The following is a 457,142-nucleotide window of genomic DNA, read 5'->3' as shown; positions in this document are numbered from 1 at the left end:
CAGAACAAACGCTCAGCAAAACCGGGACGGTAAGCCAGGAAATCACGATCCCGGCCAACGGCATCAGACCAGCAATCATCGAACTGACATCGTCCGGCAATCTTCCCGGAAGAATGGCCAGCAACGAGACAAAGGTCAGCGTGTAAAAGAACCACCCGAGCGCCGGAGCGGACACAAACGCAGAGCGATAGGTCTGTACGTGTATGTCAATCAGTATTCGCACGCTCCAAAAGGGATTGTTTACCAAATCCGATGCACTGTTGGGACGGAAAGATACGATCAGGACGGCGATCAGAAACATCAGCGCGCCATGGGTAGCAAAATAAACCGGCAGCCCGACCTGAGCGATCAAGGGAAGCCCAAGCCATGCGTTCAGGGCAAAGGCGACACCAAAGAAACTGCTCCACAAAACCATTGCCGCGTTGCGCCATTTTCCAATCGTGATTTGCGCAATCAGTGTTGGTGCTGCGACAACGATAGCCAGATGAGAGACCCCTTCGACAACGCGGCTGACCAGCATCAGGCCCAAACCGGGGATACTGGCCTGAAACAGGGACACCGCCCCGCCAAGGGTCAAGCCAAACATCAGCAACCGGACAGGCCCAACCCGCCCGGCTATCGCGCCGGACAATGCACCAAGAATCGCGCCAATCAGGCTGATGACTGACAAAAGCCAGCCAATCTTGTCCGCGTGCGCAGGATAGAGGGCTGCGACCTGAGCAAAAGGAACCGCAATCTTGGCGAATTGGGTCGCCGCACCTAGCCCGGCAAGCCAAAGCAACAAAACCTGTAACAAGATGCGTAATGGATGGGGCATAAGCCGGTTCTACTGCACCCGACCGCACAGGAATACGCATAAATTATGCGCGTCCCGACCGTGCCCCACTGACCAGCCGGACCGGCGTTCCATCCGACAGGTACAACCGTTCCCAGGTGATCTGTCCGGCACTGATCCGGATACGGTCGTGCCGCGCTTCGGAGGTTACAAACGACTTGGGGTTGGGCGCTTGCAAATCCCACCATCCCTCGTCCTGTAGCTCGGCCTCAGCCTGACGGATTTCGTCCGTCGCAAATTGCCAGAGGGACACGCCAAGCAGTGCCCGTTGGGTGGTTTTCCAGTCCCGCGCCCGCCTGCGGGAATAGGCCAGGCACAGGTGGCTGGCCTCCTCAACCAGATGGATGCAGTCTGCCGAGTTCACGACAAGCCGTCTTAGCGCGTTGTCATCCGCCCTGAAAGGAGCCAGCGCAGCAAACACCGAGTGTTGTTGATCAGGCGTTGGAAGCTGAACCCCGTTCTCCCATCTGGAAACCGTGGTCTGATCGACCTGCAGAACCTCGGCCAGCGCAGCTTGTTTCAATCCGATCGACCGTCGAAGTCGCTTTAACCGCCTGCCAAAAGCCGGGTAGCCTTCGACGAACCGGCCAGACAGATCAGAGTTCACCGTTCTCGCCATCAGTTCCTCACATCCGTCTGCCCGTGAACTATGCCCCCAGACTCACTCTGCCGGTTCGGGTTCGTCGATTTGCGCGACCCGCGCACCAGATTTGTTCGAGGTCACAACACCCAGCGACTTTAACTTGCGATGCAGCGCACTGCGTTCCATGCCGACAAAGCTGGCGGTGCGGCTGATATTGCCGCCAAAGCGGTTGATCTGGGTCAGCAGATATTCCCGCTCGAACGCTTCGCGGGCCTCGCGCAGCGGCAAAGTGGCCAGCGCACCCGACAAGACAACGCGGCCCGACTCTTCGGCCTTGTCTTCTTCATTGGGCAGCTCGCGCGCCTCAATCGGGCCGGTGCCGTCGCCCAGAATCAAAACACGTTCGATCAGGTTCTTCAACTGGCGCACGTTACCCGGCCAGGTCATTGTCTGCAGCAAAGCGACCGCCTCGTCCGACAGCTCCCGCATAGGCAACCCTTGGGTTTCGTTGCACATTTCGATGAAGTGCTGGGCCAGTACCGGTATATCCTCGCGCCGGTCCTCGAGTGAGGGAACGGAGATCGGAACCACATTCAGACGGTGATACAGCTCTTCCCGGAAACGCTCGGCGGCGATTTCATCATCCAGATCCTTGTTGGTTGATGAGATCACCCGAAGATCCACGCGCACCTTGTCCGAGCCACCCACGCGCTGGAATTGCTGATCCACCAGCACCCGCAGGATTTTGGACTGTGTGCCCAAAGGCATGTCGGAAACTTCATCAAAATAGACCACGCCGCCATGGGCTTCTTCCAGCAATCCGGATTCCACACCGCGTTCGGCCGATTCCCGGCCAAACAGAACTTCTTCCACACGCTCAGGCTCAATCCCGGCACAGTTGACGGTCACGAACGGAGCGTTCGCACGGTTGGAGTGGGCATGGATATAACGCGCAGCAATTTCCTTGCCCGAACCCGCAGGTCCACGCAGCATGACGCGACCGTTTGATTTGGTCACCTTGTCCAACTGCCCCTGCATGGCCCGGAACGACGCGGATTTGCCGATCATGTCCGAGTTGTTGACCTCTTTCCGCTTCAGCGACGCGTTCTCGCGCCGCAGACGAGACGTCTCCATCGCGCGGCGGATCACCACCATCAACTGGTCAATGTTAAACGGTTTCTCGATAAAGTCGTAAGCACCCTGTTTGATAGCCGCTACAGCGATTTCGATATTGCCGTGGCCCGAAATAATCACCACCGGCACATCCGGGTTATCGCGCTTTACCGTCTTGAGGATATCAATCCCGTCCATGCGGCTGTCTTTCAGCCAGATATCCAGAATCAACAGACCCGGCGGTTCGGAATTGATCGACGCCATGCACTCGTCCGAGTTGGCTGCCAGCCGGGTTGAATAGCCTTCGTCCTCCAGAATGTCGGACACCAGCTCGCGAATATCGCGCTCGTCATCTACGATCAGAATGTCGCTCATCTTTGGCCTGCTTTCAGTTTGTTGGTTCTAATTGCCTGCTTCTGCGGCGCAACGGTTGGGGACATACTTGCCCCAGGCAAACGGATCACAGCCATTGCGCCAAAATGGTCCTGTCCGTCAAATACGGGCGCGTCCTCAAGGGTCAGCGCGCCGCCATGCTCTTCTATGATTTTCTTGACGATCGGAAGACCCAACCCGGTCCCTTCGTCGCGTGTCGTTACATAAGGTTCAAACAAACGCGCCCGGTCTTCCGGCAGACCTATCCCATTGTCTGCAATGGTGATGATTGTACCCGCATCATCGCTTGAAACCGCCACCTTGATCTGCGGCACCAGGTTTTCCGGGGCCCCTTTTTCTTTCAAAGTTGCAATGGCTTCTCCGGCATTCTTAATCAGGTTCGTCAACGCTTGATTAAGCATGGTCGCATCTACATCCGCCATGATCGGCTGCTGCGGCAGGTCGGCATCAATCTGTACGTCCGGCTGTCCCGCCTGTTGCAAAAGTACGGCTTCGCGCACCAGTTCGACAAGGTCTTCCTCCCGTCGAACGGGCTCGGGCATCCGCGCGAACTTGGAAAACTCATCCACGATACGCCGCAGGTCATTGGTTTGCCGCACGATGACGCCGGTCATCGATTCAAGGCTGCCGCTGTCTTCCTCATCCAGTTTGCGGGCGAACTTGCGCTTGATGCGCTCTGCGCTGAGCTGGATCGGCGTCAATGGGTTCTTGATTTCATGTGCAATGCGGCGGGCCACGTCACCCCACGCCGCCATTCGCTGCGCGCTGACCAGATCGGTTACATCGTCAAAGGCAACCACATAACCTTCCAGCCCGCCATCCTCTCCACGACGGATAGCCATGCGAACCAGCAGGTTTTCAAGCTGCCCCTTACGTGTGACCTTAACCTCACCCTGAACAGCCTCCTGCCCGCTGTCCTTGAGGCTTTCAAACAAAGGCAAAAACTCGGGAACCGCAATGCCGATAGCCAGGTGTTCTTCACCACGCGACCAGTCCAGCAAGCGTTCAGCCGAGCGATTGACAAACGTAACGCATCCATCGGGGTCCACGCCGACAACACCGGACGTGACCGAACTGAGCACGGAATCAAACAGGCGACGCCTGCTTTCGATTTGCTGGGTATTTTCCAGCAGCGTGTCCCGCTGCCCTTTTAGTTGTCGGGTCATCTGGTTGAAATATCGGCCCAACATCGCAATTTCGTCGTCGCTGGCCTCTTCAATGACCTGGACACTCAAGTCTCCGGCGCCGACCCGCTGCGCCGCCGTGGTCAAACGTCCTACCGGGCGCGACAGGCGTTCGGCAAACCACATCCCCAACGACATCGCAGCCAGGATCAGGATCAGCGCAAAGCCGAGATACAGCAAGCCGAACTCGAATAGCACCCTGCCCCGTTCACTCTCCAATTGTTGATAAAACTGTGCCGTTTCCTTGGTGTCATCCAGCAGTGTCAACAACTGCCCATCCACCTCGCGGCTGACATACAGGTAACGGTCCAGATAAGCGGTAAGCGGCACCAGCGCACGGAATTCATTATTCGGCCAGTCGGCAATGATCAGCAGCCCCTTATCTGCCGCTTCGGTCATCTGTTCCGCTGTAGGCGCCTCGTAGTTGAACAGATAGGATCGATCCCCGCGCGACCGGATTTCGCCCGTGCCGTCGATGACATAGGCCTCGCGCAATCCGCGCTGAATCCGGGCCTGCCCCTGCGCCAGAACCTCACGCAGTTCGGCATCAGAAATGTAAAATTCCACTGAGCGTGCATTGTTCAGGAACCGCGCTAGGACGGTTGCGTCCTGCGTCAGACCGCTGCGATGTTCCTGCTCATAAGCCTCTGCCGCCGTAAGGGAAGACCCGACAACCTGGCGCACGCGATCCGAAAACCAGCCTTCCAGACCGATATTCACGGTCAGGCCAGCAAAAATGGCGACCGTAACCGTCGGAACCAGCGCAAGCAGCGTAAACGCCCCGATCAGGCGCAAATGCAGACGCGAGCCTGCCGACTTGGCCCGCCTTGCAGCAATCAGGCTGCCCAACTGACTGAGCACCAAAGCTGCCACAACCAGAACATAGACAAGATCAGCCAGCAGAATCAGCCGCAATGTCGGCGCGGTCGCACCTAGGTCAAAAGGACCAATGACGAGGTATGTGGCAAGCGCCAGAACTGGCCCCATGAGGACCAGCCCAAAGGTGCCGAAATTGCGAAGTTTCCGTGATTTACGCCATCGACCAATCGATGGGATCATCCCGCTCTGTGCTCGGGTTGCCACCGTCTGCCCTCATCCTGATGTGCCGCTTGTGCGGCTTACCGCCATATATCGTGATCTTTTCCCGACAGATGCCGGGATGCCACGGTTTGTGTGGCGATATTACATCAGTTTGCGGCGCCGTGTCACCTGTATATCGAGATCTGTAATCTTTTTTCGCAGCGTATTTCGGTTAATCCCCAGTAAATCAGCACATTTTGCCTGGTTCCCACCAGTTGCATCCAGTGCGATTTCGATCAGCGGGGCCTCAACCTCACGCAAAATCCGCTGATAAAGGCCCGGCGGCGGCAAAATATTGCCGTGCAGATCGAAATACCGTCGCAGGTGACGCTCGACCGAGGTTGAAAGCTTCTCGCGTTCGCCGCCGCTCAGAACAGGCGCAGCCTCGGGCTGGCTGCCCAACACCATTTCCACCTCGGCCTTCGAAATCTCATCTGCCCGGCTGGTCAGCCCCAAACGGCGAACGGCGTTTTCCAGTTGCCGGACGTTCCCTGGCCATGAATAGCGCCGCACCAACTCAACCGCTTCCGGGCTGAGCCACCGCTTGTTTCCGCTTTCCTTCTCTTCCCGGGCCAGGAAATGTTCGGCCAGCAGTTGAATATCGTCGACCCTTTCACGCAACGAGGGCACGTGGATCGTTGCCCCGCACAAACGATAGTACAGGTCCTGCCGGATACGGCCGTTTTCCATTCCATCGGTCAAGTTTGTCTGGCTGGTTGCCATGAAACGCGGAACATGATCGCCGGGCGTATCCATCATACGCACCACGCGGGCTTGAATTTCATCGCCGATATCCGCGATTTCATCTATCAGCAGCGTACCGCCACGCACCCGCGCCATCACGCGGGCCGGGCCCTCCAGATCGCTTAGGTCGGCTGCGGTGACTGTGACAAAGGGTAATGTACGCCGGTCCGAAAAGTCGTGAATTGCCCGGGCAATCAGCGACTTACCCGTTCCGCTTTCACCCGAGATCATAACTGGCAGGTCGGTGTTCATCACGCGGGCGACCAACCGATACAAAGCCTGCATGACTGGCGTGCGACCGACCAGCGGCAGCTCATCCGGACGCTCACCACCTGCCTGTATGGGTTCCGGCTGTGCGCGCTGCTTCTGATCCAGCGCCCGCGCCGTGCGTTTCATCAAATCCGGCAGGTCAAACGGTTTGGGCAGATAGTCATATGCGTCTGCCTCAGCCGCCTGAATCGCGGTCATGATCGTGTTTTGTGCGGAAATCACGATAACCGGCAATCCAGGGCGATCCTTTGCGATCTTCGGCAGCATCTCCAGACCATTGCCATCAGGCATGACAACGTCCGAGATCACCACGTCGCCTTTACCTTCGCCGACCCAACGCATCAGGGTGGTTAGCGAAGACGTTGCGTGCACCTTGCATCCGGCCCGCGTCAGCGCCTGAGTCAGAACGGTGCGGATTGTGCGGTCGTCATCCGCAACCAGTACGGTGCCATCCATCAGGTGCTCTCCTTCTTGTGTTCTGTTGCATCTCGCGGCGCGCGGCGCAGCGACAGTTTGAAAACGGTGCGGCCAGGCACGGAATCGGCGGAAATCCAGCCGTCATGGTCGGAAACGATCTTGCTGACCAGCGCCAGCCCGAGACCGGTGCCGTTTTCCTTGCCCGACACAAACGGGTCAAAAATGTCACCGCGGATATCCTCGGGCAGCCCTGGACCGTCATCGATGATCTCGATCTGCAACGGCAGCGAGTGACCCGACCCATCACTTCTGCGCAGCCGGAAGGAATGTTCGAAATACGTGCGCAGACGGATTGTTCCGCCCTGAGGCCCTGCGGCCTCGGATGCGTTTTTCAGCAGGTTCAGAACCACCTGAAGAAACTGGTCCGGATCGCCATAGGCCAGCGGCAATGATGGATCGTAATCCTCGATGATTGTCATATCCGCGCCAAATCCCAGCAGCGCGGACCGCCTTGCACGGTCCAGTACATCGTGGATATTGACCGGCCTGAGGTCCGGTTTCTGCAAGTTGCCGAATTGCTCGACCTGTTCCAGAAGCTTCACGATCCTTCGGCTTTCGGCCACAATAAGGTCTGTAAGTTCAAGATCCTGTGGCGAAATATTCATGCTCAGCAGTTGCGCTGCACCGGTAATCCCGGCCAGTGGGTTCTTAATTTCGTGCGCCAGCATCTCGGCCATGCCAATCGCCGACTGCGCCGCTGACTTGACCGTGTTGCCCAAGGTCATCCGGCCCGCCAGTTCACGAGGTGATATAATCATGATCATCGACCCCGGATGCCCAACCAGAGGCGCGATCTGCAACGCACATTGCAACGGCGCACGGTTCCCCGAACCAGCATCCACATCGTTTACGAACAGTGGCGTGCCTTGAGAACGGGCGCGCAGGAATGCTTCCTCCAGCGGTGCGTCAACGGCGATCTGGTCCCATACCGGATGCCCGATTACCGACCGGCGTGAGGCATTCAAAAACCCCTCGCCCGCCGAATTCACATCTGCGATGCGATCTTCTTCATCGATTATGAAGGCCGGAACCGGCAATGAGTTCCAGATGTTGGCGTTGGAATTCATGCCGCCACCTCGCCCGTATCGGCAAGTGCGTCCCCAAGCAGACGCAGGACTTCATCCGTGCTTCGCGACGTCAAAACTGCCCGGCGCAGCGGCGCAGGGGTTGCGGCCTGATCCATGTACCATCCCAGATGCTTGCGGGCGACACGCAGGCCCAGATCGGCACCGTAGAACCCCAGCATCGCCTGATAATGCGTGCGCACCATGTCGATCAGGTCATTCCCGACCGGAATATCCGGCGCATCCGCCCCGTAAAGGTCGTGACTGATCTGCGCCAGTAGCCAGGGTTTACCCTGTGCGCCACGCCCGACCATGACCCCATCTGCACCAGATTGTTCCAAAGCGGTTCGTGCGGCTGCTGTGTCTACAATATCTCCGTTCGCAATAACCGGAATCGACACAGCCTGTTTCACGGCCCGGATCGCGCTCCAGTCAGCGCGCCCCTTGTAGAACTGGCATCGCGTGCGTCCGTGGATCGTAACCATCTGAACGCCCGCCTCTTGCGCACGGCGCGCAACCTCGGGCGCATTCAGCAGGGTGTCATCCCACCCCAAACGGGTTTTTAATGTCACCGGAACGTCAACTGCACTGACAACGGCCTCAATCAGCGTCAGTGCGTGGTCCGGTGTTTTCAGCAGGGCCGAACCGGAATACCCATTTGTCACCTTCTTGGCGGGACACCCCATGTTGATGTCGATCACCCGCGCGCCCCGATCAGCAACCTGACGGGCGGCCTCGGCCATCCAATGCGCCTCGCGCCCTGCCAGTTGCACAGCTGTGTTTTCCACATCGGCGGACAGTTCGGCGCGTTCCCGCACTCCGGGTTTGGCCTGCACCATCTCCTGACTGGCGACCATTTCGCTGACGACCATGCCGGCGCCAAAGCGCATAACCAGATCCCGAAACGGGCGATCTGTGATTCCGGCCATCGGGGCCAGCAAAACCGGCGATGTTACGAGTTTGTCAGCGAAGCGGAAAGTCAACGTGCTTAATCCTTGGGCAGTTGCAGTTCTGATATCGAATTCCACGCATATGAACAACAAAACGACGCGCAACAAGCCCGCAAAACCATCATCTGCCTATTTTTTAATCACCCGACCATAGGTGATTGCCACTGCAATCACCGCCGCCTAAACAAACGCAACAAAATGGAGGGCGCGCGGCATGACCACAGCTGCCATCATAGTCGCCGCAGGCCGCGGCCTGCGCGCAGGGGGCGACGTCCCAAAACAGTGGCGCGGCCTTGCAGGCCGTCGCGTGGCAGACTGGACAATCGATCGGTTCCGCGGACAGGTCGCCCATATCGTTCTGGTCTTATCCGACGAAGACACTCTGGTCTGGGAGGAGTTTCGTGATACCGATCTGATCCTCGCCTCGGGCGGCACAGATCGCACGGGTTCTGTACGCAACGGTTTGAAGGCCCTGGCGCACCTCGACGTGAAGCGCGTCCTGATTCATGACGTTGCCAGACCCTGCGTTTCGTCACGCACCATTCAGGACGTCTTGAACGCATTGGATGCACATCAGGCCGCCGCCCCCGGACTGGCGGTGACTGACGCCTTGTGGATAGGACAAGACGGGGCCGTGACTGGCACACAAGACCGCAGCAACCTGTTTGCGGCGCAAACACCGCAAGGCTTTCACTATGACACCATCACCGCCGCCCATGCGGCGCATCCGGGCGGTGCTGCTGATGATGTTGAGGTTGCACGCGCTGCGGGGGTAGATGTCTGCATCGTACCGGGCGATGCGGACAACCTGAAGATCACCCGCCCCGAGGATTTTGCCCGGGCGGAACGTATCATGGGAATGGATATGGATGTAAGACTTGGCAACGGCTATGACGTGCACCGGTTTGGCGACGGGGATCATGTGGTCCTTTGCGGTGTGAAGGTTCCCCATGATCGCGGGTTGCAGGGGCATTCAGATGCGGATGTCGGGATGCATGCTGTAACCGACGCGATTTATGGCGCATTGGCGCAAGGGGATATCGGACAGCATTTTCCACCCTCGGATCCGCAATGGAAAGGGGCCGCCAGCGAGATCTTTCTGCGTCACGCGGTCGAACTGGCCGGACAGATGGGGTATCGCATCTCGAACGTGGATTGTACGCTGGTCTGTGAATACCCGAAGATTGGCCCTCACGCCGCTTATATGCGCGAAGAAATGTCCAAAATCATGGGCTTGCGTGCCGATCAGGTCTCGGTCAAGGCCACCACGTCCGAGCGTCTGGGCTTCACCGGTCGCAGTGAAGGCATCGCATCGCTTGCGACGGCCTGCCTGGTGAAATCATGAACGCGGCGCAGTTGATTGGCACCGTTGGCGGCGTCGGATATATACGCCCTGCCCCCGGCACCTGGGGTTCGCTGGCCGCGCTGCCGATGGCTTGGGTCCTGCACACGCTGGGCGGATTCCCATTACTGGCAATCGCAACGCTCGTGGTGTTCGCAGGCGGCCTGTGGGCCACGCGCGTGATGACCGACGGCCAGGACGATCACGACCCGTCGGAAATCGTCATCGATGAGGTCGCGGGCCAGTTCATTGCCCTCTGGGCGATCTCATATCCGTCCTGGGCGCATGGGATCGACATTACCGCCCTCTGGCCCGGCTGGGTTGCCGGGTTCGCTCTGTTCCGCCTGTTCGACATCACCAAACCCGGCCCCGTCGGTTGGGCAGACCGTCGCGGCGATCCTATGGGAGTGATGCTGGACGACGTGATTGCGGGTATTTTCGCAGCCGTTGGCGTGATAGTTCTGGCTGGCATCACGCACGGGGTTCTGGGCCTATGAACGTGCCCGACCTGCTGAACCGCGCCAAAGCGCAGGGCGTTATGATCGCAACAGCGGAAAGCTGCACCGGCGGTATGGTCGCTGCGGCCCTGACGGATATACCCGGCAGCTCGGCCGTCGTGGATCGGGGTTTTGTCACCTATACCAACGGGGCCAAGCAGGACATGCTGGGTGTGCTGGCGGAAACCCTGCAGGTTTTCGGCGCAGTGTCCGAAGAGGTTGCGCGCGAAATGGCCGAAGGCGCATTGCGCAACTCACAAGCTCAGCTTGCCGTCGCGATTACCGGCATTGCCGGGCCGGGCGGGTCTGAATTCAAACCCGAAGGGCGCGTATGTTTCGGACTGGCCAGAGAAGGCCGGGAAACCCGAACAGAAACGATTGAGTTTGGCGCGCAAGGGCGGGATGCGGTGCGCCGCGCCGCGCGGGATCATGCGCTGGCGTTTCTTCTGACTGGGCTTTCATAACGCGCACCTTTTTTAGGCATTATCTGCCCATAGCCGCCAAAACTGTCATCACTTGAACAAAAGGCGACAAAATAGGCGACCAATTCGGGTATTGCCTCTTTTTTCCTCACCTGCCCTCCGCTTCAAGGCTCTGCACATACACTCACTCGATCCCGGGCGTTGTCAGATGACCTGCCCGGGAAACCATGCAGGGAAAAGGAGAGCGGCCCATGAATGGAGCCGATACAGCCTGGATCATTGTTGCTACAGCACTGGTCCTTTTCATGACATTACCGGGTCTGGCCTTATTTTATGGCGGGCTTGTACGTGCCCGAAACGTGCTCAGCGTTTTTATGCATTGCTTTGCCATTGCCTGTTTGATGAGCATTCTTTGGCTGGTCGCCGGGTACTCCATCGCCTTTGGACCCGGTGAAAGTGGGCTTTGGGGTGGTTTGGGCAAGGCTTTCCTCAACGGTGTTGATGTGAACAGCCTTGCTGGCACTCTACCGGAAATCCTGTTCTTTGCCTTTCAGATGACCTTTGCCATCATCACCCCGGCCCTGATCGTGGGCGCATATGTTGAACGGGTGGGCTTTGGCTTTGTGCTGACCTTCTCGGCGTTGTGGATGCTGCTGTGCTATGCGCCGGTGGTTCACTGGATCTGGGGCGGTGGAATGCTGGCCGATGGAGGTATTTTGGGTGACATTGGCGTGCGTGATTTCGCGGGCGGTATCGTGGTGCACGAAACCGCTGGTCTGGCAGCCCTGATCATCGCCGTCATCCTTGGCCCGCGCCGAAACCGCACGACCCCGCCGCATAATCCCGGTTATGTCATGGTCGGCGCCGCGATGCTGTGGGTCGGCTGGTTCGGCTTCAATGGCGGTTCGCAACTGGCCGCGGACGGCGGCGCTGCGATGGCGATGACCGTTACCCACCTGTCCGCCGCAACCGCGTCACTGACATGGGCGCTTTGGGAACGCATCCGCTTTGGCAAAGCCTCGATGGTAGGTCTTGTTACCGGGACAATTGCAGGTCTGGCCTCGATCACGCCCGCTTCGGGTTTCGTGGGTCCGGTTCAGGCCCTCATCATCGGTGCTGTCGCGGGCATTCTGTGTCAGGAAGCCGTCAGTCTGGTGCGCAACAAGCTGAATATCGACGATACACTGGACGTGTTCGCGGTACATGGCGTCGGGGGCATTTTCGGCACCATCATGATCGCCCTGTTCGGCCTTGGAACCTGGACCGCACAACTGGGCGGGCTGGTTATCGTGGGTGTCTTTACGGCAGCTGTCACGTTTGTACTGGTCAAACTGGTTGCACAGATCACACCACTTCGCGTAAACGCCGAGACCGAGACAAATGGCCTCGACCTCTCGGTACATGGTGAGCGGGCCTATGACATGAGCAGCTAAGCCCACCTTGGCTGCCTATCGCCCGCAAGGGCAAAAGCGGACCTGTGATGGGTCCGCTTTTCTTGTTTTGGCGTCTTGTCCACCTACGTCACACCCAAAGCACCCTCAACCTTCAGGGCAAATGATCAGCCTGACGCAGGATGCGCATTGGTTCCCTTCGGAATTACGATCCGGCATTCCAGACCGCCAAGCGAGTTGGATGCACCCAGATCAAGCCGACTGTCATAGGCCTTTAACAAATCAACCGCGATGGCCAGCCCAAGGCCGCTGCCCGAAACAGAGGTATCCAGCCTCCCCCCCGATCGCAACGCCTCGCGGTAAGCGTCCTGAGGAATTCCCGGACCATCGTCGTCAATCACAATTTCGATCCCGTTCGAGGTTCTCATGGCCGTCACGCGGACCTTATGTTTGCACCATTTGACCGCGTTATCCAGCAGGTTGCCCAAAACTTCTTCGATATCCTGCGCGTCCATACGCACCCAAAGACCCGGGTCGCGTTCGATTTCCAATGACTTTCCTTCGCGCTCGGCCATGGTGGTGAACAGACGCGCCAGTCGATCAATCGAATGAGACAGATCAGCACGAGAATGGGTCAAATCTGCAGTGTTCAGCGCCCGCATTCTGGCCAAAGACCGGCCCAGTTGCGCGTCAATGCGGTCGAGAGCTTCCACAGCGGTTTCCGTAGAACCTCCCGCTTCGGACAACAGCACCAATTCATTGCGCATGATTGCAGTAGGCGTTTTCAGGGCATGGGCCAAATCTGCCGCCTGACGACGTGATCCCGATACGATTTCCCGGTTTCGACGCAAGAGCTGGTTCAGATCCTCGACCAGAGGAGACACCTCTTCTGGATAATCGCCTGGCCTAAGGTCTTCGTCCCGATCCCAACGATGCGCCACATCTGACCGAAGCTTTCTGAGTGGCGTCAGGATGATTGACGTCAGAAGTAGCGACCCAACGACACCGATCAGACCAACCAGCGCAAAAACCGGAAGCAGGCTTTGTTGTGCAGCGCGGCGTTCCGCGACAAGCTGGGCCTGACTTTCGGCAACGCTGACCCCCCAGACCGTTCCATCCTCATAGGTAATTTTCTGAAAGGCTCCTCGTAAAGCTTCGCTTTCCGGACCAGGCGTGTTCCAAAGCGTCGTTACATCAGGGTTCCCCGGCGGTTCGGCAATGACTTCATCAAACAAGGAAGCCGACGTAAAGATCTCACCTTCGCTGTTGCTGACTTGCCAGTATCTGCCGGAATACGGTGTGCCATAGGCTGGATCGAACATCAGATTCCGCAGCGCATCCGGGTCATGGGTCGTAACGCTCAACCCAACGACCAGTTGCGTGTGACGATCAAGTAGTGCGGTATCAAACCTGTCTGAAACGCGGGCATTGATGAACGAGAACACGGCCAGCGTACCAACACCCACTGAAAGGGCACCCGACGCGATCCCCCCCAGTAGAGCCCGTTGACGCAGGGATAACATCAGGCAGAGTCGATCATGTATCCGCGGCCCCGAATCGTTGTGATCAGATCAGGGCCAAGTTTTTTGCGCAGACGGGTTATGAAGACGGCAATGGTGTTCGAGTCCCTGTCTCCATCGTATTCGTAGATATGTTCCGACAACTCGGTCCTTGAGATCATACGCCCAACATTATGGGCCAGATATGTAAGAACAGCCAACTCCTGCGCGGTCAGGTCGATGGGCACGCCATCCGCCGTTACACGCCCGTTGCGGGTATCCAGCACAACATTTCCCATTTCGACGACGGGATTCAACTGACCGCTCTGCCGCCGCAGTATGGCACGGACCCGCGCTGCCAGTTCGGGCATATGGAATGGCTTGGTCATGTAGTCGTCCGCGCCTGCGTCCAATCCGTCGACCCTTTCGCTCCAGCCATCGCGGGCCGTGAGGATCAGCACCGGGGTCTTGATGCCCGCGCTGCGCCATTCCCGCAGAACTGAAATGCCATCGCGTTCCGGCAATCCAATATCGAGGATGATCATGTCATAGGGTTCTGTTGCACCCAGATGCAAAGCTTCCAGGCCGCTGTTCACAATGTCCACGACCCGACCTTCAGCGTTCAACAGTTTCTTGATCTGCTCGCAAAGGTGCGGTTCGTCTTCTGCCAGTAAAACTCTCATACTTGGGAATTATAGGCGTGCGAATGGCAGTTTAACCATTACTTTTTACCACCCCCGTTGCCGCCGCCGTTTCCGCCACCGTTACCACCCGAGTTGCCACCACCGTTACCACCGGAGTTGCCGCCACCGTTACCTCCGGAATTGCCGCCACCATTGCCGCGACCGCCACCGCTGTTCCCACGGTTGCCGCTTTGACCACCATTTGCGTTGGCAGAAGACTTGCCTTGAGATTTAGCATTGGCCGAGTTTCCGGGCGCAGATTTGGCCGCGTCTGAGATTTGTTTGCCGATCTTGGACCTGTTGGAAACGACAACGCCGGTTTTTGCGTTAACAATAACACTGACAATCTTCCCGTTCGGTTTTTTAACCAGCACGCGGTAGTAAACTTTGTCGGCCTGAAAAGCTCGCGCATCAATGGGCGTACCGCCAAAGACCTGTTCGACCCCTTTGATGACTTTCTGCAACCGGATTGCGTTGCCCGAGGTTGTTGCTTTGCGCAGTTCTGCCTGCTTCAGCTCACGAACGGCTGCATTGCCTTCTCCGGGCTGGAGAACGGCAACAAGAAACAAGATGGTTAAGAGCTTTCTCATCTTCAGCACTCTTTACTGCGCAACCACCTTAACAATCTATCGATTTCAACATGAACTGGCGATGAACGAACAGTTCGGCGTGGGTTCAATGATGATGGGTTTAGATAGCACCTGTCAGATATTGATTCCGGCAAGCGTTTTCTGTGTGTGCAAAGCGCGAAACACACTGCCGGCCCAAATGAAACCCGCGTTCGACCTACGAGGACCGCTATGAAAACCAATTTGACCGGCGTGCTGAAGGCCTCCGCTCTCGCAATCGCAATGTTGGGCTCCACCGCAATTGTGGCGGCAGTTGCCCTTCCTGATGTGGCCTATGCCAAAGACGGTAATGGCAACGGTGGGGGCAATGGTGGCGGTAAAGGAAACGGCGGCGGTAAAGGAAACAGCGACGGCGCCGGAAATGGCAAAGGCGGCGGTAATGGGGCGGCTAAAAGTGGTGGTTCAAAATCCGCCGGTAAGTCGGGGCGCACTACCTCTGGCGCAAAGGGTTCGAAGTCAAAATCTTCGAAGGGAAAATCGTTCTCTTTGAAAGAATTGTTTACCGGTAAGAAGTCCAAGAAAACTCAGACCAAGACCGCACCGTCAGCGCACGCGACAAAATCCAAGGTTCAAGTCGAGGAAACGGACCTGACCGATTCCCACAAGAAAGGGAACAAACTGGCTGCCGCGCTGGGCGTCCACCCTTCGGAACTGGGCGCACTGAACGCAGCCAACGCAAGTGAGAAGGCCCTTCAGAACGCTGCTCCGAATTCGCGCGTCGGTCGCATTGCAACCTATCGCGACACGGTTTTGGCTGGCGACAGCATCCGAGCTGAGCTTGCCGAAAAACAAGACCTTCTGGATGATATGACCCCGCCGGAGCGCTCCAGCGCTGAAATCAATGACGACCTTGAGGATGCGCTGGCCGATGTTCAGGAAAAGCAGGACATCGTCGATGATCTCGAACAGCAACTGGCAGATGCGGGAGGCACCAATCCTGATATCGAGGACGCACTTCAGGACGCAAACGATGATCTGCAAGCTTCCAAAGATGCCGCTGACAGCCTGAATGCCGAAAAACAGGCTGCCTTGGAGTACGAGGAAGCCGTGCAAGACGTCGAAGACCTGGCAGACGCCGTTGAGCAGCAGTCACTCGATGAGCGCGCAGCATTGGAAGACGCTGCGAACAAACCCGTCACCGACGAGGTCGAGGCTGCTGTAAAGGCAATGCTCGGATTGGATAGCTAATAGCTTTTGCCTTCATTCTCATGAAGTGGGCAGAAGACCGGGCCAGCTAAGTGATTACCAGCCGTTTGGCTGGCCCGACTTTCTCATTAAGATCCTGACCGCCAGGTTGTATTGCGCTTATGCCCGACGCAAGTTGGCAAAGGTTACTGAGAAAAAATTTAGCCCGCTCCAATTCGGAGCGGGCTTTATCTTTCCCTGATCAAGTTGATCCGGAAATCCATCGGACGTCTGATTTTCAGAAGTCCCGGTTCGCCTCTTCTAGTCGCTTGTTATTTACGATTTCTGTCAGTGCATATTCGATAGGAGGGAAGCGACTGCTGCTCGAATTTGTATTACCTGAAACTTCGCCGTTCATGACGGGATTATGGGGTTGCATTGTCGCACATGCATACGGCGCAACCTCAATAGCAGTCTTGATCATGCTGTTCCCCTTCCATTCAACCGGACGTGGTTTGCCCGGCCTGTGCGATCAGTATGCCCCGAGCCAGTTGAACACTCAGAGAATACATTGTTCACATTATGTTAATGTTGTCGCGAAATCATGAACAACGACTAAGTAGCTAACAAAACAGGATATTTTTTCGTCAACAGATACAATCAAACTGGAAGAGCATAAAAATCTGACGCGCTCTCCCCACTCCGTAGGGTTGTTTCCTCCCCACGAAAGCGGCAGTTGGTCATGGCGAACGAGTCAGATTCCCTACATTGCTATAGAGAGCAAAATTGCGGCCGAAATTTAGAAACTTACAAGACAGCCGACGAAATTGCGACTAAGTTCAGCAGTTGTTCGACCGTCATGGAACAACAATGGGTAGGACCATGACGACAGATGGATCCTTAAAAGATCAAGAAAAGGTCTTCAGACCGTCCTGATAGCAATCCATTCGGTTCGCTAACCCGCGATCTGAGCAAAACCCCTGTCAGCATCAACGCTTCGGTTCAATAGATGCAAAAGCTCGACCTGGCTCGTCGCCCCTGTTTTGGAAAATATGGAACTTAGGTGCGAGCGAACTGTTGTCGGGCCAATGGACAGAGTCTCCGAAATCGTCTTCACTGTCATTCCCTCTTTCATCATCGCACATACCCGAAACTCGCATCTGCTGAGGTCGGCCGGATTATGTGGATCAAGGATCGGAACAAAGCGATTGTTGCTGTTGAACTTGGACCGGTGACTCCGAAGAACCTCGGAGTTGGCAGCAACTGTTCCAGGCAAGCGTTTGCTCCAGCCAGACGATAATGTTGGAGCCAGCGCACTTATCAGATCAAGTTCGAAGGTCTGCGGGTGAATACTGTAGTGAAGCTCAATGTAATCAACCTGCGCCCCGGTTACGTCCAGCGGAATCAGGATAACCTCCACCAGCCCCTCAGGCCTTTGGGGCCGACAATGGGAGATTGGTGATGCGTCGGATAACACCAAGTCTGATAGTTTCCAGACTGAACCCGGCCTTGCCGTTGATATACATTCTCCAATAACCAACTCTGCCTGCGTTTGCGGCTGTGAAGGCCAGATTTTCCCCTGCTGGACACAACAGCGCGCAATATGCTTTGCCTTCCAATCCTTTTTCTGCATTCTGACAATTAGAACCGCATCAGCATTTGCCAGGCGCATTAAACAATTTACGGATCGAGACACGGAGCCATTACCGCATAGGGCCTGAGTCCACTCCACTACAAAGTCCAGACTCTCCCTCGCCTGAGCGCTCTTTAAAAAACTCACACTCATAACAATTAACCATTCAACTAAACAGACCGACCAAACAAACAGGTTCGGGTTACTACAACAAATTTGTGTTCCTTTCGAAGTCACAGCAACCGGAATTATCGGCTTGTCTGCGCGGGAAGTTTTCAAACAAAGGCTTTTAAGAAACTTTATATATTTGTTTTCAATATGCTTTTCTGAGTCTTGTCATCACTGAACCGCACGATGCCAATCCGCAAACGTCAGACCGGTCAGTAAAAATCAACCACCATCCCGCTCACAATTGCGACCCGGCTCAATTCATTGTTTCCGAAAAAGGGCGATTCGCCGAACGTTAATACGTTGTTAACGCAGGGTTAAATGTATTCGCCCAAAAGTTTGATTTCTTTCAATTGACTCAACCATTAGGTGTATTTCAATTACCTTTGAAGGAAGGCACGCATTTCCCCCGTTCCTATTCTGATTCCCGAGCTAATGCATTTTCGCCTGGCTTGCGCTCAAGAATACGGAGCGCTGAAAACGTCTAACCTATTTGGGGGAAAAAAAATGACTAAATTCATGAAGAAGTTTGTTAAAAACGAAAGCGGTGCAGCAATCGTCGAGTATGGCCTGGCTCTTTTGGTCGTGGCGTCGATTGCAGTTGGCGCATTCTCGTATCTGGGCACTACCACCAACACAAACGTGACTGGTGCATGCGCTGCTCTGGGTAGCGCGACCTGCTGACTCAAACACACTTACCAAAATACAGAGCTCTGTGCCGCCGCGCCACTGTTGCGGCGCAGAGTTCACCGCCAGGAATTTCGCGAAAGCAAGACGACCGAAGTTCCATATTTCAGAACGTAATTATTGGAGAGAGTGATGCGTATCAGGCCAATCATTTCTACACTGTTTGGAATTGCGATAGCGTCCGGTTCCGTTTACCTGGCGAAGGATCACATTCAGTTTAAGACAAGCACTGCCGGTGTCTCGCCAGATGCCGATCTGGTTGAGATCTACGTGGCCCGATCAGAAATCGCGTTTGGTCAAACGATCGAAGCGCACGACGTCACAATTCACCCCTGGCCGCGCGAGGCGCTCCCGGCCGGAGTTTTCACGGATATTGATGTACTTGTTCCAAACAATCGCCGTCAGCTGCGGCGCGCCAAGGGCCGGTTCTATCCCGGCGAAGTAATGCTTCTTTCCAAGGTTTCGAACTTTGGTGAAAAAGTCACCCTTGTTCAGAAGTTGGGTGAAAACACACGCGCCATGGCGATCGAGGTCGATGCTGTAACGGCCGTGGGCGGTTTTGTTACCCCGGGCGATCACGTTGATATCGTCTTGACCCAAGGTGCCAAGCAGGACCTGCGCGCGGTCACAATCTTGCAGAACATTCGCGTCATTGGTGTGGACCAGCAGTCGGAGGAATTAAGCGATCAGCCGGAGGTCGCCCGCACGATTACGGTGGAAGTGACCCCGCAACAAGGTCAACGTCTGGCCCTGGCTCAAAAGGCCGGAACCCTGAGCCTGACACTGCGCACCCTGGACAGCGTCGAGGATGAACCCATGGAGATGGTTCGCCTGCGCGATCTGCTGCAGGAGGAAGGACCGGTAGAAAAGGTTGATATTCAACCCACTGTAAAGCTGCGCCGGGGAACCGAGACTGAGGTTGTGACCATCCAGCGGCAACAGGAAGAAGCGGAACAGGCAACAGAAACTGCGCCCGCCGCCGAATTGCAACCTGATACCCAAAAAGATGCGCAGCTTGCGCCGGCGTCCGCGACGCCGCGCGTCAAACCCCGCATTCGCCCAATCAAAGTCAGTCAGACACCCGGTCAATAAGTTCAGCCATGCCAACTCGCGCTATCATATCCGCATTCGCCCAAGAGGAGAACGGCACCGTCGCGATCCTGTGGGGCACTGCTTTGGTCGCATTCCTTGGGTTCTTTGCAATCACACTGGACGTTGGCCGGTTGAATTCGACACATGCAGAGCTTCAGTCATTCGCCGACAACGTAGCTTTGGCCGCAGCAGGAGAGTTGGACGGCCAACCGGACGCGATTACACGAGCCACAAATGCAGCAGCAAATCTTGTCAGCGATAGCCAGACATTCGCGAACGGGGCGACCACGCTTTCAGGATCTTCGGATTATTCTCTCCTGTTTCACTCGGCGCTTCCGGCATCGGATCTGACCCCGCTTGGCGCAGATATTACAACCGATCCACGAAAGGCCAGGTTCGCGCAGATCGTGTTGACACCTAAATCCCTGACGATGAGCCTGGCTTCGGCGCTGGACAAGATGCTTGGCGGGGCTGGGTTTTCTGCTGCCAGCGTTTCAGCCGAGGCAGTGGCCGGATACTCGAAAGCGGCGTGCGATATTTCACCCCTGATGTTCTGCCTGCCCCCGAATTGGGAATCCACTTTGACTGTGGGCGACCAGATTCTGTTGCGCAGCGGCGGCAACGGAACGGCTTGGGGTCCGGGTAATTTCGGCTTTATTGATCTGGCGAATTTCCAAGACAGCTCGGGTGTATGTGCCGACGAAGGGGGCAATAAGCTGGCCTGTCTGATCGCGGCGCAAAGCCAGATCACCCAGTGTGTTCTGACCAATGGTCTGAATACCGAACCAGGCCAGAAGAACGGCATTACCAATGCTGCGTTCAACGTCCGCTTTGACATCTACCGCTCGGTTCTCAACGGTGAGAAGAACAATATCGATTTCGCGCCCGCACCAAATGTGATCAAGGGGATTGAAAGCAACGGCGGCGGCGCTTGCATTCAGGGTAATGAACAGACGACCCCTGATACAACCGGTCTAGGGCGCGATCTGTGCATGACGGCAGGCACCTGCGGCGGAAACAACCGCTTCGGCGACGGCACCTGGGATCGAACCGGGTACCTTAATCGAAACCACGATCTGGCAGATGGGATTGCCGACGGCATCGGCAGCGACACACATCTGCCACCACTGTCCGGGTCGGATACCGTTTTTTCCGGGACGCGGTATGGAATGTATCTGAGGGAAATAGCCTACGGGAACACGAACCCCTACGCGGCACCGAACGCAAATTCCATTCTTGACCCTTCACTTGCCGAAACCGGCCGTCCAATGTGTTCCAGCCAGATGTCCAACGACCCGGCACGGCGCGTTGTAACAGCTGCCGGTATTGATTGCGCGCTGAACCCAGTATCTGGTTCGACAACTGGGGTTCCGGTCACCAAATTTGTTGCCGTGTTCCTGACTGAACCGGTCGGTGATGACGGTGGCTCACCCCCCAGTTTCGACATCCACGGAGAGGTCGTCGGTTTCCCCGATGTGACCGGCGTTGGCAGCGGCGGCAACGGGTTTGGCGGCATCTTTCGCGACGTCGTACAGTTGTATCGGTAGGGGCTGAGGGTTCATGTGTATTCGCCCCAAATCCCCTTTCAAGCGCTTCGCCAAAAGCGACGATGGAGCGATCCTAGTCGAGTTCGGCCTCGTCATGCCGATTATGCTGCTGCTGTTGGCGGTGACATTGGAATCCGCACGCCTTATGTGGTCGTATCAGTCGGTCATTGCCGGTGTCCGGGATGCCAGCCGCTATATGTCGCGCGTCACGCCCTCGGATATCTGTTCGTCTGGCGGAACAGTCGCGGGGCTCAGCACAACTCTGAAAGGGATCGTAGAGCGTGACATTCATGGCAACAGCCTGTTTCCACCCAGTATAACCGTCAACTCAGTAACGCCCAGCTTGTCCTGCGTGTCGGGCACGTATCGCATAAACCCGGCACCCGTCGGTCAGGTAAGCGCCAATATCACCGTTCAGTTCCCGCTGGGGGGCATTCTGAAGCTTTTCGGCAGCGGCGCGTCATCGATAACCACCGACGTCGCTGACACATCGCGGATATTTGGCCAATGACACGGTTGCGAAATAACCGCGCCATCTTGCGCCAGGTCGCGGACCAGATGCTGCGCGACCAAAATGGTGGGGTTCTTGTTGAGTTTGCCTTGGTTGTGTCCCTGTTTTCCTTCCTGTTCCTGGCATTGCTGGACTTTGGCCGGCTATCATACAGCGGAGTGAACGCGCAAAAAGCCGCACAGTTGGCGGCGCGCATCGCTGTGGTGCGCCCTGCGGCCTGTCCGGGTGTGCCACAAACCCACACGCGGGGAACATCCGCGTTGTCCCCTCGCTTTGGCACCCCATGCAGTGCGTCGGCTGGCGTATGTGCCGACCCCGTAACGCCAGCTTGTGTGGGTGACGCCACAAACACCACAGCATCTGAAATCTGGGGGCGCATCAACCCGTTGCTGCCCCCCGGCACGACGATTGACGCCTTGCAGTTTTCCTATGATTTCAATTCCAATCTGGGCTTCCTGGGTGGCCCTTACACACCCATGGTCACGGTTGAGCTGAACCTGAATGATTTTCAGTTCGTTTCGCCGCTGGCCGCGCTTGCAAATGCCGCGGGCGCGACCAGCAGCACAATTCCTTCAACAGCCGGGTTTTCCAATTTCAGCGTTTCGCTGCCTGCCGAAGACCTGGCATCAGGAGAGTCAGGTTAATGGTTAAGAACGTTTCTAGTCTCAATTCACATTCCGTCATGCTTGTATCTGAAAGCGAAACCGTCGCTCAGGTGGTCGCCAATGCCTTTCCCGCCGGTCAAAACAACGAAATCTCCGAGAATGCGGGTTCGTTCAAAGCGTTGAACGGTACGGCGCGCAATCTGGCATTCAAGCATGACCTGGTTATTTTCGAAATCGACCCCTGCGACGCGGGCGAGGTTCTGGCTGTCAAAGACCTGCTGACCCATCGACAAGACGACACCTTGTTTGTTGCGCTGACGCAGAATGACGTTTCGATCTCGGTCGCCCGCGAGTTGCGGAAAATCGGCATCGACGAGGTTCTGCCCCTGTCCATTGATGAGGATGGGCTGAAAGCTGCGGTAGCAGAAAAAATCTCCTCCCGATCACTTCCGCAGGGATTCATTCAAAATGGTCCCTCTGCCCTTGGCACCGTCATTCCGGTTGCAAAATCCCGCGGTGGGATCGGAGCGTCAACGGTCGCGGTAAACCTTGCCTGCTCGCTGGTGGGCGGGAAAGGATCCTTCCTGAGGAAAAAGGCGAAAAACCGCGTCGCGCTTCTGGATTTTGATCTGCAATTCGGAAACGCGAACGTGTTTCTCGATCTTGAAGATAACGGGGGATGCCTCCAACTCATCGAAAATCAGGAAGAGCCGGATGATCATTTCCTGACGTCGATCCTTCAGAACCACGCGCTCGGTATTGATGTGTTGTGCGCGCCCGCGCCGTTGGTTCCGCTTCAGTCCATACGACCGGGCCTGATCGAAGGGATGCTCGACCTGCTTCAGCGCCGGTACGATTATGTTGTCATCGACCTGCCCTGTGCCGTTGTGGAATGGGTCGAACCCATCTTCAAACGCGCGAACCAACTGGCGCTGGTAACTGACACCACGGTTCCATGCGTTCGCCAGACCCGGCGCCTGATCGATTTCTATCGCGAGGCGAACGTGGCCCTGCCGGTCGAGGTTGTCGTGAACCGCGAGCGGAAGACGTTGATCAAACCTGCACATGTTCGCGAGGCCGAAAAAGTGCTGGAAACGAAACTGAAGCACTGGCTGCCGGACAATCCCAAGATTGCGCGAAACGCAGTCGATCTGGGACGACCGATTGTGGACATGAAGCCGCATTCGGATCTTGGCAAGGCCCTGACGAAACTGGCTGCGTCCATGTCCGAAGGCACCCGGCCAGCCACACAAAAAACTGCATAATGGGAGATCGCCGTGTTTAACGAGTACAAATCACGCCGGGCCGCGTCCAAGTCGAATGTGTTGGTTCTGGAACGGCCGATCGAGGTGTCAAAGTCCAAAGCAACACCAGAGCCGGTGGACGTTGACCTGCAAGCGCATCTGGAGCTTAAAAGCCGTCTGCACAGCGAGCTTCTCGACCGTCTGAACCTGTCGGTGATCGACAAGGTCGAACGGTCCGAACTGAAACGTCAGATCGCCGCGCTGGTCACAGGGCTGATCGAGGCCGAACGCCTTCATTTACGGTCCGAGGCATTTACGGCCCTTGTTGATGAGCTCATTCACGAAGTGATGGGTCTGGGCCCGCTGGAACCCCTTTTGGAAGACCCGACCATCAACGACATTCTCGTCAACTCTTATGATCAGGTCTATGTGGAACGATTTGGCCTGCTGGAGCAATCCTCCGTGCGCTTTCGCGACGAACGCCATCTGCTTCGGATCATTGACAAGATCGTCAGCCGGGTCGGCCGCCGTATTGATGAATCCCAGCCATGGGTCGATGCGCGTCTGGAAGACGGAAGCCGGGTCAACGCGATTATCCGCCCGTGTTCAGTTGATGGGCCGGCGCTGTCGATCCGCAAATTCTCGCGCAATCCTCTGACCATCGACAAGTTGGTCCAGCGGGACAGCATGAACGAACAGGCAGCCAAGCTTCTGGCCGCGCTGGTCGAAGCCAGGCTGAACATTCTGATTTCTGGCGGCACCGGTTCGGGCAAGACAACAATGCTGAACGCCGTTTCATCCTATATCGACGGCAAGCAGCGTATCGTGACAATCGAAGATGCGGCCGAACTTCAGTTGCAGCAAAGCCATGTCGTCCGCTTGGAAACCCGTCCCCCCAACTCGGAAGGTCAAGGGGTGATTACGCAGCGGGATCTGGTGCGCAACGCGCTCAGGATGCGGCCTGACCGCATTATTGTCGGCGAGGTCCGTGGTGCCGAATGCTTTGACATGCTTCAGGCCATGAATACGGGGCATGACGGCTCCATGACGACCGTACATGCGAATTCGGCCCGCGATGCGCTCAGCCGGGTCGAACAGATGGTGACGATGCTGGGGGCGGACCTGCCCGTCAGAACCATCCGGTCTCAAATCGCCTCGGCCATTCAGATCGTCCTGCAACTCAGCCGTCTGAGCGACGGGACACGCAGGGTCGTCAGTATTTCCGAAATCACGGGCATGGAAGACGATACGATCACGATGCAGGACATCTTTGTCTTCAAGCGCCGTGGCAAGTCTGAAAACGGCGACGTTCTGGGAGAGTTCCTGCCAACCGGAATACGGCCAAAATGCTTCGACCAGCTGGTGGCGGCGGGTGTCGATGTGGACACCAACATGTTTATTCATGGGGTGACGACATCATGATTGACCTTCAGCCCAACATACTGAACATCCTGATCTATATTTCGATTTTTCTGGGTATTCTGCTTGCCTACGAAGGCGTTCACCAGCTTCTGGCGCGCAAGGAAACGCATGGCGAAGCCAGAAACCGCCGCATGAAACTGATCCAGAACGGGGCTTCGACGGATCAGGTGTTGCAGCTGCTTCGCGATCCCGCAATGCTGGCTGCTGGTGAAAAAGCCGGGCTGATTACGCGGTTTCGCCGTCTGCTTGTGCAAGCCGGTTTGGCGGTCAACCCGGTTTGGGTGGTTCTCGCCGTCTCCCTTCTGGTTTTGATGATCTTTTTCGGGGCCTCCCGGTTCCTTGCACCGGAACTGGCAGTCATTCTGAGCGCTGTGTTCGGCCTCATCGGCCCGGTTATCGTGCTGGTCGCCATGAAAGACGCCCGCGCGAAGAAACTGACGAAACAATTGCCTGACGCGTTAGACCTGATGGCTCGAGGGCTGAAGGTGGGGCATCCCGTTGCAGTGACGGTTGGAAACGTTGCCTCTGATCTGCCGGATCCGATCGGGTCAGAGTTTGGCATCATCAAAGACCAGATCAACTATGGTGATGACGTCGCGACCGCCTTTCACGACTTTGCGCAACGGGTCGGAACAGAGGATGCAAAATACCTTGCCGTAAGTATCGGCATTCAGCATGGAACCGGCGGCAACCTGTCCCGCGTTCTAAGCATTCTGTCCCAGACCATCCGCGACCGGCACACGATGCAAAAAAAGATCAAGGCAATCTCTGCCGAAGGTCGCCTGAGCAGCCTTATCCTCACGATTTTGCCGGTCATCATTTATCTTTCGATCGAGATCTCCACGCCAACATTTTACGGCGACGTACGCAGCGATCCGCTGTTTCCGTATTTCGCCCAGGTGATCATTGGCCTGACAATTGCCCAGGGTTTCATCCTGAAGCGGCTGGTTAAATTCAGATTCTAAGGGGAATTGGGATATGGATATTCTTCAGGACATTCTAAACGATCCGCGCATCACACCGCAGTTGATCCTGTTGGTCGGTATTGCCCTTAGTGTTTTCTTTGTCGTCATGGGCCTTTCCGGATTTACGGCAAGTGAAAACACGGCAGCACGCCGTATGCGCGTTGGGTCGGTTTCACAAGGGCATGGGCAGGATTTTGACCTTATCCAGGGTGACAACAGCGACCCGCACGGGCTGCTGAAGGCCTTCGTCCCGTCGTCAAAACGCGAACGCTCCAGGATCGGGAAGCTGTTGAAACAGGCCGGAATTCGGCAAAAGCACGCCATTCGCACCTATTATACCTTTCGGGTCGTCCTGGGATTTGTGTTGCCTGCCGCGTTCGTCGCAACCATGGCTTTGCCGATCGAAACGCAAGTTCAGTTAGGGATCGCCGACCTTTTGCAGGGTGTTACCTGGATAAACACAATGCAGATCGTGACGGCACTGATGGTCCTGGGCTTTTATGGCCCGGCACTGTGGTTGCGGCGCCGCATAAAGAAACGCCGCCAGGCCATCGAACACAGCCTGCCTAACGCGCTTGACCTGCTGCAAGTCGCTATCGAGGCCGGGCTGGGCTTTGACGCGGCGATGATCCGGGTCTCGCATGAAATGGCCAAGGCAGCTCCGGAAATCTCGCAGGAGTTTTCGGTTCTTCAACTGGAGTTGCAGGCAGGCAAAGAACGTCAGGCCGCCTTTCTGGACATGGCGAACCGGGTCGGTATCGACGAGATGAACTCGTTCGCGAACGCCTTTTTGCAATCCAACCAGTACGGAACCAGCATATCCGCATCGTTACGCCGCTTCGCCACTGACATGCGGCTTGACCGAGAACTTCGCGCCCAGGAAAAGGCAAACCGTCTGCCTGTGCAGATGTCTGCCGTGATGGCCATGTGCATGATGCCTGTCCTATTGCTGATTTGTCTGGCACCAATGCTGATCCGGTGGGTCAACATGTTCGGGCAAGGGTAACGCAGCGACAATGGTGTTCGCATAGCTGACTACCCGGAAACAGCGGACCTTAGGGGGGTCCGCTTTTCTTTTGTTCCAACAGCTCTCGACTCCGGGCCAAGGGTCGGGCTATCAGCCCGAAACATCATTTCATCGCCGAGGTCCCGCCATGATCCCCAGTTCTTTTCCCGATAGCACTGAAATCGCTCGCCTGACGGCCCGGATGCTGCTGGAGATCAAGGCCGTCCACTTCAACGCGCGCGAGCCGTTCACGCTGGCGAGTGGCCTTCCCAGCCCGACCTATATCGATTGCCGCAAGCTGATCTCCTACCCGCGCATTCGTTCCACGCTGATGGATTTTCTGACTGTTACGGTAATGCGGGACGCGGGTTTCGAAGCCTTTGACAACATTGCGGGCGGCGAAACTGCGGGCATCCCCTTTGCCGCGATGGTGGCCGAACGTATGGCATTGCCGATGACCTACGTGCGCAAAAAACCCAAAGGTTACGGGCGCAACGCCCGCATTGAAGGCGCAATGAGCGAAGGTGAACGCGTGTTGCTGGTCGAGGACCTGACTACCGATGGCGGTTCGAAACTGTCCTTCGTCGATGCAATTCGCGAAACTGGTGCCACCTGCGGGCATACGGCTGTGATCTTCTACTACGGTATCTTCCCCGAAACCGAGAAGACGCTGGGCGACCATGGTGTAAAGCTGCATCACCTTTGCACGTGGTGGGATGTTCTGGCCGAGGCCAAGGCGCAAAAAGCCTTTGATCAGGAAACACTTGACGGGGTCGAGGCGTTTCTGAACGACCCGCGAGGCTGGCAGGATGCGCGAAAATCGTGATTTTCAGCCTGTGGATGGCTTAGGGATAGTTGATTTTCGAATCGCATCAAAGCGCGCCTATCTAGTCAAGATATCCAGCCAACTCACCAAATGTTGCGGTAACGCTGCGCCCGTGTAAAACTAGGGCCAAGTTATCCCCATTGGGGTGGGCAGTTATCCCAAGGCGGGGGGCAGTTATACCAACTTACCCCCATTCATTTGCAGATAGCTTGAACCGGGGTGTGGCGTGTAGAACCTCGGAACGGGCAGCGGGGACATGATGAACGAGATCAGCAGTATCGAGCAGGCAGCGGCGCATATTCAGAACGCCGAAACCATGCCGCATTCCATTGAGGCTGAACAGCAGCTTCTGGGTGCAATTCTGACGAATAACGACCTTTACGACCGGGTCGCTTCTATCATTGGGTCCGAGCATTTCTATGACCCGGTTCATGCCCGCATCTATGAGGTCGCCGCTGCACGCATTGCAAAGAACGCGCTGGCCTCGCCTGTGACGTTGAAATCCTTCATGGCCGAGGATGAGGGCCTGAAGGAATTGGGCGGGCCCGCTTATCTGGTCAAACTGGCCGGCGCGTCGATCAGTGCCTTTGCGGTACATGACTACGCCCAGATGATATATGACCTCGCCATCCGGCGCGAGTTGATCCGCTTGGGCCGCGACATCTCCGACAAGGCCGCGCGGGTCGATGTAGCCAGCGAACCGAAAGAACAAATCGTCGAGGCCGAACAACAGCTTTATCAGCTTTCCGAGCAGGGCCAGACCGAACAGGGGTTCCAGTCCTTCCTCAAGGCGGTCACAGAAGCCGTCAATGTCACCAACGAAGCCTACCAGCGCGGTGGCGGCATGGCTGGGATCTCGACCGGTCTGGTCGATCTCGACAAACAACTGGGTGGTCTTCACCCCTCGGACCTGATCATTCTCGCAGGTCGTCCGTCGATGGGGAAAACCTCGCTGGCGACCAACGTGGCCTTCAACGTGGCCAAAGCATACAAACGCGGTCTGAAACCGGATGGTTCCGAAGGCGCAATTGACGGCGGGGTCGTCGGCTTTTTCTCACTTGAGATGAGCGCTGAACAGCTGGCCGGGCGCGTTTTGGCCGAGGCGTCCGAAATCTCTAGCCACAAGATCCGTCAGGGCGACATGACCGAGGCCGAATTCCGCCGTTTCGTGGATGCGGCCAAAGAACTTGAAGCCTGCCCGCTTTTTATCGACGACACGCCCGCCCTTCCGATTTCTCAGCTTGCCGCACGCGCGCGACGGTTGAAACGCACACATGGGCTGGACCTGCTGGTGATCGACTATCTGCAACTGTGCCGCGGCATGTCCGACAACCGGGTTAACGAGATTGCCGAGATTTCAATGGGCATGAAAGCAATCGCCAAAGAACTGAACATTCCGGTGATTGCCCTGTCGCAGCTTTCCCGCCAGGTCGAAAACCGCGACGACAAACGTCCGCAACTGTCTGACCTGCGTGAATCAGGCTCGATCGAACAGGACGCCGATGTCGTGATGTTCGTGTTCCGCGAAGAGTATTACAAAGAACGTGAAAAACCCGGCGATCACGAGCTTGAGAAGATGGAAGAATGGAAGCAGGCCATGGAACGCCTGCACGGCAAGGCCGAGATTATCGTTGGCAAACAGCGCCACGGTCCTATCGGCACGGTCGAGCTGTCATTCGAGGCGCAATTCACCCGGTTTGGCAATCTGGTCAAGCCGTGGCAGCAGGGTGGCGAGATTGAAGGTTATTGATCGCGAAAGGACAACCTTACTTGGGTTTTCCCGACTTTCCTTTGATTGTTGGCAAAGCAAAAAGGTTCTGTGAACCTGTCGCGCGATTCAGGATCTGGTGCGCGAACCAAGAATGAGGTCCGCCCACCTGTTTTCTGACAGATTGAACCATGCACTCACCAAAGCGTCGGATTGTTCAATGCAGACACGCAGTGCGAAGGGCCGCTAAGTGGCGCAAGCGCCTGACCATCCAGCGACTGCCCCAGCCAGCCATGCGGATGGCTCAGCTTTAGCGGCGGTTGTGCAGTGGCCTCAGAAATCTGCTCAAAACCTGTTTTTCGATAGTAAGCGGGATCACCATAGGTGAGTGCCACGTTCACGCCTGATGCCCGCAGGCAATCCAGACCATAGGCAATCAAAGCCTGTCCAACCCCGGCTTTTTGCCTGTCTGTTCGGACAGCCATAGGCGACAGGATAAATACCCGGCGCGCATCCTGTGGAAACAGCATTCGGGAAAAGATGGCACAGCCAAGCAGCACCTGATCGCGTCGCGCGGTGCACACCATCAGGTCCTGTGGTGGGGTGGTATCGATCATCTCTTGCACGAAAGCTTCGATAATCGCCCCCTCGTCCGGGCCTTCCGACGCCGAAAATACTTCTGCGAAAAACCGGGCTGTTTCGGACGGATCTGGCGTTTGTTCGGAATAAAAATCCATGATTTCCTCGGGATATGCCGCCGCACCGATTTTTGCCGCGATGGGACGATCTTGTTCACAAGATCACTTTAACACCTATGTGAAGACAATCCCGAAAACGGCTTAACACAGCAGTAAGTCGCCAAAATGTCTGCTTTTTTGGGTGTTTTCCGCCGTACCTTTCGTTTGATGGGCGCAATCTGTCGCGGAAAAAGCCCTTTCCCTCTTGACCTTGGACGGCGCAATGTCATGAACAGTCCCATGAGTACTGCACGTTTGACGATCAATCTTCAGGCCCTCGCCAGAAACTGGCGGACACTCGACGCGAAGACCGGGGTCGAAACCGGTGCCGTTGTCAAGGCAGATGCCTATGGGCTGGGCGCAGGACCTGTCAGCGACACGTTGGCAGAAGAAGGTGTTCGCAAGTTTTTCGTGGCTGCTGCAGAAGAAGGCACAACCGTTCGCGAGGCCGTTGGCCCCGGCCCGATGATTTTCGTTTTTTCGGGACATATGGAAGGCGATGCCGATCTGCTGCGCGGCAACAACCTGATACCGCTGATCAACTCGCCAGAACAGTTTCTACGCCATACAGAGACCCTGCCCGACCACCCGTTTGGTATCCAACTGGACAGTGGTATGAACCGGCTTGGTCTTGAACCTGCTGACTGGGCTGAGTTGCGTTCCAAGGCCGAAGCCTTGAACCCGGCACTCATCATGTCTCATCTGGCCTGCTCGGACGAGCCGGAACACCCGATGAACCAGCAACAACTGAAAACCTTCCGCGACATGACTGATGGGGTCGCTGCGCCGCGCTCCCTGGCAGCGACGGGCGGGATGCTTTTGGGGCCTGAGTTTCATTTTGACTTCTGTCGCCCGGGTATTGGTCTTTATGGCGGAATGCCCTTTGTCGGTGCAAAGCCTGTCGTAACCGTAGACCTTCCTGTCATCCAGGTGCGCAAGTTGGCCGTGGGCGAGACCGTGGGTTATGGAAACACTTGGGTGGCGCGACGGCCGTCCCGGATCGCCACCGTTGCTGCCGGCTATGCAGACGGCCTGCATCGCGCTATTGGCGGCGGCATCGACACATTTGCGGGCGACCAACCCTGCCCAGTTGTTGGACGTATCTCAATGGACCTGATAACCGTGGACGTCACGGACCTGCCGAAAGACCCGGAGCGCCTGCGCATTCTCAACGGTCATCAAACCGTTGATGATCTGGCCGAGGCTGCTGGTACAATTGGCTATGAAATCCTGACATCAATGGGCAGTCGCTATTCGCGGGGCTACGTGGAATGAACCCAATCAGCGCGCTGGGGGGGCTGGGCCGCACCGTGCTGGGCCTGCTTGCGGCCTTTGGCCGGGTGGCCCTGTTCGCGCTTGATGCAGTGTCGCACATCCTGCGCCCACCCTTCTATCCGCGTGAATTCGGGATGGCCCTGCTGAATATCGGCTGGCTGTCCCTGCCCGTCGTCGGCCTGACCGCCATTTTCACCGGCGGCGCGCTGGCTTTGCAAATCTATGCGGGCGGTGCACGGTTTAACGCCGAGGCCGTCGTGCCCCAGATCGTCGCTATCGGCATGGTGCGCGAACTTGGCCCGGTTCTGGTCGGCCTGATGATCGCCGCGCGCGTGACCTCGTCCATCGCGGCCGAGATCGCCACGATGAAAGTGACCGAACAAATCGACGCTCTGGTCACGCTGTCGACCCATCCGATGAAATACCTTACTGCTCCACGTGTGCTGGCCGCGCTGATCACCGTGCCTGCACTGGTCGCCGTAGGTGACGTTATCGGGATTGCGGGCGGGTACACTGTCGCTACGCAGAATCTGGGCTTCAACCCGGCGGCGTATCTGAAAAACACGGTCGATTTCCTTGAGATGCGCGACATAGTATCGTCTCTGGTCAAAGGCGCGGCCTTTGGCGTGATCGCGGCTATCATGGGTTGCTATTACGGCATGAACTCGGGCCGTGGCGCACAGGGTGTCGGTCGCGCTACCAAAGGGTCGGTCGAGGCCGCAGCCGTGTTGATCCTCGCCGCAAACTTTGTTCTCACGGGGGTGTTCTTCTCGCTATGATCCGGATGGAGAACGTACATAAAGCCTTTGGCGACAACCGTGTGTTGCAAGGCATGAACCTTGAGATTCCCAAAGGCACCTCAATGGTGATCATTGGCGGCTCGGGCACCGGCAAGTCGGTGGCATTGAAGTGCATTCTGGGTTTGATCCACCCTGACAGTGGCGTGATCTACGTGGACGGCAAAGATGCACAATCCGGTGACAGGGATGCGTTTCTGGCCAGGTTTGGAATGTTGTTTCAGGGCGGTGCGCTGTTCGACTCGCTGACCGTCTGGCAGAACGTCGCCTTCCGCCTGCTGCGCGGCTCGCTGAAACGTCCAACCGAGGAAGCGCGCGAGATCGCCATCGAAAAACTGCGCCGCGTGGGCCTGAAATCCGACGTGGCCGACCGTTTTCCGGCAGAACTGTCAGGCGGGATGCAAAAACGCGTGGGCCTTGCCCGCGCCATCGCCGCCGAGCCTGAGATTATCTTTTTTGACGAACCCACCACCGGCCTCGACCCGATCATGTCCGGCGTCATCAACGACCTGATCCGCGAGATCGTAACTGAGATGGGCGCCACCGCGATGACCATCACCCACGACATGAGCTCCGTCCGCGCGATTGCTGACAACGTGGCCATGCTGCACGGAGGGGTGATCCAGTGGACCGGCCCGGTCAGCCAGATGGATGCCTCAGGTGATCCCTATGTGGAGCAGTTCATCAGCGGGAGCGCTGAGGGGCCGATTGAGGCGGTGCGTTGATAGCAGTGATGCTGGACAAATAAATCAAAAATCATCGACGGAAATCTGACAGTTTTGCGTTAAACCAGCGCAACGTTAAAGTTTGTCGGAGCTTCCCCATGCCTACTTCGTATTCTCGCGCGCAAATCGCCCTTCACTGGGTCATTTTCGTTCTGATCGCAATTCAATTTCTCTTTCACGAGCCGATGTCTGAAGCCTGGGATCAATTCGAACGCGGATTGCCTGTCTCTTTTCAAGCACCAGTTGCTCTTCATGTATTCGGAGGATTGCTTGTCCTTGCGCTCGCGATTTGGCGGATTGCACTACGTCTGACCCGCGGCGCGCCGCCGCTACCGGAAAAAGAAACAGCCGCGATGAAGCTCGCCGCACATATCACGCACTTCTCACTCTATGCGTTGATGGTGCTGGTGCCCGCCTCAGGTGCCTTGGCCTGGTTTGGTGGGATAGCAGCGTCCGCCGAAGTGCATGAGATCCTGAAAACGCTAATGCTTGTTCTGATTGTCTTGCATTTTCTGGCTGCCTTGTTCCATCAGTTCATTCTCAAAACCAACCTGATGGCTCGTATGAAGCGCGCAGGATAAGCTTTTGAACAAGCATCCTTGAACCCACGATCCAACACCGTAATGTCAGGCGGTCACACTTAATAGCGTTGGCCGCCATGATATTGCGTTTCGCAACACTGTCACTTTTGGTTTTCTACCCCGTCGCGTGGTTCGCCCCGCTGATGCGCGCGGGGTTCCTGCCGATCTTTGGCCTTAGCGAAATCAGCGTCATCACCGGCCTCCAGTCGCTTTGGAAATCCGACATCTTCCTTGCGCTGGTCGTCACCATCTTTGCCCTCTTCGCGCCCTACATCAAAACCATTGGCACCGCGCTGATACAGTGGAACCTGCTAGATGCCCGTGTGCAGCCTGCGCTGAGTATCCTAGGCAAGCTGGCGATGGCGGATATCTTCCTGATCGCGCTTTACATCACATTGGCCAAGGGCATCTCTTACGCCACTGTTGAGACCGCATGGGGTCTCTACCTGTTCACGGCCTGCATCCTTGCCTCCATCGCTTTGGGCATTCTCACCGAACGCCACTGCAAAACCAACGCCCGGACATAGGGCGCTGACGAAGAGGAAAGCCCTGCAAGGGCTTGAAGAACCGCCCGTCCTCGGGCACCAAGACGTCATGGCAAAACCAACCTTCTCCTGCTCCGCCTGCGGCGCATCCCATTCCCGCTGGTCGGGCCGCTGCGACGGATGCGGCGAGTGGAACTCGATCATCCAGGACGTACCTCTGTCGGCAGGCCCAGCCAAGAAATCGCTGGGTTCGAAACGCGGGCGGTCGATGACGCTCACCGACCTGTCGACCGAGGAAACGCCACCACCCCGCACGCTCTGCGGCGTGGAAGAGCTGGACCGGGTGCTTGGCGGCGGGCTTGTTCCCGCATCTGCCCTGTTGGTGGGCGGCGACCCCGGTATCGGTAAATCCACCCTGCTGCTGCAAGCGGCCGCCCGCTTTGCCCGTGCTGGCGTCAAGACAATCTATGTCTCGGGTGAAGAAGCCAGTGCGCAGGTTCGCATGCGGGCGCGCCGCCTTGGGCTGGAAAATGCGCCGGTGCAACTTGCTGCCGAAACCAACCTGCGCGACATTCTTACCACGCTTGAAGCCGAGAAACCCGGTCTGGCGATCATCGACTCGATCCAGACCATGTGGGCCGACAATGTCGACAGCGCGCCGGGGTCCGTGTCGCAAGTCCGGGCGGCTGCTCATGAACTGACCGCCTTTGCGAAACGGCACGGCGTGTCGATCATCATGGTCGGACACGTCACCAAGGAAGGCCAGATCGCAGGCCCCCGTGTTGTCGAACACATGGTCGATACGGTGCTGTATTTCGAGGGCGAGCGCGGCCACCAGTTTCGTATCCTGCGGGCGGTCAAGAACCGCTTTGGTCCCGCCGACGAAATTGGCGTGTTCGAGATGACAGGCAAAGGGCTGTCGCAGGTCACCAACCCCTCGGCCTTGTTCCTGTCCGAACGCGGTACGCCCAGCCCTGGCTCTGCGGTCTTTGCCGGGATTGAGGGCACACGGCCCGTTTTGGTCGAATTGCAGGCCCTTGTCGCCCCGTCCCCCCATTCGCAACCACGCCGGACAGTGGTGGGCTGGGACAGCGGGCGGCTGGCGATGATCCTTGCCGTGCTCGAAGCGCGTTGCGGCATTCCCTTTGCCGGTCTCGACGTCTATCTGAACGTGGCCGGCGGGTTGAAAGTCAGTGAACCCGCCGCCGATCTGGCCGTGGCTGCTGCACTGCTCAGCGCGCGCGAGGACACAGCCCTGCCCTCAGACACCGTCGTTTTCGGGGAAATCTCGCTATCCGGGGCACTTAGACCGGCTCCGCAGACAGAAAACAGGTTGAAAGAAGCACAAAAACTTGGTTTCACAGCGGCAATAGCTCCGGCAGGTGGCAAAACCGGTACTGTGGCAGGTCTGACACTCACCCGACCCTCAGATTTGGTGGGGTTTGTTGGCGAAACCTTCGGAGCAGGTTAAAGTCGCGCCTTGAGGGGCAGAAAAGAACAGGCGAGGGCCATGGAAGGTTTTACAATAATCGACGGGGTGGTTGCCCTGATCATCGTGCTGTCAGGCTTGCTGGCCTACTCGCGTGGGTTCATGCGCGAAGTTCTGGCCATCGCGGGTTGGGTTGCGGCGGCCGTTCTGGCGTTCATCTTCGCCCCGCAGGCTGTACCTCTGGTCAAGGAAATCCCGGTCGTCGGAGATTTCCTGCGTGACAGTTGCGAACTGTCCGTGATCACCGGGTTTGCAGCGGTCTTTGCGGTGGCGCTGATCGTGGTCAGTATCTTCACACCGCTGTTTTCATCACTGGTCCAGCGCTCGGCCCTTGGCGGTCTGGATCAGGCTCTGGGGCTGTTCTTCGGCATCGCTCGTGGCATTCTTCTGGTTGCGATCGCATTCTTCGTTTACGACACCGTCATGACCGGCCAGTCTTACACAATTGTTGATGAAAGCCGGTCGGCCAAGGTGTTTGAACAGTTCAGCGGCCAGATTGAGGAACAAAACCCCGAGGCGGCTTTGGGCTGGGTTACGACGCAGTATGAACAGCTGGTCGCCAGTTGCACGGCAGGAAACGCTGAACCGGCAACAACTGCGCCTTCCAACGGCTGATAGGCAGTTCACCAATTCATGAAAGCCCGGCGCTGCCGGGCTTTTTTGTTGCAGATCAGACAAACCCCTCTCCACCGCACACGGTGCAGCGGATTGTTTTCAAGCCAAAGCATCCGTCACATCGACTGAAAACCGGTTTTCCAAAGATATCTCTGCTTTTGGCGACCTCGCCTGCTCCGTTACAGATCTGGCACGACGCGCGCCCCAATCCCCTGCACCGATGGCACCGCTGCCTGATCCGTTCCTGGTTCTTGTGAGGAGGTTTATGTTGCCACATTCAGGTCCCCCCGAGGTGCTGAGTTTTAGCAGTTCATGTATGCAATCAAATGCATGACAGCACATATGTTTGCGCATGTCACCATCTTCGTTTTTCTACGTCGACATGCGTAAACTTGGCCTGCGGCATTTGGCTATTGTGATCCTTTGATGACAGCCACGCCAATAGGCATTATGTGGGGGCCAACCCGCCACGGAATCGGAGCCACCGATCTTGTCCTTTCTGTATGAATGCGCGCTGATCGCAGTGATGGTCGCCCTAACGGCGTCTTGTTCCTGTGTTGCGAACAGTTCCGCTTTGAAGATGCAGAAAGTCCGGTGCCGAACTGCGGCCAATCCTCGAATGAAATCGTCATAGAAGTTGGAGCCCCTTGAATGTGTGGGATTTTAGGAATCGCAAGCCGGACACATGATGTCTTTGCTGAGATCTATGACGGGCTGCTGATGTTGCAGCACCGGGGTCAGGATGCCTCGGGGATCGTGACCTACAACGGCGAATTCTTCCGGGAAAAGAAAGCCAATGGTCTGGTCAAGGACGTGTTCAACGCCCAGGATGCTGAAACCCTTTTGGGTCATATCGGCATGGGGCATGTTCGCTATCCAACGGCCGGATCACTCAGCGCGGCCGAAGCGCAACCTTTCTTCGTGAACGCACCCTACGGTATCTATCTTGTTCACAACGGCAATATCACCAACACAGCGGAACAGCGCGAGAAAGTGACCGGGAAATACAGCCGCCACCTGCGCACCACATCGGATTCGGAAATCCTGCTGAACGTGCTGGCCGACAAAGTGGCTGACGCTATCAAGGTGAACGGCAATTCGGACCCGATCCGAAACATCTTTGCCGGTGTGAAGATGACGATGGAGCGGGTTCAGGGCGCCTATTCAGTCATTTGTCTGGTGGCAGGTGTTGGCATGTTGGCGTTCCGCGACCCATTTGGCATTCGGCCCCTTTCGGTCGCAAAACGCAATGTCGACGGTCAGGGGGACGATTATGCCTTTGCTTCGGAAGACGTAGCCTTTGGCATCAACAGTTTTGAAAAGCTGCGCGATCTGCGCCCGGGCGAGGCCATCCTGATCGACCTGAAAGGCAACATGCACGAGTTTCAGGCGGTCGAAGGCAAGCTGACGCCCTGTATCTTCGAGTATGTGTATCTGGCACGTCCGGATTCACTGCTGGACGGTGTCTCGGTTTATAAAACCCAGATGCGCATGGGACAGACGCTGGCGAAACAAATTCAGGACTCGGGCCTGGAAATCGACCGGATCATTCCCGTACCCGACAGCGCCCGCCCCGTGGCACTGGAAGCGGCGAAAATCACCGGCATCCCCTATCGCGAGGGGTTGGTGAAGAACCGCTATGTCGGGCGTACCTTCATCATGCCGGGTCAGGCCGAGCGACAGAAATCCGTCCGCCGCAAGCTGAACGCCGTTCCGCTGGAATTCGAAGGCCACAGCGTTCTGTTGATCGACGATTCCATCGTGCGCGGCAACACCATCAAAAAGATCGTTCAGATGTGCCGCGACGCCGGGGCCAAGAAGGTTTATGTGGCCAGCGCCTCGCCGCCGGTCAAATACCCCAATGTCTATGGCATCGACATGCCGACCAAGGCCGAGCTGATCGCAAATGGCAAAGAGATCGAAGAGATCCGTGAAGAGCTGGGCGCTGATGCACTGTTCTATCAGCATCTGGAGGACCTGATCTGGGCGGCCCAGGAAGGCAACCCGGACATCCAGGGATTTGATTGTTCCTGCTTTGATGGCAATTACATTACAGGCAGCGTTAGCGCGGATTACCTGGACAGTCTGGAAAACAGCAGCCGTGTCAGCCAGAAACGCGCGGATATGCAGGTTCCGGGCGGGTCGTGGAATGCGGCTAAACTCGCCTCAGGCTGAATGACTCCGCCCACCGAGTGCACGTCCAGCTTCTGTTCAGACCGCGAATCAAACCGTTCGGCATGCAGATAGGACAACCCTGTTCAGGGTGGCTCGCATCTATACTGTTCCACCGATGAGTGGAAATCTGCCACAACCCGGCGGCGATTCTTGCACGATCACAGGGACTAACAAAAAGGTCGCTACGTCGTGAATCGTGGAGTATGTGAAGGTCTTTTGCTTACCTGATCGTTTTGGTATCGGGCGGCAACCACTCACTCGAAATAAGGGGTTCGGAACTCATGCCGGGCCACGGACCATGTCAAACACCAATGTCAAAAGCGCGGCCACACAGCAGGGCGCGTTAAACAAGAACTCTGTTTCTGTTCTGGGGGTGTTCGGGCCCAAAACCGAACTGCACGCCTTGGTACGCCTGTCATCGGGCCGCGTGAAAGAGGTTGAACCCGGAAGCCGCGTCGCCTCGGGTACGGTGATAGCAATCGACGAACAGGGCATCATGCTGCGACAAAGCGGCCAGACCAAGCGGATCGCCATTCCCGGAAGCTAATCGCGACTTGACGCCCCTCGCGCAGGGGTTCAAACCGCAGCCATGACCGATCAGACAAAAATCGCCCTTATCACCGGGGCCTCTCGCGGGTTGGGCGCTGCGCTGGCCGAAGCGCTGGCACCTGAATACCATATCGTCGCCGTTGCCCGGACCACCGGCGGGCTGGAAGAGCTGGACGATCGTATCAAGGCGAAGGGCGGGTCAGCCACTCTGGCTCCCATGGACATCACCGATCCAAACGCCATGGCGACCCTGTGTCGTGGCATCCATGACCGTTGGGGCAAGGTTGACCTGTGGATGCACACAGCCATCCACACATCACCACTGACGCCAGTGCATTTTGTTGACCCCAAGGAATGGGCCAAGGCGATCAACACAAATGCAAACGCGACCTCGGTTCTGATCCCCTATGTCTCACCCCTTCTGGGCGAGAGTGGCCATGCGGTGTTTTTTGACGATCCCAAGGCTGGCGAGAAGTTTTATGGCATCTACGGTGCCACCAAGGCCGCGCAGATGGCTCTGGCCCGCAGCTGGGCCGTCGAAACCGAACGCACCGGTCCGCGGGTTTCGGTGGTCGAACCCGCGCCGATGCCCACGGCTGTCCGCGCGCGGTTTCATCCCGGGGAAGACCGGAGCGTGTTGAACAGCACCAAGGATGAAGCTGCGCGGATTCTGGCACTGCTTTAGGAAATGGCCCTGACGGGCCATGCCTCTGGCGGGGATATTTGCAGCCAGGTGAAGCCGGGATCAGGCGATATGCACGCCGTTGCGCCCGGCCAGATCGACGAAGAATTGCCAGGCGACCCGGCCAGAGCGAGACCCGCGCGTGGCTTGCCACTCAATTGCCTCGGCGCGCAAGATCTCTGCATCAACAGAAACGCCATAGGCGGCGCAATAGCGGTCGATCATCGCAAGATACTCGTCCTGATCACAGGGATGGAACCCAAGCCACAGGCCGAAGCGATCCGACAGCGAGACTTTTTCTTCGACCGCCTCGGAAGGATTGATGGCGCTGGAGCGTTCGTTTTCGATCATATCCCGCGGCATCAGGTGGCGACGGTTTGAAGTGGCATAGAAGACCACATTCTCTGGCCTGCCTTCAATACCACCATCCAGAACAGCCTTGAGAGATTTGTAGTGCTGATCATCGTGGCTGAACGACAGGTCATCGCAAAACAGTATGAACCTGTAGGGCGCTGCGCGCAGATGGTTCAGCAACCGCGCCACCGTTCCCATATCCTCGCGCTGCAATTCGACCAGTTTAAGGTCGGCATAATCAGCGCTCAGAGAGCCGTGCACGGCCTTTACAAGGCTCGACTTGCCCATCCCCCGCGCACCCCAGAGCAGCGCGTTATTTGCCTTATACCCTGCTGCAAACCGGCGCGTATTGTCCATCAACGTGTCGCGAGAGCGATTGATGCCGACCAGGAGATCCAGATCGACCCGGTTGACATGTGTAACAGGTTCCAGTCGATCCGGTTCGACATGCCACACAAATGCCGGAGCAACGGCAAAATCAGGCGCCGCCAAAGGAGCCGGTGCCATGCGTTCCAACGCCTCGGCGATACGGTTCAGGGCTTGGTCGTCCATATGGGCCTCCGGTTTTGTCTTGAGGGGTTCAAAGCACGTTCCAATTGGCACAACAAGAGTTTCAAAAGAAAAAGGCGCGCCCATGGATGGCGCGCCCTTTTGTTTTCGTCGGCAGATTTACTTGTCGTCTTCGAATTCCTGCATCATGTCATCATCCGCTTCCGCTTCATCATCGTAATAACCGTCAGCGCGCAACCGGTCCTCGCGTTTCTTTTCTACTCGCGCGACCAGGAAGATCGAAATCTCGTACAGGCCGTAGACCACCACAAACAGAATGATTTGTGTGATGACATCCGGTGGTGTGACGACTGCGGCCAGAACCAGAATGCCGACCACCGCATATTTCCGAACAGCGCCCAGCCCCTCGGCACTGACCAGTCCTGCCTTCCCCATGAGAGTCAGGAGAACCGGCAGTTGGAAACATAACCCAAAGGCCACGATGAACTTGATCGTCAGGTTCAGATATTCCTGGGCTGAGCCCTGGAACACCACACTCAGCGGTGCCGCGTTGACCCCGTCGGCCACGGCTTCACCCTCAGCCCCGAATTGCTGGAACCCGAGAAAAAAGTCATAGGCCAGAGGCGTGACGACATAGAAGGCAAAGCTTGCGCCCAGGAGAAACATAAAGGGCGAAGCCAGCATGAAAGGCAGGAACGCGTTTTTCTCGGACTTGTAGAGGCCCGGTGCTACAAAGCGCCACATCTGCATCCCGATATAGGGAAATGCCAGAATGAACCCACCCAATAGGGAAACCTTGATCGCAACAAAGAACCCTTCCTGTGGCGAGATGAAGATCAGGCCACAATCCTGCCCGCGCTCAGCCAGAACGTCACACAGGGGATTGGTCAGGAAATTAAAGGTCGGCGTCGCCACTGAAAAACAGATGATCATACCGACCAGAAACGCCACAACGCTATGGATTAGCCGTGTGCGCAGTTCGGCCAGATGTTCGATCAACGGGGCCGAAGAATCGTCAATCTCGTCGGTTTTGCTCATGTCTTGCTTTCAGTGTTCAGCGCGGCTTCGGCCTCTTCTGCCTTGGCCAGTGCATCGGCTGCTTCTTTGGCCTTGCGCTCGGCGGTGGCACGGGCGGCTGACGCCTGAACCTTTTTGGCCTGCTCGGCCCGCTCGGCCGCCAGTTTACCCGTTTCGCTGTCAGGGTCGAACTTTGTCGGATCGATGCTTTTCGCCATCTCCTGCGCGGCTTGCTTGACACCGTCCATGGCCGATCCCACAGGGTTCACGGCAGCGTTGAGACCTTTCTTGATCTCATTCACTCCGGCCTGATCGGCAGCCTCGTTCATGGCGCTGCTGAACTCGCGCGCCATTCCGCGTGCCTTGCCGACAAAACGTCCGACATTGCGGAACAGCACCGGCAGGTCCTTTGGCCCCACAACGATCAGGGCAACGATGCCGATGACCAGAAGCTCGGTCCAGCCCAGATCAAACATCCGCGCTTACGCCTTGTCTTTCTCGGTTTCAGGCGTGACGTCCTTGGCCAGCTCAGAAGCGTCCTTTTCCAGCTCTTCCGAACCGTCTTTGACGCCCTTCTTGAACGCGGTGATGCCTTTGCCGACTTCGCCCATGAGCGAACTGATCTTGCCGCGCCCGAACAGAACCAGAACCACAACGGCGATCAGCAGCAGGCCAGGAAGGCCAATATTGTTGAGCATGTCTTCTCTCCTTTTTCGTCGGCACGTTTGCGCGCCGGGAACATCAACTGACTCAGTCTTTACGCCTCGATCACTGGTCTCAAAAGGCATCTGCAACGGGTTGCGGGCAAAAATTTTGGAAAACGCGAGGAATCTAAGGGGTCGCAATTATCAACTGACAGGTTTATGTCAGTTGCTATCCGTTAGGGATTTGGCGTCGAAACAAGGTCAATGGAGATTTAAATGACCCACGTTGCTGAAATCGTCACCTTCACCCTGGCCAATGGCACCACACCGGAAGATTTCGTGAAACTCAGTCAGGCGTCTGAGGCCTTTGTGCGCAGCGCGCCGGGCTTCGCCCATCGGCAGCTTAGCCAGGGCGAAGATGGTCGCTGGACCGATTATGTTGTCTGGACCGATTTGAAAGCGGCAGAGGACGCCGCTGCGCAGTTTCCGCAACAGGAATGTGCGGCAGGCATGATGGCGGTCATCAATCCCGATAGTATCCAGATGCGTCACGAGAAAGTCCTATGGAACATGACTGCCTAAACGCAGTCAGAACGGCGTGTCATGCGCCGCACTGACCGCCTGTTCGATATCATCCAGATCCTGCGCGATGGCAAACTGCACCGCGCGCAGGACATTGCAGACCGGCTTGAAGTGTCGGTCCGCACCATCTATCGCGACATGGATACGCTTGTTGCCTCGGGCGTTCCGGTCGAGGGAGAGCGCGGTGTCGGCTACATGGTGCGCGAGCAGATCACCCTGCCCCCGTTGAACCTGACCACAGCCGAGCTTGAGGCGCTGAATCTTGGCATGGCCATCGTGGCCGAGGCCGCGGATACTGACCTGAAGGCTGCCGCACAATCGCTTGCCGACAAGATCGACGCTGTTTTGCCAACGCAGGTCGTGGCCGAGGCGGACAGCTGGAAATTCGCGGTCTACCCGTTTGCCGATGCCGCAAGGGGCCTTGCCCATATGGCACCGATCCGCGCAGCCATCAAATCACGTCAGAAACTTCACCTGTCTTATCGCCGCATCGACGGCGTTTTGACCGAACGCACCATCCGCCCGCTCCATATGGAATACTGGGGGAGGGTCTGGACCCTTACTGCCTGGTGCGAGCTGCGCAACGGATTTCGTGTTTTTCGAATCGACCTGATCGAAGCTGTTTCACCCCTTCCGGAGATCTTCGCCGACGAACCTGGAAAGCGCCTGAGCGACTACGACCCGTACGTCTGACAGGCTTCATCTTTTCAGAAATACTCTCGCCGAAGGCATGGCCCGGTACGGGCCATCTAGTCTCACTTCAGATAAGGTTCCGGGTCTACGGACTCGAACCCTTTGCGGACTTCGAAATGCACATAGGCATTGTCGCCGCCCCGCAGTTGAGCCAGCTTCTGACCACGGCGTACCTTATCGCCTTTCTTGACGGTGATCTTGTCGACATTTGCATAGACAGTCAGAAGATCGTTGTTGTGCTTGACCACAATGATCGGCACCTGATCCGCGTCCGCTGTGATCGCCGCAACCGTACCGGCTTCGGCAGCTGTGACCGACGTACCCGGAGCGGCAGCGATGTCGATGCCCTCATTCTTGCCTTTGTCATAGCCGCGAATGATAGTGCCGCCAACCGGCAGGGACAGCGCGGAAGTGCGCGTATTAGTTGGCGCTTCGGCGGTCACGTCGGGGGCCTCGGCCAATGGCGCAACTTTTTCGTCCGGCAAGGGCTGCGTAGCGCTGGGTGGCGTCGGCGTCGGTGATCCCTGTCCCGGTTCCGTCACCTCCGTGGCGGGAACGGGCGCGGCACTAGCCGCATTTTGCCGGGGCGCTGGCTGGTTCTTGACCGGAATCAACAAGTACTGACCTTCACGCACGGTAAAATCAGATCCCAGCCCGTTCCATTCCGCCAGAGATTCAACCGGCACCTGGTAGAGGCGCGAGATTGTATAGGCCGTCTCACCCCGCTTGACCTTGTGCCTGACCGGCTCCGGCCCAGCTGACACCGGCGCGGGTGTTGGTGCCGGTTTCGCAGGTTCCAGTGTTGTGGTCTGAACCGAACCCGACGACGGCACCTGATCAATTGCAGACCCGGCAACCGACGCGATGTCCACACCGCTGCCAGCACCAACAGTGCGTGGCAGTGCAAGAACCTCACCCTCTCTTAGCGTGTCCGTTGACTGAAGGCCGTTGAAACGCGAAAGCTCGCCCTCGGGCAGGCCAACCCGCGCGGCCACGTCCCGCACCGTATCGCCGCGGCGCGCCACGACCACCTGGTAGTTCGGATATGTAATGACACCCCTGCTGTCTGGTGCCGGGCGGGATGCCGTCGCGGATTGCGCTGCATTGGTGGTCGAAAATCCACCGATCTGCCCGCGAAGGTCATAATCCAGAGGCCCCTCGCACCCGGCCAGAATGGCCAGAGCGGCCACCCCGGTCGCACAGCGGCGCATTGCTGATTTGGATACTGCTCTCATAATTCTGTCCTCAACGCCTGCCCCTGTTACCCGGAGTTCCGGCGACCAATTCTTTAAGCCTATTACGCCTCGTCCTTTCCAAGCCCCTCCAGAAGGGGCACGAAACGGACAGACGTTAATTCGTCATAGTCCAGACCATCTTCGGTGCGCGTCACTTTGATCAACTGCTGCACCGCGTCCGACTGGCCCACGGGTAAAACCATAATACCCCCGATTTTCAGCTGCGCCAAGAGCGGGCCCGGAGGATCCTCGGCCGCGGCTGTGACAATGATCCGGTCAAAAGGGGCTTGTTCCGGCAGGCCAAATGACCCATCCGACAACATCGAAGTGATATTCGTCAGGCCCAGGTCGGCAAACAGCTTGCTTGTTTCGCTCACCAACCGCCTGTGGCGTTCCACTGTGTAGACCCGGCGGGCCAGTTTGGACAGGATAGCTGCCTGATAACCCGAACCTGTCCCAATCTCGAGCACCGTGTCCCGGGGCCTCACGTTCAGGGCCTGCGTCATCAGACCAACGACCGAGGGTTGACTGATCGTCTGGCCGCAGGAAATCGGCAGCGGCATGTCCTCGTAAGCGCGCCCTGCAAACAGGCCGGTGACAAAGCGACCGCGGTCCACCTGCTCCATCGCAGCCAACACGCGCGCATCCGTGACCCCCCGTTTGCGCAGGGCAAACAGGAATTGCATTACGGTTTCAGGGTCCAGTCCGCTCATTCGACCGCCTTCAATGCCTCCAGCATGTCATGTGCAGTCAGGTCAGCGCGCATCGGCGTGACCGAGATATAGCCTTCCAGATTAACAGCCGCATCCGTTCCGGGTGCGGTCGGATTGTGCTGATAGCCGCCCTTGATCCACAGGAACCGCCGCCCTGAAGGCGAGCTGTGCGGTTCGACCGAAAAACGCGTATCGCGCCGAAACCCCTGCGCCGCAATCCGCGTGCCCAGAACATCGTCTGCCGGAACCGGTGGGAAATTCACATTGTAGAACAGCCGGTAATCACCCTGTTCTGCCGGAGTTGCGTCCAGAATCCGGCGCACCAGATCTGCACCATACCGGGCGGCTGCCTCAAACGGGTCGTCAAGGCCCAGGTTGCGAGGGCCAAAGTATTGCGACAGGGCAATCGCTGGGACGCCCTGCAATGCCGCTTCCATCGCGCCGCCGATCGTACCGGAATACAACGTGTTTTCGGCCGAGTTATTACCCCTGTTCACGCCGGACAGAACCAGATCGGGAGGGGTATCCAACATGACATCGTGAAGCCCTGCCAATACACAATCGGCAGGCGATCCTTCGGCTGCGAAGCGCCGCTCTCCCAGCTTGGCGACCATCATCGGGTGGGTATAGCTGATGCAATGCCCGACCCCGGACTGTTCAAACGCGGGCGCGACCACCCAGACCTCTCCATCCGGTCCGGCCAGCTCAGCTGCAATCGCCTCAAGCGTGATCAAGCCCGGCGCATTGATCCCGTCGTCATTGGTCAGAAGAATTCGCATGTGCCCGATTTACCCCCGCGTTTGGCTCTTGATAGACCCGGGCCTGCGTTGCGGCAAGCGACGTGGCCCCGCAATCTGAGGATTTCGCGCACCACTTGGGCGGAAAACGAAGGATCAGCGCCTGGTCTCGGGAAAAACGAAACATCTGTCGCGGCGGATGGTCAGCCACATCACCCGGCCCTGGTTGGGGACAAACACGTTTGGAACCGTCGCCCTCAGGATCGAACCATCATAGTCCATGCGGAACTCCACCAGGCTTTCATTGCCCAGAAATCGCGCACGTTCAACGACACCACGGGCTGCCACACCATCTGTTGGTGTCGGCAATGGCCCCTTGCCGTTGCGGTCAAAGTCCAGCTTGATGTGCTGAGGGCGAAAAACGATCTCGACATCCGTACCATTCGGAATGCCCGGCGCCAGGAACTGACCAAAGGGCGTGTCCGCCAATGCGCCATTCACTTGCGCCCGCAAAACGTTGACATCACTGAAAAACGCCACCGCTGCCTTGTCTGCGGGACGCGTATAGACGTTATAGGGAGCGCCCTGTTGCACGATCTTGCCACGCCGCATCAGGGCGATCTCGTCGGCCATGCGCATCGCTTCTTCAGGCTCGTGCGTGACCAGCAGTACGGCGGCATCTTCTTCCTTGAGAATGGCCAGCGTTTCGTCACGGATACCATCACGCAAACGGTTGTCGAGACCCGAAAACGGCTCGTCCATCAGCATGATGCGGGGGCGCGGCGCCAAGGCACGCGCCAACGCCACGCGTTGTTGCTCGCCACCTGATAGTTGATGCGGAAAACCATCGATGAACCGCATCAGGTCGACCTTCTGCAACAACTCCTCGACCCGGGCGCGTTTTTCGTCCTTGTTGCCCTTAAGGCCGAAGGCTACGTTTTTGGCCACGCTCAGATGTGGGAACAGTGCAAAGTCCTGAAACATCAGTCCGATCTCGCGCCGTTCCGGAGGCACCCGGAACACGGTGTCGCAGATCAGCTTGCCATCAACATAAATCTCACCCGAGTCCTGCATCTCGACACCGGCGATCATGCGCAACGTGGTGGATTTCCCGCAGCCCGACGGCCCCAGCAGACAAGTCACCTTGCCTGCCTGAACGGTCAGCGAAACATCATCCACAACAACCCGCCCCTCAAACCGACGGATAATGTTGCGAATTTCCAGACGCGGTGGAATTGCGTTACCTGTCACCGATGGACCCCGTTGCCTTTCCCGATCAAATCCATCGGGCTTGAGCGGGGATAGCAACCCCGCCCCTCAGGTGCAAGGGATCAGCAACACCCGCCAGAAGCGACAGATGCACCCACGGCTTCAAAAGGGCTTTCGCCACCACAGCCTTCGAAAATGCCATAATGGGTCGAAAAATCGCCGACAAAGTCAAAGTGACGGGCAAATCGGGTGTCTTTCAGCATCATCCAGGTGTTGCCGCAGACCGGAAACACCTTGCCGGATTCGATAACGTGATGGTCATCCAGAACAAATTCATGCGGTGCGTTCGGCACGGTTCCCTTATAGATCACGGCTTGCCCATAATCTTCACAAGCCGGTTCCAATGCGGGCAGTTTGAACAGTCGGTATGTCGCGGACAGGAACTTCAACGGCGCAACACGCTCTTCCAATACCGGATTTTCGATCGTCAGCGGACGGTGCGTCACACGGCGCGGGTCGCCGAAACCGGCCGTTCGAGCCATTGACAGGAAATCATTCCAATAAAGCGCGCCGGACAGGCACTCGCCATAAAGTACTTCGTCTTCGGCCATCGCCTGCGGAATACGGCGGTCAGCATAGACATCCGAGAAATACATCTCGCCGCCCTCTTTCAACAACCGATGCGCGCCGCGCAGAACCGCATTCTTATCCGTGGCCAGGTTGATTACGCAGTTCGAGACGATGATATCGAACGATCCGGGTTCCAGATCAAGCTCATCCAGTTTTTCGATATAGCCGTGATGGAACTCCACATTGCTGCGGGCATATCCAAATGCTTCGGCGTGATACTCCTGATGCGCGCGGGCGACGTCCAGTTGTTCGGGCGTCATGTCGACACCCACCACCCGGCCCGTCTCGCCGACCATGGCGGACAAGGCATATACATCCCGCCCGGCCCCACACCCCAGATCAAGGATCGACATGCCTTCCAGATCAAGTGGGGCAATCAGACCGCAACCATAGTAGCGTGTCAGTACGTCGTCATGAATCTTTGAAAGGATCTTTTTGACATGACCGGGCATGTCGTCAGGCGTGCAGCATGCATTGGTCTGCAAGTCAGCACTGCTTTGCAGGACTTCACCATAATAGTTCTGCACCGATTCATGTTTCATCGCGCTTTTCCCTCGCAAATGGTCATGTCCGAGCTAAAGCAGCCGCCGGGTGTTCGCAATCCGGCGAAGGCGCTTTTGACGAAAGCGTGAGTGGTCCTGCGCGGTATTACCCAAGCAGGTCGAAGTCCACGCCCGCGCGAATTTTGCCATTCACCTGAACCTCAAGCCGGTGTGCGCCGGGAACCAACTTGAATGTTGTGGCGTCGCCCTTCAACTTGTGGCGTTTTTCCAACGTCAGTTTCCCGTTCTTCAAAGCCGCCTGCTTCAACTTGTGCACCTTGGCTGAGATTTTCCCGCCAGGTCTTTGAAAATGAATGACATAGTCAACCAGAACTGGCAGATCTCCAAACCCGTTCAAAGTGACCGAAAAGGCCAGAGCGTCCCCAATCCGAGCTTCGGAGGTCAGGTTGACTGCGACCTCGATTTCCGCTTCCGGGTCATAGCCTAACATCTTCATCGCTTCAGGATGCCCCGCTTTCACAAGCCCGCGCAGGGTGTGTGACGTCATCCAGTCCAGCTCGCCCTGATTCTGATGACCCTGGCTGCGCCACGCCGTCAGGCGATCCAATACCAGATCCGGGTCTTTCTTGGTGATGTCATTCAGGTGATTGGATACGGACCGGGTGACATACCGCGTCGAATCCATGTGCAACTTGTCCAGCAACGGCAGCGGGTCCTGCAAACCCAATGCGACCGCCTGCCCCCATGGCAATCGGGGGCGCGTCCCTTCGCTGACCAGCCTGCGCACATGGTAACTGTCATGAGAGCACCAGTCCTGCATCCGCCGCAACACCCGGTCCGGGTCATGGTTCAGGAACGGACGGATTGCCCATTCCATGGAAAACCTCTGTGTCAGTTCCTCCATCACGTCTAAAGCCAGATCAACATGCTCAAGACCTATGGTCGCTACCCACTCACCGACCGGCGCAAAGATGAAATCGCCAAAATCGTCATCCGTTTTCGTCGGATCCAAAGGTGCGGGCAAGGCGCGCAGGATCGTCGGGGCAACACCAGGCAAATCACCGGGCACCGCCTGTTGAAGGCAAGTGGCGATCCAGATGATCCGATCCTTCAGCTCTAACTCCAGCAATCGCGACATGACCGCAGATCGGAATGCCAGTGCATCAAATTCTGCATGAGAATCAGAAAACAAACCGCTGAGATAATTGACTTTCTCAGCGTTGAACATCTGATCTTTCAACGAAAACCCTTGCGCCATGGTCACATCGTCAAATTGGTTGCGCCGCCATCCAGCAGAATGTTCTGACCAACGATGAACCCCGCATGTTGAGAGCACAGGAACGCGCAGGCAGCCCCGAATTCCTGCCGCGTTCCATAGCGTCGCGCGGGAATGGTCGCCGAACGGTTTGCGCGGGCGTCTTCGATCGAGATGCCTTGCTGGGAAGCCACGCCGCTGTCCAGCGCATCCGCGCGATCCGTTGCGTGAATGCCGGGCAGCAGGTTGTTGATGGTCACGCCATGCGGTGCAACCTGGCGTGAAGTTCCCGCGACATATCCGGTCAAACCCGTGCGGGCTGCATTCGAAAGCCCCAGCACCGCAATTGGCGCGCGCACGGATTGTGAGGTGACGTTCACCACCCGCCCCCAACCTTTGTCCATCATTCCGGGAAGCAGCGCTTTCATGAACGCAATGGGGGTCAACATATTGGCATCCAGCGCCTTGATGAAATCATCACGCGCCCAGTCCGACCATAACCCCGGCGGCGGTCCACCAGCATTTGTCACAAGAATATCAACGCCCTGCGCCGCTTCGATCACCCGCGCCTGCCCTTCCGCAGTCGTCACGTCACACGCGACTGTTTGTACCTCTACGCCATGCTCTGACCTGAGGCGTGCCGCCTCGCTCTCCAAAGCGTCCGAACCACGCGCATTCATCACAAGATTTACGCCGGCCTCAGCCAAAGCCTCGGCACAGCCCAAACCCAGCCCTTTGCTGCTGGCACAGACCAGCGCGCGCTTTCCTTTTATTCCAAGGTCCATCGGATCCTCCCTGTCAGTCATCGCCGCATGTCTAGCATCGGCCAGACAGGGAAGACCAGAAATGGCTTGGGATCAGTAGAAGAACTCTTCGCGCACGATCTTGCCATCTGCGACGTGATAGATACCCACTTCACGCATATCAAAGGCTTCGCCGGTTTCCTTTACCTTACCCTGCACTTCGAAAATCACCGCAAAGCGGTCTTCGCCGTGCACAAACGGGTCGCTGACCGAAGCGCCAGAAACCTCGTGGGCTCCTTCCCACCATTCATGTTTGCCACGGATCGCGTCACGCCCTTGTACTTCGCGCCCCATGCCTGAGTAATCGACCGCTTCAACAGAAACTGCGTCCGGCGCATACAATTTCTCAAGATTTTCCTTGGCGCGGTCCTCACGGCAGCCAGCCACCAATTCATTGGCAATCTCTTTCAAATCCATTGGTCTTCTCCACAATTTGTTCACTATACGTTCTTATAACCACAAGCCTGTGATTCGAACCACCCCCTTTGTCTTGCTTCGGCAGGATTCCCCGCCTATACGCGCGGTCATGCTTGATACCTCGAACCAACCTGCCCTGCCGCCCGAGATTGCCCGTCGCCGGACATTCGCCATCATCTCGCACCCGGATGCGGGCAAGACGACGCTGACTGAAAAGTTCCTGCTTTACGGGGGCGCCATTCAGATGGCTGGTCAGGTGCGCGCCAAGGGCGAAGCCCGGCGGACACGCTCGGACTTCATGCAGATGGAGAAGGATCGCGGCATCTCGGTTTCCGCATCGGCCATGTCGTTCGACTATGGCAATTTCCGGTTCAATCTGGTTGACACGCCCGGCCACAGCGATTTCTCGGAAGATACCTACCGCACGCTGACGGCCGTGGATGCGGCCGTGATGGTGATCGACGGCGCAAAGGGTGTCGAAAGCCAGACGCAAAAGCTGTTCGAGGTCTGCCGCCTGCGTGATCTGCCGATTCTGACCTTCTGTAACAAGATGGACCGCGAAAGCCGCGATACGTTCGAGATCATCGACGAAATTCAAGAGATGCTGGCCATCGACGTCACCCCCGCCGCATGGCCAATTGGCGTAGGTCGTGATTTCATCGGCTGCTACGACATGCTGCGCGACCGGCTGGAGCTGATGGACCGCGCCGACCGCAACAAGGTGGCAGAGAGCATCGAGATTAACGGGCTTGATGACCCGAAACTGTCGGAACATATTCCTGCGCACCTGCTGGAAAAGCTGCTGGAAGAGGTTGAGATGGCGCGCGAGTTGCTGCCCGCGCTGAACCCGCAGGCGGTGCTTGAAGGGCATATGACCCCGATCTGGTTCGGCTCGGCCATCAACTCGTTCGGCGTCAAGGAACTGATGGAAGGCATCGGCGCTTATGGCCCACAGCCGCAGGTTCAGTCCGCCGAACCCCGCCAGATATCGCCGGATGAAAAGAAGGTCGCGGGCTTTGTTTTCAAGGTGCAGGCCAACATGGACCCCAAGCACCGCGACAGGGTGGCCTTTGTCCGCATGGCATCAGGCCATTTCAAACGCGGCATGAAACTGACCCATGTGCGGTCAAAGAAACCGATGGCGATTTCAAACCCAGTGCTGTTTCTGGCATCTGACCGGGAACTGGCAGAAGAGGCCTGGGCGGGTGACATCATCGGCATTCCCAACCACGGCCAGTTGCGCATTGGTGACACGCTGACCGAGGGTGAGGCGCTGCGCGTCACCGGCATCCCCTCTTTCGCGCCGGAACTGCTGCAAGGCGTCCGTGCGGGTGATCCGATGAAGGCCAAGCATCTGGAGAAAGCCCTGATGCAGTTCGCCGAGGAAGGCGCGGCCAAGGTGTTCAAACCTTCGATCGGGTCAGGCTTTATCGTGGGTGTCGTCGGCGCGTTGCAATTCGAAGTGCTCGCCAGCCGGATCGAGATGGAATACGGCCTGCCCGTGCGTTTTGAGGCGTCTCAGTTCACCTCGGCCCGCTGGGTCAGCGGTGACAAGGCCGAGGTCGAAAAGTTTGTGAATGCAAACAAGCAGCACATCGCGCACGACCATGACGGCGACATTGTCTATCTGACCCGGCTGCAATGGGACATCGACCGGGTGGTTCGGGACTATCCCGCCCTGAACCTGACCGCCACCAAAGAGATGATGGTGTGATCCAACTGACTGATTGCACAGCCGAGTCTGCCTGTGCAATTCTGCGCGCATGAGCAAGGATGAACTGACTTTCCCCGGCGGTCTGCCCGACATGCTGGACAGGTATGAAAACCGGCGCAGCCCGTTTCAGTTCGGCACCACCTCGTTGCCTGACCTTGACATTGACCTTATTGAACTGGCCGGTCGCACATTGCCCGAAAGCGCGACTGTGCCCCCGCCGAAGCCTAATACAAGCTGGGATCGCAAGCGTGCTCAGATTGCGCGGGAATTTGTCGGAAATTCGGAACTTGCCTTCCTGAATGCCCAGTTGATCTCGAACCTGCGAAAGCGGTCCTTCCCGCGCCACGCCCCGCTTCTGTTTTGCCGCCTTTGGGACGAACAGTCTGACCACCTTTTGTCCACGCTTGACCTGCGATGGCTGGTCTCGTCGGTTCAGACCTTTGCGGACCACGGCCAAACTGCAACCCAGCGCGAGGTTGGTCATGCGTTGCGCATGTTGTTCGGCATGATGAAGCTTTATGAGTTCGAGAGGCGCTTTTCCGGGCTGATCCCGGAAACACCGTTTCAGTATCAAAAATTGAATCGCGTGCCACTGCCCTATCAGATGAAAGGGTTTTCCCTTGGAAGCGGTGGGTTGGACGTCAATCTGATTGCTCCGGTCTGGACCAAGGCCCTAAGCGACACCACCATCGCGCCGCTGGTCGATCACTTGATGACCGAGCTCAACAGAGATCCCGGCGGTGTCTTTCGCCGCCTGAAACTCATGCGCGAAGCACGCGCGCAGCGCACATGACCACATGGGGTGTCGTGTCGATGGTCAGGGGCCCGACCGAAGATGTCCTTCGGTTCGTGGCCCATCACATCGATCTGGGCGCCGAGACCATCTATATCTATCTGGATGAGCCAAACCCGCGCACGTTCGAGGCGCTGAAGGCACATCCCAGTGTTTGCGTACAGGTTTGCGATGATGCCTATTGGCAAAAGCTAAAACGCACACGACCGGACAAGCACCAGGTTCGCCAATCGGTCAACGCCACCTATGCCTATCGTGAAACGCACTTGGATTGGCTGGCCCATATCGATGTTGACGAGTTTCTGTGGTCGCCGACCCCAATCTCGGATGTGTTGCGCGATATCGGGGACAAGGTTCACGCCGCCCGGGTCCGCCCAATCGAGGCGCTGGCAGGCGGCGAAGACCTGTACAAGGCGCATGTTCCACAAAGCCCGGCCCGAACACAGCTGATTGAGATGCTTTATCCCAACTATGGGGCTTTCGTCCTTGGCGGGTTCCTCAGCCATGTACAGGGCAAGTTGTTTGCGCGCACGGGATTGAAACGTCTGAGTTTTCGTATCCACAACCTGTTTCAGAACGGGAAATTGCTGCCGTGTAAATACGAACTTGCGCAGGTCGATCTATGCCACCGCCACGCGCCGGACTGGGATCACTGGATTGCACATTATCCGTTCCGCTTGGATCGCGGCTCGTATCAGGCTGGCATGGCCCCGAATGCCCCGCGCGAGATGGGGGGGCTGAACAAGAATGAATTGCTCAGCTGGATTGAAAGCGAACACGGCGAGGACGGGCTGCGCGCGTTCTTCAACGAGATGAGCGGCGCTGACCCAGAAGTCCGCGCCCGGCTGGAGCAGAAAGGGCTGATCCGCCACCGCGTGTTGAATCTGGACGGGAAATTGGCGAAACACTTTCCCGGAAGTTGCTGAATTGTTGCGCAAAACTCGAACCTGTCTCGATGAAACCCTGATGTAGCGGTCTTCATTTGACCCCGACCAACGTTTTTGTTATGTCCGCGTCCAAGCCGAAATGTCGCATCACGCGCATGGCCATCCGGGCCCGGCACATCTTATACGCGCGGGCCAGGTCAAGTGTCCGCATTCAACCGGACTTACATGACAAAGTTTAACGAACTGAACCTGAACCCGAAGGTCCTCAAAGCCATTGAGGAAGCCGGATACGAAACCCCAACTCCGATCCAGGCAGGTGCGATTCCGCCCGCATTGGAAGGGCGCGATGTTTTGGGCATAGCTCAGACAGGCACGGGTAAAACCGCCAGCTTTACGCTGCCAATGATCACACTGCTGGCCCGTGGCCGGGCGCGTGCCCGTATGCCACGTTCGTTGGTTTTGTGCCCGACGCGGGAACTGGCCGCTCAGGTGGCCGAGAATTTCGACACCTATACCAAACACCTGAAACTGACCAAAGCGCTGTTGATCGGTGGTGTCAGCTTCAAAGAGCAAGAAGCCCTGATTGACCGTGGCGTCGACGTTCTGATCGCCACGCCGGGCCGTCTGCTGGATCATTTCGAGCGCGGCAAGCTGTTGCTGACCGGCGTGCAGATCATGGTGGTGGATGAAGCGGACCGTATGCTCGACATGGGGTTCATCCCCGATATCGAACGCATCTTCTCACTAACACCTTTCACCCGTCAGACCCTGTTCTTCTCAGCCACCATGGCATCCGAGATCGAGCGGATAACCGACACGTTCCTGTCGGCCCCTGCCCGGGTCGAAGTTGCCCGTCAGGCGACCGCATCCGAGACCATCGAACAGGGCGTGGTCATGTTCAAAGGCGGCCGTCGGGACCGCGAAGCCAGCAACAAACGCAAGGTTCTGCGTGCGCTGATCGATGCTGAAGGCGACAAATGCACAAATGCGATCATCTTCTGCAACCGCAAGACTGACGTGGATATCTGCACAAAATCCCTGAAGAAACATGGCTACAACGCGGCCGCCATCCATGGCGATCTGGACCAGTCGCAGCGGATGAAAACACTGGACGGTTTCCGTGAGGGATCATTGCGCCTGCTGGTCGCCTCAGACGTTGCTGCGCGTGGCCTGGATGTGCCAGCCGTCAGCCATGTGTTCAATTTCGACGTCCCCGGCCACCCCGAGGATTATGTGCACCGCATTGGCCGCACCGGCCGCGCCGGCCGTGAAGGTAAAGCCATCACAATCTGTTCGGGACGCGACGAAAAAGCACTGGTTGCGATCGAAAAGTTGATCCAGAAAGACATCCCGCGCATAGACAACCCGGTTCAGGACGACCCCAGACCCGAACAGCCAAAGCCTGAGAAAAAGGCCAAAGCCCCCGAGAGCCCGAAAGAAGGCAAAAAGGTTCGCGAACCGAAGGGGCGCAGTCGTGGGCGCAAGGAAGACACCGGCCAGGCCGTCGTGGGCATGGGAGATCACCTGCCCAGCTTCATCGCGCTCAGCTTTGACGAACGTCGCGCCAGCTAGATTGCCAGAACAAGCGCTAAAATCGAAAACCCAAGCAACATCATCCCGGCGATTTCGCGCCGGGTGATCGTCTCGCGGAAGAACAGGATCGACGCCATCAGGCTAAAGATTAGCTCAACCTGCCCCAGCGCTTTGACATAAGCCGCATTCTGCAAGGTGAAGGCCCAGAACCAGCAAAACGAGCCACCGAGGCTGGTCAGGCCGACAAATACCCCGGTCTTTCGCGTTTGCCAGACTGCGCGCAGTTCGGCACGGTCGCGCCACAGCAGCCATATCCCCATGCTGGCGAACTGGAATGTCACCACTGCGGCCAGTGTTACCAACGCTCGGAACCACGCATCGATATCGCCCAGTTGCAGTGAAGCCCCACGATAGCTGACTGCGGAAAACGCAAACAAAACACCTGATCCAAGCCCCAATTGCGAAGCCCGATTGGTCAGATGGCGCCACCAGGGTCCGGCCCCTCCGGGTGTTTTTGACAACAAAAGAACAGCCATCAACCCCAACAGGATCGCGAACAATGCGCCCCGCGACACACTGTCCCCCAAGACCAAAAAACCAACAATCGCGGTCTGGATCACCTCGGTTTTCTTGAAGGTAATTCCAACGGCAAAATTGCGTTGTTTGAACAACGCCACCACGCAGATCGTTGCAAGGATTTGCGCTGTCCCTCCGATGACCGCGTAAAGCCAGAACAAACTGCCAAGCCGAGGCATGCTCGCCCCGGTTATCTGCAACGCAACATATAGCCCGATAACCGCCAACGGCATGGAATAGGCAAACCGCGCAAAAGTTGCACCTGCAGCAGATAATTTCACGCTGGCCAGAGATTTTTGCAGCATGAAACGCACAGTCTGAAAACTGGCGGCGGCGATGGTGACGGGGATCCAGAGACTCATGCCACCCGTTGTGTCGTCAATTCAAGGCTTTGGCCAGAGAGGATGTGGCACAGGGTCTTTTGCGCGAACGAAATACTGCCGGAAAATCTGTGCATAGGACCGGTAAACATAGGCTTCGTTGCAAGCCAAATACCTGTCCTTTCCTTCCCTGTACAACGATGGCAGGCGATACCACGGAGCCGCCGGGTTCATATGATGAACGACGTGCAGGTTATTGTTCAGAAACAGGAAAGCCAAAGGCCCGCGATCTTCGATGATTACCGTGCGGGCGCGGGATTTTTCATGTGCACGATGTTCCAGAAACGTGCGGATCTTCAAAAGCGATAACCCCAGATAGGCCGCGATCAGATAGGCCCAAACCGGCATGGCCGATTGCGCAACAACCCACAGCACCACTACCGCGCCGGGTAGATGCACAGCCCATGCCAGCAGGATCGCCCTGTCCCCTCGCATTAATCCGCGCCATTCGTCCCGCATAAACAGAACCTGACCAAGGACGGGCCCCAGCACCATCCGCCCCAACAGCGTATTGTTCAGGCTCAGGATCATTTGCGCCAGCCGCGGCAACCCCAACCAGATATGAGGATCCAGATAATTCGATTCCGGGTCGTCATAGGGGTCCGTCAAGGTGGCATCCTGATGATGCGCCAGATGCAGGTCCCGAAAGCGGTTATACGGAATGGCCAATGTCAACGGCAGTGCCATCAACGCCTCATTCAGCCATTTGGCACGAAAAGGGTGCCCATGCAGGGCCTCATGCGTCAGTGACGAATGCAAAGCCGCAACAACACCCAGAGCAGGGATAGCCAACCACAACGATGTGTTTGCCAGCCAGAACAGACCGGCAAGCCACGCAGCATAACACAAGACTATAAGGAAAAACGTGCCCCATTCGGGCGATTTGGGTGTCGTGGGGTCAGCCATTTCGGCCCCACGAAGTGTTCGCCCAAATTCTTTCGTAAATCACGTACATCGTCAGGCCGATGGCCGTGTTCACCAGCGCCAGCGCCCCTCCTACAGCGGCCGAGCCTGTTGCCAACAGGCCCACCATTGTCATGATCGCCAACCCCATCGCATTCCAAACGATTGCTTTCACGACTGATCTTCGCCGCGTTTCCATTCCGAACCCCGTTTTTTTCTTACTCAAAGCGTTACATCCGGACCCCGGCATTGAAAATTCTGAATATGATTAACAAAACTAATCAAATATGATAAAAATCACGGCATGCAGGAAAATATCGACAAGCGCGATCGTGCCGCGCAATTTCGTCTCCGCCTCGCCCGCGCGATGGAAGAGCGTCATGTCAGCCAAAGTGCCCTTGCGCGCAATATTGGCGTTGACCGCTCGACCGTTTCCCAATTGCTGACAGATCATGGCGCGCGGTTGCCCAACGCACATGTTGTTGGCGGATGTGCAGCGGCGCTTGGCGTTTCGGCCGACTGGTTGCTGAGCCTATCTGACAGGCCGGAAAGCGCGGCTGAGCTTCTGGCTAGCTCGCTGACCTTTACCGAGGCTCCACGCGCCCTTGTCGATGAACGTATCTTCGAGTGGCATCAGGAGGCCGCCGGGTACAAAATCCGCTATGTCCCGGCCACCCTGCCCGACATGCTCAAGACGCGTTCGATACTGGAATGGGAATACGCCCCGCATCTGGGCCGGACCGCTGACCAAGCCATCGGCGCGTCGGCGGATCGTCTGGCATGGATGCGCAGCGCCCAGTCAGACTATGAGATCGCCATGCCGCTATTCGAAATCGAAAGCTTTGCAAGCGCCACTGGGTATTATCAGGGCCTTAGCCCCGAGGTTCGGCTAGAACAGATCGATCACCTGTTGGCGCTGTGCGAACAGCTCTATCCGCGGATGCGGATCTATCTGTTTGACGCAAAACGGCTATATTCCGCACCCGTGACGATTTTCGGCCCGCTGCTTTGTGTATTTTACGCAGGAAGTCACTATATGGCCTTCCGCGACCGGGATCGGATCGAGACATTCTCACGCCATTTCGACACACTTGTACGCGAGGCCGACGTGGCCGCCCGGGACTTTCCAAACCATCTGCGTCGCCTCAGAACGGCGGTTTCCCGCGATGGGTGATGCAGCACCATCCAACCTGTGCTATTCTACTTTGGCGCGAACCATAAGGCATTCCGAACACAGACGGAGGAGCACAGGAATGGACGCAATTCAAACCGCTCAATACGCACGTGCACTTTTTGCCGCCCATGGAGACCAAGCCGAGGCCGAAGCCGCGCAAAAAATGCGCGACTGCGAAGCTGCCGGAAACCGGCAAGAAGCCCAGGACTGGCAGGCGGTCCGTCAGACCATCCGCCAGATCCGTGGTCCAAACCAGGGCTGAGTTACAATTTCGGGTCCGGGTTGACCGTGTGGCCATCGACCGCAATCACCTGTCCTGAAACCAGACGTGCCGCATCTGAGGCAAGGAAGACTGCCATATTGGCGACATCCTGCGCTTCGACGAAGCGCCCCATTGAGGTGCCCGAGGCATAGCCCCGATAGACCTCATCACGGGTCATGCCCTTGGCTGCGGCCTCGCGGGTCAGGACGCCCTCCATCCGAGGGCCTTCAACTGCGCCCGGACAAATGGCATTGGCACGGATGCCATAGGGCCCCAGCTCCATCGCCAGTGTTTTCATCAACCCGATGACCGCCCATTTTGCCGACGCATAGGGCGCCCGGAACGGGTAGCCATGTTGCCCGGCTGTCGACGAGGTCAGAATGATACTGCCCGCCCGTGCCGTTTTCATCAGCGGCGCTGCATATTTTGTCGCCAGAAAAGCACCGTCCAGATTGACCGCGACACAAGCACGCCACGCGTCCAGATCAATATCCTCAATGGCATTTGTCGGGCCGGCAATACCGGCATTGGCGCAGAGCACATCCAACCCGCCCGTCGAACGGACGGCGTCAAATACCGTGCGCATGTCTGCTTCGTCCGCAACATCGGCTCGGTGCCTGGTCCAATGTTCGGGCAAAGTATCCAACGCCGCCTGATCGATATCAGTAACCCGGACGTCATAGCCAACCGCGTCAAACGCCTCGGCCATGGCCCGGCCGACGCCTGACGCGCCAGCCGTCACCAGAACCCGGCGCGTCATGAAGGCTTCCTGATCGCTGCGCCTGCGCCCTCGGGATAAGGCAATCCGGCCTGAGCCTCTGCAACCCGCGCCATAGCTGCCTCGATTTCAGCAGATGGCGGGCTGGGGCGACGGGTTTCCAGACTGACATGCAGCAGAAAACTTTCGCCCGTGGCCAGCAGCTTGTCGCCCTCGTACATGCTGTGGAACACATGCAGTTTCTTGCCTTGCCCCAACAGCATCTGCGTGCGCACGTCGATTTTTGCACCGGCATGAGCTTCATCCACATAGCGAATGTGGTTCTCCGCTGTGAAATAGCTGCCGCCCGAGGCGATGTAATCCGCATCGCATCCGATGATTTCCATGAACCGATCGGTGGCGGCGGCAAAGGCCTCCAGATATTTCGCTTCGTTCATGTGGCCGTTGTAATCCGTCCAATCCAGCGGAACGGCCCGCGACAGGGTCAGGATGGGCTGGCTCAGATCCGCTTGATCCAGCGTCGGCAGCGCACCGGGTTTCAACCGTGCGTCATGTTGGTTCAGCACCGCACCCGCGCCGTAATTCTGCGCCTTGAGGGCCCGCATCATGCCAACAAGGTTGTTGTCGCGAATACGCTCCAGCTCTCGGATCGAATGCATCCCGGATTGTGCGTCAGATTGATTGGCGATCAAATCGACCAGTTCGTCAGTGAACTCGGGAACATCCATCAGCTTGGTCCACGGCCATTTCAAGGCAGGCCCGAACTGCGCCATGAAATGCCGCATCCCCGCCTCGCCACCGGCCACGCGGTAGGTTTCGAACAGACCCATCTGTGCCCAGCGGATGCCGAACCCCATACGGATGGCCTCGTCAATCTCTTCGGTCGTCGCAATGCCATCCTTGACCAGCCACAGCGCCTCGCGCCAGACAGCTTCCAGGAACCGGTCGGCAATATGCGCATCGATCTCTTTCTTGACGTGCAGCGGGAAAAACCCGAGCGATTTCAACAGGTCCTGCGCCTGTTCGATCATCTCGGGCGGGTTCTTGTCCGTTGGTACAAGCTCGATCAAAGGCAACAGGTAAACCGGGTTGAAGGGGTGCGTCACCAAGATCTGCTCGGGGCGCAGCGCTCCGTCCTGAAGTTCGGACGGCTTGAACCCGCTGGTCGAGGATCCGATGATCGCGCCCGGATCGCAAGCCTCCTGCAAGCCTTTGTAAACCTTCAGTTTCAAATCCAGACGCTCCGGCACGCTCTCCTGTATCCAACGCGCACCCTTAACCGCTTCGGCCATGTCGCTGTGAAAGCTCAGCGAGCCCTCGGCTGGCAACGGAACGTCACTCAGCCCCGGCAAGGACCGTCTTGCGTTGTCCAGCACCTCTCCAATCTTGCGTTCCGCCTCGGGGTCGGGATCAAACACCCGCACATCCCAGCCATTGAGCAGGAACCGCGCGGCCCATCCACCACCGATAACTCCGCCCCCAATAATTGCTGCCGTTTTCATGATTTCCCACCTACTGGCTGCGCATGTTTCATCTTTTTAGAAATACTCCGGGGGCTTGGGGGCTGGCCCCCAAAACCCGCGTGTCCATTATTTTGCAACAGGTGCCTGCTTGGTCAGCCCCAGCTTCGCACGGACTTCGTCAGGGCCGATCACGCGCGCGCCCATATTCTCGATGATGGATCCCGCACGTTCCACCAGCTGCCAGTTCTCGGCCATTACGCCCTTATCCAGCCAAAGGTTGTCCTCAAGCCCCACGCGCACATTGCCGCCCGCGAGAACCGAAGCCGCGACAAACGGCATCTCGTTCCGTCCCAGTGAAAACGCGCTGAAGGTCCAGTCATCCGGCACGTTGTTTACCATCGCCATAAAGGTATTCAGATCATCCGGCGCACCCCACGGTACCCCCATGCACAGCTGGACCAAAGCGTTTGGTGCCAGAATCCCTTCCTTCACCAGTTGCTTTGCAAACCACAGGTGGCCAGTGTCAAAGGCTTCGATCTCGGGCTTGACACCCAGATCGGTCATCATCTTGCCCATGGCGCGCAATGCCCCGGGCGTATTCGTCATAACATAATCTGCCTCAGCAAAGTTCATTGTGCCGCAGTCCAGGGTGCATATCTCGGGCAAACATTCTGCAATATGCGCCACGCGTTCCGATGCTCCGACCATGTCCGTGCCCGCGGCCACTGGAAACGGGTTTTCAACACCGCCGAACACGATATCGCCGCCCATCCCGGCCGTCAGATTCAATACGACGTCCACATCAGCGTCGCGGATGCGGTCCGTTACCTCGCGATACAGATCCAGCCGGCGGCTTGGCACGCCGGTCTCAGGGTCACGCACGTGGCAGTGAACCACTGCCGCCCCGGCCTTGGCGGCGGCAATCGCGCTGTCGGCGATCTGCTGTGGTGACCGCGGCACATGCGGGCTGCGGTCCTGCGTCCCGCCCGAGCCGGTTACGGCACAGGTAATAAAGACTTCGCGGTTCATTTCCAAAGGCATGGTGTTTTCCCAGCTTATACCGGCTTGTGCCAAGGGTTTTCCCCAGGCTTTTCCCCGGATTCCGATTTGCGTTCTGACCCGACTCTGGCGCAGCTTTGGGAAACCCACTTGGCAATATGCGAATCAAACTTGATGAAATCCGCAAAAAACATACTGCAACCGGAACACCGCGCCCTGAAAACAGCTGTGCTTGTGCTGGACGAATGCAACACGCTCAGCTTTGCCTCTGCGGTGGACCCGATGCGGGCCGCGAACCGTCTGGCAGACCGCCCGGCCTTTGACTGGGACTATGTGACCGCGACGCCAGAACCCGCAATGCTGACAAGTGCGTTGCAAGTGCCCGGTATTCCACTGGCCCGGCTGCAATCCTGCGACCTGATGATCGTGGTCGCCGGGTTCCAACTGGCCCGCCACGCCACCCCCAGCCTGCTGGCTGGTCTGCGCCGCATCGCCGGCACCGGCGCAACGATGGCAGGCATTGATGGCGGTCCCTGGCTTCTGGCCGAGGCCGGGCTACTGGACGGCCACCTGGCAACAACCCATTGGGAAGACCTCGAAAATTTCGCCACCCGGTTTCCCGAAGTTGATGTGCGCACCGACCGCTTCACCGTTTCGGGCAACCGCCTGACTTCGGGTGGCGCAATTCCGGCTGTCGAGATGATGCTGCACATCATCGCCGCCCGTCACGGCGCGAGTTTCGCCGCGCGTGTTGCGGGCCTGTTCCTTTACGATGGCGCTCCGGACCCTGGAAAACCGCAAAGCCGCACAGGCGTACCCCATCGCCACACAGCACTGACCGCAAAGGCCAACTCAATGATGCAGGCGTCATTGGATGATCCCCTGCCGCTGGCCTTTATCGCAGACCGCCTGGGCACCAGCCCACGGACGCTGCAACAACAGTTCCGACTGCGCCTGAACACGACGCCGCAGGACCACTATCTGCAACTGCGCCTGGCCGAGGCCCGCCGTCTGGTCACCGACACCGACATGCCACTGATGGATGTGGCGCTCGCCACCGGCTTTGCCTCGCAATCCAGCTTTGCCCGCGCTTTCCGCACCGCCCACGGTCAATCGGCCCGCGACCTGAGACACGAACGCGCGCATCCCACCCATCACTGACCGGATCCTTCTTCATCTGGCCAAAAATATCCCGGGGGCGTCGCCAAAGGCGACGGGGGCAGAGCCCCTAAAACGGCATCGGGTGCGCCCGATGTGCCCTGCTGATCTCGACCAACACATCCTTGGATAATTCAAGATCCACGCCCGCCAGAATATGATCCAGCTGTGCAACGGTCGTGGCCCCGAAGATTGCCGACATCATGAACGGGCGCGTCCGGCACCACGCCAGTGCCATATGCACCGGATCCAGACCATGCCGCGCGGCGATGTCCAGATAAGCTGCAACCGCCTCGAAAACACGACCGGATTTCCGGCCTCCCATCTCGGGCACAAAGGACATACGCGATCCGTCGGGGACGCAGTCATTTTGATACTTCCCGGTCAAAAATCCTGCCGCCAAAGGGGAAAACGCCATCAGCCCAACATCTTCATGCACACTCAACTCACCCAGGTCGGTGTCGAAATGGCGGCACAGCAATGAATATTCGTTCTGCACCGATGCCACGCGCGGCGCCCCCATCTGTTCGGCCAGCCGCAGCCATTGCGCGGTTCCCCAAGCGCTTTCATTCGACAGGCCAAAGGCACGGATATTGCCCTTGTCCACCTGAGCCTGCAATGCCTCAAGGCATTCCTGCATGTTGCTCAGCACTTCGTCCGTGTTTTCGCCAGACGGCGCATAATCCCAATTCTGCCGAAACATATAGCTGCCCCGATTGGGCCAGTGGAACTGGTAGAGGTCGATGTACCCGGTCTGCAATCGTCGCAAAGACCCCTCAATCGCTTCGGGTATGGTGCGGGCGGTGATCGGCGCACCATCACGGACAAAGGACAGCCCCGCGCCGGAATGCTTGGTCGCCAGAACATAATCACCCCGGCGGGTAGGATTGGCGGCATTCCAGTTTCCCAAAATCTCTTCGGTGCGCCCGATCGTTTCCTTCGCGACAGGGTTCACCGGGTACATTTCGGCCGCGTCGACAAAGTTGATCCCCGCGTCCAGCGCCATATCCATCTGCCGGTGCGCATCCGTTTCAGATGTTTGAGAGCCAAATGTCATCGTGCCAAGGCACAGATCGCTCACCATAATTCCGGTACGGCCCAAAGGCTTCTTCTGCATCGTCGTATCTCCTGAAAATTGCGGGCCGGTCAGGCTTCGGCCTTTTTCTCCCACCGCCCGGACTCCTCCGACCAGTATTGTGCGGAACATCCGGCATCCGTCAGCGCTTTCCACTGCCCGCGCGCGTGTTGTACAGCCATGTCGTCATTGCCATCGAACAGGATACAAACCCGTTCCAGCGCGGCGACTTCTTCCGCCTCGACCGGCGCTCCATCCACGGCCATGATGCAGGTCGCGCCATTTCCCGCCACGGCGCTGGTGGTCAGCAGGATCGGCTGGTCCGCGTCATGCGGACCGCCTGCGCGACCATGGGGCAGGAACCCGTCCTCGGGTCCCAGCCAAAGTTTTTCATCCAGCCAGTCCATCCGTGCAGGGTCAGTACCCCGCACGGCTATCCGCCACCCGGCTTGCCGCGCCTTGTCCAGCAGCGCAGGCAAGGTGTGCTCCAGCGGCTGGCGGGTCAGGTGGTAGAAATAGACAGCGCCCATATGCCTACTCGAAATTGTCCTGCACAAACCGGCTCAGTGCGCGTACGCCCCAGCCGGTGGCGCCTTTGGGCGCATAAGATGTCTCGTCGGCAACCGAGGCGACCCCCGCAATATCCAGGTGAATCCACGGCGTTTCCTCTTTCACGAAACGCTGCAGGAATTGCGCGGCGGTGACTGAACCCGCGGGACGACCGCCCACGTTTTTCATGTCGGCAATGCGCGATTTCAGCAATTTGTCATAGGCATCGCCCAATGGCATCCGCCAGGCGCCTTCATCCTCGGCCTTGGCAGATTTCAGGAAGGCATCGCAGAATGTGTCATTGTTCGAAAAGACACCAGCATTCTCATGGCCCAACCCGATAATGATCGCACCGGTCAAAGTTGCCAGATCGATCATGCCGACCGGCTTGAACCGTTCCTGCGCGTACCACATCACGTCACACAGAACCAGACGGCCCTCGGCGTCGGTGTTGATGATCTCGACCGTATCACCTTTCATAGACCTGACCACATCACCCGGACGGGTGGCGTTACCTGATGGCATATTCTCGACCAAACCAACCAGCCCCACGACATTGGCTTTTGCCTTGCGCTTGGCCAGCGCGCGCATGGTGCCCGCAACAACTCCGGCTCCGCCCATGTCCATGGTCATCTCTTCCATGCCAGCAGCTGGTTTGAGCGAGATACCACCCGTGTCGAACACTACGCCTTTTCCGACCAAAGCCAGAGGCGCGTCGTCCTTGGCACCGCCATTCCACTGTATCACCACCACTTTCGAAGGGCTGTCCGAGCCCTGCCCGACGCTTAGCAATGTGCGCATCCCCAACTCGGCCAGCTTGTCTTCGTCCAGCACTTCGACCTCAAGACCCAGCTCCTGCATCTCAACCAGACGGTCCGCGAATTCGGTAGTGGTCAAAACATTTGCCGGTTCATTGGTCAGATCGCGCGTCATCCGAACGCCATCAGCAATTGCATAGAGAGGTGCAAAATCTGCCTCGATCTCTACAGGCTTTGCGTGGCTGATTGTCACTGTGCCAGCCTTCTGGCTTTCCTTGGTTTTATGCGCGTCGAATTCATAGCTGCGCAGAACAATCCCCAGTGCCAGATCCTCGGCCCGCGCCTGATTTCCCACCATCACCAGCATGTCCTTGCCGCCTGCCAGCTTAGCCAGCGCCGCACCTGCCTTACGGGCTTCGGCGGCCTCGGGGCGACGTGGCAGAACCAGAACATCCAGCGCCTCAGCCGCCATCCCTGTGGGCCATGCCATCGAGATGACATCACCTGTCTTGGACTTTCTGAAACTCTCGCTTTCAACAAGCCGCGCCAACCCGCCCTTCGTCAGACGGTTTGCCCGGCGGGCTGCCGGGCTCATCTTACCGTCATCCGGAATGATGATGGCGATGCGCCCTTTGGCCTGCGCCATAGCCTCCAGGTCAAATTCCTGAAAACGGATCGGTATCAGACTGCTCATTGTACACTCCTCGAATTCTGTTCCCCAAGACCTAGCCCGCGGGGCACGCATTGACCAGATAGCAGTTTTCCCCGCCTTTCAATTGCATTAAGGTCCCGAAAAAATGACCGGCAGGCTCGGGGGAGAAAGACGTGGTACGAGAGGGCAGGCATACGCCGTCGCGCACAGCATTGCGCAGGCGCGATATCAGCCCGACGCCCCGCACTACAGGCGCAGCGGGGTTGTGCCTATGATCCTGGACCGTTATTTCGCTCGCCGGTTCCTGCAAAGTTTCATGGTCATCGGAGGTATTTTCCTGACCTTGATGATTCTCATCGATCTGATCGAACAGATTCGCCGCTTTGACGATTTCGACCTGTCTTTTGCCCAGTTGCTGCACCTCACACTGCTGAATACACCAGCCGCCATCAGCGAAATGCTGCCTTTGCTGGTCATCCTGTCCACCATCGCGCTGTTCGTTGGGCTGGCACGTACGTCCGAACTTGTGGTGACCCGTGCAACTGGCCGCTCGGGCATCCGCGCTTTGGTCGCCCCTGTCCTGTTGTCGCTGATCATCGGCGCTCTGGCCGTTGCACTTTTGAATCCCATCGCAGCGGCCACATCCGAAGAGTTCCGCCGCTTGTCGGATTCATACCGAAACAACGGCAGTTCGGCCCTTTCGATCAGCAGCGAGGGCCTGTGGCTGCGCCAATCCGCCGAGAATGGGCAGGCCGTTATCCACGCCCGGGCCACATCGAACCAAGACAAGCTGCGGCTGGACGGTGTTACCGTCATCACCTTTGGGCGGGATGGCAAACCAACCCAGCAAATTGTTGCGGATCGGGCAGAGTTGGAAGACGGGAACTGGGTTCTGTATCAGGCAAAAATCTGGGCCTTGCAGGATGGGCAAAACCCTGAATCCAATTCAGTTGTGCACGAGCGTCTGGAGCTGCCGACCTCGCTGACCCGACAGCGGATCATGGATACGTTTGGGCAACAGGATTCGGTTTCTGTTTATGACCTGCCCCAGTTGATCAGCGACCTGCGCGAGGCGGGATTTTCGACCAAACAATATGAGGTTTGGCTGCAGGTACAGCTGGCCCGGCCTTTCTTTCTGATCTCGATGGTTCTGATCGGGGCCGCGTTTACCATGCGCCACGTTCGGTTCGGCGGCACAGGGATCGCCGTCCTGACAGCCGTTCTGCTTGGATTTGCCATCTATTTCGTGCGCAATTTCGCGCAAATCCTCGGGGAAAACGGACAATTGCCCATCTATATCGCTGCCTGGGCACCGCCCTTTGCCGCAATTCTGCTGTCTCTTGGTCTGCTACTGCATGCGGAGGACGGCTGATGCGGCACATCGTTCCTGTATTGCTTACCAGTGCACTGGCTTTGTCCGTCCCGGCGGGAACTGCAGCACAGACATCCCAAGGCCGGCCACAACCACAGGGCACACAAGCGCAGCAAGAGCCCGCCTTGCTGGTGGCCGACAAGGTATTCATCACGCCTGAGCGCAAACTTGTGGCTGAAGGCAATGTCGAAGCCTTTCAGGGCGACACCAAGTTGTCCGCCCATCGTATCACGTATGACCGCGAGACTGGCGAGCTGATACTGGAAGGCCCCATTCGTATCGATCAGGGTGGTCAGACCACGCTGCTGGCGGATTCAGGGCAACTGGACAGCGGAATTCAGAACGGACTGCTGATCGGTGCACGCATGGTGTTTGAACAGCAGGTACAGATCGCCTCGGTTCAGGCGAAACGGGCCGCAGGACGTTATACGCAATTCAGCAAGGTTTCAGCCACATCCTGTCATGTCTGCACCGACGGCAGGCCGCCTCTGTGGCAGATCAGGGCGCGCAAAGTCACGCATGATCAACTGGAACGGCAACTATATTTCGAAGGCGCGCAGCTTCGGGTCCTGGATTATCCGGTATTCTACTTTCCCTATCTGCGCTTGCCTGACCCAACGCTAGAGAGGGCAACCGGCTTTCTGGTTCCTTCGATCCGCAGCACCTCGCAATTGGGCACTGGCGTTCAGGTTCCGTATTTCTTCAAACTTGGCGATCACAAGGACCTGACACTTACGCCTTACATCTCAGCCAAGACGACAACTCTGGGATACCGCTATCGTCAGGCCTTTGTGAACGGACGCATTCAGGTGGAAGGCGCTTATACACGGGATGATGTGCAACCCGATCAGGATCGCGGCTACCTGTTTGCCACCGGCTGGTTTAATCTGAAGAACGATTTCCGTCTGACCTTCAATCTGGAAACTACATCCGACGATGCCTACCTAGCCGATTACGGCTTGCCGGATCTGGACCGCTTGCGCAGCGAAATCGCACTGGAGCGGATCAAGCGCGATAGTGCGTTCAAAACCGGCCTGATCTACTACAAAACACTTCGGGACAGCGAAAATCAGGACGAAATCCCGTCCCGCGTCTTCGACCTCAACTATGAAAAACGCTATTTTCCCAGCACGCTGGGGGGCGAGGTTCGGTTGGCATTCATCGGTCATGCGCATGAACGTACCAGCGACACAGATGTTGTTGGTCGCGACATGGCACGGGCCACCTTCGATGCCGAATGGCTGCGCAGCTGGACTTTCTCATCGGGGCTGCGGGTCGATACAACGCTGGGGGCGTCGGTTGACACTTTCAACGTTCGCCACGACAGCAACTACCCCGACAACGTGACCCGATCTACGCCGCGCGCGGCTTTGACTCTCCGGTATCCAATGACCCGGCGCGAGGAATCGGGGGCTGTTCAGTTCCTCGAACCGATTGCGCAGTTCGGATGGACACATGTATCGGACACCGATGTTCCGAGTGATGAAAGCACTTTTCAGGAATTCGATCAGGGCAACCTTCTGTCCCTCTCGCGGTTTCCTGCTGAAGATCAGCGCGAGAACAGTGCCACTGGTGTGGTTGGCCTGAACTGGGCCCGGTATGGCGCGGGTGGCTGGCAGGCCCAGGCGACTGTGGGCCAAGTGTTTCGGGCCGACGCCGATCCAAACTTCACGCTGACATCGGGATTGCAGGGCACATCGTCGGATTTGCTGGTAGCCGGGCAGATCAGCACGGCCAATGGCTGGTCACTTGCCGGACGCGGTCTGATCGACGGGGATTTCAGCTTTGTCAAAGCCGAACTGCGCGGCGCATGGGCATCCGAAAATGCCGGCCTGTCTGGTAGCTATATCTGGCAGGAACCGGACCCGGCGGAAAACATCACCGAAGAAATCTCGGAAATTCTGCTTCTCGGACGCTACCAGGTCGATCAGAACTGGCTGACCAATGCCCTGGCGCGCTACGATCTGGCTGAGTCGGAGCCGATCCGGCTGGGTCTGGGTGTGACCTATCAGAACGAATGCGTTCGGGTTAACATGTCCGTAAGTCGGCGCTTTACTTCAACATCCACTATTGAGCCTTCGACAGAATTCGGCTTTACCCTTTCTTTGACAGGGTACGCCCTTGAAGGCGGTGGCAAGACATACAAGAGAACATGCAGTTGATATCAGGTTTCTCCAGGTTTCTCCGTTCCGGTTGGCTTAAACCGGTCACACCGGCACTGGTTGCCGCAGTTTTTGCAATCGCGCCTCTTCAGGGTAGCGCGCAAAGCCTGTTCTCACCCGCGATCCGCGTCAATCAGGATATTGTCACCTGGTACGAGCTTGAACAGCGCCTGCAATTCCTGAATGTTCTGGGTTTGCCCGGTGGTAACGAAGCTGACGTCAGGGATGCCCTGATTGATGAAAAACTGCGCAGGCAGGTCATGCGCAGCGCCGGCGTGCAAGCGACGCCCGAGGCCGTTCAGCTGGGCATCGACGAATTCGCCTCGCGCGGACAATTGTCGTCCGAACAATTCCTGAAACTTCTCGGCGACGCGGGCGTCGACCCTGAAACGGTCCGAGACTATGTCGCGGATCAACTGGCATGGCGCGACTATATCAGCTCGCGCTATCTGTCGCAGGCGCGCCCGACCGAGGATGAGATTGATCGCGCGCTGGGCCAGACGGGCGGTGGCGGATTGCAGGTCCTGCTGTCCGAAATCATTATCCCGGTAAACCCGCAAACGGTTGCCCAGACCGAGTTGTTGGCCGAAGAAATCTCGCGCCTTGAAGGGCAGGACGCGTTTTCTGCTGCCGCCGCTCAGTATTCCGCAGCCGCAACACGGGGTCAGGGTGGACGTCTGGAGTGGCTGAACATCTCGAACCTGCCCCCGGCGCTTCAACCTGTCATCCTGGGGCTTCAGACCGGTGAGATCACCGACCCGATCACCCTGCCGAACGCGGTCGCCTTGTTTCAGATGCGGGGCTTGCGCGAAGTCGCAACCGGCGCTCCGCGTATTTCAAAGTTGGATTATGCCGCCTATTACCTGCCTGGTGGGCGCAGCGCCGAAACCCTTTCGCGGGCCGCGAAGTTGAAAGAAGAAATCGACACTTGTGATGATCTCTATGGCATTGCCAAGGATCAGCCCGCCGAAGTTCTGGACCGGGTCGAAGCCGCACCTTCCGAGGTGCCCGGTGATATTGCCGTGGAACTGGCCAAGCTGGACCGGAACGAAGCGTCGGCGACTCTGACCCGCAACAATGGTCAGACGCTTGTGTTCCTGATGCTGTGCAACCGCACGCGGGATCTGGGCGAAGACACCTCTCGGGGCGATGTCGCCAACGCGCTGGCGCAGCAACGTCTTCAGGCCTTTGCGGCCAGTCTGGTGGAGCAGCTGCGGGCTGACGCTGTCATTACTCAGGAATGATGCGGCCCGTCGCGCTCAGCTGCGGCGAACCGGCCGGTATCGGTCCGGAAATCGCGGCCAAGGCGTGGGCTGAACTGCGCGATGCCTGCCCGTTCTTCTATATCGGGGACGCCAGCCACCTTCCAGCAGGCACACCCGTTGCTAAAATCGAACACCCAAGTCAGGTTGCTGAAGCCTGTGGCCGGGCCCTGCCCGTTCTTCAGATGGATTTTCCCGCCGCGAACGTATTCGGCCAGCCGAATCCGGCCAACGCGCCATCGGTGGTTGATGCCATCGAAACTGGTACCGAACTGGTACAGACCGGTGAGGCCGCAGCACTTTGCACCGCACCGATCAACAAGAAAGCTCTGATTGACGGCGCAGGGTTCACCTTCCCTGGCCATACCGAGTTTCTGGCAGCCCTTTCCGGAACCCGCCGGGTAGTCATGATGCTGGCCAGCGAGCAGTTGCGCGTCGTTCCCGCGACAATTCACATTCCATTGTCACAGGTTCCCGCAGCACTTACCCCTGATCTTCTGCGCGAAACGATTGAAATCACCGTGCGCGGTTTGCGTGATCAGTTCGGTATCGCGCATCCCCGCATCGCAGTTGCAGGCCTGAACCCGCATGCAGGTGAAGGCGGCAAGATGGGCACAGAGGAGCTCGACTGGATTGCTCCGATGCTGGCTGATCTGAACCCCGAGGACGCGACGATTACAGGCCCCCACCCTGCGGATACGCTGTTTCACGCAGCCGCCCGCGCCCGCTATGACGCCGCCATCGCCATGTATCACGATCAGGCCCTGATCCCGATCAAGACGCTGGATTTCGACCGGGGCGTGAATGTCACCCTTGGCCTGCCGTTCATCCGTACCTCACCCGACCACGGAACAGCACTGGACATCGCGGGGAAAGGCATCGCCAACCCCTCCAGCCTGATCGAAGCCCTGAAACTTGCCCAACGCATGGTAAAAAGCTCTTGATCCTTCACCTGGCTGAAAATATCCCCGCCGGAGGCACAAAAATCTCGGGCACAGCCCCTTTCACAGGCGCCAAGGTATTCCGATCATGAGCGCTATAGACACGCTTCCCCCTCTGCGCGAGGTCATCGCAACCCACCAGCTTTCGGCGCGCAAATCGCTGGGGCAGAATTTCCTGTTGGATCTGAACCTGACTGCCAAGATCGCCCGACAAGCCGGCGATTTGTCAGAATGCGATGTGCTTGAAATCGGCCCCGGTCCCGGTGGGTTGACACGAGGCCTGCTGTCCGAAGGCGCGCGCAAGGTCGTGGCCGTCGAAAAAGATACACGGTGCATTGCCGCCCTGAACGACATCGCCGCCGCGTATCCGGGTCGGCTTGAGGTGATCAACGGCGACGCACTGGAGATCAACCCGCTTGAATATCTGACACCGCCAATCCGCGTCGCCGCCAACCTGCCCTACAATGTCGGCACCGAGCTGCTGGTGCGTTGGCTGACACCGCCCGAATGGCCCCCATTCTGGCAGAGCCTGACGCTGATGTTCCAACGCGAAGTGGCCGAGCGTATTGTTGCCCAACCCGGCAGCAAAGCCTATGGACGCCTTGCCATCCTTGCCCAATGGCGGGCAGAGGCACGTATCGCCATGTTGCTTCCCCCCGGGGCCTTCACTCCGCCGCCCAAGGTTTCAAGCGCCGTGGTCCACCTGACCGCCTTGCCCGAGCCACGCTATCCCGCCGATGCCGCCACCCTGTCGCGCGTCGTGGCTGCCGCCTTCAACCAACGCCGCAAGATGCTGCGCGCCTCACTCAAAGGCATTGCCCCGGATATCGAAGACCGCCTTCTGGCCGCAGGTATCAAGCCCACGGACCGTGCCGAGCAAGTCCCGCTGGAAGCGTTCTGCGCTTTGGCGCGCGAAGTTAAGAAAACCTGATCAAACGAAAAAGCCCCGAGTTAAACCTCGGGGCTTGGTTCTTTTGACATCGGCTTTATTCTGCCGCCTCCGGTGCGTCCCCCGTGTCGGCAGGAGCATCCTCTTTTGCCTCGGGCGCAGCTTTGGGCTTCCGGGCGCGTGGCTTACGCGCGGGTTTTTCCTTGCGCGGAGCCTCTTCCGGTGTTTCAGCCGCCGGGGTTTCTTTGTTTTCCGGGGTCTCCACCAGACCGCTATCGGGCTCTGAAACTTGCTGAGACAGGTCCATTACATCAGGCTGCGGTGCTTCGGCCGGATCAGCCTGGCGGGTCGCTTCGCGTTCCTGACGTTCGGCACGTTCACGGTCGCGCTCGGCCTGGCGTTCGCGGTTCTGGCGCTCCTGCTCTTCACGGCGCGCGTCAATCTCGCGCTGCGCTTCGCTCAGCATCCGCAGGTAGTGTTCCGCGTGTTGCTGGAAGTTTTCTGCCGCCACGCGGTCATTCGACAGCTGAGCGTCACGTGCCAACTGGTTGTATTTATCAATAATCTGCTGCGGCGTGCCACGGACCTTGCCTTCGGGACCCGAGCTGTCAAAAACCCGGTTTACGACGTTGCCGCCAGAAGGACGATTGCGGTTATTCTTGGCCCGCGAACGGGGTTTGGAAGATCTCATCTTACTTTACGTCAGCCTTATCAATGCGCTGTCGCTCAACCCGTGTTTTGCACTGCTCTAAGGCGTTTGCCGTGACGGGAAGTCGACTTTTTGGGCTTGGCGTCAGGGGTGCGCTGCAACAGCGTCAACCTCGCCGACTAATCCTGAGTAAGCATGTCCTGACGGCGCAGACAAGAGGAATCTCGGATTTTCACCAGCTTTTTTCTACAGGTCGGCGTTTTTTGCCGCAAACCCGCCGCTCATCCCGGCATTCTTGCGCCGACGACACGATCGCGACCGTCAAGATCGGGGATTACCCGGACGTCCACCAACCCAGCGGCATCGAACAAGGCTGACACTTTTGCCGCCTGCGTCGGACCGATTTCGACAAGAATTCGCCCGCCCGCCAACAGAAAATCCGGGGTCGCCGCCGCGATCCGACGATACGCGCCCAACCCGTCCCCCTCATCCGTCAGGGCCATGCGCGGCTCGTGCTCACGCACTTCGGGCGACAGTTCTTCCATCTCACACACTGAGATATACGGAGGGTTGGAAACAATCAGGTCGAATTTGTCTTCAATGTTTTCGAACCAGTTTGATCGAAGGATCTCAATCCGCGTCTCTACCTGATGCTGAACCGCATTGGCACTGGCTTGCAGGCAGGCGGCTTCGCTCAGATCAACACCCACGCCCGTGGCACTGCTGCGTTCGGCCAGAAGGGTTATCAGGATACACCCCGAGCCCAGCCCTAGGTCGAGGACATGATCAAATGGTTCGCTCAACGCTGCTTCGATCAGGGTTTCAGTTTCCGGGCGCGGATCAAGGACATCCCGGCTGACGCGGAACCTGCGGCCGTAGAACTCCCGCTCACCCAACAGATGCGACACCGGAACCCGGATGGCCCGCAAGGAGATCAACTGGTCATAACGCTCGGCGATTTCGGGCTGTAATTCTTCCGGGGCAATCAATGTCACACGGCTGGCTTCAATCCGTGCAGCATGGGCCAGCAACAGACGCGCGTCGCGTGCCGGATCGTCCACACCGGCCGCACGCAGACGCGCTGTCGCCGCCACCATCGCCTGTGCCGCTGTTTGCAGACCTGTCATTGTGCCATCTCGGCCAACAGCCGGGCCTGATCATCCGCCGTCAACGCATCAATCACCTCGTCCAGATCACCCTGCATCACCTGATCCAGCTTATATAGCGTCAGGTTGATCCGGTGGTCGGTCATGCGCCCCTGCGGGAAGTTATAAGTACGAATGCGTTCCGAGCGATCCCCCGAGCCAACCTGACTGGCACGATCTGCCGAGCGTTCACTGTCAATCCGCTGCCGCTCCAGATCGTACAAGCGCGTCTTCAGAACCTGCATGGCGATCTCGCGGTTGCGATGCTGGGACTTTTCGGAACTTGTCACCACCAATCCCGTCGGAAGATGCGTGATCCGCACAGCCGAGTCAGTCGTGTTCACGTGCTGTCCGCCCGCGCCCGAGCTTCGCATCGTATCGATTCGGATATCATTGGCGTCGATCTGGATGTCTACATCCTCGGCCTCGGGCAGAACCGCCACAGTCGCCGCCGAGGTGTGAATGCGCCCGCCGCTTTCGGTTTCGGGCACGCGTTGCACCCGATGGACGCCGGATTCGTACTTCAGTCGCGCAAAGACGTTGTCGCCTTTGATATGGGCTACTACTTCCTTGATGCCGCCCAGATCCGAGGCCTGCTCTTCGATAATCTCGAATTTCCAGCCACGCGCCTCGGCGTAACGCTGATACATGCGCAACAGGTCGCTTGCGAACAAAGCGGCCTCGTCCCCGCCGGTGCCAGGGCGAATTTCCAGCATCGCCGGACGGGCATCTGCCGCATCCTTTGGCAACAATGCCAGTTGGAGCGCGTTTTCCGCCTTGGGGATGCGGGCCTGCAACTCGGGGATTTCCTCCTCGGCAAGCTCTTTCATGTCCGGGTCAGTCAGCATCGCCTGCGCTTCGGCCAGATCCCCCACCAGCTGTCGCCAGGCCATGATCTGATCGACCACAGGCTTGAGGTCGGAATATTCTTTGGCCAGCGCCGCAATATCACCACCCGACGCGCCATCGGCCATGGCAGCTTCGAGGTACTGAAAACGCTGGGTGATCTGTTCAAGACGTTCTTTGGGGATCATCCCGGCGGTGTCTCTCATCCGGGGGCTTTGGTCAAGGGCAACGTCATGCTAAGCTCGCGGCCATGAAACGGGTTTTACTTGCTCTGCTGCTGACAACCACGCCTGCCCTCGCCGATTACATCGGCCCTGACGGCAAGACGCGGGATTGCTATTGCACCGACACATCCGGGTCTCGCATCGAACTGGGTGAGATGATCTGCCTTCAGGTCGACGGACGCATGTTCACCGCGCAATGCCAGATGTCCCTTAACGTTCCCATGTGGCGCGAGGTTCAGGAGGGGTGTTTGTCGTCCAAATTACAGAGTGAGCCTTTCGACCCCATAGATCTGGACGATGCGTCCTGACCGTTTGCGCAACGACTAGAATTGTGCCAACCACCCATCGACCCGCGCCTTGTTCACACCGAAATCCCTGCGACCGAACCGCAAACGGCCATGGATGCGCAAGATGTCTCCGTCCTGCTGTACCGTGGTGTAGTCGGGAAAGCCGATCCATTTCGTGCGGGTAACATAGGTGATCATGCCCTCACTGACCGAACCCGCCAAAACCGTGGTGCGCGGCGTGGCTTGGGCAATCTCATCAAGACGCTGCAACCCGTCGGGACCGGTTTCAACAACGCGCAACGCACCACCCGGCAAGTTCTGGCTTTCGGGCGAAACCAAAGCGACGTGCCACCGCGCAGGGTCTGACGGTGCCAGCCGGACATAGGCGCCCGCCCCAACCACAAGCGCAACCACTGCCCACAAAGCCATCTTTTTCATCCCGCTCCATCCCTTTTGTGAACCCTAAGCGGAGCAAAACCGGCGGCAAGACATTCCACCGCGTCTTACCGCGACGTCACACCCGGCAGGATGCACAGCATCTCATAGATCAGGTTGGCTGCTGTCAGTGCAGTGTTGCCCGATGGATCATAAGGGGGTGAAACTTCGACCAGATCGCATCCCACTACGTTTACCCCATGCAGGGCATGGATCAGTTGCAGCGCTTGCGGTGTCGTCAGCCCTGCGATTTCCGGCGTGCCGGTGCCCGGAGCGTATGCGGGATCAAGGCTGTCGATGTCATACGAGATGTAAACCGGGTGGTCCCCAATGATCTTGCGAACCTGCGATCCGATCTGGGTCAGATTCTGCTGCCATAGCTCCCATGCGGGGAACTGGCGGAAGCCCCAGTCCTTGGCTTCGGTAAAATCCGAGGCTGCATAACCCGAGCCCCGAATGCCGATCTGGAACGTCTTGTCGGGAACAATCAACCCCTCTTCATAGGCGCGGCGGAAAACGGTGCCGTGGGTTTCGCGTTCACCGAACATCTCGTCATTCACATCGGCATGGGCATCCACATGCACCAGCGCCACGGGACCGTGTTTTGCCCTGATGGCTCGCAGGATCGGCAGGGTGATCGAATGATCGCCCCCCATCGCCACAGGGATCACGCCTTTCGCCAAAATGGCGTCATAGCTTTCCTTGATGATCCTGAGGCTGTCTGCAAGCGAGAAGGTGTTGATCGCCAGATCCCCAATATCGGCTATCTGCAAGCTGTCGAACGGGGCCGCTCTGGTGGCCATGTTATAGGGCCGGATCATCGCGCTTTCGCCGCGGATCTGCTTGGGGCCAAAGCGCGTGCCCGACCGCCACGACGTGCCGATATCCATCGGCACCCCCAGCACCGCCACATCCAACCCCTCAAGCGAGGAGGCCTGCGGCAGGCGCATGAATGTGTTCGGCCCGGAAAACCGCGCCAGATCATTCCCGCTAAGTGGTTGGTTGAATTCGGTCATGTGCGTAATGGTCCCGTCCCTGTTCGTCACTTGATCCAGCACATACCTTAAGCATGGCTAACTGTTGGTTAACGTGAACCCTTGCGGGTTTACCCATCTGCTTTATCCAGCTTGTTCCACCCCAACAGGCAAATGATCTGCGTCGCCACATGGGCCCCAGCAATCGCTGTCGCACCGGATGTATCAAAGGGTGGCGATACTTCGACAACGTCCCCGCCCTTGATATTGATCCCGGCAATGTCGCGCAGGATGATTTGCGCCTGAATCGAGCTTAACCCACCCCAGACTGGCGTGCCCGTACCAGGGGCAAAAGCCGGGTCAAGACCGTCGATGTCAAAGCTGAGGTAAACGGGGCTGTCACCAAGAATGTTCTTGATCTTCTCAGCCACAGCAGCTGGTCCCGATTCATAAACCTCGCGCGCATCAATGATGTTCACGCCCAGCGTATCCTCATTCGTCGTGCGAATACCCACCTGGACCGAGCGTTTCGGATCGACAATACCCGACTTTACAGCCTTGTAGAACATTGTCCCGTGATCCACGCGGGACATGTCATCATCGGCCCATGTGTCGGTATGCGCATCGAATTGCAGCAGGGACATTGGCCCGAATTTCTCGGCATAGGCCTTGAGGATCGGAAAGCTGATATAGTGATCGCCACCCAGCGCAACCGACGCCACATCAGCAGCCAGAATGGTTCGGATGTGGTCGGTCAGCGTGTCGGGAAAGGCCGGGATATTGGCGTAATCATAAGCCATATCGCCATAATCCACGATCGCCAGTTCACTCAGCGCATCAAAGGGCCAGCCATAAGGCGCATCGGGCGACTGAAGTGCGCTGGCCTCACGGATCGCCCGCGGGCCAAGGCGCGTGCCGGGCCGGTTTGTAACCGCCTGATCAAACGGCACGCCAGTAACGGCGATGTCCACTCCCTTCAGGTTCTTGGTGTAAAGCCGCCGCAGAAAAGACGTCGCCCCGCCGAACGTATTTTCATAAGACAACCCCTTGAGGTCCGGATTGGTGAATGCCTCATCCACCTGGTTTCTTGCGTCTTCCAGTGCCATGTCTTCTGTAGTCCCTTTCCCGAACCTTTATCAGCTCAACGGCTGCGCTTTTTCCACGATCCGCGCGAAAAACGACGCGCCCACCGGCGCGATTTCGTCGTTAAAGTTGTATTTCGGATGATGCAGCCCTGCGCCTTCGCCCTGCCCAAGGAACAAATAAGCACCGGGGCGCTTTTGCAGCATGTACGAGAAATCCTCGGCCCCCATCTCGCGCCCGGTATTGCCGGTGACCCGGTCGTCACCGGATATTTCACGCGCCACCTCGGTCGCAAAGCCCGCCTTTTCGGCATCATTGATGGTGGCTGGGTAATCGACATTGTATTCCAATCGCGCCTCGACCCCATAGGATTTGGCCTGCCCCTCGACAATCTCGGCCATGCGCCGCATCACCATCTGCTGGACGTTCGGGTCGAATGTTCGAACGGTACCGTTGATATAGGCCGTATCCGGGATCACGTTGTTGACCGTGCCGGTGTGGATCTGCGTGACCGAGACGACAAGATCATCCAGCGCATAATGGTTGCGGCTGACAATGGTCTGAATGGCCTGCGCAATCCCACAGGCCGCCATAACCGGATCACGGGTTTCATGCGGCATCGCACCGTGACCGCCAACACCCTGAATATGCACTTCGAAAGTATCGACAGCCGCCATGATCGGCCCCGGCGTTGTATAGAATGTCCCTTCGGCAAATCCCGGCGCGTTGTGCAGCGCATAGACCTGCGAGATGTCGAACCTGTCCATGATGCCTTCTTCGACCATCACGCCAGCACCACCGCCATCTTCCTCGGCGGGTTGAAAGATCAGCGCCACGCGACCGCTGAAATTTCGCGTCTCGGCCAGATAACGTGCCGCGCCCAGTAGCATGGTAGTATGCCCGTCATGGCCGCAGGCATGCATCTTTCCGGGGTTCTGAGAGGCATAGTCAACGCCCGTTTCCTCGGTAATTGGCAACGCATCCATATCGGCGCGCAAGCCAATCGTCGGCCCGTCGCCCTGCCCGTTGATGATCGCGACCATCCCGGTCTTTGCGATCCCCTCATGCAACTCATCAACCCCGAACTCACGCAGACGTTCGGCCACAAAGGCTGCCGTTTCATGGCATTCGAATTCCAACTCGGGGATGGTATGCAGATACTGGCGCCATCTGGTCATGTCGGCAGAGAAATCGGCAATTCGGTTGACGACGGGCATCTGGGGTGGACTCCTGATCGGGACTGCGGAATGGATGCATCTGACACCGGAATGAAAGGGTTCGCAATGGCTGAAAATCCTCTGATCCATGACAGCAATGCAGGTATCGAACGGCTGCTGGAAATCATGCGCCGCCTGCGCGATCCGCAATCTGGCTGCCCGTGGGACATCGAACAGGATTTCGCGACCATCGCCCCCTATACGATCGAAGAGGCCTATGAGGTCGCTGACGCCATCGAACGCGAAGCCTATGACGAGCTTAAGGGAGAGCTGGGGGATTTGCTGTTCCAATCCGTGTTTCACGCCCAAATGGCAGAAGAAGCAGGACATTTCACCTTTCAGGACGTGGTGCGCACCATGTCCGACAAGATGGTCAGCCGCCATCCGCATGTGTTTGGCGATGAATCCCGCGACAAGTCGGCCGACCAGCAAACCAAAGATTGGGAAGCCATCAAAGCCGCCGAGCGGGCGGGCAAAGAACAAAAAGGTGCACTGGACGGTGTGGCTGCAAACCTGCCCGCCCTGTTGCGCGCGCATAAGCTGCAAAAACGTGCCGCTCGAGTGGGGTTCGACTGGCCTGACGCCAGCCATGTGCTGGCCAAGATCACCGAAGAAGCGGCCGAACTGGAAGAGGCGCGCGACAAAATGGATGCCGACGCGCTGGAAGACGAGTTCGGCGATCTGCTGTTCGTGATGGTCAATCTGGGCCGTCATCTTGGCATCGAACCCGAAGCCGCCCTGCGTCGCACCAATGCCAAGTTCACCCGTCGCTTTGAAAAGGTCGAAGCCCGGCTGGCCGAACGGGGCAAGACCCCCACGCAAAGCGATCTGGCCGAGATGGATGCGCTTTGGGACGAGGTCAAAACGGAAGAGCATCGCGCCAACGGCAAACTCCCGCCGGCGGATGCACTGGCGGCGACCAGAAACGGGTAGACAAGCGATCCGACACTTGCGAGTGTCCCACCTTCACGACCCCCGGAGACGCCAATGCCCCCTCGCAAGATCATCATCGACACCGATCCCGGACAGGATGACGCCGTCGCCATACTGTTGGCGCTGGCCAGCCCGGACGAGATCGAGGTTCTGGGTATCACGGCCGTCGCGGGTAACGTCCCACTCGCCCTTACGGCCAAGAACGCCCGAATCGTTTGTGAATTGGCCGGACGTACGGATGTGCCGGTTTATGCGGGCTGCGACAAACCGCTGAACCGCCCGCTTGTAACCGCAGAACATGTGCACGGAAAAACCGGGCTGGATGGCCCGGTCCTGCCGGATCCGCAGATGCCCTTGGCTGAAGGTCACGCTGTGGACTTCATCATCGACACCCTGCGCTCTGAAGAATCTGGGACGGTGACCCTGTGTCCACTGGGGCCGCTGACAAACATCGCGACTGCATTTCGCAAAGCCCCCGATATTATCGACCGCGTGCAGGAAATCGTCTTGATGGGTGGGGCATATTTCGAAGTCGGCAACATCACCCCCACCGCTGAATTCAACATCTATGTCGACCCAGAAGCTGCTGATATCGTTTTTAAATCCGGAAGGCCAATCGTTGTCATGCCATTGGATGTCACACACAAAGCGCTGGTGACCAAATCACGAAACGACGCGTTCCGCGCATTGGACAGCAAGGTTGGACATGCCGTGGCCGAGATGACGGATTTCTTTGAACGCTTCGACAAAGAGAAATACGGCAGCGCAGGCGCCCCCCTGCACGACCCTTGCGTCACCGCCTATCTGATCCGCCCCGAGCTGTTTTCGGGTCGCCGGGTGAATGTTGAGATTGAAACAGGGTCCGACCTTACCCTGGGCATGACCGTTGCGGATTGGTGGGGTGTCACCAACCGCGCACCAAATGCGTTGTTCATGGGGGAAATCGACGCTGACGGCTTTTTCACCTTGCTGACAGAAAGGCTGGCCAGATTATGAGCGCCGCCCTCCGCCTTGCGCGCCCCGAAGATCTGGATCGCCTTATGACGCTGGTCACCGCCTTTCATACCGAGGCCGGGCTGACACAGGACGCCGACAAGACACGCAATGCCCTCGCCCCCATGCTGGATGGCATCCCTCATGGCTGTGTCTATCTGATCGGACCCGGGCGCGCGCCTTTGGGATATATCGTCCTGACCTTTGGCTGGTCAGTCGAGTTCGGCGGCATGGACGGTTTCGTGGACGAGATCTATATACGTCCCGCCGTTCGGGGCCGCGGCATCGCCACCGAAGTTCTTTTGGACCTGCCCAAAGCTCTTGCCGGGGCAGGCCTGATGGCTCTTCACTTGGAAGTCGACCGAAACAATGAAACTGCCCAAAAACTCTATCTGCGCACGGGGTTCAGACAACGCGACAGCTATATGCTGATGAGCAAGGTACTTTAGCGCGACTCGCCACGGAAGATATTAGCCGGGTTCATGTCCTGAACCGGGTCATTCGACGAAACCTGTTCTCCGGTTATCGGATACGTTCCTGGACCCGCGCAGGCGGACAATACTGTGATGGACGCTGTGGCGATTATCAGAAGGAATTTGGATACAGACATCGTGGTCTCCTTTCTGCGATGAAGACAAACTACGGCATTCGGTGTGGACGTGATAAGTAACAAGTTCACACATAAGAATAGATAAGCCACATTTTTATTGTCAAAAACCTCCAAAACAGACGGATATATCCCTGAAAACTCTAACTTTTCTCAGGCCCGCGCGTGTCATTCTCAAATAGCGGCATCTCGAAAAAAAGCAGGTGGTCACGTGCGATTTCAGGAGTTTGGTAATAGGCGTCGCGCAGGTGAAAGCCCAAAGACAGGTATAACCGAGTCGCCGCTTCCAGGGGTTTGCCGGTGTCCATTCGAATATAGTCGAACCCAAGATCTCGACACATTTCGATCAGCGAAAGCATGATGGCACAGCCTGCGCCGGTCCCCCTTGCTGCGTCAGTTACAAATACGCGTTTGATTTCAGCCACACCAGGCTCGTACGTGTGAAACATGCCGCAGCCGACCGGTTCCCCATGCAGTAATGCCAGTTTGATCCCACCGTTCGGCGGCGTGTGTTCCGCGTCGATGTTGTCCATTACACGGGTGTATTTTTCGCTTGGGTAGAAGGCCCGAACGATCTGGGCGGTTCTTTCATCCAGTGCGAGCAGGAAATCCCTGTAATCCCAACACAAACGCCGAACCGCTTCAAACTGGTCCGGCGTTTCCGGTTCGATGATGTTCAGCACAATGCGACCCCCGGATTAAACCCGGGGGTCAGCCTAGCACCACGCGCGTTACTTGCGAAGGATCGACGCGCCTGCGTATTCCGCAACCTCGCCCAGTGATTCCTCGATGCGGATCAACTGGTTGTATTTGGCCAACCGGTCCGACCGCGCCAGCGAGCCAGTTTTGATCTGACCGCAATTGGTCGCCACCGCCAGATCAGCAATGGTGGCATCCTCGGTCTCGCCCGAACGGTGCGACATCACGTTTGTGTAACGCGCACGGTGCGCCATATCGACGGCGCGCAGGGTTTCAGTCAGCGATCCGATCTGGTTCACCTTGACCAGCATCGAGTTCGCGCAGCCGCGCTTGATGCCTTCGGCCAAGCGCGCCGGATTGGTCACAAACAGGTCGTCGCCCACCAGCTGCACCTTGTCGCCGATGGCGTCGGTCAAGGCTTTCCAGCCGTCCCAGTCATCCTCGGACATGCCGTCTTCGATCGAGATGATCGGATAGTCATTGACCAGCGCCGCCAGATAGGCTGCGTTTTCCTCGGACGTCAGGGTGATCCCCTCGCCCGCCAGAACGTATTTGCCGTCCTTGTAATACTCGGTCGCCGCGCAATCCAAGGCCAGGTGGATTTCTTCTCCCGGTTTGTAGCCCGCCTTTTCAATGGACTTCAGGATGAAATCCAGCGCCTCGCGGGTACTGGCGATGTTCGGGGCAAAACCGCCCTCGTCACCGACACCGGTGGCCAGACCGGCAGCCGACAGCTCTTTCTTCAGGGTGTGGAACACTTCGGACCCCATGCGCACGGCTTCGCGAATATTCGCAGCCGAGGTTGGCATGATCATGAATTCCTGAATGTCGATCGGGTTGTCAGCGTGTTCGCCGCCATTGATGATATTCATCATCGGCACCGGCAGCACGCGGGCCGAGGTGCCGCCGACGTAGCGATAAAGGGGCTGCGTGGTGAAATCGGCTGCTGCCTTTGCTGTGGCCAGCGACACGCCCAGAATGGCGTTGGCACCCAGACGGCCTTTGTTATTGGTTCCGTCCAGTTCAATCATCGCCTGATCGATGGCCACTTGTTCTGTCGCGTCAAAGCCCACCAATTCCTCGGCGATCTCACCATTCACGGCGGCCACGGCTTCCAGAACCCCTTTGCCCATATAGCGGGATTTGTCGCCGTCGCGTTTTTCAACGGCTTCATGTGCGCCGGTGGACGCACCGGACGGTACGGCGGCGCGGCCCATGGTGCCGTCTTCCAGAATCACGTCGACCTCGACCGTCGGGTTGCCCCGGCTGTCCAGAATTTCGCGCGCGTGGATGTCAATGATGGTGCTCATGAGGTCTGTCCCTATGGCTGCAGTCGGTTGCACGCGTCATAGCAGCAACCGACCAAAAGTAAACCGGTTCCGTTATCGCTAACACGCATATTTACCGACCTTTAGGGCTAACAGTTTGCTGTTTGCGCCAACAGGTTCACACCGGGACCAGATTGCGCGCCAGACGTCGCTCGCGGATAAAGGTATACAGGCCAGATCCGATGATCAGGCTCGCCCCAGCCATTGTCAGTGCATCCGGGCGTTCACCGAACATCAGCATTCCGGCAAGGATCGAAAACACCAGACGCGTGTAGCGAAACGGCATCATGGCCGAAGCCTCGCCAACCCGCATGGCCGTGACGATGCCGTAATACCCTAGAACACCAAAACCGATCGCCCCCAAATACGGCCCTGCCTGGCCGCTTTGTACCGGCACGAAGGGTGTTCCTGAAACAACCATCAACAGCAACCCGGCCAGCGCCACTGCGATATACGCCTGCATCGCCACAACCGATGAGGCCACCCGAACATCCAGCTTGCGCGTTATCAGATCACGCGCCGCAATCGCAAACACGGTCAGAACGACAAACAGTGAATCTGGCTGAAACCCTTCCAATCCGGGGCGAATGATCATCAGAACACCGACAAAGCCGACACCAATGGCGCTCCAGCGGCGCCAGCCGACCTGCTCTCCCAGAAACAGGGCCGCGCCCATGGTCACGGCAAGCGGCATGGCTTGAAACACGGCGGCGACAGTGGACAGATCGATCAGCGACAGCGCGGTGACAAAGGTCACGGCACCGAATCCTTCTGTCCCTGCGCGTAGCATCGGCAGCAGTTTCCACGCCACGGGATCGAAGATGCGTTTGCGGGTGACCACCGACATCACCGCAAAGACAAGCCCGCAGAACACACCCAGACACACCATGATCTGACCGGTCGGCACAGCGCCCGACAGGAACTTGATGAACATATCCTCAAGCGAAAAGGCCGCCATCGAGCCGATCAGCAAAAGGATGCCGTTTACGTTATTCATGCGCGCGTCCACAGGAAAAGGGTACTTGGGGTGCAGTGTCCGGGCACATGAACCGCAACCGGCGACGTCTGGCAAGCCAATTCCCGAAACGTTCAATGAATTAACGTGGTGGGGCCGTTCGCGATTTGTGATGGATCACTCCTGCTTGAGCGGTACGCCGTACAGTTCCAGCCGATGCCCTTTCAGCTTGTACCCAAGCTTGGCGGCGATCTTTTCCTGCAGGGCTTCGATCTCGGGATCGACAAATTCGATGACCTCGCCCGACTGCATGTCGATCAGGTGATCGTGGTGATCGCGCTCGGCATCCTCGTAACGGGCCCGCCCATCGCCGAACTCCAGACGCTCCAGAATACCGGCCTCTTCGAACAGTTTGACCGTACGATACACCGTCGCAATCGAGATGCCTGTGTCGATGGCAGAAGCACGCGCGTACAGTTCTTCGACATCCGGATGGTCGTCGCTTTGTTCCAATACCTGCGCGATGATCCTTCTTTGACCGGTCATGCGCAGACCTTTGGCCTCACAACGTCCAATAATCGTTTCCGACATGATGCCCCTCAGAATTGCTCGGGTGTCTGTCTTAGTATGTCTGCGCACTTTGCGCCACAGGGATTTCTTCTTTTCCGTTGAAGTTAAGCCACGCGCGCCAAATCAGCCCAAACCGGCAAATGATCCGATGCGATATGTGCGGGGCGCGCGTCATGGACACCATGCGCAGTGGCCCTGACGCCCGCGCCCAGCGCGATCCGATCCAGCGCGCCCAGCGGCTGCGCCGCGGGAAAACTTGGCTTGGGGGGCAGGAAACGCATTTCCGGCGCGAGGTGATCCAGAATCGGCTGTCGGGACCATTCGTTGAAATCCCCCGCCCAGACAGTCGGCATCTGCTCCAGCTCTTTATCAAACCGCCTGATATGCGAGATCTGCTGACGTCGCGATGCAGGCAACAGCCCCAGATGCATACCCATCACCCGCAACGGCCCGATATGGGTATCAAATTCGACACGGACCGCGCCGCGCGGTTCAAGCCCGGGCAATTCGTGATGTCCGGTCCGCCGGACCGAAAGGCCCTCGCCACGCCAGATCACCGCGTTGCCATGCCAGCCCAGACTGCCGGCACCGCCCAGATCGACGATCTGCCACCCCGCTTCATCCAGCATGAAATGCGGCAGGGCCGCCGGTCGCGGCGGCAGACGTTTGTCGGCCTCCTGCAACACAACGATATCGGCCTGCATATGTTCGATGACCTGCAAAATGCGCTGCGGCTGGCGCCGGAAATCCAGCCCGAGGCATTTCTGAATGTTATAGCTGGCAATGCGAAGGGTGGAAGATGACTGCATATAGATCTGACCAGTGGGCTTGACCCAAAGTGACACGCCTGCCGCCGGACGCAACCCTTCAGTTTCACTTCGCAGCAACGGCAACCGGGGAAGTCGCCTTGGAATGGTATATCGCTTAAAAACCCGGCACGTGACGCGGCCAGAAACAAATGGATTTCCCCTCATTTCATCCGGGAGCGGCAGAACGGAAGTGCCGCAGTTTCAGCGCATCCAACACCGATTTAGACCGGACAAAACAATTCGCCCCTCCCCGCGAAACCATACCGCACCGAGCGACTACCAGAGATGTTTGACCGTCACGTACCACAGAACGTGGCGTGCACGACCTCGTTATCGGTCGGGGGCCGTTTCAGATCGTCCGCATCTGCCTGATCGTCGTAAGGCCGCGCGAGGACGGCGTTCAGCCGATGGAACGGCTGGTAATCCCCCGCCACCGCTGATTGGATCATCTGCTCGACACGGTGATTGCGCGGAATATAGGCCGGGTTCGCTGCGGTCATCACTTCATCCGGTGACGCCTCACGCGCCAAACGCGCACGCCAGCCCTCTGCCCAGCTGTCAAAGGCCTGCGGGTCGATAAACTGATCGCGCGTGGTATCTTTGCCCAGCGCACGGAAGGTGTTGGTGAAATCAGCCTGCCCCTCGGCCATGCGTTTTAGCAGATCGGTGATCAGCGCCTGATCGCCTTCTTCAGCGGTCGTCAGTCCGACCTTTGCCCGGAACCGGGTCAACCAGTTCTGTTGCAGCAGGTCCGGCATGGCATGCACGATCTCGGTCGCCTCCTCAACAGCGGCGTCCTTGTTGTCCATCTGCTGGATCAGTGAAGTTGCCAGCTGCGCCAGATTCCACACTGCTATATCTGGCTGGTTGGAATAGGCATAACGGCCCATCCGATCTATCGAGCTGTAGACCGTATTGGGGTGATAAACGTCCATGAAGGCACAGGGGCCATAATCGATGGTCTCACCCGCGATCGAGCAATTGTCGGTGTTCATGACCCCATGGATAAAGCCCACGCTCATCCACTGCGCGATCAGCCGAGCCTGCGCATCCCGTACAGCCCGCAACAGGCCCATTGGCCCTTCGGCCCCGGGAAAGTGGCGCGCGATGGCGTAGTCTGTCAGGCACCGCAGATTGTCCAACTGCCCCCGAGCAGCAAAGACCTGAAAGGTACCTACTCGCAAATGGCTGGTTGCAACCCGGGTTAGCACCCCACCGGGCATCGGACCCTCCCGGAACACGGTTTCACCGGTCTCTACCGCCGCCAGCGCGCGTGTTGTGGGGATGCCCAGCGCGTGCATCGCCTCGGACACCACGTATTCGCGCAGAACCGGACCCAGCCACGCCCTGCCGTCGCCCCTACGTGAAAACGGCGTCGGGCCCGAGCCTTTCAGCTGAACATCCCGCCGCACACCATCCGTTCCGACAGTTTCGCCCAACAGCACCGCGCGCCCGTCCCCAAGCTGCGGGTTGTACTGGCCAAACTGATGCCCGGAATAAAGCTGCGCGATGGGGTCCGCACCATTGGGGATGCGATTACCTGCAAAGGCTTCCGCCATCTCTTGCACGTCGCCTGGATGGACCTGCAACAGCCGTGCCAGATCATCATTGAACGCGATCAGCTTGGGCGCGCGTACAGGCGCCGGTTTCTGTCGCGCAAAAAACGCGTCCGGCAGGCGGGCATATGAGTTATCGAATGGAATGGTCAGTGTCATGCGGCAAACATATTCCCCGTGCGCACGAATACCATAGCGGATCACACCTTGCCGTGCATAATCGCGTCAAACACACGAGGGCCACATGACCGCACAAGAGATCATCGACCGCCTGAACCTGCAACCTCACCCCGAGGGCGGCTGGTACGCGGAAACCTGGCGCGCCGAGAACAACGGCCGCCCGACCGGCACCTGCATCTACTTCTTGCTGCAGGCGGGGGAAAGCAGCCACTGGCACCGGGTCGACGCGACCGAGATCTGGCTCTATCACGCGGGCGCGCCACTGATTCTGTCCTTGAGCGCAACAGACAAGGGTCCGGCGGCCGACCATGTGCTGTCGCCCGATTTGTCTCGGGGCGCACCGCAACTGATTGTTCCCACCGGCCATTGGCAGGCCGCACGCAGCACCGGTGATTACACGCTGGTCAGCTGTACAGTGTCTCCCGGATTTCAGTTCGATGGATTCCAACTGGCAGAACCTGGGTTTGATATCCCGCGTGGATAAGCTGATCTTGGAATGCTCTGAAAAGGTGAGTTTACAGAAAGTTACGCATTTATCATTCTGTAAACGCAACCGCAGGTATCGGAGCATCGGGTGATTGTGAAACACATCTTTCTGGTCCTTCTGCTTCTGTTCGCAAACACCGGTCTTGCAAACGCCGAGATCGCCTGTGCAGAATCCCCCCTTTCATCCGAATTGGCGCTGCCCGATCTGGAGGAGGAAGTCGCAACCGAACACAAAGAACCTGCCGCGACTGTCGAACCTGCGGTGCTGATCTCGAAACGCCCTGCGCTGCGCCCTTGCAAGTTCCGCCAGTTTGAAGTGGGTCGCCAGCGTATGCGTGACCGCGGGGCGGTCTGTGGTGACTGGACCATCTTGGGCGAAACCCGCGCGTCTTTGGCTGGAAAAGCGCAAGGTTGCGGCATCGCCAACCCGGTCCGGATTTACAGAATTTCGGACATTGCGCTCAGCCAGTTCTCGCTGATGGACTGTCAGACAGCCGTTACGCTGAAAACGTGGATCGAAAACGTCGCCAAACCCGCCTTCGCCGAACTGGGTGGTGGGCTCAAGGGGATGCGCGTTGTTGGCCACTATGCCTGCAAGACGCAGAACAACCAGCCCTATGCGCGCATCTCCGAACATGCGCGAGGTCGGGCCATCGATATCTCGACCTTCGTGTTGCAGGACGGAACGCAGATCACCGTTCAGAACGGATGGAGCGACACCGATCAAAGCACCGTGTTACGAGAGTTGCACAGCGGAGCCTGTGGCCTGTTTGGAACTGTTCTTGGTCCTGATGCTGACCGGTATCACAAAGGGCATTTTCACTTCGACACAGCCCGTCGCAGTGGCAAGCCTGTGTGTCGATAACGCGTTAGCCGTTACCTGTATGCAACCTCAACCCACCGGTTGAGCGTTCACAGTACTGACCATGCCGCCACCCACCAGCGCTTTCACCCCGGTTGTTCCCGGGCACGAGGTTGGCAATCCCCGCGCCACACGCACGGCCAGATAGGCAAAAGCCTGCGCCTCGAGCATATCACCGTCCAGCCCCACGGCCTCGACCGGTTCGACCGGGCAGTCGAGGGACACGCGCAGCATCTCCATCAAAACCGGATTGCGCCGTCCACCGCCTGTAACCAGCACGCAAGACGGCGGTTGCGGACAGTGTTCCATCCCCTGCACCACCCCCGCTGCGCACATCCCGGTCAGGGTCGCCACCGCGTCAGCGTCACCCAGTTCTTTCACCAGGTCGATCATCTCAGAGAAATCGTTCCGGTCTAGCGACTTGGGCGGCATACGTGCAAAGAAAGGCTCAGCCAGAAACAACTCCAACGCACCCATTTCGACGGTGCCATTGCGCGCAACCGCACCATCCCGGTCCATCGGCTGCCCCAGCCGGGCCTGCATCAGGTCATCGACCGGCGCGTTCGCTGGCCCCGTATCAAAGGCAAGCAGCGCCCCCGGCGCCTCGGGACCATCAAAGCTTGGGTCCACATAGGTCAGATTACCAACACCACCCAGGTTCAGGAAGCACAACGGGCGGTCCGCGCCAAACCACTTGGCGCAAGCAAAGTGAAAAAACGGCGCCAGCGGAGCGCCCTCGCCCCCCATCGCCACGTCGTCGCTCCGGAAGTCCCAGACCACCGGGCGCCCCAGCGCCTGCGCCAGACCAAGACCATCACCCACCTGCAATGTGCCACGCCCGCGCGGTTCATGCGCCAGCGTCTGGCCGTGAAAGCCGATCAGATCCACATCTTCGAACTCGGACAGCGCCTCGGCATGGGCAAAGGTCACCATTTCAGCCGCCGCATCGACCTGCGGGCCGTGCCATTGCCCCAAAGCCGCCCGCAGCACTTCGCGCTCGGCTTCGGTATAGGCGCGATAGCCGCTTTTCCCGAATCCGGCGATGGAATGCCCGTCGGTTTCCACCACCGCAGCGTCCACCCCGTCCAGCGACGTACCGGACATCGCGCCCAATGCCCGAACCATTCCGTGTTTCTTGATGGTTTGGCCCACGCCCGCCTCCTGATCTGGCAATGTTTCCGCCGTGCCCGAAGCTCTGGACTTCACCTCTGGGTTGCAGCTTGGTCAAGGTGCTTTTGTTATGCCGCCTTGGCAAGCCTTCTGATTGGGGGCGTCGGTTTTTTTCCGACGCCGCGCTTCAGGATCAACACCCCTGCTATCAAGTTGCGCGCGCATATCACGGCACGCGCTTTTAGAGTGAAAAGGTGGCTTTTCCTCATCCGCAGCGCCGCCTATACAGTGCGGCGCAACACAAACCCCGAGGGCACGATATGACCTACCACCCCAAATCGGATTTCATCGCCACGATGATCGAGCGCGGCTTCCTCGCCGACTGCACCGATTATCAGGGCCTTGACGACGCGCTGATCAGTGGGTGCAAGCCGGCCTATATCGGCTTTGATGCAACGGCCAAGTCGTTGCATGTGGGCAGTCTGATTCAGATCATGATGCTGCGCTGGTTCCAGAAGACCGGTCATCAGCCGATCACCCTTATGGGCGGCGGCACCACCAAGGTGGGCGATCCCTCGTTCCGCGCGGATGAACGCCCCCTGCTGGGACCCGAACAGATTGACGAAAACATCGCGGGCATCAAGAAAGTGTTCGCGGCCTATATCGATTACGACACTGATGCCGAAAACAAGGCGCTGATGTTGAACAATGCCGAATGGCTGGATGATCTGAACTACCTCGATTTCCTGCGCGACATCGGGCGGCATTTCTCGGTCAACCGGATGCTCAGCTTTGAATCGGTGAAATCCCGGCTGGATCGTGAGCAATCGCTGTCGTTTCTCGAGTTCAACTACATGATCCTGCAAGCCTATGACTTTCTGGAGCTGAACCGCCGCTATGGCTGTGTTCTGCAAATGGGCGGTAGCGACCAGTGGGGCAACATCGTCAACGGTATCGACCTGACTCGCCGGGTGCTGGATCACGAAATCTACGGCCTGACCTCACCCCTGCTGACCACCAGCGACGGCAAGAAGATGGGCAAATCGCAGGATGGCGCGGTCTGGCTGAACGCCGAGATGCGCTCGCCCTATGAATTCTGGCAGTTCTGGCGCAACACCACCGATGCGGATGTCGGGCGGTTCCTGAAGCTCTATACCGAATTGCCGGTGGATGAATGTGACCGTCTTGGCGCGCTTGCCGGGTCCGAGATCAATGAGGCCAAAAAGATACTTGCTGACGAAGTTACAACACTCCTTCATGGTGCTGACGCATCCAAAGCTGCCCGATCAACATCGGAAGGTATTTTTGGCTCCATGTCTGTTCGTGAAGGAGGTCAGGATACCCTCTACGCAACCGGAAATATCAGCGCGCTCCCTACCTTGACTCTAACTAAGGAAGAATTGGGCGACGGCATGTCCATCGTGCAGATCATTGTCAAATCAGGCCTCGCCAAGTCCGGCAAAGAGGCCAAGCGCCTGATTGCCGAAAACGGGGCCAAACTGGACGACGCTCCGCTGACGGATGCGGGTTTGATGATCGACGCGGGCGCATTGACGTCTCCGATCAAGCTGAGTGCAGGCAAGAAACGCCACGCATTGGTGCAACTGGGCTGACGCCCCTTTCACCTTTGATTGCAAAGCAGGAAACGGCCACCCGATTGGGTGGCCGTATCTATTTTGGAATGGGCAAGGCTACTGACGTCCCTTTCCGCCACCGGGCCGGTCGCGTTCGCCCTCGTCGTCATTGGCGTTGTTTCCGCGACCCGGACTGCTGCCCTCGCCGCCGTTGCCGCCGCCATTGTTACCCTTATCGCCACCTTTGCCGCCGCCGTTATGGCCCTTTCCGCCGCCGTTATTGCCTTTGCCACCGCCGGGTTCACCATCGCCACCGTCGGGTTCCCCGTCACCGCCGCCGGACTGTCCACCGCCACCACCGGGTTCTTGGCCGCCGTTGTCAGGTTCTCCGCCACCGCCGCCGGGTTCTCCACCGCCACCGCCGGGTTCTCCCCCGCCACCGCCGGGCTCTCCACCGCCGCCACCGGGTTCACCATCACCGCCTGGCTCTCCGTCACCGCCGCCGGGCTGTCCACCGCCGTTGTCGGGTTCTCCTCCACCGCCGGGGCCGTCAGGACCAGCCGCATTCGCAAATCCTGCTCCACCGGGTTCTGAACCGCGGCTTTCACCCCGATTCTCTGCCAGACCGGACAGGCTTGCCGTTGGCACATCTGTCAGCAAAGCGGCCAGCCCCGGGCATTGCGCCCCGGTAATGCGCAGCGTTGTCTCAAAATCCGGTCTCTTCTGAAGTCTGTCCAGAAAGCTCGGGGTCACCTGAACACAATCGCAAAGACCGGCATAGTCGCCTGCATTCGCAAGATTTTGAGCCGTTTTCCAGTTACACGTTTCCTGCGCTGCAACAGCACTGCCGGCAACCACAATCCCAAAGACAGGTGCAGCCAGAACAGCGCCCAGTGTTTGTTTCATACCATTTACCATATCGGAACCTCCTGACGAAAAAACACGCAATGGCTGTGATTACTTCGTTCACGAACAGGCGCGTTTTCGTGAAGCGCGGATTAAGATGCCTTAAAGATGCGTATTGACCCGGCGGCGGTCAGTCCGCCCCGCCCCTTTAGGCGTTCAGGCTCAAAGATGTGGACACCGCCCCTGCAAAGCAGTTATTGAACAGTTGTTCATATCCTAGGGAGGAGTTCCGATGCACTTGTCCACCACAGCCGCTCTTGTCACCGGCGGCGCATCCGGTCTGGGTGAAGCCACCGCCCGTCACTTTGCCGCGCAGGGCGCGCAAGTCACTATTCTGGACCGTGACGCGGACCGTGGCGCTCAAGTCGCCTCCGAAATCGGCGGATATTTTGCGCTGACGGATGTAACCGACGAAACCTCGGTCGCAGCTGCCGTGCGCCACGGCATGGACAAGATGGGCAAGATCACCGCGACTGTGAATTGCGCGGGTATCGCTTATGGAATCAAGACAGTCGGCAAGGATGGGCCCCACCCGCTGGACGCGTTCCAGCGTACGATCGACATCAATCTTGTCGGCACATTCAACGTCTCAAGGCTGGCCGCTGCCGAGATGGCAAAGAATGAACCCGAACCGGACGGGGGGCGCGGTGTGATCATCAACACTGCATCTATTGCCGCATTCGACGGCCAAAAGGGACAGGCGGCATACGCTGCATCGAAAGGCGGGGTTGTTGGCATGACCCTGCCAATGGCCCGCGATCTGGCCTCGACCGGGATTCGCGTCATGACCATTGCGCCGGGTATCTTTATGACCCCGATGCTGGCGGGCCTTCCCGAAGACGTGCAGAAACAACTGGCCGCCGACGTCCCGAACCCGGCCCGCCTGGGCGACCCTAAGGAATACGGGCGGCTGGCCGGTTTCATCGTTGAAATGGGCTACCTGAATGGCGAAGTCATCCGCATCGACGGCGCTCTGCGGATGCGGTAAGACAGCCCCATGTCGGAGCGCCAGAAAATGCAGTCCGGGCAGTGGTACTGCTGTCTCGATCCTGAGTTGGACGATCTGCGCGCGCGGGCACGACGGGCTGTTCACGCTCACAACACCTGTCCGCCCGACACACGCGGCGCGATGGCCCCGGAACTACACGCGCTGCTGGGCCATGTCGGCGAGGACTGTTTTCTCGAAGCCCCTTTTCACTGCGCGTATGGAATGAACATCCATCTGGGCAGCCGGGTTTTCTTCAATGCCGGATGCGTGGTTCTGGACACGGCCCTCGTTCGGGTCGGCGACGACACGATGTTTGGCCCCAATGTTCAGATTTACTGCGCCCATCATGCCAAAGACCCGGCTGATCGGGCACAAGGGTTGGAAATCGGCCTGCCCGTCACCATCGGCAGGCAGGTTTGGGTTGGCGGCGGAGCGATCCTGTTGCCCGGCATTACCATAGGCGACTACGCCACAATCGGCGCAGGCAGCGTCGTCACCAAAGACGTCCCCGCCAGAGAAACCGTGGCAGGTAATCCGGCAAAACGTCTGACGCGCTAAGCACTTTCAGCCTTCTCTTCGAGCGTCAGCCATTCCTCTTCAGCGGCCGAGAGTTTCTCCTGCCGCTCAACCAGCGCCTCGGTCGCTTTTTGGAACTTCACCGGCTCACGCGTGAACAGCCCGGGGTCGGACATCAGCTCTTCCAGCTTGGCAATCTCGGCCTCTAGGCGCGCGATCTCGGCAGGCAGTTTCTCCAGCCGGTGCTTTTCCGAGAAGGATAGGCCGGATTTCGGCCTTTCTTCCTGCTTGATCTTTGGCTTTGAAGCTTTTGCTTTTTCTACGCTTTTTTGGATCACGTCGCCACGCTGCGCGATGTAATCCGACCAGCCGCCAGCATAGACTGTCGCCCGTCCGTTCCCCTCCATCGCGATGGTGGTTGTCGCTACGCAGTCCAGAAAATCCCGGTCATGGCTGACCAGCAGAACGGTGCCGTCATAATCATCCAAAAGCTCTTGCAGCAGGTCCAGCGTCTCGACATCCAGATCGTTGGTCGGTTCGTCCAGCACCAGAAGGTTCGAGGGTTTCGCCATCAGTTTGGCCAGTAACAACCGGGCTTTTTCCCCACCCGACAGGGATTTCACGGCTGCTCGGGCCTGCCGTTCGTCAAACAGAAATTCCTTAAGATACCCTACAACATGTTTGGGCTGCCCGCCCACCATTACCTGATCGGCCTTGCCCGACACCCGCATTTCCGGATCGCCGGTCAGACTGTCCCACAGGCTCATCTCGGGGTCCAGTTGGGCACGGGTCTGATCGAACACCGCGATTTCAAGGTTCGTCCCCAAGGAAACCGAGCCCGCGTCCGGCTCCACCTGCCCCAGCAGCATCTTCAGCAACGTTGTTTTGCCAACACCGTTCGGCCCGACAAAGGCCACCCGGTCACCGCGCTGCACCAGCAGATCAAAGTTCCGAACGATCTGCTTGTCGCCAAACCCTTTGGCCAGCGCCCTGGCCTCAATCACTTTACGGCCTGATTTTGGCCCGGCCTCCAGTGCCATTGCAGCCGAACCCTGACGTTTGATCTGCGCCGCCTTTTCGGCCCGCAACGCCTGCAAGGCCCGCACCCGGCCTTGGTTACGTTTGCGTCGGGCGCTAATGCCCTCAACCGCCCATTTCGCTTCGGACTTAATCAGGCGGTTCAGCTTGTGGCGTTGCTGGTCCTCTTCCTCCCAGACCTTGTCCCGCCAGGCCTCAAAGGCTTCAAAGCCCTGCTCCTGTCGCCGAACAGCCCCCCGGTCGATCCAAAGTGTTGCCCGGGTCAGCGCCCTTAGAAAGGCCCGGTCATGCGAGATCAGCACAAAGGTCGCTCGGGTCGCGCCAAGTTCGCGTTCCAGCCACGCGATGGCTTCGATATCCAGATGGTTGGTCGGCTCGTCCAGCAACATCAGATCCGGAGCTTCTGCCATCAGCTTGGCCAGCGCAGCCCGCCGCCTTTCTCCGCCCGAAGCCGTCTCAACCGCCCGTGAAGGATCGAACTTCAACCCTTCACCGGCCCGTTCAACCTTGTAAAGTTCTCCCGGCTCCAACCCGCTGGAGGCGTAATCCCCCAACGTGGCAAAGCCCTCCATCGTCGGATCTTGCTCCATATAGCCAACGGATTTTCCGGGCGGCACGACAATCTCGCCCCGATCAGCCTCGACCAGACCGGCCATCACTTTCATCAGCGTGGATTTTCCGGACCCGTTTCGCCCCACCAGCGCAACACGATCACCGGGCTGAACCACCAGATCCAGTTCGGAAAACACCGGGTCACCCCCGAAAGTCAGGGAAATGCCGGACATCTGCAACAAAGGAATTCTCGCCATGTGCGCCAGCTAAACCGGCTGACACATTGCGTCAACGCCCCGTCTTCACCTTTTGAAAAATACTCAATCTACCCGGCCACCGCCCGCAACAGACGTTTGCGTGCCGGGGGGATCGCACCGATTTCCACCCCTGTGAAAACGTGCAGCGTGTTCATGTGGCGATCCACCACCGCATGATCGCTGACCCAACCGCCCATCATCAGGTAGGTCCGCAACAAGGGTGGCATCCGCAGCATTGCCTTTTTCGCATCCGGTCTGCGCCGCAGACGCGCGGCAAAACGAAACACATCCGGAGCCTTCACGCGCGGCAACCAACGTTTCGGGCCCAGATGGCGGTGTTTGAGCATCGCAAACGCATCCAGATACTGCTCAGTTGCGGTTCCGGCAAAAGAGGAACATCCAAACAGCATCTCGACGTTGTTCCGGTCAACGTAGGCCGTCATTGCCCCCCATGCTACACGCAGGATGTCGGGGTCGCTGTGATTGGGGTGGATACAAAATCGTCCCATTTCGACCATCCGGCCTTCGAAGCCTTCGAGCGAGGTCAGGTCGTAGAACTGTGCCGAATAACTTTGTCCGATTTCGCCGCCACTATCCATGGTCAGTATCCGAAAGCAGCAGACCAGCCGGTCTGCCGAGCGCATATCCTCGATCAGGATATGGCTACAGCGTGCATCAAACTCGTCGCAGTCCGGTTGCTCTGTGCCAAAAGCCAAGCTCCGCAATGCCTGAGCTGTTCTGATATCCTCGGGCGACTGCGCCAGTCTGGCGCGATAGCGCCCCTTGCTTAACAAAACTGCCGTTGTCACGGTCGCGTCCTCCACGGTTGCCGACCCTCAGGCGTCGGTACGACACCGTTAGCACAAGACATGTGACTGCCCTGTGACCACCGCAAGGTTTTGGCGCAAATTAGTTGGCGCCCGGAATGTTGGCCGGATTGAAGTTGCCGATATTGCCCAGCAGCTGACGCAGGAAGCCCTTGTCCTGAACGTTGGAATCGGTAACGCGGCGCTCCAGAGCAATCACATTCCCGTCTTCAAGACCAAAGCGTTCGATGTTTCTGACAACACCGCGCTGATCAAAACTGATGGCAACCAGTTCGCGCGATACCACCTCGGGCCGTTTCGGACCGTAGTGACGCACGCGAGAGCGGACATAGTAATAGCCCGATTCCCGAACCACGCCGGATGCGCCCGGCGCGCCGATGGCCTCTTGCACGCTGTCACGCGTATCTACGCCAACTTTGATTTCCGCCAGTTCCTCGGCCGGTGGCACATAGCCGTGATTCTTGAAGACAGCCGTACAAGCCCCGGTCGCAGCCAGAAAGGCAACAAACACAAGCGATTTCGCAGCTGGTTTCAACTGGTTCACTACCTTCAACATCTGCACCCTCTTGCCTTGGCCTTCTTCGGCTTCTATCCGATTACATAAACCGCTGCCACGGTTCAACACATAGAAAGGCTCACGAATGAGCAACACGACATCATTTCGGGTGTCTGACCTGCCACAGAACGCCCCGACACGGTTTGATCTGCGCCCTGCAACCACCGTGCTTGAGCAAATCAGGCAAGACCTTGGGCTGCTGGGGCTGCGAAAGCTCAGCTTTTCCGGCGAACTGCGGGCACAAGGCAAACGGGACTGGGTATTGAACGGCAAACTCGGCGCAACTGTCACCCAACCTTGCGTGGTGACGCTGGAACCGGTGACGACAAGGATCGACATTACGGTGCACCGAACTTTTCTTGCGGATTGGGCAGACCCTGATGATCCAGAGTTCGAAATCCCGGAAGATGACGAATCTGAACCTTTGGGACCGGAAATTGATCCGGCCCTTGTCATGATCGAGGCCCTGTCTCTGGCTTTGCCACAATATCCACGGAAAGACGGCGCGGAACTGGGTCAGGCCGCCTACACAGAACCGGGCAAACAGGCGATGACGGATGACGATGCCAAACCCTTTGCGGGATTGGCAGGATTGCGCGATGTGCTAAAAAAAGACGAGTGACAGGTGCCGGATTTCCTGTCATAGCAGGCGGTCAGAAAAATCGCTTGAACATGCCGAGAATCGCAGTATTTTCGCGCGCTCATCGGATTTTGGGTTGGACATTGCGGGGCTCGTCGCCTAAACGCGCGTCAAACCACGATAAACGAACTACGAAACCCGGGTCGGCAGCGAATCTGCGGCCCCCAGTCAGACAAAGGTTGAGACCATGGCCGTCCAACAGAACAAAGTTTCCAAGTCGCGTCGCAACAACCGCCGCGCACACGACGCTCTGGTTGCTGCAAACCCGAACGAATGCCCGAACTGCGGCGAGCTGAAACGCCCGCACCACGTTTGTGCATCTTGCGGCCACTATGACGATCGCGAAGTCGTCGCACAGGCCGACGAAATCGATCTGGACGAAGACGCAGCCTAAGCCTGATCGAGCACAGGCCAAGGCATGAACGATCAGCCCACGCACGCCGGACGGATCACCATCTCGGTTGACGCAATGGGAGGGGACGCAGGCCCCGCTGTCGTCGTTGCAGGTCTGGCAAAATCGGCTGGCAAGAACCCGAATATCGGGTTCCTGCTGCACGGGCCCGAACAGGTATTGCGCAAGCTGGTTGCTAAACGACGTGTCCTTGAAGGGCGCGTCTTTTTTCGTGATTGCCCCGACGTAGTCACGATGGAGGACAAGCCCAGCCAGGTTGTGCGCAACGGCAAGCAGACCTCAATGTGGTCCGCGCTGGAAGCGGTTCGTCAGGGCGAAGCTCATGGCGCGGTGTCCTGCGGGAACACCGGTGCCCTGATGGCCCTGTCGATGATGCGTCTGCGCAAGTTGCCGGGTGTGAACCGCCCCGCAATCGCGATCCTGTGGCCTTCGCGCAACCCGCAAGGGTTCAATGTAATGCTGGATGTGGGCGCCGATGTACGCGCCGACGCCAAGGATTTGCTGCAATTCGCCCTGATGGGCGCGTCTTATGCGCGCAACGGCATGGCCCTGAACCGCCCCCGGATCGGGCTGCTGAACGTTGGCACCGAGGAGCATAAGGGCCGCGCGGAACTGAAAGAAGCGCACGCCTTGATCTCGGATTTCGCGGAACAGGCGAATTTCGAATTTGTTGGCTTTGTCGAAGGCAGTGATATTCCCGGTGACAAGGCAGATGTCATTGTTACTGATGGGTTTACAGGCAATGTTGCGATCAAAACGGGTGAAGGCACCGCCAGCCTGATCGGAGAACTTCTGCGTGAGGCGTTCAAATACTCTCCGTTGTCCCGATTGGCTTCGATTCTGGCCATCACGTCACTACAGCGCCTGAAAAAGCGCATCGATCCGCGCCGTGTGAACGGTGGCGTGTTTCTGGGTCTGAACGGGACCGTTATTAAATCCCACGGCGGGGCAGATGCGACCGGAGTGTCGGCGGCGATCAAACTGGCCTTTACTCTGGCTCAGTCCGGTTTCGCCGAAAAATTAGCGGCGCGGGTTGCATCCACAGCCCAGCTTGAACAAGATGCCGCGCAAGCAGCGCCGCAGACCGATAAATAACAAAAAAGGCAGTACCCCAAAAATGGCAGGCCGTTCAGTTGTAGTAGGTGTCGGGCATTATTTGCCGGAACGTATTGTTCCAAATTCCGAGTTCGAGAAAACGCTGGACACGACGGATGAGTGGATCAGAACCCGGTCGGGGATCGAACGCCGTCACTTTGCCGCCGATGACGAAACGACGTCGGACCTGGCCACCAAGGCTGCCGAAGCTGCGCTGGCCGATGCGGGCCTGACAGCGGATGATATCGACGCGATTGTCCTGGCGACCTCGACCGCGGACCTGACCTTTCCTTCTGCCGCGACCATGGTTCAGGCCCGACTGGGCATGACCAGCGGGTTTGCTTTCGACGTACAGGCTGTCTGCGCGGGATTCGTTTTCGCCCTCAGCAACGCAAATGCTTTGATTCTGTCAGGTCAGGCCAAACGCGTGCTGGTCATTGGTGCCGAAACCTTTTCCCGGATTATGGACTGGACCGACCGCTCGACCTGCGTTCTGTTCGGGGATGGTGCTGGCGCATTGGTACTCGAAGCGCAGGACGGCGAAGGCACCGCTTCGGATCGCGGCATACTCGCAACCGATCTGAACTCGGACGGGCGCTACAAGGACCTTCTTTATGTCGATGGGGGGGTTTCGACCCAATCCACCGGGCATCTGCGTATGCAGGGCAATCAGGTCTTCCGACATGCCGTTGAAAAGCTTACCAAAACCGCTGAGACAGCCCTGGGCCGCGCGGGGCTGAGCAACGCTGACGTAGACTGGATTGTTCCTCATCAGGCAAATATTCGCATCATTCAGGGCACGGCCAAAAAGATGGGCCTGCCAATGGAAAACGTAGTTGTGACCGTTCAGGATCACGGCAACACCTCGGCTGCATCCATCCCATTGGCATTGTCGGTTGGTAAACAACGCGGGCAGATCAAACCCGGCGACCTGATCGTGACCGAAGCGATTGGCGGCGGTCTGGCCTGGGGCGCGGTGGTTCTGCGCTGGTAACCGGCGCAATCCAGCTTACACAGCTTCTTGCAATTCATTGATATTGACAGCGAATTTGCCGTACCCGTATGCTTTGACAGCAACAGGGGAAATGACATGGGCGACAATACACTGACTCGAATGGATCTGAGCGAGGCCGTCTTTCGCGAAGTTGGGCTTTCGCGCAACGAAAGTGCGCAGCTGGTCGAAAGCGTTCTGAACCACATGTCCGACGCTCTGGTGCGTGGTGAGCAGGTGAAAATCTCGTCCTTCGGTACGTTCAGTGTTCGCGACAAGACCGCGCGAGTCGGCCGCAACCCCAAAACCGGCGAAGAGGTTCCGATACAGCCCCGCCGCGTACTGACCTTTCGCCCGTCGCATCTTATGAAAGATCGCGTCGCCGTCGGGAATCGCAAGTAACCCCAGGGTCACGCGGATATGAGCAAATCCCGCGACGCGTTTCGCACGATCAGTGAAGTGGCGGATTGGCTTGGTGTCCAGGCCCATGTCTTGCGATTCTGGGAAAGCCGCTTCACTCAGGTCAAACCGGTCAAACGCGCGGGCGGGCGTCGGTATTACCGCCCCAATGACATGCGTCTTCTGGGGGGCATCAAGAAACTGCTTCATGAAGACGGGACCACAATCAAAGGCGTGCAGCGCATCCTGCGCGAGCAAGGCGTCGCACATGTCGCAGCATTGTCTCCGCCTCTGGACGAACCGGGTCCCGCCCTGATTGAACCCGTTCAAGGTACTGTGGTGCCGTTCGAACCCAAACCCGCTGCAGCCACCGAACAAATCCCTATGGATCTGGACGAACCGGCCGAGCAGCCGGTGAATGAAGGTGTGCAGGCCGAAGCACTTCCCGCGGCTGTGTCAGAACAAGAACCAGAGTCTGACCTGAACACAGCGCCCCTGATGGGCGGAATTGCTTCGCTGGCGTGGAAGTGCGCCGAGTTTGACGACGAACTTCTGCGCCGGATTGCACCAATTGCAAAAGACCTGCGCCGTTGGCTGGATCGTGTTGAAACACAGGCGACGGGTTAGGAAAAAAGGCAGTGTTTTCCTCTTGCCCCTGCCGGGAAAATCTTTATGAACGGCCCAACGTCGGGCTATGGCGCAGCCTGGTAGCGCGTCCGTCTGGGGGACGGAAGGTCGCAGGTTCGAGTCCTGCTAGCCCGACCAAATCACACCGACGTTTATGGCACAAAGGCCAGATCCCGCTCTGGCACATGAGGGGATCGAGATGACAGGTGTTTGCGCGAACCAGCAAATCGAAGCGATGATCGCGCGCGGAGAGATTGCCGCCAACCCCGATGTTCTGCCAGCGCAAATTCAACCGGCCAGCCTTGATTTGCGTTTAGGAACAGTTGCTTACCGAGTGCGTGCCTCGTTTCTCGCGGGCGAAGGACGGACTGTTACGGATCGCTTGGCCGAGTTTGAAATGCACCGCATCGACATCTCGGACGGCGCTGTTCTGGAAAAGGGCTGCGTCTATCTGGTGCCACTGATGGAATCGCTTGCCCTGCCCCGCGACATGACCGCCGTCGCCAATGCCAAAAGCTCGACCGGGCGGCTTGACCTTCTGACCCGTACCATCACCGATGGTGGCACCGAGTTCGATCGCGTGCCCGCAGGCTACAAAGGCCCGCTGTACGCCGAGATCTGTCCACGTTCGTTTTCGGTTCTGGTCCAACCCGGTATGCGTCTAAACCAGATTCGTTTCCGTCAGGGTCAGGCCGTCTTGTCTGACGCCGAACTGACCGCCCTGCACGCCGAATCGCCGTTGGTGGACGGGCCTGCTGTGATTCATGATGGTCTTGGCTTTTCGGTCGATCTGCAACTGCCCGACACCGATCTGGTCGGCTATCGCGCCAAGCCCCATACCGGGGTAATCGATCTGGACCGAATTGGCGAATACGACCCCCAGGACTATTGGGAGGAAGTGCGCACCAAGGACGGTCGCATCATACTTGACCCCGGCGCATTCTACATCCTTGTCAGCCGCGAGGCGGTCCATATCCCGCCGATGTATGCCGCCGAAATGGCACCTTATCTGGCGATGGTTGGTGAATTCCGAGTGCATTATGCCGGGTTCTTCGATCCCGGCTTTGGCCATGCCGCAGCGGGCGGTGCAGGGTCGCGTGGTGTGCTTGAGGTGCGATGCCACGAAGCGCCTTTCGTGCTGGAACACGGACAGGTGGTCGGGCGTCTTGTCTATGAGAAAATGGCTGAGATGCCCACGCAGCTATATGGTGCCGGGATTGCATCGAACTATCAGGGGCAAGGCCTGAAATTGTCCAAGCACTTCAAAGCGGCCGTCTAATCCTCAGAATTTCTTTCAACGGTGCATGTGTCGGATAACCCGCGTTTACTGCCGCAGGTTCCGCGCCTGACCTGTAGTGACCTGTCCGGGTTATTACTCCTCAAACAGTTCCGACTGGTCCTCGTCCACTTCGTCCTCGCGCCCCTCACCCAGCGGGATAGCCCCCGGTGGAGGCCGGTTTTCCAACAATCCCGCAGCCCTCAATTCCTTGAGACCTGGCAGATCGCGGGCGTTCTCCAGACCAAAATGATCCAGAAACTCTGGCGTCACCACAAATGTCACCGGACGACCCGGTGTCATGCGGCGACGGCCCAACCTGATCCACTCCATCTCTAGCAATTGGTCAATCGTCCCGCGAGAGACTGATACGCCGCGAATTTCCTCAATCTCGGCGCGGGTGCAGGGCTGGTGATAGGCCACGATCGCCAATGTCTCAATCGCGGCGCGGCTGAGTTTACGGGTCTCAACCGTTTCCTTCTGCATCAGAAAGCCCAGATCAGGGGCCGTACGGATCGCCCATGCCTCACCAACGCGCACCACGCGCACGCCGCGCCCCTCGTAACGTCTCTGAAGCAATTCAACGGCTTGCGCGGCGTCGCTTCCATGCGGCATCCGCGCCTCAAGGTCGGCAATCGTCACCGGATCGGCGCTGGCAAACAAAACGGCCTCGACCATACGCTCCTGTTCCGCCAGCGGTGGCGCCTCGAACAGGGTGCCGGTTTCTTCTGGGGCGTCAGTCACGTGTCTGGGTCCTCTTACGCAAATGGATCGGCGCGAATGTCTCGCTCTGCTTGATCTCCATATGTCCTTCTTTCACCAGTTCCAGCGAGGCCGCAAAGGTCGCAGCCGTTGCTGATCTGCGGCGCACCGGGTCAGTATCCCAACCATCGGGCAGATAGGTTTCCATATCGGTCCACGTCCCCGCAAAACCGATCAGCGGGCGCATCCGCTCCAGTGCCTGCTCCATCGTGAACACCGCATCGCGGTCCATCACAAAGGGGCGGAATTCGTCACGGGTGCGGATACGGGCATAACCCTGCATCAGGTCCAGAAGCGTGGCAGAATAAGTCACGGTGCGAATGCGGGTGACGTCCTCGCCCTGCCCGCGTTTGAAAAAATCACGCCCCAGTTGGTCGCGGGCCATCAACCGTGCAGCGACGTCACGCATCGCCTGCAGGCGTTCAAGTTGAAACGCCAGATGCGCGGCCAGCTCTTCACCCGATGGCCCGTCATCATCCGGGTCTGGCGGTAGCAGTAGACGGGACTTGAGAAAGGCCAGCCACGCCGCCATGACCAGATAATCGGCGGCCAGTTCAATGCGCAGCGCACGCGCCTTTTCAACAAAGGCCAGATATTGCTGCGCCAGCGCAAGAACCGAGATCTTGCGCAGATCCACTTTTTGCGTGCGGGACAGGGTCAGCAGAACATCCAACGGGCCTTCGAAGCCGTCGACATCAACAATCAGCGCTTCGGCCGCAAGACGATCCGCGACCGAGACAGGGTCTTCGCTAAAAAGATTATCGTTCATATACCTGCCCGCCCATTAGGGCAGATAGTTCCGCTTCGGCGGCTTGGATGTCAAGTTCCCGCGGGGGTTTCCGCATCGCCAGCGCCCGTTCTGCGCGGGCTTGTGCCACATCCGACATCTCACCGGCAGTTTCCAACACAGCGGCACGTTCAGAAAAACTGCCATTGCAATGCAGGACCACATCACAGCCCGCCTGCAAAGATTGCCGTGTGAGGTCCGTCAACGCCCCACTGAGCGCTCTCATCGAAATATCGTCGGTCATGATCAGCCCGCCAAAGCCGATATTGTCTCGGATCAGGCCCATCATGGCCGCAGAAATAGTGGCTGGCCGGGGATCGATCTGATCGAAGACCAGATGTGCTGTCATCCCCATCGGCAGGTCATTCAAGGCGCGGAACGGCGCGAAATCGCTGTATTCCAACTCTTCCAGCGGCAAATCAACGTGCGGAAGGTCATGGTGACTGTCCAGAGTGGCACGGCCATGGCCGGGAATGTGCTTGAGAACCGGAAGAACACCCCCATCCAGATGACCCTGTGCCACGGCCCTGCCGATCCTGGAAATCTGCTCAGGATCAAAGGCATAACAGCGGTTTTTCAAAAACGCGTGGGTCTCGGGCCGCGCCACATCGACCATGGGGGCACAGTTGCTGTCGATACCCAGACCAAACAGCTCATCCGCAATCAGGCGGTACCTGAGGTACATGGCGCGTTCCGCTTGATCACCCGCCCTGATCACATGATCCAGCGGCGGCAGCCATTCGCGGGCCAAGGGTGCGCGCAAACGCTGCACGCGCCCACCTTCCTGATCGATGGTAATGGGGCAGTTGCGCCCAACGGCCTCGCGGAAATCATCACACAAGGCCCGCACCTGATCGGCGCTTTCAATATTGCGGGAGAACAGGATAAACCCAAACGGGTTCATCTGGCGAAACAGGTCTCTTTCCTCCTGCGTCAGGCGCAGTCCTTCAGCATCTGTGATCGCTGCTCCGAACTTCACCTCACGGCCACCGGGATACAATCAGCGCCTTGCGCGACCAGAGCAGCGCAGAACTGGCGCGAGTCGCTCAGGTCTTCGAACCCCAGAACACGAAGGCGGTAGAAGGTCCGTCCACCGCTTGAAGTTTTCTGGATAACCCGCTGTTTTCCCGACAAATAATCACCAAATTGACCATTCAAACGGTCCCACTCGGCCTGTGCCACTTGCGTGCTGTCATAAGCACCAAGCTGCGCCAGCCGGGTTCCCTTTGCCAACGTATCCGGATCAACATCCACCCCGACCGCGGCTTTCACCGCTGCATTGATGGCGTCTTCGGAAGTCTCACTGGGCGCGACCTGACTGCGGGTGGACCGTGCCGGACGCGTCACAGGGCGCAATGATCGGCGCACGCCCGGCAACTCGGCGAAGCTCGGGTCCGGCAAGGCCGCAGCAAAATCTGCCGGGTCAATGGCGGGTTCTTCATCAGGGGTGGTCAGCGATGCCAGTTGCACACCATCTTCGAACTCTTGCTGCGTTTCTGCCGCCGCACCCGCCAATTCCGCAACCAGCGCATCTACTGCGTTCTGGCGCAAGCGCGCGGCCTCCTGCGTGGTGATCGGTTCTTCGACCACATGCAGCGCAGGGGTCGGCTTCAGTTCTCCGGCGGGCAGATCTTCGTCCGTCAAGGACACCGGGCGCGGCGCAAGGATCAACCGGTCGGCCGGCGCCGCAGCACTGCCTTCGGCGGCGACGGCATTCACGGCAAAGCCCTGATGATCGGCCGGAGTTCCACCCGGATTTTCCGGCTGTACACGCATCGGCCCTTCGGCGGCACGAACAACCGGCACGCCGCTGACATCGCGCATGATCAGTTGATAGCCCCAGACCCCGACACCGGCGACCAGCGCCAAGGATGCAACAGCCCCCAGAAAATTGACCGCCCTGCCCAGACCAAACGAGCCACGCGGCGCGTCATCTTCCTGCATGTCTTCGGGAAAATCATACACATCATCAGAATGCGCTTGATTCGGGTAATGAATCTGCCCGGGGCGTTGATGCCCCGAGTAATCGTAACTCGCCATGTCCGCCTCACTGCCCGTTTCGCGCCTGAAAATAAGGCCCGCGGGTCATTTCTTGCCTACCTCGTACCGGCGGTTCGGGCGATATTCGTTACCGCATCTCCTGCGCCGGAGTAACGCCAAGAATACCCAAGCCCGCTGAAATCACAACAGAAACGGCCCGGGCCAAAGCGATTTTTGACTGGCTTGTGGCAACATCGCCATCCTGGATGAAACGCAGTTGCGTCTCGTCATTGCCCTTGTTCCACAACGCGTGAAAGTCGCCTGCGAGTTCATAGAGATAAAAGGCGACCCTGTGCGGTTCATTGGTTCGGGCCGCAATCTCGACCAGCCGTGGCCATTCTGCCAGCTTCTTCGCAACAACCAGTTCCGAGGCATGATCGTTCTTGCTCAGGTCAGCGCCCTCAAGGGTCGCATCATCAGCCGCAATCCCAGCCTCGGCCGCACGACGCAGCACGCTCATGACACGGGCATGTGCATACTGAACGTAGAACACGGGGTTCTCGCGGCTTTGTTCCAGCACCTTGTCAAAATCGAAATCCAACGGCGCATCGTTCTTGCGAGTCAGCATAACAAACCGCGTCACGTCCGGGCCCACCTGATCGACCACATCGCGCAGAGTGACAAAGTTCCCTGCCCGCTTGGACATCTTGAACGGCTCACCATTCTTCCACAGCTTCACCAGCTGTGTCAGCTTGATATCAAGCGGCACCTTACCGTCGGACAGTGCCGAAACAGCCGCCTTCATCCGTTTGACATAGCCGCCATGGTCGGCGCCAAACACGTCGATCAGCGCGTCAAAGCCACGGGTCACCTTGTCATAGTGATAAGCAATATCCGGGGCAAAATAAGTCCAGCTGCCATCCGATTTCTTGACAGGGCGGTCGACGTCATCGCCATGTTCGGTCGATTTGAACAGCGTCTGTTCGCGTGGCTCCCAATCCTCGGGCTTTTTGCCCTTCGGCGGCTCGAGCACGCCTTCATAGATCAGGCCCTTGTCAGTCAGCGACTGCAATGCGGCCTCGATCCGACCGGTGCCATAGAGCGATTTCTCCGAGAAGAACACATCCATCTCGACGCCCAGCGCTTTCAGGTCAGCGCGGATCAGATCCATCATCGCGTCGGTCGAGAACTCACGCACCTCTTCCAGCCAGTCACTTTCCGGCTTGTCGATCAGACTGTCGCCGTATTTCTCTTTCAACGCCTCACCGATCGGGATCAGGTAGTCGCCGGGGTAAAGACCTTCGGCAATTTCGGGGCTCAGACCATTGGCCTCGCGATAGCGTTCGTAAGCCGAGCGCGCCAGCACATCCACCTGGGCGCCGCCGTCGTTGATGTAATACTCACGGGTCACGTCATGGCCCGAATAGGCCAGCAGGCTTGCCAGAGCGTCACCGAATACCGCACCCCGTGTATGACCCACGTGCAGCGGACCGGTTGGGTTGGCCGAAACATATTCAACGTTGACCTTTTGCCCATGGCCCATAGTCGAGCGGCCATAATCGGTGCCCTTCTCCAGCACAGCCGCCAGCACACCTTGCCAGACCGACGGCGCCAACCGCAAATTGAGAAAACCGGGACCCGCCACGTCGGCGCTGGTGATCCGGTCATCCGCCGCCAGCTTCCCCGCCAATACCTCGGCAATGTCACGCGGTTTCATCCTGGCCGGTTTTGCCAGCACCATCGCCGCGTTTGTCGCCATGTCGCCATGCGCTGCATCGCGCGGCGGTTCGACCGCCACGTTGTCAAAACTCAGCCCCTCGGGCAACGCGCCTTCGGACTGCATCTGCGCCAGCGCGTCCAGTACAAGGCCGCGGATCTCGGAAAACAGGTTCATTTCGGATGTCCTTTTGCTTGCCCGGCGGTTTACCACGCATCACGGCAAGGTCAATGGACGCCTAATGTTTGGACTTGGTTTGCGCCCAATGTCTGCCAATCTCGCCCGGATATCCACTGTCAGAGATTTCAAATACCCTGCGGGCTGTCCGTCGTACGGCTTCTGATCATCGCTTCCCGCCCGCGCAAGGTACCAATCAACCCGCAATAAAGGTCGCAAACATGGACCATTACACGTGTCATTGCAGCGCAATCAGCCCGTCAGCCGGGCGTGATCCTGCAAGGCAAAACGATCGGTCATTCCTGCAATATAGTCCGATACGATCCGGGCCAGAGCAGTCTCGTCCGCCGCAGCTTCAATATCCTCGTGCCAGCGTGCGGGCATCTGTTTCGGATCGTTCAGGTAGATCGGGAACAGGTCTTCGACAACCGTTGCAACCTCGGCCCGCACCTTCATGACGCTGGGCGCGCGATACATCCGGGTGAACAGGAACGCCCTGATTTGTTTCAGATCCGCCCAAGTCCCGGTCGAGAATTGGATGACAGGATGCCCAAGATGGCGAATCTCTTCGACCGATTGCGCGCCCGAGGCTACAATCAAGTCTCGTGACGTTGTGATGACATCTGCCACCATGACCCCAAATACCCGCCGCAGTGCTTCATGACGTCGTCGATACGGATCAAGACCGGGATATTTTGCATCCACATCCGCGTAGCATCCCCCCACGATCGGAAGGTGACGCAGATCATCATCTTCAAACAACCCCGCGCGCAACCCATCTAGAAGATCGTGATTGTTGTAAGCAATGTCATCAGACAAAGCCGCCACCTGCGCCTCGGCACTTGCATGGGTATGAAGTTCAAGATCAAAGCCCTGATTGCATTCAGCCAGCGCCCACGGCAGATCGCCAACAACTGGACCGTTATGCTTGGCGATACCCTCCAGACATTCCCAGGTCAGGTTGCATCCGTCAAACCCGGCATAATGCCGCTCCAGCTTCGTTACGATCCGAATGGCCTGGGCATTGTGATCAAACCCCCCGTAAGGCACCATCAGCGCGTGGAGGGCGTCTTCACCCGTATGACCAAAGGGTGTATGACCCAGGTCGTGCGCCAGGGCTACAGCCTCGGTGAGTTCAGGATTCAGGCCCAACGCCCCTGAAATGGTTCGCGCGACCTGAGCAACTTCGATGGAATGGGTCAGCCGTGTTCGATAACTGTCACCTTCATGCTCGACAAAGACTTGCGTCTTGTGTTTGAGCCGCCGAAACGCACTGGCGTGAATGATCCGGTCGCGATCACGCTGAAAGCATGACCGGAAGCTGCTTTCTTCCTCTGGCACCAGCCGCCCCCTTGCGCGGTCTGGGTCCGAAGCAAATCCCGCTCTGTCCAAAGGCCTTGTCCTTGTCGCCTGTCTTTTTGTTTCATATATTGTAGGACGCTTGGGAATTAAACCTTTGGAGACCGGCATGAATCTGCCCCCATCAGTCACCGAACGCGCCTTTGACCGCCTCGCCGAGATCGGCGCCGCGGAACAGGGGCAAGCCCTGCGTGTCGCAGTGGAGGGTGGTGGATGTTCCGGTTTTCAATATGAAATCGCTCTGGACACGCCAAACACCGATGACCTCATCCTAGAAGGCAAGGGGCAGAAAGTCATCGTCGACCCGGTCTCTCTGCCCTTTCTTGAAAACGCGGTGATCGATTTCACTCAGGAGCTTATTGGTGCAAGGTTTGTGATCGACAACCCCAACGCCACCTCTTCCTGTGGCTGCGGCACGTCGTTTTCGATGTAACCGGCGGGGGCTTTGCCCCCACACCCCCAGGATATTTTCAGCCAGATGAAGCAGGGATCCGCTCTCTGACCAAAACGACCAGAGAGCTTCACCTGGCGCGGTCATCGGCGTCCCCGCCTGTACCGCCCCTTCTAGTATCGAAAAAATGGTTAAGGGTTCGTTTCTTCATCTGGCTAAAAATATCCCGGAGCGCGAGGCAGAGCCTCGCTAATCCGATCTCCGACTTGCCGCTGGGCCCGTTCTGAGCGATAGGTTGCCACAAGGTTTCGGAGGATCGCGCATGAAAATCGCCACGTTCAACATCAATGGCATCAAGGCACGAACCGAGGCGCTGCCCCGCTGGCTGGACGACGCCCAACCCGACGTTGTTCTTCTTCAGGAAATCAAATCCGTCGACGAGAACTTCCCCCGCGAGATGTTTGAAGATCGCGGGTACAACGTGGAAACACATGGGCAAAAAAGCTTTAATGGTGTCGCGATCCTGTCGAAGCTTCCGCTGGAGGATGTATCTCGCGGCCTTCCCGGCGATGACAATGATGAACAGGCGCGCTGGATCGAGGCCACCGTCGTAGGCAAAAAGGCCCTGCGGCTCTGTGGGCTGTATCTGCCCAACGGGAATCCGGCACCCGGACCGAAATACGATTACAAGCTGGCCTGGATGGAACGGCTTTACGACCGCGCCCAGGCCCTGATGAAGTCAGAGGAGCCTGCCCTGATGGCCGGAGACTATAACATCATCCCACAGGCCGAGGATGCCAAACGCCCCGATGCCTGGCAGGAAGACGCGTTGTTCCGCCCGGAAAGCCGGTCCGCCTTTCGAAAAATCCTGAACCTTGGCTTTACCGAGGCCTTCCGCGCGACAACGCAGGGTCCAGACCACTATTCTTTCTGGGATTATCAGGCTGGCGCGTGGAACCGGAATGACGGAATTCGGATTGATCATTTCCTGCTAACGCCACAAGCCGCCGACCTCATGCGGGATTGCCAGATTGATGCCGCTGTTCGGGGGCACGAAAAGCCATCCGATCACGTTCCTGTCTGGATTGACCTGGATATTTGAGGCCCTAGGCAGCCGTGACGTCGTGACTGTAGATCCACTCATAGCGTTGTGACAACCGGGCACCAACGACCCGCAGCACACATTGCGCAGCCATACGGGCTGGACCGCGCAGATGAAAGTTCCGCGCATTTGACCCGGCCGCCGCGACAACGCGCTGCGCCCTTGGCTTGCGGGTTGTTTCATAGGCCGCCAGTGCGTTGGTGATACCCGATCGTTCGTCAAACGCACGCGCCAGCACCCAGGCGTCCTCGAGCGCCAGACATGCCCCTTGTGCCATGAATGGCAACGTCGGATGGGCCGCGTCCCCCAGCAGTGCCAACCGACCATTCTGCCAGTTTTGTGCGACAGGCCGAAGAAACAATGCCCACAGATGCACTTCCGTGACATTCGACAGAATGTCGCGCACGGGGCCACCGAAATCTGCAAATCGCTTACGCAACTCGTCAGGATCGCCCGTCTGACGCCATCCTTCTTCCCGCCAGTCCGAACGCTCCTCGACCGCGACAATGTTCATCATGCTTTCGTCGCGCAACGGATAGGTCACCACATGCCGCCCCGGCCCCATGGTCAGGGACGCCGAAACCGGGTCGCGACCGGGCTGCCAGGGGATGGTGGCGCGCCACGCCACCTGATGCGTGAACTCCGGCGTCTCTGCCCCGTTCAGAGCCGGGCGGAGCACGCTGCGGCCGCCATCGGCCGCAATGGCGCATTCTGCGCGAATTCGCTCGCCTGACGCCAAGACCACCTCTGCCTCGTTGGGGTGCTTTTGCACATGCGAAACTTTGGCACCCAAGCGGATATTCACGCCTGCGTCACAAGCCGCATCATGAAGAAGGTTCAGAAGGTCGGCACGGTGGTAGTAATAAGTCGGACCAGCTGCAGGGCCCGGCAGGTGACTGACCACGCGCCCATTTCGGTAATCGCGCAAGACAGTTCCATGGGATTTCTGCCCGACGGAAAGACCTGTGACGCCAAGTGCATGAAGAACGCGCATCCCGTTCTCGCTGATCTGCAAACCAGCACCGACTTCGGTCAGGGCCGGGGCTTGCTCCAGAAGCGTGACATGCGCCCCACGGTGTTGCAGCGCCAGTGCCGAGGCCAGCCCGCCGATTCCGCCGCCGATTACACAGAATTTCAATCCATCTATCTTCATGGCATCCGCATAACGCAAAAACGCCGGAGCCACAGGCCCCGGCGTTTGGATTTCTTACACATACCCGGCGATTAATCGTCGCGGTGGACCTTTTCGCGACGCTCATGGCGCTCTTGTGCTTCAAGTGTCATGGTTGCAATCGGTCGTGCGTCCAGACGCTTCAGCGAGATCGGATCGCCCGTCATTTCGCAATACCCGTATTCGCCATCATCAATCCGGCGCAGGGCCGAGTCGATCTTTGCGACCAGTTTTCGCTGACGATCACGGGTCCGCAGTTCCAGCGCACGGTCAGTTTCTTCACTGGCGCGATCCGCGACGTCCGGAATGTTACGGGTGTTGTCTTGCAGCCCTTCGATGGTGTCGCGGCTACCAGCCAGTAACTCTGTCTTCCAATCCAGCAGCTTGCGACGAAAATACTCAAGCTGACGATCATTCATGAAAGGCTCATCTTCGGCCGGACGGTAATCTTCCGGCAGAAAAACTTCCTGCTTCATATTTGCTCCCTCGGTTTGGCCAGTGACGTCGTTCGCGGCTGTTTCAGCTGACATTTGGCTCTCCCTTCTGCGCAGCGTTTAGCCGACGGGCGGTGGAATGTCACTACACAAACGTTGCACGACAGTGCACCCCCGCGGATTTGTCTAACTATGAGACAAACATCAACAAAACCTTGTATTTCTATGAAATTTGACAGGCTTTTTTGGGGCGAGAGGCACGGCGCCCGGGATTGGTCTTTACCGGAATCAAGCAAAAGGGCTTGGAGTTGCAGCACAATTCCCGCCGGGCGACGCAGGGACGCGGGTTGTAAAAAACCTTGCCGCTCTGTAACCCGGAAACCACAACCTGCCCGTCCAACACAATATACGTACGAGAGGCCCATGACCGCACGTTTCCAAGGTACAGCCGAATATGTCGCCACCGACGATCTGACTATTGCCGTGAACGCCGCTGTCACGCTGGAACGCCCCCTGCTGGTGAAGGGCGAGCCCGGTACTGGCAAGACCGAATTGGCAAGGCAAGTGGCCGGGGCGCTGGGGCTGAAAATGATCGAGTGGAATGTGAAATCCACCACCCGCGCGCAGCAGGGTCTTTATGAATATGATGCCGTCAGCCGCCTGCGTGACAGCCAACTGGGCGAAGAGCGTGTCCATGACGTGTCGAACTATATCCGCAAGGGAAAGCTGTGGCAGGCCTTCGACGCCGAAAAAAAGGTTGTTCTGCTGATCGACGAAATCGACAAGGCGGATATCGAGTTCCCCAACGACCTGTTGCAGGAGCTCGATAAGATGGAGTTCCACGTCTATGAAACGGGCGAGACAGTCCGGGCCAAGCACCGCCCCATCGTCATCATAACTTCGAACAACGAAAAAGAGCTGCCCGACGCCTTCCTGCGCCGCTGTTTTTTCCACTATATCCGCTTTCCGGACGAGGCGACGATGCGCCGGATCGTTGATGTGCATCACCCCGGCATCAAGGACGCACTTCTGACCGCCGCGCTGACGCAATTCTATGAAATCCGCGAGACGCAAGGGCTCAAGAAAAAGCCCTCGACCTCAGAGGTGCTGGACTGGCTGAAGCTGTTGCTGGCCGAAGACCTGACGGCGGAAGACCTCAGGCGTGACGGGGCCAGCGCGCTGCCGAAGCTGCATGGCGCTTTGCTGAAAAATGAACAGGATGTGCATTTGTTCGAACGTCTTGCATTCATGGCACGTGGCAAACGCTAGCCTGCGTGTGAACAATCTGTGATCACGGCTTGCCATTGGGTATCCCGGGTGTCAGCATCGAAATACCTGACGCAACCGCGTTGCAAAGAAGCAGTATTGGGGTCATCACTTGGCGAACGCTCTGACAATCCGGACCCTGCGGGCCGAGGACAAAGATCAGTGGGCCGAAATGTGGCGGGATTATCTGGCGTTTTATGAAACCACCCTGCCTGAAAACGTGTATGAAACAACCTTTTCCAGATTGGTCGGCGACGACCCGCAGGATTTTTCCTGTTTTGTCGCGGAACAGGATGGTGTTTTGGTCGGACTGACGCATTACCTGTTTCATCGCCACGCCTGGAAAGTGGAAAAGGTCTGTTATCTGCAAGACCTGTTCGCCCGACCTGAAACCCGAGGAACGGGCGTCGGTCGCGCCTTGATTCAGGCGGTTTATGAAGAGGCGGATCGCCAGGGCGCCCCATCCGTTTACTGGCTGACGCAAGAGTTCAACCACACGGCGCGCCACCTTTATGATCGCATCGGCTCCTTGACACCGTTCATCAAGTACGCCCGCCCATGATGCGTTTGGGCGCCCTTTTTCTGGCGCTGGTTATCGCTGGCTGCACGTCTGTCGAGACAATCGAACTCGGGAACGATGTCCCATATGTCGAAGTGGCGTTGCCGCCGGCCAAGTCTTTTGCGGCACCCCGCCCTTCGCCACCGGCACGGTCCAATACGAACATCGCGTCGGATTTCCTGTCCCTGCATTTCGAACTGGAAAGCGGGGCCGCCCTGCCCGTTTTCACCCGGTTCGAAACGCCGATCACCGTTCGCCTGACCGGATCGCCGACACAAAGTATGCAGCAGGATCTGACCCGCCTGCTGAACCGCCTGAAGCGCGAGGCAGGCATCAACATCCGACAAATCAAAGACGGTCAGGCCAATATCACGATCGAAGCGGTCAGCCAGAAGGACATTCTGCAAATTCTGCCAAACGCGGCCTGTTTCGTGGTGCCAAACGCGTCCAGCCTGGCTGAGTATCAGCGCGACCGCCGCAAACCCAAAAGCAGTTGGGTTGAGCTGCGCCAGCGTGAAAGATTGGGGATTTTCATCCCCTACGATGTAAGCCCGCAGGAAATGCGCGATTGTCTTCACGAAGAACTGGCACAGTCCCTTGGTCCTCTGAACGACCTCTATCATCTGCCGGATTCGGTGTTCAACGACGACAATATTCATACGGTCTTGACCGGGTTCGACATGCTGATCCTGCGCGCGGCTTATGCGCCTGAACTGCACACCGGCATGACCCGCGATCAGGTCGCTGCCGTCATCCCCGGAATTCTCAGCCGTCTGAACCCACGCGGCGACCGACTAGCTGCGCAACCCCCCACAAATACCCCCCGAGAGTGGATCAACGCGATCCAGAAATCACTTGGACCGGGGCCGGGTTCCCCCCGACAGATGCGCGCCGCGCAAAAGGCAGCCCGCATCGGGCAGCAACTGGGATGGACAGACCACCGCCGCGCCTATCCCCACTACCTGATGGGCCGGATGGAGCAGTTTCGTGACCCGGCAGAAGCCCAGCGGCAGTTCAAGATCGCGCAACAATTTCTTCGCGCGACGCCCGGAACCGAGGTTCATCAGGCTTATGTCTTAACCCAGACCGCAGCCTTTGCGCTTGCGCAGGATCGCGGGCCCGAGGTCCTGCCCGAACTGGATCAGGCCATCGACGTGATGACCCGCGCGGAAAACGCTTCGCTTCTGGCAACCTTGCTGCTGCTGAAGTCCGAGGCCTTGAAACAGGCCGGTCAATTGCAGCAGGCACGTGCCGTCAGGCTGGACAGCCTTGGATGGGCGCGATACGGGTTCGGTTCGGATTTGGTGGCTCAATCTCTGGCTCAAAACAGTGGCCGAAGCCCCGCTGACAGCACGAAAGACGGATGAAACGCATATGTTGCTAGTACTGGGAATGGCGATACTGGGTGCAATCCTGGGCGCTTTGACCGCAAAAAAACGCAATGGAAACGGCGCCGACATGGCGCAGTATGCCGCCGGATATGGGATCGCTTTTGCGCTTGTGGGGCTGGTGATCTCGCTGGTTCTGCTTCGCATGGTGGCGTGACGCGATGTTCCTGCCCTTTTTCGAAAACCTCCGCAAAGCGGGCATCCCGGTATCGCTCCGGGAGTATCTGACTTTTCTGGAAGGCATGAAAAAGGGTCTTGTCACCTATGATGTCGAAGCGTTCTACTACCTTGCCCGCGTGTCGATGGTGAAAGACGAGCGCAATATCGACAAGTTCGACCGCGCCTTTGCCGCCAGCTTTGAGGGATTGGGCGAGATCAGTTTCGATCAGGTGTTGGAAGCTGTCGATATCCCAGCCGATTGGCTCGCCAAGATGGCCGAGAAACACCTGTCGGACGAGGAGAAGGCAGAGATCGAAGCGCTCGGCGGTTTCGACAAGCTGATGGAAACGTTGCGCGAGCGCCTCAAGGAACAACAAGGCCGTCACCAGGGCGGTAACAAATGGATTGGTACCGCAGGAACCTCTCCGTTCGGGGCTTATGGGTACAACCCTGAAGGCGTCCGTATCGGACAGAAAGAAAGCCGCCATCAGCGTGCCGTCAAGGTCTGGGACAAGCGGGAATTCAGGAACCTCGACGACACGGTTGAACTGGGCACCCGCAACATCAAGGTCGCCTTGAAACGCCTGCGCCGCTGGGCGCGGGAGAGAGCAGCTGAAGAGCTGGATCTGGACGGCACCATCCGTGCCACGGCCGAGCATGGCTATCTGGATGTCAAAACCCGGCCCGAGCGCCACAACGCGGTGAAGGTGCTGTTGTTTCTGGACGTCGGCGGCTCGATGGACCCTCATATCAAAGTGGTTGAAGAGTTGTTTTCCGCTGCAAGAACCGAGTTCAAGCATCTGGAATATTACTACTTTCACAATTGCCTGTATGAAGGGGTCTGGCGCGACAATCGCCGCCGCTGGAACCAACAGACCCCGACCCACGAAGTGCTGCGCACCTATGGATCCGACTACAAGTGCATCTTTGTCGGCGACGCCTCGATGAGCCCCTATGAAATCGCCTATCCCGGCGGTGCCAATGAACATTGGAACCAGGAAGCCGGGCAAGTCTGGCTGCAACGCGCGCGCGAACAGTGGGCGTCAAACCTGTGGATCAACCCGGTGCCCGAGAAATACTGGGAATATACCCATTCCATCAGCATGATCCGCGACATCTTTGAAGATCGCATGGTGCCCATGACGCTGGCTGGTCTGGAACAGGGAATGCGCGAGCTGACGCGCTGACACACCCCATCAGATACTCCTGCTGATTAATACCTTGACCTCAAGCAGGGTTGAGCTTTCACAGTAACCCGGTTGCCGTTTGAAAACCTGAGGAGCTTACTGTGCATCTGCTGACAATCCTGGATCACCCAAAGCCGAACTCCTTTACGGCCGCCGCTGTCGCGAAACTCTGCGAAGGCGCAAAGGCGGCTGGCCATACTACCGAGATTGCGGATTTGCATGCAGAAGGGTTCGATCCACGCTGGTCAATGGCGGACATAGAAGGCGAAGCAGGCACTGGCGCACCGCAAGACATACTTGCGGAACAAACACGGATTGCGCGCGCCGATGCAATCTGCCTGGCCTTTCCGTTGTTCTGGTGGGGAATGCCTTCGATGATGAAAGGCTGGGTCGACCGCGTGTGGATGTGGGGCTGGGCCTACGATCAGTTGGACGATCCGGAAAAGTCCCTCCAGAGGTCCCGAACTGGGTTATTGTTGGTGCCAGCCGGTGCGCGTTCTGACGAAATGGAAGCCAAAGGATATACCGACGCGCTTGAGACACTCTGGACGAATGGCACGTTTGGGTATTTCGGGTTTTCACCCCGGAAACTCGAGCTGTTGCATGGTGCGACCGGGTCAGCCCTGCGTCGACAGGCGCTTTTGGAACGTTGCTATGAAATTGGACGTACGCTTCCGCAACCTGAAAGCGATCCATGAACAAGGTCGCGCTCTGCAGCCTCACTTTGAAATGTGGCTGGATTGTGAGAAGCTTCTATTTTCCATTTGCTCTTGGGGTGTTGAAAACCCATATCTAGCCCATGCTGCGTCTGACCCCTATCCTGCTGGCCATTGCCTATGGAATTGTGATGTACCGGATTTCCGTCTGGCGCACCCATCGGGAACTGGACGCAAAGTCGACCGAACTTGTTGACCCGGCCCTCAAGCGCATGACCGACCGGCTGGCTGCCGCGCTCGAGATCGAGCGGGTTCCGGTTTATATCTATGAGATCGACCCGGTGAACGGGCTGGCCGCACCGGACGGGCGGATATTCATCACGCGGGGATTTTACCGCAAGTTCCGCAACGGCGAGGTTTCGGCTGAGGAAATGGCCAGTGTAATCGCGCATGAGTTGGGCCATGTGGCACTAGGTCACGCGCGGCGGCGGATGATCGATTTTTCAGGGCAGAATGCGATGCGCACGGCGCTGATCATGGTCCTGAACCGGTTCATCCCTTTTGTCGGAGCGATGATTGCCAACGCGTTGACCGCACTGATCGCCTCGCGCCTGTCGCGGGGGGATGAGTATGAAGCGGATGAATATGCGGCCGCCTTGCTGACGAAAGCCGGTATCGGAATAGGCCCGCAGAAATCACTGTTTCACAAGCTGGAAGAGTTGACACAGCAACGCGCCGGGGTGGTCCCGGCATGGCTGATGAGCCATCCCAAGACAGATGAACGTGTTGCGGCGCTGGAAAAGCTTGAACAGCGTTGGGCACAGCGGTGATGCCTGTGCTGCGAGAGGCCAGCCTCTCGCGCTCTCCGGGATATTTTTGGCCAGATGAAGCTGGATCCCGCTCAGGTGGCGAGTGCCTTGCCCAATCGCGGAAGCCGGGCTTTTTTCATGAGCGCGCGAAGGGTCCATTTTTCGGCTGAGAGGCGATTGGCTTCGGCAAGGACCCGAGTGGCAAGTGTGCTCATGCCTTCTGGATTGGATTGCCAGAAGCCGTACAGCAGGCTGTCGGGGTCTTGCCGGTCAAGCCCTTCATCAGTCAGGATATTTCTGGGAAAATCCTTGGCATTAACCGTGACAATCAGATCAGCGGAAGCAGCTATTCCTGTAGCCAGCACGTGGATATCTGCGGCGTCCGGCAGCCACAGGCGGTTTTGAAGACCCTCGTTCGTTGGACGTTCAGCATCCGGCCAGGCCGCTTGCACCAACGCGATCTCGGCGCGCGCCTGCGCCTCACCCGTCGGGCCCAACTTACGGGCGGCGCGGGCCCATTCTTCGAGGATGCGGGCGGACCAGAGCGGGGTGAAATGCCCCAATCGCGCGGCACCCAACAGCATCTCGCGCATGACCGTGGGATAGAGGACGCAAGTGTCGAGAACAGCCTTCATAGGCGATAGAACACCGCTTTGAGGTAGCCGCTTTCCGCCAGTTGCGGCAGTTGCGGGTGATCCGGCCCGGCAAATCCGGTGTGGATCAGTTGCGCCTGTCGGCCCGCCCGGCCGATCCCGCGGGAGGAGGCGTCGCGGAACCGCCCCAGATCGGCGGCATGAGAACACGAACACAGCCCCAGATAGCCGCCGGGTTTGACCAGAGGTGCGGCAAGCCGTGCGATACGCTCATAAGCGCGCAATCCCGCATCCAGCGCTTGTTTTGAGGGGGCAAAGGCAGGTGGATCACAGATGACCACGTCAAACGCCGCACCCTCGTCCCCCAATTGGGTCAACACATCGAACGCGTCGCCCTGTCGGGTCTGGAACCTGTCGGCAAGGCCCGAAGCCGCAGCGCCTTTGGTGGCCAGTTCCAGCGCGGCCGCAGACCCATCGACGGATAAGGCCCGTCCGGCACCTGCGGCCAGCATCGCCAGGCCAAAGCCGCCGACATGGCTGAACACGTCCAGCACCTGCGCTCCGGGATGTACCAGCCGTGCGGCAAAGGCATGGTTGGGGCGTTGATCGTAAAACAGGCCGGTTTTCTGACCTCCGGTCAGGTCGGCCATATACGTGGCACCATTCATCGGCACAGGCAGGGGTGCGTCGGGTGCGGTGCCGTGCAAAGTCTGGTTCTCATCGTCCAGCCCTTCCAGCCCGCGCGTACGGCCCGAGGCGTTTTTCAGCACCGTCGTCACGCCTGCGACCTTGACTAGCGTTTCGGTGAGCGTATCCAGATGCACCTCGGCCCAGGCCGCGTTGGGCTGAATGACACAGCTATCGCCAAACCTGTCGATGATCACACCGGGAAAGCCATCGGCCTCGGCATGGACCAGACGGTAGAAAGGCGCATCAAACAAGCGTTCACGCAGTGCAAGGGCGCGGCTAAGGCGGGTTTCGAACCAAGTATTGTCCAATTGTGCGGTGGTATCACGATCCAGCACCCTGCACATGATTTTTGAGTCAGGGTTGACCGCCACCAGCGCAAGCACCGCGCGGTTGTCATCCTCGAGAATCGCCAGTGCGCCCGCGGGGATCTTGCGCGTGCGGCGGTCTGTGACAATGTCATTTGCATAGACCCAGGGGAAGCCATGGCGCAGCCCGCGCGCGTTGGCTTTGGGTTTCAGGCGGATACGGGGGCGGTCGGCAGTTTGGGTCATGGCGCCCTCTTAGTCGCGAATGTGCCGATGGAAAAGCCCTAGCGGTTCCGAGAGCGCCAGCCGCCACGCCGTTTCGGGGTTTGGGCCCCCTGAAGGCCCTCGGACAGAACCTGAGTCATGGGATGATCCGGGCTGTGCAGCGCGTATGCCGCGTGCAATTCGGTCAGCGCCGTGTTCTGGTCACGCTCTTCGGGCAAGCTGAGCGCCCAGTCCAGAAATATGCTGCGGCATTCCGGCAGGGTGATGCCTTCGATGCGATAGGCTTCCTGGATCAGACCTTTGTGGTCATTGGGATCAGTGCTGCGTGCCATTTTCGCCCTCTTGGATCACGCTGCCGATCAGGTCGGCCGCGGTTGTGTAACTCTTCTGCAATGCCCGTTGCAGTGCATCGACCTGTTCAAACCCGGTGGCGCGGCACAGGAAATCCACACCTCCTTCACCGATCTGTTCCGCCTCGATGACCTTGCCCGAAAGAAGCCGGGCCGCACATTGCACCGACCAGCATAGGCTGTAGCAGTCTTTCAGGGATTGCGCCTGCGCGACATCCAGCAATCCGGCAGCGACGGCACCATCGAGGCCCGAGGATACGTCGCGTGCCGTAGTCCCTGCCAGCAAGGCACCGGTTTCGGCCATCAGTTCGATATCCATCAGGCGGCCGGGCCCGTTTTTGGCATCCCAGATCCCGGCGGGTGCCTTGGCTGCGGCCAGACGCGTTCGCATCTCGGCGACTTCGCGCAAAACCTTGTCCCGCTCGCGTGGGCGCGACAGAAACCCGACGCGAAACGCTTCGATATCATTTGCCAAACCGGCATCACCCGCAACGACATGAGCACGGGTCAGGGCCAGATGTTCCCACACCCAGGCCTCATTCTGCTGATAATTGGTAAAGCTGGCCCAACTGGTGGCAACCGGCCCCTGATTGCCGGACGGGCGCAGGCGCATGTCGACCTCATACAACCGCCCCTGTGACATCGGTGCCGAAAGTGCCGTGATCAGCGCCTGCGTGAACCGCGCATAATAGGTGCGCGTGGCCAGAGGACGCGGACCATCGGACATGTCCTGATCCTGCGGGTCATAGATCACAATCATGTCCAGATCGGATTGCGAATTGATCCGTCCTGCGCCCAGCGACCCCATGCCCAACACCGCCGCTCCGCGTCCCGGTGCGGGACCGTGTTTACGGGCGAAATTCTCGGTAACATAGGGCAGGATGGCGGCAATCACCGATTGTGCAAGTTCTGCATATTGCCGGCCTGCCTGTGCCCCGTCGATCAGACCCCGCAAGTGGTGGACACCGACCCGGAAATGCCATTCCTTACACCAGCGCCGCGCAAGGTCGAGCCGGGTTTCATAGTCAGGCTCTTCCGCCAGCGCACGGGCCAGTTCGATTTGCAATGTCTTCTGCCCCGGCCAATCAGCAAAGAAACTGCCGCCGATCACCGCGTCGAAAACCGAGGCATTGCGCGACAAATGCGAGGCAAGAGCATGAGATGTGCCAACGACATCGACCAGCAGGTCGATTAGTTGCGGATTGGCCTCGAACAAGGAAAACAGCTGAACCCCGGCGGGAAGGCCAGACAGAAACCCGTCCAGCGCCATCAACGCCTCATCCGGTTTGGCGGTCTTGGCAAGACGCGACAGCAACTCGGGCCGCAACCGTTCGAAAATCCGCGACCCGCGCTGGGACCTTAAGGCCGGATATGTCGTCCACCGGGCCAGAACACTCTGGTCAAACTCCACATCCTGTGCCGCCACAGGTGCAGGACCGGGTCCAGGCGCAAAAAATCCTTCAGTCAGTTCGTGCACTTCGGTCAGGCGGTTTTTCACGTCCTGTTTCAGTTCATCGCTGCCGATCCCTATCAAACAGGCGATGCGTTCAATGCCTTCCGGTGATTTCGGCACCTTATGCGTCTGTGCATCATGAACCATCTGAATGCGGTGTTCGACTTCGCGATGTGCCCGGTAATGATCGGTCAATTTATCCGCGACATCCTGCGGCACCCAGCCTTTTGACGCCAACGCCGCCAACCCCGGAACCGTTCCGCGCACCCGTAAATCCGGATCGCGACCACCTGCGATCAGCTGACGGGTCTGGGTGAAGAACTCGATCTCGCGAATACCGCCCTGCCCCAGCTTCATGTCGTGGCCGGGAATCGACAAGGCCCCGCCCGTACCTTTATTTTCGCGAATCCGAAGACGCATATCATGCGCGTCCTGAATGGCGGCAAAATCCAGATGGCGACGCCAGACAAAGGGGCGCAATGTGTCCAGAAACCGCTGCCCCGCAGCCAAGTCTCCGGCACAGGGACGGGCCTTGATATACGCCGCGCGCTCCCACGTGCGGCCGAGGCTTTCGTAGTACCGTTCAGCGGCCTCCATCGCCATGCAGACCGGTGTTACGGCAGGATCTGGCCTCAGCCTCAGATCGGTACGGAAAACATAGCCATCGGCAGTCTTGTCGCTGAGCGTCGCGCAGAAGTTCCGCGTTGCCCGCACCATGCCCTGCCGGGCCTCGTAGAAGTCATCGGGGTCAAACCGCGTCTCATCAAACAGCACAATCAGATCGATATCCGAGCTGTAGTTCAGCTCATGCGCGCCCATCTTGCCCATGGCCAGAATGACCATCCCGGCGGCAGTTTCGATATCGTCCTCGGTCATACCCGGCAGTTTGTTGCGCCGGATCAACGTCGCAATCTCGGCCTTGGCCGCAGTATCCGCGGCCAGTGCCCCGAAATCGGTCAGTGCCGCGGTGACTTTTTCAAGCGGCCAGGCACCTGCAATGTCGGCAAGCGCGGTCAACAGCGCCACCCGCCGCTTGGCCTGCCGCAAGCCGGATTTCAGCTGATCCGTCGGCAGCTTACGCGCATCCGCCATGACTTCAGACAGTGCCTGATCCGGGCGCAATAACGCATCAGGCAGCCATTCCCTTTCACGCTCGATCAGGCCTTTCAGATATGGGCTGGACCCGGCGATTCCCGCCACCAGCTCTCCCATCTCCTGCGACAGATCAGGTATCAGAGCGCGGGTTTCATCGCCCAGAGACGGATCAAACGCACGTGGAAGGCGGGTAATGGCAAGAGCGTCAGTCATGCGCGCACCCTGCGCATTGCGGGACGTAATCGTCAATGGGGCATTCTGATCAGGTTTCCTGAACCGGCGTATCCTGACTGAAGCTGTTGACCCAAACGTCGTTTCTTCGTTCCCACAAAGATGAAATCAGCATTGCCTCGCGCCGATCTGCGCCCGAGCGCAGGTAATCGGCACGGTAGGACAGCAAGACGATATCCGGGGTCAGAACGCGTAACCGAGTGTCACTCAGATCAAACTCGGCCATCGTTGGCGCATCTGCAAATTGCCCGACGTGATCGTCCCGATTGGCAAAACCCGTGGGATAAACGCCCAGAAAATCCGCGCTTAGCAAGGCGCGGTCGGCGCTTGCATCGCCTTCAACCAGCGCCACCCAGACCTGCGTTTCCAGTTCAAGAATGTCCTTTAGTGCAGGGGCAGCTTTGTTGTCCGTCATATCCATACCCAGACCCTGCGAGCCAGATCCTGAAACGTCAACCGGATTGCTTAATGTAAATCTTTTTCACATTACCCCTTGCACCCAACCAAACGATACCCCATCTATGCAATGTGAATAGAGTTTACATCAACCCTGGAGAGCTCAAATGACCGCATTGTCCGACCCCGCCGTCCCCGCGAATCCGGGATGGCTTTATCGAACCGAGGCCTGGCTGGATGACAAAGGCAAAGGGGCCTGGATCGCCGCCATGGTTCTTGGATTTATCTTCTTCTGGCCCGTTGGACTTGCCCTGCTGGCCTATATGATCTGGAGCAAACGCATGTTCAGCAAATCCTGCAACCGCCGCAAATCCTGGCACAGCCACATGAGTGCAATGAAGCCCTCGGGCAACAGCGCCTTTGACGCCTACAAAGCAGATACACTGGCCCGCCTGGAACGCGAACAACAGGATTTCGAAGCATTCCTGCGCCGCCTGCGTGACGCCAAGGACAAGGCCGAATTCGACCAATTCATGGATGAACGCGCCCGCGAGAACCATGACGAAGACGGCAAGGGCGAGCCCGCCTGATTGACCTTGCCCTGCCCCGGTGTTTCGGGACAGGGTGCCCCTACCCCAGTTTTTCGGACCTATCGAATGAACCATCTGCCCAACCCGGACACCCAACCCGATTTCTATCGTTCCGTGACAACCAAACGCTTTGTCGCCTGGCTGTTCGATATCGCCTTCATTTCGCTGCTTTGCACGGTGGCAATCCTCTTTACTGCGTTTCTGGGTCTGTTTTTCCTGGCCCTGATCTACGCCGTTGTCAGTTTCGTCTACCGGGTGGTGACCATCGCCAACGGCTCAGCCACGCTGGGAATGCGCTTTATGGGGATCGAGCTGCGTGACGCGTTCGGAGAACGAATGGACTTGGGCAAGGCGCTTGCCCACACTGCCGGCTATTTTGTCAGCATGGCCTTTCCCGTGGTCCAGATCATCTCGGTCATCATGATGATGACCAGCGCCCGTGGCCAGGGTCTGACCGACAGTTTTCTGGGCACCGTGATGATCAACCAACGGGCCTGACGCAAGGTTGCGTGAAACACTTGGCGGTCTCGGGAACGGTTGCTATCATCCCTCCCGAGGTTGGATGGGGATTTCATGCGACATACGCTGCCAATTGCGCCACAATTCTATGTCACGGCACCGCAGCCCTGCCCTTATCTTGGCGGCAGGATGGAACGTAAACTGTTCACCGCCCTACAAGGCGAAGGGGCTGAACAGCTGAACAACTCCCTGTCTCAACAAGGATTTCGCCGGTCTCAGAATGTACTCTACCGTCCTTCGTGTACGGATTGCGCAGCCTGCCTGTCGGCCCGGATCGATGTTTCAGCCTTCAGGCCGACCAAAAGCCAGAAGCGCGCAGCAAGGCGGAATGGTTACCTGGAACGCCGCGCAACCTCGCCATGGGCCACGGATGAGCAATACGAGCTGTTCCGCCGTTATCTTGATACCCGTCACGCCGATGGCGGCATGGCTGACATGGATGTTTTCGAATTCGCCGCGATGATCGAGGAAACACCGATCCGCAGCCGCGTTGTGGAATATGCCGATCCTGAAACGGGCGAGTTGATCGCCGTCAGCCTGACCGATGTGCTCGATGACGGGCTAAGTATGGTCTATTCCTTCTACGACCCGGAACAGCCGCAGAACTCACTCGGCACCTACATGATCCTCGACCATATCGACATCGCACGTGAGGCGGGCCTGCCCTATATCTATCTGGGGTACTGGGTCCCCGGCAGCCCCAAGATGGGCTACAAAGCCAAGTTTTCAGGGCTCGAGGCCTATATTCAGGGGGGCTGGCAAAAAATCAGTGATCCGGATGCCTATACCGGCACATCGCATCACCCCTTGTCGGCGCCGCCAATCGCCGAACAGGTCGCCAATATCCAGCTCCCTGACCGGCACCCGACCAAAGGCTGACCGCGCGATGAAACAAAGCCTGCATGCCGTCACCCTTGTGGTGCCGGATTACGACGACGCCATCTTGTTTTATACAAAGACGCTCAGCTTCCAACTTATCAAGGACATCGACCTCGGCAGTGGCAAGCGCTGGGTTCTGGTCGCGCCTCCCGGTTCGGACAGCGGCTACCTTCTTCTGGCAAAGGCTGACGGACCCGAACAAACCACCGCCATAGGCAACCAGACCGGCGGGCGCGTTGGGTTCTTCCTGCAAACCGATGATTTCTACCGCGACCATGCGAACATGCGCGCCAGGGATATCCACTTCGAAGAAGAACCCCGTCACGAACCTTATGGCATTGTCGCAGTCTGGCGTGATCCCTTCGGCAATCGCTGGGACCTGATCCAGTTCACCTGATCCGCATCTTCATCTGGCTATAAATATCCCGGGGATGAATTGGCCGCAGGCCAAGAAGGGGCTGGCCCCTTGCCCGAAATAAACAAAAAAGGGGGCCAATCGGACCCCTTTGCAATATTCTCTTCCGGATCGGATCAGTTTGGCATCAGGTCCGGAACGATCGTGACAATCGTCGGGAAGAACCACAAGATCGCGATCCCCATCACCTGGATCAGAACAAACGGAACGATCCCGCGATAAATATGACCTGTAGTAACCTCCTTCGGCGCAACCCCCCGAAGGTAGAACAACGCAAACCCGAAAGGTGGCGTCAGGAACGACGTCTGAAGGTTCACCGCCACCATAATCGTGACCCATTTCGGATCGAACGAGCCGCCATAGATCACAGGGCCCACGATGGGGATCACGATGTAGATGATCTCGAGGAAATCCAGCACGAACCCCAGAATGAACAGCACCAGCATCACGATCAGGAAAACCGTGAACTCGTTGTCAAAGCTCTTCAGGAATTGCTGGATATAATGCTCCCCTCCGAATGAAATCACCACGAGGTTCAGCAACTGCGATCCGATCAGGATGGTGAATACCATCGAGGTCACCTTGGCCGTCTCGCGAACCACCGGGGTCAATACACCGCTGGAATACAGCACCCAGCACCCGTAAAGCAGACCGAACAGCGCGTACAGGTAGGCCGCATAAGCAATGATGAAGGCGATCCAGCTTTCCACCGTCACATTGCCTTGATTGATACGCAGGTCAAAGTTGACCCCCATCAGCAATGCAATGACAACGGCGAAAGTCGACCAGATGACCACTTTGCCCGAACGGCCCTGATCCTGCAGCTTGCGATAGGCCGCCAGCATGATCGCGCCACCCGCGCCCAGCGCAGCCGCCGGTGTCGGATTGGTGACACCTCCCAGGATCGAGCCCAGCACCGCGATGATAAGAACAAGCGGCGGGAAGACCACGCGGATCAGATCGTTTGTGGCACAGCGGGCCGCAGCCTCTTTGCAACCATACATGGCCAGCGCGAACGGCAGGGCGAGCAACACGAAAGTCACGCCAGAGGATGTGGTAGGCGATATCATCAGGATATCGACCAATGCCATCAGCAACAGCCCGATCGCGCCAAGGATCAGCGGCTGCGGTGACCGCGACGGTGCGATACCACGGCCCAGAACCAGGGTCAGCCCCAGCAGAACAAGGGTAACCGCCACACCGGTGCCGATCGGCGCCGCATCGGCAATCCTTTTTTGCTGTTCGGTCGCCAGTTCCTCTTCTGTCAGGCGATGCGCTTCGGTTGCGCCGCCAGCGGCATCAATTGCCTCCTGCTCGGCAACAGCCTGATCCCAGGCAACCTGCCCGTGCAGATCGATCATCGACGCCTTGCACTCTGCCGACACGTTGGTCCTCAGCGACGCACCCTCGCCGATGTCCGAAAAGGCCGAGACCGAGATATTCTGGCTTCCGATCACACCAACATTGCCCAAAAGGATCGCGCCGACGATCAGGGCAACCGGCGCACCCAGCAACCATATCAGGCCTTCTGACCGCGTAATGGGTTCCCCGGAACCACCGGACACAGCCACAGCGGGCGCTTTGTGTGGATTCAGCAATGCATAACCAAAGGCATAGAGTGCATAGAGCAGCGCCAGCATGATCCCTGGCAACAGCGCAGCCTGGAACAATGTCCCGACCGAGACAACCGCAGGCTCACCCAGATAGGTCAGCGCGTCGGTACAACCGGCTTCAACAGCCCGGGTTTCCTGCGCTGTCGAATACAGATCCCCCGCCAATGTGCCCAGCAGGACGATCACGATCGACGGTGGAATGATTTGCCCCAAGGTGCCCGATGCCGCGATCACACCGGTCGCCAGTTCCGGCGAATAGTTGTTGCGCAACATGGTTGGAAGCGCCAGCAGGCCCATCGTCACAACGGTCGCGCCAACGATACCGGTCGAAGCCGCCAGAAACGCCCCCACAACCACAATTGACACGGCCAGACCACCCGGAAGCGGGCCAAAAACACGTGCCATCGTCGTCAGCAGATCGTTGGCAATCTTTGAACGTTCCAGCGTGATGCCCATCAGGACGAACATGAGCACGGCCAGAAGAGTCTCGATGGATTGCCCGGCCAGCACGCGCTCGTTCATGCGGTTCACGATGAACGACACGTTCCGGTCCAGCGCGGTTTCCCAGCCTGAGGCAAAAACCGGTTCGGCGAGCCTTGGCAAATCCGGGTATCGGAACACGGATATGGTGTCCGGCTTGATTCCGGAGTTCACAAGGTCCCGATAACTTTGCGATCCGACGTCAATCGCCTGGTGGATCAGCAACCCCGCGCTGTCCAGCGCGGCGATGATGCCAAAGGATATTATCCCTGCCCCGCCGATGGCAAAAGCCACCGGAAAGCCGGAAAGAATGCCCCCGAAAAGGCAAAAGAATACGATAATGAGGCCTATCTCGACGCCATCAAGTCCGAATAGCATTGTCTTTGTCTCCGCCCTTAATGCGCGCCTTCATAGGCTTCTTCGCCCTCACCAAGGCTGTCCTTGTCGAGGTATTTTCCAACGCTGTCCGGTCCTTCCACGTATTCCAGATACGACCGGTACAAAAACGCGATGGCGTGCAGGAACACCATGGCCGCAAAGGCCACCAGCAGGATCTTGAACAGGAAGTAGGCATTGAACCCGTTGGGGCTGAACCCGATGGTTTCCACGTTCCAGCGCAAGGCGCGGGATTTGGCCACCAGACGGTCCAGCGCGTCACTGGCCGAAGGGTTCGGCACGATCAGATGACGCCACAGGAAGAACCAGCCGTACATCCAGGTCAGCACCGCCATTGGCATCATGAACAGCAACGCACCGCACATATCGACCACACGCTTGGCGCGGTGGCTGATACCGGCATAGATCAGATCAACGCGCACATGCCCGCCCTGCACAAATGTGTAGGTACAACACAGACAAACAACCATGGCGTTATACAGTTTCAGCTCTTCCGCGAACCAGCTGATATCCATCTGGAACGGTATTCCCAGACCGAAGGACATATCAGGACGGGTAAAGACCCGTTGCATGAATACGATGACGATCTGCTGAATCACCATCAGCAGACCCGCCCAGGCAAAGAACCGCCCGGTGGTGTTTGCAAAACCTTCCAGGCCGCGCACGATGGCCCACATGAAGTTCCGGTAATACAACCCGACGGCTGTCAGAACCAAAAAGAAGGTGAACACCACAAAGAAGAACTCGACCGAGCCGCCATAATAGACAAAGCGCATGATCGACGCCTTGTCAGACCAGTCCAGCCAGAGCTGCGGATGCGTGACCGCATATCCGAAATTATAGAAGGCTTCGGCAATGTTCTGAATGAACCAGACCAGTCCATTCCACAGGGCGCCGAAGAACGAGATACCGTTTTCGTCCTGCATGTTGTCCCCAGGTCGTCTCAGTTGCGCGCAGGCCTATTGTGGCTTGCCCAAGTCCTTTCGCGCAACGGGAAAGGCTTCCCCGCAAGGCGCGGGGAAACCGTTTTTCCTTTGATCAGGAAGGCTTAGCCGCGAACACGGTCACGCTGTGCGGTGTAGACACCCGACGACAGGTTGTTCCATGCCGACGAAGCCGCCATCGACGACATTGCGCTGTCGTGGATCTTCTTGAACAGCTCATCGCCCATGTTCTCGTCCAGAACTTCCTGGCTGGCCTTGCCGAACGCATCCCAGACACTGTCAGGGAATTCCAGGACCTTGACGCCACCGGCCTGCAGGCGCTGCAGCGCTGCACCATTGTTGGCCAGGAACTGCGCCAGGTTCCACTGGTGTGCTTCTGCGGCAGCGATCTCGATGATCTTCTGCTGGGCCGGGGTCAGCTCATTGAACACGTCGCGGTTGGTTGCCAGCGACAGACCTGCGCCCGGCTCGTGGAAGCCCGCGGTGTAGTAGGTCTTGGTGATTTCCTGGAAGCCCGCCTTTTCGTCGGCCCAGGGTCCGATCCACTCGGTTCCGTCAATCGCGCCGGACGACAGCGCCTGATACACTTCAGAACCGGGGATGTTCTGAACGGACGCGCCCAGTTTGCCCAGTGCTTTACCGCCCAGACCGGGCATACGGAACTTCAGACCATTGAAGTCTTCGGGGCTGTTGATCTCTTTCGAGAACCAGCCGCCCGCCTGCGCACCGGTGTTACCGGCCAAGAAGGACTTCAGGCCAAAGATTTCGCCCAGCTCATCATGCAGCTCCATACCGCCGTCATGATAGTACCAGTTCACCAGTTCCTGTGCGGTCATGCCGAAGGGCACGGCCGTAAAGAACGCATAGCCCGGGTGCTGACCGACAAAGTAATAGTCAGCGGCGTGATACATGTCGGCCTGACCGGACGACACCGCGTCAAACACCTCGAACGCGCCAACCAGTTCGCCTGCCGCTTTGATCTCGACATTCAGGCTGCCATCCGACATCGCGTTGATGCTGTCGGCACAACGCTGCGCGCTGTCAAACACGCCAGCCAGACCACGACCCCACGAGGTCACCATGGTCAGTGTGCGCTGTCCCTGCGCATAGGCCGGAGCCGCCAGAGCGGTTGCTGCAGCTGCCGAGCCGCCCAGCGCGGATTTTTTCAGAAATGAACGACGATCCATATGAGTGTTCCTCCCCTTCATAGTCACGATCCGGCAGAACCGGACCTGTCGCATTCAGTGCGCGTCAGCCTAATGTGAGCGAAGCGAAAGGGAATACCTACTACTGCGTAGAGAATCGATTTCTTTTGGGGATGAGGTGAAATTTCCGAATGAAAACTCCAACAAAAACGGCCCAAATACCGGAATTTCACAGACCAACGCCAATCTTTTTGCATTTTTGCCGCCGCTTGCGTATCGATTCGTCCATGCAAAGACTTCGACATCTGGTCTCGCTGACCTATGCGCAGAAACTGTCGCTGGTGGCCGCAATCCCGCTGGTTGTGGCCGTGGCCGCAATCGCTGTGCTTGTCGCATATGAGGCGCGTGCGACCGCTGAGCGCGAGATCGAAGCCCTGGAGCGCAGCCTGATCGAGGCCAAGAAAGAAGAACTGCGCAACTACGTGACGCAGGCGCGCAATGGTTTTGCCTATATCTATGGCCGCGCTGAACCGGACGATGAGGTGTCGAAGAACCTTGTCTCGCAGATACTTTCGGCAATGATCTATGGGCAGGACGGGTTCTTTTTCGTTTACGATTATGATGGCAACAATCTGGTCAGCCCCCGTCAGACACAATTCATCAACCGCAACTGGGAAGGTCTGACCGACAGCGATGGCACGCCCATCGTTGACGAGTTCATTCGCCTCGCCCGTCAGGGGGCCGGGTGGCACAGCTTCATGTGGGAGAAACCCTCGACCGGGGATGAGGCGCAGATGATCGCCTATGTCGTCGGGTTGCAGGACTGGCGCTGGGTCGTGGGTACCGGGGTCTTCATTGACGACATTGTCGCCACGGTCGCCAACGCAAGGGCCGAGGTCGAGGCCCGCGTGCAGCGCACCTTCATGTATATCGGCGCCATTGTTGTTGCTGCCGTTCTGATTGTCTTTGCCTCGGGCATGTTGCTGAACATTCGCGAGCGGCGGTTGGCGGATGCCAAGCTGAAGGAACTGACGCAACGTGTCTTCGACGCGCAGGAAGAAGAACGCGGCCGGGTTGCCCGCGAACTGCATGATGGCATCAGCCAGATCCTTGTGGGTGTACGCTATGCGCTGGACAATGCGCGCCGCCGTCTGTTGCGCGGCGATGATGCGGGTGCGCGCGATCCGCTGGACAAAGGCATCGACCATCTTCGCACCGCCATCACCGAGGTGCGCCGCATCAGCCGCGACCTGCGCCCCGGCGTGCTGGACGACCTTGGTCTCGGACCTGCGTTGAAGGCTCTGACCGACGATTTTCGCGAACGAACCGGGATCGAGACCGAATTTTCCACCGTCGTTTTCCGAAACCGGCTGGATCAGGACAGCAAGATCGCGCTTTATCGCATCGCACAAGAGGCGCTGACAAATATCGAACGCCACGCGGATGCCTCTTATGTTACAATTGACCTGCGTGGCCACAAGAAAGGCGCAACCATGCGGATCACCGACAATGGCCGTGGGTTGCGCGCAGAATCCGGGACCCCGACCACAGGCATCGGCCTGCGCAACATGCAGGAACGAATTGAACAACTTGACGGATCGCTGCGTATTCTGTCATCACGCGGACCGCGCGGCGGAACGGTGATCGAGGCCAGTCTGCCGCTGAGCCACCTGTTGCCACCGCAGGAAGACGCAACTCCGAACCGAAAGGCCGGTACATGAGCGCCAAAAACATCCGAGTTCTTATTGTCGACGATCATCCCATGGTGGCCGAGGGCATTCAGTCGATCCTTGAAAGCTACGACGATATCGAAGTGGTTGGAACACTCGGCAGCGGTCAGGCCGCGGTGGATCAGGCGGTTGGCCTCGCCCCGGATGTCATCCTGATGGACCTGAACATGCCTGGCCTCGGCGGACTCAGCGCCACGGAAATCATTCTGGAACGCCTGCCCGATACGCGCATCCTGATCCTGTCGATGCATGACAGCCCCGAATACATTTCGACCGCGCTCAGCCACGGCGCAAAAGGCTATGTTCTCAAAGATGTCCCAACCGAAGAGATCAAGCAGGCCATCGATGCGGTCATGCGGGGTGAGCAGTATCTGTGCACCGGTGCCAGTGGGTCCCTGAAACCCAAAGGCGACAACGCACGCGAGGCGCTGACAGGGCGCGAGCAAACAATTCTGCTGGAACTGGCGCAGGGCAAATCAAACAAAGAGGTTGCGCAAAAGCTGGATATCTCGGTGCGCACGGTTGAAACGCATCGCAAGAACATCAAGCGCAAACTGGGAATTTCCTCGACTGCCGGGCTGACCCGCTACGCGCTGGAACATGGCATGCTGCAAGGCACCGGGGTCGGCTTCTGATCGATGCGCGGTCGCAGCCCAGTGCTGCCTTACCCAACTAGAGGAGGCTTGCCGCAGGCATAGCGATAACAGGCGGGAGCGTTCACGCCCGGGGTCTGATATCCTGACCAAAGAACACAAGTGTTCCGTCTTCATCCAGAATGTGAAACTCACGCTGCAAATAAGGTTGGTCGAACGGAGGCCGAACGCGCCCCTCGGGCAGATCGGCCAACCCAGCCCGCAAATTTTCATAAAAGCCGTCGATATCGTCTACATCAATATAAAACGACTGGTCGTCGCCCAACGCCTTGCCATCCTCTCGCGGTGGGCATTCCAACAACCGAATGGCGACCGGGCCAAGTGACAAAAATGCGTAATTGTCCTGCTTGAAGCTACAGGTAAATCCTAGTCGCTTACAGTAGAAATCAATCTGGTTCTGCAAGGATGAACACAGCACAAATGGGGTAAGTTGCAAAATCTTGGGCATCTGAAGCTCCGAACAGGAAATAGTTTCAGTTTACCCGTGATGATCTGTTAATCCAGCAACTGATCCCTTCGCAAACCCGCACGCTCGTAATGGTGCGGCAACACGCGTCCATAGAGCTGCTGCGTCCGCTCGATCCCGCCGCACATGCCTTCGGCCTCGACAAATGAAAAGATCCCCACATACCGCCGCCGTGTGCCCTTGACCGGGGCGACTCTGTGCAGGGAATAGCGGCCTTTGAATATCTGTAGGTCCCCAGGTTGCAGGTCCAGCCGATGAACGCGCGCCTTGTTTCCGTCCAGAACCGACGCGACCTGATCGAAATTTTCATCCTCGGCTGTGCGCAGATTGGGTGCGTATTCGAATGCACCGCCCTGCTCGCCATTCTGGATCGCCAGTGTCACGGTGTAGTTGTTGGTGTCGAAATGCCAGGGAAAGCCCTGCCCCTCTTCCACGACATTGATGATCACGTCTGCCAACGGGTCGTCGTAACGAAAGAAGCGGTCCTCAGGCTCATCCAGCGCATCCCGAATGAAGGGAAGAAATCCGCTAAACTCGTAAATCCTGCGCAGAGGACCGGACTGCGCAAAATTGTCGGCGGGAACAAACGCGTTCGAACGGTCATAGAACCGTCTGATCGGATGGGCGGCGTCGAACCGTGGGTCGTCTTTGGTGAAATAGGCATTTGTACGATTGAAAGACCGGTGTGCATAGGGCGCCACCTCGTCTGCCTCTTGCACCAAAAGCTCGATCCCCTGTGCATGTGCGAAACCCGGTAGAACCGCACATCCGTCCTGTTCCAACTCGCGCCGCAAATCCTCGATCAATCGCCTGTAAGCTGGCGAATCCGGGCGATCGATCGGATATCGTCCCAGATCTACCAGGTCCTGTAACATGCTCCGCCTCCCTCGTTTGCGACCACAAGGTCAGCGTGACCCAGACAAAACACCGGATCATGCCAATTTCAGACATCGGCCTGACGCATTCAGACCTTCATACTTGTCCCGCCCTCAGGAAAACGACTGCCCTTTTCCCGGAAATTCCCGGCATGCGGCAATCTGCGCAACAAAATTTCGCAAAATACCGCCATTGAGATAGAAAATTGGTGGATTTGCCTGTTGACGCTCCTCCCCCCCGACCATAATGTCCCCTCCAAGCAAAAAGGAGCCTCTGGCGATGAGAACGCTAGTCGTAATCGTAGGAACCACGCGCATGGGCCGGTAACGGTAAACCATAATCGAACCCATGCGCCTCCGAAAATTCGGGGGCTTTTTTTTGTCAAACGCAAGACACATGTCGCGAACGGAGCAAAGCAGATGACACGTGAGATGACCGGCGCAAAGATGGTGGTTCAGGCCCTCAAGGATCAGGGCGTGGACACGGTATTCGGATACCCCGGTGGCGCCGTCCTACCGATCTATGACGAGATCTTTCTGCAAAACGACATTCGCCACATTCTGGTGCGTCACGAACAGGGTGCGATCCACGCCGCCGAAGGCTATGCGCGGTCGACCGGTAAGCCGGGTGTTGCGCTTGTAACCTCTGGTCCCGGTGCCACAAACGCCGTTACTGGCCTGACTGATGCGTTGCTGGATTCGATTCCGATTGTGGTTCTGACCGGGCAGGTCCCGACCTTCATGATCGGATCGGATGCCTTTCAGGAGGCCGACACCGTTGGCATCACCCGCCCCTGCACCAAACACAACTGGCTGGTAAAGGACACGAATTCGCTGGCTGAGACGCTGCACGAGGCCTTCCATGTGGCCAAGTCGGGTCGTCCCGGCCCGGTTCTGATCGACATTCCCAAGGATGTGCAGTTTGCCACGGGTGAATACAACAGTCCCAAACCTTCGACCTCGCATTACCAGCCGGTGCTGAAAGGCGATCTGGAGGAAATCAACGAGCTTGTTGCAGCCATTGAAAAAGCCAAGAAGCCGGTTTTCTATACGGGCGGTGGCGTCATCAACTCTGGCCCCGCAGCCAGCCAGTTGCTGCGCGAGTTGGTGGATTCCACGGGCTTCCCGATCACCTCAACCCTGATGGGTCTGGGTGCCTATCCGGCGTCGGGCGAAAACTGGTTGGGGATGCTGGGGATGCATGGCCTTTACGAGGCGAACCTTGCGATGCATGGCTGTGACCTGATGATCAACATCGGCGCACGGTTCGACGACCGGATCACCGGGCGCATCGACGCGTTCTCTCCAAAGTCGAAGAAAGCCCATATCGATATTGATCCGTCTTCGATCAACAAGGTCATCCGTGTGGACATCCCGATTGTCGGCGACGTGGCGCATGTACTGGAAGACATTCTGAAGGTGTGGAAGTCACGCGGGCGCAAGACCGATGCGGCAGCCGTCAAGAAATGGCAGGCGCAGATCTCTGAATGGCGCAAAATCAACTGTCTGTCCTACACCAACAGCGAAAAGTCGATCAAACCGCAATACGCGCTGCAACGTCTTGAAGAGCTCACGAAAAAGCATGATCGCTATATCACGACCGAGGTTGGGCAGCATCAGATGTGGGCGGCACAATATCTTGGGTTCGAAGATCCCAACCGCTGGATGACATCGGGCGGGTTGGGCACGATGGGCTACGGCTTCCCGGCTTCGATCGGTGTGCAGATGGCACATCCTGACGCGTTGGTAATCAACGTCGCCGGTGAAGCCTCTTGGCTGATGAACATGCAGGAAATGGGCACAGCCGTTCAATACCGCCTGCCGGTCAAGCAGTTCATCCTGAACAACGAACGCCTCGGCATGGTCCGCCAGTGGCAGGAGCTGCTGCATGGCGAGCGCTATTCGCATAGCTGGTCCGAGGCCCTGCCCGATTTCGTCAAACTCGCCGAGGCCTTCGGGGCCAAGGGTATCCTGTGTTCCGACCCCGCCGATCTGGACGATGCGATCATGGAGATGATCAACTACGACGGCCCAGTGATCTTCGACTGTCTGGTCGAAAAGCACGAGAACTGCTTCCCGATGATCCCGTCGGGCAAGGCACATAACGAGATGCTTCTGGGTGAGGCCGAAACGCAGGGCGTGATCGATAGCAAAGGTTCGGTTCTGGTCTGATACCGCCCGAGGATTACCGCCGGGCGACCGTTGCGCCCGGCAAACACAGGATGATGAAAGGGACATAAATGTCTGCCCTACATATCAAAAAAGGCTCCAACCGCCATTCGGCCTATAACCTACGGCCTACCTTCTCGGACGTGCAGGAACGCCATACCATTGCCGTGCTGGTCGAAAACGAACCCGGTGTCCTGGCCCGCGTGATCGGACTGTTCTCGGGGCGTGGATATAACATCGAAAGCCTTACCGTGGCCGAGGTGGATCACACAGGACACCTGAGCCGCATCACCATTGTCACCACCGGCACGCCGCAGGTGATCGAGCAGATCAAGGCTCAGCTGGGCCGGATCGTGACTGTCCATGACGTGCATGACCTGACGGTCGAAGGCCCGTCGGTTGAACGCGAACTGGCCATCATCAAAGTCGTAGGTGAAGGCGACAAACGCGTCGAGGCGCTGCGCCTGGCTGACATCTTCCGCGCCAATGTGGTCGACAGCACCTTGAACTCTTTCATATTCGAGATCACCGGCGCGCCGGACAAGATCGACGCTTTTGCTGACCTGATGCGCCCGCTGGGCCTGATGGAAATCGCCCGCACCGGCGTGGCGGCCCTACTGCGCGGCGACTGAACAACATACCCGCCTTGGGACTTTTCTTGCACCCAAGGCGGGAACACTATTTGAGGTTGGTGGGCATTTTTAAAACCAACCCACGCGCCCTTCTATGCGCTAAATTTGCCATAGGGCCGGCTTTTCCGAATAAGGATCAGGTATTTTCACATAAAGCCTATTGCCATTGCGCTTAATGGCATTAGCCTCGATGCCGCAACGCGACGTGGGGATACGTTGCTTGGGGTCAATCTGTACGATTTTTGAATGCGCGCCAGGGTTTGGCCCGGTGTTGCGATGGTTTTTCGGGAAACTCAGCAAGGCGTGGGCATCCATGACCGACGACATTCGCAGCCCGGCTGAACTTCGCGCGATGTTTGGTGCGAACCTGCGGCAACTGGCACGAAGGTATCGGTCAGTCTCGGCACTGTGCCGCAAGCTTGGCGTGAATCGGACGCAATTCAACAGGTATCTTTCGGGTGAAAGTGTACCACGGCCAGATGTTCTGGATCGCATCTGCCGTTTTTTCGACGTGGATGCGCGCATCCTCCTGAAGCCCCTGGACGAAATTGAAAAGATCGAGGACCACCCCGCAGCGGCGGCCTTGACCGAGTTTCTGGGATCAGGTGTGGACATGATCGCCAGAACTGCGTTTTCTCCGGGGTTTTATGCCGTGATCGAAAGCGTCTCGGCCTCGCACCGCATGACCTTGCTGCACGCCCGACCACTGGCCCAATGCACATTGATACGCGGATATGTCTCGCGCGCCGCGATGCCCGAAGCAACGCCGCAGGCGCGCGAAATACAAGGGATCGTCGCCTGCACCGGCAGTTCCGTCTATATGCTGACCTCTCAGCGAGCGGGTCAGAACAGCCGCGTTTATATGATTTCACCCGATCCCACGGGAACAGCGGTTCAGTGGCGTGGCACGGTCATAAGCCCGGCCGCCCCTGAGGCACCGGAGCCCGTGGTTCTGAAATATCTCGGGCACGATGCAACGGCGATTTTCGCCGCTGCGCGTTTGTCGACCAACAATCCGGCCCAGCAACCCTGACCGGTTTTTTCAGGACGATGTGCCCTCGCCTTCGACTTGGGTGATTTGCCTATACAGGTGCCAACTGGCGTGACCCAACAGCGGCAGGACCACCAGAAGGCCCAGAAACCAGGGCACCATGGCCAGGAACGTCAGAACAGCGATGATTACCCCCCAGACAAGCATCACCGGAAAATTTCCGGACACATAGGTAAAGCTTGCAATCATCGCCGTGACAAAATCCAGTTCGCGGTCCAGCAGCAGTGGGATTGACAATACGGTGATCATATAAAGAACGGTTGCGAATACCGCCCCAACCACCGTGCCCACAGTCAGCATTGTCAGGCCATTCGCCGTCAGAAAGACCTCAAGCGAGGATGACACGTTAGTCATCGTGGCCAGCCCAAGGAACAGGGCAAAGATCATGTGCCCCAGGAAAAACCAGAACAGAAACACCACGACGATGATGGCGCAAATCGACGGCAATTGCCGGCGGCTTTGTTGCAGCACGACACCAAAGATTGCACCAAGATCCAGCGGTTCGCCCTGTTCCAGCCGGTGCGACACCTCGTAAAGGCCAACAGCGGCAAACGGGCCGATCAGTGGAAAGCCGATAGCTGCCAGAACCAGCCAGAAGGTTGTACCAGTCTGGATGGTGACCCATGCCATCGCCCATCCCGCAAGCACGTAGAACCCGGCAAAGATCAACCCGAACTGCGGCGCGCGCCGAAAGTCGGCCCAGGCGCGCTTCAACGCTGTGCGCAGCATGGCTGTATCTACCGGACGCATGTCCGGAACGCCAAATGGCTTTTCCATTTAGTCTCCTCCCTGATCGGCGTTATGACATCGCCGGCCTCTTGTTAGGCCAGTCGGTTTCGGTGTGATACGCCGCCCCGACCGACAGTAATTTCTGATCCGATCCTTTTGGTCCAAACAGTTGAAAGCCCATGGGCAGGCCCTGCACACCAAACCCGGCGGGCGCGGCCAGACAAGGCAAGCCAATCAGGCTGACCGGTACCGTGACATGCATCCAGCGATGATATGTATCCATTGCGCGGTCCGCGATCCGGGTGGGGTATGGCGTTTCGATCCCAAACGGCCAAACCTGTGCGGATGGCAGGACCAGGGCATCAAACTGCTCGAACAGTTCCGCCGCGCGCCGGAACCATTCTGACCGGATTACGCTGGCGTGATGCACGTCCATGGCACTCATCGTCAGACCCAGGTCCAGCTCCCACTGGGCTGTGTCTTTCAGATGGTCCCGTCGTTCAGCCAAGGGTTCCAGTCCCGCAGCAACACTCCAGGATCGCAGGGTGATCCAACTGGTCCATAACCGTTCGGCATCGAAAGGCGGGGCGACATGTTCAACACGCGCGCCCCGCGCTTCGAACACCTTCAACGCATCCCGGCACAGCTCAAGGATTCCGGCTTCAACTGGAAAGGCCCCGCCCCAATCGCCCAGCCAGCCAATGCGCAGCCCGTTCAGATCTGCTGCGACAACCGGGGAAACCGGTGCATATTCTCCGACCAATGGCAGGCGCGGATCGGGCCCCGAGATCACGTCGAGCAGGATGCCAAGATCTTCGGGACTGCGCGCCATTGGACCCAATGTGGACAGCTGATGCAGGAAACTATCGCCGACCGGATCAGACGGCACACTGCCCCAGCTTGGGCGAAAGCCGTAAACATTGTTCCAGGCCGCCGGGTTGCGCAGGCTGCCCATCATGTCGGACCCGTCGGCCAATGCGACCATACCCGTCGCCAAAGCCACTGCTGCACCACCTGATGAGCCGCCGCAGGTGTAACTGGCGTCATACGGGTTGCGCGTCGCACCATAGACCGGGTTGAACGTGTGCGAGCCCAGCCCGAATTCCGGCGTATTGGTCTTGCCGATCAGGATGGCGCCCGCGGCCCGCATCCTGGCGGCAATCAGATCATCCCTGTCAGGGACGGCATCCCTGAAAACAGGCGATCCGTGCGACGAAACAATACCTGCCACATTGACCAAATCCTTGACCGCAATTGGCAGGCCGTGCAGCGGGCCAGTGACAGGGCCGCTGTCGCGGGCCTGCGCTTCGGCCATCAGCTCGCCCTTGTCCCGCAGCGCCACGATGGCGTTCACGTCACCGTTGACTTTGGCAATGCGATCCAGCGTGGCCCGCATGACTTCTGTGGCCGAAACCTGCCGGGTAGCCAGTTGGTTCAGAAGCTCTGTGGCAGATATCCGGGTCAGGTCCATAACACGCCAGTCTGTTGTTGGTCTTCAACAGCCTAGCGAGCGGTTCACCTCATTTAAACCCACTGTTTAGATGTATCTTTTCTTGTCTCACAAACAACAGCATCACAACGCTCTGCGGTGCAATGGCAGGTTGCTGTCCCGGCCCAACCAATACCGTAGACAAAGGGCAATGGCGCCACCACTCAACACCAGCCAGACCCCACCCCACAGCATCGCGGTGCCGCCGAATTCCTCGGCCAACAGGAACGCGTCCGAGCGTGCGCCGGATCGTCGGATGGTGTCATCAAAGATATCAAACGGCACGTAGATCATGCTGGTCAGCCCGACAACGCGCAGCACCAGATCACTGACCTCGTGGCTCATGAACCACGCTGTCGCAATCATTGCCGCCCCGACGCCTGCGCAAAACAGCAAGGCGAAAGCATCGCGTATGTACAGCAGTGCGATCAGACACATGATTGCGCCGAAAACAGCCAAAACAGCCCGGTCAGCATTTGTCCTCAAGGCAATGATCAAAAGCGCAATACCAAACACAAGCGAGCCGAGATAGCCGGCGGACAGGCTGAGAAACCTGCTGCCGCCCCGGCCGATCACCATTCCGCCTTGCTGGGGTGAGATCGTGAAACTCTCGACCGAGCCGCCAGTCAATAGGATTGTCACGGCATGAGACAGCTCATGCAGAAAGACAACCAGAATTTTTAGCGGAACAACAAACGGCGTGTTCCAGAGCGCAAAGACCAGACCGGTGATCAGGATTAGCTGCCAGTGCCCTTTCAGCAGGTCCGGAAAGGAACGCTGGCGTGTCACCTTAGCTGTCGCCCTGCGCCTCGGATCGGCTTTTGCCTGCCACGTTCAGGGCCAAGGTTGCCGCCATGAATCCGTCCAGGTCCCCGTCCAGAACCCCTTTGGTATCCGAGGTTTCGTGATTGGTTCGCAGGTCCTTGACCATCTGATAGGGCTGCAAGACGTAAGACCGGATCTGGTTGCCCCAGCCCGCATCGCCCTTAGCCTCGTGCGCCGCGTTGATATCCGCGTTGCGGCGATCCAGTTCCTGCTGGTACAGGCGCGATTTCAGGGCTTTCATGGCAATATCACGGTTCTGGTGCTGCGACTTTTCCGAGCTGGTCACAACAATCCCGGTCGGGATGTGCGTGATCCGAACAGCCGAGTCGGTGGTGTTCACGTGCTGGCCGCCAGCCCCCGAAGAGCGGTAGGTGTCGATGCGAATATCGGCCGGGTTCACCTCGATCTCGATATTGTCGTCGACCACCGGATAGACCCAGACCGAACTGAAAGACGTATGGCGCTTGGCAGCCGAGTCATAGGGCGAGATCCGCACCAGCCGGTGCACGCCGCTTTCCGATTTCAGCCAGCCATAGGCATTGTGACCGGAAATCTTGTAAGCTGCGGATTTGATCCCCGCTTCTTCGCCCGGTGTCTCGGATTGCAGCTCGACCGTGTAACCCTTTTTCTCGGCCCAGCGCACATACATGCGCGCCAGCATCGACGCCCAGTCGCAGCTTTCGGTTCCCCCCGCGCCCGAGTTGATTTCGAGGAACGTATCATTGCTGTCGGCCTCACCGTCCAGCAGCGCCTCAAGCTCTTTTTTTGCGGCCTTGGTTTTCAGCGTCTTGATCGCGGCTTCGGCATCCTGAACGACTTCTTGGTCTTCCTCCATCTCGCCCAACTCGATCAGTTCGATATTGTCGTTGAGGTCGGTCTTGATGGATTCGTACGTCTCGATTGCATCGACCAGCATCTGCCGCTCGCGCATCAGTTTCTGCGCATTTTCAGGGTTATCCCAAAGGTTGGGGTCTTCGACGCGCGCGTTGAATTCCTCAAGGCGATGCGGTGCGGTTTCATAGTCCATACGCTGCGCCAGCAGCTCCAGCGACTTTTTGATATCCGCCACGATGTTCTGGGTTTCGGCGCGCATGGTCTTGTCCCAACTTGCTCAATCAGGCCTGCGTGATAGCAAGAGGTGCGAGACACCACAAGACAGGCTGGATGCTGAAACAGCTATCGTGCTTTCAATCAGAAAGATGCGCAATCGCCCGAATTTCCACCAGCGCCCCTTCCCGTCGCAATCCCGCAACTTCAACTGCGGTCCAGGCCGGGTAAGGCGCGGTCAGAACCTCAAGGCGCACGCGATCGAACAGGTCGAAATGATCTCGCATTTCAACGTGGTAGGTCGTCATCTCGACCACTGCATCCAATCCAAGGCTGGCTTCCTTCAAGACCTCTGCAATCTTTGCAAAGGCGTTTCGGAATTGTTCTTCCGGATCGCTTGGCATGGAGCCGTCCGCCCCGCTACCGGTCATGCCGGTGAGAAAAACATGCTGACCCGAGAGGACGCCCGGAGAAATGCGCAACTGTCCGGGTGCCCCCAGCAAAGAGTGCGGAATCAGCGGAGTATTAGCCAATTGGAATGCGCCTTGTCAGTAAAGCCCACCGGTGCTCAGATCCCCTTGGGAAGCTTTCGGTCCAACGGTCACGGTCTCGCCCGTTGACGTCTGGACCTGAACCCCCGCGCGCTGCACCTCTTCAAACAATGGCAGGTCCGATCCGATGGCAAAACCACCATCATAGACACGGTCGATGAAACCATCGACACCGTCGCGGAAGAATTCGGCCACGACATAGTCACCGGTGGCATCATCGGGCAGACGGGCCCCGCTGAAACGGTCGATCTTGATGAAATGGCCGCCTTCGGGCACTTCGAACGGACCGCCGCCATATTTCTCGACCGCTTTTTCCATGAAGCTCTGGAAGACCGGGCCGCACAGCGTGCCACCATAGGCCCCACGTCCCATCGGACGCGGTCGATCATAACCGATGTAGCAACCGGCCACGATATTCGACGTAAAGCCGATGAACCACGCATCCTTCGAGTCGTTGGTGGTTCCGGTTTTGCCCGCTGTTGGCACAGGCAGATTCACAACGCTGGATGCCGTCCCGCGATCGACCACACCTTTCATCATCGATGTCAGCTGGTAGGCGGTGATCGCATCCATGACCTGTGCGCGATCCGTGACAAGCGTCGGCGATTCATCTGGTTCCAGCCAGGTCGAGTTACAGTCCAGACATTGGCGGTCATCGTGGCGATAGATGGTTTTTCCGAACCGGTCCTGAATGCGGTCGACCAGAGTGGGTTCCACACGCTGGCCGCCGTTTGCAAACATCGCATAGGCCGCGACCATCTTGTAAAGCGTGGTTTCCTCGGCCCCCAGCGAGTTGGCCAGAAACGCGCCCATCCGGTCATAGACACCGAACCGTTCCGCATAGCCGGCAACGACGGGCATTGTAACTTCCTGCGCCAGACGGATGGTCATCAGGTTCCGCGACTGTTCGATCCCTGTACGCAAAGGGGTTGGACCGTAGAACTTGTTGGAGGAGTTCTTGGGGCGCCACAGACCCTGCGGCGTGTTCACTTCGATGGGTGCATCGACAACGATGGTAGCGGGGCTGTATCCGCTGTCCAGCGCGGCAGCATAGACAAAGGGCTTGAAGGACGATCCCGGTTGACGCTGTGCCTGTGTGGCCCGGTTGAACACTGTATCCTGATACGAGAACCCGCCCTGCATCGCCAGAACACGACCTGAGTTCACATCCATCGCGACAAAGCCGCCTTGTACCTCGGGCACCTGGCGCGCCGACCATTGCCCATCTTCACCCGCAACGACAAAAATGACGTCACCGCGCTTGAAGTTGGCCGCAAAATCACCCTGCATCCACTTGATGTCCGCGCGCGGGATAATCCCATCGGCAGGACCTTCTTCGACACCAACGGTCAGTTGCTGGTCGGTCACGCCCAGAACCACGGCGGGATACCAACGGGTTGGCAGAATGACGTCGCGCGGAATTTCCATGGCCGCCAGCGCCTCGCGCCATTGCGCCTCATCCGCCAGTTTTTCTTCCGGGATCACGTCACCTGTGCCGCGCCATTTGCCACGGGAGCGGTCGTATTTCTCGAGCGCCTCGCGCAGGGCACGTGCGGCCTCAACCTGCATTTCCTCATCCACCGATGCACGCACGGTGAAGCCGCCGGTAAAGAACTCGCCCTCACCAAAATCTTCGCTCAGCTGGCGACGGATTTCATCGGTGAAATAGTCGCGGGGCGGCAGGGCCGTACGGAAGCTTTCAAAATCTCCGTTCTGGACCGAGCGCAGAGGCAATTCGACCTCGGCCTCATAAGTCGCCTGATCGATGTAACCGTTCTGCTGCATCTCGCGTAACACGTAATTGCGGCGGGCCAGAAGGCGCTCTTTTTGCCAAACGGGGTGGTAATCTGACGGCGCTTTGGGCATGGCAGCCAGCATGGCGGCCTCATGCGGGGCCAGTTCCTGGAGGGTCTTGTTGAAATAGGTCTGTGCGGCGGCAGTCACACCATAAGAGTTCTGGCCCAGAAAGATCTCGTTCATATAAAGTTCGAGTATCTGTTCTTTGTCCAATGTATCCTCAAGCCGGGTCGCAAGAATGATTTCCTTGATCTTGCGCTCAGCCCGGCGGTCACCGGACAGCAGAAAGTTCTTCATGACCTGCTGCGTGATGGTCGACGCACCGCGTACGGTTTCGCCTTTGGTCCGCACCGCCTCGACCCCGGCGGCAATGATGCCGCGCGGGTCATAGCCCTGATGGTTGTAGAAATTCTTGTCTTCCGCCGAAATAAACGCCTGCTTCACCAGATCCGGGATTTCCTCGGACGGGGTGAACAGGCGGCGTTCCTGCGCGAATTCATCAATCAGCTTGCCTTCACCCGAATAGATCCGGCTGATTGTGGGTGGTTTGTACTGTGCCAGCGACTCGTGGCTGGGCAGATCGCGCCCATACATCCAGAACACCGCACCGATCACCAGCGCGGCCATGAAAATACCCAATGTCACGAGGCTGAAAATCGCCCCGAAAATCGAAAGAATGAACCGGATCACGTTACTGCCTTTTTCTCGCGGTGCCGCCTATATAGTGATGCGCCGCCCAAGGGTCAAAACACCGAGCGTATTCTAGCCGTTTTGCGCCGCAAGGTCACTGGCCAATAAGGGATTTGCGGATCACATCCTGCTGGCGCCAATCTTCAAGCCCCCGATGAATTCCCAGCGCCATTCTCGCCCGCCAATCAGGATCATTGAGGTTCTTCAGGTCTCTGGGGCTGGACAGAAACCCAAGCTCGACCAGAACCGACGGGATGTCCGCCGCCTTGAGTACTGAAAAAGACGCGGTACGCAGGGGTTTGCCGTTCATCGGCCCCCCTTGTTGTGCCAGACCGTTTGCAATGGCCTTGGCCAGCGCGCTTGTGCGTGGCATCGTTTCCTGACGGGCCATGTCCAGCAGAACATCCGTGATCTGATCATCTGCCCCGTTCAGATCGACACCGGAAATCAAATCCCCGCGGTCGTGCCGTTCCGCCAGCTTCGCACTGGCCACATCCGAGGCATCGTTGGACAGGGTATAAACCACCGCACCATGCGCCCGCCCTTCGGACAGGGAATCAGCGTGCAGCGAAATGAACAGGTCCGCACCGGCCCGGTGCGCCAGCGCAATTCGGCGCTCCAGCGAGACGAACTGATCGTCGACCCGTGTCAGAACCACCTCGTACCCGCCTGATCTTAGAAGGATTTCGCGCAGCTCACGTGCGAAAGTCAGCATCAGGGTTTTTTCATCAATCGCGTCTGTCTCGGCCCCCGGATCAATGCCTCCGTGGCCCGGATCCAGCATGACACGCAAGGGTCGGTCGGCGCTGCGCACCGCGGCTTGCGGCACATCCGCCGGTTCCGGCAAGTCCCAGCCCGGGTTTCGCGGCGCACCTGCCGAGGCGTTGAAGGCATCGAAATCCGTCCCCTTGAGGTCGAGCGACAACAATGCAGCCCCCGAATCCTCTGCCACCGACATTTCTGCTTTCGTCACTGCCATCGGTGCCCCCAGTTCCAGCACCAGACGTGACCAACCCGGAACATATGCGCCGAACTGCACGCCGCTGATGCGATTGGATTGCAGGAAATCTTCGCGGGTCAGCCCGGCCCAATCCACTTCGTTGAAGTCCAGAACCATACGGTAGGGATCCTGCAAGGTGAAAATCCTGTAGGGAACGCCCTGACTGAGGGCGATGTCCACCCGAACACCGGTACGCCCGACATCCGTAATACGGCTCTGGTCAGGCTGGACACGCGCCAACGCGCTGAAATCCTGCGCAATGGCACCACCAGCCAACGCCCAACACAGCGCAATGCTAAAGAAGATCCTGCTCATGGCCTCAAGTTATCCCGAGATCGTTTGTCCGGCACCCTATACCACAAGGGGCGGTTTGTGAACGGCTCAGGCCGGTTCCCTGACTGCGCCGCGCCGCGTCATAAACAGGCGCAAACGCTCAAGCCCTTCCTGAATGTCATCCGTCGCGCGCGCATAGGAAAATCGCAATGTGGTATGGCCGCGCTGTGGGTCAAAATCCAGCCCAGGTGTCACGGCCACACCGGCATGCTCCAGAATCTCGGCCGCAAATGCGCGGCTGTCATCGGTCAGATCAGACACATCGGCATAGACATAAAACGCCCCGTCGGGTGGCGCGATGTTCGAAAACCCGGCTTTGGGCAGCCCGTCCAGCATCAGCGCGCGATTGCGGCGGTACACGTCCAGATTGGCTTGCAATTCGTCATCGCAATCCATGGCAGCCAGCGCTGCGACCTGACTGGCATGGGGGGCGCAGATGAACATGTTCTGAGCGATCCGTTCGACCACGCGCACCTGATCCTCGGGCACCACCATCCAGCCTACGCGCCATCCGGTCATCGAAAAGTACTTCGAGAATGAGTTGATCACATAGCATTCATCTGTCAGTTCCAGCGCCGTCACGGCCTTGGCTTCGTATTCCAGCCCGTGGTAAATCTCGTCACTGATGAACGACGCGCCCTGCCCGTGCGCCGCCTCGATCAGGGCGCCCATGGCGGCCCGGTCCAACATCGTACCGGTCGGATTTGCAGGTGAGGCCACCATCAGCCCCTTCAGATCCATCCCCTGAATATCCGCCGCCACGGGCTGCAACCTGTTTTCCGGCGCGGTCGGCAGGTCGACCGGAACCAGACCCAGTGCCTTCAGGATCTGGCGATAGGACGGATAGCCGGGCGCGCCGATACCGACACGGTCGCCACTGTCGAACAATGCGGTAAAGGTCAGCAGGAATCCGCCGGACGAGCCAGGTGTGATCACCACCCGCTCGGGGTTCAGATCGACATTGTACCAATCGCCATAAAGCCGGGCGATCCGCTGCCTCAGGGCGGGCAGACCCAGAGCAACCGTATATCCCAGCGGGCCTTGCTCCATCGCCGTGGCCAAAGCTTCGGTTGCACCCTTGGGCGCGCCGGTTCCGGGCTGGCCGACTTCCATGTGGATCACGTGGCGACCCGCTTCTTCGGCCTTGCGTGCCGCCTCCATCACATCCATCACGATGAAGGGATCGACCCCGGACCGGGTTGAGTTTCTCATGCCCATCTCCCATGTTGCAGTCATGGCTTTTGAGCGCGTATCCCGGTTGGCGTCAATCCCGGCCCTGATGGTTGCCGTTGTCGTCTGGCTGGCGGCAGCGATGCAATCGCACGCGCAAAGCCTGATCCGCGACCCTGATATCGAACATGGCCTGCGTGAACTGGCCTTTCCGGTGTTGCGGGCTGCGGGGCTGAACACGAACCGGGTTCAGATTCTGGTCGTCAACGACAACACGTTCAACGCATTCGTCATCGACTACAACGCGATCTATGTGAATTACGGGCTGATTCTGACCGTCGAAAGCCCCGAGATGTTGCAGGCTGTCATCGCGCACGAGGCCGCCCATATCTCGAATGGTCATCTGGCGCGGCGGGCTGAGAACCTGAAAGCCGCGCAGCGCAACGCCAGTCTCGGCACGGCATTGGCCCTGCTGGCAGCTGCGGCGGGTGGGGGCGAGGCCGCCATCGGAATTGCCGCTGGCACCCAAGGCGCGGCAATTCGCGGTTTTCTGGGTCACACCCGCGCAGAAGAGGCATCCGCCGACCGCAGTGCGGCAAGTTACCTGCGATGGGCCGAAATCTCGCCCAGCGGGATGGTGGAACTGCACCGGAAGTTCGCCGGTCAGGAACTGCTGAGTGTCGCCAATCAGGACCCCTATATGCGATCACACCCGACAAGCCGTGACCGCCTGCGTGCCGCCGAGGCATTCCTGGATGAGTTTGGCGATCGAGCCGTTCCAAACCCCAATGCGGACTACTGGTTTGCGCGGGTCAAAGGCAAGCTTTCGGCCTTTCTGCGGTCGCCCAGTTGGACCTTGCGGCGCGCCGGCGAAGAATCCTACCGAGACATCCGCCTGATGCGAGAGGCTTCGGCCTATCATCAGAACCGCGATCTGTCCCGCGCCCGTGCCGCAATTGACGCAGCACTTGCCGAACGTCCTGATGACCCGTTCTATTACGATCTGAAGGGGCAAATACTGTTGGAAAACAGACGTGTAAGCGAGGCTGTTAAAGCTTATGCTAGCGCTGTTGAAATGGCACCTAACAATGCGTTGATCCTTGCGGGCTATGGGCGCGCACTGTTGGCGCAAGGGGAAACAAAACAGGCATTGAATGCACTGGAACAGGCGCGTGCGCGCGACTTTCGTAATGCACGCCTGATGCAGGACCTGGGTGTGGCTTACGCGCAGGTCGGAAATAACGGCATGGCTTCGACCGTGACGGCAGAGCGCTATGCGCTGCAGGGTCGGATGGAGGATGCCGGAATTCACGCGAAACGAGCTGTAGGACAGTTGCCCGAAGGCTCTCCGGGTTGGCAAAGGGCACAAGACGTGCTGATTGCCTCAGAACGACTCAAGAAAGATAAAAGGAAACGGAAATGATCCTCAGACATGCTGCACCTGCCCTTCTGGGGCTTTCCATGGCGGCGACCTCGGCACAGGCGCTGGACCTGAACGCGATGAATGATGCCGAAAAGGCAGAGTTTGGCGCTCAGGTACGCGAATACCTGCTGGAAAACCCCGAAGTCATTATCGAGGCAATCAATATACTCGAACAGCGAAACGCAGTGGCCGAAGCGGCCGCCGACAAAGAACTGGTCGCCGCCAATGCGGCCGAACTGTTCGACGATGGCTATAGCTGGGTTGGCGGCAACCCGGATGGCGATATCACGCTGGTCGAGTTCATGGACTACCGCTGCGGCTATTGCCGCCGTGCGGTGCCCGAAGTGGCAAACCTGCTGGCCAGCGACGGCAATATCCGGTTTGTGATCAAAGAGCTGCCAATTCTGGGCGACGCATCTGTTTTGTCCTCGCGCTTTGCCGTGGCCACCAAACACGTCGCTGGTGGTGACGCCTATAAACAGGTTCACGATGCCCTGATGGCCTTCAACGGCGAACCGTCCGAAGTTACCCTGCGCCGCATCTCTGACGGGCTGGGCCTGGACAGCGACGCGATCATCGCCGCGATGGACAGCGACAGCGTCACGGATGAGATCAGCCGCACCCGTGCCCTGGCGCAACGGATGCAGATTTCGGGCACGCCCTCATTCGTGCTGGGAACCGAGTTGCTGCGCGGCTATCTGCCCGCCGATCAGATGCAGCAAATTGCAGATGGCGTTCGCGCGGAACAGGGTTGATTGGTATTGGGGGCGGCACAGCTGCCCCCAGACAAAAAAGACGAACTGATCGCTGACCTCAGCCGTCTGCCGGTTCCACGGCCCGTTGATAGAGATGCCACGTTGTATGGCCAAGGATCGGCAAGGTGAAGATCAAGCCCATAAACGCCGGAACCATCGACAATAACATTGTGACCGAGATGATCCCTGCCCAGCCGAGCATGACCACAGGGCTTTCCGAGACGACGCGTAAAGACGTCAACATGGCTGAAACGAAATTTGTTTCCCGGTCCAGAAGCATGGGCATGGCGACGACAGTTACCGAAAACAGGACAGCCGACAGAAACGCTCCGACACAGGTGCCGATTGCAAGGAATGTCCACCCCTGCGGAGTGAACAAGATGATGTTCAAGAATCCATCGAAATCCGAAAAGGATGAATTCTGCAGGATGATCGCAAGCCAAAGGCGAATCTGGTAAACCCAAACCCAGAAAATGAACAGTGTGACAAAGGCCATCCAGCCCATTTCGCGCTTGCGTTGATCGGCCATGACAGTGAGGATTTCATACCAGCCAAATTCCTCTCCCTTCTGTAACCGCCGGGACATCTCATAAAGTCCCGCAGCGGCGAAAGGCGCGACCAGAGGAAACCCGACAATCGCTGGAATGATCATCCAGATCTTGCCAAGCCAGACCAAGCTCCAGACCATCAGGATTCCAAAAACCGCATAGAAAAGCCCGAAGAAACCGCTCATGAAGGGGCGCGCCAGAAAATCGGAAAACCCAGCTTTCAGCGACGCCTTTATATCATCCGAAGTAACCCGAATGACATTGGGCATGGCCTGTTGGTCTGGCGTCAGGTTCTCAGGTGGCGTAGGGCCTGCGGTCTTGGATGTCATGACACACTCCTCCCAAAGCATGGGTCCGCGCGGGTCTGTTTACCGACAGAACCAGCGGCGAAACAGGCATCGTTCAGTCACGAAACAAGTTTGCAACAGCTCAGGCATCAGGGCAAGGGATGAGTAAGGTCGCTATCCTGCCTTACCGACACAGCCAACCCCACACTACTCAGCGGCTTCCGCAGCCGTGTCCAGTTCCGCCGCTTTCTTTTCGACCTGTTCCACGATGTGGTCGATCATCTGATCGTTGGACATCTTGTGGCTGGCCTTGCCTGCCAGATAAACCATCCCGGATCCTGCCCCGCCACCGGTAAACCCGACATCGGTCATCAGCGCCTCGCCCGGTCCGTTGACCACGCAACCGATGATCGACAGGCTCATCGGTGTCTTGATGTGTTCCAGACGGCGTTCCAGCGCCTCGACGGTCTTGATGACGTCAAACCCCTGCCGTGCGCAGGACGGGCATGAGATGATGTTGACGCCCCGGTGGCGCAGACCAAGGGATTTGAGGATTTCAAAGCCAACCTTCACCTCTTCCACCGGATCGGCAGACAGGCTGACGCGGATCGTGTCGCCGATCCCCATCCACAGCAGGTTGCCCAACCCGATGGCAGATTTGATGGTGCCGGACACCAGCCCGCCCGCCTCGGTGATACCCAGATGGATGGGCGCATCAGTGGCTTCGGCTATGCCCTGATACGCGGCGGCGGACAGGAATACGTCGCTGGCCTTCACACTGATTTTGAACTCGTGAAAATCATTGTCCTGAAGGATGCGGATATGTTCCAACCCGCTTTCGACCATCGCTTCGGGGCACGGCTCGCCATATTTCTCAAGCAGGTGCTTTTCCAGACTGCCCGCATTCACGCCGATCCGGATCGAGCAATTGTGGTCGCGCGCGGCCTGAATGACTTCTTTCACCCGGCGTTCATCGCCGATGTTGCCGGGATTGATGCGCAGACAGGCAGCGCCTGCCTCGGCCGCCTCGATACCACGGCGATAGTGAAAATGGATGTCCGCAACGATGGGCACCGGGCTTTCGCGCACGATCTCTTTCAATGCCTTAGCCGACGCCTCATCGGGGACTGAAACGCGCACGATATCCGCGCCAGCCTCGGCTGCGGCCTGAACCTGCGCCACTGTTGCCGCCACATCGGTGGTCAGGGTGTTGGTCATGGTCTGAACGGCGATCGGGGCATCGCCCCCGACAGGGACGTTGCCGACCATGATTTGACGGGATTTACGACGATAAATGTCGCGCCAGGGGCGCACGTGATTAAGGGACATAAGGACGGATCCGCGTCTGCCTGAGTTGCGACAGTAGATAGTCCGGCAAAGGGGTTACCGCAATGGCAAGATCACTCGGCGGGCGCTTCTGTCGCCGCGGTTTGCAGTTCAGCCACCAGCTGCTTGAGCGCGCTGTTCTGATCCGCTTCAAGATCAGCAACGGCATAAACTTCCGAAACTGCGTCTTTCGAAAGGATCACCCCTTTGGCAACCGTGCCGGGTGCCCCTGCCGGGCCATAGTGCTCGCCGTTCATCGAGAAATAAACCGATCCCGACGCCCCTGCCCGCAACAGCGGCGGTTCTTCTGTCAGCGGAACCTCAAAGACACTGCCTTGCTCGACCGTCCCAAGCGTCCCTTCGAAAATGACACTGCCATCTGCCGCCGTTACCCGCATCCAAGATGGATCGACAGCAACGATTTTCAGCGTGGTATCAACCTGTTCCACGACCTGAGGCAAAGCTGGTCGTTCAACCGTGTGCACTTCGGCAACTTCGAACTGCGGCAGGCTTGGCGGGCGGAAGGTTCCGACATCGCGCGGATCAAGGGTCGAAATCGGCGCATCGCGGGCAACCAGAACCGGAACATCCAAGGCCTGCGGACGATAGAGACGGTCCAGTGCTTCGGTATTCGCCGCAGCAACTACATCATCGACAACGCCGCCGCGCACGGCATCCAGCGGATCAAGGTCGGACAGCACCACAGGCGCTTGTTCAACCGGGCTGACCTGCACCTGCTGGATCTTGTTCAGAACGGCCCACCCGCCATAGCCGATGCCGCCAATTACCGCCAACAGCACCAGCGACGAGCCGATGGCGCGCGGTTCAATCTGACTGACCAGAGATTCCTTGCCCGGAATGTACGGCGTATTGGGCGAGATGAAGGGATCGCGCCCCATTGGCCCACGCGCCGGAAGCGCACCGGTCGGCTTTCGCACCACCGAAGCCTCGGCCGACATGCCATGCGCGACCGAAAAACCGCTTTCCGCGCAGAAAGTCGAGAATGTTTCATCCGGGTTCATACCCAGATAACGCGCATAAGAACGCACATACCCGGCGATAAAGCCGGGCGTGTCAAAGGCGTCGGGATCCGCGTTTTCGATGGCAGCAATGTAGTTGGCTTTGATCCTCAACTCGCGCTGAACATCCAACAGGGATTTGCCCATGGTTGCGCGTTCGCCGCGCATCTTGTCACCAAGGCGTACCTCGTAGTCATCAAACCCTTTGGGTCTGACATCTACGTCCTCATCAGATTCGCGCTGTGATCTGCGCCCAATCATTCCTGCTGCCCCATTCTGCCTGTCGCGTGTTTCGCGTTAGCGGCGAATCATCCCCAAAACGATTCGTCTGCCAATTTTGTTAGCGTAAGCTTAACACGCGGCAAATACGTTGCACACTTTGGCGTGAGGTTAACCGGCAAGTTCGGCGCGATTTAGCGCACAATGTGACCAAAGTTCGTCCATCGCCTGTACCAGACGGTTCATTTCGTCAGGTCCATGCACCGGAGAAGGGGTAAAGCGCAGACGCTCGGTTCCGCGCGGAACGGTCGGGAAATTAATCGGTTGCACATAAATGCCGTAATCATCCAACAGCATATCGCTGAGCTTCTTGGTATGGACCGGGTTTCCGACGATCACGGGCACGATATGGCTTCCGTGGTCGATCAGCGGCAGTCCCATCCCCTTCAACCGCAGCTTGAGGATTTTGGCCTGCGTCTGATGCTGCTCGCGCAGTTCAGGTGCAGTTTTCAGGTAGGCAACAGATGCGGCAGCCCCGGCCGCAACCGCAGGTGGCAGGGACGTGGTAAAGATAAAGCCCGGTGCGTATGACCGCACGGCGTCGCACATCTTGGCGCTGGCCGCGATATAGCCGCCCATCACGCCATAGGCTTTTGCCAGCGTGCCGTTGATGATGTCGATCCGGTGGGCAAGGTTATCGCGCTCGGTCACACCGCCCCCGCGGGGGCCATACATGCCCACGGCATGCACTTCATCGATATAGGTCAGCGCGCCGAATTCATCTGCCAGATCACAGATTTCTTCGATTGGACCAAAATCGCCATCCATTGAATAAACCGACTCGAATACGACCAGTTTGGGCGCGGCGGGGTCATCCGCCTCAAGCAGTTCGCGCAGATGCGCCACGTCATTGTGCCGGAAGATGCGCTTAGCCCCGCCATTCCGGCGTACGCCTTCGATCATCGAGGCATGGTTCAGCGCGTCAGAATAGATGATCAGGCCCGGGAACAGTTTGGGCAGCGTGCTGAGCGTTGCGTCATTGGCGATATAGGCGCTGGTAAAAAGCAGCGCGGCTTCCTTGCCGTGCAGATCGGCCAGTTCAGCCTCAAGCCTTTTGTGATAAACTGTGGTGCCCGAGATATTGCGTGTACCGCCCGAACCTGCACCGGCTGCATCAACAGCTTCGTGCATTGCATTCAGAACGACCGGGTTTTGCCCCATGCCCAGATAATCGTTGCCGCACCATACGGTGATATTCTGCTGTGACCCGTCCGGACGCGTGCGCACCGCATGGGGGAAATGTCCATTGCGACGTTCGATATCGATAAAGGTCCGGTAACGACCTTCATCATGCAGCCTGGCAATCGCTGAATCGAGCTGAGCAGTATAGTCCAAAGGACCCTCCTTGAACGCCCGTATCCGGTTTCCCACTGGGCGATATTTTCGCCACATCCCACAGCTTACCCTGTTTCGGTGGCTTTGTGTTCCCTTATTCAGCTGGTTACAGCCGAAAAGGTGAACCCAACTTTGATTTGCATCAAATATAAGTTTGCACCCCGTCCGACAAGTAAAGTTACGGCCATCGGACGCGTGGAAACGACGCAGGGCTCGCCGCCCTACCCAAGCTTACACTGCCGGGCCGCAATCCGTGTCAACACCTCTGGACGGCGCCGACAACGCTGCTAGGGTTCGCAGGAACAAAAAAACAGGCAGGAGCCCCCCATGTCGCTAGACGCCGTGCTGAACCGGATTGACGAAGATTTGCAAACCTCGATCGACCGCCTGATGGAACTGCTGCGCATCCCGTCGATTTCGACCGACCCCGCATACAAGGCCGAGGTCAGCCGCGCCGCGGACTGGCTGGTTGCTGATCTGAACAGTATAGGGATTGCGGCTGAGAAACGGGAAACACCGGGCCACCCAATGGTTGTCGGTCGCGTGGGTGAGGACGCGACTGCTCCGCATTTCCTGTTTTACGGCCACTACGATGTGCAGCCGGTCGATCCGCTGAACCTGTGGAACCGGGATCCGTTCGATCCCGCCATTGAGGACACCGAAACCGGTCCAGTCATCCGCGGACGCGGAGCATCAGACGACAAGGGTCAGCTGATGACTTTTGTCGAAGCCTGCCGCGCCTGGAAGGCCGTGCACGGATCCTTGCCCTGCCGCATCACTTTCTTTTTCGAGGGCGAAGAAGAATCAGGCTCGCCCTCACTGGTTCCTTTCCTCAAGGAAAATGCCGCCGAACTCAAAGCGGATCTGGCGCTGGTCTGCGATACATCCATGGTGTCACGCGGCGTTCCGTCAATTGCGGCGCAGTTGAGGGGCATGCTGAAGGACGAGTTTACCATTGTGGGGCCGCGCATCGACCTGCATTCCGGCCACTATGGCGGCCCGGGCCTGAATCCTCTGCGCGAACTGTCGAAAATCGTGACCTCCTTTTATGACGACGAAACCGGACGGGTCGCGGTCGACGGATTCTACGAAGGTGTGCATGAAGTACCCGAAGACCAGTTGCGCCAATGGCAGAATTGCGGCTTCGACGAAGCGGATTATCTGAATTCGGTCGGCTACACCCAGCCGCATGGCGAAAAGGGGTACTCCACCTTGGAGCAACAATGGGCACGACCAACGCTCGAAGTGAACGGGCTGTGGGGCGGTTATAACGGTGCGGGCTCCAAAACAGTTATTCCGTCCGAGGCCCATTGCAAAATCACCTGCCGCCTTGTTGGTGACATGGACCCGGACGCGCTGCGCGCCAAAATCCGCAAACATGTCGAGGATCGGCTGTCCCCGGACGCCAAAGTGGTCTGGGACAACGACATGGAAGGTTCTCCCGCGTCGGTCATGAATATCACCCGCCCCGAATTCGAAGCCGCGCGCGGCGCATTGTCGGATGAATGGGACCGCGAGGCGGTGTTCACTGGAATGGGGGGATCAATCCCTGTTGTCGGCTATTTCAACACCGTTCTGGGGCTCGACTCGATGCTGGTTGGCTATGCAAACGAAGATGATGCCATCCATTCGCCGAACGAGAAATATGACGTGAAAAGCTTCCACAAGGGCATCCGGTCATGGGCGCGCATTCTGGATGCTTTGAACAAATAGGTCTTATGCGAGGCTCTGCCTCGCGCTCCGGGATATTTGCAGCCAGATGAATAATGGATCCCTGCTTCATCTGGCCTAAAATATCCCGGGGGAGGCGCGCGGCACGCGCGGCGGGGGCAGAGCCCCCAACCCTGACGGGGAACTACGCCGATCTTACATATGGATCACGCGACCATAGGCATCCAGCACACTTTCGTGCATCATCTCTGACAGTGTCGGGTGCGGGAAGACGGTGTTCATCAGGTCTTCTTCCGTTGTCTCCAGCTGGCGACCGACCACGTAACCCTGAATCAGTTCGGTAACTTCGGCACCGATCATGTGGGCGCCCAGCAACTCGCCTGTTTTGGCATCGAACACGGTTTTGATCAGCCCGTCAGGCTCACCCAAAGCGATGGCCTTGCCATTGCCGATAAAGGGAAAGCGGCCGACTTTGATGTCGTAACCCAGCTCTTTGGCCTTTGCTTCGGTATATCCAACCGAGGCAACCTGAGGCTGGCAATAGGTGCATCCTGCGATGCTTTCGGGTTTGACCGGGTGCGCATGTTGACCCGCGATGAGGTCCGCGACCATGACACCTTCGTGGCTTGCTTTATGTGCAAGCCAGGGCGCGCCTGCGATGTCACCGATCGCATAAAGGCCCTCAACCCCGGTGCGGCAATACTCGTCCGTAACCACATGTGTCCGGTCGATCTTGACGCCCAGAGGTTCCAGACCAAGGTTTTCGATATTGCCAACGATCCCGACAGCCGAGATCACTGTGTCGAACTCTTGTTTCTCGACCTTGCCCTTTACCTCGATATGCGCGGTCACTTTCCCCTTGCCACGGTCCAGCTGCTTGACCATGGCTTTTTCCATGATGGTCATGCCCTGTTTGGTGAACGCCTTCTTGGCCAATGCGCTGATTTCGGCGTCTTCGACCGGCAACACCCGGTCCATCACCTCGACAACTGTGGTGTCTGCGCCCAGCGTATTGTAGAAGCTGGCAAACTCGATGCCGATCGCACCGGACCCGATGACGAGCAGTTTTTTCGGCATCCGCGGCGGTTGCAGCGCGTGCTTGTACGTCCAGACCAGATCGCCGTCAGCTTCAAGGCCCGGCAGTTCCCGCGCCCGTGCCCCGGTTGCGAGAATGATGTTCTTGGCGGTCAGTTCCTCGGTGCCTTTGTCGGTCTTGACGCTGACCTTGCCTTTTGCAGGGATCGTGGCCTGCCCCATTACAACGGCAACCTTGTTCTTCTTCAGCAGATGGCCAATGCCTCCTGACAGCTGCGCGGCCACGCCACGGGATCGTTTGACCACCGCGTCCAGATCATATCCGATCTTTTCGGCTTTCAGACCGAAATCCTTGGCGCGCTCCATCAGATGAAACACTTCGGACGACCGCAACAGCGCCTTGGTGGGAATACAGCCCCAGTTCAAGCAGATCCCCCCCAAATGCTCGCGCTCGACAACCGCGGTTTTCAAGCCCTGCTGGGCTGCGCGGATTGCAGCGACATAGCCGCCGGGGCCAGCCCCGATTACGATCAGATCATAGGATTGTGCAGCCATGTGTTCCTCTCGGCGCAGGAGTTGAAAATTTAGTTTACCATTAAACTATTATTCGGAACGCATCAATATACCGATCCCGCGACAAATAGGACGCAGGGTAAGCGATGCCTAAACTTGCGGAATTCAGCCTATACCCCGGGCCATGCAATGGCTAGAAAAGAAACGCCGACACCGGTCGGACCTACTCTTTTCTCAACCCATTCAAGGGGCTGACCATGGCCAAAACTCTGAAAGATCTGCTGCTTGCCCTGCTCAACGCCACATTGATACTTGTTGCGCTGTGCCTGTTTCTGGGCTGGAAACTGGCGTCGAAAGCCGAAAGCATCACTGCTGAAGTCTCGCAAACGGTTCAGGCCGTGACCCCCATCCGGGATGAGGCGAAGGGCATTCGGGACGAGCTTGCGGCGCTGCGGACTGATTTGACGGCGATTTCACAGCAAGACACGTTGGCAGACAGCCAAGCCGCGCAAAACCTCCAGGCAACGCTGGGCCGCCTGAATGCAGCAGAACAGAAGCTGCAAACGGTTCAGGAGCGGATTTCGGAACTTGCTGACACGCCAGAAGTGCTGATTGCGCAGGCGATCCAAACCGGTGCCGATATCGCAGCGGAACGCGTTCTGGCATTAAGGGGATGCACGCCTAAGTCATAAAGCGCAGCCGCGGCCAAAGCGCGGTTGCGGTTTAGCGCTTAGCCCGTTGCCTGTAGTTCGCGCACGGTTGTCCCGTACCCGCCCATATCGACATAAGCAGTTTCGTGCGGGGTCGAGCTGCGGGACAACGCTGCGTTCCGATACGGGAAACGACCAAACTTGCGGATCACCTCGCGATGCGCTCTGGCGTGCAGCAGGTTGCTTGCGTCGCTGCTCATGTTTTGGCAGATCAGACGCACACAGCGTTCCTGATCGCACAGGTTTTCCGAGTGCATCATGGGCAGGTAAAAGAACTGTCTGGCCGGTTCGTCGATCTTCTTGTCCCAGCCTTTGTCGACTGCGCATTTTGCTGCCGCCAATGCCGCACGATCAGTCGAGAAGGCACGCGCCTCCCCCCGGAACATGTTACGCGGGAACTGATCTGTCAGGATGATATAAGCAAGCGCCCCGCTAGGGTAAGTCAGCCAGAGCGAAAACCGGCCCGCTGCCGCCGCTTCCCAAGTTGGCTGAAACCGCGCCCGAATGTCTGCATCCAGCGCCTCATCCTCAAGATACCAACCCTTAGGGCCAACTTCATCTAACCAAAAACTCAATACTTCTTCAGGCGTTACCATTGCCTTAAACTCCGTCAATTGCCCGCGCCCCAGACGTAACGTCATTTAAGTCCCTTTTACAGAACTGTTACAGTAACATATTGCAACACAAACGACATAATTTCGTGTCTCAAGCGGTTTCGCGCGCGCCCTCTTCGAACTCGGCTTCTGCCGCCTCTATCGCAACTTCCTGTGCAACCTCGAATGCAACGGGCGACGCGGTGGGATAAAGCGTCGACATGGTGCTGGTTTCATCAACAGGAACTGCTGCACGCTGGGTCATCCGGTAGACCGAATAGGCGGCCAACGCGACAAGCAACACGGCGATGATCAGGAAAAAGCCCGGAGGGCCAAACACTGCATCCCCCATCAGCCAACCTGTGATAACAGGTCCGGTAATTGCACCAAGGCCGTTGATAAAGATCAGGCCGCCGGATGCCGCGGCCATGTCTTCGTATTCCAGAAAATCGTTGGTGTGCGCAATCAGCAATGAATACAAAGGGTTGGTCATTCCGCCGATCACAAAAGCAGACGCCAGAAGGATTTCGAAGGAAAAGCCATAAAGCATACCACTGACGGCGCCAACTGCACCGGTTGCCGCGACCAACAGGATCAGGAAACGCCTGTCCATCCGGTCGGAAAACCAGCCCAGCGGGTATTGCAGGACAATTGCCCCAACATAGAACGCCGCCACAAATGCCGAGATTTCAACCAAGGACAGACCGGCCTGGGCCCCGTAAACCGCAGACATCCCGAATTGCGCCGAGAACACGCCGCCTAGCAGGAACATGCCGACACACCCCAGCGGAGAGCTTTTCATCAATTCCCGCAACGTCATCGGCTTGGTAGTATCGAATGCCGGCGTTGGCGAAATTGACAGCAAAATCGGTGCGAAAGATACCGAAACAAGGATCGAGGCGATCACGAATGTTTCGTATCCGGCAGGGTCGCCCAACAGGAAAAGGCCCTGCGCGCCGATGATACCCAACATCTGAACGATCATGTAAAGCGACAGGGCCTGACCGCGGTTTTCATTATTGGCTGCGTTGTTGAGCCAGCTTTCCGCAGTGACGTAAACGCCCGAAAAACAGAACCCGATCACTACGCGTCCCAGAACCCAGGCAATCGGGTCTGCCAGCATCGGATACATGATCATCACGGCAGAAATGAAAGACGCCAGCGCCGCGAAGACCCGCACATGACCAACACGCCGGATCATCTCGGGCGCAAGCCGTGAACCACCCAGAAAACCAACAAAATATGCTGACATTACAAAAGACATCTCAAGGGTCGAAAACCCCTCGAGTTGTCCGCGAACACCCAGGATCGTGCCCTGAAGGCCGTTTCCGACCATCAGCAACCCCATGCCGAGCAACAATGCCCATGCGCTGGACAGAACCTGAATCATTTGGGCCTCCGATAGGTGCCAAGCTGGTTTGAGTTTTGTTCTGCGATCAAAGACCGCTTCCATCGCGCTTGTCTACGACATTCCCTGTCGGTGATGCCGTATGCGCGCCTATCCGGGGATCAAAAGCGACGCATCGCCATAAGAAAAGAACCGGTATTTCTGCGCGATGGCATGGGCGTAAACCTCGCGCATCCGGTCCTGACCCATCAACGCCGAAACCAGCATCAACAACGTGGATTTCGGCAGATGAAAATTTGTCATCAGCGCATCGGTCACGTGAAACCGGAAACCGGGATAGATGAAGATATCGGTGTCACCTTCCCACGGTTCGATCGTGCCAGAACGCGCAGCACTTTCGATCAGGCGCAAGGCGGTGGTGCCCACCGGGATGACACGCCCGCCCGCAGCTTTTGTCGCCTGTATCTCGGCAACAGCCTCGGCGCTGACCTGCCCCCATTCGGCGTGCATCTTGTGGGTTGTCACATCCTCGACCTTGACCGGCAGGAAGGTTCCGGCGCCAACATGCAGGGTCACATGTGTGACGGCGACACCCCGTTTCGACAAAGCCTGCATCAGGGCATCGTCAAAATGCAACGAGGCGGTCGGGGCTGCCACCGCACCGGACCTGCGGGCCCAGATGGTCTGATAATCCGTCTTGTCCTGCTCGTCCGCCGGACGTTTGGCGGCGATATAGGGCGGCAGCGGCATCGCACCGGCCTGATCCAGCGCCTTGTCGAAATCCTGACCACTGAGATTGAAGCGCAAGTAGGCCTGCCCGTCTTCCACCCGATCCAGCGTCGCGCTCAGATCGGCCGAAAACACGATCTCTTCCCCCGACTTCACTTTCTTCAATGGCTTGATCAGCGCAGACCAGGTGCCATCGGCCTGCGGGTCCAGCAGAGTGGCCTCGACCCCGGCGGAAACCGGGCCTTGCGCGCTGCTTCTGTGGCGCCGCCCGTTCAGGCGCGCCGGGATAACGCGCGTGTCGTTCAGCACCAGCCGGTCGCCTGGCCGCAGGAAATCGGGCAGGTCGAACACGTGGCTGTCCACTGTGGCACCCCCCCGCACCACAAGAAGGCGCGCAGAGGATCGCGGGCTGGCAGGCCGCGTGGCAATCAGGTCGTCGGGCAGGTCGAAATCAAAATCGCTGAGCTTCATGACCGCGCCTTACAACCCCGCAAAAGATTCGGCCATATCCCGTCAGCGGTCACTGGGAGGAGAGCCAAATGTCGGTTTCGGCTCGTCAGGTTCCACCGGCGCAGCATTGGGGCCGTCCGAGACCGTTGGCGCAGGCTGACGCAAGAGATCACGCAGAAACAGGGGCGCCAGACCAGACAGAGGGTTCACCGCGACTTTGGGCGAGGATATCGGCCCGGTGAGAGTGTAATTGAACCCAAAGACGCCTTCACCCTTGCGGGTAAATACGCTGCCAACGGCATTTAGAAGGTAAATCGGTGAAATCGCCCCCCGCAGGTTCAGCAGGCTGTTCACGGTGTCGATTGTGCCATCAAACGAAAGCCCCATTGACGGGCCAACAGCGCTGCCACTCAGCACTTTGATGTCGGTGGGCGATATCCTCATGCGGCTGTCAATCGCCGAAAAGAAGATCCCCTGCCCGGCCATCTCGTCCAGCAGACCAACAAGGCTGATCGCGTTCAGGATCGCGGCCATGGCCGGGGCATCGGTGATCCGGGTATTAACGATCTTCAGGATCACGTCGTAACTGCCGGGCGCAGCTACTGGCTCAAGCTTCAGGTCCAGATCACCGCCGCGCGCCTGTGTCAGAACCCCGGCTGATCGCAAAACGGCCCCCGCGTCTTTCGACGTCAGGTCAACGGCGCTTCGATTTCCTCGCGGGGTGACTTGACCGGAAACAGCCGCACCGCCGTTCACCCGCGCTGTGAAGGTGCCATTTACGCCACCGGTTGTCTGGAACGCCCCCCGGAAACCTGTCAGCGCGACAGTTTCGGTGACCTGAAGACGGTCCAGTGCCACGTCCAGCTTCGGCCCGGGGGGCCCGCCGCCACCCGATCCTCCGCCGCTTTCCCCGAAATTCGCACGCCCCATGTTCAGCACACCGCCTAAGACGCGGATATCCGGGACAGCAGCCCCCCGCCCGATCAGCTCCGCTGGAACCGCAAGCCAGTCCCCCAGGTCGAACGAGCTGAACTGGACGCGGTCATATTCACCGTTTTCGTGAAAGGAAATGGATGCGGTTGTGCGCAGTCCCGCTGCATCGATCCGCAGGTCGTCCACCTTCAGCTGCGCGCCCAACGTCGCGTCCGCAGTCAGCGATCCCGTGGTGTTCGCTGCCTTGCGCCAGCCAAGTTCGGGGATGGCAAGTGCCACGCCCTGAAGGTCCGAAACAACAGACAGTTTCGGAGGTACCCCAGCGCCCAGGCCCAGTGTAATATCGGCAGTTCCTTTGCCCGTCAGCATCCCCGGCGGCAGACCGGCCCTGATCTCATCCATCAGACGCGGGGACAGTTCGATCTGGCCGGTCAAGGTGCTGCGCTGTTCAGTTTCGCCGTCAATGGGTTGCTGCCAAAGTGCCTCTAGCGGTACATCGCCGAACTGACCCAGTCCCTGAATCTGAACACCCGACTGATTGCCGGAAATATCCAGAATCGGGGCACTTACGGAAAATCCCGGCACCAGACGGTCACTGGACAGATTGGCCAACGTTCCGTTGAAGTGAAATTCGGTATCCTGAAACTTCAACTCTTTTATCAACGGCAGGGACAGCGTTCCGGTCAACGCAACCGTGCCTGTGGCAACGTCAACGGGCAACCCGGCCTTGCTCAGCAATTCCAGCGGCGGTCGGTCCAGCAGCGACAACGCAGAGGTCACGCTGCCCTTTGCCTGAATACGCGCGATGCCGGGTGCGGATTTCTTGATATCCGTGTCAGGTATGATGAAGGACGTCCCCGCGGCATCCACACTCCCCCCGTCATCGGCGATCACCACCCCGTGCTGCGCAGTGACCGTAAACCGGCTGTCGATCAGACTGGCCTGCCCCTGTGCATTCTCGATCGGCGGCAGGGTCTTTGCAAAGCGAACCTTGGCTTGCTCGAACCCGAAATCAAGATACAGGTCCGGTTTGGAACCGGGCTCCAGACGCAGGGCGAAATCCATGTCCGACAAAACCCCCTGATAGAGGTTTTCCGTCACCCATTCCCGTGGCTTCGGCGCCAGACGCTCGGGCCAGTAACTCAGAACATTGTCCGAGCTCATCTGATCCAGATGGGCATCCAGCGCCACAGCCCAGCCATCGGGACGACCGTGCAAAACCCCGAAGGCGCGCACGGTATGACCCGGATCCTCGATGGTCATCTGGCCAAGGCGCAACTGGAACGGGTTGAACGCCATCTTGAAATCCACGCTGGCACGCGACAGCTGAATCGGCTCCGGGAAAAGATTTGCCGGGTTCACATTGATCCCGGACAAGCGCAACTGCGTCTCCAGACTGTCCAGCACACCGTCCTCAGCCCCTTGCAGAAACGCCTTTCCGTCGGCCTGAACTGTGCCCCAGGCCGACACCACCGACACCTCATTGAAGTCCAGCATCTGGGCTTTCGGGTCATAGGTGAAATACGTGCGAGCAGATTCGAAAGGAACCGGGCGCGTTTCCGGGTTGGGCTGCACCGCCCCGGCCCCCAGATTGAGGGTTGCGAACACGGTTCCTGTGGCCCCGTTCTCATCGACACTGCCCCGCAAAGCCCCTGAAATCGGTGCGCGTAGAACCTGCAACCAGGCAAGGGCCGGGCTTTGGCCTGCTATGTCTTCGGCCGGAAGATCGGTGACCGAGATGCCAAAGCTGGCGGCAGGCGTGCCCAGCACGCTGGTATAGTTGGCCTCGATACTGCTGACATAGTCACGCCCGGCCAGAACCGAAAACCCGGTCGCAAGCCGCACTTCGTTGTCACTGCGGTTCGCCTGAATATGCCCACCGTCCAGAACCCACGACCGCCCCTGCCGCAGGTCGCGGTAATCCAGCGTAATCGCATCAAGTTCGACCGAGGTCAGCGCCGACAGGAGCGGAGACTGAAACACCTCGTCCGATCCCTCGATCAGCTGTGCAAGGTCCGGCGCTTCCTGCACCGGCGCGCTGCCCGATCCCACGGTCAGGGTCAGCGCCCCGTCCTGATCGCGGGTCATGGCGATCTGCGCGCCGCTCAGAATGATGCGCTTGGGCCGGACCTGACCGCGCAGCAAGGGACGCATGGCCAGGCTGGCGCGCATATCGGATACCTGCGCAATCTGCTGGCCTGCGGCGTCACTGATGGCAACATCGGTCAGCCGCAGACGGGGGCGCCAGCCTTCGTGGATGATGAAACTGACGTCTCCAAACCGGATTTGCAGCCCGCCCAGCGCCCGTTCCAGCCGGGCTTCGACCCTGTCGCGCAGCCAGACCGGCGCGTGCATCCTCTGCCCCACGACCATGAAACCAGTGAACATCGCCAGAAGCACCAGCACGATGGCCCCACGCATGGCCCACAGACCAGCGGTGCGGCGGCGCGACCGACGGCGCACAGGCTTGCCCGGCTTTGCTTCGTCGTCTTCGTGCTGCTTCAATTTGCTATCCACGCCTTCCAACCCGCACGCGTTGCCCTATGATGACGGGCAGCCTTTAAAAACCTTTAGCGGAGTTTCCAATGCCCGACGTTTCAGACATCGCCCCAGACTTCACTTTGCCGCGCGACGGCGGTGGCGAGGTGACGCTTTCGGCGTTGCGCGGTGGCACCGTGGTTTTGTTCTTCTATCCCCGTGATGATACGCCGGGCTGCACCAAGGAATCCATCGGTTTCTCAGAGCAGCTTCAGGCGTTTACCGATGCAGGGGCTCACGTTTTCGGCATTTCGCGGGACAGCGTCGCCAAGCATGACAAGTTTGTCGCCAAACACGGGCTGACCACTCCGCTGTTGTCGGACGAAGGCTCGACCGTCTGCGAGGACTATGGCGTATGGGTTGAAAAGAACATGTATGGCCGGAAATCGATGGGGATCGAGCGATCGACCTTTGTCATTGATAGCGAGGGACGCATTGCCAAGGTCTGGCGCAAGGTCAAGGTGCCCGGCCATGTGGATGAGGTGCTGGAAGCGGTGAAAGCGATCTAAGCCCCCCTCGACCTGCCGCGCCATCCGGTCTATCACCCGCGCTGACATGCCAAAGGCGGAGCGACCCGGTGCCCAAAACACTGACACAGATGGCGACAGAGGTTCTGACAACAGCGGACGGGCGGGCCAAAACCGCCCTGTCCAAAGCCCATGCCGCCGCGTGGTTTGCCTCCCGCAAGGCCGAGGGTGAACCCATCGAGATCGGCACCGCATCACCGCCCCTGTCCCCCGCGCGCCCGGACAAGCCCGCGCTGTTGTCCCCGCGTGAGGTACCCAAACGGAAACCAGGTACCGAGGCCGGGCGCATTGCCCTGCTACACGCGGTTGCCCATATCGAGCTGAACGCTGTCGATCTGCACTGGGACATCATCGCGCGCTTTGGCCATGTACCCATGCCCATCGGGTTCTACGATGACTGGGTGAAATGCGCCGAAGAAGAATCGCGCCATTTCGAGATGGTCTGCGATTGTCTGGAACAGATGGGCAGCCATTATGGTGCCCTACCCGCTCATGCCGGTATGTGGCGCGCTGCCGAAGATACTGCCGAAGATCTGATGGGGCGGCTGGCCGTTGTGCCCATGGTGCTTGAGGCGCGTGGGCTGGATGTGACCCCCGGCATGATCGAGATATTCCGCAAGGCCAAGGCCGAGCAGGCCATCGCCGCGCTCGAAGTGATCTATGCCGAAGAGGTCGGCCACGTCGCTTACGGCTCAAAATGGTTCCACTTCCTGTGCGGCCGCGAAAATGCCGATCCTAAGGATGTGTTTCACGCTCTGGTCCGACGGTATTTCCACGGTGTTCTCAAACCGCCCTTCAACGAAGAAAAACGGGCCGAAGCCGGATTGCCCCCCGATTTCTACTGGCCCCTGACCGAAGACCTGCCCGCGCCCGGAGACCTCTCGAACTGACACTTCTGCGTTATTTTCGGCAAAATCTCGCCGATCTTTGGGGGATTTCAGCGCCGTTTGCACTTGATTGGTCAACAAACTTGCCCGAACGCCGCTGCCGCTTTATGCAATCGGCGCAAGGGACGGCAGGCACTCACGACCGGTTCCGATCTTGGGGATGAAAGGTAGGGCGCGTGCGAACACGTCTGACAATAAAACTGCACTCACTGCTTGAGAGGCATTTCCCGGAACGCCGGGTCTTTCTGAAATCCGACAAGGACACAAGGTTTATCCGGCTCAGTTCGGAAACTCAGGTGGTCGCAGTGGCCGGAGTTGCCGTCATGGTCGGATGGACAGCGGTTGCGACAGCCATACTGTTGATGGACAGCATCGGGGCCGGGAATTTCCGGGAACAGGCAAAGCGCGATCAGGCCATCTATCAGGAACGCCTGAACACCCTGTCGGCAGAACGCGATTCCCGCGCGCATGAAGCACTGGCCGCTCAGGACCGGTTCAATGCCGCGCTGGACCAGATTTCCGCGATGCAGTCGGAGCTGCTGGCCTCGGAAAACCGTCGCCGCGAACTTGAGACAGGTATCGAAGTTATCCAGACGACATTGCGCGCCACGATGAAGCAGCGCGAAGAGGCGCGCTCAGAGCTGGCCCAATTGAAACAGGACACCAGCGGCTCTGATATGTATGCCGCGGTTTCCAGCGCCCCGGTACAGATGGCCTTCATGACCGACGCTTTGGCGCGGACGGCCAAAGAACGCGATCTGATCGCCTCCAACGCGCAGGACGCGCTGGAACAGCGGGACGATCTGGAACTTGAAATCCGTCTAATGCAGGAACGCAGCGACGAGATCTTCCGCCAGCTAGAAGAGGCGATGGTCATCTCGGTCGAACCTCTGGACAAGATGTTCCGTCAGGCCGGAATGCCCACCGATCGCATCATCGAAGAGGTCCGGCGCGGATATAGCGGTATGGGCGGTCCGCTGACCCCTTTATCCCTTAGCACACGCGGCGAAGAAGACGAGCTTTCGCCCGAAGAAGTCCGCGCAAACACGTTGCTGCGCCAGATGGATCAGCTGAACCTGTACCGGATTGCTGCGGAAAAGGCCCCCTTCGCCAATCCCGTACATTCTGCCGTGCGTTTCACCAGTGGCTACGGCAACCGGCGTGACCCCAAGTCCGGTGGTCGTCGGCAGCATAACGGTGTCGATTTTGCGGGACCGCAAGGCACCGATATATTCGCGACCGCTGATGGTGTGGTCACGCATGCCGGCTGGCAATCAGGCTTCGGACGCCTTGTGAAGATCAAGCACGCGTTCGGAATTGAGACACTTTATGCTCATAACACCAAGATCAACGTAAAGGTCGGCCAAAGGGTCTCGCGCGGGGATCATATTGCTGATATGGGTAGCACCGGACGGTCCACCGGCACGCATCTGCACTATGAGGTGCGCGTGAACGGAAATCCCGTAAACCCAATGACTTACATCAAGGCTGCGAAAAATGTTTTCTAAAAGCAAAATCAACGAGCCCGCACCCAAAGCACCTGAGGCGGCCAAACCTGCCGCTCCGGCGACCCCAGCGGCCCCTGCTCCGGCTGACGCGAAACCTGCAATGGCACCCAAGCCCAAGCCGCCGGCCTCGGTCCTGTCCTCGGATCTGCACATCACCGGCAACATCAAGACCAGCGGTGACATTCAGGTGGAAGGCACCGTCGAAGGCGACATTCGCGCCCATCTGCTGACCATTGGTGAATCGGCAACGATCAAGGGCGAAGTCACCGCAGATGACGTTGTGATCAACGGTCGTATCGTTGGCCGCGTGCGTGGTCTCAAGGTTCGCCTGACATCGACGGCCCGGGTCGAAGGCGACATCATCCACAAGACCATTGCCATCGAAAGCGGCGCGCATTTCGAAGGCTCGGTTCAGCGTCAGGACGACCCCCTCAACCCTGGCCGCAGTGCCAAAGCCGGATCGAACCCGGCGGCAGAAGTCAAACAGTAAGCAGACTGCATTTCTTGTCAGGACGCCGTGGGGCAACCCGTGGCGTCTTTTCTTTTGCGTGACCGTTTGGGTTCGGGATTCCCGTTTTCGTCCCTTTCTGATCGCGCTACAGTCGATCCATGTTGCTTTTTCTGACGGTTGTCGCGCTGATCGCTGGCGCTGCCGCCTTTCACTTCTGGTCGAAACGACAAACCCGCCTGACCTTGCTGGCCACGTCGCTGTCCCGGCACCAGCGCGATATTGTGAACGCTCAGGTGCCGATAATCCGGAAACTGCCCAAAGACCTGCGCGGGGCGCTGGAAGGAAAGATCAACCTGTTTCTTGATCAGGTCGATTTCGTCGGCTGCGACGGGCTGGACGTCACCGAAGACATGCAGGTGTCGATTGCCGCACAAGCCTGTCTGCTCGTGGTGAATACGGACCAGTGGTATGACAACCTGACGACCATTCTGGTTTACCCCGGTGCCTTCAAGTCAAAACAGCGCCGCCACAGTGGCTATGTCGTCACCGAACAGGAAATCATCCGCAGCGGGGAAAGCTGGAACCGCGGCCCCGTGATCCTGTCCTGGGCCCACAGCCAGCGCGGTGCCCTGAATGATCACGATGGTCGGAACGTCGTCTTTCACGAGTTCGCGCACCAGCTTGATGACCTTTCGGGCGCAACCAATGGTGTTCCCGTGCTCAGCAATGGCCAAAGCTTTGGCGAATGGGAAACCGCCTTTCTGAACGGTTACAAGACACATGTTCACGCCGTGGAAAACGGAAAACCCACGGTGATTGATCCCTACGGCGCGGAAGGGCACGAAGAATTCTTTGCCGTTTCGGTCGAGGTGTTCTTTGAACGACCACATGCGCTGAAATCCTCTGACCCGGCAATCTATGAACAGCTGTCAAAGCTTTTTCATCTTGATCCCGCTCAATGGCACAGGGGTCAGTTCTGACCCGATTGAGGTAGCGTCGAAAAAAATTCCCCGTTCGCAACAATTTAACATAAGCTAATTCTTGAATTACGGTTAACCTCATTATTGGGCGGAGGATTTTCTATGTCATCGAAACTACTTGCCGAGTTCTTCGGCACGTTCTGGTTGGTTCTGGGGGGCTGCGGCAGTGCCGTTCTGGCGGCAGGCGTGGCTGATGTCGGCATCGGTTGGCTTGGTGTTTCCTTTGCCTTTGGCCTTACCGTTTTGACGATGGCTTACACGGTCGGCCCAATCTCGGGCGGGCATTTCAACCCGGCCGTCAGTTTGGGCCTGATGATTGGAGGACGGTTTCCGGCCAAAGACCTTCTGCCTTATTGGGTTGCACAGGTCATTGGCGCAATTGCCGCCGCAGTGGTTCTGTACCTGATCGTCAGCGGGGCACCCGATTTCGCTGGTGTCGGTGGGTTCGCGTCAAACGGGTATGGTGAGGCCTCACCACAGGGATATTCGTTGATGTCGGCTTTGATCATCGAAATCGTGATGACCGCTTTCTTCATTCTGATCATTCTGGGCGCGACGTCGGACAAGGCACCCGCAGGGTTCGCTCCGATTGCCATCGGTCTGGCGCTGACCCTGATCCACCTGATCTCAATCCCGGTGACGAATACCTCCGTCAACCCGGCGCGCTCAACCGGCGTTGCCCTGTTTGCCGACGGCCCTGCTTTGGCTCAGCTCTGGTTGTTCTGGGTGGCCCCCCTGATTGGCGGCGCAATCGGTGCCTTGATCTGGAAAGCAATGTCCTCGGATGACTGATCCGCGCGGGAAAGGTAATTATCCCGTTTACTGAAAAACACGGTATCCTTCCGCTTAACCTGGCTTGGTTACGGCCTTTGGTTCAACGGGAGGATACAATGAAGACATTAACCACAGCATTTTTCCTAAGCTGCGCCGCGACGGCAGGCTGGGCCGAAGACAAATGGCTGAGCATCCCGCAAGCCCCCCAGATGCCCGCCGCCACCAAAGCGGGCACGGCAGAGATCAACGGCATAGACATGTATTACGCCACGTATGGCGATGCGGGCGGCACCCCGGTTCTGATGATCCACGGTGGACTTGCCCATGGCGATGTCTGGGCCGCGCAGGTTGCCGACCTGTCCCAGGATCACAGGGTAATCGTGGCGGATACGCGCGGGCACGGACGGTCCACCAACGATGGCAGCCCCTATTCCTACGCGTTGTTGTCGCAGGATTATCTGGCGCTGCTGGATCATCTGGGGGTCGATCAGGTGCATCTGGTCGGCTGGTCCGATGGGGCAAATATCGGGTATTCAATCTCGACCACCAACCCGGATCGGCTGGTCAGTCACTTTGCCCATGCAGGCAATGTCACGCTGGACGGGATCGATCCTTCGGTGGAAACCAACGAGGTGTTTGGCACTTATGTAGGCATGATGGCCCAAGATTATGCGGCCATGTCCCCCACCCCTGACGGGTTCGAGGCATTCCTTGGTGGGGTTGCCACCATGTGGGGCACCGAAAAACCCGGCGGGCTTGAGGCGCTGTCATCGATCACCGTCCCGACACTTGTGGTTCAAAGCGCACATGACGAGGCCATTCTGATGGCGCATTCACAAGCGATTGCTGACGCTATTCCGGGCGCCAAGTTGCTTGTTCTGGAAGATGTCAGCCACTTCGCATCTTTTCAGGATTCTGGCGCCTATACCCGTGCCATCCGCGACTTCATCGACCAATAGACCAAAGAAAAAGCCCGGCGCTTGAGCCGGGCTAAATCGTCTTATTCGGTAACGGTGACTTTTTTCATCACATCCGGTGCACCGATGATCGCACCGTTCTGACCTTCGCCCCGCTTGATCGCGTCGACCACATCCATACCGTCGGTCACCTGACCAACCACGGTATACTGGCCGTCCAGAAACGGGCCGGGGGCGAACATGATGAAGAACTGCGAATTGGCCGAATCCGGATCGCTGGACCGGGCCATGCCGACAACGCCCCTGTCAAAACTCACGTCCGAGAACTCGGCCGGCAGGTCCGCGCGATCAGACCCGCCGCGCCCGGCATAGCGCATGTCGAAGCCGTCCGCGCCCGAGTTGCCGTATTGCACGTCGCCGGTTTGCGCCATGAAGCCATCGATCACGCGGTGAAACACGACGCCATCGTACTGACCCTCAGCAGCCAGCGCGGTGATCTGTTCCACATGCTGGGGTGCCACATCTTCGAACAGGTCAATCGAGATTGTGCCATTGGCCCCTTCCCCTTCGACCTCAATCTGCAAACCGCTGGCCAGCGCCGGGCTTGCCAGCAAGGCAAAAGCCGCAGCCAGTTTATGCATCTGCGGCCACCTTGACGCTGATCATGCGGTCCGGGCTTGCAGGCGGCTCACCGCGTACGATGGCGTCCACATGCTCCATACCTTCGATGACCCGGCCATAGACCGTGTACTGACCATTCAGGAAGTGATTGTCCTTGAAGTTGATGAAGAACTGCGAATTGGCCGAATCCGGATTCTGCGAGCGAGCCGCGCCCAGCGTGCCGCGATCATGGGGCAGCTTGGAAAATTCTGCCGGAACATTCGGCAGTGACGAACCCCCGGTGCCCGCCATGCGCAGGTTGAACCCGTCTTCCATATCGCCATGCTGCACGTCGCCGGTTTGCGCCATGAAACCGTCGATCACACGGTGAAACGCCACGTTGTCATATTCACCGCCACGGGCCAGTTCCTTCATCCGCGCACTGTGCAACGGCGCTACATCCGGCAGCAGCTCGATGACGACGTTGCCGCCTTTCAGCTCGATGATGATTGTGTTTTCGGGGTCTTTGATCTCGGCCATGAGGCCCTCCTGTCGTTTATCTTGCGCAAATACCTATGACGCACGCGTGCGAATGCCAAGTGACGCATTGACCTGAGGGCAAAATGCAGGAAAAGAACCGCCTAAATCGGTTGCCAATGACAAGGATCGCACAATGGGCTGGAAAACACTGGACGATATGGACCTGAACGGCAAACGCGTGCTGGTGCGTGTGGACATCAACGTGCCCGTGGTTGACGGTGTTGTGACCGACGCCACCCGCATTCAAAGGATCGTCCCCTCGGTGCGCGATATTCTGGCCGCTGGCGGCAAACCGATCCTTCTGGCTCATTTTGGCCGTCCCGGTGGCGAACGGCGTGAAAGCCTGTCACTGAAACAACTGGTTCCGACATTGGAAAGCGCTTTTGGCGCCAAGGTTCTGTTTGCTGCCGATTGCGTCGGGGCCGAGGCGGAACTGGCCGCTGGTGCCTTGCAGCCCGGCCAGGTCCTGCTGCTGGAAAACACGCGCTTTCACGCGGCCGAAACCAAGAACGACGCCGGTCTGGCCGCTGGCATGGCCAAGCTGGGGGATGTCTATTGCAACGATGCGTTTTCAGCCGCGCACCGCGCCCACAGCTCGACCGAGGCCATTGCCCGTCTGCTGCCCGCCTGTGCGGGCCGTCTGATGCAGGCCGAGTTGCAGGCGCTGGAAAGCGCGCTGGGTGCGCCCAAGCGCCCGGTAACGGCGGTTGTCGGCGGCGCCAAGGTCTCGACCAAGCTGGAACTGCTGGGCAATCTGATCGACAAGGTCGATTATCTGGTGATCGGTGGTGGCATGGCGAACACATTCCTTGTCGCCCAAGGCATCAGCGTTGGCAAATCACTGGCTGAAACCGCAATGAAGGATACCGCAGCCGAAATTCTGGCCAAAGCCGAAAGCTCGGGCTGCCAGATCGTCCTGCCGCGTGACATTGTGGTGGCCGAGAAATTCGAAGCCAACGCACCCCACAAGGTTCTGCCAGCCGACCAGTGCCCCGAGGATGGCATGATCCTGGACGCGGGCCCTGAAAGCGTCGCCGCGATTACCGCGATTTTCGACAAAAGCCAGACCCTGATCTGGAACGGCCCGCTGGGCGCGTTCGAGCTGGAGCCGTTCGACGCGGCCACCAATGCCGCGGCCCTGAAAGCCGCAGCCCTCAGCCGGTCGGGTCAGCTGATTTCGGTCGCGGGTGGCGGTGACACGGTTGCGGCGCTGAACGCGTCGGGGGCGGCCAAGGATTTCACCTATATCTCGACCGCAGGCGGTGCGTTCCTTGAATGGATGGAAGGCAAAACCCTGCCCGGTGTCGCTGCGCTGGAACAATAATCGGCACTGACCGCATTTGGCCGCTTGTCAGGGTTCATGGTATTATCCCCTATTTGAATGGGGGATTATACCATGAGGTCATTATACCTGCTCGTCCTTCTCGCGATGCCGTGGCCTGCAACAGCACAATCCAGCTGCGGTGGCCAGACACAGCTTGACGCAAATTTCTGTGCCAAGGAACAATGGGAAGCCGTTGACCGCAACCTCAACCGGTTATGGAAACAGATCAAGCCTGTCGCTGATGCACGTGGCAACGGCGATGCCCTTCTGGCGGAACAACGTGCGTGGCTAAAGGCGCGGGACGCCACCTGCGACAAGGAACTGTCCGGCGGCGGCAGCGCTGCGCCGATGTTCTACTGGACCTGTATGAAAGATCAGACACTCGCAAGAAATCAGCAGCTTCAGTCCTGGCGCTGAGCTTTGACCGGAACGCACACGAAATACTGATGAAAAAACCGAATCAGGGGATTCACAACCCGAATCGCCTGTGACATAGTGCGATCAGAGGCTCGGAAAGAGCCCGTTATTGAGGCAAGTTTTCATACGGCGGTAAACAGAGTGTCCCGTTCCCATCGACCCGGTTTGGGTGCAGTTCTCTTCTTCTCGGTGGCTTTCATGCTGGGTGTGTATTTCACCTTTGCCGCCGTTCAGGGGGATTACGGCCTGTTTCGGCGGGTCGAAATTGCGGCGGAACGGGACGCTCTGTCACGCAGTCTGGAAAAACTGAATGTCGAAATCGCCGAGATGGAAAACCTGACACGGCGTTTGTCCGACACCTATCTGGATCTGGACCTGCTGGACCAGCAGGCGCGCTCGGTTCTGGGCATGATCCGGTCGGACGAAATTGTGATCCGCTGATCAAGGACCCTTTTCAGAAAAAGCAACTCAGGCCCGGCGTTTCGGCCGGGATGCGCCGCGCCGAACGCTGCGTCACATTTCCCCTCGCCAGAAAGCCCCAAATGCTTTATGAGATAGTTTAACGCTAAACTATCTGTCCGAAAGGGGGAGATCGCCACGATGGCTGCGCGAAAAACCACAAAGAAACCAAATGTTTCTGCGGAAGAACTCCAGACATACTACCGCGAGATGCTGCTGATCCGCCGATTCGAAGAAAAGGCCGGTCAGCTTTATGGTATGGGCCTGATCGGCGGGTTCTGCCACCTTTATATCGGACAAGAGGCCGTTGTTGTCGGGCTCGAGGCCGCTGCAGAGGAAGGCGACAAGCGCATCACCTCGTATCGCGACCACGGTCACATGCTGGCCTGCGGCATGGATCCGGGCGGCGTGATGGCCGAACTGACCGGGCGCATCGGTGGCCTGTCCAAAGGCAAGGGCGGCTCGATGCACATGTTCTCGAAAGAAAAGCACTTCTACGGCGGGCATGGTATCGTCGGCGCGCAGGTTCCGCTGGGCGCGGGGCTGGCATTTGCCGACAAGTACAAGGAAAACGGCCGCGTCACATTCACCTATTTCGGGGACGGTGCCGCGAACCAGGGTCAGGTGTATGAGACCTTCAACATGGCGGCCATCTGGGGCTTGCCGGTGATTTTCGTGATCGAGAACAACCAGTACGCCATGGGCACCGCTCAGTCCCGCTCGACCTCGACCAAGGACATCTTCCATCGCGGCGAGGCATTCGGCATTCCGGGCGAGATCGTCAATGGCATGGATGTGCTGGCGGTCAAGGAAGCAGGCGAAAAGGCTGTCGCGCACTGCCGCGCGGGCAAAGGCCCCTATATCCTGGAAATCAAGACCTACCGCTATCGCGGCCACTCGATGTCCGACCCGGCCAAGTACCGGACCCGCGAAGAGGTTCAGAAGGTCCGCGAACAAAGCGACCCGATCGAACATGTGCGCGAGTTGCTGCTGACCGGCAAGCACGCGACCGAGGATGACCTGAAAGCGATCGACAAGGAAATCAAGGAGATCGTCAATCAGGCCGCCGAATTCTCGAAAGAAAGCCCCGAGCCTTTGGTCGAAGAGCTCTGGACTGACATTTACGCCTGAGAGGACGAATAAGACATGGCAACCGAAATTCTCATGCCCGCCCTTTCCCCCACGATGGAAGAGGGCACGCTGGCCAAATGGCTGGTCAAGGAAGGCGACACCGTATCTTCGGGCGACATCATGGCCGAGATCGAGACCGACAAGGCAACGATGGAGTTCGAAGCCGTCGATGAAGGCATCGTTGGCAAGATCCTGATCGCGGAAGGCACCGAAGGGGTCAAGGTGAACACCCCTATCGCAGTGCTGGTCGAAGAAGGCGAAGACGCCTCTGCCCTGCCCGCGGCAACCCCCGCAGCCGCAGCAACGCCCGAGGCCGCCCCCACAGCAGCCCCGGCCCCGGCTCCTGCCGCAGCGGCCCCCGCTGCTCCAGCGGTGGACCTGTCACCCGACTGGCCCGCGGATGCTGAAATGAAATCCGAAACCGTGCGTGAGGCCTTGCGCGATGCAATGGCCGAGGAAATGCGCGGCGATGAAAACGTCTACCTGATGGGCGAGGAAGTCGCTGAATATCAGGGGGCCTACAAAATCTCGCAAGGTTTGCTGGATGAATTTGGCTCCAAACGCGTGATCGACACCCCGATCACCGAACACGGGTTTGCCGGTATCGCGGTGGGTTCGGCCTTTGGCGGTCTGAAACCGATTGTCGAATTCATGACCTTCAACTTCGCCATGCAGGCGATTGACCAGATCATCAACTCTGCGGCCAAAACGCTCTATATGTCCGGTGGTCAGATGGGTTGCCCCATCGTGTTCCGGGGGCCCAACGGGGCCGCGGCCCGCGTGGCCGCACAGCACAGCCAGGACTATGCCGCGTGGTACATGCAGATCCCCGGTCTGAAGGTCGTCATGCCCTATTCAGCCGCTGATGCCAAAGGTCTGCTGAAATCGGCCATCCGCGATCCCAACCCGGTTGTGTTCCTGGAAAACGAAATCCTCTACGGCCGCTCTTTCGAAGTGCCGCAGGTGGATGACCTGACCATTCCGCTGGGCAAGGCCCGCATCTGGCGCGAGGGCTCGGACGTGACCATCGTCAGCTTTGGCATCGGCATGCAATACGCGCTGGAAGCTGCCGACAAGCTGGCCGAAGACGGCATCAGCGCCGAAGTGATCGACCTGCGCACCATCCGCCCGATGGACACTGGCGCCATCATCAACTCGGTGATGAAGACCAACCGTCTGGTGACAGTGGAAGAAGGCTGGCCGCAGGGGTCCGTCGGCAGCTACATCAGTTCGGTCGTGATGCAGGAGGCGTTTGATTACCTCGACGCACCGGTCATCAACTGCACCGGCAAGGACGTTCCGATGCCCTATGCCGCCAATCTCGAAAAGCTGGCCCTGACCACCACCGATGAGGTGATCGCCGCCGTCAAACAAGTGACCTACCGGTAAGGAGCGACAGACAGATGCCTACAGAAATTCTGATGCCCGCCCTGTCCCCGACGATGGAGGAAGGCACGCTCGCCAAATGGCTGGTCAAGGAAGGCGACACCGTCTCCTCCGGTGACCTGCTGGCCGAGATCGAAACCGACAAGGCCACGATGGAGTTCGAGGCCGTTGACGAAGGCACCATCGGCAAGATCCTGATCCCCGAGGGGACCGAAGGGGTCAAGGTCAACACCGCCATCGCGGTTCTGCTGGAAGATGGCGAAAGCGCCGATGACATTGGCACGGCCCCGGCTGCAGCCACGGCGGCTGCCCCCGCAGCCGTCGCGGGCAACGAGGCTGCCGCGCCAGCGGCACCCGAGGCGCCCGCCCCTGCCCCGGCCGCTCCGGCCAAGGCTGATGGTGGTCGGATTTTTGCCTCGCCTCTGGCCCGCCGGATTGCTGCGCAAAAAGGTCTCGACCTGACGCAGATTGCCGGTTCCGGCCCGCATGGTCGCATCGTCAAGGTTGATGTTGAAGGCGCAACTGCCACCGCTCCGGCAGCAGCTCCTGCCACTGCTCCCGCCGCCGCCGCGCCCGCAGCTGCCCCAGCAGCTCCGTCTGGTCCATCGGCGGATATGGTCGCGCGGATGTACGAAGGCCGCCCGCACGAGGAAATCAAGCTCGACGGTATGCGCAAAACCATCGCCGCACGTCTGGGCGAGGCCAAACAGACCATTCCGCATTTCTACCTGCGCCGCGATATCAAGCTGGATGCGCTGTTGAAATTCCGTGGTCAGCTGAACAAGCAACTCGAAGGCCGTGGCGTCAAGCTCAGCGTCAATGACTTCATCATCAAAGCCGTTGCCAATGCGCTGCAACAGGTTCCGGCCTGTAATGCCGTCTGGGCAGGTGACCGGGTGCTGCAACTGAAACCGTCAGATGTGGCTGTTGCGGTCGCAATCGAAGGCGGGTTGTTCACGCCGGTCCTGCAAGACGCTGACATGAAATCCCTGTCAGCCCTTTCGACCGAGATGAAAGACCTTGCCGCCCGCGCACGCGAGCGCAAGCTGGCTCCGCATGAATATCAGGGCGGCACCTTTGCCATCTCGAACCTGGGCATGTTCGGCATCGACAATTTCGATGCCATCGTGAACCCGCCCCATGCCGGTATTCTGGCCGTCGGCACCGGCGTCAAGAAACCGGTTGTCGGGGATGATGGCGAGCTGACCGTGGCAACCGTGATGTCTGTCACCATGTCCGTTGATCACCGCGTCATCGACGGCGCGCTGGGGGCCGAACTGCTCAAGGCCATTGTCGACAATCTGGAAAACCCGATGGTCATGCTGGCGTAAGCCATACCGACCTAAAAAAAAGGCCGCCTCGAATATCGAGGCGGCCTTTTTTGTTAGTTTAAATCGACCTACTGATCTTTGCCCAGCATGTGGTCCATCGAGATTGACGGCTGATCGCATCCGGCCTCGCCCACGATCTTGGCCGGGATACCGGCAACGGTCTTGCACGGCGGAACGTCCTGCAACACCACCGAACCGGCAGCGATACGGCTGCAATGGCCGACTTTGATGTTACCCAGAACCTTGGCCCCGGCCCCGATCAGAACACCGTCTCCGATTTTGGGATGGCGGTCTTCCTCTTCCTTGCCGGTTCCGCCCAGCGTCACCGAATGCAACATCGACACGTTGTCTCCGACCACGGCGGTCTCACCGATGACGATGGAATGGGCGTGGTCGATCATGATCCCCTTGCCGATCCTTGCGGCCGGGTGAATGTCGATGCCGAAAATCTCCGACGATCGCATCTGGAAGAAATAGGCCAGATCAAAGCGCCCCTTGCGCCACAGCCAATGCGCGACGCGATAGGCCTGCATGGCCTGATAGCCCTTGAAATACAGGATTGGCTGCAGCAACCGATGGCAGGCCGGATCACGCTCGTAAACCGCCATCAGGTCGGCGCGGGCGGCTTCCAGCAAACCGGGATCGTTTGCATAGGCCTCATCCACGATCTCGCGCAGAACCATCATCGACATTTCGTTCGAACACAGCTTGGCCGCGATCCGATAGGACAGCGCTCGCTCAAGGCTGCGGTGATGCAGGATACAGGCGTGCACAAGCCCGCCCATAAGCGGTTCTGTCTCGACGGCTGCTTGGGCCTCGGATGTGATACGGTTCCAGACCGGATCGACCGGTGTCACGGGGCTGCGTTTTTCAAACATAGCTTTTGATCCTTTGCTGCGCCTAGAATGCCATTTAGTGGCAAAAAGGCCAAACGCAAACCCGTGATCCGCGATACAACGAAAATGAATGAGTCCGAGCGCACATATTTTGAAACACGAATTCACGAGCGTCTGGCCGAACTGGATCAATTGTCCGCATCAGGCCAGCAGGCTCAGGCCGTTGTTGAGCTGGATCAGCAGGCGGTTGGTCGGCTCAGCCGCATGGATGCGTTGCAAAACCAGGCGATGGCAAAGGCGCAACAGGTGAATCGCAATGTCGAAACCCGCCGCCTTCAAGCCGCGTTAAAGCGGCTGGACGAGGGGGAATACGGATATTGCGAAGATTGCGGCGACCGTATTCCCGATGGGCGATTGTCTCTGAATCTGGCCGCCAGCAAATGCGTCAGCTGCGCGACCGGGTGATCAGAAACTCGGCAAGATGGTGCAAAACCATCGAAAAACACTGACAATATTGCAAATCGTCAAACCCCGGCTCATCGGCCAGCACCCTGTTGCGCGCAACCGCCATCAGCGATCCGTTGCCGTAAACCGGATGCAGCTGACCCGTGCGCGCCCGGTGTATGTCGGCCAGTTCCGCTTCATGGATCATCCGGACGCATAAGCGGGTCCGCTCTGGCGGCGGCGCCGCCAACAAGGCGCGCGCCGCGGCACTTAGATCACCGTGCAATAGCGGTCGCATCGTGCCGCTTACCCGACAACCAGACGCGCCATCGCACCGGGGCCGTAAATGGCCGACACCTGCGCAATCCCGACCTCATATGACCCGGTCAGACCATCTGCCGCCTTCAATGCCGCCGAATAGGACCACCCTGGCAGGGATGTCATCTCTTCACGGACAAGGGTTCCCCCAGCAAAGACACGCACAAGATAGGATTCGCTTTCCTCGCCCAGTGGAACCTCCAGCCCTGACCAGTCATCCCCATCCAACCGGGTGCGCCGCACCCAGGTCAGGTGATCGCCGGTTGCGTCGGATCGCACCCGGAGGTGAACCGGGGAAAACGGGCGCAAACCATTGCAGTCGAATGAGGCGATCAGATGCTGGTAAGCCGGATCATCGTAACCACGGGTCGCCGGGCCGATGCGATAGTGTTTGGCCAAACCCCGCTCGTTGCGCAACAGGTTGATCTGCTGCACCTGATCGTTCAGCAACACGAATATGGACCCGTCTGGCCAGACATCCGGTATCAGGGCATCCGACCCCAACTGGCCTCTCAACCGCCCGCACAACGCGTAAACGCCGGGGGACTCAAGCGTGGCATCCGAGAACTGGAACACCTCCCAGTTGCCGGGTGTTCCGTCGCCGATGGCCGCCAGATTGACACCGTTCAGAACCGCGCCACGCGGACGCGATTCCAACTGACCGGCCAACAGCCGCACCTTCACGGCCGCGCCTTCGTCCCAGACGCCGATACTGGCGCGCCTCAGCGGTGTTTCGGTCACGCCCACAATGGCCTGACCGGGGATCACATCACTCAGGCTGTACCCCTCATCGGTTGAGGAGGAATAAACCGTCGCGGCCCCCGGCCATGGATCAGCGGTCACCGCAAGATAAGGTGCATGCGGGACCTCTGCCCCGGTGATCAGCGGCAGGTCCAGAAACACCGGCAACACGGGAACGGGCGCGGCATAGGGTCTGACAACCGCCGGGTCGTCGCGCAATTGCGATGCCTTATACACGCCCTGTTCAACCCGAACCGCCTCGACCAGTTGCAGATCGGCCGATTCCAGTCGGTCAATCCGGTAAAGCGGGCTGTTTTCGGTTTCTGACAACCGCACCAGATCACCTGCGCCCAGATGCAGCAGCGATGGCGGCAAGGCAAACCGCACCGTATCGCGGGAAACACGGGCCTCGCTCAACCAGCGCTCGGCCGTTTGCCGGCCTTCGGTGCGTGTCATGGACAACGGCATCTCGTTGACCGAGACCGAATGCGTGCTGTCCTCGGGCAGAACCGCCTCTTCCGCAACCAGATCGTGATCCGCATCCGACTGGACAAAACGCAGGCGCACGCGGCCCGTCATCTCGGCCTCGGCTTCACGCCGGTGTTCAACCGTGCCATCCAGATCACCGCTGATCGCCAGATGATCAGGATTCAGGGCAATCGCGCCATAGCCATCGCGCATCTGAAAGCGCAAGATGCCGTTCCGTTCGATCGCGTCGAACCCATAGCGCAGCATCAGCGGTTGCAAAGCCGACCGCGCATTTGTCACATCTTCGATGACATATCCCCGAACCACACCGTAAAGCCCGGAAACATCGATATCCGTCACCCCTGCCGCGTAGCATATCTCAGTCACGACCGAGGCCAGCGTCCGCGAGCCGGACCGGCCGTTCAGCCAATGCCCCCGGTCATAGTTCGCCCCATCATCCCACTGGCTTCGCAGATTGGGAAAGGTCGGAAACGGGCGGGTATCCCACGCCCAGACATAGGTATTCGCCAGATCCAGCATTGGCCCGCCATAGACTTGCGACACCGGGTTGATGTTCGGATCGCTCCAATACCCAAGGGTCGCCGCAAGGTACTGGACCTGAATGAAATCGTCGCGCAGCCCGTTTGAATATGCGGGCAGCAGCGATTCAGACGATTTCGGGTCCAGAAACTTGTTCGGCTGGTTCGTGCCCTTGTCGATTGCCGCACATCCCAACTCGGTAAACCAGATCGGCTTTGATCCGGGCACCCAGTCGGTCGGATTGGGCTGACGAACACCGCCGATCCGCTCGTGATGCAGATTTGACCACCAGCCGCGCAGGTCCTTGTAGCGCCAGACCCATGGCTCATCATGCTCCTGATCTTCGATGGGCGTTCTGATCTGTGCCTCGGCCTCTTCCGGCGCGGCATAATACCAGTCATACCCCTCGCCCCCTTCGATATTGCCGCGCAGATACCCAAGGTCATAGACTGACGGCGCACCCGCCTCGGCGTCCACGTGATTTTCGCCATCACGCCAGTCAGACAACGGCATGTAATTGTCGATGCCAATGAAATCGATATTGTCATCCGCCCATAACGGGTCGAGGTGAAAATACCTGTCTCCGCTTCCATCCGGCTGGTATCCGAAATACTCGCTCCAATCCGCCGCATAGCCGATCTTGGTCTCTGGCCCCAGAATCTGGCGCACCTCTGCCGCCAGCGCACGCAGTTGCGCAACGGCGGGAAAGCCCGAGGCTCCGCGGATCTGGGTCAGGCCACGCATCTCGGACGAGATACAGAAGGACGACACCCCACCAGCCGCCTTGCACAACATGGCATAGTGCAGAATGAACCGGCGCAGGCCCCATTCCTGCGGGCCAGAGTATTTGACGATATTCGTGGCCGGAACGGGACCATTGCCAAGCAAGCCGCCAAACGTGCCACCACCGTTTACCCATTGCAGATCGCCAGGCCCGCGGTCATCCGGCCGCCCGCCAAGCACCGGGCCCGAGCCTCTGACGCCGCCGTTGCCACCGCCCGTTTCCACCGGGGCGTCAAAGCCTTCGTTGATCGTAAAATCCGCAGCACTCGCGGTTCCAAAGAACGCAGCCACCTGCGCGTCCGCCGCCGCGGTCTGATCAGCAGACCCTGCGCGCCCCGGCGCCACATCCAGCGTGATCCGTCCCCGCCAAGGCAGGTGGGGCTGACTTGTGGCCTCCGACCAGGGATCAGGCAGCCCGTTTCCCTGCAATTGCTCCATCAGGATGAACGGATAGAACATGACCCGCTTTCCCGACTGGTTGAGGTGTCGGATCGCCTCGACCACCGCCGGGTCTGCGGGTGTCCCGCCATAGACCGGGCGACCGTCCTGCCGCGCGACCTGGCCCGCCGTGCTGCGGACCTGATCCGACACGATCCACGGCATGTTGCGGCTGTCCGTGTCGCTCTGTTCGACCTTGGGCCGGATCCTGCATGCGCCGCATCTCAGATCGTCACCGAACCACGAAACCACCAACGAGGCCGCATCGCAATTTGGCAGCTCGGTCTCCAGCGCACGGGTCGAGGTCACAAGATCCGATACACCCGACGCGGAATGCACATTGGCCGCCCAGCTTGTCCCGGATTGGGTATAATTCACCTGCGAACGGGCCAGCGCATACTCGCCCGTACCCGGAATCATCGCCACGCCCCGCACGATCTGCGGCAGGGCGCTTGGGTAATCCGGCATGTCGCGCTGCGCGGGGCGCACCACCTCGAACGAGAACTGCGGCACCCGGTTGCCAAAACTCGCAAGCTGGAAATCCTCGATCACGACATAGGCTGTACCGCGATAGGCCGGCACCGTACCCGTCCCTTCGATTGCTTCGATCAGGGGATCGGGCAACTGATCCTGCGTGCCGTGATAGATGCGCATGTTCAGCCCGGATCGGTCCTGTTCTTCCCCGTCTGCCCAGATGCGCCCGACATCGGCGATTTCACCCGCGCCAACGGCAATGGCCAGCGAAATCGAATAGCTGTAGCTGACGGTGGTCACTTCGGGGGCCTTGGGTTTGCCTTTGCCCCCGCCTCCGCCGCCCTGCGTTTCCCGGGTCTCGGTCTCCAGAAAGTCCGAGGCCCAGATGACCTGACCGCCCACGCGCATACGCCCAAAGACCGTTGTCACCGGCGCGCCCTCGCCGGTTTCCGTCAGCCTGAACCGGTCCATGCGGCCTGTTTCGACAACTTCGCTGCCACTGCCCATGACCGACTGGCTGAAGAACCTCTGGTCGATGACCCGCCCGACCGTTGCGCCAATGGCCCGGCCGATGATCGCGGTGGACAGGCCCGCGACTGTTCCGCCGATTGACCCGCCCAGCGCCGCCCCGGCTGCGGAAAGAAGAATAGTAGCCATCAGAGCACCTCCAACGGGAATTCGAAACAGGAAACGACCCTGCGGCGCCAAGGGCCGCTCAGCGCGTTCTCGACGACGCCATGGCCGGAATAGGCGTGAATGAACCTTGGTTCCGGGCCTGCGACGCTGACGATGCCAAGATGTTTGGCCACGCTGCCATCGCGCATCCGGAACAGCAGAACATCTGCGACCGCAAAATCGGTGGGCGGCTTTTCGACCAGATGCCGCCGCGCCGCCGCCCACATGCGTTCCTCGCCCTGCGGCTCGGACCAGTCCAGACTGTAGACCGGAACCGCCTCGGGCTCCTGCCCGATCACGGCGCGCCAGACGCCGCGCAGCAGGCCCAGACAATCCGTGCCCGCCCCCTTGGTCGAGGCCTGATGCACATAAGGCGTCCCCAACCAGCTGCGCGCTTCCGCGACAATATCCTGCCTGTGTATCGTCACCTCAGGCTCCCTCCGCTGTTGGCTTTGCTCTGTTTGGGAACGGCCATCACCCAATCTTCGCCCGGAAGATCTGGAAAGCCCTGAAAGTTCAGCAGGTTGTTGAACTTCAGGCGGCAGGTCTCCATGCGTTTGTCGCACCCCGCCCGCAGCCTGACCATGTCACGCGGCACCAGGCTTTCCCCGAAACCGGACCAGAGCGTGATCTGCCGCCCGTCCGCCACCTGCCGGTCATGCTTGATTGATGACCAAAGCCCCTTCGCCGCTCCCGACACTACGTCGACCCTGCCGCGCTCGAACCACCCGTCATCGATGGTTCCCCCGCCTGCCACAAGCAGAACGGTTCCGCCATCGAAACCGGTGACGGCGCCCTCAATCCAATAGCCGGGCGTATCCATGCCGAACCGACAGGTCCGGTCCCCCAATACGGCAGTACAAGGCTTCTGATACACGCGCCCCAATGGGCGGTTCAGCAAATCGGTCAGGCCACGCAGCTCCGCGTGGAATGCGCCGCCTGCGCACCGCAATTCCCCGATCGAGCCCCGGAACTGAAGGATACGCTGATCCGGGTCGGCCCAGTTGACCAGCCACGCGCGCACTTCGGCCCCGTCGAACCGCCCCGCCTCTATATCCTCTTCGCGAATGGCCGCATCCGACAGCGCGCCCATGGCTTCGGTGTTGTCAATGGACAGGCCGGTGGCCTGCTCGATGGCCGCCGCCGTCAATCCGGTGCTGGCCCTGAATGTCAATCCGTCAAAGCCAAGCTCCAGATCGTGATCGGTGAACCCGTATTCCTGACCATCCCGGCGTCTGATCGCCCAACACCGGCACACGGTGGTCATTCCGCTTTGCAGATGCGCGTGCAGGCCCTGTTCATCCACAGCCATCAGACACGCACCTCGACCACGGGAACGTTCGGCGCCTCTCCGGCCTGAAAACTGGCGACGCTGGTGTGGATCTTGTCGGTGTCAAACCGCACCGGCACATCGAATTCGAACCCGGCGGTGATATCCACCTCTTCCGGTGGCGGGTCGGCAAAGGTGATCCGGCCTGTTGCCAGATCAACCTCGAATTCCACGCCCTCCCGGATCTCATCCTGATCCAGCCCCAGACGCACCGTCCCAAGCACCGGCTTGACGATAGGGCGGGCATAGCTGACCCCGCCCGAGCTATAGGTCTTGATCAGCTGAAACTCGGTCCGCACACCGTCGCCGCGAGCGATAACCTGATCTCCGACATCGACATCCAACGTGGCCTTGCCGGATTTGAAATCCGACCAGTCCTTCCAGCGAAACCCGTACATCTGGCCCTGCCGCGCCTCGAAGAACGAGATCAGCGTCTCGATATCGTCCAGCGAGCGCATCCCCAGCCCCGCGTCATACCTGCGCCGGGAATGGGCCCAGGGCGTGTTGCGCTCTTCGAACCCGTTGGCCAGCGTCACAATATCCGTGCGCCGCTCGGGCCCCCCGACCGAGCCAAAGCTCAGGCTGGCGGGAAATCTCACCTCGTGGAAAGTCATCACCTGCTCCCTGATTTACCTGTTGCGATTGCCGCGCCCCAACGCACGGCTCATCTGTGCTGCAATCTGCCCCTGCGAGCGGCGGAACCCCTGCACATCCGGGGTCGTGATGTTCATCACCACATTCACCGAACGCCCGCCGCCCTGCGTGCGCACGCCCAGCTTGCCGTCCGCGCCGCGCGCCAGCGGCATGATCGCCTCAGGGCCGGCCTCGCCCATCAGCCCGGTGCCGCCGCGCATTGGAAACATCGTCGGGCTGCTGACCACGCCGCCATTGGCAAACGGCATCACCCGGCCCTGGCTGAAACTGCCGCCATCGGCAAAGGGCAGAAGACCCTGCACCAACCCGCCGACCGAGTTTGCCAGCAATCCGCCAAAATGATCCGTCACCGGCTTGATCGCGGCTGCATAAGCCGTTTGGATCAAAGAGTTCTTCAGCACATCCAGCGCGCCCGACAGGCTCATCCCGTCCAGAACCACGCCATCGAACGCCTTGCGCAAACCGCTGGACATGCCCCGCTCCAACGTGGCGACATCCTTGCCGGTTTCCTCGAATGCGGCGCTGATCCGCTTCATCTGGCTGTCAAACGCCGCGGCCATCGTCGCAGCATCACCCAGGGCATCGCCCAGCGCTGCCCCCCGCTCCTGCAAGTCGTCAAACCCGTCACGATCCGTCATCACGCTCTCCTTGTTGCTTGTCCGGGAAGGCGGCCAGCAGCGCGTCAAGCCCTGCCCGGTTCATCGCGGACATCCCGGCGCCCTGCCCCAGCATCAGCCGCAGTTCTGCCGGGGTCAGACGCCAGAACTGATCCGGTGTCAGCCGCAGCCCCAGAAACCCGGCCCGCATCAGGGCGGGCCAGTCAAACCCGCTCATGTCGTTTCCGGCACCATGAAGGCGCGGGCCAGCAGTTCGGCCGCCGCTTTGGCCGCAGCCATCGGGCCGCCCTCGATTTCGGCATGAAGCAGGTCGGCGCGGCTGGTATCCCGGCCCCCGCCCCGCAACCCGGCAACGATCAGCGCCAGCACGTCACTGCTGGAATACGCGCCACCCTCGAACCGCTGCACCAGCTCGACCAGGGATCCGGTGTTCAGCTCCTGCTCCAGTTCCGCCAAAGCGCCCAGCGTCAGCTTGAGCACCCGCCGCTCTCCATCGATGGTCAGTGCCACCTCGCCCGTCCACGGATTGGCCATGCGATTACAGCGCCGTAAAGCTCAGCGCACCGGCGCTTGCCATGCTCATCTCATAGGTCGCCTCACCGTTGTGCGAGCCTGCATATTCGAGGCCCGTCACCTGAAACGCCCCCTCGACAATGCCGAAATCGGGGATGATCACCTGAAACGCCGGGGTCTCGCCGTCAAAGAACAGCTGCCGCGCGCGTTCGTCCGTACCAGCATCCTTGAACACGCCCGAGCCCGAGATCGAGGCCGATTTAACCCCCGCCCCCGACAACAGCTCGCGCCAGCCCCCCTGGCTTTCCAGGCTGGTGACATCCACGCTTTCGGCGTTGAAACTGATCCGCGTGGCCCGCAGGCCCGCAATGGTCTGGAACAGGCCCGTGCCGTTCATATCCACTTTGACCAAAAGGTCTTTTCCGTTCTGGGCAGCCATGTGCTCTCTCCGTTGATTGCTTAGTCGTCTTCCACGCGGGCGCGGAATCTCAGGTCGATCTGGCGGATGCTGCCGCCTGTCCCGGTTCGCCGGGCCGAGGCGCGCTCGAACCACAGCCCGACCAGATGCCCGCGGCTCAGAACCAGCGGCGCATTGTCCAGCGCGTCACACACCGCCCCGGCCAACGCCTTTGCCGCGCCAAACCCGGCGGCTTCGGACACCACCGAAACCGTAAAGCGATGGATCGCACCCGCGCCCGACCGGTCCGAGGCGTCGCGGACCTCTTCCGGGCCCAATGTCACATAGGTCTGCGGAACCGTTCCCGTGGGCACCGCGTCATAGATCGCGCCGCCGGACTGGCCGCTGACATCCGCATCCGCGGTCAGGTGCTGAAACACCGCCGCCTGCAGGGCGGCTGATACGCCATAGCTCATGCCGCCACCTCTTCATCCGCGAAACAGGTCAGGTACTGACCGCGCGCGTCGCGCTCAGCCACGGCGCGGATGACGAAACGGCGATTGCCTTCGCGAAACCGCTGATCCGGCGCCGGGCGCATGGTCGACCCTTCGGGGGCGCCCCGCACCACGATGCGATACCCCACGCGCGAGACGGAAACGCCAGCGATCTGCCGTTCCGCACCACTGCGCGCCGTGACCTCGGCCCACAGCGTTCCCAGCGCGGCCCAAGCCTCGGTATATCCCCCGGACCCGTCAGCGCTGCGCATCGGGGCCTCAAGCACCAGCTTGCGGTTCAGACGCGGGGTGTTCATTGCACCACCCCCGCACCAAAGCGCACCATCCGATAGCGCTGGATCAGGCTGGTGACGCCAAACGGCATACACCCCGCACCCAGCGCGGTCTCGTCCCGGTATTCGTAATAATGCGCCGCCAGCAGCAGAACCGCCTGGCCCAGATCGGCAGGCAAACCGGCCCAGTCCGTGGCCATCCCGGCCGTGAAGGCGATCTTCACCGCGCCCCCCGTGGCAATCGCAGGCAGGGCCGACCCGACCGGACGCAACCGCGGGCGCTGGCCATCGCGTTCCAGCCGATACACCGCCGCATCCGCAACGGTTTCAGAACCTGCCGCATCGGTCAGCGTCACGGCCAGCACCGATGTCACCGGAGCAACCGGCAAAACCTCGCCCGACGGATCGCGCCAACCGCTCAGGCTCCATGAAAAGTCGCGCTCGATCAGAACCTTGCCAGTGCGCGCCTCGATCGCGGCCATGGCCGCCCGCAGGAACCCCTTCAGCACCTCGTTCTGAACGTCATCCTCGGCAAAGCCCCTGCCCAGCCGCAGATGCGCCTTGAACTGATCCACCGGCAGCGCCGCATCCGCGATGGCGGTTTCTTCGATCAACATCATCCATTCACTCCGCAATCTCGGACCCCACCGGGGGCCTCAGTCAGGAAAATGACGGGCACGCGCCGCCCCACGTTGCTCGGACGGAGGGGAGCAGCTAGACAACGCGGGGGATCTCACCCCGGCCCGCGCCCGCCGCCCGAGGGGCCGATGGCCCCCCGGATTCGTCACCGCTTAGGCGATGCCGAATTTCACCAGCTTGATGGCTGCAAAGTCGCTCACATCGCCGCCCACACGCTTGGTCGCATAGAACAGGACATGCGGCTTGGCGCTGAACGGATCACGCAGCACGCGCAGATCGGGGCGCTCGGCGATGGTGTAACCGGATTTGAAGTCGCCAAACGCGATCGAGAAGCTGTCCGAGGCCGCATCCGGCATGTCCTCGGCAATCAGTACCGGATAGCCCATCAGGCGCGCGGGCTCACCAGCGGCCAGACCGTCCGACCACAGGAAACGGCCATCACTGTCCTTCAGCTTGCGGATCACACCCGCCGTTTTCGAGTTCATGACGAATGTGCCATTGACCCGGTATTGCGCGCCCAGCGCATAAACCACATCGACAATCGCATCCGCATCGACACCGCCATCGATGCCGGTGGCAACGTACCCCAGGCTGCCCCAGGACCAGGTGTCATCGGATACCGCCCGGTGGATCATCAGACCCTTGGGTTTGTCCACACCGTCACCCGTGATAAAGGCCGCCGCCTCGGCACGGGCAAACTTGTCGGCGATCCGACCGGCCAACCAGCCCTCGACATCGAACGCGCTGTCATCCAGCAAGCGCTGCGAGGCTTTGGGCAGCGCGCTCAACTCGTGCAGCGGGATCGAGATGCGGTCAATCGACGGGGTTCCGGTTTCGGAAGTGGACGAATTCTCATCTGCCCAGCCTGCACCGACATCGGTATGGTCGATCAGCACATCGAACGAATTCGCCTCGACATTCACCACCGACGCAATCGAACGGATTGACGCGGTTGCGTTCAGAACCGACTTGATTGTCTCGGCGGTCTGCGGGTCGACCAGATACCCACCATCGCTGTTGACGGCGGTGGACAGCGATTTGCTCTCCATTTCCAGCCCGCGCAGCCCATCATCCTCGCCCGAGCGTACATAGGCGTCGAACGCCTTCTGGTGCGGGGCACCGTCCAGGGTCGAGGCCGCAAGATGCGGGCGCGCCGCGATGGTTGATTTACGATCCAGCATGGTCAGTCGCTCTTCTGTCTGTTGCAATTTGGTTTTAACTTCAGCCTTCAGGCCCTTGAATTCATTCACGAAGCCAGCCATCGCCTGCTTCACCTCCTGAACCAGGGGCGCACCCTCTCCGGTCAAGGCCGGGATCTCGGTCTTGCTCATCAGCATGTCCTGTTTTTGGGTGGGTTTGAGGCGCGCTAGGTCCGCGCCAGCTCCTGCCGGGCGTCGTTGAACACCTCGGCAATACTGCGCCAGGTGTTCTCGGCATCGGGGTCGCTCCCCTTTGCCGCCACCCGCGCACTGGGCAGCATCGGGAAGGTCACAAGCGACACCTCCCACAGCTCCAGTTCGGTCAGGACCCGGTGGCCCTTGTCATTCTTCACGGCCCGTTTGGTGCGATAGCCGATCGACAGGCCATCCATCGCACCCGCCCGGATCAGCTCGGCCGCTTCCCGGCCTTTCTGGGTGCTTTCCAGCAGGCGACCCTTGACCCACAAGCCCTTGTCGTCCTCGCGCACCTCGTCCCAGACACCTATGGGTTGCGCCGGGTCGTGCTGCCACAGCATCTTGACCCGCTGACCCGCCTTGGCGAGCCCCTCAAGCGAGGCGCGATAGGCCCCGCGCTGCACCATGTCACTGCCCTGATCGACTTGCCCGAACAGGCTGGCATAGCCTTCGATCACCGCATCCTCGGTCACTGACAGGATGTCACCAAACCCTGCGAACTTATGCTCCAAATCCATGAACTTCTCCATGTAACCCACTGAACTTATGGCGTTACCACCAGGAATGACTGAAACGCCTGCGCCAGTATCACTGCGGCCACACCATAGACTGTCAGCCACAGCCGTTTCTCCAGCCGCTCCATCATCTCTTCGATCTGATCCAGCCGCCTGCACAGATGCGCGTGCTGGATCTCGGCCACCCGCTCATGCGCGGCCAGACGTAGCCCCGGCGCGCAGTCGAACGGCGGATACCCCTCAGCCATCGGCACGCTCCGGCAGACCCAGCAACCTGCGTTTTTCCACATCGCTCAGGAATTCCGCCCGGTTGACCCGCGCCCATTGCGCATCCCTCTCGGCAGACAGGGCCGTTACCTGATCCAGATCGGGCTTCAGGATCAGGTCCTCGCCGGTAAAGCCCGTCAGCCACTCCGACACCGCCGCCGCCACCCGCGTCACCAGGGGCAGCACGGTAAGGCGGTAAAACGCCCGGTTGGCCTCCTGATAGTTTGAATAGGTCGCGTCGCCCTGTATGCCCAGCAGCATCGGCGGGACCCCAAAGGCCAGCGCGATCTCGCGGGCGGCGGCTTCCTTGGTCTTCTGAAACTCCATGTCCGAGGGGGAAAAGCCCATCGGCTTCCAATCCAGCCCCCCCTCCAGAACCATCGGCCGACCCGCATTGCGCGCCCCGCGATAGTTCTGCTCGATCTCGTCGGACAAGCGGCGGAACTGCTCCTCGGCCATCATTCCGTGCCCATCACCGCCCTTCCACACCAGCGCCCCCGAGGGCCGCGCGGCATTGTCCAGCAGCGATTTCGACCACCGCGAGGCGCTGTTATGCACATCAATCGCCGTCGCCGCCGCCTGCATCGGCGAGAACCCATAATGATCATCCTGCGGGTGGAACGTCTTGATATGACAGATGGCCTCGGCCGCGAACCGGTGCGTCTTGCCACCGACACTGTAATCATAGGCCTTGGGCCACCCATCCGCCCCCGGCACCACGCTCATCCGGTCCGAGCGCAGAACATGCAGTTCAACCGGCAGCCCGTCCTCGGCCTGCACCGCCTCGACATAAGCATTGCCCGACAGCAGCAGCTGCCCGAACAGGGCCTCCAGCATCTCTGCCCGCCCCTGCGCCGCATTCGGGCGTCGCAACAGGGCCAGAATCGGGTGCGCATCGAAACGCTGCCCCTGACCCTGCAATATCAAGGGCAGAGCCGCCGCCGATTCAGCAATCAGTTTGACCGACCGAAACCCCACCGGATTGCCCGAAAATCCCGTCCGCGTCAGAGACACCGTGTCCCGCGGGCTCCACGCCACGCGCCCGCCGGTCTGCCACGCCACCACAGGCCCGGTCGCGCTCGCCTTCGCCTCGGGCGCGCTCCCAGCCGATCCACGACGCAAGAAATCGAATACCATCTGTGCTCCTTTCTGCCGCCGCTCTGCCCGGCTTGTTGAAAGGAGTTATGACGGAAAGACGTTTAAGCCTTGGGAATGGGGCGTACGGGGGGGGGGCAACGGGTCAGTTCTGAATTGAGGAAAGAAGTGAACTACGTGCTGCAATCATACCTTCACGCACTTCGTCAATGGACAGACTTTCGAAATCACCAGGACGATTTGTAGTTTCGACCGTCAATCGAAAACCTGTTCCGAAAGGTTGCCAAATCGAACATTCCCTCACTAATTTTGTTTCAGCATCCCAAAGACAACTAAAACCCTCCCGCACGTCACCTTGCCTAAAAACATCAGGTGAGTCCCAATTCCAGTAGTATGCAGGTTTCCCAGGGTCTGCCGGGGAAGAAACACTGAACTCCACCAACAACGGCATGAAGTGGTTAGAGTAATTGCTGCACCAAGACGGCGGATCAGACGCCATACAAACAGCAGACAAGGATTTGTGTACGGCTACAGGGTTGATCTTGATCTCATTCACAGAAATTACTCGAGAAGCATTCTCGCTGATCCCACACAGGTAGGAGTGCTCTCTTTTTCTCTCTGGGTTGGCCCAGTATTTTTGCTTCTCTTCGGGCCATACGAGTGGGCGCATTTCCGAGGGTATACTTAGTTTTTGACCTGCAACGTTTACCAGCAGAGGTTTACCGTCGCAGGAGTTTGGCACGTACTGCCCCCACAACATACTTCCTGCGACCAGTGCTGCTAATCCACAAACAACAATTGCTGAAACCACTGCTGGCACTCCGAGCAAACGCAAAATTGCACCCCAACCGGCACCAGCCCCGGCAGCAAGCAACGACGCTACGACAACGATTACATAGCCAAGCCCATCATACTGCGTGCCTGAAGGCATTTGTCTGATAAACAGCAATGGCAGCGCGGCGAGCAACGCAGTGAAGAGCAGTCGCCAAAATGACCTAAATCGAACTGCCATAGCAGCACACATTGCGACTGCGACCAAGGTCAAGCTAAAGAGTGTGGGCGAATTTATTGGAAACAAATGACAAATACCCTTTGAATTCAAGATGCATCTGCCTGTCTCAAATATCCATTCTGGAATTCCTTACTCAGACTTCTAGCGGTATTTGCTATTCAATTCACAACGCCCGCACCCTCGGCCTTCTAAACACCCCCGCAGGCCCCACAACTAACTCATGCAGCGCCCAGACCAGCGCGTCGACCCGGTCGGGCGAGCCCTGCCCTTCAAACCCGCGCGCGGTCATCTGGCACATCTGCTCCTCCAGCGCGTCCAGCCCGGCCACATGGGCCACCCGCCCCTGCTCGTACAAAGCCGCGACCGGCTCGGCTCGCGCCACCTTGCCGCGGGAGGCCCGCACCGCACGATAAGGGACCAGAGGATCCACTTGTCGCACGACCTCTTCCACCAGTTGCCCGCCCTGATTGACCTCGGCCACCAGCCGTTCGGCCCCGAACTCATCCATCGCGTCAATCGCCGCCTGCGCCCAGCCTGCCGGGCCAACGCCCTGCACCGTCCGGTCAGCCAGCACATAGGCGCGCCACGCCTCGGGCGGGCCTTGCACTTGCGCGCCAACCACCACGATCCCGCAGGCATCCGCGCCTGACCCGGATGTCACCGCCGGGTCCAGCGCCACCACGATGCGATCCAATTCGGGCACCTTTGCGCACCGCGCCGCCTCAAGCATCGAACCCGTCCACAGCGCGCCTTCCGCATCCGACAGCAGCACTCCGTCCAGCTCCTGCCGCCCCAGCCGTGTACCCGCATAGCGCGCGCGCACTTCTTCCAGAAACGACGCCGCCAGATTGGCCCGGTTCGCCTCGGTTGGCGCATGGGTCTGCACGGTGGAGGGCGACGCCAGCAAATCCTTCAAAACCTTCACATTGCGCGGTGTCGTGGTCACGCAGACCCGGGGCCTCTCGCCCAAACGCAGCGCAAATTGCAGCATGTCCCAGGTCTCGCCCGCTTTCTTCCACTTGGCCAGCTCATCCACCCAGGCCGCATCAAACTGCGGCCCGCGTAGCCCTTCGGGATCATGCGCTGAAAACGCCTGCGCCTCGGCCCCGTTGGGCCAGATCAGCTTGCGTTCGGATGCCTTCCACGTGGGCCGACGATCCGGGGGCGAGCATTGCAATATCCCGCTGTCGCCAAAGATCATCACGTCGCGCACCTGATCGAATGTTTCACCCACCAGCGCCACGCGGCACGCCTCGCCCTTGTCCAGCGGTTTCGGCCCCTCGACCATCGACCTTACCCACTCGGCCCCGGCGCGCGTCTTGCCCGCACCGCGCCCGCCCATGATCACCCAGGACCGCCAGTCGCCCTCGGGCGGCAATTGATGCGGCAGCGCCCAGAATTCAAACAGGAAAGGGAGGGCACACAGCCCCCCCTCCCCGATCTCACTCAGAAATCTCTCCCGCACCGCAGCATTGGCGGAGGCGAGCCAGCCTGCACCCGATCTCAAATCGGGCCCGCTCAAGGTCGAGCGCGTACCCTCCTTGGGCAATTCCGGCTTGTCTGAAATGTTGTTCGACAAAGCTTGTCTCCACTTTCTGGCAACTTCGGATCAGCCCCTCCAGCTGACCGAGTTGCTTGGCTGAACCAGCAAGATCTGCATCCTCCCCGGCACCGATCTGTTTGCGCAGGTCTTCTGCCGCTTGCCGCAGATCGCGAATGGACCTTTCCAGGGACTGCAACAGTTCAGCCGTCTGGGAAATCCGCTCTTCCGGGGTAATCAAAGTCATGTTTGCCTGTGACCTCATGCGTGAGTGTTCTCCGCACGAGAGAAACGAAAAAACGGCCACCGGGTCACCCCGAGGCCGTTCGCCCACTTCTTCTAGCATGACGCAACCTATACGGGATAAAGCGCGCAAAGTCAAGGGTTTACGCAACAGGTGCGCAACAGGGATCGTACGGTGCGGGTTAACGGAAAGTGAATTTCCGGCTGTGGTAACCCTCGGCCTAAACGCCGCCCGGCCCTTCGGCAATCCAACTCCTGACGGCCTCACCGACCAGAGGGATTAATACAGGGTTACCCCCGTGCCGCTTTCAGCGTGTACAAATTGCACAACCCCCGCGCGGACGCGTGTACAAAACTGACATTTTCCGAAATCGCGCTCAAAATCGCCCGCATCACCCGATTTCGGCGCCGCAGGGTCCTGCGCGCAACCTGCCCGCGGCAAAACCAGTCCTTGACATTCCCTCCCGAAACCCTCATGTGCCCCTCATCACGGCGCCACCGCGTGAGCATCGTCGGGCTTCAGGCCCCACAGCGCCAACACATAACTCCCAGTTCCCCTTCACGCAGGGTTCTTTACGCGATGGCCGGATGGCGCTGGATTCGCTCGCGCATCCCGAGGTCTCGCTCAACCCTGCCGGTCACATGAACGTGGCCAGTCACCACCTGCTCGTGGGGTTTAACCTGCGGGCCGTAAAGGATAATTTTTTGTTCGACTTCGATATGCTCGGCCTCGCGCCGACACTGAACGACGCGTTGAAACGCGCCAATTTCACACAACCCACCCCGATTCAGAACCAGGCCATTCCGCTGGCCCTGAACGGGCATGACATCCTCGGGCTGGCCCAAACCGGCACCGGCAAGACACTGGCCTTTGGCCTGCCCCTGATCGACCACCTGCTGGCGCAGCCCGGCAAGCCCGATCCCAAAACGGCCAAATCGCTGATCCTCGCCCCTACACGCGAGTTGGTGAACCAGATCGCCGACAGTTTGCGCACCCTCACCAAAGGAACAAAGCTGCGGGTCGCAACAGTTGTTGGTGGCCAGTCGATCAACAAACAAGTGATGTTCCTTGCCCGCGGCACCGATATTCTGGTCGCCACACCGGGCCGCCTGATTGACTTGATGGAACGCGGCGCTGTTGATCTTGGCTCGGTGCGCCATCTGGTATTGGACGAAGCAGATCAGATGCTTGACCTGGGCTTCATTCACGCTCTGCGTCGCATTGCGCCTGCACTGGGAACACCCCGCCAGACCATGCTGTTCTCGGCCACAATGCCGAAACAGATGGAGGAGCTCAGCCGTGCCTATCTGAACAATCCACAGCGGGTGCAGGTTTCACCCCCGGGCAAGGCGGCGGACAAGATCACTCAGTCCCTTCATTTTGTTCCAAAAGCCGAAAAACCCTCTAAACTTCGCCATATCCTGTCTCAGGACGCGGATGCACTGACGCTGGTCTTCACCCGCACAAAACACGGTGCCGAGCGGCTGATGAAAGGGCTGGTCGCCGATGGCTTCAACGCAGCATCCATTCACGGGAACAAAAGCCAGGGCCAGCGTGACCGGGCCATCAATGCCTTCCGCGCTGGAGAGGTGAACATACTGGTGGCCACCGACGTTGCCGCGCGTGGCATCGACATCCCCGGTGTCGCCTATGTCATCAACTTCGACCTGCCCGACGTACCCGACAATTACGTCCACCGTATCGGGCGCACCGCCCGTGCCGGGCGCGAAGGGGAAGCGATCGCGTTCTGTGCACCGGAAGAAGTCGACCTGCTGCGTCAGATCCAGAAGCTGATGAAAATTGAAATCCCTGTCACAAGCGGCACCATGCCGGAAGGGGTCGAGGTTCAGCAACCTGCACGTCGTCAAAACAACCGCCGTCGCGGGTTTAAACCCAAACCGGCCAACGGTGATGGGAAACCTTCCAGCAGCAGACGGCGCCGTCCCAACAAAAGACGTTCAGCCGCCTAAGGACTGAACAGGCTGCCAAAGAAAACGCCGACGCCAGTTTTCATACCGGCGTCGGCGTTTTTTGTTAGCAAAACCAGCATTCCGCCGGGCTTAATTCCCCGAGCTTTGCTGTTCCTCAATTTCGCGCCATTTGGCAACGTTGCGATTATGCTCCTGCAGGGTTTCTGCAAACGCATGACCGCCCGAGCCGTCGGCGACGAAGAATACATAGTTGGTGTCATCCGGCGCAACCGCAGCTTCAAGGCTCGCCAGACCCGGATTTGCAATCGGCGTGGGGGGCAGCCCATCAATCTGATAGGTGTTCCACGGTGTCGGACGGTTCAGTTCGCTGCGCCGCAACCCGCGACCTAATGTGCCCTGCCCCTTTGTCACGCCATAGATGACGGTCGGATCGGTTTGCAGCCGCATCCCCTGTTTGAGGCGGTTCACGAACACACTGGCGACCTGGCCACGTTCCTCCGGAACACCGGTTTCCTTTTCGATGATAGACGCAAGGATCAGCATCTCTTCCGGAGTGTCCAGTGGCAACCCGCCTTGGCGGCTTTCCCAAACCGCGTTGATCCGCAGTTGTTGCTTGTCCTGCATGGCCTGCAAAATCGCATTGCGATCCTGTCCGGCCACAACATCGTAACTGTCCGGGGCCAACATGCCCTCAGCCGGGATCTCGGTCACTTCACCTGACAGCGCTTCGAATGATTTCAGAGCTTCAACCACCTGCCACGAGGTCACACCTTCGGCCAGCGACACGCGATAGCGCGTGTCAGCTTCGTTGCGCTTCTCGGTATAGGCATCAGGCGTTTCTTCCTCTGCCGCATCAAATGAAGCAATCTCGACAAAATCCAATGTTGCCGGGTTCAATTCACGCACGCGGGTTTGGGTGCGTGTCACACCGATACGGTATTCGATTTCCGACCCACAAGTACTGGCGCCGCTGCTGGTGATCTCTTCGATGATCTGCGCCATAGACGCACCTTCGCGCACCAAAAAGCTGCCCGCTTTCAACCGCTGCGCCTGATCGGTATAGTCAGCGGCCATCCGAAACAGAATTGAACTGCGAATGGCACCCTGATCTTCCAGATCGCGACTGACACGTGTCATGTTCGAACCGCTTTTGACCTGAAGGCAAATCGCAGTTTCAAGCGGGCCTTCGGCCTTGTACTGCGACTGTCCCCACAGGATCAGACCGCCCACCAGAAACAGGCCGACCACCAGGATGGTCAGCGCATTCGAAGCGATGGCCCGCCACATTTAACTGACCTTTCCGAAAATCACGCTGGCATTGGTTCCACCGAACCCGAACGAATTCGACAGCGCCACGTTAATCTCACGCTCGCGTTTGGCGTTGGGGGCAAGATCAATCGGGGTTTCAACTGCCGGGTTGTCCAGGTTGATTGTTGGCGGTGCAACCTGATCGCGGATCGCCAGGATTGAGAATATCGCCTCAATCGCACCCGCAGCACCCAGCAAGTGACCGGTTGCCGACTTGGTCGAGCTCATCGTCGCATTCCCGGCATGCTCGCCCAACAGGCGCTCAACCGCGCCCAGTTCGATCGTGTCCGCCATGGTCGAGGTGCCATGCGCGTTGATGTAATCCAGGTCTTTTGGCTCCAGCCCGGCGCTGCGCAACGCCGCCCTCATGGAACGTTCGGCCCCGTCGCCATCCTCGGACGGGGCGGTGATGTGATAGGCGTCGCCCGACATACCATAGCCCAGAACTTCGGCGTATATCTTGGCACCGCGCGCCTTGGCGTGCTCGTAATCTTCCAGAACCACGATGCCAGCGCCCTCGCCCATAACAAAACCGTCACGGTCCACGTCATAGGGTCGGCTGGCAGCCTTGGGATTATCTGCGTATTTGGTCGACAGCGCCTTGCATGCGTTGAACCCGGCGATACCGATCTCGCAGATGCAGCCCTCGCCGCCACCTGCCACCATGACATCCGCGTCACCCGCCCGGATGATGCGGCTGGCGTCGCCGATTGCGTGCGCCCCGGTTGAACATGCCGTCACGACCGAGTGGTTCGGCCCTTTGAACCCGTGGCGGATTGATACCTGACCCGAGGCCAGGTTGATCAGTGCGCCCGGAATGAAGAACGGAGATACCCGACGCGGACCCTTGTCGCGGATCAGGTTCGCGGTATTGGCAATCGATCCCAGACCACCAATGCCCGAGCCGATCAGAACACCAGTACGCAGGCGCGATTCTTCGTCTTCCGGCAACCAGCCTGCATCATTACAGGCCATTTCGGCGGCTGCGATGGAATACAGAATAAAGTCTTCGATCTTGCGCTGCTCTTTCAGCGGCATCCAGTCATCGGGATTGAAGGTCCCGTTGGTTCCGTCGCCGCGCGGCACCTCGCAGGCGTAGGTCGTTGTGACCCCGCTTGCCTCTGCATCGAAATGCGTGATTGGGCCTGCGCCGGACTCTCCGTCCAGCAGCCGCGACCAGGTTTCCTCGACCCCGCTGGCCAAAGGAGTGACCAATCCAAGACCGGTTACAACGACTCTGCGCATGAAGTGCCTCTTGCCTGCTTCCTGTTATGAGAACCGCTCATACCCCGGCCCGGGGTGCGGGGGCAAGAGCAACGGTTCTTTCCGCCCCGGCGTTCTGCCGCCGAATGCCCAAGGAAACCGGAAATTCGGCGCTTGTCAAAACCGCCCTTTCGCGCGTTCAGCCGAAAGGGCGGAGTTGCTTACTGAAACTGCGCGACCGGCTCGTGCGCCGATTTGGCAGTATCAAGTGCTTCGGTCAGGTCCAGTGTCTTGCGAAACAGCGCACGCCCGACAATCGCGCCCGAGATATTGGGGATGTATGCAAGCCGCGAGATATCGTCTGCTGTGCGCACGACGCCGCTGGCAATCACCGGGGTACGCGAATGGTTTGCCAGTCGCGAGATCAGACCAAGCTGTGCCTCGACATCTTCCATGTCACTGTCGATATCCGTCACCACGATGGCGGCAAAAGGCGCATCACCGAACGCGTCAATAAAGGCTTCGGGCGTGAACGCACTTTGGCTGCGCCAACCGTCAGTCATGACAAAGCCTTGCCAGACATCAACCGACAGCACGATCTGATCCGGGTGCAGCTTGGCCAGATCCTTGACCAGGTTCGGTTCACGCGCAGCAAGCGTACCAACCACGATGCGACCCGCGCCCTTGTCGATCCAGCGCTCAATCTGCTCGCGCGAGCGCATGCCACCCGCCAACTGCACCGGAATCTCGGCCTTGCGAATGATATCTTCGACCAGCTGCGCGTTGGTATCCTTGCCCTCGATCGCGTCGAAATCCGTCAGGTGCATCCATTCGGCACCCGCCTCTGCCCAGCTCCGTGCGGTTTCTACCGGATTCACGTGCCAGATCATCGATTCTTCCAGACGACCCTTGTCCAGCGAGACACACCGGCCGTTCTGCAGTTCCATCGTGGGGTAAATCCTCATGAGCTTGGTCCTCCGCTCAATCGCTCTGAAAATCCCCGGCAGCATACATCCAGAAAGCCCGCCCGAAATCTCCGGGATCGGCACAGTTTGGCCATTTTGCGGCATACTGATTAAGTGGCGAATCTATGCGCGGGCTGGCGGTCCGTTGCGTCGTAACAAATGCACCGGGGTTTCATTATACACCCCTTCCCGCATCAAAACATAGCCAAGCTTCTTGGCGAGTTTCTGCGAAGACGTGTTGGACGCGTTTATCATCGCGACCAACGGTCCGGGAATCACCCGGTCAAACCAGTCATGCGCAGCCTTGGCGGCCTCGTATCCCAATCCCTGCCCCTGTGCTTCGGGGACCAGAACCCACCCTGCCTCGGGGAAGCCGTCGAAATCGTCGCCCATGCATCGGTTGCTATAGAAGAATCCGGCTTGCCCGATCAGCTTGCGATTCGATTGCTGCATTACGCCCCACTGACCAAAACCGGCCATCTGCCAATGCCCCGCATTACGCAGGAAAGAATCCCACGCTTCGCCACGCGATCGGGGAGAACCGCCGATATGCCGCACGACGCAAGGGTTACGCCAGATTTCCGCGAACCGGTCAAAGTCCTCTGGGCGCATAGCGCACAGCGTCAAACGCGCGGTATTTATCATCGGAGTGGATCTTATCATGCCCTGTCCACTTTGAGTTTTGCCTCAGTGGAAACAGTGCGCAGGCCACAATAGCCACGCAAGCCCGAAATTCGGCCGGGCATAAAAAAACGGCGCCCCCGTTGCCCGGAAGCGCCGATTTTAATCAGAAAGAAACGCTTAGGACGCTTCGCTGATGAACTTGACGGCGTCGCCAAAGGTCTGGATGGTCTCGGCTGCGTCATCGGGGATCTCGATGCCGAACTCTTCTTCGAAGGCCATGACCAGCTCAACAGTGTCCAGGCTGTCTGCGCCCAGATCGTCGATGAAGGACGCGTTTTCCACGACTTTATCTTCTTCAACACCCAGGTGCTCAACAACGATCTTCTTAACGCGATCTGCGACGTCGCTCATGTCTATTCCTCATTCCTTTACAGGGCGGTCCGCCCGATTCTGCCCTTGCCCGCACGGGTTGGCTTTGGTTTGCCCGTTTTGGGCGGTTTCGGTCCCGGCGAACCGGGAAATAGAAGGCCGACCTGAACGACCGGCCCCGCATAGATGCGCCGCCTATAGCATAGTCGACGCAAGAGGCAAACGCTTTCGCACTCGCCCCTGTCGCGCTCACAACATGGCCATACCGCCATTCACATGCAAGGTGCTTCCGGTAACATAGCCCGCTTCGGGGCTGGAAAGATACAGAACCGCAGCTGCAATTTCCTCCGGATCGCCCATGCGCCCGGCCGGAACCTTGAGCAACAGACCCTTTTTCTGTTCCTCGGTCAGTTTCTCGGTCATTGCCGTCGTGATAAATCCAGGTGCCACGGCATTCACAGTAATTCCGCGCGTCGCAACTTCGTGAGCCAAAGCTTTGGAAAACCCGATCATACCGGCCTTCGACGCGGCATAGTTCGCCTGCCCCGGATTACCGATTGCGGCCACCACGGACGAGACATTGACGATCCGGCCCCAGCGCGCCTTCATCATGCCCCGGATCACCCCTTTGCACAGTTTCATGGTCGAGGTCATGTTCACGTCAATGACGCTTTGCCATTCTTCATCAGACATGCGCATGAACAGATTGTCGCGCGTGATTCCGGCGTTGTTTACAAGAATGTCCACCGATCCCATCGCCTCGGCCGCTTGCTTTGGCAACGCTTCAACGGCTTCCGGATCACTTAAGTTGCAAGGCAGAACATGTGCGCGTTCGCCCAGTTCGTCGGCCAGAGCCTGCAGCGGCTCAACGCGTGTACCGGACAATCCAACCGTTGCACCGGCGCCATGCAACGCACGTGCAATGTCGCCTCCGATACCGCCCGAAGCACCGGTGATCAGCGCATTCTTACCTGTTAAATCAAACATTCGGTTTCCCTCTTGCTGCGTCGGCTACAACGCAAATTCTGCTTACGATTCGGCCTGAATGGCCTTTTGAACATCTTCCGGTGTGCCCACAGCCTTACCCGCGATTTCGCGATCGATCTTGCGGATCATACCGGACAGCGCTTTGCCAGCGCCGATTTCCCATGTTTCGGTCACGCCTTGTGCCGCCATATATTGCACGCTTTCCCGCCAGCGAACCGAACCCGTCACCTGCTCGACCAGCAATTGACGGATCAGATCCGGGTCGCTGACAGCCTCAGCGCGCACATTGGCCACCAAAGGTATGACAGGGGCCTTAATTTCGACGGCAGCAAGCGCTTCTGCCATTACATCTGCAGCAGGTTTCATCAGCGCACAGTGAAATGGAGCACTTACCGGCAACATAACGGCACGTTTTGCACCTTTTTCCTTGGCGATCTCGGCAGCGCGCTCGACAGCCGCTTTTGAACCCGACACGACGACCTGCGTGGGATCGTTGTCATTTGCGGCCTGACAGACCTCGCCCTGTGCGGCTTCTTCCGCCACGGCGCGCACGGCCTCCAGATCCAGCCCCAGAATGGCGGCCATGGCCCCCTTGCCCACGGGTACGGCGCTTTGCATGGCCTGACCACGGGTGCGCAACAGACGCGCAGTATCTGCAACAGACAAGGCGCCCGCCGCGGCCAGAGCCGAGTATTCACCCAGCGAATGCCCCGCCACAAATGCCGCCTTGCTGACTGATACGCCTTCGGCTTCCAAAGCGCGCATGGCTGCCATCGATGTTGCCATCAACGCGGGTTGGGCATTCTGGGTCAGTGTCAGGTCAGCAATATCGCCATCCCAGATCAGGCTGCTCAACTTCTCGCCCAACGCGTCGTCCACCTCATCGAAGATGGCCTGAGCCGCCGGGTAAGCCTCAGCCAGAGCTTTGCCCATACCTACGGTCTGGGCGCCTTGCCCCGGGAAAACGAACGCGAGTGTCATTGCAACCTCATGGATGGTGTCAGGTTGCGGCGGGGTGTAAACTGACTGACCGTCTGGCACAAGCATTGCCTGCTTTCTGCATTCTGGCACCTTTTGTGTGCACCCGCGCTCACTTGTGTCTGTTTCATCCGGCTTTACCTTGGGCACACCCAAGAATCCCGGAGCGCGCGACAAATGCAATCGACCAATTCCTTTTCAAGCTACGGCAGCATCGCAAAGACGTTTCATTGGCTGACCGCGTTGCTGATCTTCACGGCTTTGCCCCTCGGCTGGGTCGCAGATAATCTGGCGCATGCGGTACTGCACTCGGCAACGGCCCCTACCGAGTTGGAAATTGCCCGTGCGGCGCGCGTGTTCTCATTGCATAAAACCGTGGGGGTTACCGTGTTCTTCGTGGCATTGGCCCGCATTCTTTGGGCGTTCACGCAAACCAAGCCCGGCCTTCTGAATGCTGACAACAAGCCCGAAGCCTTTGCCGCTGAAACCGTCCACTGGCTGCTTTACGGTTCGCTGGTCCTTGTGCCGCTGACCGGCTGGATTCACCACGCCGCGACCGAAGGCTTTGCCCCAATCCTTTGGCCCTTCGGCCAAAATCTGCCTTTTGTACCGAAATCCACCGCCGTGGCCGAGGTTACAGGAGTTCTGCATTGGCTTTTCATGTGGGTTCTGGTTGTTTCCCTTGTCCTACACGTTGCAGGTGCGCTGAAACATCACGTCATCGACAAGGACGGCACATTGCGCCGGATGTTACCGGGCCTGTCTGATGTGCCGGAACCACCACATCAAACCCATTCACTGATTCCAGCCGTCGCCGCATTGGTGGTCTGGGGTGTCGTCGTCACCGGAGGCTGGGCAACGGGTAAGCTTACCCCTAACGTAGGTGAAGCACCGGATGTCCAACTGACCGAGGTTCAATCCGAATGGCAGGTTCAGAACGGCACGCTGTCGATTACGATTTCGCAACTGAATAGCCCCGTCACAGGTTCGTTTTCGGACTGGACGGCCGCAATTACTTTTGACGAACCCACAGAGCCGGGCCCGGCAGGGTCTGTCGATGTCACGATAGCCATCAGCTCGCTTAGTCTTGGAACCGTAACCGATCAGGCCATGGGACCGGATTTCTTCGACAACGCCCGGTTCCCGACTGCTCAGTTCAAAGCCGACCTTTATAAAACCGAAAATGGTTACGAGGCGCGCGGTCCGCTTACAATTCGCGACAAGTCGATCGATGTCGTTTTGCCCTTCTCGCTGGATCTTCAGGGCGACACAGCCACCATGGCGGGCACAATCGAGCTTAACCGGCTGGAGTTTGATGTAGGCACATCGCAGCCTACCGAAGACTCGCTGGGCTTTACCGTCGCAGTATCCGTAGAACTCACAGCGGCACGCGGTCAGTAAGGCAAAAAAAACGCCGGTGATTTGATCACCGGCGTTTTTCTGTTCGTGATTCTGTGATTACTCGGCTTTTTGTGCCTCGACCGAAATCTGGATTTGCACTTCGTCGCTGACAAACGGTGCAAACTGACCCAGGTCGAATTCGCTACGGACAAGCGTTGTTGTCGCGTTGAAACCAGCCCAGGGCTTGTTTGCCATCGGGTGGGTGTCAGCCTTGTTGAGCTTTGCGTCCAGAACAACCGATTTGGTCACACCGTTCATCGTCAGATCGCCGGTGATGTTCGCGGTGTTTTCACCAGTCACCTCGATTCCTGTCGAAGTAAAGGTGATCAAATCTCCTTCGGCCGCGCCAAAGAAATCCTCGGTCATGAAGTGATCTTCACGGGGTTTCCAGCCGGTAAACATCTCCAAAACGGGCATCGACACACTCACGCTCGAAGCGGCGGGGTTTTCCTGGTCGAACATGATCTCGCCTTCAAAGCCGGAAAACATGCCAGTCGTGGTTGAAAACCCAAGGTGGTCATAGCTGAAAATGACTTGGCTGTGGCTGGGATCCAACACGTATTTCTCGGCGCTGGCGAATGCCGTTGTCGCTGATACGGCCAATGCAGCAGCAAGAAGGGTGGATTTCATATCAATCTCCGCGGTTTTGTGAATGCAGTCCGTCAGGACTGCTTGAATACAAAATGTGCCGCCCAAGGGCGGCACACAACCTTTTTTGATTCACAACTTCTGTTCTTTTTTGAACAGAATAAAAATCAACCGAAAATTGTTACGCTTTTGCTGAGCTGCCCTTTCAGCGCCCGGCTGACATCCGCCGATTCAAGCGGCAGCTTCATCAAAAGACTTCCGTCCACGTCAAACAGGTGAACCTCATTCTCTTCAAAACGCGCCCCACCCAGCGAGTCATAGCTGCGGCGCAGGACAGTCTGAGGGCGTCCGTTTTCGTTCTTTTGCAACACCCGGACTTCTCGGCGGATCGGGTCGAAATAGGCGTCAGGGCGCGGGTCAAGAACCTCGATCGTCAGCAAGGCGACACCAACGACCAGAAACAGCATGGATGCCGCCATCTTGATCGGCCAAACATCTGCGCCGACCACCGATCCGGGCATCAACCACATTGAGAACGCAGAAACGATCAAAAACGCCCCGACCATCCGCGCCAGGATCAGGCGGGCCTTCCAGTTAGGTGCAAACGTGATCATTACCGGCACTGAATTCTCAAATCGCGAGCCGGCAACGTTTTCCTGATATGCGTTTGTGTTAGTAGCGGTCATAACACGTCACCCTTTTAAGGTTACTTTCGAAATTCTGTTGATCCGGTTGATGTCCGGTATGCAAAACAACTTTGAGCCGAAAAGCGTCAGCAATTGGGCGGCCTAAAGGAATTTGGGCGGCGTCTCAGAGGCATATGTGGCAGGGCTTGCCCTTGTGGCTCAGACGTGTATATGGGGCCATCCTTCGCAGTCGTATGAATCGCGCAGCCTCTCGTGGCAGGGTCGCGAAGGAACGTTTGGCCCCGCCTATGAAATGCGCCTTGATATAAACAGGAGTGCACATGCCACTGTATGAGCATGTAATGATCGCGCGTCAGGATCTGTCCAACGCGCAGGCGGAAAGCCTCGTCGAACATTTCGGCACCGTTCTGGCTGACAACGGCGGCAAGCTGGTTGATAGCGAGTACTGGGGCGTCAAGACGATGGCCTACAAGATCAACAAAAACCGCAAGGGCCATTATGCCTTTCTGAAAACCGATGCCCCCTCGGGCGCGGTGCAGGAAATGGAGCGCCTGATGCGCCTGCATGAAGACGTCATGCGCGTTCTGACCATCAAGGTCGACGGCCACGAAGATGGTCCGTCGGTTCAGATGCAGAAGCGTGACGAACGTGGCGAACGCCGCGAGCGCCGTTGATCAACGCCTGAGAAAAGGACACTAAACCATGGCCGCAAAACCATTTTTCCGCCGCCGCAAGGTCTGCCCGTTCTCGGGTGAGAATGCGCCGAAAATCGACTACAAAGACACCCGTCTGCTGCAGCGCTACATCTCTGAGCGTGGCAAGATCGTGCCTTCGCGCATCACCGCCGTTTCGGCGAAAAAGCAGCGTGAACTGGCCCGTGCTATCAAGCGCGCCCGCTTCCTCGCCCTGCTGCCCTACGCTGTGAAGTAAGGAGAGACTGACATGCAAGTTATCCTGCTGGAACGCGTTGCGAAACTGGGTCAGATGGGCGACGTCGTTGACGTCAAGCCCGGCTACGCCCGCAACTTCCTGCTGCCCCAAGGCAAAGCCCTGAGCGCGTCCGACGCCAACATCGCGTCGTTCGAAGCCCAGAAAGCGCAGCTTGAGGCCCGCAACCTGGAAACCAAGAAAGAAGCTGAAGCACTGGCTGAAAAGCTGGACGGTCAGCAGTTCATCGTGATTCGCTCGGCATCGGATGCCGGCGCTCTGTACGGTTCGGTCACCCCGCGTGACGCCGCTGACGCCGCAACCGAAGCAGGTTTTACCGTCGACAAGAAACAGATTGTCCTGATCGCCCCGATCAAAGAACTGGGTCTGCACACTGTCGCAGTGAAACTGCACCCCGAGGTTGAAGTCGAAATCAAAATGAACGTGGCCCGTTCGGCAGAAGAAGCCGAACTGCAGGCTTCGGGCAAATCGATTCAGGAACTGGCTGCTGAAGAAGAAGCCGCTGCTGAATTCGAAATCGCCGAACTGTTCGACGACATCGGCTCGGCCGCTTCGGATGATGATGACATGGTTGCCGACGCGGCACCGGTTGCGGAAGACGAAGCCAAAGCCTGATCCGGCTGCTTGTGAGCATCCTAAAGGCCGCGCCAAAGCGCGGCCTTTTCTTTTTTCCCTTTGTATTCACAAGTCGTACCGGCAAGTTTCAGCCCATTTTCCCGTGTACGCTTGAAGGCTCATTGTCGTTCCGTATCATTGCCGCCGAAATCCAGAGGACCGAAAAATGCTTGTTTATCTGCGCCAAAGTTTCCTGGCACTGTTTCTATTTGTGTCGTTGGTTGCCTGCGGGGCAGACCAGGTCTCCAAGGCGGGTACGCCACATTTTGACCCGCCGCTCCACCCGAATGAAACGCCCGAGCTGAGAGCTTCGATCAACAGATGGGCGGACCATTACGAGATTCCGCGGGAACTGGTTCACAAGCTGGCCATTCGCGAAAGCACACACCGACCATGGGCCGTCAACCGGCCCTATTACGGCCTTCTACAGATCCTGCCAGCCACGGCGCGCTCGATGGGATACACCGGCAAAGCCGAAGGTTTGCTGGACGCCGACACCAACCTTGAGTTTGCCGGGAAGTACTTGCGCGGGGCGTGGATGCTTTCAGATGGGGACCAACGCAGGGCAATTTTTCTGTACGCCAAAGGTTTTTATCCCGAAGCTAAAGCCCGAGGAATGCTGGTCGAAACCGGGCTTAGGCCAACACCCTGACGGTCATTCGCGTCAGAATTCGATCGGAATCAGCACTTGAAACTGAATAGTGACAAAAATGTTCTATTGGGTGTCGCAATATGCGATATTGCACAGACAATTTAGACCTCTCCTTGTCATGTTTAGAAAAGTATGATGTTCTGACTTGGTGAGGTAAACGGGTTCCACTCTGTGTAATACGCATGCTCGACGACACCATCGGGCAGCAAGATGGGCCACAGCTGGTAGGCGCCACATGGAAATTGTCGATCTGAGCACCCTGCCGGATTCAGAAGTTCGATATACCGAATTTCTAAGGCAAATCTGTGAGAAGCATGACATGGATCATGCTGCCTATGCTGGTATGAATCCGGCGGCAGGAACTGTGGCTGGCTTTGTCACCTATGACGACGCCTGGACTGAGCACTACCAGAAACAGGGTCTGATCATGATTGATCCGACCATCCACATGGCTCGCCGCAGTATTGCGCCGGTGGACTGGAGCCGTCTGGAAAGAAGTCCGGACTTTCAACGCGTGTTCCGGGATGCTCATGATTTTGGCTTGCCTAGTCAGGGTGTTACGATCCCGGTACGCGGCCCTTACGGTGATATTGGCCTGCTGAGCGCTACCCGAAATTGCAGCAAGGAAGAGTGGCGTAAGCTTTACACGAACTTTATCGGCGATTTGCAGGCCATGGCCGTGCACATCCACGACAACGTCGTGTCCTCGGATCAGCTGACCGGCGCACTATATCATCCGACATTGTCCTCTCGCGAAGCGGAAATCCTGCAATGGGTCGCTGCAGGTAAGTCGCAGCAGGATATCGGCGATATTTTGTCGATTTCGCACCGAACCGTAGAAGTACACTTGCGTTCGAGCCGGGAAAAGCTTAGTGCGCTGACCACCCCTCAGGCCGTAGGGCGGGCGATAGCGATCGGGCTTATTACCCCGGGATAAACAAAAAAATCCCCAAATTCCGCCAAAATACGGGAATCCCCCAATAGAAAAATCCTTCGAGAGCGGTAACGTCAGTATTACCGAACAACCACTCGAAGGGGGAAGAAATGATCATCGTGGTAGATGGCCTGAACAGACATATGTTCAGCGAAGTTCTTGACGAAATGTTCGAGTTGAGAGCACGTGTTTTTGGCGGACGTCTTGGATGGGACGTAAAGATCGAAGACGGTAAGGAAATTGATGAATTCGATCATCTGGACCCGGCATATGTAATCGGACTCGACGACGGGGGGAATGTCGTCGCAGCCGTGCGTGCCCTTCAGACCACAGGACCTCATATGTTGTCGGATGTGTTTTCGGCAATCCTTTGCGGGGAAGCACCACTTCGCAGCGCAACCATGTGGGAATCGACACGCTTCTGCGTGGACACGCAGCGTCTTACACGCGGCAAGGAAAAGAATTCTGTCTCTTATGCCACCTGCGAGCTGATGATCGGCTCTCTGGAATATGCCAAGAACGCAGGCATTCAGGATATCATCACCGTAATCGATCCGGTTATGGACCGGGTCCTGAAACGGTCGAACTGCGCGCCATATGACTATGTCGGCGAAACGGTTCCCATGGGGAAAGTTTCGGCACTGGCCGCGCTGTTGGATTGTACTGATGAACGCATCTCGGGCCTGCGTGAGTTTGCAGGCATCCATGAGAACGTCTTTATGGATGACGAAGAGGCACTGGCACTGTTTGCAGCCAAGAAGGCAGCAACCCAGAGCCCGGCCAATCAGGATCACAAGCCACTGACTGATCTTGAGAAGTATTTTGTGGAACAGATGAGCGCCGCAAGAAACGAAGCTGAACGCCAAGACGTTCTGAAGCTGATCGAAGCGCTCTCGGATACGTTCACACCAGAGCAGAAGATCGCTCTGCTAGATACCCCCCGTGCTTTTGCTCATGAGGCCTGACCCCCTCACCTCATAGACACAAAAGCCACCCATGCGGAGCCGTCTGATCTCAGGCGGCTCCGTTTTTTTTACCCCTCTCTTAGCAAAGAGGGAAGGAAGAGGATTATTCCTCTTCCAGTGCCTCAATGGCTTTTTGCAGGTCATCCTTGCTGACTTCCTTGTCGCTGACCTGGGCCAGCTCAAACACATAGTCGACAACCTTGTCTTCGAAGATCGGCGCGCGCAGTTGCTGCTGCATCTGAGCGTTCTGCTGCACGAACTCGAAGAACTGGCGTTCCTGGCCCGGGTACTGACGGGCCTGATTCATGATCGCCTGGGTCATCTCGGCGTCGGTGACTTCCACCTCTGCCTTTTGGCCCAGTTCAGCCAGCAACAGACCCAGACGCACGCGGCGTTCGGCCAGCTTGTTGTGCTCATCGGTGGGTTCGATCTCACCGTGGTCATGGCCGGTTACCTCGGGGTTTTCCTCGTGCCACAGCTGATGTGCAATCTGCTTGGCTTCGGCTTCAACCAGCGACGGCGGCAGGTCGAACGACACTTTTTCGTCCAGCACGTCCAGCAGGGCCCGCTTCATGACAGCACGCGACGCGCCCGCATATTCTGCTTCCAGACGTTCCGAAATCTGAGTTTTCAGAGCGGCCAGATCCTCGGCGCCGAACTTCATCGCCAGCTCATCGTTGATCTCGGCTGCAACCGGCTCTTTCACTTCCTTGATCGTGCAGGTGAAGACCGCGTCTTTTCCGGCCAGGTGTTCGGCACCATATTCTTCCGGGAAGGTCACGTTGACGTCTTTTTCTTCCTCGGCCTTCACACCGACCAGTTGCTCTTCAAAACCGGGGATGAAGCTGTTTGAACCCAGAACCAACGGATAATCTTCGGCTGATCCGCCTTCGAATTCTTCGCCATCAACCTTGCCAACAAAATCGAACACGATCTGGTCGCCATCCTTGGCTTTCGACCCCTTGCGGCGGGCTTTGAAGTCCTGAGCGGTTTCAGCGAGGTTGTTCAGCGCTTCCTCGACGGCGGCGTCATCCGCCTTGACGATCAGCTTGTCCAGCGCAACCGATTTCAGATCGACCTCAGGGATCGCGGGCAGCGCTTCGTAGGACATCGCGACCTCGATATCGTCGCCTTCTTTCCAGTCCTCGTTGGTCATCTTGACTTCGGGCTGCAGCGCCGGGCGGTCGCCGCTGTCCTCGAAATGCTTGTTCATTGCACCGTCGATGGATTCCTGCATCGCCTCACCCAGCAGGCGTTGGCCAAACTGCTTTTTCAGCAGCGCCATCGGCACCTTGCCTTTGCGGAAGCCTTTCATTTCGATTTCCGGCTGTGCTTCGGTCAGCTTTTCATTGACCTTGTCGTCCAGTTCGGCTGCGGTCACAACGATGTTGTAGCCGCGTTTCAGACCTTCGTTCAGCGTCTCGGTAACCTGCATTTTGGTAGTCCCCATAGGATTCGGGGCGCGCAAAACGGGCGCGCCGGGCAAATTTGACGCCTTCTATTTGCCCTGCCGCCAACGTGCAAGGGGCAAAGGCTGAATCAACCTGGTTTTGGGAAAAAAGAACGCCCCGAAATCCGGGGCGTTCGTATTGGATCGCTGGAAGACAATTAAAACTTCCAGCGCGCGCCCAGAACCCAGGCCTCGTTGTTTTCAAACGACGTTCCGTCATCGAAATCGTGGTTGCGATACTTCAAGTAAACATCGGTATTGATCGCTTCGACCTTCTGCACGACAGCGATACCCCATGCCTTGGTGTCGGACCCGTTGGTCTCGAAATCCGCGCCATCATAATAATCGATACCGACACCTGTCTTGCCCCAGGATACCCAGTTCCCCTCGTACGAGACCTTGCCGTACCAGTAGTTCGGATCCGTCTGGCCGGCTCGGTCATCGTCACGCGTGCCGCCGGCAATCGTGAAACCCAGACCGCTGGGCAACAGTACCGAGGCCGAACCGATTGTATCCTTGCGATCCCCTGAATTGTCATCCCGGTCCCGCACCGAATACGCGACAGCTGCCGCAAACTCTACACCGCCTGCAAAGGTGTTTTCATAGAACACACCGACATCATAGTAGTCATCATCGTCACTGCTGGACAGGATGTTCTGACCATATGCAAAAGCGGCCGAGAACCCGTTAACCGTTGGCGTGTCATACCGCACACGCCCGCGACGTGAGCCGTCAAAGTTGCTGGAACTGTCACCAACCGTAATACCGCTCAGCACACCATTCGTGCCGCGATAGAAAAAGCCCGAGTTCTCATCGTTTGTAAACGAATACAGCGCGGTGCCGACATAGGACAGGTCCACTTCGGCAGCACCATCTGCCGCCATGCTGCCCTGACCAGCCGAGAATTTGCCGTAGCTGCCCTTCAAGGCAAAATCCACAAACCGGATATCGTCGCGAGTCCAGCCGCTAAAGTTTGTACCGTTCTGGTTCCATTCACTCGAGTTCGGCAAGCCCAATGCCGATTCAAAGCGGAACGTAAACTCGTTCTGGCCAAACGGCTGCATCAGACGCAGGCCAACCCGGCTGTTCGACAGATCGTTGTCGAGGACCCGGGTCTCGGTATCTTGTCCGTCATCAACAGAAATCAAGGCCGGGTTAAACTGCCCGTAAAGCAGCACATAGCCGCCGCTGTTATTTTCGTATTTCAGCTCTGCGGCCGCCGGAACAGCGACCGTGGCAGACAGAAAGGCAGCAACCGATATCTTTTTGATATTTGGGGTCATTTCACTCACCATAATTGGTTCGGGGTTCAGATACTGCCCATTTGTTTACTGAATCCGAGCGTTCCAGTGGTCTGCGTCTTGTCTTACGCAAGAATTGTATTTTAGCAACAGGACACACTGATAATTCTGATATTTTATATTATTTTTCATTAACTTACAAGATACGGCTCCAGCTCCCACTGGCAGCTGGCAAATGAATACTGATGCTTACCTATGCACCTGACAAATATGCGGTATGCATCCGCGCGCGGCTTGACGGCGAAAACATGCCATTCGGACAGAGCCTGAGCTGCTTTCTGCCCAAAACAACTAGATATTCAGCTGTTTGAAAACACAGGGCAAATGCTCAGGCAGATCCTCGGCGATCAATCCTGGCCCGAAAAGACGTGCGCATTCCACGTGCAGCCATGCTGCTGTCTCAGCCGCCGTCATCGGATCGAATCCCCGCGCCAATAGCCCGGCGATGTAACCGGCCAACACATCGCCTGACCCGGCGGTTGCAAGCCAAGGGGCTGCGCGATCATAGCATGCGGCATTGATCGAACATCGCCCGTCCGGCGCCGCAATGACAGTATCCGGCCCTTTGAACAACACGACACATCCCGCACGTGCCGCTGCCTCTCGTGTTGCGTCCACCTTGGAATAGGCGGGGCCTCTGACCGGCGCTTCGCTCAGCTTCTCCGACAGATCGGGGAACAGCCGCGCAAACTCACCGCCATGCGGGGTCAGAACGCAGCGGTCATGCAACATTTCAAACAAGTTTCCGGGATCGCCCGCAAATGCCGTCAGCGCATCAGCATCCAGAACCGTCGCACGTTTCGCAATCAGGGCGACCGGCACCAGGTCCCGCGCTCGCTCCAACCCCAAACCGGGGCCCAGACAAAGGGCGTTCATTCGCACGTCCTGCAGTACGTCTGACAGCATTTGAGAACCATCAACGCACTGTAGCATGAGGGCGGTGATCTGGCTCGCAACCTCTGCTAAAGCCAAGGATGGCACCCCCAGCGTCACCAACCCTGCCCCAATCCGCAACGCCCCCCGCGCGGCCAGTCGCGCCGCACCTGTCTTGCCGGGCCCACCCGAAAGGATCAGGGCATGCCCATGGGTGTATTTGTGCTCATTCATACTCTTACCAAGGCAAACCCCAGGCAGATTATCCACAGCCTTCGAAATCTCGTCGCCCCCCGCATCCTGCCTCAACCCGATATCTTTCGTGACAACATGTCCGCAAAAATATGGTCCCTCACTCAGCACGTGGCCAAGCTTTCTCGAATGAAACGAAACCGTAAGTGCTGATCGTGCACAGCGACGTCCATGCTGAGGGAAAAGTTCTCCCACGACTTTGCCTGAGTCTGCGCAAAGACCTGAAGGAACGTCTATCGCGACCGTGCGTGGAGGAACTATGTGCGTACCTCCATCCTGACGCCGCAACTCCCATGCCGTCTCTGCGTCATCATATGCCCAAAGAACTTCCCATAGCCTCACATCTTCAATCGATCGTGTTAGACCGGTCCCAAACAATGCGTCGATGAGAATATCCGGATACAAGATTCTGCCCCGTGCGATCTCAGATACATCCTTTGTCGAACCACCCCATCGCTCATAACTCACCCGGGCATCCGGCGGCAACTTTTTGGGATCGCCATACAGGAATACCTCAACCCTCCAGCCCAGTTCCCGCAAAAGCCGCGCCACGACAAACCCGTCACCGCCGTTGTTTCCGGGCCCGCACAATACGACTGCACGCAGCGGATCCTCTTCATCTTTTTCCAAATACTCCGGGGAGCGCGAGGGGCTGGCCCCTCGCCTGTCCAGATCCGGCCATTCCTCAAAGATCGCCTCGACAACACATTGCCCTGCCCGCTCCATCAGCTCCAAACCCGTAACCTCACCGGACCTGATGGCCGCGTGCTCGATGGCTCTCATCTGCGCTGCTGTCAGCAATTCCGTCATATCACACCTTCGCACGATTCAATTTCGATTACTTTTTGTGCAAACCGCCTAAAATTTAGCAAAGAGCCTGATTTCAACGGATACCGACCCAACCGATACCGCAATCACGTTGCCGCCCGATCTTAGACGTGATCACTGCGCCTGAGACAACCATTCAAGGTGAGCCGGAATGAAAAAGATCGAAGCGATCATCAAGCCGTTCAAACTGGACGAAGTGAAAGAGGCGTTGCAGGACGTAGGTGTTCAGGGTCTCAGCGTCGTCGAAGTCAAAGGTTTCGGCCGTCAGAAAGGCCATACCGAGCTGTATCGTGGCGCGGAATATGTTGTCGACTTTTTGCCTAAGGTAAAAGTCGAGGTCGTATTGGACGATGACCAGGTTGATGCCGCCATCGAAGCCATCGTGTCGGCTGCCAAGACCGACAAGATCGGCGACGGAAAGATCTTTGTCTCTCCGGTTGAACAAGCCATTCGCATCCGTACCGGCGAGACCGGCTCGGACGCGCTCTAACATACCAATCTTCAAGTCAGAGGAATCAAGAGAATGAGCAAGGACGCAGTTCTTCAGCTGATCAAGGAAGAGGGCGCCGAATATGTCGACGTCCGTTTCACCGACCCCCGCGGCAAGCTGCAGCACGTGACCCTGATGGCCGATCAGGTCGATGAAGACTTCCTGGACGAAGGCTTCATGTTTGATGGTTCGTCCATCGCAGGATGGAAGTCGATCGAAGCTTCGGACATGAAGCTGATGATCGATACCGAAAGTGCATATGTTGATCCGTTCTACGCAGAGAAAACCATTTGCGTGCACTGCTCGGTTGTCGAACCCGATACAGGCGAAGCCTATGAGCGTGACCCGCGCGGCACAGCGCAGAAAGCCGAAGCATACCTGAAGGCATCAGGAATCGGTGACGTCGCATATATGGGTCCCGAAGCCGAGTTTTTCCTGTTTGACGATGTCCGTTATTCGAACACAATCAACAAGGTATCCTACGAAGTTGATGCAACTGACGCATCATGGAACACCGACACCGAATACGAAATGGGAAATACGGGCCACCGTCCGGGCGTCAAGGGCGGTTACTTCCCTGTGAACCCGATCGACGAAGCGCAGGATCTGCGGTCTGAAATGCTATCGACCATGAAGCGTCTGGGCATGAAGGTCGACAAACACCACCACGAAGTAGCGTCTTGCCAGCACGAGCTGGGCCTGATCTTCGACAGCCTGACCAAGCAGGCGGACGAGCTGCAAAAGTACAAATATGTCATCCACAACGTGGCTCATGCCTACGGCAAGTCGGCGACCTTCATGCCGAAGCCTATCGCAGGTGACAACGGCACCGGCATGCACGTGAACATGTCGATCTGGAAGGACGGCAAGCCGCTGTTCGCAGGCGACAAATACGCAGATCTTTCGGACGAAGCGCTGTACTTCATCGGCGGCATCCTGAAGCACGCCAAGACACTGAACGCCTTCACCAACCCGGCAACCAACAGCTACAAGCGTCTGATCCCCGGTTTCGAAGCACCAGTTCTGCGCGCCTACTCGGCCCGCAACCGTTCGGGTTGTGTTCGTATTCCGTGGACCGAAAGCCCCAAAGCCAAGCGCGTTGAGGCTCGTTTCCCCGACCCGGCTGCGAACCCCTACCTTGCGTTCGCCGCTCTGTTGATGGCTGGCCTGGACGGCATCAAGAACAAGATCGACCCAGGCGAAGCCATGGACAAGAACCTGTACGATCTGCCTGCCGAGGAACTGGCCGGTATCCCGACTGTCTGCGGCAGCTTGCGTGAAGCTCTGGAAGCGCTGGCTTCTGATCACGACTTCCTGCTGCAAGGCGACGTGTTCACCAAGGACCAGATCGACGGCTACATCGCCCTGAAGATGGAAGAGGTCGAAACCTACGAGCACACACCACACCCGGTTGAATACGGCATGTATTACAGCTGCTAAGCAACCACGGCATGGATTTGCAGGGGCGCTCAAACGGGCGCCCCTGTTTCATTTGCGCCGGTCTGCCGCTGTTCAGCCTTTTCGGGTGCCACGGCGCAGAATACACACTTTTTACCTTCGCCCTTGCTATGTGCCCGATGCTGAGGATCTGAAATCCTTCAAAGGCACTCCGCAGACCAATCAAGAGGCGTTAGCAGGAGCGGTTGGAGCCACTCCAACGAACTGCTTTGCCCAATTCAAAGCTCAAGGTAGGCTGGCCACAGATTTCAACACCATCGGATTATCCTCATGTTTCGTCTTTACGTATTAATCGCCCTGCTTGTGTCTTCGCCCCTTCTGGCCGCGCCTTGTGGGAATACCAGCGCGGGGTTCGAGGCCTGGAAGGCCGATTTCGCCCAGCAGGCCCGCAAGGCTGGTGTGAAAAAGATGGGCCTTCAGGCGCTTGCTCAGGCGCAATACGCCACGGGCACAATTGCGGCGGATCGCAATCAGAAAAGCTTCAAATACACGCTGGACAAATTCATGCGTGTCAGAGGCGCTGATGCAATCGTCACGCAGGGGCGCAAACGCAAGGCGGCAAATCCCGATTTCTATGCTGCTCTTGAACGGCAATACGGTGTTCCGGCGGGCGTTCTGATCGCCATTCACGGCATGGAAACCGGCTTTGGCAATTTTATGGGAGACAGTCAGATTGTTTCCGCAATCACGACACTGGCCTATGATTGTCGCCGGTCCGAGTTCTTTGTTCCGCACGCAATCGGGGCACTGAAACTGGTCGATGCAGGAAGCATTACCGTGGCGACAAAAGGGGCAAAACATGGCGAGTTGGGTCACACTCAGTTCCTGCCGGGCAACGCCCTGACCTATGGCGTCGATGCCACTGGCGACCGTCGGGTGGACTTCTATGACATGACCGACGCGCTTGCCTCGACCGCCAATTTTCTTCGCAAGAAAGGGTGGAAGCCAGGGCGTGGCTATCAGCCAGGGGAGCGGAATTTTCAAGTGCTGAAACAGTGGAACGCGGCCTCTGTTTATCAGCAATCCATAGCAATCATGGCCGCCCGAATCGACCAATAGCCCGGTCGCACCAAAAACACACTCCGCACCCGCTTTCGCCACATTTCCGCCACAGTGACAAACAAAAGCCTTTAGTTTCTTGGTTTCCAATGCGTAACCAATGCCGGGGTAAAATCACCTTTTTTGCATTTTCCGCCAAATTCTCCTCACGAATGGTTGTTACAGTGTTTGCTGAACAGTACGCAAAAAAGGACAGTGCAGTGGCTCGGAAGCACAGCTACCATGGCGGCCTGCAATTCAATGGCGACGCAAATGGCGCGATCGAGCGTTTTGGCACAATCGTTGCCACGACGCTGGAAGATTACGGCCATCTGGTCGAACGCAAGGCGTTGCTGAGCAATTCCGAAGCAAGCATTGTTTCAAGTCAGTACCTTGTGCGACTGACCTTGGATACAGGCACCCCCGAGCAGGAAGACCGGTACGAGCGTATGGATCGCGCCGCGGGGCTAAAAACGATAACAAAACCCCGCGCCGCAAATCCGCAAAACAGGTTGGTTCTTTCGATCACGCCGGTTTCCCCCCTGCTGGATGACTCCGAGATTTCGGAACTGATGATGGTCGTCATTCTGTATCGCATGGTCGATATTTGTTCGACCCGGCGCGTTGAATGGCTGTCGCCACACACGGTTCTGACGGTCGAGCAGTTCATGAGCGCCTTTGACACTCTGGCCCCCAGCCGAACACGCGACAGAAAACAAATTTTTCAGTCGCTGACCGGGCAATTCTCGGGGGTGAATGTGCCCGAGAACGATGACACCATAAGTGTTCTTCATGCTTCGACGTCCCGCCCGATCCAGCTGACAGATGAACAATTGCTCAGCATCGCGTTTCGCAGTGAAGATACAAACAGGCCAGGTCAGGAAACGTTCGATGACGAAGATGGTGTCGCGAAGCCAAGTGACGTTCTGCGTCTCAGCAGTTGGTGCATGACGGGTGTACTGGCTGGCGTTTCGACCCCGATTGCCCTGTCAATGGCTGCCGTCAATCTGATCCGGGGTGAAGATTTTCGCCTCAACACACAGGTGCTTGTCTTTACCTTCGCGATAGTTGCCCTGAACGCAACGAATGCGTTTGCCGATGTTGCGGCCGCTTTGGGCCAGTAAGAGAATTACAGAAGACCCTCCTTGGATGCCCCGCCTTCAGGCGGGGTTTTCCATTTTGGGAACCGCGTTCGCGGCCAGAATATAAGTGTGGATTGAAAAGACGACCGCATCCGTTTTCGGCAAGCGCAGCAGGGTTTGCCGCTCACTTCGCAAGTAGGACGTTTTACGTCGATCTGTGTCGCCTCGCCTGTCATTTGCGCTTCGGGGTTGAAACAGTTCGGGGTCTTCATACCAAAGCGCGTTAAAGCGCCAGAGTGGACGACCGGGCTGTATCCCGTCGAACAGGCGCTGCACCCGCTTGGCTATATTTTCGTCGTAACTTGCGACAGGCACATGGATGTCGATCAGTGGTCGCATGAATTTTTCCGACAAAAGCCAGCTGGCCGGGAAACACAGGATTGCGCCGGTCAATACATGTACAGTTCCGCGCTTTTGCAGGATGCAAAAATCCTCCTGAACCAGCCTGCACAATGTATCAAGCGGCTGCGCCCGGTCGACTGCGACACTTACTCCGTCGGGTCTCACGACTTCTTCATCCGCATTGGGATAGACCTGCGACAGCACAAGGTCGAGCAGTTCCCGAGCGGCCGGTTCAGCCTGCGGATCAAGCGCCAGAACGTCTTCGCGGCGTTCCGTCAGCAGCTTCTGCCGGCGTTGCATCTGACCTGCAAAAGCTTCGTCCCGATGCAACCAGTTTTCCATCGTTGCAGGCTGGATACCCGGTAAAGCACGTAGGTCGCCGACATCATACGGTATTTTATCTTGCAGAATTTTATTCATACCAGTGGCTTAGCATGGGTCGAAATATTTGTCGGTCGAAAACGACAGGATCGCCGTCGCATTTTTCCAAGACGATCGATATGGGCACCTTAGGTTTGACTGAACAAGCAACGAGGTCCGTCATGAACAAGCATTACCGAGACACGCGCAAGATTGACCCCAGCCGAGGCGCTACGCTGGGTGATGGCACGCCAAACGAAAATGACCGGATCGAGATCGGACCGACACAGCTGGCTTTTGACGAATGGGCTGCTGCGGGGCTGGAACTGCCCAATCTTGCCCGGATGCGGGAACACCGCTGGAAACGACTGACGCAGGCCATCGTTGATCGCGGATATGGTGGCTTGCTGGTTTTTGACCCGCTGAACATCCGCTACGCAACCGACAGCACGAACATGCAGTTGTGGAATACGCATAACCCGTTTCGCGCGGTGCTGTTATGTGCCGATGGCTATATGGTGATCTGGGACTACAAGAACTCACCTTTCCTCAGCACGTTCAATCCGCTGGTGCGCGAGCAGCGGTCAGGCGCGGACCTGTTTTACTTCGACCGTGGCGACAAGGTGGATATTGCGGCAGATGTTTTCTCGAACGAGGTGCGCGTACTGATCGATGCGCATGGCGGCGGCAACAAACGTTTGGCTGTCGACAAGATCATGCTGCATGGTCTGCGCGCGCTTGAGGCGCAGGGCTTTGAGGTCATGGAAGGTGAAGAGCTGACCGAAAAGACCCGTGCCGTGAAGGGACCGGATGAGATTCTGGCCATGCGCTGTGCCAATCACGCCTGCGAAACCGCTGTGGCGGAGATGGAGAGCTTTGCACGCGCGAATGTCGGCAATGGCAAGACAACCGAGGATGATATCTGGGCTGTTCTGCACGCGGAAAACATCCGGCGCGGTGGCGAATGGATTGAAACCCGCCTGCTGGCATCAGGCCAACGCACGAATCCCTGGTTCCAGGAATGCGGGCCCCGCATCACGCAGCAAAACGAAATCATCGCCTTCGACACCGACCTGATCGGGTCATACGGGATATGCATCGATATCTCGCGCACTTGGTGGATTGGCGACCAAAAACCCCGCCCTGACATGATCTATGCCATGCAGCACGCGCATGAACATATCATGACCAACATGCAGATGCTGAAGCCCGGCGTAATGATCCCGGAACTTACCGCCATGTCGCACAGGCTTGATGACAAGTTTCAGGCGCAGAAATACGGCTGCCTGATGCACGGAGTGGGATTGTGTGATGAATGGCCGCTGGTTGCGTATCCGGACAAAGCCGTCGAAGGCGCATATGACTATCCGCTTGAGCCCGGCATGGTGCTGTGCGTCGAAGCCTGCGTCGGCGAAGTCGGTGGCGATTTCAGCATCAAGCTTGAGGATCAGGTTCTCATTACCGAAACCGGGTATGAGAACCTGTCCAGATATCCCTTTGACCCCCAGTTGATGGGGATCGAATAAGGCCGGGCCTTCAATTCGACCAATGGGACCGGCGGACATTTCCATGCCAATCTTCCGTGGCAGGGCTGATCTGAACCTGTGAACCACCTTGGGGCGCGGGCCAGGATTGGCCAATCGCGAACCCGGCAACGCCGGCCAAAACTATAGCCAGGATCATACGTGAACGCAGGTCTGGTATCCGGGGTGCAATATCTGCATGTGACATCTGTGTCTCCTGTTTCAGCTTTCAGGAACCACAAATGGGATGTTGAGAGACATAAGTGAAACGAATGTTTGTTTGGGTAACCATCAAAATTCTTGATAATAAAAGAAGGTAAGAGCTCTGCCGCCATGCGGCCCGAAGGCGGCAGGGATCTTGCGCAGTCCGTGAAACACCCATTCGTTCTCACCTTCCCGTTACGCGTGTGACTTAAGGGTTGTGACCCAAAGGGCAAATACACAGTATTAGGCGTGTTCCCCCGTACCATTCAAGGAGCCGACATGCCCACGGAACGCATCACTTTTGCCGGACATGACGGCAGCCAATTGGCGGCGCGACTGGATTTGCCGGACGGACCGGTGCTGGCAACGGCCCTGTTCGCCCACTGCTTTACTTGCTCCAAGGATATCCCGGCCGCCCGGCGCATTTCTGCCCGACTGGCTGCCATGGGCATTGCGGTGCTGCGGTTCGATTTCACCGGACTGGGCCATTCCGAAGGCGAGTTTGCCAATACGACCTTCACTTCGAATGTCGAGGATCTGATTTCAGCCGCGCAATATCTGGCCGGTCGAAACATGGCACCTGCCCTGCTGATCGGCCACTCGCTTGGGGGCGCGGCGGTGTTGCGGGCGCGGGCAGGTATTCCCACTGTAAAAGCCGTCGTGACATTGGGTGCACCGGCGGACCCCGCCCATGTGTCGCATCACTTTGAGGCCGCGTTGCCTCAGATCGAAGAGGATGGCAGTGCCGAGGTCTCTCTGGGTGGTCGCCCCTTCCGAATTGGTAAAGCTTTTGTGGACGACATTGCCAAATCGGCCTTGTCATCTGCAATCGCCGACCTCAAAGCCGCCCTGCTGATCCTTCATGCTCCACGCGACGAAACGGTCAGCATCGACAATGCGAGCGCGATCTTTATGGCCGCGAAACACCCCAAAAGCTTTGTAACTCTCGACGATGCCGATCATCTGATCACGCGCGCCTCTGACGCCGAATATGCAGCAGATGTCATCGCCGCTTGGGTTTCGCGTTATGTGAAACTGTGCCCGCCCGCTCCGCCACCGGGTGCGCCAGAGGGCGTTGTGCGCATAACAGAAGCAGATCCGGGCGGGTTCATGCAGGATATTCAGGCCGGTCCAAACCACCATCTGGTCGCGGATGAGCCCGCATCCTATGGCGGTACGGACAAGGGCATGTCGCCTTATGGCTTTGTCTCGGCCGGTTTGGGGGCCTGCACATCGATGACAATACGCATGTACGCCAGGCGCAAAGGCTGGCCCCTGACAAATGTCAGCGTCGATGTATGTCATGACAAAGTTCATGCGCAGGATGCCGGATTAGTGAATGACGGCAAGGTGGACCAGTTTCGCCGGAAAATCCGCCTGAGCGGCCCGCTGGATCAGGAGCAAAGGCAACGTTTGCTTGAGATTGCGGACAAGTGCCCGGTTCACCGGACGCTCGAAGGCTCGGCCCACATAACGACCGAGCTTCTTTCATAAGAAAGGCCGCCTGACAGGCGGCCTTTTGTTCCTTAGCGTCGCGGGCCCGGTCGATGAATGGGCGGGCGGGCAACCGGCGGACGCGCGACAGGTGGGCGCGGGCGCGCGGGAGGTTTGGCCACAGGCGGTTTCGGACGCTCGGGGCGCACTGGTCGATCAGGTCGGTTGGGACGATCAACGTCAATATCCACATTAACGTCATGGTAGTAGTCGTTCCACAGCATCGAGTCGTAAAACGGGTCATACCCGTACCCGACCCCAACCGTAACACCGTCACAGGCTGACAGCGTCAAAGTCGCGATCCCCAACCCCAGCGCAAGAGACATCCGTTTGATCAGTCTAACGCTCATCGCTCCCTCCCTCCCTCACTGAAGCGCCCGGAACGACGCGAATACGGCGTTCAGATCATCTGCATAACTCGGGTCCGCCCCGTCCCGCAGAATAGCAACTGCGATGGCAACCCGGCCTTGCGGAAGGTCAATGACGGTGGCGGTAAAGCTTACTCCCTTGCCGTCCCGGTGCCCGGTGCCCCGAAACACGCGGGCTGGCAATCCGCCGATACGGGTGTCGCTGATGCTGGTCGTCGTAGGGTCTTTGACCAGAAACTTGTCGATATCCTGCAAGTACCGGACGCCGCCCTGAATTGTTCCAACACCCGCAGGTGATACGAAACCCATCCACACCGCGTCGTCTGTCACCGGCCGGAACCCCATGACCCGCGCGACCGCACGGGCGTCGCCCAGTTCGGTATCCTCAATCTCGCGCGGGCCGCCGGTACGAAGGACCCAGAAGTCTGGAACGTCAAACCGAAAGAGCGCTTGGCCTTCATCGGTGTATGTCACGGGTGTGTCAGCCAGTGCTGGTGCAGCTGCGCCGACCCAAAACACACCACAGAGGGCAAGTACAGAACATGATAAAAAACGCATATCTCAATAACCTGGTTATTTCCTTCCGATCAGATTGAACTGTTGCAGCGCTGTTTGTCCAGCATCGCTTGGCAGCAAGGGCAGGACAGGCATCCACCCCAACTGGCGGCATGATCCGGTGAGACCTAGTTGCAGGCGCAAAACCTGCCTTGTTGCGGAACCCTGCCCGTCAATACCGTACCAAATCCTTTGCAGGACAGTTTTCCGAACCCGTCTGCTGCTGAAAAGCCCGAACAAACGGCAAGAATCAGGGCAAACCGTCTCATATACGCTCTCGCATCTTGTTCCCTACCCCGCACGCGGTTAAACCCCGCGCCAACGCCTCATCCAATCTGCAAAAAAGGTGCCGTCGCCTATGATTCCCCGTTATTCCCGCCCCGACATGGTTGCCATCTGGTCGCCCGAGACCAAGTTCCGCATCTGGTACGAGATCGAGGCGCACGCGTGCGATGCCATGGCGGATCTGGGCGTGATCCCGCGTGAAAATGCCGAAGCTGTCTGGAAAGCCAAGGATGTGGAATTCGATGTCGCCCGCATCGACGAGATCGAAGCCGTCACCAAGCATGACGTCATCGCCTTCCTGACCCATCTTGCAGAGCATGTCGGCAGTGAAGAGGCGCGTTTTGTGCATCAGGGCATGACCAGCTCGGACGTGCTGGACACTTGTTTCAACGTACAGCTGACCCGCGCCGCCGACATCCTGATTGCCGACCTTGAAGGGCTTCTGGCTGCGCTCAAGCGCCGCGCGATGGAACATAAGAACACGGTTCGTATTGGACGCAGCCACGGCATCCACGCCGAACCGACAACCATGGGTCTGACCTTTGCCCGCTTCTACGCCGAGATGGACCGCAACCTGTCCCGGATGCGCGATGCACGTGCGGAAATCGCCACCGGAGCGATCAGCGGCGCGGTTGGTACCTTTGCCAACATCGACCCGCAAGTCGAGGAACATGTCTGTGACAAGCTGGGTCTGGTGCCTGAGCCGATCAGCACGCAGGTCATTCCGCGTGACCGCCACGCGGCCTTTTTTGCAACGCTGGGCGTCATCGCAAGCAGCATCGAAAACATTGCCATCGAAATCCGCCACATGCAGCGGACCGAGGTACTGGAGGGGGCTGAGTTCTTCTCGATGGGCCAGAAAGGCTCCTCGGCGATGCCGCACAAGAAAAACCCGGTGCTGACTGAGAACCTGACCGGTCTGGCGCGCATGGTCCGCGCAGCCGTAATACCGGCAATGGAGAATGTCGCGCTCTGGCACGAACGCGACATCTCGCATTCATCTGTCGAGCGCATGATCGGTCCGGATGCCACAATCACGCTGGATTTTGCCTTGGCCCGCCTGACAGGTGTGGTCGACAAAATGCTGATCTTCCCGGAAAACATGCTGGAAAACATGAACAAGTTCCCCGGGCTGGTCATGAGCCAGCGCGTTCTGCTGGCCCTGACCCAGGCAGGTGTCAGCCGTGAGGACGCCTATGCCATGGTACAGCGCAACGCGTTGAAGGTTTGGGAACACCGCACCGACTTCAAGGCGGAACTGTTGGCGGATGCTGATGTAACTGCCGCACTCAGCCCTGCGGAGATCGAAGAGAAATTCGACCTCGGGTATCACACCAAGCATGTCGATACGATCTTTGCGCGCGTGTTTGGCGAATAACGGGTATTTTTTCAGTCTGTTAGCCGGGGGTGTTCTGCCACATGCAGGGCACCCCCTTGCTTTTTGCCAGATCAACAGAAATGCGGTATCCTGCATGTGCTTTTTCCATACGAGGGAAACATCATGATCCGAACACTCCTAAGCGCATTGGCACTGGTTCTTGTGGCCTCGGTCGGGCTTGCCTGCGAAGAGCATTCCAAACAGACCCAATCCTGCGCACCCGGTACGGCCTGGGATACTGAAACAAAAAGCTGCGCGAAATCTGTCAACAGCTGACAATTTTTGTCCAGTTCGTGAATAAAAGCGACCGTTCCACTGTTAGCTTTTTTGTAGATCACACTATGATTTCAATAAGAGCCCCGAGAACGGAGTAAAGAAATGCGCCTTTTGTTAGCTTCTGCCCTTGCCTTGCAAGCCTTTGCCTTCGCGCCAGCTGTCCATGCCGCAGGCGGTGACAGCAGCAGCCCGCCGAAACCCACGAATACGACCAAGAAATGCCTGTTCGGCCGTGTATATGATGAAACCCGTGGAAAATGCGTCAAACCCGACAAGTCTAACCTGACCGATGATCAGCTGTATAATGCGGTCCGCGAACTGGCGTATGACGGGCAATACGGGCACGCTCAGGACATTCTGCGCATCATGGATCAGGAGGACGATCGTGTCCTGGCCTATTGGGGTTTCACCTATCGCAAAATGGGCGAGCTGGAACTGGCAAATGTCTTTTATCAAAACGCGATCAATGCCAATCCAGACAATCTATTGGCGCGCAGCTACATGGCGCAGGGGTTTGTGTCCGAAGGCCGAACCGATCTGGCGATCGAGCAATGGCGTGAAATAAAGGCCCGCGGCGGCGAAGGCACATGGGCCGAGGCGTCGCTGCGCGAAGCGATCCGAACGGGCCTGACATACAGCTATTGAGGTTCAGGGTTATTTAACCCGACTCTCTCTAATCTGCCTGTGGTTCGAAAACTTTGGCTCCACAGGCAGATGCAGAACACCAACGCATTAATTCAAACGGTTCAAGGGGCTTCGGCCCCGTTTTCCGCAGAGGGTGGCGACAACCCGCGCCTTGTTCCCCGATCTTTGACCAGCCGTCAGAAGGCAGCTGTCGTCGTGCGCCTGTTGTTGAACGAAGGCGCCGATCTTCCGTTGGAGGAACTTCCCGATGACCTGCAAGAAAAACTGACACACCAATTGGGGGAAATGGGCCTTGTGGACCGGGTGACTCTGGGTGCTGTGGCACAGGAATTCAGCGAAGCCCTGGACAATGTCGGTCTGGCCTTTCCACATGGGCTTGCCGGAGCCTTGGATGCCGTCAGCGGAAAGATCACGCCCGCGACAGCGGCGCGTTTGCGCAAAGTTGCCGGAGTTCGCCAGATCGGTGATCCCTGGCAAAGGTTGCGCGACATTCCGGCCCAGGACCTTGCGGCCATGGCACAGGCGGAAAGCACTGAAGTTGCAGCTGTGATGCTTTCAAAAATGGATACAGCACAGGCGGCACAGATGCTGGGCCACATGCCGGGTCCGGTGGCGCGGCGGATCACCTACGCAATTTCGAAAACAGCAAATGTCACACCCGAAGCGGTTGAGCGGATCGGCTGGTCACTGGCTGCTCAGCTGGATCAGCGGCCTGTTCAGGCCTTCAATGACGGTCCGGGCGCGCGGGTGGGTGCAATTCTGAACCAGTCTGCGTCCGCCACGCGCGACGACCTGCTGAACGCGCTGGATGAGGACGACGCCGATTTTGCCGATCTGGTGCGCCGCTCGATCTTTACCTTCGCCCATATCTCCAGCCGGATTTCCCCACGTGATGTTCCAGCCATATTGAGGGAAGTCGATCAGCCTGTTCTGGTCGCGGCCCTTGCTGGTGCCGCCGCGGATGATGACAAGGCATCTGTCGAGTTTCTGCTGTCGAATATCTCCTCCCGCATGGCAGAAAACCTGCGCGAGGAAATCGCGGAACGCGGGCGGGTCAAGCAATCTGAGGCCGAAGATGCCATGACCCAGATCGTTGGGGCGGTTCGTACCTTGTCTGACGCCGGAACAATTACGCTGATTGAAAAGGAAGACGACGAAAACACGGGTTGAGGCAGGAACAGGCGCACCCGCCAGATCGTTAGGGCAGCCATTTCGCCAGAGTGCTTGAGGTTACGGGTACCGGGTTGTATGTCTGAGGCAACATTTCGCAACACGCGGTGAGACACCTCCATGCCCGTCGAAAAGTCGGAGCTCAGCCGGTTTGAGCTTGGAAAATACTATGTCGCCAATCTGCTCCTGCAGGGAATCATCGGCGCTATGCGCCTGCTTCCTTATGAAAGGCGCATAGCAACCATGGGTGCAATTATGAAAACCCTTGCACCCGTCGTTGGATTTCGCACCCGTGTCCGCCGGAATCTAAAGCTCACCTGCCCTGAATTGTCTGATGCCGAGATCACAAAGATCTATCGTGACGTGTCGGATAATGCTGGTCGGGCAATTATGGAGCATTTTTCACCCGAAGGTTTCATCGAACGTCAGGTGAACGCCAAGATATCCGGGCCCGGTATTGATGCGTTTGACGCCGCGATTGCCGAAGGGCGCCCGGTGATGATGATCACTGCGCATTTCGGTCACTATCTGGCCGCGCGTGTTGCCCTGCAGAAACACAGCGGCAAGCCGATTGGATGCCTCTACCGGCGGATGGCCAATCCCTATTTCAACGACGCTTATGTCGAGGCTTTTTACAAAACCGGCGCACCGATGTTTGAACAGGGGCGGCGCGGTATGGTCGAAATGGTCCGGTCACTCAAGAACGGTGGAATCATTGCCATCGTGTCCGACCTGCATGCACTGGGGGGCGAAGAGCTGACATTCTTTGGCAAGCCTGCCGTGACATCCGTGCTGAACGCAGAGCTGGCCATCAAATACAAGGCCGTACTGATACCGTGCTATGCCGTGCGCCAGCCAAACGGCATCGACTTTGAAATCATCCTGCATGATCCCGTTCCGCACACGGACCCAAAGACGATGACCCAGTTCACCAATGACGATCTGGAACAGATCGTGCGGCAGCATATGGGACAGTGGTTCTGGATCCACCGGCGTTGGAAAAGCTGGAACGGCCTTGGCGTTCAACCGGACGACATGCCCTGATCATTTGGCCCAAGTCGCGGCAACAATTGGCCCGTGACCGGCCCTTTGCACAAGCACAACGGCTGGCAAGTCTGGTTCCAGCTGCGCCGAGTAAGTCTGCGGCGCTTTCCCGTCCCACCGGCCTGCAATCTGCCATGTCTCAACAACATTGGCATAATCCAATTCCCGCCCGGCTAGTTCACCACGGCGGATCGAGGCATGGCGCAGAGGCGAATACTGAACGATACGCACGTCATAGATCTCACCTGCGGGCAATTCCACAGGCGTCACACTCACGGTCACTTCGTCAGCGTCTCGGGTTGCTGTCACCGCTGCCTCGGGGGCGGCCTTTAGATGCGCATCAATCAGACGGTCGAGCTCCTGAGCCTGAGCGCCGACAATATCGTGCTGACCATTTATGATCATCTGGGGCGTATAGATCATGGATTTTCCGTTTTCGCGGGCATAGGCCCGTTGCCGGAGCGTGTGATCAGGATCGGCATATTCGTCCTTCCAGCCGATGTAATCCCAATAGTCGACATGCAACGCCAGCCCGATGACATCGTCGCGTTTCGCCAGCTCATGCATGATCCGATCTGCCGGCGGGCAAGACGAACACCCCTGTGAGGTGAACAGCTCAACCACCACAGGATCCCCACCGGCCATGGGCTGGGTGGCGAGCAGGCAGGATATCAGGGCGGTCAAAGCAGCGGGTCTGAACATCAAAACTCTCGGATAAAGCGGGTGTTCTCTGGGATAGCCGTTTTGCCCTTCAACCGCCAATCAACGTTTCTTGAGGGCGGTATCTGCAATTCTCCGCCTAAATGTGTGCAATGGTATACAAAATTACAAATCCAGTGTCATTGAACCTTGAACCAACGGCTTGGGTGATGCAGATAACACTCAGCGATGCCCGAAATCCAAGTCATTTGAGAAGGGAGGCCACCAGATGCCCATTAAAGTCGGACAGGATACCGCCAAGACACGCCGCAGCCTGAACGTGAATGGCAAATCCATTTCCTACTATTCGATCCCCGCCGCGCAGCAGGCCGGTTTGGGTGATTTTTCCAACCTTCCTGCCGCGTTGAAAGTCGTGCTGGAAAACATGCTCCGATTTGAAGACAGCGGCTTTTCGGTCTCGGTCGATGACATCAAAGCATTTGCCGAATGGGGTGCCAATGGCGGCAAGAACCCGCGCGAGATTGCATACCGCCCTGCCCGCGTGCTGATGCAGGACTTCACCGGTGTTCCAGCGGTGGTCGATCTGGCCGCCATGCGCGACGGGATCAAGGGCCTGGGCGGCGACGCACAGAAGATCAACCCGTTGAACCCGGTCGATCTGGTTATCGACCACTCGGTCATGATCGACGAGTTCGGGAACCCGCGTGCGTTCCAGATGAACGTCGACCGCGAATACGAGCGCAACATGGAACGTTATCAGTTCCTGAAATGGGGTCAGAACGCGTTCAACAATTTCCGCGTTGTGCCTCCCGGCACCGGTATCTGTCATCAGGTGAACCTGGAATATCTGGCACAGACTGTCTGGACTGACACCGATCAGAACGGCGAAGAAGTTGCCTATCCTGACACACTGGTTGGCACTGACAGCCACACCACCATGGTCAACGGCATGGCCGTTCTGGGGTGGGGCGTTGGCGGGATTGAGGCCGAAGCCGCAATGCTGGGTCAGCCGATCTCGATGCTGATCCCTGAGGTGATCGGTTTTGAGTTAACCGGCTCGATGGTCGAAGGCACCACCGGTACAGACCTTGTTCTGAAAGTTGTCGAAATGCTGCGTGCCAAGGGCGTGGTGGGCAAATTCGTCGAATTCTATGGCGAAGGGCTGGACCGCCTGCCGCTGGCTGACCGTGCAACCATCGCCAATATGGCGCCGGAATACGGAGCGACATGCGGCTTCTTCCCGATCGACGGAGAAACCCTGCGCTACATGCGCAACACCGGCCGCGACGAAGACCGCATCGCGCTGGTCGAAGCCTATGCCAAGGAAAACGGGTTTTGGAGAGGCCCGGACTATGCGCCGATCTACACTGACACTCTGTCACTGGACATGGGCACAATCGTTCCTGCAATTTCAGGCCCGAAACGCCCGCAGGACTACGTCGCGCTGACCGGCGCCAAGGCCGCTTTCACCAAGGAAATGGAAGAGACCTTCAAGCGCCCCATGGGCAAGGAAGTCGCCGTCAAGGGCGAAGACTACACCATGGAGTCGGGCAAGGTTGTAATTGCTTCGATCACCTCCTGTACCAACACGTCGAACCCTTACGTGATGATCGGTGCAGGCCTTGTGGCTCGCAAAGCCGCAGCTCTGGGTCTGAACCGCAAACCTTGGGTTAAAACCTCGCTGGCACCCGGTTCGCAGGTTGTATCTGCTTATCTTGAGGCCGCTGGACTGCAAGAAGATCTGGACAAGGTCGGTTTCAACCTTGTTGGGTACGGCTGCACCACCTGCATCGGCAACTCGGGCCCGATCCAGAAAGAAATCTCGGAAGCCATTGCCGAGGGCGATCTGGTCGCCACGTCGGTTCTGTCCGGCAACCGGAACTTCGAAGGCCGTATCTCACCGGATGTCCGCGCAAACTACTTGGCTTCGCCGCCGTTGGTTGTTGTCTATGCGCTGGCAGGTACGCTCGACATCGATCTGACGTCCGAGCCCATCGGTCAGGACAAGGATGGCAACGACGTCTTCATGAAGGACATCTGGCCAACCCAAAGCGAAATCGCGGAACTGGTCGAAGCAACCGTAACCCGCGAAGCGTTCCAGTCGAAATATGCGGATGTCTTCAAGGGGGATGAGAAATGGCAAAGCGTCGAGGTTCCGCAACAGGAAACCTATGACTGGCCGCCAACGTCGACCTACATCCAGAACCCGCCCTATTTCCAGGGTATGGGGGCGGAACCGGGCACGATCTCGAACATCGAAGGCGCCAAGGTTCTGGCCATTCTGGGCGACATGGTGACCACCGACCACATCTCACCTGCGGGATCATTCGCAACCACGACGCCGGCTGGCAAATATCTGACCGACCGTCAGGTTCAGCCACGTGAATTCAACTCATACGGCTCGCGACGGGGCAATCACGAAGTCATGATGCGCGGTACCTTTGCCAATATCCGCATCAAGAACGAGATGTTGGACGGAGTTGAAGGCGGATATACCAAAGGTCCGGATGGTGAACAGACTTCGATCTACGATGCCTCGATGGCCTATCAGGCCAATGGCACTCCGCTAGTCGTGTTTGGTGGCGAACAATACGGCGCAGGCTCAAGCCGCGACTGGGCGGCCAAGGGCACCGCACTGCTGGGCGTCAAAGCCGTGATTGCAGAAAGCTTTGAGCGAATCCACCGGTCTAATCTGGTTGGCATGGGCGTTATCCCGTTCGAATTCACCGGTGGAGATACCCGCATAACCCTGGGTCTGAAGGGGAACGAAACCGTCTCGATCCACGGTCTGGATACGGTCGAGCCGTTGCAGATCGTGCCCTGCACCATCACCTACGCAGATGGGGCTGAGACGACCATCCAGTTGAAATGCCGGATCGATACCGCGCCTGAGATCGAATACATCGAAAACGGTGGCGTGCTTCAATACGTGCTGAGGAATCTGGCGAAGGCCAACTAAGCCTGACCAGTCTGGACAAATGACAAGGGCGCCTGCGGGGCGCCCTTTCCTTTTCTGTATTTCAGTATCCCGTTCACGCATTTTTAAATGGATTCCTTGACCCTGCTACAAAAACCGGAGACGCGTATGCAGGAAGTCGTCATTGTCAAATCCACTCCCCTGCCGGGGAAATTCGCGGCGCTTGCCAAACTGATCGGGGATCTGGTTGCCGAAACCCGAAAATTCCCCGGATGTCGTGCCGCTTATCTTCTGCTCTCGCCCGCAAACAACGAACAAGTCGTTGTTCACATCTGGGAAAACCCCGACGCGCTTGAAGCCTACCTGAACTGGCGTGCCGACAAAGGCGATTTTCTGCGAATCAACGAGTTTCTTGAGGTCGAGCAGGATTTCCAAACCTACCAGCTCGCCTGAACCAGAGGTTGAAAGGCCCTACTCAGCCGCTTTCTCAAGCGCAGGCCGGATGGTGTTTTCAATGACACGTTGCGTGATCGGGCCTGCAAAGCGCAGAATGATCGTTCCATCACCGTCGATCACGTAGGTCTCGGGAACACCGTACAAGCCCCAATCAATCGCCATGCGGCCCTGTTCGTCGCGGCCCATGGCGACGTAAGGATCGCCAAGATCAGCCAGAAAAGCCTCGGCACTGCTCAGCTTGTCTTTGTAGTTGATGCCATAAACAGGGATGCCTTCCGCTGCCAGCGCTTCGAGATTGGGGTGCTCGACGCGGCATGGGGCGCACCAGCTGGCCCAATAGTTGACCAGCTTGACCTCTCCGTCCCGCAGCGTTTCATCGTCGAACGGCGTCTTTCCCGGAAACTCGGTGAGAACCACGGGCGGCGCCGGTTGGCCTTCGCGGGCCGAGGGCAAAGCGTTGGGATCTTCGCGAAACATGCCGATGCCTGCGAGAACCGCGAATGCGCCAAATATCAGAGGTGGCGCAATCATCAGGGGCGAGATTTTAGCCATTGCGCGACATCCTCTGTTCGACCTTTTCCATTTCCGCACGCACCTTGCGCCCGCGCATCACGCTGAACGCAACCAGCGCCACGATAAGGGCAATGGAAACAGCATAAGACGACAAAACAGCGTCTGCATATTTTCCAAGATCGGGGATCATCCGCCCACCCTTTCCCGTGCCTGTAACGCCTTAATACGACGGGCGCGAATTTCCGTTCCGGTGCGGTACAACACCAAGGCGATGAACAGCAGAACAAATCCGATGATGCAGGCCAGCAGAGGGTAGAAAAAGACATTGCTGACTTTCTCTTCCGTATCCGCCCCGGTAACGGCCCCGGCCCGCATGACCGATGCGCCCTGATGCAGGCCCTGATTCCAGAAATTCACCGCATACCGGCTGAGGATCGCAAAGACCGACCCCACCAAGCACAAAACCGAGGTCAGATCGGCTGCGGTATCAGGGTCCTCAATAGCTTCCCACAAGGCGACATAGCCAAGGTAGAACAGAAACAGGATCAGAAACGATGTCAGGCGCGGATCCCAGGCCCACCATGTGCCCCACATGGGCTGTCCCCAGATGGCCCCCGTCAGCAGCGCAATCAGGGTCATTACAATCCCGATCGGCGCAGCAGCCCGTGCCGCAAGCGCGCTGACATGGTGGCGACGCACCAGCCAGACCAATGAGGTGGCCAGCATCATCAGCCAGCAATTGATCGCCATCAGGGCCGCCGGAACATGCAAATAGATGATCTTGACCGTCGACCCCTGCTTGTAGTCGTCCGGTGTAAAGAAAAAGCCCCAAGTCAGACCGACAACGATGCAGAGGATCGAGACGATCCAGAAAAACGGCAGGACCCGTTCGCTGGTTTCAAGAAACTTGCGCGGGTTGGCATATTCCCAGAGGGCGTTGGCTTTGGCTGCGATTGACATGGGCCCTATCTAGTCCGAGTTGGGGTGGTTCTCAATTGACATCCATCAAACTTGTCGCGGTTCACCGCAGATTGATACGTAGCACGGCAGCGCTGGCAAAGGGCAACAATGCGATGGTTGCCGCCGTGATCCCGGCCAGCATCAGCAGTGGCGTCTGCACTTCCATCCCTGTTGCTCCACGCCGGGCAACTTCGGCCCCGAAAATCAGGGTGGGGACGTAAAGCGGCAACACCAGAAGCGACAGCAATAGCCCGCCACGTTTCAGACCAACGGTGAGCGCAGCACCAAATGTCCCGATGACGCTCATGGCCGGGGTACCGATCAGGAGCGAGATCACCAGCCAGAAAAACCCCGGCATCGGCAGGTTCAAAAGAACACCCAGAAACGGCGCGGCCAGAACCAGCGGCAGACCAGTGGTCAGCCAGTGGGCCAGCGCCTTGACTGTGACAACCGATTCAAGCGGCAGCGGTGCCGTGGCCAGCAGGTCAAGCGAGCCGTCTTCCCAGTCCAGTGCCAGCAGGCGGTCAAGCGACAGAAGGCAGGCCAGCAAGGCCCCCAGCCAGAGCACACCGGGCGCAATCGTGGACAGCAGCGAGGATTGCGGCCCCACGGCAAATGGCACCATCACAGTCACGATCAGGAAAAAGGCCAGACCCAGCCCAAACCCGCCGCCTGCGCGGAAAGCCAGTTTCAGGTCGCGCAGCAACAGGGCGATCACAGGAAACCTCCGTCGAAATCGTCGATGGGTTTGGGTTTGGCCTTGTTAGGACCGACGTCCAGAACCTCGCCATCAAGGCCAAGGTCGATATGGGTCGCGATCAGGGCTGACCCGCCCTGCTCCAGATGTGCCCCCACCGCATCGGCAAACATTTGCACCGCGTTCCTGTCCAGCGAGACGGTCGGTTCGTCCAGCATCCAGATTGGCCGCCCTGTGACCAGCATCCGCGCCAGCCCCAACCGCCGTTTCTGGCCCGCCGACAGATTGCCGGCGTGACGGTCGGCGAGTTCGTTCAACTCAAAAGCGTCCAGCGCCGGCTGGATGTCATATGTACCAAAGACCGCTGCCCAGAATGTCAGGTTTTCAGTCACCGACAATGTCGGTTTGAGCCCGTCCGAATGGGACGCGTAGGCGATCCGGTCCTCGGCCCCTTCGATCTTGCCTTCCAGCGGAGGCTGCAAGCCAGCCAACGTGCGCAGAAGCGTCGTTTTGCCGATCCCGTTTGGGCCCCGCAGGATCAGAGCCTTGCCCGGCGACAGCTGAAAGCTGAGGCCCTCAAGGACGGGAACACCGCCACGTGTGATCGACAGATCTGTTACAGTCAAAGTCATGAGACCCGCTTAGCGGATTGTCCGCAGGGGCAAAAGGCGAGATTTGCCGCAGGATGCCAGCGCACCACAGCTGGCACATGTCGGAGTGAGGGGCCAGCCCCTCACACTCCCCGGGATATTTTTGGCCAGATGAAGAGAATCCCGTCAGACAGGGATCAGGGCAAGTGCGATGCGGCGACCTTCGGCGAGCAGCACATTGTAGGTGCGGCAGGCGGCGGGGGAGTTCATGATTTCAACACCAAGTCCGACATTTTCCAACTCAACCCGTAGCGATTGGGGGATGTGGGCCATGTCTGCGCCCGTGCCGATAAGCAGGACGTCGATCCTGCCCGCCAGGTCCAGAAGGGGGTGTCGGTCGTCATAGCCGCCCCACTCTGCCGGGCCTGCCGGGCCTGTCAGGACAGCGCCGTGGAAGACATCGCCGCCAATTCGAAAAAAACCGGGGCCATAACCGTCTATGGGTTTGGCATCTGTAAAAGTAATCTGATTCAGACGCATGATGTCCCTTCTTCAATCCAGAAGCGGCAGTCCGGAAATGACCGCAATCAGGATGACCGAATAGGCCGCGAGGCGGTAGATCCGTTCCAGTTTCGGGTCGAACAATGCTTTGCCGATAAGCGTAGTGATCAGATAAGGCACACACAGCAGCAGGACAATCCATAGGATCGACAAATCTGCGGCACCGCTGATGAGGATGTTGAAAACGATGACAACGTCGAGCAATGCCAGAAAAATGATGGTGTTGGCACGAATCTTGCGCACATCTGTGGAACTGGCCAGATAGAACACGATGACAACCGGGCCGGTCAGCCCGGTCATGCCGCCGACAACGCCTGCGCTACCGCCGATGGCGAGACGTCCGGGCAGTCCCAGTTTACCCTCCCACCGCCAGCCAGTAACCACGGCCAGCAGGGTCAGACCGGTAATGCCGCAAACAACCCAGCGCAGCGCAACCGAGTCCACCTGCACCATGATCCACAGCCCCAGCGGCACGGTTATCGTTGCGGCAAAGCCCAGAGTGCTGATTTCGACCTTGTCACAATCCCGCCACGCCTGCGGAGCCAAGGCAAAGGTTGATGCAATACCGGTGGCGGCCATCAGAAAGACCACTTCTGCAATAGGCAGGAACTGGGTCGCCACCGGCACAAAGATCATCGCGGTGCCAAAACCTGTGAAGCCGCGGACAAGTCCCGCGGCTCCGATGGTAAGGATCAGCCAAGTGAGGCCCGGCAGGGCCAAGGCCTGTTGTAGAGCCTCAGGCATCAATATTGGCAAACTGGTTGCCCGCCGTATTCGACGGTTTGGACCAGTCGCGCTTGACCCCCAGCCACAGCAGGATGGTTGAGGCCACGAAGACCGACGAATAGGTCCCGACAACGACACCCCAGATCATCGCGAAGACAAATCCGCGGATGACGTCCCCACCCAGCAGATAAAGCGAGATCAGCGCCAGTAAAGTTGTGACCGAGGTCATCACCGTTCGGCTCAGGGTTTCGTTGATCGATACGTTCAGAACCTCTTTCAGGTCCTTCTTTTTGTATTTCCGCAGATTCTCGCGCACCCGGTCGAAGACGACAACCGTGTCGTTCAGCGAATAGCCGACGATGGTCAGCAGCGCCGCGATGATCGCCAGATCGAAGCGGATTTGCAGTTCCGAGAAGATGCCGATGGTCAGGATCACATCGTGCACCAATGCGGCAACTGCCCCCAGTGCAAACTGCCATTCAAAGCGCAGCCAAATGTAGACAAGAACGGCGCCGATGGCCAAGACAACCGCGATAACAGCAGTCTGGATCAGCTCGCCCGACACTTTTGGGCCAACGGATTCGACGCTTTCAAAGGGCAGTTTTAGTCCGGGGTCTGCGGCAGCCAGCGCTTCGCCGACCTGGGTGATCACATCTGCGGTGACCGCTTCGGCGTCTTCCTGAGCCTGAATACGGATCATCGCGACATTTTCATCGGGACCGAAGCTTGGATCAAAAATCTCGGTGATAGTGACGTCACCCAGTTGCAGCGGAGACAAAGCATCGCGGTATACACCCACGTCGATTGCATGATTGCTTTGGGTCCGGATCGTGGTTCCACCGCGGAAATCGATGCCGAAGTTCAGCCCCTGCAGCAGAAATGAGGTGAACGCAATCACCATCATCAGGCCGGAGATTCCAAGCCAGATTTTCCAACGATTGAAGAAGTCGAACGAGGTGTTCTGCGGTACGAGTTTCAGTCTCATGTCAAACCTCGATCGTTTTCGGTCGGCGGCGTTCGAACCACATGACAACCATCAGGCGCGTCACGAAGATCGCGGTGAAGACGGATGTCAGGATACCCAGGCCCAGAGTGATCGCGAACCCGCGCACAGGGCCGCTGCCCATGGCAAACAGGATAACGGCGGTGATGAAAGTGGTTATGTTGGCGTCCAGAATGGCCGACAACGCCTTTTCATAGCCCAGATCGATGGCGCGGGCCGGACCTCTGGCGGATTTCAGTTCTTCGCGGATGCGCTCAAAGATCAGCACGTTGGCATCCACTGCCATACCGACCGTCAGAACGATCCCCGCAATCCCCGGCAGTGTCAGTGTTGCGCCGATCAGGGACAGCAAGCCGAACAACAGGCCCACGTTGATGATCAGCGCGATATTGGCGAAGACACCGAACAGGCCATAGCTGAGCGCCATGAATACCAGCACCGCGACAAAGGCCACGATTGTGGCAACTTTACCTGCGTCGATACTGTCCTGCCCCAGTTCGGGGCCGATGGTGCGTTCTTCCAGGAATTCTAGCCCTGCAGGCAAAGCACCGGCACGCAGCAGGACGGCCAGATTGGTGCTTTCCTCAACGGTGAAGTTACCGGTGATGATGCCCGACCCGCCCGGGATATGGCTTTGGATCACGGGGGCCGAGATCACTTCGTCATCCAGCACGATGGCAAAGGGTGCGCCGATGTTGTCACGGGTATAATCCCCGAACTTGCGCGCACCGGATGTGTTGAACCGGAAGTTGACCGCAGGGCGGCCGTTCTGATCGAAGGACGGCTGGGCGTCGACCAGTTCCTCTCCTGTCACGACCGGAGCGGATTCGATGTTGTAATAAACTTCGTTTTCGTCAATCGACGGCACGATTTTTTCACCGACGCCTGCGACGGCATCCGGATCGGTTCCGCGCCCGACAACCGGATTAAACGTCAACTGTGCCGTTGTTCCGATGATTTCCTTAAGTTCGCCCGCACTGCCGATACCCGGCACCTGAATCAGGATTCGATCCGTCCCCTGGCGCTGGATTGTGGGCTCTCGCGTACCGACTTCGTCGATCCGGCGGCGGATGATTTCCAGCGCCTGACGCACCGTGCGATCATCCGAGGCCAGTTTTTCTGCCTCGGACAGTTGAACAACAATCGTGTCGCCATCCGCACGGGCTTCGATATCTGTGGCACCTACACCTGTCAGTGTCTGCACCTGCCGGGCCAGACCGCGAACAACCTCCAACGCCTGTGGCATTCCTTCGGGCTGGCTGATGCGCACGCGAATCTCATCCGCGGCCGAGTCCTGACGGCGGATGGTTCCCACCGTGGCACGTTCATCGCGCAGCGCGTCGCGGATTTCCGGCCACATCGCCTCCATCCGGGATTCGTAGACGTCCTGCACCTGAACTTCAGCCAGCAGATGCGCACCGCCGCGCAGGTCGAGGCCAAGATTGACCAGGGATGACGGCAGCCAGTTCGGCCATTGCGCGGCTTCAGCCTGTATCTGCGGCGTGTCATTGCCCAGCTCGATCGCAGCCTTGGCGTCGTTGGATTGCTCGACCCGCGTGTAAAACGCGTTTGGCAGGGCCATGAGCAGACCGGTCACGCAGACCAGCCAGATCAGAACCCGCTTCCAGGTATCAAATTGCAGCATTACCCTGCCTTTTCAAGGAATTGTCGCGCGAAGTTACTTCGCCGGCTCGGTCTTGTTAAGAACCTGGGCGATGGTCGATTTGACCACGCGAATCTTGACGCCCTCGGCGATTTCGACCTCGATCTCGTTATCGCCTTCCTTGACCTTCGATACCTTGCCGATCACGCCGCCTTGCGTGATCACCTGATCACCCCGACGCACGGCATCAACCATGGCCTGATGTTCCTTCATCTTCTTTTGCTGCGGACGGATCAGCAGGAAATACATGATCGCGAAGATCAGGATCAGCGGGAGAAACTGGGCGATTGCGCCACCATCCATGGGACATTCCTTTGTTCTAGTCTTGCGGCACAGTTCCGCAAATTTGGGCGGAACCTATGCTTTGAAATGTCGGTTTGCAAGCAAAGGCGGTCATGTAACCCACTTGAATACAGGCATGTCCCGGCAACTACGGGCAAAGCGTTGCAGATATGTCCTAGGAACATAACCGAAACCGGGTATAGTTTATCTGAAGGGGGACACATGACACGGCCACTCAAGCCTTTCCTTTCGTTGCTTTATTTACTGACTGCCCTGTCGGTGAGCGTGTGGCTGTCTGGTGCGGCCTTGTCGCAGGAAGCACCCGCTGAATCGCCCCTGTCCGAGACTTCGGAATCGGACACGTTCATGGCCCCGGTCATCGTGGACGGGGACGTTCTGTTTCAGGTGCGAGGATCAAGCGCTCTGCCTGCTCCGGAGCGCGCCGAGGACGTACAGAACAAGATCATTGCGGTTGCGGAAGCGTCGGAAGCACCTTTGGTCGAGATCACATATGAAGAGACCGAATTTGGCATCTGGATTCTGGCCGATGGCCAAAGAATCTCGATCGTTACTAAAGCTGACTCTGAACTGGATCAGATGGAACTAAGTGTTCTGAGCGTTTTGCATGGCAATGCGATCAAACAATCCATTGAGGCGTATCGAGCCAACCGAACCGATCAGGCGCGCGTTTCCGGTGCTATCGAAGCGGCTGCCTGGACGTTGGGATTTGCCCTGTTTGTTGTCACAATCCTGTGGCTGCACCGTCGGATCAGGCGTCGCACATTGAAGCTGGTAAAACGCTACTTAAAGGATGTCGAAACGGCGACAGCCAAAAGCGTTCAGGCCGAAGCAATCGCGGCCCTTATCCGCTATGGTCTGAACTTCGTGCTGCTGATCATCTTCTTTCTCGGTTTCTACTATTACCTGTCCTTTGTTCTTTTGGCTTTTGCGGAAACCAGATATTTCGCACAGCTTCTGCTAACCTATCTGACCGAGCCGGTGCTGCTTATCTTCCGGGGCATCCTCAGCTATATCCCCAATCTGATTATGCTGGGCCTGATCACATGGGTCACGCTGTATATCATCAAAGGTCTGCGCGTGTTCTTTGATGCGGTCGAAGCCGGTTCGTTCGAAATGGGTGATTTCGAAAAACACTGGGTCAACCCGACGTTCAACATTGCCCGTGTCGTCGTTATTCTGATCGCGCTGGTTTTTGCGGTTCCCTATATTCCGGGCTCAGACTCGGCCGCGTTCCAGGGGTTAACCCTTCTGGTCGGCGCCATGCTGTCTTTGGGCGCGAATTCAGTCGTGTCCAACATGCTGGCCGGGCTGTTTGTGATTTACCGCAGGTCTACCTCAATCGGCGACCGTATCCAAATCGGAGACCATATCGGCGATGTCGTTCAGATCAAACTGATGGAGACCCATCTTAAGTCGATCAAGAACGAACTGATTTCAATCCCCAATGCACAGTTGATGAATTCAGATGTCGTGAACTTTTCGAAGAAAACTGATGGTAACGGGCTGTTGCTGCACACGACCGTTGGCATCGGCTACGAAGAACCCCCTGAAAAGGTTGAGGCGATGCTGATTGAGGCCGCCAACCGCACCAAAGGTATCAAGGCCAATCCTGAACCTTTTGTGCTGTGGACGGCGTTGGCCGATTACGCGATCAACTATCAGATCAACGGCTATACCACCCGCGGCAGCATCATTCCCAAAATCCGTTCGGACCTGCATCGAAACATTGTTGCGGTATTTAACGAAAACAATGTGCAGATCATGACGCCTTCTTATGTGGCTGACCCGCCTGAGCCTAAAATACCGGCCGGGGCATGGGAGGGCCATCTGGCGCATGAAACCCACGAAGACGCTGATAAGACGTAACCGGTGCTACACCCTGCCCCGCAGATGGTGCATAAGCGGGTTCAGTGATTCACGCATTCAAGGATCTGAGACATGCACGACATCCGCGCCATTCGCGAAAACCCTGCCGCTTTCGACGCCGCCTTAGCGCGCCGTGGGGACGCGCCGGTGTCGTCAGATCTGCTGAGGCTGGACGAAAGCCGGCGTGCCAAGATTCTGGCTGCCGAAACCGCACAGGCCGAACAAAACAAGGCCAGCAAGGAAGTCGGTGCAGCCAAAGGGCGCGGCGACGAGGCTGAATTCGAACGCCTGCGCGCGCTGGTCGCCGAGAAAAAGGCCGAAGTCGCCCGGATGCAGACCGAGGCCAAGGATCTGGATGCCTTGCTAACCGATCAACTGGCCCGCATCGCCAACCTGCCCGCCGATGACGTACCGCAAGGCGCGGACGAAAACGACAATGTCGAAGCCAACCGCTGGGGCACCCCGCGCGATTTCAGCTTTGCACCGAAAGAGCACTACGACATTCCCGCCGTCGCAGCCGCAATGGATTTCGAAACCGCCGCTAAAACCAGCGGCAGCCGGTTTGTGAACCTGTCCAAGGGGGTTGCCCGGCTCCACCGTGCGCTGGCCCAGTTCATGTTGGACACACATATCGACAAGAACGGGCTGACAGAAATGCAGACACCGGTTCTGGTTCGGGATGAGGCGATGTATGGCACTGATAAACTGCCTAAATTCGGTGACGACAGCTATCAGACGACCAATGGCTGGTGGTTGATCCCAACCTCCGAGGTCACGCTGACTTATTCAGTGGCTGGTGACATTCTTGAAGAGGCTGCGCTGCCCATCCGTATGACCGCCCATACTGTCTGTTTCAGATCCGAGGCCGGAAGTGCGGGCAAGGACACCGCAGGGATGCTGCGCCAGCACCAGTTCGAAAAGGTCGAGATGGTCTCGATCACCCATCCCGACGCGTCAGACGATGAGCAAAAGCGCATGTTGCGCTGCGCCGAGGATCTGCTGGAACAGCTGGGTATTCCCTATCGCACTGTTGTTTTGTGCACCGGTGATATGGGCTTTGGCGCGCGCCGCACCTATGACATCGAAGCGTGGCTGCCCGGACAGGACACCTATCGCGAGATCAGCTCGGTCTCGACCACAGGTGCGTTTCAGGCGCGTCGGATGAATGCCCGTTTCCGGCCTGAAAGTGGTGGCAAACCCGAATTTGTTCATACTCTGAACGGTTCCGGCCTGGCTGTCGGACGTTGCCTGATCGCAGTTCTGGAGAATGGGCAGAATGAAGATGGCACTGTTTCGCTGCCCGAGGTACTTGGCCCCTATCTGGGCGGCAAGCTGACCCTGCAACTTGACGGTACTTTGGCCTGACACACAAAACCGGCACCGTCAGGCACCGGTTAGGACATCAACTGAAGGCGAAGAGGTTTTACTTCTTCGCTTTTTTCTTGTCCTTCTTCTTTCCGCCTTTCTTGCCGTCTTTCTTTTTTCCGTCCTTTTTTGACTTTTTGTCCTTTTTGGACTTGGCTTTCACCTTGTCTTTGGCCTTGGAAAAGGCGGCTTCCATCTCTTTGCGCTTCTTCGCGGCTTTTTCGGCCTTAGCCTTGGCTTTGGCCTTTTTCTTTTCAGCAGTCTCGGCTTTTTCGGCGGCTGCTTTTTCTTCTGCTGCCTTGCGTGCGGCTTCCTCGACCCGTTTCTCGGCTGCGGCTGCGGCGATTGTTTTGCGTGGCGCGGCTTTGCGTGCGGTCGGTCTGCGCGTCGCGGGCGTCCGGGCCGCAGTTCGGCGTGTTGCCGGTTTCGCAGCAGGCGGTTTTGCAGCAACGGCATCTTTGGCAGATGCAATCAAAACCAACGCGCGCGCCTCACCGATCCGAGGGACCTTGACCAAATCAGCAGGAGTGGCCTTGGCTATCGCCTCGGCCGTCTTGAAGCCATTGGCAACAAGGGCCTGGCCAAGTGCCTCTCCTACACCTTTTATGTCGGTCACAGCGGTCATTCTGGGTCCTTTCTCTGTCTGATTACTGGCTCGTATATACAAAAGATACACGGGCCCGCAAGCTGTGTGGTGGTCGTCCCTGTTCTGCCAGCTTAGTTATGGGCAAGACCAGCGGCTCGGTTGTTTCTCGGAAAGGGTACAAGGCGCTTGGCATCTTCGTCCCATAGCTTCAGGTTCAATGCCGCCACGGCCTCGGGAAACTTGATCCGGCGGGGGGTATATTCCGGCGGCAGGTTATAGTGGCAGGCACGCAGGCGATATGATGGGATACGCGCGTTGAAATGGTGGATATCATGCAACGTGATGCAAGCCACAGCCATATCGAACCACCATCCGAAATCCAGCGCGGATGACCCCTCAAGCGCTGCTGTCTGAGGGTTCAAATCGGGGCGGCGATCCCAATAGGTGTCTTCGAAATTGTGCTGAAGATAAACGAGGAAGACGCCCAGCATTCCACCCAAAAAGGAAAACACCAGCCAGACCCAAATGCCCGTCATACCCGCGATCAGATACAACAATCCAAGAAAAACAACGATCGACAGGTTGTGCAACACCACACCTTTGGCGCCAAAACGCGCCGTATTCTTGGGCCAGCGGTATCGGATGAAATAGGTGAACAACGCGCCGGCCGGAACCAGGATGAACGGATTGCGATACAGCCGGTAAAACAAACGTGTTTTCCAATCAGCTGCATTCCACTCTCGCAGGGTCATCGTGTGAATTTCACCTGTCTCGCGGTGCTCAAGATTTCCGATGCCCGCATGGTGCAAATTGTGGTTCTGTTTCATCACCTCGAACGGGGCGAAAGTGAAGGGAGACAGGCCATGCCCTGCCCATTCGTTTTGCATACGTGTCTCGAACAGAGAGTGGTGCCCGCAATCATGTTGCAGCACATAAAGCCGTACTGCGGCAAAGGCGAACACGATCCCGGCGGGTATCATGATGTACCATCGATCAACAAATGTGATCGCAACGGTCAGCGACGCGAAATACACCGCAAATGTGCCAAAATAACTTGCCGCCGCCAATCTGTTGTCCTGCACCGCGTAATGTCTTGTATATTCCCTCAAATCCATCCAGCCGTCTCCTTACGATGGCCGTTCAGTTTTCTGTTCAAATCTAGGTGCGGCTAGTCCGCGTGCAAGCAGTGCTTGCCCAAACAAATGCACACGCATGAATGCTAGCGCGGAGAACAGAAACTGTCACGCCCCCGTGAGGTAAGATGCTGAAAATTGGCGCAGTTACGCGCGGCCCTTGAGATGCTTGGCCAATGCGCCCGCATTTTTCTTGCGCCGCCCCTTATACGGGTTCTTGTCGCCCTGCCCGCGCAGCGTCAGACGGATTGGGGTGCCAGGCATGTCAAAGTCCTGACGCAACCCGTTGACCAGATAGCGGGTATAGCTTTCGGGCATCTTATCGGGATGAGAACACATCACAACAAAACCCGGCGGCCGCGTTTTCGCCTGGGTCATATAGCGCAGCTTGATGCGGCGGCCCTGCGGGGCCGGCGGCGGGTGCTGTTCCAGCATGGCAGTCAGCCACCGGTTCAACGCCGCGGTTGGCACTCGGCGGTTCCAGACATCATGGGCGCGCAGGATGGCGGCGCGCAATCTCTCCAGCCCGCGACCCGTTTTTGCCGAGACGGTGACCAGAGGGGCACCGCGCAGCTGCGGCAGCAAGCGGTCGAAGGCTTCTTTCAGTTCCCGCAGCTTTTCCTGCTTGTTTTCCTCGACGTCCCACTTGTTTACAGCAACGACAACAGCCCGGCCTTCGCGTTCGGCCAAATCGGCAATTCTCAGGTCCTGTTGTTCAAATGGAATGGCTGCGTCCAGCAGTACGACGACAACCTCGGCGAACTTCACCGCGCGCAGACCGTCTGACACCGAAAGCTTTTCAAGCTTTTCCTGTACCTTCGCTTTCTTGCGCATTCCTGCTGTATCAAAGATCCGCATCGGAGTGCTTTCTCCATCCGGGTCGGCCCAATCGATCCGCAGGCTGATAGCGTCACGGGTGATCCCGGCCTCGGGCCCCGTCAACAGGCGGTCTTCGCCGATGATCTTGTTGATCAGCGTGGATTTGCCCGCATTCGGACGGCCAACCACGGCCACTTGCAAAGGCTTGGCAGCGGTGATCAGGGGCATTTCGCCCTCACCGTCTTCATCCAGCTCAATATCTGTTTCCGGGGCTTCTTCGACCTGCTTTTCCTCGGCTGCATCCGCCAATGGCATCAGCTGAGCATAAAGGTCGGTCATCCCCTCGCCATGTTCACCCGACATGCGCACCGGTTCACCCAGACCCAGATTGTATGCCTCGAGCACCCCGGCATCCGCTGCGCTGCCTTCAGCCTTGTTGGCCGCAAGGATCACGTGCTTGGACCGCTTGCGCAGGATTTCTGCAAACATCTCATCCGTGGGCGTCAGCCCGACCCGCGCGTCGATCATGAACAGGCAGACATCGGCCATGTCCACGGCGCGCTCGGTCAGGCGGCGCATCCGGCCCTGCAAACTGTCATCTGTCGCGTCTTCAAGTCCGGCCGTATCGATCACAGTAAAGCGCAGATCGCCCAGACGCCCTTCGCCCTCGCGCAAGTCACGCGTCACACCGGGCTGGTCGTCGACCAGCGCCAGACGTTTGCCTACGAGGCGGTTGAACAATGTGGATTTGCCCACGTTCGGGCGCCCCACGATAGCGAGGGTCAGCGACATGATACTCTACTTTCAAGACTCAAGTTGCGCCCTTTAACGCATCTTGCCGTCAACGGAAAGCGTGTAGATCACCTTTGGTCGAAACAACATACAGCGTCTGCCCGGCCACAACAGGGGATGCTGTTGCGCCTCCGGGAACTTCAGCCTGATGAACCAGTGTTCCGTCAACTGGATTGAAGAACCGCAGAAACCCGTCGTTGGACGCAACCACAATACGACCCCCGGCCAGAATTGGGCCGTAATGCGCAAAGATCGGTCCCCGGCGGCCACGCTTGTCCTTGACGAAGCCCGGCAGATCCTGCGCCCAGATGACAGACCCGTCCGCCGCGTTCAGACGCACCAGCTGGCTGCGATCACTGATCAGGAAGATGCTGTTGCCCGCAGGCCAGACCGTATCGACCGCACCTTCGTCTGCTGTCCACTGGCGCTCACCGGAAGCGGCATCAAATGCGACGGTCCGGCCCGAGTGATTGCCGATGTAGATACTGTTGCCGACAACCATCGGACCGCCAGTCACATCGACGATTTGCGCCGCGGCGCGCCCGCGACGCCCCCCTGCAACAGACGCGTTCCAGCGGCGGATACCACCGCGGCGGAAAGTGGCCGCCACGTCACCCGAGCCAAAGGCAAATACCGCCAGATCAGATGCGATTGCAGGCGCAGGCGCACCCAGAACGTTCCCGACGCTGGGTGTGCCTTCGAATTGCCAGGCTATGCGTCCGTCCTTGGTGTTTACAGCCCAGCCGGTTTCGTCTCCGGCCACCACGTATAACAGGCCATCATTCACCAGCGGGGCGCCGCTGCCGGTCGCTTCCAGGCGTTTTTGCCAGCGCACGGCACCCGATTTGGCGTCCAGCGCGGTCAGCCGACCGAACCCTGACGACACATAAAGGACGTCGTCGGCATAAGCCAAACCACCCCCTGTTGCATCCGAGTCGCCATCACTTGGCGGGATCAGATCGGTTTCCCATGCCAACTGCCCCTGCTGGGTGACCGCTGAAACCGTCGCCCCTGAATCCAGTGTAAAGATCAATCCGCCCGCAACCACCGGCTCGGCAGTTATGCGTTGCTTGCGCGAGTCACCCTGCCCGATCGAAACAGACCAGATCCGCTGTGGCGTCGCGCGCAAGGCGGCATGCGTGGTCCGGTACGCGGGCGTTCCCGGACTTTGGGACCAGCTGGCGTTGACCTGTTGCCCCGGCAGGCTGATCGGTTGCGAGCCGCGCTTTTCGACCGTTTCAAGATCTGAAACAGGGCGAATATCCTCGCGTTCACCGGGCAGAATGGCTTCGGGCGGTTCACAGGCCGCCAATGCGATCAGGGCCAGCGCCGCAAAAGGCATTCCCGTGCGGGAAAAAAATCTTTTTACCATGATACTCCGAACTCGCCTGTCGTTAAGTCTCTTGTCCCGCCTGGTCAGCCTTGCTGCGCCACCAATGGTTCAGGTTCCCCACCCAAAGCAATGATCATTTGCGCGGCGCGCTGTTGCAGGTCGATACCCACCTCGGCATCCTGCCGCAGCGCCTGCAACCGGTCCAGCGCAGCATCGACATTGCCGTCGGCCACGTCAATCAGGGCCAACTGTTCTTCCGCCAGCAGCCGCAGAGGAGCTCCGGGGGATGCCAACGCCTCGAACTGTTGCCGTCGATCGGCGGCAGGCAAGGTGTCACCCTGCAAAAGCAGCGATTTGAAGCTTGCAATCGCGCGGTAAATCTCGGGCAGGTCGCCCTGTACGGCCACCGCGTTCAGGCTGTTGACCGCGTCCTCTCGGGATCCGGATTCGACCTGTGACGCGGACAGCAACATATCCAGCACGGCTTTCCCGCCCGGTGACATCGCCTCTGCCTGCGCAAGACCTGCAGCCCTTGCAGCCGGGTCATTTTCGGACAACGCAGCAAGAATGGTGTCACCCAATTGCTGAGCTTGCGCCGTGTCCCGCGCCTTGCGGTATTCATTGAAAGCGGCACCGCCTACGATCAACACGACGGCGACGACACCCACCCAGCCCCAGCGGCGCAGCAACAGATAGATCCGGTCGCGGCGCACCTCTTCGGTGACCTCATCAATGAAACTGTCAATATCGCTCATCCAAGCCCCCGGGCTGTCTATCTTGTATAAGTGCGCCATGTCATACCCCGGCACCAACGCCAAGCCAAGGGTCCGATTTTGCACATTTTGACCGCTTTGCTTCCCTCTTGCGAAAAAATGCAAACCGAACTATTCAGTTCAGTATGGAAAAGATGCCGAACAGACCCCATTTCATGGCGTGACAGCCCAAGTATTAATGGCGCAGATTCTTAGGAGAAACACTGTATGCGTTTGATTTCATTCATCAACGCCCTTCTCGTGATTGTTGCACTGTATTTTCTGGTGTTTGAACGTGACACCTTGTTCGCCTTTGCCGGACGCGGTGATGCCGTGGAAGCAACACAAGACGAAGCAGCGGAAACCGATAACTCCGATATCTCTGCAGTGGGTGTTGTCGCCCTGCGCTCGCAAGCGCGTGAAATTGACAGCGCCGTGCTGCTGCGCGGTCAGACCAAGGCAAACCGGCAGGTCGAAGTACTTTCGGAAACCACGTCCACCGTTATCTCTGAACCTAAACGTAAAGGTGCGTTTGTTGAGGCGGGCGATATATTATGCGAGCTTGATCCCGGCACGCGCCCGGCACAACTGGCCGAAGCCATGGCGGGCAAACTGGAAGCCCAGAGCCGCATACCCGAAGCCGAAGCACGCCTGACAGAGGCACATGCGCTTGTTGCCGAGGCCGAGATCAATCTGACAGCCTCGCGCAAACTGGCTGAAACCGGCTATGCGTCGGAAACCCGTCGCATCTCCAGCGAAGCGGTGATGAGCTCAGCGGAAGCCGGTGTGAAAACAGCCGAAGCCGGACTGGAAGCCACGCGTGCAGGCATCGAAGCAGCCGCGGCAGCAGTCGAGGCCGCACAGCGAGAGGTTGGCCGCCTGACCATCAAAGCCCCCTTCAAGGGCTTGCTGGAAAGCGACACTGCAGAACTGGGAAGCCTGATGCAGCCTGGATCACTTTGCGCGACTGTCATTCAACTGGACCCGATCAAGCTGGTCGGCTTCGTACCCGAGACCGAAGTCAATCGGGTGCTTGTTGGGTCCGAAGCATCGGCAACACTTGTGACCGGTCGGCAACTGGGCGGTCGGGTCACGTTCCTGAGCCGGTCCGCGGACGAGACAACACGTACATTCGAGGTGGAAATCACCGTTCCGAACCCCGACTTGACCATTCGCGACGGTCAGACGGCGACAATCAGCATCGCCGCCGAGGGCGCGAAAGCCCACCTGCTGCCGCAATCGGCGCTGACTCTTAGCAACGAAGGGCAATTGGGTGTGCGCACAGTTGGCGCAGGCAACGTTGTTGACTTCATGCCAGTCCGCATCCTGCGCGACACCGCCGAAGGTGTCTGGATCGACGGTCTTCCGGAAACGGTTGATATCATCGTGGTCGGGCAGGAATTCGTGATCCGCGGTGTTACCGTTGCACCAACTTATCGGGAAGCCTCGCAATGACGGGTATCGTCGCATGGGCCGCAGGCAGGGCCCGAATGGTTATGGCGTTCATCGCCATTTCACTGGTCGTAGGCGGCTTAGCCTATGTCTCGCTTCCGAAAGAGGGTGAACCGGATATCGAAATCCCTGCCCTTTTCGTTTCGGTGCAGTTTCCCGGAATTTCAGCAGAAGACTCGGAAAACCTTTTGGTCAAGCCGATGGAGACCGAGCTGGCGGATCTCGACGGGCTCAAGGAAATGACGTCGACTGCGGCCGAAGGCTATGCCGGGGTCGCGCTGGAGTTTGAATTCGGCTGGGACAAGACCTCGATCATGGCGGACGTGCGCGATGCCATGAACACGGCCCAGGCTGATTTCCCTGAAGGTGCGGAACAATACTCGCTGACGGAAATCAACTTTTCCGAATTCCCGATCGTCATCGTCAACCTGACCGGAGCTGTTCCGGAACGCACAATGGCCCGTGTCGCCAAGGATTTGCAGGACGAGCTTGAGGCGCTGGATTCCGTTCTCGAAGCGGGTATCGCGGGCAATCGTGACGAGTTGCTTGAGGTCATCATCGACCCCCTGCGGCTTGAGGCGTACAACGTGACCGCGGCCGAGTTGATCAATGTCGTGCGAAACAACAACCAGTTGATCGCAGCGGGCGAAGTCGAAACCGCACAGGGTACATTCTCGGTCAAGATCCCATCGTCATTCAAAACGGCGCAGGATGTCTATGCCTTGCCGGTCAAGGTCAATGGCGACCGGGTTGTAACGCTGGGTGAGCTTGCACAGATCAACTACACTTTTGAAGATCGCGAAGGTACCGCCCGTTTCAACGGCGAAGCGACCGTCGCGCTGCAGGTTGTCAAACGCAAGGGATATAACCTGATCGACACCGTAACGCAGGTGAAGGAAACCATTGCTGAGGCCAAGACAAAATGGCCGCCCGAGCTTCAGGCGGCGGTCGAGCTTGGGACGTCAAACGACCAGAGCCGCATTGTCGGTTCAATGGTCAGCCAGCTTGAAGGCTCGGTTCTGACTGCAATCGCCCTGGTGATGATCGTGGTTCTGGCATCTTTGGGTACGAGGGCCGCGCTTTTGGTCGGTTTTGCGATCCCGACCTCGTTCCTTCTGTGTTTCGCGTTTCTTGCGGTCATGGGCATCAGTATCTCGAACATCGTTATGTTCGGCCTCATCCTGGCCGTGGGGATGCTGGTCGACGGTGCCATCGTGGTGGTGGAATACGCAGACAAACGCATCAAGGAAGGTGTCGGCCCGATGCATGCCTATGTCGAGGCGGCCCAACGTATGTTCTGGCCCATCGTATCCTCGACCGCGACGACGCTATGTGCCTTTCTGCCCATGCTGTTCTGGCCCGGTATTCCGGGTGAATTCATGGGGATGCTGCCGGTCACGCTGATCTTTGTTCTGTCGGCTTCGCTGATTGTGGCGCTGATCTACCTGCCGGTCATGGGAGGCGTTTCGGGGCGTCTGAGCCGCGTTTTTGACCGGTCTTCGAATTGGCTCCGGGCGCGTACCCGGTGGTGGGTTCGGGCGGTGATGGTGCCCCCGTCGCTCTACATGATTTTCCTTGGCGCAATGCAGGTTCTGAACCCTGACTATCTGCTGCCCGGAGGAGTGGTCGCCGGTGCCCTGCTGTTCCTGTTCGGGGCCTTTGCCGGGTCTGTAACGCTGAGCGCGGCCAAGTTCGAACGAGCGGAAGAAGACCACGTCCACACCGCTGACGAACACACACCTTTCGGACATGTGATCGGGTTCCTTGTCGGCAACCCGATCATGCCGATTGTGTCGCTGGCGGCAGTTTTCTCTGCCGTGTATTTCGTGACCTTCGTCTGGTTCCCGCAGGAATCCCGAGGTGTCGAATTCTTCGTTGAAAGCGAACCGGAACAGGCAACTGCTTACGTCCGTGCCCGTGGCAACCTGTCACTGGCTGAAAAAGACGAGATGGTGCTGCAGGCCGAACAGATCATTGGATCTCATCCGGCAGTAATCAACGTCTTTTCCTTTGCAGGCGAAGGTGGTCTGAACCAGAACACCGGCGGTGCGCAGGCACCAGCGGACACGGTGGGGCGCGTCCAGTTCGAAATTATACCATGGGAAGATCGCCCGAACGTTTCGGAATCCGCTTTGTGGGGATTGTTTGAGCGCCACTTTGTGGCTCCAGAATTTGATGGCGATTACGTAATCGACGATCTCAACGCCAAACTGGCGACAATACCCGGAATCGTTGTTGAAATCCTGGCATTGGAACAGGGCCCGGCCTCGGCCAAGCCCGTTCACCTGCGCATCAAGGGGGACGGTTGGGACGAGCTGACATCGGCCACTGTCACCGCGCGCCAGATCTTTGACGAAACGCCGGGGCTGATCAAAACCGAAGACACCCTGCCCTTGCCGGGCATCGATTGGCAGATCGACGTCGATGTGGCGAAGGCCGGCCGGTTTGGGGCTGATGTGGCCACCGTCGGTGCCATGGTGCAGCTGGTGACACGCGGCATCCTGCTGGGTGAGATGCGCCCCGACAGCACAGATGAAGAGATCGAGATCCGTGTCCGATTGCCGGAAGAGGATCGCGTGCTGTCGACATTGGACACGCTCAAGGTCCGCACGCCGGACGGGTTGGTTCCGCTGTCGAACTTCGTGACCCGGGAACCCGTGGCCAAACTGGCCCAGATCAACCGTGTCGACCAGCAACGTTATTACGATGTGAAGGCCGATGTAATTGACGGAATTCAGATCCTTCAGATGATCCCACTTGATGAAGATGGCGAACCAGTAGAGAACGGAGCGCTCGACGTTGGTTTCGGTTACGAGGTCACTGATGAAGGAGCTGGAAATGGTGAAGCGTACAACGTCACCATGATACAACCCAGATCTTTCCCGTTCTCGCTTTTTTGGAGTCCACAGGTACTTCGGTACAATGTTCCAGAAGTCACCCAATCGATTGATATCTCAACTGTTCAAAGCCAGATAGATGCCGAGAAGGCCACAGTGCAACTCGTCCCGATGAACGCGAACGAGCGGATCGAGAAGCTAACGCAGTGGCTGAACACGGACCCGTTCCCCACCTCAATCAGTTGGGAATGGACCGGGGATCAGGAAGAGCAGGCTGAATCCGGCGCATTTCTGGTGAATGCCTTCATGGGCGCATTGGGGCTGATGTTCGTGATCCTGCTGGCCCAGTTCAACTCGTTCTACAATTCGGTGCTGGTGCTGTTGGCGGTTGTTCTTTCGACCACCGGGGTGCTGATCGGCATGATCGTGATGGAGCAACCCTTTTCGATCATCATGACCGGCACCGGCATCGTTGCGCTGGCAGGAATTGTGGTGAACAACAACATTGTTCTGATCGATACCTATCAGGAATACAGTGCCTATATGCCGAGGATCGATGCAATCGTCCGCACTGCGGAATCGCGTATCCGCCCGGTTTTGCTGACCACGTTGACGACTATGGCAGGTCTGACCCCGATGATGTTTGGGCTTTCGCTGGACTTCATCAATGGCGGCTATTCCATCGACAGTCCCACCGCCCTGTGGTGGAAACAGCTGGCCACAGCGGTTGTCTTTGGTCTTGGCATCGCCACTGTTCTCACGCTGATCGTGACGCCGTCGCTTCTGGCACTGCGTGTCTGGGTGACAACTTACGCAGTCTGGCTCAGTCGCGGGCTTGCCCGTGTGACTGCGGGGCGGTCCAGTCAGATCGCGCAGGATATGGCTATTGGTCGCTCGGCTCGCAAACTACAGGCGACCGAGATTGTGTGGGATGAGCCGTCACAATCCGAGACCCGGCCGCGAGACGAGCCTATAGATCAGGTTCCGGGATCGCCGCTAAAAGCTGCAGAATAAGGATGAAAGGACCGGGATTCCCGGTCCTTTTCGTTTTCTGCCGTCACAGTCGGGACCAGGTCTGGTGCGCGCAAATCGCATGTTCACAGCCTTTGACCATGAGCTTGTCACCTTGCAACGTCATCTGTGGAACAGCATCAACGTCGATCAGGGGAACCCAGAACTCACCCCCGCCGTATTTTCCACCGCCTTCGCTGGACACATCCCAGAACAGCTTTTTCCCGATATTCGGCGTTTGAACTTCTTTGCCCGATGAATCAAAAGCCGAAAGTATCGTGCCGCAGAACTTGTCCGCGCAGGCGGATATCTTGATGTGCGAGATCAGGTTCTTGCGATCAGGCTCGGTCTTCCAAACGCCCTCGATCGGGTCAGCTGCTACCATAGCCGGAAGAAGAACCACGACCGCTATAGGTACCAATCGTCTTGCTAAACCATTGATCATGGCGTCCACCTTCATTCACGGCGCATCCTAGCACATCCCGCGGGGCAAGATGAGCCCCTCAGGCGGCCTCACTGTCCGACTGCTGGCGGTTCCACAGTTGAGCATATCGCCCGGACAGCGCCAACAGCTCGTCATGTGTGCCCTGTTCGATGATCTCACCGGCCTCAAGAACAACAATCCGATCCGCCTCGGCAATGGTGCTGAGGCGATGGGCAATCGTGATCACCGTCCGCCCTTCCCCTGCGTGCGCCAGCGCATCCTTGATGTCCTGTTCCGTGTCGGTATCCAGGGCCGAGGTCGCCTCGTCCAGCAACAGGATCGGAGGGTTCTTCAGCAATGTCCGCGCTATGCCAACCCGTTGTTTTTCGCCGCCGGACAGTTTCAGACCGCGCTCACCCACCATGGTGTCGTACCCGTCGGGCAGCGAAGTGATAAAGTCATGAATCTGGGCGGCGCGGGCTGCGGCCTCGACATCCTCAGGGGTGGCATCGTCGCGCCCATACGCAATGTTGTAGCGAATGGTGTCGTTAAACAGCACTGTATCCTGTGGCACAACGCCGATCGCTGCATGCAGGCTGGTCTGGGTCACGTCCCGAACGTCCTGCCCGTCGATCTTCAGCGCGCCTTTGGTCACGTCGTAAAACCGGAACAACAGCCGCCCGATGGTCGACTTGCCAGACCCAGTCGCCCCGACGATTGCGACCGTCTGTCCGGCCGGAACCATCAAGGAAACACCCTTGAGGATTTCCCTTTCGGGGTCATACCCAAAATGCACATTCTCAAGTGTGACCTCACCACCTTTGACAACAAGCTCGGGTGCATCAGGCTGATCGGTGACTTCGGCAGGTTGTTCGAGCAGATCAAACATCTGCCCCATATCAACCAGCGATTGCCGGATCTCACGATAGACCGTCCCCAGAAAGTTCAGCGGAACGGTGATCTGGATCATATACGCGTTGACCATGACAAAGTCGCCCACGGTCAGGTTTCCATTCTGAACGCCAATTGCTGCCAGAACCATAACTCCGATCAGACCGCAGGTAATCAGGAAGGATTGGCCGAAGTTCAAAAACGCCAGCGAATAGGCGGTTTTCAGCGCCGCCCCGGCATAGGCTTTCATCGACACGTCGTAACGTGCAGCTTCGCGCGCTTCCGCGTTGAAATACTTGACGGTTTCGAAGTTCAGCAAACTGTCAATGGCGCGCTGATTGGCTTCGGTGTCCTGGTCGTTCATCTCACGCCGCAGCTTTACCCGCCATTCGGTCACGGCAAAGGTGAACCAAATGTAAAGGCCGATGGTGACGGCGACGACGACCAGATACCAGACGTCGAACAACCACATCAGGATGATCGCTACCAGCAACAGCTCAAGGATCAGCGGCCCGATTGAGAACAGCAGGAAACGCAGCAGGAATTCAACGCCTTTGACGCCCCTCTCGATGATACGGCTCAGCCCGCCGGTGCGGCGCGAGACGTGATAGCGCATGGAAAGGTTATGGATATGTCTGAACGTCTCCAGCGCCAGCGCCCGCAAGGCCCGCTGTCCAACAGGGGCAAAGGCGGCGTCCCGCAATTGCTGGAACCCAACCGTCATCATGCGCGCCACGCCGTAGGCAACCGTCACACCCACTGCGCCCAGCGCTAGCGGCGGCACGCCTTCACCTGCCAATGAGTCAACGGCGCCTTTGTATAGGATCGGGGTATAGACCGCGATCAGTTTGGCCAGAACCAGCATCGCCATTGCGATAACCACGCGGCGCTTTACCCAAACCTCGTCCTGCGGCCAGAGGTAGGGCGCAACCTTGCGGATTGTCCGCCAGCCTGAACTGCGCTCGCCGCTCTGCACCCCGTCACTCGAGGCCATCGGAGATGTTCGTCTCATCACGTACCTTGTCTGCGGTCAGAGAAAGGCTCTGGCCCGCAAAGGGCCAGCGCGTTGATTATTCCGGTATCGTAAAGATTTGCCCCGGATAGATCAGATCCGGGTCGCGGATCAAGTCGCGGTTGGCTTCGAACAGGCGCACATACAGGATGCCATCGCCAAAGCGGTCACGCGAGATCGCCCACAGCGTGTCGCCCCGCTGCACAGTGACCGACCGAATTGCCGGGGCATTGTCCTGCGCGGCTGTTCCGTCACCGCCACCTGATGCTGCTTCCAAAACTTCCACAGGTTCGCGTTTGAACGGGGTTTCGACCCGGCTGAGGACCTTCCCGTCCGTGTTCACCGCGTCAACACGCAACGTGTAAACACCGGGGTCGATACCGTCCAGATCACTCCGCCAGGATCCATCCTGTTCCGGAGCAAGGTCGGCAACCAGACGATTGTCCAGATACACCCTGATGGCCGCCCCGTCCTGTACTCGCCCGGTCAACTGGACGTCACCGGTTTCGGAATACCCGATTGTATCCAGCGCGACCTGTTCCGGCGGGGTATCCCGAACCACGGGCGGTTGCACGAGTTCAACGCCTTCTTCGCCCGACCGCAGTACCGCGATCTGCTGACCCGTTTCAGATGTCTCTGCCGACTGGTCGGCAACCTGCGCTTCGCTGGCTTCTGGCGCGGTCGCCACAGGGTCTGATGTTTCGGTCTCAGCTGGGGTTTCGGTCTCTGGATCGACAACCGCCGAGGCTATCTGTTCTTCAGCTTCGGTTGTTTCGCCTTGATCAACAGCGTCAGTTTGCTGCGCAACCGGCTCTTCCTCGACCGGCTTCGGCAGAGCGGCGATCAGATAGTCGTCAGACCGGGTTGTTTGCCCGCCGCTTTTGCTGCGCAGGATTAGCCCCTGCGCGGCATCGCTGAAGGGGATCGAGACGAACTCGGCGAACTGCCCACTACTATCCACCGTGAATGTGTGTATGGTTTCACCGTTCAGGAGAACTTCAATCTGGCTGCCCGGCTCGGCGTCACCTGACAAAAGCGCCGTTCCATCTGCTTCAACAAAAATCTGATCTAAAACCGGGGGGGCCGTGGGTGCCTGTACATTCTCTTCCGATTGGGCCGCCGCAGGTTCAGTGTCTGGAACAACATCTGTTGCCGCAGCCGTGTCTTCGGCGGGATCAGCGGTTGGTACCTCATCCGGTGTCACGGCGGCCTGCTCAGCTGGTTCTGTTGTGGTAGTTTCCGCAGGCGCTTCGGCCGCTTGTTCCTGCGGTTGCGTAGCTGCAACAGACACGGGTTCCTGCGGTGCACCCGCCTCAGGCTCTGGCGCTTTGGTGAAAGCGCCGGACAGATACAAACCCCCAACACCCAGCACGGCAACCAGACCCGCAATCACACCCCAGACAAAATTGCCCGAGCTTCCGTTTCCCGATTTGGCGTCCATTGTTTTCCTTTCACCCCGCCGTACAAAAGCTTTGTCTTCAAAAGCCTTCCAGCGGACAGTTGAGCCAATCTATCAATCCCGCTATCAGGGGTCAAAACCTCTGACACAACCCCGGAGCGTCTCTTTCATGTCTCAGAAATCCGTCTGTGTGTATTGCGGGTCACGCAATGGGGCCGAGAAAGCTTATTCTGAAACCGCACGACAGTTTGGCAGCCTGCTTGCGCAGGAAGGCTGGCGGCTGGTTTACGGTGCCGGAGATGTCGGGCTGATGGGCGAAGTCGCCCGGGCCGCGCAACAAGCCGGTGGCGAGACCTTTGGTGTCATTCCGGTGCATCTGGTCAAACGAGAGGTCGGCAAGACCGACCTGACCCATTTCGTGATCACCGAAACCATGCACGAGCGGAAAAAGGTCATGATCATGAATGCTGACGCCGTCGTTGTTCTGCCCGGCGGGCCGGGATCACTGGACGAGCTTTTTGAAGCGCTGACCTGGCGGCAGCTGGGCCTGCACGACAAACCCATCGTCATCGTCAATGTGAACGGCTATTGGGATGCGTTGAAAACCCTGTTGCATCAGGTGATCGGGCAAGGCTTTGCAGATCGATCACTGGGTGACTTTGTCATTTGGGCTGAAGATGCAGAAACAGCAATGACGGCCCTGCGCGATAAGCTGCGGTAAACCCGGCAGGTCGCGAAAGTGTCTGACCGAACGCAGCTGTGCATCGTTGCCGCACATATGCGGGCAAGACATTGGGCTGGTCGATTTGGTGAAGCCTCAGGTCTTTAGGCAGACAGTTCGATAACCGTGATCTCGGGGGTTAAACCAAATCGAACCGGAAGGATGGAACATCCAATGCCGCCGGACACAACCAGATCACGCCCGCCTTCGCGCACATGCCCATAGGCATATCTGTTGCCGTATTTGGAGGGCACGATCGGCGACCAGCCAAACAGACGAATCTGACCGCCATGCGTATGACCGGATAGCGTCAAAGCCACCCTGTCGGGCACTTGAGGGAAGATGTCGGGCTCATGCGCCATCATCACAACCGGGGCATCATCGGTGATTTGCGCCAGTGTCCCCGACAGATCATCCAGCCCCTGCGGTTTACCGTTGCGCCAGATCGCAAGCTGGTCTTCAAGACCCGCCAACCAGAAACCAAGAGCTTCTAGCTTGATGGCGGTATTCGACAAAACCGTAATTCCGCTCTGCTCCAGCGCATCGGCATATTGGTTGGGGCCAGCACCACGGCGCTGCGCTTGCCGGTCATCCCACCAGTCGTGATTGCCAAGTACAGCAAAGACGCCGTTCTTGGCCTCAAGGTTGGCAAGAACCGGTGCCAGATCTTTCATTTCGACAGGACGCAAAACGCCTTTGTGGCTTGCGAAGAAATCACCCAGAAGCAGGATCATATCCGGCGCAAGCGCATTCGTACGCCGTACCACCTGTTTTATTCGGTCCAGCCCGACCAAAGGTTCGCCCAGATGCAAATCTGCCAGTACGGCAATCCTGAGCGGCGGCGCAGTCCAATCCTCTCGCCGGACGCGCCATTTTCGCACGCGTAGCCGCAGGCCGGGTTCGATGAAAAACCCGTAGACTGATGTGATTAGGCCTGCCAGCGTCACCGCCAGCAGGCCCTTGATAAACCGGCGTCGGTTCAATGACTTACATCCGCGACGCGACGTTTTCCCAGTTCACCAGATTGTCGAGGAAGTTCGACAGATAAGCCGGACGTTTGTTGCGGAAGTCGATGTAGTATGAGTGTTCCCAAACGTCACAACCCAGCAGCGCAGTCTGACCAAAGCAAAGCGGGTTCACGCCGTTTTCAGTCTTGGTCACGGCCAGCGAGCCGTTAGCATTCTTGACCAGCCACGCCCAGCCCGAGCCGAACTGACCGGCACCAGCGGCGCTGAACTGCAATTTGAATTCGTCAACCGAACCAAAGCTTTCGGTCAGAGCTTTCTCAAGCTCACCGGGCATGGCGTTGTCGCCGGGGCCCATCATTTCCCAGAACTGGTTGTGGTTCCACAGCTGGCTGATGTTGTTGAAGATACCGTTCTGCGCGACGGCATTTGCGTCGTAGGTGCCAACGATGATCTCTTCCAGCGACTTGCCGTCCCATTCGGTGCCGGCGATCAGTTTATTGCCATTGTCGACATAGGCTTTGTGGTGCAGATCGTGGTGATATTCCAGTGTTTCCGCGGACATACCCTTGGCTGCCAGCGCGTCATGTGCATAAGGAAGATCAGGAAGTTCAAAAGCCATGTCGGCCCCCTGTATAAATTTGAGTTGCGGTTCCCAAGGTTAAATGCTTTGGCAGCCGCCGCAGGTCAAGGGCCGAGACAAGAAAACCCGGAGGCAGGCGATGCTGACACAGGCGCGCAAGATGTTCTACCGCGCCCGCGGTTACTATGCGGGCAACCTGAACGGCGAGCCGTTTCGTCTGGACCCTTATCATTCAAAGTTCTGGCGCAAAGCCTCCACAGGCCAGTGGGAGCCTGAAACCTTTGCTGTTCTCGACCGGTATCTTTCGCCTGAAAGCGATTACCTGGATATCGGCGCATGGATCGGACCGACCGTTTTATACGGCGCGCGCAAGGCTCGCCATGTCTGGTGTTTTGAGCCAGATCCTTCGGCCTATCGATTTCTGGCGTGGAATCTGGACCTGAACCAGATCAGGAATGTCTCAGCCTTCGGGGTCGCTTTGTCTGACAAGTTCGGCGTGGCCCGCATGGCGTCGGTCTGGGGTGAGCCCGGGGATTCGACCACATCCCTGCTGCACAATGAAGCCCATGGGAATGACGCGCTGACGATTACATGGGAGCAGTTCCAGTCGACCTGTGATCTGTCGAAGGTTTCACTGGTCAAAATGGACATTGAAGGGGCGGAGTTTTTTGTACTTCCCACGCTAATACCCTGGCTCAAACAGCATCGTCCCCCATTGCTGCTGTCAACACATGCGCCACTACTGAATGAGGAAGACCGAGCCGACAGAATGAAGCATCTGGCCGACCTATTGTCGTTTTACGATACATGCCAGCGGGAAGGTGCTGCGTCAGATCACTCGATGACGGATGAGGGTGCCTTGACCCGCTTCCAGACCTATCTTTTCACGTCCTAGTACGATCAGAAACAGCTGTCTGCGGATTGGGAAGAACGCGCGAAACGCTCCCCCCTTCCGCGATCCGAATATCAGTATAGCGTGTGGGTATTGACCGCTTTGCAGCGTCCGACACCGCTTGGCCGGTTAGTTACATTCGCCTGCGGAAAACGCGCAATCATCTCGAACTCATTCGTTTGCGGGTTCATCATTGCGGTGTAGGACACACGCACTTGACCGCCCGAGTTCGCCATGAGGCTGACCCGCCAATTCATCTGGTATTCACCGCGTCGGTTGACCTTGAACTTGGTGTCCTTGGGTTGCTGTTCGTTCCTACCCGCCGATCTGTTGTCTTCGCCGATCACCCAATCATAAGCCCGAGCACGCTTGTTTTCAGCATCAACACTCAGCCAAACCTCGGGCGGGATCCACCCCCGAGCTTCCATACTATGAAGCTCACACATATAGTTCGCAACTTCGGCTTGCGCGGCAGCGGCCAATACAGAAAAACCAATAGCAAGAAATTTTCTTTTCATTTTCAGCACCTTTTTGTCAACTGGATGGTGTGGGTATCTGTTTGCATTTTCCTCGGGCAAAACCATCTCGCGGCAGGTACGCACTGTGTGAGGTTGATCGTGTGGTCGCCTTCAAAGTTCGGCGGTCCAGAAACACTGTGAACTCGTGATTGAGTAGATCGATCGCGTCAATACGCGACTCGTTCGACGCGTAGCTTCTGCCAGTCGCAGAATAGACATAGTCTCGACCGACCCAGGCAACCGACAAGTTTCGAATACTGTCGCGCTTGACCCTGGCTGGTCCTGGCTGTGTATCGATATCTGGCATCTCGATCTCATGGATATAGGCGGAACGACCATATTCATCGACCGAAAACACAAGGAATTCGGGAGTCGGTTTGTTGACAAGGCCATGGCCAAACTTGCACTCATACGTCTCTGTAAAGGTTTGAGAAGCTGAAACAACAGGTGTGGACAACAGTCCAAGCGTCAATGCAAATGCTATCTTTTTCAAAGTATTACTCCGCTCTTTCCTTACCTTTGGAATGGTATCTCAACGCAGATCCCGTTTGCGTTTCCGTCATGTGAAGATTGTACATCCGAATTCGAGCTGGCTATTGCCTTCATTGTTTCGCGATTCAGGAAAATCGAAAACTCTTGGCGCCCTAAATCAAGAACCATCCTGCGAGGGTCACCGCTTCTGGTTCGTCTGCCAGTTCGTGAAAACGTATAGGCGTCGCCCGGCCAACTGATCGAAAGTACCCGAAAGCTGTTTCTGTTGATAGAAGCCGATCTTTTCGGCGTGTCTATACCCCGCATTTCAACTTCGTGGAGCAACGCCTGGCGCCCGTACACGTCAACTGAAAAAACAACGCGGGTCGGAGTTGGCCGATTTGCCAGGCCTTTGGCAAAAACACACTCAAATGTCTCTGAATAAGTCTCGGCTATGGCCACATTAGGTATAGTTGAAATAGCAATTAAGCCGCTTGCGATTAGTCTAAAGAAATTCATAATAAAATTCTTATTTTTCAGCCTTTTGGTGATCGTTAGCCCAATCACACCGCTCCCGCAACAGGAGAAATCGCGCAACGAAATTCTCGACAGACCCTGTTGTGTGTCCCACACTCAAATCGCTTTGCAGAAGCACAAAATTCGATGGCCGCCTGTCCAGGACGAGGCGGCCATCGAATAAAACGTCAGATGTGTAGACAGGTCAGTAAACGCCAACCTCACTGCCGGGCTGTGCCGCAACCTTGAGCAGTTTGAAAACGTAATCCGCAGCGGAACGGAAGCAGACCACGCGGAAGGTTTCGGCATCGTCCATCCAGAACGCACCTGCCACTTGCGCCAGGCGCGAGCGGCGGATTTGGCCGGGTTGGAAGGCCTCGGCCGACAGATCAACCGGGGCGACTTTGCCCAACACTTCTCGTGCGCTGGCGCCTGATATCGTGAATACCGCGCGGGCATCCGAGACGTTCACGGCCAGTGCGTGAGTTTTTCCCAAAGTTTTGACCATTGCGGCCAGTTTGGCCTCGACCTCGGCATAAGGGACCAGCACCAGCAGCTCGTCCGGTGACATCCAGCATACGCCGGTATCGCCGCTGACCAACGCCTCGCGCTGACCGGGTACGTTCTGTCCAGTCGCATCCTTTACGGCCTTGGCGAGGCTTTTGTCGGACAAGTCGCCGCGCAGGGTGATCATACCTTGCAGGCCACATTCCCTGACATTGGCGATGCCATCATAGCTGGCGTGGTTCAATGCGCTGATGGGTTCAGACATTCTGCTTCTCCCCGTCCTTGTCGAAGAAGATCGGGTCCACGATCTTGGCTTTGTAGGTTTTGCCGTCCGTGCCCGGGAACTCGACGATTTCACCCATCCGGTCCGGGCCGTGCTTGATCAGGCCCATAGCGATCCCTTTACCGAGGTTGGCCGAGTAATAGGTCGAGGTAACCCGCCCGATCATGTTGCGCTGACCATTGGCATTCACACCCTCACCGACCGCATAGGCACCGTCCGGCAAAACTGATCCATCCACAGTCTCCAAACCGACCAATTTCCAGCGTTCTGGATCGGCCATGTGGGTCCGTGAATGGGCGCGTTTACCGAGGTAGTCCTCTTTCTTTTTCGACAGCGCCCAGTGCAGCCCAAGATCCTGCGGGATCACGGTGCCGTCGGTTTCGTCGCCGATCATGATAAAGCCCTTCTCGGCCCGAAGAATGTGCAGACATTCGGTGCCGTACGGCATCACGCCGAATTCCTTGCCTGCCTCCACCAGGGCGTCCCAGAACGCCTGACCCTGCGAGGCGGGAACGGCGATTTCGTAGGACAACTCGCCCGAGAACGAGATGCGATAGGCGCGGCAGTCGAACGCGCCGATCTTGCCATCGCGCCATTCCATGAAGGGCAGCGCCTCGCGGCTGACATCCATACCGCCCAGCTTTTCAAGAACCTTGCGGGCGTTCGGGCCGACCACAGCGACCTGAGCATATTGCTCGGTCACGTTGGCGACATAGACTTTCCAGTCCCACCATTCGGTTTGTAGCCATTCTTCCATGTGACCATGGATACGCTCGGCCCCGCCGGTGGTGGTGTGGCACAGCCATGTGTCCTCATCGATGCGGGCGACCACGCCGTCGTCGATCAGAAAGCCGTTTTCCGAACACATCAGGCCATAGCGGCATTTGCCGACTTTCAGCGTGGACATCATGTTGGTGTACATCATGTCCAGAAACTTGCCTGCGTCAGGGCCTTTGACGATCAGCTTGCCCAACGTCGAGGCGTCCAGCAGGCCAAGGTTTTCGCGGGTGTTCTTCACCTCACGGTTCACCGCATCATGCACGGATTCACCGGCGCGGACATAGGCGTAGGTCCGGCGCCAGTGGCCGACCGGCTCCCAATCGGCGCCGTTCTTGTCGTGCCAATTGTGCATTGGGGTCTGACGGATCGGCTGGAACACTTCACCCCGCGCTTCGCCGCCGATCGCGCCCATCGAAATGGGTGTATAAGGCGGGCGGAAGGTCGTGGTGCCGACCTTCGGGATTTCGGACTCCAGCGCATCAGCGAGGATCGCCAAGCCGTTGATGTTGCTCAACTTACCCTGATCCGTCGCCATACCAAGTGTGGTGTAACGCTTGGTGTGCTCAACACTCTCATAGCCCTCGCGCGCGGCCAGCTGCACGTCCGAGACTTTGACGTCGTTCTGGAAGTCGAGCCAGGATTTCATGCGCAGCTGGATTTCTGCGTTTGCTGGCATCAGCCAGACAGCCTCCATCGGTGCTTCTGGAGTGGTTTCACCAACCGGAGCCTTGATGTTTTTCGGCTTGAACCCTGCGGCCTTGGCTGCGGCTTTTCCCGCCGTGTGGGCGTCGGTCAGAACATCGCCCAGCGCCAACGCACCATTCGATGCCCCGGCGGCCAGAACAAAGCCCTCACCATTTGCGCCCAGCGGCGGGCGCGAGGGATCGGGGCGGAAAAAGGCATTTGCGTCATCCCAGGTCAGCTTGCCACCGCAATGAGACCACATATGAACGACCGGCGACCAGCCGCCCGACATGGCCACTGCATCTGCTTCAACCTCTTCACGAGCGCCTCCAACACCTTCCTGGTTGCAGATGGCGACTTTTTTGACGCGCTTGCCGCCCTTGACCTTGGCAATGGCCTTGCCCGGATCAACGCGGATACCCAACTGGCGGGCTTCCTCTGCCAAAGGTCCAGCCGTTGCCCGTGCGTCAACAATACGCAAAACATCCACACCCGCTTGCTTCAGCGTAATCGCGGTGCGATAGGCGTCGTCATTGTTGGTGGCGACGATGACACGCTCGCCTGGGGTGACACCCCAGTTCACGGCATAATCGCGCATGGCAGAAGCCAGCATCACACCCGGAACATCGTTACCAGCAAAGGACAACGGGCGTTCAATTGCGCCGGTTGCGGTTACAATTTGCTTGGCGCGGATACGCCAGAGACGGTGGCGCGGGCCTTGCACGCCCGGCGTGTGGTCTGTCAGACGTTCATAACCCAGCACGTAACCGTGGTCATAAACACCCGCGCCCATGCAGCGAGAGCGCATGGTGACGTTGTCCATTGTTTCGAGTTCGGAAACCAATTGCTCCACGAACTTATCCACAGGCTCATCATTGACTGTGCCACCGTCAACCGGAGCGCGACCGCCCCAATGTGCGCTCTGCTCAATCAGCAGAACCTTGGCGCCCGAAGCAGCTGCCGCCTTTGCCGCCTGTAGGCCAGCCACACCGCCACCGATGACCAGAACATCGGTGAAGGCATAGAAGTGCTCATAGGTATCGGCATCGCGGCTGTCCTTGTCGGGCGCTTTGCCCAGACCGGCAGACTGACGGATGAACGGCTCATAGACGTGCTTCCAGAACGGTTTGGGGTGGATGAACGTCTTGTAGTAGAAGCCAGCCGGCAGGAACCGGGCGAATGCCGTATTCACCGCGCCGATGTCGTGTTCAAGGCTTGGCCAATGGTTTTGCGAAATCGCAGTCAGGCCGTTGAACAACTCGGTCGTGGTGGCGCGCTGGTTCGGTTCAAACCGGTTGCCCTGCCCCAGCCCGACCAGAGCGTTTGGTTCTTCCGCACCGCTGGCGACAACGCCGCGGGGGCGGTGGTATTTGAACGACCGGCCCATCATCATCTGATCGTTGGCCAGCAGCGCCGAGGCAAGCGTGTCGCCCTCATAGCCCTGCATCGACGTGCCGTTGAAGGTAAACGTGACCTTTTTCGACCGGTCAATCAGCCGGCCTTGTTTTGCGAGACGGGTGCTCATTGTGCGGACCTTTCGCGGGTGGAGGCGTCGGAGCCTCCGGCGGGAGTATTTTTGAAAAGATGAAGCATCAGGAGAACTCTCTCCAGGTCCATCCGGGACGCTTTGCGGCGATGGCCTCTTTGATGTCCTGCGGTGGCTCGGAGGTCTGAGCCGTGTAAGTGCCAAACACTTCTAGCGTGCTTGTGCAGCGCGCCGCGTGAAACCACTTGCCACAGCCATTGGCGTGGCGCCAACGTTCAAAGTGCACGCCTTTGGGGTTTTCGCGCATGAACAGGTAGTCGTGGAACTCGTCATCCGACGAGCCGGGACCAAAACGCTTCAGATGCGCCTCGCCACCGGCGGCCAGTTCTGTTTCTTCGGCGTCAACGCCGCAGTAAGGGCAATTCAGGATCAGCATGTTGTCATCCTTTTGGCGGTTGGTTGGCGCAGCGGCCAACCAGAATTCTGTTTCTTGGCAACCTCGGACCCACCTTCAGTGGGCAACCCCGGCGGCCACGCTTTCGTCGATGAAGCGGCCTTCCTTGAAGCGGTCCAGCGAGAAGGCCTCGGTCAAAGGTGAATGACCTGTGGCCATCAGCTGCGCCATACCCCAGCCCGAGCCCGGGATTGCCTTAAAGCCGCCGGTGCCCCAGCCCCCATTGATAAAGCAGCCCTGCAGCGGAGTTTTCGACAGGATAGGCGAGCGGTCACCGGTCATGTCCACAATCCCACCCCACTGGCGCAGCATCTTCAGGCGCGAGATCATCGGGAAGGTTTCGACCAAGGCGCGGACGGTTTCCTCGATATGATGAAAGCTGCCACGTTGGGTGTAGTTGTTGAACCCGTCGGTACCACCACCGATCACCATCTCGCCCTTGTCAGACTGCGACATGTAGCCGTGAACGGTGTTGGCCATCACGACCACGTCCATGCAGGGTTTGATAGGTTCGGATACCAGTGCCTGCAATGCGACGGCTTCCAGCGGGAGACGGAAGCCCGCCATCTCGGCCAGTTGACCGGAGTGGCCCGCAACGACGATACCCAGCTTGTCACAATCGATGGCACCCTTGGTGGTGTCCACGCCGACGACACGACCGTTTTCCGAGCGTACGCCGGTGACCTCGCATTGTTGGATGATATCCATACCCATCGCCGAACAGGCGCGCGCATAGCCCCACGCCACGGCATCGTGACGCGCAGTGCCCCCGCGTTCCTGCCAGAGCCCGCCCAGAACCGGATAGCGGGGACCGTCCAGATTGATGATAGGCACAAGTTGCTTGACGCGTTCGGGTCCGATCCATTCGGTCTTCACACCTTGAAGGGCGTTTGCGTGGGCCGTGCGCTGATAGCCGCGAATCTCATGCTGGGTCTGCGCCAGCATGATCACGCCACGCGGGCTGAACATGATGTTGTAGTTCAGATCCTGGCTCAGATCCTCATAAAGGCCACGTGCTTTCTCGTAGATCGCCGCTGAAGGATCCTGCAGGTAGTTCGAACGGATGATCGTTGTGTTTCGACCCGTGTTACCACCACCCAGCCAGCCTTTTTCGATCACCGCGACATTCTGAATGCCGTAGTTCTTGCCAAGGTAATACGCGGTCGCAAGACCATGCCCGCCAGCACCGATGATGATGACGTCATAACGTTTCTTGGGCTCGGGTGAACGCCAGGCGCGTTCCCATCCGGTGTGATAGCGCAGGGCCTCCCGCGCGACAGCAAAGGCTGAGTAGTGTTTCATAAGCGAATCCATCCGGTTCGGTGATTGCGCGCAGATATGCCGCGCGGCGACAGTTTAACCGCGCCGCGCAACGCCGCAATATCGCACTATTGCGACATGTCGTTCATTCGCGGCCATTTGTCCCTTTTGTCGGACGCCCCACAGGTCTAAGTCAGGGCAGTATCTTCGGAGGGGCCATGACGTTCTGGGTTCTGATTTTTCTTGTCGCGCTTCTGATTGCGGCATTTCTGAGCTTCACATTGCTGCGCAAACGCCGCGGGGATGAACCTGCGGCGGCGTACGATCTGCGGGTGTATCGCGAACAGCTGACCGGTGTGGACCGGGATCTGGCGCGCGGGGTGATTGGTGAGGCAGATGCGGAACGGGTCCGCACCGAAATCTCCCGACGAATTCTTGCCGCTGACGAACAGATGAAAAAGGGTGGCTCGGGTGCCGGGCCATCACGGACCGTCTCGATTGTGACAATCCCGGTTGTCATGCTGATCATCATCGGGGGCGCGATGGCGATGTATCATCGTATTGGTGCCGTCGGGTTGCCCGATATGCCCCTGACCGCGCGGCTGGAACTGGCCGAGGAGGTGCGCGCCAATCGTCCGTCCCAGAGCGCCGCAGAAGAACTGGCAACCCCACCTCAGGCGGCGCAGCTTGACGAAAATTACGCGTCCCTTCTCAAGCAGTTGCGAGAGACCGTTGCGGCCCGCCCGGATGATTTGCAGGGGCAGATGCTTTTGGCGCAGCATGAGACCAATTCAGGGAACTTCAAGGACGGATATACCGCGCAACAAAGGGTGATCGAACTGTCGGGCGACGCAGCCACAGCCGAGCATTACGCGGATTTTGCCGAGATGATGATCCTGGCTGCGGGTGGATATGTGTCGCCCGAAGCTGAACAGGCCCTTGCCGAAGCTTTGAAACGCGATCCTCATCACGGTCCGGCCCGGTATTATTGGGGGCAAATGCTGGTTCAGACCGGACGACCAGACCTTGCCTACCGCATTTGGGTTGAAACGCTGAGGGAAGCCCCAACAGGCGCACCATGGGCAGGCGCGATCCGGGATCAGATAGATGAGTTGGCCTTTCGGGCAGGGGTTTTCAATGCACCGGACATGAGCGCACCGTCCGGCCCAAGTCGCGAAGACATGGCCGCAGCAGCGGAAATGAGCCCCGAGGAACGGCAGCAGATGATTCAGGGAATGGTGGATCAGTTGTCCGACCGCCTGGCGACAGAAGGCGGCGCACCCGAGGAATGGGCTCGTTTGATCGCCGCTCTGGGTGTTCTGGGTCAGGGCCAACGGGCCATGGATATCCACAATGAGGCGCTGGAGGTGTTTGCCGGAAACACCGAGGCGTTGCAGATCATTGATGCCGCAGCCCTGCAAGCCGGGATTGCGAAATGATCTACGACGTGTTCGAAGACTTCGCCAAGGCGCTGCCCCCGATGCAAGCGCTGATAGGGCTGGATCTGGGCGAAAAGACCATCGGTGTCGCAGTCTCCGACCGGATGCGGGGCGTGGCCAGCCCGTTGGAGACTGTAAGGCGCAAGAAATTCACACTCGATTCCGCCCGGTTGATTGAAATTGCTACGGATCGCGAGATTGGCGGCATTCTGTTGGGTCTTCCCAAAAACATGGACGGCACAGAGGGGCCGCGCTGCCAATCTACGCGGGCATTTGCGCGAAACCTGTCCCGTCTGACGGAATTACCTATCGGATTCTGGGATGAACGGCTGAGTACGGTTGCGGCAGAAAAAGCACTGCTTGAGGCGGATACGTCACGAAAACGTCGCGGACAGGTTATTGATCACGTTGCAGCAGGTTATATCTTGCAGGGAGCGCTGGACAGGCTGCGCTTTTTGTAACAGGTCGGAGACCGATTGATGACGAACATGGTTTGGAAGCGCAATGAGGTCGAAAGCCCTTGTGTCCAGATTTGTGTTGTCCATCCGGCCGAGCGTATCTGCACCGGATGTTACCGCACGATCGACGAGATCTCTCGCTGGTCCAGGATGGACAGTAGCGAACGCGCTGAAATCATGAACGACCTGCCGTCTCGTAAACCGCGGCTCAGCAAGCGGCGCGGCGGGCGTGCCGCTCGTATGAATGGCTCCTGACCGATCAGCGTAGACGTTTTGATGACATTTCTGCCGGCTGTGCAGCGCTTTTCGGGATAGGCGCGTTCGGCGCGGTGCCACGCAGTTCTTTCTGAAACAGAAGCGCAATCTCGGATTGGCTGGTTTTGGGCCGCCGATCATCATTGCGCGCGCATTCCGATTGCAGCACGTCAGCCGCACGTTTGGTCTTTCTGGTATTAGTGAGTCTTCCGATCAAAGTCTTAAGTGGCATTGCGGACGTCCCGTTTCCAGTAACCGTGCCACTGCGGGTCGAGTTCGAGCTCCGAGGGGGTCTAGCTCTTGAACATTGAGGTTCAACGTGAGTGGTAACCCGCAGCGACAGGGTGTGGCTTAAGGTATTTCCCGTCACAAGTAGGGGGAAAACACGCGGCCTTTGATCGTTTTTGACGCCTCAATCAAGAAAAACTCACAAAAGCCCATAATTTCCTTACGTCACTTTTCGATTCGACTTTGCCAAGACTGGGAAAGTTGGGGCTGAAGCTGTGAAAATCCGCCGTCAGCAGTCGAATCATGCCTGACATCGCACAACCGGATTTGAGGCTGCATCACGAACCTTGACCGATTGGGTGTTGCCTGCTCAGGCGTTCCACAGTCGAAGGTTTTATCCGGCGGCAAGCCAAGCCCTGGCGTTCTCGTACTCTTCGGACGGGAAAAACTGTGTCCGGGTCCCTAACACATGGCTGGCGACCTTCTGCGCCATGCGCTGCCAGCTTTTGTCCCCAACGATGGCAGCTCGGTCCAGTTGTCCGATATGTCGGCTGGCCAACCGAAAATGCGCCGCAAGCGCTGACAGCCCTTGCCAGCCGTCAAACTCCCTGAGGTCTATCAGCAGGCGAAACCCTGGCCGGTCCTGTAACAATGCATCCAGATCACGTTCTGCCTGTTTGTACCATTCAGGGTCCAGCTTGCCCAATAGGCTGATCTGAACACATGGGCCGCTCAGGTCAGTCACGTGGATCGATCCCAGGGACTCACGCATCCAGCGTCGGGCCGCCTCAAGCTCGACCAGATCGAACACCTGAACCGGACAGGGCAGGATGGGGGCAGCCAGACGAACGCTTGTCTGCACCCAGCCCTGGTCAGCAACAACTGCGATCCGGTCGAAACCTCGCCAATGGCTTAACCCCAGCTTGGTGTCGGACCAGGCCGCGCCCAGATCGTACCCCTGGAATTCAGGTTGGATTATTGCCAGCAGCCGAACCGTGTCATGTTCGGTCAGCGCAGCCTCGATCGCGGGAACCAGAGTATTGGCGTAGTCGGCGCTGGTCACTTGCCCCGACAACTCGACTTCTATGAGTGCACCGTCAGAATTCGTATGAACCGTCATCATCGGTCAAAACCTCCAAAGCCAAATAATGACAGGACGTTAGGCGGATTCGATCCATTCGGCTACTCCACCGGAGCATTCGGGGCGGAAATAGGCGATCATTCGACCATCCTGCCCCGCCGTCGCCCCTGCGGCCCAGGGAGCAACCCCGTGCAGGCAATGGCGGTGCAGCAGATAGGCCTCTCCCGGCTTTGCAGGCACCTCGATCCTTCGGCAGGTCGCAAACACCTCGCGACGGGCGGATTGGTAGATGTCGGTTATGTCAACTTCGTGCAGGACCTCAGGCGGTATCCCTTCAAGCGCCCGCCTGAACGCGGTCCGTAGAATGTCATGACTGCCGTCCCACACCACCATCGGAGACGCGTCTACGCTGGCCTCGGTCAGTGGAATGCCCAGAATCCAGGCATGAGGTTCATCAACCCGGCGGCGGCGATCCGGCCCTGTTGGGCGCAAACCGTCCACATGGGCCGCATCCCTGTTTCGACGGTAGCGGGTGGCCGCTTCATTCTCACCCCGGCGCGGGCGCGGATAACCCGGATAAACAACAGAAACCTGCCCCTTGTGCAGCGGTAAATCTCCAAAGTGTTCGTCGATGAATGCCATGGCCTTGCCGTTCAACGGCCCGGACTGCCCGACCCTGCCCTTCGTGTCATTGGGCAGTGCGTCGACACCGATGAACCACGTCCCTTCACAATCCAACCATTCCGCATGGGCCGGATCCTTTGTAGACGCCCGTGCGGCAGACAAAGCGTGGTTCACCCATTCGGCCAGCACCGGATCATACGGGAATTTCACCCAGCCCCGGGCCGAAAAATCGCTCATAAGCCTACAGCCTTGCGCAGCATGTTCAGCGCGACCAGCGTCAGGAACACGGCGAAGACACGTTTCAACGGTTTTGGGTCCATTGCATGGGCCAGCTTTACCCCCCATGGCGCGGTGATCATTGTCATTGCGACAACGATCCCGAAGGCCACAAGATTAACCGCGCCAATGGTCAACGGGGGGCGATGCTCGGGCGCGATATCCACAAACAAGAACCCAATGACCGACGGTACGGCGATGATCACCCCAAACCCGGCCGCGGTCGCGACCGCGCGGTGGATAGGGGTGTTATAGAGGCTCATCAGCGGCACACCGAAACTGCCGCCGCCGATGCCCATCAGAACGGAAAGAAACCCGACCAGCGGGGACAGGACGGCCCGTTTGATACCGCCGGGCATTGAGTCGCCCACCCGCCATTCTGCGCGACCCAACCCAAGATAGGCACCGATCACCATGCCCAGAATTCCGAAAAGTGCCTGCAAAGCCTCGGTCCGCAGCGCCGATGCGACCAGCACTCCGACAATTGCGCCGACGACAATACCCGGACCCCAGCCGCGCAGGATATCCCAATCCACCGCACCCTTCTTGTTGTGGGCAAGAACCGACCGCAAAGACGTTACAATGATCGTGGCCAGCGACGTCGCCAGACAGAGCTGCATCAATTGCGGACCGCCATAGCCAAGCGTTTGAAACGCATAGAAGAACGCGGGGACCAGCACGATACCGCCGCCCACTCCCAACAGCCCGGCAAGCACACCGGCCAGCGCGCCGATCACAAGCAAAAGGCCCATCATCTGGGCCAGCAACATTGTCTCGGGCATCGTCCCCCCTTTTGCCGTCTAAACCTCGGCCATCGGCGCTATGTGGTTCAGGGCCTGTAGCATGACTTCTGGCCCGGCCCCTTCATGCACGGCCCCTTCGGACAATGCGCGCCGCCATGCCCGCGCACCGGGACGCCCCGCAAAGAGACCCAGCATATGCCGTGTGATCTGGTGCAAACGCCCGCCATTGGCAAGGTGCATCTCAATATAGGGCACCATTTCTTGAACAACCGTCATCGGATCGGGAACGGTTCCAACGCCAAAGATGCGCCGGTCGGCATCTGCCAGGATATCACCGGGCTGATGATAGGCCGCCCGACCGATCATGACGCCGTCAAGACCTGCGTCCAGATGTGCTGCTGCTTCGTTCAAACTGGCGATACCACCATTGATCGATATATGCAGATCCGCAAACGCGACTTTCATCCGATGCACAAGGTCATAGTCGAGCGGTGGAACATCGCGGTTTTCCTTGGGGCTCAACCCCTGCAACCACGCCTTGCGCGCATGGATCGTTACTCTTTGACAACCTGCCGCACTGATCTGCTCAAGAAACGCAGGCAGAGCTTCTTCGGGCTCTTGATTATCCACACCGATGCGGCATTTGACCGTGACATCCACATTAACCGCGTCGCGCATTGCTGCGACGCATTCTGCAACCCGCGCCGGATCTTTCATCAGAACCGCCCCGAAAGTACCAGACTGCACCCTGTCCGACGGGCACCCACAGTTCAGATTGATCTCATCATATCCTGCATCAGCACCCAAACGCGCCGCTTGCGCCAACTCCTCCGGATCGGACCCACCCAACTGTAAAGCCACGGGATGCTCCTGCGGTGAATGATCCAACAGATGCAGCGCCCCACCCCGAACAAGCGCCGGTGCGGTTACCATCTCGGTATACAGCAGGGTTTCCGAGCTAAGCAGCCGATGAAAATACCGACAGTGGCGGTCGGTCCAATCCATCATAGGCGCAATAGAAAGTCTAGCGTGTTGATTTATCTGCATTTTTTGTGTATCTTCAAACTGTTGGTGGCGGATGCTGCTACGCTGGAATACGCCCCAATATCCCCGAATTTGCCCCTCTACGACGACTCATTGCACACACAGCGCACACGAAAATGGCCTCCATCACCAAGCTCCCCTCCGGTGCCTACCGGGTCCAGATCAGACGAAAGGGCCGCTACGCGAGCGAGACGTTCCTCCGCCGCGACGACGCCCATCGTTGGGCCCGCCAGGCGGAGACCCGGGTCGATCAGGGGCTGGCGCCGAACAAGTCGTCCGTTTCCCGCCTCCAAACCTTTGGCGACCTCATCGATCTTCATATAACCGATATGTGCGAGGTAGGGAAACCGCCGCGTCGCAGCAAGGCCGCCACGCTCAAGACGCTCAAGCGCGATCTGGGCAAGGAGAAGATCGGGCACCTCGACCGGCAAAAGCTGATCGACTACGGCAAGATGCGCGCTGATCAAGGCGCCGGTCCGGTGACCCTCAGCATCGATATCGGCGTGATCAAGATGATCATCACCCATGCGGCAGCCGTACACGGGCTCGACATTTCTCCCGAACCCGTTGATCTGGCCCGTGTCGCGCTCAAGCGGCTCGGCCTCATCGGCAAAGGCACCGAGCGGGACCGCCGCCCCACCACGGACGAGCTGAACCGCCTCTTCCGTTGCTTCGATGACAACGAACGCCTGACCCTGCCGATGACACGGATCGTAAAGTTCGCGGTGGCCACAGCGATGCGGCTCGATGAAATCTGCCGCGTCGCATGGACCGATCTCGACGTCGACCGCCGGATGCTCATGATCCGCGACAGGAAGGACCCGCGCAACAAGACCGGGAACGACCAGCGGATCCCACTCTTTGCCGCCACGGGGTTCGATGCCTGGGCATTGGTCACCGAACAGGCCAAGGAGCTCGGGCACGCAAGAGGCCGGATATTTCCCTACAACTCGAGATCGGTCGGAACGGCCTTCCGGCGCGCCTGTGTCGAGGTCAGCGTGAAGGACCTGCATTTCCACGATTTGCGCCATGAGGGAACAAGCCGCCTGTTCGAGGCCGGCTTCGCCATCGAACAAGTCTCGCTGGTCACCGGCCACAAGGATTGGAAAATGCTGCGCCGGTACACGCATATCCGGCCGGAAACGCTGCACCGGCTCGCCGCGTCGCGAGCCCCTTCCCCGCTCGAGACCCGCGCAGCCGAGTGATCGGAGAGGTAGAGGGGTGCCGTCCCGGCCCGTGACGGGTTTGGAGGTCGAGAGAGAGGCTTTCGGCCGCCCGTCGCGGGAGAAAACCCATGAATACCGAGATTATCAATGCCGGGCGTGACATGAGCGGCGGCTACAAGGTGGATGTGTCGCGCGGCACGAACGTGGACCGCGTGTCGTCCGAGTGGTTCTCGCGGCCGGATGACGAGCGGTATCTGTCGCTCGACGACCTTTTCGCCTCGGTCAAGGGCCGGGCGGAGAGGAGCCGGACGCGAACTGTGGAGAGCGCAGCGATCCGGGTCGAGGCGCATCGCGACGACCCGGAGAAACTGAGCCTTGTCCTGCCGGGCAAGGATGAGCCCATCGCGCCGACGCATTGGAGCTTTGGCCAACTCTCGAGCCTCGTGGGTGCGCCCGCGGCCTATCTGCGGCAACTGCCCGCGCCGCTGGCGGGGATCAACCTGCAATACGGGCTGACCAACCACCGGGCCGAGCAGATCAAGACCATGGAAGTCGCGAACGGCCGCACAGAACTGCGCGCGGTGACTGGCCCCGATTATGGCCGGATCTACGACCATGAACTGGTCTCCGCCGTCCAGCGCATCGCAGGGAACGGCACTGGCGACACGCGCTGGAAGGTGCCGGGCGTGCTCGACTGGTCGACAGGCATCTACAACCCGCGCGTGGACGTCACGAAGGAGACGACGACGCTCTACGCCTCCGACCGCGACGTGTTCCTGTTCCTCGTCGATGACCTGAACCCCATCGAGGCGGGGCTGCTGCCCGACGGCTCGCCCGACCTTTATTTCCGGGGGTTCTATTGCTGGAACTCGGAGGTCGGCGCCAAGACGCTCGGTATCGCCAGCTTCTACCTGCGCGCGGTCTGCCAGAACCGGAACCTGTGGGGCGTCGAGGACTTCCAGGAGATCACGATCCGGCATTCGAAATACGCCGCCTCGCGCTTCGCTCACGAGGCCGCGCCTGCGCTGAGCCGCTTCGCCGAATCCTCGCCCGCGCCCTTCATCGACGGCATCCGCGCGGCGCGGGAGAAGATCGTCGCTCGGTCGGACGAGGACCGCCAGGATTTCCTGCGAAAGCGCGGATTTTCGAAGGCGGAGACGGGGCGGATCGTCGAGACGGTCCTGGCCGAGGAAGGCCGCCCGCCGGAAAGCGTCTTCGACTTCGTCCAAGGGATCGCCGCGGTCGCTCGGTCGAAGCCACAGCAGGATGCTCGGTTGGTCATGGAGCTGAAGGCGAAGGCGTTGTTGGAGAAGGTACGGTAACGTGGCGTCGTTTGCGGCCCGATCTGGATAAAATTCGGGCCACGCTCTTTCTATGCTATCACGTCACCTTCCAGTGGATAGGGCAACGAACGCGAGCGATCAGTTTCACAAAGGTTTGCTAGCTTTTCCAGAACAGTTGCTGGATCCATGAGGATTGCTTGATTGTCCTCGATTGCTATCATTTCATTCTGGGTTAGCGTCTTCGTGAATACACTCGACTTGCCATCTTTTGTGACTTTAACAATCAAAATTGAACCAATACTGCAGGCTGCGTTCTCTGTTCCAGCCATTGCGCTCATCAATTCTCGCACGGCCTCAGCATTGGTCTTATTTACCTCAGCTTGACCCTTTTGAAGTGTCTCAATTTCGACCCCGTGCTTTAGTTTCTTGAGCGCCTCCCTAACCTCATCAGAAGTTGCGGCGTCCTTTGTGCGACCAATCATCTTTTTGAACCAAGAACCCTGAATTGGCGGGTACTCGTCATCGATCTCAATTCCATGGTGCTTAAGAAGACTTCGCAAAGCCCGTTCAATAGGGCCAACAACCTTGTAGCCGTCCTCTGAGGTATAAATCCTTACGGGTAGAAACTTTTCGTTACGAATCGACGTCGGGTCGATTCCTGCATGCATAAGATATACGAAATTGTGTAATTCTTTTGAGAGCTTGTCAGCTGAATTAGCAGATCGGTTCTGAGCTGACTGTGTATACTGGACCTCTTTGGTCAATCTCATTAGGTCTGGTATTTCTTCCAACGGCCCGCGCCGACCTCCTTCAGCGAGATCGTAAAGAAGTCTGTCCAGAAAGCTGTTTAAGGGGCCGTAGGTCAGTCTTTCGTAATCAAATCTGAAAGACCTGTCCCCTCTAGCACGTGGTCGAAATTCATCGTCGTAGAATGAATACTGATCGCGCCATTCACCTAATAGCGCGGATGACAAGAGGGCAACTATTCGCTCGAGTCGTTCGACGCGATCAAATCTATCGTCTGATGAGAAATAGTCTTTTCTTTGAACCATGAATTTAAACTCCCGTGTAAGTGTGGATATTACTTCTGTGCCAACGGCAACGTCCAGTTGAAAACACATGGCGACCCCTCGATCATGCCTCCCAGAGTTAGAGGGGTGCCGGGTTTTCCGTGACGGGTTTGGAGGTCGGGAGAGAGGCTCCCGGCTGGCCTGTCGTGGAGATATCCCATGAGACCCAAGCAACAGAAGATCACCCTCAGCGCCTCGCGCGACATTCCCTTCAACAAGCTGATGCTCAGCCAGTCGAACGTACGCCACGTCAAGGCGGGCGTGTCGATCGAGGAGCTGGCCGAAGACATCGCGCGGCGGACGCTGCTCAGCTCCATCACCGTGCGGCCCGTGCTGGACGACAATAGCGCCGAGACCGGCATGTACACGATCCCCGCCGGCGGGCGGCGGTTCCGGGCGCTCGAACTGCTCGTCAACTCGAGGCGCATGAACAAGACCGCGCTCGTGCCCTGCATCGTCCGCACCGATGGGCTCGCCGAGGAGGACAGCCTGGCCGAGAACGTCCAGCGCGCACCCCTGCATCCGCTCGACCAGTTCCGCGCTTTCCAGGCGATGCGCGAGAAGGGTCGCACAGAGGAGGAGATCGCCGCGGCGTTCTTCGTCTCGGCCGGCGTGGTCAAGCAGCGGCTGAAGCTCGCCGCCGTGGCGCCGTCGCTGCATGATGCCTATGCCGAGGAGGAAATGACGCTCGACCAGCTCATGGCCTTCACGGTCAACCCCGATCACGCGCGGCAGGAGCAGGTCTGGGAGGCGTTGCAGCGGCACTACTCGCGGCAGCCCTATGAGATTCGCCGCATGCTGACCGAAGGCGCGGTGCGGGCCTCGGACAAGCGGGCGCAGTTCGTCGGGCTCGACGATTACGTCGAGGCCGGGGGCGAGATCCTGCGCGACCTGTTCCAGCAGGACGACGGCGGCTGGCTGCAGGATGCCGCCCTGCTCGACGTCATGCTGCGCGAGAAACTGGCCGAGGAGGCCGAGGGGGTGCGCGCCGAGGGCTGGAAATGGGTCGAGGTCGACACCGAATTCCCCTACGGCCACACTTTCGGAATGCGCCGGATTCATGGCGAGGCGGTGCCGATGAGTGACGAGGAGGCTGCCCGCTATCAGGCACTGAAGGCCGAATACGACGCGCTCGAGGCCGAGCATGCAGAGGTCGACGAGTTGCCCGACGAGGTCGATGCCCGGCTGGGCGAGATCGAGGAAGCTATGGAGGCATTCGAGGCGCGTCCGATCCGGTACGAGGCAGAAGATCTCGCGCTGGCCGGGGCCTTCGTCAGCATAGACAGCTCCGGGCGACTGCGGGTCGAACGGGGCTACGTGCAGCCCGAGGATGAGCCGGTCGAGGAGGTGGAGGACACCGGCGAGGTCGCACCAGAAACGGCGCCGGTCGAGGACGCTGCTGACACCGTCGCGTCCACTACGGACGAGGAGGAAGAGGATGACGGCCTGAAACCGCTTTCCGACCGCCTCGTCATGGAACTGACTGCCCATCGCACCCTGGCGCTGCGCAATGCGCTGGCCCAGGACCCGCAGGTCGCCTTCCTCGCGGCCCTGCATGCGATGGTCCTGCGGCTCTTCTACCGCTACGCCGTCGACAGCTGTGTCGAGATCGAACCGCGCAACGCCGCCTTCGGATCGCAGGTGCCGGGCCTCAGCGACACGGCCTACGCGCAAGACATCGACCAACGCCACGAGACCTGGGCGCGCAACCTGCCGAAGGCATCCGAGGACCTCTGGGAAGCGCTGACCGAGTTCGACAGCTGCAGCCGCGAGGCGCTCTTCGCCCATTGCGTGGCGATGAGCGTGAATGCCGTCCACGACCTTTACCAGCGTCGCCCGCGCGCCATCGCGCATGCGGACGTACTGGCCGCGACCGTCGGGCTCGACATGGCCAAAGCGGGCTGGACGGCCACGGCTGACGGCTACCTCGGCCGCGTGACCAAGGCGCGCATCCTCGAAGCCGTGCGCGAGGCGAAGGGTGAGAAGGCCGCTGACCGGATCGCCGGGCTGAAGAAGACGGAAATGGTGACGGCCGCCGAGGACCTGCTTGTCGGCACCGGCTGGCTGCCGGACCCGCTGCGCACGCCGCCGCTGCCGGAAGAGGACGCTCCGGAGATCGAGCTGGTCGACGAGGCGCATACCGCCGATGGAGGACCTTCGGACGACGATCCCGACAGCGGCGAAGCGCAAACGGCGGAAGACGGCGGCGAACCGGCTATCGGAGATTACGAACCCTCGGGAGAAGATGATCCCATCGCCGTTGACGCCTTCGCCCGGACAGCCGCCGAGTGACCTTCGAGCAAGTCGGAGCTCCTTCCCCCCGAGTTCCGGCAGCCGGGGTCCGCCAGAAATGGCGGGCCCCTTTTTCAATCCACGACAGGAGGCACAGAGCATGCACAGCCCCGCCGCCGACATCGCCCGCCGCCTTGCCGAAGATGCCGAGGCCGTCTGCCGCCACTACCTTACGAACGGACGCAAACAGGGCCGATACTGGATCGTTGGCGATGTGCAGAACAAACCAGGCCGCAGCCTCTATGTCAGACTGACCGGTCCGATCTCTGGTCCCGGCGCCGCCGGAAAATGGACCGATTCCGCAACCGGGCAGCATGGCGACCTTCTGGACCTGATCGCCCTGAACATGGGGATCACCACGCTGAGGGACACGCTGGACGAAGCGCGCAGGTTTCTCAGCCTGCCGCAGACGGACAGGCACCGCGCCACCAATCCGCCAGCCTCTCGCGGCTCACCCGAGGCCGCACGGCGGCTCTGGGCGATGGGCCAGCCCATTTCGGGCAACTTTGCGGAACGCTATCTCGCAGGACGCGGCCTCACGGGGTTGGGCCATCTCGACTGTCTCCGGTTTCACCCGAACTGCTTCTACTGGCGCGAGGATCACGCGCTGACAGACCCGCCCGAGACCTGGCCCGCCCTGCTCGCCAAGGTGACGGATCTCGACGGACAGCTCACGGGCCTGCATCGCACGTGGCTCGATCCTGTCTCGGCAGACAAGGCCCCAGTCAGTCCACCGCGCAAGGCCATGGGCAATCTCCTCGGCCATGGTGTCCGCATAGGCGAACCGAACGGCATGCTGGCCGCAGGCGAAGGGCTGGAGACCATGCTCTCCCTGCATCTTGCGCTGCCGAAGTTGCCTGCGGTAGCGGCTCTGTCCGCCAATCATCTCGCAGCCCTGCAGCTGCCCGCCGATCTTCGCCGCCTCTACATCGCCGTCGATGCCGACCCGGCAGGCCTGTCCGCCGCGGACCAACTGGCGCATCGGGCCATTGGGGCCGGAATCGACGCCGTCCATCTCTCCCCCTGTCTCGGCGATTTCAATGACGATCTGCGGGCAATTGGCCGCGACGCGTTCCGCGCGCATCTGCGTCCGCAACTGGCGCCCGAGGATGCCGCGACCTTCCTCGACGACACCATCGATTGATCGGAGTCGGCGCAGCCGGCCAGCGCCTCCGCGATCAGAGCCACGCCTTCCGGCCTTCCGAGAGCGGGCAAAACGGAGCAGAGCCCGGACGGGCCCGCAACGGCCATGGCCGTCCTCCGCTGCGCTTCGGTTCCACCCCATCGCGCGGGCGCGACGGGGACCCCTGAGAATGCAGACCCGTCCGGCCCCCGCTTTTCCGTTGCCCGGGAAGGCCGCAAGAGGCGCGGGCTTCGATAACCGGAGACGACATCATGACCGACACACATCTTCAAACCCGATCCTCCACCGCCGTTGTGCTCGAGGAACTGCAGCTCTACGGCTGGCGCCCCTTCACCGACGAGCCCGATCCCCGCCCCTTGCCGGAGCCCGACGCCATTCGCACCGCCGTCGCCGACATTTTCGACGCACTCGTCTCTACGCTGTCCAACACGCGGCTGGAACCCGACCTCGAAGACCTGCTCTGGTCCACTACGAACATGTTTCACCGCATGGCGACGCGGACAGGCCGGGATCTCGACAGCAACGAACAGGCCCAAAAACGCGCACAGCGCGAACAGGACGGGTCCGAGGTCCGGTCGGTCGAACTTGAGACCCTGATCGCCGAAGGCCTCACGCTGATCGAGCGGCGCAATGCCTTTGAGGCCATGCGCGATCTCGCGGCCGAGTTGTTCGAGATCCATCTCGGCCAGACCTGGCATCCGCACACGGGCAGCCATGTGAGCCGCCGCACCCTGACCGCCTCTTTGATCGACAGCCGCGATCACTTGGCCGCAAAACGTAGGGTCGATCTGGAACCACTCCTGCCCCAAGGCGTTAAGATCGCGTTTAGCGGCGGACTGGACTGCAATGATCACACGGCCATCTGGGCTGCCCTCGACCGCGTCCATGCGAAACACGCCGACATGGTCCTGTTGCACGGCGGCGCGCCACGCGGGGCCGAACGCATCGCTGCAGCCTGGGCCGACAACCGCAGCGTGATACAGATCGTCTTCAAGCCCGACTGGACGCGGCACGGCAAATCGGCCCCCTTCAAGCGCAACGACCATTTACTCGACACCCTGCCCATCGGCCTCATCGTCTTTCCGGGCTCGGGCATCACCGAAAATCTCGCTGACAAGGCCCGCGCGATGGGCATTCCCCTCTTCGACTTCCGGCCGAAAGCCGCCCCACCGGCATGACCGGATTTTCGCCGACGCCCGCCCCGGACCCTCCCGGGGTGGGCCGTTTTCTGCTATGATCTGCCCGTGCCAATGGAGGAGGTGGCGGCGCGATCCTTGTACTCAGAAAGGAGTGCCTCATGTTTTTCTCCACCCTCTTCACGCTGTTCGGCCTTGGTGCCCTCTGCTGGATCCTGTTCAATCTGGCTGTCTACGCCCTGCCCTTCGCCATCGGGCTGACATCCGGCATGTATCTGTATGAAACCGGCCAAGGCGTCTTCCTGTCGATCATTGCGGGCCTGTTCATAGGCAGTTTTATCGCCGCTCTCGGCGAATTCGCCTTCGACCGCATCCGCTCCATCCCCATCAAACTCGCAATCGGCCTGATCTACGCTATCCCCGCCGGGATCGCCGGGTTTCATGCCGCAAAAGGCCTTGCCGAGTTCGGCAGCGCGAGCGCTGCGGCTATCGCCATCCTGTCGTGGCTGGGCGCGTTGGTCATCGGAGGCACGGCTTGGGCGCGGGTCACCGGCTGGTCCGAGGTCAACGCCATGTAGGACACGGCTCCGCACAGGTCTTTCAACGAACACTGAACGCTCCGTGAAGCCAACGCAGCAGCATGCCGTCAGTGACGTCGTCAGCATACCCCAGCGACCGATTGAGGCAACAGCTCTCGATCCTCGCCGTCACCGCAGCGTTGCGGCTCGGCAGGACCGGCTGAGCAAAGCCAGATCACCGAGACCTACATTGTGGCGCATGGCCCCGGTCGAGCATGCACTTGGAAAACCGGCATACCGACCATCACGGCAGACAAGCACAGACACGGCGAGAGGGGGCAATCCCAGAGGAGCGAGGCACGTCCGGGACATGCACCGTTTCCGCCTGTACTCCGCAACCTGTCTTTGTACGACGCATGCTGCCGGGATCTTGCGCGGTCCAAAGGTAGCCTGTCATCCCCTCTTCCATGGCATGAAGCCACGCGTCCCTTGCGGGCCTCTCAGCGGCTGATCTGACCGGGATCGGCTGACGCCTCGACCGCCTTGGCCGCAACGGCAGGTCCGGACTTTCTTCCCCTGGCGTCCCCGAAAAGTCTCGGGTCCGCCATTCCTCGCGGAACAAGAAAGACCGGCCTTGCCGTCCTCCGCTGGCGCTTCGGGCCACAGGGGCTGCGTCGACGGATCGCCCCGGTCCTGACGATCGCCATCGAGGCCGCGAAGGGCGCGGGCTCGGACAAGCCAAAAGGAGATATGACATGGCCACCATCGGAACCTTCAAGAAAACCGGCAGCGAATACGTCGGAGAAATCGTCACCCTCAGCGTTCAGGCGAAAGCCGTCCGCATTGTCCCCGAGGACAGCACCCCCAACGACAACGCCCCCTCCCACCGCGTCTTCGTCGGCCGTGCCGAGATCGGCGCCGCCTGGTCCAAGCGCTCGACCGAGGGCCGCGACTACCTTAGCCTCAAGCTCGACGACCCGAGCTTCACCCAGCCGATCTACGCCAACCTCTTCGACGACACGGTGATCGAAGGCGGCGAAGAGACCTTCAGCCTCATCTGGTCGCGCCCCAACACCCGCCGCAACGGCGACTGACAGCGGACGACCCCGGCCGGGCTCCCGGGCGGGGTTTTTTTCTGGAACTGACGATAGGTGGTCGACGGCTTTCGGAAAACGTACAACGCCGAAAATCGCCCCAGAGCGAACGCTCATCCCAGTTTTCAATTCTGCAACGCAGCCTCACCAGACGGACGATCCACCAATCGTCACGGCTTGCCTATCAAGAGATGAGGCCAGTGTTCCGCGACCAGTGCTTTGGTGACTTGCTCGCCTCGGCGGCTTAGCCGATCGATCCACTCTTCGGACATTCCCGAAAAGTCGGTCGGATAGTTGTAGGCCTCTTCACGGGTCACGAGGCCATCCGGGGGGTATTTGAGACGGCTATCGGCCTGTCCAAGATAGGGCATCAGTACGCCCTTCAATACCCCGAGTTTCAAAAGGTCAAACAGGCGCTGAGTGGCCACATTCTGCGCTCTATCATGTAAGCAATAGAAAACGCTCTGCATGCGCGCCGGAAGGAACTGGGTGGGCTGGTCGAACCGGAGCCCATATCCGGCCTTGCAGCAAATAATCGTATCGATGTCGGTTACATTCAGGCTGACCTTGGGATCACGATCCGGCCACAGTGGTGCCAGACCCAGATTGTCGTAGACGCCGCCATCGGTCAGACTAACCCGCTCCTCGCGCCGGGTTCCGTCCTTCTTGTTGAACGGCAGGACCTCGTCCAGCGCAGGAAGTAGCGCGGGATATGCGGCCGAAGCAGTGACAGCATGGGCCAGGGTAATTTTACGGTCCGCCAATTCGCCGTAGCGCCAAGAACCCGATTGTTTCTGCGTGAAGTAGAACGCGGAGCCTGTCCTTAAGTCAGAGGCGTTGACGATCAGCAAAGGACCGTCTGCAGGCAGGTCGCGCAACAGCGCGCCACCGAAAAGTTCGTCGTCAAATACACGCTCCAGGATCGTGGTACGGCTGGCAAAACGACGGATGGGAGAATGGAGTTTTTCGACGCGCCATTTCGCGCGCTGGTCGGGCGGGATCAGGAGCAGTAGCCACTGCGCGACGAACGCTATCAGGCTGATGATGATGTTTGTCGGTATAAGGACCGCAGCACAGAAAAAGGCGCGCAGGCCCTCGGTCGTGGTAAAGACCTTGCCGATTGCGGGCCGCACGAAGCCCGAGGTGAGATGATTGCGGACGCGCTCTTCAAAAGCCGGAAACGGATCGGTGTTGGCGGCGAATAGTGCGCCGATCACGCTGCCGCCAGAGACCGTGGAGATGACTTTCACGCGTTCAAGTATGCCGAGTTCATCAAGGGCTCTGAGACACCCGAGATGAAAGGCGATAGCGCGGGAACCGCCGCCGGATAGGGCAAGGCCGATTTTCTCTTCCGCCATCAGCCCGTCGCCTCCCGCGATGCATACGGCTCTTCACCGCCTTCGACCGATTCCGCGTAGCGATTAGCCAGTATGATACCGATTTCTCCGTCGCCCGCGATCAGCATGAGGGCGGGCAAGGTATCAATGTCGAAGACCGTGGAAAGCCAGTCGATCTGAACCAGGTCAGTCGCGCTCGGGCGCGCTGCCGCCCGCGGCGGATGAGAGTGCCATTCGCCAATGTAACGAACCTGGCCGCGAGTCCGTTCGAATACACCATCAAGGTGCTCGTGGACGCCCTCGGAGCCGCGGGTAAATCCACCGGGGCTCTCCACGCTATCGGGCGGCGCGGGCGCGGTATCAACGATGTGTATTGTCTGCGCAGGGATATCTACGACGCCGGTCAATACCCCTCCGGTTTCGTTCGGAAGACGGGCATTTCGCATGGCGCGAACCCGCTCGACAAGCCCCGTGTCCACGACCACCGACCAGTCGTCGGCGGTAAAGCTGACGACGGGAACGGCGGGATAGCCATGCGAGTCTACGTCGCCCTCATCCGTCAATGACCAGACTTTCATGACCGCGTCTTCCTGATCGACGGCGCGGCCCAGAGCCCCCGCGATCAGCCCGCTGAGCGCCATGACATTCGACTCGGGCATGCGGTTCGTGATGGCACGGCAAGCGCCTGTGTAGGCGTAGTTTCCTCCGGCATCGGCGAGAAGATTTGCAAGGGCCGCCTCTCTTCCGACCAGCCCGAAAAACTGCGCTTCGAGATCGCGGAGCGTAAGTGAACGATCCGCCGGTTCGGTCAAGAGGATGCCTGCGCTGCCGACCGGATTGAAAAAGACGCTGACGCGCCGGGCCGCGGACGGGTGGTCGGATAGAAAGCGACCGGCCAGGACGGACGCTGTCGCATCTATGATCAGGTCTGCTTCATTGAGGGCGCGGTCGATCTCCTCGCGGTGTCCGTTATCGACTAGCACATTGGCGCTGATGGGGCTTCCGACCGGTTTGGCGCTGTCCAGTGTCACAGAAACGGCAGCAGCGACGAGTGCGGCCTTTTCGTCGGTGACATTTCCGCCGCGGCCAATATGCCGCGCCAGGTTGTGCGGTAGCAGGCGATCATCATCAATAACCGTCCACTCAAACCGGCCTTCGCGGGAAAGGCACTCAGCCAGGTGCGAGCCAATAGTGCCCCCTCCGACCAAAACCACCTTACGTGTATCGGGCGTCTCGCGCCCAGAAAGTTCCGTGGCGAGTTCGCGGTCGAACTCGTAGTGTATCTCGGCTGACTGGGCGAGGATCGCGCGCACGGCATCCATATCGGGGGCGGATGAAGCCAACCGCTTCACGAAGCCGACCTGGCTACCTTCAGCTGGCGTCGCGGGCTCGGCGATACCTAGCGCGACCGCGATCTCGCCGACCGGCTTGTCCGTGATGAAGGCCCGCAAATCCGTACCGTTTTCGACAGCTCCATCGGGCGCAATAATCGGCATCTCGACGACGACGACAAAGCGGCTATTGATCCGCCATGCGGGCGACGGGTTTTCACCGAGCCAGCCCGAAAACTTCTCGCGCAAGTCCGCAAGGAGATCGATGCCACGGCGCGCCAGCATGTCAGCCAGACTGCCGAGATTCTCCGGTGCGAATGTCAGGCGCTGCATTTCTTCCGCGTCGACGCGGTAGGCGGCAAGACAGATGGGCTCCAGCGACTCGATGGGTTCCCTCACATCCTTGAGATCGCGGATGCGGAGGATTTGGTCGGTCTTGCGGACGGCTACGAGGTCGGTATTGCCAGCCCCGCCCAGAATTCTCCGAGAAATGATGAAACTAAGATGACTGCCGATCATGAGAGGGTCGAGCGGCTGACGGGCGTCGTGAAGCTCGCCCCGTATCGCCCGCTCGAACCACGACAGGATGCGATGACCGAGTTCGGCAGGCGTCCAGGTCAGGCGTGCTTCCGCCCATATCCGATCATCGATACAGATCGCGCGAGGCGCGCCCTCGGCCGTCAGTTGTTGATGAAACGTGTCGGGGAAATCGTCACGCAGCACGTAAACCAGCGGCATTCCGTCTTGCGCCGCGAACCGTATCGCCAGCCGCTCGGTGCGCTTGATCGGATAGAATGGTTTCTGCGGACGACCCGTCCGAAAATCCATTATGACCAGTTCGCCGAACTCACTGCGCCGTGTCTCGATCACCGTCATCAGTTCAGAAGCATGGCGTTCGGCGAACGTCACGAGAGCCTTCGCCGCCGGAGATTCCAAATCACCGGCGGCAATAACGTCGAACCCAGAAAGCCACGCCTCGATGTCCATCAGCCCGCCTTCGGTGTCGCAGCCGCGGCAGAGCTGCTGACCATCGGCGCGGCGACATCAAGGGCGATGCCGAGCGCCGTCACGTTGTAGGCGAAGGGCTTGGGATTGGTCTGGCTGGGGTGTTCCATCGTCACCCTGAATTCGCCATCATCCGCATTCGTGATGCGGCGGTGATAATTCGCGGCCTGGCGATGTGGAGGCTGGACACCCTGATCCGCTTCCGAGCCCTTGGCAGGGATCGGGTTGGACGGCGACACAATGACGGCCCCCGCTTCGCGCTGATCTTCGAACAGCCACTTTACGTCCGGTTCGGGCTTAGTTTCCTCGGCACCACGATCCGGCGCGAGCGCAAGATACGAGCAGTGATGGGGCAGCTTCATGATGTCCCAGAGCAGGCGGTCCTCGTTCCCGTGATGGCGGGTAACCTGGACGATCTCGGAAATGGTCTCGTAGTTGACATCCGAGGCCAGAAACAAACGGGATTCCTGCCCGCCTTCGACAAATGTCGCGTGCAGAACGATCGAGTCCTCGTTGCGCTCGATGACCGTGTTCTCGTTCTGCCGCCAACCGAACGGGCAGTGGACGAAAAACTCGACCTGTTCCGGTCCGGTCTTGTCGTAGCCGGGAACGGTCCGGCCCGCATCGACAATCAGGTGCTTGCGCGACTCGAAATCGATGCCTTCGTCCTGCATCCATTTTTTCAAGCGTTCGGGGCGGGAAAAGACCCGGATGCCCTTGCCGTCACGGAGCCTGTGCCGCGCCTCCGAACGCACGATCCGCGCGTCGTCAGTCAGGCCATCTTCAAGGATGGCTGCCGCGGGCACCCAGAGTTCATTGATCTTGATCCGGCCTTCCCCCTGATACTTCCCTGCATGCCGGAGCCAGAAGAAGTCTCCGAACCCTTTGCAGTGGTCAGTATCGGTGTGGGTGATGCACACCACATCGTAGTGGTCGCGCCCCGCGCGTTTCAGATCGCGGCGCAGCTCTTCCGGCAGATCGCAGCGCTTGTCCCCGATCTCACTGTTCCGCATCGCGGCGTAGTCGACGAGGACCTTCTGGCCGTCGGCGAGGTCGATCCGCAGTGTGTCGGCATTGCCGAGGGGATAAAAATTCAGCTTGGCAGCCATGACCGCCTCCTTTCAGCTTGACGTGATTCCAGCATATGAGTAAAGTTAATATACGCATCGTGTTTTGATGTCAATATAGTTACTATACGTATGTCTGCAGGGAGGGAAGAGAATGGGCGAACCGGCACAGGGCTTAAGGTGGGGCGTGGAGCGACGGCTCGAATTCATCGAGTTTCGCTTGTACTGGGAAGGGGGAATAAACCGCGGGGAACTCACGAGTTTCTTTGGAGTTTCAGTCCCGCAAGCCTCGAAAGACCTGAGCCAGTATCAAGAAATCGCTCCTGGCAACATGGAGTACGACAAGAGCGAGAAGCGGTACTTCACCTCAGCTGGATTCAAGCCCCGCCTGATCGACCCGGACTCCGATCAGTACCTGTCACAGCTCAGGGCGGTGGCCGATGATGGCATGCGTCTAGAAGGCATATGGCTTTCGAACATGCCGGAGGCGGATCTCATGCCGATCCCGTACCGCCGCGTTGAACCGAGCGTCCTGCGCTCCATCCTCGCCGCCATTCGCGAAGGCAAGGCAACAGAGATCGTCTACCAGTCGATGAACCCTAAGCGTCCCGACCCAGAGATACGCGGTATCAGTCCACATGCCTTCGGTCACGACGGCTTTCGCTGGCACGTCCGGGCCTTCTGCCATATCGACAAGAAGTTTAAAGATTTTCTGTTGTCGCGCTGCCTGGAATGCAAAGTCACAGGCTTAGCCGAAGCGACGCCGGATGATGACCAGCTTTGGCAGGAATTCATCGACCTACGGCTCAAGCCAAACCCAAAACTTTCGAAGGCACAGCAGCGCGTGATTGCTTCGGATTACCACATGGAAGACGACGAACTGAGGCTAAGTGTGCGAAAAGCCCTTCTCTACTACTTCAATAAACGCCTCCGACTGGATGTTGCCGAGGCGCTTGATCGACCACAAGAGGCGCCGATTGTTGTGGCTAACAAGGCTGCCTTTGAGAAGGCTCTATACTGTGCTGCATCCTGAGGCGCTGGGCCACCGTCCGCGCCATCACATGATCGAGACTTGCGCAAGCTCTTTGCCATTGCCCATATTTAAGAGACCATAAAGAGATGTGTGCAAACTGCGAAAATCTATTTCGCTGAAGTTAGCGATTGCGAGTTACAGGTACCGCGAATGTAGACTTTCCGCGAAGACATACTGTCACTCAGACTTGGCAAGCAGCTGCGCTGGCTCGACACCCAAGGCGTCCGCGACCTTCTGCAGAGTCACTATGGTAACGTTCTGCTCTTTCCTCTCCATCGCGCTGACATGCGCGCGGTCGACATCCATCGCCGCCGCCAACGCGGCCTGTGTCAGCCCGCGCAATTGGCGGTAGTGCTTGAGATTCCTTGCAAAAACAACGCGGATGTCCATCCGCGAGTAAAGAACCTATCGCGTATTTTGGTGCGACGTATTATAATGCTCATCTGCAGTTTGACTGACCGCAATCCGACCTTGCACATGCAATCTGATGTGCTGTTATGAGCCTTGACGCCCAACGGCGAGGGGGAATCATGTCTGCCACCGGCACCACGCCGATCGCTGATCTCGCACCACAAAGCGATGAGCTGACCGATTACGACCACGCGCATATGACGCTGTACTTGCGCCTGTTTGATGCCGCTGAAAGCGGAGCCAGCCTGCAGGAAGTCAGTGAAATTCTATTCGGTATAGATGCCGCCGAAGAACCAGAGCGTGCCAAAAAGATGTACGACAGCCACCTCGCCCGCGCCCGCTGGATGACGGAGCAAGGCTATCGCAAGCTGCTTGAGGGCCGTACTGGCTGAACTTCGCCCGATCCGTCTGAGATCGGCGAACACCCGCGCAGGTTGCGCAAAGCAACCGTTCCTGCCGTCGTTTTGACGCGCCACCAAGCTATACTCCATGTTCATCGAAACAGCTGACGCGGAGCTTCGCCATGACCAAGGATTGGCAAGACGAAACGGCGTACAAGCATTTCGACAGTCTCGACCTGTCCGGGCTGGCCTGGGAATGCTTGCGCCGCAATTCCGACTATCGCGCCAATTACCCGCAAATGCGGGATGGATTGAAATCTCCGGCAGCATGGGGGTTGCGATTTCCCGGTTGATCCGGACATCGACGCACCCAATGCACCCGTATTCTGGAAGCCATCAATCGCCCCGGCAGCGGTCGGGTATGTTGTGCCAGTCCCCGGCGGCGACACCGCCGCGCCGCACATCGATGCAGATGATCTGACCGTCATCGGAACGCAGGACGGCTTGATCTATGTGCGCCTCGCAATAGGCGCATTGCTCGTGCTGGATGCAAAGAACCTGCACCGGCCCCTCGGCATCCTGGTGCCGCTGGACGAACATTGGGCAGCACGTGTCGACATACTCAAGGCGCTCCGCGCGCAACTGTTGTACCGCAAACGATCCCCTCCGCCCCTAACGCCACAGCAGCGTCGTCGCATCCAGCTTGCACTGCGCACGCTCGATGCGCGCCGAGACCGTGCCAGCTACCAGACGATCGCGCGGCATTTGTTTGGCGCGGAGGCTGTGTCGCGCGAGCATTGGAAAACCAGCTCCCTAAAGGCCCAGATCACTCGACTGTCGGCCCATGGCACGCATCTGACCACCAAAGGCTACCGCTTTCTCCTTCTCGGCCGCGGACCAACGGGGCGCCCCAAGCCGCGCAAGTGATCACCGTGCGATCTCCGAATTTCGAACCCTCATCATGCCCCGATCCTGTTGGACTTTGGGGGTGACGTTTTCGCACCGCGGTCTTCGTCATCCCTCCTTTGAACTCTTCTCCGTTTTGATGACCTCCGACAGCCCGCGACGCGCCGTCACGAGGCCCAGCCACCGGAGATACTCAAATGCCCGACCCCAACGAAGGACTGCCTCCCCGCTACCTCAGAACCCCGGAAGCCGCTCGTTTTCTCGGCCTGTCCGGTCGCACCTTGGAAAAACACCGGACCTACGGCACGGGCCCGCGCTATTCAAAAATCGGCGGGCGCGTCGTCTACGCGGTCGACGATCTGCAGGCCTGGGTCACACGAGGCGAGAAGACCTCGACTTCGGACGAGACCGAAGATCGCGTTCTGCCCGCCAAACGCCATGCAGCCGTTTCACCGGCCTATCTGCGGCGGGGGCGCTGAGCCGATGCAGACACTTGCCCATCTCACTTGGATCGAAGGGCGTATCGAGCGCTGGATCCGTTTCGGTCGGATTGCCGAGGAAACGATCCTGACGCGCACGGAAAAGCGCCTTGCCTTTGCGCCAGGCGCAATCTTCGCGCTCGTCCGCTGGTCGTCGAACGACCACGGCACCGTTGAAAGCCGGATCGACATTATGCGTGCCGTCGATGCAGGCGAGCCCTGCTCCACGGTGCCCTGCGTAACGCCCGGTGGCGAGATTTTGCTGCGCCTCTCCGGCTGGCCCAAGGTCGAGGCTGCGCTTCGGTCCATCGACATCGTGGAAAGCTATGGCATCGCGCCCGAAGATATCTGCCCCGACCATTGGCGGCACGTTCACAACCGCGTGACCGCTGCATTGGAGCCCCGGCCCTACACCCCTGCCCGGCATGCCGCCTGGCTCAAGCGTCGCATGGTGACGACATGAGCGCGGCGGCCCCTCCCCTCCTTGCGGCCGGTTTGTCCCTCGGTTTGCTCTCAGTCGCACAGATCGACCGCACACCGCGTCTGATCTGGAATGCCTCAGCAAGCGTGCCGGTCGGACTTTACGTTGTTCGAGCGTCGAACCCGCCATCGTTGGGCGATCTCGTTGCCGTGCGCCTGCCGGAAGACTTGTCATCCTGGGTGGTTGAGCGCGGCTATGTCGCTGTGGATACCTTGTTGTTGAAGCGCGTCGCGGCCGTCTCAGGCATGACCGTCTGTCGCGACGGCGTTGACATCGCCATCGACGGTACCGTTGTTGCCCAGGCAACATCGGCTGACCGGCACGGTCGCCCACTTCCCCGTTGGACAGGATGCATCACGCTAGGGTCAGACGAGGTTTTCTTGCTCGTCGCAGGTGTCGCGGACAGCCTCGATGGACGGTATTTCGGGCCCTTTTCAGCGGACACGATCCTCGGACGCGCCATCCCTCTTTGGACATATGGGGGGGCGGAAGATGCGTCGTCTTGAACGCGGTCACAGCCGTCGGCACGCGGGCGTTACTACCGCGCTTGTACTGATCCTCTGCATGCCGATCACCGCGGCACCGTCCGCCGTAATCGCTCAGGACTGCAGTGTTCCAGCATCTGAGCAGCAACCCATCGACATCCATATCGCTGACGCCGCGCGCAGGTTCGGCATCCCACAGCCGTGGATCCGTGCCGTCATTGAGGTTGAAAGTGCGGGCAATCCACGCGCTGTCAGCCACGCGGGCGCTATGGGGCTTATGCAGATCATGCCCGGCACTTGGACCGAGTTGCGCGCAGCCTATGGGCTTGGCGAAGATCCCTTCGATCCACGCGACAACATCCTAGCCGGTACAGCCTATCTGCGACAGATGTACGACCGCTTCGGGTCGCCCGGCTTTCTCGCTGCCTACAATGCCGGGCCTGCGCGCTACCAAGAGCACGTTGATACCGGGCGCGCCCTGCCGCTTGAAACCCGCAATTACCTCGCCATCCTCGCGCCACTCATCGGCGACGGGACCAACGTCGCGCGCGCAGTCAGTCGCCCGCAGAGGACGCAGGACTGGCGCGACGCCCCGTTGTTCGCGGCAATGGCCGAGGAGGGTCAGACCCCCGGCGATGACGCCCAACGGATTGCGACTGACGCGTCTCAGAACGGGATTTTCGTGCCTCTCAGCCAGGGGCGAACACAATGATCTGCGGATTCGCCCCATGGCGAGGTCTGGCAAGCCCCGTCGCAGGAATGTGCCGAGGCGGGTCGACGCTCAGGGTCTCAACAGAAAGAGCGCGAGATAAAAGAGGTGCCGCAAGCGGACCTCAAGCTGTTGTTTCTCTGCGAGGATTTGCGCGGCACATCCAAGCTGCATGCCGCAGAACTTCACCTAGAGAGCTGATTTATGGGCGTTTTTCAAGCGGCAACTGGTCCTTCAAGCGAGTGCGGCCATGACCCGGCGCGACAATGACCTGCGGATCCGCCCCGGACGCATCCGCGACGGCGGCAGGACCTCTAAGCAATCGACACGCTTCGTCAACGAGGTGATGCGCGCTGCGCGGAAATCTGGACATACCGGCTATCGTATCGGCGGGGGCAGCACGCGTTCCGGCAACGCCGCTTTCGGGCGCGGACGGTTTGCCCGAACGGCCAAAGGCCTGACTCGCACCTCACGGCGCGTCGTCGTGAAGGCCCGCGTCGTGCGCCACCAGGGTAAGCGCTTTCGTTCCGCGCCCATGGCCAAGCATCTCGGCTATCTGCAGCGCGATGGCGTCGGTCAGGACGGGCGCGACGCCGATTTATTCGGGGCTCAACGCGATGATCTTGACCGGGGCGGATTTTCGGCGCGCTGCGAAGGCGACCGGCATCATTTCCGGTTCATCATCTCGCCGGAAGACGCGGGCGACCTCGAAGATCTGCGCGCCTTCACCCGGGATCTGATGGCCCGAGCCGAACGGGATCTCGGCACCACACTCGACTGGGTCGCCGTCGATCACTGGAACACCGACAATCCGCATGTCCACATCCTGGTGCGCGGAAAGGCCGACGATGGGCGGGACCTTGTTATCTCGCGCGACTACATCAGCCGGGGGTTTCGGGCGCGCGCGGAAGACCTCGTGCAACTGGAACTAGGCCCCCGCAGCGCGCGCGAGAATTCCCAAGCGCTGGAAACCCAGGTCACAGCGGAGCGCTGGACCGATCTCGACCGCGGCCTGCGATCCCTAGCGGACGACCATGCCGGCATCGCCGACCTGCGCCGCGGCACGCCGGAGCCCCGCGATCCGGAGCTGCGCCGCTTGATGATCGGGCGTGCCCAGACACTGGAGAGGCTCGGGCTGGCCGAACAAATCGCCCCTGCCGTCTGGGAGTTGAAACCGAATGTCGAGGACACTCTGCGCGAACTTGGGATGCGCGGCGACATCATCAAGAGGATGCACCGGGCCATGGGCGCCGACCGCAACCGCGCAGCGGGTGATTTCGCCATTGAGGGCACGCCCACCGCGCCGATCCTCGGGCGGCTCGTGGAACGCGGCTTTCATGACGACCACACAGGCACCGGCTACGCGATCATCGACGGTGTTGACGGTCGCGTTCATCACCTTCGCTTCCAGGATCTCGATGCGACCGGCGACACGCCACAAGGTGGTATCGTCGAAACCCGGCTCTGGACAGGGAAGACGGACGGGACACCACAACTGTCTCTTGTCGGTCGTTCCGATCTGTCGCTTGGCGACCAGATCGAGGCCGATGGCGCGACCTGGCTTGACCGCCTGCATCTTTCCCGGGATCGCGCACCGCTGAGCGGTGCAGGATTTGGCGCGGAAGTCCGCCAGGCGCTAGAGCGGCGCGCAGATCACCTTGTCGCCCAAGGCCTCGCCCGCCGGCAAGGTGGGCGCGTGACCTTCACTCGCGATCTTCTGGCGACCCTGCGCAACCGCGAATTGGACTCCGTCGCCAGAGACCTCAGTGCCCAAACCGGCCTCCCCCGATACAAGCCGACCGAGGGCGAGCCCGTCGCTGGCACGTTTCGCCAACGCCTCGATCTCGCCTCGGGCCGCTTCGCCATGATCGATGATGGTCTCGGCTTCTCGCTCGTCCCTTGGACCCCGCTACTCGAACGCCATCTCGGCCAAACCGTCACGGGCACGATGACGCCCGGCGGCGGGATCGATTGGAGCCTCGGGCGCAAGCGCGGACTGAACCTCTGAGCAAAAAGGATATGACCATGAGCCGTCAGGACACGTCATCGGCCACCAAGATCCTCTGGGGCCAGATCCTCATCGTCAGCATCGTGGCGCTGCTCTTCGTCTGGGCAGCGACGCAATGGGTCGCGTTTCGTCTGGGGTTCCAACCCCAGCTTGGCGCGCCGCTCACCGCCCTGTTCGGCCTGCCGATCTATCGCCCGTGGCAGGTCTTCACCTGGTGGTACTGGTACGACGCCTACGCGCCCCGCGTCTTCATGGAAGGAGCCGTAATCGCCGGCGCTGGCGGGATCGCCGCCATTGCCGTCGCGATATTGCTGTCGGTCCTGCGGGCGCGCGAGGCCAGCGACGTGACGACCTATGGCTCCGCCAGATGGGCAGGCCTCAAGGATATCACCGCCGCTGGGCTGTTCGCAGACGACGGCGTCGTGCTGGGCCATCTCGACAAGCGCTACCTCCGGCATGACGGACCAGAACATGTGCTGTGCTTCGCGCCCACCCGCTCCGGCAAGGGTGTCGGCCTAGTGATCCCAAGCCTGCTGACCTGGCCCGGCTCCGCGATTGTTCACGACATCAAGGGCGAGAACTGGCAGCTGACGTCCGGATGGCGGGCGCGGTTCGGGCGTGTCCTGCTCTTCGATCCGACCAACGCGGCCAGCGCCGCCTACAATCCGCTGCTCGAGGTCCGCCGCGGCGAGCGCGAGGTGCGGGACGTGCAAAACATCGCGGATATCCTCGTCGATCCCGAAGGCCAGCTCGAGCGACGAAACCATTGGGAGAGGACCAGCCATTCCCTTCTGGTCGGTGCGATCCTGCATGTCCTCTATGCGGAGAAGGACAAGACACTGGCAGGCGTCGCCGCCTTCCTGTCAGATCCTCGGCGTCCCATCGCCGCCACATTGACTGCAATGATGCGCACGCCCCATTTCGGTGATCGCCCGCATCCTGTTGTCGCTCAGGCCGCGCGCGAGCTGCTGAACAAATCCGAGAACGAACGCTCCGGCGTCCTCTCGACCGCCATGTCCTTCCTCAGTCTCTACCGCGACCCCGTGATCGCCGCCGTGACCCGACGCTGCGACTGGCGGATCGATGATCTCGTCTCGGATGATCGGCCGCTCACCCTCTACCTCGTGGTACCCCCATCGGACATTTCCCGCACCAAACCGCTGGTCCGGCTGGTCCTGAACCAGATCGGCCGCCGCCTGACAGAAGAATTGCACAACACCAACCGTAAACACCGCCTTCTGTTCATGCTCGACGAGTTCCCCGCCCTCGGCCGTCTCGACTTCTTTGAAAGCCAACTGGCCTTCATGGCGGGCTACGGTCTCAAGGCCTTCCTGATCGCCCAGTCGTTGAACCAGATCGAAAAGGCCTATGGCCAGAACAACGCCATCCTGGACAACTGCCATGTCCGCGTCGCTTTCGCGACCAATGACGAGCGCACGGCGAAGCGCCTTTCAGACGCCCTCGGCACCACGACCGAACTGCGCGCGATGAAGAACTATGCAGGCCACCGCCTGTCACCCTGGCTCGGACATCTGATGGTCTCGCGCCAGGAAACCGCCCGCGCCTTGCTGACCCCCGGCGAGATCATGCAGCTGCCATCCGACGACGAAATCATCCTCGTGTCCGGCGCGGCCCCGATCCGGGCCCAAAAAGTCCGGTACTTCCGCGATGCGCAACTGACGGCGAGAATCCAAAACCCGCCTAGAGTAGAAGCATCTGCAGCAATCAGCACGGCGGGAACCCACGATTGGAGCAGTCTTCAGCCGATCATGCAACCTCAGGAAGCTGATACGAACAAGCCCGCTGACGATGCAGATGGCGGCATCCGACGAGAGCCTGACATTCCCGAGCATGAGGATGTGGTGCCCGAACTGCCGTTCCCGCGCGAGGAATTCGCCGCCCTCGACGACGAACCTGACGACGAGGCCCAACGCGCCCGCGCCATGCAAACCCGCTTCCGTACTGTGGCGCGTCAAGCGGCCCTCGATCCGGACGACGGGATCGAACTGTGAGGTGACAACATGAAGAAAGCCAAGATCACCGCCTATGTCGACGCAGCCTTCTTCGACGAAATCGACGAACTGGCAGCACGGCGGCGCGTCCCCAAAACCCAGATCATCGAGGCGGCATTGGCGTCTTTCCTCTCACCCGACAGCGCCGAACAAAGCGAAGCCGCGATCGTCCGCAGGCTGGACCGCCTGACGCGGTCGTTGGAGCGTCTAGAGCGCGATCAGGAGATCACGACGGAGGCGCTCGCGCTGTTCGTCCGCTTCTGGTTGACCACGACACCACCCCTGCCCGATGACGCATACTTGGCGGCCAAGGCGAAAGGGAAAGAGCGGTATGGAGGCTTCGTTGAGACGCTAGCGCGGCGGCTGGGAAAAGGTACGACCTTGACAAGAGAGCTATCTCGGGAAGAGCCAAACCCCAAAGTCCAAGATTAGCAACAGGAACAGAAAAGAGTTATCGAAAATATGGACTTACTCAAAGGTCGTTGCTCAATTTGACGTTCTTCAAGGCGTCGATCCAGGCCTCAACAAAGTCGGTTGACCTTAGTTCGAATACTTTATATACGAATAATAATTATACCCAACCGCGAGTCGAGCGATGGCCTCCACCGAACTGAAATGGGCGACGGAACAAAGGTTCCAGTTTATCGAGTACCAAGCCTTCTGGCTTGGTAGCCTCAACCGTGTCGACCTCACATCGCATTTTGGCATCTCGGTACCTCAAGCTTCCAAGGATATAGCAGCCTACCAGGCTCTATACCCGCAAAACATAAAATACGATCACAGCGAGAAGCGGTACTTTGTGACGAAGGAGTTTGCGCCTCACTTCATAGAGCTGAAGCCAGATGTATTCCTCAATGGCCTGTTGAGAGAAGCAGATGATTGTCAAAATCCTGTACTGCTGCCGACTGAAGGTATCCCGATTCCGAAGCGACTGATTGACCCATTTGTGCTGCAATCCCTGACTGAGTGCATTGCGACCAATCAGTCGGTAGAAATTCTGTATCAGTCGATGAGCCCGAACAAACCCGATGCAATCTGGCGCCGTATAACACCCCACAGCTTTGCAACTGATGGGCTTCGTTGGCACACGAGGGCCTACTGTCACATCGATCAAAAATTCAAAGACTTCCTGATATCTAGGTGTCTTGGCTCCCGCGAGCCTGGAGCATCTGCCGCATCGGTTCATGACGATATCTATTGGAACAAGTCTTTCGAGATCCGCCTCGTGCCCAACCCCGCACTGTCCGCTTCACAGAAGAGGGTAGTGGCAACCGACTACGGCATGCGCGACGCAAGGCTTACTGTTTCCACGCGGATGGCCATGTTGTACTATTTTGAGAAGCGCTTGCGGTTAGACGTTGCGCATCTCATGGACGACCCAGGCGAATGCCCGGTGATTATTGAGAACAAATCGGCTTTCGACGCCGCCGTCGAGGAGGCGACAAAATGACGGCCTCCAATTTCGACTTTCTAAAGGACCACTGGCCCGAGGTTGCTGTTCTTGGCGCAAGGGCCGAGAGCTATGTGATGCTCGATGCCAGGAGTGCTATATTCAATCTCCGGCTTCTGGCAGAGAATCTGGTGAAGGACATCTATCACGCACTTCATCTGCCCAAACCGGTTAGACCGACTCAAATCGATCTTCTCACCAACAGCGCCTTTGTAGCCGTGGTGCCGAAAGTCGTCCTGAACAAGCTGCATGCCATAAGGAAATTCGGAAATAAGGCGGCACACGGCGATGATGTTTCCCGGAATGACGCCCTGTGGTTGCTCAAGGAAGCTCACGATCTCAGTAAGTGGGCTATCATCAACTACTGTCAGGTAGACCACAAAACGCTGCCGGCATTCGAGCAGCCAAAACTCGAAAGCGTGGGCAAGGAACAGCAACCGCTTACTCAGCAAGAGAAGCAGACCCTCCAAAAGCTAGCTGCTCAGGAAGAGCAAATCGTTGCGCTTTTGGCAGAGGTAGAAAAGTCCCGCGAGCAAGTTGAAGCCGCCGAGAAAAAGGCTGACGAACTAGCAGGCCTCGCAAAATCTGCTCAGCGGACCGCCGACGTCCTTGAGTTCAACGAGGCGACAACTCGGTCCCGCATCATTGACAACCTAATCGCAGCTGCCGGTTGGAATGTTGCGACGGGAGAAACATCGACGAATGAAGTCGTGAAAGAGATGGAGGTCGATGGCCAACCTACGCCGTCCGGAAAGGGCTTCGTAGACTATGTCCTGTTGGACGCAGACGGCTCGCCACTGGCGGTTATTGAGGCAAAGAAGACCTCCGTCGATCCGGAACTCGGCCGAAAGCAAGCGGTGCTGTACGCAGATGCACTAGAGAAGAAGTCGGGCCAGCGGCCGGTCATTTTCTACACCAACGGATACGATATCTGGATGTGGGACGATGCAGCCGGGTACCCGCCGCGAAAGGTGTTCGGCTACTACTCCATGGACAGTCTGCAGTATCTGGTCAAGTTCCAGCGGAAGAGCCGCAAGGATCTTAAGTCGCTGGTACCACAAGAGCGGATCGTCAATCGCTTGTATCAGATCGAAGCGATCAAACGCGTGTCCGAGCGCTTTGCCGACAAGCATCGAAAGGCGTTGATCGTCCAGGCAACAGGTACCGGCAAGACGCGTGTTGCGATCGCTCTTGCCGAATTGTTGATCCGCGCCGGATGGGCCAAGCGGGTGCTGTTCCTTTGCGACCGTAAGGAGCTCCGTAAACAGGCGAAGAACGCTTTCACCGACTTCCTCGATTCAGAGCCGATCCGGGTGGTCAACTCTCGTGTCAGCGGTGCTGCCACGGAGCGGATATTCATTTCGACGTACCCGGCGATGCTCAAGGTGTACCAGTCGTTCGATGTGGGGTTCTTCGATCTGATTATCGCTGACGAGTCGCACCGCAGCATCTACAACATCTATGGTGATCTCTTTCACTATTTCGACAGCCTCCAGGTCGGGTTGACGGCGACGCCGGTCAATTTCGTGACACGATCGACCTTTGGCCTTTTCAATTGCGAGGGCAAGCTGCCGACCTTTAGCTACGACCTGGAAGAGGCAGTCGGTGAGAAACATCTCGTTCCCTTCGAAGTGATCGATCATACATCTCAGTTCCTTCGTGAAGGCATCACGCTTGATGGCCTGACTCAGGCCCAGATCGAGGAACTGGAAGCCCAAGGCGAAGACCCGAATGACTATGACTACTCCTCGGAACAGGTCGACAAGGCGATTTACAATCGCGACACCAACCGTGTGATCATTCGCAATCTGATGGAAAACGGCATCCGAGATGCGAACGGACAGACCATCGGCAAGACGATCATCTTTGCGCGCAATCATGAACACGCCATGCTGATGAGCCGGCTATTCGACGAGATGTATCCGCAATATGGCGGAAAGTTCTGTCAGGTGATCGACAACTATGACCCACGCGCGGAAAGCCTGATCGACGATTTCAAGGGCACGGGCACCAACAGCGAGCTCACCATCGCCCTTTCGGTGGACATGCTCGATACCGGCATCGATGTGCCTGAGATCGTGAACCTCGTCTTTGCCAAGCCTGTGCGCTCGCCGGTCAAGTTCTGGCAGATGGTTGGACGCGGCACACGGCTTTGCACCGATTTGTTTGGCCCTGGAAAGGACAAGACCATCTTCCGGATCTTCGACCACTGGGCTAACTTCAAACGCTTCGAAGAGGGCTACAAACCTGCCGAGCCGACGGTTACGAAATCACTGCTCCAACAGCTTTTCGAGCAGCGCATCCAGCTTGCTGAAACGGCACTGCAGAAAAGCGAGATTGCCGTCTTCGATCACGTGATCCAGTTGATCGCTGCCGACATCAATGCGCTCGATGAAAACACCGTCGCGGTGCGGGAGAAGTGGCGGGAGAAGCGCTCGACTGCTTCGATTGAGAACCTGAAACGGTTCGATCCTGGGACAGTATCGGTGCTGCGCCAGACCATCGCCCCGCTGATGCAATGGCGCGATATCAGGGGCAAGGCCGAGGCGCATGCGTTTGATCTGCTTGTGTGCAAGGCCCAGATCGCGGTCTTGTATCAGTCTGCCGAGGTCGCCGATCTCAAGATCGATTTCCTCGACCGGCTGGGCTCGCTCCAGATGCATCTCAACCCGGTTCGGGAACAGGCCGAGGTGATCAAAAAGGCCAAGTCCGATGCCTTCTGGAACGGCGTGACCGTGATGGACCTTGAGGCCGTGCGCGAGCCGTTGCGCAGCATCATGATCTACCGCGACAGAAAGAAGATTGTCGGCAACGGCCCCAAGATCGTCGACATCACTGAAGACACCGGTCTCGTGCAGTCCTCGCGCCGCAGCGCTTCGCTCAAGACCGTGGACATGGCTGCCTATGAGCAGCTCGTGGAAGCTGAACTGAAAAAACACTTCGAGACCAATGCGACGTTGAAGAAAATCCGCGCAGGCGAGGCGGTGACGCCCGAGGACCTCAACGCAATAATCTCGCTGGTCTTGACCCAGAACCCCGATGTCAGTCGCAACGCGCTGGAAGAGTTTTTTGCGTCCACGACGCTGCCGCTCGACATCACCATCCGCAAGATGGTCGGGCTCGACGAACAGGCCGTGAAGGAAAAGTTCTCGGCTTTCGTGCTGGGCCATCCCGAACTGACCGCCAAGCAGACACGCTTCCTAGCGTTGCTGCAAAACCACATCATCAAATTCGGTTTCATCACCATCGACCGCCTCTATGACCAGCCATTCACGGTTGTCGATGCCGATGGCCCCGAGGGCATTTTCGAAAAGCCCGACGACATTGACCAGTTGATGAAGATCGTAAATCTCTTCGCTCCTGCGCCCAAAGGCGACGATGGAGCCGACACATCCCAAGGAAAGCTGCACTAATGGTAACCGGCGAATTGAAAAAGAAGATCGATGCCCTCTGGACCGAGTTCTGGACCGGCGGCATCACCAATCCGCTGACGGTGATCGAGCAGATCACCTTCCTGATCTTCGTGCGCCTGCTCGACGTGAACGAGGCCCGCGATGAAAATCGCCTGAAGCGCAGCGGTACCGAGTTCAAGCGCCGGTTCAATGCCGATGAACAGGAACTCCGCTGGTCGCAGTTCCGCCATCTGGGTGCCGATGAGATGCTGCCGCTGGTGCGCGACCGGGTCTTCCCGCATTTCCGCAAGGCGTCCGTCGGCACCACCTTCGCGGAATTCATGAAGGATGCGCAGCTGATGATCCAGAAGCCCAGCCTTCTGGTGAAGGCGGTCAACATGATCAACGACCTGCCGCTCACCGCCGGCGACACCAAGGGCGACCTGTATGAATACCTGCTCGGCAAGCTGACCACGGCAGGCATCAATGGTCAGTTCCGGACTCCGCGCCACATCATCCGCCTGATGGTGGACATGCTGGAGCCCAAGCCCACCGATGTGATTTCCGACCCGTCTTGTGGCACCGGCGGCTTTTTGGTCGAGACGATGAACTACCTTCTCGAAAACCACACCTCGCCCGAGGCGGTGATGGAGGAAACGGATCCGGAGACCGGCAAGACCGAGAAGACCTTCACCGGCGACCTGCTCGAGGACCATTGGACCCATATCCGCAACGACATGTTCCACGGCTTCGATTTTGACGCCACCATGCTGCGCATCGCGGCCATGAACATGATGCTGCACGGCGTTGATAATCCCGACATCCATTACCAGGACACGTTGAGCAACAGCTTCCCTGAGCGCTTCCCCAAATCCGCAAGCGAAGGCTTTGACATTGTCCTCGCCAATCCGCCCTTCAAAGGCTCGCTGGATTTCGAGGATGTCCACGCCGGGCTGCTCCGGCAAGTGAAGACGAAGAAGACGGAACTGCTGTTCCTGGTGCTGATCCTGCGCATGCTGAAAACCGGCGGGCGCTCGGCCACCATCGTGCCCGATGGCGTGCTCTTCGGCTCGTCCACCGCCCATGTGGCGCTGCGCAAGCTCCTGATCGACCACAACCAGCTGGAGGCGGTGATCTCGCTGCCGTCAGGGGTGTTCAAGCCCTATGCGGGTGTGTCCACAGGCATCCTTGTTTTTACCAAGGGCGGGCGCACCGATGATGTCTTCTTCTACGATGTGGAGGCGGACGGTTACTCGCTGGACGACAAGCGCGACCCGATCGAGGCCAATGACCTGCCGGATTGCATCGCGGCCTGGCGGAACCGCGATCCGAAGCGGGACACGGACCGCAAGCAGAAGGCCTTCTTCGTTCCGGCCGATGACATCCGCGAGGCGAATTACGACCTCTCGCTCTCCAAGTACAAGGAGCGCGTCTACGCGGAACAAAAATACGACCCGCCGAAGCTCATCCTGAAGCGGATGAAGAGCTTGAATGACGACATCGCCAAGGACCTCGCCGAACTTGAGGGGATGTTGGGATGACGACCCAAACCATTCCACTTGGCGATCTGGTCGAGATAAAAGGGGGCGGCACCCCTAGCCGGACTGTTTCAGAGTTCTGGAATGGCAATATTCCATGGGCCACAGTCAAAGACTTCAAATCGACTGCACTCGACGCCACAGAAGAATCCATAACACTGGAAGGGCTTAAGCGCTCGGCAACAAACATCATTCCTTCCGGAAATGTTATCATCCCTACAAGGATGGCAGTCGGAAAAGCTGCAATCAATTCGGTCGATATGGCCATTAATCAGGATTTGAAGGCGCTGCTACCAAAGGGAAAAATCGACAAGCGGTTTTTGCTTCACTTCCTTCTCGCAAAGGGTGAATTCCTTGAAGGACAAGCACAGGGTGCCACCGTCAAAGGCATCAAACTTGACCTTCTGAGGACCTTGCCTTTTCCAGCGCTTCGCCTCGACGAACAACGCCGGATTGCGGTGATCCTCGACAAGGCCGATGCCATCCGCCGTAAACGCCAGCAAGCCCTCGCCCTTGCCGACGATTTTCTCAAGTCGGTGTTTTTGGAGATGTTCGGTGACCCTGAAACGAACCCGAAACAACTACCACAAGAGGAGCTTGGCAAGCTATTGGAAAGGATCGATAGCGGTCATAGCCCCAAATGCGAATCTAGGCCAGCCGCAGAGGACGAAATCGGGATTTTGAAAGTGAGCTCGATCTCATCCACTCACTTCAGGCCCGAAGAAAACAAGGCCGTTTTCGAAGGATATCCTATTGATGAGCGCAACCTCGTTCATAAAGGTGATCTTCTCTTTTCCAGAAAGAACACTTACCAATTAGTAGGCGCGTCCGCGATTGTTGAGAACGCACATGGAAAACTGGCGCTGCCTGACTTGATATTTAGGCTCGTACCAAGATCGGATCGCAAAATTGAACTTCCGTATCTGTGGATGCTCTTGACCCAAGACTCAATCAGAGAGCGCTTGAGAAAAGTGGCCGGTGGATCAGCTGCGTCGATGCCAAACATTGGAAAAGAAAGGCTCAGATCTGTCCTCCTCCCAATCGCCAAACCGGAGGATCAAGTCCAGTTTACTAGATACTACTCTAAGAGAATTTCATTGAAAAAGAAGCTTCAGGAAAATTTGAAAGTATCGGAAGACCTCTTCGCCTCCCTCTCACAACTCGCTTTCCGAGGGGAGCTATGAGCGATCTGAAACTCTTCCGGATTGGCGGCACCGATGTCTGCGAGGTGCATGGCACTTCGCTGGCGCTGGAAAAATCACTGCAGACGCTGATTGAGCAGAACTTGGAGACCTTTCTCGGTGTCCGCTTTCTGGCGTCCGAATTCTCCACCGGCCGCGACCACGGCGGGCGGATGGACACGCTTGGCATCGATGAGAATTCCTGCCCGGTGATCATCGAATACAAGCGTTCCTCCAACATGAACGTCATCAATCAGGGCCTGTTCTATCTCGACTGGCTGGTGACGCATCGCGGCGATTTCGAGATGCTGGTCTTGAAGAAGTTCGGCGAAAAGGCCGCCCAATCCGTCGAATGGTCATCGCCGCGCCTAATCTGCATCGCTGGCGACTTCTCCCGCTATGATGAGCACGCTATCAAGCAGATGAACCGCAACATCGAACTCATTCGCTACATGAAATTCGATGACGACCTCCTGCTGCTCGAACAGGTCAACGCAGCCTCTGCTCCGCTGAACGGTGTGATCGCGACGGATAAAGTTGATGGCGGCACGGACGGCGGGCAAAAGCAGAAATACACCACCGTCTCGCAATACCTCGACAAGGCGGACACTGAGCTGCGCGCCCTCTTTGATACGGTGAAGGAGCATCTTGAAGGGCTGGGGGACGATGTTCAGTTCAAGGTGCTGCGCTTCTATTTCGCGTTCAAGCGGATCAAGAATTTCGCCTGCGTCGAGATCAAGACCCAGGAGCGCAAGCTGATCGTCCACGTCAAGGTCGACCCCGACACCCTCACGCTGGAAGACGGCTTTACCCGCGATGTGCGCACCATCGGCCATTTCGGCACCGGCGATCTGGAAATCACCATCCGCTCGATGGAGGACTTCGAGAAGGCCAAGCCGCTGTTCGAGCGCAGCTATGAAAATGCGTGAGGTCGGGTGATGGCGGAACTCCACACCCTCACCCTGCCCGGCCCGATGCTGCAACGCGGATTCTGGCTCTATGTGTGGCGGATCGACACGCCGAAGGGTGAACGCCTGTATGTCGGGCGCACCGGGGACAACAGCAGCCCATATGCGACCGCGCCCTACACGCGGATGGGGCAGCATCTGGGATTTCAGAAAGCCTCCAACAGCCTTCGCCGCTTGCTTACCGAACAGGGCATCGAACCGGAGCAGTGTACCCAGTTCGATTTGGTGTCCTATGGGCCGATTTTCCCGGAGATCGGGAAGACCGCGGAGCAGGATCATGGCGAGCAGATGGAGCTGCACAAACCCGTTCGCGACCGGATGGCGGCACTAGAACGGGACCTGCGCGACGCATTGTCCGATGCTGGCTATTCGGTTCTCAATGTGGTGCGCAGCAAAGCGCAATCCGATCCGGAAAACTGGTGGGCAGTTCTCGCGGCGTTTTCGGCGAACTTTCCGAAGCTGACCAAGGGGTGCGCCGATGGGTGACCTTCTTCCCGAAGACCGCCAAGTGTGGGTGCGCGCATTCTACGGCTTCAACCCGGAAGACGCCGGATATATTGGCTTCACGCACGAAGCTCAGCGTGAAGACATGCTGACCAAGATGAAGGACGGGGATCTTGTCCTCATCTACGGTGCCGTGGACTCTCTCACTGACGCCGATCTGCAGAGGCAGGCCCTTGGCTTCATGGAAGTCAAATTGGAGCGATGCCATGATCTGGACCGGCAGACTGAGGAGTCGAGGAAATGGAAGCTAGATCATGGTTTTCAGGACAGGTGGACCTACGGACTGAAGGTTGTCCGTGCATGGCGCGTCACCAACCGGGTTCACATCAAAACGATTGCGCCGATAGCCTATGACAGCAAGAAGCGGTTTGAGAGAACGACCAAGGCTGTCCTGCTTGAGCCAGATGAAAAGCGCAGGGCGCTCAGCCACCATGTCCGGCAGGTGAACGTCTTCGGTGAACCGCCCATCGCAGCGGATGAACTCGTCCGCGGCTATATGAATGACGTGCTCAAGCCGTCCAAAGGTATTCCTCCAAGTTTCGGGGACCGAACTTCCAAGCACGAAGACGGTGAGAACCACCTATACCTGATGAAATTGACAGCCAATGCGGAAGCACTGCTCGGCAGAACCGGCCCTCACCTCGGCAAGGCATTGGTGAAAATCGGCAGATCAAATGATCCAATCCGTCGGTTGAAAGAGGTCAATGGCGGGTTTCCCAAAAGCGCTGTTTGCCGATGGGAACTAAAGTACCGCCAACCGTTTGACGATGGGGCAACGACTCATAGTCATGAGACAGAATTGAAAGCGCGCTTCGCCAAGGAATTTACCTCACAGTCAGGAGAGTTCTACACTGGTGAATGGGACGCCATGGAACGGGTTTTCCAAACCTTTTGTTTTTCCAAGATGCCCAAAATTCTCGCCGCGGCTGCGAAGGCCAAGGGCCTGAAGTAAGAAATGAGATTGTCATGCGACTGAGCCGGATCGAAATCGAAAACTTCAAAGGTGTTGGTGCCAAGCAGGCCATTGAGCTACGGCCGATCACGCTGTTGTTCGGCCCGAATAGCGCAGGCAAAAGCACCATCCTTCAGGCATTGCACTATGTTCGTGAAATCCTAGAGAGGAAGAACCCCGATCCGGATCAAACGATTGCGGGCGGCCTGATCGATCTCGGCGGTTTCAAGAAGCTGATCCATAACCATGATCTCTCGAAGTCGATGACGGTCAAATTGGTCATCGATTTGTCGGACGATCAGGGCAATGAACGGCTTCCAATCAACAATGGGAACTCGCTCGACGACCCTGAATTTGAAAACTTGCGCATCCGGTACATCGTCGGTGAGAACACCGATCTGAAGGAATATGCCGTCGTCCAGGAGATCGGTGTCTCCCTGCAGATTCAATGGAGCGACCTGATCAATGCACCTTATGTGTCGGCTCTGATTGTCGATATGGATGGCGAAAACATCGCCACGATCAAATCCCCACCGCAACCCGGCCAGGCTCAGCTCACCGAGTTCAACTTCCAACATCCACTGTTGCAGGAGTATATGGACGCCGATGAAGAGCCTTCTCAGGACACGGAAGAGAGCGACCCACTTGGCACCAAACTGGGTATCGAGATTTGGGAGCTTTCCCGTGACATGGCCAGATCCGCAGACTTGAAAGGTGCCAGCGAGTTTCGCGTCGCAGCCGCATCCGTGATTGGCGCTCTGCCGGATATCAACAAGCCGTGGACGCTGGAACTGCGCGATCCGGAACCGAAGAAGCTGGAATTGGAGGGCAACACGCCTCGCGTTCGCGGACTGTCTGCATTGCTCGACGAGTTACTGCTTGGGCCATTGCGCATTACGCGCGACTACCTTTCGCAGATGACCTATATCGGTCCGTTAAGGGACATCCCACCCAGGGGTTTCCGGCCCCAGGTTTCACCCGATGAGGGACGCTGGGCACAGGGTTTGGCAGCATGGGACCTTCTCTATTCGGACACCAAGGGCAAACTACTCAGCGAAGTGAATGCCTGGCTGAGTGGTAAGGACGGTCTGGGAACGAGTTACGAGATCGCGAAGTCGGAGTATCTGGAAATACCGGTCTCAAGCCGGATCGATCAGTTGTTCAAACGCGGCATCAGCGGAGACGACATCGGAGAACTGCAGGAAGAGTTCCAGAAGCTTGGATCGCGTACCGAGGTTGTTTTGCGTGACGTGGTGAAAGGCATTGATGTTGCCCCGAGCGATGTCGGCGTTGGCATCTCTCAGATGATCCCTGTCATCGTCGCTTGCCTTCGCGACAAGGATGGCATTCTGGCAATTGAGCAGCCCGAACTTCACATTCATCCGGCAATTCAGGTCGGGGTCGGTGACCTTTTCATTCATGCTGTAGTGCCCGGCGAGCAATCGTTCGGTTCAGGCAAAACCCTCCTTGTCGAAACCCATAGCGAACACATCATGCTGCGGCTCCTACGCAGGGTGCGGGAGACCACCGAAGGAGAACTCCCGCCAAGAAAAAATGCACTAAAGCCCGATGATCTCTCCGTCATATACGTCGAAAATACCGAAAATGAAGTGCATTTTCGCCGCCTTCGCGTTGATAGAGACGGTGATTTCTCTGACCGGTGGCCAGATGGGTTCTTCGAAGAACGGGCGGAGGAACTGTTCTGATGCATCTTGAATATGCAGTCGAACCAGAAGCGCTGACTGCAAACTGGGAACGATTCCGGTATTTGATTGAAAAATTTGGCTTCGACAAAGGGCGTCTAATTTCTCGATTTCCGAAAAAGTGGGAGGCTTCCGTCTACGAGCTGGTCAAAAAATCTGACATGAGCGATGGCGAGAAGAAGAAAGCTGTGGAAAAACTACGAATGGCCAAACACGTCGCCGTCGTCAGATCGGGCAGATTGTATCAGCCAGAAATATCTTGGCTCTTGAACGCAGCTCAACAACCAGTCGGCTCAGAGTTCCACGCGATCTTAGCATCTGAGAATCCAAATAATTTCAATAATGTCATAGTCGCCAGTGAACTGGATGATGGTCATCCGCTTTTCACTGTTTCGACCTCAATTAATGTTCCATTGAATGATGAGGGGATATCGAACTCAATCTGGCCCACGATGTCTCAAGCGAAGAATATTGCAATTGTTGACCCGTATTTCCAAGTAACAACAACACGCTATGCGACCCCGTTAATTCTCACATTGCAGAAAATGCACTCAGCCGGCGCGCGGGAAAAAGTAGTACATATTCATTGCCGTAATGGTGGAGAACCTGACAGACAAGCGTTCTCTCAGAACATTCTAGCACTCTTTGAAAATCGTATTCCCGAAAGCTTTACGATCAAAATTTTCGAGTGGGAACGCCGTCAAGGTGGACCGAATTTTCACGTCAGGTGCGTATTGTGTGACTGTGGGGGAATTCAATCGGATGCTGGATTTGGCTCATCTAATGCGGGTGATGTAACACTCATGACTTTGTTGTCGACACCAGTCATCGAAGCGATGTTATCACGTTTCAACCCAGAGTCACCAGCTTATGAATTATGTAGACCTCCAATCACAATTTTCGATGATTGCACAATAGACTTTGGCTAGGCCTTCTTTACATGAGACGGAGCAAGATTTTGCTCGCCGAACTAAAGCCAGCATGAGACCAAACTCCGGGTCGTCTCAGCCAGTATTGACTTATGGGTGCAAAGTGCACTTACCCTGCCTTTGCACGCTATAACTCTACTACGCCTTCACATCTGTTGCCAGTAACCAAATAACGGTCTTCTTGATCGGTCTCGTGATCCATCGCGAGGCCAATCATGACCGTTACCCCTTTCATAACCGAGACGTCGTCCCGCGGAGCACGCATGTTGCGCACCGCCCTTGGGCCGGGCATCGCCGCCTGGCTCGAGGATGCGGGCGTCGTTGAGGTGATGCTGAACCCGGACGGGCGGCTCTGGGTTGACCGGCTGGCCGATGGGCTGAGCGACACAGGCGCGGTGCTGTCTCCCGCCGATGGCGAGCGCATCATTCGTCTTGTCGCGCATCACGTCGGGGCGGAGGTCCATCCCGCGGCCCCGCGTGTTTCGGCTGAATTGCCAGACACCGGCGAGCGCTTCGAGGGTTTGCTGCCCCCAGTGGTTTCCGCGCCCACATTTGCCATTCGCAAGCCCGCCGTCGCGGTGTTCACCCTCGACGATTATGTTTCCGGCGGGATTCTCACGGCCGATGCCGCTCGTCACCTGCGCGGGGGAGTCACCAGCCGGGCAAATGTTCTTGTCGCAGGCGGGACCTCCACCGGCAAGACGACCCTCACCAATGCGCTGTTGGCGGAGGTCGCCAAGACCTCAGACCGCGTTGTCCTGATCGAGGACACACGCGAGCTGCAATGCCTGACCCCCAACCTCGTGGCACTCCGCACCAAGGACGGGGTCGCGACCCTGTCCGATCTCGTGCGCGCGTCGTTGCGGCTGCGACCTGATCGCATCCCCATCGGCGAAGTGCGCGGGCCGGAAGCCCTCGACCTGCTCAAGGCCTGGGGCACCGGCCATCCGGGTGGGATCGGCACGATCCACGCCGGGTCCGCCATCGGCGCGCTGCGGCGGCTCGAACAGCTGATCCAAGAAGCGGTGGTGACAGTTCCGCGCGCGCTGATCGCGGAGACCATCGACCTGATCGCCGTTCTGTCCGGACGGGGCGCCGAGCGTCGCCTCTCCGAACTTGCTCGGGTCACCGGCCTGACCGCCCCGGGCGATTACGCCCTCACCCCCCTTTTCCCACCGACAAAAGGAAGCCATCCATGACCCTTCTGCCATCATCAAGCACAGCCCTTGGCGCAACCGCGCTCGGCCTCGTTGTCTTTGCCCTGCCCGAGCCGGCGCTCGCCGCCGGGTCCGGCATGCCGTGGGAGGCCCCCCTGCAATCCGTCCTCGAGTCGATCGAAGGCCCGGTCGCCAAGATCGTCGCTGTGATCATCATCATTGTCACGGGCCTGACGCTGGCCTTTGGCGACAGTTCAGGCGGGTTCCGGCGTCTGGTCCAGATCGTCTTCGGGCTTTCCATCGCCTTCGCGGCCTCGAGCTTTTTCCTCTCCTTCTTCTCTTTCGGCGGCGGAGCGCTGATCTGATGGAGAGCCCCACCGACATCCCCGGCTATTATGCCCCGGTCCACCGGGCCTTGATCGATCCGATCCTGCTGGCCGGTGCTCCCCGCACCATCGCCATCGCCAATGGCACTCTCGCCGCCGCCATCGGGCTCGGCCTGCGTCTTTGGCTCGTGGGCCTCGCGTTCTGGCTGGTTGGTCATCTCCTCGCGGTCTGGGCTGCCAAGCGAGATGCACAGATCGCCGAGGTGGCGCGGCGGCATCTCCGCTACCCGTCCTGGTTCGGGGTCTGAGCCGATGATGAGCCTCGCCGAATACCGGTCCAAACCGGCACGTCTGACCGATTTCCTGCCATGGGCGGCACTGATCGCGCCCGGTGTCATCCTGAACAAGGACGGCAGCCTGCAACGCACCGCGCGGTTTCGGGGGCCGGATCTGGATTCAGCCACGCCCGCCGAACTGGTCGCCACTTCGGCCCGGCTCAACAGCGCGCTGCGGCGGCTGGGTTCCGGCTGGGCCGTCTTCGTGGAAGCGCAACGGAACCCCGCGCAGGACTATCCTGCCTCCGAGTTTCCCGATCCCGTCTCCGCCCTTGTCGATGCCGAACGGCGCGCGCAATTCGAAGAAGCGGGCGCACATTTCGAGAGCGCATATTTCCTGACGCTGGTCTGGCTGCCGCCCGGCGACGACGCGAGCCGCGCCGAAGGCTGGCTGCTGGAAAATGCCCCCGATCGCCGCACCAAACCTCAGGATCTTGTCTCCGGCTTTGTCAGCCGCGCCGACCGGCTGATCGATCTGCTCGACGGGTTCATGCCGGAAATCGCCTGGCTCTCGGACGCCGAGACCCTGACCTTCCTGCACTCGACCGTTTCAACGCGACGCCAGCGCGTCCGCGTGCCGGAGGTGCCGATGCATCTCGACGCGGTTCTGGCCGATGACCCGTTGGTGGGTGGGCTGACACCCCGGCTTGGGGCCGCACATCTCAAGACCCTGACCATCATCGGGCTGCCAAGCGCCACCTGGCCCGGACTGCTCGACGAGCTTAACGCGCAGGGTTTCGAGTATCGCTGGTGCACCCGCGCAATCTGCCTCGACAAGACGGATGCCGCCCGGGTGTTCACTCGCATTCGCCGGCAATGGTTCGCCAAGCGCAAGTCGGTCGCCGCGATCCTCAAGGAGGTGATGACCAATGAAGCCTCGACCCTGCTCGACAGCGATGCGGCCAACAAGGCGGCAGATGCGGACGAGGCGCTGCAGGAGCTTGGTGCCGATGTGGCGGGTGCGGCCTATGTCACCGCCACGATCACCGTTTGGGACGAGGACGCGGCAGCCGCCGAGGCAAAGCTCAAGGCGGCAGAGAAGATTGTACAGGGGCGCGACTTTACTTGCATCCCGGAAACCCTGAACGCCCTCGAAGCCTGGCTCGGCTCCCTGCCCGGGCATCTCTATGCCAATGTCCGTCAGCCACCCATCTCGACGTTGAACCTCGCCCATATGATCCCGATCTCGGCGGTCTGGGCGGGACCAGATCGGAACGACCACCTTGACGGCCCGCCGCTGTTCCACGCCGAAACCGACGGCACGACCCCGTTTCGCTTCTCCACCCATGTGGGCGATGTCGGCCATACCTTGATCGTCGGGCCGACCGGTGCAGGCAAATCGGTTCTCCTGGCCCTCATGGCGCTGCAGTTCCGCCGATACCCGGGCGCGCAGGTCTTCGCCTTCGACTTCGGCGGCTCGATCCGCTGCGCCACGCTCGCCATGGGTGGTGATTGGGAGAACCTCGGCGAAGCGCTGGCTGACGAGGAACCGGCGGTTCAGTTGCAGCCACTGGCGCGGATCGACGAAGCGGCGGAACGCGCCTGGGCGCAGGACTGGCTCGCGGGCATCCTCGGCCGCGAAGGCGCGATAGTCGACCCGGCGGCGCGGGACCATCTCTGGTCGGCGCTGACCTCGCTCGCCTCGGCCCCGCGCGAGGAGCGCACACTCACGGGCCTCTCGGTCCTGCTGCAATCGACCGACTTGAAACGCGCGCTGAAGCCCTTCTGTCTCGGCGGCCCCTTCGGCCGGCTTCTGGATGCCGAGACGGAGGAACTGGGGTCGTCCGATGTGCTGGCCTTCGAGACCGAAGGGCTGATCGGTTCGACCGTGGCTCCCGCCGTGCTGTCCTATCTCTTCCACCAGATCGAAGCACGGCTCGACGGACGTCCTACCATGATCCTGATCGACGAGGGCTGGCTTGCGCTGGATGACGCCAATTTCGGCGGGCAGCTGCGCGAATGGCTGAAGACGCTGCGGAAGAAGAACGCCTGCGTTGTTTTCGCCACCCAATCGCTGGCCGATATCGACGGGTCCCTCATCGCGCCCGCGATTGTCGAGAGCTGCCCCACGCGGATCTTCCTTCCCAACGAACGGGCCTTTGAGCCGCAGATCGCCCGGATCTACCAGAACTTCGGGCTGAACGACCGCCAGATCGACATCCTCGCCCGCGCGACGCCGAAGCGCGACTACTACTGCCAGTCGCGGCGGGGCAACCGGCTCTTCTCGCTGGGCCTCGGCGAGGTGGCTCTGGCCTTCACCGCCGCCGCCTCCAAGGCCGATCAGGCCGCAATCAGCAATCTTATCGCCACCCATGGCCGGGATGGCTTTGCCGCCGCCTGGCTGCGTCATCGCGGTCTTGATTGGGCCATCGACCTGCTCGGGCCCGACATCGCACCAGCCGATCCGACACCCCCTCACCCTGACCAGAAGGAGACAGAACATGACCCGCAATCCTGAGCGCCCTGCCCGGCCCCGCAAACTCGCCGCCGCATTGATGGCCAGCGCCCTCGTCCTCACATCGGTCCTAACGACACCCGCCCAGGCCTTCTTCTTCGGGGGCGGTGGGCGGATCGTTTACGACCCGCGCAACCATGCCGAAAACATCCTCTCGGCCGCCCGTGCACTGGAGCAGATCAACAATCAGATCGCCCAGATCCAGAACCAGGCGCAGATGCTGATGAACGACGCGCTGAACCTTGCAAACCTGCCGCATTCCTCGCTGGCGCAGCTGCAGGACGCCATCGGCGAAACCCAGCGCCTCTTGGCCGATGCCCAGAGCCTCGCCTTCGACGTCGCCACCATCGAACAGGCCTTTGCGCAGGATTACGGCGCTGCAGCAGCCCAGGGTGATTTCGGCGCGATGATCGCAGGCGCGCGCCAGCGGTGGGAGACCTCCGTTGCGGGCTTCGAAGACGCGTTGCGCGTGCAGGCCGGGGTCGTGGGCAATATCGACGGCGCGCGAACTCAGATGGACGCGCTCATCCGCGAAAGCCAAGGAGCCGTTGGGGCCCTGCAGGTCGCGCAGGCTGGCAACCAATTGCTCGCATTGCAATCGACACAGATCGCCGATCTGACGGCTGCCATCGCCGCGCAGAACCGTGCCGAAGCGCTCGAAGCCGCCCGGATCGCCTCCGCGGAGGCACAGGGCCGCGAGAACCTCGCCCGATTCCTCGATTACGGCGGCGGCTATTCCCCCGGCACCGTGCGCTTCTTCGGGGAGTAAGCGTATGGCCCTCGACACCCCGCGAATTCTGCGCCTTGTCGCCTTCGGTGTGGGCGGTCTCGCCGCCCTCGCCGCCGTGGTCGAACTGACACGCACGGTCCTGCCCACCGACACCGGGCATGTGGTCAGGGATAACGCCTTGCGCGGCACCCTCGCGGGTTGCCGTGACCTGACGCCCGAAAACTACGCCACCGACACCGAATGCCGCGCCGCCTGGAAGGCGGCCCGGCAGCGCTTCTTCGATCTGACGCCAGAGTCGGCCGGGACGGAGTAAAGCAATGGGCGGCGTGAGTGTCATCGACCGGTTTCTCGAAGTCTTCGCCTCCTACATCGATTCCGGCTTCGGACTTCTCGGCGGCGACGTCGCCTTTCTCGCAACCACGCTGATCGTCATCGACATCACGCTGGCCGCGCTGTTCTGGGCCTGGGGTACGGATGACGACATCATCGCCCGGCTGGTGAAGAAGACCCTCTTCGTCGGGGTCTTCGCCTATATCATCGGCAACTGGAACACGCTGGCCCGGATCGTCTTCGACAGTTTCGCGGGCCTTGGCCTGGTCGCCACCGGCGGCACGATCTCCGCCAGCGAGCTGCTGCAGCCCGGGCGCATCGCGCAGGTCGGGCTCGAGGCCGGGCAGCCGATCCTCGCCTCCATCGCCGACCTCTCCGGTTTTGTCGCCGTCTTCGAGAACTTCATCCAGATCGGGATCCTGTTCTTCGCCTGGCTGGTGGTCCTGCTCTCGTTCTTCATCCTCGCAATCCAGCTCTTTGTCACCCTGATCGAATTCAAGCTGGCCACGCTGGCAGGCTTCATCCTCGTGCCCTTCGGCCTGTTCAACAAGACCGCCTTCATGGCCGAACGCGTGCTGGGCCTCGTCATTTCTTCAGGCGTCAAGGTATTGGTGCTGGCCGTCATCGTCGGTATCGGCTCCACCATCTTCAGCGAGTTCACCGCCGGGTTTGCGGGTGAACCCACGATCAACGACGCCATGTCGGTCGTCCTTGGCGCGCTGGCGCTCCTCGCCCTCGGCATCTTCGGCCCCGGCATCGCCAATGGCATTGTCTCGGGCGGACCGCAGCTTGGCGCAGGCGCCGCGGTCGGCACCGGTATCGCCGTGGGCGGGGCCGCGATCGCCGGTGTCGCCGGGACCCGGATGGCCCTTGGCACCGGTGGCGCGGCCTTGCGTGGTGCCAGTGCTGTCGGCAGCGGAACCGCCACTGCCTACCAGCTTGGTGCCGCGTCCCGCAGCACAGCGCTGGGCAAGTCCGTCGGTGGCGTGGCCGCTATCGGCAAGACCGGTGCCGTTGCCGCGTTCAGCCCGCTCCGACGCGCAATCTCGGACGGCGCTGGGTCCGGCGCCCGCACCGCCTATGCAGCCACAGGCGGTCGATTTGCGGGGAGCACCCTGCCCGCCCCGGCCAATGACGGCCCACCCGACTGGGCGCTGCGGATGAAGCGCCAGCAATCCCTTCAACACGGCCTTTCCACCGCCGCCCATGTCATCCGCTCCGGCGATCATGGCGGTGGCGGCACGGTCGTCAGCCTCTCCGAAAGGTCCTCCTGATGTTCCGACGCCCCAGTGTCCGCTACGGCGCCACGCCCGAGCCCGTCACCCCCTACCAGAAGGCCGCCCAGGTCTGGGACGAGCGCATCGGCTCGGCTCGTGTCCAGGCCCGCAACTGGCGCCTCATGGCGCTCGGCTGCCTCGCCCTGTCCGCCGGGCTCAGCGCGGTGCTGACCTGGCAATCGACGCGCAGCGCCGTCGTCCCTTACGTGGTCGAGGTCGACAACCTCGGTGCGGCCCAAGCCGTCGCCCCCGCGCTGGCCGAGTTTCGCCCGACCGATCCACAGATCGCCTGGCATCTCGCCCGCTTCGTCGAGAATGTCCGGCAGGTCCCGGCAGACCCTATCGTGCTCCGCCAGAGCTGGCTGCGCGCCTATGACTTCGCCACGGATCGCGGGGCGATTGCGTTGAACGACTACGCACGCGTGAACGATCCCTTCGCCCTCGTCGGCGACACGCAGGTTTCCGTCGAGGTCTCAAGCGTCATCCGCGCTTCGGAGACGAGCTTCCGCGTCGCCTGGATCGAGCGGCGCTATGAAAACGGCCAACTCGCTGCCACCGAACGCTGGACCGCCATCCTCAGCGTCGTGGTCCAGCCGCCCCGTGATGCCGAGCGTCTGCGAGCCAACCCGCTCGGCGTCTATGTCCATGCCATCAACTGGTCGAGGGAGAATGCCCAATGAGACGACTTCGCCCCATCCCCGTTCTTCTCCTCGCGGCCACGGCGCTGACCGCCTGCACGGGACAGCGCCCGCCCGAAATCGCCTATGACGACCAGGTCCCGGCCCCTCGGCCGCCGGCACCACCCCCGGCCGAGGGGCCGCCCCGCCCGGTTCACACGCCGCCAGCCTGGACGCCCTCCCGCGGCGGCGATCCCGAAGCGGATACGCCGGAGGCGCGCATTATCGCTGCCAATGCCGCCGCCCGGGTCGAACCCCGCCAGCAGGGCTACTACAACGCCATGCAGGTTTTTCCGTGGAGCGAAGGCGCGCTCTACCAGATCTATGCCGCCCCCGGGCAGATCACCAATATCGCGCTCGAACCCGGTGAACGCCTGACCGGTCCCGGCCCGATCGCAGCGGGCGACACCGCGCGCTGGATCATCGGCGACACCACAAGCGGGTCGGGCCGCAGCGAGCGTGTCCACATCCTAGTCAAGCCAACGCGCCCCGACATCTCCACCAATCTCGTCGTCAACACCGACAGGCGCAACTACCACATCGAGTTGCATGCGAACGAGGAGGCTTGGATGCCCAGCGTCGCATGGGCTTATCCAGAGGCGCGAACCACGCCCCGCGCCCCGACAATTCGCCGCCCGGCGATCCCGCCCGAGGCCGACCGGCACTATCGTTACGGCCTGCAGGGCGACGCCCCGCCCTGGCGTCCGGTCTCGGTCTTCGACGACGGGCGCCGTGTCTATGTCGTCTTCCCGCCCGGCATCGCCCAAGGCGAAATGCCCCCGCTCTTCGTGATCGGCGCGGATGGACGCGGCCAGATCGTCAACACCCGCGTTCTCGGCAATGTGCTGATCGTGGACCGCCTGTTCGGGGCCGCAGAACTGCGTCTCGGCGAAAGACGACAGCAGGTCGTGCGGATCGTGCGGACAGATGGCGATCAACGCCCGCCGCGCGCGCCCCAGCCAGAGGTGGAGCGATGACACAAAACCCTGACATGCAACCGCCGCCACGGACCGAGGCAGACATCGCCCAAGAGCTTCGCCTCAGGCCCGATCCGCCCCGTGTCATGCGCCTGTCCCGCCGGGCCATTGCCCTTGCCACCGCCATCGGTGGACTTGGCCTTGGCGCGATCCTAATCGTGGCGCTGCAGAGCAACCGGCAGGAGGGCAACCAGACCGAGCTCTTTTCCACCGAACGCATTCAGGCGGCTGAAGGGCTGTCCACGCTGCCTCGGGATTACGCCGATGTCCCGCGTCTCGGCCCACCCTTGCCCGGTGAGTTGGGCCGCGCCATCCTTGGGGCGCAAGATCGCGGCCAGCCTGTCCCGGCACCGCCCCTTTCCGGTCCATTGGCCCCCACAGTCGATCCGGAGGAACAACGCCGCCTTCAGGAACTCGACGCCGCCTGGCTGAGCGCCCTTTTTGCCGAGGCGCAAACCGTGCCGCGCGGCGGAGCACAGGCCACACCGACGCCCCCCGCGACAGGCGCGCTCTTCCCCTCCACATTGCGCAGCCCTACGGCAAGCGATCCGATTTCCGGCCGGGAGGCGTTCCTCACCCGTCCCGGAGACACGGACACCGTCAGTGCGCAACGCATAGTGCCGCCGCCCAGCCCCTACATCCTGCAGGCCGGCACGGTGATCCCGGCCGCCCTGATCACCGGCCTGCGCTCCGACCTTCCCGGCCAGATCTCGGCACAGGTGACTTCGAATGTCTTTGATAGCCCCTCAGGGCGGTACTTGCTGATCCCGCAAGGCGCTCGGCTTCTGGGAGAATACGACAGCCGCATCGCATCCGGGCAAAGCCGTCTGCTTCTGGTCTGGACCCGCCTCATCCTTCCGGATGGTCGCTCCATTGTGCTGGAGCGCGCGCCCGGCACTGACGGAACAGGCGCGTCCGGCCTGCAGGACCGGGTCAACTATCATTGGGGTCGCGTCTTCCTTGCTGCTGGCCTCGCCACGATCCTGAACCTCGGCCTGGAAAGTGGCGCAGAAACCGAAGACGAGGTCGCCCGCGCCATCCGCGAGGCCGCGCAGGACACGATCGGACGGACCGGGGACGAGATCGTCCGCCAGCAGCTCGCCGTCCCGCCGACACTGACCATACGCCCGGGCTTCCCCGTCCGCGTCATGGTCACCCGCGACCTGATCCTCGAGCCCTTGGGAGAAGTCCGATGACGAAACTTAAGCTTGGCCCGATCCATGACGACAAGCCGGTCAAGCTGACCGTCGAGCTTCCCGCTGATGTGCACCGTGACCTTTGCGACTACGCGGCTGTCTTGGGCCAACAGACCGGCCAGGATCTTGAGCCCGCCCGCCTCGTCGCCCCCATGCTCGACCGCTTCATGGCCACGGACCGCGGGTTCGCTGCAGCGCGCAAAGCGGGATCGAGGGCTAACCGCAAGAAGCCAAACCCACCGAAGCCACTGGATTCCGATCAGGGCTAAGTATCTGAGAAATCGTAAATCTCTTGGCGGATCGCATTGCACACGGATCGCACATAGGCACCCCCTACCCGCTTGAAGTTGCGACAGAGTCGAGCCGATCCTCCAGAAGAAATCCGAGATCGCCCTACAAACACAGGTTTGACAGACGACTGCTGGAGGCGACAGAATCAGTGTCAGGCGTCTAAGGTAAAGACGCAACTGGTCTTTTTTTTTTGAGGCCACGGGGCCAAACAGTACATGGGCGACTGACGTCATGGTTCCTTCCGTCGCAGCGATCTTCGGCCTCAGCCGCCAACCGAACCACGAAACAGCAGCTTTGCGAGTCGGAGTGGCTTCGTCCGCTGGCCCAGTGAGGACGGCCGATCCTCGACAGCGATGTACTGGCCCCACGGTTCCGCACGGGCGCGACGTCGGTTCGCGCCACTTCCGCGTGCTCCCTGATTATCGCCAACGGATGGACGGCTCATGCATGCGGGACAGTACCTCTGTCACAAATTTCGGGCTCCTCGATGACTTCGCCGGCAAAAAAACTGCTATCAGTCGTTGATCGGTGCCTTGGGCTCCCATACGCTCGTCCATGGAACGTGCACCAACAAGAGGAGACGCCGCATGACCAAAGTAAAGCAGAAGCACCCCGCTGTTTTGCTCCTTGCCGAAGCCGTGAAGGAAGAAAAGTGTGCCGGTCAGTATGACGACAAGCACGCGACATGGAGCAACCGCGAGTACGCTTTGGCCGCTGCCAAGAAGCACAACGAAGCTATGTAAGCATCCTGGGTTCTCAATGCGAGTTCCGGATGTTGTACTCGTAACCAATCAACGCGCAACTGAGGTCGATGGGATAATCGATATCCTTCGTTCCAGGCGGCTGTCGATCGAACGGATCAACCTCTGTCAGTATCCTGAGCGTTCTGTCTTTTCGTGGTCGCCTGCCTCAGACGATGGAGCCGTGGCTCTTGCAGCCCGGGTGGGATGGTTTCACGATCCCGGCAACTTTTCTATCGCGCAGAGCCTTGAAGGCCATGGGCGAGAGCTTGCACTTCGTGAATGCGAAGCCTTCTGGGAAGGTGCTGCCTTGGCTGCACCAATGTCTTGGCTGAACCCGCCCGACGCGCTCATTCTCTCGTCGCGCAAGCTGAGTCAGCTTTCCCGCGCTTATGAACTTGGCATTCCATTGCCGCCCACCCTCGTCTCGAATGATCGCAAAGCAGTATGCAATTTCTTTGAGCAGTTTGATGGCGCAGTCGCCAAATCGATATCTAGAGGCTTCTCGGTGTATGGCGAAGAGCGTTTGAAACTCTATACGCGATTTTATGCGTCCATACCTGAAGGACTCCTGAACGGCTTGGCTTATTCGCCGATGATATTTCAAAAGGGAATCTCAAAGAAGCGCGAGCTCCGGGTCACTGTCGTCGAAGATCGCTGTTTTGGCATGGTGGCAGACACTTCTGACTTAGGCTGTGAGGATGTTGACCTCAGGCGTCTCGACTATGAGGCTGAGAGGCATCGCTTCGCCGGACTGCCTGTTCCGGAGCATGTCGCCAATGCTTCTCGCAAGATAGTTGGTAGTTTTGGACTATCTTACGCAGGAATCGATTGGATCGAAGACGAGAATGGCCAGTGGTTGTTCCTAGAGCTCAATTGTATGGGCGCCTTCAAATGGAGCGAACTATGTGGAGCTGGGGATATCACAATGGCCATTGCAGATGCCCTAACACAGAGGGCGAAAAGCTGTGACCGTCGCAACTAAAGGGATCGAATCACTATACGATTGGCGTCATGCACTTGGCGGAACCAATAAGGAATATACTCCAATTGCTCAAGCGGATGTGCATCTGCTTCGGTCGCGTCTTGATCTTTCGACTGTACGAGTCTGCGACGTCGGATGTGGTGAGGGCGTTCACCTACGGATCCTCGTTGAGGCTGGAGCTCACTTCCCCATCGGTATCGACCTAAGCGGGCGTGCGCTTGAAAAGTTCTTGGAAAGCAATAGTGCAGACAAGGTTGTATTGGTCCGCGGTGACTTCACCTCCTGGGGAATGCGTCAAGAATTCGACGCTGTGATATGTTCCCTGCCGCCCCTCGCACCCGAGGGTCCTATGAATTTGTTGGGACTTACCAGCGCGCTTCATCGTCTTCTCAAGCACAAGGGTATGCTTCTTCTCAAGTTGTTCACCCTGGAGAGAGTGCCGTCGATTGTCGGTAATTACGCCGTCCGATACGATGGCGCGACTACAACTTGCTATAGTGATGTGAGGTATGAGGACCATCGCAACTGCATGGTTATCGAGCAGTACACTAACGACGAAACGATCGGTAAGCGGATCGAGGTGCTGGCCCTTCCCAGCCATGACGACGTTCGCCTAGCCCTCGAAACGGCGGGCTTTCAGCTTGATGCGCCTATTGGCCACACGACGGCTTCCTTACCTGGAACCGAAGTCTTCCTCGCGAGGGCATGATGATATCGTCTGCGGCTCTCGCCTTTCATCACAAGCAATACGAAACACAGGGATTCACCGTCTTCTTGAATTCGATTCGGCCAGCTTTTCTTAATCGAATGACCGAAGTCGTCGAATGTGCACGTTGTGAGGATTTGGTCGATGGCGATGAGAGTTCTCACTCTTGGAAAGAGATCGTCATTGATCCGCCATTAGCCTTGTCCGAGATTATTACCGGATTGGATGTCGCAAGTGTTTTGGGTCATGAACCAACTCGTATGGCACACTGGCTGAATGTTTATGAAGAAAAAGAATACATTGGCGCCCACATCGATGCAGGCGGAGATGCGCAACTCATGATCCCCATAGAGATGCCTCCGCCCGGACAAGGCGGTGCCCTCTGGGTAAGGGACAAGCGCTGCACTCTTCCCATAGCGGTTGGTGACATGCTCCTATTTGCCGCGCATAGGCTTAGACACGGAACAACCGCTGTTACTTCCGGACGCCGGATTAGTTTCAATGGGCGGATTTGGCTAAGCAACAAGCGTCCCTGACTAAAGAATAGCAGATATGGCTTGCGCAAAACCACCAGAGCCCGGAAGAGCAACTCCACCTTCCACGAACTCCAACTTCGCACTTACACAAGCAAGTGACATGATTGCTCATGCCATGCGGCTAGTTGCACAAGGCAACCTTTCGGACGATTTGGATCGCCAGGTCTCGACTATTGAGAGGGCAATAGAGCGGCTCCGCATCTCATCGGCTACGGAAGCACAGGTCGAGAAACTCGAAAGACAGCTCGCTCAGATAAAGGGTGAAGCCATGGGCGCGCTGCGCAACGAGGCCGAGTTCGGTAGGGCTCAAAAGGCAGCCGGCCAGAAGGCGAGCACAGGCGAGAGCGTCGTCAAGGCTTTCAAGGACGACGTGTCAGAAAAGAGCGCTGCGCGCGCTCGCGAAGTTTTGACCAAGCCCGGCCATTGGGCCCACGAAACGTTCAAGCAAGAGCTTTTTCGAGTCATTGAAGCCGGTGGAAACATACCCGACAAATACAAAGACGCGCTTGCTCGGGATACTGCCAGACTCTTGGAAGTCTGCCCTAAGGCCGGCGGACTTGTGACGGCCATGGTGACCCGGGGTCAGCCGAGGGGCTCGTTCGCGCGAAGACTTGCTTCCAGAAACAAGAATGATGCTGTTGGCGCAGCATACGAGATCATGGGCACCTCTGCTCTCACACAAAAGGTGTCGAAGCCGGCGAACACAAAGCACAACGCCCCAGAACTCCATATCGACCCCGTCAAGGACAAGCTCGGCTTTGGACCAAAGGCCTTCATGAACCACCGGTACTTGGAAACAGGTAAGTTGTCGGATCGCGAACGACGGTCAACCGAAGGCGATGCCCAATTCTACCGCCCAGAGCGGGGAGAGGTCGCAATCGATTTCAAGCACGTAAAAGAAGTCCGATCCGTAGGAATTTCGGCATTGCGAGATCAACTGAAGGCCGTCGCCGAGCAGATAGCGCACGACCAGTACAATGAGTTTCATTTCGTCTCAAATGGAAAGTTTTCCGCTCCTTTTAAGGAAGCAGTCGACAAGTTGAACGACCTGCTGATTGAGCGTGGACACACGAGTAAGGAAGGATTGGCTCCCATCGCTGTCCATGAGTTTGTGACGTCCATCCCTGACGATCCGCTCAATGATGGAGAGGCCTCGTGACCGTCTCGATGAGAGAGGTTGCGGAAGCGATGCGAAAGCACGCCGACGGTCCGCTCGCGGACCGCATCTTTGATCCTCGCAGGGATCTGGAAGATCCTCAGGGCCTTGCGTTTGCTGTATCGGCGCTCCGCGACGCCATAGTCGAGCCACCGCCACACCTGCTGCCGCTAATGCCGGTCTGCGACGGATCCTTCGCCTGTATCGTCTGCGACCGAGACGTCTTGGACGATACGTTAGATCAAGGCGAAGCCTTTGAGGTTGTTCGGTGGCACCTCGGCCTTGTGGAGCCAGAACGGCAAGGAGAAATTCTAGACCTTAACCCGATCGACTATCTCGAGTCATTTTCAAGGGAATTGGGCGCACGGGAAGCCGCTCGCAAGGCAGTCGATCACGTTGCCCGAGATTACTATAAGAATTATGTCGCCAAACAGGAACGTCCGCGCCCAAGTGCACTGCGACCGGTCCAACTAGCCTGTCAGAATGTAATTATCGGCCTTGCAGCCTTGCGCCACGATGCCGTCTTCGATGGCCTGCGCGTCGAGGCCTATGCTTCCTGCGAAGTGCCTCACCTTGCCACGGGAGAGGCAGACCGAGCGATGGCGGCGCTAATATTGTGCGACGCCTTCCAGAGCGGCGGGACTATGGAAATCCGGTTCGGAAGACCCGGCAAAGGAGAACGTCCTATTCCGCACGCTTTGCGACGGTTCGCACGCGTGCGGGGGCTTGAGGTCGGTGCACGTGACCGAAATAGCATCTCACCGAAGGAAGCTCGGGATCTGTTTCTCGCGGTCACTCCGATGTCGGATGATCTACGCTACTACGCTTTTGAAGCATTCGATGCTGGTCGGATCAGTCCTGAACGCCTTTGCTATGCTCTCATGGCAAACATCTGGCGCGACATTGAGTTGACTTTCCTTCTCGGAACTACGGCGCGCGCCAGCACGATCCTAGAGGGCGGCAGCGAGCCGACCGACCGCATCGCGCGTAGCGCGGAGGGCGAGTCCTGCCGCGCGGCTGTGATGGTCGGTACGCTTCTTGCACGCCTGCAAAACGGACCGGGAGAAGTCGGCGCCGAAACTGTGAATGTCGACGAGGACGCGCGGACGCCAACAATGTGGGCTATCCGGCCGGAAGTCGCTGCGGTCGCATTTGCAGTTCGTCCTGGCCAGCCGGTTCCATGGGCGCCACTTGGCGCCCGACAACGGCCAGAGGCGGATCGAGAAACCATCGTTGTGCTGCCACGACCGATGCCGCATCCCGGGGATGTAGAGCTGCTGGCGCAGATCGAGGCCAAGGAACCCGCCGCCGCAGCTTATCTCCTTGTGCCTGACGATGCGGACATGAGCGCGTTTGTCGGCGTGCCGTCGCTGCGCTGTCCACAAACGCTCGACCTGCTCGACCAGACAACACGTGGCCGTCTGGACAAGATGAGGATATCCCGCCGATGACCGTCGAGAAAGCACTCTACATAATTGTGCCGTCCGAGATGGCCGCGGAACTCGAAAACCTGCAGGAGCAGGCGGATGCCGCCATGCGTCGGGCCGCAAAGCTACCCGCCGGCGATACTAGGGAGATCGCGCGCTTCGAGAACCTGTCGACCCAAATTGAACGCAAAGCGCTCGCATATGCCGCGGCCAATCCCGAAGAGGCCGCTTTCGCGGATTGTAAGCCAAAAGTGTCACGCTCGCTCCTCACGTCGGAAAGCCTTTCCGAGCCCAATCATCGACTACCGAAAGAGGTCTGCGAGCTGTTGCGGAAGGGCATAAGTATTGTCGTTGCGGCGCGGCCGCACACACCAGGAACGACAGCCTTAGCTACGGACTCTCAGGGCCCACGCCCAACTTCCCAACCATGGAAGGCGACACGGTATGACAAACGGGGTGCCGAGACGGAGCGTTTTACGGCTGTAATCGAAGAAGCACTGAACGGCAGTAGCGCGAAGGCGGCCCTTAACCCACTTGCGGTTTCGAACCGCGTCCTCACGGAGACGCTACGTCGGTTTGTCCATGCCGAGCCTGGTGAACATCGGGTCGATATCGCGGTCGAGTACGGGGATGGCTCCACTGCCGCCCCGCTACCGCTCCGAGCCGTTACCTTGTCGCAAGGTCCTCTGCCCGACTGGCCTGTGCTACGTTTCACGCTTCTGTCGATCCGGCATGTTGAGATGGATCATCTTGTCGACGGCGCTTGGTTTCGAAACTTTCGGATCAGCCGGCGAGGCACTCCGAATGGCCTGATTGACTCCGATGCTTTTGCTATCTCGAGCGCACAATTGACAAAGATCCGCGAAAAGGGTCCCCGGATCATCGAAATGTATCAGACCGGATTTCAGCCTGCGGTAACCGGGTTTTACCGGGCAGTCATTCATGCGCTACACGACCATCCCGAAACGTTGTGTGTCGTGCCAAAGTTCTTTGTGGGTGGAGGCTTTAACTCGGGGGATGCATGGCTGACCAACTGAAAGAAGACCGTTTGCGCGGTCATGCAACAGCGAGTTACTGGGGGGCCGAATGCAAGGACTGCTTGGCCGAGCGCCGCATGCTCGACGGATCTAGGCAGACGCACGGAGGTAAAGGTCGCCGCAACCAGAATGAAGGACCCGCAAGCGATTTAGGCTTCGAATACTCCGGCAGTTGGGCCGACCGAAACTTCGAGCTTGGGCATACTAGGTCTGATAGATGCGAGAACTGCCGCCGCAAGCACAGCAGAGCCATAACAGCGCTTTCCGTACCATATGTCGACCTCGACGTCATCGGCCAAGTTCGCGATCCTGAGAACCCGACTGGCCCTCTCGGAGGACTTGGACCGCTACCGAAACCCCATGTCCGCAAAGAGGCGACCACCGACCTAGAGCCATTCGGGTTCGGCATGGCTGACACTGATATCCTGACTATTCTCGAAGGCATGAGGGAAAAGCGGGTCGCCGTGATCGAGGCTGGTACCGGCACAGGGAAGTCGACCTTCATGCCATTCCGCCTGATGTCGCCTCCGGAGGGAGCCGCCTTCAGACCCACGGATGCGGGCCAAATCGTTGTCACCGAGCCGCGCCGCCAAGCAGCGAAAGGTGTTGCGGGGTTCGTCGGCGAGGCTCTTGTTTTTGGCCATGACAGCCGGACCTGCAAGGCGCATATCGGCCCAGGCTTCCCCGTAGGATACCAAGTCAGCGGCGACCGAAAATGGGATTCTGCATGTGATTTGATCTACGTCACCGATGGCACCATGATCAATTGGGTCCGAGATGGCAGTCTTGCACGGATCGGCATGGTGATAGTCGACGAGGCTCACGAAAGAAGTGCGAATATTGATATTATCCTGGCTCAGTTGCGCGAGAAGATCAGAGAGTATCAACATCTGCGCGTAGTAATCACATCGGCAACTATCGATCGCGGTTTCTTCATCGACTATTTTGGTGGCCCATCACAGGTGTTTCACCACGTTGTTCCGGAGAAGAAAAGCTTCGGCTACGGAGTGCCTCTCTTCGTTGATCTTGACATTACTCGCTCATTGATCAGGGAAGGCCTGACTCTCGAGAGAGATGCTGAGCCGATCACGTTCACGGGCTGGTCTGGCCTTGGACCCGAACATCCGGGTTTTCCCGCTGACGACCTAGCGCATGAGACCGCCAAGTATGCCGAACTCCGCAGCGGCAAAGAAATACCCAAGGAGCGTTGGTCCATTGATATGCCGCGCGCACTCGCAGATCAGGTACTGGCCATCGCTGGGGGTACGGAGTACGGTGATATCTTGGGTTTTCTTCCCACATCAAATAAAATTGATGACGCTATTCGAATTATCGAGCGAGGCCTCGCTAGACTGGACCTGAAGCACGATTTCGACGTCTATCCGCTTCTATCTTCTACAGACAAGAAGATCACGGAAAAGGCGGTTGCCGCTCGTAAGAGAGGCGAAAAGCGGAAGATCGTGATCTCGTCGAACCTCGCAGAGACCTCCTTGACGGTGAGTGGCGTCCGTTTTGTGGTCGACAGTGGTCTTATATGCAGGTCGGAATGGGATCCCGAAATTGCCACTGGTGGCCTGCCTGTCCTTCCACACAGCCAAGCCGGTCTCAGGCAGCGCTGGGGTCGGGTCGGTCGAGATGCCCCAGGTTGGGTATTTCCGCTATATACCGCTGAGCAATTCCTATCCCTTCCGAGGGACACTCCGCCTGAGTCGACCCGAACCAATCTTGAAGAGTTCTGTACACGCCTGATCTCGTCAGGGCTGGATCCAGAAAATGCGATTCTACCCGGAAATTTCCAAAGCTCGGGTTACCGCCCCGACGAATTCGCACAGCAGGCCGCTGAAACCTTCACGAAGGAAATTGGGCGTGCGTATAGTATGCTCAAGGCCGGTGGTCTCGTGGACGCAGATGGAGATTTGACCGATCTTGGCCGCGAGATTGAGCGCTACTCTGGTGGCGCCTCGGAGGCCTTGGCTGTCGCTCTAGGTGATCGACTCGCCTGTCTTCATGAGGTGGCGCTTGGCATCGCGATAATTGCACGCGGGAACTTATACGGCCAGAAGAGATCAATTCTCGGATCGAGGCGGGAGTGGGCGCCAGAATGGCGGCTACGCGCGGATGCGTGTCATCGAGCGCTCGCAGCAGGTTGCGAGGACGATCTCGAACTAGCTCTTCGCATCGCAGCGCTTTACGAAGCGGCCGAAGACCGTGGGAATTGGTGCAGAACCTGGTGGGTAAACCGGGGTGCGCTCGACGCCGCATTAGCCGAAGTCAATGAGATAATTCGGACGCTGTCGGCGGCGATGAAGCAAGAGGTGCCTCGTCGCCCGTTCCAGCCGCTACTGTTGCCTCGAGCACGGGCGGCTTTGGTGCATGCATTCGGCGAGCATACCTATCGCAGGGTGGAGGACGGAAGTTTCACAGCGGTCTCAGATGAGGCAAACGCAACCGCTCCCTCGCATATGCTAGTATCTCCGCAGGCATGTGTCTTAGCATTTGAGCGCAGGCAAACGCGAAACGGCGAAGGCGAAATCGATCGAAGGATCAGCCATTTCGTTAGATATGATGATCCCGAAGTTAATCGTGATGACAAAAATAGTCTGTCCGACTTCGACATTCTGCTGAAGCTCGCTGAAAAGAGATACGGACGCCTCGAAAAGGAGACTGCCGCTAGCGATCCACTCGCGTATGTCCGAGCTGAACTGCCAATTGGATCTGTGGCGCGATTCGATTTCGCAGAGGGCCCAGTTGATCTGGCAAGAATCTTAGCTTTCACGACCCTCCGCGATCCGTTCTTGCCACCGGAAAGGCAGATATCGAGCAACGTACGGGACGATGACAGCGGGTACGATCCTGAATGGGATCTCGACGGAACTAACGGAGCAGCCGCGGATGAAGAAGAAGCCGAATGGCCTCTTATCGACCCACGTGGTGAGGAATTGAACGACGAGGCTCTGAGCGAGGTGGAGCCGTTGCCAGCGCCTGTTCGTTCGGTTCCGCACGCGACGGCCCCGGTCCTGTTTGGGAGCTTAGCGTTTGGTGGCGGGAAACCGGCTTCTGATAGAACCTACATTATCTCAGGCTATGCCTTGGAAGAAGGACGTTGCGTAGTTCTATTAGAACCCTTTAATGAGGCACACCGCAGCGTTGATCCGGCGCGTCATGACACGATGAAGCCGCTCGACGAGATCGAGGTCGAGTTTCTCGACATGGTCGAGGACGCGGACGGGCATTTTCTGCGCTTTCGCGAGATAAATACGCATGAACGCTTCGACGTATCGGCGCACAAGTTCTTCGCGCTCGATCAACATACCGCTGCGCTACCGCACGATTTGAATCCGGGGAGAACCATTACTGCGGTCGTTGTATCCTCAGACGCTTTCAGTCGGACGATCACGGTGCGCCCCTACCTTCGTGCCAAGTTCGAAAGAGCCGGCAGGGCCGTGACGGCAAAGCCAGGTCAGATCGACCGCTTTTACAACGCCACCATTACCACCCGTGTCAATCTCTACAACACAATAGATGTCATGCTCGACGACCTTATCGAACCCTGTCAGGTCGCGCTTGGCGCTCAGATCGATGCGGACAAGGTGGGTGAGGACAAAGGCATTCCGAACGAAATAGGAGGTCGATTGCAGGTTGGGTTTAGGACAATAAGAACAGACAATTGGAGCCTTAAGCCTGTAACGCCTCAGCTCGAAGTTATTGTAAAAAGGAGCGGCGAGCGTCTTGCCATCAAGGATAATGAAATAATCGCACTTCAACCCATCGACTTGGCGCTCGCTCGCAAGCTTGCCGCAATAAAAGAAAACCACCGAGAACAGGGCTCTTGGGCCGATTCTGTATCCCGGATTTTCGACGCTTCGCAAATGATTGAGGCCAAGGTTGTTTTTCCGGCAGTTGATGAGTCAAAGAAGCTACGCGACGAGCTACATGCAGAGATGATCGACATCGAATGGTCATCAGAAGGAGACAGTGAGCTTCTTTTCGACAGGTCGATGCTTGAGAAAATAAAAGGGATGGGGGAACGGTTGCGCGGGGTAGGGCAAAAATTGAAGGAGTACAAGACTTCAATGTTGCCGGAACACAAATCTGAGATTTTTGATATAATGATGGATAAGAGAGGACAGCTCGATAGATTTTGGGAAGCGCGCCGTGAGGCTCAAAAGGAAAGAACGCACGCGAACTTGGAACGAAACCGCGCGAAACTCGTCAAGGCGGAAGCCGCCGCTACTAGAACACGGGAAAATATAGCCAAAAACGAACAGAAACGCAGGGAGGCTACCAACGCAGAATGGATAGAAAGATACAGCGGTTGGATCGAAGGTGATAAGAAAAAACTATCGGACATCAATTCGGATATTGACAGGATTAAGGGTTGGATTGCCACGGACCTGGCAAAACTTGCAAGATAGCGGTATGGCGTCCGCAAAATTCTGTTCGACGTACGGGCTCCTCATGCCAGTGTGCCTGTCAGCATCACACTCTTGTCTCTGTCCGCATTAATGCGCCGCAGCTGAGCATCTCAGCTGCGGTGGGTTCTCCTCCGGCAGCAGGGCCAGCTCCTTTGCCAAGTACGCTTGAAACGCCAGGCTGTATTCGACCATCGGCGGACACACCCCGAAGTTGCGATGTTCAGGTGCGCCCGTCGCGTAGCCGCTCAGCCAGGTTGCAGAAAGATCGAGCCCGATGCGCCGCCACCTGCCGAATCCGGTGTATTCTAGAATCCGCTCAAGTCGGCCTCCTTCTTTCCGCCATCGCTGCATAGCATTCAAGCACTAAGGCGAGATCCGGTCACTGCCCTTTGGCCATATGATCGCCAGAGAACTCGCATACGAAGATTGATTGCTCACGAGCGCGACAGGATACGCAATCACGCGATCGAAACATGAACATGAACTGCACACGACGCCCCACAACCCATTGACAATATGCTAAAATCGTCACCATCCATCATCGGCGCAATGCTCAGTATGGCATGGTGTTGAATGTTATCTCTTCCACGTGCAGTCAACTCAACCATCCTCAAGAGTACGAAACCCGCAGCTATCATAGAAAAATCGTCGAAATAAGCCAATTTTCGAGGAGTGGTCAAAAGAAGCTGCTTTGCGGATTCAGGCGTCGCATCAAATCCGATCGCCGCGCTTTCAACACTGGGAAAATCTAACCACTCTCTGACTTGCCGCAGACAACGCCATGTGGAATATGTTCAATGGATTAACAGATACTTCCATGATGTTTTCACTGCTGGAAATGCGAGACGCGAGCTTTGTCGGCAGGACCACTTTTGCACTCAACCAAAAACTATGTCGAGCAGCCACATCTGACCCAAAAATCAAAATTTGATCAAATTTGGTGACAAATCCGATCCATTGAAGTACATCACGGGGAAACAGAATTGACGGAGCCCCAAATGGACCTGAGCGCCCTGCACAGTTTTCGTGTGACTGCCTGTGACCTGAACGGTCAGATGCGGGGCAAGCGCGTGCCCCCTGAATATGCGGGAAAGCTGGAAAAAGGCGCCGTGCGCATGCCGTTCTCGGCGCTCAATGTCGATCTCTGGGGTGCGGACATTCACGGCAGCCCGCTGGTGTTTGAAACCGGCGATGCGGATGGTGTGTTGCGCCCAACCAACCGGGGTCCTGTGCCTGTGCCCTGGCTTCCGAAGGAAACGGCGCTGGTTCCGATGAGCTTGTATGACGATGCAGGCACTCCGTTTGCGGGTGATCCGCGTCACGCTCTGTCTGCCATTCTTGACCGATATGCCAAACGCGGTTGGTCGGTCGTCGCGGCGACCGAACTGGAATTCACACTCATCGATGCCTCGGGCGCGCAACCGCAACCTCCGTTGAACCCGATCACCGGGCGCCGCCTGCTGCACGAATCCGTTCTGTCGGTCGCTGAAATGGATGCGTTCGAGGATTTCTTTACAGACCTCTACGATGGCTGCGCCGCCATGGACATCCCCGCGCAAACCGCCATCTCGGAAAGTGGCGTTGGCCAGTTCGAAATCAACCTGAATCATCAGGATGCCATGCGCTGCGCCGACGATACGTGGCTTTTCAAGGCGTTGACGCGCGGCCTGGCGCGCAAACACGGGTTTGCCGCAACATTCATGTCAAAACCCTATGCCGATGATGCGGGCAATGGGATGCATGTGCACTTCTCAGTGCTGGACCAACGCGGTCGCAATGTGTTCGACAATGGTGGGCCTGAAGGGACCAGCATTCTGCATTCCGCTGTCGCGGGTTGTGTGGCGGCCATGCCAGGCAGCACGTTGATTTTTGCTCCGCATGGCAATTCATACACCCGGCTTGTACCGGGTGCGCATGCGCCGACCGGGGCCTGCTGGGCCTATGAGAACAGAACAGCCGCAATTCGCATCCCGGGCGGAGCACCAGCAGCGCGGCGCATCGAACACCGCGTCGCGGGTGGTGACATCAACCCTTACCTGATGCTGACGGCGGTATTGGGCGCAGCCCTTGTCGGGATCGAAGACGGCCTGCACCCCCCTGCCCCGATCACAGGCAATGCTTACGATATTGAAGACCTGCCCCAACTGATGCCGGACTGGGCAACTGCAATTGACAGGTTTGAAACCGACCCCCTGGTCGCCCGACTTTTCTCGGCTGACCTGATCCAGTACCTGACCATGACCAAGCGACAGGAAGTTGAACGATTTGAACGCATCACTCCTGAAGATCACTGGCTGAGCTATCTCGAGGCGGTTTGACCCCCCTTGCCGCCTCATTCGGACTCAGCTAGAGTGAATTTGATCAAATTTGGTGACACATGAAAATCGGCATATTACAAACCGGCCACACACCAGATGCCTTGCATGGCGAATTCGGCGACTATGATGAGCTGTTTCCTGCACTTCTCGGTGGCAACGGATTCGAGTTCCAGACCTTCGCCGTGGTCGACGGCATATTCCCAAGCAGCGCGGATGACGCAGATGGCTGGGTCATTACCGGTTCGCGCCACGGCGCGTACGAAGACTTGCCATGGATCGCCCCACTGGAAGACTTGGTCAGAGAGATACAGCAAAGCGGAAAGCCACTGATCGGCGTATGCTTTGGGCATCAGATCATCGCGCAGGCACTGGGCGGCAAGGTCGAGAAATTCAAGGGCGGATGGGCCGTCGGACGCACTGAATACGAATATGACGGCAACACAGTCTGGCTGAATGCCTGGCATCAGGATCAGGTTGTCGCGCTGCCCGAAGGGGCGCGCGTTCTGGGTCAGAACGCATTTTGCGAAAACGCTATGCTGGCTTATGGAGACACGATCTGGACGGTTCAGGCCCACCCCGAATTCACCAATGGGTTTGTCGCGGGCCTGATGCGCACACGGGGAAAAGGCGTCGTCCCCGAAGACCTCATGCGCGAGGCCGCAAATCGCGAAACCGCTCCGGATGACAACGCCACAATCGCGCGCCATATGGCCGAGTTTTTAAAGAAAGAGAGAGCCTGATGGCTGATTGGACTGATAAACTGCCGGAAGCCGCCAAAGCCTATTTTCACGGACAGCGGCTGGACGAGGTTGAATGTATCATCTCGGACCTTCCCGGAATTGCACGCGGCAAGGCCGTGCCTGCGACGAAATTCGCCAAGCAATCCTACTTTCACTTGCCCGACAGCATCTTCTTCCAGACCATCACGGGGGACTGGGGTGAAGCCGCGGGTGACGACGGGTTCATCGAAAAGGACATGATCCTGAAGCCCGACTATTCGACGGCTTCAGCCGCGCCCTGGACCGGGGACTGGACGCTGCAGGTGATCCACGACGCCTATGACCGGGATGGTGATCCGATCCCTTATAGCCCCCGTAACGTGTTAAAACGCGTGGTCCAGCTGTATCACAACCGAGGCTGGAAACCGGTTGTTGCGCCAGAGATGGAGTTCTTTCTGGTCGCCCCCAACGTCGATCCCGCACAGGAAATCAAGCCGATGATGGGGCGTTCTGGCCGCCCCGCTGCGGCGCGGCAGGCATATTCGATGACTGCGGTGGACGAGTTCGGCCCGGTCATCGACGATATCTATGACTTCGCCGAGCATCAGGGGTTCGAAATCGATGGCATCACCCAGGAAGGCGGTGCGGGCCAGTTGGAGATCAACCTGCGCCACGGCAACCCGGTCAAACTTGCTGATGAGGTTTTCTACTTCAAACGCCTGATCCGCGAAGCGGCATTGCGGCATAATTGTTTTGCAACCTTCATGGCCAAACCGATCGAGGAAGAGCCGGGCTCGGCTATGCATATTCATCATTCGATTATCGACATGGAGACCGGCCAGAACATCTTTTCGGGCCCGCAGGGCGGCGAAACGGACGCGTTCTATCACTTCATTGCCGGGTTGCAGAACCATCTGCCCGCCGGTCTGGCCGTGATGGCACCTTATGTGAACTCGTATCGTCGTTACGTGAAAGACCACGCGGCGCCGATTAATCTGGAATGGGCTCGCGACAACCGCACTACAGGTATTCGCGTTCCTCTGTCCGGACCTGAATCGCGCCGTGTCGAAAACCGCATCGCCGGTATGGATTGCAACCCGTATCTGGGCATCGCCCTGTCGCTGGCGTGCGGCTATCTGGGTCTGGTTGAACAGGAACGCCCGCGTCGTCAATTCTATGGTGACGCCTATGAAGGCGAAGGGGATATCCCGCAGGTCATGGGCGATGCGCTGGATCTGTTTGACGAAGCCACAGCCCTGCACGAAATCCTTGGCCCCGAGTTTGCCCGTGTCTATGGCATCGTGAAACGGGCCGAGTATGAAGAATTTCTGCAGGTCATCTCTCCGTGGGAACGGGAACATCTGCTGATCAACGTCTGAGACCTTTCGTGAACCTGCTCTATTCCAATGACCGCAAGGGCGAATACCCTGCCAGCTGGTATGCCGCGACGGCAAACCCAACGGAACGCTTTCCTGTTTTGGCCGAAGATATTACGGCGGATGTCTGCGTTGTGGGCGGCGGCTACACAGGCCTGTCCGCAGCATTGCATCTGGCCGAGGCGGGGTTAGATGTCGTTCTGCTTGAAGCCCACCGTGTCGGATTTGGTGCCTCAGGGCGCAATGGTGGCCAACTGGGCAGCGCGCAGCGGATGGATCAGGAAGACCTCGAGCGTCTTGTCGGAGACGCGGATGCCGCAAAGCTGTGGGACCTGGCCGAAGACGCCAAGGATCTGGTCAAATCACTGATCGCCAAGCATCAGATCGCGTGCGACTTGCAACCCGGTGTCGCGGTTCTGGGTCTGTCAGCTTCAGAACGAAAAGAACTGCATAACCATGCAGACCATCTGTCCGACCGGTATCACTATGACCAGATCAAGCTACTGGATGAAGAAGAAGGCCACAAACTGTGCCCCTCACCCGCTTATATGGGTGGGTATCTGGACATGGGGGCCGCTCATCTGCACCCATTGAACTTTGCGCTGGGGTTGGCGCAGGCTGCGGCCAAAACGGGTGTTCGCATCTTTGAGGGCACCGAAGTCATCGGTATTGACGAAACCCGGCCTGCCCTGATCCGGACCGCCAGGGGGAACGTTAGGGCCGACCATGTTGTGCTGGCCTGCAATGGCTATCTTGGCAATCTCAACCGGACCGTCGCGGCCCGTGTCATGCCCATCAACAACTTCATCGCGGCGACCGAACCCCTTGGCAGCGAGGCTGCGCGGGTCCTGACGCAGGATGTCGCGGTCGCGGATACCAAGTTCGTGGTGAACTATTTCCGCCTTAGCGCCGATGGCCGGCTTTTGTTCGGTGGCGGCGAAAGCTATGGCTATCGTTTTCCTGCGGATGTCGCTGCGAAGGTCCGCAAGCCGATGACCGAGATTTTCCCACATCTGCGCGATGTCAAAATCGACTACGCTTGGGGTGGGACGCTGGCCATTACCATGCGGCGGATGCCTTATCTGGTGCGTATCGCACCCAATATTCTGTCTGCTTCCGGCTATTCCGGTCATGGTGTAGGCACGGCGACCCATGCCGGGCAACTGATGGCGCTGGCCATTCAGGGACAGGCAGAAGGGTTCGATACAATGGCCCGCGTGCCAACCCTGCCCTTCCCCGGCGGATCCGCCCTGCGCAACCCGCTGCTGGTGCTGGCAATGACATGGTTCGCCTTGCGGGACCGGCTTGGGATCTGATCCACGTTACTTGTGACAAATTGGTGAATTTCCGCTGGCGCGGCGATTGAGGGCTTGGATTGCCACCTGAATAGCTTTATCTTTACCAAAGATAGAATTCGGGAAATCCAAATATGACGCTTCCACCAAACGTTCATGACGCCGAACCCATCCCAGAAGCAGCAAAAGAAGCCATCGACGCCCTGATGCAGTCGGGCGACTTGTTTCGTTATACCGCCCCGCAAGATGCCCCGGTGTCTTTGCTAGAGGCCGAGTTTGCCGAACTGCTGGGCACAAAATACGCTCTCGCTGTTTCATCCTGTTCTGCTGCGCTGTTTCTGTCACTCAAGGCAATGGGTTTGCCGCGCGATGCGCGCGTCCTGATCCCCGGCTTCACATTTGCCGCGGTTCCCTCGTCAGTCATTCACGCGGACTGCATCCCGGTTCTGTGCGAAGTGGGTGAGAATTATCGCATCGACATGCCCGATTTCGAGGCCAAGCTCGACAGCGTTCATGCGGTGATAATCAGCCACATGCGCGGCCACACATCTAATATGGACGCGATCATGGCGCTGTGCGACGCGCGTGACATCCCGGTTATCGAAGACGCTGCGCATTCGCTGGGCACGACCTGGCATGGCAAAAATATCGGCACCATCGGCAAGGTCGGCTGTTTCTCGTTTCAGTCCTACAAGATGATCAATGCGGGCGAAGGCGGTATTCTGATCTCAAACGATGCTGATCTGGTGGCCCGTGCCGTCATCATGTCGGGCGCGTACGAACATAACTGGAAGAAACACAAAGGACCGCACGGCGACAACTCGCCCGAGCTGGAAGAGGCCTTCGCTCGCTGGCAGAACAAGTTGCCGCTTTATAACCTGCGTTTGAACAACCTGAGCGCCGCTGTGATCCGCCCGCAGATCCCGGAACTGGCCCGTCGTGTTCGCGACGGTCTGGCGAACCACGACTATGTTGCCGGACGCTTGAATACCTCACCCCATATCAACGTGCCCGCACCCTTGCCCCCCGAGCAGCGCGCGCCGGATTCGATTCAGTTCAATCTGGTTGGGTTGCAGGAACACGAGATTCGCGCATTTGCCGCCGCATCCGAGGCACGCGGTGTCAAAGTTCAGGTCTTTGGCCTGAGCCAGGACAATGCGCGCGCCTTCTGGAACTGGCAATTCCTGCCGGAAACGTTCGAGCTGCCGCAAACACGTGACATGCTGATGAAAGCGTGTGACGTCCGACTGCCCGTACGCCTGACGCGCGCAGAGCTGGACGTGATTGCAGATATTTTGCTGGCTGCCGTTGGCGAAGTGACCGGCCCAATGCCGGTCTACGGTACCTGAGACTAGAACTGGCCCACTTAAATGGTGGGCCTTTTCCTCCGGCTCACCCTAATTCAGTTTCGAAAGCTTCTGTTGAAGTTCAGCCAACTGTTTCTTGATATCGTCAAGATCCTCTTTCGGCTCTGACTTTTCACTTTCCTTCTCTGGCGAGGACCATCTGCCAGACAACCCACCTGTCATAGCCTTCAGAAATGCCTGCTGCTGTGCTTGCAACGCTTCAAAACCCGGCATCTGGGACATCGGGTTCATGGCGTTCATGTTTTCCATCATCTTGCTTTGGCTTTCGCGCAGCATATCGAACGAGCTTTGCAGGAATTGCGGCATCATGCCCCCGCCCGGCAGCATGTAGCTGCGCACCAGATCATTCAGAACATTGACCGGCAACACATTCTCGCCGCGGCTTTCATGTTCAGCAATGATTTGCAGCAGATACTGCCGTGTCAGGTCGTCGCCGGATTTCAGGTCGATGATCTGTACTTCGCGCCCGTCACGGATGAATCCCGCGATATCTTCGAGCGTCACGTAATCGCTGGTCTCGGTGTTATACAGCCGACGGCTGGCATAGCGCTTGATCAGCAGCGGTTTTTCTTGGTCCGACACCGGGTTCCCTCCCCAAGGATGATGCGTTGCAGCACAGGTTATGCGAGTGCAGCACAAAAAGAAAGGGCAGGTCAATGGACCTGCCCAACGCGATTGCACCTATAGGGAGGGTCGGGTGCGTTTCGCTGACTTTTCTTACTTCGCAGCAGCAGCTTTTTTAGCGGCCGTGGTCACGTCGTTGGTTGCTTTTTTAACAGCAGCGGATGCTTCTTCCGCAGCTTCTTTACCAGCAGCCATCAGCAGTTCGACGGTTTCGGTCTGAACTTTTTTTGCGATTTCTGCGAAAGCGGCCATGTTCTCGGCTGCAACTTCAGCGGACGCGCTTGCGAAATCGGTTGCTGCTTTTGCGTAGTCGGCAGGCTCTGCCTTGGCTTTCGACATCTCGGTCAGTTTGGCCAGCGTGTCTTTTGTCCATTTGCTCGAGATCTCTGCCGATTTCTCAGCTGCTTCCAGAGCAACGCCCGACAGCTTTTCGTTCAGCGAAGCGGTCGATTTGAATGCGCCTTCCATTGCGGTTGTGTCCACAGGGAATGCACCCATCATGTCTTTCATGATCGCGGTAAAGTCTTGGGTCTTAGCCATTGTTATAATCCTTTTAGCCAGTCCGGGCCCACCCCGGGTTTCATCAGCTTGAGGACAATATGATTGCTGCAACGCAGCATTGCAAGTTTTTTATTGCTGCATTGCAGAAAAATTTAAGTTTCAGAATGAAATCAGGCGTTTGGTTTTGCCACTACATACGTTCCGGGTGCAGCAGCCAGGCTCGGGTGCTTCGAATCGCCGGGTTTGCGGGCCGGTACCTGCTTGCCCGACCGTTTTTTCAGCCAGGCATCCCACATGGGCCACCATGACCCTTCATGAAAGTCGGCTTCCTTCAACCAGGTGGCGGCGTCTGGTTTCAAATCCGGGTTGGTATAATGCCCGTACTTTTTCTTGCTGGGCGGGTTCACAATACCCGCAATATGACCCGACTCGGAAACCACGAAAGTTTTTGATCGCGAGCCCATTTTTTGCACACCGCGATAGCAATCTTTCCACGCCGCGATATGATCGGTTTCGCATGTGATGGCTATCAGGGGCACATCAACGTCACCGAGCTTCAGCTTATGCCCCAGTACCTCAAAGCCATCGGTCGCGAATTCATTGCGCTGGCATAGCCCACGCAAGTACTCCACCGCCATTTTCGCAGGCAGGTTGGCTCCGTCACCGTTCCAGTACAGCAAATCAAAGGCCGGGGGCACTTCCCCCATCATGTAACTGCGAATGGCCGGGCCATAGATCAGGTCACGTGATCTCAGGAAGGACATAGTGCGCGCCATGATCCACGACCGCAGAACACCTTCCTTTTTCACTTCTTCTTCGATTCCGTCGATAAAATCGTTTTGTAGGAAAGGCGTGAACTCTCCCTGATCGGAAAAATCCGTCAATGCGGTGAACAGGGTCGCCGATTTGACCGACTTGTCTCCTCGCTGTTTCAGCAGAGACAGCGTCAGGCTCAGGGTGGTGCCCGCGATGCAATACCCCACAGCGTTGACCTGTTTGACCTTGCAAATCTTCTTGGCCGTCTCGATTGCAGTCAGGAAACCATCCTGAATGTAGTCTTCCATGCCTGTTTCGGCATAGCTTTCGTCCGGATTGACCCAGCTTACAACAAACAGGGTATACCCCTGTTCGGTGATCCATTTGATCATGCTGTTCTGGGCTTTCAGGTCCAGAATATAGAACTTGTTGATCCAGGGCGGAAACAGAACAATCGGGGTCTCGTAGACCGTTTCGGTCGCTGGCTTGTACTGAATCAGTTCCATCATCCGGTTGCGATAAACCACCTCCCCCGGCGTCGTCGCCAGATTACCGCCGACCTCAAAAGCGCTTTCATCTGCCAGTTTGACGACCAATTCTCCATTATTGGCCTCAAGATCTGACACAAGGTTTTCCAACCCCTTGATCAGTGACTGGCCCTCGGTTTCGACCGCTTTTTGCAATGCATCCGGATTGGTCGCCAGGAAATTTGTCGGCGCCATCATATCGACGATTTGCTGCGAGAAATATTGCAGCCGCCTTTTGTCTTTGGCATCCAGATCATCCACGGACGCAACAGCCTGCGCGATTGCTTGCGCATTGGTCTGGTATTGCTGGCGGATCAGACGGAAATAGGGATTGGTCTCCCAAAGGGGGTTCGAAAATCGCTTGTCTTCTGGCTTGGGTGCTTCGCTTTCCGCGTCAGACGCAGTCAGTGCTTTCTGCGCCTCGGCAAAGTTCAACACTGACTTGCCCCAAAATTCTATCTGCTGTTCCAGCAACTTGGCGGGATTTTGCCAAGCCTCTGCCCAATAGGCACTTGCTGCTCGTGCGAAAAGCTCTTGATTCGGGCCGTCCAGCGCGGGCGTGTGGGGCCGTTTTACAGCCATGACCTCAATCAGGCGCTTCGATAACTTCTCGACCTTATCCATATTTTCTTTAAGGCGTTCAATGTGTTCTTCGGATACGCCTGGCATGTGGTCTTCACTAGTTGTCATTTTAACAATTCCCCCCTAACCTCGCTGCTATGCAGAATAACGTCGTGGGTGCTGGGGGGCAAAGCGACGAATGGTCCGAACTATCAGGCTGACACTCAGGAGGCCCCGTTTATGCGCTATATGATGACCTACGACCTGATGGAAACTGCGCGAAACACCAACCAATGGCTTGGTGCAACCGCCAGCGCGATGGCGTCCTATCCGATGTTTTCGATGGTGCCGAACCCCGCATTCAACTGGATGGCCGCCTGGGGCGAGGTTACCGAGCGTACGTTCCAACGGATGGTTGCAAAGCCCGATTGGGGTATTCGCACGTTCACCTGCGAAGATGGCAAGGATCATCTGGTTGAAATCACGACTGTTCTGGAACGCCCTTTTGGTGATCTGGTACATTTCCGCGTCAATGGCCGGAAAGAACAACCCCGCAAAGTGCTGTTGGTTGCACCGATGTCCGGGCATTATGCTACGTTGCTGCGCTCGACGGTGAAAAGCCTTCTGGTCAATTGTGAAGTCTACATCACAGATTGGCATAATGCGCGCGATATCCCTGTATCCGCAGGCAAATTCGATGTCGAAGACTACACGCTCTATCTTGTAGATTTTATGAAAGAGCTTGGGCCAGACACCCATGTTGTTGCCGTTTGCCAACCTGCGCCTCTGACATTGGCTGCAACGGCATACCTGGCCGAAATCGAACCCAAAGCGCAGCCAAGCACTCTGACGCTGATTGGTGGCCCCGTCGATCCGGACGCAACGCCGACCGATGTGACAGACTTTGGCCGTCGCGTCACCATGGGCCAGTTGGAAGAAACAATGATTCAGCGCGTTGGCTTCAAGTACAAAGGCGTTGGACGTATGGTCTATCCGGGTCTGCTGCAATTGGCCTCGTTCATGTCCATGAATGCAGATCGTCACTCCAAAGCGTTTTCCGACCAGATTCAGCGCGTCATGCGGGACGAGGCCTCAGATCAGGATGCGCATAACCGCTTCTACGACGAATACCTGGCCGTTATGGACATGACGGCCGAGTTCTATCTTTCGACGGTCGAGCGGGTCTTTAAGAATCGAGAGATTGCGAGAAACGAGTTCGTGGTCGCGGGTCACAAGGTGGACATCAGTAAGATTACCGATGTTGCGGTGAAGACTGTCGAAGGTGCAAATGATGACATCTCTGCACCCGGCCAGTGTATTGCCGCGCTGGATTTGTGCACCGGCCTGCCCGACAGCAAAAAGGCAAGCCACGTTGAACCCGGCGCCGGTCACTATGGTATCTTCGCAGGCCGCAGCTGGCGCGACAACATTCGTCCTCTTGTGATTGATTTCATGAACGAAAATGCGCGAAAACCAAACCGTCGCGCGGCCAATTCCAACAAGGTTGCCTAACCGAAATGAGTGGGTCAGCGCAAAATGGCCTTACCTTTTCCTGCCAATGCGGCAACTTGCAGGGACGCATTTCACCCCGCGGTGTTCAGCAAGGGACACATGTTGAGTGTTTCTGTCACGATTGCCGTGCCGCTCAACTATATTTCAAGCAACCCGACCCTGCACCTGCGCCTGTCGAGATTTTTCAGATCGCACCGGATGAGATCGAAATCAGCACCGGAAGTCAGTATCTTGCGGCGATGCAACTCAGCCCCAAGGGCATGCTGCGTTGGTACGCCAGTTGCTGTAACGCACCTTTGGCGGCAACGCCCAAAACCGCGAAACTCCCGTTTGCTGGCGTTATCGTCGGCAGGGTTGCGGGAGGTGCTTCAGCGCTTGGGCCCGTCACGACACGTGGGTTTGTTCCCCAACCGAACGGAAAGCAAAAGCACGAAAATCCCGGCCCCGCTATTTTTGGACTGTTGCGCAGGGCCGTCGGATCGCGCCTGTCTGGGCGATGGAAGAACACACCGTTTTTCGACCGAGAAACCGGTAAACCCGTAGTGACGCCAACTGTCATTTCAAAGACCGAACGCGCGACGCTTTACCAGTAATCAAACCGTTGCTGGGCGTCCAACCAGGTTTGCAGCGCCTCATTGACGATGTCGGGCGTTTCGAGGGTCGGCAAGTGACCCGCCTTTTCAATAACCAGCAGTTCCGCTCCGGGAATGAGCTCTGCCATGAAAGAATGTCGTTTAACCGGTGTCAGAGTGTCATGCGCTCCGCACAGAACCAACGTGGGCACCTTGATGCGGCGCAATGCGGCCTGTTGATCCGGGCGTCGTTGCAGGGCACGCATCTGACGCACGAAGGTTTCAACACCCAAATCCTGTGCCATTGCCAGCAAGCCGTTCAGGATGGGAATACGCTGCGGGCCCGGTGCCAGCGTGTCGGACCCCACAAGTTTCCGCATGACCTCCTCCAACCGGCCACCCTGCGCGCCAATGATCAGGTCTTCGCGACCGGCAGCAATTTGAGGTGTGTCCGCCTGCGCATCAGTTGCCATCAGGCACAGGCGTGACACACGTTCCGGAGCCCGGCGGATCAGCTCTAACGCCACCACACCACCCATGCTTAAACCAGCCAGTGCAAACCGATGTGGAAGTTGGTCCAATAGACCCGAGGCGATCTCTTCGATACGCTCACCTGCTGAGAGCGGCGCAACGGTTACGGGTCGCGTCTGCGAAAAGACCTCGATCTGAGGGCGATACAGTCGGGCATCGCACATCAGTCCAGGTAGCAGTACCAGCGGCTCGATCACACGGGGCCTCCATATGCTCGGTATTCCGAGCCCTTGGGTTTGTAGTCAGGTTGAGAGTTTATCACATTCCAACAAGCGGAACGTCACGGATAGGCGATTGCCCGAAAAGCTGGAAAGTCAGCATAGCGGGACCGCCGTGAAGCCGCACTTTCCTCGGGCTCAGCGCCCGGTTTCAGAAGGCATCCGCGTGGCGCAATGTAGCTGTCAATCCGGCGCTGCGGTTTAGGGCGCCACACCAGATTAAAAGCGCAAAGTTTCGGAAAAAACCAGATCTCGGAATAATCCAGGTGATCATGCATCCACCATGCCAGATCGCGCCAATCCCTGCCCTGCGCATGCTGATCCGCAAACCACGGAATTACAACAGACGCCCCGGCAATCCGCGCATCCCCGTCCCCACGATCCCAGATGTGGCATTCCAACGGGTGATCATTCCGGGCGCAGTTCAGTTTGTTTTCATTGCCAAACCTGTTTAGCGACGGTGAGCGATAGCCCGAGCGCACAGCGATCCTGCCAAAGGTCTCTTCCAGCGGGTCCAGCAGAGTTTCGCAGAACGCGCGTCCCGTCTCGATAGCCAGATCAGGATTGTCTGGAATGTTCTGTTTCTGGTGAAAGTTCCCGATCTCGGAATAGAGGAAATCGCGCATGAAGAAATACCGGGACAGACGAACGCGCCCCAAGGTCTCAAGGCTCCACATACTGCCCGGCTTTCGCATCGTCCCTCGACCCGAGGCCGCCGTCATTCCACCCCCAGCCCTTTTAGCCAATCCAGAATACCGGCCACAGCCGCGCCGGTCTGCCCTGGCGACATCAGGCGGCCAGCTATGACATGAGATGACGGATCATCCTCGGGGCCCATTGTCACCAATTTGACGGATGCTGGCGCACCCCACGCTTCGGCAACCTCATGTGTGCGGTCAGGGCGCACCACCTGATCGTTGTCCGAGAACCAGAACAGCACGGGCACCAGGGCATTCGAGAAATCCAGCGCATAGACTTTTTCGACCAGAACGGACATCGGCACGACCGACTCCCACGGATAGACGGTAGACCAATATTTGTTCTTTTCCGGGTCTGGCCCCGATACATCGCGTTCGTCCCCCATCAGGACCGGCAACCAATCCCTTGCCCATGGCAAAGTGGGGATCCATGCCACAGACGTGTTGACCCCGAAATTGGGAGAGACAAAGACCATGCCGACAACATCTTTGCTGAGGCTGGCATCCAAAGCGGCGGCGGCTGCAAGCGTCGCACCGGTCGACGTTGAGATCACGATCACCTTGTCCCCAACAGCACGTGCGGCTGCCAATCCCTCGGCAATGTCCAGCATCCAGCCCGAGGCAGTGCCTTCTGCCATGGCTGATCCGGTTCGCCCGTGACCTTGCAGGCGTGTGTAAACCAGATTGGCCCCCAACGCGTCTGCTACAAGGTCTGGTACTGGCCGGATTTCCTCGGAACTTGCTGAAAAGCCATGGATGTAAAGAACGGAATACGGGGTGCGCCGCTCGTTATGGCCATCTTGCCAGATTACTCGTTTTTCGACACCCGGAACGATATCGTCAAACGCGGCTTCGGTGCTTTCGAAATAAACCTGTACGCCCTCACCAAACTTTCGAGGATCAAAGCTTGGGCTCAGGTTTACCTCTTCGCGCGGGCCAAACCAGTAGATAAGGCCGCCGAGGGCAATCAACACAAGGAACAAGCGCCCCAGAAGCCATCCCAAACGCCGCATCACGCGTCTTCCAACACATCCAGAACCGCCGCCTCGATCAAGCCAAGACATGCATCGTCCGAGAACCTGTGATCGGCATCCTTGACCAAAAGAAGCTGCATATCCGGCCCTGTTGCGTGGTCCAGCAACCGAACGGCCGTTTCAGTCGAAACGGCTGTATCCGCTGTTCCCTGTAGGAAACGAACCTTGAACGGCAGGTTCAACGTGTCGCGCAGTACAAGGCGCTGCCGCCCATCTTCGATCATCCTCTTGGTGACGATATAGGGCTCCATGTAATCGGACGGCAACTCGACATGCCCGACAGTTTCCAGGGCGGCTTTCTGGTCATCGGTGAAGGAAGCCCAATAGCCATCTTCCGTGAAATCCGGCGCGGCGGCGATCGTGACCAAACCTGCTATCCGGTCCGGCAGGGCTTTGGCCAGCAAAAGCGCCTGCCACCCTCCCATGGACGAGCCGACAACAATCAGCGGCCCCTTGGTCAAGGCATCGACCGCAGCAACAGTGTCCTCATGCCAATCCCCAATGCAGCCATCCGTGAAAGCGTCAGAGCTTTCGCCATGACCGGAATAATCAAACCGCAAAAAGGCCCGCCCCCGCGCCTGCGCCCAAGCTTCCAGATGGACTGCCTTTGTGCCTTCCATATCCGACATGAGCCCACCCAGAAAAACGATGGTCGGCCCTGCCCCTTCGGTCTTGTGATAAGCCAGTCGCCGCCCCTGCGGCGTCTCCAGAAAATTCGTCGCTGCCATGAAACCTTCTTTCCTTTTACTGCATCATGCACGCCCCACCCCCGAGTGCAATTCCGCCCACTTCATCTTTTTCAAATACTCCGGGGAGCGCGAGGGGCTGGCCCCTCGCCCCTACACTTGACACAGGCATATCCACCTGCCACATCAGCCAGACGCAAATAACCCGCAACCGGGCGTTCAGTGGGCGCCAAACCGACGAGGAGAGCCGACATGGCCTTGGATTCAAAATCCGTCTCTCTCACTTTCCCAGATGGCAATGCACGTTCCTATGACGCAGGGGTTACGCCTGCGCAGGTGGCTGCCGATATTTCAAGTTCGCTGGCCAAAAAGGCCATCTCGGCCACCGTTGACGGCAAACACTGGGACCTGCAATGGCCGATCGAAGCCGATGCGCAAATTGCCATCCACACCATGAAGGATGACACGCAGGCCAACGAACTGATCCGCCACGATCTGGCCCACATCATGGCCCGCGCTGTGCAGGAGATCTGGCCTGCGACCAAGGTCACCATCGGCCCCGTTATCGAAAACGGCTGGTATTATGACTTCGACCGGGAAGAACCGTTCACGCCCGAAGATCTTGGCCTCATCGAGAAAAAGATGAAAGAGATCATTAACAAGCGCGACCCAGTCACCACCGAGGTTTGGGACCGCGAGCGGGCCATCGAGTTCTACAAGGCCAATAATGAGCCCTATAAGGTTGAGCTGATCGAAGCCATTCCCGGGGATGAGCCGTTGCGCATGTACTGGCACGGCCACTGGCAGGATTTGTGCCGCGGTCCGCATCTGCAACATACCGGTCAGGTTCCCGGTGATGCGTTCAAGCTGATGTCCATCGCTGGCGCCTATTGGCGCGGCGACAGCAACCGCGCGATGCTGCAGCGCATCTATGGCGTGGCCTTTACAGGCAAAGAGAAACTGAAAGACCACCTGCATATGCTGGAAGAGGCCGCAAAGCGCGACCACCGCAAACTGGGTCGCGAGATGGACCTGTTTCACATGCAAGAAGAAGCCCCCGGTCAGATTTTCTGGCACCCCAATGGCTGGACCATCTACACCCAGTTGCAGGACTACATGCGCCGTCAGCAGCGCAAGGGTGGGTATGTTGAGGTAAACACGCCGCAAGTCGTTGACCGCAAACTGTGGGAAGCATCGGGCCATTGGGACAAGTATCAGGAAAACATGTTCATCGTCGAAGTGGACGAAGAACATGCGCGCGAAAAGGCGATCAACGCCCTGAAGCCGATGAACTGTCCCTGCCATGTGCAGATTTTCAATCAGGGCCTGAAATCCTATCGCGACCTGCCGCTGCGCATGGCCGAATTCGGGTCTTGCAACCGCTATGAACCGTCGGGCGCATTGCACGGCATTATGCGTGTGCGTGGTTTTACACAGGATGATGGCCACATTTTCTGCACCGAGGATCAGATTGAATCCGAGACTGCCGAGTTCATTCGCTTCCTGTCCGAGATCTACAAAGACCTCGGGTTCGAGAACTTTTCGGTCAAATTTTCGGATAGGCCCGAGAAGCGCTCTGGATCGGACGAAGTGTGGGACAAAGCCGAAGCTGCTTTGCTCAGCGCGACCCGTGCGGCTGGAATCGAACCAGAGCTAAACCCAGGTGAAGGTGCGTTTTATGGTCCAAAGCTTGAATTTGTTCTGACCGACGCAATCGGCCGGGATTGGCAATGCGGAACGCATCAGGTGGACTTTGTTCTGCCCGAACGGCTGGATGCCACCTATGTCGGCGCCGACGGGGCCAAGCACCGCCCGGTCATGCTGCACCGCGCAACACTTGGTTCGTTCGAACGCTTCATCGGTATCTTGATCGAGGAACACGCAGGCAAATTGCCGTTCTGGCTGGCCCCGCGTCAGGTCGTCGTCGCGTCCATCACGTCCGACGCGGACGACTATGTCACCGAAGTGGTCGAAACCCTGCGTGCTGCGGGTGTGCGGGCCGAGGCTGACATCCGCAATGAAAAGATCAACTACAAGGTCCGTGAGCATTCGGTCGGCAAAGTGCCTGTAATTCTGGCCGTCGGTCACCGTGAAGTTGACGAGCGCACCGTAAGCGTGCGGCGACTGGGTGAAAAACAGACTCAGGTACAACCGCTTGATGTTGTAACAAAAGAGCTGGCACGCGCCGCCACCCCGCCAGATCTGCTGTAACAAACAGCACCATATCCAAAAAAATCCGACCCCTCTTATGGGGTCGGATTGTAACATTTCACCCTTTCTTCATCAAAAACAATGTATTACGCTACAAGGGGGCAGGCCGCCCCATGACGCGCTTGTGAGACACGGGCTCGTGAATTCAACTCTGCCCACCAAGCCACTACCTTTGTCATTGTCACAAGCAGACATACCCAGTCATCAAGAGGATTACCGAGATGTCGAACACAGCTAAGTCCCTGGTTATCGCAACCGCAGTCGCAGCCGCCGTATCGGGTGTCGCAACCACAGCAAGCGCACAGGCAAAAGAAAAGTGCTATGGCGTATCGCTGGCCGGTCAGAACGACTGTGCCGCAGGCCCCGGCACCACCTGCGCGGGCACCTCGACCGTTGATTATCAGGGCAACGCATGGACCTTGGTTGACGCAGGCACCTGCGCCGACATCGAATTGCCTGCGGAAGCAAACGGCACACCGCGCAAAGGTTCGCTGGAAGCACTGGACCGCGACCTGCCGGCATAAGACTGGCCTGACGATTTCAAGGGGCGGGCACCATCGCCCGCCCTTTCCCTTTCGTGATCAAGGAACTGGCCCATGTTGGATGACACCTGCCGGTCAAACCGCCTGCCCGCAGCGCCGGGCGTTGGTTACAAGCCGCAACACTTCGCTCAGATACTTGAACACGCACAGCCCGTCGCATGGTTGGAAATCCATGCCGAGAATTATATGGGCGACGGCGGGCGGCCCTTGGCGCAGCTGCGCCACCTTTCCGAACATTTCCCAATCTCGGTCCATGGCGTTGGCCTGTCCATTGGCGGTGAAGGCGCGCTGGACCCCGATCATCTGGCCCGGCTGAAACACTTGGTCGGCTGGCTGAGCCCCGCAAGCTTTTCCGAACATTTGGCTTGGTCCACCCATGACAGCCATTTCTACAACGACCTGCTGCCCCTGCCCTATACAGACGAAACTCTAGCGCGGGTTTGTGAACATATCGATCAGGTCCAGCACACTGTCGGGCGGCAGATGCTGCTGGAAAATCCGTCCAGCTATCTGGCCTTCGAGGAAAGCACCTGGTCCGAACCTGATTTCCTGAGGGAGATTGCAAAGCGCACCGGATGCGGCCTGTTGCTTGACGTAAACAATGTCTTTGTCTCAGCCACCAATCTGGATTTCTCGCCGCAAGGCTATATTGACGCTTATCCGCTTGAAAAAGTGTCGGAAATTCACCTTGGCGGCCATGATGAGGATGAAGACGATCACGGTCATCCGCTGCTAATCGACAGTCACGGACGAGAAGTGGTCGACCCGGTGTGGACTCTGCTGGATTATGTGCTGGAGCGTTCGGGGCCAAAACCCGTTCTGATCGAATGGGACACTGATGTGCCTGATTGGCCCGTTCTGCGGGATGAGGCCATTCGCGCGCAAACCGCATTGGACCGGATACCGGTATGAGCGTTTCTCAATCTGAATTCCGCGCGGCCATGATGGATGCGTCAGCGCCCGTTCCCGGTGGATTGCTGGACGGCGGTGCGCGACCGGCCGGTCGCAGATTCAGCGTTTACCGCAACAACGTTGCGGTGTCGCTGACCGAAGCGATGCATCAGGCGTTTCCTGTGATTGCCAAATTGCTAGGGGCGCAGAACATGGATGGGTTGGCCGGGATTTTCCTGCGTCAGCACCCGCCCTCCTCTCCGCTGATGATGTTTTATGGCGAGGCGTTTCCTGATTTTCTGGCAGGAATGCCCCAACTTGCCCATCTTGGATACATGCCGGACGTGGCCCGGTTGGAGATTGCCTTGCGCAAGTCCTACCACGCCTCCGACAGCGAACCTGCACCGGCAGATGTCCTAGCGGTCGAGCCCGAACAGGTCATGCAGGCCCGATTGCAGTTTGCACCGGCCATGCAGGTGATCCGCTCGGATTGGCCCATTCACGCAATCTGGCGCTTCAACATGGAAACCAATGCTCCGAAACCGGATGCACGGGCCGAGGATGTGTTGATCACCCGCGCCGAATTCGATCCCACACCCAATCTGCTTCCGGCAGGTGGTGCAGATTGGATCGCCCATATGCTGAGCGGCGACACAATCGGTGAAGCATTTGAAAAAACAACTGCCGAACTGCCTGAATTTGATCTTGGAACCACTCTGGCACTGCTGTTGCAGGGCGGTGCAATAACCTCTGTGACTATCGAAAGGCTGGAGACATGACTGCTTTGATCTCAACCTACAATAACACCATGGGAAAACTGGACCTTGCGTCTGGCTGGTTGACCCCTACGCTGGCACGACTGGTCTTTGTTGCGGTTCTTCTGGTTTATTACTGGAACTCAGCCATGCTGAAGATCGACGGATCGATCTTTTCGCCTTCGGCAGGTGCATTTGGTCAGATATTCCCCAAAGCGGCGGAGGCTGTTCTGTATGACGTGTCCCAAATGACGTTCTTCCAACGCATCGTCATCTTCATGGGAACGGTTGCCGAATTTGTGCTCCCGGCACTTCTACTGGTTGGGCTGTTCTCGCGTTTGGCGGCTTTGGGCATGATCGGTTTCATCTGGGTGCAGACTCTTGTCGACGTCACCGGCCATGGCGTGAAACTGGGCAGCCTGTTCGACGCGGCGCCGTCCCTGATGGATCAGCGCACGATGTGGACCTTCCTGATGCTGGTGATCGTCATCAACGGCGCAGGGCCGATCTCGCTCGACCGGATCCTTCGCCTTAAGTAACTCAGAAATGTGCCTTGGGCTGGTCCGGTTTTCCCGCGGCCAGCCCAAGTATCCCGGCGATCCCGGCAAATGTGATCGGGAACATGGTGAAAACACCAAAACCAAAGGCGTAGTACATCGCAGCCGCTGACCCCAGCAACAAGACCCCGCCAATCAACGCGCGCGCTGGTGCCATGGCCCCGCCCGCGATTGCCAGCAAGGGCGCGATAATCGAAATGGCTTGCACCAGATCAGGATTGTCGACCTGGCTTAGAACTCCGTCAATCTCGCCGACATGGTCAACCACGACCACCTTTGCATAGCCGAAGAACCCGACGATCATTCCGATCAACCCGGCGATTACACCCAATAACATTGCGGCATTACGCATTGAAAACCCTCATTGTAGCTTTCACGCAGATAAGCACCCGTTCAGGAAATGCCAAGCTGAGCACGGGTTTCAGCTGTCCAACCCAACAACAGCCTGCCATCGACTTCGATCAATGGGCGTTTCATCAGGGTCGGGTGCTCTTTCAAAAGCTCCAAAGGGGGCTTGGCACGCTGGGTTTCGTCCAATCCGCGCCATGTCGTCGATCTGGTATTAAGCAAGTCATTGCCGAACTCGGCAAAGGCCCGTGACAGCACCGAACCCGGCACACCGTCGCTGCGTACATCAGAAAATTTGACGTCTGGCAGCGATTTCAATGCCTTGCGACAGGTGTCACAGTTTTTCAATCCATAAAGCTGCATGTCTTTGACGCTCCTGCCCATGCTTTGATTTTAAGCAATCTTGCCCGCTTCTTGCGGTTATTCTTGATTTTTTACTTCACCGTGCAATGTTGAAAAAGGCGAAACACACGAATTGGACTGTTCAGCCAGTGCCAAAACAACTTTTTCGTGGTGACGCTGACCACAGCCCCCACCAATTTGTGGGACAATGCGTAAGTAGAAGGAGACACGGGACATGCCAACCGGCACCGTGAAATGGTTCAATACCACTAAAGGCTATGGATTTATTGCCCCTGACGAAGGGGGCAAAGATGTGTTTGTACATATCTCGGCCGTAGAACGGTCCGGCCTCACCGGACTCGCAGACAACCAAAAAGTTTCGTACGAGTTGCAGGACGGACGCGACGGCCGCCAAATGGCAGCTGATTTGAAACCACTGTAACGACATCCCGCTAAACACGCGGTTGATCATTAAGGATGACGGCCAATTTCCGGCCGTTATCCATCCCCCACCGGTTTCGTTCCATTACCCTCGCGCGGGCTTGGCGTCGGCGTGGGTATTCCAGTTTTCGCCCATGGCAACGATGCAGGATGTGCCTGTCGCGTAGGTGACAACCATGGTCCAGTCCCCGTGCTGACTTGCCCAGACTTCCATAATCTGTTCCGGCCCGCGAACACCCGATGCCACGCGCCGCGCACCGAACTGCCTTTCCAGTTTCTGGTGCAACCGGAGCGTCGGTTCGCACAAAACCTCAGCTATGGGGGACTTGGCCTGCGCAGGCAAGGCGAGACCAAAAAACAGACATAACAGAGCAAAATGCAAAATGCGGGCCATGGAACAAGTGTAACAATTCCATGACGACACGTATAGACAAAAGCTATGCAGCTCGTCAGCTCTATTTGCGAATGATCGCCTCGAACTCACGCCATTCGCGCGCTGTCATCCCCGAGTTTTCTTGCGTGACCGCCTCTCCTGCCAGCATGCGTTGCAGGCTTTCGACCATCTGGGCAGACAGGTTCACCGCACCCAGCCGGTAATCCTCGAACGCCTTATACGCAAACGGCACCCAATCAGCGACGATCTTGCACATCGCCTCGGCATAAACGCGGATTTCATACTGAGCATGCGGATCGGCCCGCAGGCGCAGGAAGTGGAACAGATTATGCAGATCCACCTTCCAATACCATTGCGTATAGACGTTTGCGGGTAGGTTCATGCGGGCCAGTTCACGTGCTAGCCCCTGCTGCCCGTCCTGGCTGATCATGGACTCGTAATTGTCATAGCACCGCGTGCTGTCGGCCTTGAGGGTTTCCAATACGCGCGCGGCCTCTTCGCCTTCCAACGTTGCCCCACGGCCCTGATTGTTCACTTCGGACTGTGCCGCCACATGTTCAGGGGCTGGGATATAAAACTCCCGGTCCAGAATTGAATACCGTGCCGAGTATTCATTCACATTGGCGGTCCGGTGCCGGATCCACTGCCGCGCCACGAACACAGGCAATTTCACATGCAATTTGACTTCGCACATTTCGAATGGCGTCGAATGCCAGTGCCGCATCAGATACCGGATCAACCCTTCATCATTCTGAACAGATTTGGTGCCTGTGCCGTATGAAACGCGCGCAGCCTGACAGATGGCGGCATCATCCCCCATATAGTCGATCACGCGGACAAAGCCATGATCCAGAACCTGATGCGCCGTGTACAGGTGGTCTTCCATTCCCGCCGAGACAACTCGACGCGTGGGATGCGATTGCGCGCGTTGCGCGTCGATCTCGGCCTGTTGGTCAGGGGACAGCGGCATCGAATCTTCCTTTCTGGCAATGAGTCGCCTGCTACTATATATCGCCGATCCCGGCGCAGGAACCGCGATATATGCCGCAGCGGGCGCAAAAAACAAATTGCTGCCAAGGGCTCTATCGACACATCGAGGCGGAGCGCTAAGCTCTTGGCAATGTGAGTCGAAAAAGGATGGCCGAAATGGCGCTGAAATATCTTCACACCATGGTCCGCGTGAAGGATCTGGAAAAATCCATGGCATTTTACGAGCTTCTGGGTCTGAAAGAAACACGTCGGTATGACAGTGAAGCCGGGCGATTTTCTCTGATCTTCATGGCCCCTCCGGGACAGGAAGAGGCGCCGATCGAGTTGACGTACAACTGGGACGGCGATGACGCGTTGCCAGCCGACAGCCGTCACTTCGGCCATCTGGCCTACGGTGTCGACAATATCTACGAGGTTTGCCAACATCTTCAGAACAATGGCGTTACGATCAATCGCCCGCCAAGGGATGGTCGCATGGCTTTTGTTCGATCGCCCGACAACATCTCGGTTGAGCTTTTGCAGAATGGAGAAGCACTGGAACCAGCCGAACCCTGGGCCAGCATGGAGAGCAGTGGTCACTGGTGATCCGTTGGCTGATAGCGTTTGGGCTGGTCGTTCAGGCCAGCCCTGTCAAGGCCGAGCAATGCCGCTTGGCGCTGGCCTTGGCGATGGATATTTCCGTTTCAGTCGATGAGGCTGAAGATGTGTTGCAACGGCAGGGGTTAGCCGCCGCCTTGATTGCACCCGAAGTGCAAGAGGCCTTCTTTTCTTCACCGATGCCCGTTGCCCTGGCGGTATATGAGTGGAGTGGCCGCTCAACCCAAAATGTCGTCCTGAACTGGACAATGATCGATGACGTTGGTGATCTGCTGTTCGCATCCAGCCAGGTCAGCCAATCCGTCCGATCTGACGGCGGATCGGCAACAGCTATGGGCTATGCGTTGGCATACGGTGCAAGTCTTATGGAGCAAGCGCCGCAATGCTTGTTTCAAACCATTGACCTGTCCGGCGACGGCACGAACAACGATGGCTATGGGCCGCAGATCGCCTATCGGCACTTTCCCTTCCAAAACACTGTCGTGAATGGGCTTGTGATCAACGCGGCGGATTTCGAGGGAGAGCTGTTCTTGATCCCTTTCTTCGAAAATAACGTCCTGCACGGGCCCGGCGCCTTTTTGGAAATTGCCACCGGGTTTGAAGATTTCGAGCGCGCCATGCGAAAGAAACTGAAACGGGAACTGAGCGGTCTGCAAATCGGTGCATTACGGAATGAAGGCCCATGATACGTCAGGTGATCGTCTTTCTGGCTTGCCTGATATCAGGACCTGCCTTTGGCGAATGCCGGCAGGCCCTTGCGCTGGGGCTGGATGTGTCGGGTTCGGTGGACAGCCGGGAATACAGGCTGCAACTGGACGGGCTGGCGTCGGCCCTGAGCCGCCCCGAGGTCAGCCAGCTGATGTTGTCGGACGGCGCAACCTCCTTACGTCTGGCGATCTTCGAATGGAGCGAGCGGGGACATGAACGGATGCTGTTGGAGTGGACAGAAGTACGGTCCCCCGCCGACCTGATCGCAATCAGTGATCGTTTGGTCCGGACCTCGCGCAGCACAGCGCCGCAGGGAACGGCGCTAGGGTCGGCCATGTTATTTGGCTCTTCCCTGCTTGATCAGCAAAGGGGGTGCTGGCGCCGTACGCTGGATCTGTCCGGTGATGGCAAACATAACCTCGGACCGCATCCACGTGATGTGAAAGCCAGTTTGCGACATGACGGGATCACAATTAACGGGCTGGTGATCGGCGCCGACGATCCGAAAGAAGGTGATCGGAGATATGTTCAGGTCGGTGAACTTTCAGCTTACTATTCAGCCTGGGTCATTTTGGGGCCAAACGCGTTCGTAGAAGTGGCGCTGGGCTTTGAGGCGTATGAAGAGGCCATGACCCGCAAACTTCTTCGTGAGCTGGACAGTCTTGTCCTGTCTGACGCCCGCCACTGATCAATAGATATACCTTATCTGATCCGTCCAGTACCGTTCAACGCGACGCAGCGAACTGGTGATATCTTCGATGCCTTCAAGCCCAAGCACCCCCCTGCCTTGCAGGCCTTCGGCGTGACGTGCAAACAGCTTGGACACGATATTGCGGATTTCCCTGCCTTGCGGCGTCAGGCGCACGCGAACTGAACGGCGATCAATCTCGCATCTTTGGTGGTGCATATAGCCCATCTCAACCAGTTTCTTGAGGTTATAGCTGACATTGCTGCCCTGATAGTACCCACGGCTTTTCAGTTCGCCTGCCGTGACTTCGTGATCACCGATATTGAACAGCAACAACGCCTGAACCGCATTGATTTCCAATACGCCGACGCGCTCAAACTCGTCCTTGATGACATCCAGCAACAACCGGTGCAGTCGCTCCACCAGGGCCAGCGCCTCAAGATAGCTGGTTATGAAACCCTTAGTCTCTGGTGTGGAGACCTGCATTTCCATACTCATCCGACCCTCCGATTCAGTCGCGCTGTTTGACACACGATGAACCGAAAATCCGAAAAATCGGTTAAGCGGAACTTTGCCTTATTTCTGAAAGGTTTGCGCTATGTCTGCAATCAGGCTGGCAAATCGCGCCGGAGGCTGCACCTGCCCCGTGACCCATTGATAAAGGTCTTGATCGTTTTCATGCAACAGCGCGTCATAGACATCCAGACCGTCGGCATCCATGTCGGCCAGGTTGCGCCCCGCATAGGCGGACAGGATAATGTCCATCTCTTTGATGCCGCGTCGCATCGACCGCATTTGCATGCGCTTGATACGCACATCCCGGGGTTCGCTCAATTCTTCTGCTCCAGCATCTGACGCATTTTCTTTTCCAGACGCGCTGCACGTTCAGAACAGGCGCGCATTTCCGCTCGGATGGCGCGCAGTTCGGCCACGGCCGAGGACAGTTCCATCCCGCCTTCGCCTTCATCCACGGGCGCATCCATGCCGTCGCCCTCGCCGGTCAACAACCACATGATTGAGACATTGACCATGCCCGCCATCATTGACAGCCTGTTGGCCCGGGGTTCGGACAGATCGTTTTCCCAATCTGAAATTGTCGCCTTTTTGACCCCAAGACGCCGCGCCAGTTGCGCCTGCGTCATTCCCGCGGCTTCGCGTGCGCCTGCCAGACGGTCTCCGAATGTCGCAGAATCCGGACCGTACCAGTCGTTTTCATCATTCATTCGGGTCTCCATCTCACATTGTCTATACTGCTTGATCGTCACTCGGACGCACCCTATGACAGTCGGGCTGAACATACAAACCGAGGCCGAGCATGAGTTTTCTGTCTGCGACACTGTCACGCGTCAAACCTTCACCCACCATCGCAATGACAGCCAAGGCAGCCGAGCTGAAGGCCGCCGGACGTGATGTCATCGGCCTAAGCGCTGGTGAGCCGGATTTTGACACACCCCAGAACATCAAAGACGCCGCTGTTGCGGCCATCGCAGCAGGCAAAACCAAATACACCGCGCCGGACGGCATTCCCGAGCTGAAACAAGCGGCATGTGCCAAGATGAAACGTGACCACGGGCTGGACTATTCGCCGGCCCAGATCTCGGTCGGGACCGGTGGCAAGCAAACGCTGTACAATGCTCTGATGGCGACGATGAATGAAGGCGACGAGGTGATCATCCCTGCACCGTACTGGGTCAGCTACCCCGATATGGTGCTTTTGGCCGGGGGCACCCCTGTTGTGGTCGAAACAACGCTGGGAAACAGTTTCAAGCTGACCGCAGAACAACTGGAAGCCGCCATCACGCCCAAGACAAAGTGGTTCATCTTTAACTCGCCTTCGAACCCAACGGGCGCAGGGTACAGTCGGGATGAACTGAAGGCGCTGACCGATGTTCTGATGCGTCATCCGCATGTCTGGATCATGTCGGACGACATGTACGAACATCTGGCCTATGACGGGTTTGAGTTCTGCACCCCGGCCGAGGTTGAACCCGGCCTATTTGACCGAACCCTCACCTGCAACGGGGTTTCAAAAGCCTATGCCATGACCGGTTGGCGCATCGGTTATGCTGCCGGTCCGGTCGAAATCATCGCGGCCATGCGCAAGATCCAGTCGCAATCCACCTCGAACCCCTGCTCGGTCAGTCAGTGGGCTGCCGTCGAGGCCCTGAACGGAACTCAGGATTTTCTGGCCCCGAATAACGAGACATTCAGGCGCCGGCGCGATCTGGTGGTTCGGATGCTGAACGAGATTGATGGCGTCACCTGCCCCACACCCGAAGGGGCCTTTTATGTCTATCCGTCAATCGCCGGATTGATCGGGAAGACGACGCCCGCTGGGACCGTTCTGGTAGACGACGAAGCCTTTGCAACCGCACTTCTGGAAGAGGCCGACGTGGCCGTTGTATTTGGCGCCGCCTTTGGCCTGTCGCCGAATTTCCGCGTCAGCTATGCTACGTCCGACGCGGCACTGACCGAAGCTTGCAGCCGCATCCAGCGTTTTTGTGCTTCTCTGAGGTGACCATGTCCGCCGAACTGCCTGAGTATTACTTTCGCATACGTGAAAACGGTGCTGCGGTGTTTCGGATCGATACGGAAAACCGTCAGCGCCGGATCGAGATGGACCAGATTGCCGTCATCAATATCCGCAATGGCGAGGTCAAGCCGCACGGGCAGCGGACGTTGTCAGACCGGGATCAGGCCGAGATTGCCCAATGGATGGAAGAGCGCCGGGCCCTGCTGGCTCAGCGCGACATTGACGATATCCATCGCGCGGTCGACTATCTGAATCTGACCACGCAATGGGCACAGTCCAAGGCAAGCGACACGCAGCTGGAGGATGTGACAGACAGGTTATTGATGGCCATGCACGACCTGCGTACGGTACTAGTGCGAAAAAAGGCAGATCGGCTGGACAAAGACTAGGCGGGCTCGGCCGATGCCTGTATCTGCTGTACCGAATACATCCAGAATCGGGTCATGAGAAGCACGGCTGCGAAGGCGAGACCAAGCACCAGGCCCAGCCAGACGCCGATGCCGTCCATATGACGGACAAAGCCGAAATAATACGACGCGGGAATCCCTACGACCCAATAGCTGAGCGCCGCCATGACCATTGGGATCTTGGCATCCTGCAACCCGCGCAGCAGGCCCAGCGCAATCACCTGCGCGCCGTCGACCAGCTGAAACAACGCCGCCATGGCAAGCAACCCGGTTCCGATAGTCAGGATTTGGCCCCGCTGCGGGTCATCTGTTTCCATGAACAGGGAAATCAAAGGCTCGGCGCAGGTCAGGAACAGAATGATGGTTGCCACCGACATGACCAGCGACATACCAGTCACGGAAATTGCGCCCTTTTCCAGATGCGCCCTGTCCCGACGACCCAGCGCATTGCCAGCCCGGATGGTCGCCGCATTTGATAACCCCAGGTGAACCATGAAAGTGGCTGACGCCAGATTCAGGGCGATCCCATGCGCAGCCAGCGGGACCTGACCCAGCCAGCCCATCATCACCGCAGAAGTCGCGAACAGTGAAACTTCGGCCAATGTGGTCAAGCCGATGGGTACTCCCAACTTCCATACGCTGGCAAACATTTCCCAATCCGGTCGCCAGAACCGTTGGAATAGGCTATGCTCTGGCAACGTCCGGATCACATAGATAACAACCGCGATCAGCGAAACAACTTGTGTCGTGATCGAGGCGATTGCCGCCCCTGTCACGCCCAGTTCGGGGACACCCCAGTTGCCGAAGATCAGCGCATAATTGGTCAGCCCGTTCACAGCCGCCGCCGCAATTGTGATCCACAAAACAATCTGCGTTCGCTCTAATGCCGCCAGATAGCTTTTCAACACCATCACAATGAGGGCCGGAAACAATCCCCAACCGGCAACTCGCAGATATTCGGCTGCGGTTTCAGCAATTTGCGGTTCCTGCTTCATGGCGATCAGGATCGGATAGGACCACCACAGCAAGGGCATGACAACCACGGCATACAGCAACGACAACCATAGCCCCATCCGGGTCGAGCGGCGAATGCTGGTTTCATCCCCTTCCGCCGCCGCTGTGGCAACCATGGGCATGACGGCCCATCCAAATCCCGCACCAAACAAAAACAACACGAAATAATAACTGTTGGCCAAGGTAACGGCCGCCAACGCCTCGACCCCGTACCAACCCAGCATGATGGTGTCGGTCAAGCCGATTGCGTACTGCGCCAGATGACCGCCAACCAGTGGCAGGCCGAGAACGGCAATAGCCCGAAAATGGGCCGGATATGTCATCACCTTTGTCATCGCTCCAGCCATATGCGCGCCATTGGCGCGGGACAAGAGCGGATCGGCAATATTTCATATTGAGACTTTTATGCCCGACCGTTTCCTGAGGCCGGGCATCTTTGCAATCAGCGGGCGTCGGGGTGCAGAGCCGTACCCAGAATATGCTCGGACCGGTGGATAACGTGATGCGCCTGCCCTACGATCAGCGGGTCAGGCTCGCCCACGATATCGTGATCCTTGCCAGGGTAATCCAGCGAGGACAGGAAGTGACGCATACAGTTCAGGCGCGCGCGTTTCTTGTCATTTGACTTGATGATCGTCCAGGGTGCGTCAGCCGTGTCCGTGTAAAAGAACATGGCTTCTTTCGCCTCGGTATAATCATCCCACTTGCTGAGGCTCGCCTTGTCGATGGGCGACAGTTTCCATTGCTTCAGGGGGTCGGTTTCGCGGCTTTTGAAACGGCGTTGCTGCTCTTGCTGTGTAACCGAGAACCAGTATTTGTATAGCTGAATGCCCGAGCGCACCAGCATCCGTTCCAACTCGGGCGTTTGCCGCATGAACTCAAGATATTCGTTGGGCGTGCAGAACCCCATGACCCGCTCCACACCAGCGCGGTTGTACCAGGACCGGTCATAGAACACCATCTCGCCCACGGTCGGCATCTCCTGAATGTAGCGCTGGTAGTACCACTGGCCTTTCTCTTCCCAGGTGGGTTTGTTCAATGCAACAACACGGGCCTGACGCGGGTTCAGGTGCTCCATGAACCGCTTGATCGTACCCCCTTTGCCTGCCGCATCGCGCCCTTCGAACAACAAGACAAACCGCTGCCCCGTTTCCTGCGCCCACAGCTGAACCTTCAAAAGCTCGGCCTGCAGATTGGCTTTTTGCGTCTCATACACCGACCGGGCCATTTTGCGGCCATAGGGGTATTTCCCACTTTCAAACGCCTGCCGGATTTTCTCGGGGCTGGGCGCTGAAGGGTCGGTGTCTTTGGTGAGCGTGGTCTTGATCTGGGTGGGTTCTGCGTTGGTCGTGGCAATGGCGTCCATACATCCTGTCCTTTTCTACTGTCCTGAAGGGTGGCTAGCAGAAAGCTCGGAAATGCGCTTTGATTGGTGTCAAATAGATGCCTCAAAAACCCATGATTTCCAGCGCGGATCCCTTGTTCCAATGCAGACGTCTTTTTTCAAGCTGAACGGCCATTCTTTCCACGTCAGGACATGGGGCGACAAAGCCGCGCCACCATTATTGATGCTGCATGGTTTCCCCGAATACAGCGGTGCCTGGGCCGATCTTGCGCCTCATCTGGCAGAACGCTTTTATTGTATTGCTCCGGACCAGCGCGGTTATGGCCAAAGCTGGTGTCCCGAAGGGGTGCAGAACTATACCCTGTCGCAACTGGTCACAGACATGGCCGCACTGATTGAAACCTGCGGCGCGCCAGTTGCGCTGCTGGGTCACGACTGGGGCGCATCGGTGGCTTATGGCGTTGCCATGTTCCGCCCGGAACTCGTTGATCGGTTAATCATTGCAAACGGCGTACATCCGGTGCCGTTTCAACGCGCCATGGCCTCAGGTGGCGCACAATCCACAGCCTCGCAATATATCAATCTGCTGCGAGCACCCGATGCCGCACAAAAACTGTCCGAAAACAACTTTGCGATGCTGGAACAGTTCTTTCGCCATGGTATGGGGCTGGACTGGTTGACCGAAGCTCGCATGGCCGACTACCGCACTGAATGGGCCCGACCCGGTCGGCTGCAGGCGATGCTGAACTGGTACAGAGCCTCTCCGTTGGTTGTCGCCAAACCCGGTGTCCCCGCGACAGACCTGCCTGACCTGCCGCTCGACCGGTTGCATGTCAGGTGTCCGCACTTGTTGATTTGGGGGCCGGATGACAAAGCCCTTTTACCAGAAGCCACTGAGGGGCTGGAGGCGTTTGCCACCCACCTCACCCGTGTCACGATCCCTGGGACCGATCATTGGTTGCATCATCAAAACCCGCGGGCCGTGGCGCAGGCCATTCTGGAATGGACTGGCCTGACGTAATCAGGCCGCGCCCGCGCGCAACGGCAAGCCAGGCAGCCTTTGTCGCAGCGCCGACGACATCTTTAGCACCTTACCGGTGCCCCCAGTCGTCAGGGTTGTCAGAGTTGTTCGGCGACAACCCCAACTCATCACCATCGGTTGAGCACCCAAGCCCCAGAACCGTCCGGTTTGCATATGAAAAATAGGAGCAGACCTGATTGATCTCGAGGATTTCGCCATCATCCCACCCCGCGTCGCGCAGGGCAGCGACGTCCGCCTCGACCAGATCGCCCGGCGCTTCGGTCAGCTTGCGAGCATAATCCATCGCAGCCATTTGCGCCGCATCCAGCGGTGCAGCCGAGGGATCGCGCGCCTCAATCGCTGCCCTGATCGCGTTGCCACGCACCGTATCACCCAGCAAGCGCTGAAGACCTGCAAAGTGATGCTCGACGCAATACCCGCACCGGTTCAGTGAGCTGACCCAAACCCCCAGCACTTCCAGAAACCATTTCGGTATCTTGTTGCCCGAATGATGCAGCACTGCCTTGTACATGGCCATATGGCCTTCCATCGAATGCGGGCGAAGGCTGTGTGCCATCATGATGTTGTCTACGTTATTGTTCGGCCCGGTCACGCGTTCGTAGAGTTTCTTCAACTTTCCAGTCGCGTCTTCGAACGGAACGGTTCTGATCCAGCTCATTTATTCACCTCCGCTTTACCGGGATCAAAGGACTGGTTATCTGCACGGATTGCAAGCGGCTTGACAGAAAATCCACAACACCTCGCGTCCCCCTTCCCCCGGACCACATCACCTGCCATAATGGCGGAAACCCAAAAACAAGAGCAGCACCCATGCCCGAAGATCTGTTGACGCCCAGCGCCACTTCTACCTATGACGCCTCCTCGATCGAGGTGCTCGAAGGGCTGGAACCGGTTCGCAAACGCCCCGGCATGTATATTGGCGGCACGGATGAGCGTGCGCTGCACCATATGTTGGCCGAGATCCTCGACAACTCGATGGACGAGGCGGTGGCAGGCTTTGCCAACCGGATCGAGGTCGAGCTGCATTCCGACTACGCCCTGACCGTCCGTGACAACGGGCGCGGTATCCCGATCGACCCGCATCCGAAATTTCCGGGCAAGTCCGCATTGGAGGTGATCCTGTGTACCCTGCACGCGGGTGGCAAGTTCTCGGGCAAGGCCTATCAGACCTCGGGTGGCTTGCACGGGGTTGGTGCGTCGGTGGTGAACGCGCTGTCTGATTCGATGGTCGTGCAGGTGGCGCGGGACAAGCAGCTATATGAACAACGTTTCTCGCGCGGTATCCCACTTGGCCCGGTCGAAAAGGTTGGCGCGGCCCCGAACCGGCGCGGCACAACGGTGACCTTCCACGCCGACCCGGACATCTTTGGCCATCACAAGTTCAAGCCCGCGCGGCTGTTCAAATCCATCCGCTCCAAGGCTTATCTGTTCTCGGGCGTCGAAATCCGCTGGAAAACCGCCATCGATGACGGCGAAACCCCGCTTGAGGCCTCGTTCCACTTTCCCGGCGGCCTGTCGGATTACCTGAAAGAGACAATGAACGGCTCGTCCACCTATGCCGAGCAACCCTTTGCGGGCACCGTGGATTTTAACGAGAAATTCGGCACCCCCGGCAAGGTCGAATGGGCGATCAACTGGACACCGTCGCGTGACGGGTTCATCCAATCCTATTGTAACACCGTTCCCACCCCCGAAGGCGGCACCCATGTGGCTGGATTCTGGGCTGCGATCCTCAAGGGGATCAAGGCCTATGGCGAGTTGATCAACAACAAGAAGACCGCGCAGATCACCCGCGACGACCTGCTGACAGGTGGCTGCGCGCTGGTGTCGTGCTTTATCCGCGAGCCGGAATTCGTGGGCCAGACCAAGGACCGTCTGGCCACGGTCGAGGCGCAGCGGCTGGTCGAAAACGCGGTCCGCGACCATTTCGACAACTGGCTGGCGGCTGATACGAAATCCGCCGGCGCGATCCTCGACTTCCTCATCCTGAGGGCCGAAGAACGCCTGCGCCGTCGGGCCGAGAAGGAAACGCAACGCAAGTCCGCCACTAAGAAACTTCGTCTTCCCGGCAAGCTGGTGGACTGTTCCAGTTCAACACGCGACGGCACGGAATTATTCATCGTCGAGGGCGATTCTGCGGGCGGTTCTGCCAAGATGGGTCGTGACCGCAAAACACAGGCCCTGCTGCCCCTGCGCGGCAAGATCCTGAACGTGTTGGGCGCGGCCAGTTCGAAACTGGGCACAAATGCCGAGATCAACGATCTGACGCAGGCGCTGGGTGTCGGGCTTGGCACCAAGTTCAACGTTGACGACCTGCGCTATGACAAGGTCATCATCATGACAGACGCGGATGTGGACGGGGCGCATATCGCGTCCTTGCTGATGACGTTCTTCTTTACCCAGATGCGCCCAATGATTGACGCGGGCCACCTGTACCTGGCCTGCCCGCCCCTCTATCGCCTGACCCAGGGCGCCAAACGCGTCTATTGTCTGGACGAGGCCGAGCGCGACGAATGGCTGAAAAAAGGTCTGGGCGGCAAGGGCAAGATCGACGTGTCCCGCTTTAAGGGTCTGGGCGAAATGGACGCCAAGGACCTGAAAGAGACCACGATGGACCCCAAGTCCCGGAAATTGATCCGGGTCACCATCGACGAGGATGAACCCGGCGAAACCGGTGATCTGGTCGAGCGTCTGATGGGCAAAAAGCCCGAACTGCGGTTCCAATACATTCAGGAGAACGCGCGGTTTGTGGAGGAGTTGGATGTTTAAACGAAGGTTCTTTTATGTACATCATGTACGCCGACGAAGCTGATCAAGACGGCAGCAAAAAGTTTTTAATTTACGCCAGCGTTTTCTTTCCCTCTGATCAATTATTGCAAATCCACAAGGGAATGATTGCCATACGCAACAAGTATGGTTTCAAGTCCAATGACAAACTTAAATTCTCTCCCGGCGGGATCTCTAAGAATATTAGCCGCGAAGTACACACCGAGGCAAAAGACGCTGTTTTAAAACTGGCTGCAACGCACAAGTGTAAGGCTTGTTGCTACATTACTCCACACGCCATTGCCAAAGGTCAGCCTCACGAAAAGCGCCTAAAGTTTGGAATAAACACACTATTGATGAAGTTTGATCAGTTTCTTCGTGAGAACGGAAACGCACCCGGTGTCGCTAAGTTTGATCGTACAACTGACTTCAAACAAGAGCATTACTTCAAAGAGGTATTTGAAACTGGCATTGTATTTCACAATAGCCAAAAAACCCACCAACTCGGAAACATCGTGTCGATTGATAACACCCTAAACGGCACGTCTCACCTTTCTTCACTTACAGATATCGTCGTTGGTTCGTTCAGATTTGTCATCAATGAGCCAAACAAAGACCTCGTTGGAGTTAAGCTACTAAAATCATTGAGTAATGTTTTGTGGGGAATCAAAGATGACAAGGGCGTGCTACTAGTTAGAGACCGAGGGTTTTGCATTAGGCCAAAGAACGTTGCTGTTGCTGACTACAAGGCAGACATAAATGCGCTGACGGCACGTTTGAACGAATATGCGTCTCGAACCTAATCCGAAATCGCGCCCGCTTTTGGGGGGCGGGTCGGGCGCGTGCTTGATGCCTTGCATCAAGCTTGGACGGATAGGAAGACCCACCAACACCACACGCGCCCTCAAAAAACCAAAATCTACTGCAATTCAAATCCCTTCGGTTTACTAATCAAACAAAGAGCCAGCTTCACCGTGACAAGCTGGCTTGGATTTAACGATTAAGGATTTGCAATGGCCCGCCTTTATGACAGTCGAAAACGTGTTCTCGTAACCGGTGGGGCCGGGTTTTTAGGCTCGCATCTGTGCGACCGGCTTCTGGATCAGGGGCACGAGGTTTTGTGCGTCGACAACCTGTTCACCGGCACCAAGCGCAATATCGACCATCTGCACAGCAACCCGCGGTTCGAGTTCATGCGCCACGATGTGACCTTCCCGCTGTTCGTCGAGGTGGACGAGATATACAACCTCGCCTGCCCGGCCTCACCCGTGCATTATCAGCACGATCCGGTGCAGACGACCAAGACCAGCGTGCATGGCGCGATCAACATGCTGGGGCTGGCGAAGCGTCTGAAATGCAAGATCTTTCAAGCCTCAACGTCTGAGGTTTACGGCGACCCGACGATCCATCCGCAGACCGAAGACTATTGGGGCAACGTCAACCCGGTTGGTCCGCGCTCGTGCTATGACGAGGGCAAACGCTGCGCCGAGACCTTGTTCTTCGACTATCACCGTCAGATGGGGCTTGAGATTAAGGTCGCCCGCATCTTCAACACTTACGGGCCCCGAATGCACCCCGCCGACGGGCGCGTTGTGTCGAATTTCATCATGCAGGCCCTGACCGGCGAGGCGATCACCATCTTTGGCGACGGAACGCAGACCCGGTCATTCTGTTACGTGGATGATCTGATCGAAGGGTTCATCCGCCTGATGGATACTGGCAAGGAGGTCACCGGCCCGGTCAATCTGGGCAATCCCAACGAATTCTCGATGAACGAGCTGGCCAGCGAGGTGCAGGCGCTTGTTGGCGCGGAAACCCCCATCAGTTTCAGGGAGTTGCCCGAGGATGACCCAAAACAACGTCAGCCCGATATCACGCTGGCGCGGACCCTGCTGAACTGGGAACCCACAGTGCAGCTGAAGGAAGGGTTGGATGCAACGATCCGGTATTTCCGGGCGCTTCAGTCAGAAGGCGCAGCCGGATAACGCGTCTCGCCGTGGTTCAGAGAATGGATCAGACCGCCGTGCCGATCAGCGCGACGCCAATCGCCATGAGGACCGCGGCGCCCAGGCGTCGCATCCAGTTGCCTTCCTTCAGGAAAATGAACCCGATCAGCGCCGCAAAGATGACCGAGGTTTCCCGCAGGGCCGAAACCGCCCCAAGCGGCGCAAAGTTCTTGGCGTAAAGCACCAGACCATACGCTGTCATCGAAACCAGCCCACCCAAAAGGCCCGTCATCCATATTCTGACTGGCAGTTCTTTGAGGGTGGTGCGTTTCCTGACCCCGATAAACCCTGCAATGAACAGGTGCAGAAAGGCCCCCCACGCCCAATAGCTGAGCGTATTGCCTGACAGCCGCACCCCGATGCCGTCAACCACCGAATAGATCGAAATGCAAAATCCGGTTCCCAGCGCGAATCCCAGCGCGCTGCGCCCGACGCCCGAACGCAGCGCGGCCCAGCTGCTCAGTTGAATGCCAACCGCGATCAGGGCGATTCCGCCCCAGGCCTGCCAAGGCAGAACTTCGCCCACCAGCGCGATCGCCCAAAGCGAGACCAGTGCCGGAACAATCCCGCGTGCTATGGGGTAAACCACACTCAGATCGCCATGCTGGTAGGCCTTGCCCAGCATGAAGTAATAGCCGAAATGCACGACGGTCGAGAGCAGGATATAGACAAAGCTCTGCGTGTTCGGCAACGGCAGGACCATCACCATTACCGCCGCCGGCAAGACCTGACCCAACGCGACCAGACCCAGCATGGTGGTGCGGTCCGCTGCCGTTTTCACGATGGCATTCCATACGGCATGCAGCAGCGCCGCCGACAGAATAATCAGAATGACGAACAGGGTCATACCCGAACCTTTCCCGCAGAAATCGTGCGTAAAAAGGGTCTTTGGCCCCATTTCACTTGGGCGTGGTGTCTGCCAAAACCGGGATTTTTGTCAAGCCGGATTCCAGTGGTCAAATTACCGCCACTGTTGGGGACGTGTCCGCAAGCCGTTTCCGGTCTCGTCCCGCACCCTTGTGCCCGGTAAGAAGTTACAACAGCACGTGATCCCGGTTGCAGGACGCGCATCACGTTCTAAGATCGGGCACATGAGTTTTGTGACAGACAACCAATTGCCCCTGCTAATCCTGTTTTTTCTGTCAGGATCGATCGGCACCGCCTTTTTGTTCCGCAAGCCAGCAGGGCACAGGGCATGGAAACTGGCCGATCTGGTCTGGGTCGTGCTGGGTGGCATCGGCGCATTGGTGGCTGTTCTGGCGGGGCTTTACACGTCGGACAGTTCGCGACTGGATCGCCAGATTGATGTGGCCTACGCCGCAACATTGGCATTCGACCGGGATGCCGCACGGTTTCGTCTGCGTTTCTGCGACCCTGCTTACGATCCTGATACGGCAGTGCTTTGCGACAAGGTTGAATTCCTGTCGGCATCAACTGCCAGCAACTCGGAATTGCCCCTGTTCATCGCCGTAACCAACGAAGTGGCCCCCCTGCAGGGCCTGCACTTCCTGTTCGGAAGTCAGGGCAAAGATGAAATGGACGAGCTGCGGGATATGACGGCAAAAGCTGATGCTTTCGATATCGACCAGTTCCTCGTTTTCACGTCTCTGGACGACAAAACTCAGGTGGCCATCGACAACATGCGCCGTAAGGTACCCGCGATTGCCGGAGATTATCAGATCCTGGCACAAAGCTATGACGATCTGATCCAGCAGGTCGGCAAGTTGAAGGACGAATGGGAGTACCTGCAGGCCAATGCCCATATTCTGGTTCTGCAAATCGTGGCGCTTTGTCTTGTTAGCTTTGCGGCCCCGTTTCGACTGGGAAAATCTTTGGTCGAATTGCGCACGAAGCTCAACGTCGATACCCCCGCGCCAACACCTGTGGATCAACCCCCAGAAAATAGCGCAGAAGTGTCCACAAGTTCCGCGTGCCCCGCCGAAACCAACCTGCCTGTTCGTAGCGCTCCGCGCTCGTAAAGGCGCGCGACTCGAGTATTGCGATCCGTGGCAATACGCGCACCAGCGCCACATCTTCCATCAAGGGTTGGTCCGGATACCCGCCAGCCGCCAGATAGACATTACGCTGAATCAGCAACCCCTGATCTCCGTACGGTAAACCGAACAGCCTGCTGCGCAAATTGGCCCATCCGGCCACCCAGGCTGGCGCAAGCCCACGCGCGCGAAAAGCCAACCGAAACGCCGCTGGTGCGTTGGATGGCAGATGGGCGCTTACGCTCTTGGCCCATCCCTCTTGCAACACGGTATCTGCATGAAGGATCAGAAGCCAGTCTCCATCAGCATGCGCGCACCCCCGGCGCAATTGACCGCCGCGCGATGGCTCACCTCTAATGACATGCGCGCCAACATCTTCTGCTATTCTCAACGTCTGGTCAGTTGAGCCTGCATCGCTGACGATCAGGTCCCGGATCAGCCCGGAATGCACCCCTTCCATCAGGGCTTCAAGGCACGCAGGCAAGGAACCGGCGGCATTCAAGGTTGGAATCACTACAGTGACGGGTGCGGGCACGTCCGATAACCTCTGGTCTTGGCTGCGGGACTTCCTATATCACGAGGCCAAAGGCAATGACGAGGACCAAGCCATGCCCACCCGCCGCATCCTGCGCCTGACTGGCTCGGACACCGAAAACTTTTTGCAGGATCTTGTAACCAATGACGTTCAGGGATTGGGCAATGGGTTGGTCTATGCCGCACTGCTTACACCACAGGGCAAGTATCTGGCAGATTTCTTTCTGAAACGCGATGACGTTGGGGTGCTGCTGGACGTGGCCGAGCCACTTGCAGATGACCTGATCAAGCGCCTGAACATGTACAAACTCCGTGCGGATGTGGTGATCGAAGGCACGGATCTGCATCTGCAGCGCGGCACAGGTCCAGCACCGGACACCGCCCTGCCCGACCCCCGTCACGCGGATATGGGTTGGCGTGACTATTCGACAGCCCCAGATGGCGATGACGGAACCGACTGGGACGCGCTGCGCGTTCGACACTGCATCCCCGAGGCTGGGGTCGAACTGACGCCAGACAGCTATATCCTCGAATCCGGGTTTGAGGCGCTGAATGGCGTGGACTTCAAAAAGGGTTGCTATGTCGGTCAGGAAGTGACTGCGCGCATGAAGCACAAGACAGAATTACGCAAAGGCTTGCGGCGGGTCTTTGTCGAAAGCTCGGTTCCGGTGGGGACTGAGATTGCCGCAAACGGCAAACCTGTCGGCACCCTGTTCACGCAATCAGGCGGACACGGAATCGCGTATCTGCGCTTTGACCGTGCGAATGCAGACATGTTGGCCGGAGACGTCGTGGTTCGCCTGACGGACCAAGAATAACTTGTTGCCAAATCGGCACGGCCTTATCCGCCGTTTATCTCGTAAAGTTTGAACCCGTTACCCAGCCCTGCCAATGTGTCGGCACAGGGGCAACACGGATACCCGCATGTTTCAGCTTTACTCCGCGATTTGGCGCGCCAGCGCCGGACGGCAGATTGTCCTCATTCTGTTATCCATTGCCATTGCTGCGCTTGCCGCGGTTCCGCTTGAATTTCAACGCGATATTGTCAACCACCTTACGTCCAACGATCTTCATGTCGAAAAGCTGGTTCTGCTGGGCATCGGCATGATGATTGTCATCCTGCTAAGCCTCGCCCTGAAATGGGTTCTGGGTTTTCGCGCGGGTACATTGGGCGAAGACATGATCCGGCTGATCCGGCAACGCTTGCTGTGGCGTGCTACCGACCTGAAGGAAACGGGTGAAAATCTGCGCAAAGGTACCATGACGACCGCCATCTCAGCCGAGGCTGAGGAGCTGGGCAAGTTTGCAGGGGGCGCATTTTCGGACCCGGTGGTTCAGGTTGGAACGCTGATCAGTGTGATCGGGTATATATCCTCAACGCAGCCAGGCCTTGGCCTTATCGCGTTTTCCATGATTGTGCCGCAGATCATTATCGTTCTGGTGTCGCAACGCAAAGTGAACACGTTCGTCGCCGAACGTGTCCGCCTGTTGCGCAGTGCCACTGATAGGCTGACAATCGAGGATATCGAAGCCGTCGAGCGGGATATCAATGCCCTGTTCGACGACATCTATGACACAAGGCGGCGCATGTTTCTTTGGAAGCTTTCGGCCAAGTTCCTGCTGAGCGTGATCAACGGCGCTGGAACTGTGGGTATTCTGATGTTGGGCGGTTATCTGGTGCTGCAGGGCAAGACTGATGTCGGCACTGTGGTAGCCGCGACCAGCGGGCTTGGCCGAATACAGGGCCCGACCGCGTTCCTGATCGCCTTTTACAGACAAGTCAGTGCCAACCGCATCAAATACGAGCTGATGCTGGAACTATTCGGCCCGGACCCCGCGCATTACCGGTATCGCGACAGTGCATAAAAAAGACCGCGCAACGGCTGTCTGCGCGGTCTGACACTTAAAGCGACGAAACGTCACGCGCGTTCAGAATATTCCATGGTTTCGGTGTTCACGATGATCATTTCATCCTGTCCGATGAACGGCGGCACCATGACTTTCACGCCATTATCCAGAATTGCAGGCTTGAACGAGTTCGCGGCGGTCTGACCTTTTACGACCGGCTCGGTTTCGACAATCTTGCAGGTTACTTTCTGCGGCAGCGTCGCGTTCAGCGCTTCACTTTCGTAGAATTCGACAACAATCGTCATGCCATCCTGAAGGAACGGACGACGCTCGCCCAGCAAATCCGCTGGCAATTCAATCTGTTCGTATGTTTCGGCATCCATGAAGACCAGCATGCCATCGGTTTCATACAGGAACTGCTGATCCTTCTGTTCAAGGCGCACACGCTCAACCTTGTCAGCCGAGCGGAACCGTTCGTTCAGTTTCGAACCATTGCGCAGGTTGCGCAGCTCGACCTGCGCGAAAGCGCCGCCTTTTCCGGGCTTCACATGGTCAACCTTGACCGCGGCCCAAAGGCCGTCGTTATGCTCAAGCACATTGCCGGGGCGAATTTCGTTCCCATTTATCTTGGGCATTACATAAATCCTTCACAAACGGTTGATGCGTCAGTTGCGCCTCCTATATCTGGCGGGAACACACCTGACAAGACAACCAAACCTAGTGCTGCACGTGCAGCGAGATATGCAAGTGACGCAACGCAACTATGCATATTAGCTGTATCCGAATCGCACTTTATCGGTCATAAGGACCGTCACGCCGAAAATTGCAAGAGCAAGAAAAACAAGGAAGACGAGATGAGAGATTTCGTTGACGGCACTGCCTTTAACAACGAACAAGGCAATCGTGCTCGCAAACTTTTCGCGGCCGTTGTGTTGGCCGCACTCGATGACGCCATTGCCGATGACAAGAAGTATGGCAATGGCCCGGAACAAATCGCCCGTTGGGCGCGCTCGCGCGATGGACGCGAAGTGCTGTCTTGCGCGGGAATCGACCCGAACGAGCGGGTTGTCAGCGGACTGATGGAGTTCGTTGGCCGTGGCGTGCGGACCTCGGTCGCGCTGTCGCGTGAAGAAAGCGAGCGTCGCAATGCCGCTCAGCAGGCTGAAGCTGCCTGATCCAAGGCTGTTTCAACTCAGAAAAAACGCGCTCTGCCATCAGAGCGCGTTTTTCTATGCGTATCCCACCACGATCCCGGGCGTCAGGATGAGTTCGGGGCTTCCCCTGCCCGCCCAAATCAGGTCATCTGCGCCCTGACAGGTAGGAGACAATCCATGGTTCGCGCCATCATGATTCAAGGCACCGGCAGCAATGTCGGAAAATCCGTTCTGGTGGCGGGGCTTGCGCGGGCTTTTACACGGCGGGGTCTTCGGGTTGCGCCCTTCAAACCGCAGAACATGTCGAACAATGCTGCTGTTACAGAAAACGGTGGGGAAATCGGTCGCGCACAGGCCCTTCAGGCACGGGCGGCAAGGCGGGCGACGCATACGGATATGAACCCTGTATTGCTAAAACCTGAAACTGATACCGGCGCGCAGATCATTGTTCAGGGGCAGCGCGCGGGCACCATGAAAGCCGGTGATTACCGCAAGGATAAATCCAGGCTGCTAAGCGCCGCACTGGAAAGCTTTGACCGGCTGTGCAACGACGCGGATCTGGTTCTAATCGAAGGGGCGGGCAGCCCGGCCGAAACAAACCTGCGCAAGGGTGACATCGCCAATATGGGCTTTGCCTGCGCTGCGAACATACCTGTAATACTTGTCGGCGACATTCACCGCGGCGGTGTGATCGCACAGATCGTTGGCACTCAGGCGGTTCTGGACGACGACGATCTTGCGCGAATTCGGGGCTTTGCCGTCAATCGATTCAAGGGCGATGTGTCCCTTTTTGACGAAGGGCGCGATGATATTGCCTCTCGTACAGGGTGGCCCTGTCTGGGGGTTGTGCCATGGTTTCACGACGCCTGGAAACTTCCGGCCGAAGATATGATGGACATCCGTTCTCACACAGGCGGCACCTGCAAGGTTGTTGTGCCACAGCTTGAACGGATGGCGAATTTCGACGACCTTGATCCATTGTCGGCCGAACCCGGTGTGAGTGTCGAGATCATTCCGGCCGGACGCGCATTGCCGGGCGATGCCGATCTGGTTTTGCTACCGGGCAGCAAATCCACCATCGGAGATTTGGCCTATTTCCGTGCACAAGGCTGGGACATCGACCTGTACGGTCATGTTCGGCGCGGCGGGCATGTGCTGGGTCTCTGTGGTGGCTTTCAGATGCTGGGCAAGACCATTTCCGACCCCGATGGCGTAGACGGTCGACCGGGTAAGGTCGACGGGTTGGGGTTGCTGGATGTGGACACAGTCATGGGAGGACAAAAGCAAGTTGTCCTGCGTACGGCCCATGCGTTGCCGGGCCGAGAGCCGGTCACCGGATACGAAATCCACATGGGCCATACAAACGGGCCGGATTGCACCAATGCATGGCTTGAGGTCGAAGGCCGCCCTGAAGGCGCGGCCAGCGCAAACGGGCGGATCAAGGGAAGCTATCTGCACGGTATCTTTTCGTCCGACGCATTCCGGGCGCGGTATTTGTCAGCGTTAGGCGTGACCTCGGACCTGTCCTATGAGGACGGCGTCGAGCAAGCGCTGGACGATCTGGCCGATCATCTGGAGCGCCACATGGACCTTGACCTGCTGCTCAGCCTCGCGCAGCCCCCGCACCGTGGCTGAGAGTTACTCCAGATCCTGAGCCGCAAGAGCGCGGGCGATCTCTCGCCTGACCATCTTGCGCACATTTCGTGTAATCCGCTCACCCATCGTTCCTTGCAGCTCGGCGCGGACAACCTCTGCGATCAGGGTGCGCAGAGCGTCTTCATCCATGTCGATCGTCCTGACATTTTCGTCGGAACCAGGTTCTTCGGCATCAGCATCAGACACAACAGCCTGAGACGACCGGATGAATTCCGCCTGACAAGATGCGTCTTCGGCCTGCTGAACCGCCTCTGGTTCGTCACCACCGGCAGCATCAATCGACATCGCAGCGGCAAATTCTTCTTCGACATCCCATGGCAGCGCGTGTGACGGTGTGCCCGAATACGCATCCTGGCTGTCACCGTCCGGTTCCCACTGATCTTCTGTTTGCGCAATTGCCGCTTCCAGCGCTTCGATCTTTGCACTCAGGCTGTTTGTTGCATCATCCGACGGGGCGTGTTTCGTCTCGGCTGTTTCTGGCTTGTCCTGGTCAGCGTTCGCAGGTTGACCCGTCTGAACGATGTCACAGGTGCGCAACAACATGGGCTTGGCGGCATCTGAAACTTCGGGTTCCGACACAGCTTTAGCGGGAATCACCCCCAATTGATCTGGTGTGCTGATCCGCAAAGCATCAGTAAGCACCAGCCGCCCCGGCTTTCGTGCTTTAGTCGTTTGATCCGAGACGGTTTTATCACGACTGTCTTCACTGACCAGACGTTTGACCGAAGACAGAACGTCTTCGATCCCTGCTTTCACGACATTATCAGACATTGTTCTCTACCGCTCTATCCTTGGATCGAGTGTAGCCAAACAATCCGCGCCTCACAACAGATAGTATTGGCGATCAGTCCCGGCGCAATGCTTTGAGAACGCGATCCAGATCCTTGCTTTGCTTACTGACCTGTGCCGGCGCATTCTTGACCAGATTGTAATACAAAGTCGGATCATAGATTTGCACCGCCAGCCCAAGACGCTCGGCTGTCAGAAGGCCCTGCGCCTGCAACAACTGATAGGCAGCCCGCGACCGTTCGGTGCGCGAAGCGACTTCTGCCAGCTGTGCATCCAGCAAATCCTGTTGTGCATTCAATACATCCAGAGTTGTTCGCGCGCCCAGAGTTGCCTCTTCCCGGATGCCATCAAACGCCACCTGCGAGGCGTTAACGCGCTCGGTTGACGCCCTCAGACTGGCGCTGGCCGCCTGAAACGCCGCATACCGGTCGGTAACACCCTGCGTGATGTTCTTTTGAACGTTCAGCAGATTCGCACGCGAGGCATCCCGGCTGGCCATTGCGCGGCGGACATTTGCCGCCAACCGGCCACCCGCGTAGATAGGTTGTGTGAAGTTCAGCGACACGGTCGCGTCGTTCACATAGTCATTGTTGTCATAGCGCTCGGACACGCCAGCATCGGCATTAAGGCTGACATTCGGCCCAAGGTTTGCCCGCTGTTGCTGCACGACCAGATCAAACGCCCTGACCTGATGCTGAGCCGATAGAATGGCCGGGTGGTTGCGTTGCGCCAGATTCACAGCTTCTGCTTCGGAACGCGGCAGATTGGGCAGGCTCGGCTGACCAGCCGTTCGCCCCGGTGCCTTTCCGACTGCATTCACGTATTCGGCTTGCGCAATGCTCAATTCACCGCGTGCCACTGCCAGATCCGCCTGAGAGCTTGCCAGCTGTGCTTCGGACAACGCGACGTCGGTCCTGGTCACTTCACCAACTTCGAAGCGGTCATTCGACGCCCTAAGTTCCTCTGCCGACACATCCACGTTGTTCTGGCGGATCGCCACGGTCTCTTCCTGCAGCAGAACGCCCAGATAGGCATTTGCTGCGCGAATAAGTACCTGTTGTTCAATATCAATCAGGGTTTGCCGGGTCGACAGCACCGTTTCCTGCGCCGACTGCTTGCCTAGTACAGACGCGCCACCATCATACAAAAGCTGGCTCAGCGTCAGGCCCGAAAAGAACCGCGACGGTTCGTTTGTCGTCACGACATTATTGACCCGCGAACGGGTGTAATCCTGGCTGACCTGCACGGTCCAGTTGATGATTGGCCGCAACGCAGAAAGCGCAATGGCTACATCTTCATCCGCCGCGCGCAGCAACGCCCGGTTCTGTTCAAGCAAACCACTGGTGTTATACGCGCCGATGAACGCATCCGTTATGTTGTCTGCCCACGCTGCACGCCCTGGCATCACGCTCATGGCAAGTCCTGCGGTCACAGCAAACGCCCTGACCAGCTTACCTGTCGCCGAACCACGCATACCAAAATCCTCTCAAACGAAATTACACTGCCCTGCAGGCAGTTTGCGGCCTTCTTTTCAACTAATCAAGGCGATAGAAAAATCTATCGGCGGACTATAGCGAAAATGCACACTCTGCCGAAAAACCTTCCAAAACCGGCGCATTGGCATTGAACACATCACGCCAACTGACGCGGCCCCCGGTTTTTCGACCAATCCGAACTGTACCCAGGTTGCCGTTGACAAACAGGCACACGATCCGACCGTGGTCCTTGAGTTGATCCAACAGGGCATCGGGCACCTGCTCGACACCGCCCTGCACCATGATTGCATCATAGGGACCGTGTTCCGCCACACCCTGTTCCAGCGCGCCAACGTGAATGATAGCGTTAAGCACTTCGGCTTCGGCCAAAAGGTTTTGCGCCTCGGTTGCAAGGGTTTCGTCGCATTCAACACCCACGACCAACTCAGCCATCCGTGCGGTAACAGCCGTGGAATACCCCATTGCCGGAGCGATATCTAAGACCATCTCATCCTTGGATATGTTCAACACGTCCAGCATTTTAGCCAGGGTCCGCGGCTCCAGCATGCTGCGCCCGCCACCCAGATCAATCAGGCCGTCCACATAGGCCGCCTCGCGCTGAGAATCGGGTACGAAGCTTTCGCGCGGAACACTCAGCATCGCCTCAATGATCGGGAACTTGGTGACGTCAGACGGGCGGATCTGCGTATCAACCATTGTGCGGCGCCGGGCTGCGAAGTCAGTCATTGGATATCTCGTCTCATTCCCAAAGATGTCGGGCTTGTGCCATATCCTGAACTTTCCAGCAACGCCCCTGTTGCCGCAACCTGAATCGTGATCACCTTCTTGGGCATGGACTTCGGCAAATTTCGGTCTTGCCGACAAATTCGCACGCAATCCACTGGACGCCCCAAAGGAAAGCTGTTAAAAACCCAGTCACACCACAGCAAGTATTTGATTTTACTTGAAAAGGCGAGTTGGCGGAGTGGTGACGCAGCGGATTGCAAATCCGTGTACACCGGTTCGATTCCGGTACTCGCCTCCATTTTATTCTAAATCATTGACTTAGCCCTGAGGTGCTCGGGTGTGACACAAAGTGGGACACACCTACGATGATGCAGTCATCCTATCTAAGCCTTTCTAGACACGGCGTTTATTACTTCCGCTGGCCTATCCCTCCGTCTTCTGAGCAAAAGAGAACATCAGTAAGAATATCGCTGCGTACTCGCTGCCCGCATAGGGCTGGTGATCTCGCGCGCTTTCTTGCATCTTGCGGTCGATTAATACCGGATCAAACAAACGTGCCCCGACTAAGACAAGACCAAATCCGATCAATGGTGCATCGGTACTTCAAGGCTTCGCTCGACAAGTATTTGGAACGACTAAACGACAAAGGCTTTCCAGATGGATCAATCAGTGCGATGCAGCAAGAGATTGAAATCCATGAAAACGCTGCGGAAGGCGAGGACCTACTGTCCGACCTTTATCTCGACAGCGATGCGTTTTGCAAAGCCTCTGACATAAGCCCACAGGACTGGGACGATAACGAGATGGACCTTCGCCGGGAGTGGCGAAAGGGGCGCAGAGATATGCTCAGGCGCGTTCTGGAGGCCGTAGAACGCCTTGAACACTATTCTTATGATGACACGCCAGCCGTGACGATATCGCCGCCAGCAAAAGCCCTCTCTGCCTCTTCGGCACTAGGCACAGCGATTGATGACTTCATCAAGGAACATTCGCGTCAGTGGGCAGAAAAAACAATTGGCCAGAACCGCGCGTACTTGAACATCCTAATTGAGTACTTCGGGCCAGACCGGTTGCTGAGCACGATTACGAAGCAGGATGCGAACGCAGTCAAAAAAGTTCTTCAAGCCCTACCATCCAGTCGGAACACCAAGCCTGCATTAAAAAACATGCCTTTGATGGAAGTCATCAAGCTGCCGGGTCAGAAGAAGATCGCCCCCAAGACGATCAATAGCCACATACAAATGTTCAAGAGTTTTTTTGATTGGGCCGAGCGGCACGGTTATTCGCCGCACAGCCTCTTCGACGGCATGAAGGTAGCAAAAGACAAAAACAGTAAGAGCCAGCGCAAACCCTTCTCTCCTGAGCAAATCCGGCTTTTGCACACTGAACTCACCACGAACCCGTCTGGGCTGGTGCGTAAGGACAGCCACAAGTGGGGGATGCTGCTTGGCATATTCACTGGAGCCCGGCTGAATGAAATATGTCAACTCGACATCAAGGATGTGCAGCAAGAATGCGGCACGTGGTTCCTCAACATCACGGACGAAGGTGACGACGACAACAAGAGCGTGAAGTCCACAGCAGCGCGACGGAAGGTTCCGGTACACCCAGATTTGATCCGCCTAGGCTTCCTAGACTTTGTGGGCAGCCGCCGACAAGGCACACGCTTATTTCCTGACTACAGTTACAGTTCCAATGGCGGTTATGGGCGCAACCTTGGGCGTTGGTGTAACGAGAGTTTCTTGCCTAAACTGGGCCTCAAAGAGCCCGGATTGGTATTTCACAGCCTGCGACATACGGTCGTGACGCGACTAAGCCAAGCGGACGTTCCCGAGCCGATTGTCCAATGCATCGTTGGTCATGCGCGCTCTGGCGTTACGCAGGAGGTCTACAACCGAGAAGGCTACACATTGGAGCAACTCAAAGTCGCCATCGGACGGTTTCAGGTCTGAACCAGCCCCGGCGCTCCTTATCGTTACTAGTAATGAGGGAGCGCCGTAGGCGTGACCGAACAGGTGAATATCCAGATTAATATATCTTTTTTTTCTAATCAGGCCATGGATTAGCCCTACTGCAGCCGAGCATTCGCTTGCTAAATCTACACACAAAAAGATTAAAATGGTCTAGGCCAGCTTACCTGTCTCCCATGGTAGACCAGAATTTGGACAACCTTTCCAAATAGCCTGTTGGGTGCAGTAGGTCATTGATATCCAAGCCAATCGGTGTGCTACTCCCTTCAAGTGTTTCACCAACACCCACTTCCACTCCGACCTTTCCGTCCACACCAAACTCTAAATGGAATGCCCTGCTCATTGCGTTGGCCAAGTCGTGTTCCAGCCCATGGTGGACGATGAAGCTGTCGTGGACGGGAAGGCAAGCATAACCCATGGCTGCGAACTGCAGCATGACTGCCTCTGCCAGATCACTATCCTTCCGCTGCAACCTAAGTCCCACCCCTGAGCCGAAGTACTGAGAGAACTCTGGGTATTGTGCTACAATGTACTGCTTGAACTCTGGCCAGTCTCGCCCGGTCAGGTCTGATGTGTAGCCCTCAATCTCACTCACGCGACTTACCTTGTCGGCGTTCAGGAGCGCGTTGAAAGTGCGTTTCACCAGTTGGCGTTCCTCCTTGTCGCCAGTCCTAGACAAACACCGTGCATAGGGGTCGTTAGGCACGTCTAAGCCTGCTTCCGCATACAGCATAGCAGCATGCAAGCCTGAGTAGTCCACTTCCACTGTGCGCTTGCCATCGATTAAGATGTGTGGCCTCAACCTACGTGGGCAACTGATCCACCACGCACCATAAAAGCGCCCGCCCTGTTGCCAATCGTTGTTGTTGAAGACGCGGTACACGGTGCGCGCGGCAAAGTCGAAGGACTGTGTTGCCTCTTCGTCTCGTGTCCCTCTGATGTGCACCATCTCTTTAGCAAGTTGTTCATCACTCAGCGCCAAGTCTGCCCAGTGTCCACTGAGCATCTCGTTGATAGCCCTCAACCGTTCTCGCGCTTCTTTAGTAAAGACAACATCGCCATACTCAATGAGGGTTTTGTTGCTATCCTTAAGACGTATGCCCTCTGCATTTTCGCGCCTGCGAAGGTCTATGAAGGAAGCCCCTGTCTGACTTAGCTCACTTATTAGGTTGGGTGTCGCCATGTAGCGCGCGACCCGACTACGCTTATTCTCCGGGTCGTGCCAATGCGGCGTACTCAGCACCATAAGCCCTGCGTCCTGTAGTGCATTCATTGCGTCAACGAATGTGCGCGCTGAGATGAAGCTGGCACCGTATCGGGACTTGTTTAAGTCTTGTAGGGTCGTAGTGCCTTTCCCTATGCCGACTTCAAGTGTCGGATCACTAAGGTGTGCCCTAAACAATTCAAGAACAATAGATTTCAAGGAAGCCTCGTAGCGTACTTGAGCCTCATGCCTCCGCCTACGTTGACCTTCCTTTCTAACGGATAGACCTGCACATAAGTGGGTTAGGTAGGTATTGAGTGATGGACTGTCTGTAGTCCATTGCGGGTCATAAGGGCGGGCATTCACGGCTCTGTATCTGTCTTCTTTGATTTGAGCTTCACAACGGTTGCGGGTTACGTGTATTCGATCATGCGCCTAAGGTGCAATTAACTAAGAACAGGGGCAGAGCCACGATCATGGCCGGTAAATACAACGATCTCACACACGCGCAACTAGTCGAGCTTTTGGAGAAGCGCGACCGGACTAAGAAGCTGGGTCTTGTGTGGGAACGTGACGAGATCGAAGCCGATGCAGCGGTGGATGCGAACTTTATTGCATGTAGGATCGATCCTGAACTGTCAGATGGTCCAGCACCGTGGGAAAACCTCGTCATCGAAGGTGACAATTTTGATGCGTTACGCTGGTTACGGATGACCTATGCGGGCCGCGTTAAGTGCATTTACATTGATCCTCCCTACAACACCGGCAACAAAGACTGGGTCTACAACGACCGCTACATGAGCTCCGAAGACCGTTTCCGCCAATCCACATGGCTCGAGTTCCTGTATCGTCGTATGACATTGGCGCGCGACTTGCTCGCCGAGAACGGTGTGTTTCTTATATCGATTAACGATGAACAACGTGCATTTCTTGAAACAATGCTTAGTGAAGTTCTTCCGGGAATGCGATTGGGGACCTTCGTTTGGCGCACTCGGAAAGGCGGTTACGACAGCGGAAATTTCAGCAAAGATCACGACTTCGTATTAGTATACGGCAAACCCAGCTTTGAGTTTCATGGTACTGAAAAAAACCGCAGCGACTATAGCAACCCAGACAACGACCCAAGAGGTCCTTGGACAGACGATCCACTCCAACAACCCAAAACCTTTAAGCAAAGAAAGAACGCGGTCTATTTCATTACCGACCCAGAGACAGGTATTGATTATCCACCCAACCCAAATCGCGTTTGGTCAGTAGGCCAACGTGGTGATAGCGGCCTCACTGAAAGCCCTTGGCAAGACCTTGCGGAAGAAAATCTGCTCGTATTCAAGAAGCGCGGACAGTATGTCCAATACGATACTCTGGATGACCTGATGGAAGCGATCCAGAAAAAATCTGCGCACAAGTTTGCTCGGGCAGACCTCCCAAACATCGAGGATTGGGTAGGTAGAAAAATCGGGCTTGGAAGTGTCCGCGTAAAGAAGTTCTTGAAAGACCGTCGCGATGACGAGGTCAATCCTATTTCCAGCATGCTTGATGGTATCACCACAGATGAAAGCATGTCTGTCGAGGTAGGGAAAACCACTGAAGGAACGCGTGAGGTAAGAGGACTGTTTGGTGAGAGCACCTTCGACTACCCCAAGCCCGTTTCCCTAATTCGCGAGCTTGTCCGACAATCCACTAGCTCCAGCGACCTTGTACTGGACTTCTTCGCAGGCTCAGCCACCACCGCGCAGGCGGTTATGGAGCTTAACCTTGAGGACGGGGGAGACCGTCAGTTCATTATGGTGTCCTCTACCGAAGCGACTTCTGACCACCCGGACAACAACCTCTGCCGTGACGTAACAGCAGAGCGTATCCGATTGCTGAACGCAAGCGACGACAAAAAGCACGAAGGCATTACTGCTGGATTTGCTTACTTGCGTGCTCACGAGATCGCCTTTGAAGACCTCGACTATGACCTTTCTCCAAATGATGCTTGGACAGCGTTGGAGGCGATGCACGGCTTGCCGTTGACCCGATATGACCCAAACCTCCCATGGAACTTGCACGAAGGCGAGAAAACCGCGTTGGTTTTGGTGGACCGCTTCGACCCTGCCTTACTAAAATGGCTTCAAGGTCGTGAACGGCAAAACTTGTTCGTCTATGCTTGGGCCCCCGGCCAGATCGCGCAGCATCTTGACGGCACCCATTTGGACATTCACCCCGTTCGCGAAACGCTCGTGAAGCGGTTCCAACAATGACCGAGCGCCTTTCCCTCGCCGCCTACCAAACACGCGCCGTTGAAGCCTTGTCGGATGTAGTTCGTAAAGTGGCGGAGTTTCACGACCGCGATCCGGAACACCGGAAAGCTATCGCGTTAAAGAGCGGTGTGACACTCCTGCAAAGCCCTACTGGTTCGGGCAAGACACTGGTGCTCGGTCGGGTTTTAGAAGGGTTACGTGGTGCGCTGAGCCGTCCAGTGGTGTGGCTCTGGTTCGCGCCTTACACCGGGTTGGTGACCCAAACGCGCGACGCTTTGGTGACGCAATGCGGAGGCTTACGCATCCGTGATGTGTCAAGAGACCGGGAGCCTAGTGGAACTCGGGATGGTGATGTATTCATCCAAACTTGGGCGACAGTTGCGGCCAACAACAAAGACGCCCGAAAAGTTCGAAGAACAACCGAGACTGCGCTTTCCTTCGATGATCTAATTGCAAGTTGGCGAGATGCTGGGTTCTTCGTCGGGGTCGTGATTGACGAGGCACACCTAAACTTCGGCGCGTCAGCATCGGCGGCCGCAGGGTTTTACCTCGATCATATTCAACCCGACTTTACTATCCTAGCCACGGCCACACCGAACGATGAGAAGCTGGAGGCCTTCGAACGCGTAGCTGGGATCGAAGTTGCGAGCCGCGTTCTTGTACCTCGTTCAGAGGTCGTCGAAGCAGGTCTCAATAAGTTAGGTCTGAAATTAGGCGTGATCCGCTTTCGGGAAGGCGACCGCGACCTCATCGACCATGAGCAAGCTACTTTGCAGGCTGGATGGACGCAGCATTGTCGTGTGCGCGACCGATTGAAAGAACGTGGAATAGCGGTGACGCCGCTGATGCTGGTCCAAGTAGAGGACCAAGCCAAAGGTGCGGAAGACCCGGTGGCACGTGTGCGCGACAAACTGCTGGAAATTGGCGTAGACGATGCGGCAATCGCCATACATACCTCTGGCAAGCCTGACCCTGACTTTCATTCACTAGCGTACGACCCCGACATCCACGTGTTGATATTCAAGGTGGCGGTGGCCACTGGCTTTGACGCGCCGCGCGCGTGGACACTGGTCTCAGTGCGTCCGAATAGAGGCCGTGACTTCGGCTTGCAGATCGTAGGTCGCATTATGCGGGTGCACTCATCTGTGCGGCCTATCCATGGACAAGATACGCTTTTAGACAGTGGCTATGTCCTTCTTGCAGACCCAGAGATGCAGTCAGGGTTGCAAGCTGCGGTAGACGAGTTGAAAGCAGTCCGGGAGAGCATCGAACTCATTACCGACGATCTCGACATCTACGAGTTCGGCAATGCAGACAAACCAATCGGCGTGTCGAATACACCGAGGCCCAAATTCACTCCGAAACCACCACAGGATGAATTGGAGAGACAACAGCGCCTTACTGGCCTTATCGAACAGGGCGTCGTTCGTTCTGATGTGTTGGACATGCCATCGGTAGATCAGGACCGCGCTATTATAGCTGGCGAGACGTGGCGACAAATGAGCACCACGCCACTTTTTGGCGACCTCCCAGAAAGTATGAGGCCCGAGACAACTTCAATATCTGCGAAGCCAAACCTGCGGCCTTATCCCCTTCGCACCGACTTGGACCTACCAAAATCGTTGGTCAGAGAACTGCCCCCAGACCCATTAAAGTTAAGCGATCTTGTGCAAGACATCGCACGTGAGTTTTGTCGTTCGGCTGATGTAACGGGGCTGCTGCAACGCAAGCTGACGAAAGCTCATCTTGATCTTCGTGATTTGTTCGCCGCCGAGCAACAAGAGACGGTCGACCTTCGTTTACGGCTTTCCAATGCAAGAGTGGCTGAGAAGGCGCAATTGGCGTTCAACTTCAACGACGCAATCGACCCCCGTCAATTGAAGCGAGCACTAGTTCAGGAACTCCGCACGATAGTCGACGACAAAGGATTTGAAGCAGAGGATCGCGATCTGAGGCGCGCTATTGATCTCGCAGGAATGATGGAACCAGAGAAGCTGAAAGAGGCAATAAAAACAGCTCAAGCGCGCAACGTGCGGATCGATAATAGCGAACCCGTGCCGGATCAATACTTTGGACCGGATGGGCTAAGTGAGGCCGCGAAGTCGGCATACGGGGTATTCCCGCATCGCCTCAACAAAGAGGAGCGAGACTTCGCGGCATTTCTCGACGCTGACCAAACCGGGACAGTCAAATGGTGGATGCGCAATCCGGAGAACGAACGATGGGCAACCCGATTGATCTTGCCGTCTGGACATCGGTTTTTCCCTGACTTTGTCGTCGGCGTAAGCGGGCGCACAACACCTGATGCCATTGCGCTTGTTGAGATCAAAGATGACGGCGACACAGGACGACTGCAGTCAGATCGAAACGTGGAGAAAATCCGTGTCCAGCACCGAGAGTATCGCAATGTCTTTTGGACTTACCGTTCAGACGGGACTTGGATACGAGCACGCTACGCCGAAGGTCTACACAAAATCGTCCCCAACGACCGCTTCGATGTCAACGAGCTTGTCTACCTGGGTTAACCGTGCGCAGCGCCTAAAATATTGCAAGTTTTGTAAGAAAGTACCCATATCGACTACGCCGCCAACTGCCCCATGCAATTGAGCAGTTCGGACTATGTGAGCTCCCTAGAACCCTTTGCATACTTGCTCGCTACAGCAGAAAACGATTTTATTGGAAGAGCGATGAATAAAAACAAATCATTCAAAGAACACTTGGAAATTTCATCTGTTCAAAAATCGGTAGAAAAACTTAATTCGGACGCCACAACTGTCCGTGCAATTGCTGCGTGGATACAAAAGAATGTGCCCCGCGATGAAAAAAGCGTTACCGTCTTAAACATACTATCTTGCGTTGCCGACTTCCTAAAAGTTGCCGCACAGGGAACTACCTCGCACATTTCAGTTCTAGCGTTAGCCACCAGAAACTTGTTCGAACTCAACATTCGGGTAAGGCACATTCTAAAGTCTAGAGAACAGATGAAGAGATGGCACGGTGAGGCCATACGTGACAAGGTAGACTACTGGGAAAGCATTCTTAAATTAGAAACAGCCGGAGACAACGAAGCCGAAAGGGCGGTGATCCAAACAGAAGTTGATAGACTGAACAACCTGCAAAAAAAGTACAATCTACCCAACAAGAAGGCACCACCCACGAAAAACTTAGCGGTCGAGGTTGGTCTTGAGCACGAATACGACGCTCTGTTCAAGGTATTCTCGAAATTAGTTCACCCAACATCTCTTTTGGTGAATGACCATCAAACATCAAGCTCGATTGAAACAATCGGCATTCTGCAGATGCACGCGCAACTATATGCAATAGACACTCAAACCAGAATTATTGACGAGTATTCGGTTCCGAAGAACGTGTATTCTTCAACGTAGACAGCACTGCTTTAAGGCAGCGAAAGCCACCTCACACAAACGAGATTGGTGGTTTCTCTCGCACGCGCCTAGCTTCCTCGATGACCTTATTAATGTGCCTCAAAAACTATTGGTCTTAGTTAATCAGAAAATTTCGACAAATTTTTGCGTGCGCCTATCTATTCTCGTATTGAGTAGCACTTCCCCCGTACCCCTTCGCACTTATCGCAGGTATTCCGTGCCTACTTAGACCTACCCCTTATAAGTAACAGCCCCGCTTTGCGCACATTGATGCAGCATCCAAAGTACAACTTTGATACTTTGCACCCAAAGTATAAGAATACACATACTAACCATTAAAACAGGCAGCACTATGAAGTACTTACCTAGGATCGCAGCAATATGCTCACTGACTACGCTCGCAGCGTGTGGGGGAACGATGCAAGGAGTTGTGCGTGGCGAGGGTACCCGCGTTCAATTCCAATATGAGCAAGGCATGGATCGCGACTACTATGAGACAAGCATTGATGGTGAACACTTTAAAGGGCAAGCCGTGTACGCCAATGCAAGCAGCGGTTCTGGGGTTGGCTTTGCCAATGGGACAACAGTCCCCGTTTTCACCTCTACAACCACCGGTAACCTCGTCGCTGTGATGTTTGGCGACAAAGGCTCAACTATGCGGTGCGATATGAACTATGCAGACAGTTCTGGCTTTACGCCTATGGGCGGTGTGGGGGTATGCCAACATAGCGATGGCCGCGTGATTGACGTTATGTGGTGAGGTTTACCAGAATGCCGGGAACAAGGGTTGGCTATTGACATTAGTCACAACGATTTGCACGTTGTGCGACACAAAGTGAGACACACAAGCCAACCTCATCCCCGATAATCCGGGTTATTCAATGGCTTAGAAAAATGGTAGCGGGTCCGGTACTCGCCTCCAACTACATCCAAATCGCTGACCTGGCCCCACAGTACACGCATGCGACGCTTGGTGTTTTCAGACGTTCATGGCCCGCGATTCTGTCGAACTGCGGGCCAGATATGGCGTGTTTTTTCCGAACACCTGCCTACCCCTGCTCGTTCACGGGGCGCGATGTAGTCTGGTGTTTGCCTTACCCTCAGGCGCGCCCTTGTGGCACAACCTCGTATCCCGGCTCTTCCGGCTCATCATCTGTCATTTCGGCTGGGAAGCCCGGGGCAGTGATATCCAGGCCGGTTGCCTCTTCCAGCCGCTTGATAATATTTGGTGAAAGCTCGCGTTCGCCATAGCGTGCGATACCATCGTTAAAGATGTTGATCATCACCGGATTTATTTCCAGCGGCACCCCGGCGCGGTCGGCGACCTCCTGAAACAGACCGATATCCTTCTTCACCAGATCCATGGTGAAGGAAATATCGCGCGACCCGTTCAGGATGACCTGACTTTCGGTTTCGTGCACGAAGGACGTGCCGGACGAGATTTTGATCGCCTCATAGGTCGTGTTCAGATCCATCCCCGCAGCCTTTGCCGTAACCAGTGCTTCGGCGCAGGTGATCAGGTTGGCGGTGGCAAGATAGTTGGTCATCACTTTCAGCACCGACGCCGAGCCCAGTTCACCGGTGTGCAAAACCCGGCGGCCCATTGTCGTCAGGAAAGGCAGAATTCGTTCAAACGTTTCCCGGTCACAGCCCGCAAAGATCGAAATGTTGCCTGTCGCGGCACGGTGGCACCCGCCAGAAACCGGGCAATCGACGGCCGCACCGCCGCGCGATATGACTTCGGCACCCAAGCGTTTGACTTCGGCCTCGTCAGTGGTCGACATCTCCATCCAGATCTTGCCGGGGCCCACTTCGGGCAACATCTCCTGCATGACTGCGTCCGATGCTGCCGGAGACGGCAGACAGGTGATCACCGCATCGCAATCGCGCATCAGCTGGGCGGGCCCTTCTGCCGCCTTTGCGCCTTTGGCGACAAACTCGGCCACCAGATCCGCGTTCAGGTCATGCACAGTCAGATCAATGCCGTTGCGCAAAAGGGATCCCGAAAGCTTGCCGCCTACGTTACCCAGACCGATAAATCCCACTTTCATATGACGCATCTCCAAGTTCGTCGTTTTCCCGTCATGCGACCATATACCGAACACGTTCTTCATGCCGCCGAACGACGCCTACAGGTCGCTTTTTTCTCCTTGGCTTATTTGTTGCGCGCGAACCGCTTGACAAGCGGGTCAGCGGTGCCGCATGTCCCTTTCGTTGGTGTCGGCGACAGCCGATGAAAAGGGAATGCGTCAACGGTTCATCCGCCAAGCGCAGCCGCCCCCGCGACCGTGACCGGAGAGGATGCCCAATGCCACTGGCCTGTGCCGGGAAGGCGGGACATCCGACAGAGCGACCGCTCTGGCATCCGCAAGCCGGGAGACCTGCCAACACCCGAAGTTGAAACCGGGCGGGGTGTTCCGGTGTCGGGTCCATGTGCAGACGTGGTGCCCGCATGAAACCCCGTCCCCCGCGAAGAGGATTTGGGGGGATGAGAGACATGACCGAGAACGCACCGGTAGAGCTACTGGTCTGCACGACTTGCCGCCGGGGTCTGCCCGTCGAGGATGACGCTGAGCGACCCGGCACATTGTTGCACAAGGCCCTGGAACAGGCTGTCCTGCCGGATGGTATCACTCTGAAACCGGTCGAATGCCTTTCGAACTGCGATCAGGGCTGTTCCATCGTTCTTCGGGGCGGGCCGGATCGCTGGACCTTTGTTTACGAGAATCTGAACGAAATCGATCACGTCGATGTCATCATCGATGGCGCGACTAAGTATCTGGCCACAGGCGATGGTCTGGTGAAATGGCGCGACCGTCCTGAACACTTCCGCAAAAACTGCGCCTCGCGCATTCCCCCGATTGGAGCCTGAGATCATGTCGAACCTTGAAAAACTTCCCGTCACCGTGATCACCGGCTTTCTGGGCTCGGGCAAAACCACGCTGGTGCGCCATCTGATGCAGAACCCGCAGGGCAAGCGCCTTGCGATTGTTGTTAACGAGTTTGGCGATGTGGGTGTTGATGGCGACATTCTGAAATCCTGCGCGATACCGGATTGCCCTGCGGAAAACATCATGGAACTGGCAAACGGCTGCATTTGCTGCACCGTGGCTGATGATTTCATCCCGACCATCGAGGCGCTGATGGCGCTGGAACCGCGCCCGGATCACATCCTGATCGAAACATCCGGCCTTGCACTGCCCAAACCGCTGCTGAAAGCATTTGATTGGCCTGATATCCGTTCGAAAATCACTGTTGATGGCGTGATCGCGCTGGCCGATGCCGAGGCCGTGGCCGCCGGTCGCTTTGCTCCGAACGTTGAAGCGGTGGATGCCCAACGGCTGGCTGATGACTCGATTGATCACGAAACACCCTTGTCCGAGGTGTTCGAAGATCAAATCTCGTGCGCGGATATCATCCTGCTGACCAAGCCCGATCTGGCAGGTCCCGAAGGTGTCGCGAAAGCTAAACAGATTATCGCCGCCGAGGCGCCGCGCCCGCTTCCCGTCGTCGAGGTTGCAGAGGGTGTCGTCGACGTACGTGTCGTGCTTGGCCTTGAGGCTGCCGCCGAAGATGACATGGACGCCCGCCCGTCACATCACGATGGCCATCACGATCATGAGCATGACGATTTCGAAAGCATCATCGTCGAGTTTCCGGAACAGACCGACCCGGCGGAACTGGTAGCCAGGATCGAACGTCTTGCGACTGAGCTGAATATCCTGCGCGTCAAAGGCTATGCCGCCGTCGCTGGCAAACCGATGCGCCTGCTGGTTCAGGCTGTCGGCGCGCGGGTTCGTCACCAATACGACCGCCCGTGGGAGCCCGGTGAAGAGCGCCGCTCGCGCCTGGTCGTGATTGCCGAGCATGACGACATCAAAGAAGCCGAAATCCGTGATATCCTCGTGGGTGTGACCGAGGTTGCCGAGTAAGTCATGCACGTCGTCTTTCGCGAAAGCCACGGGCTCGAGGAAACCGAGACCCCAACCGATCTGGGCCAAAGCCCGGGTGATCTGGTTGTGCTGTCCTTTTCCGACAGTGACCTGGGCGCTTTCGCGGCGGGCTGGCATCGCGGCGGCGGGCCTGAGGGGCGGATGCCCACGATGCGGCTGGCCAATCTTGCGGCGCTGAAGCACCCTCTGTCCGTCGATACCTATGTCGAACAGACACTTGAGGGCGCAAAGGGCATCCTGATCCGTCTGATAGGTGGCGTGCCCTATTGGTCTTACGGGCTGCAACAGGTTCTGGCACTGGCGCAAGCCAAAGGCATCGCGTTAGCCGTTTTACCGGCGGATGGGCGTGAAGACACTCGGTTGGATGAGTATTCGACCCTGCCCCTCTCGACCCTGAGGCGGCTGGCACATCTGTGTGACACCGGCGGCGAAGTCGCCGCGCAGGCCGCATTGGCCCAGATGGCCTTGGCAGCAGGGCTTTATGCCGGGCCAGTGATGGGCGCGAAAACCCTGCCCGAATGCGGTGCGTGGTGTCCAGATCAGGGTGTCGTCCCGGTGGGTTCCGCATTCCAGAACGATACGAAACGCATCCTTGTCACCTTTTATCGCGCGTATCTGACATCCGCAGACACCGCCCCGGTCGCGGCCCTGATCCGCAGCCTGCGCGCCCGCGGGCTTCAGGCGGTGGGTCTGTTTGCCCCGTCGCTCAAGACCCCAGCCGCTGCCGACTGGCTCAGGGAACAGGTCGTTGCCTTGCGACCGTCGGCGATCATCAACGCCACTTCATTCTCGGGCAAGGGCGCGTCCGGCACGTCGCCTCTGGACGCAGCGGATGTGCCGGTGTTTCAGGTCGCTCTCGCCACCTCGCGACGCAAGGCCTGGGCGGAGGCCGAACGCGGCCTGTCACCCGCCGACCTCGCCATGCATGTGGTATTGCCCGAAGTGGACGGGCGAATATCGGCAGGCGTTGTCTCTTTCAAAGAACCGGGCAAGCGCGATCCGCATTTGGAATACTCGCGTTTTGCGCATCGGGCCGAGCCGGACCGGATCGAGGCGATCATCGATCGGGTATCGGGCTGGCTTGCCCTGAATGACAAACCCAAGGCAGACCAGATCCCCGCGTTGGTACTGTCCACATATCCCGGCAAAGACTGGCAAATGGCCCATGCGGTTGGTCTCGACGCGCTGGCCTCGGCTGAGGCGATGCTGTCTGATCTTTGCGGTGAAGGCTACGACATCGCGGCTGGCGATCCGGTTGCCGACGCACTCTTGGACGCCCGGATATCGTGGCCGCTTGAGGATTATCTGAGCGCACTCGCTGAATTGCCCCAAACCCTGCGCACCGATCTGCACACCGTATGGGGCAATCCTGAGCAAGACCCAACTTTCACTCAGGGTGCGTTTCACTTCACGGCTTTGCGACGCGGCAAGGCGCTGGTCGCACTGCAACCAGAGCGCGGAACACCCGAACTGCGTGATGACGACTATCACGACCTTTCGCGTACCCCGCGCCATAGCTATGTCGCCTTCTATTTGTGGCTGCGCAAAGGTCTTGGCGCGGACGCGCTGATCCATATCGGTGCGCATGGCACACTGGAATGGCTGCCCGGCAAATCGGTCGCCCTATCAGCAGACTGCTGGCCCGAGGCGCTGATCCGTGACCTGCCGGTGATCTACCCGTTCATCGTCAACGACCCAGGTGAGGCCGCGCAGGCCAAGCGCCGGATCGGCGCCGTGACCCTGGGCCACATCCCGCCCCCCATGAAAGAAAGCGGAACGCCTGACCGGATGGTGCGACTGGAAGCCCTGCTGGACGAGTTCTCAAACGCGGACGGCCTTGACCCCAGACGCCGTGACCGGTTGCAGGAAGATATCCGGGATGAGGCGCAAGCCATTGGGCTGGAGCACGATCTGGGCCTGAACCAGGCCACCAGCACCGCCGAAGCAATCACGCGAATCGACCGCTTTGTCTGCGATATCAAAGAAAGCCAGTTTGGCGACGGGCTGCACGTCTATGGGCGTGTTCCGGATGTGACCGGCAGTTTCGACCCAGCCCCATCCGCCCATGCCGAACGCAAGGCCCTGATCAATGCGCTGGCCGGCAAGCGGATCGAGGCTGGCCCGTCCGGCTCGCCCTATCGGGGCCGCTCTGACGTGCTGCCGACCGGGCGAAACCTGTTTACCACCGATCCTCGGTCTGTGCCCACCCGCGCAGCCTACGCGCAAGGTGTGAAACTGGCCGAGGAACTGGTACGGCGACACTTGCAGGAGGAAGGCGATTACCCGAAAGGGCTGATTGTCGATCTGTGGGGATCGGCCACCATGCGCACTGCGGGCGAAGAATTCGCCATGGCCCTGCACCTGCTGGGTGTAAAGCCGGTTTGGGATAAGGGATCCGAGCGGGTTTCGGGTATTGAAGTGCTGCCCATCACCGACCTGAGCCGCCCGCGCCTGGACGTCACCTTGCGGGTTTCGGGCTTGTTTCGCGATGTGTTCCCCACGTTGTCAGCCCTCTATGGTCAGGCGGTTCGGGCATTGTCAGAGCGTGACGAAGCGACCGACTGGAACCCCTATGCCGGTCACGCCCCGGCTGCGCGGGTGTTTGGCCCGGCACCCGGCAGTTACGGCCTGAACATGACCCATCTGTCCGAGACCTATACGGACGAGGCGCGCGCCCAAGCCGGGGAGGCATGGCTTGAGGCCAGTTCGTACGCGTTGGAAGGTGAACACATCGCGCAGGACAAAGCGGGGATCACGGATCGTGTCGCCAAGGCCGACAGTTTTGTTCACCTCCAGGATCTGACGGAAACTGACCTGCTGCTGGCCAACGACTATGCCACGCATGAAGCCGGTTTTGCCGCCGCCAAAAAGGTCGCTGGGGGCACCGCTCAGCTTTACCATTTGGACAACACCAACCCAGATAATCCGCGCGCCCGGACTCTGCCGGAAGAAATCAGCCGCGTCGTTCATGCCCGCGCAGCCAACCCCGGCTGGATTGCGGGGATGCAGCGCCATGGTTTTCGCGGCGCCGCCGAGATTGCTGCGACGCTGGATCACATGGCCTCTTTCGCGCATCTGTCCGGCACTGTCGCTCCGCATCTGTTTGATCTCTATCACGAAGCCACATTGGGTAATGAGGCCGTTGATACCTTTCTGCAAGAGACCAACCCGAAGGCCCATCAGGCCATGCAAGACAGGTTCCGTGCATTGCTGGAAGCGGGGCTTTGGAACACGCGCCGGAATTCGATCCGGGCCGATTTGGAGGGTTTGAGATGAGTGCACCTATCGTTCAAGGCTGGTGTCCCGGCGCGCATCGTCCGATGATGTCAGGCGACGGGCTGGTCGTGCGGGTCCGTCCGCGTCTGGCGCGACTGAATGCCAGGCAGGCTATTGGCTTGTGCGAACTGGCTGAACGGTTCGGCAACGGCACCATTGACCTGACCAATCGTGCCAACCTGCAACTGCGCGGCGTGGATGAGCGCGACCACCAGCCGTTGCTTGTGGAGCTTGCGGCGCTGGACTTGCTTGATGCGGAACCCGGCATCGAAGTACGCCGCAATATTCTGGTCACTCCGCTCTATCAGGCGGGCGATTTGACCGCGCGGCTGACGCAGGAATTGATCGATCGACTGGCGGAACTGCCTGCTCTGCCCGCTAAGTTCGGTTTTGCCATAGATACAGGCCCGACGCGCCTGTTGGCCTCGGATTCCGCAGATATTCGTCTGGAACTGTGTGCCGACGGTCTGATCCTGCGCGCCGACGGCTGCAAAACCGGGCGGTGTGTGGCCGAAGGCGACGCCATCGACCACGTGATCGCGCTGGCCCGTTGGTTTGCCCAGACCTATACGCCCGAGACACGCCGCATGGCGCGGGTCGCCCACGCGCTGCCACAGGATTGGCTGGGACTTGCCCCCGGTCCTATCGGTGAAAAACTGCAACCCGGCCCCTATGAACTGGGCGCTCTCTACGGCGCGGCATTCGGCTCGCTGCCTGCGCGCAAGCTTTGTGAACTGGTTGAAGCCAGCGGCGCTTCTGCCCTGCGTGTCACCCCGTGGCGGCTGATCCTGCTGGAAGGCGGGGCGGCGATACCCTCCCCGGATTTCGTCATGGACGGAGCCGATCCGATGATGACAACCGACGCCTGCCCCGGCGCGCCGTTCTGCCCGCAAGCGCAGGTGGAAACCCGCGACATCGCCCGTGCATTGGCCCGGCGCATCCCCGGTCGTCTGCATGTCTCGGGCTGCGCCAAGGGGTGCGCCCATATGGGCCCGGCCGAGATCACAGTGGTCGGCAACAACGGGCGATTTGATCTTGTCAAACAGGGCCGCGCAGGGGATGAGCCCTGCCAACGCGGGCTCGCCCCCGAAACACTCATGACCATGGACTTCACCTGATGCCCTATACATACGAAACCGATGGCGCGGCGATCTACAAGGAAAGCTTTGCCACCATCCGGTCCGAGGCTGATCTGGCCCGCTTTGATACCGATGAAGAGCAGGTCGCCGTTCGGATGATCCACGCCGCCGGCATGGTCGGGCTGGAGGAGTTTGTACATTTCTCACCCGGATTTGTGCAGGCCGCACGCACGGCGCTGGAAAACGGCGCGGCGATCCTGTGTGACGCGCGCATGGTCAGCGAAGGTGTGACCCGCTTCCGTCTGCCTGCCGACAACCAGGTGATCTGCACCCTCCATGACGAACGCGTGCGCCCTCTGGCCACCAAGATGAGCAACACCCGTTCTGCCGCTGCGCTGGAATTCTGGCGTCCGCATCTGGAAGGTGCTCTGGTCGCCATTGGAAACGCGCCCACCGCGCTGTTTCACTTGCTGAACATGCTGGAAGACCCGGATTGCCCGCGCCCTGCTGCGATCATCGGCTGCCCCGTCGGATTTGTCGGAGCGGTGGAATCCAAAGACGCGTTGTGGCAGGCGCAACCCGTTCCGTCCTGCATTGTCAAAGGCCGTCTGGGTGGCAGCGCCATCACCGTTGCAGCCATCAACGCCATCGCAAGCCGGGCGGAATGAAAATGGGTACCATATACGGCGTGGGCCTTGGCCCCGGTGACCCGGATCTGATGAGTGTCCGGGCCGATCGCCTTCTTCGCAACGCCAAGCACGTGGCATTCTTTCGCAAACCAGGTCGAAGCGGTCAGGCCCGCAAAATCGTCAACGGGATGATCCCCGAAGGCGCGGTTGAATTCCCGATGGAATACCCTGTGACCACCGAGATTCCGGTCACCGATCCGCGTTATAATGAATTGCTGGCCGCGTTCTATGAAGAGTGCACAGCACACCTGAAGACGCTGTCGGAACAGGGCGAGGATGTGGTGGTCCTGTGCGAGGGTGATCCGTTTTTCTACGGCTCGTTCATGCATCTTTACAATCGGTTGCGTGACGAAGCTCCAGTCGAGGTTGTGCCAGCCATCACCGGCATGTCCGGTGCGTGGACGGCAACGGGCGATCCGATCACATGGGGCGATGATGTGCTGACCGTGTTGGTTGGCACTCTGCCCGAGGAGGTTTTGGCTGAACGTATGGCGCTGACAGATGCTTTGGTCGTGATGAAAATCGGGCGGAACATCGACAAGGTAAAACGCGCACTGAAAACCTCGGGGTTGTACGACCGCGCTTGGATTGTCGAATATGCGCAAATGCCGAACCAGACGGTGACAAAGCTGTCCGAAGCCTGCGAGAAGATCACCCCGTATTTCTCGATCATCGTTGTGCACGGTCAGGGGCGGCGACCATGAGCGGCTGGGTCAAGATCGCAGGCCTTGGTCCGGGGGACGAGGCTCTGGTCACCCCTGAAGTTACAGCGGCTTTGGCCGACGCCACCGATGTGGTGGGCTATATCCCTTATGTGGCCCGCGTGGCCGACCGCCCCGGCCTGACCCTGCATGCCAGTGACAACCGGGTTGAAATCGACCGCTCGCAACACGCGCTGCAAATGGCCTCCGAAGGCAGGCGGGTGGTTGTTGTGTCCTCGGGCGATCCCGGTGTGTTTGCTATGGCGGCAGCCGTGTTCGAAGCGTTGGAGAATGGCCCAACAGCATGGCGTGACCTTCAGATCGATGTGCTGCCGGGGATCACCGCGATGTTGGCTGCATCCGCGCGCGCGGGCGCCCCAATGGGGCATGATTTCTGCGCCATCAATCTCAGCGACAACCTCAAACCATGGTCATTGATCGAAAAACGCCTGCGCTTGGCTGCGCAGGCCGATTTTTCGATGGCATTCTACAACCCCCGCTCGAAGTCTCGCCCGGAAGGCTTTGTAAAGACACTGGAAATCCTACGCGAAGAATGCGAGCCCGAGCGGGTGATCCTGTTTGCGCGCGCCGTGTCACGAGCGGATGAGGTGATCCGGGTTTCTACTCTGGCCGAGGCCACGCCCGAGATGGCGGATATGCAGACCGTGGTTATTGTCGGTTCGTCGCGCACCCGAGTCATCGAACGCAAAGGCACGCCGATCGTCTATACGCCACGCTTCACCCCCGGTGAGGATCAGGGATGAACCAGCCAGTCCAGAACCTGTGCGACCTGCGAAAACTCGGTCCGCTTCGGCAGAACCGGGCGGTCGATCATCAGCACGGGAAGGCCCAGCGCCCGCGCCGCGTCCAGCTTGGCGCGCGCTCCCGTGCCGCCTGCGTTCTTGGACACGACCAGCTGCGTCCCATGGCGTTGCATCAGCGCCCGGTCGTCAGCTTCGGCAAACGGCCCTCGCGCGACGACTATCTCTGCGTTCGGCAAGGGCAGCTCATTGGGCGCATCCACCAGACGCAGCAAATAGCGATGCTGGGGCTGGGCCGAGAAGTCCTCAAGGTGCATGCGGCCAACAGCAAGGAAGATACGCTGAGCATCGCCGGACAATGCGTCGACGGCGGCAGCGATGTCGGGCACGTGATGCCAGATATCGCCGGGCTGCGACACCCAGGCCGCGCGGGTCAACGCGGCCAATGGCGTCCGCGTCGCGGTGCATGCCTCGACCGCGTTCCGGCTCATCCGAGCCGCAAATGGATGGGTCGCGTCCACGACATGGGTGATGGCGTTCTCATGGATATAGGCGGCCAGCCCTTCCGGGCCGCCAAACCCGCCAACTCGCACCGGCAACGGCTGCGAGCGCGGGGTTTCCACCCGTCCCGCATAAGAATACACAGCCGCAATCCCTTGTTCCGCAACAGCTTTGGCCAAAGCGTTGGCCTCGGTCGTGCCGCCAAGAATCAGGAGTTTGGGCATGTCTGAATCTCCGTGGCTGACCGTTCTGGGATTGGGCGAAGATGGGTTTGATGGCCTGTCGCCTGCAAGCCGTCAAGTGCTGGACCGGGCCGAAGTGATCATGGGGCCGCCGCGCCACCTGTCGCTGCTGCCGGAAAACGAGGCTGAGCGGTTCGAATGGCCGGTGCCGTTCTCGGAGGGATTGCCGACCCTGAAAGGCCTGCGCGGACGGCAGACGGTGGTTCTGGCGTCAGGTGATCCGTTCTGGTTTGGCGCGGGGTCCGTCATCGCGCGTAACTTCGATGCCAACGAGTGGACCGCCCTGCCCGGCCAGTCCACGTTTTCGCTGGCGGCTGCGCGGCTGGGCTGGCCTTTGGAAAGCACGCTGACCTTTGGCCTGCACGCCGCACCTTTGACCCGGTTGCGGCCGCATCTGGCCGCGGGCCTGCACGCCATTGTACTTTTGCGTGACGGCAAGGCGGTTGCTGAACTGGCGACATTTCTAAGCGAAACCGGATTTGCCGACAGCGCGTTGCATGTGATGCAGGCCCTCGGCGGCCCGCGTGAAAACGTCCAGACAGTGAGCCTGACCGAAGCTCTGCTGGGAACCTTCGATCATCCTGTCTGCGTCGGGTTGGAAGTGACCGGCACTGGGCGGGGAGTGTCCAAGGCCTCGGGCAAGCCGGATGATCTTTTTGAAACCGACGGCCAGATCACCAAACGCCCGATCCGGGCGCTGACCCTGTCCGCATTGGCGCCACAGAGAGGTGAGCATCTGTGGGACATTGGCGGTGGCACCGGCTCGATCAGCATCGAATGGCTGATGTGCGACCCGACCATGACCGCCACCAGTATCGAACCCCGTGCCGACAGGGCCGAACGCATTCGTCGCAATGCCGACGCGCTGGGGCAGGATCGATTACAAGTTGTCCACGGTACCGCACCCGAAGCGCTGGCCGGATTGCCCCTGCCGGACGTGGTTTTCATCGGCGGTGGGCTCAGCACTAGCCTGCTGGCGTGGCTTCGCGATGCCTTGCCCGCTGGCACCCGGTTGGTCGCCAATGCGGTAACGCTGGAAAGCGAAGCCCTGTTGGCGCGATGGCACGAAGACCTAGGCGGAGACCTTTTGCGGATCGAACTGGCACATTCTGCACCGCTCGGACCGCGGCGCGGCTGGAAGGCTGCCTATCCAGTCGTACAGTGGAGCGTGACGCTATGATCGTGGCAGGTTTGGGCTTTTCATCAGACGCGACGACAGACAGTTTGCGCGCCGCCTATGACGCGGCAGCGGCCAGCCATGATGTCCAAGCTCTGGCGACGGTTGCCGACAAAAGCGGCCACTCTGCGCTGGTGGCCTTTGCGGAAAGCCTTGCTCTTCCGCTGCATTTCGTGGCGGCTGCCGATTTGGCCGGACAACGCACCCTGACATGCTCAAACCGCAGCCGTGCCGCTTATGGCACCGGCAGCGTAGCCGAAGCATCGGCCCTTGCCGCCGCCGGGTCCGGCGCGCGGCTGCTTTCACCCAGACATATTTCGGACGACCGGCTGGCCACCTGCGCCATCGCCATCGGAGGACAAACATGACCGTTCATTTCATAGGCGCCGGACCGGGCGCTGCAGACCTGTTGACATTGCGTGGGCGCGACATCATCGCCTCGTGCCCCGTGTGCCTTTATGCCGGATCGCTGGTACCCGAGGAAATTTTGAGCCATTGCCCCAAAGACGCAAAAATCGTCAACACTGCGCCCATGGATCTGGACCAGATCATGGCCGAGATCGAAGTCGCACATAAAGCGGGTCAGGATGTGGCGCGGCTGCATTCGGGCGATTTGTCAGTCTGGTCGGCGATGGGCGAACAGATCCGCCGCCTGAAAGAAATGGGCATTCCGGTCAGTGTGACCCCTGGCGTACCATCCTTTGCCGCCGCCGCAGCGGCCCTGGGCACCGAACTGACCCTGCCGGGACTGGCGCAATCGGTGGTTCTGACCCGGACGCCGGGGCGCGCGTCATCCATGCCCGAAGGTGAAACGCTGGTGAATTTTGCCCGTACCGGCGCGACTTTGGCTATTCATCTGTCAATCGGCAATCTGGACAAGGTTATCGCAGACCTGACCCCGGCTTATGGCGCCGATTGCCCGGTGGCCGTTGTGTATCGCGCAAGCTGGCCGGATGAAAAGATCATCCGCGCAACGCTGGAAACCCTGAAAGGGTCGCTGGACGAAAGCATCTCGCGCACCGCTTTGATCATGGTAGGCCCCGCGCTGGCCGGTGAGGGTTTTGACGAAAGCTGTCTTTATTCCAGAGATTACGACCGCCGCTATCGCCCGCAAAGTGCAGATAGCCCTTGGTCAAGCTGGAGCCATGGTGATGACTAACCCTCCGGGTATTTTGATTTCAGCTCCCTCTTCGGGTACTGGCAAGACGACGGTCATGCTGGGCCTCTTGCGCGCGTTGGCCGAGGATGGCCTGATCGTTCAACCGTTCAAGAGCGGACCGGACTATATCGACCCCGCCTTTCACCGGGCGGCGGCCGGGCGGGCTTCGTTCAATCTGGACAGCTGGGCAATGACGGATCCCCTGTTCAGCGCTATTTCCGCTCAGGCTGAAGGCGCTGACATTGTGGTGGCCGAGGGCTCGATGGGTTTGTTCGATGGTGTCGCAAAGCCCGGCGAAGTCGGGCAAGGATCGAGCGCCGAGACCGCCCTGCGCATGGGCTGGCCCGTTGTACTTGTGTTGGATGTGGGCGGGCAGGCACAATCAGCGGCGGCAACGGCGCTGGGGTTCAGGATGTACAATCCTGACCTGCCCTTTGCCGGAGTGATCCTGAACCGATGCGCCAGCCCCCGCCATGAACGCCTGACCCGTCTGGGGATGGAGCGCGCGGGCCTGCCTGTTCTGGGCGTCCTGCCCCGGCGTGGTGATTTGACCCTGCCCGAGCGGCATCTGGGACTTATTCAGGCGGTCGAACATCCCGATCTGGAAAGCGCCATTGTAGGTTATGCCGCGTTCTTGCGAGAACATGTGGACCTTGACGCAATCAAGCGGGCGGCTTCCTCAGGCCCCGGCGGGCCATCGTCAGCCGCGCTGCCGCGCCCCCCCGCCCAGCGGATCGCGCTGGCCCGCGATGCCGCCTTTTCCTTTACCTACCCCCACCTTTTGCAGGGGTGGCACGATGCGGGTGCCGAGATCTTGCCTTTTTCCCCCTTGGCGAACGAACCTCCGGCGGCGGATGCCGATCTGGTCTGGCTGCCCGGCGGGTACCCCGAATTGCACGCCGGAACATTGGCAGCGGCCACCACCTTCCTGAGTGGTTTGCGAAAACATGCGGAAACAAAGCCGGTGCACGGAGAATGCGGCGGCTACATGGCACTTGGTCAGGCGCTGATCGACAAGGACGGCGTGCAACATGAAATGGCCGGCTTGCTGGGGCTCGTCACATCCTACCAGAAGCGCAAGTTCAATCTTGGCTACAGAAAAGCCGAGTTGTTGGCCCCCATGCCCGGCTTTGCCAAAGGCGCAGCCTTGCGCGGGCACGAGTTCCACTATTCCTCGATCGTGGATCAACCGGACGCCCCATTGGCACGCGTGTTTGACGCCGAAGGGGAAGAAGGTCCGCAAACCGGATCACTGCGTGGCAATGTCACTGGCACGTTCTTTCACCTGATTGCGGAGGCGTCGGCATGAGCGGCTTTGTTTCTTTCATCGGCTCTGGCCCCGGTGATCCGGAACTGCTGACACTCAAGGCGGTGGACCGGATGCAAAAGGCCGATGCGATCCTGTTCGACGATCTCAGCAGCGGCCCGATCCTGAGCCATGCGCGCGACGATGCGGATCTGGTTGGCGTCGGAAAGCGGGCCGGTCGTCCGTCCCCCAAGCAGGACCATGTCAGCCGGTTGTTGGTGGATTACGCGCAGTCCGGTCAGCATGTGGTGCGCCTGAAATCCGGCGACGGCGGTATGTTCGGACGGCTAGAGGAAGAGCTTGTCGCCCTGCGCGCAGCTGGTATCGCCTACGAGATCATTCCCGGCGTCCCCTCAGCAGTGGCAGCGGCAGCGGCCGCAGGCATTCCGTTGACGCGCAGGCTCACGGCCCGGCGGGTCCAGTTCGTGACCGGCCATGACGTCAGTGGTGAGTTGCCCGACGACCTGAACCTGAAAGCGCTGGCTGATCCGCAGGCCACGACCGTCGTTTTCATGGGCAAGCGCACCTTTCCCCTGCTGGTCGAAGCCCTGCACACGCAAGGATTGCCGTTGGATACTCCGGCGCTTATGGCCGAATCCGTCTCGACCCCCGAGCAAAAGCTGCAACGCGCCACGATTGGCGCGCTGGCAGAGCAGCTGAGAACCGAGATTGGCAAAGCACCGGCGCTGATCCTTTATGGTCCGCTGGCGGAGTTCGACGATGATTGATCTGAGCTTGATCGGTATCGGTACCGGCAATCCGGATCATGTAACGTTTCAGGGCGCGCAGGCGATCCGGGCGGCGGATTTGATCCTGATTCCACGCAAGGGGGAAAACAAGGCTGATCTGGCCGGGCTGCGTGAAGCGATCATCGAGCGTGTCGCCGAAACGCCGCCGCAGATTGCCTATTTCGATATTCCCCAGCGCCGGGCCGACGATGGCTACCTGCGCGGTGTCGATGAATGGCACGACACCATCGCCCTGCGCTGGCAAGCGGCCATTGCCGCGCATCCAGAGGCGCAGCATGTCGCGCTGCTGATTTGGGGGGATCCGTCCCTCTATGACAGCTCACTGCGCATCGCTGCCCGGTTGAACCCGCAACCCAATACCAAGGTTATCCCCGGCATCACCGCCTTGCAGGCGCTGACCGCCGCCCATGCGATCCCGATCAATGATCTGGGCGCGCCCTACGTTGTCACAACCGGTCGTCGTATCCGGGATGAAGGCTGGCCTGATGCGGCCTCGAACGTCGCTGTGATGCTGGACGGCGAATGCTCGTTCCAAACCCTTGATTTGGCAAGTTATGACATCTGGTGGGGCGCCTATGTGGGTATGAAAGAAGAGGTCCTGATCAGTGGCCCGCTGGGTGAGGTTGCGCAGAACATCCTTAAGACCCGGGCGAGGGCCCGCGCCGAACATGGCTGGATCATGGATATCTACCTATTGAAGGCGCGACGGAAATAACGCACGGGCACATGAACACGGGTTTGTGATGTCGCGGATCGCTCAGGTCTGGCACACAGGGTGCACCTCAATACAGGAGACGTGACAATGAAAGCCCTCATTCCCTTGCTCTGCCTGATCGCTTTACCCGTTTGGGCACAAGACGCCCCAACCGGTTGGGCCGTGTTTCCTGCGGACAAGACCTACTCGGAACTGGTCGATGCAACCAAGGCTGCGATCAAGGACAACGGGCTGATTGTGGTGACGCAGGCTGGACCCACCAAGGCTGCTGCGGCGCGCGGAATCACCATTCCGGGCAATCTGGTTATTGGCGCGTTCAACAACGATTACGCGGTAAGGGTGCTGGAAACCTCTACCAATGCGATGATCGAAGCACCGATCCGTTTCTACGTCACCGAGGACGAGGACGGAACCGCAACCCTGTCTTACAAGACCCCCAGTTTCGTGTTTGACCCTTACATGGCGGAAGGCGGACAAGCCTTGCAGGACATTGCTGCAGAACTTGATAAAACCTTTCAATCTGTCGCTGAAGACGCAGTCAAATAGTCACACTGACGTGATCCGCCTTGCGTCTGGTGGCGTCCTCCGCAATCTGCTTCGAAACGGTTATCTCGGAGCATGACTGATGCAGGACCCCACGCCGCGCGCCGCCGATCTTCTGGCCCAACGCCTGTACGAAGCGGGGTGCCGCCACGCCTTTGGAATGCCGGGGGGTGAGGTGCTGACACTGGTGGATGCGCTTGAGAAGGCGGGCATCACCTTTCATCTGACAAAACATGAAAACTCGGCCGGATTCATGGCCGAGGCCGTGCATCACCGCGACGGCGCGCCTGCGATTCTGGTCGCCACTTTGGGTCCCGGCGCGATGAACGGCATCAACGTGGTGGCCAATGCGTTGCAGGACCGTGTTCCGATGATCGTTCTGACCGGTTGTGTCGATGCGGACGAGGCGCTGACCTATACTCATCAGGTCATGGATCACAGCCAGGTTTACTGTTCCATCACCAAGGGCACGTTCACACTGACGGCCAAGGGTGCGGATATCATCGCAGACAAGGCGGTGTCGCTGGCCACGCAGCCGCGACCGGGGCCGGTTCATATTGATGTCCCGATCTCGGTCGCCGACACGCCGGTGACGGGTAAAAAACGCCGCCGCCTGGCCAAGGTCGCGCCTGTCAGTCCCAATGGTGAATGCCTTGAAAAAGCCCGGCGCTGGGTGGCTGAGGCCGAGCGACCCATCGCCATTATCGGTCTCGATGTTCTCTATGACGACTCGCGCAGTGTGGTGCAGGCGTTTTTGGAACATTTCGGAATTCCATTTGTGACAACCTACAAGGCCAAGGGTGTTGTTCCCGAAGATCACCCTTTGTGTTTGGGCGGCGCTGGCCTGTCGCCTTTGGCAGACAAGCACCTTGTCCCATTGGTCGAACAAGCCGATCTGGTGCTGTGTCTGGGGTATGACCCGATCGAAATGCGCCCCGGCTGGCGCGAAATCTGGGACCCCGAAGAAAAGCGCGTCATCGATATATCCGCGGTGATCAATGACCACTACATGCATCAGGCGGGTCTTAATCTGGTGGCCGACACGGGCGAGACGCTGGAGGCCATCGCCAAGGGAAACCCTGCCCGCGCAACGTGGCCGGGTGGTGAGCCCGCGCAGGTCAAATCTGCTCTGGCACAGGCCTTTCCCACTGATGAGGACTGGGGGCCCGCAGCGGTCATCGCCGAAACGCGCGCTACCCTGCGCCCCGAAACGCTGGCAACCGCCGACAGCGGCGCGCATCGCATTCTGCTGAGCCAGATGTGGGACTGCAGCGAGGAACGTGGGCTGATCCAATCCTCGGCGCTCTGCACCATGGGCTGTGCTGTCCCAATGGCCATTGGTCTGAAACTGGCCGAGCCTGACCGCCCGGTGATCAGCTTTTCGGGTGATGCCGGGTTTCTGATGGTCGCCGGGGAATTGTCGACGGCGGCTGAAATGGGCGGCAATCCGATCTTTCTTGTCTTCGTTGATGCCAGCCTTGCCCTTATCGAGTTGAAACAGCGGCAGCGGCAAATGGGCAAGAATGGCGTGGATTTCGGTCACCATGACTTCGCGGCCATGGGCCGTGCATTTGGTGGGAACGGCCACACTGTCCGCAACCGGGCAGAGTTGCGTGCAGCACTTGAAGCTGCTGTAAAGGCCGAGACATTTACCGTCATCGCCGCTGAAATCGACCGTGGAGGATACGATGGCCGCATCTGAGGGCCCGCTGAAGGGCGTCAAGGTTCTGGACCTCAGCCGTATTCTGGCCGGGCCGACCTGCACGCAGTTGCTGGGTGATCTGGGCGCAAGCGTCATCAAGATCGAAAACCCTGCCACCGGGGGCGACGACACACGGCAATGGGGTCCGCCCTATGTCACCGATGCCGACGGCAACCGCTCGGACCTGAGCGCCTATTTCATGTCAGCGAACCGAAACAAGAAATCCGTGGCGCTGGATATCGCGACTGAGAAAGGTCAGGCGGAAATCCGACGGCTGGCCTCACACGCGGATATTCTGATCGAGAATTTCAAACCCGGCGGTCTGGCGAAATACGGGCTGGACTATGCCGCCCTGTCGCAGGAATTCCCCAGCCTCGTTTACTGCTCGATTTCGGGTTACGGCCAAACAGGGCCGAACGCCAGCAAACCCGGCTATGACCTGATGGCGCAAGGTTATGGTGGGATCATGTCCCTGACCGGCGACCCGGAAGGCGCGCCAACGAAAGTGGGGGTCGGAATCGCTGATGTGATGTGCGGAATGTATGCAAGCGTTGGCATTTTGGCCGCACTGCGCCACCGCGACCTGACCGGTGAAGGTCAGCAGGTCGATCTGGCACTGGTTGATTCTCAGATCGCATGGCTGATCAACGAGGGCGTCAATTACCTGACTTCTGGCAACGTTCCGCAACGCCGCGGAAACGGGCACCCCAATATCGTGCCTTATGACGTTTACGAGACATCCGATGGGCATGTCATTCTGGCGGTTGGAAATGATGGCCAATTCAAAAAACTGTGCGGTTTCCTGGGACAACCCGAACTTGCCGACGACCCCAGATTCGTGACCAACCCGGCGCGACTGGAACACCGTGATGCGCTGAACGCCATTCTTCGGCCGGCTGTTCAACGGCTGGATACGCGATCCGTAATTTCCGGTCTTGAAGACGTGAAAGTGCCTGTTGGTCCGGTCCAGACGCTGGATCAGGTTTTTGACACGGAACAGGTAGCAGCACGAAATATGCAGATTTCGATGCAGGCCCAGCCCGGTAAGGTGAACCTGATCGGGAATCCCCTTAACCTGTCACGTACGCCTGTAACATATCGCAGCGCACCACCCACCTGCGGGGCGGACACTGACTGGGTATTAAACGCTGAAAACCCGTTCGACGATTGAAACACTTGCACAACTAGGCGGCAAGTTGCTGAAACATGCCTTTGAATCGGCGGATTTTTTCGACTTTTTCACACACGACATTTCACCAATTCGAGAGCGGGGTCGATACTGATACGCCGCTCTCGCACACTCTGTTACATCAAACAGTGTCAAATACCGCAATCAGATTGGACCCAAGTATGAAACAAGACGTTTTTGGACAGATGAACACCTTGGCGCAGCCGGAAGCTGTCGAAGCCTGGAATGGTGTTCTGCTTGGGTTCATGGCACATGCCGCGGTTACGCCCCAACATCTGGGCAAAGTGCTGGAGCTTGAGCCCGATTTTGCTTTGGGCCATGCCGTTAAAGGCCTGTTCATGGCCCTTCTCGGTCGGCGCGAGATGATGGCGGTTGCAGTCGAGGCTTTGGCGGCTGCCAATGCTGCGATGAAACGACAGCCCGTCTCGGCGCGCGAGCGGCTGTTTGTCGATGCTTTGGGGCTGTATCTGGCGGGCCAACTGACACAGGCGGTGCAAAAGTTCGAAGCGGTCCTGCGCGACCATCCGCAGGATACGTTGGCGATGAAACTCAGCCACGCGACCCGTTTCGTTCTGGGCGATCCGGACGGAATGCGCCGTTCGATCGAACGGGTTATGCCTGCATATGAACCCGATCACCCCGGTCGGGGTTATCTGCTGGGCTGCCATTCCTTCGCGCTGGAAGAAACCGGAGCCTACGAAAAGGCCGAAATCGCGGGACGTCAGGCGCTTTGGATGGTGTCCGATGATGCCTGGGGTCTGCACGCGGTGGCCCATGTCCATGAAATGACCGGCAACGCGCAGCTGGGCCTTGACTGGCTGGCCGGGCGCGAGGCGGCCTGGGCCCATTGCAACAACTTCCGCTATCACGTCTGGTGGCACAAGGCCCTGATGCATCTGGATCTGGGTCAGGTCGATCAGGTGATGGACCTGTATGACAACCACGTCCGCAAGGACAAAACCGACGATTACCGCGACATCTCGAACGGAACTTCGCTTCTGATGCGGCTTGAATTAGAAGGCGTAAATGTCGGAAATCGCTGGGAAGAACTGGCTGACCTGAGTGCCGCACGCACCGAAGACGGCTGCCTGATCTTCGCCGATCTGCATTACCTTTTGGCACTGACAGGCGACAATCGCGTCGACGCCACAGCCAAAATGCTGAACCGCATGAGCAAGGATGCAGCGCGTGCCAATGACGACACCACCCGCCGTATGGCTGATCCCGGTGTCGCGGCCGCCATGGGCCTTGAAGCCTTTGGTGACGGCCATTATGGCACGGCATTTGATCACCTGTTGGCAGCGCGCGGTTCAATGCAACTGGCTGGTGGCAGTCACGCGCAACGTGATGTATTTGAACGCATTACCATCGATTCCGGGCTTCGGGCCGGTCGTCTTGATGCGGTTGAACGCATTCTGGATGACCGTCGCGCCAAGCGCGCCGGGGGTGAAGACAATTATGCCATCGCGCGCCGCGCCCTGATTGATGCGGCACGCGACGGCGGAGACATGCAAAGCGTCCCCGCCGAATAACAAGACGACCAAGAAGGACAGAGACCGTATGGCGACCATATCGCCCGCTGCTGATTTTGCACCCGTCGCAGCCCCGGCTGCGGCCCCCGCTCGCACGCGTGACCCGCGACTGGATTTCTATCGCGGCATCGCGATGTTCATCATCCTGATCGCCCACATTCCCAATGATCCTTGGGCGAATTGGATCCCGGCGCGCTTTGGGTATTCGGACGCAACCGAGATTTTCGTGTTCTGTTCGGGCATGGCCTCGGCCATCGCCTTCGGCGGGGCGTTCCTGTACAAAGGCTGGTGGATGGGCACGGCCCGAGTGGCCTATCGCATCTGGCAGGTTTATTGGGCCCATATTGCCCTGTTCTTCTTTGTCGCCATGACAATGGCAGCGCTGGACCTGACCGGCGCGTTCGGGAAAACCTATGTCTCGTCCCTGAACCTTCAGCATTTCTTCAATGATCCCGCCCCGCAGATGGTGGGGATCTTTACCCTGACTTATGTACCGAACTACTTTGACATCCTTCCGATGTATCTGGTGGTACTGGCGCTGATGCCGCTCTACATCGCGCTGTACCGTGTCAGTTTCTGGCTGATGGCGGCTGCATCTGTGACCATCTGGTGCATCACTCAGACCGGCGCGCTGGCCCTTCCGGCCGAGCCTTGGTCGGATCGGCAATGGTTTTTCAACCCGTTTGGCTGGCAATTGCTGTTCTTCACCGGATTTGCCTTGATGCGCGGATGGATTCCCGCTCCACCAGTATCGAAATCTCTGGTCTGGGCGGCTGCCTTGTTCCTGATCCTGTCAGCTCCGTTTGGATCTTGGAAGGTCTTCCTCTGGGTTAACAGCGCTGCGCCTGAGTTAGGCGCTGCGATCCGAAAGATCTGGCCACTGACCGACGAATTGCGCGACAAGACCGAGTTTGGTGCGCTGCGATATGTCCATTTTCTGTCACTGGCCTATCTGGGCTGGGTCGCGGCAGGCGAACATGGTCACCGCCTGATAGCGACGGGTCACGGAATAGGCGCGCGTGTCTGGCAATTCCTTCTGACTGTCATCACCAAAGTCGGTCAGCAATCCCTTGCGGTGTTTGTATTTTCCATGGCAGCAGCACGACTTATCGGCGTTGCCCTCGATCAAGCTGGGCGGGATGTTGCCACCGTCTTTGTCGCCAACATAATTGGCTTTGCCATGATCATCGGTGTGGCCTATCTGGCAGCTTGGTTTAAGTCTCAACCCTGGAAATTGAAGAGATGAATTTCACCCGTCGCGCATTCCTAGTCTCGACGACTGCCTTGGCCTTTGCCCCATCGGCCTATGCGACCGGGGGCGCAGTCCCCTTTGACCGCGACCACGTGATCGAACTGGCCCGCGAACTGGCCAGCCGCCCCTATGCGGAACGCGAAATGGTTCCACAAGAATGGCAGGATCTGACTTACGAACAATATCGCTCGATCCGTTTTCGACTGGACCGGGCGTTGTGGTACGAAACCGAAACGCCATTCAACGTCGATTTCTTCACACCGGGCCTGTATTTCCCCCGGACCGTCAAGGTGGAAACGGTCGAAAATGGCATGACAACACCAGTCGATTTCGATCTGGGGATGTTCGACAAATCCGAAGATGTGCCGCAATTGCCCATCGACGAGACGCTGGGCTTTTCAGGCCTGCGGCTGCGGACCGAGATGCACCGCCCCGGCAAGACGGATGAGTTCTGCGTCTGGCAGGGTGCCAGCTATTTCCGCGCTATTGGTCTGGACGAGGTCTACGGTCTGTCGGCACGCGGTCTCGCCCTGAAAACAGGCGACCCGGATGGCGAGGAATTTCCTGAGTTCATCCGTTTCTGGCTGGAGCGCCCCAAGCCCGGCCATCGGAATATGGTCGTACATGCGCTGATGGACAGTCCCAGCGTGACTGGGGCCTATCGCTTCAATGTCACGGCGGGGGCGGATTGCATTATCGACGTCGAGGCCACGCTGTTTCCCCGCGAAGACCTACCTCATGTAGGTATCGCGCCGGGCACCTCGATGTTTCTGTTCGACCAGACCAACCACAGCCGGTTCGACGATTTCCGTCCGGCCGTCCATGACAGCGACGGGCTGTTGATCCGCAATGGCGCGGGCGAGGTGTTGTGGCGTCCACTGGCAAACCCGGCCCGCCTGCAAATATCGTCTTTCGTTGACGAGAACCCGCGCGGCTTCGGGCTGATGCAGCGCAAGCGCGAGTTTTCGGACTATGCCGACCTTGAGGCGAATTATCACAAGCGCCCGGGCCTGTGGGTCGAGCCTCGGGATGACTGGGGCAAAGGCACCGTTACACTGGTCGAGATACCGGCCGATCAGGAAATCTATGACAACATCGTCGCCTATTGGCGTCCGACAGAGCCCTATGCGGCAGGCAGTCGGGTTGACCTGTCCTATCGTCTGATCTGGGGTGAGGAGCCTCAGCGCACTCCGATGCCACGGGTGACCAACACCGCCATGGGCGAAAACACCTTCGGTGAGGGGCGTTTGGCCGTCATCGATTTCGAAGGCAGCGATTTGTTCGATGATATCGAGGCGATCAGTGTCTTCGTGGATTCCCCTCATGCCGAGACCTCGGACGGTGTTCTGCAACGCAACCCGGATACGGGTGGATTGCGTCTGGCGTTTTCGTTCCAGCCTGATGGGCGCGATCATGTCGAATTGCGCGCGCAACTGCTGAAAGACAAACAGCCCGCCTCTGAGGTGTGGCTTTACCGATGGACCATATGAACCGCGATCTGCATATCATGCCGCCTGAAGCACCTCTGGCGATGCCCGCGCAGAATTTCAGCGTGGGGTTCCACGATGCCGATGCCCCGTCGGGCACAGACACGGGCGCGGCTGGATTTTGGCGCGCGCTTGCGTTTTCACCGGCGATGGTGGCGACATTGGGCCTGCTGTGGATCATGAGCGACTGGTTCAGCGCCCAGGGGATCAATCTGATCGAGGGCATCCTGTTGGCGCTAATCTCGTTCAACTTCTTCTGGATTTCGTTCACGGTCTGCACCGTTCTGCTGGGTATGGTTTCGCTGTCGCGACAGGATCGTCCGCAGCGCAAGCGCACAGCACAGCCCCTGCGCGTGGCCCTTTTGACACCGGTATACAACGAAGTGCCATGGAACGTACTGGGCAACGCCCGCACCATGCTTGAAGATTTGCAGGCACGCGGTGGGCAGCATCACTATGCCATGTTCATCCTGTCCGACACACGCGACCCTGAAATCGCGGCACAGGAACAAGCCAGCGTCGAAGCCCTGCGCACCACGCTCGCCCCGGGGCTGGAGTTGTATTACCGCCGCCGCGAGCAGAACACCGACCGCAAGGTGGGTAACATCGCCGACTGGGTCAGTCGCTGGGGCGCAGACTGGGACGCGATGCTGGTTCTGGATGCGGACAGCCTTATGACCGGTCGCGCCATACATCGGCTGACCGATGCGCTGGCGCGTGATCCCGGTGCCGGGCTGATCCAGAGCTATCCGCAACTGATCGGCGCGCAATCGGTTTTTGCCCGTATGCAACAATTCGCCAATGGGGTCTATGGCATCGCCTTTGCCGAAGGGTTGGCGCGCTGGTGCGGACAAGAGGGCAATTATTGGGGCCACAACGCCATAATCCGCACCAAGGCTTTCGCCACCAGTGCCGGACTGCCCAAGCTGCGTGCGTTCAACGGTCAGGACAAGCTGATCATGAGCCACGATTTCGTCGAGGCTGGATTGCTGCGCCGTGCCGGATGGGCGGTGCGGTTCCTGCCGCGCATTCGGGGATCTTACGAGGAAACGCCCCCCACACTGATCGATCATGCGATGCGGGATCGGCGTTGGTGCCAGGGCAACCTGCAACACCTGAAACTGCTGGGCTCGACTGGATTCCGGGCCGTCTCGCGTTTTCATATGTTCCACGGTGCCGTAGGATACCTGATGTCACCGTTGTGGTTTGCGCTGCTGTTGATGTGGGCACTGATTGGTCAGGGCAAAGACGCCTCTGTCCTGCATTACTTCAGCCCCGATAATCCGCTGTTCCCGCAATGGCCGGAAATGTCGGAAACCCGGCACGTTCTGATCATTCTTGTGATGTATGCAATGCTGCTGGCACCCAAGGTGCTGGGAGTTCTGGCTTTGCCGCTAAGCGGTGTGCGCTACTCCGAATTCGGAGGCGGCCTCAAGTTCCTGACCTCGTTTCTGGCCGAGGTCATTCTGTCGATCCTGTATGCGCCGATCCTAATGGTGCAACAGATGATCGCCGTTTTCCGGACAGCACTTGGCATTCAGCGGGGCTGGTCGCCGCAAGCACGCGACGGTGGCAGTTACGGATTGCGCACGCTGCTTCTGTGTCACGCATTGGAAACCGTCAGTGGCATAGCCTTGAGTGTTGGTATCCTGTCCGGGCTGGTCTCGATCTGGCTGGCTCCGATTGCCATCAGTCTCGCCCTTGCCATTCCGCTATCGGCACTCAGCGGTGTTTCGGCCGGTGCCGCACGCCGGATGGTCGGAATGCGCGAGGATTTCCGCGAACCTGCCATCACCCGGTCGGCCCGGCGTTACCGGGCCGAGCTGAAGCAACTGGTTGAAGGCAAGATCAAGATGACCCCGGCAGAGTGATCAGCTGCCGGGAAGCCCTTCGTACCACTCCACGACCATATCAGCCCAACCGGCTGGAACTGTATGACCGCCCGGGAACAAGGCAAACTCCAGCGCGCTGCCTTTGGCACAGGTGGTCCAGCGGCGGCGCATGAAATTCCCCGTTGTGCTAAAGCCGGCCGGTTTGTGATCGACGCAGCCATTTGCCTCGCGCCAGATTTCGAGCCCGGCATAGATATCGCCCTGCTGAAACCGGCCACCGCCCAGTACGCGCCCCTCAAGCGGTACCACGTTGTCCGTCCAGCCATGGGTATGAAACATCCGGATCGGACCCTTGCAGGTTTCCGGGTGTGGCCGCCAGAATCCTCCGGACACCGGAACATATGCTGAAAATGTCTCGGGCGCCTTGCAGGCGAGATAGTTGACCATAAAGCCACCAGCCGAAAACCCGCCCAGCATGACCCGGTCCGCATTGATTCCAAACCGGTTTTCTGCGTCCTGAACCACTTCGGATAGAAACGCGGTTTCATCCCGTTCGCCAAATCCAGGAATAAAGTTCCAGCTTTTTCTGCCGCCCCGGTTGGGCCTTTCCGAACCTTCCGGTGCCATCACAGCATACCCCCGCGCCAGCAGAGGTTCGACCATCCCGCGATTTCGCATCGTGCCAGATCCACTGCCGCCATACCCGTGCAGAAACACCACCAATGGCGGGTTTTCCGCATCGGGCAATTCGATATGATACGCGCCCAAGGAGGTTTCGCAAATTTCCCCGTGATCAGCACAATCCGCCAAGGCCAACTGCGCGGTGAAGGCAAATACTGCTGCCAGGCTGATTTCCCTGATCATCCTGCATCCTCACTGTATTTACGGACCGGTAAACCGGTCCTTACCCATCCCGGCCCGGCCGCCGAGCCCAACATACCCTCGGGTACGTCGATGATATTTGTGAATCCGGCTTCAATCAAACGATTGCTGAGGCGCGCGGACCGCACCCCACGGGCGCAAATCAGCGCCACGGGCGCAGCCTGATCACCGCCGGTCATTTGTGTCAGAACGTCGACGAAATCCTCGCGGCGCATGTCCAGCGGTACCGCGCCCTCGCCTATTCCCGAGGCACGCCACTCGCGCGGTGTGCGGATATCAACCAGCAGAACGCGCCCGTCCGCGGCCTGCTCATGGGCGTCGGCCACACTGATCCGGCCACCGCTGTGATCTTCAGGGATCAGTCTGTATTGCCTGATCGCAAACCCGGCAGCAATCGCGGCACCGCCACCAATCAATAGCCACCGTCGGGATCGGTTCGTTTTTTCGGCCACGCCTCAGCCTCCTGTTCGCTGATGCTGGTTCTAGCACAACCACACAGCAAGTTGCGCGGTGAAACACAGCTCGCAGATCAAGATCGCGTCATTAATGCGCAGCGCCGCCAATGCCTTGGTGATCCGTTGGAGCCCGGCAAAAAAGTTGCCATCTCTGGACAGTCGGCAAAATATCCTTACAAAATTGACCTCACCCTGACCGCCCAGACCGGAGTATCGCACTTGTCCCTATTCCTTATTGCGGCCCTTCCCTTCCTTGGTGCTGTATTTCCCGCACTGCTGATCCGCGCGGGCCGAAATGCCGCCGCATCCGCAGCCGGGTTGACCACATTTCTGGCCCTGATGGGGCTGCTGATCCACATCCCTTCGGTCATGCGCGGAGACGTCGTGACTGCCCGGTTTGACTGGATACCGAGGTTGGGCCTGAACGCGAATTTCATGCTGGACGGGCTGGGATTTCTTTTCGCCTTGCTGATCCTTGGCATTGGATTGCTCATCATCCTCTACGCACGGTTCTACCTGTCGCGCGAAGATCCGATGGGGCAGTTCTATACCTATCTGCTGCTGTTTCAGGGGGCGATGGTTGGTATTGTCCTGTCCGACAATATCCTACTTTTGATTGTTTTCTGGGAACTTACATCGCTCAGCTCATTCCTGCTGATCGGCTATTGGAAACACCTGCCCGATGGCCGTCAGGGCGCGCGCATGGCTTTGGCCGTCACCGGCTCGGGCGGGTTGGCGATGATCGCCGGGATGCTGATCCTCGGCAATATCGTTGGATCCTATGACCTGAGTGTCATTTTGCAGAACAAGGAGCTGATCCAGGCGTCCCCCTACTACCTGCCGGCGTTGATCCTGATCCTGCTGGGCGCTTTCACCAAGTCGGCACAGTTCCCGTTTCACTTCTGGCTGCCCCATGCAATGGCCGCGCCGACGCCGGTATCGGCCTATCTGCATTCGGCCACCATGGTGAAGGCCGGTCTGTTCCTAATGGCGCGGATGTGGCCGGTTCTGGCGGGAACAGATGCCTGGTTTTACATCGTGGCCACAACTGGTCTGATCACCATGCTGCTGGGTGCGGTCATCGCGCTGTTCAAAGATGACCTGAAGGCGCTGCTGGCCTTTTCGACCGTATCCCATCTGGGCCTGATCACCATGCTGTTGGGCTTTGGCACTAAAATTGCCGCCGTGGCCGCCATTTTCCACATCATCAACCATGCGACCTTCAAGGCCGCCCTGTTCATGACCGCCGGAATCGTGGATCACGAGACCGGTACGCGGAACCTGAAACGGCTGGGTGGCCTGCGCCACCTGATGCCGATCACCTTCACCATCGGCACCATCGCGGCCCTGTCCATGGCGGGTCTGCCGCCGCTGAACGGCTTTTTGTCGAAAGAGATGATGCTGGAAGAGACCGTTCACACCACCTGGTTGCATTCACATTATCTGGTTCCGGGGCTGGCACTTTTGGCAGCGCTGTTTTCGGCCGCTTATTCTTTCCGCTTCGTCAGCCATGTTTTCCTTGGACCCAAGCGAGAAGACTATCCCAGCCATCCGCATGACCCGCCTGTCGGGCTGTGGCTGGCGCCCGCACTGCTGGTTGTACTGGTCGTCCTGATCGGTCTGAATTCCGCCGTGATCGTTGGCCCCCTGATCGCCGTGGTTTCCAGCGCGGTGATAGGCGGCGAGAAGCTGCCGTATTACTCGCTCAAACTGTGGCATGGCTTCACGCCCGCACTTTACATGTCGGTTGTTGCGACATTGGGCGGCCTTTTCCTGCTGGCGCTGCACAAACGCGGCGAGCAGGTCTGGAATGCCCTGCCCCGGCCCGAGGCCAAGGTAATCTTTGAGGCTATCATCGACGCGCTGACCAGATTAAGCCGCTGGATAACCGATGAGATGCATAACGGTGTTCTCAGCCGCTATGCGATCATCTTCGTCGCTTTCACCGTGGGCCTTGGTTATTACGCCTATTCGACAGGAACCATCGGCGTGGAAACCCGCGTTCCGCTGCCAGCGCAGATCATTCCGATCATCGGCTGGATTTGTCTGGTGGGCGCAACGCTTGGTATCATGTGGTTCCACCGGAACCGCCTGTTGTCGCTGGTGTTGATCGGCGTCGTGGGCCTGATCGTTTCCATCGCGTTCAACTATCTTTCCGCTCCGGACCTTGCCCTGACGCAAATCTCAGTCGAGGTGGTAACGATGATCTTGTTGCTGCTGTCGCTGAACTTCCTGCCGACCGAGACGCCATGGGACAGCAGCGCAGCGCGACGATGGCGGGATGCCGCGATTTCCGTCGTTGCAGGTCTTGGCACCGGCGCGCTGGTCTACGCGATGATGATGCGCGATTTTGCATTTCCAACGATTTCAGATTTCCATCTGGCCAATTCCTACAAGGGCGGTGGCGGCACCAATGTGGTCAACGTGATCCTGGTCGACTTCCGGGGTTTTGATACGTTTGGAGAGATCATCGTGCTGGGCATTGCCGCGCTGATTATCTTTGCGCTGACGGAATCCGTGCTAAGCACCAATGTCCGCAGTTACCTGCTGAATCGCAAACCGCACTGGCCGCAGTCTGGTGATTCACACCCGCTGATGATGGTTGTGGCGACCCGCGTGATGATGCCGATTGCGCTGATGGTCGGAGCCTATATTTTCTTCCGTGGGCACAACCAGCCCGGCGGCGGATTTATCGCCGGGCTGATCGTCGCCATCGCCTATCTGATGCAATACATGGCCAGCGGCTATACTTGGGCGATTGAGCGGCAGCGGTTTTATTACCACGGCACCATTGGCTGGGGCGTGCTGATCGCTGCGGCCACGGGGCTGGGGGCCTGGTTCAATGAACGCCCCTTCCTGACCAGTGATTTTGGCTATCTCCACTGGCCCCCGCTTGAGGAATTCGAATGGGCCACCGCCATGCTGTTTGACACGGGCGTGTTCCTTGCGGTTCTGGGTGCGGTCATGCTGGCGCTCGACAGCCTGTCCCGCTTTGCGTGGCAGCCCGGAATGGCACAGGAATTCCCGATGGATATCAATCCCCTGCGGGACTCTCCACCGGAACAAGAACAAGAGAAGGAGCAGGCCTGATGGAAGCGCTCGTAGCCTCTGCCGTCGGTATCTTGACCGCTGCCGGAATATTCCTGATCCTGCGCCGCCGGACGTTCCCTGTCATTCTGGGCCTGTCGCTGATCACTTACGCGGTCAACGTGTTCCTGTTCGCGACCGGGCGTCTTGCGCTGAACGCCCCCCCGGTTCTGAACAAATACAAGGACGTTGCTTACACCGATCCTCTGCCACAAGCGCTGGTGCTGACCGCAATTGTGATTTCCTTTGGAATGACCGCGGTGATCGTGATGATCTCGCTCAGCGCGTACCTGTCCTCCAAGGATGACCATATCGACATGACAGCGCAGGACAGCGTGGACGCAGCAGGAGAAGACGCATGAACCACTGGATCGTTGCGCCGATCGTCCTGCCCGCGATCCTGGCTCCGTTTAGCATCATGGTCCTGCGATACCATCTGGATCTGCAGCGCATCTTTTCGGTCGCCGGTGTTGTGGCCTTGCTTGGGATTGCGCTGACAATCACAGCGCAGGCTTCGGGCGGAGATATTCAGGTTTACGAGCTTGGAAACTGGCCCGCCCCGTTTGGCATTGTCATGGTGCTGGATCGAATGTCAGCTATGATGGTTTTGCTGACAGCTCTGCTTGCCTTGCCGATTGTGCTTTATGCCATTGCAACAGGCTGGGATGATCGGGGCAAACACTTCCACGCCCTGTTCCATTTTCAGCTTATGGGTGTCTGCGGCGCATTCCTGACCGGAGATGCCTTTAACCTTTTCGTGTTTTTCGAAGTTCTGCTGATCGCCTCTTATGGCCTGATGACCCATGGTGGCGGTGCGGTGCGATTGAAGGCGGGTGTGCAATATGTGGCTTACAACCTGTTGGGATCGACTTTGTTCCTGTTTGCGTTGGGCACGATCTATGGCGTGACCGGGACACTGAACATGGCGGATATCGCCATAAGGGTTGCCGAAATCCCGACCGAGGATACGGCATTGTTGCGGGTTGGCGCAGTCCTTTTGTTGCTGGTCTTTTGCATCAAGGCCGCCGTTCTGCCCCTGCATTTCTGGCTACCTGCCAGCTATGCCAATGCGCCAATGCCCGTCGCGGCCCTGTTTGCAATCATGACCAAGGTCGGGGCTTACTCGATTCTGCGGATGTTCACATTGGCCTTTGGCCCCGATGTCGCAGCGACAGAAGGTCTGGTGGGTGAGTGGTTGCAACCTGCTGCACTTGTCACTTTGGCTGTCGGGGCTATCGGCATTCTGGGGTCAAAACATATCGCCCGCATGGTGGCGTTCTGCGCGATTGCATCCATGGGCACCCTGTTGATCGCGATCTCGCAATTTACGCCTGATGCGACAGCCGCGGCGCTGTACTATGTGTTCCATTCGACGCTGGCGACAGCCCTGCTGTTCCTGGTTGCCGATCTGGTGATGGCGCGGCGCGGCGGGGCCATCGCACCAACGCCACCCATGCCGCAAAGCGGGCTGGTGTCTGCACTGTTCTTCGTGGGGGCGATTGCGATGGCGGGAATGCCGCCCTTGTCCGGCTTTATAGGCAAGCTGCTTGTGCTGGACGCCTCGCGCGATGCTTCGGATGCCACGGCGGTCTGGGCCGTGATTCTGATCAGCTCATTCGTCACAATAATTGGCTTGGCCCGAGCCGGAACTTTGATTTTCTGGAAAAGCTACGACACTCAGGCTGTTCCGATAGCTGAACCAGCGGAAAATGAAGCTGCCCCCGCACCGGTCGCACCTGAACCAAAACCCGGTCTGGCCTTTACTGCCGTGTTTGGCGCCGTAGCCGGCCTGATCCTGCTGACATTGTTCGCGGGCCCAGCGCTGGAATATACAAGCCAAACCGCAGACCAGCTGTTTACGCCTGCAAACTACATCTCTGCTGTATTGGGAGGGGCCGAGTGATGAAACTACTGCACCGGATATTTCCGCACCCACACCTGACCATTCTATTAACGATCGTCTGGATCCTGCTGGCGAACAAGCCGTCACTGAATTCTCTGGTCTTTGGCCTGATCCTCGGGATCATCATTCCCTTTGTCACACAACCTTACTGGCCCGACCGGCCCAAGCTGCGCAACTGGCCCATGGTCGCCGAATACATGATCGTCGTGCTATGGGATATTGTCGTTGCAAATATTACGGTGGCCCGGATCGTTCTGTTCAAACGCAATGAAGACCGGCGGCCCAACTGGGTTAGCATTCCGCTGGAGCTTCGGACACCCGAAGCCATAACCGTGCTGGCCGGGACCATCACGATGACGCCCGGCACCGTCAGTTGCGACCTGTCAGCACAGGGGCACAATCTGCTGGTTCATTGCCTGGACGCGCCGAACCCAGATCAGGTGCGCGACGAAATCAAGCAGCGCTATGAACGTCGCCTGAAGGAGATTTTCGAATGATCGAATACGCAATCTACTTTGCATTTGCCTGTTTCGGCGCGGCGATCATGATGTGTCTGTGGCGGATCATCACCGCGGATGGCGTTGGGACCCGGGTTCTGGCTCTGGATACAATGGTCATCAATACGATTGCCCTGATGATCCTTTATGGCCTGTCGAAAGGGACCGAGATTTTCTTTGAAGCGGCCATGATCATCGCGATGCTGGGTTTCGTCTCGACCGTGGCATATGCGCGCTTCATGCTGCGCGGCAACATCATCGAATGAGGGTGATATGACATTCATTGCAGAGCTGCTGATCGCCGTTTTCCTTATAATCTCGGGTGTTTTCGGGTTTGTCGGGTCCTTCGGCATGATCAAGCTGAATGACCCTATGTCCCGCCTTCACGCACCGACCAAGGCGACAACTTTAGGCGTGGGTGGGGTGTTGCTGGCTTCGATCACCCATTCCGTTCTGCTGGAAGGCAAACTGTCGCTGCACGAGCTTCTGATCACGCTGTTTTTATTCCTGACGGCTCCGATCACGGCCCTGTTCATTGCAAAATGGCATATTCACCGTCATGAACTGCCCAGCGACCTGCCCGATGCTGGCGAGGATGAGCTTTGGGCCACCCACGCTGTCGAGCAGGTCGAGGATGTTCCGGACCACAGCGCGAATTAACACAAATGCACACATCTCCGCTGCCCCTGACCCGTGATCTGGTTTTAATTGGCGGCGGCCACACCCATGCTCTGCTGCTGCGCAAATGGGGAATGAGCCCTTTGCCCGGCGCGCGGGTAACCGTGATCAACCCCGGCCCCACCGCTCCCTATTCCGGGATGTTGCCCGGATATGTCGCCGGACATTACGACCGGTGGGAGCTGGATATCGATCTTGTCAGACTGGCCCGTTTCGCAGGTGCGCGGGTGATCTTGGGCACGGTCAATGGCATCGATACCGAAACACACGAAGTGCATGTCCTCGGGCATCCTCCGGTAGGCTTCGACGTGGCTTCGGTCAATGTAGGGATCACGTCGGACATGCCCGCCTTGCCAGGCTTTGCGGAACATGCAGTGCCAGCCAAGCCGCTGGGACCTTTTGCTGCGAAATGGGCCGAGTATCTAAAGGGTCAAGGCCCGGCCTCGGTCGCTGTGATCGGTGGCGGCGTCGCGGGCGTCGAACTGGTCATGGCGATGGCACATGCGTTGAAGGCCAGGGGGCGGGCGGCACAGATTACCCTGATCGATAGGGCCTCGGCCCTGACTGCAACCAAACCCAAGGCGGCGGCAACAATCCGGATTGCAATGCATGACCTTGGTGTGGAGGTGATTGAAAACGCGGTGATCACCCGGATCGGGCAGGATCACGTGGAACTACAGGACGGGCGCACAATTCCGGCTGGTTTCGTGACCGGTGCCGCCGGAGCCCGCGCCTATGACTGGATCGCAAACACAGGGCTTGACCTTCAGGACGGACACATCCGAGTGAACGGCTGCCTGCAATCCAGTGATCCCGCTGTGTTTGCCGCCGGGGATTGCGCCCATCTTACGGACAACCCCAGACCGAAGGCTGGTGTCTATGCGGTGCGCGAAGCGCCGGTTTTGTACGATAATCTTCGCGCAGCGCTCGGCGCGGGACAGATGCGAAAATACACACCGCAAAAAGATTATCTCAAACTGATCTCACTGGGTGGCAAGTCAGCACTGGCCGAGCGTTTGGGAACATCGTTCAGCGGCCCGTTGATGTGGACATGGAAGAACCATATCGACCAGACCTTTATGAACAAGTTTCGCGACCTGCCGCAAATGACACCGCCCGCCCTGCCACGCGTCCGGGCAACCGGGCTTGATGAGGTTTTGGGTGAAAAGCCCATGTGCGGCGGATGTGGAGCAAAGGTCGGGCGCGACGCATTGCAACTCGCCCTGAAATCCCTCCCCGCCCCTGCTCGTACCGACATCACCGCTCTACCCGGCGACGATGCCGCGCTTTTGCAAACAGGCGGGGCGCAGCAAGTCATGACGTCTGACCACCTGCGGGCTTTCACCAACGATCCCGCACTTATGACGCGGATCGCTGCCGTTCACGCCCTGGGGGATATCTGGGCCATGGGGGCCGCACCTCAGGCGGCCACGGCAACAATCATCCTGCCGCGCATGTCTGCCGCCCTGCAAAGCCGCACAATGTCCGAAATCATGTCAGTCGCGAGTGACGTCATGCGGGCTGCGGGCGCGGAAATCGTGGGCGGGCACAGCTCAATGGGCGATGAGATGACTGTCGGTTTCACGCTGACTGGCCTGTGCAAGGCTACCCCGATTACATTGGCGGGTGGTCAGCCGGGGGATCGCCTGATCCTGACAAAACCCTTGGGAAGCGGTGTTCTGATGGCGGCGGAAATGGCTGGTCTTGCCGAAGGGGCCTGGGTCGCGGCAGCCTACAAACATATGACACAGCCCCAGGGCGATGCAGCCCGCATTTTGGCCAACGCCCATGCGATGACCGACGTGACCGGGTTTGGTCTGGCCGGGCATCTGCAAGGCATCTGCGACGCATCGCATTGCGGCGCTACGCTTGAACTGGACGCGGTAAAGGTGATGGACGGCGCGCTTGCGCTGACGGATCAGGGGGTCCGGTCAACGATTTTTGCCGACAACAACGCGATTGCGCCCGATCTTCCGTCCGGGGGCAAGGCGGCGCTGCTTTTTGACCCGCAAACAGCCGGGGGTTTGCTGGCCGCCGTGAATGCGAAGGACGCCGAAACCCTTTTGCAAGATCTTCTGGACGCGGGATATACGGCAATGATCATTGGCCAGCTGACCGACACACCGGGTTTGCGCCTTCAAAGCTGATCCAGAAGGCTTTCAATTTGCGCGGCCGCGTTGCTCAGCCCCGTGTTGTCCAAAGTTTCCACATCAAAACTGGCCAATACCTGCACCGGGCGGGATTGCCGGGATTTGGCGTATGCGGGATCATAATGCTGTTCCATCAAGGCCCGTGTCAGCGCCTGTTTTTGACCCGCATCAATCAATCGCAGCCATCCGTCAACGACCTCATGCCCGCGATGGAACCGCAGCGGTGACAACCGGTCCCGCAATCGGTCACTGTCAGACAGAATGTCGTCATAAGCCCGAACCAAGTAGGCAGAACGGGCTTCAATTGAAGCCGTAATGTTCACACGCGGAGCCTTGCACAACGCGTTCCAAAGGCTGGGCGGCAGGATCAAGCTGCCAATTTTGGATGATTCCGCTTCGACCACGACTGAACGCGCCGGATCCATTGAACACAGCGCAGCGGACAGGGCAGATTCAAACCCCTTCTGACTGGGCTGCCCCCCTGGCCTTTCGCCCAGCAAGGACCCGCGATGGTTGGCCAGCGCTTCAAGGTCCAGAATCTGTACGCCTCGTGCGTGCAACAGAGCCAAAAGATCGGTCTTTGCGGTGCCCGTGTAGCCATCCAGTGCGATCAGCCGATGTGGCAAGGGATCATCGTACAAATAAGCGTTCACCAATCGACGGTAGGTACGATAGCCGCCGTCTACCACTTCGGCGCGCCAGCCAATTTGCTGCAACATCCATGTGAATGATCCGGAACGCTGTCCACCGCGCCAGCAATAGACCAAGGGGCGCCACGCTCCGTCATGATGGCTGAGGTGGTGTTCGATGTGATTGGCTGCATTGCGGAATACCATAGCAGCACCCAGCTTGCGCGCCAGAAAGGGGCTGTCCTGTACATAAATGGTTCCGACCCGGGCGCGTTCCTCGTTGTTCAGCACAGGCAGGTTTATTGCACCCGGCAGATGATCTTCGGCAAACTCGGCAGGGCTGCGAACGTCGATCACGGTATCATACCTGTGCGCGTAAAGTTGGGTCAGGTCAGGAAATTTCAGAGCCATGCCGAAGGTCTAGCTTGCCGCGTTTCCAAAGAAAAGGTCACGCGTCACAAGGTTCGACCAGCTCTGGCCCGCTGGCCCGGTTCGAGTTCACCGCAGGCCCGACCCGGTGGAAGGTCAACACATCCTCGTTCCCCGGCTGCATCAGCCGTGCGGCCCCTTTTCCGGCTTCACCCAACCACAATGGCCAGTCATTGGGTTCTACGATCAAGGGCATTCGCTGATGAATGACCTCAAGCCTTTTGCTGGCAGCCGTCGTCACGATAGCACAGGTGCCCTGCCGTTCGCTTTCAGGGCCCCAGTCCTGCCAGACCCCGGCAAAGGCAATGGGAGCTTTGTCCTGACGGTGGATATACCAAGGCAGGCGCGTTCCCTGTTCCGTTTTTGTCCATTCATAGAACCCAGTCGCTATGATCAGGCAGCGGCGCGTCCGGCAGGCATCGCGAAAGGCGGGCTTGTCCGCCAGGGTCTCGGCCCGGGCGTTGATCAGTAACGGCCCCGCCGTTTCGGTCTTGTACCAATGTGGCAGAAATCCCCAGCGCAGCGCATCCAGATGGCGGCCTGTTTCGCCGCTACGCACGACATGTACCTGATTTGTCGGACAAACATTGAAATTCGGCACCACAGGTAGCGCATTTGCCGGGCGCGCCGAAAACAGCTGCGCCATTGCGTCGTTGGGAAGAGTTATTGCAAACCGTCCGCACATGGGTAATGAACCACCGATACATTCTTGATACAGGCACAGGATCTCACGGGGTCACATGGAATACCAGACAACGCAATCCCTCAAGAGCAAAGCACTGGCGCTTCTGGAAGCAGGCAAGCTGCCGCAAGCTTTGAAAAAGGCCCAGCTGGGTGTCAAGAAATTCCCAAAAGACTCGGATTATCATGCCATCGCCGGCTTTGTTTTGACCGAGATGAAGCAATACAAGAAATCAATTCCGCATTTTGTTGAAGCCTCGCGGATGAAACCGGACGACCTGCAGTTTGTCGAAAACCTGGCGAATGCATTGATGCAGACCGGGCAAATTCCTAAAGCCCTGGACTATACCGAACAAAAGCTGGAGCAATTCCCCAACAACCAGGAATTGAACCGCGTGCTGGATGAAATTCACCTCAAAGGCACCAATTGGCGCATGATGATCGAACATGCGAGCAAGAAGCTGGAGAGCGATCCAGACAATGTGGACCTTCTTGCAAAACGGGCCAGAGCTTACGCCAATATCGGCTTTGACGATGAAAACTCGCGGGATGTCGCCCGCGCCTACGAGTTGGACCCCGAGAACACAAAGATTGCCCTTATTAAGTCTGTAAACCTTCACCAAACGGGTGAAAAGAACGAGTCCAAAGCAATACTGAGGCGCGTTCTTCAAAACGAACCCGAGCATATGTCGGCTTTGCTGCAATTATCGGCAATTGCAACCACAGAAGAAGCTCCGGAACTGCTGGAAGCCGTAAATAAAGCCATCTCCGAAAAGGGAGGTGATAAGCTGGAGCTCCAGTTCGCCAAGGCGCATTTGATTTCAAAGTTAGACGGGTTGAATGCCGCCATGCCGCATTATGCGCGGGCCAATGAAATTCAGCACCAAGGCAACCCCTATGTCCCGGCAGATGAAGAGGAAAAACTGTTCCGGATCACCAGCTTGTTCCCTGTCGATTCCGATGCACCAGAGTCCGGCTTTGCCGAGGGGCCAGCACCGATCTTTGTACTGGGTCAACCCCGCTCGGGCACGACATTGATGGAAATGATGCTGAGTTCAGCCCCCGGAATTTCCGGTTGCGGCGAACTGACTTTGGGGGCCGATCTGTCGCGTGAGTATGAGAAAAAAGGCCAGAAGTATGACGCTGCCAAAGCGTCCGAGCTTGCGCGGGAATTCCTCGAATTGATGCCGCCCATTCCGGGCGACTCTGTCGCCTTTGTCGACAAGATGCCTCACAATTATCAACGTATTGGATTCCTGCTGTCTGCCTTCCCAAAGGCAAGGATTATCAACATGCTGCGCGATCCGCGTGATGTTGGATTGTCCAAATGGATCAGATGTTTTCCTGCGGGCGGAATGCGCTATGCCTCGAATATGCAGGCCATCGCCCATTCGGCAAATATGTATCGTCGTTATATGGCGCATTGGGATACCGTGTTCGGAAATCGTATTCTGACGGTACCTTACGAAGAACTGGTGGCCGACCCGAAAACCTACAGCCAGCAGGTCGCTGCGTTCTGCGATTTGGAGTGGACCGAAACGATGATGCACCCCGAGAAAAACACCAAACAGGTACGTACGGCAAGCATCGATCAGGTGCGCAACAAGATCTCGACCAAGTCTATCGGCGGCTGGCGCGGGGTTGCTGAGCACATCAAACCGATGCTGGACGGGTTCGATCCGAAACTCTGGCCGGAATATGATTTCAGCTGATCCGTTCCCAAACAAAAAAGCCGCATCACAGGGATGCGGCTTTTGTCTTTGTCGTGAACCCAGTTACTTCTGTTTGATACGCCCGTCTACATAGGGCTGATAGGGCGCATTTTCCGCCAGGTATTCCGCGGTGACATCCGCAAGGTCCGGGCCGAAGTCATAGGCGTTCTTGTCATCGCCTTCGAACATCTTGTACCCGTCACCACCGTTGCGGACGTAGTTGTTGGTGACGACCAGGTAGGTCTTGTTCGGGTCGATCAGAATAAAACCGTCACCCTCGGCAATCATCACCTCGCTGACGCGCCCCTCGTTCGGTGCCACGCTTGGGTCCCAGGTAAAGCTAAGACCGGCGACCTGCGGGAATCGGCCTTTCACTTCTTCCACCTGACTTACGCCATTTTCGAGTGCGTCAATGACACCCTGTCCGCTGATTTCAAAGGTCGACAGTGTATTCTGGAAAGGCAACACCGTCAGAACCTCGCCCATAGTCACATCACCGGGATCGATAGAAGCCCGCAACCCACCCGAGTTGGCAATGGCAATCTGAACGCCCTGATCCGCCACACGCGCCAGCATCGCATCCGCAACCAGGTTACCCATCTGGCATTCCTGCACGCGGCAAATTGAGCGATCCCCTTCAATGGCTTCTGCAGCGCTTGCAACAACCTTGTTGCGGATTTCATCCAAAGGCACCGCCAGTTCCGCAATCCGGTCCAGCGCGGCCTGATCCTCGGTCACTGCGTTGTCCATGATCAAAGGCTCGCCAGCTGCCTCGATCACTTTGCCATCGTCATCGAAAGTGACGTTCAATTCGCCCAGAAACTTGCCATAGGCATAGGCCTGAACGATCTGTACGCCGTTTACCACTGTTGGGTACGGACCTGCCGCCTTATCCGACACATTCGAAAGATACGTGTTCGAATGCCCGCCGACGATCACGTCAACACCAGTCGTCTCTTGCGCGACACGCTGATCGACGCCATAGCCGGAATGGCTGAGAACGATGATCTTGTTGACACCCTCACCTGTCAGTTTATCGACTTCGGCCTGCACAGCTGGCACCGGGTCCGAAAACGTGACATTGGGGCCGGGCGAGGCAAGCTCATCCGTGTCGATTGGGGTCAGGCCGATCAAGCCGATCTTCTCGCCGCCTACTTCGATAACGGTCGATTTCTTGATCCTGTCCGTCAAAAGCTCTTCGTCGCGAATATCAGCGTTGGACATCAGAACCGGAAAGTCGACCGAGTCGATGAACCCTCGCAACACTTCGGGGCCGTCATCAAACTCGTGGTTGCCAACGGTCATGGCGTTATAGCCCAGCTTGTTCATGAACTCGGCTGCGACCTTGCCCTTGTAATAGGTATAGAAAAGGGACCCCTGGAACTGGTCACCTCCATCCACCAGAATCGAATTCTCTGCCCGTGCGCGCGCGTCGGCAACTGCCGTTACAAGGCGCGCCGATCCGCCAAAGCATTTGCCTTCTGCATTGTCTTCCTCACCGCAACCGCTGTCGTATTTGTTGATCGGCTCAAAGCGCGAATGGAAATCGTTGGTGTGCAGAATTGTCAGCTTGTAATCGGCTGCTGCGGCACCCGCCGTCAGGCCCACCACCGCGACCGAAGTTAAAAATCGGGTCAACATCTTGGAACTCCCTGTTATTATTGCCGGGGATCGTGCGCTTATGTCGACCGAGAGTCAAAGGAGAAATCCAGCTTGATTCCAAGCGCCGTGCGGGGCATCAGGTCATCATGCTGATCTACAAGATTTTCCGAGCCGTCGAATGGGCTGAACTGCAAAGTCTGGGCGCCACAGACGGAGCACCCATTGACGTGTCAGACGGGTTTGTTCACTTTTCTACCGCTGAACAAGCTGCTGAAACCGCTGCCAAGCATTTTGCGGGCGTTGAAGGGCTTACGCTGTTGGCCTGTGATGCCGATGCCATGGGCGATGACCTGAAATGGGAAGTGTCGCGAGGAGACGCCCTGTTTCCACATCTGTATCGTCAGATCAGGTTAAGCGACGTTGTCTGGGCGCGACCCCTGCCTTTTGTCGGCACGGCACATCAGTTTCCCGAGGACATGGCATGATATCTTATGTCGATCCGGATCGCGGCCAGTTCGAGGCGTTCAAGGCCCTGGACCGCGACCAGCCGATCGAAATGCTCAATCTGGTGAAGTTCCGCGCCGAGGCGCAGTATCCCAAATCACATGAATTGGCGGGCGCAGGGTTGACCGGGGCGCAGGCCTATCAGAAATACGGGACTGAAACCGCCCCAATCATTGGCCGTATCGGGGCAAGCATCCTATGGCGGGGTGTCTTTGAAACGACACTGATCGGACCGGCTGATGAGGTATGGGATGCCGTCTTTATCGCACGCTATCCGACTGCATATGCGTTTCTTGAAATGGTGACCGATCCGGCCTACCGGGCGGCGGTGGTCCATCGGCAGGCTGCGGTAGAGACCTCGCGCCTGATCCGGTGCGGATCAAGCGAAAGCAGGAAAGCGTTCGGATGAAACTGACCGAGAAATTCGGGCTTGCAGCCCTGCACTGCATGGACCCCGAAACCGCCCACGGGATGTCGATCAGGGCTTTGAAGGCGGGGCTTGCGCCTGCGCCGGGGCCGGTGACAACGCCGCGCCTGAAAACAAGCCTTGCCGGGTTGGACCTGCCTAACCCGGTAGGATTGGCCGCGGGCTTCGACAAAAACGGTGAAGTTCTGACGCCGCTGTCGCGCGCAGGGTTCGGTTTCATCGAAGTCGGGGCCGTCACACCGCGCCCGCAACCGGGAAACCCCAAACCACGCCTGTTTCGCCTGACCGAGGACAAAGCGGCGATCAACCGTTTTGGCTTCAACAACGAAGGCATGGAGGTGATGGAAAAACGGCTTGCTGATCGCCCCCAAAATGCGGTGATCGGCCTGAATCTGGGCGCCAACAAGGACAGCGAGGATCGCGCGGGTGATTTCGTAAAGGTGCTGGCGCATTGTGCCGCGCATCTGGATTTTGCCACGGTCAACGTGTCATCCCCGAATACGGAAAAGCTGCGGGATTTGCAGGGCAAGGCGGCGCTAAGCGCGCTTTTGAACGGTGTGATTGAAACCCGTGATGCGCTGCCTCGCCCACTGCCCATCTTCCTGAAAATCGCGCCGGACCTGACCGATGCCGAGTTGCAGGACATTGCCGATGTTGCGCGCGAGACCCGTGTGGATGCCGTGATCGCCACCAACACCACCCTGTCGCGTGACGGGTTGCGCAGTTCGCACAAAGGTGAAACCGGCGGATTGTCCGGCGCACCGCTGTTCGAGAAATCAACACGTGTTCTGGCACGGCTCAGCCAGTTGACCGGAGGTGACATTCCCCTGATCGGCGTGGGTGGCATCAGCAATGCGGAACAGGCCTATGCCAAGATTTGCGCCGGGGCATCTGCTGTGCAGTTCTATACGGCGATGGTGTATGGCGGCATTTCTCTGGCGGCTGACATTGCGAACGGGCTGGATGAACTGCTGGCCCGCGACGGCTTTGAGAATGTAGCCCAAGCCGTCGGCAGCAAACGAGAGGACTGGCTATGATCGAATATTGGCACAACCCGCGCTGTTCAAAATCCCGCGCTGGTCTTGCATTGCTGGAAGAAAATGGTGCACGGGTCACGGTGCGCAAATATCTTGAGGATGCACCATCAATTGATGAGCTGCGAGCGGCACAATCCGCCTTGGGGCTTTCGCCCGTTGAGATGATGCGTACCGGAGAATCCCGGTTCAAGGAACTGGGGCTGACAAAGACCTCGCCAGACGACGCCCTGATCCGGGCCATGGCTGAAAACCCGATCCTGATTGAACGTCCGCTTGCCATTGCGGGCGATAAGGCTGCCATCGGGCGTCCACCGGAAAACCTTCTTACGCTGCTCTAGGCCACCTGCGCCTCGAGCTTGGGATAGCGCCACCCCAAAGTCACGCCACGTGCGATGTTAAGCACCATCAACGCGGCCCACAGGCCGTGATTTCCGAAACTTGGCACCAGAATGAACAGCGCAACCAGATAGATAGCGACCGATTGGAACATCGCGCTACGCATGGCCCGGGTCCATGTTGCACCTATGTAGATGCCGTCAAACATCCAGCTTGCCACGCCGATAACGGGTGCCAACGCGGCCCAGACAAGAAACTCGCGCCCGGCCTCGCGCACCTGCGGCGATGTTGACATGAGGTCGATCAACGCCGGTCCGGCGACAAAGAAAACCACACCCAGTAACAGGGCACCCCCAACACCCCATTGCGAGGTCATGACAGACGCGCGGCGCACCTGATACCTGTCTCTGGCACCCACCGCGCTTCCGACCAGCGCCTCGGCGGAAAAGGCGAACCCGTCCAGCGCGAAAGCCGTGATTTCAAGAAACTGAAGCAAGACCTGATTGGCCGCCAGATTGACATCACCCAGATCCGAACCGACGAAAAGAAAGGTCGTGAAGGATCCGGTTAGCAAAACCGACCGGATCATGATATCGCCGTTGACCTGCAACATCCGGCGCAGTCGGGCAGCGTCAAATATGCGGGCCCAGTCACGCCAGATTCCGTCTTCGAACCCATCCCGACACAGCCAAAGGCCCAGCGCCAGACCTGTCCATTCCGCGATCAAAGTGGCTATGGCAACCCCTTCGACACCCCAGCCAAGACCAAGCACAAACCACAGGTCCAGAACGATGTTCAATCCGTTCATCCAGACCTGAAGAACAAAAACCCCACGCGTGCGTTCAACCGCAATCAACCATCCGGTAACCGCATAAAGCGCGATAGTTGCTGGCGCCCCCCAAATTCGAATCTCAAGATAGGCGCGGGCGAGCGTTTCGACCTCGGGGCTCGCCGGAGATAAAGCGAACGCACCCGCGAACACGGCCACTTGTGTAAGGATAAAGAACAGCCCAGCCGCGCCGCCAAGCATCAGGCCGCGCATCAGCAATGCCCGGGTTTCAACAGCGTCGCCTGCCCCGCGTGCCTGCGCCGCCATCCCGGTGGTTCCCATCCGCAAGAAACCGAAGATCCAGTAGATCGTTGACAGGATCACTGCACCGATCCCGACCGCACCAATAGGCGCAGCCTGCCCCAACTGGCCGACAACGCCGGTATCAACTGCCCCCAGAATCGGAACGGTGGCGTTCGACAGGACAATCGGCACAGCGATCTTCAGTACCCGTCGATGCGTGATGGGCGCCGAGGCGTCCTGCATGGTCAGCTCTTGCCCCGAGGCGGTTGCGGCATCAGGAAATGCCCGGAGGCCTGCGCAAACAGTTTCGCATGATTGTCCTGCCAGGCTTCAACCCGTACCGAGGCGTAACGCCGCCCCGACCGGCTGATAAATGCCCGCGCATAGGCGTCTCGCGGCAAGCCCGAACGCAGATAGTCGACGGTAAAGTCGATCGTCTTGGGAAACCGGATGCTTTCGTCTGACACGATGGCCTCTGCATCGATCTCTCCGCTTTCAATACTTGGGAACATGTGTTCCCAGCTCAGCGTGATAACGGCTGTCACCTCCAAAAAAGCTGCGGTTACGCCGCCATGAATTGCAGGCAGAAACGGATTGCCGATCAGCTTGTCATCGAAATTCAAAACACCGGTCAGCTCATCCCCGCGCCTGTCAAAACTGATGTTCAGGAAACGTATATACGGTACGCCGTCGACAAGCGCACGCAGGGCTGCATCGCGGCGCTGCTTGACCACCTGCATCGGCTCGGGACGAGGTCTTGGCATATTACTTCCCTTCAACCGTAAAGGACCCTGAGGCTGTCGCCACCGGCAGGTCCGTGTCGTTGTCCATTGCGGTGGCCCGCACGAAGGCAACGTTTCGCGTGATATGGTGACAGACGGCATGTGCAGTAATCGTCTGACCGGGTGTCGCCGCGCGCATATAGTCAATCCGCAGATCGATTGTTGCGGTTCCTCCGGGGGCCGATGGGTGGCTCATCACCGCAGCGCCACAACAGGTGTCCAGAATCGTGGATATCGCTCCCCCATGAATCACCCCTGTACGCGGATCCCCGATCAGGTCTTTGTTGTAGGGCAGAGTTATCTCTGCCTCACCCTCACCGATCTGCGTGAGCGTAAGGTTCAATGCCCGCGCATGGGGGATCGCCTCGATAAACTGGCGGGCTAAAACTGTCTTATCGACCATAAGTATGCGTCCTGTTCTCTGCACCGCCTTTATGAGCCGGTGTTCCGGTAAAGAGCAAGCCTACCTGTTGCGCTTGGGATCGGGACCGCCTAGGTTGCTGACGAGGAGACCGGGAATGTCCAACAACCGTTTGTCATTCAAAGAAATGTGCGCCGAGTTTGACGTGACGCCGCGCACCCTGCGCTACTACGAATATATCGAGCTTTTGCAACCGGACCGCGAAGGGCGTTCGCGCTTTTACGGGGCCCGGGAATGCGCGCGGATGAAACTGATCATGCGCGGCCGAAAGTTTGGTTTTCCACTAGAAGAGATTCGCCAATGGCTACTGATCTATGAAGATCAGGGAAACGAGGCCCAGATGGCCACCTTTGTCGAAATGGCGGACCGCCAGATGAGTGAGCTTCAGCAGCAGCGACAGCAACTGGATGAGGCAATGGACGAACTCAAAAGCCTGCGCGACCAAACGGCCAAGTCGCTGGAATAACCTTTTCCGATATTTCATAATCAAGCATTGCAGGTGGCAGAACCTGTCAAAACCGGTGCGCATCCCCTTCAAGGCACCCGTTTATTCATGCCGAAAATCAGTTGACGTAACGGTAACAAAATTTCGCCGAAAGCCCCTTACGTGCACGGATGTTACGTCAACTTCAAAGTGACGCAGCGTCTGGATTACGTAAACGTCACTCACATGTTGTAAAGCACCCACCAACTGCGCAACTCATGTCTCATGACGCCAGTGACGAGAGTATGACGAATGACCGAAGATGTGATGACCATCCGCGAGATGTGCGAGACCTATGATGTCACACCACGCACCTTGCGGTTCTATGAGGCAAAGGAACTACTGTTCCCGATCCGCGAAGGCCAAAAACGTCTGTTCACCAAACGTGACCGGGCGCGGCTGAAGCTGATCCTGCGCGGCAAAAGATTCGGGTTCAGCCTCGAGGAAATTCGACAGCTGCTGGATCTCTACCATGTGGGCGATCAACAGGTCACCCAGATGAATCGCACATATGAAATCGCGTGCGAGCGTCTGGCTGACATGGAATCGCGCCGCGAAGAGCTGACGCAGGCCATCGACGATCTGAAAGAGCAGTTGCGCTGGGGCGAGAAAGTCATCGCCTCGATGAAACAGGAAAAGAAGGCGGCCGAGTAACCTCGCCCTGCCTTCCGGACATATGAATTAAGGGAGCTTCACATGCCCGTTTACAACGCGCCAACCAAAGACATGCAGTTCATTCTGCACGATGTTCTGAAAGTCTCGCAGTCGGACATCCCCGGCTATGACGAACTGGAGCCCGAATTCACCGGCGCAGTTCTGGAAGAAGCAGGCAAGGTTGCCACCAACGTCCTGCATCCTTTGAACGTTGTTGGTGACACCGAAGGGTGCCGGTTGGAAAACGGCATTGTGTACACCCCTACCGGGTTCAAAGACGCCTTCGAGCAGATGAAGGAAGGTGGCTGGACTGGCCTCGACATGCCGGAAGAGTATGGTGGCCAGAACATGCCCTACGTGATCGGCACAGCCGTAGGTGAGATGTTCTCGGGCTCCAACCAGGCTTTCACCATGTACCAGGGCCTGACCCATGGCGCAGCCTCGGCCATTCTGGCGCACGGAACAGACGAGCAGAAGAACAAATACCTGCCCAACATGGTCAGCTGTGAATGGACCGGCACCATGAACCTGACCGAACCGCATTGTGGCACCGATCTGGGCCTGATGCGCACCAAGGCAGAACCGCAGGGTGATGGCAGCTATAAGATATCAGGCCAGAAGATCTTTATCTCGGCTGGCGACCACGACATGGCAAACAACATTGTCCACCTGGTGCTGGCCAAGATCCCAGGCGGCCCCGAGGGCATCAAAGGCGTGTCGCTGTTCATTGTGCCCAAGTTCATTGTGAACGAAGACGGCAGTCTGGGCGAACGCAACGGCGTATCGGTCGGCAAGATCGAAGAGAAAATGGGCATCCACGGCAACTCGACCTGCGTCATGAACTATGACGAAGCCACTGGCTGGCTGCTGGGCGAAGAGCACAAGGGCATGCGCGCCATGTTCACCATGATGAACGAAGCGCGTCTGGGTGTGGGTATGCAGGGCCTGTCGCAAGCCGAAGCGGCCTATCAGAATGCTCTGGAATACGCCAAGGATCGTTTGCAGGGTCGCGATGTAACCGGTGTCAAAAATCCGGATGGTCCGGCCGATCCTCTGATCGTGCATCCAGATATCCGTCGCAACCTGATGGATCAGAAAAGCTTTACCGAAGGCGCGCGCGCGTTCATCCTTTGGGGCGCGACCATGATCGACAAGGCGCACCGCGCGGGAGACAAGGATGCGGACGGGCTGATCTCGCTGCTGACTCCGGTCATCAAAGGGTTTCTGACCGACGAAGGCTACGACATGACTGTTCAGGCGCAGCAGGTTTATGGCGGCCATGGCTACATCGAAGAATGGGGCATGTCGCAATATACCCGCGACGCCCGCATCGCGATGATCTACGAAGGCGCAAATGGCGTTCAGGCGCTTGACCTTGTGGGTCGCAAGCTGGCGCAGGATGGCGGCAAGCACGTCATGGCGTTTTTCGAGATGGTCAAAACCTTCTGCAAGGATAACGCGGGCAAGAACGAAGCATACGACAAAGCGTTCATTGAACCGCTGAAAGCTGCGTCCAAGGATCTTCAGGCCGCAGGCATGTATTTCATGCAGGAAGGCATGAAGAACCCGAATAACGCACTGTCCGGTTCTTATGACTTCATGCACATGTTCGGCCATGTTTGCCTGGGCCTGATGTGGGCGCAAATGGCGAAAGCGGCTCAGGAAGCGCTGGATGGTGGAGCCTCGGACAAGGAGTTCTACGAGACCAAGATCAACACCGGCCGCTTCTACATGGCGCGTCGCCTGCCAGCGACCGCGATGCATCTTGCGCGCATTCAGACCGGCGCAGACACGGTAATGGCACTGGACGCGGCGAATTTCTGATCTCAGTCTGGGTCCGGGCAACACCGCCCGGACCCAGCTTACCGGAGGAGACCAAATGCCAAAACGTTTTCGCCTGACCCGCCGCTTTCCGGTTGCGATGACTGAAGATGGGTATCGCAAACTCAAAGCGTTCGCGCGTGATGCCGGTCTGGACGAAGGTGAGGCGCTGTCTTTCTTGTTCGAGAATTTCAACAGCGTGATTGATGAGGAGAACCTGACCCACCGCCTGCGCATCTTCAATTCCGAACTTGAGGCACGGAAGAGGTGAACTGCTGCGGAGAAAACTCATCGGCGACTTTAATTTAAATGCCGGACGCCTCCGGCGGGAGTATTTGTGAAAAGATGAAGCGGCGATGCGTCCCTGCCACCGGGCACACTCGCCATCAGGACAGGAACGACTTCACCTTTTGCGGTCATCGGCTCTCCAGCCTGTACCGCACGACCACTGAATACGAAGATGGTTGATGAAACGTTACCTACTGCCCTTCATCTTTTCAAAAATACTCAAATCCGGCCTAGCCACATGCGCCTTGGGAGGGGCGAGCACATGACCATCAAACTTCATTGCTTCGGAGAAAGTGGAAACAGCTACAAGGCTGCTTTGGCTCTGGAAATGTCCGGTTTGGAGTGGGAACCGGTCTTTGTCGATTTCTTCAAAGGTGTAACCCGTACGCCGGAATATCGTGCTGACGTAAACGAGTTGGGTGAAGCACCAGTTCTGGTCGATGGAGATTTTCACACCAGCCAATCCGGTGCGATTCAGGCCTATGTCACGGAGAAATCCGGCAAGTTCGGTGGTAAGGACCGGGAAGAAGACTACGATATTCTGCGTTGGGTTTTGTGGGACAATCACAAACTCAGCTCAATGGCTGGTTTGACGCGGTTCCTGATCAATTTCCTACCCGAGCAGCACCGCAACCCTGATGTCATTGCATTCAATAAAGGACGTTTGAAGGCAGCTTATGAAATCCTGAACAACCACCTGGATGGTCGCGACTGGATCGTTGGTGATGGTGTGACCAACGCCGACCTTAGCTGCTGTGGTTATCTGTATTACCCTGAACCATTTGGCTTTGACCGTGCCGACTGGCCCCATATCGACGCCTGGCTGACCCGCTTGTCCGAACAGCCCGGCTGGAAACACCCCTATGACCTGATGCCCGGCAACCCGTCGGATCGAGCTTGAGGAGAAGACCCATGACCGAAGCCTATATCTATGACGCCCTGCGCACGCCGCGCGGCAAGGGCCGCAAGGATGGCAGCCTGCACGAGGTAACCTCGGTGCGCCTGTCCGCCCTGACCCTGAACGCGATGAAAGAGCGCAACAACCTGGAAGGTCACGCCGTTGAAGACGTGATCTGGGGAAACGTCACGCAAGTGATGGAGCAAGGCGGCTGTCTTGCGCGCTCGGCCGTTCTGGCATCCGACCTCGACCAGTCGATCCCGGGTCTCGCGATCAACCGTTTCTGCGCCTCGGGCATGGAAGCCGTGAACCTGGCCGCAAACCAGGTGAAAGGCGGCGCAGGCGATGCCTATATTGCGGGCGGTGTCGAGATGATGGGTCGCGTGGCCATGGGCAGCGACGGTGCAGCAATCGCTGTTGACCCCTCGCTGGCGATGGAGACCTATTTCGTACCTCAGGGAATCTCGGCCGACATCATCGCGACCGAGTATGGCTTTACCCGTGATGACGCGGATGCGCTGGCGGTTGAATCGCAAAGACGTGCTGCGGAAGCCTGGGCCGACAACCGGTTCGAGAAATCCGTGATCACCGTCAAGGATCAGAACGGCCTGACCATTCTGGACCGCGATGAATACATGCGCCCCGGCACTGACATGCAGAGCCTCGGTGCGCTGAACCCGTCGTTCGCTATGATGGGCGAGCAGATGCCTGGCTTCGACAAGGTTGCGATGCTGAAATACCCCCATCTTGAGCGCGTGAACCACATCCACCACGCCGGCAACAGCTCGGGCATCGTGGACGGAGCCGCTGCTGTTCTGATCGGCAACAAGGAATTTGGCGAGAAATACGGTCTCAAGCCGCGTGCCCGCATCAAAGCAACCGCCAAGATTGGCACTGATCCGACCATCATGCTGACTGGCCCGGTTCCGGTGACCGAGAAGATTTTGGCCGACAATGGCATGAAGATCAGCGATCTGGACTTGTTTGAAGTGAACGAAGCTTTCGCCTCGGTCGTGCTGCGGTTCCAGCAGGCATTTGATGTCGATCCCGCACTGGTCAACGTCAACGGTGGCTCGATCGCGATGGGTCACCCGCTGGGTGCCACGGGTGCAATGATTATCGGCACGCTGCTGGATGAACTTGAGCGTCAGGACAAGGAAACCGGTCTGGCCACGCTTTGCATTGCATCCGGCATGGGTGCGGCAACCATTATCGAGCGTGTCTGATGCCCAAGCTGGATCTCTCTCAGATCCCGTTTCAGGGCGGCTCGGCCTATCCCGGCAAGCTGGCCGAAGCGACCACAGGTCGCTTTGCGCAGCGCGTGGGCGATGCGGGCGGGCTGACCCAATACGGGGTCAACATCGTGCGGCTGGATCCGCAGGGCCTGTCATCGCTGCGCCATTACCACATGAAGCAGGACGAGTTTGCCATCATCCTCAGCGGCTCGTGCACGCTGGTCGATGATGATGGCGAGCACGAGATGCAGCCCGGCGATTGCGCCGCCTGGCCCGCAGGTGAGGCCAACGGCCATCACCTTGTGAACAACACCGATGCGCCCATGACCTTTCTGGTGGTGGGCACACGGACCCCGACCGAGACCGGCTATTACAGCGACATGGACATGATGGTGAAGGTTGATGAGAACGGATTCTCCTTCACCCGCAAGGATGGCAGCCCGCTGACGGCTGACCAGATTGGAGATGACAATGACTGATTTCACTCTGAGCAAAGACGCAGACGGCGTCGCCACGATCACCTGGGACGTGCCCGGGAAGACCATGAACGTGATGTCCTTTGACGGGCTGGCAGAATTGAGCGATTGCATCGATCAGGCGCTGGCCGACGATGAGGTGAAAGGCATCATTGTTACTTCGGGCAAAGAAGGGTCATTTGCAGGCGGCATGGACCTGAACCTGCTGGCGGTGATGAAAGAACAGGCGGGCGACAATCCGGCCAAGGGTCTGTTCGAGGGCACGATGAAAATGCACGCCCTGCTGCGCAAGATCGAACTGGCGGGTATGGACCCCAAGACCAAGAAAGGCGGCAAGCCGATTGCTACCGTTCTGCCCGGGACCGCTGCGGGCATCGGTATGGAACTGCCCCTGTCTACCCATCGTATCTTTGCAGCCGAAAACCCAAAGGCAAAGTACGGCCTGCCCGAGATCATGGTCGGCATCTTCCCTGGCGCGGGCGGCACCACCCGTATGGTCCGCAAAGTTGGCGCCATTGCGGCGGCTCCGCTGTTGCTGGAAGGCAAAATGCTGGACGTCAAGAAAGCCAAGAGCGCAGGCTATATCGACGAAATCGCAGCCGATCCAATGGCAGCAGCCAAGGAGTGGGTTCTGAGCGCCAAGGACGCCGATCTGGTCAAGCCTTGGGACGCGAAGGGTTATAAAATGCCCGGTGGCGCCCCCTATCATCCCGCAGGCTTCATGAACTTCGTTGGCGCGTCGGCGATGGTGAATGGCAAGACCCAAGGGGCCTTCCCGGCGGCCAAGGCATTGTTGAGCGCGGTTTACGAGGGCGCTTTGGTCGATTTCGACACCGCGCTGAAAATCGAAGCGCGCTGGTTCACGTCCGTGCTGATGAACCCATCGTCTGGTGCGATGATCCGATCGCTGTTCCTGAACAAGGAAGCACTGGAAAAAGGTGCCGTGCGTCCTGCAGGCGTTCCGGATCAGTCCGTCAAGAAGATCGGCGTTCTGGGCGCGGGCATGATGGGTGCAGGCATCGCGCTGGTCAGCGCACAGGCCGGGATGGAAGTGATCCTGATCGACCGCGACCAGGCCGCCGCCGATAAGGGCAAGGCCTATACCGAAGCCTATCTGGACAAGGGCATCAAGCGCGGCAAGGTCACGGCCGAGAAGAAAGAGGCGATGCTGGGCCGGATCACCGCGACGCCGGATCTGGAACAGCTCAAAGGCTGCGATCTGATCATCGAGGCGGTGTTCGAAGACCCGGGCGTGAAGGCCGAGATGACCCAGAAGGTCGAGGCGATCATCCCCGAAGACTGTATCTTTGCGTCGAATACCTCGACCTTGCCGATCAGCGATCTGGCCAAAGCCTCGGTACGGGCTGACCAGTTCATCGGCATCCACTTCTTCTCACCGGTCGAAAAGATGTTCCTGGTCGAGATCATCAAGGGCAAGGAAACCGGGGATCGTGCAGTGGCCAAGGCGCTGGACTATGTGCGTCAGATCCGCAAGACCCCGATCGTGGTCAACGATGCGCGTTTCTTCTACGCAAACCGCTGCATCATTCCATACATTAACGAAGGTGCGCGCATGGTCACTGAAGGCGTCAGCCCCATTTTGATCGACAACGCCGCGCGGCAATTGGGTTTCCCGGTCGGCCCGATCCAGCTGACCGACGAAACCTCGATTGATCTGGGTGCAAAGATCGCCCGCGCGACAAAGGCGGCGATGGGCGATGCCTATCCGGAAAGCCCCTCGGACGATCTGATCTTCTGGATGGAGGAACAGGGCCGTCTGGGCCGTAAGGCGAATGCCGGTTTCTTCGACTATGACGAGAAGGGCAAGCGCGTCGAATACTGGAAGGGCCTGCAAGACAAGTATCCGCTTGCCGATGACCAGCCTGACCTGATCGAAGTGCAGGAACGTCTGATGTTTGCTCAGGTTCTGGAAGCCGTCCGCGCACTGGAAGAGGGTGTTCTGGAAGACATCCGCGAGGGCGATGTCGGCGCAATTCTGGGCTGGGGCTTTGCCCCGTGGTCCGGTGGTCCGTTCAGCTGGCTGGACATCATCGGCACGCCCTACGCGGCCGAACGTTGCGATCAATTGGCCGAGAATTACGGTGAACGCTTTGCCTGCCCGACGCTGCTGCGCGAGATGGCAGAAAAAGGTCAGAGCTTCTACGGTCGCTTCAACCCTGAAGCAAAAGCCGCTTAATCCAATGACGCGGGCGCATGTCACCATGCGCCCGCATCGTTCTTGTCAGTGTTTGGTTAGATCTGCCATTCGGGCCGCAGGAACAGAACCGGCGCGCTTGGGCGTCCCGGTCGACCCGGTCGCCTGACCCCAAATGGCGGGCGGATCGGAAATATCGGTTCCTGGGGAATGGGTGCAGGCAGCGCACCCAATGGGTTGGCAAGAGCCGACATATCGCCCTTGCTTATCAGTGAGTGGATCAGGTCGGAGGCCACCTCTTCGGCCGCGACATCGTACCGTGTTCCGGTGGTTGCACCGCGCATGTTGAAGCGACCGGACGGGCAATAGGCCTGCAATCCGCCCTCGACAAAAATCACCTGATCATCATCAAAGAACAAGGAAAACACTTCGAAAGACGACCCCGGTGCCTGTGACGTCAGGTGACCGGCGCCGTTCAGCAAACGCGCTGGCACCACCGAAGGTCCATCGGCCTTGGCGTTGATCCGGGACAGGTTCAGCGCCATGCCCTGTTCGGGCATCAACCAGACAGGTCGCCCGTTATATGCGGCGCGGGCAGGTACGAGGACCGGCAGGAACTCGACCCGGCATTCATCGGCTGGAATGACCACAACGCTTATCGAGATGCGCCGTACCTCTTTGAACCCGTGATCGAGGGTTCGAACCAGATCACCCACCGTGATCCGTTCGACCGGCTTCCACCCGGCAGTCGTGGCGATCTTGGTGCCGTGCAAAAACCCGCCACGGCGCGCATTTACCGCCTGTTTTTTGTTGGTTCGATCAACTTCTGGCAGCTGATCCAGATAAACAGAAATACTTGTTACTTCGGACACGTGCCTTACCCCCTTTTGGCACAAAACATTTATGCCAATGAGCTAACACCAAAAATCCAACCCGTCACATTTCAGACATATTTGCGCCCAATTTTGACCAATTCCGTGTAATTGCCGATGGTTTTCGTGGACACTCCAGGACTCTCATCCGACATTTTTGCCATTTCTGAAACGAATGCCTTTTGTCGATCCACCGAATCCACGGCGTTTCACCGGATACGGAAGTAACGAAACGATCTGGCTTAGACGTGCATACGACCCAATCGCGTCAGGCAACTTTTTGCTGTTCAGATGATCGGCTGGCGCGCCACCCCAGCAACAGACCCGCTGCCGCAATCATAAGGATGCCCGAAATCTGAAAGACGCCAAGGGTTTGCCCAAAGGCCACAAATGCGAAGAGCGGGCCGAAGATCATGACAGAATACTCGAACACCGCCACATAAGATGGCTCGCCTACCTGATACGCCTTGATCAGCATGAAAACCGCGATTGTTGAACCGATAGCCTGAGTAACCAGCCACGGTATGGCAGGCCCCATGTTCCAAACCCATCCACGCGAGACAAAGCCATCAGCACCCTCTGCCGTGACGAGCGGTGAGATTGTCAGAAACGCAACCCCCATCGCACCTGCCACACCCAGAGTAATGACCATGATGGCCAGCATGGCCACAGTGCTTTCCTGGGAACAATGCGTACGCGTGAGAATCGAGCTGAGGGCATAGAAAAACCCTGCCGCCACAGGCACCAGCGTGCGCAGGTCAAAATCGCTGGGGTTTGGCTGAAGTACCAAAAGGATACCCGTAAATCCAATCAGTACGGCCAGTATGCGCCACGGCCCTATTGGTTGCCTGAGCACCAGAGCGGAGATCATCAGCACAAAAATCGGTGAGGTGAACAACCCTGCCAGCGCCTGTGCAATTGGCATCATGGCAAGAGATGCAAAATAGAATAGCATCGCCGTGGTAATCAGCACGCTGCGCAAGATGACAGGCCCCCACCGCACGGGCCTCAACCCGCCCAGCCCCAGAAACGACAGGCCAACAATCAGCGGCAGCATCAACAATGCACGGGTCAGATGAAACTGCCACAGCCCGACGGTTTCGGCCAAAAGGATCACAACATTGTCGATGACGCCGATAATTGCCATGGCACTTACCATCAAGGCCGAAGCCAGAACAGCAGAAGATGCGGAATGCGCCTGCATGAAGTCGTGTCCTGATTGCGATGGTGGGCCGACTGTTTCGATCCATTCGGGTATCCAGCACAATTCACAACGACTGCGCAACAGGTTTGCGCCCTGCGATTTCACCATGCTAAGCTGTAACAAAACAAATTCGAGCAGACCAACCCAGATGACGGCCCTGAAACAGTACCAGCGGATCGAAGCCACCGGTCTGTGGCGCCCCTCGCCCGATGAACAGCGGCGCGAGGTTGTTGTGTCTATCGGCGAAGCCACCCTAACCATTTCTGATTTCAATGACAGGGCGCTGACCCACTGGTCGCTGGCGGCACTTGAACGCCAGAACCCCGGTTCCTTTCCGGCCATATTCAACCCGGACGGTGATCCGGATGAAACGCTTGAGCTGGCCGAATCCGAAACCACGATGCTTGAAGCGATCGACCGATTGCAGCGCGCTATAGATCGGTCCCGCCCCCACCCGGGGCGTTTGCGCTGGCTGAGTGTCGGAGGCGTCGTGGCCGCTGTGCTGGCGCTGTTGCTGTTCTGGCTGCCCGGTGCGCTGCAAAACCATGTTGTCTCGGTCGTGCCCCAAGTTAAACGGCAAGAGATCGGCGATATGATCTTGCATCGGATCGAGCGCGTCTCGGGCCGGGCCTGTACGTCGCGGGATGCTCGGGATTCACTGGAACAATTGGCCCGGCGCACCGGCGTACGGCAGATCATCATTCTGCCCGCAGGCGTTCAGGACAGCCTCAGCCTGCCTGGCGGCACGGTCCTGCTAAGCCGTGCTTTGGTAGAAGATTACGAAGATCCTGCCGTTGCAGCGGGCTATGTGATTGCTGAACGGGCGCGGGCCGCGCATTGGGACCCGCTGGATGACCTTCTGGACAGAACCGGCGCGACCTCGGCCTTTAGGCTGCTGACAACCGGCGGGCTGACGCCCGAGATTATCGACACATATACCGAGCAGGTCCTGTCACAGCCCCGCCCGGCCATTTCTGATGACGATTTGCTGGCGATGTTCTCGCAAAGCGCGCTTCCCTCAACCCCCTACGCCTATGCCCGTGATGTGACCGGAGAAACCGTTCTTGGCCTGATCGAAGCGGATCCAATGGCGGGAAGGGCGCTGGAACAGGTGCTGCCGGACCGCGACTGGGTCCGGCTACAGAATATTTGCGGCGAATAAACCGGGTTACTTGGTTCCGAACATCCGGTCACCGGCATCCCCCAGACCGGGCATGATGTAGCCTTTCGAGTTCAACTCGCGGTCCAGCGCTGCTGTAACGATACGCACGTCAGGGTGCGCTTCTTTCATCCGCGCGACACCTTCGGGTGCCGCCAACAGGCACAGAAAGCGAATATCCGTCGCCCCGGCCTCTTTCAGTAGGTCAATGGCCGCGGCCGAGCTGTTGCCGGTGGCCAGCATTGGATCCACCGCAATGACCAAACGGTCCTTCAGGCTTTCGGGGGCCTTGAAATAATACTGTACGGGTTTCAGCGTTTCTTCGTCGCGATACAGCCCCACGAAACCGACGCGTGCTGAAGGCACAAGTTCAAGCACCCCATCCAGCATCCCGTTTCCGGCTCGCAGGATTGACACCAGTGCCATTTTCTTACCTGCCAGAATGGGTGCGTCCATCTCTTCCATCGGCGTTTCGATATTGCGCGTGGTCAAGGGAATGTCGCGCGTGACCTCGTAGGCCAGCAGCAACGTGATTTCGCGCAACAACTGCCGGAACCCGGCGGTCGAGGTGCCCTTGTCCCGCATGAGCGTCAGCTTGTGTTGCACCAGCGGGTGATCGACGACAGTAAGGTGTTCGCTCATGTGTTCTCCAGTCTTTTCTTGACCCGCGCTTGGGTGTCATCATCGCAGAAGGCCGCGTTCAGGGCCGTCTCATTCAATGCCGCAAAATCCCCGGCCTCCCAGCCGAACGCCGCGTTCAACATCTCATATTCCCGCCGCATGGTCGTGTGAAAAAACGGAGGATCGTCGGTGGAAATCGTAACCTTTACGCCCGCATCGCGCAGTTTCGCGATGGGGTGGGCAGCAAAATCAGGGAAAAGACCCAGAACTACATTCGAACCCGGACACACCTCAAGCGTGATTTCCCGGTCATCCAGTTCACGAACAAGATCAAGGTCTTCGATGGCGCGGACGCCGTGCCCGATACGCTCAACCCCCAGATCGCGCACAGCGTCGCGCACACTGTCAGGGCCACCAAACTCGCCTGCATGCGTGGTCAGGCGCAGCCCGGCTTCGCGGGCGCAATCGAAAGACCATTTGAAGTCGCCCTGCGTGCCAATGGCTTCGTTGCCGCCCATGCCGAAACCGGTGATCCAGTTTCCGGCGGTCTCGGCCGCACAATGGGCACTCCGCCTGGCTTGTTCGGGGCCAAAATGGCGGACACACGTAACGACACCGCGCAAGGTGATATCGAATTTACGCTCGGCTTCGTCTGCCGCATCCTGAATGGCGTTCAGATAATCCCGCCACGCATGCAGGTCGCCACCGCCGCAAAAATCAGGGCTGAGGAAGGTCTCGGAATAAACCACACCATTTTCAGCGCTTTCCTCAAGAATGGCCAATGTGAGCCTTCGGAAATCTTCGGGCGTTTTCAGAACTTCGCAAGCGGCTTCGTACACGCTCAGGAAATGCGCGAAATCACGAAAATCATAAGATCCGTCTGGCTTGAAGATACCGCTCAGGTCAACGCGTTTTTCATGCGCAAGCTGACGGATGAGGGCCGGAGGTGCCGCGCCTTCGTGATGAAGATGCAGTTCAATTTTGGGCAGGTCTGCAACGCTCATAAAAAGTTCCTTCCCGGCCCTTGCGCCGGAATGTTCAGATGGTGGGCAATGCTGGCGGCGATATCGGCAAAATCTACTTGCCCGATCTTTCCGGTACCCTGCCCTGCAATCAGAACCGGAACCTGTTCACGGGTGTGATCAGTTCCGGTCCAGCTTGGGTCATTGCCATGATCAGCTGTTAACAGCAACAGATCGCCTGGGTGCAGCTTCTTCAGAATATCCCCGATCTCGCGGTCGAACCATTCCAACGCACGCGCATATCCGCTGATGTCCCGGCGATGTCCGTACAGGCTGTCGAACTCGACAAAGTTGGCGAAGGTCAGACTGCCCTCTTCCGCCTCGTCCACAAGGTCAGACAGGTGCTGCATTAGCTGGGCATCCGACCCTTTGCGCAGCGTGTCGATCCCCTGCATCGAGAAGATGTCGCCGATCTTACCTACAGCATGAACCCGCCGCCCTGCATCCTGCACCCAATTGGTCAGCACCGGTGCCGGGGGCAGAATGGCGAAATCCTTGCGATTGGTCGTCCGATCAAACCCCGCCTCAGGCGTTCCGACAAAGGGGCGCGCAATGACACGCCCGACTTTCATCTGATGCAAACGCGGTGCAAGCGCGCGGCACATGTCCAGCAACCGTTCCAGCCCAAAGCTTTCCTCATGAGCCGCGATCTGAAATACACTGTCAGCGGATGTGTAGCAGATCGGCCAGCCGGTGCGCATATGTTCGGCACCCAGTTCAGCTATGATCGCTGTCCCCGACGCGTGGCAGTCACCAAGAATGCCTTCGGTCCCGGCAGCTTCGGCTGCCGCGCGACTCAGTTCCGCTGGAAAAGCCGGAACTGTGTTTGGAAAGTAATGCCAATCCCAAGGCACCGGCAGGCCCGCCAGTTCCCAGTGGCCTGAGGGCGTGTCCTTACCCGGCGAATGCTCACGCGCGCAGCCCCATAGTCCAGCGGGTTCGGCATCGAGGCCCGGAGTGGCGTCTCCAGACGCCAGCCGCACAGCCGCGCCCAAACCCAGCGCGTCCAGGTTGGGCAGGTGCAACGGGCCGGTGCGCCCATCTACTGCGCGGCCTTCCGCGCAGGCTTGGGCGATATGGGCCAGCGTGTTTGCCCCGGCATCCGGAACATCACCGTTGAAAAACCGGTCTGCATCAGGTGCCCCGCCTATTCCGACGGAATCCATGACGACAAGAAACGCTCGGCTCATACGCTGATCCTTTCGTGGATCAGATCGGGCAGCTTTGGAACTGTATCGCTGATTGTCATCGCACTCAGCACAGTTTCCGCTGCCCGCCGTGCAGCGCCTTCCCGTGCAGCGTGGACCACGGCAATGGGTGAACCTTTTGACACACGATCCCCCAGCCTGAGGATGTTGGATATTCCTACTGCCGGATCGATCTCATCACTTTCGACTTGGCGGCCGCCACCCAGCGCGACCACGGCAAGGCCCAGCGCCTCTCCGTCGATGGCGGAGACGTAACCGTCTTCGGGGGCAGGAACCTCCTGAATAACGCTCGCCTCAGGCAGGAAACGGGTCCAGGTATCGACGAATTTCACAGGACCACCAACCGCTGCCATCATGCGGCCAAACCGTTCGGCGGCGCGACCGTCACGGATGATCTTGGCGATCTGCTCACGCCCCTCCTCGACCGAGATGCACATGCCTGCATCGGCCAGCAGGACGCCGCCCAACTCGGCAGAAATGTCCACCAGTGGCGAAGCGTCAGGACCGGTCAGAACCTTCATCACTTCCGCGACCTCCAGTGCATTGCCCAGCGCCGGGGCCAAAGGCTGGTTCATGTCCGTGATCACCGCCGAAGTCCGGCACCCGGCCGCGTTCGCTGTCTCGGTCAATGCTGTGGCCAGCTTACGGGCATCCTCAATTGTTTTCATAAAGGCACCGCTGCCGACCTTGACGTCAAGAACCAACGCATCCGGGCTGGCCGCCAGCTTTTTGGACAGGATCGACGCTGTGATCAAATCCAGACTTTCGACTGTTGCCGTTACATCCCGCACTGCATAAAGCCGCTTGTCCGCCGGTGCAATCTGGCCCGTCGCGCCAACGATGGCCGCGCCCGTTTCGCGCAATATCTGCGCAAGTCGGTCCTGACCGATCTGAGTGCTGACCCCCGGAATCGCCTCGAGCTTGTCCAATGTTCCACCCGTGTGCCCCAAGCCCCGACCCGAGATCATCGGCACATAAGCACCACATTCCGCCAGCGCCGGAGCCAGCACAAGGCTGACGCAGTCCCCGACCCCACCGGTCGAGTGCTTGTCGATCACCGGCCCGTCCACATCCCAACCGAGAACATCGCCGCTATCGCGCATCGCAATCGTCAAGTCCGCACGCCCCTGAGGACCCAGCCCGCCCATACAGACGGCCATGGCAAACGCCCCGGCCTGCGCATCGCTGACGCTGCCGTCTGCCAACCCTTGCGCGAACCAGATAAGCTCGTCGCGGCCTGGGACTTCGTGCCTGCGCAGTTTGGCTATGATTGAACGGGCGTCCATGCGTTCAGACATCCTCCATGTGCGACGCGTCGAACGCACCCGGCAGCAAATCTCCGATGGTTGTCTCAAACTCCGCACCATCGACGGTTGCCAGAGTAACCTTTACATCGCGCTTGCCAAACTCGGCCAGCTTCTGACGGCATCCACCGCAAGGCGGCACAGGCTGAGGGCTGGAGGCAACCACGTAGACCTCGGTCAGTTCCTGCTCGCCCGCGGCCACCATTGCGGCAATTGCACCTGCTTCCGCGCAGGTCCCCTCGGGATATGCCACATTCTCGACGTTGCACCCGGAAAAGACATGACCCGAAGAAGACCGAAGCGCTGCGCCAACTTTGAAGTTCGAATATGGCGCGTAGGCGTTTTCCCGGACAGACAAGGCAGCGTCTTTCAGCGACATGGCGAATCCTCATTTTTGATCATCTGGTCAGAAATTTGCACGCTAACGTATTAAGGCGGGGAATTTGAAGCCCCTGACCCATGTTTTTCGCTTAACCCAGCGTTGTGTTGAAGGTACCGGGTAAGGTGACTTCCAACAATTCGATATTGTCTGTTGGCTCGGACAACCGTGTGCGCATCCCAGGTGGGATGACAAAAGCATCCCCTTGCTCCAGCCGGTAGGGATCGCGCCCCTCGCCTTCCAGGGTGACCTCGCCGTCCATCACAAAGGTAAAGTGAATGTCGGTGTCATGGCTGGCCCATTCCGGATCACCCGACCCTTTGCGCACAACCTGCACCCCAGCGACACCCTTGGTGTTCTCGGCAATCGTGGTGTCGCGGCAGATGTACCCCGGCAGGCGGAAGGGCATCCACTCGGCACCCTTGGCCTGATTATAGACAAAGCGTTGCCCCTGCCATTCGCGGTCCGGGCGGATGTGCGGAGTGGGAAGTGTCATGTCATGGTCGATCTCTGTGACATGCTCAGCCGGCACTCCGATCTCGATGACCTGAACATTATCAGAAGCTTCAAGAACGCGGTGCCGGATTTCCGGAGGTTGAATAAAGCAGTCCCCCGCTGTCAGACGCATTTTCTCGCCCTGATCCTCATAGACCACATCCACCCAGCCATGGATGCAAAAGATCAGCTGAAACCCGACCTTGTGAAAATGCACCATATCCGGAACCGGCCCACCATCGGGAATGCGGATATGGCTGGCAATAATCGACCCACCCAACCGATCCGGCACCAGATCGCGATAGTGCATCCCGGCCCGACCGATGATCCAGGGGGCCTGATCCTTGAGCCTGCGCACGACAAAGGAATGCACGGTCTCTGGCATCACCAGTGGCGGATTTCGTTCTTCAACTTCGATTCGGGTGCCATTCGGGGCTACAAGAACGCGTTCACCACCGGCGAAATCTGACGGATTATCCGTCAGGATACGCAATGTTCCTGGGCTTTCCGGTGCGTCTTTTTCAATGCGCAACCGCACGCCATGCCCCGAAAACACCGCGACGCGCGGATCGTCAGCGGGATAAATCATGTCCATCTTCATCCCCAGTTTTTTTGTGTAAAAAGGGATGTCGTCGCGAATTTCCTGTGTGGGCAGGCGAATTTCAGCGTGCGTTTTCGCCAGATCGGATGTCTTGGTCATCAGTATTCTCTTCGAATTGCAACTTTGGCCATCCGATCAGAACAGAGGTCAAAATGCCAACCGAAAAGAACATCTCCGGCATTTCTTCCATAACGAAGAAGCGCATTTCAATAATCACAGGTAAAACTCCGCCGTTCAGCGCGGTGAACTCGACCAAAATCTGGGCGACAACAACTGCCCAGCATCGCTGCAACCAACATCCAACCTACTGATCCCTCGTTGGTTACCAGCCACGTCATCAGTCCTGAATGTCACGACGGCCTTGCCAGAGTGATCTTGGACGTCGCAATGTGAAAAGATGCAAAAGAACTCAGACAATACCAATCCGGATTCTGGTTGCGACATCACGGCAGAGTTACGTAGCGTAGCCAAGTTCAAATAAATAGTTTAAGGCTAAATCAAATTCTCAATGGGAGCTGAATCGCCGATGTCTGACACCCCCAGCCTGCGACAAGCTGCGCTCGAATATCATGAATTCCCCAAACCCGGAAAGCTTGAGATCAAGGCCACCAAACCGATGGCCAACGGTCGCGATCTGGCCCGCGCCTATTCGCCCGGCGTGGCGGAGGCCAGCCTTGAAATCAAGGCCGATGCAGCCAATGCCGAGCGGTACACCGCGCGCGGTAACCTTGTTGCTGTGGTGTCAAACGGCACCGCCGTGCTTGGCCTGGGGAATATCGGGGCACTCGCCTCGAAGCCGGTCATGGAAGGCAAGGCTGTTCTGTTCAAAAAGTTCGCGGGCATCGACTGTTTTGATATCGAGGTAGATCAGCCCGATCCCGAAAAGCTTGCGGATATCGTCTGTGCCCTTGAACCAACATTTGGCGCCATTAACCTTGAAGACATCAAGGCCCCCGATTGCTTCATCGTCGAGAAACTCTGCCGTGAACGTATGAACATCCCGGTTTTCCATGACGATCAGCACGGAACCGCTATTGTGGTCGGGGCTGCGGCCAAGAATGCGCTGCATGTGGCCGGAAAGTCATTTGAGGACATCAAGGTCGTGTCGACCGGCGGCGGGGCTGCCGGGATCGCGTGCCTGACCATGCTGGTGAAGCTGGGTGTGAAGCGCGAAAACATATGGCTGTGCGACATTCACGGGCTTGTCTACGAAGGACGGGCCGAGGACATGAACCCGCACAAGTCACAGTTCGAGCAGAAGTCGGATTTGCGGACGCTGGACGATGTGATTGGTGGGGCCGACCTGTTTCTGGGTCTCAGCGGCCCAAATGTTCTAAAGCCTGATATGGTCCGGAAAATGGCCAGCCGCCCGATCATCTTCGCCCTGGCCAACCCGACGCCGGAAATTCTACCAGAGGACGCGCGTGCAGTAGCACCAGACGCAATCATCGCCACGGGGCGCAGCGATTTTCCCAATCAAGTCAATAACGTGCTGTGCTTTCCGTTTATCTTCCGGGGTGCTCTGGATGTCGGCGCGACCGAGATCAACGACGCGATGCAGATTGCCTGCGTGGATGGCATCGCTGAAATGGCGCGCGCGACCACAAGCGCCGAGGCGGCGGCTGCCTATAAGGGCGAGCAACTGACCTTTGGCCCCGAATACCTGATCCCAAAACCATTTGACCCACGTCTTGTGGGCGTGGTGTCCTCGGCGGTCGCCAAGGCCGCCATGGAAAGCGGTGTTGCAAAACGCCCTATCGAGGACCTTGAAGCCTATAAGGAAAAGCTCAACCAGTCGGTCTTCAAATCAGCCCTTCTGATGCGTCCTGTGTTCGAGGCCGCGGCCGTCGCATCCCGTCGCATCGTTTTTGCCGAGGGTGAAGATGAAAGGGTTTTGAGGGCCGCGCAGGCCATTCTCGAAGAGACGACGGAAACACCAATTCTGATCGGGCGACCCGATGTGATCGAAACCAGATGTGAAAAGCTGGGGCTGACCATTCGTCCGGGCAAGGACTGTCAGATCGTTAACCCGGAGAACGACCCGCGCTATTACGATTACTGGACTTCCTACCACCAAATCATGCAGCGCCGCGGTGTGACGCCGGATCTGGCCAAGGCGATCATGCGCACCAACACAACGGCCATTGGTGCGATCATGGTGCATCGTGGCGAAGCGGACAGCATGATCTGCGGCACATTTGGTGAATTCCGCTGGCACCTGAACTATGTCGAACAGGTGTTGGACGACAGCAAACTGCGCCCGCATGGTGCGTTGTCCCTGATGATCCTGGAAGATGGCCCCCTGTTCATTGCCGATACGCATGTCCGGCAATTGCCGTCGCCGGAAGAATTGGCCGAAACCACCATTGGCGCCGCGCGACATGTTCGCCGGTTCGGGATCGAGCCCAAGATCGCCTTCTGTTCGCAGTCGCAATTTGGCAATCAGGCTGAAGGATCAGGCAAACGGCTGCGGGCGGCGCTGGAAATCCTTGATCGGCAGCCGCGCGATTTTGTCTATGAAGGCGAAATGAACCTGGATGCGGCTTTGGATGCAGACCTGCGGGCGCGTATCTTCCCGGCGTCGCGATTGGAGGGAGCGGCCAACGTTCTGATATTCGCCCACGCAGATGCGGCCAGCGGCGTGCGCAATATTTTGAAGATGAAGGCGGACGGGATTGAAGTTGGCCCGATCCTGATGGGAATGGGCAACAAGGCCCATATAGTTACTCCATCCATCACCGCACGCGGTCTGCTGAACATGGCGGCGATTGCAGGAACACCCGTGGCGCATTACGGTTAACCGGGGGCAGCCTTGCTGGCGCCCCTGCCAACAGGGGGGGGGAAGCGCATGAAAGGACATTGCCACTGCAACGCCGTGCATTGGGAAAGCGATGCCCAAGCCGCGTGGAGCTGTTATTGCCACTGTTCAGATTGCAGGCGAAACTGCGCCGCGCCGGTCACGGCTTTTTTCGGGCTGCCGCATGAGGCGGTCAGATGGTTGGGTCAGGCACCAAAGATCTATCGCTCATCGGAAGGGGTTGAACGTCTGTTTTGCGGCAACTGCGGAACCCAGATGGCCTATCGCACAGCGCGCGATACGGTGAACATTCATCTTTACACCGCAACGCTGGACAACCCGGAGACCCTGCCGCCACAGTTTCACGTGTTCCACGCCGACCACCTGCCCTGGCTGAACCTTCAGGACAAGCTGCCACGTTACGCCAAAACGGCTGGTTGAGCTGATTCTCGGAACGGCACCATATTTGCACGCAATAGTTTGCAATTTTGCAAAACTTTCTATTGCTGCGACAAAAACTGTGCTTCAACTGTAATTTTGCAAAAATTTGCAAGTCGTTTTTTGCCGATCTGCAAATTTTTTGCGATAAACTGACGCGTCGTCATGCGTCGCGCTTGCCCGGTTGTTTTCTGCGACCTAACACAATGTCCAAGCCGTTGTGAGGAGGACAAGATGGCGTATCAGGACGTTTATGACAGCTGGAAAACCGACCCCGAAGCGTTCTGGATGAACGCTGCAAAAGGGATCGATTGGGTCAAGGCCCCCAGCAAAGCACTGTTCGACGACAATGCGCCCTTGTACGAATGGTTCAGCGACGCGCGGGTCAATACCTGTTGGAATGCCGTAGACCGTCATGTGGAAAACGGGCGCGGTGAACAAACCGCCATCATCTATGACAGTCCCATCACCCACACCAAGCGCGAGATATCCTATGTCGAGCTTCGCAACCGCGTGGCCACTCTGGCCGGCGCGCTGCGCGCAAAGGGTGTCGAGAAAGGCGACCGTGTCATTATCTACATGCCGATGATCCCCGAAGCGCTTGAGGCGATGCTGGCCTGTGCCCGCCTCGGCGCCGTGCATTCGGTCGTGTTCGGCGGGTTTGCCAGCAACGAACTGGCCGTGCGCATCGACGACGCCAAACCCAAAGCAATCATCGCCGCGTCCTGTGGGATGGAACCCGGTCGCGTGGTTCACTATAAGCCCCTGCTTGACGGTGCGATCGAACTGGCCAACCACAAACCTGATTTTTGTGTGATCTTCCAGCGGGAACAAGAGGTCGCCCAGTTGATTGAAGGGCGCGATTTCAACTGGCATGGTTTCCAATACGGTGTCGAACCGGCTGAATGCGTGCCGGTTGATGGCAAGGACCCGGCTTATATCCTGTACACCTCTGGCACTACGGGTGCACCCAAAGGGGTCGTGCGCCCCACTGCCGGACACCTTGTGGCACTGAACTGGACAATGAAGAATGTCTATAACGTCGATCCAGGCGACGTGTTCTGGGCAGCCTCCGATGTGGGCTGGGTCGTGGGGCACTCCTATATCTGCTACGCACCCCTAATCCACGGAAACACCACAATTGTGTTCGAGGGCAAGCCAGTCGGCACCCCGGATGCTGGCACCTTCTGGCGCGTGATCTCGGAACATAAGGTCAAAAGCTTCTTCACCGCACCTACGGCCATCCGCGCCGTCAAACGAGAAGACCCCAAAGGCGAATTGATTGGCAAATACGATCTGTCTCATCTACAGGCCCTCTATCTGGCAGGCGAACGCGCCGACCCTGACACAATTATCTGGGCACAAAACGCGCTGAAGGTTCCGGTGATCGACCATTGGTGGCAAACCGAAACCGGCTGGGCCATTGCCGGGAACCCGCTGGGTATCGAAGAGCTTCCGGTCAAGCTGGGCTCGCCCGCAAAACCGATGCCGGGTTATGACGTGCAAATTCTGGATGAAGGCGGTCACCCGATGAAGGCCGGTGAACTGGGTGCCATCGCGGTTAAATTGCCCCTGCCCCCAGGCACCTTGCCAACACTGTGGAATGCCGAAGCACGATTCAAGAAATCTTATCTTGAACACTTCCCCGGATATTACGAGACCGGCGATGCCGGGATGATTGACGAAGACGGGTACCTCTACATCATGGCGCGCACCGATGACGTCATCAACGTTGCCGGCCATCGCTTGTCGACGGGCGGGATGGAAGAAGTGCTGGCTGCCCACCCCGATGTGGCTGAATGCGCGGTGATCGGAGTTTCGGACCAGCTGAAGGGGCAGATGCCGGTCGGCTTCCTGTGCCTGAATGCTGGTGCCACACGGGATCATGGCGATGTGGTTCAGGAAGTCGTCAAAATGGTTCGGGAGAAAATCGGGCCGGTGGCCGCCTTCAAACTGGCTGTTGTCGTCGACAGGTTACCCAAGACCCGTTCCGGTAAGATCCTGCGTGGTACGATGGTGTCGATTGCAGACGGTCAGGACTACAAAATGCCTGCAACAATTGATGATCCTGCCATCCTTGATGAGATCAAAGAAGCGTTGCAGACAATTGGTTACGCCAAGTAACCATCGGGTGGCACAGGCCGCCCATGTCATGTCCGCCCTTGCAACCTGAATCTGGGCCCCTACTGTCGCTGTAAGACAGTGAGGGCCCATGACACATACCGATATCTGGCGTCTCAGCGCCACAGAGCTGACCACCTTGACCCGACGCGGCGATCTGAGCGCGACCGAGGCGGTTCAGGCCTCGATTGATCGCATGGACGCGGTGAACCCCGCGCTGAACGCGGTCGTCGAAGACTTGCGCACCGAGGCCCTGGAACGCGCGCAGTCGCTAGATGCTGCACGGGGGCGTGGTCAGCCGACCGGCCCGCTGCATGGTGTTCCGGTAACAATCAAGGTGAATGTCGATCAGAAAGGCCACGCCACCACCAACGGTGTCATTGCGCTGAAGGACGTAATCGCTCCGGATGACGCGCCGGTGGTCAGCAACTTGCAAAAAGCGGGGGCCATTGTGATCGGGCGAACGAATACGCCCGAGTTTTCCTTCAGGGCCGACACCGACAACCCCCTGCATGGGCGCACGTTCAACCCGTGGGGACGGCACATTTCACCCGGGGGATCATCCGGTGGCGCTGCTGCCGCCGTGATGGCAGGTGTCGGTGCGCTGGCCCATGGCAACGATATTGGCGGCAGCCTGCGCTTTCCGGCAGCCGCCATCGGAGCGGTTACGGTGAAACCGGGGTTGGGACGCGTTCCCGCGTGGAACCCAAGTCAGAAGGCCGAACGCGGATTGCTGGCGCAATCAATGTCGGTTCAGGGCCTGATCACTCGGTCGGCTGCGGATCTACACCTGTCCATGCCCAGCCTGATCGCCACCGATGCGCGGGATCCGTTCCACGTACCAATGCCCTGGCGCGGTGAGCGTTTTGACCAGCCGATCAAGGTGGCATTCACCAAGAACACCTTCGGCTATGCGCTGCACCCCGAGGTCGAAAAAGCCCTCGACACTGCGCGCGATGCGCTGGTCGATGCAGGGTACGACGTTGAAGAGGTCGATCCACCCGATGTCTTTGAATGTGGCCGGATCGGGTACCGGACCTTGATGGGCGAAGTGCTGACCCTGATGAAATCTGACATTGAAGCCGCTGGTTCCAAAACCATCCGCGACATCTTTGACGTCTACTTTCAGGAATTCCCGCCCATCGTTGAAACAGAATTGGTCCGGATGCTGGCCAAGCGCAGCTATTATGCCCGTGAATGGTCCCTGTTTATGCAGGACTACCCGCTGGTCTTGTCCCCTTTCCTGCCACAGCCATTTTTCAAACCCGACCGGGACACCGAAGGCGCGGAGGGCGTGCATGATGTTCTGGGATGCGCTGTCTATTCCTATGCGATGAACTTTCTGGGACTGCCTGCAGCCTGCGTTCCGTCACGATTGGCCAACCTTCCCAAAGGGCCTCAACCTATCAATGTACAGATCGCGGCACAGCGCTGGCGCGAGGATTTGGCCGTGGATGCCGCCGCCGCGATAGAAGCTCGCGTGGGACAGATGTGTTTCCCGCTTTGGGATCACATGTAACAAAAAATAGACCCCGGGTCATTGTGCCCGGGGTCCAGCTGCTAAAATAAGCCCGGATTTCTGATGACGAGCGTAGCACCACCCACCCTCGCCAGCGCAAAATCTGCGCAACCATTCGAAAACACCGTTTAGGTGGCCACTCACTCCCACCTTGGCGTGTTCTCCGGACAAGTTCACATTAGCCAATCATTAAGGGAATTCCTGTGAACTGCTTCACACAGGCGTGAGAAAAATTTGGGGATGGCCTATTTTACGTGAATTGTTCGGATATTAGACGTTCTTCCAACCCATGGCCGGGGTCGAAAAGGATACGGTGCGCAATGGCTGGTTCCGACCTGATCTCAACCCAGTCGATATCCGGGAAAGAAACGGAATCGGCGGCCACGATGACCGGGCGCTTGTCAGCTTCGACCACATCGAACCTGACTTTCGCCATTTTCGGCAACAAGGCACCACGCCACCGCCGTGGGCGAAACGCTGCGATGGGTGTCAGGGCCAGAACGTCAGCACCAATCGGAACAATCGGCCCATGCGCGGAATAGTTATAGGCGGTCGATCCCGCAGGCGTGGCAAGCAATGCCCCGTCACAGACCAGTTCGGCCATGCGTACCCGGCCGTCTACGCTGATCTTGAGCCTTGCTGCCTGAGGACCGGCGCGTAGCAATGACACTTCGTTGATCGCCAGCGCCTCGTGCAGTTTTCCAGATTGGTCCATCGCTTGCATGGCCAACGGGTTGATAACCTCTTCCTCGGCATCCTCCAGCCGCGCCATCAGATCGTCTTCGTGATACTCATTCATCAGAAAGCCGATCGTGCCGCGATTCATCCCGTAAACCGGAGTATCGAGATGCTGCACATTGTACAAAGTGTGCAACATGAAGCCGTCGCCGCCCAATGCAACCACTACATCTGCGTCCCGAGGTGCCACATTACCATATTTGGTCACCAGGGTGTCACGCGCTGTTTGCGCCACTTTGACCTCACTGGCGAGAAAGGCGATTCTCTTTTTCATGTTTTGTGGTTTCCGGTGTTGCACATTTGGTTCCGAAACAAACATACCTTTCCCCAATAGGCCAGTCTTGACGCCGCAGCAGGCCAAATCGTCGCTTTAAGCCTTTTGCGAATGTGGCGTTTCCGATAGGAAATCCGCAAGATTTATACCCAGCCATGTGGAGCGCCAATGAACGCCAATCTTCGTGACACCGGATTTTTCACCCAGTCCTTGTCGGACCGCGACCCTGAGCTTTTTGGCTCGATCCGGTCTGAGCTGGGTCGTCAGCGCGACGAGATCGAGCTGATTGCGTCCGAGAACATCGTCTCTGCCGCCG

General features: G+C 58.2%; 448 protein-coding genes, 2 tRNA genes, 3 pseudogenes and 1 riboswitch (1 of these 454 running past the window's edge). Of the genes and pseudogenes, 248 read left to right on the top strand and 205 right to left on the bottom strand.

What is annotated here, in order from left to right:
* The 7 genes from ACR0CE_RS02265 to dusB form a co-directional block, all read right to left on the bottom strand.
* Positions 1-817, bottom strand: partial view of an MFS transporter gene (locus tag ACR0CE_RS02265; protein WP_480830734.1) — the 5' portion only. 365 nt of this gene lie to the left of the window's left edge; only the first 817 of its 1,182 coding nucleotides appear in the window; the start codon lies at positions 815-817; the stop codon falls past the left edge of the window.
* Positions 818-860: 43 nt separating this feature from the next.
* Positions 861-1,454 (bottom strand): helix-turn-helix transcriptional regulator, encoded by a 594-nt coding sequence (locus ACR0CE_RS02260; RefSeq protein WP_480485476.1) that lies wholly within the window; start codon positions 1,452-1,454, stop codon positions 861-863.
* A gap of 42 nt (positions 1,455-1,496) precedes the next feature.
* Positions 1,497-2,906: a nitrogen assimilation response regulator NtrX gene (ntrX, locus tag ACR0CE_RS02255; RefSeq protein WP_480480685.1), complete on the bottom strand. Its 1,410-nt coding sequence runs from the start codon at positions 2,904-2,906 to the stop codon at positions 1,497-1,499.
* Positions 2,903-5,167 (bottom strand): sensor histidine kinase NtrY-like, encoded by a 2,265-nt coding sequence (locus tag ACR0CE_RS02250; protein WP_480505801.1) that lies wholly within the window; start codon positions 5,165-5,167, stop codon positions 2,903-2,905. The genes ntrX and ACR0CE_RS02250 overlap by 4 nt, the downstream gene beginning before the upstream one ends.
* Before the next feature lie 123 nt (positions 5,168-5,290).
* Entirely contained in the window at positions 5,291-6,658 is a 1,368-nt protein-coding gene (locus ACR0CE_RS02245) for a response regulator (RefSeq protein ID WP_209503762.1), read from the bottom strand.
* The gene (locus ACR0CE_RS02240) at positions 6,658-7,746 is read right to left on the bottom strand and encodes a two-component system sensor histidine kinase NtrB (protein ID WP_480473074.1); all 1,089 of its coding nucleotides are present in this window, start codon (positions 7,744-7,746) and stop codon (positions 6,658-6,660) included. Before ACR0CE_RS02240 ends, ACR0CE_RS02245 begins: the two co-directional genes overlap by 1 nt.
* Positions 7,743-8,726 (bottom strand): tRNA dihydrouridine synthase DusB, encoded by a 984-nt coding sequence (gene dusB / locus ACR0CE_RS02235; protein WP_480830732.1) that lies wholly within the window; start codon positions 8,724-8,726, stop codon positions 7,743-7,745. The genes ACR0CE_RS02240 and dusB overlap by 4 nt, the downstream gene beginning before the upstream one ends.
* 181 nt (positions 8,727-8,907) lie before the next feature.
* Between dusB and ACR0CE_RS02230 the strand changes: the two genes are divergently transcribed.
* The 4 genes from ACR0CE_RS02230 to ACR0CE_RS02215 all read left to right on the top strand — a co-directional run bounded on the left by ACR0CE_RS02230 (position 8,908) and on the right by ACR0CE_RS02215 (position 12,387).
* Positions 8,908-10,038, top strand: coding sequence for a bifunctional 2-C-methyl-D-erythritol 4-phosphate cytidylyltransferase/2-C-methyl-D-erythritol 2,4-cyclodiphosphate synthase (locus tag ACR0CE_RS02230; RefSeq protein ID WP_480830730.1), 1,131 nt, complete (start codon positions 8,908-8,910; stop codon positions 10,036-10,038).
* Positions 10,035-10,532 carry a phosphatidylglycerophosphatase A family protein gene (locus ACR0CE_RS02225; protein ID WP_480473078.1) on the top strand — a complete coding sequence of 166 codons (498 nt, stop codon included), beginning with the start codon at positions 10,035-10,037 and terminating at the stop codon, positions 10,530-10,532. The genes ACR0CE_RS02230 and ACR0CE_RS02225 overlap by 4 nt, the downstream gene beginning before the upstream one ends.
* Positions 10,529-10,996, top strand: a complete 468-nt coding sequence (locus tag ACR0CE_RS02220) for a CinA family protein (protein WP_480830729.1) — start codon at positions 10,529-10,531, stop codon at positions 10,994-10,996. The genes ACR0CE_RS02225 and ACR0CE_RS02220 overlap by 4 nt, the downstream gene beginning before the upstream one ends.
* A gap of 209 nt (positions 10,997-11,205) precedes the next feature.
* A complete protein-coding gene (locus ACR0CE_RS02215) occupies positions 11,206-12,387 on the top strand; it encodes an ammonium transporter (protein ID WP_480830728.1) in 1,182 nt (393 codons plus the stop codon).
* A gap of 125 nt (positions 12,388-12,512) precedes the next feature.
* On the opposite strand, the gene ACR0CE_RS02210 is transcribed toward ACR0CE_RS02215, so the two are convergent.
* Genes ACR0CE_RS02210 through ACR0CE_RS02200 form a run of 3 tightly spaced genes read right to left on the bottom strand, consistent with a single transcriptional unit; the run spans position 12,513 to position 15,117 of the window.
* The gene (locus ACR0CE_RS02210) at positions 12,513-13,868 is read right to left on the bottom strand and encodes an ATP-binding protein (RefSeq protein WP_480830726.1); all 1,356 of its coding nucleotides are present in this window, start codon (positions 13,866-13,868) and stop codon (positions 12,513-12,515) included.
* On the bottom strand, positions 13,868-14,527 hold the full coding sequence (locus tag ACR0CE_RS02205) for a response regulator transcription factor (protein WP_209503754.1): 660 nt from the start codon (positions 14,525-14,527) through the stop codon (positions 13,868-13,870). Before ACR0CE_RS02205 ends, ACR0CE_RS02210 begins: the two co-directional genes overlap by 1 nt.
* A gap of 38 nt (positions 14,528-14,565) precedes the next feature.
* The gene (locus ACR0CE_RS02200) at positions 14,566-15,117 is read right to left on the bottom strand and encodes a PepSY domain-containing protein (protein WP_480830724.1); all 552 of its coding nucleotides are present in this window, start codon (positions 15,115-15,117) and stop codon (positions 14,566-14,568) included.
* A gap of 210 nt (positions 15,118-15,327) precedes the next feature.
* On the opposite strand from ACR0CE_RS02200, the gene ACR0CE_RS02195 reads away from it, so the two are divergent.
* The gene (locus ACR0CE_RS02195; protein ID WP_480480667.1) at positions 15,328-16,344 is read left to right on the top strand and encodes a hypothetical protein; all 1,017 of its coding nucleotides are present in this window, start codon (positions 15,328-15,330) and stop codon (positions 16,342-16,344) included.
* A gap of 235 nt (positions 16,345-16,579) precedes the next feature.
* On the opposite strand, the gene ACR0CE_RS02190 is transcribed toward ACR0CE_RS02195, so the two are convergent.
* On the bottom strand, positions 16,580-16,765 hold the full coding sequence (locus ACR0CE_RS02190; protein ID WP_480830722.1) for a hypothetical protein: 186 nt from the start codon (positions 16,763-16,765) through the stop codon (positions 16,580-16,582).
* Positions 16,766-17,236: 471 nt separating this feature from the next.
* On the bottom strand, positions 17,237-17,914 hold the full coding sequence (locus tag ACR0CE_RS02185; protein WP_480492696.1) for a helix-turn-helix transcriptional regulator: 678 nt from the start codon (positions 17,912-17,914) through the stop codon (positions 17,237-17,239).
* A gap of 675 nt (positions 17,915-18,589) precedes the next feature.
* Between ACR0CE_RS02185 and ACR0CE_RS02180 the strand changes: the two genes are divergently transcribed.
* The 11 genes from ACR0CE_RS02180 (at position 18,590) to ACR0CE_RS02130 (ending at position 29,737) form a co-directional block, all read left to right on the top strand.
* Positions 18,590-18,766 carry a Flp family type IVb pilin gene (locus ACR0CE_RS02180; protein ID WP_209503749.1) on the top strand — a complete coding sequence of 59 codons (177 nt, stop codon included), beginning with the start codon at positions 18,590-18,592 and terminating at the stop codon, positions 18,764-18,766.
* A 135-nt stretch (positions 18,767-18,901) separates the two neighbouring features.
* Positions 18,902-19,861, top strand: a complete 960-nt coding sequence (cpaB, locus tag ACR0CE_RS02175) for a Flp pilus assembly protein CpaB (protein ID WP_480480662.1) — start codon at positions 18,902-18,904, stop codon at positions 19,859-19,861.
* Positions 19,862-19,869: 8 nt separating this feature from the next.
* The gene (locus ACR0CE_RS02170) at positions 19,870-21,408 is read left to right on the top strand and encodes a pilus assembly protein TadG-related protein (RefSeq protein ID WP_480830720.1); all 1,539 of its coding nucleotides are present in this window, start codon (positions 19,870-19,872) and stop codon (positions 21,406-21,408) included.
* Positions 21,409-21,421: 13 nt separating this feature from the next.
* On the top strand, positions 21,422-21,919 hold the full coding sequence (locus tag ACR0CE_RS02165) for a TadE/TadG family type IV pilus assembly protein (protein ID WP_480830718.1): 498 nt from the start codon (positions 21,422-21,424) through the stop codon (positions 21,917-21,919).
* On the top strand, positions 21,916-22,563 hold the full coding sequence (locus ACR0CE_RS02160) for a TadE/TadG family type IV pilus assembly protein (protein ID WP_480480656.1): 648 nt from the start codon (positions 21,916-21,918) through the stop codon (positions 22,561-22,563). The genes ACR0CE_RS02165 and ACR0CE_RS02160 overlap by 4 nt, the downstream gene beginning before the upstream one ends.
* 38 nt (positions 22,564-22,601) lie before the next feature.
* The gene (locus tag ACR0CE_RS02155; protein ID WP_480830716.1) at positions 22,602-23,789 is read left to right on the top strand and encodes a CpaE/TadZ family protein; all 1,188 of its coding nucleotides are present in this window, start codon (positions 22,602-22,604) and stop codon (positions 23,787-23,789) included.
* 12 nt (positions 23,790-23,801) lie between these two features.
* Entirely contained in the window at positions 23,802-25,190 is a 1,389-nt protein-coding gene (locus ACR0CE_RS02150) for a TadA family conjugal transfer-associated ATPase (RefSeq protein ID WP_480504939.1), read from the top strand.
* Complete coding sequence (locus tag ACR0CE_RS02145; RefSeq protein ID WP_480772788.1) at positions 25,187-26,155, top strand: type II secretion system F family protein; 969 nt, start codon at positions 25,187-25,189, stop codon at positions 26,153-26,155. The genes ACR0CE_RS02150 and ACR0CE_RS02145 overlap by 4 nt, the downstream gene beginning before the upstream one ends.
* Before the next feature lie 13 nt (positions 26,156-26,168).
* The gene (locus ACR0CE_RS02140) at positions 26,169-27,161 is read left to right on the top strand and encodes a type II secretion system F family protein (RefSeq protein ID WP_480772789.1); all 993 of its coding nucleotides are present in this window, start codon (positions 26,169-26,171) and stop codon (positions 27,159-27,161) included.
* 148 nt (positions 27,162-27,309) lie between these two features.
* Positions 27,310-27,987 carry an orotate phosphoribosyltransferase gene (locus tag ACR0CE_RS02135; protein WP_267366868.1) on the top strand — a complete coding sequence of 226 codons (678 nt, stop codon included), beginning with the start codon at positions 27,310-27,312 and terminating at the stop codon, positions 27,985-27,987.
* 259 nt (positions 27,988-28,246) lie between these two features.
* A complete protein-coding gene (locus tag ACR0CE_RS02130) occupies positions 28,247-29,737 on the top strand; it encodes a replicative DNA helicase (RefSeq protein ID WP_267366870.1) in 1,491 nt (496 codons plus the stop codon).
* Positions 29,738-29,892: 155 nt separating this feature from the next.
* On the opposite strand, the gene ACR0CE_RS02125 is transcribed toward ACR0CE_RS02130, so the two are convergent.
* Positions 29,893-30,432 (bottom strand): GNAT family N-acetyltransferase, encoded by a 540-nt coding sequence (locus tag ACR0CE_RS02125; RefSeq protein WP_480830713.1) that lies wholly within the window; start codon positions 30,430-30,432, stop codon positions 29,893-29,895.
* A 240-nt stretch (positions 30,433-30,672) separates the two neighbouring features.
* Between ACR0CE_RS02125 and alr the strand changes: the two genes are divergently transcribed.
* The 10 genes from alr (at position 30,673) to ACR0CE_RS02075 (ending at position 39,808) form a co-directional block, all read left to right on the top strand.
* Positions 30,673-31,707 carry an alanine racemase gene (gene alr, locus ACR0CE_RS02120; RefSeq protein ID WP_480830711.1) on the top strand — a complete coding sequence of 345 codons (1,035 nt, stop codon included), beginning with the start codon at positions 30,673-30,675 and terminating at the stop codon, positions 31,705-31,707.
* Positions 31,704-32,486, top strand: a complete 783-nt coding sequence (locus tag ACR0CE_RS02115) for an MlaE family ABC transporter permease (RefSeq protein WP_209503739.1) — start codon at positions 31,704-31,706, stop codon at positions 32,484-32,486. Before alr ends, ACR0CE_RS02115 begins: the two co-directional genes overlap by 4 nt.
* Complete coding sequence (locus tag ACR0CE_RS02110) at positions 32,483-33,229, top strand: ABC transporter ATP-binding protein (protein ID WP_480485443.1); 747 nt, start codon at positions 32,483-32,485, stop codon at positions 33,227-33,229. Before ACR0CE_RS02115 ends, ACR0CE_RS02110 begins: the two co-directional genes overlap by 4 nt.
* Before the next feature lie 98 nt (positions 33,230-33,327).
* The gene (locus ACR0CE_RS02105) at positions 33,328-33,810 is read left to right on the top strand and encodes a cytochrome b (RefSeq protein WP_267364177.1); all 483 of its coding nucleotides are present in this window, start codon (positions 33,328-33,330) and stop codon (positions 33,808-33,810) included.
* Positions 33,811-33,887: 77 nt separating this feature from the next.
* A complete protein-coding gene (locus ACR0CE_RS02100; RefSeq protein WP_480772791.1) occupies positions 33,888-34,337 on the top strand; it encodes a paraquat-inducible protein A in 450 nt (149 codons plus the stop codon).
* A 67-nt stretch (positions 34,338-34,404) separates the two neighbouring features.
* Positions 34,405-35,766: a DNA repair protein RadA gene (gene radA / locus ACR0CE_RS02095; protein WP_480480631.1), complete on the top strand. Its 1,362-nt coding sequence runs from the start codon at positions 34,405-34,407 to the stop codon at positions 35,764-35,766.
* A gap of 39 nt (positions 35,767-35,805) precedes the next feature.
* Positions 35,806-36,399 carry a CvpA family protein gene (locus ACR0CE_RS02090; protein ID WP_267364181.1) on the top strand — a complete coding sequence of 198 codons (594 nt, stop codon included), beginning with the start codon at positions 35,806-35,808 and terminating at the stop codon, positions 36,397-36,399.
* A gap of 651 nt (positions 36,400-37,050) precedes the next feature.
* A complete protein-coding gene (gene purF, locus ACR0CE_RS02085; RefSeq protein WP_267364182.1) occupies positions 37,051-38,574 on the top strand; it encodes an amidophosphoribosyltransferase in 1,524 nt (507 codons plus the stop codon).
* 298 nt (positions 38,575-38,872) lie between these two features.
* Positions 38,873-39,121, top strand: a complete 249-nt coding sequence (locus ACR0CE_RS02080) for a hypothetical protein (RefSeq protein ID WP_209503732.1) — start codon at positions 38,873-38,875, stop codon at positions 39,119-39,121.
* Between the two features lie 42 nt (positions 39,122-39,163).
* A complete protein-coding gene (locus ACR0CE_RS02075; protein WP_480830709.1) occupies positions 39,164-39,808 on the top strand; it encodes an SDR family NAD(P)-dependent oxidoreductase in 645 nt (214 codons plus the stop codon).
* A 60-nt stretch (positions 39,809-39,868) separates the two neighbouring features.
* On the opposite strand, the gene ACR0CE_RS02070 is transcribed toward ACR0CE_RS02075, so the two are convergent.
* The 4 genes from ACR0CE_RS02070 to ACR0CE_RS02055 form a co-directional block, all read right to left on the bottom strand.
* Positions 39,869-40,711 (bottom strand): ATP-binding protein, encoded by an 843-nt coding sequence (locus ACR0CE_RS02070; protein WP_267364184.1) that lies wholly within the window; start codon positions 40,709-40,711, stop codon positions 39,869-39,871.
* A 117-nt stretch (positions 40,712-40,828) separates the two neighbouring features.
* A complete protein-coding gene (gene tatC, locus ACR0CE_RS02065) occupies positions 40,829-41,707 on the bottom strand; it encodes a twin-arginine translocase subunit TatC (protein ID WP_480830707.1) in 879 nt (292 codons plus the stop codon).
* Complete coding sequence (gene tatB / locus ACR0CE_RS02060; protein ID WP_267364187.1) at positions 41,704-42,162, bottom strand: Sec-independent protein translocase protein TatB; 459 nt, start codon at positions 42,160-42,162, stop codon at positions 41,704-41,706. Before tatB ends, tatC begins: the two co-directional genes overlap by 4 nt.
* 6 nt (positions 42,163-42,168) lie before the next feature.
* Complete coding sequence (locus ACR0CE_RS02055; RefSeq protein ID WP_209503727.1) at positions 42,169-42,384, bottom strand: twin-arginine translocase TatA/TatE family subunit; 216 nt, start codon at positions 42,382-42,384, stop codon at positions 42,169-42,171.
* A gap of 222 nt (positions 42,385-42,606) precedes the next feature.
* Between ACR0CE_RS02055 and ACR0CE_RS02050 the strand changes: the two genes are divergently transcribed.
* On the top strand, positions 42,607-42,912 hold the full coding sequence (locus ACR0CE_RS02050; RefSeq protein WP_480830705.1) for a hypothetical protein: 306 nt from the start codon (positions 42,607-42,609) through the stop codon (positions 42,910-42,912).
* 21 nt (positions 42,913-42,933) lie between these two features.
* Entirely contained in the window at positions 42,934-43,605 is a 672-nt protein-coding gene (locus tag ACR0CE_RS02045) for a helix-turn-helix transcriptional regulator (RefSeq protein ID WP_267364189.1), read from the top strand.
* A gap of 62 nt (positions 43,606-43,667) precedes the next feature.
* On the opposite strand, the gene ACR0CE_RS02040 is transcribed toward ACR0CE_RS02045, so the two are convergent.
* The 8 genes from ACR0CE_RS02040 to ACR0CE_RS02005 all read right to left on the bottom strand — a co-directional run bounded on the left by ACR0CE_RS02040 (position 43,668) and on the right by ACR0CE_RS02005 (position 51,107).
* Positions 43,668-44,840, bottom strand: a complete 1,173-nt coding sequence (locus ACR0CE_RS02040; RefSeq protein ID WP_480830704.1) for a peptidoglycan DD-metalloendopeptidase family protein — start codon at positions 44,838-44,840, stop codon at positions 43,668-43,670.
* A 62-nt stretch (positions 44,841-44,902) separates the two neighbouring features.
* Positions 44,903-45,553, bottom strand: coding sequence for a protein-L-isoaspartate(D-aspartate) O-methyltransferase (locus ACR0CE_RS02035; RefSeq protein ID WP_209503723.1), 651 nt, complete (start codon positions 45,551-45,553; stop codon positions 44,903-44,905).
* Positions 45,550-46,332, bottom strand: coding sequence for a 5'/3'-nucleotidase SurE (gene surE, locus ACR0CE_RS02030; protein ID WP_267364192.1), 783 nt, complete (start codon positions 46,330-46,332; stop codon positions 45,550-45,552). The genes ACR0CE_RS02035 and surE overlap by 4 nt, the downstream gene beginning before the upstream one ends.
* 114 nt (positions 46,333-46,446) lie before the next feature.
* Positions 46,447-47,514 (bottom strand): ABC transporter ATP-binding protein, encoded by a 1,068-nt coding sequence (locus tag ACR0CE_RS02025; RefSeq protein WP_480565252.1) that lies wholly within the window; start codon positions 47,512-47,514, stop codon positions 46,447-46,449.
* Positions 47,515-47,621: 107 nt separating this feature from the next.
* Positions 47,622-48,671 (bottom strand): methyltransferase domain-containing protein, encoded by a 1,050-nt coding sequence (locus ACR0CE_RS02020; protein ID WP_480485428.1) that lies wholly within the window; start codon positions 48,669-48,671, stop codon positions 47,622-47,624.
* A 106-nt stretch (positions 48,672-48,777) separates the two neighbouring features.
* The gene (locus ACR0CE_RS02015; RefSeq protein ID WP_480830701.1) at positions 48,778-49,890 is read right to left on the bottom strand and encodes a hypothetical protein; all 1,113 of its coding nucleotides are present in this window, start codon (positions 49,888-49,890) and stop codon (positions 48,778-48,780) included.
* A gap of 2 nt (positions 49,891-49,892) precedes the next feature.
* The gene (locus ACR0CE_RS02010; protein ID WP_480830700.1) at positions 49,893-50,672 is read right to left on the bottom strand and encodes an SDR family oxidoreductase; all 780 of its coding nucleotides are present in this window, start codon (positions 50,670-50,672) and stop codon (positions 49,893-49,895) included.
* Between the two features lie 72 nt (positions 50,673-50,744).
* Positions 50,745-51,107 carry a nuclear transport factor 2 family protein gene (locus tag ACR0CE_RS02005; protein WP_480603402.1) on the bottom strand — a complete coding sequence of 121 codons (363 nt, stop codon included), beginning with the start codon at positions 51,105-51,107 and terminating at the stop codon, positions 50,745-50,747.
* A 109-nt stretch (positions 51,108-51,216) separates the two neighbouring features.
* Between ACR0CE_RS02005 and ACR0CE_RS02000 the strand changes: the two genes are divergently transcribed.
* The 4 genes from ACR0CE_RS02000 to ACR0CE_RS01985 all read left to right on the top strand — a co-directional run bounded on the left by ACR0CE_RS02000 (position 51,217) and on the right by ACR0CE_RS01985 (position 56,073).
* On the top strand, positions 51,217-52,821 hold the full coding sequence (locus tag ACR0CE_RS02000) for a peptide chain release factor 3 (protein ID WP_267366522.1): 1,605 nt from the start codon (positions 51,217-51,219) through the stop codon (positions 52,819-52,821).
* Positions 52,822-52,870: 49 nt separating this feature from the next.
* Positions 52,871-53,614 (top strand): hypothetical protein, encoded by a 744-nt coding sequence (locus tag ACR0CE_RS01995; RefSeq protein WP_480564459.1) that lies wholly within the window; start codon positions 52,871-52,873, stop codon positions 53,612-53,614.
* On the top strand, positions 53,611-54,540 hold the full coding sequence (locus ACR0CE_RS01990; RefSeq protein WP_480564456.1) for a glycosyltransferase family 2 protein: 930 nt from the start codon (positions 53,611-53,613) through the stop codon (positions 54,538-54,540). Before ACR0CE_RS01995 ends, ACR0CE_RS01990 begins: the two co-directional genes overlap by 4 nt.
* A gap of 186 nt (positions 54,541-54,726) precedes the next feature.
* Positions 54,727-56,073 carry a DEAD/DEAH box helicase gene (locus ACR0CE_RS01985; protein WP_480830697.1) on the top strand — a complete coding sequence of 449 codons (1,347 nt, stop codon included), beginning with the start codon at positions 54,727-54,729 and terminating at the stop codon, positions 56,071-56,073.
* Here the strand turns inward: ACR0CE_RS01985 and ACR0CE_RS01980 are convergent.
* From ACR0CE_RS01980 to ACR0CE_RS01970, 3 genes are read right to left on the bottom strand one after another with little or no spacing between them, the layout of a single operon-like run.
* Positions 56,070-56,972 carry an EamA family transporter gene (locus ACR0CE_RS01980; RefSeq protein WP_480830696.1) on the bottom strand — a complete coding sequence of 301 codons (903 nt, stop codon included), beginning with the start codon at positions 56,970-56,972 and terminating at the stop codon, positions 56,070-56,072. The genes ACR0CE_RS01985 and ACR0CE_RS01980 overlap by 4 nt on opposite strands.
* A gap of 21 nt (positions 56,973-56,993) precedes the next feature.
* Entirely contained in the window at positions 56,994-57,896 is a 903-nt protein-coding gene (locus ACR0CE_RS01975; protein WP_480830694.1) for a fatty acid desaturase, read from the bottom strand.
* Positions 57,889-58,092 (bottom strand): DUF2061 domain-containing protein, encoded by a 204-nt coding sequence (locus tag ACR0CE_RS01970; RefSeq protein ID WP_480831208.1) that lies wholly within the window; start codon positions 58,090-58,092, stop codon positions 57,889-57,891. The genes ACR0CE_RS01975 and ACR0CE_RS01970 overlap by 8 nt, the downstream gene beginning before the upstream one ends.
* Positions 58,093-58,197: 105 nt before the next feature.
* Between ACR0CE_RS01970 and ACR0CE_RS01965 the strand changes: the two genes are divergently transcribed.
* Both ACR0CE_RS01965 and ACR0CE_RS01960 read left to right on the top strand, forming a co-directional pair.
* Complete coding sequence (locus ACR0CE_RS01965) at positions 58,198-59,067, top strand: helix-turn-helix domain-containing protein (RefSeq protein ID WP_480830693.1); 870 nt, start codon at positions 58,198-58,200, stop codon at positions 59,065-59,067.
* Between the two features lie 79 nt (positions 59,068-59,146).
* A complete protein-coding gene (locus tag ACR0CE_RS01960) occupies positions 59,147-59,329 on the top strand; it encodes a hypothetical protein (protein ID WP_267366128.1) in 183 nt (60 codons plus the stop codon).
* A gap of 1 nt (position 59,330) precedes the next feature.
* Here the strand turns inward: ACR0CE_RS01960 and ACR0CE_RS01955 are convergent, their stop codons facing one another.
* From ACR0CE_RS01955 to bcoG, 3 genes are all read right to left on the bottom strand, one after another.
* Entirely contained in the window at positions 59,331-60,089 is a 759-nt protein-coding gene (locus tag ACR0CE_RS01955; RefSeq protein ID WP_480830691.1) for an SDR family oxidoreductase, read from the bottom strand.
* The gene (locus ACR0CE_RS01950) at positions 60,086-61,552 is read right to left on the bottom strand and encodes a carnitine 3-dehydrogenase (RefSeq protein ID WP_480831206.1); all 1,467 of its coding nucleotides are present in this window, start codon (positions 61,550-61,552) and stop codon (positions 60,086-60,088) included. The genes ACR0CE_RS01955 and ACR0CE_RS01950 overlap by 4 nt, the downstream gene beginning before the upstream one ends.
* A gap of 84 nt (positions 61,553-61,636) precedes the next feature.
* The gene (bcoG, locus tag ACR0CE_RS01945) at positions 61,637-62,551 is read right to left on the bottom strand and encodes a 3-dehydrocarnitine:acetyl-CoA trimethylamine transferase BcoG (RefSeq protein ID WP_480493036.1); all 915 of its coding nucleotides are present in this window, start codon (positions 62,549-62,551) and stop codon (positions 61,637-61,639) included.
* A gap of 132 nt (positions 62,552-62,683) precedes the next feature.
* Here bcoG and ACR0CE_RS01940 point away from each other — a divergent pair, with 132 nt between their 5' ends.
* Positions 62,684-63,670: a GlxA family transcriptional regulator gene (locus ACR0CE_RS01940; RefSeq protein WP_480830689.1), complete on the top strand. Its 987-nt coding sequence runs from the start codon at positions 62,684-62,686 to the stop codon at positions 63,668-63,670.
* A 67-nt stretch (positions 63,671-63,737) separates the two neighbouring features.
* Here ACR0CE_RS01940 and ACR0CE_RS01935 read toward each other — a convergent pair whose 3' ends face one another.
* The 3 genes from ACR0CE_RS01935 to ACR0CE_RS01925 are packed head-to-tail and all read right to left on the bottom strand — an operon-like array spanning position 63,738 to position 66,743.
* Positions 63,738-64,784 (bottom strand): aldo/keto reductase, encoded by a 1,047-nt coding sequence (locus ACR0CE_RS01935; protein ID WP_480830687.1) that lies wholly within the window; start codon positions 64,782-64,784, stop codon positions 63,738-63,740.
* Between the two features lie 29 nt (positions 64,785-64,813).
* Positions 64,814-65,272 carry a DNA polymerase III subunit chi gene (locus tag ACR0CE_RS01930; RefSeq protein WP_480480592.1) on the bottom strand — a complete coding sequence of 153 codons (459 nt, stop codon included), beginning with the start codon at positions 65,270-65,272 and terminating at the stop codon, positions 64,814-64,816.
* A 4-nt stretch (positions 65,273-65,276) separates the two neighbouring features.
* Positions 65,277-66,743, bottom strand: coding sequence for a leucyl aminopeptidase (locus ACR0CE_RS01925; protein WP_480485404.1), 1,467 nt, complete (start codon positions 66,741-66,743; stop codon positions 65,277-65,279).
* Between the two features lie 229 nt (positions 66,744-66,972).
* Here ACR0CE_RS01925 and lptG point away from each other — a divergent pair, with 229 nt between their 5' ends.
* The 5 genes from lptG (at position 66,973) to rsmA (ending at position 73,369) form a co-directional block, all read left to right on the top strand.
* Positions 66,973-68,073, top strand: a complete 1,101-nt coding sequence (lptG, locus tag ACR0CE_RS01920; RefSeq protein ID WP_480830685.1) for an LPS export ABC transporter permease LptG — start codon at positions 66,973-66,975, stop codon at positions 68,071-68,073.
* Entirely contained in the window at positions 68,073-70,235 is a 2,163-nt protein-coding gene (locus ACR0CE_RS01915; RefSeq protein ID WP_480830683.1) for an LPS-assembly protein LptD, read from the top strand. The genes lptG and ACR0CE_RS01915 overlap by 1 nt, the downstream gene beginning before the upstream one ends.
* Positions 70,226-71,479: a peptidylprolyl isomerase gene (locus ACR0CE_RS01910; protein ID WP_480480584.1), complete on the top strand. Its 1,254-nt coding sequence runs from the start codon at positions 70,226-70,228 to the stop codon at positions 71,477-71,479. The genes ACR0CE_RS01915 and ACR0CE_RS01910 overlap by 10 nt, the downstream gene beginning before the upstream one ends.
* Positions 71,476-72,441, top strand: coding sequence for a 4-hydroxythreonine-4-phosphate dehydrogenase PdxA (gene pdxA, locus ACR0CE_RS01905; RefSeq protein WP_480830681.1), 966 nt, complete (start codon positions 71,476-71,478; stop codon positions 72,439-72,441). Before ACR0CE_RS01910 ends, pdxA begins: the two co-directional genes overlap by 4 nt.
* 85 nt (positions 72,442-72,526) lie before the next feature.
* Positions 72,527-73,369, top strand: coding sequence for a 16S rRNA (adenine(1518)-N(6)/adenine(1519)-N(6))-dimethyltransferase RsmA (gene rsmA, locus ACR0CE_RS01900; RefSeq protein WP_480485400.1), 843 nt, complete (start codon positions 72,527-72,529; stop codon positions 73,367-73,369).
* A gap of 55 nt (positions 73,370-73,424) precedes the next feature.
* Here the strand turns inward: rsmA and ACR0CE_RS01895 are convergent, their stop codons facing one another.
* From ACR0CE_RS01895 to prfA, 3 genes are all read right to left on the bottom strand, one after another.
* Positions 73,425-74,018 carry a DUF4167 domain-containing protein gene (locus ACR0CE_RS01895; RefSeq protein ID WP_267364566.1) on the bottom strand — a complete coding sequence of 198 codons (594 nt, stop codon included), beginning with the start codon at positions 74,016-74,018 and terminating at the stop codon, positions 73,425-73,427.
* Between the two features lie 239 nt (positions 74,019-74,257).
* Entirely contained in the window at positions 74,258-75,103 is an 846-nt protein-coding gene (gene prmC / locus ACR0CE_RS01890; RefSeq protein WP_480485398.1) for a peptide chain release factor N(5)-glutamine methyltransferase, read from the bottom strand.
* Positions 75,100-76,155, bottom strand: coding sequence for a peptide chain release factor 1 (gene prfA, locus ACR0CE_RS01885; RefSeq protein ID WP_480831204.1), 1,056 nt, complete (start codon positions 76,153-76,155; stop codon positions 75,100-75,102). The genes prmC and prfA overlap by 4 nt, the downstream gene beginning before the upstream one ends.
* Before the next feature lie 62 nt (positions 76,156-76,217).
* Between prfA and ACR0CE_RS01880 the strand changes: the two genes are divergently transcribed.
* The gene (locus ACR0CE_RS01880) at positions 76,218-76,499 is read left to right on the top strand and encodes a hypothetical protein (protein WP_480480576.1); all 282 of its coding nucleotides are present in this window, start codon (positions 76,218-76,220) and stop codon (positions 76,497-76,499) included.
* Positions 76,500-76,514: 15 nt separating this feature from the next.
* Here ACR0CE_RS01880 and ACR0CE_RS01875 read toward each other — a convergent pair whose 3' ends face one another.
* The 4 genes from ACR0CE_RS01875 to ACR0CE_RS01860 all read right to left on the bottom strand — a co-directional run bounded on the left by ACR0CE_RS01875 (position 76,515) and on the right by ACR0CE_RS01860 (position 80,187).
* Positions 76,515-76,916 (bottom strand): DUF1499 domain-containing protein, encoded by a 402-nt coding sequence (locus ACR0CE_RS01875; protein ID WP_480830679.1) that lies wholly within the window; start codon positions 76,914-76,916, stop codon positions 76,515-76,517.
* 65 nt (positions 76,917-76,981) lie between these two features.
* A complete protein-coding gene (gene speB / locus ACR0CE_RS01870) occupies positions 76,982-77,929 on the bottom strand; it encodes an agmatinase (protein ID WP_480830677.1) in 948 nt (315 codons plus the stop codon).
* An 89-nt stretch (positions 77,930-78,018) separates the two neighbouring features.
* Entirely contained in the window at positions 78,019-78,993 is a 975-nt protein-coding gene (gene speB / locus ACR0CE_RS01865) for an agmatinase (protein WP_480480570.1), read from the bottom strand.
* A 30-nt stretch (positions 78,994-79,023) separates the two neighbouring features.
* Entirely contained in the window at positions 79,024-80,187 is a 1,164-nt protein-coding gene (locus ACR0CE_RS01860; protein ID WP_209503692.1) for a M20 aminoacylase family protein, read from the bottom strand.
* Positions 80,188-80,253: 66 nt separating this feature from the next.
* Between ACR0CE_RS01860 and mazG the strand changes: the two genes are divergently transcribed.
* The 3 genes from mazG to ACR0CE_RS01845 are packed head-to-tail and all read left to right on the top strand — an operon-like array spanning position 80,254 to position 82,562.
* Positions 80,254-81,120 (top strand): nucleoside triphosphate pyrophosphohydrolase, encoded by an 867-nt coding sequence (mazG, locus tag ACR0CE_RS01855; protein ID WP_267364570.1) that lies wholly within the window; start codon positions 80,254-80,256, stop codon positions 81,118-81,120.
* A 54-nt stretch (positions 81,121-81,174) separates the two neighbouring features.
* Positions 81,175-82,116: a nucleoside hydrolase gene (locus tag ACR0CE_RS01850; protein WP_480830675.1), complete on the top strand. Its 942-nt coding sequence runs from the start codon at positions 81,175-81,177 to the stop codon at positions 82,114-82,116.
* A complete protein-coding gene (locus tag ACR0CE_RS01845; RefSeq protein WP_480830673.1) occupies positions 82,113-82,562 on the top strand; it encodes a GNAT family N-acetyltransferase in 450 nt (149 codons plus the stop codon). Before ACR0CE_RS01850 ends, ACR0CE_RS01845 begins: the two co-directional genes overlap by 4 nt.
* Here the strand turns inward: ACR0CE_RS01845 and ACR0CE_RS01840 are convergent.
* The 7 genes from ACR0CE_RS01840 to ACR0CE_RS01810 all read right to left on the bottom strand — a co-directional run bounded on the left by ACR0CE_RS01840 (position 82,559) and on the right by ACR0CE_RS01810 (position 88,796).
* Positions 82,559-82,723 (bottom strand): hypothetical protein, encoded by a 165-nt coding sequence (locus ACR0CE_RS01840; RefSeq protein ID WP_209596625.1) that lies wholly within the window; start codon positions 82,721-82,723, stop codon positions 82,559-82,561. The two genes, ACR0CE_RS01845 and ACR0CE_RS01840, sit on opposite strands and share 4 nt — an antisense overlap.
* Before the next feature lie 140 nt (positions 82,724-82,863).
* Positions 82,864-83,403, bottom strand: a complete 540-nt coding sequence (locus ACR0CE_RS01835; protein ID WP_480830672.1) for a GNAT family N-acetyltransferase — start codon at positions 83,401-83,403, stop codon at positions 82,864-82,866.
* Between the two features lie 48 nt (positions 83,404-83,451).
* Positions 83,452-84,729: a phosphopyruvate hydratase gene (gene eno / locus ACR0CE_RS01830; RefSeq protein ID WP_480830670.1), complete on the bottom strand. Its 1,278-nt coding sequence runs from the start codon at positions 84,727-84,729 to the stop codon at positions 83,452-83,454.
* Positions 84,730-84,865: 136 nt separating this feature from the next.
* Positions 84,866-85,744, bottom strand: coding sequence for a DMT family transporter (locus tag ACR0CE_RS01825; protein ID WP_480830668.1), 879 nt, complete (start codon positions 85,742-85,744; stop codon positions 84,866-84,868).
* Between the two features lie 135 nt (positions 85,745-85,879).
* The gene (locus tag ACR0CE_RS01820; protein WP_209503686.1) at positions 85,880-86,293 is read right to left on the bottom strand and encodes a Fur family transcriptional regulator; all 414 of its coding nucleotides are present in this window, start codon (positions 86,291-86,293) and stop codon (positions 85,880-85,882) included.
* A gap of 83 nt (positions 86,294-86,376) precedes the next feature.
* Positions 86,377-87,081 carry an endonuclease/exonuclease/phosphatase family protein gene (locus ACR0CE_RS01815; RefSeq protein WP_267364547.1) on the bottom strand — a complete coding sequence of 235 codons (705 nt, stop codon included), beginning with the start codon at positions 87,079-87,081 and terminating at the stop codon, positions 86,377-86,379.
* Between the two features lie 296 nt (positions 87,082-87,377).
* The gene (locus ACR0CE_RS01810) at positions 87,378-88,796 is read right to left on the bottom strand and encodes a protein adenylyltransferase SelO (protein WP_480830667.1); all 1,419 of its coding nucleotides are present in this window, start codon (positions 88,794-88,796) and stop codon (positions 87,378-87,380) included.
* Between the two features lie 85 nt (positions 88,797-88,881).
* On the opposite strand from ACR0CE_RS01810, the gene ACR0CE_RS01805 reads away from it, so the two are divergent.
* Positions 88,882-89,301 (top strand): cupin domain-containing protein, encoded by a 420-nt coding sequence (locus ACR0CE_RS01805; RefSeq protein WP_480830665.1) that lies wholly within the window; start codon positions 88,882-88,884, stop codon positions 89,299-89,301.
* A gap of 90 nt (positions 89,302-89,391) precedes the next feature.
* Positions 89,392-90,168 carry an extensin-like domain-containing protein gene (locus ACR0CE_RS01800; RefSeq protein WP_480485389.1) on the top strand — a complete coding sequence of 259 codons (777 nt, stop codon included), beginning with the start codon at positions 89,392-89,394 and terminating at the stop codon, positions 90,166-90,168.
* Positions 90,169-90,195: 27 nt separating this feature from the next.
* Here ACR0CE_RS01800 and ACR0CE_RS01795 read toward each other — a convergent pair whose 3' ends face one another.
* Positions 90,196-91,290: an anhydro-N-acetylmuramic acid kinase gene (locus ACR0CE_RS01795; protein WP_480558332.1), complete on the bottom strand. Its 1,095-nt coding sequence runs from the start codon at positions 91,288-91,290 to the stop codon at positions 90,196-90,198.
* A gap of 305 nt (positions 91,291-91,595) precedes the next feature.
* Here ACR0CE_RS01795 and tyrS point away from each other — a divergent pair, with 305 nt between their 5' ends.
* Positions 91,596-92,888 carry a tyrosine--tRNA ligase gene (tyrS, locus tag ACR0CE_RS01790; protein ID WP_480830663.1) on the top strand — a complete coding sequence of 431 codons (1,293 nt, stop codon included), beginning with the start codon at positions 91,596-91,598 and terminating at the stop codon, positions 92,886-92,888.
* 78 nt (positions 92,889-92,966) lie between these two features.
* On the opposite strand, the gene ACR0CE_RS01785 is transcribed toward tyrS, so the two are convergent.
* Positions 92,967-93,755, bottom strand: a complete 789-nt coding sequence (locus ACR0CE_RS01785; protein ID WP_480830661.1) for a hypothetical protein — start codon at positions 93,753-93,755, stop codon at positions 92,967-92,969.
* Between the two features lie 232 nt (positions 93,756-93,987).
* Here ACR0CE_RS01785 and ACR0CE_RS01780 point away from each other — a divergent pair, with 232 nt between their 5' ends.
* Both ACR0CE_RS01780 and ACR0CE_RS01775 read left to right on the top strand, forming a co-directional pair.
* Entirely contained in the window at positions 93,988-94,743 is a 756-nt protein-coding gene (locus ACR0CE_RS01780) for a 3-hydroxyacyl-CoA dehydrogenase (RefSeq protein WP_480545475.1), read from the top strand.
* Positions 94,744-94,752: 9 nt separating this feature from the next.
* Positions 94,753-95,301 (top strand): sugar O-acetyltransferase, encoded by a 549-nt coding sequence (locus ACR0CE_RS01775; protein WP_480545473.1) that lies wholly within the window; start codon positions 94,753-94,755, stop codon positions 95,299-95,301.
* On the opposite strand, the gene ACR0CE_RS01770 is transcribed toward ACR0CE_RS01775, so the two are convergent.
* The 3 genes from ACR0CE_RS01770 to ACR0CE_RS01760 form a co-directional block, all read right to left on the bottom strand.
* A complete protein-coding gene (locus ACR0CE_RS01770) occupies positions 95,298-97,106 on the bottom strand; it encodes an ABC-F family ATP-binding cassette domain-containing protein (RefSeq protein WP_480830660.1) in 1,809 nt (602 codons plus the stop codon). The genes ACR0CE_RS01775 and ACR0CE_RS01770 overlap by 4 nt on opposite strands.
* 68 nt (positions 97,107-97,174) lie before the next feature.
* Positions 97,175-97,915: a GNAT family N-acetyltransferase gene (locus ACR0CE_RS01765; RefSeq protein WP_480830659.1), complete on the bottom strand. Its 741-nt coding sequence runs from the start codon at positions 97,913-97,915 to the stop codon at positions 97,175-97,177.
* Between the two features lie 100 nt (positions 97,916-98,015).
* Entirely contained in the window at positions 98,016-98,489 is a 474-nt protein-coding gene (locus ACR0CE_RS01760; RefSeq protein ID WP_480830658.1) for an outer membrane protein assembly factor BamE, read from the bottom strand.
* A gap of 85 nt (positions 98,490-98,574) precedes the next feature.
* Between ACR0CE_RS01760 and ACR0CE_RS01755 the strand changes: the two genes are divergently transcribed.
* The 8 genes from ACR0CE_RS01755 to ACR0CE_RS01720 all read left to right on the top strand — a co-directional run bounded on the left by ACR0CE_RS01755 (position 98,575) and on the right by ACR0CE_RS01720 (position 103,932).
* Positions 98,575-99,111, top strand: a complete 537-nt coding sequence (locus ACR0CE_RS01755; RefSeq protein ID WP_480830657.1) for a YceD family protein — start codon at positions 98,575-98,577, stop codon at positions 99,109-99,111.
* 205 nt (positions 99,112-99,316) lie between these two features.
* Positions 99,317-99,523, top strand: coding sequence for a 50S ribosomal protein L32 (rpmF, locus tag ACR0CE_RS01750; RefSeq protein ID WP_008756996.1), 207 nt, complete (start codon positions 99,317-99,319; stop codon positions 99,521-99,523).
* Positions 99,524-99,547: 24 nt separating this feature from the next.
* Positions 99,548-100,636, top strand: a complete 1,089-nt coding sequence (gene plsX / locus ACR0CE_RS01745; RefSeq protein ID WP_480830655.1) for a phosphate acyltransferase PlsX — start codon at positions 99,548-99,550, stop codon at positions 100,634-100,636.
* A gap of 22 nt (positions 100,637-100,658) precedes the next feature.
* Positions 100,659-101,630, top strand: coding sequence for a beta-ketoacyl-ACP synthase III (locus ACR0CE_RS01740; protein ID WP_480830653.1), 972 nt, complete (start codon positions 100,659-100,661; stop codon positions 101,628-101,630).
* Between the two features lie 96 nt (positions 101,631-101,726).
* A complete protein-coding gene (ihfA, locus tag ACR0CE_RS01735) occupies positions 101,727-102,029 on the top strand; it encodes an integration host factor subunit alpha (protein ID WP_209503673.1) in 303 nt (100 codons plus the stop codon).
* An 18-nt stretch (positions 102,030-102,047) separates the two neighbouring features.
* Complete coding sequence (locus ACR0CE_RS01730) at positions 102,048-102,653, top strand: MerR family transcriptional regulator (RefSeq protein ID WP_480830651.1); 606 nt, start codon at positions 102,048-102,050, stop codon at positions 102,651-102,653.
* A gap of 61 nt (positions 102,654-102,714) precedes the next feature.
* A tRNA-Pro gene (locus tag ACR0CE_RS01725) sits at positions 102,715-102,791 on the top strand.
* A 61-nt stretch (positions 102,792-102,852) separates the two neighbouring features.
* The gene (locus tag ACR0CE_RS01720; protein ID WP_480830650.1) at positions 102,853-103,932 is read left to right on the top strand and encodes a 2'-deoxycytidine 5'-triphosphate deaminase; all 1,080 of its coding nucleotides are present in this window, start codon (positions 102,853-102,855) and stop codon (positions 103,930-103,932) included.
* Between the two features lie 93 nt (positions 103,933-104,025).
* On the opposite strand, the gene scpB is transcribed toward ACR0CE_RS01720, so the two are convergent.
* The 6 genes from scpB to ACR0CE_RS01690 form a co-directional block, all read right to left on the bottom strand.
* A complete protein-coding gene (gene scpB / locus ACR0CE_RS01715) occupies positions 104,026-104,673 on the bottom strand; it encodes an SMC-Scp complex subunit ScpB (protein WP_480564379.1) in 648 nt (215 codons plus the stop codon).
* Positions 104,666-105,460 carry a segregation and condensation protein A gene (locus ACR0CE_RS01710; RefSeq protein ID WP_480538046.1) on the bottom strand — a complete coding sequence of 265 codons (795 nt, stop codon included), beginning with the start codon at positions 105,458-105,460 and terminating at the stop codon, positions 104,666-104,668. The genes scpB and ACR0CE_RS01710 overlap by 8 nt, the downstream gene beginning before the upstream one ends.
* Positions 105,450-106,457, bottom strand: coding sequence for a beta-N-acetylhexosaminidase (nagZ, locus tag ACR0CE_RS01705; RefSeq protein ID WP_480830647.1), 1,008 nt, complete (start codon positions 106,455-106,457; stop codon positions 105,450-105,452). The genes ACR0CE_RS01710 and nagZ overlap by 11 nt, the downstream gene beginning before the upstream one ends.
* The gene (locus ACR0CE_RS01700) at positions 106,454-107,518 is read right to left on the bottom strand and encodes an SPOR domain-containing protein (RefSeq protein WP_480772821.1); all 1,065 of its coding nucleotides are present in this window, start codon (positions 107,516-107,518) and stop codon (positions 106,454-106,456) included. Before ACR0CE_RS01700 ends, nagZ begins: the two co-directional genes overlap by 4 nt.
* Positions 107,519-107,606: 88 nt before the next feature.
* On the bottom strand, positions 107,607-109,352 hold the full coding sequence (gene argS / locus ACR0CE_RS01695; protein ID WP_480830645.1) for an arginine--tRNA ligase: 1,746 nt from the start codon (positions 109,350-109,352) through the stop codon (positions 107,607-107,609).
* 252 nt (positions 109,353-109,604) lie between these two features.
* The gene (locus ACR0CE_RS01690) at positions 109,605-110,744 is read right to left on the bottom strand and encodes a deoxyguanosinetriphosphate triphosphohydrolase (protein ID WP_480830643.1); all 1,140 of its coding nucleotides are present in this window, start codon (positions 110,742-110,744) and stop codon (positions 109,605-109,607) included.
* Between the two features lie 76 nt (positions 110,745-110,820).
* On the opposite strand from ACR0CE_RS01690, the gene ACR0CE_RS01685 reads away from it, so the two are divergent.
* Both ACR0CE_RS01685 and xth read left to right on the top strand, forming a co-directional pair.
* The gene (locus ACR0CE_RS01685) at positions 110,821-111,144 is read left to right on the top strand and encodes a HesB/IscA family protein (RefSeq protein WP_267363969.1); all 324 of its coding nucleotides are present in this window, start codon (positions 110,821-110,823) and stop codon (positions 111,142-111,144) included.
* Between the two features lie 280 nt (positions 111,145-111,424).
* Positions 111,425-112,204 carry an exodeoxyribonuclease III gene (xth, locus tag ACR0CE_RS01680; protein ID WP_480830641.1) on the top strand — a complete coding sequence of 260 codons (780 nt, stop codon included), beginning with the start codon at positions 111,425-111,427 and terminating at the stop codon, positions 112,202-112,204.
* Between the two features lie 4 nt (positions 112,205-112,208).
* Here the strand turns inward: xth and ACR0CE_RS01675 are convergent, their stop codons facing one another.
* Together ACR0CE_RS01675 and dksA are read right to left on the bottom strand one after the other, a co-directional pair.
* Positions 112,209-113,357, bottom strand: a complete 1,149-nt coding sequence (locus ACR0CE_RS01675; protein WP_480830639.1) for an FAD-dependent monooxygenase — start codon at positions 113,355-113,357, stop codon at positions 112,209-112,211.
* A gap of 71 nt (positions 113,358-113,428) precedes the next feature.
* Positions 113,429-113,851, bottom strand: a complete 423-nt coding sequence (gene dksA, locus ACR0CE_RS01670; RefSeq protein WP_209504868.1) for an RNA polymerase-binding protein DksA — start codon at positions 113,849-113,851, stop codon at positions 113,429-113,431.
* 381 nt (positions 113,852-114,232) lie between these two features.
* Here dksA and ACR0CE_RS01665 point away from each other — a divergent pair, with 381 nt between their 5' ends.
* The 7 genes from ACR0CE_RS01665 (at position 114,233) to ACR0CE_RS01635 (ending at position 119,854) form a co-directional block, all read left to right on the top strand.
* Positions 114,233-115,078: an AAA family ATPase gene (locus ACR0CE_RS01665; RefSeq protein ID WP_480538060.1), complete on the top strand. Its 846-nt coding sequence runs from the start codon at positions 114,233-114,235 to the stop codon at positions 115,076-115,078.
* Between the two features lie 109 nt (positions 115,079-115,187).
* Positions 115,188-115,637 carry an N-acetyltransferase family protein gene (locus tag ACR0CE_RS01660; RefSeq protein WP_480538062.1) on the top strand — a complete coding sequence of 150 codons (450 nt, stop codon included), beginning with the start codon at positions 115,188-115,190 and terminating at the stop codon, positions 115,635-115,637.
* Positions 115,634-117,001 carry a DUF2927 domain-containing protein gene (locus ACR0CE_RS01655; RefSeq protein WP_480830637.1) on the top strand — a complete coding sequence of 456 codons (1,368 nt, stop codon included), beginning with the start codon at positions 115,634-115,636 and terminating at the stop codon, positions 116,999-117,001. Before ACR0CE_RS01660 ends, ACR0CE_RS01655 begins: the two co-directional genes overlap by 4 nt.
* A gap of 7 nt (positions 117,002-117,008) precedes the next feature.
* Positions 117,009-117,179: a hypothetical protein gene (locus ACR0CE_RS01650; protein WP_209503658.1), complete on the top strand. Its 171-nt coding sequence runs from the start codon at positions 117,009-117,011 to the stop codon at positions 117,177-117,179.
* Between the two features lie 4 nt (positions 117,180-117,183).
* Complete coding sequence (locus ACR0CE_RS01645; RefSeq protein WP_480830635.1) at positions 117,184-118,368, top strand: vWA domain-containing protein; 1,185 nt, start codon at positions 117,184-117,186, stop codon at positions 118,366-118,368.
* Between the two features lie 101 nt (positions 118,369-118,469).
* Complete coding sequence (locus ACR0CE_RS01640; protein ID WP_480830633.1) at positions 118,470-119,066, top strand: NAD(P)H-dependent oxidoreductase; 597 nt, start codon at positions 118,470-118,472, stop codon at positions 119,064-119,066.
* A 101-nt stretch (positions 119,067-119,167) separates the two neighbouring features.
* Entirely contained in the window at positions 119,168-119,854 is a 687-nt protein-coding gene (locus ACR0CE_RS01635; RefSeq protein ID WP_209503655.1) for a M48 family metallopeptidase, read from the top strand.
* A 71-nt stretch (positions 119,855-119,925) separates the two neighbouring features.
* Here ACR0CE_RS01635 and ACR0CE_RS01630 read toward each other — a convergent pair whose 3' ends face one another.
* From ACR0CE_RS01630 to ACR0CE_RS01610, 5 genes are read right to left on the bottom strand one after another with little or no spacing between them, the layout of a single operon-like run.
* Positions 119,926-120,468, bottom strand: a complete 543-nt coding sequence (locus ACR0CE_RS01630; RefSeq protein WP_480830631.1) for an RSP_2648 family PIN domain-containing protein — start codon at positions 120,466-120,468, stop codon at positions 119,926-119,928.
* Complete coding sequence (locus ACR0CE_RS01625) at positions 120,465-121,667, bottom strand: RSP_2647 family RNA methyltransferase (protein WP_480830629.1); 1,203 nt, start codon at positions 121,665-121,667, stop codon at positions 120,465-120,467. Before ACR0CE_RS01625 ends, ACR0CE_RS01630 begins: the two co-directional genes overlap by 4 nt.
* A gap of 38 nt (positions 121,668-121,705) precedes the next feature.
* Complete coding sequence (locus ACR0CE_RS01620) at positions 121,706-121,978, bottom strand: hypothetical protein (RefSeq protein ID WP_209503652.1); 273 nt, start codon at positions 121,976-121,978, stop codon at positions 121,706-121,708.
* Positions 121,962-124,757, bottom strand: a complete 2,796-nt coding sequence (locus ACR0CE_RS01615; protein ID WP_480830627.1) for a [protein-PII] uridylyltransferase family protein — start codon at positions 124,755-124,757, stop codon at positions 121,962-121,964. The genes ACR0CE_RS01620 and ACR0CE_RS01615 overlap by 17 nt, the downstream gene beginning before the upstream one ends.
* Positions 124,758-124,806: 49 nt before the next feature.
* A complete protein-coding gene (locus ACR0CE_RS01610) occupies positions 124,807-125,190 on the bottom strand; it encodes a DUF4440 domain-containing protein (protein WP_480830625.1) in 384 nt (127 codons plus the stop codon).
* A gap of 148 nt (positions 125,191-125,338) precedes the next feature.
* Between ACR0CE_RS01610 and ACR0CE_RS01605 the strand changes: the two genes are divergently transcribed.
* The 4 genes from ACR0CE_RS01605 (at position 125,339) to ACR0CE_RS01590 (ending at position 127,556) form a co-directional block, all read left to right on the top strand.
* Positions 125,339-125,761 carry a DUF2852 domain-containing protein gene (locus ACR0CE_RS01605; RefSeq protein ID WP_209503649.1) on the top strand — a complete coding sequence of 141 codons (423 nt, stop codon included), beginning with the start codon at positions 125,339-125,341 and terminating at the stop codon, positions 125,759-125,761.
* A 66-nt stretch (positions 125,762-125,827) separates the two neighbouring features.
* Positions 125,828-126,259: an RDD family protein gene (locus ACR0CE_RS01600; protein WP_209596678.1), complete on the top strand. Its 432-nt coding sequence runs from the start codon at positions 125,828-125,830 to the stop codon at positions 126,257-126,259.
* 75 nt (positions 126,260-126,334) lie between these two features.
* Positions 126,335-127,159 (top strand): arginyltransferase, encoded by an 825-nt coding sequence (locus tag ACR0CE_RS01595; RefSeq protein WP_480480490.1) that lies wholly within the window; start codon positions 126,335-126,337, stop codon positions 127,157-127,159.
* Between the two features lie 7 nt (positions 127,160-127,166).
* A complete protein-coding gene (locus tag ACR0CE_RS01590; RefSeq protein WP_480830623.1) occupies positions 127,167-127,556 on the top strand; it encodes a VOC family protein in 390 nt (129 codons plus the stop codon).
* A gap of 134 nt (positions 127,557-127,690) precedes the next feature.
* On the opposite strand, the gene ACR0CE_RS01585 is transcribed toward ACR0CE_RS01590, so the two are convergent.
* The 3 genes from ACR0CE_RS01585 to ACR0CE_RS01575 form a co-directional block, all read right to left on the bottom strand.
* The gene (locus tag ACR0CE_RS01585; RefSeq protein ID WP_480830622.1) at positions 127,691-130,045 is read right to left on the bottom strand and encodes a TRAP transporter large permease; all 2,355 of its coding nucleotides are present in this window, start codon (positions 130,043-130,045) and stop codon (positions 127,691-127,693) included.
* 17 nt (positions 130,046-130,062) lie between these two features.
* On the bottom strand, positions 130,063-130,989 hold the full coding sequence (locus ACR0CE_RS01580; protein WP_209503644.1) for a TRAP transporter small permease subunit: 927 nt from the start codon (positions 130,987-130,989) through the stop codon (positions 130,063-130,065).
* A gap of 122 nt (positions 130,990-131,111) precedes the next feature.
* Positions 131,112-132,194, bottom strand: coding sequence for a TRAP transporter substrate-binding protein (locus ACR0CE_RS01575; protein ID WP_480485346.1), 1,083 nt, complete (start codon positions 132,192-132,194; stop codon positions 131,112-131,114).
* 245 nt (positions 132,195-132,439) lie between these two features.
* Here ACR0CE_RS01575 and ACR0CE_RS01570 point away from each other — a divergent pair, with 245 nt between their 5' ends.
* Positions 132,440-133,873 (top strand): cache domain-containing protein, encoded by a 1,434-nt coding sequence (locus tag ACR0CE_RS01570; protein ID WP_209503642.1) that lies wholly within the window; start codon positions 132,440-132,442, stop codon positions 133,871-133,873.
* Complete coding sequence (locus ACR0CE_RS01565) at positions 133,870-134,517, top strand: response regulator transcription factor (RefSeq protein WP_267363844.1); 648 nt, start codon at positions 133,870-133,872, stop codon at positions 134,515-134,517. Before ACR0CE_RS01570 ends, ACR0CE_RS01565 begins: the two co-directional genes overlap by 4 nt.
* 82 nt (positions 134,518-134,599) lie before the next feature.
* Here the strand turns inward: ACR0CE_RS01565 and ACR0CE_RS01560 are convergent, their stop codons facing one another.
* The 3 genes from ACR0CE_RS01560 to ACR0CE_RS01550 form a co-directional block, all read right to left on the bottom strand.
* Positions 134,600-134,983, bottom strand: a complete 384-nt coding sequence (locus tag ACR0CE_RS01560; RefSeq protein ID WP_209596686.1) for a bleomycin resistance protein — start codon at positions 134,981-134,983, stop codon at positions 134,600-134,602.
* 47 nt (positions 134,984-135,030) lie between these two features.
* Entirely contained in the window at positions 135,031-135,876 is an 846-nt protein-coding gene (locus ACR0CE_RS01555; protein ID WP_480830619.1) for a HalD/BesD family halogenase, read from the bottom strand.
* Between the two features lie 114 nt (positions 135,877-135,990).
* On the bottom strand, positions 135,991-136,227 hold the full coding sequence (locus ACR0CE_RS01550) for a hypothetical protein (protein ID WP_480528328.1): 237 nt from the start codon (positions 136,225-136,227) through the stop codon (positions 135,991-135,993).
* Between the two features lie 69 nt (positions 136,228-136,296).
* Between ACR0CE_RS01550 and ACR0CE_RS01545 the strand changes: the two genes are divergently transcribed.
* The 3 genes from ACR0CE_RS01545 (at position 136,297) to ACR0CE_RS01535 (ending at position 139,710) form a co-directional block, all read left to right on the top strand.
* The gene (locus ACR0CE_RS01545) at positions 136,297-138,048 is read left to right on the top strand and encodes an acetolactate synthase 3 large subunit (RefSeq protein ID WP_480772832.1); all 1,752 of its coding nucleotides are present in this window, start codon (positions 136,297-136,299) and stop codon (positions 138,046-138,048) included.
* 68 nt (positions 138,049-138,116) lie between these two features.
* Positions 138,117-138,677 (top strand): acetolactate synthase small subunit, encoded by a 561-nt coding sequence (gene ilvN, locus ACR0CE_RS01540; protein WP_209503637.1) that lies wholly within the window; start codon positions 138,117-138,119, stop codon positions 138,675-138,677.
* 313 nt (positions 138,678-138,990) lie between these two features.
* On the top strand, positions 138,991-139,710 hold the full coding sequence (locus ACR0CE_RS01535; RefSeq protein ID WP_480830617.1) for a helix-turn-helix domain-containing protein: 720 nt from the start codon (positions 138,991-138,993) through the stop codon (positions 139,708-139,710).
* A gap of 9 nt (positions 139,711-139,719) precedes the next feature.
* Here the strand turns inward: ACR0CE_RS01535 and ACR0CE_RS01530 are convergent, their stop codons facing one another.
* From ACR0CE_RS01530 to ACR0CE_RS01495, 8 genes are all read right to left on the bottom strand, one after another.
* Positions 139,720-140,505, bottom strand: a complete 786-nt coding sequence (locus ACR0CE_RS01530) for a DUF2189 domain-containing protein (protein ID WP_480830616.1) — start codon at positions 140,503-140,505, stop codon at positions 139,720-139,722.
* Positions 140,506-140,527: 22 nt separating this feature from the next.
* The gene (locus tag ACR0CE_RS01525; protein WP_480830614.1) at positions 140,528-141,928 is read right to left on the bottom strand and encodes an amidase; all 1,401 of its coding nucleotides are present in this window, start codon (positions 141,926-141,928) and stop codon (positions 140,528-140,530) included.
* Between the two features lie 102 nt (positions 141,929-142,030).
* The gene (locus ACR0CE_RS01520) at positions 142,031-142,735 is read right to left on the bottom strand and encodes a M50 family metallopeptidase (RefSeq protein WP_480538082.1); all 705 of its coding nucleotides are present in this window, start codon (positions 142,733-142,735) and stop codon (positions 142,031-142,033) included.
* Between the two features lies 1 nt (position 142,736).
* Positions 142,737-143,864, bottom strand: coding sequence for a peptide chain release factor 2 (prfB, locus tag ACR0CE_RS01515; RefSeq protein ID WP_480830612.1), 1,128 nt, complete (start codon positions 143,862-143,864; stop codon positions 142,737-142,739).
* 94 nt (positions 143,865-143,958) lie between these two features.
* Positions 143,959-144,300 (bottom strand): RidA family protein, encoded by a 342-nt coding sequence (locus tag ACR0CE_RS01510; RefSeq protein WP_480545805.1) that lies wholly within the window; start codon positions 144,298-144,300, stop codon positions 143,959-143,961.
* 66 nt (positions 144,301-144,366) lie between these two features.
* On the bottom strand, positions 144,367-146,856 hold the full coding sequence (locus ACR0CE_RS01505) for a penicillin-binding protein 1A (protein ID WP_480830610.1): 2,490 nt from the start codon (positions 146,854-146,856) through the stop codon (positions 144,367-144,369).
* A 94-nt stretch (positions 146,857-146,950) separates the two neighbouring features.
* Positions 146,951-148,171 carry an N-acetylmuramoyl-L-alanine amidase gene (locus ACR0CE_RS01500; RefSeq protein ID WP_480485332.1) on the bottom strand — a complete coding sequence of 407 codons (1,221 nt, stop codon included), beginning with the start codon at positions 148,169-148,171 and terminating at the stop codon, positions 146,951-146,953.
* Positions 148,172-148,237: 66 nt separating this feature from the next.
* Entirely contained in the window at positions 148,238-149,401 is a 1,164-nt protein-coding gene (locus ACR0CE_RS01495) for a pyridoxal phosphate-dependent aminotransferase (protein WP_480830608.1), read from the bottom strand.
* Here ACR0CE_RS01495 and ACR0CE_RS01490 point away from each other — a divergent pair.
* Together ACR0CE_RS01490 and ACR0CE_RS01485 are read left to right on the top strand one after the other, a co-directional pair.
* Positions 149,400-150,782, top strand: a complete 1,383-nt coding sequence (locus ACR0CE_RS01490; protein ID WP_480830606.1) for a M48 family metalloprotease — start codon at positions 149,400-149,402, stop codon at positions 150,780-150,782. The two genes, ACR0CE_RS01495 and ACR0CE_RS01490, sit on opposite strands and share 2 nt — an antisense overlap.
* Positions 150,779-151,537, top strand: a complete 759-nt coding sequence (locus tag ACR0CE_RS01485) for a DsbA family protein (RefSeq protein ID WP_480558133.1) — start codon at positions 150,779-150,781, stop codon at positions 151,535-151,537. Before ACR0CE_RS01490 ends, ACR0CE_RS01485 begins: the two co-directional genes overlap by 4 nt.
* A gap of 58 nt (positions 151,538-151,595) precedes the next feature.
* On the opposite strand, the gene ACR0CE_RS01480 is transcribed toward ACR0CE_RS01485, so the two are convergent.
* The 4 genes from ACR0CE_RS01480 to hemA all read right to left on the bottom strand — a co-directional run bounded on the left by ACR0CE_RS01480 (position 151,596) and on the right by hemA (position 156,331).
* A complete protein-coding gene (locus ACR0CE_RS01480) occupies positions 151,596-152,414 on the bottom strand; it encodes a DUF2189 domain-containing protein (protein ID WP_480830605.1) in 819 nt (272 codons plus the stop codon).
* Between the two features lie 165 nt (positions 152,415-152,579).
* Complete coding sequence (ispG, locus tag ACR0CE_RS01475) at positions 152,580-153,701, bottom strand: flavodoxin-dependent (E)-4-hydroxy-3-methylbut-2-enyl-diphosphate synthase (protein ID WP_480830603.1); 1,122 nt, start codon at positions 153,699-153,701, stop codon at positions 152,580-152,582.
* 71 nt (positions 153,702-153,772) lie between these two features.
* Positions 153,773-154,978, bottom strand: a complete 1,206-nt coding sequence (locus ACR0CE_RS01470; protein ID WP_267364006.1) for a helix-turn-helix domain-containing protein — start codon at positions 154,976-154,978, stop codon at positions 153,773-153,775.
* Between the two features lie 129 nt (positions 154,979-155,107).
* Positions 155,108-156,331: a 5-aminolevulinate synthase gene (gene hemA, locus ACR0CE_RS01465; RefSeq protein ID WP_480485327.1), complete on the bottom strand. Its 1,224-nt coding sequence runs from the start codon at positions 156,329-156,331 to the stop codon at positions 155,108-155,110.
* A 327-nt stretch (positions 156,332-156,658) separates the two neighbouring features.
* Between hemA and ACR0CE_RS01460 the strand changes: the two genes are divergently transcribed.
* On the top strand, positions 156,659-158,044 hold the full coding sequence (locus ACR0CE_RS01460; protein WP_480830602.1) for a M20/M25/M40 family metallo-hydrolase: 1,386 nt from the start codon (positions 156,659-156,661) through the stop codon (positions 158,042-158,044).
* A gap of 153 nt (positions 158,045-158,197) precedes the next feature.
* Here ACR0CE_RS01460 and lpdA read toward each other — a convergent pair whose 3' ends face one another.
* On the bottom strand, positions 158,198-159,592 hold the full coding sequence (gene lpdA, locus ACR0CE_RS01455) for a dihydrolipoyl dehydrogenase (protein ID WP_480830600.1): 1,395 nt from the start codon (positions 159,590-159,592) through the stop codon (positions 158,198-158,200).
* Between the two features lie 215 nt (positions 159,593-159,807).
* Here lpdA and ACR0CE_RS01450 point away from each other — a divergent pair, with 215 nt between their 5' ends.
* Positions 159,808-160,242: a hypothetical protein gene (locus ACR0CE_RS01450; RefSeq protein ID WP_480545429.1), complete on the top strand. Its 435-nt coding sequence runs from the start codon at positions 159,808-159,810 to the stop codon at positions 160,240-160,242.
* Between the two features lie 38 nt (positions 160,243-160,280).
* Here ACR0CE_RS01450 and ACR0CE_RS01445 read toward each other — a convergent pair whose 3' ends face one another.
* The 4 genes from ACR0CE_RS01445 to ACR0CE_RS01430 form a co-directional block, all read right to left on the bottom strand.
* On the bottom strand, positions 160,281-160,856 hold the full coding sequence (locus tag ACR0CE_RS01445) for a DUF924 family protein (protein ID WP_267364025.1): 576 nt from the start codon (positions 160,854-160,856) through the stop codon (positions 160,281-160,283).
* Positions 160,857-160,965: 109 nt separating this feature from the next.
* Positions 160,966-162,243: an MFS transporter gene (locus ACR0CE_RS01440; protein WP_480480448.1), complete on the bottom strand. Its 1,278-nt coding sequence runs from the start codon at positions 162,241-162,243 to the stop codon at positions 160,966-160,968.
* 108 nt (positions 162,244-162,351) lie between these two features.
* Complete coding sequence (queA, locus tag ACR0CE_RS01435) at positions 162,352-163,401, bottom strand: tRNA preQ1(34) S-adenosylmethionine ribosyltransferase-isomerase QueA (RefSeq protein ID WP_480830598.1); 1,050 nt, start codon at positions 163,399-163,401, stop codon at positions 162,352-162,354.
* 42 nt (positions 163,402-163,443) lie between these two features.
* Positions 163,444-166,830, bottom strand: a complete 3,387-nt coding sequence (locus tag ACR0CE_RS01430) for a YhdP family protein (protein ID WP_480830596.1) — start codon at positions 166,828-166,830, stop codon at positions 163,444-163,446.
* Between the two features lie 68 nt (positions 166,831-166,898).
* On the opposite strand from ACR0CE_RS01430, the gene ACR0CE_RS01425 reads away from it, so the two are divergent.
* The 7 genes from ACR0CE_RS01425 (at position 166,899) to ACR0CE_RS01395 (ending at position 172,937) form a co-directional block, all read left to right on the top strand.
* A complete protein-coding gene (locus ACR0CE_RS01425; protein ID WP_209503615.1) occupies positions 166,899-167,360 on the top strand; it encodes a peroxiredoxin in 462 nt (153 codons plus the stop codon).
* A gap of 89 nt (positions 167,361-167,449) precedes the next feature.
* On the top strand, positions 167,450-168,268 hold the full coding sequence (locus ACR0CE_RS01420; RefSeq protein WP_480831201.1) for a ferritin-like domain-containing protein: 819 nt from the start codon (positions 167,450-167,452) through the stop codon (positions 168,266-168,268).
* A 173-nt stretch (positions 168,269-168,441) separates the two neighbouring features.
* Positions 168,442-169,773, top strand: coding sequence for a DUF5930 domain-containing protein (locus ACR0CE_RS01415; RefSeq protein ID WP_209503613.1), 1,332 nt, complete (start codon positions 168,442-168,444; stop codon positions 169,771-169,773).
* Positions 169,763-170,263 carry a bactofilin family protein gene (locus ACR0CE_RS01410; RefSeq protein WP_209596778.1) on the top strand — a complete coding sequence of 167 codons (501 nt, stop codon included), beginning with the start codon at positions 169,763-169,765 and terminating at the stop codon, positions 170,261-170,263. Before ACR0CE_RS01415 ends, ACR0CE_RS01410 begins: the two co-directional genes overlap by 11 nt.
* Positions 170,264-170,382: 119 nt before the next feature.
* Positions 170,383-171,204 carry a M90 family metallopeptidase gene (locus ACR0CE_RS01405; RefSeq protein WP_480830594.1) on the top strand — a complete coding sequence of 274 codons (822 nt, stop codon included), beginning with the start codon at positions 170,383-170,385 and terminating at the stop codon, positions 171,202-171,204.
* 102 nt (positions 171,205-171,306) lie between these two features.
* Positions 171,307-171,996, top strand: coding sequence for an aquaporin Z (aqpZ, locus tag ACR0CE_RS01400; protein WP_209503607.1), 690 nt, complete (start codon positions 171,307-171,309; stop codon positions 171,994-171,996).
* A gap of 98 nt (positions 171,997-172,094) precedes the next feature.
* A complete protein-coding gene (locus ACR0CE_RS01395) occupies positions 172,095-172,937 on the top strand; it encodes an alpha/beta fold hydrolase (RefSeq protein WP_480830592.1) in 843 nt (280 codons plus the stop codon).
* 41 nt (positions 172,938-172,978) lie between these two features.
* On the opposite strand, the gene ACR0CE_RS01390 is transcribed toward ACR0CE_RS01395, so the two are convergent.
* Positions 172,979-173,536: a peptidylprolyl isomerase gene (locus ACR0CE_RS01390; protein ID WP_480830591.1), complete on the bottom strand. Its 558-nt coding sequence runs from the start codon at positions 173,534-173,536 to the stop codon at positions 172,979-172,981.
* On the bottom strand, positions 173,529-174,035 hold the full coding sequence (locus ACR0CE_RS01385) for a peptidylprolyl isomerase (protein WP_480830590.1): 507 nt from the start codon (positions 174,033-174,035) through the stop codon (positions 173,529-173,531). Before ACR0CE_RS01385 ends, ACR0CE_RS01390 begins: the two co-directional genes overlap by 8 nt.
* 133 nt (positions 174,036-174,168) lie before the next feature.
* Between ACR0CE_RS01385 and ACR0CE_RS01380 the strand changes: the two genes are divergently transcribed.
* The 6 genes from ACR0CE_RS01380 (at position 174,169) to ACR0CE_RS01355 (ending at position 180,083) form a co-directional block, all read left to right on the top strand.
* Entirely contained in the window at positions 174,169-175,359 is a 1,191-nt protein-coding gene (locus ACR0CE_RS01380; RefSeq protein ID WP_480830588.1) for a phosphoglycerate kinase, read from the top strand.
* Between the two features lie 72 nt (positions 175,360-175,431).
* Entirely contained in the window at positions 175,432-175,776 is a 345-nt protein-coding gene (locus tag ACR0CE_RS01375; RefSeq protein WP_480830586.1) for a lysozyme inhibitor LprI family protein, read from the top strand.
* A gap of 141 nt (positions 175,777-175,917) precedes the next feature.
* Positions 175,918-176,217, top strand: coding sequence for an FtsB family cell division protein (locus ACR0CE_RS01370; RefSeq protein WP_209503595.1), 300 nt, complete (start codon positions 175,918-175,920; stop codon positions 176,215-176,217).
* Between the two features lie 159 nt (positions 176,218-176,376).
* Positions 176,377-177,366, top strand: a complete 990-nt coding sequence (pdhA, locus tag ACR0CE_RS01365) for a pyruvate dehydrogenase (acetyl-transferring) E1 component subunit alpha (RefSeq protein ID WP_480830583.1) — start codon at positions 176,377-176,379, stop codon at positions 177,364-177,366.
* A 15-nt stretch (positions 177,367-177,381) separates the two neighbouring features.
* Entirely contained in the window at positions 177,382-178,755 is a 1,374-nt protein-coding gene (locus ACR0CE_RS01360) for a pyruvate dehydrogenase complex E1 component subunit beta (RefSeq protein WP_480830581.1), read from the top strand.
* 14 nt (positions 178,756-178,769) lie between these two features.
* On the top strand, positions 178,770-180,083 hold the full coding sequence (locus ACR0CE_RS01355; protein WP_480830579.1) for a pyruvate dehydrogenase complex dihydrolipoamide acetyltransferase: 1,314 nt from the start codon (positions 178,770-178,772) through the stop codon (positions 180,081-180,083).
* Between the two features lie 68 nt (positions 180,084-180,151).
* On the opposite strand, the gene cysE is transcribed toward ACR0CE_RS01355, so the two are convergent.
* Complete coding sequence (gene cysE, locus ACR0CE_RS01350; protein ID WP_480473363.1) at positions 180,152-180,961, bottom strand: serine O-acetyltransferase; 810 nt, start codon at positions 180,959-180,961, stop codon at positions 180,152-180,154.
* 27 nt (positions 180,962-180,988) lie between these two features.
* Between cysE and ACR0CE_RS01345 the strand changes: the two genes are divergently transcribed.
* Positions 180,989-181,384: a TraR/DksA family transcriptional regulator gene (locus ACR0CE_RS01345; protein ID WP_480545417.1), complete on the top strand. Its 396-nt coding sequence runs from the start codon at positions 180,989-180,991 to the stop codon at positions 181,382-181,384.
* Here the strand turns inward: ACR0CE_RS01345 and ACR0CE_RS01340 are convergent.
* From ACR0CE_RS01340 to ACR0CE_RS01245, 20 genes and pseudogenes are all read right to left on the bottom strand, one after another.
* Complete coding sequence (locus ACR0CE_RS01340) at positions 181,365-181,661, bottom strand: DUF7742 family protein (RefSeq protein ID WP_480545415.1); 297 nt, start codon at positions 181,659-181,661, stop codon at positions 181,365-181,367. The genes ACR0CE_RS01345 and ACR0CE_RS01340 overlap by 20 nt on opposite strands.
* Before the next feature lie 8 nt (positions 181,662-181,669).
* A pseudogene (locus ACR0CE_RS01335) lies at positions 181,670-184,285 on the bottom strand (baseplate multidomain protein megatron); the annotation flags it as partial.
* Between the two features lie 165 nt (positions 184,286-184,450).
* Positions 184,451-185,782 (bottom strand): annotated as a pseudogene (locus ACR0CE_RS01330) (baseplate multidomain protein megatron); the annotation flags it as partial.
* Entirely contained in the window at positions 185,782-186,228 is a 447-nt protein-coding gene (locus ACR0CE_RS01325) for a C40 family peptidase (protein ID WP_480504748.1), read from the bottom strand. The gene ACR0CE_RS01325 and the pseudogene ACR0CE_RS01330, both read right to left, overlap by 1 nt.
* Positions 186,225-187,112 carry a DUF2163 domain-containing protein gene (locus ACR0CE_RS01320; protein WP_480830576.1) on the bottom strand — a complete coding sequence of 296 codons (888 nt, stop codon included), beginning with the start codon at positions 187,110-187,112 and terminating at the stop codon, positions 186,225-186,227. The genes ACR0CE_RS01325 and ACR0CE_RS01320 overlap by 4 nt, the downstream gene beginning before the upstream one ends.
* A complete protein-coding gene (locus ACR0CE_RS01315) occupies positions 187,112-187,744 on the bottom strand; it encodes a DUF2460 domain-containing protein (protein WP_267364987.1) in 633 nt (210 codons plus the stop codon). The genes ACR0CE_RS01320 and ACR0CE_RS01315 overlap by 1 nt, the downstream gene beginning before the upstream one ends.
* Positions 187,745-187,759: 15 nt before the next feature.
* Complete coding sequence (locus ACR0CE_RS01310; protein ID WP_480480413.1) at positions 187,760-188,422, bottom strand: phage tail tape measure protein; 663 nt, start codon at positions 188,420-188,422, stop codon at positions 187,760-187,762.
* On the bottom strand, positions 188,409-188,618 hold the full coding sequence (locus ACR0CE_RS01305) for a rcc01693 family protein (protein ID WP_267364990.1): 210 nt from the start codon (positions 188,616-188,618) through the stop codon (positions 188,409-188,411). The genes ACR0CE_RS01310 and ACR0CE_RS01305 overlap by 14 nt, the downstream gene beginning before the upstream one ends.
* A complete protein-coding gene (locus ACR0CE_RS01300) occupies positions 188,615-188,935 on the bottom strand; it encodes a gene transfer agent family protein (protein WP_267364992.1) in 321 nt (106 codons plus the stop codon). The genes ACR0CE_RS01305 and ACR0CE_RS01300 overlap by 4 nt, the downstream gene beginning before the upstream one ends.
* Positions 188,936-188,939: 4 nt before the next feature.
* The gene (locus ACR0CE_RS01295) at positions 188,940-189,353 is read right to left on the bottom strand and encodes a phage major tail protein, TP901-1 family (protein ID WP_480504742.1); all 414 of its coding nucleotides are present in this window, start codon (positions 189,351-189,353) and stop codon (positions 188,940-188,942) included.
* A gap of 20 nt (positions 189,354-189,373) precedes the next feature.
* Positions 189,374-189,787 carry a DUF3168 domain-containing protein gene (locus ACR0CE_RS01290; RefSeq protein WP_480553778.1) on the bottom strand — a complete coding sequence of 138 codons (414 nt, stop codon included), beginning with the start codon at positions 189,785-189,787 and terminating at the stop codon, positions 189,374-189,376.
* On the bottom strand, positions 189,784-190,122 hold the full coding sequence (locus ACR0CE_RS01285; RefSeq protein ID WP_480485293.1) for a phage head closure protein: 339 nt from the start codon (positions 190,120-190,122) through the stop codon (positions 189,784-189,786). Before ACR0CE_RS01285 ends, ACR0CE_RS01290 begins: the two co-directional genes overlap by 4 nt.
* Complete coding sequence (locus ACR0CE_RS01280; RefSeq protein WP_480830573.1) at positions 190,119-190,718, bottom strand: head-tail connector protein; 600 nt, start codon at positions 190,716-190,718, stop codon at positions 190,119-190,121. The genes ACR0CE_RS01285 and ACR0CE_RS01280 overlap by 4 nt, the downstream gene beginning before the upstream one ends.
* Before the next feature lie 171 nt (positions 190,719-190,889).
* Positions 190,890-192,068 carry a phage major capsid protein gene (locus ACR0CE_RS01275; protein WP_480485291.1) on the bottom strand — a complete coding sequence of 393 codons (1,179 nt, stop codon included), beginning with the start codon at positions 192,066-192,068 and terminating at the stop codon, positions 190,890-190,892.
* Between the two features lie 35 nt (positions 192,069-192,103).
* Entirely contained in the window at positions 192,104-192,649 is a 546-nt protein-coding gene (locus tag ACR0CE_RS01270) for an HK97 family phage prohead protease (RefSeq protein WP_480830571.1), read from the bottom strand.
* 26 nt (positions 192,650-192,675) lie between these two features.
* Positions 192,676-192,894: a GTA head formation protein, RCAP_rcc01685 family gene (locus tag ACR0CE_RS01265; RefSeq protein ID WP_480480401.1), complete on the bottom strand. Its 219-nt coding sequence runs from the start codon at positions 192,892-192,894 to the stop codon at positions 192,676-192,678.
* Positions 192,887-194,050 (bottom strand): phage portal protein, encoded by a 1,164-nt coding sequence (locus tag ACR0CE_RS01260; RefSeq protein WP_267365008.1) that lies wholly within the window; start codon positions 194,048-194,050, stop codon positions 192,887-192,889. The genes ACR0CE_RS01265 and ACR0CE_RS01260 overlap by 8 nt, the downstream gene beginning before the upstream one ends.
* 103 nt (positions 194,051-194,153) lie before the next feature.
* Positions 194,154-195,020: a hypothetical protein gene (locus tag ACR0CE_RS01255; RefSeq protein ID WP_480504735.1), complete on the bottom strand. Its 867-nt coding sequence runs from the start codon at positions 195,018-195,020 to the stop codon at positions 194,154-194,156.
* Between the two features lie 163 nt (positions 195,021-195,183).
* Positions 195,184-196,485: a DNA-packaging protein gene (locus tag ACR0CE_RS01250; RefSeq protein WP_480830568.1), complete on the bottom strand. Its 1,302-nt coding sequence runs from the start codon at positions 196,483-196,485 to the stop codon at positions 195,184-195,186.
* Complete coding sequence (locus ACR0CE_RS01245; protein WP_480830567.1) at positions 196,463-196,807, bottom strand: hypothetical protein; 345 nt, start codon at positions 196,805-196,807, stop codon at positions 196,463-196,465. The genes ACR0CE_RS01250 and ACR0CE_RS01245 overlap by 23 nt, the downstream gene beginning before the upstream one ends.
* Before the next feature lie 701 nt (positions 196,808-197,508).
* On the opposite strand from ACR0CE_RS01245, the gene ACR0CE_RS01240 reads away from it, so the two are divergent.
* The gene (locus tag ACR0CE_RS01240) at positions 197,509-198,774 is read left to right on the top strand and encodes a DEAD/DEAH box helicase (protein WP_480565243.1); all 1,266 of its coding nucleotides are present in this window, start codon (positions 197,509-197,511) and stop codon (positions 198,772-198,774) included.
* A 90-nt stretch (positions 198,775-198,864) separates the two neighbouring features.
* Here the strand turns inward: ACR0CE_RS01240 and mltG are convergent, their stop codons facing one another.
* The 7 genes from mltG to fabD all read right to left on the bottom strand — a co-directional run bounded on the left by mltG (position 198,865) and on the right by fabD (position 205,172).
* Entirely contained in the window at positions 198,865-200,022 is a 1,158-nt protein-coding gene (gene mltG, locus ACR0CE_RS01235; RefSeq protein WP_480504731.1) for an endolytic transglycosylase MltG, read from the bottom strand.
* Positions 200,023-201,288 carry a beta-ketoacyl-ACP synthase II gene (fabF, locus tag ACR0CE_RS01230; RefSeq protein WP_480485279.1) on the bottom strand — a complete coding sequence of 422 codons (1,266 nt, stop codon included), beginning with the start codon at positions 201,286-201,288 and terminating at the stop codon, positions 200,023-200,025.
* Positions 201,289-201,467: 179 nt separating this feature from the next.
* Positions 201,468-202,211: a 1-(5-phosphoribosyl)-5-[(5-phosphoribosylamino)methylideneamino]imidazole-4-carboxamide isomerase gene (locus ACR0CE_RS01225; RefSeq protein WP_480830565.1), complete on the bottom strand. Its 744-nt coding sequence runs from the start codon at positions 202,209-202,211 to the stop codon at positions 201,468-201,470.
* Between the two features lie 123 nt (positions 202,212-202,334).
* Positions 202,335-202,874, bottom strand: a complete 540-nt coding sequence (locus ACR0CE_RS01220; protein WP_267364575.1) for a GNAT family N-acetyltransferase — start codon at positions 202,872-202,874, stop codon at positions 202,335-202,337.
* A 138-nt stretch (positions 202,875-203,012) separates the two neighbouring features.
* Positions 203,013-203,246 (bottom strand): acyl carrier protein, encoded by a 234-nt coding sequence (locus ACR0CE_RS01215; RefSeq protein ID WP_050602116.1) that lies wholly within the window; start codon positions 203,244-203,246, stop codon positions 203,013-203,015.
* 207 nt (positions 203,247-203,453) lie between these two features.
* A complete protein-coding gene (gene fabG, locus ACR0CE_RS01210) occupies positions 203,454-204,191 on the bottom strand; it encodes a 3-oxoacyl-[acyl-carrier-protein] reductase (protein WP_480485277.1) in 738 nt (245 codons plus the stop codon).
* A 42-nt stretch (positions 204,192-204,233) separates the two neighbouring features.
* On the bottom strand, positions 204,234-205,172 hold the full coding sequence (gene fabD / locus ACR0CE_RS01205; protein WP_480830562.1) for an ACP S-malonyltransferase: 939 nt from the start codon (positions 205,170-205,172) through the stop codon (positions 204,234-204,236).
* Between the two features lie 174 nt (positions 205,173-205,346).
* On the opposite strand from fabD, the gene ACR0CE_RS01200 reads away from it, so the two are divergent.
* On the top strand, positions 205,347-206,570 hold the full coding sequence (locus ACR0CE_RS01200) for a cytochrome b/b6 domain-containing protein (protein WP_480545403.1): 1,224 nt from the start codon (positions 205,347-205,349) through the stop codon (positions 206,568-206,570).
* A gap of 57 nt (positions 206,571-206,627) precedes the next feature.
* On the opposite strand, the gene ACR0CE_RS01195 is transcribed toward ACR0CE_RS01200, so the two are convergent.
* Positions 206,628-207,200 (bottom strand): YceI family protein, encoded by a 573-nt coding sequence (locus tag ACR0CE_RS01195; protein ID WP_209503563.1) that lies wholly within the window; start codon positions 207,198-207,200, stop codon positions 206,628-206,630.
* 125 nt (positions 207,201-207,325) lie between these two features.
* Positions 207,326-207,772, bottom strand: a complete 447-nt coding sequence (locus ACR0CE_RS01190; protein ID WP_480830560.1) for a hypothetical protein — start codon at positions 207,770-207,772, stop codon at positions 207,326-207,328.
* Positions 207,773-208,125: 353 nt separating this feature from the next.
* Between ACR0CE_RS01190 and rpsF the strand changes: the two genes are divergently transcribed.
* The 6 genes from rpsF (at position 208,126) to ACR0CE_RS01160 (ending at position 211,919) form a co-directional block, all read left to right on the top strand.
* On the top strand, positions 208,126-208,479 hold the full coding sequence (gene rpsF, locus ACR0CE_RS01185; RefSeq protein WP_209503558.1) for a 30S ribosomal protein S6: 354 nt from the start codon (positions 208,126-208,128) through the stop codon (positions 208,477-208,479).
* Between the two features lie 28 nt (positions 208,480-208,507).
* Entirely contained in the window at positions 208,508-208,735 is a 228-nt protein-coding gene (rpsR, locus tag ACR0CE_RS01180; RefSeq protein ID WP_005608650.1) for a 30S ribosomal protein S18, read from the top strand.
* Positions 208,736-208,747: 12 nt separating this feature from the next.
* Positions 208,748-209,368: a 50S ribosomal protein L9 gene (rplI, locus tag ACR0CE_RS01175; protein ID WP_267364588.1), complete on the top strand. Its 621-nt coding sequence runs from the start codon at positions 208,748-208,750 to the stop codon at positions 209,366-209,368.
* 166 nt (positions 209,369-209,534) lie between these two features.
* On the top strand, positions 209,535-210,020 hold the full coding sequence (locus tag ACR0CE_RS01170; RefSeq protein ID WP_480504716.1) for a transglycosylase SLT domain-containing protein: 486 nt from the start codon (positions 209,535-209,537) through the stop codon (positions 210,018-210,020).
* 235 nt (positions 210,021-210,255) lie between these two features.
* On the top strand, positions 210,256-210,957 hold the full coding sequence (locus tag ACR0CE_RS01165; RefSeq protein WP_267364591.1) for a LuxR family transcriptional regulator: 702 nt from the start codon (positions 210,256-210,258) through the stop codon (positions 210,955-210,957).
* Positions 210,958-211,064: 107 nt separating this feature from the next.
* Positions 211,065-211,919 (top strand): acyl-homoserine-lactone synthase, encoded by an 855-nt coding sequence (locus ACR0CE_RS01160; protein ID WP_480480382.1) that lies wholly within the window; start codon positions 211,065-211,067, stop codon positions 211,917-211,919.
* 103 nt (positions 211,920-212,022) lie between these two features.
* Here the strand turns inward: ACR0CE_RS01160 and tig are convergent, their stop codons facing one another.
* From tig to ACR0CE_RS01145, 3 genes are all read right to left on the bottom strand, one after another.
* Entirely contained in the window at positions 212,023-213,354 is a 1,332-nt protein-coding gene (gene tig / locus ACR0CE_RS01155) for a trigger factor (protein WP_480504714.1), read from the bottom strand.
* A gap of 173 nt (positions 213,355-213,527) precedes the next feature.
* Positions 213,528-214,652, bottom strand: coding sequence for a porin (locus tag ACR0CE_RS01150; RefSeq protein ID WP_209503546.1), 1,125 nt, complete (start codon positions 214,650-214,652; stop codon positions 213,528-213,530).
* 309 nt (positions 214,653-214,961) lie between these two features.
* On the bottom strand, positions 214,962-216,605 hold the full coding sequence (locus ACR0CE_RS01145) for an NAD(P)H-hydrate dehydratase (RefSeq protein WP_480830558.1): 1,644 nt from the start codon (positions 216,603-216,605) through the stop codon (positions 214,962-214,964).
* A gap of 169 nt (positions 216,606-216,774) precedes the next feature.
* Here ACR0CE_RS01145 and ACR0CE_RS01140 point away from each other — a divergent pair, with 169 nt between their 5' ends.
* The 4 genes from ACR0CE_RS01140 to ACR0CE_RS01125 all read left to right on the top strand — a co-directional run bounded on the left by ACR0CE_RS01140 (position 216,775) and on the right by ACR0CE_RS01125 (position 220,733).
* Entirely contained in the window at positions 216,775-217,113 is a 339-nt protein-coding gene (locus ACR0CE_RS01140) for a P-II family nitrogen regulator (RefSeq protein WP_209503542.1), read from the top strand.
* 33 nt (positions 217,114-217,146) lie between these two features.
* The gene (glnA, locus tag ACR0CE_RS01135; RefSeq protein ID WP_267366350.1) at positions 217,147-218,553 is read left to right on the top strand and encodes a type I glutamate--ammonia ligase; all 1,407 of its coding nucleotides are present in this window, start codon (positions 217,147-217,149) and stop codon (positions 218,551-218,553) included.
* Between the two features lie 288 nt (positions 218,554-218,841).
* Complete coding sequence (locus ACR0CE_RS01130; RefSeq protein ID WP_480830556.1) at positions 218,842-219,630, top strand: lytic murein transglycosylase; 789 nt, start codon at positions 218,842-218,844, stop codon at positions 219,628-219,630.
* Between the two features lie 200 nt (positions 219,631-219,830).
* Positions 219,831-220,733, top strand: coding sequence for a hypothetical protein (locus tag ACR0CE_RS01125; RefSeq protein WP_480504707.1), 903 nt, complete (start codon positions 219,831-219,833; stop codon positions 220,731-220,733).
* A 36-nt stretch (positions 220,734-220,769) separates the two neighbouring features.
* Here the strand turns inward: ACR0CE_RS01125 and ACR0CE_RS01120 are convergent, their stop codons facing one another.
* Positions 220,770-221,513, bottom strand: coding sequence for a heme-dependent oxidative N-demethylase family protein (locus ACR0CE_RS01120; protein WP_480830554.1), 744 nt, complete (start codon positions 221,511-221,513; stop codon positions 220,770-220,772).
* 122 nt (positions 221,514-221,635) lie between these two features.
* Between ACR0CE_RS01120 and dddP the strand changes: the two genes are divergently transcribed.
* Together dddP and ACR0CE_RS01110 are read left to right on the top strand one after the other, a co-directional pair.
* Positions 221,636-222,979: a dimethylsulfonioproprionate lyase DddP gene (gene dddP, locus ACR0CE_RS01115; protein WP_480545393.1), complete on the top strand. Its 1,344-nt coding sequence runs from the start codon at positions 221,636-221,638 to the stop codon at positions 222,977-222,979.
* Positions 222,980-223,459: 480 nt separating this feature from the next.
* Complete coding sequence (locus ACR0CE_RS01110; protein ID WP_480473401.1) at positions 223,460-224,674, top strand: bifunctional alpha/beta hydrolase/OsmC family protein; 1,215 nt, start codon at positions 223,460-223,462, stop codon at positions 224,672-224,674.
* Positions 224,675-224,706: 32 nt separating this feature from the next.
* Here the strand turns inward: ACR0CE_RS01110 and ACR0CE_RS01105 are convergent, their stop codons facing one another.
* Both ACR0CE_RS01105 and ACR0CE_RS01100 read right to left on the bottom strand, forming a co-directional pair.
* Positions 224,707-225,024 (bottom strand): hypothetical protein, encoded by a 318-nt coding sequence (locus ACR0CE_RS01105; RefSeq protein WP_480584897.1) that lies wholly within the window; start codon positions 225,022-225,024, stop codon positions 224,707-224,709.
* Between the two features lie 15 nt (positions 225,025-225,039).
* Positions 225,040-225,600: a hypothetical protein gene (locus ACR0CE_RS01100; protein ID WP_480830552.1), complete on the bottom strand. Its 561-nt coding sequence runs from the start codon at positions 225,598-225,600 to the stop codon at positions 225,040-225,042.
* Positions 225,601-225,955: 355 nt separating this feature from the next.
* Here ACR0CE_RS01100 and purB point away from each other — a divergent pair, with 355 nt between their 5' ends.
* The 5 genes from purB (at position 225,956) to ACR0CE_RS01075 (ending at position 230,395) form a co-directional block, all read left to right on the top strand.
* Complete coding sequence (purB, locus tag ACR0CE_RS01095; protein ID WP_480830551.1) at positions 225,956-227,260, top strand: adenylosuccinate lyase; 1,305 nt, start codon at positions 225,956-225,958, stop codon at positions 227,258-227,260.
* A 123-nt stretch (positions 227,261-227,383) separates the two neighbouring features.
* Positions 227,384-227,536 (top strand): hypothetical protein, encoded by a 153-nt coding sequence (locus tag ACR0CE_RS01090; protein WP_480504699.1) that lies wholly within the window; start codon positions 227,384-227,386, stop codon positions 227,534-227,536.
* A 102-nt stretch (positions 227,537-227,638) separates the two neighbouring features.
* The gene (locus ACR0CE_RS01085; protein ID WP_480830549.1) at positions 227,639-228,181 is read left to right on the top strand and encodes a tetratricopeptide repeat protein; all 543 of its coding nucleotides are present in this window, start codon (positions 227,639-227,641) and stop codon (positions 228,179-228,181) included.
* 69 nt (positions 228,182-228,250) lie between these two features.
* Positions 228,251-229,351, top strand: a complete 1,101-nt coding sequence (locus ACR0CE_RS01080; RefSeq protein ID WP_480830547.1) for a flagellar motor switch protein FliG — start codon at positions 228,251-228,253, stop codon at positions 229,349-229,351.
* Between the two features lie 120 nt (positions 229,352-229,471).
* Entirely contained in the window at positions 229,472-230,395 is a 924-nt protein-coding gene (locus ACR0CE_RS01075) for a lysophospholipid acyltransferase family protein (protein ID WP_480830545.1), read from the top strand.
* Here ACR0CE_RS01075 and ACR0CE_RS01070 read toward each other — a convergent pair whose 3' ends face one another.
* Positions 230,396-231,097: a DUF1223 domain-containing protein gene (locus ACR0CE_RS01070; protein WP_480480351.1), complete on the bottom strand. Its 702-nt coding sequence runs from the start codon at positions 231,095-231,097 to the stop codon at positions 230,396-230,398.
* Between the two features lie 226 nt (positions 231,098-231,323).
* Between ACR0CE_RS01070 and acnA the strand changes: the two genes are divergently transcribed.
* Both acnA and ACR0CE_RS01060 read left to right on the top strand, forming a co-directional pair.
* The gene (gene acnA, locus ACR0CE_RS01065) at positions 231,324-234,014 is read left to right on the top strand and encodes an aconitate hydratase AcnA (RefSeq protein WP_480830543.1); all 2,691 of its coding nucleotides are present in this window, start codon (positions 231,324-231,326) and stop codon (positions 234,012-234,014) included.
* A gap of 126 nt (positions 234,015-234,140) precedes the next feature.
* The gene (locus tag ACR0CE_RS01060; protein WP_480480348.1) at positions 234,141-234,425 is read left to right on the top strand and encodes a putative quinol monooxygenase; all 285 of its coding nucleotides are present in this window, start codon (positions 234,141-234,143) and stop codon (positions 234,423-234,425) included.
* Positions 234,426-234,443: 18 nt separating this feature from the next.
* On the opposite strand, the gene ACR0CE_RS01055 is transcribed toward ACR0CE_RS01060, so the two are convergent.
* The 10 genes from ACR0CE_RS01055 to yajC all read right to left on the bottom strand — a co-directional run bounded on the left by ACR0CE_RS01055 (position 234,444) and on the right by yajC (position 241,444).
* Positions 234,444-234,980 (bottom strand): DsbE family thiol:disulfide interchange protein, encoded by a 537-nt coding sequence (locus ACR0CE_RS01055; protein ID WP_480830541.1) that lies wholly within the window; start codon positions 234,978-234,980, stop codon positions 234,444-234,446.
* Positions 234,973-235,131, bottom strand: coding sequence for a heme exporter protein CcmD (gene ccmD / locus ACR0CE_RS01050; RefSeq protein ID WP_209503508.1), 159 nt, complete (start codon positions 235,129-235,131; stop codon positions 234,973-234,975). The genes ACR0CE_RS01055 and ccmD overlap by 8 nt, the downstream gene beginning before the upstream one ends.
* Positions 235,128-235,901, bottom strand: coding sequence for a heme ABC transporter permease (locus ACR0CE_RS01045; RefSeq protein WP_267366837.1), 774 nt, complete (start codon positions 235,899-235,901; stop codon positions 235,128-235,130). The genes ccmD and ACR0CE_RS01045 overlap by 4 nt, the downstream gene beginning before the upstream one ends.
* 61 nt (positions 235,902-235,962) lie before the next feature.
* Positions 235,963-236,619 carry a heme exporter protein CcmB gene (gene ccmB / locus ACR0CE_RS01040; protein WP_267366838.1) on the bottom strand — a complete coding sequence of 219 codons (657 nt, stop codon included), beginning with the start codon at positions 236,617-236,619 and terminating at the stop codon, positions 235,963-235,965.
* Entirely contained in the window at positions 236,616-237,230 is a 615-nt protein-coding gene (ccmA, locus tag ACR0CE_RS01035) for a heme ABC exporter ATP-binding protein CcmA (protein ID WP_480830540.1), read from the bottom strand. The genes ccmB and ccmA overlap by 4 nt, the downstream gene beginning before the upstream one ends.
* A 144-nt stretch (positions 237,231-237,374) precedes the next feature.
* A complete protein-coding gene (locus tag ACR0CE_RS01030) occupies positions 237,375-237,728 on the bottom strand; it encodes an Mth938-like domain-containing protein (RefSeq protein ID WP_480480338.1) in 354 nt (117 codons plus the stop codon).
* Positions 237,729-237,740: 12 nt separating this feature from the next.
* A complete protein-coding gene (locus tag ACR0CE_RS01025) occupies positions 237,741-238,493 on the bottom strand; it encodes a sulfite exporter TauE/SafE family protein (protein ID WP_480480336.1) in 753 nt (250 codons plus the stop codon).
* The gene (gene secF, locus ACR0CE_RS01020; RefSeq protein ID WP_480480334.1) at positions 238,486-239,460 is read right to left on the bottom strand and encodes a protein translocase subunit SecF; all 975 of its coding nucleotides are present in this window, start codon (positions 239,458-239,460) and stop codon (positions 238,486-238,488) included. The genes ACR0CE_RS01025 and secF overlap by 8 nt, the downstream gene beginning before the upstream one ends.
* Before the next feature lies 1 nt (position 239,461).
* A complete protein-coding gene (gene secD, locus ACR0CE_RS01015; protein ID WP_480480332.1) occupies positions 239,462-241,123 on the bottom strand; it encodes a protein translocase subunit SecD in 1,662 nt (553 codons plus the stop codon).
* Between the two features lie 33 nt (positions 241,124-241,156).
* A complete protein-coding gene (yajC, locus tag ACR0CE_RS01010) occupies positions 241,157-241,444 on the bottom strand; it encodes a preprotein translocase subunit YajC (RefSeq protein WP_209503494.1) in 288 nt (95 codons plus the stop codon).
* Between the two features lie 201 nt (positions 241,445-241,645).
* Here yajC and ACR0CE_RS01005 point away from each other — a divergent pair, with 201 nt between their 5' ends.
* Both ACR0CE_RS01005 and serS read left to right on the top strand, forming a co-directional pair.
* Positions 241,646-243,310, top strand: a complete 1,665-nt coding sequence (locus tag ACR0CE_RS01005; protein WP_480485242.1) for a mechanosensitive ion channel family protein — start codon at positions 241,646-241,648, stop codon at positions 243,308-243,310.
* Between the two features lie 72 nt (positions 243,311-243,382).
* On the top strand, positions 243,383-244,675 hold the full coding sequence (gene serS / locus ACR0CE_RS01000; protein ID WP_480830538.1) for a serine--tRNA ligase: 1,293 nt from the start codon (positions 243,383-243,385) through the stop codon (positions 244,673-244,675).
* 58 nt (positions 244,676-244,733) lie between these two features.
* On the opposite strand, the gene ACR0CE_RS00995 is transcribed toward serS, so the two are convergent.
* The 5 genes from ACR0CE_RS00995 to ACR0CE_RS00975 form a co-directional block, all read right to left on the bottom strand.
* Entirely contained in the window at positions 244,734-245,300 is a 567-nt protein-coding gene (locus ACR0CE_RS00995) for a helix-hairpin-helix domain-containing protein (RefSeq protein WP_480830536.1), read from the bottom strand.
* Positions 245,301-245,392: 92 nt separating this feature from the next.
* Complete coding sequence (locus ACR0CE_RS00990) at positions 245,393-246,376, bottom strand: fatty acid desaturase (RefSeq protein ID WP_480830534.1); 984 nt, start codon at positions 246,374-246,376, stop codon at positions 245,393-245,395.
* 165 nt (positions 246,377-246,541) lie between these two features.
* Positions 246,542-248,005: a ribosome biogenesis GTPase Der gene (gene der / locus ACR0CE_RS00985; RefSeq protein WP_480480322.1), complete on the bottom strand. Its 1,464-nt coding sequence runs from the start codon at positions 248,003-248,005 to the stop codon at positions 246,542-246,544.
* Positions 248,006-248,054: 49 nt separating this feature from the next.
* Positions 248,055-249,377, bottom strand: coding sequence for a PQQ-like beta-propeller repeat protein (locus ACR0CE_RS00980; RefSeq protein ID WP_480830532.1), 1,323 nt, complete (start codon positions 249,375-249,377; stop codon positions 248,055-248,057).
* A gap of 44 nt (positions 249,378-249,421) precedes the next feature.
* A complete protein-coding gene (locus ACR0CE_RS00975) occupies positions 249,422-250,093 on the bottom strand; it encodes a hypothetical protein (protein WP_480480318.1) in 672 nt (223 codons plus the stop codon).
* 225 nt (positions 250,094-250,318) lie between these two features.
* Between ACR0CE_RS00975 and ACR0CE_RS00970 the strand changes: the two genes are divergently transcribed.
* Both ACR0CE_RS00970 and ACR0CE_RS00965 read left to right on the top strand, forming a co-directional pair.
* Positions 250,319-251,545, top strand: a complete 1,227-nt coding sequence (locus tag ACR0CE_RS00970) for an efflux RND transporter periplasmic adaptor subunit (RefSeq protein ID WP_480480316.1) — start codon at positions 250,319-250,321, stop codon at positions 251,543-251,545.
* Complete coding sequence (locus tag ACR0CE_RS00965) at positions 251,542-255,393, top strand: efflux RND transporter permease subunit (protein WP_480545373.1); 3,852 nt, start codon at positions 251,542-251,544, stop codon at positions 255,391-255,393. Before ACR0CE_RS00970 ends, ACR0CE_RS00965 begins: the two co-directional genes overlap by 4 nt.
* 43 nt (positions 255,394-255,436) lie before the next feature.
* Here the strand turns inward: ACR0CE_RS00965 and ACR0CE_RS00960 are convergent, their stop codons facing one another.
* From ACR0CE_RS00960 to ACR0CE_RS00950, 3 genes are all read right to left on the bottom strand, one after another.
* Positions 255,437-255,775, bottom strand: coding sequence for a DUF2147 domain-containing protein (locus ACR0CE_RS00960; protein WP_245222520.1), 339 nt, complete (start codon positions 255,773-255,775; stop codon positions 255,437-255,439).
* A 118-nt stretch (positions 255,776-255,893) separates the two neighbouring features.
* Complete coding sequence (locus ACR0CE_RS00955) at positions 255,894-257,717, bottom strand: ABCB family ABC transporter ATP-binding protein/permease (protein WP_480830530.1); 1,824 nt, start codon at positions 257,715-257,717, stop codon at positions 255,894-255,896.
* A 58-nt stretch (positions 257,718-257,775) separates the two neighbouring features.
* Entirely contained in the window at positions 257,776-259,158 is a 1,383-nt protein-coding gene (locus ACR0CE_RS00950) for a LysM peptidoglycan-binding domain-containing protein (RefSeq protein ID WP_480830528.1), read from the bottom strand.
* Positions 259,159-259,285: 127 nt separating this feature from the next.
* Here ACR0CE_RS00950 and ACR0CE_RS00945 point away from each other — a divergent pair, with 127 nt between their 5' ends.
* The gene (locus ACR0CE_RS00945; protein WP_267366848.1) at positions 259,286-259,837 is read left to right on the top strand and encodes an LOG family protein; all 552 of its coding nucleotides are present in this window, start codon (positions 259,286-259,288) and stop codon (positions 259,835-259,837) included.
* 104 nt (positions 259,838-259,941) lie between these two features.
* On the opposite strand, the gene ACR0CE_RS00940 is transcribed toward ACR0CE_RS00945, so the two are convergent.
* Together ACR0CE_RS00940 and ACR0CE_RS00935 are read right to left on the bottom strand one after the other, a co-directional pair.
* Positions 259,942-260,820, bottom strand: a complete 879-nt coding sequence (locus tag ACR0CE_RS00940) for a metallophosphoesterase (RefSeq protein ID WP_480830527.1) — start codon at positions 260,818-260,820, stop codon at positions 259,942-259,944.
* A 4-nt stretch (positions 260,821-260,824) separates the two neighbouring features.
* Positions 260,825-261,424: a superoxide dismutase gene (locus ACR0CE_RS00935; protein WP_480830525.1), complete on the bottom strand. Its 600-nt coding sequence runs from the start codon at positions 261,422-261,424 to the stop codon at positions 260,825-260,827.
* Positions 261,425-261,524: 100 nt separating this feature from the next.
* On the opposite strand from ACR0CE_RS00935, the gene ACR0CE_RS00930 reads away from it, so the two are divergent.
* Entirely contained in the window at positions 261,525-262,280 is a 756-nt protein-coding gene (locus ACR0CE_RS00930; RefSeq protein WP_480538155.1) for an FkbM family methyltransferase, read from the top strand.
* 71 nt (positions 262,281-262,351) lie between these two features.
* Here ACR0CE_RS00930 and ACR0CE_RS00925 read toward each other — a convergent pair whose 3' ends face one another.
* The 5 genes from ACR0CE_RS00925 to ACR0CE_RS00905 all read right to left on the bottom strand — a co-directional run bounded on the left by ACR0CE_RS00925 (position 262,352) and on the right by ACR0CE_RS00905 (position 269,278).
* Positions 262,352-262,861 (bottom strand): hypothetical protein, encoded by a 510-nt coding sequence (locus tag ACR0CE_RS00925; protein WP_480558212.1) that lies wholly within the window; start codon positions 262,859-262,861, stop codon positions 262,352-262,354.
* Positions 262,862-263,987: 1,126 nt separating this feature from the next.
* Positions 263,988-264,554, bottom strand: a complete 567-nt coding sequence (locus ACR0CE_RS00920) for a sarcosine oxidase subunit gamma (RefSeq protein WP_480584975.1) — start codon at positions 264,552-264,554, stop codon at positions 263,988-263,990.
* Entirely contained in the window at positions 264,547-267,561 is a 3,015-nt protein-coding gene (locus tag ACR0CE_RS00915) for a sarcosine oxidase subunit alpha family protein (protein WP_480830522.1), read from the bottom strand. Before ACR0CE_RS00915 ends, ACR0CE_RS00920 begins: the two co-directional genes overlap by 8 nt.
* A 67-nt stretch (positions 267,562-267,628) precedes the next feature.
* The gene (locus tag ACR0CE_RS00910; protein ID WP_480473438.1) at positions 267,629-267,958 is read right to left on the bottom strand and encodes a sarcosine oxidase subunit delta; all 330 of its coding nucleotides are present in this window, start codon (positions 267,956-267,958) and stop codon (positions 267,629-267,631) included.
* Between the two features lie 75 nt (positions 267,959-268,033).
* Positions 268,034-269,278 carry a sarcosine oxidase subunit beta family protein gene (locus ACR0CE_RS00905; RefSeq protein ID WP_480830520.1) on the bottom strand — a complete coding sequence of 415 codons (1,245 nt, stop codon included), beginning with the start codon at positions 269,276-269,278 and terminating at the stop codon, positions 268,034-268,036.
* A gap of 176 nt (positions 269,279-269,454) precedes the next feature.
* Between ACR0CE_RS00905 and ccmI the strand changes: the two genes are divergently transcribed.
* Genes ccmI through ACR0CE_RS00890 form a run of 3 tightly spaced genes read left to right on the top strand, consistent with a single transcriptional unit; the run spans position 269,455 to position 271,388 of the window.
* On the top strand, positions 269,455-270,675 hold the full coding sequence (gene ccmI / locus ACR0CE_RS00900; protein ID WP_480830518.1) for a c-type cytochrome biogenesis protein CcmI: 1,221 nt from the start codon (positions 269,455-269,457) through the stop codon (positions 270,673-270,675).
* Positions 270,672-271,136 carry a Holliday junction resolvase RuvX gene (gene ruvX, locus ACR0CE_RS00895; protein WP_480830516.1) on the top strand — a complete coding sequence of 155 codons (465 nt, stop codon included), beginning with the start codon at positions 270,672-270,674 and terminating at the stop codon, positions 271,134-271,136. The genes ccmI and ruvX overlap by 4 nt, the downstream gene beginning before the upstream one ends.
* An 18-nt stretch (positions 271,137-271,154) precedes the next feature.
* The gene (locus tag ACR0CE_RS00890) at positions 271,155-271,388 is read left to right on the top strand and encodes a DUF1289 domain-containing protein (RefSeq protein ID WP_209503450.1); all 234 of its coding nucleotides are present in this window, start codon (positions 271,155-271,157) and stop codon (positions 271,386-271,388) included.
* A gap of 622 nt (positions 271,389-272,010) precedes the next feature.
* On the opposite strand, the gene ACR0CE_RS00885 is transcribed toward ACR0CE_RS00890, so the two are convergent.
* From ACR0CE_RS00885 to dusA, 4 genes are read right to left on the bottom strand one after another with little or no spacing between them, the layout of a single operon-like run.
* Entirely contained in the window at positions 272,011-272,736 is a 726-nt protein-coding gene (locus ACR0CE_RS00885; RefSeq protein ID WP_480772879.1) for a SpoIIAA family protein, read from the bottom strand.
* A 39-nt stretch (positions 272,737-272,775) separates the two neighbouring features.
* Positions 272,776-273,558, bottom strand: coding sequence for a hypothetical protein (locus ACR0CE_RS00880; RefSeq protein WP_480830514.1), 783 nt, complete (start codon positions 273,556-273,558; stop codon positions 272,776-272,778).
* A complete protein-coding gene (locus tag ACR0CE_RS00875) occupies positions 273,555-274,379 on the bottom strand; it encodes a sulfite exporter TauE/SafE family protein (protein ID WP_480772881.1) in 825 nt (274 codons plus the stop codon). Before ACR0CE_RS00875 ends, ACR0CE_RS00880 begins: the two co-directional genes overlap by 4 nt.
* Before the next feature lie 18 nt (positions 274,380-274,397).
* Positions 274,398-275,387, bottom strand: coding sequence for a tRNA dihydrouridine(20/20a) synthase DusA (dusA, locus tag ACR0CE_RS00870; RefSeq protein ID WP_480830512.1), 990 nt, complete (start codon positions 275,385-275,387; stop codon positions 274,398-274,400).
* A gap of 113 nt (positions 275,388-275,500) precedes the next feature.
* On the opposite strand from dusA, the gene ACR0CE_RS00865 reads away from it, so the two are divergent.
* Both ACR0CE_RS00865 and ACR0CE_RS00860 read left to right on the top strand, forming a co-directional pair.
* Positions 275,501-276,589 carry a site-specific integrase gene (locus ACR0CE_RS00865; protein WP_480830510.1) on the top strand — a complete coding sequence of 363 codons (1,089 nt, stop codon included), beginning with the start codon at positions 275,501-275,503 and terminating at the stop codon, positions 276,587-276,589.
* 89 nt (positions 276,590-276,678) lie between these two features.
* Positions 276,679-277,872 carry a DUF932 domain-containing protein gene (locus ACR0CE_RS00860; protein WP_480830509.1) on the top strand — a complete coding sequence of 398 codons (1,194 nt, stop codon included), beginning with the start codon at positions 276,679-276,681 and terminating at the stop codon, positions 277,870-277,872.
* Positions 277,873-277,922: 50 nt separating this feature from the next.
* Here ACR0CE_RS00860 and ACR0CE_RS00855 read toward each other — a convergent pair whose 3' ends face one another.
* Complete coding sequence (locus tag ACR0CE_RS00855; RefSeq protein WP_480830508.1) at positions 277,923-278,954, bottom strand: hypothetical protein; 1,032 nt, start codon at positions 278,952-278,954, stop codon at positions 277,923-277,925.
* A gap of 108 nt (positions 278,955-279,062) precedes the next feature.
* Between ACR0CE_RS00855 and ACR0CE_RS00850 the strand changes: the two genes are divergently transcribed.
* The 5 genes from ACR0CE_RS00850 (at position 279,063) to ACR0CE_RS00830 (ending at position 285,087) form a co-directional block, all read left to right on the top strand.
* Positions 279,063-281,195 (top strand): ParB/RepB/Spo0J family partition protein, encoded by a 2,133-nt coding sequence (locus ACR0CE_RS00850; RefSeq protein WP_480830506.1) that lies wholly within the window; start codon positions 279,063-279,065, stop codon positions 281,193-281,195.
* Positions 281,196-281,295: 100 nt separating this feature from the next.
* Positions 281,296-282,339 (top strand): DUF7146 domain-containing protein, encoded by a 1,044-nt coding sequence (locus ACR0CE_RS00845; RefSeq protein WP_480830504.1) that lies wholly within the window; start codon positions 281,296-281,298, stop codon positions 282,337-282,339.
* A gap of 251 nt (positions 282,340-282,590) precedes the next feature.
* A complete protein-coding gene (locus ACR0CE_RS00840; protein WP_480830502.1) occupies positions 282,591-283,517 on the top strand; it encodes a DUF2493 domain-containing protein in 927 nt (308 codons plus the stop codon).
* A gap of 119 nt (positions 283,518-283,636) precedes the next feature.
* On the top strand, positions 283,637-284,053 hold the full coding sequence (locus ACR0CE_RS00835) for a hypothetical protein (protein ID WP_480830501.1): 417 nt from the start codon (positions 283,637-283,639) through the stop codon (positions 284,051-284,053).
* Positions 284,054-284,748: 695 nt separating this feature from the next.
* On the top strand, positions 284,749-285,087 hold the full coding sequence (locus ACR0CE_RS00830) for a DUF736 domain-containing protein (protein WP_021100681.1): 339 nt from the start codon (positions 284,749-284,751) through the stop codon (positions 285,085-285,087).
* A 170-nt stretch (positions 285,088-285,257) separates the two neighbouring features.
* Here ACR0CE_RS00830 and ACR0CE_RS00825 read toward each other — a convergent pair whose 3' ends face one another.
* From ACR0CE_RS00825 to ACR0CE_RS00815, 3 genes are read right to left on the bottom strand one after another with little or no spacing between them, the layout of a single operon-like run.
* The gene (locus ACR0CE_RS00825; RefSeq protein WP_480830499.1) at positions 285,258-286,445 is read right to left on the bottom strand and encodes a patatin-like phospholipase family protein; all 1,188 of its coding nucleotides are present in this window, start codon (positions 286,443-286,445) and stop codon (positions 285,258-285,260) included.
* Positions 286,445-288,742, bottom strand: coding sequence for a Mov34/MPN/PAD-1 family protein (locus ACR0CE_RS00820; RefSeq protein ID WP_480830498.1), 2,298 nt, complete (start codon positions 288,740-288,742; stop codon positions 286,445-286,447). Before ACR0CE_RS00820 ends, ACR0CE_RS00825 begins: the two co-directional genes overlap by 1 nt.
* Positions 288,742-289,869 (bottom strand): ComEC/Rec2 family competence protein, encoded by a 1,128-nt coding sequence (locus ACR0CE_RS00815; RefSeq protein WP_480830496.1) that lies wholly within the window; start codon positions 289,867-289,869, stop codon positions 288,742-288,744. The genes ACR0CE_RS00820 and ACR0CE_RS00815 overlap by 1 nt, the downstream gene beginning before the upstream one ends.
* A 112-nt stretch (positions 289,870-289,981) precedes the next feature.
* On the opposite strand from ACR0CE_RS00815, the gene ACR0CE_RS00810 reads away from it, so the two are divergent.
* On the top strand, positions 289,982-290,860 hold the full coding sequence (locus ACR0CE_RS00810) for a BrxR family helix-turn-helix transcriptional regulator (protein ID WP_480830494.1): 879 nt from the start codon (positions 289,982-289,984) through the stop codon (positions 290,858-290,860).
* A gap of 177 nt (positions 290,861-291,037) precedes the next feature.
* Here ACR0CE_RS00810 and ACR0CE_RS00805 read toward each other — a convergent pair whose 3' ends face one another.
* Positions 291,038-291,250 (bottom strand): helix-turn-helix domain-containing protein, encoded by a 213-nt coding sequence (locus tag ACR0CE_RS00805; protein WP_480830493.1) that lies wholly within the window; start codon positions 291,248-291,250, stop codon positions 291,038-291,040.
* A gap of 140 nt (positions 291,251-291,390) precedes the next feature.
* On the opposite strand from ACR0CE_RS00805, the gene ACR0CE_RS00800 reads away from it, so the two are divergent.
* From ACR0CE_RS00800 to ACR0CE_RS00590, 43 genes are all read left to right on the top strand, one after another.
* Positions 291,391-291,663 (top strand): DNA -binding domain-containing protein, encoded by a 273-nt coding sequence (locus ACR0CE_RS00800; protein ID WP_299603378.1) that lies wholly within the window; start codon positions 291,391-291,393, stop codon positions 291,661-291,663.
* Positions 291,664-291,794: 131 nt separating this feature from the next.
* A complete protein-coding gene (locus ACR0CE_RS00795) occupies positions 291,795-291,965 on the top strand; it encodes a transcriptional regulator domain-containing protein (protein WP_161861004.1) in 171 nt (56 codons plus the stop codon).
* 73 nt (positions 291,966-292,038) lie between these two features.
* Positions 292,039-292,539: a DUF2285 domain-containing protein gene (locus ACR0CE_RS00790; RefSeq protein WP_480830491.1), complete on the top strand. Its 501-nt coding sequence runs from the start codon at positions 292,039-292,041 to the stop codon at positions 292,537-292,539.
* Positions 292,540-292,715: 176 nt separating this feature from the next.
* Positions 292,716-292,997 (top strand): helix-turn-helix transcriptional regulator, encoded by a 282-nt coding sequence (locus ACR0CE_RS00785; RefSeq protein ID WP_021100692.1) that lies wholly within the window; start codon positions 292,716-292,718, stop codon positions 292,995-292,997.
* A 4-nt stretch (positions 292,998-293,001) separates the two neighbouring features.
* The gene (locus ACR0CE_RS00780; protein ID WP_480830489.1) at positions 293,002-293,460 is read left to right on the top strand and encodes a DUF2840 domain-containing protein; all 459 of its coding nucleotides are present in this window, start codon (positions 293,002-293,004) and stop codon (positions 293,458-293,460) included.
* A gap of 44 nt (positions 293,461-293,504) precedes the next feature.
* The gene (locus ACR0CE_RS00775; protein WP_480830487.1) at positions 293,505-293,984 is read left to right on the top strand and encodes a S26 family signal peptidase; all 480 of its coding nucleotides are present in this window, start codon (positions 293,505-293,507) and stop codon (positions 293,982-293,984) included.
* The gene (locus tag ACR0CE_RS00770) at positions 293,971-294,675 is read left to right on the top strand and encodes a lytic transglycosylase domain-containing protein (RefSeq protein ID WP_480830486.1); all 705 of its coding nucleotides are present in this window, start codon (positions 293,971-293,973) and stop codon (positions 294,673-294,675) included. The genes ACR0CE_RS00775 and ACR0CE_RS00770 overlap by 14 nt, the downstream gene beginning before the upstream one ends.
* Before the next feature lie 247 nt (positions 294,676-294,922).
* Positions 294,923-296,680 carry a relaxase/mobilization nuclease domain-containing protein gene (locus tag ACR0CE_RS00765; RefSeq protein ID WP_480830484.1) on the top strand — a complete coding sequence of 586 codons (1,758 nt, stop codon included), beginning with the start codon at positions 294,923-294,925 and terminating at the stop codon, positions 296,678-296,680.
* Positions 296,681-296,697: 17 nt separating this feature from the next.
* The gene (locus ACR0CE_RS00760) at positions 296,698-298,692 is read left to right on the top strand and encodes a conjugal transfer protein TraG (RefSeq protein WP_480830482.1); all 1,995 of its coding nucleotides are present in this window, start codon (positions 296,698-296,700) and stop codon (positions 298,690-298,692) included.
* Positions 298,693-298,701: 9 nt separating this feature from the next.
* Positions 298,702-299,124: a ribbon-helix-helix protein, CopG family gene (locus ACR0CE_RS00755; protein ID WP_480830480.1), complete on the top strand. Its 423-nt coding sequence runs from the start codon at positions 298,702-298,704 to the stop codon at positions 299,122-299,124.
* Positions 299,125-299,287: 163 nt separating this feature from the next.
* Positions 299,288-300,142, top strand: coding sequence for a BrxR family helix-turn-helix transcriptional regulator (locus ACR0CE_RS00750; protein ID WP_480830478.1), 855 nt, complete (start codon positions 299,288-299,290; stop codon positions 300,140-300,142).
* On the top strand, positions 300,139-303,555 hold the full coding sequence (locus ACR0CE_RS00745) for a DEAD/DEAH box helicase family protein (protein ID WP_480830476.1): 3,417 nt from the start codon (positions 300,139-300,141) through the stop codon (positions 303,553-303,555). Before ACR0CE_RS00750 ends, ACR0CE_RS00745 begins: the two co-directional genes overlap by 4 nt.
* Entirely contained in the window at positions 303,555-305,075 is a 1,521-nt protein-coding gene (locus ACR0CE_RS00740) for a type I restriction-modification system subunit M (protein ID WP_480830475.1), read from the top strand. The genes ACR0CE_RS00745 and ACR0CE_RS00740 overlap by 1 nt, the downstream gene beginning before the upstream one ends.
* The gene (locus ACR0CE_RS00735) at positions 305,072-306,256 is read left to right on the top strand and encodes a restriction endonuclease subunit S (RefSeq protein WP_480830473.1); all 1,185 of its coding nucleotides are present in this window, start codon (positions 305,072-305,074) and stop codon (positions 306,254-306,256) included. Before ACR0CE_RS00740 ends, ACR0CE_RS00735 begins: the two co-directional genes overlap by 4 nt.
* A complete protein-coding gene (locus ACR0CE_RS00730; RefSeq protein WP_480830471.1) occupies positions 306,253-307,182 on the top strand; it encodes a DUF5655 domain-containing protein in 930 nt (309 codons plus the stop codon). Before ACR0CE_RS00735 ends, ACR0CE_RS00730 begins: the two co-directional genes overlap by 4 nt.
* A 9-nt stretch (positions 307,183-307,191) precedes the next feature.
* Positions 307,192-307,707 (top strand): hypothetical protein, encoded by a 516-nt coding sequence (locus tag ACR0CE_RS00725; RefSeq protein WP_480830469.1) that lies wholly within the window; start codon positions 307,192-307,194, stop codon positions 307,705-307,707.
* A complete protein-coding gene (locus tag ACR0CE_RS00720) occupies positions 307,700-308,677 on the top strand; it encodes a GIY-YIG nuclease family protein (RefSeq protein ID WP_480830468.1) in 978 nt (325 codons plus the stop codon). Before ACR0CE_RS00725 ends, ACR0CE_RS00720 begins: the two co-directional genes overlap by 8 nt.
* A gap of 14 nt (positions 308,678-308,691) precedes the next feature.
* Positions 308,692-310,383: an AAA family ATPase gene (locus ACR0CE_RS00715; RefSeq protein ID WP_480830466.1), complete on the top strand. Its 1,692-nt coding sequence runs from the start codon at positions 308,692-308,694 to the stop codon at positions 310,381-310,383.
* On the top strand, positions 310,383-311,309 hold the full coding sequence (locus ACR0CE_RS00710) for a hypothetical protein (RefSeq protein ID WP_480830464.1): 927 nt from the start codon (positions 310,383-310,385) through the stop codon (positions 311,307-311,309). The genes ACR0CE_RS00715 and ACR0CE_RS00710 overlap by 1 nt, the downstream gene beginning before the upstream one ends.
* A gap of 263 nt (positions 311,310-311,572) precedes the next feature.
* The gene (trbB, locus tag ACR0CE_RS00705) at positions 311,573-312,508 is read left to right on the top strand and encodes a P-type conjugative transfer ATPase TrbB (protein WP_480830462.1); all 936 of its coding nucleotides are present in this window, start codon (positions 311,573-311,575) and stop codon (positions 312,506-312,508) included.
* Positions 312,505-312,831 carry a TrbC/VirB2 family type IV secretion system protein gene (locus ACR0CE_RS00700; RefSeq protein ID WP_480830460.1) on the top strand — a complete coding sequence of 109 codons (327 nt, stop codon included), beginning with the start codon at positions 312,505-312,507 and terminating at the stop codon, positions 312,829-312,831. Before trbB ends, ACR0CE_RS00700 begins: the two co-directional genes overlap by 4 nt.
* Entirely contained in the window at positions 312,831-313,100 is a 270-nt protein-coding gene (locus ACR0CE_RS00695; RefSeq protein ID WP_480830458.1) for a VirB3 family type IV secretion system protein, read from the top strand. The genes ACR0CE_RS00700 and ACR0CE_RS00695 overlap by 1 nt, the downstream gene beginning before the upstream one ends.
* Positions 313,101-313,104: 4 nt before the next feature.
* Entirely contained in the window at positions 313,105-315,585 is a 2,481-nt protein-coding gene (gene trbE / locus ACR0CE_RS00690; RefSeq protein ID WP_480830456.1) for a conjugal transfer protein TrbE, read from the top strand.
* Positions 315,569-316,351, top strand: a complete 783-nt coding sequence (gene trbJ, locus ACR0CE_RS00685; RefSeq protein ID WP_480830454.1) for a P-type conjugative transfer protein TrbJ — start codon at positions 315,569-315,571, stop codon at positions 316,349-316,351. The genes trbE and trbJ overlap by 17 nt, the downstream gene beginning before the upstream one ends.
* 4 nt (positions 316,352-316,355) lie before the next feature.
* Complete coding sequence (gene trbK-alt / locus ACR0CE_RS00680) at positions 316,356-316,625, top strand: putative entry exclusion protein TrbK-alt (RefSeq protein ID WP_480830452.1); 270 nt, start codon at positions 316,356-316,358, stop codon at positions 316,623-316,625.
* A 4-nt stretch (positions 316,626-316,629) separates the two neighbouring features.
* Entirely contained in the window at positions 316,630-317,916 is a 1,287-nt protein-coding gene (trbL, locus tag ACR0CE_RS00675; protein ID WP_480830450.1) for a P-type conjugative transfer protein TrbL, read from the top strand.
* The gene (trbF, locus tag ACR0CE_RS00670; RefSeq protein ID WP_480830449.1) at positions 317,916-318,599 is read left to right on the top strand and encodes a conjugal transfer protein TrbF; all 684 of its coding nucleotides are present in this window, start codon (positions 317,916-317,918) and stop codon (positions 318,597-318,599) included. The genes trbL and trbF overlap by 1 nt, the downstream gene beginning before the upstream one ends.
* Complete coding sequence (gene trbG, locus ACR0CE_RS00665) at positions 318,596-319,573, top strand: P-type conjugative transfer protein TrbG (protein ID WP_480830447.1); 978 nt, start codon at positions 318,596-318,598, stop codon at positions 319,571-319,573. The genes trbF and trbG overlap by 4 nt, the downstream gene beginning before the upstream one ends.
* Positions 319,570-320,769 carry a TraB/TrbI/VirB10 family type IV secretion system protein gene (locus tag ACR0CE_RS00660; protein WP_480830445.1) on the top strand — a complete coding sequence of 400 codons (1,200 nt, stop codon included), beginning with the start codon at positions 319,570-319,572 and terminating at the stop codon, positions 320,767-320,769. The genes trbG and ACR0CE_RS00660 overlap by 4 nt, the downstream gene beginning before the upstream one ends.
* Positions 320,766-321,038 carry a DUF2274 domain-containing protein gene (locus tag ACR0CE_RS00655; RefSeq protein ID WP_480830443.1) on the top strand — a complete coding sequence of 91 codons (273 nt, stop codon included), beginning with the start codon at positions 320,766-320,768 and terminating at the stop codon, positions 321,036-321,038. The genes ACR0CE_RS00660 and ACR0CE_RS00655 overlap by 4 nt, the downstream gene beginning before the upstream one ends.
* Before the next feature lie 609 nt (positions 321,039-321,647).
* Entirely contained in the window at positions 321,648-321,803 is a 156-nt protein-coding gene (locus tag ACR0CE_RS00650; RefSeq protein ID WP_480830441.1) for a hypothetical protein, read from the top strand.
* A 181-nt stretch (positions 321,804-321,984) separates the two neighbouring features.
* Positions 321,985-322,785 carry an ATP-grasp domain-containing protein gene (locus tag ACR0CE_RS00645; RefSeq protein ID WP_480830440.1) on the top strand — a complete coding sequence of 267 codons (801 nt, stop codon included), beginning with the start codon at positions 321,985-321,987 and terminating at the stop codon, positions 322,783-322,785.
* A complete protein-coding gene (locus tag ACR0CE_RS00640) occupies positions 322,769-323,494 on the top strand; it encodes a class I SAM-dependent methyltransferase (RefSeq protein ID WP_480830438.1) in 726 nt (241 codons plus the stop codon). Before ACR0CE_RS00645 ends, ACR0CE_RS00640 begins: the two co-directional genes overlap by 17 nt.
* A 98-nt stretch (positions 323,495-323,592) precedes the next feature.
* A complete protein-coding gene (locus ACR0CE_RS00635) occupies positions 323,593-324,027 on the top strand; it encodes a 2OG-Fe(II) oxygenase (protein WP_480830436.1) in 435 nt (144 codons plus the stop codon).
* 100 nt (positions 324,028-324,127) lie between these two features.
* Positions 324,128-325,186, top strand: a complete 1,059-nt coding sequence (locus ACR0CE_RS00630; RefSeq protein WP_480830434.1) for a hypothetical protein — start codon at positions 324,128-324,130, stop codon at positions 325,184-325,186.
* On the top strand, positions 325,183-326,634 hold the full coding sequence (locus ACR0CE_RS00625) for a hypothetical protein (RefSeq protein WP_480830432.1): 1,452 nt from the start codon (positions 325,183-325,185) through the stop codon (positions 326,632-326,634). The genes ACR0CE_RS00630 and ACR0CE_RS00625 overlap by 4 nt, the downstream gene beginning before the upstream one ends.
* The gene (locus ACR0CE_RS00620; protein ID WP_480830430.1) at positions 326,631-327,647 is read left to right on the top strand and encodes a hypothetical protein; all 1,017 of its coding nucleotides are present in this window, start codon (positions 326,631-326,633) and stop codon (positions 327,645-327,647) included. The genes ACR0CE_RS00625 and ACR0CE_RS00620 overlap by 4 nt, the downstream gene beginning before the upstream one ends.
* Positions 327,648-328,054: 407 nt before the next feature.
* Entirely contained in the window at positions 328,055-332,062 is a 4,008-nt protein-coding gene (locus ACR0CE_RS00615) for a DEAD/DEAH box helicase (protein WP_480830429.1), read from the top strand.
* Positions 332,063-333,060: 998 nt separating this feature from the next.
* Positions 333,061-334,380 carry a glutamine synthetase family protein gene (locus ACR0CE_RS00610; RefSeq protein WP_480830427.1) on the top strand — a complete coding sequence of 440 codons (1,320 nt, stop codon included), beginning with the start codon at positions 333,061-333,063 and terminating at the stop codon, positions 334,378-334,380.
* 59 nt (positions 334,381-334,439) lie between these two features.
* Complete coding sequence (locus tag ACR0CE_RS00605; protein WP_480830425.1) at positions 334,440-335,120, top strand: type 1 glutamine amidotransferase; 681 nt, start codon at positions 334,440-334,442, stop codon at positions 335,118-335,120.
* Positions 335,120-336,478 (top strand): glutamine synthetase family protein, encoded by a 1,359-nt coding sequence (locus ACR0CE_RS00600; RefSeq protein ID WP_209596891.1) that lies wholly within the window; start codon positions 335,120-335,122, stop codon positions 336,476-336,478. Before ACR0CE_RS00605 ends, ACR0CE_RS00600 begins: the two co-directional genes overlap by 1 nt.
* A gap of 8 nt (positions 336,479-336,486) precedes the next feature.
* Positions 336,487-337,791 carry an NAD(P)/FAD-dependent oxidoreductase gene (locus ACR0CE_RS00595; RefSeq protein WP_480830423.1) on the top strand — a complete coding sequence of 435 codons (1,305 nt, stop codon included), beginning with the start codon at positions 336,487-336,489 and terminating at the stop codon, positions 337,789-337,791.
* A gap of 113 nt (positions 337,792-337,904) precedes the next feature.
* The gene (locus tag ACR0CE_RS00590) at positions 337,905-339,119 is read left to right on the top strand and encodes a DegT/DnrJ/EryC1/StrS family aminotransferase (protein WP_480830421.1); all 1,215 of its coding nucleotides are present in this window, start codon (positions 337,905-337,907) and stop codon (positions 339,117-339,119) included.
* A 48-nt stretch (positions 339,120-339,167) separates the two neighbouring features.
* On the opposite strand, the gene phaR is transcribed toward ACR0CE_RS00590, so the two are convergent.
* The 3 genes from phaR to ACR0CE_RS00575 form a co-directional block, all read right to left on the bottom strand.
* Positions 339,168-339,719, bottom strand: coding sequence for a polyhydroxyalkanoate synthesis repressor PhaR (phaR, locus tag ACR0CE_RS00585; RefSeq protein ID WP_267365377.1), 552 nt, complete (start codon positions 339,717-339,719; stop codon positions 339,168-339,170).
* A gap of 135 nt (positions 339,720-339,854) precedes the next feature.
* Positions 339,855-340,301 (bottom strand): phasin family protein, encoded by a 447-nt coding sequence (locus ACR0CE_RS00580; protein ID WP_209503426.1) that lies wholly within the window; start codon positions 340,299-340,301, stop codon positions 339,855-339,857.
* A 131-nt stretch (positions 340,302-340,432) separates the two neighbouring features.
* The gene (locus ACR0CE_RS00575) at positions 340,433-342,235 is read right to left on the bottom strand and encodes a PHA/PHB synthase family protein (protein ID WP_480830419.1); all 1,803 of its coding nucleotides are present in this window, start codon (positions 342,233-342,235) and stop codon (positions 340,433-340,435) included.
* 111 nt (positions 342,236-342,346) lie between these two features.
* Here ACR0CE_RS00575 and phaZ point away from each other — a divergent pair, with 111 nt between their 5' ends.
* Together phaZ and ACR0CE_RS00565 are read left to right on the top strand one after the other, a co-directional pair.
* The gene (phaZ, locus tag ACR0CE_RS00570; protein ID WP_480473454.1) at positions 342,347-343,618 is read left to right on the top strand and encodes a polyhydroxyalkanoate depolymerase; all 1,272 of its coding nucleotides are present in this window, start codon (positions 342,347-342,349) and stop codon (positions 343,616-343,618) included.
* Positions 343,619-343,623: 5 nt separating this feature from the next.
* Positions 343,624-344,211, top strand: coding sequence for a DUF6151 family protein (locus tag ACR0CE_RS00565; RefSeq protein WP_480473455.1), 588 nt, complete (start codon positions 343,624-343,626; stop codon positions 344,209-344,211).
* Here the strand turns inward: ACR0CE_RS00565 and ACR0CE_RS00560 are convergent.
* The 4 genes from ACR0CE_RS00560 to ACR0CE_RS00545 all read right to left on the bottom strand — a co-directional run bounded on the left by ACR0CE_RS00560 (position 344,202) and on the right by ACR0CE_RS00545 (position 347,399).
* Complete coding sequence (locus ACR0CE_RS00560; RefSeq protein WP_209503417.1) at positions 344,202-344,918, bottom strand: alpha/beta fold hydrolase; 717 nt, start codon at positions 344,916-344,918, stop codon at positions 344,202-344,204. The two genes, ACR0CE_RS00565 and ACR0CE_RS00560, sit on opposite strands and share 10 nt — an antisense overlap.
* Positions 344,919-345,001: 83 nt before the next feature.
* Positions 345,002-345,616 (bottom strand): hypothetical protein, encoded by a 615-nt coding sequence (locus tag ACR0CE_RS00555; protein WP_480831198.1) that lies wholly within the window; start codon positions 345,614-345,616, stop codon positions 345,002-345,004.
* Between the two features lie 41 nt (positions 345,617-345,657).
* Entirely contained in the window at positions 345,658-346,650 is a 993-nt protein-coding gene (locus ACR0CE_RS00550) for an alpha/beta hydrolase (protein WP_480830416.1), read from the bottom strand.
* The gene (locus ACR0CE_RS00545; protein ID WP_480830414.1) at positions 346,650-347,399 is read right to left on the bottom strand and encodes an alpha/beta fold hydrolase; all 750 of its coding nucleotides are present in this window, start codon (positions 347,397-347,399) and stop codon (positions 346,650-346,652) included. Before ACR0CE_RS00545 ends, ACR0CE_RS00550 begins: the two co-directional genes overlap by 1 nt.
* 210 nt (positions 347,400-347,609) lie before the next feature.
* Between ACR0CE_RS00545 and thrS the strand changes: the two genes are divergently transcribed.
* The 5 genes from thrS to ACR0CE_RS00520 all read left to right on the top strand — a co-directional run bounded on the left by thrS (position 347,610) and on the right by ACR0CE_RS00520 (position 352,295).
* A complete protein-coding gene (gene thrS / locus ACR0CE_RS00540; protein WP_480830412.1) occupies positions 347,610-349,568 on the top strand; it encodes a threonine--tRNA ligase in 1,959 nt (652 codons plus the stop codon).
* 221 nt (positions 349,569-349,789) lie between these two features.
* Positions 349,790-350,092, top strand: a complete 303-nt coding sequence (locus tag ACR0CE_RS00535) for a BufA1 family periplasmic bufferin-type metallophore (RefSeq protein ID WP_209503410.1) — start codon at positions 349,790-349,792, stop codon at positions 350,090-350,092.
* A gap of 72 nt (positions 350,093-350,164) precedes the next feature.
* Positions 350,165-351,022 carry an MNIO family bufferin maturase gene (bufB, locus tag ACR0CE_RS00530; protein WP_480830410.1) on the top strand — a complete coding sequence of 286 codons (858 nt, stop codon included), beginning with the start codon at positions 350,165-350,167 and terminating at the stop codon, positions 351,020-351,022.
* On the top strand, positions 351,019-351,780 hold the full coding sequence (locus tag ACR0CE_RS00525) for an HvfC/BufC family peptide modification chaperone (protein WP_480830408.1): 762 nt from the start codon (positions 351,019-351,021) through the stop codon (positions 351,778-351,780). The genes bufB and ACR0CE_RS00525 overlap by 4 nt, the downstream gene beginning before the upstream one ends.
* Positions 351,777-352,295 (top strand): DoxX family protein, encoded by a 519-nt coding sequence (locus tag ACR0CE_RS00520; RefSeq protein ID WP_267365394.1) that lies wholly within the window; start codon positions 351,777-351,779, stop codon positions 352,293-352,295. Before ACR0CE_RS00525 ends, ACR0CE_RS00520 begins: the two co-directional genes overlap by 4 nt.
* A 1-nt stretch (position 352,296) precedes the next feature.
* On the opposite strand, the gene ACR0CE_RS00515 is transcribed toward ACR0CE_RS00520, so the two are convergent.
* Together ACR0CE_RS00515 and ACR0CE_RS00510 are read right to left on the bottom strand one after the other, a co-directional pair.
* Positions 352,297-352,665 carry a hypothetical protein gene (locus ACR0CE_RS00515; protein WP_480484201.1) on the bottom strand — a complete coding sequence of 123 codons (369 nt, stop codon included), beginning with the start codon at positions 352,663-352,665 and terminating at the stop codon, positions 352,297-352,299.
* Positions 352,666-352,706: 41 nt separating this feature from the next.
* Entirely contained in the window at positions 352,707-353,024 is a 318-nt protein-coding gene (locus tag ACR0CE_RS00510) for an ArsC/Spx/MgsR family protein (RefSeq protein ID WP_480484202.1), read from the bottom strand.
* A 214-nt stretch (positions 353,025-353,238) separates the two neighbouring features.
* On the opposite strand from ACR0CE_RS00510, the gene ACR0CE_RS00505 reads away from it, so the two are divergent.
* Positions 353,239-353,445 (top strand): cold-shock protein, encoded by a 207-nt coding sequence (locus ACR0CE_RS00505; RefSeq protein WP_008758035.1) that lies wholly within the window; start codon positions 353,239-353,241, stop codon positions 353,443-353,445.
* Positions 353,446-353,529: 84 nt separating this feature from the next.
* Here ACR0CE_RS00505 and ACR0CE_RS00500 read toward each other — a convergent pair whose 3' ends face one another.
* The gene (locus ACR0CE_RS00500; protein ID WP_480484203.1) at positions 353,530-353,838 is read right to left on the bottom strand and encodes a hypothetical protein; all 309 of its coding nucleotides are present in this window, start codon (positions 353,836-353,838) and stop codon (positions 353,530-353,532) included.
* A 61-nt stretch (positions 353,839-353,899) separates the two neighbouring features.
* Positions 353,900-354,808 carry an FAD-dependent thymidylate synthase gene (gene thyX / locus ACR0CE_RS00495; protein WP_480484204.1) on the bottom strand — a complete coding sequence of 303 codons (909 nt, stop codon included), beginning with the start codon at positions 354,806-354,808 and terminating at the stop codon, positions 353,900-353,902.
* A 176-nt stretch (positions 354,809-354,984) separates the two neighbouring features.
* Here thyX and ACR0CE_RS00490 point away from each other — a divergent pair, with 176 nt between their 5' ends.
* The 3 genes from ACR0CE_RS00490 to ACR0CE_RS00480 are packed head-to-tail and all read left to right on the top strand — an operon-like array spanning position 354,985 to position 356,821.
* Positions 354,985-355,413: a VOC family protein gene (locus tag ACR0CE_RS00490; RefSeq protein ID WP_267365400.1), complete on the top strand. Its 429-nt coding sequence runs from the start codon at positions 354,985-354,987 to the stop codon at positions 355,411-355,413.
* Entirely contained in the window at positions 355,410-356,111 is a 702-nt protein-coding gene (locus ACR0CE_RS00485) for a DUF1194 domain-containing protein (RefSeq protein WP_480484205.1), read from the top strand. Before ACR0CE_RS00490 ends, ACR0CE_RS00485 begins: the two co-directional genes overlap by 4 nt.
* A complete protein-coding gene (locus ACR0CE_RS00480; protein ID WP_480484206.1) occupies positions 356,108-356,821 on the top strand; it encodes a DUF1194 domain-containing protein in 714 nt (237 codons plus the stop codon). Before ACR0CE_RS00485 ends, ACR0CE_RS00480 begins: the two co-directional genes overlap by 4 nt.
* Here the strand turns inward: ACR0CE_RS00480 and ACR0CE_RS00475 are convergent, their stop codons facing one another.
* The 3 genes from ACR0CE_RS00475 to ACR0CE_RS00465 all read right to left on the bottom strand — a co-directional run bounded on the left by ACR0CE_RS00475 (position 356,822) and on the right by ACR0CE_RS00465 (position 358,044).
* The gene (locus tag ACR0CE_RS00475; RefSeq protein WP_480484207.1) at positions 356,822-357,319 is read right to left on the bottom strand and encodes a MarR family winged helix-turn-helix transcriptional regulator; all 498 of its coding nucleotides are present in this window, start codon (positions 357,317-357,319) and stop codon (positions 356,822-356,824) included.
* Positions 357,320-357,397: 78 nt separating this feature from the next.
* Complete coding sequence (locus tag ACR0CE_RS00470) at positions 357,398-357,622, bottom strand: succinate dehydrogenase assembly factor 2 (RefSeq protein ID WP_480565240.1); 225 nt, start codon at positions 357,620-357,622, stop codon at positions 357,398-357,400.
* A gap of 29 nt (positions 357,623-357,651) precedes the next feature.
* A complete protein-coding gene (locus ACR0CE_RS00465; RefSeq protein WP_267366820.1) occupies positions 357,652-358,044 on the bottom strand; it encodes a helix-turn-helix domain-containing protein in 393 nt (130 codons plus the stop codon).
* 92 nt (positions 358,045-358,136) lie between these two features.
* On the opposite strand from ACR0CE_RS00465, the gene ACR0CE_RS00460 reads away from it, so the two are divergent.
* Complete coding sequence (locus ACR0CE_RS00460; protein WP_480830405.1) at positions 358,137-359,339, top strand: pyridoxal phosphate-dependent aminotransferase; 1,203 nt, start codon at positions 358,137-358,139, stop codon at positions 359,337-359,339.
* 2 nt (positions 359,340-359,341) lie between these two features.
* Positions 359,342-359,743, top strand: a complete 402-nt coding sequence (locus ACR0CE_RS00455) for a hypothetical protein (protein ID WP_480473472.1) — start codon at positions 359,342-359,344, stop codon at positions 359,741-359,743.
* Here ACR0CE_RS00455 and ACR0CE_RS00450 read toward each other — a convergent pair.
* Both ACR0CE_RS00450 and ppk2 read right to left on the bottom strand, forming a co-directional pair.
* Positions 359,740-361,110, bottom strand: a complete 1,371-nt coding sequence (locus ACR0CE_RS00450; protein WP_480830403.1) for an MATE family efflux transporter — start codon at positions 361,108-361,110, stop codon at positions 359,740-359,742. The two genes, ACR0CE_RS00455 and ACR0CE_RS00450, sit on opposite strands and share 4 nt — an antisense overlap.
* A 107-nt stretch (positions 361,111-361,217) precedes the next feature.
* Positions 361,218-362,141: a polyphosphate kinase 2 gene (gene ppk2, locus ACR0CE_RS00445; protein WP_480546520.1), complete on the bottom strand. Its 924-nt coding sequence runs from the start codon at positions 362,139-362,141 to the stop codon at positions 361,218-361,220.
* 121 nt (positions 362,142-362,262) lie between these two features.
* Here ppk2 and ACR0CE_RS00440 point away from each other — a divergent pair, with 121 nt between their 5' ends.
* Positions 362,263-363,141 carry an alpha/beta fold hydrolase gene (locus ACR0CE_RS00440; RefSeq protein ID WP_480484210.1) on the top strand — a complete coding sequence of 293 codons (879 nt, stop codon included), beginning with the start codon at positions 362,263-362,265 and terminating at the stop codon, positions 363,139-363,141.
* A 70-nt stretch (positions 363,142-363,211) separates the two neighbouring features.
* On the opposite strand, the gene ACR0CE_RS00435 is transcribed toward ACR0CE_RS00440, so the two are convergent.
* Positions 363,212-363,820 (bottom strand): carboxymuconolactone decarboxylase family protein, encoded by a 609-nt coding sequence (locus ACR0CE_RS00435; protein ID WP_480484211.1) that lies wholly within the window; start codon positions 363,818-363,820, stop codon positions 363,212-363,214.
* Between the two features lie 152 nt (positions 363,821-363,972).
* Here ACR0CE_RS00435 and parE point away from each other — a divergent pair, with 152 nt between their 5' ends.
* The 3 genes from parE (at position 363,973) to ACR0CE_RS00420 (ending at position 367,913) form a co-directional block, all read left to right on the top strand.
* On the top strand, positions 363,973-365,931 hold the full coding sequence (gene parE / locus ACR0CE_RS00430; RefSeq protein WP_480830401.1) for a DNA topoisomerase IV subunit B: 1,959 nt from the start codon (positions 363,973-363,975) through the stop codon (positions 365,929-365,931).
* Positions 365,932-365,954: 23 nt separating this feature from the next.
* Positions 365,955-366,731: a hypothetical protein gene (locus tag ACR0CE_RS00425; RefSeq protein ID WP_480830399.1), complete on the top strand. Its 777-nt coding sequence runs from the start codon at positions 365,955-365,957 to the stop codon at positions 366,729-366,731.
* Between the two features lie 210 nt (positions 366,732-366,941).
* Positions 366,942-367,913 (top strand): UDP-glucuronic acid decarboxylase family protein, encoded by a 972-nt coding sequence (locus ACR0CE_RS00420; protein ID WP_480830397.1) that lies wholly within the window; start codon positions 366,942-366,944, stop codon positions 367,911-367,913.
* A gap of 28 nt (positions 367,914-367,941) precedes the next feature.
* On the opposite strand, the gene ACR0CE_RS00415 is transcribed toward ACR0CE_RS00420, so the two are convergent.
* Together ACR0CE_RS00415 and ACR0CE_RS00410 are read right to left on the bottom strand one after the other, a co-directional pair.
* Positions 367,942-368,781 carry an EamA family transporter gene (locus ACR0CE_RS00415; RefSeq protein WP_480830395.1) on the bottom strand — a complete coding sequence of 280 codons (840 nt, stop codon included), beginning with the start codon at positions 368,779-368,781 and terminating at the stop codon, positions 367,942-367,944.
* Positions 368,782-369,788: 1,007 nt separating this feature from the next.
* Positions 369,789-370,463, bottom strand: coding sequence for a TIGR04283 family arsenosugar biosynthesis glycosyltransferase (locus ACR0CE_RS00410; protein ID WP_480830393.1), 675 nt, complete (start codon positions 370,461-370,463; stop codon positions 369,789-369,791).
* 73 nt (positions 370,464-370,536) lie between these two features.
* On the opposite strand from ACR0CE_RS00410, the gene ygfZ reads away from it, so the two are divergent.
* Together ygfZ and ACR0CE_RS00400 are read left to right on the top strand one after the other, a co-directional pair.
* Entirely contained in the window at positions 370,537-371,280 is a 744-nt protein-coding gene (gene ygfZ / locus ACR0CE_RS00405) for a CAF17-like 4Fe-4S cluster assembly/insertion protein YgfZ (RefSeq protein ID WP_480830391.1), read from the top strand.
* Positions 371,281-371,386: 106 nt separating this feature from the next.
* Positions 371,387-372,328 carry an ABC transporter transmembrane domain-containing protein gene (locus ACR0CE_RS00400; RefSeq protein WP_480830389.1) on the top strand — a complete coding sequence of 314 codons (942 nt, stop codon included), beginning with the start codon at positions 371,387-371,389 and terminating at the stop codon, positions 372,326-372,328.
* Positions 372,329-372,381: 53 nt separating this feature from the next.
* Here the strand turns inward: ACR0CE_RS00400 and efp are convergent, their stop codons facing one another.
* The gene (gene efp, locus ACR0CE_RS00395) at positions 372,382-372,945 is read right to left on the bottom strand and encodes an elongation factor P (RefSeq protein WP_209503361.1); all 564 of its coding nucleotides are present in this window, start codon (positions 372,943-372,945) and stop codon (positions 372,382-372,384) included.
* A gap of 219 nt (positions 372,946-373,164) precedes the next feature.
* Between efp and ACR0CE_RS00390 the strand changes: the two genes are divergently transcribed.
* Both ACR0CE_RS00390 and ACR0CE_RS00385 read left to right on the top strand, forming a co-directional pair.
* On the top strand, positions 373,165-373,485 hold the full coding sequence (locus ACR0CE_RS00390; RefSeq protein ID WP_037310273.1) for a DUF6280 family protein: 321 nt from the start codon (positions 373,165-373,167) through the stop codon (positions 373,483-373,485).
* A gap of 156 nt (positions 373,486-373,641) precedes the next feature.
* Entirely contained in the window at positions 373,642-375,099 is a 1,458-nt protein-coding gene (locus ACR0CE_RS00385) for a cobyric acid synthase (RefSeq protein WP_480830387.1), read from the top strand.
* A 3-nt stretch (positions 375,100-375,102) separates the two neighbouring features.
* On the opposite strand, the gene ACR0CE_RS00380 is transcribed toward ACR0CE_RS00385, so the two are convergent.
* The 3 genes from ACR0CE_RS00380 to ACR0CE_RS00370 all read right to left on the bottom strand — a co-directional run bounded on the left by ACR0CE_RS00380 (position 375,103) and on the right by ACR0CE_RS00370 (position 378,131).
* On the bottom strand, positions 375,103-375,891 hold the full coding sequence (locus tag ACR0CE_RS00380) for a hypothetical protein (RefSeq protein ID WP_209596939.1): 789 nt from the start codon (positions 375,889-375,891) through the stop codon (positions 375,103-375,105).
* A gap of 73 nt (positions 375,892-375,964) precedes the next feature.
* Positions 375,965-377,383 carry a TolC family outer membrane protein gene (locus tag ACR0CE_RS00375; protein ID WP_209503355.1) on the bottom strand — a complete coding sequence of 473 codons (1,419 nt, stop codon included), beginning with the start codon at positions 377,381-377,383 and terminating at the stop codon, positions 375,965-375,967.
* A 94-nt stretch (positions 377,384-377,477) separates the two neighbouring features.
* On the bottom strand, positions 377,478-378,131 hold the full coding sequence (locus ACR0CE_RS00370; RefSeq protein WP_209503353.1) for a protein-L-isoaspartate O-methyltransferase family protein: 654 nt from the start codon (positions 378,129-378,131) through the stop codon (positions 377,478-377,480).
* Positions 378,132-378,355: 224 nt separating this feature from the next.
* Here ACR0CE_RS00370 and ACR0CE_RS00365 point away from each other — a divergent pair.
* Together ACR0CE_RS00365 and ACR0CE_RS00360 are read left to right on the top strand one after the other, a co-directional pair.
* A tRNA-Cys gene (locus ACR0CE_RS00365) sits at positions 378,356-378,429 on the top strand.
* A gap of 289 nt (positions 378,430-378,718) precedes the next feature.
* Complete coding sequence (locus tag ACR0CE_RS00360) at positions 378,719-380,083, top strand: site-specific integrase (RefSeq protein WP_480830385.1); 1,365 nt, start codon at positions 378,719-378,721, stop codon at positions 380,081-380,083.
* 181 nt (positions 380,084-380,264) lie between these two features.
* On the opposite strand, the gene ACR0CE_RS00355 is transcribed toward ACR0CE_RS00360, so the two are convergent.
* Entirely contained in the window at positions 380,265-381,524 is a 1,260-nt protein-coding gene (locus tag ACR0CE_RS00355; protein ID WP_480830383.1) for a hypothetical protein, read from the bottom strand.
* A gap of 257 nt (positions 381,525-381,781) precedes the next feature.
* Here ACR0CE_RS00355 and ACR0CE_RS00350 point away from each other — a divergent pair, with 257 nt between their 5' ends.
* The 4 genes from ACR0CE_RS00350 (at position 381,782) to ACR0CE_RS00335 (ending at position 387,694) form a co-directional block, all read left to right on the top strand.
* Entirely contained in the window at positions 381,782-383,548 is a 1,767-nt protein-coding gene (locus ACR0CE_RS00350) for a site-specific DNA-methyltransferase (RefSeq protein WP_480830381.1), read from the top strand.
* Positions 383,545-386,073 (top strand): DEAD/DEAH box helicase, encoded by a 2,529-nt coding sequence (locus ACR0CE_RS00345; RefSeq protein WP_480830380.1) that lies wholly within the window; start codon positions 383,545-383,547, stop codon positions 386,071-386,073. The genes ACR0CE_RS00350 and ACR0CE_RS00345 overlap by 4 nt, the downstream gene beginning before the upstream one ends.
* A 96-nt stretch (positions 386,074-386,169) precedes the next feature.
* Positions 386,170-386,934, top strand: a complete 765-nt coding sequence (locus tag ACR0CE_RS00340; RefSeq protein WP_480830378.1) for a DUF5677 domain-containing protein — start codon at positions 386,170-386,172, stop codon at positions 386,932-386,934.
* A gap of 475 nt (positions 386,935-387,409) precedes the next feature.
* Entirely contained in the window at positions 387,410-387,694 is a 285-nt protein-coding gene (locus ACR0CE_RS00335; RefSeq protein WP_480830376.1) for a hypothetical protein, read from the top strand.
* A gap of 340 nt (positions 387,695-388,034) precedes the next feature.
* On the opposite strand, the gene ACR0CE_RS00330 is transcribed toward ACR0CE_RS00335, so the two are convergent.
* On the bottom strand, positions 388,035-389,048 hold the full coding sequence (locus ACR0CE_RS00330; protein WP_480830374.1) for an NAD(P)-dependent oxidoreductase: 1,014 nt from the start codon (positions 389,046-389,048) through the stop codon (positions 388,035-388,037).
* A gap of 84 nt (positions 389,049-389,132) precedes the next feature.
* Positions 389,133-389,337: riboswitch (cobalamin riboswitch) on the top strand.
* 94 nt (positions 389,338-389,431) lie between these two features.
* On the opposite strand from ACR0CE_RS00330, the gene ACR0CE_RS00325 reads away from it, so the two are divergent.
* The 7 genes from ACR0CE_RS00325 to cobJ are packed head-to-tail and all read left to right on the top strand — an operon-like array spanning position 389,432 to position 397,396.
* A complete protein-coding gene (locus tag ACR0CE_RS00325) occupies positions 389,432-389,806 on the top strand; it encodes a DUF1636 family protein (protein ID WP_480473491.1) in 375 nt (124 codons plus the stop codon).
* Positions 389,807-389,810: 4 nt separating this feature from the next.
* Entirely contained in the window at positions 389,811-390,866 is a 1,056-nt protein-coding gene (gene cobW / locus ACR0CE_RS00320; RefSeq protein WP_480830371.1) for a cobalamin biosynthesis protein CobW, read from the top strand.
* Positions 390,867-390,869: 3 nt separating this feature from the next.
* Positions 390,870-394,163 carry a cobaltochelatase subunit CobN gene (gene cobN / locus ACR0CE_RS00315; protein ID WP_480830369.1) on the top strand — a complete coding sequence of 1,098 codons (3,294 nt, stop codon included), beginning with the start codon at positions 390,870-390,872 and terminating at the stop codon, positions 394,161-394,163.
* Positions 394,160-395,281 (top strand): cobalamin biosynthesis protein CobG, encoded by a 1,122-nt coding sequence (locus ACR0CE_RS00310; RefSeq protein WP_480830367.1) that lies wholly within the window; start codon positions 394,160-394,162, stop codon positions 395,279-395,281. The genes cobN and ACR0CE_RS00310 overlap by 4 nt, the downstream gene beginning before the upstream one ends.
* Complete coding sequence (locus ACR0CE_RS00305) at positions 395,281-395,910, top strand: precorrin-8X methylmutase (protein ID WP_480473498.1); 630 nt, start codon at positions 395,281-395,283, stop codon at positions 395,908-395,910. Before ACR0CE_RS00310 ends, ACR0CE_RS00305 begins: the two co-directional genes overlap by 1 nt.
* Entirely contained in the window at positions 395,907-396,635 is a 729-nt protein-coding gene (locus ACR0CE_RS00300) for a precorrin-2 C(20)-methyltransferase (protein ID WP_480830364.1), read from the top strand. Before ACR0CE_RS00305 ends, ACR0CE_RS00300 begins: the two co-directional genes overlap by 4 nt.
* Positions 396,632-397,396, top strand: a complete 765-nt coding sequence (cobJ, locus tag ACR0CE_RS00295) for a precorrin-3B C(17)-methyltransferase (RefSeq protein ID WP_480830362.1) — start codon at positions 396,632-396,634, stop codon at positions 397,394-397,396. Before ACR0CE_RS00300 ends, cobJ begins: the two co-directional genes overlap by 4 nt.
* On the opposite strand, the gene ACR0CE_RS00290 is transcribed toward cobJ, so the two are convergent.
* Positions 397,387-398,118 carry a cobalt-precorrin-6A reductase gene (locus ACR0CE_RS00290; protein WP_480830360.1) on the bottom strand — a complete coding sequence of 244 codons (732 nt, stop codon included), beginning with the start codon at positions 398,116-398,118 and terminating at the stop codon, positions 397,387-397,389. The two genes, cobJ and ACR0CE_RS00290, sit on opposite strands and share 10 nt — an antisense overlap.
* Here ACR0CE_RS00290 and cbiE point away from each other — a divergent pair.
* The 13 genes from cbiE (at position 398,117) to mdoH (ending at position 412,818) form a co-directional block, all read left to right on the top strand.
* On the top strand, positions 398,117-399,316 hold the full coding sequence (gene cbiE / locus ACR0CE_RS00285) for a precorrin-6y C5,15-methyltransferase (decarboxylating) subunit CbiE (protein WP_480830359.1): 1,200 nt from the start codon (positions 398,117-398,119) through the stop codon (positions 399,314-399,316). The genes ACR0CE_RS00290 and cbiE overlap by 2 nt on opposite strands.
* Positions 399,313-399,681 carry a cobalamin biosynthesis protein gene (locus ACR0CE_RS00280; RefSeq protein ID WP_480538180.1) on the top strand — a complete coding sequence of 123 codons (369 nt, stop codon included), beginning with the start codon at positions 399,313-399,315 and terminating at the stop codon, positions 399,679-399,681. The genes cbiE and ACR0CE_RS00280 overlap by 4 nt, the downstream gene beginning before the upstream one ends.
* The gene (cobM, locus tag ACR0CE_RS00275; RefSeq protein ID WP_480830357.1) at positions 399,678-400,472 is read left to right on the top strand and encodes a precorrin-4 C(11)-methyltransferase; all 795 of its coding nucleotides are present in this window, start codon (positions 399,678-399,680) and stop codon (positions 400,470-400,472) included. The genes ACR0CE_RS00280 and cobM overlap by 4 nt, the downstream gene beginning before the upstream one ends.
* Positions 400,465-401,781, top strand: a complete 1,317-nt coding sequence (locus ACR0CE_RS00270; protein WP_480830355.1) for a cobyrinic acid a,c-diamide synthase CobB — start codon at positions 400,465-400,467, stop codon at positions 401,779-401,781. Before cobM ends, ACR0CE_RS00270 begins: the two co-directional genes overlap by 8 nt.
* On the top strand, positions 401,778-402,506 hold the full coding sequence (gene cobA / locus ACR0CE_RS00265) for a uroporphyrinogen-III C-methyltransferase (protein ID WP_480830353.1): 729 nt from the start codon (positions 401,778-401,780) through the stop codon (positions 402,504-402,506). Before ACR0CE_RS00270 ends, cobA begins: the two co-directional genes overlap by 4 nt.
* A complete protein-coding gene (gene cobF, locus ACR0CE_RS00260; protein ID WP_480830351.1) occupies positions 402,499-403,242 on the top strand; it encodes a precorrin-6A synthase (deacetylating) in 744 nt (247 codons plus the stop codon). Before cobA ends, cobF begins: the two co-directional genes overlap by 8 nt.
* 87 nt (positions 403,243-403,329) lie before the next feature.
* Positions 403,330-403,788, top strand: a complete 459-nt coding sequence (locus ACR0CE_RS00255) for a DUF302 domain-containing protein (RefSeq protein ID WP_480830349.1) — start codon at positions 403,330-403,332, stop codon at positions 403,786-403,788.
* Positions 403,789-403,867: 79 nt separating this feature from the next.
* On the top strand, positions 403,868-405,487 hold the full coding sequence (locus tag ACR0CE_RS00250) for a thiamine pyrophosphate-binding protein (RefSeq protein WP_480830347.1): 1,620 nt from the start codon (positions 403,868-403,870) through the stop codon (positions 405,485-405,487).
* Positions 405,474-406,658, top strand: a complete 1,185-nt coding sequence (locus tag ACR0CE_RS00245) for a CaiB/BaiF CoA transferase family protein (RefSeq protein WP_480830345.1) — start codon at positions 405,474-405,476, stop codon at positions 406,656-406,658. The genes ACR0CE_RS00250 and ACR0CE_RS00245 overlap by 14 nt, the downstream gene beginning before the upstream one ends.
* Before the next feature lie 179 nt (positions 406,659-406,837).
* Positions 406,838-408,208: a tetratricopeptide repeat protein gene (locus tag ACR0CE_RS00240; RefSeq protein ID WP_480830343.1), complete on the top strand. Its 1,371-nt coding sequence runs from the start codon at positions 406,838-406,840 to the stop codon at positions 408,206-408,208.
* 28 nt (positions 408,209-408,236) lie between these two features.
* Entirely contained in the window at positions 408,237-409,454 is a 1,218-nt protein-coding gene (locus ACR0CE_RS00235) for an OpgC family protein (protein ID WP_480772919.1), read from the top strand.
* A complete protein-coding gene (locus ACR0CE_RS00230) occupies positions 409,451-410,950 on the top strand; it encodes an OpgD/OpgG family glucan biosynthesis protein (RefSeq protein ID WP_480830341.1) in 1,500 nt (499 codons plus the stop codon). Before ACR0CE_RS00235 ends, ACR0CE_RS00230 begins: the two co-directional genes overlap by 4 nt.
* On the top strand, positions 410,947-412,818 hold the full coding sequence (gene mdoH / locus ACR0CE_RS00225; protein WP_480831196.1) for a glucans biosynthesis glucosyltransferase MdoH: 1,872 nt from the start codon (positions 410,947-410,949) through the stop codon (positions 412,816-412,818). The genes ACR0CE_RS00230 and mdoH overlap by 4 nt, the downstream gene beginning before the upstream one ends.
* Here mdoH and ACR0CE_RS00220 read toward each other — a convergent pair whose 3' ends face one another.
* Both ACR0CE_RS00220 and ACR0CE_RS00215 read right to left on the bottom strand, forming a co-directional pair.
* A complete protein-coding gene (locus ACR0CE_RS00220) occupies positions 412,819-413,643 on the bottom strand; it encodes a CE1 family esterase (protein ID WP_480830339.1) in 825 nt (274 codons plus the stop codon).
* On the bottom strand, positions 413,640-414,113 hold the full coding sequence (locus tag ACR0CE_RS00215; protein WP_480485185.1) for a rhodanese-like domain-containing protein: 474 nt from the start codon (positions 414,111-414,113) through the stop codon (positions 413,640-413,642). Before ACR0CE_RS00215 ends, ACR0CE_RS00220 begins: the two co-directional genes overlap by 4 nt.
* Positions 414,114-414,335: 222 nt before the next feature.
* Here ACR0CE_RS00215 and ACR0CE_RS00210 point away from each other — a divergent pair, with 222 nt between their 5' ends.
* The 7 genes from ACR0CE_RS00210 to selD are packed head-to-tail and all read left to right on the top strand — an operon-like array spanning position 414,336 to position 422,428.
* Positions 414,336-417,206 (top strand): monovalent cation/H+ antiporter subunit A, encoded by a 2,871-nt coding sequence (locus ACR0CE_RS00210; RefSeq protein ID WP_480830336.1) that lies wholly within the window; start codon positions 414,336-414,338, stop codon positions 417,204-417,206.
* Complete coding sequence (locus ACR0CE_RS00205; RefSeq protein WP_209503290.1) at positions 417,206-417,565, top strand: Na+/H+ antiporter subunit C; 360 nt, start codon at positions 417,206-417,208, stop codon at positions 417,563-417,565. The genes ACR0CE_RS00210 and ACR0CE_RS00205 overlap by 1 nt, the downstream gene beginning before the upstream one ends.
* On the top strand, positions 417,562-419,106 hold the full coding sequence (locus ACR0CE_RS00200) for a monovalent cation/H+ antiporter subunit D (RefSeq protein WP_480485183.1): 1,545 nt from the start codon (positions 417,562-417,564) through the stop codon (positions 419,104-419,106). Before ACR0CE_RS00205 ends, ACR0CE_RS00200 begins: the two co-directional genes overlap by 4 nt.
* On the top strand, positions 419,106-419,603 hold the full coding sequence (locus tag ACR0CE_RS00195; protein WP_267365959.1) for a Na+/H+ antiporter subunit E: 498 nt from the start codon (positions 419,106-419,108) through the stop codon (positions 419,601-419,603). Before ACR0CE_RS00200 ends, ACR0CE_RS00195 begins: the two co-directional genes overlap by 1 nt.
* Positions 419,600-419,869, top strand: a complete 270-nt coding sequence (locus ACR0CE_RS00190; RefSeq protein WP_209503286.1) for a K+/H+ antiporter subunit F — start codon at positions 419,600-419,602, stop codon at positions 419,867-419,869. The genes ACR0CE_RS00195 and ACR0CE_RS00190 overlap by 4 nt, the downstream gene beginning before the upstream one ends.
* A 7-nt stretch (positions 419,870-419,876) precedes the next feature.
* Positions 419,877-420,263, top strand: coding sequence for a Na+/H+ antiporter subunit G (locus ACR0CE_RS00185; protein ID WP_209597047.1), 387 nt, complete (start codon positions 419,877-419,879; stop codon positions 420,261-420,263).
* Between the two features lie 5 nt (positions 420,264-420,268).
* Positions 420,269-422,428, top strand: coding sequence for a selenide, water dikinase SelD (gene selD, locus ACR0CE_RS00180; protein ID WP_480830334.1), 2,160 nt, complete (start codon positions 420,269-420,271; stop codon positions 422,426-422,428).
* Here selD and mnmH read toward each other — a convergent pair.
* Both mnmH and ACR0CE_RS00170 read right to left on the bottom strand, forming a co-directional pair.
* The gene (gene mnmH, locus ACR0CE_RS00175) at positions 422,419-423,471 is read right to left on the bottom strand and encodes a tRNA 2-selenouridine(34) synthase MnmH (protein ID WP_480830332.1); all 1,053 of its coding nucleotides are present in this window, start codon (positions 423,469-423,471) and stop codon (positions 422,419-422,421) included. The two genes, selD and mnmH, sit on opposite strands and share 10 nt — an antisense overlap.
* Before the next feature lie 37 nt (positions 423,472-423,508).
* A complete protein-coding gene (locus ACR0CE_RS00170; RefSeq protein ID WP_480558296.1) occupies positions 423,509-424,174 on the bottom strand; it encodes an SOS response-associated peptidase in 666 nt (221 codons plus the stop codon).
* Positions 424,175-424,229: 55 nt separating this feature from the next.
* Here ACR0CE_RS00170 and ACR0CE_RS00165 point away from each other — a divergent pair, with 55 nt between their 5' ends.
* Positions 424,230-425,882 (top strand): tetratricopeptide repeat-containing sulfotransferase family protein, encoded by a 1,653-nt coding sequence (locus ACR0CE_RS00165; RefSeq protein ID WP_480830329.1) that lies wholly within the window; start codon positions 424,230-424,232, stop codon positions 425,880-425,882.
* A 63-nt stretch (positions 425,883-425,945) separates the two neighbouring features.
* Here ACR0CE_RS00165 and ACR0CE_RS00160 read toward each other — a convergent pair whose 3' ends face one another.
* Positions 425,946-427,523, bottom strand: coding sequence for a bifunctional metallophosphatase/5'-nucleotidase (locus tag ACR0CE_RS00160; protein WP_480830328.1), 1,578 nt, complete (start codon positions 427,521-427,523; stop codon positions 425,946-425,948).
* A 107-nt stretch (positions 427,524-427,630) separates the two neighbouring features.
* On the opposite strand from ACR0CE_RS00160, the gene ACR0CE_RS00155 reads away from it, so the two are divergent.
* From ACR0CE_RS00155 to arsC, 4 genes are read left to right on the top strand one after another with little or no spacing between them, the layout of a single operon-like run.
* The gene (locus ACR0CE_RS00155) at positions 427,631-427,969 is read left to right on the top strand and encodes a DUF952 domain-containing protein (protein WP_209503272.1); all 339 of its coding nucleotides are present in this window, start codon (positions 427,631-427,633) and stop codon (positions 427,967-427,969) included.
* Positions 427,966-428,397 (top strand): DUF1330 domain-containing protein, encoded by a 432-nt coding sequence (locus tag ACR0CE_RS00150; protein ID WP_480538200.1) that lies wholly within the window; start codon positions 427,966-427,968, stop codon positions 428,395-428,397. The genes ACR0CE_RS00155 and ACR0CE_RS00150 overlap by 4 nt, the downstream gene beginning before the upstream one ends.
* Complete coding sequence (locus tag ACR0CE_RS00145) at positions 428,394-429,452, top strand: quinone-dependent dihydroorotate dehydrogenase (RefSeq protein ID WP_480538202.1); 1,059 nt, start codon at positions 428,394-428,396, stop codon at positions 429,450-429,452. Before ACR0CE_RS00150 ends, ACR0CE_RS00145 begins: the two co-directional genes overlap by 4 nt.
* Positions 429,449-429,790, top strand: a complete 342-nt coding sequence (gene arsC / locus ACR0CE_RS00140) for an arsenate reductase (glutaredoxin) (protein WP_209503266.1) — start codon at positions 429,449-429,451, stop codon at positions 429,788-429,790. Before ACR0CE_RS00145 ends, arsC begins: the two co-directional genes overlap by 4 nt.
* Here the strand turns inward: arsC and ACR0CE_RS00135 are convergent.
* From ACR0CE_RS00135 to ACR0CE_RS00125, 3 genes are read right to left on the bottom strand one after another with little or no spacing between them, the layout of a single operon-like run.
* Complete coding sequence (locus ACR0CE_RS00135) at positions 429,787-431,103, bottom strand: MATE family efflux transporter (RefSeq protein ID WP_480538206.1); 1,317 nt, start codon at positions 431,101-431,103, stop codon at positions 429,787-429,789. The genes arsC and ACR0CE_RS00135 overlap by 4 nt on opposite strands.
* Before the next feature lie 2 nt (positions 431,104-431,105).
* The gene (locus ACR0CE_RS00130; protein WP_267364663.1) at positions 431,106-431,624 is read right to left on the bottom strand and encodes a PaaI family thioesterase; all 519 of its coding nucleotides are present in this window, start codon (positions 431,622-431,624) and stop codon (positions 431,106-431,108) included.
* A 1-nt stretch (position 431,625) separates the two neighbouring features.
* Positions 431,626-432,045, bottom strand: a complete 420-nt coding sequence (locus ACR0CE_RS00125) for a PaaI family thioesterase (RefSeq protein WP_209503260.1) — start codon at positions 432,043-432,045, stop codon at positions 431,626-431,628.
* 115 nt (positions 432,046-432,160) lie between these two features.
* Here ACR0CE_RS00125 and ACR0CE_RS00120 point away from each other — a divergent pair, with 115 nt between their 5' ends.
* The 8 genes from ACR0CE_RS00120 to ACR0CE_RS00085 all read left to right on the top strand — a co-directional run bounded on the left by ACR0CE_RS00120 (position 432,161) and on the right by ACR0CE_RS00085 (position 440,116).
* A complete protein-coding gene (locus ACR0CE_RS00120) occupies positions 432,161-432,529 on the top strand; it encodes a MerR family transcriptional regulator (RefSeq protein ID WP_267364662.1) in 369 nt (122 codons plus the stop codon).
* A 270-nt stretch (positions 432,530-432,799) separates the two neighbouring features.
* Positions 432,800-433,201, top strand: a complete 402-nt coding sequence (locus tag ACR0CE_RS00115) for a MerR family transcriptional regulator (RefSeq protein ID WP_209503256.1) — start codon at positions 432,800-432,802, stop codon at positions 433,199-433,201.
* 42 nt (positions 433,202-433,243) lie between these two features.
* Positions 433,244-435,025, top strand: coding sequence for an acyl-CoA dehydrogenase C-terminal domain-containing protein (locus tag ACR0CE_RS00110; protein WP_480830324.1), 1,782 nt, complete (start codon positions 433,244-433,246; stop codon positions 435,023-435,025).
* Between the two features lie 55 nt (positions 435,026-435,080).
* Entirely contained in the window at positions 435,081-435,293 is a 213-nt protein-coding gene (locus ACR0CE_RS00105; protein ID WP_209503252.1) for a hypothetical protein, read from the top strand.
* A 279-nt stretch (positions 435,294-435,572) separates the two neighbouring features.
* Entirely contained in the window at positions 435,573-436,211 is a 639-nt protein-coding gene (locus ACR0CE_RS00100; protein WP_480484256.1) for a glutathione S-transferase family protein, read from the top strand.
* An 11-nt stretch (positions 436,212-436,222) separates the two neighbouring features.
* Positions 436,223-437,434, top strand: coding sequence for an acetyl-CoA C-acetyltransferase (locus ACR0CE_RS00095; protein WP_267364658.1), 1,212 nt, complete (start codon positions 436,223-436,225; stop codon positions 437,432-437,434).
* A complete protein-coding gene (locus tag ACR0CE_RS00090) occupies positions 437,434-437,922 on the top strand; it encodes a cupin domain-containing protein (RefSeq protein WP_267364657.1) in 489 nt (162 codons plus the stop codon). The genes ACR0CE_RS00095 and ACR0CE_RS00090 overlap by 1 nt, the downstream gene beginning before the upstream one ends.
* Positions 437,915-440,116, top strand: a complete 2,202-nt coding sequence (locus ACR0CE_RS00085) for a 3-hydroxyacyl-CoA dehydrogenase NAD-binding domain-containing protein (protein WP_480830322.1) — start codon at positions 437,915-437,917, stop codon at positions 440,114-440,116. Before ACR0CE_RS00090 ends, ACR0CE_RS00085 begins: the two co-directional genes overlap by 8 nt.
* Before the next feature lie 56 nt (positions 440,117-440,172).
* On the opposite strand, the gene ACR0CE_RS00080 is transcribed toward ACR0CE_RS00085, so the two are convergent.
* Positions 440,173-440,946 (bottom strand): Hint domain-containing protein, encoded by a 774-nt coding sequence (locus ACR0CE_RS00080; RefSeq protein ID WP_480830320.1) that lies wholly within the window; start codon positions 440,944-440,946, stop codon positions 440,173-440,175.
* A 268-nt stretch (positions 440,947-441,214) separates the two neighbouring features.
* Positions 441,215-442,150, bottom strand: a complete 936-nt coding sequence (locus tag ACR0CE_RS00075; protein ID WP_480830318.1) for a DMT family transporter — start codon at positions 442,148-442,150, stop codon at positions 441,215-441,217.
* A 148-nt stretch (positions 442,151-442,298) separates the two neighbouring features.
* Here ACR0CE_RS00075 and ACR0CE_RS00070 point away from each other — a divergent pair, with 148 nt between their 5' ends.
* The gene (locus ACR0CE_RS00070) at positions 442,299-443,312 is read left to right on the top strand and encodes a hypothetical protein (protein WP_480830316.1); all 1,014 of its coding nucleotides are present in this window, start codon (positions 442,299-442,301) and stop codon (positions 443,310-443,312) included.
* Between the two features lie 6 nt (positions 443,313-443,318).
* On the opposite strand, the gene upp is transcribed toward ACR0CE_RS00070, so the two are convergent.
* The 6 genes from upp to ACR0CE_RS00040 form a co-directional block, all read right to left on the bottom strand.
* Positions 443,319-443,951, bottom strand: a complete 633-nt coding sequence (upp, locus tag ACR0CE_RS00065) for a uracil phosphoribosyltransferase (protein ID WP_480473547.1) — start codon at positions 443,949-443,951, stop codon at positions 443,319-443,321.
* Positions 443,948-444,934 carry an adenosine deaminase gene (locus ACR0CE_RS00060; RefSeq protein WP_480830314.1) on the bottom strand — a complete coding sequence of 329 codons (987 nt, stop codon included), beginning with the start codon at positions 444,932-444,934 and terminating at the stop codon, positions 443,948-443,950. Before ACR0CE_RS00060 ends, upp begins: the two co-directional genes overlap by 4 nt.
* Positions 444,931-446,142: a phosphopentomutase gene (locus tag ACR0CE_RS00055; protein WP_480830312.1), complete on the bottom strand. Its 1,212-nt coding sequence runs from the start codon at positions 446,140-446,142 to the stop codon at positions 444,931-444,933. The genes ACR0CE_RS00060 and ACR0CE_RS00055 overlap by 4 nt, the downstream gene beginning before the upstream one ends.
* A complete protein-coding gene (locus ACR0CE_RS00050; RefSeq protein ID WP_480830310.1) occupies positions 446,139-447,446 on the bottom strand; it encodes a thymidine phosphorylase in 1,308 nt (435 codons plus the stop codon). Before ACR0CE_RS00050 ends, ACR0CE_RS00055 begins: the two co-directional genes overlap by 4 nt.
* Positions 447,447-447,450: 4 nt before the next feature.
* Complete coding sequence (locus ACR0CE_RS00045) at positions 447,451-447,843, bottom strand: cytidine deaminase (protein WP_267365809.1); 393 nt, start codon at positions 447,841-447,843, stop codon at positions 447,451-447,453.
* Between the two features lie 91 nt (positions 447,844-447,934).
* Positions 447,935-449,038 carry a cupin domain-containing protein gene (locus ACR0CE_RS00040; protein ID WP_480484266.1) on the bottom strand — a complete coding sequence of 368 codons (1,104 nt, stop codon included), beginning with the start codon at positions 449,036-449,038 and terminating at the stop codon, positions 447,935-447,937.
* Positions 449,039-449,091: 53 nt separating this feature from the next.
* On the opposite strand from ACR0CE_RS00040, the gene ACR0CE_RS00035 reads away from it, so the two are divergent.
* The 5 genes from ACR0CE_RS00035 (at position 449,092) to ACR0CE_RS00015 (ending at position 455,814) form a co-directional block, all read left to right on the top strand.
* A complete protein-coding gene (locus tag ACR0CE_RS00035) occupies positions 449,092-449,250 on the top strand; it encodes a hypothetical protein (RefSeq protein WP_480485161.1) in 159 nt (52 codons plus the stop codon).
* 215 nt (positions 449,251-449,465) lie between these two features.
* On the top strand, positions 449,466-451,739 hold the full coding sequence (locus ACR0CE_RS00030) for an NADP-dependent malic enzyme (RefSeq protein WP_267365814.1): 2,274 nt from the start codon (positions 449,466-449,468) through the stop codon (positions 451,737-451,739).
* Between the two features lie 48 nt (positions 451,740-451,787).
* Positions 451,788-452,177: a GFA family protein gene (locus tag ACR0CE_RS00025; RefSeq protein WP_480484268.1), complete on the top strand. Its 390-nt coding sequence runs from the start codon at positions 451,788-451,790 to the stop codon at positions 452,175-452,177.
* 231 nt (positions 452,178-452,408) lie between these two features.
* Positions 452,409-454,298 carry a propionate-CoA ligase PrpE gene (gene prpE / locus ACR0CE_RS00020; protein ID WP_480485159.1) on the top strand — a complete coding sequence of 630 codons (1,890 nt, stop codon included), beginning with the start codon at positions 452,409-452,411 and terminating at the stop codon, positions 454,296-454,298.
* 88 nt (positions 454,299-454,386) lie between these two features.
* Positions 454,387-455,814: an amidase family protein gene (locus ACR0CE_RS00015; RefSeq protein ID WP_480484270.1), complete on the top strand. Its 1,428-nt coding sequence runs from the start codon at positions 454,387-454,389 to the stop codon at positions 455,812-455,814.
* A 250-nt stretch (positions 455,815-456,064) separates the two neighbouring features.
* On the opposite strand, the gene ACR0CE_RS00010 is transcribed toward ACR0CE_RS00015, so the two are convergent.
* Positions 456,065-456,871, bottom strand: coding sequence for an NAD kinase (locus tag ACR0CE_RS00010; protein WP_480484271.1), 807 nt, complete (start codon positions 456,869-456,871; stop codon positions 456,065-456,067).
* Positions 456,872-456,994: 123 nt separating this feature from the next.
* On the opposite strand from ACR0CE_RS00010, the pseudogene glyA reads away from it, so the two are divergent.
* A pseudogene (gene glyA, locus ACR0CE_RS00005) lies at positions 456,995-457,142 on the top strand (serine hydroxymethyltransferase); the annotation flags it as partial.

The organism is Ruegeria sp. L11 (assembly GCF_056531755.1).
This window is presented reverse-complemented; position numbering and strand designations above follow the sequence as displayed.

Coding starts and splice junctions, on each gene's coding strand:
- ACR0CE_RS02260 (WP_480485476.1), bottom strand. CDS start 1,454: ATGGCGAGAACGGTGAACTCTGATCTGTCTGGCCGGTTCGTCGAAGGC.
- ntrX (WP_480480685.1), bottom strand. CDS start 2,906: ATGAGCGACATTCTGATCGTAGATGACGAGCGCGATATTCGCGAGCTG.
- ACR0CE_RS02250 (WP_480505801.1), bottom strand. CDS start 5,167: ATGATCCCATCGATTGGTCGATGGCGTAAATCACGGAAACTTCGCAAT.
- ACR0CE_RS02245 (WP_209503762.1), bottom strand. CDS start 6,658: ATGGATGGCACCGTACTGGTTGCGGATGACGACCGCACAATCCGCACC.
- ACR0CE_RS02240 (WP_480473074.1), bottom strand. CDS start 7,746: ATGAATTCCAACGCCAACATCTGGAACTCATTGCCGGTTCCGGCCTTC.
- ACR0CE_RS02230 (WP_480830730.1), top strand. CDS start 8,908: ATGACCACAGCTGCCATCATAGTCGCCGCAGGCCGCGGCCTGCGCGCA.
- ACR0CE_RS02225 (WP_480473078.1), top strand. CDS start 10,035: ATGAACGCGGCGCAGTTGATTGGCACCGTTGGCGGCGTCGGATATATA.
- ACR0CE_RS02220 (WP_480830729.1), top strand. CDS start 10,529: ATGAACGTGCCCGACCTGCTGAACCGCGCCAAAGCGCAGGGCGTTATG.
- ACR0CE_RS02215 (WP_480830728.1), top strand. CDS start 11,206: ATGAATGGAGCCGATACAGCCTGGATCATTGTTGCTACAGCACTGGTC.
- ACR0CE_RS02210 (WP_480830726.1), bottom strand. CDS start 13,868: ATGTTATCCCTGCGTCAACGGGCTCTACTGGGGGGGATCGCGTCGGGT.
- ACR0CE_RS02205 (WP_209503754.1), bottom strand. CDS start 14,527: ATGAGAGTTTTACTGGCAGAAGACGAACCGCACCTTTGCGAGCAGATC.
- ACR0CE_RS02200 (WP_480830724.1), bottom strand. CDS start 15,117: ATGAGAAAGCTCTTAACCATCTTGTTTCTTGTTGCCGTTCTCCAGCCC.
- ACR0CE_RS02195 (WP_480480667.1), top strand. CDS start 15,328: ATGAAAACCAATTTGACCGGCGTGCTGAAGGCCTCCGCTCTCGCAATC.
- ACR0CE_RS02190 (WP_480830722.1), bottom strand. CDS start 16,765: ATGATCAAGACTGCTATTGAGGTTGCGCCGTATGCATGTGCGACAATG.
- ACR0CE_RS02185 (WP_480492696.1), bottom strand. CDS start 17,914: ATGCAGAAAAAGGATTGGAAGGCAAAGCATATTGCGCGCTGTTGTGTC.
- ACR0CE_RS02180 (WP_209503749.1), top strand. CDS start 18,590: ATGACTAAATTCATGAAGAAGTTTGTTAAAAACGAAAGCGGTGCAGCA.
- cpaB (WP_480480662.1), top strand. CDS start 18,902: ATGCGTATCAGGCCAATCATTTCTACACTGTTTGGAATTGCGATAGCG.
- ACR0CE_RS02170 (WP_480830720.1), top strand. CDS start 19,870: ATGCCAACTCGCGCTATCATATCCGCATTCGCCCAAGAGGAGAACGGC.
- ACR0CE_RS02165 (WP_480830718.1), top strand. CDS start 21,422: ATGTGTATTCGCCCCAAATCCCCTTTCAAGCGCTTCGCCAAAAGCGAC.
- ACR0CE_RS02160 (WP_480480656.1), top strand. CDS start 21,916: ATGACACGGTTGCGAAATAACCGCGCCATCTTGCGCCAGGTCGCGGAC.
- ACR0CE_RS02155 (WP_480830716.1), top strand. CDS start 22,602: ATGCTTGTATCTGAAAGCGAAACCGTCGCTCAGGTGGTCGCCAATGCC.
- ACR0CE_RS02145 (WP_480772788.1), top strand. CDS start 25,187: ATGATTGACCTTCAGCCCAACATACTGAACATCCTGATCTATATTTCG.
- ACR0CE_RS02140 (WP_480772789.1), top strand. CDS start 26,169: ATGGATATTCTTCAGGACATTCTAAACGATCCGCGCATCACACCGCAG.
- ACR0CE_RS02135 (WP_267366868.1), top strand. CDS start 27,310: ATGATCCCCAGTTCTTTTCCCGATAGCACTGAAATCGCTCGCCTGACG.
- ACR0CE_RS02130 (WP_267366870.1), top strand. CDS start 28,247: ATGAACGAGATCAGCAGTATCGAGCAGGCAGCGGCGCATATTCAGAAC.
- ACR0CE_RS02125 (WP_480830713.1), bottom strand. CDS start 30,432: ATGGATTTTTATTCCGAACAAACGCCAGATCCGTCCGAAACAGCCCGG.
- alr (WP_480830711.1), top strand. CDS start 30,673: ATGAGTACTGCACGTTTGACGATCAATCTTCAGGCCCTCGCCAGAAAC.
- ACR0CE_RS02115 (WP_209503739.1), top strand. CDS start 31,704: ATGAACCCAATCAGCGCGCTGGGGGGGCTGGGCCGCACCGTGCTGGGC.
- ACR0CE_RS02110 (WP_480485443.1), top strand. CDS start 32,483: ATGATCCGGATGGAGAACGTACATAAAGCCTTTGGCGACAACCGTGTG.
- ACR0CE_RS02105 (WP_267364177.1), top strand. CDS start 33,328: ATGCCTACTTCGTATTCTCGCGCGCAAATCGCCCTTCACTGGGTCATT.
- ACR0CE_RS02100 (WP_480772791.1), top strand. CDS start 33,888: ATGATATTGCGTTTCGCAACACTGTCACTTTTGGTTTTCTACCCCGTC.
- radA (WP_480480631.1), top strand. CDS start 34,405: ATGGCAAAACCAACCTTCTCCTGCTCCGCCTGCGGCGCATCCCATTCC.
- ACR0CE_RS02090 (WP_267364181.1), top strand. CDS start 35,806: ATGGAAGGTTTTACAATAATCGACGGGGTGGTTGCCCTGATCATCGTG.
- purF (WP_267364182.1), top strand. CDS start 37,051: ATGTGTGGGATTTTAGGAATCGCAAGCCGGACACATGATGTCTTTGCT.
- ACR0CE_RS02080 (WP_209503732.1), top strand. CDS start 38,873: ATGTCAAACACCAATGTCAAAAGCGCGGCCACACAGCAGGGCGCGTTA.
- ACR0CE_RS02075 (WP_480830709.1), top strand. CDS start 39,164: ATGACCGATCAGACAAAAATCGCCCTTATCACCGGGGCCTCTCGCGGG.
- ACR0CE_RS02070 (WP_267364184.1), bottom strand. CDS start 40,711: ATGGACGACCAAGCCCTGAACCGTATCGCCGAGGCGTTGGAACGCATG.
- tatC (WP_480830707.1), bottom strand. CDS start 41,707: ATGAGCAAAACCGACGAGATTGACGATTCTTCGGCCCCGTTGATCGAA.
- tatB (WP_267364187.1), bottom strand. CDS start 42,162: ATGTTTGATCTGGGCTGGACCGAGCTTCTGGTCATCGGCATCGTTGCC.
- ACR0CE_RS02055 (WP_209503727.1), bottom strand. CDS start 42,384: ATGCTCAACAATATTGGCCTTCCTGGCCTGCTGCTGATCGCCGTTGTG.
- ACR0CE_RS02050 (WP_480830705.1), top strand. CDS start 42,607: ATGACCCACGTTGCTGAAATCGTCACCTTCACCCTGGCCAATGGCACC.
- ACR0CE_RS02045 (WP_267364189.1), top strand. CDS start 42,934: ATGCGCCGCACTGACCGCCTGTTCGATATCATCCAGATCCTGCGCGAT.
- ACR0CE_RS02040 (WP_480830704.1), bottom strand. CDS start 44,840: ATGAGAGCAGTATCCAAATCAGCAATGCGCCGCTGTGCGACCGGGGTG.
- ACR0CE_RS02035 (WP_209503723.1), bottom strand. CDS start 45,553: ATGAGCGGACTGGACCCTGAAACCGTAATGCAATTCCTGTTTGCCCTG.
- surE (WP_267364192.1), bottom strand. CDS start 46,332: ATGCGAATTCTTCTGACCAATGACGACGGGATCAATGCGCCGGGCTTG.
- ACR0CE_RS02020 (WP_480485428.1), bottom strand. CDS start 48,671: ATGAAACATGAATCGGTGCAGAACTATTATGGTGAAGTCCTGCAAAGC.
- ACR0CE_RS02015 (WP_480830701.1), bottom strand. CDS start 49,890: ATGGCGCAAGGGTTTTCGTTGAAAGATCAGATGTTCAACGCTGAGAAA.
- ACR0CE_RS02010 (WP_480830700.1), bottom strand. CDS start 50,672: ATGGACCTTGGAATAAAAGGAAAGCGCGCGCTGGTCTGTGCCAGCAGC.
- ACR0CE_RS02005 (WP_480603402.1), bottom strand. CDS start 51,107: ATGGATTTGAAAGAGATTGCCAATGAATTGGTGGCTGGCTGCCGTGAG.
- ACR0CE_RS02000 (WP_267366522.1), top strand. CDS start 51,217: ATGCTTGATACCTCGAACCAACCTGCCCTGCCGCCCGAGATTGCCCGT.
- ACR0CE_RS01995 (WP_480564459.1), top strand. CDS start 52,871: ATGAGCAAGGATGAACTGACTTTCCCCGGCGGTCTGCCCGACATGCTG.
- ACR0CE_RS01990 (WP_480564456.1), top strand. CDS start 53,611: ATGACCACATGGGGTGTCGTGTCGATGGTCAGGGGCCCGACCGAAGAT.
- ACR0CE_RS01985 (WP_480830697.1), top strand. CDS start 54,727: ATGACAAAGTTTAACGAACTGAACCTGAACCCGAAGGTCCTCAAAGCC.
- ACR0CE_RS01980 (WP_480830696.1), bottom strand. CDS start 56,972: ATGAGTCTCTGGATCCCCGTCACCATCGCCGCCGCCAGTTTTCAGACT.
- ACR0CE_RS01975 (WP_480830694.1), bottom strand. CDS start 57,896: ATGGCTGACCCCACGACACCCAAATCGCCCGAATGGGGCACGTTTTTC.
- ACR0CE_RS01970 (WP_480831208.1), bottom strand. CDS start 58,092: ATGGAAACGCGGCGAAGATCAGTCGTGAAAGCAATCGTTTGGAATGCG.
- ACR0CE_RS01965 (WP_480830693.1), top strand. CDS start 58,198: ATGCAGGAAAATATCGACAAGCGCGATCGTGCCGCGCAATTTCGTCTC.
- ACR0CE_RS01960 (WP_267366128.1), top strand. CDS start 59,147: ATGGACGCAATTCAAACCGCTCAATACGCACGTGCACTTTTTGCCGCC.
- ACR0CE_RS01955 (WP_480830691.1), bottom strand. CDS start 60,089: ATGACGCGCCGGGTTCTGGTGACGGCTGGCGCGTCAGGCGTCGGCCGG.
- bcoG (WP_480493036.1), bottom strand. CDS start 62,551: ATGCCTTTGGAAATGAACCGCGAAGTCTTTATTACCTGTGCCGTAACC.
- ACR0CE_RS01940 (WP_480830689.1), top strand. CDS start 62,684: ATGAAATCCGCAAAAAACATACTGCAACCGGAACACCGCGCCCTGAAA.
- ACR0CE_RS01935 (WP_480830687.1), bottom strand. CDS start 64,784: ATGCAGAAGAAGCCTTTGGGCCGTACCGGAATTATGGTGAGCGATCTG.
- ACR0CE_RS01930 (WP_480480592.1), bottom strand. CDS start 65,272: ATGGGCGCTGTCTATTTCTACCACCTGACCCGCCAGCCGCTGGAGCAC.
- ACR0CE_RS01925 (WP_480485404.1), bottom strand. CDS start 66,743: ATGAGCAGTCTGATACCGATCCGTTTTCAGGAATTTGACCTGGAGGCT.
- lptG (WP_480830685.1), top strand. CDS start 66,973: ATGATCCTGGACCGTTATTTCGCTCGCCGGTTCCTGCAAAGTTTCATG.
- ACR0CE_RS01915 (WP_480830683.1), top strand. CDS start 68,073: ATGCGGCACATCGTTCCTGTATTGCTTACCAGTGCACTGGCTTTGTCC.
- ACR0CE_RS01910 (WP_480480584.1), top strand. CDS start 70,226: ATGCAGTTGATATCAGGTTTCTCCAGGTTTCTCCGTTCCGGTTGGCTT.
- pdxA (WP_480830681.1), top strand. CDS start 71,476: ATGATGCGGCCCGTCGCGCTCAGCTGCGGCGAACCGGCCGGTATCGGT.
- rsmA (WP_480485400.1), top strand. CDS start 72,527: ATGAGCGCTATAGACACGCTTCCCCCTCTGCGCGAGGTCATCGCAACC.
- ACR0CE_RS01895 (WP_267364566.1), bottom strand. CDS start 74,018: ATGAGATCTTCCAAACCCCGTTCGCGGGCCAAGAATAACCGCAATCGT.
- prmC (WP_480485398.1), bottom strand. CDS start 75,103: ATGACAGGTCTGCAAACAGCGGCACAGGCGATGGTGGCGGCGACAGCG.
- prfA (WP_480831204.1), bottom strand. CDS start 76,155: ATGATCCCCAAAGAACGTCTTGAACAGATCACCCAGCGTTTTCAGTAC.
- ACR0CE_RS01880 (WP_480480576.1), top strand. CDS start 76,218: ATGAAACGGGTTTTACTTGCTCTGCTGCTGACAACCACGCCTGCCCTC.
- ACR0CE_RS01875 (WP_480830679.1), bottom strand. CDS start 76,916: ATGAAAAAGATGGCTTTGTGGGCAGTGGTTGCGCTTGTGGTTGGGGCG.
- speB (WP_480830677.1), bottom strand. CDS start 77,929: ATGACCGAATTCAACCAACCACTTAGCGGGAATGATCTGGCGCGGTTT.
- speB (WP_480480570.1), bottom strand. CDS start 78,993: ATGGCACTGGAAGACGCAAGAAACCAGGTGGATGAGGCATTCACCAAT.
- ACR0CE_RS01860 (WP_209503692.1), bottom strand. CDS start 80,187: ATGCCCGTCGTCAACCGAATTGCCGATTTCTCTGCCGACATGACCAGA.
- mazG (WP_267364570.1), top strand. CDS start 80,254: ATGGCTGAAAATCCTCTGATCCATGACAGCAATGCAGGTATCGAACGG.
- ACR0CE_RS01850 (WP_480830675.1), top strand. CDS start 81,175: ATGCCCCCTCGCAAGATCATCATCGACACCGATCCCGGACAGGATGAC.
- ACR0CE_RS01845 (WP_480830673.1), top strand. CDS start 82,113: ATGAGCGCCGCCCTCCGCCTTGCGCGCCCCGAAGATCTGGATCGCCTT.
- ACR0CE_RS01840 (WP_209596625.1), bottom strand. CDS start 82,723: ATGTCTGTATCCAAATTCCTTCTGATAATCGCCACAGCGTCCATCACA.
- eno (WP_480830670.1), bottom strand. CDS start 84,729: ATGAGCACCATCATTGACATCCACGCGCGCGAAATTCTGGACAGCCGG.
- ACR0CE_RS01825 (WP_480830668.1), bottom strand. CDS start 85,744: ATGAATAACGTAAACGGCATCCTTTTGCTGATCGGCTCGATGGCGGCC.
- ACR0CE_RS01820 (WP_209503686.1), bottom strand. CDS start 86,293: ATGTCGGAAACGATTATTGGACGTTGTGAGGCCAAAGGTCTGCGCATG.
- ACR0CE_RS01815 (WP_267364547.1), bottom strand. CDS start 87,081: ATGCAGTCATCTTCCACCCTTCGCATTGCCAGCTATAACATTCAGAAA.
- ACR0CE_RS01810 (WP_480830667.1), bottom strand. CDS start 88,796: ATGACACTGACCATTCCATTCGATAACTCATATGCCCGCCTGCCGGAC.
- ACR0CE_RS01805 (WP_480830665.1), top strand. CDS start 88,882: ATGACCGCACAAGAGATCATCGACCGCCTGAACCTGCAACCTCACCCC.
- ACR0CE_RS01795 (WP_480558332.1), bottom strand. CDS start 91,290: ATGGTTCGGGCATTGGGCGCGATGTCCGGTACGTCGCTGGACGGGGTG.
- tyrS (WP_480830663.1), top strand. CDS start 91,596: ATGACCTACCACCCCAAATCGGATTTCATCGCCACGATGATCGAGCGC.
- ACR0CE_RS01785 (WP_480830661.1), bottom strand. CDS start 93,755: ATGAAACAAACACTGGGCGCTGTTCTGGCTGCACCTGTCTTTGGGATT.
- ACR0CE_RS01780 (WP_480545475.1), top strand. CDS start 93,988: ATGCACTTGTCCACCACAGCCGCTCTTGTCACCGGCGGCGCATCCGGT.
- ACR0CE_RS01775 (WP_480545473.1), top strand. CDS start 94,753: ATGTCGGAGCGCCAGAAAATGCAGTCCGGGCAGTGGTACTGCTGTCTC.
- ACR0CE_RS01770 (WP_480830660.1), bottom strand. CDS start 97,106: ATGGCGAGAATTCCTTTGTTGCAGATGTCCGGCATTTCCCTGACTTTC.
- ACR0CE_RS01760 (WP_480830658.1), bottom strand. CDS start 98,489: ATGTTGAAGGTAGTGAACCAGTTGAAACCAGCTGCGAAATCGCTTGTG.
- ACR0CE_RS01755 (WP_480830657.1), top strand. CDS start 98,575: ATGAGCAACACGACATCATTTCGGGTGTCTGACCTGCCACAGAACGCC.
- rpmF (WP_008756996.1), top strand. CDS start 99,317: ATGGCCGTCCAACAGAACAAAGTTTCCAAGTCGCGTCGCAACAACCGC.
- plsX (WP_480830655.1), top strand. CDS start 99,548: ATGAACGATCAGCCCACGCACGCCGGACGGATCACCATCTCGGTTGAC.
- ACR0CE_RS01740 (WP_480830653.1), top strand. CDS start 100,659: ATGGCAGGCCGTTCAGTTGTAGTAGGTGTCGGGCATTATTTGCCGGAA.
- ihfA (WP_209503673.1), top strand. CDS start 101,727: ATGGGCGACAATACACTGACTCGAATGGATCTGAGCGAGGCCGTCTTT.
- ACR0CE_RS01730 (WP_480830651.1), top strand. CDS start 102,048: ATGAGCAAATCCCGCGACGCGTTTCGCACGATCAGTGAAGTGGCGGAT.
- ACR0CE_RS01720 (WP_480830650.1), top strand. CDS start 102,853: ATGACAGGTGTTTGCGCGAACCAGCAAATCGAAGCGATGATCGCGCGC.
- ACR0CE_RS01710 (WP_480538046.1), bottom strand. CDS start 105,460: ATGAACGATAATCTTTTTAGCGAAGACCCTGTCTCGGTCGCGGATCGT.
- ACR0CE_RS01700 (WP_480772821.1), bottom strand. CDS start 107,518: ATGGCGAGTTACGATTACTCGGGGCATCAACGCCCCGGGCAGATTCAT.
- argS (WP_480830645.1), bottom strand. CDS start 109,352: ATGAACCTGTTTTCCGAGATCCGCGGCCTTGTACTGGACGCGCTGGCG.
- ACR0CE_RS01685 (WP_267363969.1), top strand. CDS start 110,821: ATGAATCTGCCCCCATCAGTCACCGAACGCGCCTTTGACCGCCTCGCC.
- xth (WP_480830641.1), top strand. CDS start 111,425: ATGAAAATCGCCACGTTCAACATCAATGGCATCAAGGCACGAACCGAG.
- ACR0CE_RS01675 (WP_480830639.1), bottom strand. CDS start 113,357: ATGAAGATAGATGGATTGAAATTCTGTGTAATCGGCGGCGGAATCGGC.
- dksA (WP_209504868.1), bottom strand. CDS start 113,851: ATGAAGCAGGAAGTTTTTCTGCCGGAAGATTACCGTCCGGCCGAAGAT.
- ACR0CE_RS01665 (WP_480538060.1), top strand. CDS start 114,233: ATGACCGCACGTTTCCAAGGTACAGCCGAATATGTCGCCACCGACGAT.
- ACR0CE_RS01655 (WP_480830637.1), top strand. CDS start 115,634: ATGATGCGTTTGGGCGCCCTTTTTCTGGCGCTGGTTATCGCTGGCTGC.
- ACR0CE_RS01650 (WP_209503658.1), top strand. CDS start 117,009: ATGTTGCTAGTACTGGGAATGGCGATACTGGGTGCAATCCTGGGCGCT.
- ACR0CE_RS01645 (WP_480830635.1), top strand. CDS start 117,184: ATGTTCCTGCCCTTTTTCGAAAACCTCCGCAAAGCGGGCATCCCGGTA.
- ACR0CE_RS01635 (WP_209503655.1), top strand. CDS start 119,168: ATGCTGCGTCTGACCCCTATCCTGCTGGCCATTGCCTATGGAATTGTG.
- ACR0CE_RS01630 (WP_480830631.1), bottom strand. CDS start 120,468: ATGAAGGCTGTTCTCGACACTTGCGTCCTCTATCCCACGGTCATGCGC.
- ACR0CE_RS01625 (WP_480830629.1), bottom strand. CDS start 121,667: ATGACCCAAACTGCCGACCGCCCCCGTATCCGCCTGAAACCCAAAGCC.
- ACR0CE_RS01620 (WP_209503652.1), bottom strand. CDS start 121,978: ATGGCACGCAGCACTGATCCCAATGACCACAAAGGTCTGATCCAGGAA.
- ACR0CE_RS01615 (WP_480830627.1), bottom strand. CDS start 124,757: ATGACTGACGCTCTTGCCATTACCCGCCTTCCACGTGCGTTTGATCCG.
- ACR0CE_RS01610 (WP_480830625.1), bottom strand. CDS start 125,190: ATGACGGACAACAAAGCTGCCCCTGCACTAAAGGACATTCTTGAACTG.
- ACR0CE_RS01605 (WP_209503649.1), top strand. CDS start 125,339: ATGACCGCATTGTCCGACCCCGCCGTCCCCGCGAATCCGGGATGGCTT.
- ACR0CE_RS01600 (WP_209596678.1), top strand. CDS start 125,828: ATGAACCATCTGCCCAACCCGGACACCCAACCCGATTTCTATCGTTCC.
- ACR0CE_RS01595 (WP_480480490.1), top strand. CDS start 126,335: ATGCGACATACGCTGCCAATTGCGCCACAATTCTATGTCACGGCACCG.
- ACR0CE_RS01590 (WP_480830623.1), top strand. CDS start 127,167: ATGAAACAAAGCCTGCATGCCGTCACCCTTGTGGTGCCGGATTACGAC.
- ACR0CE_RS01585 (WP_480830622.1), bottom strand. CDS start 130,045: ATGCTATTCGGACTTGATGGCGTCGAGATAGGCCTCATTATCGTATTC.
- ACR0CE_RS01580 (WP_209503644.1), bottom strand. CDS start 130,989: ATGCAGGACGAAAACGGTATCTCGTTCTTCGGCGCCCTGTGGAATGGA.
- ACR0CE_RS01575 (WP_480485346.1), bottom strand. CDS start 132,194: ATGGATCGTCGTTCATTTCTGAAAAAATCCGCGCTGGGCGGCTCGGCA.
- ACR0CE_RS01570 (WP_209503642.1), top strand. CDS start 132,440: ATGCAAAGACTTCGACATCTGGTCTCGCTGACCTATGCGCAGAAACTG.
- ACR0CE_RS01565 (WP_267363844.1), top strand. CDS start 133,870: ATGAGCGCCAAAAACATCCGAGTTCTTATTGTCGACGATCATCCCATG.
- ACR0CE_RS01560 (WP_209596686.1), bottom strand. CDS start 134,983: ATGCCCAAGATTTTGCAACTTACCCCATTTGTGCTGTGTTCATCCTTG.
- ACR0CE_RS01555 (WP_480830619.1), bottom strand. CDS start 135,876: ATGTTACAGGACCTGGTAGATCTGGGACGATATCCGATCGATCGCCCG.
- ACR0CE_RS01550 (WP_480528328.1), bottom strand. CDS start 136,227: ATGGGTTCGATTATGGTTTACCGTTACCGGCCCATGCGCGTGGTTCCT.
- ACR0CE_RS01545 (WP_480772832.1), top strand. CDS start 136,297: ATGACACGTGAGATGACCGGCGCAAAGATGGTGGTTCAGGCCCTCAAG.
- ilvN (WP_209503637.1), top strand. CDS start 138,117: ATGTCTGCCCTACATATCAAAAAAGGCTCCAACCGCCATTCGGCCTAT.
- ACR0CE_RS01535 (WP_480830617.1), top strand. CDS start 138,991: ATGACCGACGACATTCGCAGCCCGGCTGAACTTCGCGCGATGTTTGGT.
- ACR0CE_RS01530 (WP_480830616.1), bottom strand. CDS start 140,505: ATGGAAAAGCCATTTGGCGTTCCGGACATGCGTCCGGTAGATACAGCC.
- ACR0CE_RS01525 (WP_480830614.1), bottom strand. CDS start 141,928: ATGGACCTGACCCGGATATCTGCCACAGAGCTTCTGAACCAACTGGCT.
- prfB (WP_480830612.1), bottom strand. CDS start 143,864: ATGCGCGCCGAAACCCAGAACATCGTGGCGGATATCAAAAAGTCGCTG.
- ACR0CE_RS01500 (WP_480485332.1), bottom strand. CDS start 148,171: ATGAGCAGGATCTTCTTTAGCATTGCGCTGTGTTGGGCGTTGGCTGGT.
- ACR0CE_RS01490 (WP_480830606.1), top strand. CDS start 149,400: ATGCCCATCTCCCATGTTGCAGTCATGGCTTTTGAGCGCGTATCCCGG.
- ACR0CE_RS01495 (WP_480830608.1), bottom strand. CDS start 149,401: ATGAGAAACTCAACCCGGTCCGGGGTCGATCCCTTCATCGTGATGGAT.
- ACR0CE_RS01485 (WP_480558133.1), top strand. CDS start 150,779: ATGATCCTCAGACATGCTGCACCTGCCCTTCTGGGGCTTTCCATGGCG.
- ACR0CE_RS01480 (WP_480830605.1), bottom strand. CDS start 152,414: ATGACATCCAAGACCGCAGGCCCTACGCCACCTGAGAACCTGACGCCA.
- ispG (WP_480830603.1), bottom strand. CDS start 153,701: ATGTCCCTTAATCACGTGCGCCCCTGGCGCGACATTTATCGTCGTAAA.
- ACR0CE_RS01470 (WP_267364006.1), bottom strand. CDS start 154,978: ATGATTGGGCGCAGATCACAGCGCGAATCTGATGAGGACGTAGATGTC.
- ACR0CE_RS01460 (WP_480830602.1), top strand. CDS start 156,659: ATGTCGCTAGACGCCGTGCTGAACCGGATTGACGAAGATTTGCAAACC.
- lpdA (WP_480830600.1), bottom strand. CDS start 159,592: ATGGCTGCACAATCCTATGATCTGATCGTAATCGGGGCTGGCCCCGGC.
- ACR0CE_RS01450 (WP_480545429.1), top strand. CDS start 159,808: ATGGCCAAAACTCTGAAAGATCTGCTGCTTGCCCTGCTCAACGCCACA.
- ACR0CE_RS01445 (WP_267364025.1), bottom strand. CDS start 160,856: ATGGTAACGCCTGAAGAAGTATTGAGTTTTTGGTTAGATGAAGTTGGC.
- ACR0CE_RS01440 (WP_480480448.1), bottom strand. CDS start 162,243: ATGATTCAGGTTCTGTCCAGCGCATGGGCATTGTTGCTCGGCATGGGG.
- queA (WP_480830598.1), bottom strand. CDS start 163,401: ATGAAGCTCAGCGATTTTGATTTCGACCTGCCCGACGACCTGATTGCC.
- ACR0CE_RS01425 (WP_209503615.1), top strand. CDS start 166,899: ATGCCCGACGTTTCAGACATCGCCCCAGACTTCACTTTGCCGCGCGAC.
- ACR0CE_RS01420 (WP_480831201.1), top strand. CDS start 167,450: ATGGCGACAGAGGTTCTGACAACAGCGGACGGGCGGGCCAAAACCGCC.
- ACR0CE_RS01410 (WP_209596778.1), top strand. CDS start 169,763: ATGTTTTCTAAAAGCAAAATCAACGAGCCCGCACCCAAAGCACCTGAG.
- ACR0CE_RS01405 (WP_480830594.1), top strand. CDS start 170,383: ATGTTGCTTTTTCTGACGGTTGTCGCGCTGATCGCTGGCGCTGCCGCC.
- aqpZ (WP_209503607.1), top strand. CDS start 171,307: ATGTCATCGAAACTACTTGCCGAGTTCTTCGGCACGTTCTGGTTGGTT.
- ACR0CE_RS01395 (WP_480830592.1), top strand. CDS start 172,095: ATGAAGACATTAACCACAGCATTTTTCCTAAGCTGCGCCGCGACGGCA.
- ACR0CE_RS01390 (WP_480830591.1), bottom strand. CDS start 173,536: ATGCATAAACTGGCTGCGGCTTTTGCCTTGCTGGCAAGCCCGGCGCTG.
- ACR0CE_RS01385 (WP_480830590.1), bottom strand. CDS start 174,035: ATGGCCGAGATCAAAGACCCCGAAAACACAATCATCATCGAGCTGAAA.
- ACR0CE_RS01380 (WP_480830588.1), top strand. CDS start 174,169: ATGGGCTGGAAAACACTGGACGATATGGACCTGAACGGCAAACGCGTG.
- ACR0CE_RS01375 (WP_480830586.1), top strand. CDS start 175,432: ATGAGGTCATTATACCTGCTCGTCCTTCTCGCGATGCCGTGGCCTGCA.
- pdhA (WP_480830583.1), top strand. CDS start 176,377: ATGGCTGCGCGAAAAACCACAAAGAAACCAAATGTTTCTGCGGAAGAA.
- ACR0CE_RS01360 (WP_480830581.1), top strand. CDS start 177,382: ATGGCAACCGAAATTCTCATGCCCGCCCTTTCCCCCACGATGGAAGAG.
- ACR0CE_RS01355 (WP_480830579.1), top strand. CDS start 178,770: ATGCCTACAGAAATTCTGATGCCCGCCCTGTCCCCGACGATGGAGGAA.
- cysE (WP_480473363.1), bottom strand. CDS start 180,961: ATGTTTGAAAAACGCAGCCCCGTGACACCGGTCGATCCGGTCTGGAAC.
- ACR0CE_RS01345 (WP_480545417.1), top strand. CDS start 180,989: ATGCCATTTAGTGGCAAAAAGGCCAAACGCAAACCCGTGATCCGCGAT.
- ACR0CE_RS01340 (WP_480545415.1), bottom strand. CDS start 181,661: ATGCGACCGCTATTGCACGGTGATCTAAGTGCCGCGGCGCGCGCCTTG.
- ACR0CE_RS01320 (WP_480830576.1), bottom strand. CDS start 187,112: ATGGCTGTGGATGAACAGGGCCTGCACGCGCATCTGCAAAGCGGAATG.
- ACR0CE_RS01315 (WP_267364987.1), bottom strand. CDS start 187,744: ATGACTTTCCACGAGGTGAGATTTCCCGCCAGCCTGAGCTTTGGCTCG.
- ACR0CE_RS01310 (WP_480480413.1), bottom strand. CDS start 188,422: ATGACGGATCGTGACGGGTTTGACGACTTGCAGGAGCGGGGGGCAGCG.
- ACR0CE_RS01305 (WP_267364990.1), bottom strand. CDS start 188,618: ATGAGCGGGTTTGACTGGCCCGCCCTGATGCGGGCCGGGTTTCTGGGG.
- ACR0CE_RS01300 (WP_267364992.1), bottom strand. CDS start 188,935: ATGGCCAATCCGTGGACGGGCGAGGTGGCACTGACCATCGATGGAGAG.
- ACR0CE_RS01295 (WP_480504742.1), bottom strand. CDS start 189,353: ATGGCTGCCCAGAACGGAAAAGACCTTTTGGTCAAAGTGGATATGAAC.
- ACR0CE_RS01290 (WP_480553778.1), bottom strand. CDS start 189,787: ATGAGCTATGGCGTATCAGCCGCCCTGCAGGCGGCGGTGTTTCAGCAC.
- ACR0CE_RS01285 (WP_480485293.1), bottom strand. CDS start 190,122: ATGAACACCCCGCGTCTGAACCGCAAGCTGGTGCTTGAGGCCCCGATG.
- ACR0CE_RS01280 (WP_480830573.1), bottom strand. CDS start 190,718: ATGATGTTGATCGAAGAAACCGCCATCGCGGATGCGGCGCTGCCGGTG.
- ACR0CE_RS01275 (WP_480485291.1), bottom strand. CDS start 192,068: ATGAGCAAGACCGAGATCCCGGCCTTGACCGGAGAGGGTGCGCCCCTG.
- ACR0CE_RS01270 (WP_480830571.1), bottom strand. CDS start 192,649: ATGGATTTGGAGCATAAGTTCGCAGGGTTTGGTGACATCCTGTCAGTG.
- ACR0CE_RS01265 (WP_480480401.1), bottom strand. CDS start 192,894: ATGGCTGAGGGGTATCCGCCGTTCGACTGCGCGCCGGGGCTACGTCTG.
- ACR0CE_RS01260 (WP_267365008.1), bottom strand. CDS start 194,050: ATGGTATTCGATTTCTTGCGTCGTGGATCGGCTGGGAGCGCGCCCGAG.
- ACR0CE_RS01255 (WP_480504735.1), bottom strand. CDS start 195,020: ATGGCAGTTCGATTTAGGTCATTTTGGCGACTGCTCTTCACTGCGTTG.
- ACR0CE_RS01245 (WP_480830567.1), bottom strand. CDS start 196,807: ATGACTTTGATTACCCCGGAAGAGCGGATTTCCCAGACGGCTGAACTG.
- mltG (WP_480504731.1), bottom strand. CDS start 200,022: ATGTGGCGGGCCATCGCTTCGAATGCGCTGACCATCCTGGTGGTCGGC.
- fabF (WP_480485279.1), bottom strand. CDS start 201,288: ATGCGCAGAGTCGTTGTAACCGGTCTTGGATTGGTCACTCCTTTGGCC.
- ACR0CE_RS01225 (WP_480830565.1), bottom strand. CDS start 202,211: ATGAGGATTTACCCCACGATGGAACTGCAGAACGGCCGGTGTGTCTCG.
- ACR0CE_RS01220 (WP_267364575.1), bottom strand. CDS start 202,874: ATGATAAGATCCACTCCGATGATAAATACCGCGCGTTTGACGCTGTGC.
- ACR0CE_RS01215 (WP_050602116.1), bottom strand. CDS start 203,246: ATGAGCGACGTCGCAGATCGCGTTAAGAAGATCGTTGTTGAGCACCTG.
- fabG (WP_480485277.1), bottom strand. CDS start 204,191: ATGTTTGATTTAACAGGTAAGAATGCGCTGATCACCGGTGCTTCGGGC.
- fabD (WP_480830562.1), bottom strand. CDS start 205,172: ATGACACTCGCGTTCGTTTTCCCGGGGCAAGGCGCCCAGACCGTAGGT.
- ACR0CE_RS01200 (WP_480545403.1), top strand. CDS start 205,347: ATGCAATCGACCAATTCCTTTTCAAGCTACGGCAGCATCGCAAAGACG.
- ACR0CE_RS01195 (WP_209503563.1), bottom strand. CDS start 207,200: ATGAAATCCACCCTTCTTGCTGCTGCATTGGCCGTATCAGCGACAACG.
- ACR0CE_RS01190 (WP_480830560.1), bottom strand. CDS start 207,772: ATGATCACGTTTGCACCTAACTGGAAGGCCCGCCTGATCCTGGCGCGG.
- rpsF (WP_209503558.1), top strand. CDS start 208,126: ATGCCACTGTATGAGCATGTAATGATCGCGCGTCAGGATCTGTCCAAC.
- rpsR (WP_005608650.1), top strand. CDS start 208,508: ATGGCCGCAAAACCATTTTTCCGCCGCCGCAAGGTCTGCCCGTTCTCG.
- rplI (WP_267364588.1), top strand. CDS start 208,748: ATGCAAGTTATCCTGCTGGAACGCGTTGCGAAACTGGGTCAGATGGGC.
- ACR0CE_RS01170 (WP_480504716.1), top strand. CDS start 209,535: ATGCTTGTTTATCTGCGCCAAAGTTTCCTGGCACTGTTTCTATTTGTG.
- ACR0CE_RS01165 (WP_267364591.1), top strand. CDS start 210,256: ATGGAAATTGTCGATCTGAGCACCCTGCCGGATTCAGAAGTTCGATAT.
- ACR0CE_RS01160 (WP_480480382.1), top strand. CDS start 211,065: ATGATCATCGTGGTAGATGGCCTGAACAGACATATGTTCAGCGAAGTT.
- tig (WP_480504714.1), bottom strand. CDS start 213,354: ATGCAGGTTACCGAGACGCTGAACGAAGGTCTGAAACGCGGCTACAAC.
- ACR0CE_RS01150 (WP_209503546.1), bottom strand. CDS start 214,652: ATGACCCCAAATATCAAAAAGATATCGGTTGCTGCCTTTCTGTCTGCC.
- ACR0CE_RS01145 (WP_480830558.1), bottom strand. CDS start 216,605: ATGACGGAATTGCTGACAGCAGCGCAGATGAGAGCCATCGAGCACGCG.
- ACR0CE_RS01140 (WP_209503542.1), top strand. CDS start 216,775: ATGAAAAAGATCGAAGCGATCATCAAGCCGTTCAAACTGGACGAAGTG.
- glnA (WP_267366350.1), top strand. CDS start 217,147: ATGAGCAAGGACGCAGTTCTTCAGCTGATCAAGGAAGAGGGCGCCGAA.
- ACR0CE_RS01130 (WP_480830556.1), top strand. CDS start 218,842: ATGTTTCGTCTTTACGTATTAATCGCCCTGCTTGTGTCTTCGCCCCTT.
- ACR0CE_RS01120 (WP_480830554.1), bottom strand. CDS start 221,513: ATGAATAAAATTCTGCAAGATAAAATACCGTATGATGTCGGCGACCTA.
- dddP (WP_480545393.1), top strand. CDS start 221,636: ATGAACAAGCATTACCGAGACACGCGCAAGATTGACCCCAGCCGAGGC.
- ACR0CE_RS01110 (WP_480473401.1), top strand. CDS start 223,460: ATGCCCACGGAACGCATCACTTTTGCCGGACATGACGGCAGCCAATTG.
- ACR0CE_RS01105 (WP_480584897.1), bottom strand. CDS start 225,024: ATGAGCGTTAGACTGATCAAACGGATGTCTCTTGCGCTGGGGTTGGGG.
- ACR0CE_RS01100 (WP_480830552.1), bottom strand. CDS start 225,600: ATGCGTTTTTTATCATGTTCTGTACTTGCCCTCTGTGGTGTGTTTTGG.
- purB (WP_480830551.1), top strand. CDS start 225,956: ATGATTCCCCGTTATTCCCGCCCCGACATGGTTGCCATCTGGTCGCCC.
- ACR0CE_RS01090 (WP_480504699.1), top strand. CDS start 227,384: ATGATCCGAACACTCCTAAGCGCATTGGCACTGGTTCTTGTGGCCTCG.
- ACR0CE_RS01085 (WP_480830549.1), top strand. CDS start 227,639: ATGCGCCTTTTGTTAGCTTCTGCCCTTGCCTTGCAAGCCTTTGCCTTC.
- ACR0CE_RS01080 (WP_480830547.1), top strand. CDS start 228,251: ATGCAGAACACCAACGCATTAATTCAAACGGTTCAAGGGGCTTCGGCC.
- ACR0CE_RS01075 (WP_480830545.1), top strand. CDS start 229,472: ATGCCCGTCGAAAAGTCGGAGCTCAGCCGGTTTGAGCTTGGAAAATAC.
- ACR0CE_RS01070 (WP_480480351.1), bottom strand. CDS start 231,097: ATGTTCAGACCCGCTGCTTTGACCGCCCTGATATCCTGCCTGCTCGCC.
- acnA (WP_480830543.1), top strand. CDS start 231,324: ATGCCCATTAAAGTCGGACAGGATACCGCCAAGACACGCCGCAGCCTG.
- ACR0CE_RS01060 (WP_480480348.1), top strand. CDS start 234,141: ATGCAGGAAGTCGTCATTGTCAAATCCACTCCCCTGCCGGGGAAATTC.
- ACR0CE_RS01055 (WP_480830541.1), bottom strand. CDS start 234,980: ATGGCTAAAATCTCGCCCCTGATGATTGCGCCACCTCTGATATTTGGC.
- ccmD (WP_209503508.1), bottom strand. CDS start 235,131: ATGATCCCCGATCTTGGAAAATATGCAGACGCTGTTTTGTCGTCTTAT.
- ACR0CE_RS01045 (WP_267366837.1), bottom strand. CDS start 235,901: ATGTCAATCGCAGCCAAAGCCAACGCCCTCTGGGAATATGCCAACCCG.
- ccmA (WP_480830540.1), bottom strand. CDS start 237,230: ATGACTTTGACTGTAACAGATCTGTCGATCACACGTGGCGGTGTTCCC.
- ACR0CE_RS01030 (WP_480480338.1), bottom strand. CDS start 237,728: ATGCGTCTGAATCAGATTACTTTTACAGATGCCAAACCCATAGACGGT.
- ACR0CE_RS01025 (WP_480480336.1), bottom strand. CDS start 238,493: ATGCCTGAGGCTCTACAACAGGCCTTGGCCCTGCCGGGCCTCACTTGG.
- secF (WP_480480334.1), bottom strand. CDS start 239,460: ATGAGACTGAAACTCGTACCGCAGAACACCTCGTTCGACTTCTTCAAT.
- secD (WP_480480332.1), bottom strand. CDS start 241,123: ATGCTGCAATTTGATACCTGGAAGCGGGTTCTGATCTGGCTGGTCTGC.
- yajC (WP_209503494.1), bottom strand. CDS start 241,444: ATGGATGGTGGCGCAATCGCCCAGTTTCTCCCGCTGATCCTGATCTTC.
- ACR0CE_RS01005 (WP_480485242.1), top strand. CDS start 241,646: ATGACACGGCCACTCAAGCCTTTCCTTTCGTTGCTTTATTTACTGACT.
- serS (WP_480830538.1), top strand. CDS start 243,383: ATGCACGACATCCGCGCCATTCGCGAAAACCCTGCCGCTTTCGACGCC.
- ACR0CE_RS00995 (WP_480830536.1), bottom strand. CDS start 245,300: ATGACCGCTGTGACCGACATAAAAGGTGTAGGAGAGGCACTTGGCCAG.
- ACR0CE_RS00990 (WP_480830534.1), bottom strand. CDS start 246,376: ATGGATTTGAGGGAATATACAAGACATTACGCGGTGCAGGACAACAGA.
- der (WP_480480322.1), bottom strand. CDS start 248,005: ATGTCGCTGACCCTCGCTATCGTGGGGCGCCCGAACGTGGGCAAATCC.
- ACR0CE_RS00980 (WP_480830532.1), bottom strand. CDS start 249,377: ATGGTAAAAAGATTTTTTTCCCGCACGGGAATGCCTTTTGCGGCGCTG.
- ACR0CE_RS00975 (WP_480480318.1), bottom strand. CDS start 250,093: ATGAGCGATATTGACAGTTTCATTGATGAGGTCACCGAAGAGGTGCGC.
- ACR0CE_RS00970 (WP_480480316.1), top strand. CDS start 250,319: ATGCGTTTGATTTCATTCATCAACGCCCTTCTCGTGATTGTTGCACTG.
- ACR0CE_RS00965 (WP_480545373.1), top strand. CDS start 251,542: ATGACGGGTATCGTCGCATGGGCCGCAGGCAGGGCCCGAATGGTTATG.
- ACR0CE_RS00960 (WP_245222520.1), bottom strand. CDS start 255,775: ATGGTAGCAGCTGACCCGATCGAGGGCGTTTGGAAGACCGAGCCTGAT.
- ACR0CE_RS00955 (WP_480830530.1), bottom strand. CDS start 257,717: ATGAGACGAACATCTCCGATGGCCTCGAGTGACGGGGTGCAGAGCGGC.
- ACR0CE_RS00950 (WP_480830528.1), bottom strand. CDS start 259,158: ATGGACGCCAAATCGGGAAACGGAAGCTCGGGCAATTTTGTCTGGGGT.
- ACR0CE_RS00945 (WP_267366848.1), top strand. CDS start 259,286: ATGTCTCAGAAATCCGTCTGTGTGTATTGCGGGTCACGCAATGGGGCC.
- ACR0CE_RS00935 (WP_480830525.1), bottom strand. CDS start 261,424: ATGGCTTTTGAACTTCCTGATCTTCCTTATGCACATGACGCGCTGGCA.
- ACR0CE_RS00930 (WP_480538155.1), top strand. CDS start 261,525: ATGCTGACACAGGCGCGCAAGATGTTCTACCGCGCCCGCGGTTACTAT.
- ACR0CE_RS00925 (WP_480558212.1), bottom strand. CDS start 262,861: ATGGTTTTGCCCGAGGAAAATGCAAACAGATACCCACACCATCCAGTT.
- ACR0CE_RS00920 (WP_480584975.1), bottom strand. CDS start 264,554: ATGTCTGAACCCATCAGCGCATTGAACCACGCCAGCTATGATGGCATC.
- ACR0CE_RS00915 (WP_480830522.1), bottom strand. CDS start 267,561: ATGAGCACCCGTCTCGCAAAACAAGGCCGGCTGATTGACCGGTCGAAA.
- ACR0CE_RS00910 (WP_480473438.1), bottom strand. CDS start 267,958: ATGCTGATCCTGAATTGCCCTTACTGCGGCGTTGACGCCGAAGAAACA.
- ACR0CE_RS00905 (WP_480830520.1), bottom strand. CDS start 269,278: ATGAAACACTACTCAGCCTTTGCTGTCGCGCGGGAGGCCCTGCGCTAT.
- ccmI (WP_480830518.1), top strand. CDS start 269,455: ATGACGTTCTGGGTTCTGATTTTTCTTGTCGCGCTTCTGATTGCGGCA.
- ruvX (WP_480830516.1), top strand. CDS start 270,672: ATGATCTACGACGTGTTCGAAGACTTCGCCAAGGCGCTGCCCCCGATG.
- ACR0CE_RS00890 (WP_209503450.1), top strand. CDS start 271,155: ATGACGAACATGGTTTGGAAGCGCAATGAGGTCGAAAGCCCTTGTGTC.
- ACR0CE_RS00885 (WP_480772879.1), bottom strand. CDS start 272,736: ATGACGGTTCATACGAATTCTGACGGTGCACTCATAGAAGTCGAGTTG.
- ACR0CE_RS00880 (WP_480830514.1), bottom strand. CDS start 273,558: ATGAGCGATTTTTCGGCCCGGGGCTGGGTGAAATTCCCGTATGATCCG.
- ACR0CE_RS00875 (WP_480772881.1), bottom strand. CDS start 274,379: ATGCCCGAGACAATGTTGCTGGCCCAGATGATGGGCCTTTTGCTTGTG.
- dusA (WP_480830512.1), bottom strand. CDS start 275,387: ATGCAGATAAATCAACACGCTAGACTTTCTATTGCGCCTATGATGGAT.
- ACR0CE_RS00865 (WP_480830510.1), top strand. CDS start 275,501: ATGGCCTCCATCACCAAGCTCCCCTCCGGTGCCTACCGGGTCCAGATC.
- ACR0CE_RS00860 (WP_480830509.1), top strand. CDS start 276,679: ATGAATACCGAGATTATCAATGCCGGGCGTGACATGAGCGGCGGCTAC.
- ACR0CE_RS00855 (WP_480830508.1), bottom strand. CDS start 278,954: ATGTGTTTTCAACTGGACGTTGCCGTTGGCACAGAAGTAATATCCACA.
- ACR0CE_RS00850 (WP_480830506.1), top strand. CDS start 279,063: ATGAGACCCAAGCAACAGAAGATCACCCTCAGCGCCTCGCGCGACATT.
- ACR0CE_RS00845 (WP_480830504.1), top strand. CDS start 281,296: ATGCACAGCCCCGCCGCCGACATCGCCCGCCGCCTTGCCGAAGATGCC.
- ACR0CE_RS00840 (WP_480830502.1), top strand. CDS start 282,591: ATGACCGACACACATCTTCAAACCCGATCCTCCACCGCCGTTGTGCTC.
- ACR0CE_RS00835 (WP_480830501.1), top strand. CDS start 283,637: ATGTTTTTCTCCACCCTCTTCACGCTGTTCGGCCTTGGTGCCCTCTGC.
- ACR0CE_RS00830 (WP_021100681.1), top strand. CDS start 284,749: ATGGCCACCATCGGAACCTTCAAGAAAACCGGCAGCGAATACGTCGGA.
- ACR0CE_RS00825 (WP_480830499.1), bottom strand. CDS start 286,445: ATGGCGGAAGAGAAAATCGGCCTTGCCCTATCCGGCGGCGGTTCCCGC.
- ACR0CE_RS00820 (WP_480830498.1), bottom strand. CDS start 288,742: ATGGACATCGAGGCGTGGCTTTCTGGGTTCGACGTTATTGCCGCCGGT.
- ACR0CE_RS00815 (WP_480830496.1), bottom strand. CDS start 289,869: ATGGCTGCCAAGCTGAATTTTTATCCCCTCGGCAATGCCGACACACTG.
- ACR0CE_RS00810 (WP_480830494.1), top strand. CDS start 289,982: ATGGGCGAACCGGCACAGGGCTTAAGGTGGGGCGTGGAGCGACGGCTC.
- ACR0CE_RS00805 (WP_480830493.1), bottom strand. CDS start 291,250: ATGGACATCCGCGTTGTTTTTGCAAGGAATCTCAAGCACTACCGCCAA.
- ACR0CE_RS00800 (WP_299603378.1), top strand. CDS start 291,391: ATGTCTGCCACCGGCACCACGCCGATCGCTGATCTCGCACCACAAAGC.
- ACR0CE_RS00795 (WP_161861004.1), top strand. CDS start 291,795: ATGACCAAGGATTGGCAAGACGAAACGGCGTACAAGCATTTCGACAGT.
- ACR0CE_RS00785 (WP_021100692.1), top strand. CDS start 292,716: ATGCCCGACCCCAACGAAGGACTGCCTCCCCGCTACCTCAGAACCCCG.
- ACR0CE_RS00780 (WP_480830489.1), top strand. CDS start 293,002: ATGCAGACACTTGCCCATCTCACTTGGATCGAAGGGCGTATCGAGCGC.
- ACR0CE_RS00770 (WP_480830486.1), top strand. CDS start 293,971: ATGCGTCGTCTTGAACGCGGTCACAGCCGTCGGCACGCGGGCGTTACT.
- ACR0CE_RS00765 (WP_480830484.1), top strand. CDS start 294,923: ATGACCCGGCGCGACAATGACCTGCGGATCCGCCCCGGACGCATCCGC.
- ACR0CE_RS00760 (WP_480830482.1), top strand. CDS start 296,698: ATGAGCCGTCAGGACACGTCATCGGCCACCAAGATCCTCTGGGGCCAG.
- ACR0CE_RS00755 (WP_480830480.1), top strand. CDS start 298,702: ATGAAGAAAGCCAAGATCACCGCCTATGTCGACGCAGCCTTCTTCGAC.
- ACR0CE_RS00750 (WP_480830478.1), top strand. CDS start 299,288: ATGGCCTCCACCGAACTGAAATGGGCGACGGAACAAAGGTTCCAGTTT.
- ACR0CE_RS00745 (WP_480830476.1), top strand. CDS start 300,139: ATGACGGCCTCCAATTTCGACTTTCTAAAGGACCACTGGCCCGAGGTT.
- ACR0CE_RS00740 (WP_480830475.1), top strand. CDS start 303,555: ATGGTAACCGGCGAATTGAAAAAGAAGATCGATGCCCTCTGGACCGAG.
- ACR0CE_RS00735 (WP_480830473.1), top strand. CDS start 305,072: ATGACGACCCAAACCATTCCACTTGGCGATCTGGTCGAGATAAAAGGG.
- ACR0CE_RS00730 (WP_480830471.1), top strand. CDS start 306,253: ATGAGCGATCTGAAACTCTTCCGGATTGGCGGCACCGATGTCTGCGAG.
- ACR0CE_RS00725 (WP_480830469.1), top strand. CDS start 307,192: ATGGCGGAACTCCACACCCTCACCCTGCCCGGCCCGATGCTGCAACGC.
- ACR0CE_RS00720 (WP_480830468.1), top strand. CDS start 307,700: ATGGGTGACCTTCTTCCCGAAGACCGCCAAGTGTGGGTGCGCGCATTC.
- ACR0CE_RS00715 (WP_480830466.1), top strand. CDS start 308,692: ATGCGACTGAGCCGGATCGAAATCGAAAACTTCAAAGGTGTTGGTGCC.
- ACR0CE_RS00710 (WP_480830464.1), top strand. CDS start 310,383: ATGCATCTTGAATATGCAGTCGAACCAGAAGCGCTGACTGCAAACTGG.
- trbB (WP_480830462.1), top strand. CDS start 311,573: ATGTTGCGCACCGCCCTTGGGCCGGGCATCGCCGCCTGGCTCGAGGAT.
- ACR0CE_RS00700 (WP_480830460.1), top strand. CDS start 312,505: ATGACCCTTCTGCCATCATCAAGCACAGCCCTTGGCGCAACCGCGCTC.
- ACR0CE_RS00695 (WP_480830458.1), top strand. CDS start 312,831: ATGGAGAGCCCCACCGACATCCCCGGCTATTATGCCCCGGTCCACCGG.
- trbE (WP_480830456.1), top strand. CDS start 313,105: ATGATGAGCCTCGCCGAATACCGGTCCAAACCGGCACGTCTGACCGAT.
- trbJ (WP_480830454.1), top strand. CDS start 315,569: ATGACCCGCAATCCTGAGCGCCCTGCCCGGCCCCGCAAACTCGCCGCC.
- trbK-alt (WP_480830452.1), top strand. CDS start 316,356: ATGGCCCTCGACACCCCGCGAATTCTGCGCCTTGTCGCCTTCGGTGTG.
- trbL (WP_480830450.1), top strand. CDS start 316,630: ATGGGCGGCGTGAGTGTCATCGACCGGTTTCTCGAAGTCTTCGCCTCC.
- trbF (WP_480830449.1), top strand. CDS start 317,916: ATGTTCCGACGCCCCAGTGTCCGCTACGGCGCCACGCCCGAGCCCGTC.
- trbG (WP_480830447.1), top strand. CDS start 318,596: ATGAGACGACTTCGCCCCATCCCCGTTCTTCTCCTCGCGGCCACGGCG.
- ACR0CE_RS00660 (WP_480830445.1), top strand. CDS start 319,570: ATGACACAAAACCCTGACATGCAACCGCCGCCACGGACCGAGGCAGAC.
- ACR0CE_RS00655 (WP_480830443.1), top strand. CDS start 320,766: ATGACGAAACTTAAGCTTGGCCCGATCCATGACGACAAGCCGGTCAAG.
- ACR0CE_RS00650 (WP_480830441.1), top strand. CDS start 321,648: ATGACCAAAGTAAAGCAGAAGCACCCCGCTGTTTTGCTCCTTGCCGAA.
- ACR0CE_RS00635 (WP_480830436.1), top strand. CDS start 323,593: ATGACCGAAGTCGTCGAATGTGCACGTTGTGAGGATTTGGTCGATGGC.
- ACR0CE_RS00630 (WP_480830434.1), top strand. CDS start 324,128: ATGATTGCTCATGCCATGCGGCTAGTTGCACAAGGCAACCTTTCGGAC.
- ACR0CE_RS00620 (WP_480830430.1), top strand. CDS start 326,631: ATGACCGTCGAGAAAGCACTCTACATAATTGTGCCGTCCGAGATGGCC.
- ACR0CE_RS00615 (WP_480830429.1), top strand. CDS start 328,055: ATGGCTGACACTGATATCCTGACTATTCTCGAAGGCATGAGGGAAAAG.
- ACR0CE_RS00610 (WP_480830427.1), top strand. CDS start 333,061: ATGGACCTGAGCGCCCTGCACAGTTTTCGTGTGACTGCCTGTGACCTG.
- ACR0CE_RS00605 (WP_480830425.1), top strand. CDS start 334,440: ATGAAAATCGGCATATTACAAACCGGCCACACACCAGATGCCTTGCAT.
- ACR0CE_RS00600 (WP_209596891.1), top strand. CDS start 335,120: ATGGCTGATTGGACTGATAAACTGCCGGAAGCCGCCAAAGCCTATTTT.
- ACR0CE_RS00590 (WP_480830421.1), top strand. CDS start 337,905: ATGACGCTTCCACCAAACGTTCATGACGCCGAACCCATCCCAGAAGCA.
- ACR0CE_RS00580 (WP_209503426.1), bottom strand. CDS start 340,301: ATGGCTAAGACCCAAGACTTTACCGCGATCATGAAAGACATGATGGGT.
- ACR0CE_RS00575 (WP_480830419.1), bottom strand. CDS start 342,235: ATGACAACTAGTGAAGACCACATGCCAGGCGTATCCGAAGAACACATT.
- phaZ (WP_480473454.1), top strand. CDS start 342,347: ATGCGCTATATGATGACCTACGACCTGATGGAAACTGCGCGAAACACC.
- ACR0CE_RS00565 (WP_480473455.1), top strand. CDS start 343,624: ATGAGTGGGTCAGCGCAAAATGGCCTTACCTTTTCCTGCCAATGCGGC.
- ACR0CE_RS00555 (WP_480831198.1), bottom strand. CDS start 345,616: ATGTGGAGCCTTGAGACCTTGGGGCGCGTTCGTCTGTCCCGGTATTTC.
- ACR0CE_RS00550 (WP_480830416.1), bottom strand. CDS start 346,650: ATGCGGCGTTTGGGATGGCTTCTGGGGCGCTTGTTCCTTGTGTTGATT.
- ACR0CE_RS00545 (WP_480830414.1), bottom strand. CDS start 347,399: ATGGCAGCGACGAATTTTCTGGAGACGCCGCAGGGGCGGCGACTGGCT.
- thrS (WP_480830412.1), top strand. CDS start 347,610: ATGGCCTTGGATTCAAAATCCGTCTCTCTCACTTTCCCAGATGGCAAT.
- ACR0CE_RS00535 (WP_209503410.1), top strand. CDS start 349,790: ATGTCGAACACAGCTAAGTCCCTGGTTATCGCAACCGCAGTCGCAGCC.
- bufB (WP_480830410.1), top strand. CDS start 350,165: ATGTTGGATGACACCTGCCGGTCAAACCGCCTGCCCGCAGCGCCGGGC.
- ACR0CE_RS00525 (WP_480830408.1), top strand. CDS start 351,019: ATGAGCGTTTCTCAATCTGAATTCCGCGCGGCCATGATGGATGCGTCA.
- ACR0CE_RS00520 (WP_267365394.1), top strand. CDS start 351,777: ATGACTGCTTTGATCTCAACCTACAATAACACCATGGGAAAACTGGAC.
- ACR0CE_RS00515 (WP_480484201.1), bottom strand. CDS start 352,665: ATGCGTAATGCCGCAATGTTATTGGGTGTAATCGCCGGGTTGATCGGA.
- ACR0CE_RS00510 (WP_480484202.1), bottom strand. CDS start 353,024: ATGCAGCTTTATGGATTGAAAAACTGTGACACCTGTCGCAAGGCATTG.
- ACR0CE_RS00505 (WP_008758035.1), top strand. CDS start 353,239: ATGCCAACCGGCACCGTGAAATGGTTCAATACCACTAAAGGCTATGGA.
- ACR0CE_RS00500 (WP_480484203.1), bottom strand. CDS start 353,838: ATGGCCCGCATTTTGCATTTTGCTCTGTTATGTCTGTTTTTTGGTCTC.
- thyX (WP_480484204.1), bottom strand. CDS start 354,808: ATGCCGCTGTCCCCTGACCAACAGGCCGAGATCGACGCGCAACGCGCG.
- ACR0CE_RS00490 (WP_267365400.1), top strand. CDS start 354,985: ATGGCGCTGAAATATCTTCACACCATGGTCCGCGTGAAGGATCTGGAA.
- ACR0CE_RS00480 (WP_480484206.1), top strand. CDS start 356,108: ATGATACGTCAGGTGATCGTCTTTCTGGCTTGCCTGATATCAGGACCT.
- ACR0CE_RS00475 (WP_480484207.1), bottom strand. CDS start 357,319: ATGAGTATGGAAATGCAGGTCTCCACACCAGAGACTAAGGGTTTCATA.
- ACR0CE_RS00470 (WP_480565240.1), bottom strand. CDS start 357,622: ATGCAAATGCGGTCGATGCGACGCGGCATCAAAGAGATGGACATTATC.
- ACR0CE_RS00465 (WP_267366820.1), bottom strand. CDS start 358,044: ATGAATGATGAAAACGACTGGTACGGTCCGGATTCTGCGACATTCGGA.
- ACR0CE_RS00460 (WP_480830405.1), top strand. CDS start 358,137: ATGAGTTTTCTGTCTGCGACACTGTCACGCGTCAAACCTTCACCCACC.
- ACR0CE_RS00455 (WP_480473472.1), top strand. CDS start 359,342: ATGTCCGCCGAACTGCCTGAGTATTACTTTCGCATACGTGAAAACGGT.
- ACR0CE_RS00450 (WP_480830403.1), bottom strand. CDS start 361,110: ATGACAAAGGTGATGACATATCCGGCCCATTTTCGGGCTATTGCCGTT.
- ppk2 (WP_480546520.1), bottom strand. CDS start 362,141: ATGGACGCCATTGCCACGACCAACGCAGAACCCACCCAGATCAAGACC.
- ACR0CE_RS00440 (WP_480484210.1), top strand. CDS start 362,263: ATGCAGACGTCTTTTTTCAAGCTGAACGGCCATTCTTTCCACGTCAGG.
- ACR0CE_RS00435 (WP_480484211.1), bottom strand. CDS start 363,820: ATGAGCTGGATCAGAACCGTTCCGTTCGAAGACGCGACTGGAAAGTTG.
- parE (WP_480830401.1), top strand. CDS start 363,973: ATGCCCGAAGATCTGTTGACGCCCAGCGCCACTTCTACCTATGACGCC.
- ACR0CE_RS00425 (WP_480830399.1), top strand. CDS start 365,955: ATGTACGCCGACGAAGCTGATCAAGACGGCAGCAAAAAGTTTTTAATT.
- ACR0CE_RS00420 (WP_480830397.1), top strand. CDS start 366,942: ATGGCCCGCCTTTATGACAGTCGAAAACGTGTTCTCGTAACCGGTGGG.
- ACR0CE_RS00415 (WP_480830395.1), bottom strand. CDS start 368,781: ATGACCCTGTTCGTCATTCTGATTATTCTGTCGGCGGCGCTGCTGCAT.
- ygfZ (WP_480830391.1), top strand. CDS start 370,537: ATGCCCACCCGCCGCATCCTGCGCCTGACTGGCTCGGACACCGAAAAC.
- ACR0CE_RS00400 (WP_480830389.1), top strand. CDS start 371,387: ATGTTTCAGCTTTACTCCGCGATTTGGCGCGCCAGCGCCGGACGGCAG.
- efp (WP_209503361.1), bottom strand. CDS start 372,945: ATGCCCAAGATAAATGGGAACGAAATTCGCCCCGGCAATGTGCTTGAG.
- ACR0CE_RS00390 (WP_037310273.1), top strand. CDS start 373,165: ATGAGAGATTTCGTTGACGGCACTGCCTTTAACAACGAACAAGGCAAT.
- ACR0CE_RS00385 (WP_480830387.1), top strand. CDS start 373,642: ATGGTTCGCGCCATCATGATTCAAGGCACCGGCAGCAATGTCGGAAAA.
- ACR0CE_RS00380 (WP_209596939.1), bottom strand. CDS start 375,891: ATGTCTGATAATGTCGTGAAAGCAGGGATCGAAGACGTTCTGTCTTCG.
- ACR0CE_RS00375 (WP_209503355.1), bottom strand. CDS start 377,383: ATGCGTGGTTCGGCGACAGGTAAGCTGGTCAGGGCGTTTGCTGTGACC.
- ACR0CE_RS00370 (WP_209503353.1), bottom strand. CDS start 378,131: ATGACTGACTTCGCAGCCCGGCGCCGCACAATGGTTGATACGCAGATC.
- ACR0CE_RS00360 (WP_480830385.1), top strand. CDS start 378,719: ATGGTGCATCGGTACTTCAAGGCTTCGCTCGACAAGTATTTGGAACGA.
- ACR0CE_RS00350 (WP_480830381.1), top strand. CDS start 381,782: ATGGCCGGTAAATACAACGATCTCACACACGCGCAACTAGTCGAGCTT.
- ACR0CE_RS00345 (WP_480830380.1), top strand. CDS start 383,545: ATGACCGAGCGCCTTTCCCTCGCCGCCTACCAAACACGCGCCGTTGAA.
- ACR0CE_RS00335 (WP_480830376.1), top strand. CDS start 387,410: ATGGATCGCGACTACTATGAGACAAGCATTGATGGTGAACACTTTAAA.
- ACR0CE_RS00330 (WP_480830374.1), bottom strand. CDS start 389,048: ATGAAGAACGTGTTCGGTATATGGTCGCATGACGGGAAAACGACGAAC.
- ACR0CE_RS00325 (WP_480473491.1), top strand. CDS start 389,432: ATGACCGAGAACGCACCGGTAGAGCTACTGGTCTGCACGACTTGCCGC.
- cobW (WP_480830371.1), top strand. CDS start 389,811: ATGTCGAACCTTGAAAAACTTCCCGTCACCGTGATCACCGGCTTTCTG.
- cobN (WP_480830369.1), top strand. CDS start 390,870: ATGCACGTCGTCTTTCGCGAAAGCCACGGGCTCGAGGAAACCGAGACC.
- ACR0CE_RS00310 (WP_480830367.1), top strand. CDS start 394,160: ATGAGTGCACCTATCGTTCAAGGCTGGTGTCCCGGCGCGCATCGTCCG.
- ACR0CE_RS00305 (WP_480473498.1), top strand. CDS start 395,281: ATGCCCTATACATACGAAACCGATGGCGCGGCGATCTACAAGGAAAGC.
- ACR0CE_RS00300 (WP_480830364.1), top strand. CDS start 395,907: ATGAAAATGGGTACCATATACGGCGTGGGCCTTGGCCCCGGTGACCCG.
- cobJ (WP_480830362.1), top strand. CDS start 396,632: ATGAGCGGCTGGGTCAAGATCGCAGGCCTTGGTCCGGGGGACGAGGCT.
- cbiE (WP_480830359.1), top strand. CDS start 398,117: ATGTCTGAATCTCCGTGGCTGACCGTTCTGGGATTGGGCGAAGATGGG.
- ACR0CE_RS00290 (WP_480830360.1), bottom strand. CDS start 398,118: ATGCCCAAACTCCTGATTCTTGGCGGCACGACCGAGGCCAACGCTTTG.
- ACR0CE_RS00280 (WP_480538180.1), top strand. CDS start 399,313: ATGATCGTGGCAGGTTTGGGCTTTTCATCAGACGCGACGACAGACAGT.
- cobM (WP_480830357.1), top strand. CDS start 399,678: ATGACCGTTCATTTCATAGGCGCCGGACCGGGCGCTGCAGACCTGTTG.
- ACR0CE_RS00270 (WP_480830355.1), top strand. CDS start 400,465: ATGACTAACCCTCCGGGTATTTTGATTTCAGCTCCCTCTTCGGGTACT.
- cobA (WP_480830353.1), top strand. CDS start 401,778: ATGAGCGGCTTTGTTTCTTTCATCGGCTCTGGCCCCGGTGATCCGGAA.
- cobF (WP_480830351.1), top strand. CDS start 402,499: ATGATTGATCTGAGCTTGATCGGTATCGGTACCGGCAATCCGGATCAT.
- ACR0CE_RS00255 (WP_480830349.1), top strand. CDS start 403,330: ATGAAAGCCCTCATTCCCTTGCTCTGCCTGATCGCTTTACCCGTTTGG.
- ACR0CE_RS00250 (WP_480830347.1), top strand. CDS start 403,868: ATGCAGGACCCCACGCCGCGCGCCGCCGATCTTCTGGCCCAACGCCTG.
- ACR0CE_RS00245 (WP_480830345.1), top strand. CDS start 405,474: ATGGCCGCATCTGAGGGCCCGCTGAAGGGCGTCAAGGTTCTGGACCTC.
- ACR0CE_RS00240 (WP_480830343.1), top strand. CDS start 406,838: ATGAAACAAGACGTTTTTGGACAGATGAACACCTTGGCGCAGCCGGAA.
- ACR0CE_RS00235 (WP_480772919.1), top strand. CDS start 408,237: ATGGCGACCATATCGCCCGCTGCTGATTTTGCACCCGTCGCAGCCCCG.
- ACR0CE_RS00230 (WP_480830341.1), top strand. CDS start 409,451: ATGAATTTCACCCGTCGCGCATTCCTAGTCTCGACGACTGCCTTGGCC.
- mdoH (WP_480831196.1), top strand. CDS start 410,947: ATGAACCGCGATCTGCATATCATGCCGCCTGAAGCACCTCTGGCGATG.
- ACR0CE_RS00220 (WP_480830339.1), bottom strand. CDS start 413,643: ATGATCAGGGAAATCAGCCTGGCAGCAGTATTTGCCTTCACCGCGCAG.
- ACR0CE_RS00205 (WP_209503290.1), top strand. CDS start 417,206: ATGGAAGCGCTCGTAGCCTCTGCCGTCGGTATCTTGACCGCTGCCGGA.
- ACR0CE_RS00200 (WP_480485183.1), top strand. CDS start 417,562: ATGAACCACTGGATCGTTGCGCCGATCGTCCTGCCCGCGATCCTGGCT.
- ACR0CE_RS00195 (WP_267365959.1), top strand. CDS start 419,106: ATGAAACTACTGCACCGGATATTTCCGCACCCACACCTGACCATTCTA.
- ACR0CE_RS00190 (WP_209503286.1), top strand. CDS start 419,600: ATGATCGAATACGCAATCTACTTTGCATTTGCCTGTTTCGGCGCGGCG.
- ACR0CE_RS00185 (WP_209597047.1), top strand. CDS start 419,877: ATGACATTCATTGCAGAGCTGCTGATCGCCGTTTTCCTTATAATCTCG.
- selD (WP_480830334.1), top strand. CDS start 420,269: ATGCACACATCTCCGCTGCCCCTGACCCGTGATCTGGTTTTAATTGGC.
- mnmH (WP_480830332.1), bottom strand. CDS start 423,471: ATGGCTCTGAAATTTCCTGACCTGACCCAACTTTACGCGCACAGGTAT.
- ACR0CE_RS00170 (WP_480558296.1), bottom strand. CDS start 424,174: ATGTGCGGACGGTTTGCAATAACTCTTCCCAACGACGCAATGGCGCAG.
- ACR0CE_RS00165 (WP_480830329.1), top strand. CDS start 424,230: ATGGAATACCAGACAACGCAATCCCTCAAGAGCAAAGCACTGGCGCTT.
- ACR0CE_RS00160 (WP_480830328.1), bottom strand. CDS start 427,523: ATGTTGACCCGATTTTTAACTTCGGTCGCGGTGGTGGGCCTGACGGCG.
- ACR0CE_RS00155 (WP_209503272.1), top strand. CDS start 427,631: ATGCTGATCTACAAGATTTTCCGAGCCGTCGAATGGGCTGAACTGCAA.
- ACR0CE_RS00150 (WP_480538200.1), top strand. CDS start 427,966: ATGATATCTTATGTCGATCCGGATCGCGGCCAGTTCGAGGCGTTCAAG.
- ACR0CE_RS00145 (WP_480538202.1), top strand. CDS start 428,394: ATGAAACTGACCGAGAAATTCGGGCTTGCAGCCCTGCACTGCATGGAC.
- arsC (WP_209503266.1), top strand. CDS start 429,449: ATGATCGAATATTGGCACAACCCGCGCTGTTCAAAATCCCGCGCTGGT.
- ACR0CE_RS00135 (WP_480538206.1), bottom strand. CDS start 431,103: ATGCAGGACGCCTCGGCGCCCATCACGCATCGACGGGTACTGAAGATC.
- ACR0CE_RS00130 (WP_267364663.1), bottom strand. CDS start 431,624: ATGCCAAGACCTCGTCCCGAGCCGATGCAGGTGGTCAAGCAGCGCCGC.
- ACR0CE_RS00125 (WP_209503260.1), bottom strand. CDS start 432,045: ATGGTCGATAAGACAGTTTTAGCCCGCCAGTTTATCGAGGCGATCCCC.
- ACR0CE_RS00120 (WP_267364662.1), top strand. CDS start 432,161: ATGTCCAACAACCGTTTGTCATTCAAAGAAATGTGCGCCGAGTTTGAC.
- ACR0CE_RS00115 (WP_209503256.1), top strand. CDS start 432,800: ATGACCGAAGATGTGATGACCATCCGCGAGATGTGCGAGACCTATGAT.
- ACR0CE_RS00110 (WP_480830324.1), top strand. CDS start 433,244: ATGCCCGTTTACAACGCGCCAACCAAAGACATGCAGTTCATTCTGCAC.
- ACR0CE_RS00105 (WP_209503252.1), top strand. CDS start 435,081: ATGCCAAAACGTTTTCGCCTGACCCGCCGCTTTCCGGTTGCGATGACT.
- ACR0CE_RS00100 (WP_480484256.1), top strand. CDS start 435,573: ATGACCATCAAACTTCATTGCTTCGGAGAAAGTGGAAACAGCTACAAG.
- ACR0CE_RS00095 (WP_267364658.1), top strand. CDS start 436,223: ATGACCGAAGCCTATATCTATGACGCCCTGCGCACGCCGCGCGGCAAG.
- ACR0CE_RS00090 (WP_267364657.1), top strand. CDS start 437,434: ATGCCCAAGCTGGATCTCTCTCAGATCCCGTTTCAGGGCGGCTCGGCC.
- ACR0CE_RS00085 (WP_480830322.1), top strand. CDS start 437,915: ATGACTGATTTCACTCTGAGCAAAGACGCAGACGGCGTCGCCACGATC.
- ACR0CE_RS00075 (WP_480830318.1), bottom strand. CDS start 442,150: ATGCAGGCGCATTCCGCATCTTCTGCTGTTCTGGCTTCGGCCTTGATG.
- ACR0CE_RS00070 (WP_480830316.1), top strand. CDS start 442,299: ATGACGGCCCTGAAACAGTACCAGCGGATCGAAGCCACCGGTCTGTGG.
- upp (WP_480473547.1), bottom strand. CDS start 443,951: ATGAGCGAACACCTTACTGTCGTCGATCACCCGCTGGTGCAACACAAG.
- ACR0CE_RS00060 (WP_480830314.1), bottom strand. CDS start 444,934: ATGAGCGTTGCAGACCTGCCCAAAATTGAACTGCATCTTCATCACGAA.
- ACR0CE_RS00055 (WP_480830312.1), bottom strand. CDS start 446,142: ATGAGCCGAGCGTTTCTTGTCGTCATGGATTCCGTCGGAATAGGCGGG.
- ACR0CE_RS00050 (WP_480830310.1), bottom strand. CDS start 447,446: ATGGACGCCCGTTCAATCATAGCCAAACTGCGCAGGCACGAAGTCCCA.
- ACR0CE_RS00045 (WP_267365809.1), bottom strand. CDS start 447,843: ATGTCGCTGAAAGACGCTGCCTTGTCTGTCCGGGAAAACGCCTACGCG.
- ACR0CE_RS00040 (WP_480484266.1), bottom strand. CDS start 449,038: ATGACCAAGACATCCGATCTGGCGAAAACGCACGCTGAAATTCGCCTG.
- ACR0CE_RS00035 (WP_480485161.1), top strand. CDS start 449,092: ATGCCAACCGAAAAGAACATCTCCGGCATTTCTTCCATAACGAAGAAG.
- ACR0CE_RS00030 (WP_267365814.1), top strand. CDS start 449,466: ATGTCTGACACCCCCAGCCTGCGACAAGCTGCGCTCGAATATCATGAA.
- ACR0CE_RS00025 (WP_480484268.1), top strand. CDS start 451,788: ATGAAAGGACATTGCCACTGCAACGCCGTGCATTGGGAAAGCGATGCC.
- prpE (WP_480485159.1), top strand. CDS start 452,409: ATGGCGTATCAGGACGTTTATGACAGCTGGAAAACCGACCCCGAAGCG.
- ACR0CE_RS00015 (WP_480484270.1), top strand. CDS start 454,387: ATGACACATACCGATATCTGGCGTCTCAGCGCCACAGAGCTGACCACC.
- ACR0CE_RS00010 (WP_480484271.1), bottom strand. CDS start 456,871: ATGTTTGTTTCGGAACCAAATGTGCAACACCGGAAACCACAAAACATG.